Below are 461,373 nucleotides of genomic sequence, written 5' to 3' on the forward strand. Positions count from 1 at the left end.
GTGTCATCTTCGCTTTGGTTGCAATGCTTGCAACAGCTTCAAGAAGAGTTACCAGCTACAGAATTCAGTATGTGGGTACGTCCGTTACAAGCGGAGCTCAATGGTAATACTCTAACTCTATTTGCACCAAACCGATTTGTACTCGATTGGGTGCGCGATAAGTACTTAAATAGCATCAACCGTTTGCTACAAGAATATTGTGGTAATGATATTCCGCATCTTCATTTTGAGATCGGAAGCAAACGAGTGACTGCTCCAAAATCTGAGACTATCGCCCCAGCTCGCACACGTACAGCAGCTGATGTGGCCGCTGAATCGTCGGCACCTGCGCAGTTACAAGCTCGTAAGCCTGTTCACAATATATGGCGTGATGAAGAGCCGGTAGCGGTTGACCTTAACCACCGCTCAAACGTAAACCCAAAACATAAGTTCAATAACTTTGTTGAGGGTAAATCAAACCAATTGGGTTTGGCGGCGGCACGTCAGGTTTCTGATAATCCAGGAACAGCCTATAACCCGTTGTTTTTATACGGTGGAACCGGTTTAGGTAAAACGCACTTGTTGCATGCGGTGGGTAATGCCATTGTTGACAACAAACCGAATGCTAAAGTGGTTTACATGCATTCTGAGCGTTTTGTTCAGGATATGGTAAAGGCGCTACAAAATAACGCGATTGAAGAATTTAAGCGCTACTACCGTAGTGTTGATGCGCTGCTTATCGATGATATCCAATTCTTCGCAAATAAAGAGCGTTCTCAAGAAGAATTCTTCCATACCTTTAACGCGTTGCTTGAAGGCAACCAACAGATCATCCTAACGTCTGACCGTTATCCAAAAGAGATCAACGGGGTAGAGGATCGTCTCAAATCCCGTTTCGGTTGGGGTTTGACGGTTGCGATTGAGCCACCAGAGCTTGAGACGCGTGTTGCGATCTTGATGAAGAAAGCAGAAGACCACCAAATTCATCTTGCGGATGAAGTGGCATTCTTTATTGCTAAGCGTTTACGCTCTAACGTTCGTGAGCTCGAAGGCGCATTGAACCGTGTTATTGCGAATGCAAACTTCACTGGCCGTCCGATCACGATCGATTTCGTGCGTGAAGCACTGCGTGATTTACTTGCCCTACAAGAAAAACTGGTCACCATTGATAACATTCAAAAGACAGTCGCTGAATACTACAAAATTAAAGTTGCTGATCTATTATCTAAACGTCGTTCTCGTTCTGTTGCCCGTCCACGCCAACTGGCGATGGCGTTGGCTAAAGAGCTGACTAACCACAGCTTGCCTGAGATTGGCGATGCATTCGGTGGCCGTGACCACACGACCGTGTTGCACGCTTGTCGTAAGATTGCTCAGCTGCGTGAAGAGAGCCACGACATTAAAGAAGATTATTCGAACTTGATTCGTACCCTTTCTTCTTAATACACAGTATTCTTAACCTTAATAAGCAGAATCTTGGCCACGTACTATTACGCAGTGCCATTTAGACCGTAAGAGCAAGATATGAAATTTACCATTGAACGTAGTCACCTGATTAAGCCATTACAACAAGTATCTGGTGCGCTAGGTGGTAGGCCAACGCTTCCAATTCTAGGGAACCTACTAATTAAAGTAGAAGATAACGTGTTGTCGATGACAGCGACGGATCTAGAAGTTGAACTGATCAGCCGTGTAACGCTTGAAGGTGATTTCGAAGCGGGCAGCATTACCGTACCTTCACGTAAGTTCCTAGATATCTGTCGTGGCTTGCCAGACAGCTCAGTGATCACAGTGGTATTGGATGGTGACCGTGTTCAGGTTCGCTCTGGTCGTAGCCGCTTTTCATTGGCAACATTACCTGCGGCAGATTTTCCAAATATTGAAGATTGGAGCAGCGAAGTTGAAGTGTCTGTGACACAAGCTGAATTGCGCGGTCTGATCGAGAAAACACAATTCTCAATGGCGAACCAAGACGTTCGTTACTACCTCAACGGTATGTTGTTTGAGATTGAAGGTTCAATCCTACGTAGTGTCGCAACTGATGGCCACCGTATGGCGGTATCACAAGCTCAACTGGGTGCTGATTTTGCTCAAAAGCAGATCATTGTTCCTCGTAAGGGGGTTCAAGAGCTAGTGAAGCTACTGGATGCACCAGAGCAACCGGTAACGCTGCAGATTGGTAACTCTAATGTGCGTGCTGAAGTGAACAACTATGTCTTCACTTCTAAGCTCGTTGATGGTCGTTTCCCTGATTATCGCCGCGTAATGCCGCAGAATACCACCAAGACATTAGAAGCAGGCTGTGATGAGTTACGTTCAGCGTTTTCTCGCGCTGCGATTCTGTCGAATGAAAAATTCCGTGGTGTTCGCGTTAACCTTGTGGATAGCGAGATGCGTATTACTGCGAACAACCCAGAGCAAGAAGAAGCCGAAGAAGTGCTAGACGTAACCTTTGATGGCGACGCGCTAGAGATTGGCTTTAACGTAAGCTACGTATTGGATGTGTTGAATACGCTGCGCTGTGAACAGGTTCGAATCTCAATGTCAGACGCGAATGCGAGTGCCTTGATTGAAAATGCACAAGATGACAGCGCGATGTACGTTGTTATGCCAATTCGTTTGTAAGCCGTGTTTATTTATAAACTATGTTTGCTTATCAACAACGTTTGCTTATCAACAACGTTTGTCTATCGAGTCGTGATTGAAGATTAATATGAAGACGTTATGCCTTTATCGCGCTTAATCGTAAAGCAGTTTAGAAATATTGAAGCCTGTGACATTCAACCGTCATCAGGCTTTAACTTTCTTATAGGGGCTAACGGAAGCGGCAAAACCAGTGTCCTTGAAGCGGTGTATCTGCTCGGACATGGTCGCTCGTTCAAAAGCTCCTTAACCGGTCGTATCATTCAAAATGAGTGTAGCGAACTGTTTGTCCATGGCCGTTTTATGACCTCGGATCAATTTGAGCTGCCAATTGGCATTAATAAGCAGCGCGATGGCACCACAGAGGTTAAAATAAGCGGTCAAACTGGGCAAAAACTGGCTCAGTTAGCTCAAGTCTTACCTTTGCAGTTGATTCACCCCGAAGGGTTTGATTTACTGACAGATGGACCTAAGCATCGCCGCGCATTCATTGATTGGGGAGTCTTCCACAGTGAATCGGGTTTCTATGATGCTTGGGGTAGGGTAAAGCGCCTCAATAAACAGCGTAATGCATTATTGAAAACGGCGACGAACTATCGAGAGCTGAGCTATTGGGATCAAGAGTTGGCCCGTTTAGCGGAAAGCATCAGCCAGTGGCGTGCCACTTACGTTGAACAGCTTAAAGAAGTCGCCGAAGAAATCTGCGCGACCTTCTTACCTGAGTTTGAGATAAAGATTAACTATTATCGTGGCTGGGATAAAGACACCCCATACGCCGAGATTTTAGAAAAGAATTTTGAAAGGGATCAGCAGCTTGGTTACACCTTTAGTGGGCCAAACAAAGCGGATCTAAAGATAAAAGTGAACGGCACTCCAGTGGAAGATGTCTTGTCACGAGGTCAGTTGAAGTTGATGGTGTGCGCGTTGCGAGTAGCACAAGGGCAACACCTCACTCAAATGACAGGTAAGCAGTGCATCTATTTGATAGATGACTTTGCTTCCGAATTAGATAGCCAACGCCGCGCACGTCTTGCTGAGTGTTTAAAGGCGACCAAGGCTCAAGTTTTTGTAAGCTCTATTACCGCTGATCAGATTGCAGATATGCATGACGAAAATAGCAGGATGTTTCATGTGGAACATGGCAAAATAGAGCAAGGATAATTAGTCAGAGAGTAACTATGTCAGATAATTACGATTCATCGAGTATTAAAGTACTGAAGGGTCTGGATGCGGTTCGTAAGCGTCCTGGAATGTACATTGGCGACACGGATGATGGTACCGGTCTGCACCACATGGTTTTTGAGGTTGTAGATAACTCTATTGATGAAGCACTCGCTGGTCACTGTAATGACATCATTGTAACTATCCATGAAGATAGTTCTGTGTCAGTAAGCGATGACGGCCGTGGTATTCCAACTGAATTGCACCCAGAAGAAAAAGTATCAGCAGCAGAAGTAATCATGACGGTTCTTCACGCTGGTGGTAAGTTCGATGATAACTCGTACAAAGTATCTGGTGGTCTGCACGGTGTTGGTGTTTCAGTAGTTAACGCACTTTCTAAGCAAGTTACTCTTACTATCCACCGCGGTGGAAAAATCCACACTCAAACATACTGCCACGGTGAGCCTCAAGCGCCACTAGCGGTTGTGGGTGACACGGACAAAACAGGTACAGAGATTCGTTTCTGGCCGAGTGAAGAAACCTTCACTAACATCGAGTTCCATTACGATATTTTAGCTAAGCGCCTACGCGAGCTATCATTCTTGAACTCAGGTGTATCAATTAAGCTGATTGATGAGCGCGAAGAAGACAAAATGGATCACTTCGAATACGAAGGCGGTATCCAAGCGTTTGTTGAACACCTTAACACCAACAAAACACCTATCATCCAGAAGATTTTCCACTTTGATTCAGAGCGTGATGACGGCATTACTGTTGAAGTTGCGATGCAGTGGAATGATGGTTACCAAGAAAATATCTACTGTTTCACCAACAACATCCCTCAACGCGATGGTGGTGCTCACTTAGCGGGTTTCCGTGCTGCACTAACGCGTACCTTGAACAGCTTCATGGACAAAGAAGGCTTCTCGAAGAAAGCGAAGACTTCAACATCTGGTGATGATGCTCGTGAAGGTTTGACGGCGATTGTTTCGGTGAAAGTGCCAGATCCTAAGTTCTCAAGTCAAACTAAAGACAAACTGGTTTCTTCAGAAGTGAAGTCTGCCGTTGAGTCTACTATGGGTGAGAAACTGTCTGAGTTCCTGATTGAGAACCCAGGTGAAGCGAAAATTGTTTGTTCGAAAATTATCGATGCAGCACGTGCTCGTGATGCAGCGCGTAAAGCTCGTGAGATGACTCGTCGTAAAGGCGCGTTAGATTTAGCGGGTCTTCCAGGTAAACTCGCTGACTGTCAGGAAAAAGATCCTGCACTGTCTGAACTATATATTGTGGAAGGAGACTCTGCTGGCGGATCAGCTAAGCAGGGACGTAACCGTAAGAACCAAGCAATCCTACCGCTTAAAGGTAAAATCCTTAACGTAGAGAAAGCACGTTTCGATAAAATGCTGTCTTCTCAAGAAGTAGCAACGCTAATCACAGCACTTGGTTGTGGTATTGGTCGTGACGAATATAATCCAGATAAACTGCGTTACCACAACATCATCATCATGACCGATGCCGATGTCGATGGTTCTCACATCCGTACACTGCTACTGACGTTCTTCTACCGTCAAATGCCTGAACTGATTGAACGTGGTTACATCTACATTGCTCAGCCACCACTTTACAAAGTGAAGAAGGGTAAGCAAGAGCAGTACATCAAAGATGAAGATGCGATGAACCAGTATCAAGTATCTTTGGCTTTAGACAATGCAGAATTGCACGTAAACCCTGAAGCGCCTGCGTTTGCTGGCGAAGGCTTAGAGAAGCTTGTTCATCAATACAATGCGGGTATTAAGCTAGTTGACCGTATGAGCCGTCGTTACCCACGAGCGCTGATTCACGAACTGATTTATGTACCTCGCCTAACGGCTGAGCAGTGTCATGATGAAGCGGCAGTTGAAGCTTGGGGTAAGCAGCTTGTAGAGCAGCTAAATGGTAAAGAAGCGGGTGCGAGCCAATACTCTCTTGAAGTTGAAAAACACGAAGAGCTAGGTTTAAGCGTTCCTAAGATTGTAGTGCGTACACACGGTGTTACTCACGAACATGTACTCAGCATTGACCTTATCAACTCTAAAGAGTTTGGTAAGCTAGCGGACCTTTCTGAAGCGCTTAATGGCTTGATCGAAGAAGGCGCTTACATCAAGCGTGGTGAGCGTACTCAAGCAGTTTCTAGCTTTGTTGAAGCTCTGAACTGGTTAGTGAAAGAGTCTCGTCGTGGCCTAAGCCTACAACGATATAAAGGTCTAGGTGAGATGAACCCTGATCAGCTTTGGGAAACGACAATGGATCCTGAAACTCGTCGTATGATGCAAGTAACGATTGAAGATGCTGTTGGTGCTGATCTGTTGTTTACAACGTTGATGGGCGACCAAGTAGAACCGCGTCGTAACTTCATCGAAGAAAACGCATTGAAAGTAGCTAACCTCGATGTATAGATTTCTTTAGTAATAAAGAAACTTAACATTATAAAAGCACTGCCGACTGGCGGTGTTTTTTTATGCCTGTTCGATATGACGGCCAGCCGTGGCGAGGAAGTACTTTCCGGATAACAGTCCTACTTCGTAGTCATGTTCAAGTGCATGCTGCGGGCTTCCCAACAAGGTAGAGTGCAGCGCTTTGTCCGGATGAATTTCATAGATGGTGGCGTCTTCAGGCGGGTTGTTCAGAAAGTCTTGAGTCGCACGGTAATGCGCCTCGTGCTTGAGTAACAGCTCAATCATTGCTTTGGCTTTTGTTTTGCCTAATAACTTACTGTATTTGCACATCCAGCGGTGATCAAAAGACGTTGAGATCGGTACTGTTCGAATCACCACAATATGTTTATAGCCCCGTTTATAGGCTTCTTGTGCTGGTATTGGAGCGGCAATACCACCATCAAGCCACTCTTCATCATTCGCTTGAATTGCCTTTGGGCTGATAAAAGGAACAGCACATGAGGCTTTGAGTGCATCCTGCCAAGCGTGAGAGTCTAAATCAAAATAGGTTGGCTCGTGACGAGTCGCGTGGGATGCACAGGCAAGTACTTTACAACTCTTCATATTGTCATGACCTAACTGCCAGTTGAGCGGCAAGCTTGTTTCAGTTTGCTCAAGTAACCAATCGAGGTCTAACCCTTTCTTTTGCAGTAAGAACTTATAGGTATCGAAAAACTCAGGGCTGGCTGTTGCTTCTGTGATGACGCGATAAGCATGTCGATGTTGTCCACATATATAAGACGCTAGATTAAGAGATCCCGCTGACGTGCCAATCATCAATGAAAACGGATTAAAGCTTTGTTCGAGAAAGGCATCTAACACGCCCGCTGTAAAAATTCCGCGTTGGCCGCCGCCTTCCGTCACCAGAGCTACCTTATCGATGTGAATATCTAGATGTGCTAAGGCATCGTAAGAGTGGAGTGCGTAAGATATATGCGTAGAAGACATCAGAATTGCCACCAAAAGTGATAGAAAAGGATTCAGCCTGATTAGGATATGACCAATGGTGGTTAATTAAAATTAAGTAATATTTATATAGCGTTTGGTTTTTCTTAACCAAAAAAATTGAGTAATGCCGCTTGAAAAGCTATTTGTGGCACCACATATCTATTTATGAAGAGGATGACTGTCTTGCTCATAAGAGAAGAAACAGAACCTTCATTACCGCTGACGAAGTATCGCTCAACAGAGGATAACTTTAGCAGCACACAACTTAAAAATTGATTCATTGTCATGTCCCAGTGTTGTCGCCAACAGAGGTGAAACCCGAGGAATGCGAATTGAATCTCTTAGCTGCTTACTTGGTCATACACAGGTTCGATCTAAGTAAAATTCGCAGCTAAGACTATTGCTTACTAAAAGGATAGCATTATGAGAACTGTAGATTTCACTCCACTTTACCGCAACGCAATCGGCTTCGATCGTCTATTCAATATGATGGAAGCGAACACATCGAAGAACACTTCTGGCGGTTACCCTCCATACAACATCGAGCAAAAAGACGAGAACAACTACCGTATCACTATGGCTGTTGCTGGTTTTGCTGATGACCAATTAGACCTGACTCAGAAAGAGAATATGCTAATTGTGAAAGGTGAGCGTAAACCTGAAGCAGAAAAAACTTATGTGTACCAAGGTATCGCAGAGCGTGATTTCGAACGTAAATTCCAACTTGCAGACTACGTAAAAGTGGTAGGTGCGAGCATGGAGAATGGTCTTCTTCACATCGACCTAGAACGCGAAATCCCAGAAGCGATGCAACCACGCAAGATTGCTATCAACGGTAATAGCCTACTAGAAGGTTAATTGCTGTTAGCTCCTTAGAGCTAAAAATTATCGGGAAGTAAAAGTGAAAGAGCACCTATGAGGTGCTCTTTTTGTATTTGGTCTACGGTAAGCTAAAAGCTCTGGTTACTGTTCTGCGTAAGCCTTTTTCACTTCTTCAGCAATGATCGCAATACCTTTCTGCATTGCTTCATCGTCTTGTACGTAGTTCATACGTAGGCACTGATGAGCATGATCCCACTCGTCTTCTTGGCCGATAAAGAAGTATTCACCCGGAACAATCAATACACCGCGAGCTTTCAATCTGTCGTACAGTTCCATTGTGGTGATTGGCAGTTCATCGAACCATAGCCATAAGAAGATAGCGCCTTCAGGCTTGTGGATACGGAAACGCGGGTCATCGATAGCATTTTGTAGCAGCTCAACGGCACGCAAAGACTTCTCTTTATAGAAAGGCTTAATCACTTCGCTGCTTAAGCGTAGTAAGTCACCGTTCTCAATCATGTGGTTGGCGATCGCAGGCCCAACACTGCTTGGCGCTAAGCTGATGATGCCATTCATGTTGGTTAGCGCTTGGGTAACCTCTTCGCTCGCAATCACGATACCGCAACGCACACCTGGTAAACCTAGCTTAGAAAGGCTCATGCACAGAATCGTATTTTCATTCCAAAACGGTTCAACGTCTTCAAAGATGATGTTTGGAAATGGTAGGCCGTAAGCGTTATCGATCAGTAGTGGGATATTGTTCTCACGCGCCAGCTTATCCAGTTTACGCACTTCTTCGTCGGTCAGTACGTTACCAGTTGGGTTGGTTGGACGAGAAGCGCAGATAGCTGCAACCGAGTCATCAACTTTTAGCTGTTCAAAATCGACGTGGTATTTGAACTGTCTGTTTTCAAGCAGCTCGATCTCTGGGTGGTAAGAGATAAAGATATCGTCATCAATCCCCGCATCGCCGTAGCCAATGTATTCAGGTGCGATCGGTAACAAGATTTTCTTGTGAGAGCCGTCTGGCTGCTGGCCTGCTAACAGGTTGAATAGGTAAAAGAAGCCGCTCTGACTGCCATTAGTCAGGCTGATGTTCTTCTCGCTGATGTCCCAGCCATAGGTCTCTTTTAGCATCGCCGCTAAAGACTTAATGAAGCTATCTTTGCCCTGCGGACCATCGTAGTTGGCGAGGGCGGCGATGAGTTCTCCACTGGCGAGCATGTCGGCACTGGCTTGGTTAAAGTAATCGAGCATGGCTGGGATAGCGGCTGGGTTACCACCACCGAGCATGATTGCGCCAGGAGTGCGCAGGCCATCATTCAAATCATCCATTAAACGAGTGATTCCAGAGTAACGATTAAACTTTTCACCAAACTTAGAGAACTGCATTACTTATTTTACCTAATTCATTGTGATTGCTTGTTACGTGTCATTAAGGCAGACCTTATGTCTGCCATCAGTGTAATCCTTGAACATACCGCAATGTTTTTGCGACGCATAGCGCCAAATGGTCTAACACGAAAAAAACTTTTCTTGTTACCTAGGTTAAATGTCGCGATTTAACGCCCTCAAACTGAACCCAAACTGAATAGAACGACAGTAAATGACAGAACAACGTGAAGTTGGTCACTCTTTTATTGCTCAAAAATAGCGCAATGAATATTCTCTCTCCCGAAGACAAAACAACCTATTTATCTTTTTTGGAGAAAGTAATGATTACTCAATTATTTGTTAAAGCTCAATTGTTTACTGCGGCATTTAAAAACGACCAACGTGGTGTCACTGCGATTGAATACGCAATCCTTGGCGTGTGTATGTCTGCGATCGTGCTTGCTGTATTTGGTGATGGACTGACAGCTGCGCTTAATGACGCTGTTGCCGCTATTTCTCAAAACATCACAGATGCAAATACAGTTGAACTATCAACTACTGGCTCAGTAGGCTTTTAGTGGCGAGCTTATGGTGGCTAATTATTTTAGCCGCCATGGCTATCTACGCCTGTTACACGGATTGTCGATACCGAGAGATCAGTAATCGTCTGGTGTTATGTATGGCGTTATGGACCTTATCGAGAATGGAGTTTCATGGTGAGGCTCAACATCTATTGCATCCAGTAGCAGTGTTGTTGTTTGGTGGCGTGTTGTTCCAGATGAATATTCTGGCGGCGGGTGATAGCAAGCTATTTGCAGCATTGAGCTTAGCGATCGACTCTCAGTTTCTCGTCATTACGCTGCTGCTTATTGGTTTTTTAGGTGGTGTGTTGGCGATTAGTCAGTGGTGGTTAGGACGAATGACTGCCGATATTCGGTGGACACAACGTGGTGTTCCCTATGCAGTACCAATCTGTTTGGCAAGCTTATTAGCTATAGCTGCATCATTATAGGTTAAACAATGAATTCAAAAATCATTCTTGGTCTAGCAGTTGTTGCTATATCTATTGGGCTTTATGGCGTGACACAAACGCCTTCTACGAAAGAAATTCCTACGCAGTCAGTCAATCAAGTGGAACCGAAGATACTAGCTTGGCAGTTGAAGCGGGACGTTGTACAGGGTGACAAGCTTGTCCGTCGCGATTTTGAAGCAGTTTACCTGACACGCCAGCAAGCCGGTTCACATGGCTTAACTGAAGATACTCACTTTAATTGGCAGCAAAGCTTGTTTGCCAAACAAGCCTTGCAACAAGATGGCATTGTGACTCCTGAGTTATTGACTTCCCCAGGTCAACCCGAGTACTTGAATACGGTGATTGAGCCAGGATTTGTGCCTTTTAACGTGACGGTTCCGGGAGAGGATGTCGTTGGCGGCACTATCAGTGTTGGCGACTTGGTCGATATTTCAGTGTTATCGGCACCTAAGCAAAACTTGGCCAATGATAAGAGAGTTGATGACATTCAACACCTGACTATGACCCCGTTGCTCGCTCAGGTTCCTGTTTTGGATATGGTCAGTCGACAGCGTTCGGTGAGTACTTTAAGCAGTGAAAAAGTGACCGAGGTGACCTTGGTACTGCAAGTTACCAATAGGCAGGTTGCTCAATTAACGATTGCCAAGCGCATTGCAGAGATTGAAGTGCATAAGTCAATTGGTGAAGAGTTTTCGGACGACCTGGAAGCAGATTCAAGTGATGTGATCAGTTTATCTGGTCAACGTGACGAGATACGCGAATATCGGTTTAAGTAGGGCGAATCATGATGACAAAACGAATATTAGCCTTTGCTGGGCTGTGGCTGCTATCGCCGCTAGTAGTAGCGGCTAGCCTAATCAACCTTGCTGAGGGGCAGGCCACAACCGTGAACGTTTCTGGTGATGTGGCTTCAGTCTTCATTTCTGACCAAAAGGTCGCGGACTATCAGGTGATAGACGAGAACAAAATTGTCGTGTTTGGCCGTCATCTAGGAACCACGACTTTCATCGCTTTTGATCAACAAGGAAATGAACTGGTGAATCAACAACTGGTCGTGAATCGCAGCTATACCGATGTCGAACAGCAGATCAAAATTCAGTATCCACAAGCCAAAGTGACCGTTTATGGCATTGGTGAAAACATCATCCTTAGTGGCCCCGTATCTTCCGAACTAGAGAAAGACAATATCTACCAGATGGTCGGCGAACTACTGGGTAAGGAAGAGGTTGAACAGAACTTCTCTTCTGAAAATGAAGCGCCAGTTGATGATTTAAGCATTGAGTTTATGACCAAGCGTCGCTATCGAGGGGTGGTGAATAACATTGAAGTGAACGCTACCAAGCAGGTCAATGTAAAGCTGACTATCGCCGAAGTATCTCACTCTTTTATCCAAGATTTTGGCATTAAAGTGGGCACTGCTGGTAACGCAGGAATGTTTGTTGATCAGCTTACTCATTTTAGTGCTAGCGATATTGTTTCTGTGATTTCTGCGGTGGGATCGGATCAGATTGGTCAGATTCTAGCGGAGCCTAACCTATCGGTGATCTCTGGTGAGAAAGCGAGCTTTCTTGTCGGTGGAGAGTTACCTGTTGTGACCAGTAATGATGGTGGCACCAATGTGGACTATAAAGAGTTTGGTGTTCGATTGGAGTTGATGGCGAAGGTGCTAAGAGACGACAAAATTAAGCTAGCACTGACCCCAGAGGTGAGCTCTTTAGATGCTCAATACAGCAATGAACTCTACGACTTACCGGCTCTGAAGACTCGACGCGCACAAACGACGGTTGAGTTGGGGGATGGGCAAAGTTTTGTACTGGGTGGTTTGTTGAATAGTGAAGAACGTGAATCGCTGACTCGAATCCCGTTTATTGGCGATATCCCAATTCTTGGTGCGTTATTTCGACACACAGGAACGGAGCGTAATAAGACCGAGCTAGTAATAGTGGCGACGGTGAACTTAGTTCAACCCGTTAAAGCGAATCAGATTCAACTGCCGATAATGGAAAAAACGGGTACTTTGAAGCGCTTCTTAGCGTTAGACAGTGAATATGACAAAGCCGAACAGCGTTGGGCGAGCGAAATTTTATCTGCCGGAGGCTTTAAACAGTGAAACGTTATTTACTAGGTATGTTATGTGCCTTTGGCATCGCTGGATGCGCTGACCATGTCGTTGAACCTGAAGGTACTTCTATCGAAGTGGTGCCGATTCACTATCAATTTAATGCACAGAGTCAGGATCACTCTTTAGTTGAGCAGCGCTTTGAAGCCTTTATTCAGCGTTATCAATTAGAGGGCAGTACTGCTCAGTGGCAAGTTATCGTGAATGGCTCATCACCTCAACCGCTAGTGTCAGTGCTGGATGAGGTACTTGCCAATAACCATATTGCTCTGTCACAGGTGGAGCATCAAGTTAACAACACATCAAATCGTTTTAGCGTGTCTGTGATTGCAACGGATATGCAGGTTCGTCTAGAGGTCTGTCAGCAACAAAAGGTTGGGCATTATGGGTATAGCAAACTTGGTTGTTATACCGACGGTAACCGCTGGCAATCAATGGTTAACCCTGAAAAGTCACTGTAACTCCGTTTACTACAGCTCCTTCAACAAGTTTTAGGTTTACGAATATGTTTAATTTAGTCGATAAGTTGAGTGCTAAGGATGAGCAAACTCCTCAAGTAGATAACCATTGTGCTGTGCTTTTTCAGAGTGAAGATTGCCGAGCTCATTTATACAAAGCCTTTCGTTTTGAAGGCCTGCCTGAGCCTGTCGCTTTTGAAAACCAACCGGCAAGTGCTTTAAAGCTGGCTGAATTCGTGAATTTAAAAGTGGTGATGATTGATCTCAACGATAGCGATAATGTGGTTCGAGACGCTCAGCAGATCGCCTTACAACTTCCGACACACTTATCGGTTGTGGTTATTGGTCGTGAAGATGCGATCACCACTATCCGCGCGTTAAAGGACTTAGGTTTCTACTATCTATTTTGGCCTGCGAGTGCTGTTGAGGTTACCGATTTTTACCGAAGCGTCTTGCACAACTATGCACAGCGTCAAGGTGTGGCTCGAAACCGTAAGGCTAAGCAAATTGCTTTTGTTGGGGTGAAAGGCGGAGTGGGCACCTCATTGATTGCGAGTGAAGTTTCTCGTTGTTTAGCCAAGCAGCACTCATTACCGACTTTGTTGGTTGACCATACTTATACCGGCAGCAACTTAGACGTAATGCTCGGTTTGAAAAAATTCCAAAAGCGTAACGTACAAAAAGGGACGTTAGTTTCTGCGGTCGATACAGCTTTGGCTTCGAATTTGGTGCAGAGCTTAGAGAACAACCTTTCTATTTTGGCAGTCGAGTCCCAAGACTTCAGTCGTGGCGAATTGCATGAATACACCCAAGCACTGACTAAACAAGTGGAACAGAACAGTTCATTCATCATTGAAGATTATTCGCACAGTGCGCTGACCCAACAAGAGTTGTCTCGGGCTCTGACTGATGTTGATTCATTAGTTTTGGTATTTGATGCTACCGTTTCATCGTTGAGAGAGCTCAATCGAATTGTTGGCAGTGTACAAGCTGAATTGCCAGCAATGACAATAGTGACGGTGATGAACCACACTCGTCCGAGTAATGCCGCCTCGGTATCGAAAGCTGATGTTGTGAAGCATTTTGGACAAGCCGCTAATTGTCATGTTGAGTTCGATCACAAGGCCAATCAATACCTTCTTCAGGGGGAATTGATCACTGAAACCCGATCTGAGATGCAATTTGGTTTAACTCAGTTGGTGGCGATACTTCTTGGCGATCAAGTTGCCCAGAAAACCAAAATGTCATGGCTCTCTTGGTTTAAGAGGTAGTTCGCATGCAACAGTCAAAACAAGTCTATCTTCAACTTCGTCAGCAAATATTTGAAGCTTTGGATGCGAGTGCAATTGAGTCTCTATCTACTCAAGAGTTAGAGAAGCAGCTGAGCCACGCCATTGAGGTGTTGGTTAATCGTGAACAGCTTCCTGTATCAACATTGGCTAAGCAAGAGTATGTCACCAGTTTAATCAATGAGCTCGTTGGTTTAGGGCCACTTCAAGTGCTCATGGATGACGACAGCATCAGCGATATTATGATCAACGGTCATCAACAGGTCTTTATTGAGCGTAATGGTTTGGTAGAGCGTGCACAGGTGCAGTTTATTGATGAACAACAGCTAATCGAGATTGCCAAGCGCATTGCAAGTCGAGTTGGGCGTCGTATTGATGAGTCTTCACCAACATGTGATGCCCGCTTAGAAGATGGCAGTCGCGTCAATATCGTGATCGCGCCGATTGCTCTTGATGGAACCTTGATTTCAATTCGTAAGTTTCGCCATCAAGCTATTAACTTAGACACGTTAGCGGAGTTGGGAGCGCTTAGTGAAGAGATGGCGCAACTATTGGCATTGGCTGCTCGTTGTCGCTTGAACATCCTAATCTCTGGTGGCACTGGCTCAGGTAAAACAACCTTGCTCAATGCGTTGTCACAGCACGTCTCTGAGGTTGAACGAATTGTCACGATTGAAGACACCGCAGAACTAAGATTACAGCAGCCTCATGTTGCTCGAATGGAAACTCGACTCGCAGGAACCGAAGGCACTGGTGCCATCACTTCTCGTGACTTAGTGATTAACTCACTGCGTATGCGTCCTGATCGCATCATTGTTGGTGAGTGCCGTGGCCCGGAAGCTTTTGAGATGCTGCAAGCTATGAATACGGGACATGATGGTTCGATGTCGACATTGCATGCCAATAGTCCTCGAGACGCAATATCACGTGTTGAGGCGATGGTTATGATGGCGACTAACAACTTACCTATCGATGCGATTCGTCGTTCTGTGGTGAGTGCTGTCGATATCATCGTACAGGTTACTCGACTGCATGATGGCTCAAGAAAAATTATCAGTATCTCTGAAGTTGTAGGCCTTGAGGGGGAAAGTGTGGTTCTTGAAGAACTATTTACCTTCCAAATCGAGGGTGCGTTGAGTGATGGAAAACTGTCGGGACGCTATGTCACTTCAGGGGTAATGAGCCGATCGGTACTCTTTAAAAAAGCGCGCTTTTTTGGGTGTGAACAACAACTACAGCAGTTGATTCATGCGATCGAATTAGTGGGGTAGCAGTGTGTATTGGCTATTAATGTTCTGGGGCGTTGTCCTGCTACTTGTTGCAATTTTTTCGAATAAGAGTCACTCGATTGATGACTATTTTCCATCAAGTGCCAAGACAAAAACAGCGTCAGCAGCTCCTCGCCAAGCGATTCAACTCAGCCAGATATCCAATGGCTTGGGTTGGTCTTCGATAGCGAGCCTTTTTCATCAAGTTAAGCGACAGTTGGGTTCTTTTGCTGGTGTGAAGGTGGTTTTATTTAGTGGTTGTGTGAGTGTTTTTACAAGCGCAGTGAATCGCTACCTATTCGGTTTCCCAGTTTGGTTAGTACTTGGTAGCGCGTTGATTGTTACTTGGGTATGGGGTTTCTTGTGGCTGAAACAGCGTGACCGCAAGCAATTTGAAGAGAGCTTTCCTGATGCCTTGAACATGCTGGCTAGCTCCTTATCTGCCGGAGAAAGCATTGGCCGAGGAATTGGTTTTGTTGGCAACAAGCTTCCTGGAGAAGTAGGAAAAGAATTTAAAAGAATGGCGGATCATTTGAAGCTAGGTGAGCCACTGGACGATGTTTTTCGTAAGTCTTGCCAGCGATTTCCTTATCCGTCATTTCACTTCTTTGTGATTACCCTGCGTGCCAACATGCAGCGTGGTGGGCAATTGAAAGAGATCATGTCGCGTCTGAACCGTCAGATGTTCGAAGCGAGAGCGATGGAAAGAAAGAAGTTTGCGATGACTTCAGAGGCGCGTATTTCCGCAAAGATAGTCAGTGCAACGCCGTTTGTCTTTATCTCAATGTTGCCAATACTGAGCCCTGAGAATTTTGATTTCTTGATGTTTACCGACGAGGGTCGCCCGGTTCTGTATTACCTGTTGATCAGCGAAAGTATTGGTTTAGCGATCATTTGGATGTTGATGAAGAGGGTGAGGTAATGGCCAATATTATTTCGATTTTAATGGAGCCTCAGTCGCAGTCACTGTTGATTTGGACTTGCTTGTCATTTGGCGTCTTGTTGCTCTGTTATTGGTTAATCACGCAGTACATCGCGCAGCAAAAGCTGGCCAGTATTGCCAGTCAGTTTAAATCGATGACTCAACAACGTAGTCAACGACAGCAACAAATCGATAGCCTCTTATGTCCGCTGACACAATTGGTTAATGCGTCCGACCAACAGATGCAGCAGCGCTTTATTCGTGCGGGTATTTATCAAACACGTTATAGCTCAGTGTATATGCCACTTAAATATCTGGTTCTTGCGATAGGTGAAGTGGTGGTTATTGGTGTGTGCTGGTGGTCCGGTGTCGCTATTAATCAGGCTGTCGCTCTTATATGTGGTTGGGCAATGGTATCTATTGCGCTGCCCGATATGGTACTCGCTCAGCGAACTAAGCGGCGACATCAAAAGTTAGTGGGTCAGTTACCTTACTTGATCGACCTAACTGCGATCTGTGTGCAAAGCGGGATGACGATTGAAGCATCCATGAAGTATTTAGCGCAGGAAATGCAGGGCTTTGATCGTGACTTGGCTTATCTACTGAATAAAACCAATCATCGCGCTCGAGTTGTTGGGATGGAAGAGGCGCTTGAAGAGCTTTATCAACAGGTGCCAAGCAGTGAAATGCGTAGTTTTGTGATGACGTTGACTCAAAGCATGCAACACGGCTCGTCGATTTATCGCATGTTAACCGTGTTAGCGAGTGATGTGCGTGAAGTACAAATGCTAGAACTGGAAGAAAAGATAGGGAAGTTAGCCGCCAAGATGTCGATACCTTTGATTGTATTCATCTTGATTCCGATCGTATTCGTTATTGCCGCTCCAGGGGTAATGAGGTTAATGCAAAGTGTTTAAACAAATTCTGATATGTATGTTGCCATTGTGGTTAATGGCTTGCAGCTCAACAGCCAATAACTGGCAACAAGAAGAATCGAAGGAAGCGATTTACCAACAAACCAATAATCACACAAAACTAGTTGCTCTGTATAAAGTGCAGCTCCAGCGTGAAGATATTGCCGATATTAGGCAAAAACTGGCGAACAGCTATTTAAAATTGGCCGATGCAGAATCCGCTCTTTTTTACATAACTCCTGTTATAGAGAGTGAGAAAGCCTCACTTGAAGCTTACCAAATCCAAGCGCAAGCATACGGTGATATGGGTCAATATCCAGCAGCAATCGCTGCAGCGAAACTGGCATTAGAGTTAGATCCTAGTAATAGCCGCACCGAGAATTTATTAGGCACCTACTATGGTTACAGCTTTCAAACGACGCTAGCGAGACGCTACTTTGAACGCGCTCGTGATCACTTCTATGACGGCGTCACAGTAAATAATAACCTTGCCGTACTGGACATCGCTGAAGGTGATTATCTTGCAGCGGCCAAGCGCTTAATGCCGTTGTATAAAAACCAGCAAGCGGATGAAATGGTGATGGCTAACTTGACGTTAAGTATGGCGAAGCAAGGTCACTATGCATTCGTGAAGCAAGTGCTTAGCGATAAATACAGCCAACACCAAGTCGAAAGCATCTATCGAGCTTTACGACAGTTTGAACCGATGAGTGCTGATCGTCGCATGGATGCGTTAACGAGCGTCCAATATGAAAACTAAGCAGCGTGGTGTGGCCAGCATCGAGTTTGTGATGGGCTTCTTTGCGTTTTGGCTGATGTGCATGGCGTGGGTTGAAATGAGTTATATGTCTTACATTTCTTCGATCAACGATCTGGCGATTTCTGAGGTTGCCCGTGAAGCAAAGAAAGGCTCACACGATTATCTGGCTACGGTAGAGCAGGTTTTACATAGAGACGGCAGCATGTGGAATAGTGTGATTGATGGTGATGATTTTCAGGTAACCATTCACTATCTCACATCGGTGGATGAGTTGGTGAAAGTCACCAATCAATGCCAGATAGCACCGGGTGAGCCATATAAAGAGTGTGGTGATGAGCAGAACTCGTCGTTGGCTATTTATCGACTCACCTATCCGTTTACCCCAATTTTTAGTTACTTCTTAGGTCTAGACGGATTATTAAGCCGAGAAATGGTCGTGGTTCAAGAGTATGAAAGATCTAAGTTTGAAGTCTAACTCGCGAAAGTGTCAGCAAGGCATATTCAGTATTGAGTTTGCCATTGTCGGGTTCTTTTTTAGTTTGCTGTTGGTATTCAGTGGTGACGTGATCATCAAACTTTCCGTTAAAGGTAAGTTAGATCGTTTGTCCTATTCGCTGGTGAATGTTGTCAAAGAACGCACGCAGCTTTATGACTCTAGCGTGCTCCTAACCTCTAAGCAGGTTGATGAAATAGACACGGTAGCTCGTCACTCCTTACAACGTACCTTTGGTAATTATGACGCTTCGCGTTATGGCTTGTTGGTTGAAGAGCAAAGCTTTACTGGGATTGGCCAAGCTTCACCGAGTATCAGGGAGCGACGTGGAGATCTAAGCTGCAGTGTTGCCAAGCCCATTAGTGAATTACAGCACCTGTCTGTGGTGAGTGTTTGGGGTCACCAGATGCCACTGTATCGAGTGACGCTCTGTTATCGAACGGATAATTGGTTTGGTGACCTCATGGGTACGGACTTTACCGATGTAATGTCAGATTCGATTGTGATTGGGAGGTAAGTATGCGGCATTCACTTGTTAAACAATCTGGCCATGCTGCAATCCTGTTTGCGATTTGTGTCCCTGTGCTTTTTGGGGTGTTTATGTTGGGCTCTGATGGCGCTAGAGCGTTACAAACCAAAGCTCGTTTAGAAGAGGCAGCAGAAGCCGCTGTTCTTGCTGTATCCGCTGAGGATTCAAGTAATCACCCGCTTGCTCAAAGCTACATTGACCATTACCTCTATGACATGGATTCATTGCTGGATATTCAAGTCGATAAGTTGTCTTGTGATGAAATAGCGGAGTGTGCAGAGCAAGCGGAACAAGGTGGCGCTCGTTACTTTGAATATCGTGTTGCAGGGAAAAGCCAGCATCAATCCTGGTTTCCGGGGCAAGGTGTGATTGTCGGCTTTGGTGACACGTTCGATGTGACAGGCTCTTCGAAGGCTCGTAAATTTCAAAGCAAGATTGTTGATATCACCTTTGTCGTCGACTTCTCCGGCTCAATGAATGAGGAGTGGAGTGGTGGCAGTAAATCCAAAATTGAAGACTTAAAAGACATTCTTGAGCTAGTGACCGACGAGTTAGGTAAATTTAACGACGTGACTCCAGGTATCAAACACCGAGTATCGATGACGGGTTATAACCGACGCACGGTGAATGCGAATAATGCCGGTAAGTTGGTGGTGCGTGATCAGCGAGTTATCTCAAAAATGGGTGAATATGATAAAGATGATGTCGTGAACTTTAAAAAAACCATTGAGCACCAGTTTAAGGTAAAAGGGGCGGCGCAACGTATCCCTAACGGTGATGGTGATGCGGTGTTTACCGACATTTTCTATACTGAAGACTTCGATGGTTTTATGAAGAAAGTGCGAACCTTTAAAGCGTCGGGAGGCACGGCATCTCTGCAAGGCATTATCCGTGCAGGGCAGATAGTAACGTCATTAGCAAAGAATCCGAATCAATTGATTATTGTGCTGTCTGATGGTGAAGACTGGAATCATTACGCAGGACAAACCAATGCGCTGGTTGGCAGAGGAATGTGCACTAACATCAAGAATATGATCAATGGTGGCGAGGTTTCGGCAGACAATCTTAATGATGATATCGCTGTTGTTGATGGTATGAGCCCTGGAAAGTTTACTAACTGGGGTGAGGCTATGAACGCACGTATGTCGGTGATCGGCTTTGATTATGACTTAGATGCAAATACGGGTTTACGTAATTGTGTAGGTAAAGACAACGTGTTTAAGGCTGAGAATAAGCAAGATATCTTGAATAAGATCTTAGCCCTAATAACTGAAGAAGTAGGTCACTTGGCACAGTAATGTTGTGTCTGGTCGATTAGATAGTTGATGAGTATCCAGAGAATTAGAATGAATAAATTTATATCGATAACATTGTTATTGGCGCTGCCTTTTTCGGTTATGGCAGCAGCACCGAAACTCGATACGAACGAACTGCTTTACCAATATTGTGATAGTGGCAGCTCTGAGTTTGAGCAGTTGGTTACTGTTGGTCAAGGTACTAAGGTCATGTATCACCAAGGCCCTTTTATGCAGGTCACGACCACGGCAGACAATCAGGCGCTAGCTGAGTTAATTCAAGGCAAGCTTGCTCAATCTGATCTCAGCAATAGCTGTGCTCAGTTTCTGTTGAGCAGAGCCGTGATCGAAGATGAAAATCAAACCAGTGATCTGGTTGCCAGAGTGCTGTTTGATTTTGATAAGGATGAACTGAATAAACAGTCGCGTTATTTGTTACTTAAGCTCGCGGCGAAGTTAGAGCAACAGGTGCCTGAATTGAGTGTCGTGGGTAACACCGACTCGAAAGGAACGGGAAAATACAATTTGAGCTTAGGTTTAAAGCGTTCAGAGGCAGTTTTAGCTTACTTGCAGGAACATGGCGCTTACATTGAGCAAGCCAGTGTTGAATCACAAGGCGAAAAGGCTCCTGTACAAAGTAATGACTCTGCAACGGGTCGTCATTTGAATCGCAGAGTCGATATCCAGTCATAAGCCTATAATTTACGTTTGTGGCAGCAGAATCTTCAGAGTGACACCCATGGATGGGTGCTCCGGTGTATCAAACCAAATCGCCCCTTTGTAGCTGTGAATGATCTCATCACACAGTGCTAGCCCCAAGCCCGTTCCCGGATTCTGCTGATCGGCTCTTACCCCTCTTTGAAATAAAGTCTGACTGGTAGCGTTATCGATAGCAGACCCATCGTTGCTGATTTCAATCAGGACCTGATCATCAAAATCAGAGACTTTGAATAGAATCTGTCTATTGGCAAAGCGAAATGTATTTTCCAGAATATTCCCAAGCACTTCCATAAGGTCCTCTTTGCTTAGAGGCAGCGTTTGTTGGCTTGCATAATCGGTGACAAATTCGATCTCTTTTTCTGCATGAATCTTTGAAAACATGCCAACTAAACTTTCGAGAGTCGGTTTGATCTGGATGGTATTGGTCGTAATTCCTTTAACACCTAATGAAGCTCGTTTGAGCTGGCTTTGGATAAGGCTATCCATCTCTAGTAGTTGCTGGTTTATTTGTTGATTCTTCGTTGGCGATTGGTCTTCAAGAAGAGCTTGGGATACAGCAACACGAGTCTTCAGGCTATGGGCGAGATCGTTCAGTGACCGTTTATAACGTTCTTGATTTTCCTTTTGCTGGAACAATAGCTCATTCAGTGCACTGGTCACATTGTGCAGGTCTTCTGGGTAGCTTTCTGCTAGCTGATTCTGCTTACCCTGTTTTATTTCGTGTAGCTCTTTTTCTAAGCGAGCGAACGGGGCGAAGCTGATGCGATAGAAGAGTAAAAGCAGCGCGCTGATCGATGCCAGAGCTACAACTAATACACCTATCGTGGTGTATTTTAGTTGTTTCATTGGTTCCATCTTGTGTTCAACTCTCTGCGTTAAAATGACTTTTCCATCTTTTTGATCTTTGAAGCCCTTCCAAAGCATGGTGTGGACAATAAACGCGGCCCCACTCGGTTTCTCTACTAAACGAATAGTATCGATTGGAAAGTTGAGATCAGTACATAGGTTCTCTACCTGAGGACGTGAAATCCCCAATTTTGCTAGCTGTTTGGTTCTTCGCTCAACGTCGATTGAAGTCCAAACTTGCTGGTTATTGTTATCACATAAAATGAGGCTGGTATTGGGAGACTCTTTAGCATAAAAGCGATCCCACTCAGTGAGTGGCGGGATCTCTCCAGAGGAGAGGAGTTCGTTGATAATTGAAGGTAATTCACGGAGCGTATTTTTAGAATAGTCTTCAAATAGCTGGTGTTTTTGGGTGTTGTAATAAAACCAAGTGCTGGTTAGGACCATAGTAAAAAGAATGGAAGCAGCAGTGGCAAAGATACGTCGTCTAAACTGGGTCTTATACAGTCTTTTCATATCATTTCGCTTCTATTTCGAATCGATAGCCCTGTCCTCGAACCGTGCTGATCAGCTTCTCTTCGGTATGTTGAGCAAGCTTTTTACGCAGCCGTGAAACGATCACTTCAATGTTATTGAGCTGAACGTTTTCTCCTTGGTCGTAGAGTGAATCCAAGATTTGTTGTTTGGAGACGATCTGTAAACTATGACGAATTAGATACTCAAAGATTTGGTATTCGAGTGCCGTGAGGTCGAGTAATACTTCATTGTAGGCAATGCTTTTGGCTTGAGTATCAAGGGTCAGTGATTGCGCTTTGATTTGAGAGGCGGCAAAGCCCTGATTACGACGTACCAGCGCTTCAAGCCTGGCGAGCAGCTCTTCAAATTGAAAGGGCTTAGTTAGGTAATCGTCGGCGCCGCAGTTGAGCCCTTCGACTTTATCCTGCCAGTCACCACGAGCGGTTAAAATCAGAATAGGAACCGTAATCTCTTTGCGGCGTATCTGCTTAATCAGTGTAAAACCATCGAAATCTGGCAGGCCAAGATCGATGATCATGACATCGGTATTGGGTTGTTTTTGAATGGTTTGGAGGCAGGCTGATGCAGTTTTTTCAGCGTAAACGGTATGGCCAAGATCACCAAGTTGAGAAGAAAGGTGATGATTTAATATCTCATTATCTTCAACCAAAACAACCAGCATTCAATATCCCTATATACAATAAGATTCAACTACATAGAGCTTACACTAGCTTAGGATAAAAAAAAGGAGAAGCCGAAGCTTCCCCTTTAGTTTCTACTGTTTTATGTCAATGAACGATTATTTCGACCCCGTATAAACAACCAATACCTTGTCATTTTTGTATTGGCGCTCGAATGCATAGTAGCCCTTACTGTTACGGATAATGTGCTTGCCTTGAGCTACCGCTGGGTGGCGTTGGCGGAATTGACCAAGTGCTTGCCAGTGTTCCAGCAACTCCGCTCGTTCGCCTGTAATTTTATCCCAAGGCATATCTGAACGAGTGCCCTGCATTGGGTCCGATCCTGTTGGGCCGAAATCGCGCGCAATCTCATCCCCGTAATAGATCTGCACTGCGCCGGGAGCCAGCATTAATGCATTTGCTGCTTTGGTCTGTTTGGCAAAGTCACTGCCGTGCTGCGTCCAGAATAGCGAGGTGTCGTGAGACGATAGGTAACTCAGCACGTTGAACTCACTGTCAGTGTTTATTTTATCTGCATAGCGAAGGTAGTCGGCATCGAGATCAGACAGGCACTTCAGCGCCTTAGGGGCTATGTCGCTCTGGAATTCAAAATTGATGATCGAATCAAAGCCGTTAGCGAAGTAATCTGATTTCACGACGCTGTGTGCCCAGACTTCACCAGTCATCCAGAAGGGTAAGTCATCCAAGGCCTTTTCTGGGTTGTTCTGCTTCCACTCAGCAAGCGCTTGATTGGTGCTCTCTTTCAGCTCTGCCCATGCTTCTAGTTCAACGTGCTTCGCGGTATCGACCCTAAAGCCATCCACGCCGTATTCACGCACCCAGTCAGATAACCAAGTGATGAGGTGGTCACGAGGAGTTTGGAGTTCATCGGTCGCGCTGGTGGACTTGTTGCGATAGAAGTTCGGTAGCCCAGTCGTTTCTGTCGATTCTGTTTTGAAATCGGGCAAGTGCGCCAAAGACATAGTGAGGTTGTTGTAACCCGGAGAATCATAGGCGCCGATATCGCTGCGCAGCCAAGCCTTGCCCCACCACTTTTCCCACGCTTCTTTGTCGCTGTAGGAAATGTAGTTATTGAAGTAGTGCCAATTCTGGCCAGCTTCTGGTTGCCAGTCTGTCCAGTTTTCGCCAAGCGTTTGTTTGGCTTCTTCATCAGTTAGGTTGAGTTTACCAAAGTCGAATTCTTGCATGTCGGCGAGCGTCGCGTATCCCGTGTGGTTCATTACCACATCCCAAACGACACGAATACCTTTGCTGTGCGCGGTATCGATGAAGGTTTTTAGTTCATCTTCGGTACCCATGTTGTCATCGAGCTTAGTCCAATCTTGATGGTAGTAACCGTGGTAGCCGTAATGTTTGAAGTCACCTCGGTCACCGCCGCCAACCCAGCCGTGGATCTGCTCTAACGGAGACGTTATCCAGATGGCATTGGCACCGAGTGATTCTATGTAATCGAGCTTTTCGGTTAAGCCTGCCAAGTCACCACCGTGGAAGGTGGCGATTTCATCTTGTCCGTCTTGGCTGCGGCCATAACTGTTGTCGTTATTAGGATTACCATTGTGGAAACGGTCAGTCATTACGAAGTAAACCGTGGCGTTATCCCAACTAAAGTCAGCCTTGGTTTCTGGTTCTACTTTCTCTAGTAGCAGAACACCTTGGCTGCTCTCTGCAGGCTGCATGGTGACGCTGCCATTGGTCACTATGACTTGTTTGCCTGAAAGAGCGTCTCTTACCACGGTACCATCAGCAAACGTTTGAGTAACATCTATGGTGGTTGGTTGGTCACTAGGTACTGGGCAGGCAAAGCTTTGTACTTGTTGTTGCTTTGGCTTTATCTGAACCGTCAGCTCATTAGTCTGAGGGTTGAGCGTAAACTGGTAGGTGTTAGCACGAAAGACCTTAATGGCGATTTCAGATTTATCGGCACAGTCGTCTAGGCGAAGGGGTTTATTGAATTTGATGCGACTCTCTTCAGCCAAAGCATAGTTAGTACCACAGGTATTTTGAGCGTCGCTGATAGAGAAGGTATAGCTACCTTTGGCGAGTTCCTGTTCTGCAATTACGGTGCCTTTACCGGATGATTCAAATACGACAGTGTCGTTATCAATTGTCAGTAATAGGTTATTGTCACTGGTTTGGCTGCATGCGCTGAGTGCGAGCATTGAAAGCGCGAGTACTGTTTTTTTCATTGTTCCCTTCCCCTGAATAAACAGGTTATTTATAGCAAACAATGCCCTCTACAGTCTGAGTGCTGATTCATTCAGTTAATCAATAACACCTATACAAACAAATGCTTGGTTCACAAAAACAAAAAGGGAAGCTTTCGCTTCCCTTTGGGTATTTACCTAAACCGCCCAACCAAAATCGGAAGAGTAATTTTTCTGCAGTATTGCTTATTTCTGTAAAAGAGAAATATCAGCAATTTGTAGGAACAGGTTACGTAGGTTGTTCAGTAGCGTTAGACGGTTCTTCTTCAGAGCTTCGTCATCAGCCATCACCATTACGTTATCGAAGAATGCATCAACGGGTTCACGTAGGTCAGCAAGTTTGCTTAGGGCTTCTTGGTAGTTGCCTGTCGCGAATGCTGGTTCTAGTGCTTCCGTCATTACTTCAACGTTTTCAGCCAGTGCTTTCTCTGCGTCTTCTTGAAGAAGAGTTAGGTCGATTTCAGCGGGTAGCTCGCCGTCGAATTTCGCAAGGATGTTACCTACACGCTTGTTCGCAGCTGCTAGTGCTTCTGCTGCTTCCAGTTCACGGAAGTGAGAAACCGCTTTAACACGTTGGTCAAAGTCAGCAGGCTTAGTTGGACGACGTGCTAGTACCGCTTGGATGATATCAACGCTGAAACCAGCATCTTGGTACCATGCGCGGAAACGACCTAGCATGAAGTCGATAACGTCAGCTTCAACGTTGTCGTTGGTTAGCTTGTCACCTAGTAGCTCTTTCGCTTTACCGATCAGATCAGTTAGGTCTAGGTTGTAGCCGTTTTCAACGATGATACGTAGCACACCTAGTGATGCACGACGTAGAGCGAATGGGTCAGAACCTTTTGGTGCTTGGCCAATACCGAAGATACCTACGATAGTGTCTAGCTTGTCTGCCATTGCAACAGCTGAAGATATACCTGTGCTTGGTAGAGTATCACCCGCGAAACGAGGCATGTACTGTTCGTAAAGTGCTAGTGCAACTTGCTCGTCTTCACCATCGTGAGTCGCGTAGTGCATGCCCATCACACCTTGAGTATCCGTAAATTCGAATACCATAGAAGTCATTAGGTCACACTTAGCTAGAAGGCCAGCACGCTTAGACTTTTCAACGTCAGCATCGATTTGCTCAGCGATGTAGCCAGCAAGCTCAGTGATGCGGTCTGTTTTGTCTTTGATAGTGCCCAGTTGCTTCTGGAAGATAGCTTGGTCTAGTTCAGCAAGACGGTCGATCAGCGGACGCTTACGGTCTGTGTTGAAGAAGAATTCAGCATCAGCAAGACGTGGACGTACAACTTTCTCGTTACCTTCGATAACGTGACGAGGCTCTTTAGACTCGATGTTAGATACGAAGATAAAGTTTGGTAGAAGGTTTTTCTCTGCGTCATACACAGGGAAGTACTTCTGGTCGCCTTTCATGGTGTAAACCAAAGCTTCAGAAGGTACTTTTAGGAACTCTTGCTCAAACTTAGCAGTAAGAACCACTGGCCATTCAACCAAAGAGGTAACTTCTTCAACAAGATCATCTTCTAGGTCAGCAATACCGCCAACCGCGTCTGCTGCTTTTTTAGCATCAGCTAGGATGATCGCTTTACGCGCATCGTAATCTGCCATTACTTTACCGCGCTCTTCTAAGATCGCAGGGTATTGGTCAGCAGAGTCGATTGTGAACTCTTGTTCGCCCATGAAACGGTGGCCACGGATAGTACGAGCAGATGCTACGCCTAGGATTTTGCCTTCAACAAGCTCATCACCTAGTAGTACTGTCAGTGTTTTCACTGGACGGATAAATTGAATGTCTGAGTTACCCCAGCGCATTGCTTTAGGAATTGGTAGGCCTGCCAGTGCTTTCGCAGCGATGTCCATCACCAATTCTTGAACTGGTTTGCCAGCCACTTCTTGTTTGAAAAGAAGCCACTCGCCTTTGTCTGTTTTCAGACGGTCAGCTTGCTCAACAGTAATACAGTTACCACGAGCCCAACCTTGTGCAGCCTTAGTCGCGTTGCCTTCAGCATCGAATGCCACAGAAATTGCAGGACCGCGCTTCTCAACCACTTTGTCTGCTTGGCCTTCAGCCAGTGCAGTCACTTTAAGTGCTAGACGACGAGGTGCTGCGTACCACTTGATGCCTTCGTGAGAAAGCTCAGCAGTTTTAAGGCCCGCTTCAAAGTTAGAAGCAAAGGCTTCTGCTAGAGAACGAAGTGCTGTTGGTGGAAGCTCTTCCGTACCCAGTTCAATTAGAAAATTCTTCGCCATGATTATTTACCTTCCTTCTTACACATTGGGAAGCCAAGTGCTTCACGTGACGCGTAGTACGCTTCTGCAACAGCTTTAGTCAGGTTGCGGATACGAAGGATGTAACGTTGACGCTCTGTTACAGAGATAGCTTTGCGCGCATCAAGGATGTTGAATGCGTGACCTGCTTTTAGAATGCGCTCGTAAGCTGGAAGCGGCAGTGGCTTCTCAAGCTCAAGTAGCTCTTTACACTCTTTTTCGCACTGGTCGAAGAAAGTGAATAGGAAATCTACGTCTGCGTGCTCGAAGTTGTAGGTTGATTGCTCAACTTCGTTTTGGTGGAAGATGTCACCGTAAGTTACGTTAGAGCCGTCTGGTGCTACGTTCCATACTAGGTCGTAAACAGAGTCTACTTCCTGGATGTACATTGCTAGACGCTCGATACCGTAAGTGATCTCGCCAGTTACAGGCTTACACTCAAGGCCGCCAACTTGTTGGAAGTAAGTGAATTGAGTTACTTCCATGCCGTTTAGCCAAACTTCCCAACCAAGACCCCATGCGCCTAGCGTTGGGTTTTCCCAGTTGTCTTCTACGAAGCGAATATCGTGAACAAGTGGGTCGACACCAAGAACTTCAAGCGAGCCTAAGTACAACTCCTGGATGTTATCTGGAGAAGGTTTTAGAGCTACTTGGAATTGATAGTAGTGCTGCAGGCGGTTCGGGTTTTCACCGTAACGACCATCGGTCGGACGACGAGAAGGTTGAACGTATGCCGTAGACATTGGCTCTGGGCCAAGTGCACGTAGACATGTCATTGGGTGAGAGGTGCCAGCACCTACTTCCATATCTAGTGGTTGAACAATGGTACAACCGTTTTGTGCCCAGTAATCCTGCAGCGCGAGGATCATTCCCTGGAAGGTTTTGATATCGTATTTTTGCATAGTCAGGTTCGCGCGATTCTTTTAAATGAATGATAAAAATAACCTCTGAGTATACCGAGATATTGGTAAAGCGAGTAGGGGTAATCTTGTTTAATTAGTGGTCTAAAATGTCGTTTAGTGGATTTTTTTGCCTTTAATGTTTGTTTTTCGGTACAAGTAGATATTTTGATAACTTTGACACTTGTGTTTGAAAGCGTGGGTGATTAAAATCTCGCGGTCTTTGGGGAGTAGCTTGCTTATTCATATCCAATTGAATGAGTTCGTTCGTCAACATAATTGATGCAAAATCATCATGGCGTTCGAGGCAACCACCACCTTGGTGGCGCTTAGCAAGACCTTAGACAAGCATCGTGAACCGGGATGGGGCGCGAGGTTTGTCTTTGGTTAAATATAATAATCCTCATCCCAAATGAGCATGTCGTGAGCGTTTTAGCAATTTCAATTACAACTGTCGCCTTAGCCGAGATCGGTGATAAGACTCAGTTGCTATCCCTTTTATTAGCCAGTCGATATCGAAAACCGATACCTATCATCGCGGCTATTTTCTTTGCCACCATTGCCAATCATGCCCTTGCTGCATGGCTAGGTGTTGTGGTCGCCGATTATCTTTCACCTGAAGTATTAAAGTGGGTGTTGGTGGTCAGTTTCATTGCGATGGCAGGCTGGATTCTGATTCCTGATAAATTAGACGATGATGAGCAGATCTCGAACCGAGGGCCGTTTGTCGCCAGTTTCATCGCTTTCTTCATTGCTGAGATTGGTGATAAGACCCAGATTGCGACCTCCATTCTAGGGGCTCAATATTCGGATGCATTAACGTGGGTAATTCTCGGCACTACCATTGGTATGTTGCTGGCGAATGTGCCCGTGGTGATCATTGGTAAGCTGTCTGCTGATAAGATGCCTCTTGATCTGATTCGCAAGATCACGGCCTTGTTATTCGTGGGTTTGGCTATTGCAGCGGCGTTCTATTAAGCGGTGGTATTGAGTCTTATTATACTCAATCAGTAGAGTAATGTGTTGTAGGTCATACTCTTACAGTATTGCGGGGTTTATCGAGCAAATGGACATATAACTGTCATACTTGTCATGATATTTTAATCTTGTGAGTTAAGAACACGAGGGCATGATTATGTTGACGCGTTATATGGGTATTACTCCACAGAGCCAAAGTTATCTATTTACCTTTGGTCTTGCACTTACACTATTAGGCATGGTGTTGACGGACATGTGGCTACCAATGGTGGCTGGTTCGATGATCATGACTGGGCTTGCAGTAGAAGCTTGGATTCGGGTCGCGCATATTATTCCGATGCGTAAAGATCTGCGAGAAATTCAGCATCAGCTTGAGCATCTGCAAAACAAATCTAGAAACGAATAAACAAAAAGCCGCTCGTACTCTGAGTTCTGTTGAAGAACATAAGGTACGAGCGGCTTTTTTGATGCTGATATTTAGGTGAGGCTTATGCCTCCAACCCTTTTCTTATCAAATATTGGTAAGGCAAAGCTTCAGTCGCTTGGCCGACTAACTGATGATCCATAAAACGACAAAAGCTCGGAATATCACGAGTTGTCGAAGGGTCGTCAGCTTTTACCAGTAACACATCGCCATCCTGCATGTTTCTAATTGTCTTCCTGACCATCATTACTGGCTCTGGGCAACGCAGGCCTTCAGCTTCTAAAGTGTGGGTTGCCAGTTCAGGTTTGAATGTCATGGTTTGTATCTCTATATCTATCTAACGAGTGAATAATACGTCTGCAGAAAAAATATGCAATAAGTGCTTGGCAAACAGAATCATTTCCTATAACTTAGTTAACAAGTTGATAACAACTTGTAACAAAGGCAACTAGCTAAGGAGTGGCGATGTTGACAGGATTAGATAGATTAACAATTTATTCAGTTCTCTGTTTTATTTCTTTTTGTGCGTTAGTACTACGCTCATCGACAGAGACCTCTCTAATGCCAATCTTTGGCATAGTAGCAACGATTATTGGTATTTGGGTAGAGATGCGCCGTTGGCAAGGCATAGCCGAGGAGCAAGAGCATTAACCCGGATACAACAAGCAAATTCCGATACGACAACATTCCGACACTATCCCCAGATTTTCTTGGGCTTCCCCGCGTAATTGCGGGATTTTTTTTATCTAAAGCATGCTATAAACAACTTAGTGACCAATGGTAATTGTATACAGCTAGGTAAGTGGCGTGGAATTAGAAGACATCTATCGTAGAGACCTGAATTTACTGGTCGCCTTAAAGGTATTGATTGAAGAGGGCAGTGTTAGCCAAGCCGCACTTCGTCTTAACCTAAGCCAATCGGCTACTAGCAGAGTATTAGGTCGCCTAAGAGAACTACTCAACGATCCCCTGTTTACACGCCAAGGTCAGCACCTTATTCCCACCAAGAAAGCACTCGAGATCAGCCAGCGTATTGATCAACCTTTAGAATCATTCCGCCAACTTCTTAGCCCTAGCGATTTTGACCCTTACTACTGCAGTGAGCGCTTCCTGATAGCAACCACCGACTACGCGATGCAAACCATCTTGCCTTATGCGTTACCTAAGATTTATGAACAAGCACCTAATATCTCTTTAGAGTTTGCACCACTGCAGCATGAGCATTTGTTTAAGCAACTCAGCACCGAACGTGTCGATATGGCGATTTGTCGCCCGAGTGGCAGCATCGCACCACTTCATCAAGAAGTCTTGGGGCCAGTTGGCGTGTCGTGCTTGTTATCTAAAAATCATCCCTTGGCTGAGCGACCGCTTAGCCTTGAGGATTATGTTTCTCTACCCCATGCGATGATTGCGATCAGTGATGGTGTTAAGGCTTTACTCGATAACGCTTTAGCCAATCAACAACCACGAAAAATGGTGCTGCGTGCTTATCACCTTGAAGCTGCATTAGCGATTGTCGATAGAATGCCATTAGTGATTACTGTACCTGCTGATTTGGCTTATTTGGTGGCAGAGCGTTATGACTTAGTCGTCAAGCCGTTACCATTTGAGTTTATGCCGTTTGATTACTCACTGATCTGGCACTCGCGTTGCGACTCTTCTGCATCACAGCAATGGTTAAGAAGAGTGGTAAAAGAAGAGTGTGGTGAGCTGATTCAGAAGCGTATTGCGGATGTCGGCTTGGGTTAACTTGAGGTCTAGCTTTGGTTTACTCGATCCAAATGACAAAAACGCAAAAGGGCTGATTACTATCAGCCCTTTGTTATTCTGGGTTACGGAAGTTTAATTCACAATTACAGTTTAATAACTACGCGACCAGTGATTTGACCGTTAGTGATGTCTTCTGCGGCTTGAATTGCACCATCTAAAGACACTTCTTTGGTTGCTTGAGCGTAGAAAGATTCTGGTAATAGTTCAGCCAGCTGTTCCCACGCTTTAATACGTTTCTCACGAGGACACATTACCGAGTCCACACCTTGTAGGCGAACGTTACGCAAAATGAATGGCATTACCGTTGTTGGTAAGTCAAAACCGCCAGCTAGGCCACACATCGCAACCGCACCGTTGTAATCAATTTGCGCCAATACTTTTGCAAGTACTTTGCTACCTACAGTATCGATAGCACCAGCCCATAGTTGTTTTTCTAGTGGTTTAGCTGGTTCTTCGAGTTCAGCACGTTCAACAATGCGTGTCGCGCCTAGTGATTTTAGAAGTTCGCCATTTTCTGAAGCTCGGCCAGTAACCGCTGCCACTTTATAGCCCAGTTGGTTTAGTAGCGTAATAGACACGCTGCCTACGCCGCCACTTGCACCGGTGACTAGAATTTCACCGTCTTCTGGTTTGATACCTGCATCTACGATAGCTTGCACACAAAGCATAGCGGTGAAGCCAGCTGTACCAATCGCCATGACTTTCTTAGCGTCTAAGCCTGCAGGCATTGGCACTAACCAGTCACCGTTTAGGCTTGCTTTCTCAGCCATGCCGCCCCAGTGACCCTCACCAACACCCCAACCAGTCAGAACAACTTCGTCGCCCGCTTTGTAGCGAGGGTCATCAGATTGTGAAACCACACCAGAAAGGTCGATACCAGGAACCATAGGGAAGTTGCGAACAATGCGCCCTTTACCTGTTATCGCCAAACCATCTTTGTAGTTTAAAGAAGAGTAGCTCACATCAACCTTCACGTTACCTTCTGGTAATTGAGACTCTTCAATTTGAGAAACTGATGCGATAGTTTTTTTGTCTTCTTGGTTTAGTACAAGTGCTTTAAACATGATCTGCTCCGTAGGAGGAATATTAGGAAATTGAAGTAACTTTAGTTGAATCGTTGGAGAAAAAATAATGAAACATCAACATTGAATCTATGCGTTTTGTGCATAGATGTAGGTGGTGCTTTTTCTACCGCTAAGTGCGCCGAATAAATTGATGCATTATTGGATGCCGAGTAATAAAAAGTGCAGCTATATAAATATAGCTGCACAAAAGATTACCCTTCAAGTATTACAGTCAGTGAGCGCTATGGGCGTTCAAATACCGTTGCAATACCTTGGCCTAAACCAATACACATGGTCGCTAAGCCGTATTTCACGTCTTGTGCTTCCATCAGGTTGATTAGGGTTGTCGAGATACGAGAGCCAGAACACCCCAATGGGTGACCGAGTGCAATCGCACCACCGTTAAGGTTAACTTTCTCGTCAACTACATCCAATAGACCTAGATCTTTAGCACATGGAAGAGATTGAGCAGCGAACGCTTCGTTGAGTTCAATAACGCCCATATCTTCAATGTTCAGACCTGCACGTTTTAACGCTTTTTGAGTCGCCGGTACTGGACCGTAACCCATGATTGAAGGGTCGCAGCCTGCGATAGCCATAGACTTTACGCGAGCGCGGATCTTAAGGCCAAGCGCGTTGGCTTTATCTTCACTCATGATAAGCATTGCCGATGCACCATCAGACAATGCTGATGAAGTACCTGCCGTTACCGTTCCGTTTGCTGGGTCGAATACAGGACGCAGCTGAGATAGACCTTCAACCGTTGTTTCTGGGCGAATGACTTCATCGTAATCCAGAGTAAACAGTGAACCGTCTGCCGCGTGAGCTTCTGTTGGTAGAATTTCGTTTTTGAAACGACCTTCTACCGTTGCTGCTTGTGCTCTAGCGTGTGAGCGTGCAGCGAAGGCATCTTGATCTTCACGGCTAATACCGTGCATTTTACCAAGCATCTCAGCCGTTAGGCCCATCATTCCTGCAGCTTTTGCTACGTGCTTAGACATGCCTGGGTGGAAATCGACACCGTGGTTCATAGGAACATGACCCATGTGTTCGACACCACCGATTAGGCAGATTTCCGCATCTCCAACCATGATTGAACGAGCAGCATCATGCAAAGCTTGCATAGATGAACCACACAGTCGGTTCACCGTTACCGCACCAATTTCAATCGGTAGACCAGCAAGCAAAGCGGCGTTACGAGCCACGTTGAAGCCTTGCTCTAGCGTTTGTTGTACACAACCCCAGTAAATGTCTTCAATTTCGACAGGGTTTACTTCTGGATTGCGCTCTAAAATGCCTTTCATCAAATGTGCCGATAGATCTTCAGCACGAGTGTGACGGAAAGCTCCACCTTTGGAACGTCCCATTGGGGTACGAAGGCAATCAACAACAACTACATTATTCATTTTGCTATTCCTTTTCCAAATGTGGGTTACAGAGAACTGGCTTGTTGGCCTTCGTAAAAGCTTTCGCCTTTCGCTGCCATATCAAGCAATAGTTGAGGAACTTGGTACATTGCACCTAAGTCTTGGTAGCTCTTCGCCATTTCAACGAAGTTACCAATACCCACACTGTCTAAGTAGCGGAATACGCCGCCTCTGAATGGAGGGAAGCCTAAACCGTAAACCAGTGCCATATCCGCTTCTTGCGGTGTCGCGATAATGCCTTCTTCTAAACAAAGCACCACTTCGTTGATCATAGGAATCATCACACGTTGGATAATTGTCTGGTCATCAAAGTCTTGTGGCTGTTGGCATACGTCAGCCAAAATAGGAAGAATGTCTTCAGAGAAGGTTTTCTTCGGACGACCGCGTTTGTCTACGCTATACGTGTAGAAACCGCTGCCGTTCTTCTGGCCGTATTTTTCAGCGACGTAAAGTGCGTCAATCGCATCACGACCTTCTTTACCCATACGCTCAGGGAAACCTTGCGCCATTACTGCTTGTGCATGGTGTGCTGTGTCTAGGCCAACAACGTCTAGCAAGTACGCAGGACCCATTGGCCAACCGAACTTACGCTCCATGATTTTATCGATCTTAGTGAAGTCAGCGCCGTCACGTAGCAACATGCTGAAACCGCCAAAGTAAGGGAAAAGTACACGGTTAACGAAGAAGCCTGGGCAGTCGTTAACAACGATAGGAGATTTACCCATCTTCGCTGCGTAAGCCACCACGCGATTGATCGTTTCTTCAGAAGTGTGCTCACCACGGATGATCTCAACCAAAGGCATGCGGTGTACTGGGTTAAAGAAGTGCATACCACAGAAGTTCTCTGGGCGCTTCAAAGATTTCGCTAACAAGTTAATCGGAATCGTTGAGGTATTTGATGTTAGAACCGTGTCTTCACCAACCAAGCCTTCCACTTCGCTCAGTACCGCTGCTTTTACTTTAGGATTCTCTACAACCGCTTCCACAATCACATCTGATTGCTCAACACCTGCATAATGCAGGCTTGGAGTAATAGAAGACAGAATACCTGCCATCTTGAATCCATCTAGTCGACCGCGTGATAAGCGTTTATTCAACAGCTTAGAAGCTTCGTTCATACCAAGATCAAGAGATGCCTGTGCGATGTCTTTCATCATCACTGGGACGCCTTTCAGTGCTGATTGGTAAGCAATACCGCCGCCCATGATACCTGCGCCAAGTACGGCTGCACGCTCAGTTGCTTTGTTTGCTGATTTACCCGCTTGCTTCGCTAGACCTTTGATGTACTGGTCATTCAGGAATAGGCCGACTAATGCTTTTGCTTCTTCTGATTTCGCCAGCTTGACGAAGTGCTTACGTTCGATGTCGAGTGCTGCATCGCGATCGCTACGCGCTGCTTCTTCAATAGCAATTACCGAAGTAATTGGCGCTGGGTAGTGAGGCCCTGCTTTTTGAGCAACGAGACCTTTAGCCATGGTAAAGCTCATCATCGCTTCTAGTTTACTTAGTGAAAGCGCTGATGTTTTTTGTTTACGGCGTAGCTGCCAATCGAGTTTCTCATTGGCTGCCAGAGAAACAGTGTTAACCGCTGATTCTAATAGTTGGTCTGTTTCAACAATCGCATCTAACAAGCCAACTTTAAGTGCTTCATCGGCACGGCATGCTTTGCCTTGCGTGATAATTTCCATTGCGCTGTCAGCACCGATAACACGAGGTAGGCGCACACAACCACCAAAACCAGGCATGATGCCAAGTTTGGTTTCTGGTAAACCTATGCTGGTGGTCTTGTCACCGATACGGAAGTCGGTAGCGAGTACACATTCACAGCCGCCGCCAAGGGCATGGCCACGCATCATTGAAAGAGTTGGGACAGGAAGGTCTTCGAGCTTACTGAAGATTGAATTAGCGAATCTTAACCATTCATCAAGTTCTGCTTCTGGCTTAGCAAATAGGCCAAGAAATTCAGTGATGTCTGCGCCTACGATGAACGCGTCTTTGTTTGAAGTTAAGATTAAACCACGTAATCCAGTGTGAGCATTAAGAGCATCTAACGCTTTATCTAGTGATTCTAAAGTAGCAAGGTCGAGTTTGTTTACAGAGGCCGGCGCACAGAAGCTAAGTTCTGCAATACCATCTTGTAATTCCTTTACCTGTAAGGTGTTAGCTTGGTAAATCATTGTCTATCTCCATGACATACAATCCACGATTGTTTGAGAGAATCTTGTTATCTTTCTATTATTGTAGAACACCTGGTAAGACCAGTCGTCTTAGTCTGTACCTCTGCTTGGTGAATTTCAATACATTTTTTAAACAATTGTTTAACATTGTGCGATAGCACAGATCCTCTAACCCTTATTATTCACGCGTGATACACTTCGCCGCTCTTATTAATTAAGTTAACGATATGAATGAACAGCCCTATTTAATACCGTCAGCGTCGGCTCTGTTTGAAGAAGAGATAAAGAAGAGCGTCTTCATTACTCATCTTGCTCATACTCCAAGTGTAGAAGCTGCTAAACAGTTCGTAGAACAGGTAAAAAAAGAGCATTCATCAGCACGACATAATTGTTGGGGCTTTGCTGCTGGGCGACCTGAAGACTCAATGAAATGGGGCTTTAGTGACGACGGAGAGCCATCTGGTACTGCGGGTAAGCCTATTTTGGCGCAACTGTCTGGTTCTGGTGTCGGTGAACTGACTGCCGTTGTCACTCGTTATTCTGGCGGAATCAAGCTTGGAACGGGTGGCCTAGTAAAGGCGTATGGTGGAGGAGTGCAACAAGCTCTCAAGCTGCTTCAAACTATCGAGAAAAAAATAACCACAAAATTACGGCTAGAGTTAGACTATGGCTTTGTGCCAATCGCGCAATCCATTATGGCTCAGCATCAGGCTGTTGAAGTCCAAGCGGATTATGGTGTTCAAGTTGAGCTTATTATTGAAATAGAGCTCCTTCAGGTAGATTCGTTTACCCAAACCATGATCAATAAAAGCGGTGCCAAGGCACTGGTAACGAAAGTCAAAGACAACTAGGAAGTGTGAAGCATTTCGCTTCGTTCAATAGCTCATGCAATTTCGCTCAATTATTCGAATCGTCGGATTATTATTAGCACTTTTTAGTGTATCAATGCTCGCACCTGCGCTCGTCGCACTGATCTATAGAGATGGTGCGGGTGTGCCATTTGTGACGACTTTCTTCGTTCTATTATTTTGTGGAGCAACTTGCTGGTTTCCAAACCGACGCTATAAACATGAATTGAAGGCGCGAGATGGCTTTCTCATTGTGGTGTTGTTCTGGACGGTAATCGGCAGTGCAGGTGCATTGCCGTTTTTGATCGCGGATAATCCGAGCGTTTCTGTTACTGATGCCTTTTTTGAATCGTTTTCTGCATTAACGACTACGGGTGCAACCGTAATTGTTGGCCTCGATGACCTACCTAAAGCAATTTTATTTTACCGCCAATTCCTGCAATGGTTTGGTGGTATGGGTATCATCGTATTGGCGGTAGCCATCCTTCCCGTTCTGGGTATCGGTGGTATGCAGCTATATCGTGCTGAAATCCCAGGTCCTGTAAAAGACAGTAAGATGACACCGCGTATTGCTGAAACGGCAAAAGCGCTTTGGTATATCTATCTCAGCTTAACTATTGCTTGTGCGGTGGCGTTTTGGTTGGCTGGTATGAGTTTCTTTGATGCAATCAGCCATAGTTTCTCTACCATTGCTATTGGTGGTTTCTCGACACATGATGCCAGCATGGGGTATTTCAATAGCCCTGCTATAAACATGATTACCGTTGTATTCCTTCTTATATCTGCTTGTAACTTCTCTCTTCACTTTGCCGCGTTTGCGTCTGGTGGTGTGCATCCCAAGTACTATTGGAAGGATCCTGAGTTTCGCGCTTTTATCTTTATTCAAGCGCTACTGTTTTTAGTCTGCTTCTTATTACTGCTTAACCATCATTCTTACGACTCGTATTACGATGCCTTTGATCAGGCTTTGTTCCAAACGGTATCTATATCTACAACAGCAGGCTTCACCACCACTGGTTTTTCCGAGTGGCCGCTGTTCTTACCCGTTCTGCTTCTGTTTTCTTCCTTTATAGGTGGTTGTGCCGGTTCAACCGGTGGCGGTATGAAAGTTATCCGAATATTACTACTTACGCTGCAAGGTGCTCGTGAAATGAAGCGTCTTGTCCACCCGCGTGCTGTTTATACCATCAAGGTTGGCGGATCTGCGTTACCACAGCGTGTTGTGGATGCGGTTTGGGGCTTCTTCTCTGCATACGCCTTGGTTTTTGTGGTTTGTATGTTGGCTCTGATTGCAACTGGCATGGATGAGCTAAGTGCTTTCTCTGCTGTAGCGGCAACATTGAATAACCTTGGCCCTGGCTTAGGTGAAGTGGCAATGCACTTCGGCGATGTGAATGACAAGGCTAAGTGGGTGTTGATCGTATCTATGCTGTTTGGTCGTTTAGAGATATTCACCTTATTAATTTTATTGACCCCTACGTTTTGGCGTAGCTAAGGACAACATTGTGGCAAAAGCTCTATTTTTGTATTCAAGCCGTGAAGGGCAGACCAAGAAGATCTTGAACTATATAAAAGAAGAAATGAATGAGTTCGAATGTGAGCTTCAAGATCTGCACACTATTAGTAATGTCGACTTTACTCAATATGACAGAGTTTTGATTGGCGCATCTATTCGCTATGGCCACCTCAATAAGAAGCTATATCAGTTCATTGATGCCAACCTTGCTCAGCTGCAATCAAACAAGGTTGCCTTTTTCTGCGTTAACTTAACGGCTCGTAAAGAAGACCAAGGTAAAGATACCCCTGAAGGTAGTGCTTATATTAAGAAGTTTCTTCTCAAGTCACCGTGGCAGCCGACCTTGATCGGTGTCTTTGCTGGTGCCCTCTATTACCCACGTTATAACTGGTTTGATAAAACCATGATTCGCTTCATTATGAATATGACAGGTGGAGAAACGGATACAACTAAGGAAGTTGAGTACACGAACTGGGAAAAAGTCTCTTTATTCTCTAAAAAACTGAAAGAGATGTAAGAGAAAAGCCTACTTTTGAGGCGTTTTGAGTTCTTTTTAATCGAACGAATAAAAAAACGAGAAAAACTTCAAAAAGGGCTTGCCAGTGTGATCGAAATCTCTATAATGCGACCTCGTTGAAACGGGAAGGCTTCGTAAGAAACCAAAGCGAATCAGCAGGTCAAATTAGCCAAGCTAAGCGCTTGAAAAAAGTTTTGAAAATAGTGGTTGACACTAAAACTTAAATCGCTAAAATGGCCGTCCGATTTGAGCGAAGCTCAAAAAGGAAAAGCTCTTTAACAATTTAAACCTATCAATCTGTGTGGGCACTCGTTGATGAATATCAAAACGTTTTATCGTTAGATAAAACAGATTCTTCGGAATCAAACTTGATTTCAATGAACTGAGTGACCAATACGTTTAACTACTTGTAGTTAATCGGCACAGTCAATTCATTACCATTCTGTTGGAATGGTAATAGCTTTAAAATTACATAGTAGTTTTGAAGTCAGTATTCGTTGAGTCACAAAATCTTAAATTGAAGAGTTTGATCATGGCTCAGATTGAACGCTGGCGGCAGGCCTAACACATGCAAGTCGAGCGGAAACGACAACATTGAATCTTCGGAGGATTTGTTGGGCGTCGAGCGGCGGACGGGTGAGTAATGCCTAGGAAATTGCCTTGATGTGGGGGATAACCATTGGAAACGATGGCTAATACCGCATAATGCCTACGGGCCAAAGAGGGGGATCTTCGGACCTCTCGCGTCAAGATATGCCTAGGTGGGATTAGCTAGTTGGTGAGGTAATGGCTCACCAAGGCGACGATCCCTAGCTGGTCTGAGAGGATGATCAGCCACACTGGAACTGAGACACGGTCCAGACTCCTACGGGAGGCAGCAGTGGGGAATATTGCACAATGGGCGAAAGCCTGATGCAGCCATGCCGCGTGTATGAAGAAGGCCTTCGGGTTGTAAAGTACTTTCAGTTGTGAGGAAGGGGGTAGTGTTAATAGCGCTATCTCTTGACGTTAGCAACAGAAGAAGCACCGGCTAACTCCGTGCCAGCAGCCGCGGTAATACGGAGGGTGCGAGCGTTAATCGGAATTACTGGGCGTAAAGCGCATGCAGGTGGTTCATTAAGTCAGATGTGAAAGCCCGGGGCTCAACCTCGGAACTGCATTTGAAACTGGTGAACTAGAGTGCTGTAGAGGGGGGTAGAATTTCAGGTGTAGCGGTGAAATGCGTAGAGATCTGAAGGAATACCAGTGGCGAAGGCGGCCCCCTGGACAGACACTGACACTCAGATGCGAAAGCGTGGGGAGCAAACAGGATTAGATACCCTGGTAGTCCACGCCGTAAACGATGTCTACTTGGAGGTTGTGGCCTTGAGCCGTGGCTTTCGGAGCTAACGCGTTAAGTAGACCGCCTGGGGAGTACGGTCGCAAGATTAAAACTCAAATGAATTGACGGGGGCCCGCACAAGCGGTGGAGCATGTGGTTTAATTCGATGCAACGCGAAGAACCTTACCTACTCTTGACATCCAGAGAAGCCAGCGGAGACGCAGGTGTGCCTTCGGGAGCTCTGAGACAGGTGCTGCATGGCTGTCGTCAGCTCGTGTTGTGAAATGTTGGGTTAAGTCCCGCAACGAGCGCAACCCTTATCCTTGTTTGCCAGCGAGTAATGTCGGGAACTCCAGGGAGACTGCCGGTGATAAACCGGAGGAAGGTGGGGACGACGTCAAGTCATCATGGCCCTTACGAGTAGGGCTACACACGTGCTACAATGGCGCATACAGAGGGCAGCAAGCTAGCGATAGTGAGCGAATCCCAAAAAGTGCGTCGTAGTCCGGATTGGAGTCTGCAACTCGACTCCATGAAGTCGGAATCGCTAGTAATCGTGAATCAGAATGTCACGGTGAATACGTTCCCGGGCCTTGTACACACCGCCCGTCACACCATGGGAGTGGGCTGCAAAAGAAGTGGGTAGTTTAACCTTTCGGGGAGGACGCTCACCACTTTGTGGTTCATGACTGGGGTGAAGTCGTAACAAGGTAGCCCTAGGGGAACCTGGGGCTGGATCACCTCCTTATACGAAGATATTTACGATGAGTGTCCACACAGATTGATTAGGTTTAGAAAAGCAAAGAGAAGAAGAACTCCCAAGGTTCTTCGAAGTTTGTTTCTACTTTTAAAGTGGAGATAAATTAGCAGTGTCCCGTTCGTCTAGAGGCCTAGGACACCGCCCTTTCACGGCGGTAACAGGGGTTCGACTCCCCTACGGGATACCATTGGGTCGTTAGCTCAGTTGGTAGAGCAGTTGACTTTTAATCAATTGGTCGCAGGTTCGAATCCTGCACGACCCACCATTTCCTCCCAAGGAAATAAAAATATGGGGCTATAGCTCAGCTGGGAGAGCGCCTGCCTTGCACGCAGGAGGTCTGCGGTTCGATCCCGCATAGCTCCACCATTCTTTCTCCATGAAGGAATTAAAACTATCATGGGCGATTAGCTCAGTTGGGAGAGCACCTGCCTTACAAGCAGGGGGTCACTGGTTCGAGCCCGGTATCGCCCACCATCTTTAAGCATTCTCGTAAGAGAGTATTTAAAAATGGGTTTAAAAGTTTAACACTTATAACTCTTGCTCTTTAACAATTTGGAAAGCTGACTGATTTAAATAACGAAGTTATTTAAATCAAATTTAAAAGTTCTCAATGTTTATCTGCTCTTATTTAATAGGGACGGTATAAACACAACAAACACATTCAAGTGTCTTGTATTCGAACGATCAGAAATGATTGTTCATTTTTGACTCTACTTTTTATTAAAAAGTGGAAACAAAAAGTAAATTGAGTCCGGCAAACAGTCATTGAGAATTAACCCTTCTTGATGACAACCAAAAACCTTGGTTAGTTGCCATACAAGTTTGTTTTCACTTTTCAAAAGTGAAAGTAAAACAGAGACCCTTTCGGGTTGTATGGTTAAGTGACTAAGCGTACACGGTGGATGCCTTGGCAGTCAGAGGCGATGAAAGACGTAATAACTTGCGATAAGCCCAGATTAGGTAGTAATAACCTTTTGAGTCTGGGATTTCTGAATGGGGAAACCCACGTGCATAAGCACGTATCCTGTTGTGAATACATAGCAACAGGAGGCAAACCGGGGGAACTGAAACATCTAAGTACCCCGAGGAAGAGAAATCAACCGAGATTCCGAAAGTAGCGGCGAGCGAAATTGGATTAGCCCTTAAGCTTTTAATGATGCAGGTGAAGAGTCTGGAAAGTCTCGCAATAAAGGGTGATAGCCCCGTAACCGACACATCATAATCAGTGAAATCGAGTAGGGCGGGACACGTGATATCCTGTCTGAATATGGGGGGACCATCCTCCAAGGCTAAATACTACTGACTGACCGATAGTGAACCAGTACCGTGAGGGAAAGGCGAAAAGAACCCCTGTGAGGGGAGTGAAATAGAACCTGAAACCGTGTACGTACAAGCAGTAGGAGCACCTTCGTGGTGTGACTGCGTACCTTTTGTATAATGGGTCAGCGACTTAATTTTAGTAGCAAGGTTAACCGTTTAGGGGAGCCGTAGGGAAACCGAGTCTTAACTGGGCGTACAGTTGCTAGGATTAGACCCGAAACCAGGTGATCTAGCCATGGGCAGGTTGAAGGTTGAGTAACATCAACTGGAGGACCGAACCGACTAATGTTGAAAAATTAGCGGATGACTTGTGGCTAGGGGTGAAAGGCCAATCAAACCTGGAGATAGCTGGTTCTCCCCGAAAGCTATTTAGGTAGCGCCTCGGACGAATACTACTGGGGGTAGAGCACTGTTAAGGCTAGGGGGTCATCCCGACTTACCAACCCTTTGCAAACTCCGAATACCAGTAAGTACTATCCGGGAGACACACGGCGGGTGCTAACGTCCGTCGTGGAGAGGGAAACAACCCAGACCGCCAGCTAAGGTCCCAAAGTATAGCTAAGTGGGAAACGATGTGGGAAGGCTCAGACAGCCAGGATGTTGGCTTAGAAGCAGCCATCATTTAAAGAAAGCGTAATAGCTCACTGGTCGAGTCGGCCTGCGCGGAAGATGTAACGGGGCTAAGCTATACACCGAAGCTGCGGCTACGTACCTTAGGGTATGTGGGGTAGGGGAGCGTTCTGTAAGCCGTTGAAGGTGGTCTGTAAGGGCTGCTGGAGGTATCAGAAGTGCGAATGCTGACATGAGTAACGATAAAGGGAGTGAAAAACTCCCTCGCCGGAAGACCAAGGGTTCCTGTCCAACGTTAATCGGGGCAGGGTAAGTCGACTCCTAAGGCGAGGCCGAAAGGCGTAGTCGATGGGAAACGGGTTAATATTCCCGTACTTCTTACAATTGCGATGGGGGGACGGAGAAGGCTAGGTGGGCCTGGCGACGGTTGTCCAGGTTCAAGTATGTAGGCGGAAAGTTTAGGTAAATCCGGACTTTCTTTAACGCTGAGATACGATGTCGAGCTACTACGGTAGTGAAGTCATTGATGCCATGCTTCCAGGAAAAGCCTCTAAGCTTCAGATTGTAAGGAATCGTACCCCAAACCGACACAGGTGGTCGGGTAGAGAATACCAAGGCGCTTGAGAGAACTCGGGTGAAGGAACTAGGCAAAATGGTACCGTAACTTCGGGAGAAGGTACGCTCTTATCAGTGAAGTCCCTTGCGGATGGAGCAGACGAGAGTCGCAGATACCAGGTGGCTGCAACTGTTTATTAAAAACACAGCACTGTGCAAAATCGTAAGATGACGTATACGGTGTGACGCCTGCCCGGTGCCGGAAGGTTAATTGATGGGGTTAGACTTCGGTCGAAGCTCTTGATCGAAGCCCCGGTAAACGGCGGCCGTAACTATAACGGTCCTAAGGTAGCGAAATTCCTTGTCGGGTAAGTTCCGACCTGCACGAATGGCGTAATGATGGCCACGCTGTCTCCACCCGAGACTCAGTGAAATTGAAATCGCTGTGAAGATGCAGTGTACCCGCGGCTAGACGGAAAGACCCCGTGAACCTTTACTACAGCTTGGCACTGAACATTGAACCTACATGTGTAGGATAGGTGGGAGACTATGAAACCGCGTCGCTAGATGTGGTGGAGTCGTCCTTGAAATACCACCCTTGTAGTTTTGATGTTCTAACGTTGGCCCCTGAATCGGGGTTACGGACAGTGCCTGGTGGGTAGTTTGACTGGGGCGGTCTCCTCCCAAAGAGTAACGGAGGAGCACGAAGGTGGGCTAAACACGGTTGGACATCGTGTGGTTAGTGCAATGGCATAAGCCCGCTTGACTGCGAGAATGACAATTCGAGCAGGTGCGAAAGCAGGTCATAGTGATCCGGTGGTTCTGAATGGAAGGGCCATCGCTCAACGGATAAAAGGTACTCCGGGGATAACAGGCTGATACCGCCCAAGAGTTCATATCGACGGCGGTGTTTGGCACCTCGATGTCGGCTCATCACATCCTGGGGCTGAAGTCGGTCCCAAGGGTATGGCTGTTCGCCATTTAAAGTGGTACGCGAGCTGGGTTTAGAACGTCGTGAGACAGTTCGGTCCCTATCTGCCGTGGGCGTTGGAAAATTGAAAGGGGCTGCTCCTAGTACGAGAGGACCGGAGTGGACGAACCTCTGGTGTTCGGGTTGTCATGCCAATGGCATTGCCCGGTAGCTAAGTTCGGAATCGATAACCGCTGAAAGCATCTAAGCGGGAAGCGAGCCTTGAGATGAGTTTTCCCTGACGCTATAAGCGTCCTAAAGGGTTGTCGTAGACTACGACGTTGATAGGCAGGGTGTGTAAGTGCTGCGAGGCATTGAGCTAACCTGTACTAATTGCCCGTGAGGCTTAACCATACAACACCCAAGGGGTTTTGTGGACTCAAAGACAGACCTTGAATGAGTTTGAAGAGACACTTTTAGATTATAGCTTTCCGAATTTTAAAATTTGCTTGGCGACCATAGCATTGTGGACCCACCTGATTCCATGCCGAACTCAGAAGTGAAACACAATAGCGCCGATGGTAGTGTGGGGTTTCCCCATGTGAGAGTAGGACATCGCCAGGCTTTAATTTCGTTGTTTGCATAGCAAACAACAACTTCAACAGTGCACAAATCTGTTGATGACAATTTGTTGGAGGGATGGCTGAGTGGTCGAAAGCACCGGTCTTGAAAACCGGCAACCGTTAATAGCGGTTCTAGGGTTCAAATCCCTATCCCTCCACCACCATTGAAAAGCCCGCTGAGAAATCAGCGGGCTTTTTCATATCTGCTATTTAGAAAAAAGAGCACTAACGTGCTCTCCTCTATTATTCCCTTAATCAGCATATCTAAAGTTAACTAGTCAGGGAGATACTTTCCTTCGGCTACTTGCCAGAACGCTCTAATCAGTGGGTTCTCAAGTTGAGAGCGTTTACAGCAAACGCCTAATTCAAAGGGTTTGATTGGTTCTATTTTTAAACGATCGACCTTATCTCTCACTGGACTGTTGTTAATGACGACATCAGGAGCTATTCCCACCCCACAGCCCAGCGCAACCATACTTACAATCGCCTCATGTCCAGATACCTGAGCGTAAATGCTAGGCTTAATCTTCATCTTTTTGAACCATGCATTCGCACGTTCACGAGCAGTACCTGCTTCGGGAATGATAAAAGGCACTTCATTCCAATTTGGCTTTTCGGATTGCAGTTGCTGACTAAAGCTACTGACACCGGATGGGATGATTACTGACAGTGGTATATCGCTAATGGTTTCGAATTCTAATCTTGAAGGCAAAATGTCTGGTTTAGCTGAAATAGCAATATCAGCCTCATCATTCAGTATCTTGTCAATGGACTGCGCTGGATCACCGGTAGAGAGCTTAAACTCAATATACGGATGAATAGCTCTGAATTCGGTAATGAGTTCAGGAAGGTGACTGTAGCTTGCTGTTACTGAACAGAAGATGCGGATCTCACCCTTTAGCTCCTGTTCTCCGCCTTTTAGGTGAAGGTTATATTGCTGCCACTCGCCAACGATGCTCAATGCCACAGGCAACAGATGTTTTCCTGCAGGTGTGAGGTCAACACTTCGGTTATCCCTGATAAGCAGTTCTTGCCCTGTTTCTTCCTCAAGCTTTTGTATCTGACGACTAAGGGCAGAAGGACTGACGTGCATAGCAGCAGCTGTTTTGCTGAAACTCTTGCTATCACATAAATGTATAAATAATTGTAGAGATTTTATGTTCATGTTCTGTGATCGTTTCCATGTTGCATTTATTGCAATAACTAATTGTGAATATATCACTTTCAGCAACGGAGTGTCTGTTTTAGTATGAAGTCATTCGATAGAGATATATCGACCTTATGGACTTATTTTTAAAGGAGTGCCCTACAATGGCTAACTATTTCAATACATTAAACCTTCGTGAGCAACTAGACCAATTAGGTCGCTGCCGTTTCATGGATCGTGAAGAATTCACGACTGAAGCTGAATACCTTGAAGGTAAGAAGATCGTCATTGTTGGCTGTGGTGCTCAAGGCCTAAACCAAGGTCTAAACATGCGTGATTCTGGTCTAGATGTATCTTACGCTCTACGCCAAGCTGCAATTGACGAGAAGCGTCAATCATTCAAGAACGCTGACGAGAACGGCTTTGTAGTTGGTAGCTACGAAACGCTAATCCCTCAAGCAGACCTAGTTATTAACCTTACTCCTGATAAGCAACACACTAATGTTGTTGAGACAGTAATGCCTCTAATGAAAGAAGGCGCTGCTCTTGGTTACTCTCATGGTTTCAACGTTGTTGAAGAAGGCATGCAATTACGTGCTGACCTTACAGTTGTAATGGTTGCACCTAAGTGTCCAGGTTCTGAAGTACGTGAAGAGTACAAGCGTGGCTTCGGTGTTCCAACACTGATCGCTGTTCACCCAGAAAATGACCCTAAAGGCGAAGGCTGGGATATCGCTAAAGCTTGGGCTGCAGGTACTGGTGGTCACCGTGCAGGTTGCCTAGAGTCTTCATTCGTAGCTGAAGTTAAATCTGACCTTATGGGTGAGCAAACCATTTTATGTGGCATGCTACAAGCAGGTTCTATCGTATCTTACGAGAAGATGATTGCTGATGGCATCGAACCAGGCTACGCAGGTAAACTTCTACAATACGGTTGGGAAACGATTACTGAAGCACTTAAGTTCGGTGGCGTAACTCACATGATGGACCGTCTATCTAACCCAGCTAAAGTTAAAGCGTTTGAGCTTTCTGAAGAGCTAAAAGACCTAATGCGTCCGCTTTACAACAAACACATGGATGACATCATTTCTGGTCACTTCTCTAGTACTATGATGGCTGATTGGGCGAACGATGACGTGAACCTACTAGGCTGGCGTGAAGAGACTGGTGAAACGGCATTCGAAAACTACCCAACTTCTGACGTAGAAATCTCAGAGCAAGAGTACTTCGATAACGGTATCCTTATGGTTGCTATGGTTCGTGCGGGTGTTGAGCTAGCATTCGAAGCAATGACAGCATCTGGTATCATCGATGAGTCTGCTTACTACGAGTCTCTACATGAGCTTCCACTAATCGCAAACACAGTTGCTCGTAAGCGTCTTTACGAAATGAACGTAGTAATCTCTGATACAGCTGAATACGGTAACTACCTATTTGCTAACGTAGCAACACCGCTACTACGCGAGCAGTTCATGCCTTCAGTTGCAACTGACGTAATCGGCCGCGGTTTAGGTGAAACATCTAACCAAGTAGATAACGCGAAGCTAATTGAAGTAAACGAAGCTATCCGTAACCACCCTGTAGAGTACATTGGTGAAGAGCTACGTAGCTACATGAGCGACATGAAGCGTATCGCTGTTGGCGGTTAATTAGTCGCTTAGATACTGATAAATTTGTAGAAAAAGCAAAGCAGTATCACTAGCTCCTTACAGGTTGGAGTTATTATTAAGCAACACAACATCTAATAAAAAGGCTTGGTCGCCGTTGACCAAGCCTTTTTTCTTTTTTGGCGCAAAGTTATACAGATCAATAGAATGGACATTACTTGATAGGTCTAGACGCCGAATTTCAGTTCTTGATTGGCCTTAGAAATACAAAAGGGTTGGTGTTTTTACACCAACCCTTTCAGTTTTCTTGCTTTGCGGCTTACTTGTCAGCAATCTTTGCTTCTAAATCCGCTAGCTTCTGTTCCATCTCTGTCAGCTTTTGACGAGTGCGTAGAAGTACTTGTGTTTGAACATCAAACTCTTCACGGCTAACAACGTCTAGCTTGTTTAGTTGGCCTTGGATAACTTGGCGAACTTTTTGATCTACATCTGAACCAAGCTCTTTTACTGGTTGAGGCATAGAGTCGTGGATCTGCTTAGCAATCTGTTCTAGTTTTTTTGGATCAAACATATCAATTAAAACTCCTGAATATTTCCTACCATTCTATTTAATCACGCCGAAGAAGTCGCCTCTGGCGTATAAAAAAAGGCCACCGAAGTAGCCTTTTTAATTGTTAACACGACTTAGATATTACTTATTATCAGCTAACTCTCTGTGAGCCGCTTTTGCTTCATCGACGCGAGCTAGTTTTTCTAGGTCTTTGTCTTCAACAAATACAGGTAGCGGTTTGTGCTTCTCAGCTAGGTAGCTGTAGATTACTGGCAGCACAAACAAGGTAAACAATGTACCGATTGCTAGACCAGCAACGATTACGATACCGATACTGAAACGTTGAGCTGCACCTGCACCACTTGCGTACATCAGTGGAATTAGACCTGCGATCATCGCAGCGGTTGTCATTAGGATTGGACGAAGACGAACCTTCGCAGCTTCCATAACGGCTTCAATACGCGTCTTGCCATTGTGCAGTTGTTCTTCTTTTGCTACTTCACAGATTAAGATACCGTGTTTGGTAATCAAGCCGACCAAGGTTATGAGACCTACTTGCGAGTAGATGTTCATAGTCGCAGCGCCCCAAGCCAAGGCAATAAGTGCCCCACAAATAGCAAGTGGTACAGATACCATGATAACCAATGGATCTTTTAGAGATTCAAATTGAATCGCTAGAACCAAGAAGATAATAGCCAGAGCCAAACCAAAGGTTGCGTATAGTGCGCTACCTTCTGTTACGTACTGACGAGCCTCACCCATGTAGTCATGGTTGTAACCGCTTGGTAGCTTAGTTGCTGCAATGTCTTCAAACCAGTTGATCGCATCACCCATGGCTGCGCCAGGAGCAGGTACTGCACCAATCGTTGCTGAGTTTAATTGGTTGAAGTGAGGAAGAGAGCGAGGCTCTGCCACAACATCAATCGTGATTAAACTGCCTAGAGGAATTGCTTTACCATCTGCGCCACGAACATAGTAGTTGTTCATCGATTCAGGGTTTAGACGGAACTTACGTTCAACTTGAGGGATAACCTCGTAAGAACGACCATTCAAGTCGATACGGTTTACGTAACCATCAGACATCATAGTACCTAGAGTGATACCAATGTCTTGCATCGTCACGCCGTAAGCACCCGCTTTGTCTTTGTCGATATGGATCTTCATCGTTGCTGAGTCGTAGTTCAAATCAAGATCTGAATAAACGAACAGCGGGTTTGTCGATACTTCGGCTAAGATCTCTGTCGTGATTTGGAATAGGCTCTCGAAGCTGTTCGGTGTTGTAATAACAAACTGAACAGGAAGGCCTGAACCTGCCCCTGGAAGTTCTGGCATTTGGAAGGCTGTTACGGCCATACCAGGAACATCTTTCACCAAGTTACCCACACGGTTTGCTACTTCAGACTGGCTTGCTTCACGCTCACTCCATGGAACCATTGATGCGATACCAAAGGCTTGGTTTGCATTAGGAACACCAGTAAACACCTGCGCATACGCTACTTCTGGCTGATCAGACAGAAGGCTGTTTACGTCATTCATGGTGTTTTGCATGTAGTCCAAGTTCGCATTCGAAGGTGCTGTACCCATAAGCATGATTACACCTTTATCTTCTGAAGGCGCTAACTCACTAGGAATGAACTTGAATAATAGCGGTAAACTTGCAAATACGATGATAGCGAAGCCAATGAAGACTGGACGATGCTGCATTACCGCGCCAAGCATACGCTCGTAGCGATTGGTCATGCCATCTAGTACGCTATGTACTTTCTGCTCAAACTTGCTTGGCTCGGCGTGAGCTTTGAGCATTTTTGAACACATCATTGGCGATAACGTTAACGCCACAATACCCGATACAAAAACAGCACCAGCAAGGGTTAGTGCAAACTCTTTAAACAACGAGCCTGTGATACCACCCATCATTGCGATAGGAGCATATACTGCACCTAACGTTAGTGTCATTGCGATAACGGGTACCGCAATTTCACGAGTACCGATGATAGCAGCTCGGAAAGGGGACTCCCCTAATTTTATATGCCGGTCGACGTTTTCCAGTACAACGATGGCATCATCAACAACCAAGCCGATAGCCAGTACCATTGCCAGTAGTGTCATTAGGTTCCACGAGAAGCCCATCGCCTGCATTACCATAGCCACACCAATCAGAGATAGTGGGATAGTAACGATCGGGATAAGAACCGCACGGAATGAACCTAAGAACAAAGTAATTACGACCAGTACAATCAATGCCGCTTCAAGAATGGTTTTAATTACCTCTTGAATGGATTCATTAATCGCAATAGTCGAGTCATACATGATATTCATCGAGATGTTGCTTGGAAGGTTCTTCTCTAATTGAGGCAGAAGCTCAAGGACATCAGCGGCAATGTTGATAGGGTTCGCACTTGGTGCTGCGTTAATTGCAGCAACAACCGCTTCCTTACCGTTTGCACTTGCTCGGTAAATATCGTGGCTTTTCTCTAAAGAAACCTTAGCGATGTCAGACAGGCGAATAATTTCACCCTCACCACTTTTAACGACTAAGTTCTCTAATTCTTCAGTGTTTGATACTTGCGTATCGGCACTGCCGTTATAAAGAACGAATTCGCCGGTAGCTTGACCTGTCGCTGATTGGTAGTTATTGGCATCCAATACCGACATAACATCAGTAGCGGTGAGGTTAACAGCTGCCATTTTTGACGGATCTAGCCATACGCGCAGTGCGTATTTCATACCACCATAAAGGTCGACTTTAGATACACCATTTACCGTAAATAGCTGCGGGTTGATTACACGCTCTAGATAATCGGTAATCTGACTTGATACGAGCTCATCACTAGTAAAGCCAATGTAGAGTACAGCCGTCGTTGAACCGGTCGACATGGTTACGGTTGGATCTTCGGCTTCTTTAGGAAGCTGAGAGCGCACCGAGTTTGTCTTGGCCAGTATGTCAGACAGCGCCGCATTTGGGTCGGTGTTCAACTTCATGTTAACTGTGATAGTTGAACTACCCAGTACAGAAGATGAAGTCATATAGTCGATGTTATCCGCTTGAGCCACAGCCTGTTCGAGGGGCTGGGTTATAAAGCCTTGGATAAGATCGGCACTTGCACCGTAGTAACTCGTTGTTACGGTTACCACGGTATTCGTCATTTCAGGGTATTCACGCACCTGCATTTTGAAGATTGCTTGTAGACCAAGCAGCGCAATCAAAAAGCTGATGGATACCGCTAGAACTGGACGTTTAATAAAAACATCAGTAAAGCGCATTATGCCTCCAGTTACAGCTTAGGTGTTTCAGATGGTGGAGTGATCGCATCACTTTCCACAACCTTAACTTTGGCACCGTTACTTAGACGAACTTGGCCAGAAGTTACAACCGTATCGCCAGCTTTAACACCCTCAAGGATGTGAGCAATATCAGCGGTACGTTCACCTACTTTTACAACATGTTGAGCAACACGCTGAACACCGTCTTCTTCCGTTAGGATGTAAACATTGTCACCGTATAGTGTGAAGGTGATTGCTGTTTGAGGTAGTGTTACTTGGTTCTCTAGTTTAGGCAGAATGATGTTGGCACGCGCGAACATACCGCTACGAAGCTTGCCATCATTGTTTGGAATGTCTGCTTGAACTTGAATCAAACCACTTTGGATACTTACTGCAGGTTCGATTGCGCTGATAGAACCTTCGAAAGGCGTCTCAGGGTAAGCGTCAACGAAGATATCGATAGCTTGACCTACATTAATGCGTGAGATGTCTGTTTGAGAAACCGTAAAGCGGAGGCGCATAACACTGGTGTCTTCTAAACGAACGATATCAGTACCCGACTGCAGGTATTGACCTAGATACACATTACGGATACCGACTTTACCATCGAATGGTGCACGGATTTCACGACGTTCGATCGACGCTTTCAGGCTTTCAATATCAGCCGATAGAGAGAAGTAGTTCGCTTCTGCTTCATCGTATGCTTCTTTAGAGATAGAGCCTTTCTTAAATAGACCTTGGTAACGCTTGTACTTTGCTTTTGCAGCAGGTAAACGCGCTTCAGAACTTTTCAGGTTCGCTTTCTCAACATCTGAATCTAAACGAACAAGTTGCTGGCCGTTTTTGACGTCAGTACCTGATTCGAAAGAGATTTGATCAATGACACCGCTGGTTTCGTTAGCCAGTGTTACACCTTGGTTTGGTTCGATGAAACCAATCGCTTCAATCACTGGAATCCAGTCGATCGGCTGAACTTCAGTCACTGTTACCGGAAACTCTGGCTCAGGACGGTTTGCCATGTACTCAGCAATTTTTTGTTGTTTGAACATGTTGAACCCGATAACGCTGCCGAAAAGCAGTACAGCGATGAGTAACATGAAGAAAGTCCACTTTTTCATTATGGTCAAAACTCCGATCTAGTGTGTAATTATTGCGTCCCAACTGGCTTCAATGGCTGCTTCTAATGCGGCCTCATCCATTTGGTAAAAACCTAAAGAGTGCTTACGTGCAAGTGACACGCTAGCGGCTAAACTTAAACCACTTAAAATTTCATTATTGAGTGGTTTAAAAACTCCCTGCTCTTTACCCTCGTTAAACAGTAGCTCAACTTGGGCAAACATTTTTCTTTCAAGTTCCCTAAATGCCATGCTATTTATTGCAGGTAGAGAATCGTACTGAACCCTGTTTTTGATTGCTGCAGGGTTCGTACCCGCTAAGTTCCATATGTTTAACCACATAGTTCTATAACGTAGCTTTATTGAATCTGAATCATTAACACCATTTTGAACAGCGTCCGCGACTCTTTGAGTTACCTGAATGCGAACATCTTCAATTAAATGGTCTTTATCATCGAAATATCGATAAATAGTACCGGCAGCCACACCTGCTTCCTTGGCCAGTTTTTGCATTGATAAGCCTTGAAAGCCTACCTCGGCAATTAACTTCTCCGCAGCAGAGAGTATCTGTAAGCGTTTATCTTGAGATGTATTATTGGTCATAGACTAATCACTAGTGAATGAACGTTCATTCATTATAGCCTGAATTACGTACATTTGTGCAACAGAGTTTTGCATAAATAGAGTAAAATTCTTGTGTAAGAGAGCATAGCATTCGTACCGTTGCACCATTATTATAGGCGCGCGTGAACAAATAGACCTTTTAACCATGTTGAGAAAGTAATGAAACTGAACCCAAGACAAGATGAAGCTGTGAAATACGTCTCTGGTCCTTGCCTCGTTTTAGCGGGCGCAGGCTCAGGTAAAACACGTGTAATCACCAATAAAATCGCTTATTTGGTTCAGGAATGTGGTTATAAAGCTCGTAACATTGCTGCGGTAACTTTTACTAATAAAGCGGCACGTGAAATGAAAGAGCGTGTTGGACAAACCTTAGGGAAAGGCGAGTCTAAAGGACTCATTGTTTCGACCTTCCATACCATGGGCCTTACGATCATCCGTCGTGAGTACAAAGCGCTTGGCTTAAAAGCGGGTTTCTCTCTATTTGATGATCAAGACCAGTTAGCTTTATTAAAAGAGCTAACGGAGAAACAAATCGATGGTGATAAGGATTTGTTACGTGCATTGATGAGCACAATTTCAAATTGGAAGAATGACATGCTAACGCCAGATCAGGCGAAAGCACGTGCTCAAGGTGAACAAGAGCAGTTATTTGCATTCTGTTTTGAGATGTATCAAAAACAAATGAAGGCTTATAACGCATTAGACTTCGATGATTTGATCGCAATGCCTGTTTTGCTATTGAAAACCAATCAAGAAGTTCGTGAGCGTTGGCAGTCACGCATTCGTTACCTATTGGTCGATGAGTATCAAGATACCAACACCAGTCAATATGAACTGGTTCGTTTACTCGTCGGTGAACGTGGTCGTTTGACCGTTGTAGGCGACGATGATCAGTCTATCTACTCATGGCGCGGTGCGAAACCACAAAACTTGGTGTTGCTTGGTGAAGATTACCCAAACCTACGCCTGATTAAGCTTGAGCAAAACTACCGCTCAACCAGTCGTATCTTGCGTGCGGCGAACATATTGATCGCCAATAACCCACACGTGTACGAGAAGTCACTGTTCTCTGAGATCCCTGATGGCGAAAAGCTCAAAGTACTTAACGCCAAGAATGAAGAGCACGAAGCCGAGCGTATTACTGGCGAAATCATTGCGCATAAATTTTTGAATCGTACTGAATACAAAGATTATGCGGTGCTTTATCGAGGAAACCACCAATCTCGGTTGATTGAAAAAGCGCTGATGCAAAACCGTGTGCCTTACAAGATCTCTGGCGGTACCTCTTTCTTCGCCAGAGCTGAGATAAAAGACATCATGGCTTACCTGCGAGTATTGGTGAATCCGGATGATGACAATGCCTTCCTACGTATTGTGAACACCCCGCGTCGCGAGATTGGCCCTGTTACGTTAGAGAAGTTGGGCAGTTACGCCAATATGCGTGGTAAAAGCCTATTTGAAGCCAGCTTTGAAATGGGATTAGAGCAGACATTGACTGGTCGTGGTCTAGAAAACCTACGTCGTTTTTCTGATTGGATTGTTCGTATCTCGGATAATGCTGAACGTGGAAACACTGTTGAAGCGGTGCGATCCTTGGTTCGTGACATTAATTACGAAGATTGGCTCTACGAAACCTCTCCAAGTCCGAAAGCTGCAGAGATGCGAATGAAGAACGTGTCTGATCTCTATAGTTGGATTGTTGCGGATCTAGAAGGCGATAATTACGATAAAGAAGAGAAGACGCTTCGCGAAGTGGTTCAACGTTTAACCCTGCGTGACATGATGGAACGTGGTGAAGATAACGACGATGCCGATCAAGTTCAATTGATGACGCTGCATGCTTCGAAAGGCCTAGAGTTTCCTTATGTGTTCTTGATGGGGGCAGAAGAGGGCATTCTTCCACATCAAACCAGTGTTGATGAAGGTAATGTAGAAGAAGAACGTCGTCTTATGTATGTAGGCATTACTCGAGCGCAAAAAGAGCTGACTTTTACTAAGTGTCGTGAGCGTAGACAGTACGGTGAGTTGATCAAGCCGACGCAAAGCCGCTTCTTAGATGAATTGCCTCATGAGGATGTGGAGTGGGAATCAGTGAAAAAGCCGCAGTCGGCTGAAGAGAGAATGGAAAAAGGACAGGCCCACATTGCGAATATTCGTGCGATGTTTAATAAGAAGTAATAGACAGAGTTCCAGGTAATAAAAAAGGTGACCATGAGGTCACCTTTTTTATATCAATCTGTTTTGGCTTACAGGCCAGCAATCATGTGCTCGATAGCATCTTTGATTTCATCGTCAGAACAATCCATACATGAACCTTTAGCAGGCATTGCATTGAAACCGTTGATTGCGTGATCTGCTAGGATGTCTCGGCCTTGTGCAATTCGTGGAGCCCAATCACCAGCATCACCAGTTTTAGGTGCACCGCTCACACCGGATGCGTGACAAGCAATACAGAAGGTTCCGTAAACTGCTGCGCCATCACGAGGGCCTGTTGGTTCAGCAACGACTGGCTCACTACCGACTAGGTATACTTGACCAACTGGTTTGATGCGCTCAGCAATAAGATCTTGCTCCGCTTCACTTAGGCCTGAAGCCATAACGCCAGTGGAAAAGGTTAAAGCTGCGATAACAACAGTTAAAATTCGACGAGACATATCCATTAAACTCACTTTACATTCCCAAGGTAAGTACATGCTTACCAATTTATAGTGTTAGAGGGGTGTGTTGATTTAAGTTGCAAAAAGCGACTGTTAAATCAATGTAAATAATGGGTGATTATATCCTGATAAGTTGTTGCAATAAACAACAACTTATAAGCTCCAGAGGGTTGTAGTACTCAAATAAGGGGTTTATCACATATTAACTGTCGAAAAAGAGACCAAACAGAAAAAAAAGTTAAAAAAGTACTAGACGACCTTAGGTGATATACGTATTATTCCACTCCGCCGACAGGGCATGCGCCTGTAGCTCAGCTGGATAGAGCGTTGGCCTCCGGAGCCAAAGGCCGAAGGTTCGAATCCTTTCAGGCGCGCCATCCGGTCTCTTACTTCGGTAAGTGAGAATTGGCAAAAAAAGAAACAATGGTGGCTATAGCTCAGTTGGTAGAGCCCTGGATTGTGATTCCGGTGGTCGCGAGTTCGAATCTCGTTAGCCACCCCATTCTTTCTTTACAAAATAACGGTAGCTTCGGCTTCCAGTGTTGACTCATTATTCCCAAGAGTTGAGACAAAATTAGTCGGTGAATAGCGCAGCTTGGTAGCGCATCTGGTTTGGGACCAGAGGGTCGGGGGTTCGAATCCCTCTTCACCGACCACTATTTCAATAATCGCTTGATAGCGGTTATATAAAAAATTAGTGGTGGCTATAGCTCAGTTGGTAGAGCCCTGGATTGTGATTCCGGTGGTCGCGAGTTCGAATCTCGTTAGCCACCCCATTAATTTTGGTAACTTCTTTGAAGTTCCCTGTTTGAGAAATCAAACGAAACGTCTCGGTGAATAGCGCAGCTTGGTAGCGCATCTGGTTTGGGACCAGAGGGTCGGGGGTTCGAATCCCTCTTCACCGACCACCTTAAGAAGCCTCGTCAGAAATGACGGGGCTTTTTTGCATCTGGAGTTTCGAGAGTTTGGGACCAGAAGGCCGTGGGTTGGTGCGCCAGTCCGATCAAATCCCCCCCTCACCGACCACCTTAAGAAACCTCAGTCGAAAGGCTGGGCTTTTTTACATCTATCGCATCGGAAATTCTTCAATTGTTGATTTTGAGTGCTAGGAACTAACCCATTTCGATATCTCGCATGACACCACTTCAGTCAAGCTCTCTCTATAAAACACCCCACTATCGATTTTCTAGATTTTCGCGTCTTAATTGAGATGAATGCTTTATGAAATGTGCAGATCTATATCTAATTTTATATAAATAAATCACTCAACTATTCGACAGATTAATGAGTTTGGTCTAAAGATTTTTATGAAAAGTGAAAACTGACCCCAAATTTGCTCACTAAGGCCTGTATTTGACAGCTTTCTTTACACTCAGTCGCTCAAAGTCTTCTCTAATTTATTAAACCTTTCGTTTTTCTAGTTTGTATTCGTTGAAATAATAGTAGAGGTTGAATGTATGGCTAAATGAGATCTATCTGGTTGTTTTATTTGCTTTAATTAATAAAGTTAGCGTTTGTTTCTATAGTGTTAATTGTTTTTTGGAATAATTATTTGTTTTTAGTGACTGGTAGTGAGATCTGCTTTTAACCACAGGTTTAACTCTACAAGTAAGTAGTAGTAAGGGGTTTGTGAGTATTTATTACCAACAATATGATGTTGTTTTTTCTTACTATATGCTCTCTATGTGAATGGTTATGTGGTGCTTTTGCTTGTTAAACGTTTAATGTCGACTTTTTATCCTATTTTTGTTGCTTTTCTGTGAATTATTTGCCAAATTGTCAACCGTATAAAATATCAGAACAATATTCTGGTAAGAATGGATTCAATTTTGCAGACAGGGCAGAGAGCTGCCAAAGCAGTAGAGGTCTGGTAATGTCACTTTTAGAAGTAAAAAATCTTCGTATCGAATACCCATCACGTCATGGTGTACACGCTGCAGTAAAATCACTGTCGTTTAGCATTGAACGCGGCGAGATTGTCGGTGTTGTTGGTGAATCTGGCGCTGGTAAATCAACAGTAGGTAATGCTGTGATCGATTTACTAAGCCCTCCCGGTCGTATTGCGAGCGGTGAAGTGTTCCTTGATGGCGAAAAAGTATCGGGTTTATCTCCGGAAGAGATGCGTAAAGTTCGCGGCTCTAAGATTGGGTTTATCTTTCAAGATCCAATGACTTCTCTTAATCCTCTATTTACCGTAGAACAGCAATTAAAAGAAACCATCCATGCCAATATGAAGGTATCGGATGCAGAAGCTTATCAGCGTTCATTAGACTTAATGAACCAAGTGGGTATCCCACAACCTGAAAACCGCCTTAAACAGTATCCGCACCAATTCTCTGGTGGTATGCGTCAGCGTGTGGTTATCGCGATTGCATTGGCAGGCGAACCTGACTTGATCATCGCTGATGAACCAACAACTGCTCTAGACGTATCTATCCAAGACCAAATCTTAGGCCTGATTCGCGATCTATGTATTAAGAAAAACGTAGGTTGTATGTTGGTAACCCACGATATGGGTGTTGTATCTAACGTGACTGACCGTGTTGCGGTTATGTACCGTGGTGATCTGGTTGAATTCGGCCCAACGAAACAAGTATTGGGTACACCTGAACACCCATACACGCACAGCTTGATTTCAGCCGTTCCTCGCTCAGACCGTAAACTCGACCGTTTCCCTCTTGTTAGCTACATCGAAGAAGCGCACGAGATGGAAGCCTTAGATGTAAAAAATCACTGGTTAGGTCAAAGCCAAGATCATCGTGAATACACAGGTCCGCTACTGAACGTAGAAAACGTTAACCTGCGTTTTACGACAAAAGATTCGTTCTTTGAAAGCCGTCGCGAGTATGTGCAAGCATCAAACAATGTAAGCTTTGAAGTGCATGAAGGTGAAACCTTTGGTCTAGTGGGTGAGTCTGGTTCTGGTAAATCGACGATTGCACGTGTTATTGCAGGTTTATACGCACCTAACTCAGGCAAAGTAACCTTTGAAGGTGTCGATCTTACTGGGCTTAAATCTGAAAAAGAACGTCGCCCAATGCGTCGTCAAATGCAGATGGTTTTCCAAAACCCGTATACGTCAATGAACCCGCGTATGAAGATTTTTGACATCATCGCAGAGCCAATTCGTTTCCATAAACTGACTCGCAACGAGAACGAAACTCGTCAGATTGTTCATGATTTATTGGATCATGTTGGTCTTGGACAAATGGCAGGGGTTAAATACCCACATGAATTCTCAGGTGGTCAGCGTCAGCGTATTTCTATCGCTCGTGCTTTGGCAACGCGACCTCGCCTATTGATCTGTGATGAACCAACATCTGCATTAGATGTATCGGTACAAGCGCAGATCCTAAACCTATTAAAAGATCTACAAGACGAGCTCAACCTAACCATGCTGTTCATCAGTCATGATTTACCGGTTATTCGTCAGATGTGTGATCGTGTTGGTGTGATGCAGATGGGTACGCTACTGGAAGTGGCGCCTACAGAGCAGTTATTTAACTCTCCACAGCATGAATATAGCCAACACCTGATTTCTTTAATGCCTGAATTTACGGGTTTACGAGAAGAAAAAGCAGTGGCACAAGCCGCAATATAAATTTCAGCAGGTTAGAGGCTTAGCCTGCCTGAAATACAATAACAGACGCAAATACAACAACTAGGGATCTGGATTCCCGCATGAAGGAGTTATGCAATGAAAACCATGAAAAGCAAATTAGCAGTAGCTTTGATGGCAGCTGGCCTAAGCTTTAGTGCAGCAGCAGCAGATATTACTGTTGGCTACGCAGCTGACCCAGTGTCACTTGACCCGCACGAGCAGCTATCTGGCGGCACACTGCAAATGTCTCACATGGTGTTTGACCCTCTAGTACGTTTCACTCAAGAGATGGATTTTGAAGGCCGCCTAGCGACAAGCTGGGAACGTGTCAATGAAACGACTTTCCGCTTTAATCTACGTCAGGGTGTTAAATTCCACTCAGGCAATGAACTGACAGCTGATGATGTTGTGTGGACATTCGAACGTCTACAAGCATCTCCAGACTTTAAGTCTATCTTTACGCCTTACGAGAAGATGGTAAAAGTGGATGACTACACAGTTGAACTAGTCTCTAAAGCGGCTTACCCACTAGTACTACAAACAGCAACTTACATCTTCCCAATGGACAGCAAGTTTTACTCAGGCCAAACAGCCGAAGGTAATGACAAATCTGAGCTAGTTAAGCACGGTAACTCGTTCGCTTCTACAAACGTTTCAGGTACTGGTCCATTCATCGTAACTCAACGTGAGCAAGGCGTTAAAGTAACGTTTGAGCGTTTCAACGATTACTGGGATACAGAAACGAAAGGTAACGTAGATAAGCTAACATTGGTTCCAATCAAAGAAGATGCAACACGTGTTGCGGCACTTCTTTCTGGCGATGTAGACATGATTCACCCAGTAGCACCTAACGATCACAAGCGTGTTAAAAACGCTAAAAACATCGATCTAGTGACGCTGCCTGGTACTCGTATCATTACGTTCCAAATGAACCAAAACAGCAACGAAGCACTTAAAGATGTTCGCGTTCGTCAAGCAATCGTTCATGCAATTAACAATGAAGGTATTGTTAAGAAAATCATGAAAGGTTTCGCTACTGCTGCTGGTCAGCAAAGCCCAACAGGCTACGCGGGTCACGATGATGCACTAGTACCTCGTTACGACCTGAAAAAAGCAAAAGAGCTAATGAAGGAAGCGGGCTACGAAGATGGCTTTACGCTAACGATGATGGCGCCAAACAACCGTTACGTGAACGATGCAAAAGTTGCTCAAGCGTCAGCGGCAATGCTATCTAAGATTGGTATCAAAGTTGATCTTAAAACGATGCCTAAAGCGCAATACTGGCCTGAGTTTGACCTATGTTCAGCAGATATGATGATGATCGGTTGGCACTCAGATACAGAAGATTCAGCTAACTTCAGTGAGTTCCTAACAATGACTCGTAACGAAGAAACGGGTCGTGGCCAATACAACTGTTCTGGTTACTCAAACCCAGAGATGGATGCAATTGTAGAAGCTTCTAATACTGAAACTGACCCAGTTAAGCGTTCTGAAATGCTGAAAGGCGTTGAAGCAACACTTTACAACGACGCAGCGTTTGTTCCTCTTCACTGGCAAAGTGAAGCGTGGGGCGCGAAGTCTAACGTAGGTGCAGCAGACATAGTAAACCCAATGGTTATGCCTTACTTCGGCGACCTAGTTGTAAAATAATCTAGCTTGCTAGAATCGAGAGCCTGAAGCTTTTCAGGCTCTCGAATTATTAAGAAATAGATTTAAGTTTCGGTATTTGGTCTTCCTTCAGTCTGGCTAAATACCTTTTTTAAGACTGAAATTTTTTATCTAGTCGCGGATTTTGATTAGATAGTCATGGATAGATAAGGGGCAAGGAATGGTTACGTTTCTGGTCAAGCGCCTGTTTCAGGCACTGATAGTGATGTTTGTGATCAGTTTGGTGGCGTTTGCCATACAGGATAACCTGGGCGACCCGTTGCGTGAGTTAGTCGGTCAATCTGTTTCAGAATCGGAGCGTCAAGCGCTGCGTGATGAACTCGGCTTAAATGATCCCTTCATTACAAAATACACTCGCTTTGTAGGCGCTGCTCTACAGGGTGATCTTGGTACTTCGTACTTCTTTAAGCGTCCGGCTGTGGACGTAATTCTCGATAAGCTAGTAGCCACGCTAGAGTTAGTGTTTGGCGCTTCTATTATTATTGTTTGCCTGTCGATTCCACTCGGCGTTTACTCCGCTATTCACCCTAAGAGCTTTTTTACCAAGCTGATTATGGCGGGCAGTAGTGTCGGTATCTCGGTTCCTGTGTTCTTGACGGCCATTATGTTGATGTATGTCTTCTCTATCGAGTTAGGCTGGCTACCGTCCTTTGGTCGTGGTGATACGGCAAACTGGTTTGGTTGGGAATCTGGCTTCCTAACGCTTGATGGCTTGGCGCACCTTGTGCTTCCAAGTATTGCTTTGGCTTCAATCATGCTACCGCTGTTCATTCGTCTCGTGCGTTCTGAAATGCTGGAAGTATTGAGCTCGGAATACATCAAATTCGGTAAAGCGAAAGGCTTAGCGCTAAACAAAATCTATTACCAACATGCATTGAAAAACACCATGCTACCGGTACTTACCGTTGGTGGTGTTCAGATTGGTACTATGGTGGCATATACCATTCTTACTGAAACGGTTTTCCAGTGGCCAGGTACAGGCTTCTTATTCTTAGAAGCGATCAACCGTGTAGATACGCCGCTGATTACCGCATACGTTATTTTTGTTGGTCTTATTTTCGTAGTGACTAACACGATTGTTGATTTGCTTTACGGTGTTATCAACCCAACCGTTAACATCACAGGGAAAGGAGCATAATCATGGAACAGACATCGACAGTGCCGTCTCGCTGGGAACGTTTTAAGCAATCAGACATTGTGTATTACTTCTTACGCGACAAAGTGGCAATGGTGAGCTTCGCCATTTTCTCAATCTTCTTAGTGATGGCACTAGCAGCACCTATTCTAGCGCCAACAGACCCGTACGACGTGACATCGATTGATATCATGGACTCAGAACTTCCACCATCATGGATGGAAGACGGCGAAGATCGCTTCTTGCTAGGAACGGATGAGCAAGGCCGTGATATTTTATCGACCATGCTTTACGGTTCGCGTTTATCATTGACCATTGGTTTCTTAGCCGTAGGTCTACAACTGACGCTTGGTATCATCATTGGCTTGTCTGCGGGTTATTTCGGTGGCCGTATTGATAGCTTCTTGATGCGTTTTGCAGATGTTCAGCTCTCTTTCTCGACCATGATGGTTGCGATCATTGTGTCTGCTATCTTTAAAGCAAGCTTTGGTAGTGACTTCTATGCGCAATACGCCGTTGTCATGCTAGTGGTAATCATTGGTATTGCAGAATGGCCTCAGTATGCACGTACCATTCGTGCATCAGTATTGGCAGAGAAGAAGAAAGAATATGTAGAAGCAGCTCGTGTGATGGGCTTTAAGGCGCCACGTATTATGTTCCGCCATATTCTGCCGAACTGTTTATCGCCAATTTTGGTTATCTCTACGGTACAGGTGGCAAATGCCATCATGTCGGAAGCGGCACTTTCTTTCCTAGGTTTAGGTTTGCCAGTCGACCAACCGTCACTGGGTGCCCTGATCAGTGCCGGCTTTAACTACATTTTCTCTGGAGCATGGTGGATCACAGCATTCCCTGGTGTGCTTTTGGTAACACTCGTTCTAGTGATCAACCTATTAGGTGACTGGTTACGTGACGTATTTAACCCTAAAATTTATAAAGGGTGATAACACGGATTGATTTTTAGTAAAAAAAATCACTAAACTAAGAGCCGTAAGCAATTACGGCTCTTTTTTTGCTTAATGGATCTGGAACTTAGTATTATTGATATGGTCAATATTACTTAAAATGGAATTCATGTTTTATCGACATAGAATCGGTAACAATTAGCCCGCGAGGGTTTAAGTGGTGGTTATGAAATTGACAATGAATGCTGTATGTCGTGCTGTGAGTAAAAATTATCGTATGGGGCTTATTGCTGCATCCCTCTTGGCATCGAGCCAGGTTAATGCAGAATCGGTTCTATGTGATGCTACTCAAGCAAGCACTAATCAATTACCACAGCTAGAACAATCATGTCCGATCGGTAAGGGTGTTTGGGGTAGCAAGGCGCCTAAACGTCATTCAGCTAATGAGCTGTTTTGGGTTCAATGTGGCCTGCTTAATAAGCCTTTGTCATTGAGCCGAGCTAAGCCCCTTTATGAAAAGATATCGACTAACGTATGGATGAAGCCTGAAGGTGACGATTATCGTTGTCTGATTGGCCCTTATTCTACATTCTCTGATGCGAGAAAAGATCTGGCTCAGGTGCGTCAAGTGTCTGGATACAGCGAAGCCTTTATTCGTATGGTTGATAAGTCTCAGACCTCGTCACAGCCTATCGTTGCAAAACCGGCAGAGCCAAAAATGGTTAAGCCTAAGGCTCTTGTAAAACCAAAACCAGCAGCAAAGCCTACACCTAAACCTGTGGTCGCTACTTCTGCGTTAGCCGCAACGAGTGCAGCCGCAATTCAAGCGATTCCTAGCAATGGTTCAAGTTCCGGTAATGATCTTGATATCGAAGTTCGTGTGACCGCTAATGTTGCAGGCAATAAGTATGCGGTGCCTTATTTGTCGGACCATAAACAGCAGTTCTATATGGAGCAGGGAAAGCCTTGGAGTCGTTTAGATTTTGGTAGTGCCGAACTTGTGTGTAATCAGATCGGCATGAAGTTGATGAATGAACAGCAGTGGCAGAGCATTCTTGGCTCAAAAGTCATGGAAAAGCAGAACTGGCCAATGCACCTACCTTATTGGGGGGCTGATAAGAAGGGCCTATTTACCAATGGCAACGTAAACCAACTCAAAGGTTCCTCATTACTTAACGTGATGTGCGTGAAGTAGAGCGAATAGTTTTTCAATAAAAAAGCTCCAATTATCGTTGGAGCTTTTTTATTCAAGATTAAACGTTTTACAGTTGGTAATGGTAGGTATAAAAAAAGCAGGCTAAGTAGCCTGCTTTTTGCAACATTCGTTGTATTCAGCGCTTAGCGCATCGTTACGAATTCTTCGCTGCCCGTTGGGTGGATAGCCACAACAGAGTCAAAATCTGCTTTGGTTGCGCCCATCTTCATTGCAACGCCGAAGCCTTGAATCATTTCATCAACAGTGAAGCCAATACCGTGTAGGCCGACGACTGTCTCTTCTTCGCCAGCACATACTAGCTTCATCTTACAGGGTTGACGGTGCTGAGTGACTGCTGTGTACATTGCAGTAAAACCAGACGTGTATACTTTGATGTTGTCTTTGCCGTATTGCTCTTCAGCTTCTTGAGTCGTTAGACCAATTGTGCCGATAGGTGGGTGGCTGAATACAACAGTAGGAACCAGCGTGTAGTCCATCTTTGCGTTTGTTTGACCGTTGAATAGACGCTCAGAAAGCTGACGACCGGCTTTAACAGCAACAGGTGTTAGCTCGATACCGCCTTCCATGATGTCGCCAACACAGTAGATGCCAGGAACGTTGGTTGCTTGGAACTCGTCTACTTTGATGTAGCCACGGTCGTTCGTTGCAACGCCCGTTGAAGCTAGGTTGATAGCGTCAGTTGCTGGGTGGCGACCGATAGCCCAGATTAGGTGGTCAACGTTTTGAGTGTTGCCGTTCTCTAGGTGTAGAGTCAGCGTGCCATCTGCTTCTTTCACTACTTCTTTAGGAACAGAGTGCGTGTGAAGTGTTGGGCCTTCCGCTTCCATTACTTCAACCAGTGTCTCAACGATCATAGGATCGAAGCTACGTAGTGGTGACTCTTTACGACAGAACAGGTGTGTTTCTGTGCCAAGTGCACTTAGTACGCCTGCGATTTCTACAGCGATGTAGCCTGCGCCGATTACAGCAACACGCTTAGGTTGCTCCATCAGGTCGAAGAAACCATTTGAGTCGATACCGTGCTCTGCGCCAGGGATGTTTGGAATGGTTGGACGACCTCCCACTGCGATCAGGATGTGATCCGCAGTGTAGTGCTCACCGTTTACTTCAACAGTCTTCTCATCGACAAACTTAGCAAAGCCTTTGATTACGTTTATTTTGTTGTTACCAAGAACACGGTCGTAAGATTGGTGGATACGTCCAATGTACGCTTGGCGGTTTTCAACCAGTTTGCCCCAGTTGAAGCCTTTTACGTCAACGTCGAAGCCGTAGTCTTTTGAATATAGGTTGATCGCTTCAGCAACTTGAGCACCGTGCCACATAACCTTTTTAGGAACACAACCAACGTTTACACAAGTACCACCAAGGTCTTGAGCTTCGATAAGTGCAACTTTTGCACCGTGCATTGCTGCGCGGTTAGCTGATGCGATGCCGCCTGAACCGCCGCCGATACAGATGTAATCAAAATGAGTCGCCATTACTTTCTCCATTTATTAAAGGCTGTGGGTACAGTGAGCACACTGAACACCTACGTCCTATAGATTCTTAAATTGTCTAATTATTATATTGAGGGCAGATCGGTTGAACTCAATCTCCCTGTTTAAAATTTATTCGTGCACGTCACAGTCTGCTGAGTATTCGTCAGACGATGACGTTAAGTTCGAGATTACTCAGGTACGATCCACTCTACCTTGAAGTGACCGGTCGCTGGCGCAATTGCTTCCTTCAAGAATGGAAGAATTTCGTTCATTTGGCTTTCTAGCTTCCAAGGTGGGTTGATAACAATCATGCCTGATGCTGTCATGCCGCGCTCGTTGGTGTCTGGTGATACGCCAAGTTCGATTTGTAGAATTTTGTTGATGCCTAAGCTTTCTAGCCCTTCGATCATGTCTTCGATATCACAGCGGTTTACCACCGGGTACCAAATTGCGTAGATACCGGTTGCCCAGCGCTTATGGCTTTGAGCAATCGCAGTCACGACATCGCGGTACTCTTTTGCAAGCTCGTAAGGTGGGTCGATAAGCACCAAGCCACGACGTTCTTTAGGTGGTAGGCTGCCCTTTAAGCGTTGGAAACCATCTTCTTTGTAGATAGACACCTGACGATCGCGGTGGAACTCTTGTTCAAGCAGAGGGTGGTCTGCAGGGTGAAGCTCGGTTAATACCATGCGGTCTTGGTCGCGTAGGTGTGCGCGTGCAACACGTGGTGAGCCCGGGTAGAAACGAAGTTTCTCGCCATTGTTGAGTGCTGAGATAGACTCAAGATAGCTTTGAATGTCTTCAGGAAGGTTTTGTTGCCCCGCTTCACTTGCAGACCATAGGCGTGCGATACCTTGCTTGTATTCACCGGTTTTTTCAGACCATTCATGCGTTAAGTCGTAACGACCTACACCAGAGTGAGTGTCATGATAAACAAAAGGCTTATCCTTCTGTTTCAAAGAATTAAGAATAAGGCTCTGTACGATATGCTTTACTACGTCGGCATGGTTACCTGCGTGGAAGCTGTGGCGATAACTTAACAAATTAAACTCTCGTAACACTCTCGAATTAGAGTGTGGTTAGTGTAGGTGGGGTTAATCAGACTATTATAACCCTCAATGGACCATAAATTCTCGATCAATTCAGGAACAGTCGTTCTCAATATGCAGTTAGTTATTGGTTCTGCTATTGAAATTTGCCTTCATGGGCACTATTTAATAATTATTCGCAGGTGATTTTTTAGGGCGCCCCTTAGCCTGATGACTGTAAGACGACCTCATTACAAAAAAGACGAAAGTCTCTAAAGCCAAAGGAATGTTTATATGTCTAACCCGCTATTAACCTTCACGGACTTACCTCCGTTTTCACAAATCAAACCTGAGCACGTTAAGCCTGCGGTTGATCAAGTGATTGAAGAGTGTCGCAACAAGATAGAACAAGTACTTGAAGGTAATACTTCACCAAGCTGGGACAACCTCGTTGCTCCGATTGATGAAGTGGATGATCGTTTAGGCCGCATTTGGTCACCAGTAAGCCATATGAATTCTGTGATGAACAGCGATGAGTTGCGTGACGCTTATGAGAGCTGCCTACCTGTACTTTCTGAATACGGCACTTGGGTTGGTCAACATAAAGGTTTGTTCGAAGCTTACAAAGCGATCAAGGCGAGTGAAGCATTCTCGGCATTAAACCAAGCTCAACAGAAAACTATTACAGACGCACTGCGTGACTTTGAATTGTCAGGCATTGGCTTGCCAGCAGACGAGCAGCACCGCTACGGCGAGATCAGCAAGCGCCAGTCTGAGCTGGGTTCTCAGTTCTCAAATAACGTGCTTGATGCAACCATGGGTTGGAGCAAGCAGGTGACAGACGTGGCTGAACTGGCCGGTATGCCTGAATCGGCATTGGCAGCAGCACAAGCCGCGGCAGAAGCTAAAGAGCTGGAAGGTTACCTACTGACTCTGGACATTCCTTCATACCTACCGGTGATGACCTACTGTGATAATCAAGCGCTACGTAAAGAGCTGTACGAAGCTTACGTAACTCGCGCTTCAGATCGTGGTCCAAACGCAGGTAAGTGGGACAACACTGAAATCATCACTGAACAACTTAAGCTGCGTCACGAGATCGCTCGCATGCTGGGTTTCAGCACCTACAGCGAGAAATCACTGTCGACCAAGATGGCAGAAACGCCAGACCAAGTACTTGGTTTCCTTAACGACCTAGCAGTAAAGGCCAAACCACAAGGTGAGCGCGAAGTAGAAGAGCTACGTCAGTTTGCTGAGAAAGAGTTTGGTGTCTCTGAGCTAAATCTGTGGGACATCGCTTACTACAGCGAGAAACAAAAACAGAACCTGTTCGAGATCTCTGATGAAGAGCTTCGTCCATACTTCCCTGAATCGAACGCCGTTTCTGGTTTGTTCGAAGTACTAAACCGTGTGTTTGGTATGTCGGTGACTGAGCGTGAAGGTGTGGATACATGGCACGATTCAGTGCGCTTCTTCGACATCTTTGATGCGACAGGAACATTGCGCGGTAGCTTCTATCTAGATCTATACGCACGTGAACACAAACGTGGTGGCGCTTGGATGGATGACTGTCGCGGTCGTCGTATTACTCAATCTGGCGAGCTACAAACGCCAGTGGCTTACCTAACGTGTAACTTCAACAAACCAGTCGGTGATAAGCCAGCACTGTTTACCCATGATGAAGTCGTGACTTTGTTCCACGAATTTGGTCATGGTATCCACCACATGCTAACGCAAGTTGAAGCGGGTGCTGTGGCAGGTATCAACGGTGTACCTTGGGATGCCGTTGAGCTACCAAGTCAGTTCCTAGAAAACTGGTGTTGGGAAGAAGAGGCGCTGTCGTTTATCTCTGGTCACTTTGAAACCGGTGAAGCTCTACCAAAAGAGATGCTAGAGAAGATGCTCGCGGCGAAGAACTTCCAGTCAGCGATGTTTATCCTGCGTCAGCTAGAGCTTGGCCTGTTCGATTTCACGCTGCACACAGAATACGATCCAGAAGTCGGTGCTCGCGTACTAGAAACATTAGCTGACGTGAAGTCTAAGGTATCGGTACTGCCAAGCCTTGATTGGAACCGATTCTCACACAGCTTTGGTCACATCTTTGCTGGTGGCTACAGCGCAGGTTACTACAGCTACCTATGGGCAGAAGTCTTATCTGCAGATGCGTTCTCCGCATTTGAAGAAGAGGGTATCTTCAACACTGAAACCGGCAATCGCTTCCTGAACAACATCCTTGAGATGGGTGGCAGTGAAGAGCCGATGGAGCTGTTCAAACGCTTCCGTGGTCGTGAGCCACAAATCGATGCAATGCTTCGTCATGCGGGCATTCAAGCTTAGGCTTGTGATTCCTTATATTAGTGATTACATAGCTTAGATTTATGGCAACAGAGCTTAGATTCGAGACGACATAAGTTAGATAAAAAAAGGCTGAACATTGTGTTCAGCCTTTTCTTTTTGGATCATCTAAACATAATCGAGTGCGTCTATAAGTTATGGATTCACGTTGCGATTGATAGGGTTTTGCAATGAAATCAATGTCTCAGTCGATTGAACCTCGTCGATCGCCTGCAATTTATCAATCAACACGAACTGCAATTCTTCTATCGATTTACACATCAGCTTAACGAAAATGTTGTAGGCGCCCGTGGTGTAGTAAGCCTCAACCACTTCGTCTAATGCGTTTAGTTTAGCAATGGCTGAGTGGTAATCACGGGCTGCATTGAGGTTGATACCAATAAAACAACACACGTCGTAACCCAGTTTTTTTGTGTTTACCACAACCTCGGTTCGCTCAATAATGTCGGCCGATCTCATCTTTTCGATACGAACGTGAATCGTCGCGGGGCTGACATCGAATTTCTTTGCCATTTCAGCATAAGGCGTGCGCGCATCTTCCATCAAAGTTTTGAGAATAGCGCGGTCTAGGTCATCCAGACGAGCAGTAGTTGTGGACATGCGTAACCCCTTATATCGAATGAAAATAGTCCGGCTAGAGTACATATCATAGCCAAGGGTGATAATATTAGCAGCAACGATGATGTTAAGGTGAATTCAGTGCGATTTTGGTTGTTATTTCTTGTGGTGTGTTGGAGTACTTTTGCTTCAGCGCAGACAAAAGATGTGTTGGTGATCCACTCTTACCATCAAGGTTTTTTCTGGACAGACGATTTCCACAAAGGGTTAGCGGCAGAACTTGACCGTGATGGTCTGTCTTACCGTGTCGTTTACCTCGATAGCAAGCGCTCTCAAAATCCTGAGTATCTTGAGCGTGTTTATCAGCTTTATCACACCAAACTACTGCATGAAGAGTTTGCTGCTGTTGTGGTTAGTGATAATAACGCGCTCAATTTAATGAAGCGCCTCGCCCCCGATCTCAAAGAAACTCCTGTTATCTTTGGTGGCATCAACAACTTTTCTCCTGAAATGATTGAAGGCTTGAACGCGACGGGTATTAGTGAAGATATTGATTTAGCCGGTAATATTGAACTCATCAAGCGTCTTCAATCGACAGTCAAAAAAATCTACATTGTTACCGATCATTCAGTAACGGGTGAGGCCATTCGTTCTCAAATCGATCTGTTTGTTAGAAAACACCCTGAGTTTTCTGAACTTGTTGAACACTATGTTCCTGATTCTTATCAAGAGCTCGTGGCATTTTCTCAGCGTGCCGATCTCGGAACAAGCTTGCTGTTTTGGGCTTATTACCGCGATGCCGATGGTCGAGTCAGCAGCGATGAAGATTGGCGCAACTTAAATACACAGACTCAAATCCCCCTGTATATGGTGCATGACTTGGGGCTTGGGTTTGGCGCTATCGGAGGCGTTATTCAGAGCGGTGAGACGCAAGGTCGAGATACTGGGCGTGTCCTATTGAACGTGTTGGCTAACCCAACAAACCCACTTCCCCCTGTGGTAGCTGGCGCTCCGGAAATAAAGATCGATTATCAGCAGATCTCCCGTTGGGATCTGGGCGCAGAGAATGAAGCCTCGGTGACTTTTCTAAATAAGCCTAAGTCATTCCTCGCGCGCTATCGCGATGAGATTCGTACGATTGGCTTGCTGTTTTTAGCCATGGCGTGCGTGATTGCCACCTTGGTGTATTACCTCAACCGACTTAAGAAAAGTGAACGGGCAAGCCGAAAAAGCCAAATGTTGCTTGAGTCGATATTCGATCAAAGCCTGCAATTTATGGGCATTATCGACAAAAATGGGGTGTTGTTGTCGAGTAACAGTAAGCTGCATGAGCTGCTCTACAACCAAGGCTACAAGCTTGGTACTCCTCTTCAAAATCATCAGCATTGGGAAGAGTCTGCTCGTGAAATCTTGAAGGAGTATTTTACGAGTAAAGAAACGCCGCCTGCTTTGCGCTTTGAAGCTGAAGTATGGTGTCGTGACCGTGGTGTGATGGTATTGGAAATTTCACTGAAGTCGATGCCGGGCAATGAAGAGGACGACACCCAGTTCTTATTTGAAGCGCGTGATGTGACTTCTCGTAAACTCGCTGAAAACAAGTTGTTCCAACGTGAAGCGAATCTCAAACTGTATTACGACAAGCAACCCGTGATGATGATTACGCTGGATGGTAACAACCGTATTCAGCAAGTAAACCAGTTTGCTGAAGAGGTGTTAGGTTATCCTCTAGATCAATTGCTAGGTCATCGTCCAAGAGAGTTCTATGTCGATGAAAATGCGATGATCCCGCGTCATATCTTGCTGCAACCACAGCACAAAGTTCGTGGCGTTTGGCGTCGTGATATTGAATATCGTCATGCTGATGGTAGTACAATCTGGATTCGTGAAAACATTCGTCCATTGGTTGAGTCTGATCAGTTGTTGATTGTCGGCGAAGATATCACCGAGACTCATGAGCTTTCTGAAAAACTAGAGTATCAGGCTCGCTATGATTTGCTGACCGATACTTTCAACCGCAATCATTTTGCACAAGAACTGCAAAAGGCACTTAAAGAAGTCGAGAGCCACATGCGTACTCATGCAATGCTGTTCTTAGATTTAGACCAACTTAAGGTACTGAACGACACAGCAGGCCATGAAGCGGGCGATGCCGCAATCATGTTTAGTGCCAAACTATTGGAAGAGGTACTGCCGTACAACACGGTGCTGGCTAGAATGGGCGGTGATGAGTTTGCGGTTTTACTGAAAGATTGCACCGAGAGAGATGCGATCAATGTGTGTCGCAGTATCATCTCGATGATGAGCGAGAACCCATTTTTGTGGGGGGATATTCGCCTCAACCTGACCAGCTCTATCGGTATCCGATTGATTGACCATACTGCCGCTTCACCACAAATGGTGCACGCTCAGGCGGATGCGGCTTGTCATGCCGCGAAAGAAGAAGGTCGCAATCGCTATAACCTTTATCATCAAGATGATGAAGATATCCGTCGTCGTCACCTTGAAATGGAGTGCGTTAACCTTGTTCATGAGGCCTTGGCGAATGATCGCTTAGAGCTGTTTGCACAGCGTATCCTTGGTTTAGACAAAGACAGTGAGAAAATGCACTTCGAGATCTTGGTGAGAATCAAGAACATCAAGGGTGAGTACATTTCTCCTGGGATCTTCATGCCTGCCTCAGAGCGCTATAACATTGCGCACTTGATTGATCGCCGAGTCGTGAGCCAAACGCTCACTTGGTTAGAACAGCGCCCAGAGGTGATAGATGAACTTGGGATGTGTTCAATCAATCTGTCCGGTCATTCGATGGGTAACAGAGAGTTTGTTGAATTCTTGATTGAAAGCTTGGCGAGCTCGTCAGTGCCTTGCCATAAGATTTGTTTAGAAATCACCGAAACGGCTGCGATGAGCAACATGAAACAAGCGATCAAGTTCTTCACTAGAATCAAAGAGCTTGGCTGCATGATTGCGCTTGATGACTTCGGCTCAGGCTTATCATCGTTTGGCTACCTGAAAAAATTGCCTGTCGATATTGTGAAGATTGATGGCCTGTTTGTGCGTGATATTGATGTCAACGAAATGGATCATGTGATGGTTCGTTCTATCAATGACCTAGCTAAGCAGATGGGTAAACACACGGTAGCTGAGTTTGTTGAAAACACTCAGATCATCGACAAACTGATCGACCTCGGCGTTAACTATGCGCAAGGCTATATTATTGGTCGACCTAAGCCACTCGCAGAGCTCGTTGAAGAGTTACAGCAAGAGCGAGCGTTAGAGCACTCAGATTAAGTGAACCAAACGACACGATGACCGTTCTTTAGTACTAGCACTTGCAGTGCTCATAGCTTTCAGAGCTAATAGTTTGCACCGCGAATATGTATTGTTGAGGCAATCAGGTAAACTGGTTGCCTCTTTTGTTTTGAATACTACTGTCTGTTGGAGACGACCTTGCAACTACAACTGATTTGCGAAGATGCCACCCAAATCGATCATCTAAATGACTTAGCGACCCGTTGGAATTTATCTCATGATGAAAACAGCGATTTCGCTTTGGTACTGACTAGCGAGCGACTTGAGTTACGTAAAGTCGATGAACCGAAGCTTGGTGCTATCTTTGTTGATTTAGTCGGAGGCGCAGTCGGTCACAGACGTAAGTTTGGTGGTGGTAAAGGTCAGGCAATTGCTAAGGCAGCAGGTCTAAACAAAGGCGCAACACCAACTATCTTAGATGGCACCGCTGGTTTAGGGCGTGATGCGTTTGTGCTGGCTTCTTTGGGTTGTAAAGTACAGATGGTAGAGCGACATCCAGTTGTGGCTGCATTATTGGATGACGGACTGCAGAGAGCGCAACAAGATCCAGACATCGGCGGTTGGGTGAGTGAGCGCATGAAGTTGATTCATGCTTCTAGCCATGATGCCCTAGACAAGCTCAGTAACGATCCTGACTTCGAACAGCCAGACGTGGTGTATCTCGACCCTATGTACCCGCATCCTGAGAACAAAAAGAAATCGGCTTTGGTTAAGAAAGAGATGCGCGTATTCCAATCTTTAGTTGGCGCAGATCTGGATGCTGATGGCTTGTTTGAGCCAGCGATGAAGTTGGCATCAAAGCGCGTTGTGGTCAAAAGACCGGACTACGCAGCGTGGTTAGGTGAGCAAAAACCAAGCATGGCGATCGAAACCAAAAAGAACCGTTTTGATGTCTATGTGAAAGCATCAATGACTTAGCAGTACGCAAAGAAAGTTTCCCGTCATAAATACGATAAATTGCTATTTAACACTTGCGATAGTCGCGTTACGGATGTATATCTAACTAAGAATCATTATTATTCTTAGCTGGAGTTGTAGCATGGCTAAACGCTTTTGTAAGTTAAATCGTCGAGATATCACCGAACACTTGGGAGAAATCCACAGTTTGGTGACTGAACCTAAGTTTGTGTGTCGTTCTTGTGCACGTTCTTCGGCGGATCAAGCGAATCTATGCAAACCGACAGCCATCCCACCGATTGATTGCCAGAATAAACCCGTTGAAGAAAAAGCCGCGTGTGGTCTACTTGCTGAAACATTGCCAACTCCAGAGGTGTCTCTTATCGAGGTAATGGACAGCGCTGATCCAGTCGTACAAATCTTTGACCCTGCTACCGTAGAAAAAGCGGATAAAGTCGCGCTGAAAAAAGCCAAATTGAAAAAATTGATGGCTGTTGGCGATGACAAAGCTGAGCTTAAACGAGCGAAGAAAGCGGCCAAGAAACAAGAGAAGTACAACAAAAAGCTAGCGAAGATGATTAAGAAGCAGCAAAAGCTGTTTAAGAAAAGCCAAAAACTGGAAAGTGACCTTGAACGCATCAACCTACAACTTGATGACGTTACCTTCACTGAAAGCAAGACTCAGGTAGTGAGCCACAATCACATCCACTGAAGTTAATTCGAAGAGCTTATTGCTACACAGATGATTTAAAAAGAGCGACCTACGGTCGCTCTTTTGCTTTCTGGGGCTATCCGAGCTAACTCATGCAGCTCATTGAAAGCAGTTAGGCGTTGCTTGCGGATCTCGCAACACGCTTCTTAACCCAAGTCTCGTTAACCCATAAAGACAGCAAGATAACCCCACCACCAATAGACAATCGAACCAAATCGACATCTCTGTTCCAAATCAGGATGTTCACCACAAGGCCTGCTGGGACCAGTACATTGTTCATCACCGCCAGTGCACCAGCATTTACCATGCACGCGCCTTTATTCCACATAAAGTAACCCAGTCCTGAAGCAATTAAGCCGAGGTAGAGCAGGATTCCCCATTGAAGTGTGGTCGTAGGCAGTTTTTCAGGGTTGCCTAGTAGCATGAAAGCAACCGAAGCCACACACAGAGCGCCTAAATAGAAATAACCAAACACCGTGTGTTGAGGTAATTCAGTCGCTTCTTTCTCCATCACTACCTTGTAGCCAACCTGACCAATAGCAAAGCATAGGTTCGCGCCTTGCACGACCAGGAAGCCGACTAAAAAGTTCTCATTGATGCCCGCGAATTTAATAAATACCGCGCCTAATACCGCTATAGCGGCGGTCACTAGGTACCAAGGGGAGAATTGCCCTTTGAGAAAGTCATAAATAAGCGTGACATAAATTGGGGTGAAAACAGTAAACAAAAGGACTTCAGGAACTGACAGCAGCAAGAACGATTGATAGTAGAAGCAATACATCAGCCCAAGCTGAATGCCACCAATGGCCATTAGTTTAGCGATCAGCTTACGTGATACACCACGAAACTTAAGGAAGGGAAGAAATACGACACCCGCAAGAGCGACACGCATCAGAACAGAGAACCAAGCATCAACCTGACCTGCGAGGTAGACGCCGATCAGGCTAAAGGAGAAGGCCCATAGGAGGGTAACACCAGCTAAATAGCTCATAGTAAAACTTCGTTAATAAGATATGAGCTGTATGTTACCTAACCTTAAATCATTAGTCTTCTGAATCTCTTAGAGGCACGACCAGCATATCAACTGGAGAGGCGTTGATCAGTTGTCGTGTAGATGAAAGTAGCTTGCTCCAGAAATCTTGATGGTGACCACAAACCACTAAATCAACATTGAACTCGTTGATGGTGTCACACAGCTCATGACTCAGGTCGCCACTGCCCACTAAGGTGTGGGTGATAGGGTATTGAGCGTGTTCAGCAAAATTTTGCAGCTGAACTCGAGATGCTTCCATCGCGTTATGCTGAGTTTCTGCCATGTTGATGTCGATAAGGCCGGTGTACAGCTCGGCATAGTTAATATCAATATGGATAAAAGAGACTTTTGCCTCCAATGGCTTAGCCAGTGCTACCGCTTTATCGACAATCAATTTACTGTCATCAGATAAATCGACCGCGACCAAAATATGTTTGTAACTCATATCGCTACCTCCCTATTCATTGTCTAATTAAAGATTAGCACTATGTGATGCCTTTTTTTGCTGAAGTGATCTCATATCCATCGTCTTGCGTACTGGTTGCACAAATTGTTGGTTAAGTAATGGTCAGCGAGATATTCATTAAATAGTGATATAGTAGAGAAAATCAAGGTGTAATCAGGAGACTTAAATGCTGTCTAAAACAATGGTTGAGCAACTCAACGATCAAATTAATCTAGAATTTTTCTCATCCAACCTATACTTACAAATGAGTGCTTGGTGTGAAGACAAAGGATTTGAAGGTGCAGCAGAGTTTCTGCGTGTTCATGCAGTAGAAGAAATGGAACACATGCAGCGTCTTTTCACTTACGTTAGTGAAACAGGTGCAATGCCAATTCTAGGTGCGATTGAAGCGCCAAAACATGAATTCGACAGCCTTGGTGCCGTGTTCCGTGAAACATACGAACATGAGCAAATGATCACTGAAAAAATCAACAAACTGGCTCACGTTGCTTTTACATCACAAGATTACTCAACCTTTAACTTCCTGCAATGGTACGTTGCAGAGCAACACGAAGAAGAGAAGTTGTTTAAAGGTGTATTGGATAAGCTAGAGCTCGTTGGTGAAGACGGTAAAGCACTGTTCTTTATTGATAAAGACCTAGCGCAATTGGCAAAAGATGGTTCATCTTCAATTATGGAAGCTCCTGCAGTTTAGGCTGTAAGAAAAAGACACTGATTATCTTTTTCTCTTGAGTATTCCCTTGAAGATGTAGGGAGGAAAGGATGATCAGCGGCGACACTATTCTATTTGCACTAATGGTTGTGACATGCGTGAACTGGGCGCGATATCTTACTGCGCTAAGAACGCTTATTTATATCATGCGAGAAGCTCACCCCTTGCTTTACCAACAAGTCGACGGTGGTGGATTTTTCACAACCCATGGCAATATGACTAAACAAGTGCGCTTGTTCAGTTACATTAAAAGTAAAGAATATCACCATCATCACGATACAGTATTTGCGACAAAATGTGATCGTGTGAGACAGTTGTTTATATTGTCCGTATCTTTACTCGGTGTAACGCTATTGTCTTCATTCATCGTTTAAATTTTAAGGTCACTTGAGTGTCTAATTAGAGCTCAAACTGCCGAATCGGCCACCCATTTTATATTGTGGATATTGGCAGGTATTTGCACGAATGAACATCAATTGCAAAGTTGAAAATTGCCGTTAAAATAGCGAGTAATTAGTAAGGATGTGCTGTTATGCACATCCTTTTTTATTGGTGGCATTATGGGCACAAGGCGTGCTTCGTGATGCAAAAGTGAAGAAAGCAGAACCGCAATGAGTGAAAAATTTGACGTAATCGTAATTGGCGCAGGTGCAGCTGGCTTGATGTGTGCAGCAGAAGCGGGCAAGCGTGGCCGACGAGTACTAGTCGTAGATCATGCAAAAAAACCGGGAAGAAAAATCCTTATTGCTGGTGGCGGTCGCTGTAACTTTACTAACTATGATGTCAGTGCCAATAACTTCCTGTGTAATAACAGTCACTTTGTAAAATCGGCACTTTCTCAATACACCAACTGGGATTTTATCTCGATGGTGAGTAAGCACGGTATTGAATTTGAAGAACGCGATCACGGACAACTGTTCTGTGTGAATGACCATAACTCAAAAGATATCGTCACCATGCTGCTAGCAGAGTGCAAGCAAGCAAAGGTTGAAGAGCGTTACCGCTGCGATGTTCATTCTATTGAGAAAACAGACGCTGGCTTCAAGATGCATCTCAACACCGATGAAGTTGAGTGTGATTCATTGGTGATTGCAACCGGTGGCCTTTCAATGCCAAAACTGGGCGCGACCCCATTTGGCTATAAAGTGGCTGAGCAGTTTGGTCTGTCTATTGTGCCAACAACCGCTGGTTTGGTGCCATTTACCCTGCATAAAGAAGATAAAGAAGCTTTCGCAGAGCTTTCAGGAATCGCGATTCCTGCTGAGATCACCGCGCAAGACGGCACTTTATTCAAAGAAGCATTACTGTTTACTCACCGCGGCCTATCTGGTCCTTCGGTACTGCAAATCTCTTCATTCTGGAAAGCAGGTCAGTCGGTTTCGATTAATTTAGTTCCTGAAGTGGATGTGGCTGAACTGCTCGCAAACTCTCGCGAGAAGCACCCAAATCAAAGCCTGAAAAACACCTTGGCGAAAGCATTACCAAAGCGTTTCGTTGAGGTATTGATTGACCGTAAAGAGCTTGAAGACAAGCCGCTCAAACAGTTCAACGAAAAGCAGCTAAATGAAATTGTAGAGCATCTAGAGAACTGGAAAATTGCACCCAACGGTACTGAAGGTTATCGAACTAAGATATTCCTAACACACTAAGTTGTCAAAATCGGAGTTAATACTTAATTTAAGCATATGTTCTATAATGATATTGCTTGATTTTTAGGTGTTTATTTTTGATTTAAATAATGACAATTAGGTGGGTTCATGAAATATCATGTCCAAAACGGTAAACCAGGCTTTAACTATACTTGCGATCGTGGAATCGATCGATTCATTGAGCTTTCAACTTATCACCTTCAGCTTAAAGATAGAGATGTCTTATCTGAGCTAATGATTCTTTATTGCCAAGGCAAGAGATCTGCATCTTATGTGTCTTGGATTAAACGTATCAACAGTACACTCTATGCAACATTCGAATATATATGCATAGACTGCCTACCAACTAATGCCACAGAGTGGCGCGAATTAGTGAAGCAAGCGTATGCTAAAACACTAGTATCCCCAAACAACAAGGCGTTATCTACTCGTGTTGATGAGTGGAATAAAAACCTCAAACCCTTCTTAGTGTTCTTGAAGGATCGAGACGTTATACCTCCCCACGTGATTATCCCTAGAATGAAAAAGACAGGTGAACTTACTAAAAAAAGTAGCTTTAAGGCTGTTCTGATAGGTGAAAAAAAAGCGACTGAAGTTAAAGTTGATGACACCATTAACAATGTCTTAGTTCCAATTTCTCTTTCTAGAAGTGATGCCGAATACCTTGATGAGATACAGTTTGATTTGAAGCGTTCAAGGAATGCATTGCATGATTGCTTACTAAAATACTGGCAAGCTATTAAATTACACTATGACTTTGCTCAGTCTTTGATGGAAGAGTTCCCTAAAAAGCACCCCCAATTATTGGCTCGCTATATAAATAGTGATCTCTATGACTTTTCCTATGACCGGAATGACTTAGGAAAAAATGGAAAACCAAAACCTCCGCGTAGAAGACATATAGCCAATCCAACGTCACTATTTGGTTCAATGCTATTCATGTATGTAGTTGGTTCGGAATGTAATGGCATTTTTAAGCTACAAGATTTCCCCAAAGCTAAATTACCCAGCTCACTATCAGATCAGGCATTCACGGTTAGGTGCTTACCTAAGTTAGGTTTTGAATCTACTGATAATATTGATATTTCACATCGTTTTGATTGGTGTTTTGGTTATCTTCGTAATGCTGATATTGGCTGTTTGATTGCACTCTTGATGATGCTAAACCCCAAATTTACCTACATATCATTGTTGCAAGCTAAGGTTAAATATACAGATAATAAACCTTTATTAGAGCTTGATGACTTAGGAATGTCGTTCTCTATTACTAAAGCTCGCGCGTCAGATATGAAAAAAGAAAACCTTGATGACGTTAGCTTAGAGATCATTGAATTTCTTCATGAAATCCGCAAAAAACACCTGCATTTAATAAAAAATAAGAAACAAGAAAACTTCCTATTTTTGGCTTACTCCCGAAAGAGTAAAGGACTGGTTAATCCTGACTCTTGTAAGGTGGATAAAATCATAACAGGAGCCGAACTTAAACGCACAGTTGAGCGAGGTCATAAGCAGATACACTTATCAAGTCACTTCCCTTCATTACTTGGTATTGGGTTAGGGCCGGGCGCTATAAATCACTCTAAGATCCGAGCATCTGAAGGTGTTTTAGAGTGGTTCAGAACTGGTTCGATAGCTTCAGCTTCTCGAATTTTGGGAAACACACAGAAAGTTGCTCTTAAATACTATATTCCAGAGCCTTTGATCGCTCAATACAATACAAGATTAGTTCGACGGTTTCAGAATCTGCTTATCGTGGCAGCGACATTCAAGGAAGATTACTGTCTTGATGCTGTCGATTTTAATTCTTGGCAAGAAATACACCATTTTCTTCTGACGCTTCTAGAAGATGAGGGTAATAAAAGTCCTCTTATTGAGTATTTACGTAGTCTATCTTCGGAAGGTGTAAGCAGTGAGGTGAAAGGGAAATTAGATGTTCCTCTTTCTGAAAATGTTCTGACTGCACTATATCTATACCGATTAGCTGCACTAAATAGTTCGGTGAGTTCAAAGGATTTGTCGATAGTAGATGATGCAACTCAGCTATCACCTCTTGCTTTTATTACACTTGCAAACCATCTCATCAATTTCCTTCCGACAAGTAAAGAATCACGTATTAGTCAAATACACATAAGAGCGACCGAACAGGCAACCAAGCTATTGAATAAAACAAGCTGGGGCGATTTATTTGTATCTAAAGGAAAAGAGCAATGAAGTCTATTAATGTTCATATCGGACCAAATCAAGCACATTTGCAAGCTGAAATTGTAGATTTTCTTTCGGCCTTTGATGCTATAGATAACCTTGTTCATACGGAGTACAAAGCTCGGTGGTTGCTTTCGGATGTTCATGCTGAAAAGTGGGTTGTTAGAACATCAAAAACTAGAAAAAACAATAAAGAGCGACTGAAAAAAACAGGAGAGATGTACCGTTATACAGTCAGTGTTAACTGGAATAGACAGTTGCCTGACGGAACAGCCCTCACTGATACAGTTAACCAGCCTTTCTTACATCAGTTACAAAAGTGGTTCTTTTTAATAGTTGATGACCCTATTAACCAGGAAAGAATGGCTTCAATATCTGTTCAACATATGGGGTCAAGAATATTAACCTTCGTCAACTGGCTGTATCTTCATAAAGACAAGTTTGAACCGAGCAGATATGGTTTTTCTAAATTATCGCAATCAGATATCAAATTGTTCTTAAAGGAAGTTATATCTGGTGGCTCATTCGGCGCTCTTCGTTTTGGTCATCGTTTGATGGCTGAGATGGGTCTACATCTAGATCATCATGTTGATCCTTTGACGTTAGATGAAAAAACGATAAAAGAAGGCATTTCGTTTTTTGAAAGTAACGAGTTATATAGAGATAACGGCCGCGGAAAAAAGGTGGTTGATCGACAAAGTTTCTATAAAAACACCTCTCTCTCTGCACAAGATGCTTATGGGCATGCTGGAACTTTGTTCTTTAGGCAGTTCGAGCCGGATCTACTTGAGCAAAACAACCAGGTCTTATTGCCAGTAAATCAATATACCGACTTTCCATCTCACCGAACTCCACTAATGAAAGATGTAAGAGGAAAAACATATACAGACACTGCAGCAGTAGCGATTGTTACGCTTTTCCGAAAAGGTTTTCAGTATTGGGATATGTTTAAAGCCTTTTTACCAAATCCTGATGCAATAAGGGTTGGGGAGCTTTCAGCCTACATTTCTAGGATATCGAAACCAACAAAGCACACTCCTTGGATACCTTTGGAAACCAGTTTACTTACTCTTAATAAGTCTATCGATATGATAATTAATCATGCAGATAACATCGTTCAGTTTTATGAGGCTTTGTTAACAGAACTTGAGATTAAGGGGCACTTGGATAGAGACAATAATTACAACTACAAAAAAATTGATGTATTGAAATCACTGCTGCCTAATGAGATCAAAAGCCACTTTAATATAGTGAGCTTCTCTCGTCTTGATGAAGAGTTTAAAGAGTACTCAAAGAATAAAATGAATGAAGATCGAACCGGATTATCTTTTGTATGTCTCTTAGAGCTATTGAAAGCGTCTTGTTTTATTTTGATTGCGGGATTGAAACCGATTCGCATGGAAGAAATTGTTCGTTTGCCATATGACTGTTTATTTCACAAAGAAGGAGATGGTTACTGGATGGTTCATTCTCTCATGAAGTCTGGAATGAATGACCAGCTTCCTGAAACAGCTAAACCGATTCCTAAGATTACAGCAAGAGCGATTCAGACTTTACAAAAACTCAATAAAATCACACAGGAGTTTGCTTATGAAGTGAGTAAGCGGGAGTCGGGTTACCTGCTTTATCAATTAAATACAGGTTCAGATAATAGAATGGGAAGCATCCTCGGTTCAGATTTGATAATCGGATCTCTGGAACGATTTTGTGATTACTATCAGACGACTGTCGATGAATACGGTCGACGTTGGTATATTAATGTTCACGAGATGAGGAAAACATTTCTACTGACATTTTTTTGGTCTTTAAAACATTCCTCAATCGATGCATGCCGATGGATCGCAGGTCATGCCAACTCAGAACATATCCTTTCTTATATTGAATCCAACAATCCAGGCTCTGAAATGACAGAGATAGAAGCTGATTATGCTCGTCAACAAGTCACCTACTTTCATGAACAAAGTTCTTTACTTGAAATGAAAAACACTGAGGAACTATATAGGCTTGTTTGTGAGCACTTTAAGGTTAAAGATTACACATCAATCCCTGAAGATGATCTTGCAGCTTACATAGCGCTTCGTTTGAGAAAAGGTAAGTTTTCGATTGTTTTCTATAGTATTGGTGAGCGTAATGGATTGATTGAAAAGGCAAAAGTTGCTTTCCAAGTAACCAAGGTTGAGGAGGAGGAAAGTAATGTTAAATAAAAAAGCTCAGTCAGTCATTAATCTATACAGTGAGATGAAAAAAGCCATCAATGACAACTCTAATACTTATACATGGCTAATCTCGAAATGTGATCGTCAAGAAAGCCTTGCCAATCTTAAGCGTAAGGGAAGAGGCATTGAAGGGATGTCTCTGAACTCCTTCAAGAAATATTGTGCAGACTATATTCTATGTGAAGGGAACCTTAATGGTTATGAAGTCGTTGATAACCTTAGAAAAGAGCTAATAAAAAGGCATAAAAATATCCCTTTAGAATCAAGTAATGAAGGACCAAACCTGACACCGATGGAGGAGGCCAAGCAACTTATTGATAACTTGCAACGTGACCAAGCTATTTTGGTTAGGGCTTATAACGACCTTAATCGTTTAGTACTTGATTTACTTGCAAACTCGAATGGAAATGCTCTTGAATACAACAAGCATAAAAACTTGTATGCAGATCATTTCGGGTTAAAGAAAGAGGTTGATAATGAAAAATAAAAGTCAACTATACACCTTCATTTCTGATGTAGAGTTTCCTTCAATACTTCGTTTTGATGAGAGCTCAGGTGAAGTCTTAACAAATAAAGATATATCTGAGGGGATTTACCAGTTTCGTTGGCCTGATGGAACTACTTGCTTTCCTGTTGAAATGTATCTTGCGCACTTAGTTTCTGAAGGTGCAGTAACAATTACTCGAGAAGATGGGGGGACAGTTGGCACTTATGCCTCTGCACTGTCTCACCTGGTCCGTTATTGTTATAAGAAGAACGTTGAATTTTGGGATCTAACAACAATACACATCGATGAGTTAGTCAGTGAGTTGGTTGCTGAAAAGAAATCGGATGGGTTAACGCGTGCACGTAACAACGACACTATTAGGCTTATAATTCTTCCTAAGTTTGTAGCCTTTCTGAAATGGCTTCAAGCTGAGCATTACCCAACTCAATACATTATCGGTGTTGATAGACCAAAGCAAAGGTATCAAGTTAAGCTCAAAATAATTCAAAAAAGAGGCCGGGAAGGTCGAAATTTTGGACCGTCCGAAGTTTTTCCTACACGTTTACCAACTTCAGCAACGAAGCCAAAAACCGCTATTGCCGCCTCTGTCATAAAGAGGTTATGGGATACATTGAATTGCGAAAGGGGTGTGATGCGGCTAAATGACCATTTATTTCAACTTTTTGACAAGGAAGACCAAGAGGCTCACCTTGATTATATGTACCACAGAAGGCGTATTCAGCTTGAATTGCTTGAAGCTACGGGATTGAGACCAATAGAACTTGTTCGAATTCCCTATAGTTCGAATGTAGAACACATTGAAGAGGCAAAGCTTGAAATTCCTACATACAAACGTGAAGAGGCACGATTTCGTATAATTCCCTTAGAGCGTAGTGTTGCTATGAGGATCGAGATTTTTATGTCAGTGCATAGAGAGAAGTTCATCAAGAGGTTGATAAAGTATGAGCTTATATCTAGTGAGTCTGAGGTGGATGATTTTATATATTTGAATTCAGAGACAGCTAAATCTGTAAAACAGTCCGCAGCTTATATGGATTTTAAGCGATTGAGCTTGAGAGCTGGTATCGTGACTAAAACTTGTCAAAGTATGTTTAGACATCGTTTTGTAACTAACATGGTTAAGCTACATCTTGTTTCTTTCATGGATAAAAGCCCTTTGAAGAGCGCTCATAATTTTAATGATAAAGATTATGAAACCATTCTTAAGAAAGTTGCTAGTTTCACTGATCATAAAGACCATAAAAGCTTGAACGAATATATTGATCTAGCTTGGGAAGAGCTAGATGTCTTTGAGTACGCTTATCAAATGAAGAATTTACACTCACGTTTTAGTGCAATATCGAAACTGGTGAGTGATGCTAGAGCGCAGATAAAGGGGCTAAATTATAGTGGGGCTGATTTAAAACCTATAATAGAAAACTTAAATGCGATTGAAGAAGAGTCGAATCTTCTAGTTGATAAGTGACTAGGTGTGTTGATACCTGCGTGAGCTTGTTGCTGGTGAATGCCTTTTTCCGTACTATGTCGCTCTTTTATTTACCACTCATAGCCCTGAGAGTCTTATTTCATGTCAGCTATTCAGTCAGATGTTATTGTTATTGGAGCTGGCGCCGCCGGTTTAATGTGCGCAGCTAGTGCAGGTCAACGCGGGCGTTCAGTTCTTGTGCTTGATCATGGTAAACGGCCTGGTCGTAAGATTCTTATTGCTGGAGGTGGGCGTTGTAACTTTACCAACTATGATGTCACAGCAAAAAACTTTTTAAGTCAAAACCCCCACTTTGTTAAATCTGCACTGGCTCAATATACCAATTGGGATTTCATTTCGATGATCTACAAGCATGGTATTGAGTTTGAAGAGCGTGATCATGGGCAATTGTTTTGTGTTAATGATCATGACTCGAAAGATATCGTAAAAATGCTAATTAATGAGTGTGATGAAACTGGTAACGTGAAATATAAGTACCAATGTGAAATTACTTCAATTGAACGTGTAGCAGATAACAATTTTAAAGTAGAGACTTCCAATGGAATTTTTAATTGTAAGTCTTTGGTTGTCGCAACGGGTGGACTTTCAATGCCACGTTTAGGTGCAACCCCTTTGGGCTGGAAAGTCGCTGAACAGTTTGGTTTAGGGGTTGTTTCTCCTCAAGCAGCCTTGGTACCGTTCACATTAGATGGTCGAGAAAAAGGGTTAACAGAATTAACTGGAACTGCTCTCCCTGTCCGAATTAGCTGCAACAATCAAGAGTTCCTAGAAGCTCTTTTATTTACTCACCGAGGTATCTCTGGCCCATCAGTATTGCAAATTTCTTCGTATTGGAACTCTGGCGATGTAGTTCAAGTTGATTGGCTACCTGGTCTGAACGCTATTGAACTGATTGAAAAAGCAGCAGAAAACAACCCTGCACAAGAGGTTAAAACAACGCTGTCTAAAGTGTTACCTAAACGCCTTGTCGAGTATTTTATCGAACTTAATGTGTTTGAAAATAAACCACTTCGCCAATTGAATAAACGGGAGATAGAGAATATTAGCTCTGCTCTTCACTCTTGGGAAATTAAACCTAATGGGACTGAAGGGTATAGAACAGCAGAAGCGACCATTGGTGGTGTTGACACCAATTATTTATCGTCTAAAACAATGGGAGCTAGAGATATACCAGGGCTTTACTTTATTGGTGAGTGTGTTGATGTGACAGGTCACCTTGGAGGGTTTAACTTCCAATGGGCTTGGTCGTCTGGTTGGGTCGCAGGCCAAAACGCATAAGACTTATTTACTTTCAATATCTTGAATATTTTCACCTATAAGGCTGATGAGCTTCTGCTTTTCAGCCTTACTCATTTTTGCTATCAGGCAAACTAGTTCTGCCGAGCTTTCATCCTCACAAAAAAAGTAGTTTAAAGGTACGCCAAGTTCGTCAGCCATTTTCTTTAACGTACTGATATCTGGAGTGTGTTTCCCTTTCTCATACTGATTCATTCGCGCACTAGCCGAACTTTCATCGATACCAATACGCATCCCCAATTCTTTTTGGGAGATCTTTGCTTTTTTGCGAACTTCTTTGAGCCGCACAGGAATAGGGTTGTCGATCGACATTTAGAATTCATATTAATAGGCTCTATGTAACTAAGATTTTCTTAGTTTTACTGATTTCTGTATACTAAGCAATCCTTAGTATTTTTGAATGGTGTAGGCAGTAAGTGAAACGTTCTACTAGAATCAGTGCGGTAATGTTTAAGCTGTTGATTGAAAAAAGAATGGATGGTTTTTCTGTTATAGAGGCAAGGGATGCTTCATTAAATGATGGGGATGGTACACAAAACCTTGATGAAGCTCGGAAGAAGGTTTATCGGCAAATATGGCAATACCAACAAAGGGGTTGGCTGCACAGTGAAGGAGAAGGAAGAAACAAAAGATACTTTCAAACTGAGCAATTTATGGAGCTTGAAGCCGCGCCCCGAAGAAAAGTTGAACGAGAAGCTTCTACAAAACAGACTACACCGGATTATTCCGTGTTATTTCGAGAGAGTAATGAATACAAAGGTGAATTGGAGCTCGTTCTTGGTGAAATAGATGAATATCAATCATTAAGGTGTCGGTTTCCTGAACTCGAGAGCCGATTAATGCCATTGTTACAACATGCAAGAGAACGCTCTGCGCACTTGCTTGGAAAGATGAATGGATTAGAGAATGTTCTTAAAACTCTTTCTGAGGGCAATCAATCGTGTTGAGGCAGTGGCAGGTTGAATGTTCTGAAGATGCGTTGCAGAAGTTCAGAGGAAACCGGCAACACTTCTTTTGCCAAGCAACGCCTGGTTCTGGAAAAACGGTGCTCGCTGCAACTGTCGCATCAAGATTACTTAATGATGATATGGTCGATCTTGTATTGTGCTTCTCTCCATCTTTAACGGTTTCTGAGGGAATCAAAAAAACCTTTTCTCAGACTCTTAATTGCACTTTTAACGGTGGTCTAGGCTCTATCGGACAGTCGTTAACATATCAATCCATTCAATTTCTTAACGATGAATTTTGGGAGACGTTACGTAATCATCGAGTGTTTGTTGTATTTGATGAGATCCACCATTGTTCTGGGACTGAGCTTGAAAATGCGAACGTCTGGGGGCAGCAAGTGCTCACTAAGATTCAGGGACTAGCGACCTATACTCTTGCTATGTCGGGGACTCCGTGGCGCTCTGACTCTTTACCTATTGTTATGGGTGAATACAGTGACCCAGACGGACAGCTCCTTGTCGACTTCCAGTACACCCTTAAACAGGCTATTGATGATGGTGTCTGTAGAGCACCTAATATTGTATTGGTTGATAATGAGCAATTGTCTGTCTGTAGTAGCGAAAAAGTGGAGTCATTTTCATCGATCTTAGAGATGCTTAAACAGACGAAAGCGTCTTATCAGAGTGTGATACATAACCAAGAAGCGATGGAGTATTTACTCGGTTTAGGATGTGATCGGCTAGCAAAAATACGTATTGACTCTTCCAATGCCGGTGGATTAGTTGTTGCTGCGTCGGTTCTACATGCTCAAGCTATCAAAGATATACTTTCTTTAAAGTTTGGCCAAACCGTTTCAATTGTCACTTATAGGCATGAAGAACCACTCGCAGAAATAGACCGTTATCGACAAGGTGACTCTCAATGGATTGTTAGTGTCGGAATGATAAGTGAGGGGACAGACATACCTAGACTCCAAGTGTGCTGCCATATGAGTTCTGTCAAAACGGAATTATATTTCAGACAAGTACTAGGACGTATTCTTCGTATAGACTCTTCCATGGCTAGGCAAGCATGGCTATTTACGTTTGCGGAACAAAACCTCATTCAGTTTGCAGAGCGAATTGAAGATGATATTCCAGAATCTTGTATCTATGTGAATATGGGAAAACCAATGGAGACAGAGCTAGTTAATCGACAGAATAATTTAACTGCTAAGCTTTCGAGAGAGCCTCTAAATAGTATCGACGCAACAGTATCCTGGGAAAGCCGTACCGGCAATTCAAACAACCTTTACGGGACACTAGGGACGTTTGATGAATTGCGGCTTGGTGCTTTTAAACGGAGAGTGATTTCGGCTTTTACCTCTATGTGATCGGGGGAAAGCATGGGCTAGATTTATGATAAGTACGTTGAGGTGATGAAATGAATTACTTTGCAAAGGACCCCTTCTAGGTAATGTAAGCCAGGAGGGTAAATGAAAAAACTGAAACAGCAGTACCGAAAACGAATTAAATACCAGCGTCAATATCTTTGGGGCTTTTATCCCAGCATTCGCAGTGGAATCCACAAGCACTTTTCAACAAAACAGGAGAAGGGCTATTACTTTCTTCACATGATTGAGTGCAGAGGGTACCCGATTAAACTACGGGCTGCGCGAGGAAGATCTTTGGCTAACCCGTGGGATGACTATCCGGCGTATGTGCATGACCTAGCAAAAAGTTGGAAGCATAATTCTAAACGACGTTATCAGTACTATAAGTAAGCTTAACGATGGCGTAGGGGCTTTTTTTCCGAATGCCAGAAACGACAAGAGCCACTAATTGTAGTGGCTCTATTACGCGTAACCTGTGGTCAATACTCTATAAGCGGAAGAGGGCCGGGCTATCGTATGTCCTCGGTGGTCTGCTTTGCAATTAAGCCAAGTTCAATTCGATACCATTACTTCTGATCAGACAGTAAGTAGTAACTCCAAGAAAAAGCAGGGATACCCGAGGCTCTCAACGTTAGGTTAAAGCTAAGAACCGAATGTGGCAAGCTTACTCTGTCCAGAGACATGCCAACACGGTCATCATTAGCTGTTGGCGACGACAAATATCTTCACGTTAACCTAGTGAGCTTTCATGATTTTTCTAATGTTAAATTCAGAAATTAGTCAAAAGCTCTCTGGTTAGCATTTCTCCGCTCCTAATACTAGATTAAGCTCATAATCGAGTCCCAGTTCAAGTTTGGGATGAGTCGCCAAATTTAAAGGCCTGAGAGGTTAGTAACCAATCAGACCTTTTTCTTTTTTGTCCCGTTATAGCAAATCTATCTAAAACATCTTGTTTATTGATGTACCTCTAACCACTTCGTCAGTAACGAGTCTCGTATAGGTGCATTTCCATTTTCAATCTGCTTCTTCATGCCCTCAATTGCGCCCTTATTTGTAAGCCCCTGAAGTGGATTCATTTCATTTGTAATAGCTTCGAACATGTGCCTATATCTAATGAATGCCTCTTCCGGAGAACTGATAGTAGTCGCATGATGCATGGTGTAGATCATTGCGTTAAGGGTACTACGTAAATAGTGCTCTAAATTTGCGAGTATAATATCTAGCCGCATACCGGTCTGAGAGTTGTGTACGATAGCGTTTCTGAATCGATAAAGCCTACTGAGCTGCATAGAAACCTTATTTTTATGCTCCCCCATTTTTAGTGCCAACTTATAAGGGCATTGGCATAGCTCAATAAACCTTGAGAATTTATACTGAGCATATGGATAGTCGTCTAACCTTTGGACAATCTCTTGCTTTATATGTTGATTTTTAAGAAGTGTATACAGGTTACCTAAATTAAGTGTTTGTATTTCAACACTTTTCCCTTCGAATTCGATGTTCTTCCAGTTAAGAGTTTTACTTACCCCTTTGAGAGCAAAAAGCTGCTTTATTAGGTAGTCTAATGCAATACATGGTAAAACTGTGAAATGGACATGTTCATCTTTGCCCATTCCTTTACTGGAGACCCCTTGGGTAATCGACTCCAAAGCAGACCAAAGAGAACTTAGTTGGCTCTCTTGACTACTTTCAGAAACACCATTTTGAAAGTAACGAAAAGCAGCATTAATTTTTGATATTGTTTCTTTAGACGCTTGCCTTTGCACTCTATCCATTGTTTCCATATACAGCTCGAACTCATCATCACCCAATCGATCTAAAGATGTCTGTAAAGGTTTCTCGAAGTTGTAGAAGAACTTCTTAATTTCGTTATCATTCCCATCAAGAAAAGTTGCCCCAAAGCTATTCAACCTTTCTATTGGTTCTCTTTTTACCATGTACGTTATTCTGTCTAACGATTGATTCAGTGAGAATTCTGCTTGTGTTCTGGCAGAAAAAATCGATATTGCACTGACTTCGATATCGACCTGCACTAGCGATTTTTTTCGCTTCTTGATATCAGTAGGTAGTGTCTCATCAGCAGTGATGTCCTCTTCATCGAGAGTATAAAATACACTGTCTTGATACTTCCGCGATCTCCCTTTACCAATAAGTTCATAGAGCTTTTGGCTCCTCAAAAAGATAGACACTTGGTAAATTGACTGCGCTCTCGTTACACTTTTCTTCAGTAGAGAAAAAGCTTCCTCAAACGACGTAGAAACGCTGCTAAGGCAGTTCTTGTACAGCATAAAACATTCAGCAACCGTCATACCTAGAGTCAAAACATGACTGATTAGTGCTTCCGTGACAGAGTAGATTTTCTCAAACCTTTTCTCTTCAGTTTCTTTATCACCAAGTTCAGCTTTTAGTAGATACTCCAGATCTTCAGCAGCAAGAAAGCGATAGTGCTCCATCAGAAGACTTCTGAATTGAGTAACTAAACTAACCACTAGCTCTCGCTGACATTCAACTGCAGATTTAGTGGGATCTCTTAATATTTTTTTGTCACACAAGGCTAAAATATGCTGGGGAACCCCTAAGAGGAGAGCATTTTCAAGCTGACGGTCTGACTCCATAAGTTCAACCATCTCCAGTGTCACCAGAGCTCTCTTATCAACACTCCCATGCTTGTCATTGAATAGGTAGAGTTGAAGTAACTCATTGGTGGCGTTTAGGACGTTGTTATGTGAGACTCGGTCATTATCCAAACTATGTAGATGACACAGGCTGAACCAACACTCCATGAAGAACAACTCACGTTTAGTAAACTTGCTTCTTTCTAACCCTTTATCTAATCTCAAAATTGAATTCTCAGAATTTAATGTTATACTCTCACAATCATAAAGTATTTTAATCAATGGTTCACTAAGCCATTGATTCCGAAAAAAACGGTCTCCCCTATCTGCTGAGGTCTAATCCCGAGAAGGCTCGAGACCAATCCTTCAAAAAGGCGCTATTGCGCCTTTTTTGCTTTTCTAGGCGATCACTTTGTCTATCTATGTACAGTTCTTCACAGAACTCTAAATTCTACTTGTCCTAACTGTACGGTTTAGGTCTGCAACCCTAAACCGTTTTGTCTAGAAGTTTTCTAGAAACTGATCAAATTATGTCTACCGACCAGACAATCAGCAACATATACAACTCCAACAGAACGCCTTGAGTTCATCAAATTGTTGATTGAGCACTAGACAAATCATTGAAGCATTAGCTGGCATTAGGAATGCCCGTCAGTTATGAATTCGATACTAACTAGCTCATTTCCCCCTGAATATTCTGACATGATTATCCACATCGCAAGTTGCGATTCGCAGGGTGCGATGTGGAATGAAAACCATCTAGTGTCTTGTTTTTAATTTGGTTGTTCCTGCAACGGTCAAGTAAGAGATAGGATTAACGTTATTGATTTATATATGCACCTAATTGTGGTCAGGTGATAGATTTTCAAATATTCTCTGTGTGGCTGGAATTTAGATTGAATGAAGGCTTTACTTCAGAGCAGGAACGTCATGACCAAACAAAACGAAGATACACGGGTAAAGATACCAACCATATTGCACCTTACCCGTTTAGGGTATAAATACTTATCTTTAAAGCAGGCTACTTGGTGCACTGATACCAACATTTTCCCGGATATCTTCAAAGAGTCGATTGAACGTATTAATCCTGGAATGGATGGTGGGGATATTGAACGTTGCTTGGATGACTTGAAGTTAAGCTTAGACAATGAAGATCTAGGCCGTGCTTTTTATGAAAAACTGACGAGTCGTTCCGGTACAAAACTCATCGATTTTGATGACTTCTCAAAAAATAGCCTACACGTAGTAACAGAGCTTACATACAAGAACGGTGATGAAAAGTTTCGTCCAGATATCATTCTGCTCATTAACGGTATGCCTTTAGTCTTTATTGAGGTTAAAAAACCAAATAATAAAGATGGTGTTCTAGATGAACGCAAGCGAATCAATGAACGTTTCCAAAATCCCAAATTTAGACGCTTCGTTAATATTACTCAGCTCATGCTGTTTTCTAATAACATGGAGTACGATGATGGTAGCCCCGAGCCTATTCAAGGGGCGTTCTATGCGAGTTCATCTTATACAAAGCCTACCTTCAACTACTTCCGAGAAGAAGAAGTTCTTAATCTTACTAAGCTACTTAAGCCTTTAGCCGATGAGACTGAGAACTTTGTTCTAAAAGACAATAACTACACTGTTATTAAACATAGCCCTGAATTCCTCACCAACAAAGACTATGACGCGCCAACCAATAGAATATGCACGTCACTTCTTAACCCAGAGCGCCTTGCGTTCATGCTGAGATATTCGCTAGCGTACGTTAAAGAAACTGATGGTCTACAAAAACACGTGATGCGTTATCCACAGCTGTTTGCGACCAAAGCGATTGAAAATAAGTTAAGTGAAGGCATTAAGAAAGGCATTATTTGGCATACCCAGGGAAGTGGAAAAACGGCTCTGGCTTATTACAACGTAAGGCACTTAACTGACTACTATCAAAAGCAACACATAATCCCTAAGTTCTATTTTATTGTTGACCGGATTGATCTACTTATTCAGGCACAGCGTGAATTTACGAGTCGTGGGTTAATGGTTCATACTGTGAACTCTAGAGAAGCTTTTGCTCAGAGTATCAAGGCAACTAAGGTGATCCATAATGATTCGGGTAAGCCGGAGATCACCGTTGTTAATATTCAAAAGTTCGAGGATGACCCTAGTGTTCTACGAACAGTTGATTATGACGTCAGTATCCAACGTGTTTACTTTTTAGATGAAGTGCATCGTAGCTACAACCCTAAAGGTAGTTTCTTAGCCAACCTCACCCAGTCAGACCCCAATGCAATTAAGATCGGTTTAACAGGTACTCCGTTGCTTCTGGAGGAAAAGGATAAAGATCCAACTAAAGAGTCCAAAGCATTTAGTTCTAAACAGATTTTTGGCAATTACATCCATAAGTATTACTACAACGCGTCAATTGCTGATGGCTATACCTTACGTTTAATTCGTGAAGAGATTGCTAGCAATTATGTCATGGCAATGCGTGAAGCTCTGCAAGAGGTCGAGTTGCTGCAAGGCAGTATTGATAAAAAGCAAGCCTATGCCCACCCTAGATTCGTAGAACCTATGTTGAACTACATCGTTCAGGACTTTGAAAAAAGCCGCTCTTCGTGGGGAGATAACAGCATTGGTGGAATGGTAATTTGTGATAGCTCTGAACAAGCAAAAGAGCTGTTTGAACAGTTCAATGCTATTTATGCCACTAAACCTGTATTGCCTGCTAGCTCAAAGTCAGAAGACGCTGTAGTAAAAGAAAGTGCTATTCATAAGCCAAGGGCTAGCTACAACGAAAAGTTAAAACGAGATAGCCAAGTACATTCAGCTGCTCTGATTTTACATGACGTAGGTAGCAAGGAAGAGCGTAAAGAGTGGGTAGAGCAATATAAAGCAGGCGAAATAGACTTCGTGTTTGTCTACAACATGCTGCTTACGGGCTTTGATGCTAAACGATTGAAAAAACTTTATTTAGGTCGAGTCATTAAAAAGCACAACTTACTTCAAGCGTTAACACGTGTAAACCGCACCTACAAAGAGTTCCGCTATGGTTACGTAGTTGATTTTGCTGATATCAGCGCTGAATTTGACGCGACCAATAAAGCCTATTTTGATGAGCTAAAAAGTGAACTGGGCGATGAAATGGACAGTTATTCAAACTTGTTCAAAAGTCATGAAGAAGTGTGCGAAGAGATTGAGCACATAAAAGATGTGCTATTCCAATTCGATACTGAGAACACTGAGTTGTTCCAGCAACAGATTAGCCAAATCTCAGATCGCAAACAAATATTAGTCTTAAAGAAAGCATTAGAAAGTGCCAAAGACCTGTATAATCTCATCCGCCTTCAAGGGGATACTGAGCAGCTTCAAGAGCTAGATTTCGCTAAGCTTAACGTCTTATTCAGATATACCAATGATCACTTGGGAAGCTTGAACTTAAAAGAGCAAATAGAGAACAGTACGGATACCACCAACTTATTAAACGCGGCGCTAGAAGATGTAGTATTTATGTTCACTAAGGTCGGTGAAAGTGAACTCAAGTTAGCTGACGAACTCAAAAACACCTTACGTAAAACCCGTGAGGCTTTGGCTGGCAACATAGACCAAGCTGATCCGAAATTTATTGCTTTGAAAGAAGAGTTAGAACGCTTATTTAAAACCAAGAATTTGAGTGAAGTAAGCCAAGAACAGATGGACAAGAACATTGGTGCGCTGCGCAAAATTCATGAGCGAGTAAAGGTGCTTAACCAAGAAAACAGCCGTTATAAGGCTAAATACTTAGGTGATGAAAAGTACGCTAGAACTCATAAGCGACTCCTTGAGGGGAAACGAGGAGAAGGCCAACATAGTAAGTTGTTTGAGAGCACTGAAAACTTAGTTGAACGCCGTATTTTTGAAGCGCTAGCAGCAATCAAGCAGCTAACCGATGAGCAAGTGTTGAACAATCAGCAGCTGCTCAATAACGAGAGCTATTTTGAACGTAAAGTGATGCCTAACACCATCAAACAGTTTAAAACGGAACAAAAAATCAATTTAACTCCCGTAGCCGCGAAGCATATCAACACGTTGGTAGTACGTGAGTATTTAAACGAATTTAACGGCAGAACGCCGTGGTAGGACAAAATGGTAGAACAAGATTTCCAAAGTAAAACTAAACAGCTGATCGATGATTTAAAATCAACATGTGCTCGTAATGGCCTAGGTAATGACGCGAGTGAGTTTAAGATCATTACTCAGGTATTCTTGTATAAGCTATTGAACGATAAGTTCACCTATGAAACGAAACAAATTGAACCTAAGCTGGAAAGCAGTGATAACTGGGAGCAAGCGTTTATCGCACTAAGCGATGATGAGCGAGAAATGCTTGCGATGCAGTTGCCAGCTGATGCAGCAGAGCTAAAACAAGAGCATTTCATCTCCACCTTATTTGCGAAACAAAATGAAGCTGACTTCGCTAAGTTGTTCGATGACACACTACGCGATATCTCGATGATCAACAGTGATACCTTCTCAGTAATGACCGATTCTGGCGAGAAGGTAGCACTGTTCGAATCGATTAGTGAGTATGTGACCGTTAGTAAGCGTGATGACTTTTGTCGCGCAATCATTAATAGTATTGCTGAGTTTAGCTTTGAGCGTATTTTTACCCAAAAGTACGACTTCTATGCAGTGATTTTTGAATACCTAATCAAAGATTACAACAGCAATTCAGGCGGCAAATATGCCGAGTACTATACACCTCATGCCGTGGCTCGCATTATGGCTAATATTCTTGTGCCAGAAGAGCAGCAAGGAAAAATTAGTAACGTAAGTTGTTATGACCCATCAGCCGGCTCAGGTACTTTGTTGATGAACGTTGCACACGCTATTGGTGAAAGTCGTTGTTCTATCTTTACTCAGGATGTCTCGAAGAAGTCATCGAACCTTCTACGATTGAACTTAATCTTAAATAACCTTGTGCATTCAATTCCTAATGTGATTGAAGGTGACACTATGCGTCATCCTCACCACAAAGATGGTGCAGCGTTAAAGCAGTTCGATTACATCGTATCAAACCCACCATTTAAGCTTGATTTTAGTGAGATTCATGAAGAGCTAGATGGGAAAGAGCACCAAAAGCGTTTCTTTGCTGGTGTGCCAAAAGTGCCAGCAAAAGCTAAAGATAAAATGGCTATCTATCAGTTGTTCTTACAACACATCATTTATTCATTAAAGTCTAATGGTAAAGCGGCAGTAGTGTTGCCTACAGGCTTCATAACAGCGCAATCAGGTATCGATAAAAAGATCCGCCAGTATTTAGTCGATAACAAAATGCTTGCGGGCGTGGTATCAATGCCATCAAACATCTTTGCTACCACAGGCACCAATGTGTCTATCCTGTTTATTGATAAAAGCAACAATGGCAAGGTTGTGTTGATTGATGCTTCTAACCTTGGCCAAAAGGTTAAAGAAGGCAAAAACCAAAAAACGGTATTGTCACCAGAGGAAGAGCAGCAAATTATCGATGTATTCACTGTCAAAGAAACTGTAGAGGACCTCTCTGTAGCTGTTGACTATGCAGATATTGAAGCTAAGAATTATAGCCTGAGTGCAGGGCAGTATTTTGAGGTTAAAGTTGAATACGTAAACATGACGCAAGAACAATTTTCAGAGAAAATGCGACTTTTTAGCGATAATTTGGATAGCATGTTCAGTCAATCAACCTTTCTACAGGCTGAAATTAAAAAGCAGTTAGCGGGTTTAAAATATGATTAGTACCATTAATGATAAACTTGGGGACTTAGTAAAGGCTGGAGGGGGGAAAATTCATACAGGTCCTTTTGGCAGTCAGCTGCATGCTGAAGACTATGTTAAGGTTGGTGTGCCATGTATTATGCCTGCCAATATGAAAGATAATAGGGTTGACCTTTCAAATATAGCTTTTATCACAGAGGAAGATGCAAATCGCCTCTCGAAGTATATCGTTAAGGAAGGGGACATTGTTTATAGCCGTAGAGGAAATGTAACACTCAAAGCTTTAATTCGAGAGAAAGAAGCTGGTTACTTTTGTGGTACAGGCTGCCTATTACTGCGTCCAGGAAGTAAATTTGATTCTAGGTTTTTAACTCAATATCTGAGCACTCCAACACTTCAGAATTGGATAGTTAAGCAAGCCGTTGGGGCTACAATGCCAAACTTGAATACAGGCATTCTTTCTAGCGTACCGTTTAATGGGCCGGTCAAAGAAATTCAAGAGAAGTTGGCGAACGTTATTTATTCTATTGAAGATAAAATCGAACTAAACAACTGTATCAACAGCGAATTAGAAGCTATTGCGAAAACGCTATATGACTTCTGGTTTGTACAGTTTGACTTTCCTGATACAGACGGAAGGCCTTATAAATCATCTGGTGGGAAGATGGTTTATAATGAATCTCTTGATCGAGAGATTCCTGTTGAATGGAATGTGAACTTTCTATCAGATTGGATCAAATCTGATAAAACAGGCGATTGGGGAAAAGAGGCTCAAGAAGGCAATTACACTTTGCGAGTCGACTGTATTAGAGGTGCGGATATTAATGGGGTCAATGGTTCAGGAAAAGTAGCTGCCCCAAACCGATTTATCCTCAAGAAGAATGAACATAAACTGCTTTCACCTTTTGACTTTGTAATTGAAATTTCTGGCGGTAGTCCGACTCAGTCTACAGGTCGATTATCTGGAATAACGAAAGAAGTACTTGAACGCTTTGAGCATCCTGTCATTTGTTCTAATTTCTGCAAGTCGATCTCGCTGAAAAATATTTCATATTTTTATAATTTTACTTACATGTGGCAGTGGATTTACGATCATGAAATTTTATTTGGCTGGGAAGGTAAAACTAGTGGAATTAAAAATCTATTGTTTGATTCATTTGTGACTAAGTACAGCGTTGCTATGCCACCAGAAAATTTAGCTCAGAAATTTTACGATTTTGTTAGCCCATTACAGAGTAAAAAACAGAACTTACTCAAAGAGAACTCTGAGTTGGAAGCTTTACGAGACTGGCTTCTACCGATGCTAATGAATGGGCAGGTTACGGTAAAATGATGAATGTTGCGTATCGGCTATTGCTCACTGTTACCGCAACATCTTTGTTGTTGATAATCTTTGTGGTGCAAAAAGGTTTTACGTTAGGTTACTTTTTTGACAAGTGTATCTACTTAGCTACTCTGCCGAACGCAATTTCATATATTTTTTATCTCTTGATACCAATAGCGTTAAGTGGGCTGAGCATCTTCCTCTGTCGATACCTTGGTAAGGATGAATTCAAAGTAGGCCAGGTGGTGGAGGTTGAACACGCTAATAACAGTTTTCTTCCTAGTTACTTAGGCTACTTTTTTGTGGCACTAAGCATTGGCAGTTGGGAAACCTTGTTTTTTGTATATGGTGTTCTGTTTGTGTTTACCTTCTTGTCACAGGCACTTTACTTCAACCCGCTGTTTTTATTGTTTGGATTTGAGTTCTATAACATCAAAACGAAAAATGGTGCAACCATCTTTTTGATAAGCCAAGAGCGCTATAAAACACCAAGTGATATAGTGATCGATAAAGCTTATCGTATTAATAATTATACATTTATTGAGCGAGGGTAATTGTGGATTCAGTACTGACTAAAGTTAAAGGTCGCAGTAAAAAGAATGTATTTAAGCTGCTTTCAGATGAAACGCTGTTCGAAGAGTTGCTCGTTACTGATGATGCCTGTGTCGAGTATGCCCCTGACCACAACCTAGACGAGGATTCGTGGTTTAAAATCGATAACTTTAGTCAACAGCCATACTGTCTTGATATTCTTAAAGTCGATTTTGATTCAAAAGATTATGACGACCTTCCAAAAGCTAAGTTTAAAGACATTGCTCAGCTTTATGCGATTCAAGGCAATAATTTCTATTTTCAAAAAATAACGCCTTCTCTTTTTGTTACCAAGAAGATGATTGCATTCGGTGAAGCCGCCGAGCTTGAAAGTACTGAAAAGCGTTTGGTTGTTAATCAAGTGGCTGATGCTGTCTACTACAAAGCGCAGGATAAGTTGGTATTTAAGAGTCTAGCGACAATATCTAGCATCTTTAAAGGCATTGATGAGCTCTACAAAGAAGCAACAAAAGAAGAGGTTGAAAAGTTCTTAGAAGAGGACTTTATTGAGCTTTCTGATGGCTATGATACCTCTAAAGTATCGAAGCCTAATCGTAAACGTATCGCATTGGCAATGGATACACTGGCGGCATTACCAGTGGAAGAACGAGATCAAATGTACTCGTATATTCATAGTTACTGCGAGCAAAAGTTAACGTTCGATAAAGAAAACAGTAAGTTTGAAATCAACTCAGACGATGAGCTGAAATATTTGCTCTACGGTATTGAGCAGCGTTTTTACACTACACCTTTAGGGCATGAAAAGCGTTTGGCTAATTCAGTCCAACCAATGTAATACACTAGTTGAATAGTTATGCATTGTTATTTGATGTTATCGGGTTCTTAGCAAAGCCCATGACATCTCCCCAATGCGGTTTAAAAATGTGGGTATAACCATTGTTGAACTGCTAATTTGGTTTTTACATCAGTTCGGTTTCTTGAGAACTTACAGCGCTGCAAGTTAAGCTTGAAGCATAAAATACAGAATTGATAAATTGTATTTTGACAACTTATGGACTGTGTTAGGAAAACTGCTGAAGTAACATTAGGCGGTGTGGACACCAATCATTTGTCATCAAAAACCATGGAATGTAAAACGGTCTCTGGCCTCTACTTCATCGGTGAAGTAATGGACGTAACAGGTTGGTTAGGTGGCTATAACTTCCAATGGTGCTGGAGCTCAGGCTTCGCAGCAGGCCAGTGGGTTTAAGAGTGTAGAGACAATAAAGCCCGCCCGTAGTAGCTCTGAATATTAGCCTCTTTTGTTCTGATTTTGATAGACCAACCCTCATGCCTACATTGATAAGTATGAGGGTTGTTGAGAGTATATAACGCTTTGTAAGTTATAGGTTCTTTTTAATTTCATTTAACTCTTCTACTGAAATCTCACCGTTAGCGTAACGCTTTTTTGCAATATCAGCAGCACTCACTGTTTTTGTGGTTGAGTCGTTGTTGGAAAAAATCATATAGATAATTGTTCCCCAAAAAAGAGCCATCGAGATTGGCATTAGCCAGTGAAATTCATGGTATCCAAACATAGTTTTCCCTTAATCTTTAAAGTGAATTGTCGTGTTGACGGAACTGATTTTGAAGGTTCTAGCTACAGGAAGGTCAATGACTTTTTGGGAAAATGTGAATTATATTCTGCACTCAGTGCTCTGTTCTTACTCATAACCATTTCAAATAGAAACCTTTGGTCACGACGTATTAACGGGGTTATATATTGGTGGCAAAGAAATGCTTTAATGTAGGTACTATCATTTAACGGATGTCGGTTTTTTTCGTTGTAAAGGCCAATCCACTCAGTGTTCAAGGAATCTTAATGCTCAATATTAGCCAAGTATCAAAACAGACGGGCTTAACCAGTAAAACGATTCGCTATTACGAAAGTATTGGTCTAATTAGTACACCGCCGAGATCTGAAAATGGGTATCGCTTCTTTACTCAAGCTATTGTGGATGAATTGGGTTTTGTTGCTAAAGCAAAAGAAGCCGGCTTTAACTTAGAAGAAACGAAGCAGTTGCTTGATCTGCAAAGGGATGAGAACCGTGCGAGCGGGGAGGTTAAGGATCTTACGTTACAGAAGATTGAAGAGATAGAGCTTAGAGTGGAGCGATTAAATTCTATGTTGGACACTTTAAAAGGATTAGCGAGCAAATGTAAGGGCGGGGATTCTCCAGATTGCCCGATTGTTCATTCGTTGTCTGACACAGACTAACTTAACAGTCATTGTTAGATCGAAAGTACGGGCTTAGACTCCGGAGTGTGAAGCCTAAGTAATCTTATTAGGTTCTGCTGGTTACGATGGATTATTGTGTTTTTCGTTATCAACGTTGGTTTCATCAGTTTCTGATTTTGGCTTATTACAGCCCATCATTTTCATCATCGCAAACATCATCACACCACAAAGAATCACCTGAATAGCAAGACCGGTTAGAGCTTCGGTCGAGAGATTACCTGCGAATAAGAAAAATGCTACAGGTAGACCTAGACATAATATGCAGGTGATTTTACAAAGTTTTTTGGTGTTCATAGTAGAGGTTGCCTTAATTGTTGGATGCGTTTTTTTGAACTGGCTGTAGCATGAAGGTTCCAGTAACAGTAAGGTCAACGCTTTTAAACAACTAATTTGGCAAACTTGAAATTATGCCGAGGGATACTGAAAAGGCTAGCGTAATAACTAGCCATTTTTTGAGTTAGTTATCAGTTTTAATCGGGGCCTTTTTCTTTCCCCATTTGATCTGTTGAATAACAAGACCAGCAATAATCAGCATCAAACCAAACAGTGTTGCTGGGTGAATCTCTTCGCCAATAATGGTCGAAAGTAGCATTAGCGAGATAAACGGTGAGGCGAAAATTAGGTTGCTGATACGTGCCGTATTGTTGGTTAGCTTGAGTGCTGATAGCCACAAGACAAAGGTAATGCCCATCTCGAACAAGCCAACATAAGTCACGGCCATCCAACCTTTTGCTGTAATTTGGCTAAAGCTCTCGCCTTCATAAATGGTTAAACCGATCGCGAATGGCAATGCCACTAAGAAACCAAGCAATACACCTACCACAGGGTCAGCTTTATTTTTGGTATTTAAAATCCAGTAGCCCGCCCACAGCAGCGTTGAAAGCAGAGCTAAGGCCACACCGAGTGGGCTATCGAACTGCATTCCTAACACATCGCCTTTAGTGGCAATAACCACTACGCCTGCATAACTGAAGGTACACGCCACCCAATCTTGCTTACGAATCTTTTGTCCTAGAAACACTGCCGCCATTAGAGTCAGCGTGATCGCCCAACTGTAGTTGATGGCTTGCGCTTGAGAAGCGGGCAGTAAGTCGTAGGCTTTGAATAGAATCAGGTAATAGGCTAGAGGGTTAACCAAACCAAGCAGTAAGTAATACCAAGGGTTTGAAAGAAACGTGGTACTCAGTTGAGAAAGCTTACCTTGAAACGCGCAAACGGCGATCAGCGCAATCGACGACACAATGCTGGCGATGGTCAGCATTTGAATCGGTGAAAACTCAGCAAGGGTCAGCTTAAAAGCAGTAGCGACTGTTGACCACAGTAATACCGCAGCAAGGCCAAAGCCCAAGGCACGACGTTCGTTCATAGCAACTCATTCTAATTTGATGGGACAGAATACGGAGCGCCTAGTCTATCTGTCGAATTTTAATACGGCAAACTGGACATTTATCCAGTATCAAAATACCATTTAATGAGTTATCTCCTATTAGGCTAAATCATTATCATGCAATGGATTATCGAACATCAGGCAACGCTTATTGCTGCTATTTCCGGCGCGCTCGTCAGCGGCGGTGTGGTGGGCTGGTGGATCAAACAGAAGTTCTCTTTTCAGCAGCGACTTCTTGAACAGCAACTAGAGTCCGACCGTTTGCTGCATGAGTCACAACAATCTCAGCTCAAATCCTCACTCGCAGAGGCACAACAAGAGCTCAATGAGCTGGATGATGATCGAGACAAAGCGGCATTTGAACTTAAGCAGGCCCATGGCAAGGTGATGGCTGCGATGGAGAAGCTGCGCTATTTTGAAGCAGTGAAGCAAGAGCGTCAGCAGTATGCCGATGATATCAATGTTCTTAAGGAGCATAAGTCTGAGTTGGAGGCTGAGCTGCGCGAGCAAGAGGCGAGGCACGACCAAGAAAATCTCGCCAACAGTGAAAAACTGCAATTGTTAGAGCAAGCAGAATCTCGACTTAAGCAGCAGTTTGAACTGTTAGCAAATCAACTCTTTGAGAGCAAAACCGCCAAGGTCGATCAGCAGAACAAGCAGAGCCTCGAAGGTTTGTTGTCACCGCTGAAAGAGCAGTTGGAAGGCTTTAAGAAGCAGGTTAATGATAGCTTCAGTCAAGAAGCCAAAGAGCGTCACACCTTGGTACACGAGCTTAAAAACCTGCAACGTCTCAATGAAAGCATGACACGTGAAGCGGTTAACCTGACTCAGGCGCTAAAGGGTGATAATAAACAACAAGGTAACTGGGGGGAAGTGGTACTGGCTCGTGTGTTGGCGGATTCAGGCTTACGAGAAGGCCATGAATATCAAACTCAGGTGAACCTGCAAAACGATGCCGGAAAGCGTTACCAACCGGATGTGATCGTGCATTTGCCACAAGATAAGCAGGTGGTGGTGGATTCAAAAATGGCGTTGGTGGCATTTGAGCGCTACTTCAACGCTGAGACCGATCAACAACGTGACGCAGCACTGCGTGATCATTTGGCTTCATTGCGAGCGCACATTAAAGGCTTGAGCCAAAAGGACTATCATCAGCTCAAAGGCATACAGAGCCTTGATTATGTATTGATGTTTATCCCAGTTGAGCCTGCATTCCAAGTGGCGATTCAGGCTGATCCTAGTTTGGTTAAAGATGCGATGGAGCAAAACATCATCTTGGTCAGCCCAACCACCCTGCTGGTGGCACTGCGTACCATTGATAACTTGTGGCGTAACGAAAGGCAGAACCAGAATGCACAAATCATTGCAGAGCGTGCGAGCAAGCTTTACGACAAGCTGCGCTTGTTTGTTGATGATATGGAAGGCCTTGGTAGCTCATTAGACAGAGCCAACCAAAGCTACCAAGGTGCCATGAATAAGCTGGTGACTGGGCGCGGTAACGTGATTCGTCAGGCAGAGAGCTTTAAGCAATTGGGTGTTGAAGTGAAGAAACCTATCTCGGTTGGCTTGGCGGAAATCGCTCAAAATGAGGCTTTTTCAGAAAATGCCTCCTTAGTAGAAAGACAACCTGCTGAGGATAAAGTAAACTAATCGGCCGCAGCGCCTCTAAACAGAGAGTGTACTGTCGATGAGAACTTACCATGGTAGATAACAGCATTATGGACACAAGCGTGCAGACAAATTCAGCAGTAGAGTCAGAAACCACACACTTTGGTTTTGAAACAGTCGCGAAAGACGAAAAAGTCGCGAAAGTAGCAGAGGTATTTCACTCTGTAGCCGCTAAATACGACATCATGAATGACTTAATGTCGGGTGGTGTTCACCGCTTGTGGAAGCGATTCACGATTGATTGCAGTGGCGTACGCCCTGGTCAACGTATCCTAGACCTTGGTGGTGGTACCGGCGATCTTACTGCGAAATTCTCGCGTATCGTTGGCGAAAAAGGCCACGTGGTTCTTGCTGATATCAACAACTCAATGCTGAATGTTGGCCGCGATAAGCTGCGTGATAGCGGTATTGTTGGCAACGTACATTACGTACAAGCGAATGCTGAAGAGCTGCCTTTCCCAGATAACTATTTTGATTGCATTACGATCAGCTTCTGTCTGCGTAACGTTACGGACAAAGACAAAGCGCTGCGTTCAATGTACCGCGTACTTAAGCCGGGTGGTCGTCTGTTAGTTCTTGAGTTTTCTAAGCCCGTACTTGAACCACTATCAAAGGTTTACGATGCATACTCTTTCCACCTATTGCCAAAAATGGGTGAGCTGATTGCTAACGATGCAGACAGCTATCGTTACCTTGCAGAATCAATCCGTATGCACCCTAACCAAGAAACCTTGGAAGGTATGATGCAAGAAGCGGGTTTTGAAAATACTAAATACTTCAACCTAACGGGCGGCATTGTTGCGCTGCACCGCGGTTACAAGTTCTAGTCGAACTTGGTAGCAGGCTCGTTGAGTGTGCTAAAAAATAAGAATAAAGATAGAACGGATAGGTTATGGCTTATCCGTTTTAAAAGGTAAGGACAGTCATGCCATTTGATCCATTGGTCACCGCGGTTATTGAAACCTCTTTAAATACTTTCGTGAACGATGATCCAGCTTTGGTTCGTCGTTTGTCTCGTTTAAAGGGGCAGATCATTCAAGTTAATTTGAAAGAGCTGAATAAAACACTCACTTTCGTTTTTAGCCAACAAATCGATGTGTTGTCTGAATACGAAGGACAACCTGATTGCTACCTATCTTTGAACCTATCGGTACTGCCAGAACTGCGTGAGCAATCGAACATCACTAAGTTGATCAAGCAAGATAAGCTGATCTTAGAGGGTGATATTCAACTGGCTCAGAAATTTGCTCAGCTAATGACAGACTGCAAGCCTGACTTGGAAGAGTGGCTATCGCGTGTGACTGGAGATGTGGTTGCTCATACCTTGGTACAAGGCGTTAAGAATGTCGGCGGCCTTGTGGCGAAGCAAGCGACTAAGCATCAAAACCACCTCGCTCAGGTATTAACTGAAGAGTGGAAGATTGCACCAGCGCCATTAGAAGTGGCACATTTTTGCGATCAGGTTGATGACGTGAAAAGCTCAGTTGCACGTCTTGAAGCTAAATTGAACGCTCTGTTGGAGAAAGCATGACCCCAACAGAACTGAAACGTCTTTATCATATTATCAAGGTACAGTTGGAATACGGCCTTGATGAATTGATGCCTGAGCACCAGCTGACCAAAGCCCCTTTGCTGGCGCGAAAATCACTGTTTTGGCTCAAGAATAAGCATCAAGATAAAGAATTAGGCCATCGCTTGCGTTTAGCGTTGCAAGAATTAGGGCCTGTTTGGATTAAGTTTGGTCAGATGATGTCAACGCGTCGCGACCTATTTCCTCCTCATATCGCTGATCAGCTGGCGCTATTGCAAGATCAAGTGGCGCCGTTTGATGGCCAATTAGCTAAGCGAGATATGGAAAAAGCCCTAGGTGGCAGCTTAGATAACTGGTTTACTGACTTTGATATCGAGCCACTGGCTTCAGCTTCTATCGCTCAGGTGCATACTGCGAAGCTTAAAGAGAGCGGTCGTGAGATTGTTCTGAAGGTAATTCGCCCTGATATTCGTCCAGTGATTGATGCAGATCTAAAACTGATGCACCGAATGGCGCGTATAGTCGCTAAGTCGCTTCCTGAAGCACGTCGTTTGAAACCTGTTGAGGTGGTTCACGAGTACGAGAAAACGTTACTTGATGAACTAGACCTGCGCCGCGAGGCAGCCAATGCGATTCAACTTCGACGTAATTTTGAAGGCAGCGAAGAGCTGTATGTCCCAGAGGTTATCCCTGATTTAAGCAGTGAAACCTTGATGGTGTCAGAGCGAATCTATGGTATTCAAGTTTCAGATATTGAAACTCTGAACGCCAATGGCACTAACATGAAATTGCTGGCTGAACGCGGTGTGACGGTATTCTTCACCCAAGTGTTCCGCGACAGCTTTTTCCATGCAGACATGCACCCGGGCAACGTGTTCGTTAACCCAGAAAATCCAGATAACCCGCAGTGGATTGGCTTGGATTGTGGCATTGTCGGCACGCTGAACAGCGAAGATAAGCGCTATTTAGCCGAAAACCTGCTGGCTTTCTTTAATCGAGATTACCGAAAAGTCGCAGAGCTTCACGTTGATTCTGGTTGGGTTCCACACGACACCAACGTCAACGATTTCGAATTCGCGATTCGTATGGTGTGTGAGCCGATTTTTGCAAAACCACTTGGTGAGATCTCATTTGGCCATGTGTTGCTAAACTTATTTAATACAGCAAGACGTTTCAACATGGAGGTTCAACCTCAGTTGGTGCTTCTGCAGAAGACCTTGTTGTATGTGGAAGGCCTAGGTCGTCAGTTGTATCCGCAACTTGATCTGTGGGCAACGGCTAAGCCTTTCCTTGAAACCTGGATGATGAACCAGGTGGGGCCGCAAGCTGTGATTAACGCAGTAAAAGAGCGTGCGCCATTCTGGGCAGAAAAACTGCCAGAGCTGCCAGAGCTACTTTATGACAGCTTGCGCCAAGGTAAAGCGATGAACCACAGAATGGATCAGCTTTATCAAGGCTATAGAGATAGTAAGCGTCAGCAAGCAACTGGAAAGTTTTTGTTTGGCGTTGGAGCAACTTTAGTCGTATGCTCCGCAATATTAGTTTCAAGCCCTTATGAGCAGCTATCTATGGGCTGTGGCATCGCAGGTGTCACATTTTGGCTGCTAAGTTGGCGAGCTTACCGTCGTTAGACAGTAGACTTCCTTAATATTTTTTATGTGTAGACAGACCCGAGGACAATGACAATGGGTGGTATCAGTATTTGGCAACTTCTAATCATTGCTGTAATTGTAATTTTGCTATTCGGAACGAAGAAGCTGCGCGGTATGGGCGGTGACTTAGGTTCAGCGGTTAAAGGCTTCAAAAAAGCAATGAGCGATGAAGATAAGCCTGCAGATAAGAAAGATGCAGACTTTGAACCAAAGAATATTGAACAGCAGAAGAAAGAAGCTAGCGCTGAAACAACTGCTGAAACAAAGAAAGACAAAGAGCAGGCGTAAATCGTGTTTGATATCGGTTTTTGGGAACTGGTATTAATATCTGTCGTTGGGTTAGTGGTTTTAGGGCCTGAGCGTTTGCCCGTTGCAATTCGCAGTATCTCCAAGTTTGTTGGGCAAGCGAAAAGCATGGCAAATAGTGTGAAAGATGAACTTTCTCATGAGCTTAAGGTTCAAGAACTGCAAGAAAACCTACGCAAGGCGGAAAAAATGGGTATGGAAGATTTATCTCCAGACCTAAAAGCGTCAGTCGATGAACTCAAGCAGGCCGCTGCTGAAGTTCAACGTCCGTATGCTAAGCCTGAGTCTGATAAGCCAAGTGAGACTAAACCTAGTGTCACGGAAACTGTTGAATCTGAAACCATTCAGGTCAACAGCGAAGCTTCAGCACCGTCAGATAAGAAAGCCGAATAGTCTCGCAAGGAGGAGTCGCCGGATACTTGAGTCGCTAGATGTTTAAGTCGATAGCTATTCAAGTGGATAGATACGTGCGGCTCCTTTTCGATCTTCCTGTTTAAGAGGTTTGACATGTCTTCGACTGAGCAGACACAGCCTTTAATTAGCCATCTTCTAGAACTGCGTAATCGCTTACTACGTGCGATTGTTGCGGTTCTGGTGGTGTTTGTTGGGCTAATTTATTTCGCTAATGATATTTATGAGTTCGTCTCTGCACCTTTGGTAGATCGCTTACCTGAAGGCGCGACGATGATCGCAACCGATGTTGCGTCGCCATTTTTCACACCTTTAAAACTGACCTTGATCGCGTCTATATTTCTCGCGGTTCCGTTTATTTTGTATCAGGTGTGGGCTTTTGTCGCTCCGGGCTTATACAAGCATGAGAAGCGCTTGATCATGCCGTTATTGGCTTCAAGCTCATTGCTGTTTTACTGTGGTGTGGCGTTCGCTTACTTCATTGTATTCCCGTTGGTGTTTGGCTTTTTTACCGCCATATCATTAGGGGGAGTAGAGTTCGCAACCGACATATCGAGTTACCTTGATTTTGTACTCGCGTTGTTCTTTGCCTTTGGTATTGCTTTTGAAGTGCCAGTCGCCATTATCTTGCTATGTTGGACGGGGGCAACGACACCAAAAGAGCTGTCAGAGAAGCGTCCTTACATTGTTGTCGGTGCGTTTATTGTCGGCATGATGCTAACGCCGCCTGATATGATCTCGCAGACACTGTTGGCGATTCCGATGTGTATCCTGTTTGAGATTGGCCTGTTCTTTGCGCGTTTCTATGTGCGCAAACCAGATGCCGATGAAGAGGAAGAAACTGAATCTTAATTCGCAAAGTGCTGTAAGAGCATAAGCGTTAGAGTCCTTCAGCAAAAAATCACATAATAAAAAAGCGGCCCAAGGCCGCTTTTTTATTATGTCTGTTTATCGAATCTTTAACTGATAGCCACAGTTCTGACATATATAGAGCTCTTTGATGCCCAAAATTTTATGCCATAGAGTTCGATGTTGACGTTGTAAGTGTTGTGAGTGGTCGCACATATCAACTACCTCCATATGCAGGTGGTTGATAGTATACAGATCGCCTTGTTATAACAAATAAATTGGCTAAAAACTCATATAATTCAATTATTAATAGTTCTATTGCAAATTAAATAGCTCTTTAGCATTCGCTGTGGTTATGCTTTCGACTTCATCGATAGTAATACCACGCAATTCGGCGATGTGTTTTGCCACCAATTCTGTATAGGCTGGTTCATTGCGTTTACCGCGATTCGGTGTTGGTGCTAAGTATGGGCAATCTGTCTCTAGAATGACGTAATTCATATCAAGGTGTGGGATCACCTTATCCATCCCTGAATTCTTAAAGGTCGATACGCCGCCTAAACCTAGGTGAAAGCCGAGTGCGTTGATCGCTTGAGCTTCCTCTAAGCTGCTACCAAAGCAGTGGAATACGCCACGTAAGCTGCCATCTTGTTCTGTACGAAGTAGGGCAAGTGTCTCTTCAATAGAATCACGCGTGTGGATCACGACAGGTAGATCGAGTTCTTTTGCCCACTGCAGTTGAGTCACGAATGCCATTTCTTGTTCTGCTTTAAAGGTTTTATCCCAGTACAGGTCGATACCGATTTCACCGACGGCAATAAAATCATGTTTATCGAACCAAGCTCGAATCGTTTTCAGGGTCTGTTCGATATTTGCATCCACATAACAAGGGTGTAAGCCCATCATTGAACGACATACCTCTGGAAACTGAGCTTCCGTCGCGAGCATTGGCTCGATAGATTCTAAATCAATGTTAGGCAATAGAATCGTATCAATACCTTTGGCAAGTGCGCGCTGCACCACTTGTTCGCGGTCTTCGTCGAATTCACTCGCGTAAATATGGGCATGGGTGTCGATCATTATTTTGTCCTGAAAGCAGTCTGTACTGAGTTGTCATGAGTATACGGCAGTGTGAGGAGAAGGTCATTTTTTGCCATTTATCCCTTTTTTTGAATGGGTTTTTCGCTTTACTGCTAGCGTCCTGAGCCATCAGTGATATGCTTTTGCCAGTATTTAGCACTTTTCATATCTAAGCATTTTGGTGTTTAGACTAGGCAAGGAGAATCTAGTGTCTGTTTCAATTCAAGGTCAATTCCCAGGTCGTCGTATGCGTCGTATGCGTAAACACGACTTTAGCCGTCGCTTAATGGCAGAAAATCAATTGTCTGTAGATGACCTAATCTACCCAATGTTTATCTTGATGGGTAAAGAGCGCCGTGAGCCTGTAGAGTCAATGCCAGGTGTTGAGCGTCTGTCTATCGACCTTATGCTTGAGGAAGCGGATTACCTGTCAAAATTGGGTGTTCCTGCGATTGCTCTGTTTCCGGTAGTGAACCAAGATGCGAAAAGCTTATGTGCCGCTGAAGCTCATAACTCTGAAGGTTTGGTGCAGCGTGCAGTACGCTTACTCAAAGAGCATGTGCCAAATATGGGCGTTATTACTGATGTAGCACTCGACCCGTTTACCACTCATGGCCAAGATGGCATCATCGATGAAGATGGCTATGTGATGAATGACGAGACGACTGAAGTCTTGATCAAGCAGGCTCTGTCTCATGCTGAAGCAGGCGCAGATGTCGTTGCACCATCAGATATGATGGACGGTCGTATTGGTAAGATTCGTGAAGCCCTAGAAGAGGCGGGTCATATTCATACCCAAATCATGGCTTACTCTGCGAAATACGCATCGTGTTACTACGGTCCGTTCCGTGATGCGGTAGGCAGTGCTTCGAACCTGAAAGGTGGTAACAAAAAGAACTACCAGATGGACCCAGCAAACAGCGATGAAGCAATTCACGAAGTGGCCATGGATCTTAATGAAGGTGCGGATATGGTGATGGTTAAGCCAGGTATGCCTTACCTAGACATCGTGCGCCGTGTTAAGCATGAGCTACAAGCGCCTACTTTTGCTTACCAAGTGTCTGGCGAATATGCGATGCATAAAGCTGCGATCCAAAATGGTTGGTTGAAAGAGCGCGAAACCGTAATGGAATCACTGTTGTGCTTCAAGCGTGCTGGTGCGGATGGCATTCTGACCTATTTCGCTAAAGATGTGGCTGAGTGGCTTGCCGAAGACAATGCACAAGCAGCAGAGCACCTAAAAGAAAAGTAACGATCTAGAGTTGCTTAATTGATCACTAAAAGGGTTGGCCGTTGTGCCAGCCCTTTTGTTTTATGAGGATGACACAATATGTCTGTTATTGTGCGTGAAGGCTCGTTAGAAGAGGTTGTTTCTGTTGTTGAACAGATTGCCGAGTTTGCCAAAAAAGAGAGTGTAGCATCTTTATCGGAGCGATTAGCGGGTAAAACAAGCCTGATCCTCGTTGCTGAAGAAGCGGGTGTGTTACTGGGTTTTAAGATCGGTTATGAATTGGATGAAAACACATTTTATAGCTGGTTTGGTGGTGTTTCATCATTGGCGAGGAACAAGGGTGTGGCGCAAGCGCAACTTGATGTTCAAGAGCAGTGGGTGAAGCAACAGGGCTATCAACAACTGAAAGTGAAATCTCGTAATCAGTTTCCAGCCATGCTGCGTTTGTTATTGAGAAATGGTTACCTAATCGAAAAATTAGAAGAAAAAGAAGACATTAATGCCCATAGAATTCATTTTTTGAAGCAAATTTGAGCACTATAATTAAAGAATTAGAAATTAAATGAGATTTATTATCATTTAAGTGTTGACTATTAAATGAGAATCATTATTATTAACTTCGTCTTAGGGAATGAGGAAATGTTCACAAGGATGTTAAGTACTCAAGTATCTACTTGGCTACTCAACAGAATTCTCGCGAACTTGTACTAAGTTCTTTTTGACACGACATTGCTCACATTGCTTCCAGTGTAATTTATAGCTTTTAGGTAAAGCTGTGATATTCAATTTGAATAGCTTTACCGGTTTTTGCTAGGCGACATCTTCGGGTGTCGCTTTTTTTATATCTCAATTTCAACAAGATGCATATTTAGTGGCACGTATTTTTATGAATAAAACGCCATCAGCATTCTTTTCCACAATCCAAGATCTAAAAAAGATCGTTGATCATATGTTCGATCTGTAAATTAGTTCTTTATTTTCATGTGTTTATATCTATTTTTTGCTTGGCTTAGTCGAGTTCTCAACAGGGTGGATAAATAATATAAACAGAGTTATCCACAGGTGGGCCCTGTCGCGGAACAAAAAATAACAATAAATTGATTACAACGAATACAATCGAGTCAACGGATAAGGATCGACAACGTAGAATCCAATTAGCAGACGTGGCATCCTTAACAGATTATTTCTGTACTTACTGGATACACAAACATTATGGCTCGTATTCCTGATAATCCATTGATTTTGATCGATGGCTCTTCTTACCTATATCGCGCGTTCCATGCTTACCCTGGCACCATGAGTAATGGTGATATCCCAACCAATGCTGTTTATGGCGTGGTTAACATGCTGCGCAGCATGATGCGTCAATTTGCTTCTGATCGTATTGCGGTTATTTTTGATGCGAAAGGGAAAACGTTCCGTGATGATATGTACCCAGAGTACAAAGCAAACCGTCCACCGATGCCTGATGATCTTCGTTGTCAGATCGAGCCACTGCACAACGTAATTCGTGCAATGGGTCTACCGCTTATCTCTATCCCTGGGGTAGAAGCTGATGACGTAATTGGTACGCTGGCTTCTCAAGCTTCTGCGATTGGTATGCCTGTTCTCATCAGTACTGGCGATAAAGATATGGCCCAACTGGTTGATGACAACGTTACTTTGATCAATACCATGACCAATGTGGTGATGGATCGTGAAGGCGTTATCGAGAAGTTTGGTATCCCGCCAGAGTTGATCATCGATTATCTTGCACTGATGGGTGATAAAGTCGATAACATCCCAGGTGTTCCGGGTGTGGGTGATAAGACAGCAACGGCATTACTGCAAGGCATTGGTAGTATCGAGAAGCTGTATCAAAACCTTGATGATATTGCGGCACTTGGTTTCCGTGGTTCGAAGACGATGGCTAAGAAGCTGGCTGATAATAAAGCCAATGCTGACATGTCTTACGAGCTTGCGACGATTAAACTCGATGTTGAATTAGAAGACACGCCAGAGTCTCTTGTTAAAGCACAACCAAATACCGATGAACTCATTAAACTATACGGCCAACTGGTCTTCAAATCTTGGCTGAACGAGCTACTTGAAGGTGGCAGCGGTGTCGTTGAGGCAGATGAGAAATCTGGCTCGGTACGCAGCAGCACGACATCAACCACTTCTACCGTAGAAATGAATACCTCTGCAGTGACGATTGACCGTAGTAACTACGAAACGATTCTAGATGAAGCGTCATTCAATGTTTGGTTAGAGAAGCTCAAAGCCGCAGACGTGTTTGCCTTTGATACCGAGACTGACAGCCTCGATTACATGGTCGCTAACCTTGTGGGTCTATCATTCGCAACCGAAGAAGGCGTTGCCGCTTACGTGCCTGTTGCTCATGATTACTTAGACGCACCGCAACAGTTGGATCGCGATTGGGTGCTTGAGCAGCTGAAACCGATTCTAGAAGATGACGCGCAAGCAAAAGTGGGTCAAAACCTAAAATACGATATGAGTGTGTTAGCGCGCTACGGTATCGAGATGAAAGGCATTAAGTTCGATACCATGTTGGCGTCATACGTTTTCAATAGCGTAGGTGGCAAGCATGACATGGACAGCCTAGCGCTGCGTTTCCTACAACACAGCTGTATCTCATTTGAGCAAATCGCAGGTAAAGGTAAGAAGCAACTTACTTTCAACCAGATTGAGCTGGGTGAGGCTTCTCCATATGCAGCGGAAGATGCTGACGTGACTTTACGTCTGCATAATCGCCTGATGGAAAATATCGAGAAAGATGAAAAGCTAAAATCGATCTATGAAGAAATCGAGGTACCGCTAATTCCCGTGATGTCTCGCATTGAGCGCACCGGTGTATTCATCGATGACATGCTGCTAGGTGCTCAATCGCAAGAGATTGCAGTTCGTCTTGATGAGCTAGAACAGAAAGCTTACGAGATTGCTGAGCAAGAGTTCAACATGAACTCGCCAAAACAGCTGCAAGCGATCCTGTTTGAGAAAATGGGCTTACCAGTTATCAAGAAAACGCCATCAGGTGCGGCTTCGACTAACGAAGAAGTACTGCAAGAGTTAGCGTTGGACTACCCATTACCTAAGCTGATCATTGAGTATCGTGGTCTGGCGAAACTGAAGTCGACTTACACGGATAAGCTGCCGAAGATGATCAACGCTGAAACGGGTCGTGTTCACACGTCTTATCATCAAGCGGTAACGGCGACAGGCCGTTTGTCTTCGACCGATCCAAACCTACAGAACATCCCAATTCGCAATGAAGAAGGTCGTCGTATCCGCCAAGCATTCGTCGCACAACATGGTTGGAAGATCCTAGCGGTCGATTACTCTCAAATTGAACTGCGTATCATGGCGCACCTATCAGGTGATAAAGCGTTACTGGAAGCATTCCAACAAGGTAAAGATATCCACGCGGCAACCGCTGCTGAGATCATTGGCGTTGATATTGAGAGTGTGACCACTGAACAACGTCGTCGTGCTAAAGCCGTTAACTTTGGTCTTATCTACGGCATGAGTGCCTTCGGTTTGGCCAAGCAGCTGGGCATTCCTCGTGGTGAAGCACAGCACTACATGGACACTTACTTCGAACGCTACCCTGGCGTTATGCAGTACATGGAAGACACTCGCAGCGCTGCTTCAGAGCAAGGCTTCGTTGAAACCATTTACGGTCGTCGTTTGCATCTTCCTGAAATCCAATCTCGTAATGGCATGCGTCGTAAAGCGGCTGAACGTGCGGCTATCAATGCGCCAATGCAAGGTACGGCGGCAGATATCATCAAGAAAGCGATGTTGTTAGTGGATGAGTGGATTCAAGCCGAAGGCGATGGTCGTGTGAAGCTCTTGATGCAAGTACACGATGAATTGGTATTTGAAGTTCAAGAGTCAGCTTTAGCCGAAATTGAAAGTAAAGTACAACAATTGATGGAGTCAGCGGCTGATCTAGAAGTACCGTTAGTCGCGGAAGCTGGCCACGGTGACAACTGGGATCAAGCCCACTAATCAGTTTTCGACCTTATTGACTAAATTAGTATGAGCCAGTGCACAAACGCTGGCTTTTTTTTGTCTCGAATAAAGTTGAGTTGTAGAAAGGGGTTAGGTGTTTTAATAAAACATTCATGAAAAAAAACTACAAAAATTGTTTTCATTCCTGAGCAATTGTTGTACATTAATCTCGTAGGGTACAGAGGTAAGATGTTCTATCTTTCAGACCTTTTGTTTCACGTTATTGGATTAGGCTGATTCAGCCGCCCCAGCCAGCATTTGGCTGGGGCGTTTTTTCTTGTGCGAAAGAAAAATATTTCCAACCTATAATTCCCTCGTTAATCTGCTTCTTTTTAGTACCTTTTCTATTCTTCTCGAAACTTTCTCTCTATCACTTGATTTGTCTTAAATCTGGAATTTGATCAGCAATTGGTAATTTAAATCCGTCTCTAAGTGGATTGTTTTATTCTTGGAAATAACTTTTATTTTACAAGTTACTCATAATGCATTGATCACTTACGTCTTATTTATCAGTACATTGAGTGGGTGAATGCTCAATGTAATCCATGATTTCTTGTTGTTTTTCGGTACTGAATTTAAGTGCTTCGGCTGTGATCTGTATTGAGTGCGCCATGGAAGAGATGTTATGGGTCGCTTTCACCAAGGTTTGCTGCATGGGTTTAAGGATAAGTAGATAGATAGCGGTCAACGCGATAACAATGACCGCGATCACCGCCGCCAACGCAATAATGATTTTAGTTTGGATATCATCTAGCAGTAATTGACTGGTTTTCTTAAAGGCGATACGAGAATTGTCTAAGGCTTGCGGCAGTTGGTTGAGGGATGTTTTGGTTGAACTGGCAAGCTTATTAATGCTCTCAACAGTTTGATTCAATGCTTGCTGCTGGTCATCGCTGAGGTTGGGGTTGTTGACGATGGCTTGCAACGATTGTGATATCACCTCGAGAGATTCACTTGCCTCCTGAGCGTACTTCTCCATGCCGTCGAGATCTAAGGTCATATCAACATTGACCAGAGCGGCCTCGGTCTTGGGCTGTTCCGCTTCAGACGTTGCACCGGAAAATGAGATCAATATAAGCGCGATGGTAGCCAAGGTTTTTTTCCACATGAGTATTCCTTTCTCACTATTCTGTTTGTCAAAGGTTGTCTTTTAGTATGGTTCACTTCTCTCTCTTCTAACTGATTAATCTTGTCTTCAACTCTCAAGATCTAGGTTTAACTCACTAATTTGTGGGTAAAAAAATACCCCACCTATAAAAGGCAGGGTATTGATAAGGCTAAATCACTTGTTGTCAGTGCTTTAACCCAGATCTATATAGAGGAACTACTCTGAGTCGTTTTGCTCTTCGTCAGCTAACTCATCAATGATTTGATCGGCAAATACCGGAGCAAACCACTCATCCATCTTGGCACGCAGCTGGTCAACGCCGATGCCCTTCATTGAAGAGAAGACATCAACTGCAACATCACCACCGAAAGATTTCGCATCGTTACGGATTTTCAGTAGCTGTGCTTTGCGCGCGCCACTCTTCAGTTTGTCTGCTTTTGTTAACAAAACCTGTACTGGGATGCGGCTATCGATAGCCCAGTAGATCATTTGTTGGTCAAGGTCCTTCATTGGGTGACGGATATCCATCAATACCACTAAACCTTTTAGGCTTTCGCGTCGTTGTAGGTATTCACCTAGCGACTTCTGCCATTTTTTCTTCATCTCAAGCGGTACTTGAGCGAAGCCATATCCAGGTAAATCGACAATGTGACAGCCGTCGGTAACCTTAAATAGGTTAATTAGCTGAGTTCGACCTGGGGTTTTACTGGTTTTCGCCAAGCTTTTTTGGTTTGTAACGCGGTTTAGTGCGCTAGATTTACCAGCATTGGAGCGTCCTGCAAACGCAATTTCGATCCCTTCGTCTTCTGGTAAGTGACGAATATCAGGTGCACTGGTAATGAAATGCGTGTTTTGATAATGAATTTTTACGCTCACTGTTAACTCCATCTCGACTTTGTGTAGTCGATTGATTACTTTTTTGTGAATTTGTGTAAAATAACCGTGCTCGGCATAAGGTCGCCTATTGTACCATGAGTGGCAACATAGAGTGGTACTGGAAGCTTGATAATTATAATGGAATGTCATGAAGAAATTAGCGCTAATTTTGAGTCTTTTAGCCAGCTGCTCAGTATGGGCTCAAGGTAGTATTGAAGCTGGTAAAGCCAAATCACAAACATGTGTTGCCTGCCACGGTGCTGACGGCAACAGTCTGATCACGCAGTACCCTAAACTGGCTGGTCAACATGAGAAGTATCTAGAAAAGCAACTTAAAGAGCTTAAGCTAGGTATGACGAGTGGTGGTAAGCAAGGTCGTTATGAACCTGTAATGGGTGCAATGGCGATGCCTTTATCTGAAGAAGATATGGCTGACCTAGCGGCATACTACGCATCTCTACCTATCTCGAACAACTCTACACCTGAAAATGTTGTAGATGAAGGCAAGGTTCTTTACACCGCGGGTAACGCAGAACGTGGCGTAACGGCGTGTATTGCTTGTCACGGTCCACGTGGTAACGGTACCGAGCTTTCTGGTTTCCCTAAAATTTCAGGCCAACACGCAGATTACATCAAGGCTCAACTTGAGAAATTCCGCGATGGTAGCCGTAATAACGACATGAATGCGATGATGCGTGATGTAGCTAAAAAGTTAACAGACGCAGATATCGATACCTTATCGAAGTACGTTGGTGGTTTACACTAATATGTCGGTTTCTTGTTCTTAGCCAGAACAAAGAAATGTACGTTCGAGCAAGATTGAAGAGACGCCCTAATCAGCAATGGTTGGGGCGTTTTCTTTTTTATTGATTTTATTTATGCGTTTTTATCTCATGTCTAATTTATCAATGTGTGTTCGATTTGTGTACGAAAGTGTGAAGTCGCACTCTTGTAGTCTTTTTGTAACACGGTAAAGTAACCGCCATCAGCTAGGAGCTGACTTAGATATGGATGGTCATCTAGTCTAACGGTATAGACAGAAACGGATCAGGCTAGGACAGCCCAGCAACAAGGTGTTAGAAAAGGATAGCCAAAACTCATCAGGACGATGAACAACAAATAAATTTGGCATGGAAAGCACCAATAACAAATGGAGATTTGTGTACCAAGTTGAGTATACAAATTTTGGCCGATATAGGCAGATTTAGAGAGCGATAGGTTTTCCTATCGCTTTTTTTATTGATTTGATGAAAAAACACCCAATACCCCTCCACTATAAACTCAGTTTCTGGTATGTTTCGCATCCCTGTTTAAGGATGTGCTATGTATACTTGTCCCTTATGCCATCACCAAGGCGTGAATCACTATTTTGAAGACAAACGTAGAGCGTATCTACAATGTCAGCAATGTGAGCTGGTATTTGTTAAACCTGAACAAAGGTTAGAAGCAAAAGAAGAAAAAGCACACTATGATCTCCATGAGAACGATCCTAGTGATGCGGGCTACCGCCGCTTTTTATCTCGCATCGCGGATCCCTTAACAGACAAAATTTCATCTAACTCACAAGGGTTGGATTTTGGTTGTGGCCCAGGCCCTACGCTATCTATTATGTTAGAAGAAGCCGGACACACCATGGAGTTGTACGATATTTATTACCATCCAGAGACCTCTGTGTTGGAGAAAACGTATGACTTTATGACTGCTACCGAGGTGATAGAGCATCTTTATCACCCAGACAAAGTGTGGCAGCAATGGTTGAATTTAGTTAAACCCAAGGGCTGGATTGGTCTCATGACTAAGCTAGTAATAGACGTAGATGCGTTTGCTGGTTGGCACTATAAGAATGACCCGACTCATGTCGTCTTCTTTAGTCGTCAAACATTCCAGTTTTTGGCTGAGCGGGATAAGCTCGAACTAGAATTTTTTGGAAGTGATGTAATTTTACTGAGGAAAGTGCAGTAATGGGTCGTAGTAAGAAATCAAGAAAGCCGGGAGCACTTGGTGCTCCTGAACCTATGGTAACTAGAAACCGTAGTGAATCTGATGTTGAAGGTCGTGAACGCAAGCGTGTTAAAAAGCGCAAAGGTCTTAAATCTGGTAGCCGTCACTCAGATGGTAGCGAAGCGAGACAGCGTAAAGCTGCACAAGATCGTGACCCTCGTTTAGGCAGCAAGAAAAAAATTCCGCTGATTGTTGAGCCTGTTAAGAAGCCGACGAAACAAGAGCGCAAGCTATCTAACGAACAAGAGTTAGAGATGCTTGAGAATGATGCTCAACTGAACACATTGTTAGATCGTATCGAAAATGGTGAAAACCTAGGTGCAGGTCTACAGAAGTTCGTTGATGAGAAACTTGATCGTATTGAACACCTAATGGGCCGTCTAGGTCTGCTAGAGCCAGAAGACGATGAAGAAGAGATCTTCGAAGAAGCGCCAATCGCATCGAAGAAGAAAGCAAGTTCTGATGAAGACTTGTTGTCTCAATTCGAAGATATCGATTTAGACAGCTTTAAAGGTTAAGACGAAATGAATGTAACCTTATTAGCAATTGCTGGTGGAATTATCATTCTCGGCTTGGGCTCTTATGCAGGTTACCTTCTACTTCAAGTGAAGAAGCAGACGGAGTTGCAAAAGCAGTATCAAGCACTTGCCATTGAAAAACGTAACGCAACGATTTACGACAACGTAAATACCTTGTGTTTAGCGGGTATTCAAGGCCAGTGTGATTTACCTGAGATCAGTATCCGAGTGTGTATCATTATGGATAACGTTCAGGGTGATGAGCGTGTCGATTTTGATTCTGAATATCCTGCTCTTTCTGAGCTGTACCATATCGTTAAAGATATGGCGCGCGGAGACGGAAGGCAGGAACTGACCAAGAAAGAACGCATGCAGCAGAATCTCACTCGCCACAAGGCAGAGACTCGCTTGAATGATGCGGTTATCGAAGATTTGAAAAGGTTGCAGGAGAAGGTTAAGCCTCTCAACAATCAAATCAATATTCAGATGATCTAGTCACTGAGACTTTTAATATAGAGGCTTGTTTAACATTCAGTTTTTAAGACACGCTGCTTTTAATACATATGCATTTAAGACGCTTTGCCTTAAATGCCTAGTGTTTTTAAGTCGCCTTGTCTTTTAATAGACAATGTTAAATGAGCCTTCTTACCTTTTGCGTCTCGTTAATCCCGACGCTTTGTTAGTGATCAAGCTAGCAGTTCTGAGTTTTTGTCTGAAAAATTGATTTTGTCTTGGAACGACCTTACTGGTCGTGTGGCAAAATAACCCGTCTATATTTTAATGTATGTAAAATGATTTGAGAGACCTTAGGTTCTCGCGGATCTAAATTGGAATTACCGCTATGTCGAGCAAGCCAGTAACAACGAATCAGCAAATCGTTTGGGATCAAGAGATCTTAAACAAGTACAACTATTCGGGACCTCGTTACACTTCATATCCAACAGCGTTGGAGTTTCATGAAGCGTTTACCGTCGCTGATTACGACATGGCGTGTACTCAGTACCCAGAGCGTCCTCTCTCTCTTTACGTACATATCCCATTCTGTCACAAGCTTTGTTACTACTGTGGTTGTAACAAGGTCATTACTCGTCATTCGCATAAAGCCGATGAGTACTTGGATGTGATCGAACATGAGATTCGTCAGCGCGCGTCTTTACTGAATGGCCGCGAAGTGACTCAACTTCACTTCGGTGGTGGTACGCCAACATTCTTAACTAAAGCTCAAATTACCCGTTTGATGCTGATCCTACGTGATGAGTTTAACTTTACGGCTGATGCTGAAATCAGTATCGAAGTTGACCCACGTGAAATCGAATTAGATGTCCTTGACCACCTGCGTAGCGAAGGCTTTAATCGCCTGAGTATTGGTGTTCAAGACTTCAACAAAAAAGTGCAAAAGCTGGTTAACCGTGAGCAAGATGAAGAGTTCATCATTGCGATGGTTCAGCGTGCCAAAGAGTTGGGTTTCCGCTCAACCAACCTAGACTTAATCTACGGTCTACCAAAGCAGACTCAAGCGCTATTTGCTGAAACATTGAAGCAAGTACTTGAGATGAAACCGGGTCGTTTATCGGTATTTAACTACGCTCACATGCCTCAGCTGTTTGCTGCGCAACGTAAGATTAAAGACGAAGACCTACCGGAACCGAAAGAGAAGATGGCAATCCTACAAGATACCATTGAGACTTTAACGGGCGCGGGCTACCAGTTTATTGGTATGGATCACTTTGCTTTACCAGAAGACGAGCTAGCAGTTGCACAGCGTGAAGGTATTCTGCATCGTAACTTCCAAGGCTACACTACCCAAGGTGAAGCTGACCTAATTGGTTTCGGTGTTTCTGCTATCTCTATGGTGGGTGATGCTTACGCACAAAACCAAAAAGAGCTGAAGAAGTACTACGCACAAGTTAACGACCTGCGTCATGCACTTTGGAAAGGTGTTGTTCTAGACAGTGATGACCTACTGCGTCGTGAAGTGATCAAGCAGCTTATCTGTAACTTCAAGCTTGATAAAACCATGATCGAGTCTGAGTTCTCGGTTAACTTTAATCACTACTTCAAAGAAGACCTAGGGCTATTGCAAACCTTCGTTAACGATGACTTGGTTGAAGTCGACGATAAAGAAATCCGCGTAACTCTACGTGGTCGTTTGTTGATTCGTAATATCTGTATGTGTTTCGATAAATACCTACGTGCTAAGGCTCGCCAACAGCAGTTCTCTCGCGTTATCTAATCGTTCGATTGAGAATAGAAACATAAAAAATGCCAGCATCATGCTGGCATTTTTGTATCTGTGTATTGCTACCCTAAGACTGTCTACCACCTGGCTAGATAGCGCTCTCTTTGACGCTTTATTTACTCTTGGTATTCTGTTTAGCCTTGGCATTCTTTTGAACATTGATGAGATCGGTTGGCCACTGATCAAACGGGACCGGACGGCTGTATAAGAAGCCTTGCGCGAGCGGGCATTGCAGTTGTTTGAGTAAGTCAGCCTGCTGCTGAGTTTCCACGCCTTCCGCAACTAAGTTCACCTTAAAGCCTTTGGTTATGTTAACGATAGCCGCAACGATTGAGCTGTCTAAGCTTTCTTGTTCGAGCTTACAGACGAAGCTGCGATCAATTTTAAGGCAATCAAATGGTAGCTTCTGCAGGTAGGCAAGCGATGAATAACCGGTGCCAAAGTCATCAATCGCAATCGAAATCCCCAGCGCTTTGAGTGTCAGCATGTTATCGATGATGGTCGGGTCGTTGTCGACGATACGTGACTCCGTGATCTCTAACGTCAGGTTTTGGGCGGGTAACTTGGTATCACGCAGCGTGTTTTTAACCAAGTCAATGAATCCGCTTTCACTCAGTTGGTCGACAGACAAGTTAACGTGAATAGAGAAGTCTTCACTCCATTTTCCTGATTCAATCGCGATCGCGGTATCTCGACAAGACTTATGCAGAATTTGCTGACCGATATCGTAAATGAGCCCAGTCTCTTCTGCGAGTGGGATGAACTCCAATGGTGAGATAATGCCTTCGTCAGTTATCCAGCGGGCTAGGGCTTCTGCGCCAATCGTTGAGCCTGACTCTAGGTCGATAATAGGTTGATAAAAGGGTTCGAATTGCTGCAGTTCGATCGCTTTGTTGAGGCGGGCTAGCATCTTGGTTCGGTGCCTAGAGGCATTGCCCATTTCTGGACTGTAGATGCTGACACGAGCTTTATCTTGCTTGGCATTGCTCAGTGCAATACTGCTGTTGCGAAGCCATAAGGTAATGTCTTGGTCATTTGAAACGTGAACGACACCAATGGACACCTTAATCACCACGCTTTCTGATTCCATGGAAAATGGCGAAGCAAAGGTTTGGAGTAGTCGGTTAGCAAGCAGCTGAACGTCGTCGTCTTGAGTTACATTGGGTGCGTAGATCGCGAATTCATCGCCACCAGTGCGAGCCAACAAGTAGTCTGTTGGCAGAATACCGCGCAGTCGAGCGGCTGCGATGATCAGCAGTTGGTCGCCATTGTAATGGCCTAGGCTGTCATTGATATCACGGAAACGATCGATACCAACCAAATAAAGCGTTCCTTCCTTTGCTTCGGTGCTTTTCTTTGCAGCATCAATAAAGCCTTCTCGGCTATACAGTTTGGTTAGTGAGTCATAGGTCAGCTGAGACTGTAATTGTTGGAAAGAAGCCTTTAAGTTGTTGGCCATCTCATTGAAGGCTGCTACTAGCATGCTGGTTTCGTAGATATTACCCGGTTTCGGCATGCTGCTATTCCAATCGCCATTGGCTAGGCGTTTTGCAGCGTCGGCGGTTGAGGTGATAGGTCGAATTACGCGGTTAAAGGCAATTAGCCCTGCGATGATGCCAATACAGCTGAGCGCAAGCCCAAGTAGCCAGCTGTTTCTTTGGTTTTCTGGTAGTTCACCGAGAAGGTTGGACTCAGGGATTGACATGCCAATGAACCAAGTGATGCCATGCTCATCTTCAAAAGGTGTGAGTTGGTTGAAGTATCGTTGGTCATCGAGATTAAAATTGAAACGTTGGACACCCATGCTTTCAATCAAATGGAATTGGTCGACGTAGCTGGCACTCTCTCGTATGACGGGGTTAGCGCTCTCTGTAGCGAGTAGACGTTGGCCTTTGTGGGTCTTTCCGGTTCCCCAAGACACGACACTGCCACCTTCCGAGTGAGCAACTAAACGTTGCTGGTTGTCGATGATGTAGACAGAAGCATCGGTATTATTTTTCAGGTCTCTCAAGAACGCGTTGAAGGTATTGATCTTGATATCACTGACAATAACCGCTTTAAATTCGTTGTCTTCATAAATGGGTGCAAGGGCTGATAGGGTGATCTCTTGGCGTTCATCGGCATTGGCGTAAATGGGCGACCACGCGGCTTTTTTCTGGTTTACAACCGGCGTATACCAAGGACGCACTCTCGGATCATACCCTGATATCACAGAGCGAATATCTTCACTTATTTTACTGCCACGGTAGATAACCAGCTGATCTTGGGTGCGGTCATCCTGCACCATCAGGGTATAGCCATCGTTTGCTTCTTTACGAAAACCCACATAATTACCGTCTTCAGAACCAAAACCAATCACATCAAGTTGCGGAACTGCCGTGAAGTGATCGGAAAACTTATAAAGAATGTAATCTTGAACCTTGCTGAGATTCCCAGTTTGGTAGAGGTGGTGATAGCCAATGTTGTGGCTGAGTGAAAGGTTGGCGTGAAACGGCTTTTCTAAAAATTCGGATAGGCTTTTATGAACATTGTCAGTGAGTGATGCTAGCTGACGTGTACTAATATCACTCACCATCTCTTTGTAGCTTTGTTTTTGAGTGAAAACCAATACGCCCATAGTGAACAGAAAAATCATCACGAATGGGAGAACCACCGCGGTTCTCAATGTAATTTGTGTTTTCAAAGACATCTTTAGCTACAACTTTAGTGAATGGCATACTCTAATTGTACCGGCACTATTCAAACCAAGCGACCCTTTTTGGTTAAAAAGTAGCTGCATCGAAAGTCATATCAGGTCAGTACAGTTCTTTGAGTTTACGGGTTAGGGTGTTTCTTCCCCAGCCTAAAACCTTGGCTGCATCTTGTTTATGACCATTGGTATGGTTGAGTGCAGCCTCTAGCAGTATACGTTCAAACTCTGGTAGAGCATAAGTTAGCAGCTCCTTTTCTCCTGAATCAAGCGCACACTTTGCCCAATTAGCCAGCAGTTGCTGCCAGTTATCACCAGAGCCTGAAGTGGTGACTACTTTCTCTTCCAATAACTCAGGAGGCAGATCAGAAGGTAATATTTCGCTACCGCTGGCCATCACTGTGAGCCAACGACAAATATTTTCCAGCTGACGCACGTTACCTGGCCAATTCAGTTGATTGAGCTTTAGGATCGTCTCTGGGTGCAGTGTTTTTACTTCTACACCGAGTTCTTCAGCAGCAGAGGCTAAGAAGTGATGAGTCAGTTTCTCAATATCTTGTTTACGTTCACGCAGCGCAGGAATATGGATTCGAATCACATTCAGTCGATGGAAAAGGTCTTCACGAAACCCCCCTTCATGCACCAATCGCTCTAAATCTTGGTGTGTTGCGGCAACGATACGTACATCAACCTTCACAGCCGAATGACCGCCCACACGATAAAACTGTCCATCTGACAGGACACGTAATAAGCGAGTCTGAATATCGAGTGGCATGTCACCGATCTCATCCAAAAATAGAGTGCCGCCGTTGGCTTGTTCGAAGCGTCCTTGGCGAACGCTGTTGGCTCCGGTAAAGGCACCTTTCTCGTGGCCAAATAGCTCAGATTCGATCAAGTCTTTAGGGATTGCTGCCATGTTGAGGGCAATGAATGGCTTCTTTGCTCTCGGGCTGTGGCGATGTAAGGCGTGTGCTACTAACTCTTTACCCGTACCGGACTCACCATTAATCAGAACAGAAATGGATGAGCGAGATAAACGACCAATAGCGCGGAAAACTTCCTGCATCGCTGGTGCTTCGCCAATGATTTCGGGAGCGTTGGTCTCTTCAGTGACTTCGCTGGCTTGTTCACGCTTCTGTTCTTGGCTGTGTGCGATTGCTCGCTCTACTAAAGTAAGCGTTTCATCGATATCAAACGGCTTAGGCAGATACTCAAAAGCCCCTTTCTGATAAGCATTCACTGCAGCATCAAGGTCGGAGTGCGCTGTCATGATGATCACCGGCAGGTCAGGAGATCGCTGATGAACTTGATGCAACAGCTCAATCCCATCAATGCCGGGCATGCGAATGTCCGACACTAATACGTCTGGCGTTTCGCGCTCAAGCGCCAGCAGGACGCTCTCTGCGTCAGCAAATGTTTCGCACTTAATATCCGCAGATGACAGCGTCTTTTCTACGACCCAGCGTATAGAACTGTCGTCATCGACGACCCAAACGTATCCCTTACTCATAATTCAATTCCTTTGCAGCCAAATCTATTGTGATAATCATTGTTGTTTTTATTGTTCGGTATTCGTTGTTGCCGATGAAACGTTGTTTCCTGTGGGAATCAAGGCTTCGCTTATATCGGCAAATAAATCGTGAATGTGGTATTACCTGGCCAGCTTTCAACGTCTATTTTTCCGTTGTGCTGATCGATCAGGTTTTGAGATATCGATAGCCCTAAGCCAGTGCCACCCTCGCGTCCACTTACCATTGGGTAAAAGAGGGTGTCTTTTAGTTCATCGGGGATGCCCGGACCGTTATCGCTGATCTCAATACGAGCTGCGAGTTTGTGACGCTTGCCATGAATATTGGCCTGATGCACCGTTCTGGTGCGAATGGTAATTTTACCGGACTCTTGCGCCTTCAGAATCTGTGCAGCATTACTCACGATGTTGAGCATCGCTTGTTCAACTTGAGCTGAGTCCATCACTATCGCCGGCAGGCTAGGGTCGTAATCTCTTTCGATAGCGAGTGTCGAGCCCGCTTCAAGCTCTACTAACTGTCGAACTTTTTCTAAAATTTGATGAAGGTTTTCTTCAGTTTTTTTACCTGGTTTCTGTGGGCCAAGAAGACGGTCGACCAAGGCTCTCAAGCGATCGGCTTGTTCAATAATGATCTGTGTGTATTCATTGAGGGACTGATCGGGCAACATTTTTCCAAGCAGTTGCGCCGCTCCTCTTAAACCACCTAATGGGTTCTTTATTTCATGGGCTAACCCGCGCACCAGTAGCTTCGCCGCTTGTTGTTGTGCGTGTTGGTTAAGCTCTTGGCTAAGTCGTCTTTGCTGGTCTATCTTGCGCATCTCAACTAATAACAGCGTCTCTCGCTGCCAAGATATTGGGCTTACGGTGACTTCCAACATCAGTGGGCGGTTGTCGACAACAAAGGTAACGTCGCTGTCGGTAATGCTTTGGCCACTTTGTAGAGGCTGAGTTAGAAGTGCTAAGTCGAGGGAAGCATGTTGAATCAACTGGCTTAGTGGGTGATCGACGATGCGTCTCGCGCTTTGAGAGAATAGTTGTTCAGCCGCAGGGTTGGCGTATCGCACGAACAATTGCTCATCGAGCATCAAGGTCGCGGTCACCATATTGTCGAGAATGGCGTTGGAAAGATGATGTGTATCTATGCTGTCGCTTTGGGCTGATCGATTCACTATTTCGTCCTTGAACTGGTGTTTTTCTCACTGCACCAAATTGGTGCGTAGCTAAGTTCAAGTATGGCGCATATCAACCAGAAGCTAAAGATAATTCATTAGAGTCGCTGAAAGCTGCTTCGATTAGGTGAAAAGTAGAGGAAATTTAGTCTCTTTTAACACATTGGCCTACTTGAGCGTCGCTCGATGTAAATACACGGTGACTGGACTAGTAGATGCAATAAGCTTGCCGCTTCTATGTGCTTGAATTGCAATGGTGTGAGTGCCTCGATCGATGTCTTTCAATTCCCAAATCGGCTGGGTTTGCGGAGCACCATAACGTCGGCCATCGAGCATTAATTGCAACTGCTCGCCAATGCCTAGCTTGCGGTTGAGTTCGATCTGAATCGGGATTAAGCCACGGTTGTTACGGATGGTTTGATCATGAATGGGAGTCAGCATAGTAAGTGTTAGCTGAGCTGGTGCCTCGCGTTCTGTAGTTTTTGTTTTTGCCTGAGCTGGCGTTGCCGTTTTAGTTGTAGATGGAGCGGCAGCGGCAGCGTCAACAGGCGTCGAGGCCTCAAATTTAGGGGCTGGCGCTGACGCTTGTACATCAGGCAGGCGAAGAGACTTAGCACCTTGATCGGTAGGGGTATCACTAAAGTGCAGTACGCCATCTTCATCCACCCAGGTATATACCGTTTGAGCAGAGCACGAGAATGCGACTGTTAACCCGATTAGGAACAGTATGTTTTTCATATCGTTAGCCTCTTTCCACCGTTAGGTGTTTTCACGTTTGGCGTTGGTTTTGTGTCAGTTTTATAGTGTTTAGCGCGACAACCTCTGAGGGCTTTTGTCTAATACCAATCACAGTAAGTCAAGGATCAGAGATAGTGCAGGAAAAAGGCTTGAGAACAAGGCGCTGCTTTTCGGCAAGTAGGTTCGATAAGTAGTTATTCTACAATCAAAAATTCTAACGATGTTATCGAGCGTTTTAACAAACTAGGGTGAGCAGTTATTTACTACGATTGGTATCGAGTATGGTACGAGGAAGGAGAGGTAGGGAGAATAGAAAAAAGGCCCACCTGCGAGGCGAGCCTAATATTTTTCTAGAGTTTCTTACTTATTGCAGTAAGAAGACCGACTAAAAATTAAACTGAGTAGTACAGTTCAAACTCAAGTGGGTGTGTAGCCATGTTCACGCGTTGTACGTCGTCAGACTTCAGAGTGATGTAAGAATCGATGAAATCGTCAGAGAATACGCCGCCAGCTGTTAGGAACTCACGATCGTCGTCTAGCGCTTTAAGCGCTACTTCTAGAGATTCTGCAACTGTTGGGATTTCAGCCGCTTCTTCTGCTGGAAGGTCGTATAGATCTTTATCCATAGCTTCGCCTGGGTGGATCTTGTTCTTGATACCGTCAAGGCCAGCCATCAGCATTGCTGAGTAACATAGGTATGGGTTAGCTGCTGGGTCACCAAAACGTAGCTCGATACGACGTGCTTTCGGGCTTGGTACTACTGGGATACGGATAGAAGCAGAACGGTTACGTGCTGAGTAAGCAAGCATTACCGGAGCTTCAAACCCAGGTACAAGACGCTTGTACGAGTTTGTTGATGGGTTAGCAAATGCGTTGATTGCACGAGCGTGTTTGATTACACCACCGATGTAGTAAAGCGCCATTTCAGATAGGCCGCCGTACTTATCACCAGCAAACAGGTTAACGCCGTCTTTTGCTAGAGATTGGTGAACGTGCATACCAGAACCGTTATCACCAACTAGTGGCTTAGGCATGAATGTCGCTGTTTTACCAAATGCGTGAGCAACGTTGTGTACAACGTACTTGTAGATTTGAGTCTCATCAGCTTTTGTTGTTAGCGTGTTGAAGCGAGTTGCGATTTCGTTTTGACCCGCAGTTGCTACTTCGTGGTGGTGAGCTTCAACAACTAGGCCCATCTCTTCCATTACTAGACACATTGCAGAACGGATGTCTTGAGAAGAATCTACAGGAGCTACTGGGAAGTAACCGCCTTTAACGCCAGGACGGTGACCTTTGTTACCGCCTTCGATGTCAGAACCTGTGTTCCACGCTGCTTCTACGTCATCAATCTTGAAGAAAGAACCAGACATGTCGTTTGAGAATTTAACATCATCAAATAGGAAGAATTCTGGCTCAGGACCTACTAGAACTGTATCTGCGATACCAGTAGAGCGTAGGTATTCTTCAGAACGTTTAGCGATTGAGCGAGGGTCACGGTCGTAACCTTGCATTGTTGCAGGCTCAAGAATGTCACAACGGATGTTTAGCGTTGCGTCTTCTGTGAATGGGTCAAGAACTGCAGATGATGCGTCAGGCATCATTACCATGTCAGATTCGTTAATGCCTTTCCAACCTGCTACTGAAGAGCCGTCGAACATTTTACCTTCTTCAAAGAAGTCAGCGTCAACTTGGTGAGAAGGAATAGAGATATGCTGCTCTTTACCTTTTGTATCAGTAAAACGTAAGTCGATAAATTTAACTTCGTTCTCTTGGATCAGGGATAGTACATTTTCTACTGACATCTTGGATAACCTCCAGTGTTATTAATTCGGTATTAGCTCGATTCGGTTGAAACTAGCATTGATTAATGTCTGTATGTGCATTAATCGATGCTGATTTGTCTATTGCCAAAAGCGTGCCAAAAAAATTATTCCATTAATTTCAATTGCTTAGTTGTTTTTGTTTGCGTTTGTCTTTGAGTTTTGCACCAAAATGATCTCTACGTGCACTGTATTGGTGCAATGCGCTTGATGTGCACCAATATGATGAATCACAAACGAATACCATTCAGCAACGAATTGAGTACGTTGTCAATCCACTTTTCTTTTTCGGGGTAGATTTGGCTCGAAGTTAGCGCGCAATGATTTTAAAAATCGTACGAATTTAGCTGTTCTATACTGTATTGAATCGATGTTAAGCGAATATGAATCGCTAATAGAGAAAAAAGCCTTGGTTCAGATCACATATTTCTGGGTTTTTTTCTAAAATCTGGTATATTATTGACCGTTTTTTAAATCAAGCTAGCGGTTATTATCCAAACAATTGAGATAATTGACGGCTACCTTTTATGAGTGAATCGAGAATCCATGTCTACTCCACAGATTGATAAGTTAAGAAATATCGCGATCATCGCGCACGTTGACCACGGTAAAACGACTTTGGTTGATAAACTGCTACAACAGTCAGGCACTCTTGAGTCTCGTGGTGAAGCTGAAGAGCGTGTCATGGATTCGAATGACATCGAAAAAGAGCGTGGCATTACAATCCTTGCTAAGAACACAGCAATCAACTGGAATGATTACCGCATCAACATCGTAGATACTCCGGGACACGCGGACTTCGGCGGTGAAGTTGAGCGTATCATGTCTATGGTTGATTCAGTTCTTCTGATCGTAGATGCAGTTGACGGCCCAATGCCTCAAACTCGTTTCGTAACGCAAAAAGCATTCGCACACGGCCTTAAGCCAATCGTTGTTATCAACAAGATTGACCGTCCTGGTGCTCGTCCTGATTGGGTTATGGATCAAGTATTCGACCTTTTCGACAACCTAGGTGCTACTGATGAGCAACTAGACTTTACTGTTGTTTACGCTTCAGCTCTAAACGGTTGGGCAACAATGGAAGAAGGCGCAGTTGGCACAGACATGGAACCATTGTTCCAAGCTGTTGTTGATACAGTAGAAGCGCCTGCAGTTGACCTTGACGGTCCACTACAAATGCAAATTTCGCAACTTGATTACAGCTCTTACGTAGGTGTTATCGGTGTTGCTCGTGTTACTCGTGGTTCTGTTAAGCCAAACCAACAAGTAACTATCGTGAATGCTGAAGGCAAGAAACGTAACGGTAAAGTAGGTACTGTACTTGGTTACCTTGGTCTTGAGCGTCACGAAGTAGAACAAGCTAACGCTGGCGACATCATTGCAATCACTGGTCTTGGTGAGCTGAAAATTTCAGACACTATCTGTGACGTAAACAATGTTGAAGCAATGGAACCACTGTCTGTTGATGAACCAACAGTAACAATGACTTTCCAAGTAAACACTTCTCCGTTCGCGGGTAAAGAAGGTAAGTTTGTAACTTCACGTAACATCCTTGAGCGTCTTGAAAAAGAATTGGTTCATAACGTTGCACTACGTGTTGAAGAAACTGAAAGTCCAGACCGTTTCCGCGTATCAGGCCGTGGTGAGCTTCACCTTTCTATCCTGATCGAAAATATGCGTCGTGAAGGTTTCGAGCTAGCTGTATCTCGTCCAGAAGTAATCATCAAAGAAGAAGATGGTCAGAAAATGGAACCGTTTGAAACGGTTACTATCGATGTAGTTGAAGAGCACCAAGGTGCGATCATGGAAAGCATCGGTCTACGTAAGGGTGAGCTAACAGATATGGCACCAGATGGTAAAGGCCGTGTTCGCATGGACTTCATGATGCCTTCTCGTGGTCTTATCGGTTTCCAAACTGAATTCCTTACAATGACGTCTGGTTCTGGTCTTATTTACCACTCGTTCGATCATTACGGCCCTTACAAAGGCGGTATCATTGGTCAGCGTAACAACGGTGTTCTAATCTCGAACGCAACGGGTAAAGCTCTTACTTACGCTCTATTCTTCCTTCAAGCTCGTGGTCGTCTATTCACAGAGCACGCTGATGAAGTTTACGAAGGCCAAGTAATCGGTATTCACAACCGTTCAAACGACCTGACAGTAAACTGTCTAAAAGGTAAGCAGCTAACGAACGTTCGTGCATCTGGTACTGATGAAGCACAAGTTCTTTCTCCACCGATCAAGCACACTCTAGAGCAAGCTCTTGAGTTTATCGATGAAGACGAGCTAGTAGAAGTAACGCCACTTAACGTACGTATCCGTAAGAAACTTCTTACTGAGAACGAACGTAAGCGTGCAGCACGTCCAGCTAAGGCTTAATTGCCAGCTGACTAGCTTCTAGCTATCAAGCAATACGTTCTAGAATAAGTAAGAAAGCCCCGAGTAGCCTAGCTGCTCGGGGCTTTTGTTTTGTATGGCGCTAGCGTAGATACGAGTAAACGAGATGCGAGATACGAAGAGCGTGCTTTATATACTCATCGAATCGTTATTCCATAATCGAGGGGCGAGATATCTGGAATCTTTCGTTTACGGTATATAAGAGATTCCCTATCACGCTCGTTCCTCGCTGTAGGGAATGACGGTAGTTTGTTTAGATTGGATATAGCCAGATACTAAGAGGATGAGATCTTCGATAACCGTTCTCTTTTATCCATATCTACTCATCGAATTGTCATTCCAGAATCGAGGGACGAGATATCTGGAATCTTTCTGTTACGGCATATAGAGACTCCCTATCACGCTCGTTCCTCGCTGTAGGGAATGACGGAAGTTTGCTTAGGTATGAGTAAACGAGATGCGAGATACGAAGAGCGTTCAAATGTTAGTAATCCTCAAGAGGGAGGAACGACTGAGTTGGGGATCTAGTTTTTGATACCTAGGTGGCTTTTAACAAATAGAGCCCGTTCTTCAACTGACATAAATGGCACCTCGACAACCTCATACCCTAGCTCTTGATAGACTCCAACCAACGCGTGGTGAATCTCTAATGCTTCTTCAAACGGATAAGGGCGCACTTCATCTTGAACATAGATAGAAGCTTCAGGGCGGCAGAACAGGGCTTGGGAGTGATAGCCTTTACTCGCTTCTCGATAGATCGCATCTATTTCGAGGTTAGCTTGAGCTAAGTAACCACAGATATCTGGGATAGCACGGTCGAGAAACGCAATCGAATGCTGCCTCGCTTGCTCTTTTTGCTTACTCATCACGGTTAAGCACAAGTGAGCAAACCCCCGAAGATCTAACCAAGGTAAGATTCCATTTTCAATCTGACTTTGTTCTTCTATCAGCTGGCGAGAGGATTCAGCGAAGGTTGGGTAACCCATGTCACCCAAGGCATTAATCAGAGTTGTTTTTCCGGCTCCGGGACCACCAGTAATAATGATAGGCTGCATCGTGTTGTTTCTCTGTAGCGCTACTTCTGGTTGAGTTGAGCTAAGAACTTATCCGATTCTGCTATCGCAGCATTCATCTGTTCTATCGCGTAGGCGATGTCTTTTTCTAAGCTCATAAACTCGCCCTGCAACGAACCGACAGCACTCGCATTGAGGTTGTGCTTGAGATAAAGCGTGTTGTCGCGAAGAGTGTTGAGTACCGGATCCATTTTCTTCTCAGCTCTTTTCATCGCTGACAACATGGTTTGGTAAGACGATTTGGTTTTACGCAGTTTTTGCTCACTTGAACGACGCAGTGAATCGCTGGTGTAGAGATCTAACTCACCTTGCCACTCTTCAAACAACGCATCGGACACATCTTCAATCGCAGCAATGCGGTCACTTACATTTTGTGCGGCTTTCTCACTGTCTTGGTATTTATCATTGATCTTGTTGTACATATCTTCAAGGTCGCCACCACTGAAGTTAGTCAGGCTACTCAAGGCTTCAAGTGCGCTGGCAAACTCTTCCTGAGCATCCTGCTGCGACTCTTTCGCGTCTTCTACTCTGTCGACCATAATGTCACGCTTGTGGTAACCCACTTGCTCCATGGCGGAGTAATAAGCTGACTGGCATCCAGTAAGAGTAAAAATAGAGAGGACTATAACTATTAAATAAGGCATCCTAGTTTCCTATAGTTAAGTGACGGAATATTAATTAGGACTATGAACGAGTTACAAGGGAGTTACAAGTTGAAGATAAAAAAGGTCGCCACACTCAGTATTCAGTTTTCTCGCTATCTTTTGGCGCGAATGACGCACGATAGAGTCAACGTGAATGCGGGCTACTTGGCATACATTACCTTGCTTTCGATCGTCCCGATGTTGACGGTTCTGCTCTCTATCTTGTCGTCATTCTCCATCTTTGCTGATGTTGGTATCGTGATTCAAAATTTCGTCATTACCAACTTTGTCCCAGCCTCAGGAGATGCGGTGCACGGTGCCTTACTCGAGTTCGTTGCCAATACTGGAAAAATGACGGCGGTCGGTAGTGTGTTCTTATTCATTGCAGCGTTGATGCTGATCTCCAATATTGATAAGAACCTAAATTACATCTGGCGTGTTAATGAGAAGCGACGAGCGGTGTTGTCTTTCTCTATGTACTGGATGGTGTTAACGCTTGGGCCTATTTTGGTTGGTGCGAGCATTGCAGCCACCTCTTATGTGACATCCTTAAGCCTGCTACAAAATGAAGTTGTCTCTGGCGCTTTTAATACCGTGATCCGCAAACTCCCTTTGATTCTCTCTTTCTTTGCGTTCTTCGGCTTGTACCTGTTGGTTCCCAACAAAAAGATACACTTTTCTCATGCAGCTGCGGGCTCTCTGGTTGCGGCTCTGTTGTTCGAACTCAGTAAGAAAGGCTTTGCGGCCTACATTACACAATTCCCTTCTTACCAGTTGATTTATGGCGCATTAGCGGCGATTCCGATTCTTTTTGTCTGGGTATATTTGTGTTGGTTGATCGTGCTGGTTGGTGCCGAGGTGACGGCTGCCCTTGGTGAGCAGGAACAGTGGAGTGACCCGCAAGAAATGGTACACTCAACGGATAACGACAAAATTACAGAGCAAGGAAACAACAGTGATAGCACTGATCCAGAGAGTAAGTGAAGCTGCCGTCCGTGTTGATGGCGAAGTAGTGGGTGAGATTGAGCAAGGCTTATTGGTTCTATTAGGCGTAGAAAAAGGTGACGACGAAGCCAAAGCCAAACGTTTGATGGAACGAGTGACCACTTATCGTGTCTTTGGAGATGAGGATGATAAAATGAATCTCAATGTGAAGCAGGTTGAAGGTAAAGTATTAGTGGTGTCTCAATTCACTCTGCCAGCCGATACTAAGAAAGGCACGAGAGCGGGCTTTTCTCGTGGTGCTCACCCTGAAGATGCAGAGCGTCTTTACAACTATTTCTCTGACCAATGTGAATCAGTACTGCCAACAGAACGTGGCCGATTTGCAGCCGACATGAAAGTGTCGTTAGTTAATGATGGTCCAGTGACATTCTGGCTACAAGTTTAGGCTTAAAGGAATAAGCATGTTTAAACTCATAACCCCAACCACCGAAAATCAACTGAACAAGTATTACCACTTTCGTTGGCAGATGCTCCGTGAGCCTTGGCGAATGCCGGTAGGCTCCGAGCGCGATGAATATGACGCCATGAGTCACCATCGCATGATTGTCGATGGTCGAGGTCGCGCTATGGCGATTGGACGTCTTTATATCACTCCTGATCTAGAAGGTCAGATCCGCTACATGGCGGTTAAGAATTCTCGCCGCAGTAAAGGTATGGGTTCGTTGATTTTAGTTGCGCTTGAGTCATTGGCTCGCCAAGAGGGCGCAAAGCGCTTGGTGTGTAATGCGCGTGAAGACGCGATCTCGTTCTACGAGAAGAATGACTTTGAGCGTCGTGGTGAGATTAACGATCAACGCGGGCCTGTGCGCCACCAACAGATGGTTAAGCACCTTGATCCAATGGCTGACGTACTGCGTAAACCTGATTGGTGTAACGAGCTTCAGCAGCGCTGGGAACATCAGATCCCGATCAGTGACAAGATGGGCATCAAGATTAACCAATACACTGGTTATCAGTTTGAGTGTAGTGCTCAGTTGAATCCCAATTTGAACCCTCATAACACTATGTTTGCAGGCTCAGCCTTTACTCTAGCGACCTTAACGGGCTGGGGCATGACTTGGTTATTGATGAAAGAGCGTGGCCTGACCGGTGATATCGTGTTGGCGGACAGTAATATTCGTTATCGTCACCCGGTAGAGCAAAACCCAGTCGCATCGACCTCATTGGATGGGATCAGTGGAGACTTAGATCGTCTTGCCTCTGGCAGAAAGGCTCGTATCATCATTCATGTAACCATTCACAGTGGTGACGTGGAAGCGGTAGAGTTTACGGGAACCTATATGCTGATCCCTGATTATAAAAAGATACTTTCAACAGACTCGAATATGAGTGAGTAGCTAACCGCGCTACTCATTTTGTAAGAGCTGAAGATAAATTTTGAAAGCGCTACTCCTGTGGAGTGGCGCTTTTTTGTTGGCAGTCATTGATCTCAGAATATTCAACTTGGTCAAGCTTTCCTGAGATTTGGTGGCATGGGTCGGAAAGGGTAATTGAGAGTGAATGTTGCTCTTGTTCCAGCAAATCAAGTTCTCCCGAGACTTCACCATTCAGTGTTTGAACCCTTTGCGAACCTTCCTCTACTGCCGATGCACCAATAATGTGCATTGGTTCGAGAGTAAAGCGGCCACGGTCAAAATTCGCGTTGAGTTCGGGGATCTCAAACACGTTATTGCTTGAGGTCTCCGAAAGCGTATCGTTAAAGGTCATCACGCCTTGGCGGACGCTGCCAGTGAGTTGACCTGTGGTTGAGTAGACCAGCATCAATGAATCGCCGTATAAACCTGCAGCTTGAAGTTCGAATTCACCATAGCCAGTCGCATCCAGAGGTAATTCTAGTTGCTGCAGCATTGGCGAGATAGGCAAGCCATCGGCAGAGATATCTAAGCTCCACGGTTTACTTATTTGATTAAAGTCGAGCGTTGCATTCGCTTCAACATAGCCATGTTTTAGTGGCATAAACAGGCGTGTCAGTGTCCATTTCCCTTGATCGCTATTCATTTCAACCACAGGCTGAGCGCTGAGGATATTTTGGTAGCTGGCATCGTTGGCGCTGGCCATTAACTTGCCTTGCCACAATCCTAGTTTTCTATCTTGCAGCAGTTGAACCTGATGCCCCTCGACATGAAGCCCTGAGACCTGCCAGTAAGGTTTTTTTGCAAGTTGGATGAGTTGGCTACGCTCTATGTTTAGTTGGTGAATAGAGGCTTGCTGTAGCTGTGTAAGCCAAGGTATTAAACGAGTGGCCGGTAGATTTTCATCTTGGCTTTCTGTAATCCATTTTATGCCCTGAATATCAAGCTGCGCGAGTTCAACTGAGCTTGGTGTTACCACCCCGTTCGTTTGGATACTGCCTTGTCGCCACTGGGTATAGAAATCCTCAATCAGGATCTGCTCCGGTTGAAGGTTTAGCTGAATACTCGGGTCGATGAACAAGTCATCATCGATGGTGACGCCTTCTGCTTGTAGGGAAAAGGTGGCTTGTTGCTGCTGCCACAGCTGAAACGGCAACTGAACATTTTCTAATGAAGCATCGAAGCCAGCTAAGTGGCCATTTTTCCATTCCACATCGCTACGCAAGATATCTAAACTGTTGATGTGGTTTATTTGGATGCCTTCTACGTTCCAATTTTTGCTTAATAGGTTTTGGGTTTGTTGTTGATCGAGCCTTAAGCCGTCAGCGGTTACATTTACCAGCGACCAACCTTGCTGATATTGTTCAGCTTGCCCAGAAATCTTGGCCCCTCGCCATTCAAATGAAGCGCCATAAAGGGTGCTGTCATTGGGCTTTAGATCGAGGTCAATCAATAAGTTGTCAAAGGCTTCGTCCTGCCAGTAGAGTTGTGCGGCAGTGAGTTGTGTTTTTCCGTAGGGCAGTATTGAGCTGTGTTTATTCCAAGTGGGATCGGAGATCTGCAGGTCGATGCCACGCGCATTAAAGTCCGGCGTTGAAAAATCTAAGTCATGAAGAGCGAGTTGGTGGAGCTTGATATGTTGCTGCGCGAACAAGGGATCGAGAATTTTTAGGTTGTTGGTATCCAGCTGTAGACCGCTTACCAGCACAGAATCCAACACCAATTTGGCTTCCGTTATAGAGTAAGGGCTGAACCAGATATCGATTTTGTCGATGTACAGAGATGGCTGCTTTTCAGGTTGGGCTTGGGGCAGGGTAATGCCCATTAAAGTGACGTGATAAGGCGCCTGATACTCAACATCTTCAATGAGCACTGGTTGTTCAATCGTATGTTTGATAAAAAAGTTAGCAACATCCGCACGGTATTGGGTCTGCAGGCTTAATAGCAACGCTGCGATAGTTGCAACGACGATAGCCAACACAATGCCGAACACCATGAATACCTTTTTCATTCCCTGAAAGCCTTAAATTTCAATAGTCTTAAAACAGAGTGGAACAAAAAGGGGCAAGCAGCAACAAAAAAGCCCCTCAAAAGAGGGGCTTGCTACAAAAATATCACTTTAAATTGGGCGTTCGCTTTTGGCTAAACCCGAGCAGATGATTGGATTAGTCGAGTTGAGGGCCAGCCGCAACCAGTGACTTACCTTCAGCGTTGTCTGTGTACTTATCAAAGTTGTTGATGAAGCGCTCCGCTAGATCTTTCGCTTTGCTTTCCCATTGTAGTGGATCAGTGTACGTATCACGTGGGTCAAGAATCGCAGGATCAACGTCGTGTAACGCTAGCGGTACTTCAAGGTTAAACATAGGGATAACCTTAGTGTCAGCCTTGTCGATAGAGCCATCTAGGATAGCGTCGATGATGCCACGAGTATCTTGGATTGAGATACGCTTGCCAGTGCCATTCCAACCTGTATTTACTAGGTAAGCTTCAGCACCAGCTGCTTCCATACGCTTCACTAGCACTTCAGCGTACTGAGTTGGGTGAAGTGTAAGGAACGCCGCACCAAATGCCGCAGAGAACGTTGGTGTTGGTTCAGTAATACCGCGCTCTGTACCTGCTAGCTTAGCTGTGAAGCCAGATAGGAAGTGGTACTTAGTTTGCTCCGGAGTCAGCTTAGATACTGGTGGTAACACACCAAATGCATCCGCAGTCAGGAAGATAACTTTTTGAGCGTGACCGGCTTTCGATACTGGCTTAACGATGTTGTCGATGTGGTGAATTGGGTAAGAAACACGAGTGTTCTCTGTTTTTGAACCGTCATCAAAATCGATAGAACCATCGCCACGAACCGTTACGTTTTCTAGCAATGCATCACGACGGATTGCATTGTAGATTTCTGGTTCCGCTTCTTTAGATAGACGAATCGTCTTCGCGTAACAACCACCTTCAAAGTTGAAGATGCCATCGTCGTCCCAACCGTGCTCATCATCACCGATTAGTTCACGCTTAGGATCCGTTGATAGGGTTGTTTTACCTGTACCTGATAGACCGAAGAATATCGCTACATCGCCTTCTTCACCGACGTTAGCACTACAGTGCATTGAAGCAATACCTTGCAGAGGAAGTAGGTAGTTCATCATTGCGAACATGCCTTTCTTCATCTCACCGCCGTACCAAGTACCACCGATGATTTGAACTCGCTCTGTTAGGTTGAAAGCAACGAAGTTTTCAGAGTTTAGACCCTGCTTTTCCCAGTTAGGGTTAGTTGTTTTAGCACCGTTCATTACCACGAAATCAGGTTCGAACGTTGCTAGCTCTTCGTCAGTTGGACGAATGAACATGTTCTTAACGAAGTGCGCTTGCCACGCTACTTCAGTGATAATACGTACACTTAAGCGCGTATCAGGGTTAGCACCACAGTAACCGTCGATGACAAACAAGCGCTTGCCAGATAGCTGAGTTGTCACAAGCTCTTTAAGCTCATCCCATACTTCAGTTGTAATCGGTTTGTTGTCATTTTTGCCTTGATCTGACCACCACATGGTATCGCGTGTAGTGTCATCTTTAACAATGTACTTATCTTTTGGTGAGCGGCCAGTAAAGATACCAGTGTCAACCGCAACAGAGCCTAGTTCCGTTACTACGCCTTTTTCGTAGCCTTCCAAACCTGGCAGTGTCTCTTCAACGAATAACTGCTCGTAGCTAGGATTACGAAGAACTTCAGTAACGCCAGTCAGTCCGTGCTTAGTTAGATCAATTTGTGCAGCCTTAGTATGTTCCATAACGGTCATAGGTGCTCCTTGTAGGATATTTTGTAGGGATTTTGTATTAATTTTTTATTGTTATCTGCTCACCATGCTAGCAACGAGACTCTGGGGAAACAGGGATACAGCTCAAAAAGTATCCATATTAATCTTGGGGTTTTAAGCGTCTCGTCACATATTGGCCTAACTAGTCTATCCTGTACGCAAACCTTTGCGCTAGGGGCGAGAACATTATTAATTGATTAAAATTAAGCGGTGATTTTATTACGAGATGTTACGGAGTTTGCGCTGTTTTGATCACAAAAAAGGCCAGCTGAGCGCTGACCTTTGTGGGGTAAATTACGTGTTTTTGGTACGCTGTAAATTAATGAACCGTATTGTCGCCTTTATCTGCTGCTTCTGCGTACAGAGCGTCAACGTCGTTCTTATCAAACGAGTAGTTTGTGCCACAGTAATCACAGTGAAGAGCCACACTTCCTTCACTGCTGATGATGTCGTAGATCTCTTCTTGAGCAACGGTAATGATAGCTGCACCGCTGCGTTGACGAGAACAACCACAGAAGAACTCAACTGGTTGAGGTGTAAATACTTGAACCTTCTCTTGGTTGTATAGACGGTACAACAAGTCATTTGCTTCTAGAGAGAACAACTCTTCATTTTTTACGGTGTCAGTTAATTGCTCTAGGTGTTCGAAGTCATCTGGAGTACCGGTACCGTCAGGCATAACCTGCAGTAACATACCAGCAGCGTGTGCTTTGCCTTCATGCTCACCCGTGCGCAGCCACAGACGAGTCTTTAGCTGTTCAGAGTTTGCGAAATAACCTTCAAGTACTTCAGCCAAAGTGTCACCTTCAAGACCAACGATACCTTGGTAACGCTCACCTTTTTTAGGGTCGATAGTGATCACTAGGTGGCCTTTACCCATCAGATCGTGCAGGCCAGCGTCGTCAGCAATGTCGCCGTCAAAGCGAGCAACACCACGAATCTTCTGATCGTTATCGCCATTAATAACAGCTAGAGATACTGGACCATCACCTTGCAGTTGCATCGTGATAGAACCTTCAAACTTTAGAGTCGCCGTTAGTAGCGTCGTTGAAACCAGTAGCTCACCCAACAGTTTTTGTACTGGCGCTGGGTATTCCTTGCTAGAAATAATCTGTTGGTACGCTTCGTCCATCTGTACCAATTCACCACGTACTGATAGGTCTTCAAATAGGTAGCGATTTAAAACATTACTTGTAGACATTGGGTCTGCCATTTGGCTATTCCTTCTAGCTTATTGAGTCTTGAACTTGATGATGTCACGACGTTGCTTTTTGTCTGGGCGACGTTCTGGTGCTGGGCTATGAGCATTAAGCTTGCGCTGTTGTGCAAACTCTTCTCTTTTTGCCAAGCTTTCGGTGGTTTCTTCATAGAGTGTTTGAGCGACTGGCGCTCCGCCACGGTGTGCGGATATTTTCTCTATGGTGACCGTCTTTTCTTCATTACCTTGGCGCAGAGTAATCACTGCCCCAAGTTCTACGATTTTGCTGGGTTTGCTGCGCTGACCATTATAGTGGACTTTGCCACCATCGACCATGTTGCGAGCAATTGAACGAGTCTTATAAAAGCGTGCTGCCCACAACCATTTATCGAGTCTGACAGCTTCATTAGTCGTTTTCATATAGGACAGTGCCTTTTCAGTTAGAAATGAATGCGGTTTAACTGTTATCCACAGTATGCAACTTATTTTATTTGATGACGCTTATCACATTTAGTAGAAGCTTATGTGGAGGCGACTGGCTTTTTTTTCAAGGAAGATTACAAAATAGCTCAGGTAATGCCGATTTATAGATTTGCTATGATATAGTTCAGGATCTTATGCTTTTAATAAGCTGGAACAGAATTTATGAACAAAAAAGCTGATAGTTTAGTAAGTTACAGCTTTATTCGTTATAGAAAGGGTTAGGGAACGTGAACTTTTTAGAGCTCAAACTTCGCATGGATAACTCTCCGGTGCTGAACCGATTTTTAGAGAATGGATTTTTACTCCAGCAGAAACTGAGCCTTGTTCTTTGTTGTGTGTTGATTGCAGCTTCTGCATGGATTTTAGGACAGCTTGCATGGTTTATCGAACCTGCCGAGCAAACCGTCGTGCCTTGGAAAGCAACCTCTTCATCGTCTTCTGCTCCTCAATCAACTCTTGATATCTCTTCTTTGCAGCAGAGCAACCTTTTTGGTGCCTATAACCCAACCACGCCCGCTGTGGTTGAGCAGCAAGTTATCCAAGACGCACCAAAGACACGATTGAATCTGGTTTTGGTGGGGGCGGTTGCCAGCTCGACCCCCAAATTAAGCTTAGCTGTGATTGCGAATCGCGGCACACAAGCAACCTACGGCATTAATGAAGAGATCGAAGGCACGCGAGCTAAGTTAAAAGCGGTATTAGTCGATCGCGTAATTATTGATAACTCAGGTCGAGATGAGACATTGATGCTTGAAGGCATTGAGTACAAGCGTCTGGCCGTTTCAGAACCTGCGCCACCTCGCGCCTCTTCTTCTGTCCGTGGCAACAACCCCGCTTCTGCAGAAGAGAAGCTTGATGAAATTAAAGCGAAGATAATGAAAGATCCGCAACAAATCTTCCAATATGTTCGACTGTCTCAGGTGAAGCGTGACGATAAAGTGATTGGTTATCGTGTGAGCCCTGGCAAAGATTCAGAACTTTTTAACTCTGTTGGGCTCCAAAACGGAGATATTGCCACTCAGTTAAATGGACAAGACCTGACAGACCCTGCTGCTATGGGCAACATATTCCGTTCCATCTCAGAACTGACAGAGCTAAATCTGGTGGTCGAGAGAGATGGTCAACAACATGAAGTATTTATTGAATTTTAAAACTTTGCGTCTAACGAAGGACGAAAGTGTAGGAGAAGTACGTGAAGCATTGGTTTAAGAAAAGTGCATGGTTATTGGCAGGAAGCTTAATCTGCACACCCGCAGCCATCGCGAGTGATTTTAGTGCCAGCTTTAAGGGCACTGACATTCAAGAGTTTATTAATATTGTTGGCCGCAACTTAGAGAAGACGATCATCGTTGACCCTTCGGTGCGCGGGAAAATTGATGTTCGTAGTTACGATGTGCTCAATGAAGAGCAATATTACAGCTTCTTCTTAAACGTATTAGAGGTTTACGGCTACGCGGTTGTCGAAATGGACTCTGGTGTTCTTAAGATCATCAAAGCCAAAGATTCTAAAACGTCGGCAATTCCAGTTGTTGGTGACAGTGACATGATCAAAGGTGACAATGTTGTCACACGTGTCGTGACCGTTCGTAATGTTTCAGTACGTGAACTTTCTCCTTTGCTTCGCCAGCTGAATGACAATGCGGGTGCGGGTAACGTTGTGCATTACGATCCTGCGAATATCATTCTAATTACTGGCCGTGCAGCCGTTGTAAATCGCTTAGCAGAGATCATCAAGCGTGTTGACCAAGCGGGTGATAAAGAGATCGAAGTCGTTGAGCTAAAGAATGCATCTGCGGCAGAAATGGTGCGTATTGTCGATGCATTAAGCAAAACCACGGATGCGAAAAACACACCTGCATTCCTACAACCTAAATTAGTTGCCGACGAGCGTACCAATGCGATTCTTATCTCAGGTGACCCTAAGGTACGTAGCCGTTTAAGAAGGCTGATTGAACAGCTTGATGTTGAAATGGCAACCAAGGGCAACAACCAAGTCATTTACCTTAAATACGCAAAAGCAGAAGATTTAGTCGATGTGCTGAAAGGCGTGTCAGATAACCTGCAATCAGAGAAGCAGACATCAACCAAAGGCAGTTCATCGCAACGTAATCAAGTGATGATCTCAGCTCACAGTGATACCAACTCTTTGGTGATTACCGCCCAGCCAGACATCATGAACGCGCTGCAAGATGTCATCGCACAGTTGGATATTCGTCGTGCTCAAGTTTTGATTGAAGCCTTGATCGTCGAAATGGCTGAAGGTGACGGTGTTAACTTAGGTGTTCAATGGGGTAACTTAGAAACGGGCGCCATGATTCAATACAGTAACACCGGCGCTTCGATTGGTGGTGTGATGGTTGGCTTAGAAGAAGCAAAAGACAGCGAAACGACAACCGCCGTTTATGATTCAGACGGTAAATTCTTACGTAATGAAACCACTACGGAAGAAGGTGACTATTCAACCCTAGCTTCTGCACTTTCTGGTGTGAACGGCGCAGCAATGAGTGTCGTCATGGGCGACTGGACAGCATTGATCAGTGCGGTAGCAACCGATTCAAACTCTAACATCCTATCTTCTCCAAGCATTACCGTGATGGACAACGGTGAAGCGTCGTTCATCGTTGGTGAAGAGGTTCCGGTTTTAACTGGCTCGACTGCAGGCTCAAGCAACGATAATCCATTCCAAACCGTTGAACGTAAAGAAGTGGGTATTAAGCTGAAGGTCGTGCCACAAATCAACGAAGGTGACTCGGTTCAGTTGCAAATAGAACAAGAAGTATCGAACGTATTAGGCGCCAATGGTGCGGTTGATGTGCGTTTTGCTAAGCGACAGCTAAATACATCAGTAATTGTTCAAGACGGTCAAATGCTGGTGCTTGGTGGCTTGATTGACGAACGCGCACTGGAAAGCGAATCTAAGGTGCCGTTCCTAGGCGATATCCCTGTACTTGGGCACCTGTTTAAATCAACCAGCACTCAGGTTGAGAAAAAGAACCTGATGGTCTTCATCAAGCCAACCATTATTCGTGATGGCATGACAGCCGATGGAATCACTCAGCGTAAATACAACTTTATCCGTGCTGAGCAGCTGTATAAGTCAGAGCAAGGCCTGAAATTGATGGATGACGATAACATCCCGGTATTGCCTAAATTTGGTGCCGACATGAATCACCCGGCTGAGATACAAGCCTTCATCGATCAAATGGAACAAGAATAATGGCTGAATTGGTAGGGGCGGCACGTACTTATCAGCGCTTGCCGTTTAGCTTTGCGAATCGCTACAAGATGGTGTTGGAGTATCAGCATCCAGAGCGTGCGCCGATACTTTATTATGTTGAGCCACTGAAATCGGCGGCTATCATTGAAGTAAGCCGCGTTGTGAAAAATGGTTTCACACCACAAGCGATCGGTGCAGACGAATTTGATAAAAAACTGACGGACGCGTACCAGCGTGACTCGTCGGAAGCTCGCCAGCTAATGGAAGACATTGGTGCCGACAACGACGACTTTTTCTCTCTGGCAGAAGAACTGCCTCAAGACGAAGACTTGCTCGAATCAGAAGACGATGCACCAATCATCAAGTTGATCAACGCGATGCTAGGTGAGGCGATCAAAGAGGGTGCTTCGGATATTCATATCGAAACCTTTGAGAAGTCATTGTCTATCCGCTTCCGTATTGATGGTGTATTACGTGATGTTCTCGCGCCAAGCCGCAAACTGGCTCCGCTGTTGGTTTCGCGTGTGAAGGTTATGGCTAAGTTGGATATTGCGGAAAAACGCGTGCCACAGGATGGGCGTATTTCTCTGCGTATCGGTGGTCGAGCGGTCGACGTTCGTGTTTCAACCATGCCGTCTTCGCACGGAGAACGTGTGGTAATGCGTCTGTTGGACAAAAATGCCACTCGCCTAGATCTACACAGCTTGGGTATGACGGCAGAGAACCACGAGAACTTCCGTAAGCTTATTCAGCGCCCGCACGGTATCATCTTGGTGACTGGCCCAACGGGTTCTGGTAAATCAACAACCTTGTATGCTGGTCTGCAAGAGCTCAACAGCAATGAGCGAAATATCCTTACCGTTGAAGATCCAATCGAATTCGATATCGATGGTATTGGTCAAACGCAAGTGAACCCTAAGGTTGATATGACCTTTGCGCGTGGTTTACGTGCCATTCTTCGTCAAGATCCCGATGTGGTTATGATCGGTGAAATCCGTGATTTGGAAACCGCCGAGATTGCAGTACAAGCTTCTTTGACGGGTCACTTGGTTATGTCGACTCTCCATACCAATACCGCGATAGGTGCAATTACGCGTCTACGTGATATGGGTATTGAACCTTTCTTGATCTCTTCTTCACTGCTCGGTGTTCTGGCACAGCGCTTGGTTCGAACCTTGTGTAGCGAGTGTAAAGAACCCTACGAAGCCGATAAAGAACAGAAAAAGCTGTTTGGTCTGAAGAAGAAAGACAGCCTAACCCTTTATCATGCTAAAGGCTGTGACCACTGTAGCCACAAAGGTTACCGAGGTCGTACCGGTATTCATGAGCTATTGATGATTGATGATTCGGTACAAGAGTTGATTCACAGTGAAGCGGGTGAGCAGGCGATTGATAAAGCAATTCGTGGCACAACACCAAGTATTCGAGATGATGGCTTGAGCAAAGTTCTTAAAGGGGTAACTTCCCTAGAAGAAGTGATGCGCGTGACCAAGGAAGTCTAGTATGGCGGCATTTGAATACAAAGCATTGGATGCCAAAGGCAAAAGTAAAAAAGGCTCAATTGAAGCAGATAATGCTCGTCAGGCTCGCCAAAGAATAAAAGAGCTTGGCTTGATGCCGGTTGAGATGACCGAGGCTAAAGCAAAAACAGCAAAAGGTGCTCAGCCATCGACCAGCTTTAAACGCGGCATCAGTACGCCTGATCTTGCGCTTATTACTCGTCAAATATCCACGCTCGTTCAATCTGGTATGCCGTTGGAAGAGTGCTTGAAAGCCGTTGCCGAACAGTCTGAAAAACCTCGTATTCGCACCATGCTACTCGCGGTACGTTCTAAGGTGACTGAAGGTTATTCGTTAGCAGACAGCTTGTCTGATTATCCCCATATCTTCGATGAGCTATTTAGAGCCATGGTCGCTGCAGGGGAAAAATCAGGACACTTAGATGCGGTCCTCGAACGATTGGCAGATTACGCTGAAAATCGCCAAAAAATGCGTTCTAAGTTGCTGCAAGCGATGATCTACCCAATCGTGCTGGTGGTGTTTGCGGTGACGATAGTCTCCTTCTTGCTTGCCACCGTAGTGCCTAAGATCGTTGAGCCGATTATTCAGATGGGCCAAGAACTTCCTCAATCGACACAATTTTTATTAGCATCGAGTGAATTTATCCAGAATTGGGGTATCCAACTACTGTTGTTGACCCTTGGTGTGATTGTTCTTGTGAAGACCGGGCTGAAAAAGCCGGGCGTTCGTATGAGTTGGGATCGCAAACTATTGAGTATCCCGCTGATCGGCAAGATAGCGAAAGGGATCAATACCTCTCGTTTTGCACGAACACTCTCTATCTGTACATCGAGTGCGATTCCAATCCTTGAAGGGATGAAGGTCGCGGTTGATGTCATGTCGAATCATCATGTGAAACAACAAGTTTTACAGGCTTCAGACAGTGTTCGAGAAGGCGCGAGCTTACGTAAAGCATTGGATCAAACCAAACTCTTTCCACCGATGATGCTGCATATGATCGCCAGTGGTGAGCAGAGCGGTCAGTTGGAACAGATGCTGACAAGAGCGGCAGACAACCAAGACCAAAGCTTTGAGTCGACGGTTAATATCGCCCTAGGTATCTTTACCCCAGCCCTTATCGCGTTGATGGCAGGCTTAGTGCTGTTTATCGTGATGGCGACGCTGATGCCAATGCTTGAAATGAACAATTTAATGAGTGGTTAACCTACTGCTCATCAGACGTTAGTTTTTGGATTATCGAGAAAAAGGACATCATTTCCCTTAACTCGCTATCTGCAATTTGGAGAAAATAATGAAAAATAAAATGAAAAAACAGTCAGGCTTTACCCTATTAGAAGTCATGGTTGTTGTCGTTATCCTTGGTGTTTTAGCAAGCTTTGTTGTCCCTAACCTTTTGGGTAACAAAGAGAAAGCGGATCAACAAAAAGCCATCACTGATATTGTGGCGCTAGAAAACGCGTTAGATATGTATAAGTTGGATAACAGCGTTTACCCAACGACGGATCAAGGCCTTGATGGTTTGGTAACAAAGCCAAGCAGCCCAGAACCTCGTAACTACCGTGACGGTGGGTACATTAAACGTCTACCAAACGACCCTTGGGGCAATGAGTACCAATACCTAAGCCCTGGTGACAACGGTACGATTGATATCTTCACTCTTGGCGCTGATGGTCAAGAAGGCGGTGAAGGTATCGCTGCGGATATCGGTAACTGGAACATGCAGGATTTTCAATAAGCTTCGGCTTGTTGTTTGATACGTTATTGTTGCGTGATACGTTATTGATGGTAGGACGTAAACAGATGGAGTCTAAAGGTGAAAACTAAGCAAACACAGCCAGGTTTCACCTTGATTGAAATTCTCTTGGTGTTGGTACTACTGTCAGTAACGGCGGTCGCGGTGATTTCGACCATTCCTACCAATAGCAAAGATGTTGCCAAAAAATACGCTCAAAGCTTTTATCAGCGAATTCAGCTACTCAATGAAGAGGCTATTTTGAGTGGCTTGGATTTTGGTGTTCGTGTTGATGAAAAGAAATCGACCTACGTTCTGATGACTTTGAAGTCTGATGGTTGGCAAGAAACTGAATTCGAAAAGATCCCTTCTTCAACTGAATTACCAGAAGACCTCGCACTGACACTGACACTCGGTGGTGGTGCGTGGGAAGACGACGATCGCCTCTTTAATCCGGGAAGCTTATTTGATGAAGATATGTTTGCGGATCTTGAAGAGGAAAAGAAGCCAAAGCCACCACAGATCTACATCTTGTCGAGTGCTGAAACGACACCTTTTACGCTTTCTTTCTACCCAAATACCGGTGATACCGTGCAAGATGGCTGGCGTATTCGAGTGTTAGATAATGGTGTGATTCGACTGCTAGAGCCGGGAGAAGAAGATGAAGAGGAATAAACGTTCTTCTTATCGTTCTCGTGGTATGACGCTGCTTGAGGTGTTGGTTGCGCTTGCTATCTTCGCTACGGCGGCGATCAGTGTGATTCGTGCTGTCACCCAGCACATTAATACACTCAGCTATCTAGAAGAAAAAACCTTCGCGGCGATGGTCGTTGATAATCAAATGGCCTTAGTGATGCTGCATCCTGAGAAGCTTAAAAAAGCGCAGGGCACGCAAGAGTTAGCGGGAAGAGAGTGGTTCTGGAAGGTGACTCCCATCGATACCAGCGATAATCTATTAAAGGCGTTTGATGTGAGTGCGGCAACCAGTAAGAAAGCGTCTCCAGTCGTTACGGTGCGTAGTTATGTGGTCAACTAAGAGCGTGTGGTTAACTAAGAGTATGCGGTTAATTAAGAACAGCTCGCTAACTAAGAGCATGTTGGCAGATAAGCGTACACCACGTAAACAAGGTCTATCTTCAAAAGGGGGAGGCTTTACCTTAATTGAAGTCTTGGTCTCGATTGCTATCTTTGCCACGTTAAGTATGGCGGCTTATCAGGTGGTTAATCAGGTACAGCGAAGCAACGAGCTCTCAATCGAGCGCAGTGCCCGTTTGAATCAACTGCAACGCAGTTTAGTCATTTTAGATAATGATTTTCGCCAGATGGCGGTGCGAAAATTTCGTACCAATGGTGAAGAAGCATCATCTAAGCTGATCTTAATGAAAGAGTATTTACTGGATTCCGACAGTGTTGGCATCATGTTTACTCGTTTGGGGTGGCATAACCCACAACAGCAGTTTCCTCGCGGTGAGGTGACGAAGGTTGGCTACCGAATCAAAGAAGAAACGCTTGAGCGTGTATGGTGGCGTTACCCCGATACACCTGCAGGCCAAGAAGGTGTGATTACTCCTTTGCTTGATGATGTAGAAGGTTTTGAAATCGAATTTTATGACGGGAGTCGCTGGGGAAAAGAGTGGCAAACCGATAAGTCCCTGCCGAAGGCGGTAAGGTTAAAGCTAACCTTGAAAGACTATGGTGAGATAGAGCGAGTTTATCTCACTCCTGGTGGCACCCTAGATCAGGCCGATGATGCTTCAAGCAATGACTCTTCAGGCAGTAGTGAGGGGAATAATGATTCGTCGAACTAACAAGCGTATAGCGACAAGGTCAACTTTCGGGCACAAACAGCGTGGTGTCGCGCTGATCATTATTTTGATGCTATTGGCGATCATGGCCACCATTGCTGGCAGCATGTCTGAGCGTTTGTTTACTCAATTCAAGCGTGTTGGTAATCAATTGAATTACCAACAGTCCTACTGGTATAGCATTGGTGTGGAAGCGCTTGTGCAAGACGGCATAAGGCAAAGCTACAAAGACAGTGATACTGTGAACCTAAGCCAACCATGGGCGTTAGAAGAGCAGGTATACCCATTGGATTATGGACAAGTCTCAGGTCGAATCGTCGACGCTCAGGCGTGTTTTAATCTCAATGCATTGGCTGGGGTGACGACCACTTCAAGTAACCAGACACCTTATTTAGTCACGGTTTGGCAAACCTTATTGGAAAACCAAGATGTTGAGCCTTATCAGGCTGAGGTTATCGCAAATTCCAGCTGGGAGTTTGTTGATAGTGATACCCGCACTACCTCTTCGTCTGGCGTAGAAGACAGCACTTATGAAGCGATGAAGCCATCTTATCTGGCGGCGAATGGCTTAATGGCGGATGAATCCGAGTTACGAGCGGTTTATCAGGTCACTGGTGAGGTGATGAATAAGGTTCGTCCATTTGTTTGTGCTTTACCCACCGATGATTTCCGATTGAATGTGAATACACTCACGGAAAAACAAGCACCTTTATTGGAAGCGATGTTTGCACCAGGCTTAAGTGAATCGGATGCAAAACAGCTGATAGACAAGCGCCCGTTTGATGGCTGGGATACGGTCGACGCATTTATGGCTGAACCTGCCATTGTTGGCGTGAGTGCCGAAGTCAGCAAAAAAGCGAAAGCATATTTAACTGTAGATAGTGCCTATTTTGAGCTAGATGCAGAGGTATTAGTTGAGCAGTCACGTGTACGTATACGGACGCTTTTCTATAGTAGTAATCGAGAAACAGTGACGGTAGTACGCCGTCGTTTTGGAGGAATCAGTGAGCGAGTTTCTGACCGTTCGACTGAGTAGCGAACCACAAAGCCCTGTGCAGTGGTTAGTTTGGTCGACAAGCCAACAAGAAGTGATAGCAAGTGGTGAACTGTCTAGCTGGGAACAGCTTGACGAGTTAACGCCTTACGCTGAAAAGCGCAGCTGTATCGCTTTATTGCCGGGAAATGAATGCTTAATTAAGCGTGTTGAGATCCCGAAAGGTGCTGCTCGCCAGTTCGACTCTATGCTGCCGTTTTTGTTAGAAGACGAAGTGGCACAAGATATCGAAGACTTACATCTGACTATTTTGGATAAAGACGCGAGTCACGCTACCGTGTGTGGTGTGGATCGTGAATGGCTAAAACACGCTTTAGAGCTGTTTCGCGAAGCCAATATTACCTTCCGTAAGGTGCTACCAGATACACTAGCCGTACCTTTCGAAGAACAAGGCATCAGTGCGTTGCAGATAGAGCAACATTGGCTATTGCGCCAAGGTAACTATCAAGCGGTATCGATCAGCGAAGCATGGTTACCGATGTTCCTGCAAAGTGACTGGGTTGTCGCTAGTGAGGAAGATCAAGCGACGACAATTTTCAGCTACACCGCGATGCCGAGCGACGACGTTCAGCAGCAAAGTGGTCTCGAGTGGCAGGCTAAGCCTGCTGAATTGGTGATGTCTTTATTGAGTCAGCAAGCGATCATAAGCAGCGTAAATTTACTGACTGGCACCTTTAAAACCAAATCTTCATTCAGTAAATATTGGCGTGTTTGGCAGAAAGTGGCGATTGCTGCTTGTTTGCTGGTGGCCGTGATTGTGACTCAACAAGTGTTGAAGGTTCAGCAGTATGAAGCGCAAGCTGAAGCTTACAGAGCCGAGAGTGAACGTATTTTTAGAGCTGTGCTGCCAGGTAAACAACGAATTCCGACAGTAAGCTACCTTAAGCGTCAGATGAATGATGAAGCTAAGAAATACGGTGGCTCAGGCGATGGTGACTCCTTACTCGGTTGGCTAGCATTGTTGCCAGAAACCTTAGGGCAAGTGAAGTCGATCGAGGTGGAAAGTATTCGTTATGATGGCAACCGCTCTGAGGTTCGACTACAGGCTAAAAGTTCTGACTTCCAACACTTTGAGACCGCAAGGGTGAAACTCGAAGAGAAGTTTGTCGTTGAGCAAGGACCATTGAACCGCAATGGCGATGCCGTATTTGGCAGTTTTACTCTTAAACCCCATCAATAACCTGCGTAAGGAGATCAGTGATGAGAAATATGATTGAACCACTCCAAGCGTGGTGGACTTCAATAAGTCAAAGAGAGCAACGATTAGTCGTTGGTTGCTCAGTTTTATTTGTGTTGGGTATCGTTTATTGGGGGTTATTGCAGCCACTCAGTCAGCGAGCTGAACTTGCACAAAGCCGCATTCAAAGTGAGAAGCAACTTCTGGCTTGGGTAACGGACAAAGCCAATCAAGTAGTTGAACTACGAGGCAGCGGTGGCATCAGTGCCAGTCAGCCTTTAAACCAATCTGTGCCAGCTTCTATGCGCCGTTTTAACATCGAGCTGATACGCGTACAACCACGTGGTGAGATGCTGCAAGTGTGGATTAAGCCTGTGCCATTTAATAAGTTCGTTGACTGGCTGACATACCTGAAAGAAAAGCAGGGTGTTGAGGTTGAGTTTATGGATATTGATCGCTCTGATAGCCCCGGGGTTATTGAGATCAACCGACTACAGTTTAAACGAGGTTAATGTGAAACGCGGTTTATCTTTCAAATATGGTCTGTTATTCAGCGTCATTTTTATCGTTTTTTTCTCGGTAAGCTTGTTGCTACACTTGCCCGCTGCTTTTGCTCTCAAGCATGCGCCCGTTGTGCGTGGTTTAAGCATCGAAGGCGTTGAGGGCACTGTTTGGCAAGGTCGCGCTAACAATATTGCTTGGCAGCGTGTCAATTACGGCTCAGTGCAGTGGGACTTCCAGTTCTCTAAACTATTCCAAGCCAAAGCAGAACTTGCAGTTCGCTTTGGCCGTAACAGCGATATGAACTTATCCGGTAAAGGTCGTGTTGGGTATAGCATGAGCGGTGCTTACGCGGAAAACTTAGTGGCATCCATGCCAGCAAGAAACGTGATGAAATATGCGCCAGTTATTCCAGTACCCGTTTCTATTGCAGGACAAGTTGAATTGACGATCAAACATGCGGTTCATGCTCAGCCTTGGTGCCAATCGGGCGAAGGTACGCTTGCTTGGTCTGGTGCCGCAGTCGACTCACCAGTGGGTTCGTTAGACCTCGGTCCTGTGATTGCGGATATTACCTGTGAAGACAACACCATTGCCGCCAAAGGCACCCAAAAGAGCGAGCAAGTGGACAGTGAGTTCTCAGCGAGTGTAACGCCGAATCAAAGCTACACCTCGGCGGCATGGTTTAAGCCAGGTGCTGAATTCCCACCAGCGATGCAGAGCCAACTTAAGTGGTTGGGCAATCCTGACAGCCAGGGTAAGTACCAGTTTACCTACCAAGGTCGTTTTTAACCCGGTATCTACTTCTGAACTCGCATCCGCTGGTTATTAAGTCACGAGATATAAAAATGGGCACCTCAATGAGGTGCCCATTTTGTTTGAATGCTTAACTGCTTAACTGCTTAACTGCTTAACTGCTTAACTGCTTAACTGCTTAACTGCTTAACTGCTTAACTGCTTAACTGCATGATCGCAACCAAAGCCGTGGAGTTTAGTCTTTACCTTGTAAGATTTCTGCCCAAGGTAAGTCAGCATCGCCAAGAACAATGAAGTTTGGATTCTCTAGAGTATCCCTTTCATTGTAAGAGAGCGGCTCTAATTGAGTGCTCAGGATTCGGCCTCCCGCTTCTTCAACAATGCACTGGGTTGCCGCTGTATCCCACTCTCCGGTTGGTCCAATACGTAGATAACAATCGACAGCACCTTCTGCGACTAAACATGCCTTAAGCGCTGCTGAACCTAGAGGAACTAAGTCGTAATTCCAAGCAGAACTCATACGGTTAGTGATGCGATTGATGTCTTGTCGACGACTGATCGCCATCGCGATCGATTGGTTTGGCAGTTCATGGCGGTGTGTTTTAATCTTCACACTGTCATTAAGGTCCGGGATCTTCCAAGCGCCTTTACCACTGTAAGCGTAATAGCTCACACCTGAAACAGGCGCGTACACGACACCCATTACTGGTTTGTTGTGCTCAATTAAGGCGATGATTGTTGCAAAGTCGCCACTTCTTGCGATGAACTCCTGCGTGCCATCTAGTGGGTCAACCAACCAGTAGCGATCCCATTGAGAGCGTTGCTCTAGGCTGATGTCGGCGTCTTCTTCGGATAATACGGGAATATCAGGCGTCAATTCACTGAGTTTTTTTAATATCAGCTTATGTGCTGCAAGATCGGCACTGGTCACCGGAGTGTCATCACTCTTGATGAACTCTTCGTAATCCTTTTTCTCGTAAATCTCTAAGATGAGTTGGCCTGCAGAGCGAGCAATCTCAATGATAGAGGGTAGGAGGTGAGACAAATCTTTTGTTATTGGCATAAATATTCTCTTACTCTTCGAGCGAGCCTGAATGTTCTAATTATTGTTTAATACACGAAGGGCTAATAGTAGGGCTGTAATACTACGAGCCTCACAAAAGTCGAGATGCGTTAACAGTTCTTCGGCTTGAGCAAGTGGCCAGCGGACAATATCTAGTGGCTCTGGCTCATCACCTTCTAGCTTCTCTGGGTAGAGTTCTTCTGCGATAAACAGCGTCATTTTGCTAGAGAAATAAGAGGGTGCGAGAATTACTTCTTTTAAAGGCGTGAGTTTATTAGCGCCAAAGCCAATCTCTTCTTTTAGTTCACGAACGGCGGCTTGATTAGGCTGCTCACCTGGATCAATTAACCCTTTTGGGAAGCCGAGTTCATAGCGCTCTGTGCCTGCTGCGTATTCACGCACTAACAGAATATCGCCTTGTTCAGTAATCGGAACCATCATTACTGCGTTGCGGCCGCTGGGCTTCATACGTTCGTAAGTGCGCTCTTTACCGTTTGAAAAGCGTAAATCGAGAGACTCGATAGAGAATAGTTTTGATTGAGCGACAGTTTGTTGAGCCAAAATTTCTGGCTTGGTCCTTTTTGTCATTGCGCTCGCTCCTTAGCTCATTGGAATTCTTTCTTATAAAGTCATTCTAATATAGGGGAAATAGAGTTGAGTTCCTAGATCCTAGTTTTCATATCCTGAAATTATTGAATCAGGAACCGATTGCGATCACTTGAATACCTTACTCCAAATGGTAACGCGCCCATCATTATTGGCATTGAACGAAAAACAGACGGTTCGGAAGCGCTCTGCTGTTTTAAACACAAAAAAGGTTGATGCTTGAGCATCAACCTTTTCATTGAATCTTTAACTTTCCACTGCCTTAGACTGCATGAGTGCTAAGTCGTAGGAGCACTTAGTTGTAAAGTGCTTAGTAGTAAGAGTGCTCACCGCGATCGTGCTCAGTTGCATCACGAACGGCAGTCAATTCACCTTCGAATTGTTGAAGAAGTTCTTTCTCGATGCCTTCTTTAAGTGTTACATCAACCATAGAACAACCGTTACAACCGCCGCCGAATGCAACGATAGCAGCACCTTCTTCAGTGATCTCTACTAGGCTAACGTGACCGCCGTGGCCAGCAAGTTGTGGGTTCACTTGTGTTTGGATTGCATACTCAACACGCTCTATCAGAGTTGCGTCGTCTGATACTTTACGCATCTTCGCGTTTGGTGCTTTAAGTGTAAGTTGAGAGCCCATTTTGTCTGTAACGAAGTCAATTTCGGCTTCGTCTAGGAATGGTAGGCTTAGCTCATCTACATACGCAGAGAAAGCTTCAAAAGAAAGCTTTGTGTCAGACGCTTCGATAGCATCTGTTGGGCAGTAAGAAACACCACACTCAGCGTTTTGCGTACCTGGGTTTACCACGAACACACGAATGTTTGTACCTTCAGGCTGCTGTGACAGCAGATTGGCAAAATGAGTTTGAGCGGTTTCTGTAATAGTAATATTTGACACGACGAATACCCGAGTAGATTTGTAGGTTATTAGCGCCATTCTACTCCTGTCAGATTTGTAATTCAGCCCTTTTTTGTTGGATTGCTGTACAAGTAGCGATTCTCACTATTTATCCAGAGGGCTCAGGAGTGCGGCAGATACAGTAAATATCAATCCTTTTCACGCCCACTTCAAGTAGTAATTGGCATAATTGATACACTGTACTTCCTGTGGTTACAACATCATCAATTATCGCAATGTGAGGATAATCAGTCGCTTCAAAGTCGCGAGGGACAAGCGTGAAAGCACCATTTAGGTTACTCAGCCTTATAGACTTGGTTAACCCTTGTTGAGAAAGCGTGGCGCGAGTTCGCCGAAACAATACGTCACTTTTCACCCCTAACTCTTGAGCGGTGTAGTTTGCCAATAATTGGCTTTGGTTAAAGCTGCGTTGAATGTATCGAGTCCAATGTAAAGGGACACTGGTAATCAGCGGGGCTGGATGGTCAATGCGTGAGGCTAACAACTTCGACAGATCGCGAGTAAACCAAAACTTATCGGAATATTTCATCTGCTGGATATAGCGCGCGATTGGGAAGGTGTAATCGCCCACACAATAGAGACGATGCCATGGTGGAGGTTTAGATAAACACTGACCACATTGCTCGACGGTAGTGAGGGTTTTTAAGCCACACCGCTGGCAGCGCGGCACTGGCTCGAAGAGATTAAGACAATCATTACACCATCGCGGGTGATCATCATGAGGGGATTTGTCCAATTTACACAGGTGACATTGAGGTGTGACCAGCCGTGGTGTGTGTTTTTGTAGCCAATCAGATAACATAGCTCGCAGTGCTTTTGGGTTATGGTGTTCTTTTTACTCACCATACTGAAACGTACCCTTGATGGTGGATGAAATAAGTAGGGAATATTGAGAATGAGTGACGCGTTGTATTGGCATGTTTCAGGGCAAGGACCCGATTTGGTACTGGTCCACGGCTGGGGAATGAACGGTGCGGTATGGCAACAAACCGTGAATACGCTAGAAGCTGATTTTCGAGTACATGTGGTGGATTTACCGGGGTATGGGCACAGCGCACATTGCCACGCTCAAGATCTCGAAGAGATTGCCAAGCAACTTATCGCTGACGCACCTAAGCAGGCGATCTGGGTTGGTTGGTCACTGGGTGGCTTGGTCGCAACACACATGGCTCTGCATCACTCAGACTACGTGAGCAAATTGGTGACTGTCGCTAGCTCACCTAAATTCGCAGCGGCAAAAGAACCCGTATTATGGCGAGGCATTCAGACAAACGTATTAACCGCATTCACCGAGCAACTGGTTGAAGACTTTCAAACCACCATCGAACGCTTTATGGCGCTGCAAGCCATGGGCAGTCCTTCTGCAAGGCAAGATGTCAAACAACTCAAGCAAGCGGTGCTTTCACGCCCGTTACCGAACCCTGATTCTTTATTGGCTGGCTTAAAGATGCTGTCTGATGTTGACCTACGTGAACAATTGCCTGAGATTTCAGTACCGATGCTGCGCTTGTATGGCCGATTAGACGGGCTAGTGCCAATCAAGGTAGCTAAAGATTTGGGTGCTGCACTGCCTCATACCGAGCAATATATCTTTACTCAGTCTTCGCATGCGCCATTTATGACCGAAGCGGATGCCTTCTGCAGTGAGTTGATTAGCTTCGCACAAAAATAATCGCTAAATTTATAGCCAGCTTGGTCGATATATAATCTAACCAAGGCGTTGCATGATACTCAGACCTCACTCTCTCCTGAGCTGATTGCGGTAAGTTTTGGGCTATGCCTGTTGTGTAACTCAGCACAGCAGTGTTATGGCAATAGCGATGGGCGATTCTTGAGGAGAGTTCGCGATGATTGTGTCACCTGCAACTGCAGTAAGTGTGCCACTGATCGCCCCATCCGTTAATGTGCAAACAGAGCAAGTTGCGCGTGATAATAGAGTTCGAGAGCCTGTAGCTCCCGCAGTAGCATTGGCGAAAACCAATGCAGAACGAAAGGTAAAACCGGACGATAAACGAAGGCAGCAGTCGGCTTGGGATCCTTCAGACCATCCTGGTTATGAAATGGATAATGAGTCAGAAGCCAATTCGATTAGCCATGAAGAGCCTCAAGATCCTTTTGATAGGCTATTCAGCTTGTTGGCACTGAAGACATACAGTGCCGACCAAGGAAAAGGCTATACCATGCGTTTCCGCCTGCCAAAGCATGTTTTAGATGCGGCGATCCAGGAAGGACAGATGGAGAAACGACGTAAGGTCATAAAATACCACTATGGTCATGCTGTTGCGCCTCATGCTCCATCAGAAATGCTGATTGTGTTGTAATTATACTCTTCATACTTGAAGCTGCAGCGTTGTTAACTGCAACTCCAATTATTTTGAGTGTAAAATACGCATAATACAGCTAAGTTTCGATGTCTCTTTTGAACACATAATAAAAAAACCTGCATACCCTAAGGGATGCAGGTTTTCTGTTTTAGGCGCGTCAGTTCTGGTGAAGATTAAACTGATGCTTTAATCGTTGCTTCTTTACCAATGTTAGAAATCGTTATTTCTTCGCTTTAGCAAAGGCAGCAGCGAAAGCACCGCCCATCGCAGCGTTTTGTTGTGGCTCCTCACGACGGCGTTGTCCGCCTTGTGAGTTTTGATTCGGTCGGCTTTGCGTACGAGGCGTACTTGAACGTTGCGCTCGGTTATCTTGTCCAGGTTCATCTTTCATACGCATGCTTAGTGCAATACGTTTACGCTGAACATCCACTTCCATCACCTTCACTTTCACGATATCACCGGCTTTCACCACTTCACGCGGGTCAGCAACAAAGCGATCGGTCAGCGCTGAAATGTGCACCAAGCCATCTTGGTGAACACCAATATCAACGAACGCACCAAAGTTAGCTACGTTGGAAACCACACCTTCTAAGATCATGCCGGGTTCTAAGTCAGACATGCTATTTACGCCATCGGCGAACGTTGCCGTCTTGAACTCAGGACGAGGATCTCGACCCGGTTTATCCAGCTCTTTGATGATGTCGGTTACTGTCGGTACACCAAAATTCTCATTAGTGTAATCAACCGCATGTAAACCACGTAAGAAGTCTGTGTTACCGACCAGAGACTTGATGTCTTTCTGGTTTTTCTCGGCGATGGTTTTCACCAATGGGTAAGCTTCTGGGTGAACTGATGATGCGTCTAGAGGGTTCTTACCATCCATGATACGTAGGAAGCCAGCACACTGTTCAAAGGCTTTTGGCCCTAAACGAGCGACTTTCTTCAAGGTAGTACGCGCTTCAAAGCGACCGTTTTCATCACGGAAGTCCACGATGTTTTGAGCGATGGTGCTAGAAAGACCAGCGACACGAGTCAGAAGCGCGGCAGAAGCGGTATTCACATCAACACCAACTGCGTTTACACAGTCTTCGACAATCGCATCTAGGCGCTTAGCGAGCATAGTTTGGCTAACGTCGTGTTGGTATTGGCCCACACCGATCGATTTAGGGTCAATTTTCACTAGTTCTGCCAGTGGATCTTGTAGACGACGCGCAATAGACACCGCGCCACGAATTGAGACATCCATGTTCGGGAATTCTTTCGCTGCTAATTCAGAAGCAGAATAAACCGATGCGCCAGCTTCGCTAACAATGATTTTCTGTGCTGTAAGGTTGCCACGCTTAATCACATCAGCAACAAAGCTGTCTGTTTCGCGCGAAGCGGTACCATTACCGATTGCAATTAAATCAACATTGAACTGGCGAACCATCTGCTCAACAACGTGCGCAGATTTGTCGTATTGCTTTTGAGGCGGGTGAGGGTAAATGGTCTCTGTTGCCAGAACCTTACCCGTAGAATCCACCACAGCGATTTTCGAACCAGTACGTAAACCCGGATCCAAACCCAAGGTTGCACGAGGACCAGCAGGAGCCGCCATCAACAGGTCTTTAAGGTTAGTTGCGAATACTTCAATCGCTTCGATCTCACCGCGTTCTTTCATAGCACCCATTAGCTCGGTTTCCATGTGCATAGAAACCTTAATGCGCCATGCCCAGCTAATCACTTGCTTACGCCATGCATCTGCAGGTGCGCTGCTCAGGGTAATACCATAGTGATCAGAGATGATGTTTTCACAGTATGAACCACGGACACCTTCTTCTTGTTCTGGATCAGCATTCATCGCCAACGTTAGGAAGCCTTCATTACGGCCACGCAACATGGCAAGTGCTCGGTGAGAAGGCACTTTGTTTAGTGTTTCGTTGTGTTCGAAATAGTCTTTGAACTTCTCGCCGGCTTGCTCTTTGCCTGCTACGACTCGTGAAACGAGTTCAGAGTTACGTGTTAGGTGTTGTCGAATCTTTTCAAGTAGGTTTGCGTCTTCTGCAATACGCTCCATCACGATCGCACGTGCACCATCGAGTGCTGCTTTAGTATCAGCAATGCCTTTATCGCTGCTGATGAAGTTAGCGGCTTCGGTTTCAGGATCGTGCTGTGGTTCATTCCATAGCGTATCGGCAAGTGGCTCTAAGCCTGCTTCGATTGCGATCTGACCTTTGGTACGACGCTTTGGTTTGTATGGCAGGTATAAATCTTCTAGGCGTGTCTTGCTGTCGGCTTGAGTGATGTCACGCTCGAGTTCTGGCGTGAGCTTGCCTTGGTCTTGAATCGACTTAAGAATCGTTTGGCGACGATCGTCGAGCTCGCGAAGGTATGAAAGGCGACTATCAAGGTTACGTAGTTGGGTATCGTCTAAGCCACCCGTGACTTCTTTACGGTAGCGGGCAATAAAGGGAACGGTGTTACCGTCGTCAATTAGGTTTACTGCGGCGGTGACTTGCTCTGAACGAACATTCAGTTCTTCAGCAATCAGTCGACAGATAGCTTGGCTCATCCGATGAATCTCTTATTTAATATCATGACAAATACATGGGGGTGAGCGTACGCTTTTTCTAGCTTTGGCTGTGTAATTATCCTGTCAGAAGTCTAATTTCCGTTTGTGATACCCACTTTGTGCGAGATCTCTCACACGTGGTGTGCGACTAAGTCACTTTAAACCGATGAAATCATCTTGAAATCAACCTAAGTTGCTGATTTTATTTGGTTGTGTGTTTGTGGGCGTATTTCTTACCTGAAATGTTTTTTGGGACTATCTAGGAAACTCGCCCAAATACCGTAATATTTAACTTGTCGACAGGGAGTTGGCAGGAACAGGAAAAAGCCTAATGGATTAGGTATCTTCAGGATGAAGATTTGATTACTTAGGATGAGTGGTCAGCAAGGAAGTTATAATCTCTGGATGAGATTCGCCAGTCAGGATGACAGGCTAGAATGGACACCGCTAGGATGGCGATGAACAAAAAGGAAATTGGTTAAAGGATTTAGCCACTATCAAGGAAAGATGCAGGGAGCACCTTATCTCGAAGAGATAAACAGTAGCCGGATTGCTGCGATAGAGACTTAACCCCGCTAGGCGAAAGCCTTGCGGGGTTTTCTTTTATCTGCGTTATATGCCCTTCTCTTGTACACTCATTTTCAATGCCAAATATGTAACTCATCTTCGGTATATCTTCTTATATGGCTCAAGCGAATGTTGCACAGTGCATATTGTGTGCTTTAGCTAAATAACTTTGAATCATTGATGTCGAACGGTGTGTAATCGAATCACTAACCATATCGCTGGCGACTTTGTGGTTACGAGTCCGATAAAATGTATGATTATACCAATCGTAGTAAATAACTGGTCACCCTAGTTTGTTAAAAACCTCGATAACTTCGTTAAAATTTTTGATTGTAGAATAACTACTTATCGAAAAATTCTTCCTTGTTCTCAAGTTTTTTTCCTACGCTATTTTTGATCACTTACTTACTGTGATTGGTATTAGAAGGTGCTGATAAGCTTGAATATGACGCAAAGCAAGATCTATCATCATGCTCCCAGTTTGTTTCTATGATAAACATAACGTTATTAAAGCCCTTACCGTATTTATAGACACTCAAGGTTATTGAATTGAAGACTAAATTAATTACCCGAGAAGGTTACAACAAGCTTAAAACTGAGCATGATCATCTATGGCATGAGAAACGTCCCGAGATTACTAAGATTGTGACTTGGGCTGCGAGCCTAGGGGACCGTTCTGAAAATGCAGACTATACGTTCAATAAACGTCTGCTTCGCCAGATAGATCGTCGTGTACGCTTCTTGCGTAAGTTCTTGCCAGACGTCACTATTGTCGATTACTCGCCACAGCAGGAAGGCAAAGTCTTTTTTGGGGCTTGGGTAGAAATTGAGAATGAAGAGGGTGATGTGAAGACCTTCCGAATTGTTGGTCCTGAAGAAATTTACGGTGATGCTAAAAGCTATATTTCGATTGATTCTCCAATGGCACGTGCGTTGCTCAAAAAAGAAGTTGATGACGAGTTCGTTGTTCGCACTCCGGATGGAGATAAAGAGTGGTTTATAAATTCAATCTCATACGATAGGCCTTAAGCTGAGTGTCTATGTATGTGCGCACCTATCCATTTTTTGTGTTGGGAAGCAAAATGAGCTGAAAAAACAAAGAGATTCATTATTATTTTTAAAAGTTTGGTAGACCTTATGGGGAAAGGCGTTCAAGTGAAAATAGGTGACTTTTAGCTATAATAAAAAATTTAGTTATTTTATTTAAATGAAAATAATGCTTTACAACGAATAGGTAATGACTAACAATGGCGTCGCTCTGTTGTTCAGAGTTATTAAATGAAACATCCAGTTGTAAAGTAAAGCCCTCAGAATTCCTTCGTTATTGTCGTGTCCTCAGTGTTTCCCTTAGCTTCATAGATACATTAAATAATTCAAGCTCTCAGCGCATCGCATTATTCTTGCGATTAATTTTTATTTTATATAAGGGACACAACATGTCTAACAAAACAAACGGCGTAGTAAAATGGTTTAACGAAGAGAAAGGTTTTGGTTTCCTAACTCAAGACAACGGCGGTGCTGACGTATTCGTTCACTTCCGTGCAATCGCTTCTGAAGGTTTCAAGACTCTTAAGGAAGGCCAACAAGTGTCTTTCGAAGTAGAGCAAGGCCAAAAAGGTCTTCAAGCTGCAAACGTTGTAGCTCTATAAGATTTAAGTAGACGCAAGTGGTCGATGACTGCTTGCGTCACTTTCCCCATACCTAAGTTTATATTTATATCACCTCGCGAAAATATTCAACATTCCCCTCATACTCCTTGTATTTGTCGTTACGTTTCTTATTTACCTCGTTTTTATAAATAAAATTATTAATGCATATCATTAGTAGTATTTTAAAATACTGCGGATTCGTTATATCTAACGAAAATAAATAAGGAATAAATATGTCTCGCTCTGTAGGACGTAAGCTTTTTTGGTTTCAGCAAAATAGACAAAATCAAACAATTAATAAGAAGTAGGAGTAATATGAATATTACATTTAATTTGTTTAAAGATAATCTCTCTTGGAGCGGTGTTATACATCAACTCAATAGCGATATTTTAAAGCGCCATGTGCTTGTTAATGGCAATGTGGGCTCAGTTGAGATGAGATTTTCGTACTGTGAAGCAACATCAACAGGTAGCATTACTGATCAGCACGATGATGTTTTAGGCGAGTTTAGCATTTTAGCGTAATACAGAGCATTCTGATGCTCAGCTTAGATCCTTAAGTGACGATCCCCCAGATTTCTACCAATCTAATCTCTTTCCTTTAGCGTTACGCCACTCAATACCACTGAACCTTTGTTAGAACAACAATAAAAATCACGACACAAAGAACCGTAATTGGCGCTTCATCAGCGCTCGCCATGGTATTCGCAATTTGCTGATTGTTTACTTAAGCTTGTTTTATTATTCTTGTAGATTAGTAACTTAACTGCCATCAATCTTACTTAAATACATAGCGTTATGAGCTACAATAAGAGAAGGCAACATACGTTAACAATTATTTAGGCGACTTTTTCTCCAATAATGTTACATTTTTAATGTCTTATACCAATATATAACGTACCAAGAATGCTTAACCTTAGGTTTAAGCTTTAATAGGTGGAACCATTACATGCAAGAAAACTACAAAATTTTAGTGGTCGATGACGATGCTCGTTTACGTGCATTGCTAGAACGCTATCTGTCAGAGCAAGGCTTTCAAGTGCGTAGCGTGGCAAACAGTGAGCAGATGGACCGCCTGTTAACCCGTGAAAATTTTCACTTGATGGTATTGGATTTAATGTTACCGGGCGAAGACGGTCTATCGATCTGTCGTCGTCTACGAAACGCAAACAACTCGCTGCCTATCCTAATGCTGACGGCAAAGGGGGACGAAGTGGATCGCATTGTGGGTTTGGAAGTGGGGGCTGATGATTACCTGCCAAAACCATTTAACCCGCGTGAACTGCTTGCTCGTATCAAAGCGGTAATGCGCCGCCAAGTGATTGAAGCTCCGGGCGCGCCAAGCACAGAAGAGTCTGTGGTTGAGTTTGGTGAGTTCCGCCTGAACCTAGGTACGCGTGAAATGTTCCGTGGTGAAGAGCCTATGCCTTTAACTTCTGGTGAATTTGCAGTGCTTAAGTCACTGGTGACTAACGCTCGTGAGCCAATGTCTCGCGATAAGCTAATGAACATGGCTCGTGGTCGTGAATACTCAGCGATGGAGCGTTCTATCGATGTTCAGATTTCACGTCTGCGTCGTCTTGTTGAAGAAGATCCAAGTAAACCTCGCTACATCCAAACGGTGTGGGGCTTGGGTTATGTATTCGTTCCAGATGGCAAAGCTGTCTAATCTAGCTCTATAAGAGCCAAAGCAGCTTTATCGATTCTGTGAATCAGAATTCTTTATTTACGGGCCATCTCATTAATATGTGATGGCCCGTTTTGTATTCAGCACAATGGTTTAGAGTTATAGTTTCACTATGTCTCTGTTTCTTCATCCCTCATTTTAGGTCTTCTATGCGCATACGTAGCTCCTTTACTCAGTCGATAGTGCTCTTCTTAACCTTGCTGGTTGCTAGCCAAGTTTTTTCTTATTACGCCGTGTTCAACTATGCCTTGATGCCAAGTTTACAGCAGTTCAATAAGATTCTGGCTCACGAGTTAAACCTAGTATTGGATCAAGGCAGCGATATCGAAATCGATGCGCCACTGCGCCAGCGTGTGCTTGAGCAGCTTGGGGTAACCGTTCACGCCAAAGACAGCGAAGCGTCGGGTGAGTATTACCATGCGATGGCGATTGACCTGATGAGTGAGGAAATGACCAAAGAGCTTGGCTCTGAAACGGAAGTTCGGCTGATTCTAGGCAAAGAGAGTTATGTGCTGTGGATGGACATCGATCAGTTGCCTAATTCATTGATTCGTATTCCTCTATCTGAGTTGCAAGAAGAGGATTTTGCGCCTCTATTCCGTAATAGCTTGATCATGGCGATGTTGATTGTTGCTGGTGGTTGGTTGTTTATCCGATTACAAAACCGTCCGCTGATCGCGCTAGAGAAAGCGGCGCAAGGGGTTGGGCGTGGCGACATTCCACCACCACTTCCGGTGCAAGGTGCGCAAGAGATTCGTTCGGTGACTCGAGCCTTTAATCAGATGTCGAAAGGCATTCAAGAACTCGAAGAAGATAGAGCCTTGCTGATGGCCGGTATCAGTCATGACTTGCGTACGCCACTTACCCGTATTCGTTTGGCGACTGAAATGATGTCGCCAGAAGACAGCTACTTGGCGGAAGGGATCATCAGTGATACCGAAGAGTGTAACGAGATCATCAGCCAGTTTATGGATTACCTAAAGCCAGTCGATCGAGATTCATTCCAAGCGGTATTTGTCGATGATATTGCCCGTGAAGTTTCCAGTTCAGAGGGTGGCTACGAGATCCAGATTGAAACCGACATTCCGGAAGCAATGAAACCTGCATTAGGTAACCCGATTGCGATGAAGCGTGCCGTGAGTAACCTGGTGGTCAATGCCCTGCGTTACGGCAATGGTTGGGTGAAGGTTTCTACGGGGATGACGGCCGACAATAAGCTTGCTTGGGTAACCGTTGAAGATAATGGCCCAGGGATCCCGCAAGACCAAGTAGGTAAGTTGTTTGAACCGTTCACGCGTGGTGATACCGCTCGTGGCAGTGAAGGTACCGGCTTAGGCTTGGCGATTGTGAAACGTATTGTCAGTCAGCACCAAGGTGCTGTCGTGGTTAATAACCGCAGTGAAGGTGGCTTAAAAGCGCAGATCAGTTTTCCTGTGAAGCCTTAATTACTATTGGGAGTTGGGGAGCTGTATAGAGATCCCCGACTCGGTCATTCTTCCCTCTCGGGGATGACGAATTGCTAACCATGGACTTTGATGATGAAAGTTTACTTTGATCGTCATTCCCTATCGTGAGGAACTAGCGAATAGGGAATCTCGCTCTTGCTTGATGAAAGTAACGCACACTAAAAAGGCTTCCTCAAGGAAGCCTTTTTACGTTTGAATGCGGTCTCAGTGTTAACTACGCCTTAGAGTAAACATCGCGCTCGCCTAGCCAACGATTGATGATCGCCTTGGCATTGTCTGGATAGCTATCGTGAATATGACGTGCGATACGCTGAACTTCAGGTATCAAGCGTTGGTCACGGACTAAATCGGCAATCTTGAAATCAGCCAAGCCTGTCTGCTTGGTACCAAGCAACTCACCGGGCCCACGAATCTCTAGATCTCGCTGAGCAATAACAAAGCCATCGTTACTTTCACGCAGCACCCCTAAGCGCTTCTGAGCGGTTTTAGACAGTGGAGAGTGATACAGCAGTACACAATGGCTCGCGACCGAACCTCGGCCAACACGACCACGCAGTTGGTGCAGTTGTGCTAGGCCGAGACGCTCTGGGTTCTCGATGATCATTAAGCTCGAATTCGGTACATCTACACCGACTTCGATAACGGTTGTCGCAACCAATAGATGCAGTTTGTTCTCTTTGAACTCTTTCATCACCGCTTGTTTTTCGGCGGGCTTCATTCGGCCATGAACCAAACCGATTTTTACCTCAGGCAGTGTGCGTTGCAGCTCTTCTGCGGTGTCGGCAGCGGCTTGTGCTTCTAATACTTCCGACTCATCAATCAGCGTACATACCCAATAGGCTTGTTTACCTTCATTGAGACACGCATTACGCACGCGCTCAACAATATCATCACGTTTGGTATCAGGTATTGCTACGGTTTGAATCGGAGTTCGTCCCGGTGGCAGCTCATCAATAATCGAGGTTTCAAGATCGGCATACGCGGTCATTGCTAGCGTTCGCGGAATTGGGGTTGCAGTCATTACCAGCTGGTGAGGGTAATAACCCTGCTTAGCCCCTTTTTCACGCAGCTCTAATCGCTGGTGGACGCCAAATCGGTGTTGCTCATCAATGATCACTAAGCCAAGGTTGTGAAATTCCACATGCTCTTGGAACAGCGCATGAGTTCCCACCACCATTTTCGCTTCGCCGCTGGCAATTCGTGTCAGTTCGGTTTCGCGAGCTTTGCCTTTGAGTTTACCTGCTAGCCACCCAACTTGAATGCCCATTGCTTCAAACCAGTTGGCAAAATTAATCGCGTGTTGTTCTGCTAATAATTCTGTAGGTGCCATCAGCGCCACTTGTTGGCCATGTTCTAGTGCGCGAACCGCAGCTAAAGCAGCGACTAAGGTTTTACCTGATCCCACATCACCTTGCACTAAACGCATCATAGGGTGCGGCTTTTCTAGATCAGCCTCGATCTCTTTGGTGACCCGTGCTTGTGCATTGGTTGGTGAAAACGGCAGCTGAGCCAACAGCTTATCTTTCAGAGTATTTACTGGAGGAAATGGCATTGCTTTGTCTTGCTGTCCTTTACTACGAACAGACAGCATTGACAGGTTTTGAGCCAGTAGCTCTTCCATAATCAGACGCAGTTGCGCGGGGTGTTTACCTTCATCAAACAGCTCTAGGTCAATGCCCGGAGGTGGCCTGTGAATGGTATGCAAAGCTTGTGCGAGGGTAATTTGGTGGTCGTATAAACCTGATGGCAAAAGCTCATTAACCGCGGCCTTGTCGATTAACTCTAGAGCTTGATCGGTAAGGTTACGCAGCGTGACTTGCCTTAGCCCCTCGGTGGTTGGATACACTGGAGTGAGGTTGGCTTCAACATCTGGCTGTTGCCTAGGAGCAAAGAATTTATAGTCTGGGTGGACAATCTCAAGCCCCATATTGCCGCGCTTGATCTCACCGTAGGCATGCACTTGTTTGCCTTCGGCAAAGTTGTTCTTCATACCAGCGGTGAAGTTGAAAAAGCGTAGAGTAATGGTGCCGTTACCATCACTGATTTTTACCGCCAACATCTTACGTTTACCGAAAATGGTATCGACGTGCATCACCTTGCCTTGCACTGCAGCCCAAAGGCCAGCGTGCAGTTTTACGATTGGATAGATACGCGTTCTATCTTCATAGCGCAAAGGCAGATGAAACAGTAGGTCTTGTACATTGTTAAGCCCAACCTTTTCCAGTTTCTCTGCGACTTTTGCGCCGACTCCAGATAAAGAGTTGAGAGGGATAGCAGATAAAAGCTGTGACATAACAAGGCTCATAAACGTAAGAGATAATCTATTCAAGCATTTTACTGGATTTTTGTACAGGATAAAGCTTAAGAGCTGATGCGAGATGAGGGTAAACGAGATGCGAAGAAATTAAGAGCAGCAGAGTTGGTTCGAGATGTGAGTAAACTGGGTTCGAAAAGAATAGGGCAATACAAAAAATTAAAGCAGACTCGAAATACGAATTACTGAGTGGTGAAAAGCTTTTGCTCTTCGAATCTCGATACTCGTACCTCTCATCTGCTTTTTAATCTGTTTCCGGATCTAGTTCTTACGACGTCTTACTTTCAGCGCGTGTGGCATCACACGTAGCTTCTTCATAATGCTTGCAAGGTGAACACGATCTTTGGTGGTCAGCAAGATAGTCACTGTGTACAGGCGTCCGTCACGTTCTTCGGTTGAAATACCGTGAATGTTAGAGCCAGTCTTTGAGATAACGTTCGTTAACTCAGCTAGTGCACCTTGATGGTTCTGCAGATCGATCTGAAGTTCAGCTGTGAACTCTTGATCGTAATCGTTAGACCATTCAACTGCCATGTATTTGTCTGGCTCTTTTTGGTAGCCACGAACGTTTGGACACGTTTCGCGGTGAACCACAAGGCCACGACCTGGGGATACATGGGCAATGATGTGATCGCCTGGGATCGGGTGACAACAATTTGCAAAAGTCAGTAGTAGACCTTCAGCACCACGAATAGGCAATTTCTTCCTTGGTGTGTCGCTGTTGTTTACCACTTCAGTCAGTTCGTCAGCATCACCTAATAGGCGACGAGCAATCACGATACTCATCAGCTCACCAAGGCCAATCGATGCTAGTAAGTCTTCAATGCTGTCTAGACGAAGATCAGACAAGACATGCTCGAGATTCTCTTGGCCAATATCGGCAATAGAGTGTTCACCAAGTGCGTGATTCAGTAGACGACGACCAAGCGTAATCGACTCTTCACGACGCATTGTCTTCAGAACCTGACGGATCTTAGTACGAGCACGTGAGGTCACTACGTAGTTGAGCCATGCTGCATTTGGACGTGCGCCCGGAGCACTGATGATCTCAATCGTTTGACCGTTCTTAAGCGATTTGCTGAGTGGGTAAGGGTTCATGTCGACACGAGCACCTACACACATGTTGCCAACATCGGTATGCACCGCGTAAGCAAAATCGACCGCTGTTGCGCCTGCAGGAAGTTCGACAATGCGACCCTTCGGCGTGAACACGAAGATCTCATCTGGGAACAGATCAGATTTAACGTTTTCAATGAATTCGAATGAGTTACCCGCGCTTTGTTGCAGCTCAAGTAAGCTCTGCATCCAACGTTGTGCTTTAACCTGTGCGGTTGTCCCATTGCTACTGCGTGAGCCACTGCCTTTATAAGACCAGTGCGCCGCGACACCTTTGTCGGCCATTTGCTCCATATCTTCGGTACGGATCTGAACCTCTACAGGTACCCCGTGAGGGCCGATCATTGACGTATGCAGAGATTGGTAGCCGTTGGCTTTTGGTACCGCAATGTAATCTTTCATGCGGCCCGGACGTGGCTTGTATAAGCTGTGAGCCTGACCAAGTGCGCGATAACAAGTATCTGGGGTATCAACCACTACGCGGAAAGCGTAGATGTCCATAATGGTGTGAAAGCGCTGTTCTTTGGTTTTCATCTTGTTATAGATTGAGAACAAGTTCTTTTCACGCCCCACGACGCGAGCAGACAAACCGACCTCTTCAAGACGACCTTCAATTTCGCTATGGATACGTTGGATCATTTCCTTACGGTTACCACGCGCAGCTTTCACTACGTTTCTGAGTACGCGATAACGGTTAGGGTAGAGGGCTTCGAAGCCCAACTCTTCTAGTTCGGTCTTGATGTTATGAATACCAAGACGGTGAGCTAGCGGAGAATAGATCTCTAGGGTTTCACGAGCAATACGACGCTTTTTGTCAGGACGAAGTGCCCCAAGCGTGCGCATGTTGTGAGTACGGTCAGCTAATTTGATCAAGATAACGCGGATGTCTTGCACCATGGCGAGAACCATCTTACGGAAGTTCTCTGCTTGCGCTTCTTTGCGATCACGAAATTTAAGCTTATCCAGCTTAGATACACCATCAACCAGTTCAGCAACGGTATTGCCGAATTGAGCTTCTAGCTCCTCTTTTGTAACTTCAGTATCTTCAATTACATCGTGGAGTAGGGCAGCTTGCAGGGTTTCGATATCCAGACGCATTTCTGCCAGGATTCTTGAAACAGCAACAGGATGGATTATGTATGGTTCACCCGTTGAACGGGTTTGCCCTTCATGGGCATTTCTCGCTACCACATAAGATTGACGCAGAGCCTCAATTTGAGGCTCTGTTAGGTATTCTTGGGCAACGTCTTTGAGGCTATCGAATAGATACAAATTAAAGGCCCGGAAGGTTAATTAGTTCGAATGACGTTCTTAACGAGTGTGAGCGATGCTGCTTACTGCTGCAAGTTCAGCCGCTTCTTGCTCTTGTTGCTCTTGACGCTCACGAGCATCTAGTACGTCTTTAGTGATAAGACCTTCTTCGATTTCGCGAAGAGCGATAACCGTTGGCTTATCGTTTTCTTCAGGCACTAGTGAATCTTTGCCGCCAGTTTGCATTTGACGTGCGCGGCGAGCCGCAATAAGAACTAGGTCGAAACGGTTGCCAACTTTTTCAACAGCGTCTTGAACAGTTACGCGTGCCATGAGGACTCCAAATAGTAATTAACTAATAAATTTTTGATGACGAGAAAGTATACAAGTTTAACTAGAGACTTTCTAGCTCACCGTATACTTATCTCAGTGGAAAATCTAGGGGATCTAGATTATTCCGCCAATAAAGCAGTAAGCATGCCGCTGTATTTAGCTGCTTGCTTATCTTCTTTTAAGCGCTCCGCACGAATGATTGCTCTGAAGTCCATTAAGGCTGCATCAAAGTCATCATTCACGATCACATAATCATATTCTGCATAGTGAGAAATCTCTGATTTTGCTTCGCTCATGCGTTTCGCAATAACTTCGTCGCTATCTTGACCGCGAACATTCAAACGGCGCTCTAGTTCACCATTTGATGGTGGAAGAATGAAGACACTCTTCGCTTGAGGCATTTGTTCACGGATCTGACGAGCACCTTGCCAGTCGATATCTAGGAATACATCGATACCGCGGTTTAGGTTTTCTTCAATCCAAACACGTGAAGTACCGTAGTAGTTGCCGAATACTTCAGCATACTCTAGGAACTCATTCTTCTTGATGAGATCTTCAAAGTGATGTTTCTCTACAAAGTGGTAGTGAACACCATTTTCTTCACCAGGGCGCATACCGCGAGTGGTGTGTGAAACAGATACCTTCATTGCGTAGGTTGGATTGGTTTCCAGCATTGCTGAGATCAAGCTCGATTTACCTGCGCCACTAGGTGCAGATACGATGTAAAGAGTACCTATGCCCATCTGTATATTTCCACTGTTGGTTGGATTGAGTGAAGGCGATAAACCGACACTATAAAAGATAGCACTGACTCTAATTGTTGTTTCGCTGGTTGCATCTATTAAAGGGGTAACGAGTAAAATTAATAGAGGTAACTGGTGAAAATTAGGCCAGAAAAATGGAGGCGAAGAGTAGCATATTTAGATGATTGAGAACAACTGGCTTGATCGTTATTTATTCTTAAATGATCTTTCGACTGATCTTCATATAAATGCAATGACCTATCATGTTTAGTTTTTTATGTGATCTGAACAAAATTTGTTGAAGTTTTAATCTCAATCCTTACAATCCGCGCAAACGATTAAATGCTGTATATATCTAGTGATATGGACTAGATGTTTCTACTACCGAGCCTACCTTGGTGACTACAGTTTTTAGTGTAGAGACCCCTCTATTCTCACAGCATTTGAATCTCAAATTTTTTAATTTATTACATAGGTTTTGTTGTGAATACCGACTCCACCCTGAAAGCCCAGAAAACATCTGGTTCGCTTGACACCATGTTCAAACTCTCAGAGAGAAAGACCACGATCAGCACTGAGCTATATGCAGGTTTTATTACCTTCTTAGCGATGAGCTACATCTTGGCGGTTAACCCAGCGATTTTAGGTGGCATCCCAGGAATGGACAAAGGTGCAGTATTTACGGCAACCGCTCTTTCTGCGGCTATCGCAACGCTTATCATGGGCATTTGGGGTAACTACCCCGTGATGCTGGCTCCGGGCATGAGCATGAACGGATTCTTCAAAGGCCTACTGTTAAGTGGTTCTGTGGCGGTACTTTGGAATGAAGCGCTATTTGGCATCTTCCTATCGGGTATCCTTTATCTCGCTTTCTCATTGACCAATATTCGTAAGTCGATGATTGAATCTATTCCTGAAGATTTGAAGCTGGCGATTACCGTGTCTCTTGGTTTGTTCATTGCTTTCTTAGGCCTTAAGAATGCAGGCATCATCGTGTCTAACCCGTTCGTACTGGTTGGCTTAGGTGACATCTCTGATCCACAAGTGGTCATCGCTTACGTGAGTATCTTCATCGCTCTGGGCTGTATGGTTCGTGACATTAAGCTGGCCACGTTTATCTCGTTTGTATCAGCGATTGCATTGACGATTCTGGCTGATGTGTTCTTAGGTACATCAAACGCGCCAATCCCTGATCAATTTGTTTCTATGCCACCAAGCATGGCGGGCAGCTTCGGTGCGATCTTTGATTTCTCAGCTTTCACCCCTGAGAAAATGTTCGACCTACTGTTCATCGTACTTATCTTCCTGATTGTCGATTTCTTCGATGGTTTGAGCACGATTGTTGGTGTTGGTCGTGATGCGGGTATCATCGACAAAGATGGCAAGGTACCAAATGCAAAATCGGCTTTAGTTGCTGATGCGGGCGGTACGGTGATTGGTTCAATTCTAGGTACGACATCGATTACCGCTTTCTCTGAATCTGGTATTGCTTCTTCTCAAGGAGCGAAGACGGGTTTAGCAGCGGTGATGGTGGCTGGCTTATTCCTTGTTTCTCTATTCCTATACCCAATCTTCTCTATCTTCTCGGCGGCAATGGTTGCGCCGGCGATGGTCGTGGTGGGTATCTACATGGTTGGCCGTCTTGGTCAGATTAACTGGGAAAAGAAAGAGTCTCGCATTGCGGCTTTCTTCACCATCATGTTCACTGTTTTAAGCTTCTCTCCAGCAAACGGTATGGCGATGGGCTTCATCAGCTACGCATTTACGATGGTTGTCGCGGGTAAGCGCAAAGAAGTTCATCCTCTTATCTACGGACTGTGTGTGGTGTTCTTAACTTACTTGATTCTGCTATAAGCTTAACTAGTGAATAGTCGTTAGTAAGTAAAAGACAGACAGATGGCTCTGCAGTGAATGTGGGGCCATTTTTGTATCTGTTGCTTGTTTAGCTCACGTTTAATTGATGGCGTTATCCTAAACTTGAGAGTACGCGACTTATATTGATGCATGCTATTGTAGAGACTGGATTAATTATTTTTTGAAGAGTGACTATGCCTTCTAACTTACCTAAATCTTTTAGTAAGCCGTTTTTAAAAGTATTCCACATTATGGAAGCGGTATTGCTGGTGGCGATCACGCTCGCGACCTTGTTTGCGATGGTCGAAGAGTTCATGCATGTCTTCGCTGAACGCCGAGTACAACTAACCGATATTCTACTGATGTTTATCTATTTAGAAGTGTTGGCCATGGTTCAGCAGTTTGTGATGAACGGTAAGATCCCAGTGCGATATCCGATCTACATCGCGATGATGGCGATTGCTCGTTACATCACTTTAGGTATGAAAGAGTTAGATGCAGTACTCATCGTTTGGTTGTCTGTCGCTGCATTTATTCTAGCCGCAGCCACACTGTTAATTCGAGTGGGGCACCATTACTGGCCATACGTTGATCTAAGAACCAAGCAGCCGGACGAGTAAATCAATCAGGTTGTAAGCTAACTTAGAGCCCAGCCATGTTGCTGGGTTTTTTATTACCCCAGTTTGAGTCAATAAGACTAAGTAGAGTCTTATTGTTATCTAAATTGTAAGGGTCACTATGACTCTTATTGTTGTTTTCTCATTGCTGTATAAGGGTTTATTTCTTGGCATGAATGTTGATTAGTAAGTATTAGACTCATATAAGGAACACGCTATGCATTTTGAAAGCACCCATTATAAACCTGAAATTTTCTCCGAAAAGGTTGCACTTCTTGTTACTCGGCTTCTCAAAAAGACACTTAACTTGTTTTATGGAAAACACTTAGCCAAACGAGCGATGTTGTTGGAAACCATAGCTGCTGTTCCGGGTATGGTAGCGGGAGTGTTTAACCACCTCAAAGCTCTGCGCCGCATGAAAGACGACGGTGGTTGGATCAAAGAGTTACTGGACGAAGCGGATAATGAACGGATGCACTTAATGATTTTCCTTACCGTTACCAAGCCGTCCATTATAGAACGCATTTTAGTGATGCTATTACAGTTCATCTTTTTACTTATCTATGGCGTGATCTACTTAGTTTCATCTAAAACGGCACATAGGATCGTTGGTTATTTCGAAGAGGAAGCCTGCAACAGTTACTCTGAATATATCTCGAAAATTCAAGATGGCACGTTGCCCAATCATCCCGCGCCTGAGATTGCGATTAAATACTATCGCTTACCCGAGAATGCCATGTTTTTGGATGTGCTTTTCTGCATAAGAGAAGATGAAGCGAAACATCGAGATAAGAATCACGATATTGCTGATCTCTATAAAACCCAAGACTTACCCGATCACCAGTGTTAATCATCAAAAGACCGAATTATGACAAATAAAGCTCAACAACCAGAAAATAGAGTCGTCTTAATTACCTTCAAGCTCTGGGATGGGGTTGAGCTTTTCTGTGGATTCGAGAAATACGGTCTTACCTGATGGTGAGCGCTTTAGGGTGCGTACTATGAGTAAATTTTTTGAGATCAAAGTCTTATAAATTAAGCTCTGCGGTGTAGCAGGGCTTTAATAAAAGCTAACTGAACAAAAAAGCATCAATTTTTTCAAATAAAGCTTTACAACCCGGCCCAGATCACCAAGAATGGCGTCGCTCTGTTTTCAGAGTTATTAAATGAAACATCCAGTTGTAAAGTAAAACCCTTAGTATTGCTTCATTGTTATTCTCAGTGTTTCCCTTGGCTTCATAGATACATTAAATAATTCAAGCTTTCAGCGCATCGCACTTTTGGCGATTAATTTTTTATTTTTATATAAGGGACACATCATGTCTAACAAAACAAACGGCGTAGTAAAATGGTTTAACGAAGAGAAAGGTTTCGGTTTCCTAACTCAAGACAACGGCGGCGCTGACGTATTCGTTCACTTCCGTGCTATCGCATCTGAAGGTTTCAAGACTCTTAAAGAAGGCCAACAAGTGTCTTTCGAAGTAGAGCAAGGCCAAAAAGGTCTTCAAGCTGCAAACGTTGTAGCTCTATAAGATTTTAAGTCGGCGCAAGTTGCAATAGTAACTTGCGCCACTTTCCCCTTTAAACACCCCCCCTTAGCTTTCTCGAAATACCCCCACTTCTTATTATATTTAATCTCTATTTTTCTATTACCCCTAGTAATGTGAATGGCGCGACTACTATTGCTTATAGTTAGTTACATAGAATTAAAAAGTTCGTTATTTTTATTCCTTGTCTGAAAACCTTTGCTCAGGATTGGCGTCGCTATGTCTGAGTTCATCGAGTTTCATTCCTTAAAAAACAGATTTACCTGCTCGTCGTTGATGAGTAAAGTTATGTAAAGCTCTAACAGAGTCATTGTTTAGTGCTTTTAATCTCGCTATCTTGAACTCACAGTTTTTATAGGGTTCGAGATGCAAAGCCATTACACATCCACAATTTGTATGCTGCTCATTGTGCTGATAGCGACAGTGCTATCTATTGATGTCGCTCGCTCCGAAGTTTCCCCTAGCTACCCTATAGAGCAACAAAGTTCCGTTACTTTTCAGCTTATCGAGCTCGATACTTGCTACACAGCCCCTACCATTACCCAAAAACCAGCTCAAGGTTGCTGCAAGCCGGGTGGTTCATGTTTTGAAAAGCAGTGTTGTGTTCATCTGCCATCAATGGGTAGTGCACTATTGGGTGTAGGTTTACACCTATCTCCTCCTCCGCTATATACGTATAACACCACACCTTATGTAGCTCTTTATTCCAATGCTGATAGCCGTTCACGCTATCGCCCCCCAATTTTTCAATCTTAATTCCTCTGCGATAACTCGCATCAATTTATCTACACGATCTCTGTGTATTTAAACATTTTGTGTAAATAGCCTGCTATTTGCACTGGATTGTTATGGAAATAAGATTATGAACTTTACATTAATGACTAAGGTGCTTGCCTGCGTGGCAGCTCTCTCTATCACGCTTTTTACATCCCTCCCTAAAAGCACGTTGCTAGGAGGTTCTCATGACGCATAGAACGTTGACTGCATTGCTATTTTCTTCAGTGTGCTTGATTTGGGGTACAACGTGGTTGGCTATGGAGATTGCAGTGGAGAGCATTCCACCGATTTTTGCTACTGGACTACGCTTTCTGATTGCTGCACCAATACTGGTCATGTTGGCCAAGCACTTGAAGCAGCCGCTGTTTTTCCCTAAAGGGCAGCAGTACTGGATGTTGGTGGTCGCGGTTTTCTACTTTGCGATTCCGTTTACCTTGATGATCTTTGGTGAGCAATACATATCGTCTGGCTTGGCATCAATCATTTTCGCCAATATGCCGATCGCAGTGATGGTGATGTCTAGACTGTTTTTAGGGTTGAGGTTAACCAATATACAGCTGGCGGGCTTATTCACCGCGGTACTGAGTCTGATTTTAATTTTGTCTACTGAGATGAGTCTCGGTGGGCAAGACTACTTACTGGGTTTTGGGGCTCTTGGAGGAGCTGTGGCTATTCACGCTGTGATGTATGTTTTGGTCGAGAAGTTCTGTAAAGGTGTACCAGTTTTAACCTACAACGCAGTACCGAGTCTTATCGCTTCGATCTGTTTATTGCTGGTTTCATTGGTCGTCGAGCAGCCTGATATTACGGGCTATTCAAGAGAAGCGATTGGAGCGGTAGTGTACCTAGGGTTGTTTGCGAGTGTCGGCGGAATTGTGGCTTACTTTAAGCTAGGACAAGTATCGAGCCCATTTACAGCATCCATCTGTTTTCTGTTCTTCCCGCTAATCGCACTGACCCTATCTACCTGGTTTGCTGGGAACAGTATATCGATGGTTTCAGTGTTACTGATGATCCCACTACTGGGGGGAATCTTAGTCACCAAAGCTGACCCTAAGTTGTGGAAAAGAGTACGTAAGCTTAAGCATGCTTTATAGGTAGATTGTTTAACCTAAAAAAAAGCCTCTGAATGTTCAGAGGCTTTAAGGGCAATCTTGTTAATCCAGATTATTCAATGTTCTGAATTTGCTCACGCATCTGTTCGATAAGAACCTTAAGCTCTACGCCCGATGCTGTGATGTCTGTACTGATAGACTTAGACGCTAGCGTGTTTGACTCACGGTTGAACTCTTGCATCATGAAGTCAAGCTTACGGCCACAAGCACCACCTTTCTTCAGTACTACATTCGCTTCTTTCACGTGAGAGTCTAGACGGTCTAGCTCTTCTGCTACGTCTGACTTCTGTGCGAGTAGGATAAGCTCTTGTTCAACACGAGAACCTTCAAGTTCAATTTTCGCATCTTCAAATTTGGTAAGAAGACGCTCACGTTGCCACTCTAGGATTTCAGGCATGCGTGCACGAACTTTCACGACTTCTTCAGTGATTGCATCTAAGCGCTGTACGATTAGCGCCTTCATGTTTTCGCCTTCACGAGCACGAGCATCAATGAATTCTGCGATTGCATCGTTGAAGGCTTCAAGTAGGTCTTTGTTGATGGCATCCATGTCTTGCTCTGGCGTTTCCATCACGCCAGGCCAGTTCATTACTTGGAATGGGTTCAAACGGCTGTCTTCGCCAGTCATCGTCATTACTTGGTTCGCAGCATTAATTACTTGCTGAGCCAAACCTTCATTAATGCTTAGTTCGCCCTTTGCAGCAGGGTTTGCTTCAAAGCGCAGGTTACATTCAACCTTGCCGCGCGCTAGACGCTTGCGGAAACGCTCACGCAAGATTGGTTCTAAACCACGGAACTGTTCAGGCATACGGAAGTAAGTTTCTAGGTAGCGCTGGTTTACACTACGGATTTCCCATACTGCTGTACCCCAATCGCCTTTTACTTCTTTGCGTGCATACGCGGTCATACTATAAATCATCGAATTTTCCTGTCTTTTATCATTCTGAAAATAACGCGCACGCATAGTATCACGATATGGTGTGCTCCCGAAGCTTGTCGCCTTTCATGATGGATAGCTTTGCATGATAAACTGCTATATAATCTTGCCCCAATCAAAACTGTCTCACCCCTTTCTTAGGTGATGCACTCTTTCGATAGTAAATCACTTCAGACTGTTAATAAGGTAGATACCAATGCGTCCAAATGACCGCGCTGTAGATCAAATTCGTCCAATTAAAATTACTCGTAACTACACAGCTTATGCTGAAGGTTCTGTATTAGTTGAGTTCGGCAACACTAAAGTTCTATGTAATGCGACGGTAGAAGAAAACGTACCGCGTTGGTTAAAAGGCCAAGGAAAGGGTTGGGTAACCGCTGAATATGGCATGCTGCCACGTGCAACGCACACTCGTAACCGTCGTGAAGCGGCGAGCGGCAAGCAAGGCGGTCGTACGATGGAAATCCAACGTTTGATCGCTCGTAGCCTACGTGCTGTTGTTGACCTGAAAGTAATGGGTGAAATCATGATCACTGTCGATTGTGATGTTATCCAAGCAGACGGCGGTACTCGTACTGCTTCTATCTCAGGTGCAAGCGTTGCAATGGCTGATGCTATCAACAGCTTACTAGCAAGCGGTAAACTGAAAAAGAACCCAATGAAAGGCCACGTAGCGGCAGTTTCAGTGGGCATCGTTGGTGCACAAGCACTGTGTGACCTTGAGTATGTTGAAGACTCAGCAGCCGATACCGACATGAACGTTGTAATGACGGAAGACGGTAAGATGATTGAGATTCAAGGTACTGCAGAGGGCGAACCGTTCAGCCACGAAGAGCTGATGCAGCTTTTAGCCCTAGCGAATAAGGGCATTACCGATATCGTCGAAGCGCAGAAAGCTGCGTTGGCCGACTAGTTTCTAGATAGCTCCCAAATCGGGGGCTATTTTTTTGTCTGTAAAATCCGAAAGGGTGGTGCAGAGCGTAAGTTAAGTTTTATTGAATAAACGTAGAGGAAGAACATGAAAGCATATCAACGTGAATTTATTGAATTTGCACTAGAGAAAGAAGTACTTAAGTTTGGTGAGTTTACTTTAAAGTCTGGCCGTAAGAGCCCTTACTTCTTCAATGCTGGATTGTTTAATACAGGTCGTGACCTAGCACGCTTAGGTCGCTTCTACGCAGCAGCATTAGCTGATTCAGGTATTGAGTTTGATGTACTATTTGGCCCTGCATACAAAGGTATCCCAATCGCAACAACAACTGCGGTTGCACTCGCGGATCACCACGATGTGGACACGCCTTACTGCTTCAACCGTAAAGAAGCGAAAAACCACGGTGAAGGTGGCAACCTAGTGGGTAGCGAACTTGAAGGTCGCATCATGCTAGTGGATGACGTGATCACTGCAGGTACTGCGATTCGTGAATCGATGGAAATCATCCAAGCAAACGGCGCTGACTTAGCGGGTGTTCTTGTTGCGATCGACCGCCAAGAGAAGGGCAAAGGCGAATTGTCTGCAATTCAGGAAGTAGAGCGAGACTTCGGTTGTGCGATTATCTCAATCGTTAGCCTGACAGACCTGGTGACTTTCCTTGAAGAGAAAGGCACCGACGCAGCGCACCTAGAATCTGTAAAAGCGTACCGCGCTCAATATGGTATCTAATGCCTGAAGCTCTGAACCTGATGGTTTAGCTCCCTAGGTTTAGAATTTCAAAAAGGAAAGGCCCGAGAGATGAATATCTTTCGGGCCTTTTTTTAACTGAAATTTTTTGGGACTGAGCTGCTTTCTTATCTGAAGATAGGCGCTTATTTGTAACGAATGCCGCGTTCAACTTCTGGATCTTCCATAGTCTTGAAGCGCTTGTGTAGCCACATCCACTGCTCTGGCGCTCGTAAGATGATCTTCTCAAGATAGCTGTTCATATAAGTTGCAGCTGCTGTTTCATCTTTCTGCGGATAGTTTTCTTCGATTGACTCATCAGCCATGATTTCATATTTGCCGTCGGCATTTCTAAAGCCTGAACCCGGAACAAGGGCACATCGGCTAGTGTAAGCCAGAATACTGGTGCCTGTTGTGGTACACGCATCAGGTACTGCGAAGAAAGGTACAAACACAGACTTGTTACGGCCGTAATCATGATCCGGCAGGTAAAAAAGGATCTCACCCTGACGCAGGATTCGAATCATACGTTTTACGTCTTTACGGTGAATCAGGCGATTACCATTTTGAGTACGGCCACGGTATTGAATGAATTCATAAGCCGGGTTGTTGTGCGGACGATAAACACCTAACCCAGAAATACCAAGTACCGCCATTGCTCGCGCGGTGATCTCTAGGTTCAAGGCATGCACACAACATAGTAGAACACCTTTACCGTTGGCTTTGTGTGTACGCAGCGTTTGGGTGTCTTTATCCACTAGGATTCTTTTGAAGCGCCACGTTGGCCAAAACCAGGTAATACCGGTTTCGATCAGTGCCATGCCGGTATTTTTAAAGTTTTCACTGACCATAGCCGCGACTTCGTCTGCTGGCTTATCTGGGAAGGCAAGTTCTAAGTTACGTGTTGCCACAGCTACACGCTTCTTGCCATAACGAGCGCCAAGAGAGCCTAATGAACGGCCTAACAGCAGTAATACACGGTAAGGTAGAACGTTAACGAGAAACGCCAGTAACCCAAAACCGAACCAAACTCCCCAATGTTTAGGGTGGAGCAAAGCCAAGGTAAAAGGTGGCTTAGTTAGAACGTGTTGTGCGGTGCTGTTTTCCGGAGAAGTTTTCGTCGTCATAACCATCACTTAAGGTTGGGGTTTACTTAATTTGAGCGCTTAGCAGTGCCCAATAAGCATCAAAGTTTTCTGTCGGTTGATATTTGAAGTCTGAGCGAACAAATCGATTCAAGCTGCCTTCAACCTGACCGAGCAGTTGAGCGGCTAAAATTTTCTCATCAACCGGGAACGATTTTCCTTCACGAAGTTTTCTTTCACGCAGGATTTGGCGAAGCTGAGTTTCAATGCGCTCAAAAAGCTGATTGATTCGTTCACGCAGGCGCTCATTTTCAAACATTAGAGCATGGCCCGATAAAATACGAGTCAATCCAGGGTTACGCTCAGAAAAGACCAAGATAAGCTGCATGACTAAGCGGATACGCTCAAGTGTGTCTTTTTCTTCATCTAGAATACGGTTGATTCGAGACATCAACGCTTCTTCAATGAACTCGATTAAGCCTTCAAACATGCGTGCTTTGCTTGGAAAGTGGCGGTAGAGCGCCGCTTCAGATACGCCGACTTGCTTGGCCAGCTTTACCGTTGTGATACGAGAAGCACCTTCGGTCGATTCCAACATTTGTGCCAGCGCTTGTAGGATTTCTTCACGACGGTTTGATTTTCGAGTACCGGCCATCTATTTACTTCCTTTCCTAAAGATGAGGATTGAGTGAAACAGGATTATAAACACCATTCAATTCTGTTCCTAGTTTTGTGAGCTCTAGGTCAACAGAATCGAGAGGTGTCAGCACATTGTTAGAGCGAAATTGCGTGTTTATTCGACAATGAGTTGTTGGATCTGATCGAGGATCTGGAAACCAAGCGTGTCTTTGCTATCAAGAGGCAAAGATTTATCACCGCCTTTCCAGTAAAGATGCAGCTCATTGCTACTGCTATTGAAGCCTTGGCCTTCGACAGAAACATCGTTGGCGCAAATCATGTCGAGATTCTTTCTTTCTAGTTTGCCGCGAGCGTATTTCTCAACGTCTTGGGTTTCTGCTGCGAAGCCTACGGTAAATGGACGGCCTTCGGCCATTGAGGCAACAGAAGCCACAATGTCTGGGTTCTTAACCATTTGAATAGTCATGTCATCTTTACCATCCACTTTTTTAAGTTTCTGGTCTGCAATTGTCTCAGGACGGTAATCGGCAACCGCAGCGCAGCTGATGAAAATATCGTGCTGAGTGGCGTTAGCGCTAACGGCATCAAACATCTGTTGTGCGCTTTCTATATCAATACGATTAACCTTGTTTGGCGTTGCTAGCGATACAGGGCCGCTGATTAGAGTCACTGTTGCGCCTTGTTTAGCGGCCGCTTCAGCCAGTGCATAGCCCATCTTTCCCGAGCTGTGGTTAGTAATGTAACGCACAGGGTCGATGGCTTCACGAGTTGGACCTGCCGTAATCAACACTGAACGGCCAGCAAGCGGCTTAGGTTGGAAGAAGTCTTCACAACGATGTACGAGTTGCATTGGTTCTAACATTCGGCCCATACCGACATCACCACAGGCCTGTTCGCCAGCAGCGGGTCCCCAGATCTCACAGCCACGACGTTTAAGTGTGGCGATGTTCTCTTGAGTTGCAGGGTTGCTGTACATTTGTTGGTTCATTGCAGGAGATACCGCAACTGGCGCATCGGTTGCTAAAACCAATGTGGTCAGTAGATCGTTACCCATTCCGGCTGTCATGCGCGCAATCAGATCTGCGGTTGCGGGTGCTAATAAGACTAGATCAGCCCATTTCGCCAGTTCGATGTGCCCCATGGAAGCTTCAGCCGCAGTATCAAGCAAACTATCAGACACTGGCCTTCCAGAGACGGCTTGCATGGTGAGAGGAGTGATGAACTCCTTGGCTGCATTTGTCATGACGACTTGTACTTGCGCACCACGTTCAATTAAGCGTCGAGTCAGTTCGGCACATTTATACGCAGCGATCCCACCACTAATGCCAAGGAGGATTTTTTTTCCAGCTAGGCCTTGTTGGTCAGCGTTACTCAGTTGATTAACCAATGTTTGCATGATTCTGTTCCTTAATTTTTCTGCGACTTACGATATCAGAACAAAGGATGAGTGCCTAGAAGCAGAACTCGAACTGATTTGACGCTCATCAAGTTGGCGTTATCAAACCTATCAATTACATCGCTGTGCTAGACGTTAGTCTTCCTTGTATCTTTGTGAAAGATCTCCAGAGGTAAACAAATTAGGCTGATGGATCGTGTTCATGACCCACTGATTAGCTTTTATATGCCTATAAGTAAAATACCTGTTGAATCGATGCCAAGAGAAAAGTTACTGAGTAGAGGGCCGGACTCTTTAAGTGATGCGGAGTTGTTAGCGATATTTCTTCGAACGGGCACACAAGGAATGAATGTTCTAGAACTATCTGACAAGTTGATCAAAGATTTTGGTTCGCTTCGCCATCTTTTTTCTGCAACGGAGGCTGAGTTCTGTGCTCATAAAGGGATGGGACAGGCGAAATATGTCCAATTGCAGGCCGTTTTGGAGATGACGCAACGTTATTTGGCCGAAACTTTATCTCGAGGCGATGCACTCACCAGCCCAAGTCATACCAAACTGTATCTTTCAAGTATGTTGCGCGATCGCCAGCGAGAAGCCTTCTATATATTGTTCCTAGATAATCAAAATAGGGTAATAAAGGATGAAGTGATGTTTGAAGGAACCATCGATGCAGCATCGGTATACCCCAGAGAAGTAGTCAAGCGGGCACTTCATCACAATGCAGCTGCATTAATCCTAGCGCACAACCATCCTTCTGGTGTTGCAGAGCCAAGCCAAGCAGACAGGCGAATTACACGTAGATTAACCGATGCATTGGCGCTGGTGGACATCCGAATTCTCGACCATTTTGTTGTTGGAGATGGCGAAGTTATCTCTTTTGCAGAGCGAGGATGGATTTGAATCACATTTTAGGTTGTTAGTTGCGTTAAATCTGCTATCATTCCGCCCACATTTTAGAACCTTAAATCAGCTCTGATTACTCAAATAGCTGCCCTGTTCAAAAAAAGATCACGAAATCCTTAAAAAGGATCTGTTCGGGTCTTGAGCAATGCATGTCAAGTTAGTATAATACGCGACCTTTGATAGCCTTGAATGGATTTTCCATTATGGTTTTTACCTCTATTTTCAGAATTGATAGAGAGGTTCGGCCACCAAGGTTGATATCGAGCTGAAACGATTTGGAGAGACATTCATGTCCCGAGTATGTCAAGTAACTGGTAAGCGTCCAGTAACGGGTAACAACCGTTCACACGCACGCAATGCTACCAAGCGTCGTTTTCTGCCGAACCTACAAACTCACCGTTTCTGGGTAGAGAGCGAAAAACGTTTTGTTAAACTACGTCTAACTGCTAAAGGCATGCGTATTATTGATAAGAAAGGCATCGATGCTGTTCTTGTTGATATCCGTGCACGTGGCGAAAACGTTTAAGAGGAATTAAGCAATGGCTAAAGGCATTCGTGAGAAAATCCGTCTAGTATCTTCTGCTGGAACTGGTCACTTCTACACAACTGACAAGAACAAGCGTAACATGCCAGGCAAATTTGAGATCAAAAAGTTTGATCCAGTAGTTCGCCAGCACGTTATGTACAAAGAAGCTAAAATCAAGTAATTGATAGCCCCTTTGTCTCTTCTTTTATAGAAGAATAAATTAAAAACCCAGCTTATAGCTGGGTTTTTTTATGCCCAAAATTTGGGAAACCTCAGTATTTTGAGAAGATTAAGCTTTTTCGTAAAGACTAAGTGTTTTTGATAGGTGTGAGTTTCATTGGCTCAATTCGGCACCTACCGCACAGACGTTACACTTGCTGATGGGCTTATATGATAGAAAATTGCTCAGCATAGAATGTGTCGCCATTTTCACGATATACTGAACACTCAATAGGTTAGATGAGCAGAATCAGATGAGATATCGTGGACGTCGGTGGAACAACATACTCATGCTAAGCGTGATCGCTTTTATTGGGGTGTTAAACCTGCCAACATTGATCAAAACGTACCTTATCGAACCTGAGCCTGAACTTCAGGCAAGCAGTTCTTATCCTTATCTTTTAAACCCAACAGCAGAACTTCAAGCCTTACATTTTGCTAAGTGGTCGGTAGTACAAGAAGACGGTCATTGGGTTTATCAAATGAAAGATCCTGCATCAGAGCAAAGTGTGAGTGCCCAAGAGTTATCGCAACGCTGGCAACAGCTAGTAGGCACGGAAGTCGACTCACAAACCTATACCGACCTTACTCCCCAGCTTAATACGCCACAAACCATTGAAGTGTGGTATCAAGACCAAGAAGAGCCACAGCGGATTACCTATTATCAACTTGCTGAGTTTTGGTTGCTAAAAAACTGGAATGATCAGTGGTTGGCGGTGTCTATTGAAGAGAGTTACTTGTTTCCAAGCTTTGGCTCAGAAGATTCATTTAAGTCAGACAAGCTATCTATATCAGACAAACCACCGAAATCGGACGACTAACTATGCCTGAATTACCCGAAGTTGAAGTAAGCCGCATGGGGATCTCGCCTCATTTAGTCGGTGAGAAGATTAAAACTCTGACTTTTCGCACGCCTAAGCTGCGCTGGGATATTCCTCAGGAACTTAAGCGATTAGAAGGGCAGGTGATTCGCTCTATCTCACGCCGAGCTAAGTACCTATTGATAGAAACCGATACCGGAACAGCGATTGTTCACCTTGGTATGTCTGGTTCATTACGCGTTTTAGACGCCGATTACCCGCCAGCAAAACATGATCACGTGGACCTTAAGCTAACCAATGGCAAGATATTGCGTTACAACGATCCGCGTCGTTTTGGTGCGTGGTTATGGTCGGCACCGGATGAGATACATACTGTGTTACTCGGTTCTGGCCCTGAACCACTAACCGATGACTTCAACGCTGACTACATTGCTGAAAAGGCAGAAAAACGTAAGGTTGCCGTTAAACAGTTCATCATGGACAACAAAGTAGTGGTAGGTGTGGGTAACATCTACGCTAATGAAGCTCTGTTTTCTTCACGAATTCATCCTTTGCGCCCAGCAAGCAAAGTGACAAAAGAAGAGTGGGTCTTGTTAACCGATGAGATCAAGGAAGTACTCGCGACTGCTATCAAGCAAGGTGGTACTACGTTGAAAGATTTCTCTCAGGCTGACGGTAAACCAGGCTACTTCGCACAAGAGCTGCAAGTGTATGGTAAAGCAGGTGAAAAATGCCCTAATTGTGGCGAGAAAATTGAAGAGCAAAAAATCGGACAGCGGAATACGTTTTTTTGCTTTCAATGCCAAGTATAGAAAAATTGAACTTATGTTCACTTTTTTACGCTAGTAGATAGGCGTGCTAGTAGCTACAATTACATTAATGATATGAATTGAGAATAGTAGAATGAAATATTTAGTAACTGGCGTTGCTGGCTTTATTGGCTCTGCAGTTTCAGAGCGACTATGTGCAGCAGGACATGAGGTTGTCGGTATTGATAACTTGAATGACTACTACCAAGTCTCATTGAAACACGATCGCCTAAAGCGCATTGAGCATGAAAAGCTGACCTTTATCGAGCTGGATCTTGCAGACAGAGAAGGTATGGCAACGCTGTTTGCTGAGCAAAAGTTTGACCGTGTCATTCACTTAGCGGCGCAAGCTGGCGTTCGTTACTCAATTGATAACCCAATGGCGTATGCTGATAGCAATCTTGTCGGTCATTTAGCTATTCTTGAAGGCTGTCGCCATAACAAGGTTGAACACCTCGTTTATGCTTCATCAAGCTCTGTTTATGGCTTGAACCAAAAGATGCCGTTCCACACAGCAGACAGTGTTGATCACCCTATCTCATTGTACGCCGCAACGAAGAAGTCGAATGAGCTAATGGCGCATACCTACTCGCATCTATATGACGTACCAACGACAGGCCTGCGCTTCTTTACCGTGTACGGTCCTTGGAGCCGCCCTGATATGGCGATGTTTAAGTTTGCGAATTTAATCGTGGCAGGCAAACAGATCGACATTTATAACAACGGCGACATGATGCGCGACTTCACTTATATCGATGATATTGTTGAAGGTATTATCCGTGTTCAAGATCGCATTCCAGCTATGCAACCAGATTGGACGGTTGAGCAAGGTTCACCAGCGACCAGTTCTGCTCCGTATCGCGTGTTTAACATCGGTCATGGCAGCCCAGTTAAACTAATGGACTACATCGAAGCATTAGAATGTGCTCTAGGCGTTGAAGCTAAAAAGAATTTTATGCCAATGCAACCAGGTGATGTGTACGCGACTTACGCTGATACGGAAGATCTGTTTGAAGCGGTTGGCTATAAACCTCAAGTTAAAATTCAAGAGGGCGCAAAAGCTTTCGCGGATTGGTATAAATCCTATTACTCGCTTTAAAGGTAATGGTTTCAGCAAAAATAGCGCTCAAGGAGCGCTATTTTTATTTTTGAAGAGCGATAGTGTTTAGCTTCGCTACCTATATAATTTTGGCGTGTACTTTTTATCCAAGATAGAGAGGTGGTAAAAATTAGTTGCTAGGTTGAGTGTCATGTTCTTTATTTTGTTAGTAGATTTCATAAAAGCCACCGAATAGTCTTTTTTACCTTTATGTTTACGGCTACCAATAATTGACGGCTGTTTACTACGTTGTAATCCCGCAGAAGAAACACCAAACATGGGGTGCTTATGAACCCAAGTATTCCGTAAGAAGACATCGACAGGATAATTGAACGTTGAACTTTGTTCGATGAAAGCTTGTGCAGCTTTGGGAGATATAGCGTAACAGGCGGTTCCTTGAGGAACTTTCAAATACTTTACAAGATGTTGGGTATCGTGCCTATCAACGGAGTAATGTAGTTTGTTCTTACTATCTTGTAAGCGAATAAAACCACACTGATTAATATGCTGCTCGGCGATAGTCAGAGTATTACGAAATATGTTGATATCAATATCGGCATGATCTTCGAAGACTAAAACTGGCTCATTAAGCTCTATACATTTTTGCCAAATAAGGTAATGGCTTGCATAACATCCAACTTCTCCAATTGCATGCGGCCTCCCCATATTGTGTAAAAAAGCTCTATCATGAATTCTTTCTAGTAGGGGATGCTCATCGGTTCGCGCATCGACTCCAATAAAAAACTCAAAATCAACCTGAACATCCTTAAGGGCATCTGCTGTTGATTTTTGCCTACAATGGTTCGCTTTTAAGGTAATACAGTATGATTTCATAGAGCTATATTGATGTATTTGTTTATAGTGAACTATGTTATCACTCACCGAGCTTTTTGTAATGATTGTTCACTTAGTTAGCAGTTATGGTTGTGACGGGCTTCAAGAATGTTGAGGCAACATGAATTATGCTTTGTCGTTGGCTCTGCAATGTTAGAGAGACTATGGGTGGGGCGTATTAAGTTATCGGTGCTAATAACTTGAATTCGTATAAATAGGTTTCTTTGACATGCGATTTCCTAACGCGCATTGAGAATGAATACTTGGTCTTTATCTAGCCTGTTACTCGCTTTAAAAGTAACGGTTTCATCAAAAATAGCGCTCAATGAGCGCTATTTTTATTTTTGGAGAAGGGATTGTTATTTGGTCGTTTTGAGCTTTATTTCGTCTGCCACTTTTTGTGGTACAAATTGACTAATGTCCCCACCATGGATTGCCACTTCTCGAACTATTGTCGAAGAGAGGAAAGCATACTCCTCTGAGGGCGTTAAAAATACACTTTCAAGCCCCGGCAATAACTTCCGATACATGCTGGTGAGACCAAATTCGTACTCGAAATCCATTGTTGTTCTCAGACCGCGCACTAACACGTTTGCTTGCTGCTGCTTAGCAAAGTCGACCAGCAACCCTGAAAACCCTTCAACAGACACGTTAGGTAGGTGAGCTACGGCATCACGCAATAGCTCAACTCGTTCATTTAACTCAAACATGGTCTTTTTACTTGGGCTTGCAGCTACTCCAACAGTGATATGGTCAAACATGCTAGCGGCACGAACGATGATATCAAGGTGCCCATTGGTGACAGGATCAAAGGTTCCAGGGTAAATAACGTGTGTGCTCATATCAGCTGTCCTTGCTTAATGTTTGGCTAGAGTTTATTACTTTGTCGAGTTGCTGCTTTACCATGTCGAGTGTGATGTCTTTCATCAGGTCATCGCCCTTCGCTCGAGTTCCCCATGGAAGGTTTTCCACTGGCTTACCTTGCTGTTCTTCTACATGTTGTTGATACACACTCACAACAATATCAAGGTCATTGTAGGGGCCTGTTCTTCGCGGATCACTGTGTGCGTATAAGCCGATTACTGGGGTTGACTGTGTGGTTGCTAAGTGGGCTGGACCAGTATCAGGTGCCAATACAACTGTTGCATGTTTCAGTACGGCAGTCAGTTGCTTCAAGTTCGTTTTGCCAATCAAGTTAGTGACTGGCGACTGGCATAATTTTTCGATGTCGTTACCCAGGTTAACTTCTCTTGGTGCTGGAGAGCCGCATAACACCACTTGCATGCCTTGTTCGACAGCATAATCAGAAATAGCGGCGTATCGCTCTGTTAGCCAGTTGCGAGAATCTTTGCTAGCAGCAGGGGAGAGAACCAGAGTCGGTTTGTTTGCTATGGTGTCGATTGCTAACTGTTCGTCTTCCGGTGTTAAAGGGATATCCCATTGAGGTTTATCAAAAGGTACACCAATGTAGCGAGCAAATTCGGCAAAGTTATCCAATACATGAAACTTGTCCGAGATAGGTAGGTGGCGATTGGTAAAGAGGGATTGTGCTTCACGAGTACGATTTTTACCAAAACCTACTTTACACTTTGCTTTAATTCCCCAAGATAGCACGCTGGCTCTAAGTGCGGCTTGCATATGTAGCAGCGCGTCAAACTTGCGATCAGAGAGTTGGCGCCATAATTCACGCATCCCTTTGAAGCCTTGTTTCTTATCGAAAACAATGACCTCAATACCAGGCAGATCACCGATCAACATGGCTTCGATTTTACCTGTGATCCAAGTAATTTTCGTTTCAGGCCACTGTTTCTGGATGGCTTGAACCACAGAAATAGCATGACAAACATCACCAATCGCGGAGAGGCGGAGTATGCAAAGAGATTGAGGTGCAGTTGAGAACAGTGACATAAAGTGCCCGAAAAAAGTGAATAACATCAGAATTATGCAGATACTCGCATTAGTTGTAAAATAGCAATGACGAAAAGCGACCCAAAGGCCTCATAGATGGAAACGATTAGCACCAAGAACCAAACAATTTGGTACGACCCTGAACTTCTGGTTCAGGTACCAGAGAACGATATCGCTCAGATCTTCGAGGCTGAATACTGGCAGCAACGAGGTGCCATTACAGGAAGTGCCCAAGGGCGCGGTACCACATGGTTCATTCAGCTTGATGGAATACAAGCCGCATTGCGCCATTATCGCCGTGGTGGATTGTTTGGGAAGCTAGTCGAAGACCAATATCGTTTCTCTGATTGGGAAAGCACGCGCTGTACGATGGAGCTTAATGTTCTCAAGGCATTGGCAAACGCAGGTGTGAATGTACCGAAGCCTATTGCTGCTAGAGCAATTAAAAGCGGACTACTTTATCGAGCGGACTTAATGTCTGAACGAATTCCCAATGCCAAAGACTTGGTTGATATATTGGTTTCAAGTTCAATAGATGCGGATATCTATCGTAAGATTGGCCAAGAGATACGTAAGATGCATGATGTAGGGGTTAATCACACCGATCTCAACATTCATAATATCTTGCTTGATGCCTCACTAAACGTATGGATTATTGACTTTGATAAGTGCGGTCAGCAAGCGGGCAATGATTGGAAAGAAGATAACCTGAACCGTCTAAAGCGCTCGTTCTTAAAAGAGGTGACCAAGCGCCAGATTCAATGGCAAGAGTCGGATTGGCGAGCCTTGAATGATGGCTACATGTTGGGAGTTATGTAAATGTTCTTAAATAAAAACATCATCGTTGGTTTTGAAAATCATGTTTTTACTAAATTATATATTGATGTACTTGTTAGAAAGTGCTCGATTAGAGAAGAAGATATCATTCTAATATCTTTGTCTGAAAATGTTCAGGATATTCATTTAAAAGGCACGAATGTAAAGTTATTAAACTATCGAACGGTAGATTTAGCTGTTCTTGTTAATTGTAAAACAGTAACCTCGATTAGCTTAGGGTTAAGTAATGCCCCTTTTTTGAAGACCCTTCTGGAGTGGTCAGATGAATTTATCGACAAACTATATATTCATCTGACAGATGATGAAGTAGCTCGTTGGCTCAAAACAATCGAAAAGAAAGGTAGTTTAATTCAAACGAGAAATAATCAGATTAATGAAGACTGCTTATTTGTCCTGAGCAAAATTATTAACTTTATTGCGCCGGAACCCTACTTTCGGTCTTCCCTTGAAAGCATCTTGAAAAGAAACGAACTAAATTTTTATGATGCAAGAGATGCCTTTAAGTCGATGCCTAGTGAGTTGTGGGATGAGTTTGAAGGTTTGCAATCTAAGTATGTAGAAGAAACCCGAGCAGAGAAAAAAATATTAATAGGTGCGAAAGCTGACTCTTTCACTGTGCTTGAGATTTTGTCAATTATCTATCGTTTAGGTATGGCTGGAGTTTTAAATCAACATAAATTGTTAGTTTTCGTTAAACCTAAAAGAGTGTTTTCTAGGATTGTTATCGATGCATTTTTGACCTTATTTAAGATGAAATGTGTAGTTGATATCAGCTATGTAACTCCAACAAACAACATTAATTACAATGCATTGATCATGTCTTGCTCCGATATTATCTTACAGGGAAGAGGTAGCATGAGTACGGCTAGGAGCTTTATTTCTGGTGGTACTGGTGCAATCCATGTGGAAGTTGGAAGCCCTAATTACATTGAGATGACAGAATCAGAAGGAATTTCAGTTAGTGGCTACAATACATTGGCTGGAATATCACAGAGCTTTGAGAAGAAATCGAAAGCTACTGATGAAAACCGACAAGTAATTAAAAGTCGATTTTCACAAAAGTATCAAGTTTTGAATGATATATACAGTTAACAGCTTTCTATTTTTATGAGTGTATTGAGCAACGCACCTCGGTTTTGCTCAACCACTTGATAAGCCGCTAAGCCTTTAGTTTTACGTAGCTCTGGTTGTTTGAACAGCAGTTGGAGTTGGCCTGCGATATCTTGGCTATCTTGACAAATAACCACGGCATTGGCTTCCAGTAGCTTGTCAGTAATTTCGCTAAAATTAAAGTAGCTAGGGCCATTAAGCAAAGGTAGCTGTAGGGCTGCTGGTTCTAGTAGGTTATGACCACCTACTTTATCGCCCACAAGGCTTCCCCCCATAAAGCACACATCAGATCCGCCGAGTAATACCAACATTTCTCCCATCGTATCCGCAATATACACTTCAACATCAGAGGTGATTGGTTGCTGACTCGTTCGAGTGATGGTGTTGAATTGGTGTTGTTTAGCTAATTCCGTCACTTGATTAAATCGCTCTGGGTGACGAGGCACAATCATCAGCAAGGTATTAGGATTGTCTTTAAGGAGCTGTTTATGAGCGTCTAAGATAATTTCATCTTCGCCTTGATGAGTGCTGGCAGCTATCCATACACAGCGTTCAAAGCCAATTTGTTCACGTAACGCTTTGCCTTTTGATACTTGTTCAGCTGAAACTTCAATATCAAACTTGATCGACCCAGTCACATGCACAGATGCTTTATCTAACCCTAATCGTATAAAACGCTCAGCATCACTTGGGTATTGGCAAAGTACTTGAGAGAGGTTTTTGGCTAAGAGGTCAAAAACGGCTTGGAATTTAGCATAACGCTGGCACGAGCGTTCAGATAGGCGAGCGTTGAGTACCGAAATGGGGATTCCAGCTTTCGCGACGCAGTGCAGTGTGTTTGGCCATAACTCGGTTTCCATGATTAACATCTGTTTAGGCTGAACAGTCTTCAAAAAACCTCGAATACACCAAGAAAAATCAATCGGCATGTAGCGGTGCTCGACCAAATCACCAAGCTTCTCTATTTGCTCAGCACCTGTGCTGGTCGTTGTGGTAACAATGATGGCTTGATTTGGATCTCGCAGCTTCAATTGTTTAATGACAGGCATCGCAGCAATAGATTCACCAACCGACACGGCATGAATCCAGATAGGGCTTTTACCTTGAGTCTGCGGTGTGATACCGAAATGTTCTTTCCAGCGCTTACCAAAATTTGGCTTCCCAGGTTTACTCTTATAAAGCCCATAGAGAAGCAGTGGAGAGGCCAATGACAATATAAGAGTGTATATAAGTCGTATAAGCATAAGAACAGTGACACCAGAGGGTAAAATCAGTAATCAGAAGAGTATTTTCTTCAATCTCGAAAGTAAAGAGCGTTATAATTAAATGCTTAGTTACACTTTCAAACGGAAATGGTGAACTCTATCTCATCGCTTATGCAAACCGATCAATCCTATCGTTTCTTGCTCTATGTCGAGCAAAACTACTCATTTGCTATTCTTCGCCCATTTTATAACTACGCGAAGCAACTTAGTCATGACGTTAAATGGTTGCTGGTTGGTGAGGATGCTTCTGAACATCTTTTACTAGATCACGAGCAGTGTGTCTCTTTGACAGAAGCTGTCGCCTATAACCCTTCGGCTGTTTTAGTGCCAGGGGATCGTGTTCCTGCATTTATTCCAGGGTTGAAGGTGCAAGTGTTTCACGGTTTGAATGAGAGCAAACGAGGGAACTTATATCCTGAGCGTGGTCTATTTGATTTGTATTGCACAGAAGGCCATGAAAGAACTAGCTCATTGGAACCACTAGCTAAACAGCGCGGCTATTTTCAAGTAAAAGAGACCGGATGGTTGAAGCTAGATAGCTTGTTTAATTACCAAGCTGGTGAGAACCATTTTGAAAGACCTCAAGTTCTATTCGCTTCCACCTTTTCGCCAAGCTTATCGTGTGCAGAGTTGGTTTATGAAGAGCTTAAGCGCCTTAGTCAACTGAGTCAGTGGCAATGGTTAGTGACTCTTCACCCGAAAATGAAGCAAGAGACACGAGCAAAATATCAGGCGTTAGAGGGCGATAATCTTCTGTTCTTCGACAATGACCGAGTGATTGAAATGCAACATCGTGCTGATGTTATGGTGTGTGACAACTCATCGATATTTCAGGAATTCTTGTTGCTCAATAAGCCTGTTGTCACGGTAAATAATCGAGATCCTCAAGCAAGCTTCATTAACATTACTCAAGCCGAGCAGTTAGAGTCAGCAATTAAGCAAGCGATGTTACCTGATGAAGCAAGAGATAGCGCTATCGTTAACTACGGTCCGTCAATAACGCCATATTTGGATGGTCAATCTTCTGCTAGAGTTCTAAGCGCTATTACCGATGTATTGGAAAGTGGCTGGCAAGATAGAAAGCCGAAAAATTGGATTCGCAACTTTAAAATCCGTAAATCATTAAACTATTGGAAATTCTAGGGCTGAATAATGAGAAAACATACCCTGTCTGTCATTGTTATTACCAAGAATGAAGAAGACCGAATTGGAACCTGTCTTAAATCTGTTGTTGATATTGCCGATGAACTGATTGTTTTAGACAGTGGCTCAACAGATACAACAGTTGAAATATGCCAAAAATATACAGATAACGTGACAATCACTGATTGGCCTGGTTTTGGTAAGCAAAAGCAGCGAGCGCTAGATAAAGCGACATGTGATTGGGTGCTATCAATTGATGCAGACGAAGCTCTAGATGAAGAAATGAGTAATGCTCTTGTTGAACTATTAAAACAAGATCAAATCAAACACACTGCGTATAAACTTCCTTGGGGAGTGACTTTGTATGGCACGACTCTAAAACATGGCCGCAGTGCTCGTGCAGTGTTAAGACTCTTCAAGAGAGAAGGCTCTCGATATACGTTGGATGAGGTTCACGAGACTGTTGTTCCTGAGAAAGGGTCTACAGGTGTGCTGAAAGGCTACTTACTTCATTATACACACCGTGACTATGGCCATGGCCTAGATAAAGCAGCGCAGTACGCTTGGCTTGGTTCGCAAAAGTACCATCGTAAAGGCAAGAAGTCACATGGCTTATTCTTGGCGTTATTACGAGCTATGTGGACGTTCTTCCTTGTGTATATCATTCGCCGTGGCTTTATGGATGGCAGTGTCGGTTTCATTATGGCGATGACCTATGCCCAAGTGAATTTCAATAAATATGTCGGTTTGTGGATTCTTGAAAAACGTTCAAAAGACAGCTCAAAAGACCAAGCCAAATAGGAACTGAGAGATGAAGATTTTAGTTTGTGCATCTTACTTACATGCATGGAACAGCTTACGCCCTGAAGCCGCGATCTTTATTGAGCTTGCGCGTCAAGGTCACCAAGTCACTATTATGACCCAAGGTGAGTCTGAGCATGTATCAAAGTTAGAAGAGTGTGGCATTCGAGTCGTTGATGGTTATCCAAAGCGTAAAATTTGTTTTGATACCATTAAAAAGATTCGCCACGAGCTAAAAACGCATGATTACGACATCTGCTATGCTTTTAACTCAAAGACAATACCTAATGCGGCGTTTGCGTGTATTGGTTTCAACGTTAAATTAGTCGTTTATCGAGGCACTACTGGCGGGTTATATCGACATGACCCTAGTGCTTATTTAACGCAACTTCACCCTCGTGTAGACGGTATTGTCTGTGTTTCAGAAGCGGTTCGACAAGATGTGGTGAAGCGCGTTTGGAAGAATAAAGATAACGTTGTTACCATATACAAAGGGCATGAATTGGATTGGTATAAAGTACCACCAACCGAGCGCTCTGAGTTTGGTTTGAATGAAGATGATGTAGTCTCAATTACTGCAGCGCACGTAAGGCCAAGTAAAGGTATTTCAGTTTTGCTTGAGGCGACCAAATACATTACGGCAACCAACTTCCATTTGATCTTAGCGGGCAGCGGCTACGAGCCTCATTTTGATGAGATGAAAGCGAGCCCAATGAGTGAAAGGATTCATTACATCGGCCACCGTACAGACATCCCATCAATTATGTGTATGGCTGACTTTCAAGTTCAACCATCGATTAGTGGTGAGGGGCTACCGCGTACGATTGTAGAAGCCATGGCTAATGGCACAACTTCTGTAGTGACAACTACTGGTGGTGCCCCTGAGCTCGTTGTAGATTGTGAGACTGGTTATATCGTCCCGGCCGGTGACGCTAAAGCGTTAGGTGAGGCAATGGACAAGCTCGCACAAGATAAGGCCAAGTGCACAACAATGAGTGAAGCGGCGAAGAAGCGCTTAGATGAAAGCTTTAGTTCACGAGTAACAGTGAAGAAGCACCTGGAGTTTTTTGAGAAGTTGCTAACCAGCTAAAGTAGCTAGATATCAATTTGGAATTCAAGTACCTAAGTTTAAAACTTAGAGAAATAGAAATATATTAGAGTAGTTGAGTATGCTAAATAACAAGACAGTATTAATTACAGGTGGCACAGGGTCGTTTGGTAAGCAATTTATCAAAACAATTCTTGACCGATACCAAGACGTAAAGAAGATCATTATCTTTTCTCGTGATGAACTGAAGCAATTTGAAATCAAGCAGCAATATCCACATAAGGATTTTCCTCAATTACGCTTCTTTATCGGCGATGTTCGTGATCGTAACCGTATGATTCAAGCGTGTGAAGATGTTGATGTTATTATCCATGCCGCTGCGATCAAACAAGTAGACACTGCTGAGTACAATCCGACTGAATGTATTCGCACAAATATTGATGGCGCAGAGAATGTGATTAGTGCGGCTCTTGCGTGTGGTGTGAAAGATGTTGTTGCTCTTTCGACCGATAAGGCATGTGCACCAATTAACTTATATGGTGCTACAAAACTTGCATCGGATAAGCTATTTGCTGCAGCAAATAATATTAAAGGCTCAAAAGACATTCGTTTCAGTGTCGTACGTTACGGCAATGTGATGGGCTCTCGTGGTTCGGTTATTCCATTCTTTATGCAGAAAAAAGAAGAGGGCTTACTGCCAATTACACACGAAGAAATGACGCGTTTTAATATTTCTCTTCAAGATGGCGTGAATATGGTGATGTATGCTCTGGAGAATCATCTAGGCGGAGAGATCTTCGTACCAAAAATTCCATCATATAAAATCTTAGATATCGCAGAAGCGGTTGCTCCAGGAGTCGAAACGAAAGTCGTTGGTATCCGCCCTGGTGAAAAACTTCATGAAGAAATGATCACTGACACCGACTCTCTTAATACGATCGATCTAGGTCGTTATTACGCGATCCTTCCTTCTGTATCTTTTACGTATACAGAAGATGAATATATGAATCATCATAAAGCTGAAAAAGTTCCATTTGGTTTTAAGTATAACTCAGGTACCAATACTGAATGGGAAACCATTGAAGGTCTACGTGACCTAATCAAAGAGCATGTTGACCCTAAATTTACAGTGTGAGTAGAGCAGTGATTCCATACGGCAAGCAAGAGATCAGTCAGCAAGAGATTGACAGTGTAGTTGATGTCCTTAAATCTGACTTTTTAACTCAAGGACCACAAGTCCCTGCATTTGAAAACGCATTAACAGAACATACTGGCGCTGAGTATGCGCTGGCAGTGAATAGTGCAACCTCTGCTCTGCATATCGCTTGCTTGGCTTTAGGTTTGGATGAAGGTGATTGGTTGTGGACAACGCCTGTTACTTTTGTAGCATCTGCAAACTGTGGTCTTTATTGCGGAGCTAAAGTGGACTTTGTTGATATTGATTCAGCAACTTATAACATGTGCCCTAAAAAGCTAGAGCAAAAGCTAATTACTGCAAAAGCTACCGGAACTCTACCTAAAGTCGTCGTTCCTGTTCACTTATGTGGTCAACCTTGCGATATGGAATCTATTGCTAAGCTAGCCAAAGAATACGGCTTTAAAGTCATTGAAGATGCTTCACACGCTATTGGTGGTCAATACCAGGGACAACCAATTGGTAATTGTGAGTATTCTGATATCACCGTTTTCAGTTTTCACCCGGTGAAGATTGTGACAACAGCGGAAGGTGGCGCGGCGTTAACGAATCAGAAAGTACTAGCTGATAAAATGGCTCTATTACGCAGCCATGGTATCACTCGAGACCCTGAACTTATGAATGGGGCTTCTCATGGTGGTTGGTATTACCAACAGGTTGATTTAGGTTTCAACTACCGCATGACAGAACTTCAAGCTGCATTGGGTGTCACTCAAATGCAACGACTTGATGAGTTTGTTGCGGCGCGTCATGTGTTGTCTAAGCGTTATAATCAAATGTTATCTGAATTACCTTTAGTACTTCCTTATCAACTGGAAAACACGTATTCAGGTTTACATTTATTCGTAATCCGATTGAAATTAGATGAAATATCATTAACTCATAAGCAAGTATTTGACGCACTGCGTGAAAATGGTATCGGCGTTAATTTGCATTATATTCCGGTTCATACTCAGCCATATTACCTAGCTATGGGCTTTGCTGAAGGGGATTTTCCTGAGTCAGAGCGCTACTATCAAGAAGCAATCTCACTGCCAATGTTCCACTGTATGACGGAAGAGCAGCAAAATACCGTTGTGCGTGTAGTAACCGAAATTTTGACAGGTAAATAATGAACGTTGCTATTATTCCTGCACGTGGTGGCAGCAAACGTATTCCTCGTAAAAATATTAAGCACTTTCATGGCAAGCCAATGATCGCTTACTCAATCGAAGCTGCACTTGCTTCGGATTGTTTTGATAAGGTTATTGTCTCTACTGATGATGCGGAGATAGCTGAGGTAGCCAAGAAATATGGTGCTGAAGTACCATTTTTACGCCCTGCTAACATCTCTGATGATTATGCAACGACAACGGATGTGATGCACCACGCCATTACTTGGTGCATGGATAATGGTTGGACTGTAGATGTGGTTTGTTGTTTATACGCGACCGCTCCCTTTGTAAAACCGGAATATCTTAAACAAGGTTTTGATAAGTTAAATAAAGGCTTATTTGAGTTTGTTTTTAGTGCCGCGACTTTTCCATTTCCGATTCAAAGAGCGATCAAAATTTCATCAGGAGGAGAGGTGTCAATGTTTTCTCCTGAAAATGAACAAGTTCGCTCTCAAGATCTAGAAGAAGCCTATCATGATGCTGGTCAGTTCTATTGGGGAAAGACCGATGCGTTCTTAGAGAAAAAAGCAATATTCTCGCATCATTCTAGTGTCGTTTTGTTACCTAGAAGTAGAGTTCAAGATATTGACACTAATGAAGATTGGGATTTGGCTGAGGCATTATACTCAGTTTTAAAATAATTAGGTTTTTATGAGAGTTATCTTTAGAGCGGATGCTTCATTTTGGGTTGGTAGCGGTCACATCATGCGCTGTTTAGTACTTGCAGATGCATTAAAAAACCTCGGTCATTCAATCTCTTTTGCATGTTTGCCACAGCCAAGTGACATGATTTCATATATTGAAGAGCGTGGTTTTCAGGTAGTAAAGCTAAACCCACCTAAAGAACCTTGTAAGCCTCAGCATGATGCAGATTATGAGGCTTGGCTGCAAAGGCCAAGTTCTGATGATGCATTGGACTTTATCCAAATGGTAGGTAGTGCTGATTTAGTAATAACGGATCATTATGCTATTAGCAACAAGTGGCAACAGCTTGTTAGGCAATCAATGAGCTGCTTTTTAGTCGCTATTGATGACTTGGTTCGAGAGCATGATGCTGATTTAATTGTCGATCAAACTCTTGGGCGTAAGCCTGTTGAATACTCAGGTTCTGCCCGAGCTTTAGTAGGAAGTGAGTATGCGATATTAGCCCCAAGATTTGCTTCAGTGAGAGAGCTCGCTTACATGCGGGTATTCCCTGAAACTAGACCTAAAGTTCTCATATCTATGGGGGGAATAGACAACCCCAATGCAACTTTAAAGTCATTGAAAAGCCTTGTTGGTAAAGTCTGTGCTGATTTTACGGTGTTGCTAAGCCCTAGAGCACCTCACTATCAGCAGGTTAAGTCATGGTGCGACTTACACGTTAATGTTCAACATCAAGATTTTGAAGCCGACATGGCTGATTTAATGCTTAAACATGATATAGCGATTGGAGCTCCAGGAACTACAAGTTGGGAGCGAGCTTGTCTTGGCCTACCTAGCATATTAATACCATTAGCCGATAACCAAAAAACGATTTGCGCTCAATTACTTCTGCATAAAGCCATTATGAAAGTGTCTTTGGAAAATATTGAATCTCAGCTATTAGTGACCTATCAACAGGCAATGAGTCAATGGCATGAGCTATTTATGTCGAATCTAAAATTGTGTGATGGTCTAGGCACCAGAAGGTTAGTCTTAGAAATTCAGCAGCTTATTGAACCAAATGATCATGCGAATTTACAGCTTGTATTTGCAACTCATGAGGATATCAAAACAGTTTATAACTGGCAGTGCCACCCTAAGACCCGTGAATTTGCACTGAATACTGATATTCCTACATGGGAAGGTCACCAAAGCTGGATGAAGCGAAAGCTAGCCACAACCACTGACTTTTTTTACCTTGTTGAAGATAAGACAACAGGAAAAAAATTAGGTGTATTGCGATTAGATAAAACTGAACCTAAGAATTATCTAGTATCAATCTTTGTTGCTCCTGAAGCTTACGGTTTAGGAGTCGCAACTGCTGCATTAAAAATGGCTGATGTTATCCATCCAGATCTGACATTACATGCAACTGTATTAGAATGTAATAAAGCTTCTCAGAAGCTGTTCAAAAAAGCGAACTATACACAGCAAAATTCTGAGACGTTTATTCGTAACCCAATTTAATGAGATTCTGATGAAACCATATATTTCAATTGACGGTCGAAACATAGGCCCTGACTACACTCCTTATATTATTGCTGAATTATCAGCAAATCATAATGGTGACATTAATCGCGCTTTCCAGATAATGGAAGAAGCGAAGAAATCAGGAGCAGATGCAATTAAGCTACAAACTTATACTCATGAAACGATCACCATGGATTGTGACAGTGATGAATTCCAGATTCATGGTGGCTTATGGGATGGGAAGACGCTTTATAACCTTTATAAGGGTGCTCATATGCCATGGGAGTGGCATAAGCCGTTATTTGAAAAGGCAAAAGAACTTGGGATTACTATTTTCAGTTCTCCATTTGATTTTACAGCCGTCGACTTATTAGAGTCATTAGATGCTCCAGCGTATAAAATAGCCTCATTTGAAGTCATTGATTTACCGTTGATTAAGCGTGTTGCTCAAACAGGTAAACCGATGATCATTTCAACAGGAATGGCTAACAAAGAAGAAATTGCAGAGGCCATAAAAACCGCGAGAGATAATGGGTGTGAAGAGTTGGTAGTACTGCATTGCGTGAGTGGTTATCCTGCGCCACCTGACCAATATAATCTTAAGACGATTGCTGACATCGCGGAACGATTTGAAGTTTTATCGGGTCTTTCTGATCACACTATTGACAATGCAACGGCTGTGGCTTCTGTAACATTAGGGGCGTGTTTGATCGAAAAACACGTGACTATGGATCGTAATGGCGGCGGAGCGGATGATAGTTTTTCTCTCGAACCTCATGAGCTTACTGCGCTTTGTAAAGATACAAAAACAGCATGGCAAGCAATGGGTCAAGTCAATTACGAAAGAACGGAAGCTGAAAAAGGAAACGTGAAATTCCGTCGCTCTTTATATGTGGTAAAAGACATAGCAGAAGGTGAATTGTTGACTCCTGAAAATATTCGGAGTATCAGACCTGGTTTTGGTTTGCCACCAAAATTCTATGAAGAAGTTCTAGGAAAAAAAGCTCTAACTAAGATAAATTCAGGAACTCCTTTATCCTTGAATTTATTTATATAGTTAGATGTTAGATAGCTGTAGAGATATTAAATCTTGAAGGCTATCTTGTTTTTTTTCTAATTCAACTAGTATATTGGCAAAGTTATGAATTTTGCTGTCTGGAATTAATTTATACGTTTTACAATACTCTTCCATCCCCATGCCGGCTGAAGAGTTAATTGATATTATGTTAACCTTATCTGTACTAGATAGTAGATAAAGCTCCAAAGGTAGTTTATTAGATAAAAATGTCACACCTTGTTCTTTGAAAGATAAATAATCTGACTCGTTTTCCTTTGGGTGCAATTTTAAAATTGGAGTGAAATCTCTACGTCTACTCTCTAATATTAATCTATTATAGATGTCATAAAAGAAATCATTGTCTTTAAGCCTACCTTTTAACTTGTTAAATATGGGTTGTGTAGCGATGATTAATGTTTTATTGTTGAAGTTATCAGTATTATAAAATTTAAAGCATTGTTGAATTTGTGATATTTTTGTTTTGTCTTTTGATAAAACAAGTCTTCTTCCTTTGTGTTGCACTGATTTTGGTAATTTTTCTGGGTGTATGACATAGATTTGGTCACATTGTTTTCTTTCACCAAATACATAATGCTTAGGGGGTTGATTTGATAGTAAACGAAATAATTGCTTGGGTTTGTCATCAATCTGGTGCTTAACGTAATTCCCCATACCATCTTCTACCATTGAGTAAGATCTAACTAGAAGGCGAAATAACCTAGACATTTTATTGTTATCATTGAATAAGAAGAGTCTATTTATCCCTCCCTTTAGCTCTACGTTTTTATTGTTTTCATATATTGATGCTAATAATATATTTTTTAATTTATCAGGTATTGGCCAACCTCGAAGAGAACAAAATAAAATATATTTACCAATATATCCAATCTTCTTTATATGATTAACTAGCGATTCCCTATTCATTAACACTAACTCTATTTTTGTAGGGAGTTGAGTTGTGTCTATGTCTTTAGGATCATATCTTGATAATCATAGAAATAAATTATGGTCGACGGATTTACATCATCTTGTGCTTTATACAAGCTAAGTAATAAGTGCCTTACCGTCGAGCAGACATAAATATCTTTATGTGTTGAGTTCATGATTTACTTCTACTCAGTTTGAATTTAAAATTATGTAAGTGACGTTGAATAGTTTCGCTTAAATTGAAGTATTCACGCTTACACTTCTTAATAAAACTTCGAGTAGTAGTGCGCTTAGCATAGCCAATGTCTGAGTCGAACTTAGGGTCATTAGTTAAACAAGGGACTGCAGTTCCATAGCATTCAACGCCATGTTTCCAGAATCGATCCATGTAAATATCGACGGCCATATACCATTCATTTGAATTATTAAGTAGTTTTTTTGCGCCTGAGGGCGTTAGAAAATAACCTGTAGCACTCATATGACCTTTAGTAAACTTATGTATGCTGGTTGAACAACACTCAAAGATAGAATAAGAACTAAATTTACGACGTTTATTGTTAAATAATCTCACACACTCTACATTCTCTGGTATGTCACTAATATCTCGAATGAAGTTAAGGAATGCCTCTTTAAATATAAGAGCATCATCTTCAATCACGATTATTGGTTGGTTGAGTTCGACACACTTCTGCCATAATAAGTAATGGCTTGCATAACACCCTAACTGACCAGCGCTTAGTGTTTTTGCCCTGTATGTTTGGCTTAAATCATTATTGTAAAGACTTAGTAGTGGGTGAGGGGGTAATGTTCTGCCATCAACGGCAGAAAAAAACTCAAAAGGAAGAGATAGTTCATCCAGTTGACAACTAATATTATCTTTTCTCTCAGTGGAAGATTCTAAATTTATGACAAAAATTTTAGTCATTGGTAACTCTCTTACATCTTGAGCAAATAGGGACAAGGAACAATAAATATAACATCAGGGGTTGAGGGTGATTAAAAGGAACATCCGTTAATCCAGCAATGAAAAATAGACTAACTAAACCAATCACTATATATGTATCGAGTGATGATAATTTTTTCACTATCATTAGTGGATAAATTAGAAGTCCAATTAAAAGTATTAGCCCTATAACCCCAGATTTAACCATTTTATCTAAAAATTGATTGTGGTAATGACTGGAAGCATAATAAAAAAGTTGACTGGATATTTCATTTTTATCTAGCTTTGTTTGTAATATTTTTTGTTGTTCATGCCCTTGCCCAAGTAACGGTTTTTTTTGTATTAACTCAGGAGCTAACATCCACATTTGTAACCTAAGACCAAAAGAAGTTCTATAGTCATCGGCTTGAATTCTTTTGATTTCATAAATAGTTCTATCATATCGTTGATCTATTTTATCTTTAAATAAAAAAACACCAGAAGAGGCTAAAATGGCTGTAAATATAAAAGAAGATAATATTTGTGTTCTTGACGGAGGGTTTTTAATACATTTAGCTATTATTATAATAAAGATACTTAAAGTGAACGCTAACCAAATACCTCTAGCCTCACTTAAGATTATAGGGGGGAATGATAGCAAAAAAGCTATCATAGGAAGAGCCTTTCTCTTTAAAGGTGAGTTATCTAGAAATAAAGAGAAAGCGATTATGGATATCAATGCACACGCTGTCGCGTAAGGTATCGGGTTTATATAGCCAGCATCACGCTCTATACCTATATACAGATTGAAATAGATGCTATTGATACATACGGTAAAACTACCGACTAAAACTATCCATTGAATCACTCTTTGAGTAAGGATTTGATATGGAAAAAACAAAATAAACAGTGTCGCTCCAAGCAGTGCTCTTGTTTCTCTGGAGCTTGCCCCATGGTAATAGTAACTAAATATTGTATATATACATAATAGAGATAATAACCATATAAATGGATGTTTTATATTTTTAATGATTAGCTCTTTTTTATACAAAAATATACTAATCACTAAACTAAGTATAATAAATGGAATAAGCTTTTTATCACCACCATCTAATACAAGCATGCCTGTTACTGCAAAAAAATAAGGCAGTATCAGCAAAAGGGATAGGTTGCGTTTGATAAGAGTCATTATAATTATTACACACTAGCTATTATAAGGATTGATATTACTTTCAGGACGAGTCTTAAGCAGTCTTAAGATCCACATATATTGTTCTGGATTCTTGCTCACGTAATCTTCAATACATTGATTCATCATGCGAGCATCTTGCTCTTCACTTCCTGTTGGGAAGGGTAGAGCTGGGTAGAAGTCCAGGGTGTATTGGCCTGTACTGCTGTCGTATTGAGCAAACAAAGGCACGATTTTGGCCTTACTCAGTTTTGACAGGCGGCCGAGGCCTGAAATTGTTGCTTTTTGAGTCGCGAAGAAGTCTACGAAGACGCTGTGCTCACGGCCAAGATCTTCATCAGGGAGGTAGTAACCAAGGTACCCATCACGCACTGACTTGATGAAAGGCTTGATGCCTCCGCTACGGTCGTAAACACGACCGCCGTATTGCACACGCTGTCGGTGCATCAACCAGTCACTGAGTTTGTTTTTCTGTGCTTTCGCCATCGCAGATACAGGTAAATTGCGTGACGCGAGTAATACCGCTGGGATATCGATAGCCCATGTGTGTGGCACCAGTAAGATCACATTATCGCCACTGTCCGTAATATCGGTTAGGTTGCTCAGGCCGTTTATCGAAGTGTTATTCTCTAGCCAAATTTTGCTCTTTAGTGTTAAAGAAGCAAACCCCATCAAAAACGAGATAGATGTAACGTATGACTGATAGAGAGTTTCTTCGTGCTGTTCTACAGATTGCTCGGGAAAGCACATCTCAAGATTCACTCGAGCCCGGCGGTTAGCCCTATTTTTAATTTTTACAGCTTGCTTAGCCATAAACTTAGCTAATGCTAAACGAATGCTATTAGGTAAGAAGCAGACTAAAGACGATAACAAAACGGCAATCCAAGTTCCCCAGTATTTAGGTGCTAGAAAACCCCATTCAAACTCAGGATTGTAAGCTTTTGGATCAAAATCATTGCGTTGTGTGGTCATTCATTCACTACATTATTTAAATCAGAGAGTTAACTTAATATCGGTCACTCTGGGAATGATTATATTCGTTAGACATTCCTAATAATACACGCTAAAAGTAGGGTGTATTATTGGTCCTAATCTGAAATATACCGTTAAGCGTTTACGATCTTCATGTACTCAGCAACGCCATCGGCTACTGCTTTAAACTCGATATCACAACCTGTACCGCGAAGCTTCGTTAGATCAGCTTGAGTAAACTCTTGGTAAGCGCCTTTTAAATGCTCAGGGAAAGGAATCGTTTCGATTTCACCTTTACCGTGGTGCTTAATTACCGCTTTGGCAACTTCGTCAAAAGACTCAGCATTGCCGGTGCCTAGGTTAAATATGCCAGAAACACCATTTTCTAAGAACCACAGGTTTACTGCTGCAACATCACCGACATACACAAAATCACGCTGGAATGTTTCGCTACCTGAGAACAGTTTAGGGTTCTCACCGGCGTTCATTTGGTTGTTTAGGTGGAAAGCAACAGAGGCCATGCTGCCTTTGTGTTGCTCGCGTGGACCGTAAACATTGAAGTAACGGAAACCAGTAATTTGAGGCAATGTCTCGTTATGCGCTACAGCATCTGCGGTTAAGCGACGAACATAGTTATCAAATTGTTGCTTAGAGTAACCGTAGACGTTCAATGCACCTTCGTATTCTCGCTCTTCAATGAAAGTATCAGTTTCACCGTACGTTGCAGCGGAAGAGGCATATAGGAACGGAATTTCACGCTCAACACAGTAATGAAGTAGCTCTTTTGAGTACTCATAGTTGTTGAGCATCATGTACTTGCCATCCCACTCAGTGGTAGCAGAGCAGGCCCCTTCATGGAAAACAGCTTCAATATGACCAAAATCATCACCGGCCATGACTTGAGTTAGGAAGTCATCACGATCCATGTAATCCGTGATGTCAAGGTCTACAAGGTTCTTAAATTTCTTACCATCTTTTAAGTTGTCGACGACTAGAATATCGTTGTGGCCCGCTTCGTTCAGCGCCTTAACAATATTGCTGCCAATCATGCCAGCACCACCCGTTACGATAATCATAATTTTCTAACTCTTTTGAATACAAATCTATCTCGAGTATAGCAAGGAATAGATAAGGCGGGCTAGTGGAATAATTCTTCAAGCAGAGTATGATATGACCAGTAAATTTATGAATTAAATTGAGTAAATGGCTCAAAATTATAGGTATTAATATGAAAATTGCAGTAGCCGGTACTGGGTATGTTGGCTTGTCAAATGCGATGTTATTGGCACAAAACCATGAAGTAGTCGCGGTAGATATCATCGATGAAAAAGTGGTGATGCTTAATAAAAAGCAATCGCCGATTGTTGATAGTGAAATTGAGCACTTTTTATCGAGTAAGAAGCTTAATTTTAGAGCGACAACAGACAAAGTAGCATACAAAGATGCCGAGTTCGTTATCATCGCAACACCAACTGATTATGATCCTAAAAGTAACTATTTCAACACTTCCTCCGTTGAATCTGTTATCAAAGATGTTATGAAAATGAACCCAGATGCTGTAATGGTCATCAAATCAACGGTTCCTGTTGGTTACACTGCACAGATCAGAGAAGAGCTAGGTTGTGAAAACGTTATGTTCTCACCTGAGTTTTTACGTGAAGGTAAGGCTCTGTATGATAACCTACACCCATCACGAATTATCGTTGGTGAGTGTTCTGAACGCGCTAAAGTATTTGCTAATCTTTTGGTGGAAGGTGCTGAGAAAGAGAATATCGACGTGCTATTTACTAACTCCACAGAAGCGGAAGCAGTAAAACTGTTCTCAAATACCTACCTAGCGATGCGTGTTGCATATTTCAATGAACTTGACTCTTACGCAGAGGCGCATGGTTTAGATTCACGTCAGATTATCGAAGGCGTTGGCTTAGACCCGCGCATTGGCAATCATTACAACAACCCTTCATTTGGCTACGGTGGCTACTGCTTACCAAAAGACACCAAGCAATTATTAGCTAACTATCAAGATGTACCGAACAATATTGTAGGTGCCATTGTTGATGCGAACCGCACTCGCAAAGATTTCATTGCGGATTCAATTATTAAACGCTCACCAAAAATCGTTGGTATCTATCGCTTGATCATGAAAGCTGGCTCGGACAACTTCCGCGCGTCGTCGATTCAAGGGATTATGAAGCGTTTGAAAGCTAAAGGCATAGAAGTGGTGGTGTTCGAACCAGTGTTGGAAGAAGAGCATTTCTTTAATTCGAAGGTTTATTCTGACCTAGAAGAGTTCAAAGCTGTATCGGATGTGATTGTATCTAACAGAATGGTAGAAGAGATCGCAGACGTTGCAGATAAGGTTTACACACGAGACCTCTTTGGCAGTGATTGATTACAGTAGCGATTGATTAGGCTCTATTTTAGCTAATGCTAATTAGACCAGATGTTAACAGCTCGATCTATCCGTTTAGTGGCGATATACTGACCCCCTAAACGGATAGGGATACTAATAACTAATGAAAACACGTGACAAGATTGTTTACGCTGCTCTAGAGCTTTTTAATGAGCACGGCGAGCGCAGTATTACGACCAATCATATTGCTGAGCATATCGAGATTAGCCCTGGTAACCTCTACTACCACTTCCGTAACAAACAAGAAATTGTCCGTGATATCTTCACTCTCTATTCAACAGAGTTGCTTGAAAGGTTCACGCCGATTCAAGGCCAACAAGAAAGCCTGACGCTACTAAAGACCTACTTAGATTCTATCTTCACGCTGATGTGGAAGTACCGATTCTTCTATGCGAATCTGCCTGAAATATTGTCACGTGATGAAAAACTCCACCTTGATTACATGGCCGTGCAAGAAAGATTGCAAACCAACCTTGTGGATATTATGAGGGCCTTTGTTGAGTTGAACTTGCTCAAAGCAACGGATGCGGAGATGAAGTCGATGGTCACTTCTCTTCACTTGATCGCATCGGGTTGGTTAGCTTATCAGTCTGCGATGTCTCCAAAAGCTCAAATTACTGAGCAAGTAGTTCATCAAGGAATGTTGCAGATGATTGCGACGGTTAAACCTATTACGACCGCACAAGGCTTTGAGCAACTGACATTATTGGAAGATGGTGTAAGGGCGTTGAACTCCAAGTAGAAAGGTACGGGCAAGCGAGATACGGGTAACGAAGATCGGGAAATAGCAGATTCGAGTAACGGGATACGAGTAAACGAAAAACAGGGTAGAGCGACGACGAGGCTAGCGTTTTTCATGTCACGTTTTACTCTAACCTTGTATCGGCTTTCATGCTTTTTTTATCTCGGTGACCCGAACCTTGCGTCTGCTCTTAAGCTCTTCGCATCTCGGTTACTCGAATCCCGCATCTGCTCTTAAGCTCTTCGCATCTCGGTTACTCGAATCCCGCGTCTGCTTTTAAGCTCTTCGTATCTCGTTTACTCGAATCCCGTATCTGCTCTACCTAACCAACCAACTCTTCGGGTTTTGAGCTTGGCTATTTCTGCGAATTTCAAAGTACAGTGATGGGCGAGTTTGGCCGCCAGTGTCACCAGCAAGTGCAATCGCTTCGCCCGCTTTAACCTTGTCACCTTCTTTCTTTAAAAGCGCTTGGTTAAAGCCGTAGAGCGTCATATCACCTTTACCGTGGTCAAGTAGTACCACTAATCCATAACCTCGCAAGTACTCGGCAAATACCACGGTTCCCGAGTAAACAGATTTGACCTGTTGGCCGTACTTGGCGTTGATCACCATGCCTTTCCAATTAACTTGGCCAGTTTGGCGTGAACCGTAGCTATGCAATACTCTGTCTTTGATTGGCCAAGGGAGTTTGCCTTTACGTTTTGCTAGGCCATCCATAGGGACTGCATTACGTCGCTCTCGAGCCGCTTTTTCTGCTTTTGCTATTTCAGCTTTCAGGCGAGTTTCATTTCGCTGAAGTTCAGCCAAGTAATTTTTGTCACCATAAATATTCTTCTTAATACTACCAACGGTTTTCTTACGTTGAGTTTGAGTCTGAGCTAGCTTGTCACGCTTTGTGGTTTGCTGTTTTAACAATGTTGCTATTTGTTCTTGCTCAAGTTGGCGTTGTTTATGACTCTCTTCTAGCTCAAGTTGAGTTTGTTCAATCGTTTTGATTGTTGCAGAACGCGCTTTCGCAAGGTGTTGGTAGTAGTGACTAATGCGATCTTCTTCAACACCTGTGTTGAGGATGTGAGAAGAAGCTTTAGCTCGACTTGTCATGTAGTAAGTCTGAACCAGTTGATCTAACTTATCGGTATGGACTTTTTTCTGAGCAGTAAGCGCTTTAATCTTAGTGTCTAAGCTAGCAATATTTGCATTGGTCGTATTGAGTTGCTTTTTACTGTCTAGAATCGCTTTTTCAAGCGAAGCGATGGATAGCTCTTGTTTCTTGAGGTTTGCCTGTAGGCTATCGAGTTTTTTCTGTTGTGAGGAAAGGTTTTTTTGTTGGCGAGATATTTCGCTCGACACGCCTTTCAACTCACCTTGAGATGCTGCAAATGATGATGTAGATAAAAGAGCAACACAAAGGCTGGTAGATATCAAAAGAGTCCTGCTAATGGCTCGAATTTGTTTCATCATTATCGTCATTTAGTTGTATTCATCTGCTCTTGATTTTTCGAATTTCGCTGAATCGAATCCCGAATCTGCTGTTAGTCTTTTCGCATGTCGGTTACTCGAATCTAGTATCTGCTCTAAATCCCATCACCATGGATGAAGTTCTGTGAGCGACCATTGAACCCTTGATCCATATCTAAAGATGGTTTGTCTGTTTTCGGTTTTCCGACAATTTTTGCAGGAACGCCAGCGACTGTTGTATGAGGTGGTACAGCTTGTAGAACTACAGAGCAAGAGCCAATCTTCGCGCCTTCACCCACCTCAATGTTGCCGAGTATTTTAGCGCCGGCACCAATCATCACGCCTTCGCGGATCTTAGGGTGACGATCGCCACCTTCTTTGCCCGTACCACCAAGGGTCACGTCTTGAAGGATAGATACATCATTTTCAACGACGGCTGTTTCACCAATCACAATGCCAGTCGCGTGGTCGAGCATGATAGCTTTACCGATACGCGCAGCAGGGTGGATATCCACTTGGCAAGCGACTGAAATTTGATTTTGCAGATAGGTAGCAAGTGCGACTCGTCCTTGCTTCCATAGCCAGTTAGCGACTCGGTAACCTTGAAGGGCGTGGTAGCCTTTCAGATAAAGTAGAGGCATCGAGTACATCTCGACCGCAGGATCTCGATTTACCGTCGCGCAAATATCACAAGCGGCAGCATCAATAATCGATTGATCTTGCTTGAATGCTTGTTCAACCACTTCACGCACTGCCATTGCTGGCATTGAGGCAGTCTTTAACTTGTTTGCCAGAATATAACTGAGTGCGGCGCCTAAGCTTTCGTGGTTGATGATCGTGGCATGGTAAAAACTCGCAAGCATAGGCTCTTGCTCGGACTGCTGTCGAGCTTCCTTCACAATGCATTGCCAAACTTTTTGTTGTTCACAGTGTTTCATTTTTCCATCCATCTTATCTATTTCATTCCACAACTTAATGCGTGATGTTATCGCTCTGACTTTTTATCTCGAGCAAGTAGATCTTGCGCTGCCAGGTGTGAATCTTTCCCTTGATACAACACTTGATAAATTTGTTCAACAATTGGCATCTCAACGCCCATACGTTCTGATAATAACCAAACTTCTTTGGTGTTGCGATAACCTTCGACTACCTGTCCAATTTCTTCTTGTGCAGTGTCGACGTCTTTACCTGAGCCTAACGCCAAGCCAAAACGGCGATTTCGCGATTGGTTATCGGTACATGTTAGTACTAGGTCGCCCAGTCCAGCCATACCCATGAAGGTTTCTGGTTGTGCACCAAGGGCTGCGCCCAATCGACTCATTTCAGCTAAACCACGTGTGATAAGAGCGGTACGTGCATTGGCACCAAAACCAATACCATCCGACATGCCTGCGCCAATAGCGATGACATTTTTAACTGCACCGCCAAGTTGCATGCCAATGAAATCTGAGTTTGCGTATACGCGGAATGTTTTGCCGCAGTGAATTTTTTCTTGAAGCTCCTCTAGGAAAACTTCATCAGGTGAAGCTACAGAGATAGCCGTTGGCATGCCCATCGCTAACTCTTTTGCAAAAGTAGGGCCAGATAGAACCGCTAACGAGTACCCATTACCAAGCACATCGTGCGCGACATCTTTAAGTAGGCGGCCAGTTTCTGGCTCTAACCCTTTCGTTGCCCAGCAGATACGAGAGTTCGTAGTTAAGTGAGGTTTAAGGCTATTTAAAACGATACCAAACACGTGGCTAGGAACGACAATGAGAAGGTCGCGACTTGCTGTTACCGCTTTCTCAAGGTCTGACTCGATGATTAGGCTTTCTGGGAAGTCGATATTGGGCAGAAACTCATTATTCGCACGCTCTGATTCAAGGCGATTCATATGAACAGGATCATGACCCCAAAGAACAACGTTTGCACCGTTACGCGCTAAAGATATAGCTAAAGATGTCCCATAAGAACCTGCGCCAATGACTGTCATGGCGATGTCTTTGCCGTAGGCGTTTGTCGTGTTAGTTGTTTCTGTCATGCTTCCACCTAAAAATAATGAGGGAAATCGAAGAGTTCTGGAAATTTCTACTAAGAAAGAAAAGCTTTCCACTAAAATAAGCAGAGCTTTCAATCTTAGTACAGTGTAAAGAAAAAATGCACATCGCAGAAGTTGCGATGTGCATTTAAAAGCTAACTAGCGCTTGAATCGTTAGAGTTAAGTTCTACGGTGAGACTTAAGCCTGTTCGCCTTCAGCTTGTTGAGCTTGGTTTTGTAGGTAGTTCATGAACAAAGCATCAAAGTTTACTGGAGCTAGGTTCAATTGTGGGAACGTACCTTTAACCACTAGGCTAGAAATTGTTTCACGCGCGTATGGGAACAGGATGTTCGGGCAGAATGCACCTAGGCAATGTGCCAGTTGGCCAGCTTCCATTTCGCTTGCAGAGAAGATACCGCCTTGTTGAACTTCACAAAGGAATGCAGTGTCTTCTGCGTTCTTAACTGTAACCGTTAGACGTAGGATTACTTCGTAAACGCCTTCGCCAAGTTCACGGCTTTGAGTGTCTAGGTCCAGTTTTACATCTGGGTTCCACTCTTTTTGAAACATGTCTGGAGAGTTTGGCGCTTCGAAAGATACGTCTTTTAGGAAGATACGTTGGATTGCGAAGTTTTGTTGTGCGTCTTGTTGTGCTGCTTCAGCCATTTTCTTGTCCTTAAAAATTTATAATTAGGTCTTGTTCGTCATATCGCCGAACAAAACCTTAAAGTCATATTCGTGTAATCAGGTCAGCTTACTTCTTGCCTTGAACTACTTCTTACCTTTAACCAAAGGTAAGTTAGCTTCGCTCCAAGCTACTAAGCCACTTTTCAGTACGCTTACGTTTTCGAAACCTGCTTTAACCAGCAGATTAGCGCTTTCTTGAGCGGTTTGACCTGTCTTGCATACTACGATGATTGGGTCTGCTTTGTGGCTTTCAAGGCTACCAAAGCTATTTGCTTTGATGTCTGACGGCAAAATGTGAACTGCGTCCGTAATATGGCCCTTTTTGAACTCATCCTTAGTACGAATATCAACCACAACACCATTTTCACGGTTAATCATGTGTGTGGTTTGCGCTGCCGTGATCTCTTTGTAGGCTGCGTTTGATGTCTTGATAACGTTCGCAATGATGGCAACAACCAAGCCGATCCATACGATGGCTAAAATCATATTCTCTTGAACAAATGGAACTAAGTCTTGCATGTTTTCAACTCTTATTCGTTATTGGGCGAAAAATTATAGGTTAGGAGTATAGCGATAAAGGATAGGAGAATACAGAGGAAGCATGTTGTGGTGCAAAAAGCGTTATCTCAAGAAGGATTTATAAGGTATTGCTTATGATTTACTCATTTACTTGATTGTGGTTATTATCTATGATGATCAATCAGTTGTTTAAGCTGAGCAACTGATTGAGGGTGTAAAACTTACCCTCTACATATAAACGTTTATATTAATGGAAATCATTATGAAAAAGATGGCTCTAGCAGCTGCATTAGCAGTTAGCTTCTCAGGTGCTGCATTTGCAGCAGAAACGACAGCAGCAGCTGGCACTGGTACTGGCGCGAGCACAGGTACAGCAGCAGGCGCTGGTGCATCTGCAGCAGCAGCTGGCACAGCAACAACAGTTGCAGTAGCGACAGCAGCAGTAGCAGCAGCGGCAGCAGTAGCAGTTGCTTCTAACGAAAGCGGTGCAACGACTACAACAACTACTCGATAATTTTTGAGTAATACATATTTTAGTTAACGTATGTTTAAAACCATTTTATGTGAAAGCATAAAGTGGTTTTTTTATATCTAATTGATTAATTTTCCATATTGGACAGCAGCAACCAGATTGCTAGGAAGCAGAACTCGTCATGCTTAAACCTCTAATCATATCTCTTGGTCTTTTTCTTGCTGGTTGTTCTCAGCAGTTTCAAGACGTTAATTCTACTTTTGATGAAGCCTTTTTTGGAAGCTCTGATGTTGAGCTGTCGAAGGAATACATTCAAACCTTACCGTATTCCAGCATTTATGCGGAAGTGAATGACCAAGGTAAAATCTTCATGGTTTTGGCCTACGTAGGACAAAACCCGCAAACGGGTGCAGAGCAGTTAAAGTGGATGTCTTCTGACAAAGCGATGATCGTCACTGAAAATGGACGTATCGTACAAACGCTATTGCTTCCTTACGAAAACCTTTCAGGTTTGGCATTCCAATCGTTAAATACGTTCTCGTCTGCAAACAGCTCGTCACCAGATTCTTCTTCTGCGTTTGATGTGTCAGCGAACCCAGGTGCCCAAAAGTGGCAAGCGGTGTACGACTGGCAGCCTAACTATCGATTCGGCTATAAAGCAAATATCACCCGCACGTATGCGGGAAATGAAACGGTTGAAACTCCGTTAGTGTCTATCGATACCAAGAAGTTCCAAGAAAAAATTCAATTCCCAATGTTAGAACAAGACATCACCAACGAGTATTGGGTCGACAGAAAAGGCAAAGTGGTCAAAACCATACAGTATTTAGGCCCTGATATGACAAGGCTTGAGTTAACCGTCCTTAAGCATTATCAAAGCAATTAACGAACAGGGTAATGAACTAAAATGATGAATTATATGAGTCACGCATCAAAAATGACGGGGCGTCGGTTGCCAGTAGTGAGAGCTCTGTTAATGATGAGAAACTTGTTAGCTTTGAGCGCGCTGTTCTCTCTGTGTACTGTTAGCTACGCTTCTGCAGCATCTAACGTTATTACGCCTTCGATTAAAACAACAATTGAGCTTCCTCTTCAAGGTGTGACGCTTGAGTATAAAGCTAACGTTAGATTGCTTCAGGTGTTAGAGGACGCGAACGCTAACTCTAACGAAAATGCTAGCGGCAGTATTGGTTACTTCCCCCTTTCAGCTCAACTGTTTGATAAAACCAATACTGAAGTGACTGAATCTAACAAAGATATCGAAGCCAAAAAACGCAATGTATTTAACCAGCTTGACGCTTTCTCGGTAGAAGAACCAGAAGCAAAACTGGTAAAGCAACAATTAGCCTCTTTCCAATACCTCAATCGAGTTTTTATTGAGTTAGATCGTAATGCGGTTATCTCTCAATCAGATAAGAATCCCCTGCTTGTTTCAAGTTCTCATACTAACAAGCCGTCAGCCAGTCAAACTCAAGCCTTTTCTCTGTACTTGCCACAACGACCAACGTTCATTCAGTTGATGGGTGTAATGAAAGAGTCGGTAACAATGAATCTGATTGAGCATGGAACGTTGAATGATTATCTCGATGCATTGCCGAACGGCTTTATTGGCGAATCCGCAGATAAAAGCGTGGCATATGTTGTTCAGCCAGATGGCGTGGTGCAAACCATTCAATACGCTTACTGGAACGAACAGCCAGTTTACCTAGCACCAGGTGCCATCGTATTTATGGCGTTTTACTCTTTGCCATCAGAATACTCAACGTTGAACCAAGATATCGTCGATTTGCTACGTCATAAGGTTGGCCTGTAATGCTGAAACAGAAATCATTCTCTCTATCGGCAGTGTGCACATCGGTTATCTGCGCTTTGTTAATAGCGAACAGCACTTCTGCTTTTGCAGAAGCAACCATTGATTCCTCTTCGATTCGAGCAGAAATATCATCATTCGACGATAGCGAATACAGAACATCGCAAATGAACTTTGGTGGTGTCGGCTTAATGCAAATGCCGACAGGACGAATGGCACCGGAAGGTGAGTTCAATTTTAGTGCTTCGTTTAACAATGAATACTACTTTTATAACGTCAGCCTACAGGTGATGCCTTGGCTTGAAACCACCATTCGTTATACACAGGTGCAAGACCTGCTTTATAGCGGTGGTGCGGACCAAGATTGCTCTCAAAACTCATTCAGTGGCTGTACTAAATACACAGATAAAGGCATCGACTTTAAACTGCGCTTAATCGAAGAAGGGTACTATCTACCGGAAGTGTCGGTCGGTGTGCGTGACTTTGGTGGTACTGGTTTATTTGATGGCGAGTTTGTTGCGGCCACCAAACGCTTTGGCCCGGTTGATTTTACCTTGGGCATGGCTTGGGGATACATGGGCACCAGTGGCAACTTCACGAACCCATTGTGTAAAGCCAGTGACAAGTACTGTGAACGCCCATCTGATTATAAAGGCAATGGTGGCAGTGTCGATTTTGAGCGCTGGTTTAAAGGCGATGCGGCGATTTATGGTGGTTTTGAATATCAAACCCCTTATAAGCCGTTAACCTTGAAGCTTGAATACGATGGCAACGACTACTCTCAAGATTTCCCAGTAGTACGTGGTGGTGTCGACATGACACAACACACGCCATGGAACGTGGGGGCTGTGTATCGCTTTACAGATTGGGGCTCAGCTAAAGTGAGTTACGAGCGCGGCGATACTTTAACCCTTGGTTTTGATCTCTCTACCAACTTCAATGAATTGTATTCTGTGTGGCGAGACACCGAAACTGCTGAGTTGCGCCCGAGTGATGTTGAGACGGTGGATGATATTGATATGGCGGCCCTCGCAGATGATCTTGAAACGGTCGCGGGTTATGAACAAGCACAAATCTTGGTCGACGATAACAGCATTGTAGTAAAAGGTACTCAAGTTAAATACCGAGACCGAGATATTGCTCTGGAACGTGGTGCAACGGTTATCGCGAATGCAGTCCCGAGTTACATCGACACCTACAAAATCATCGAAAATGATAAATCGCTGGAACTTACTGAGACAACGGTAGATGCTCAAGCGTTCAAAGCGGCAGCGAACAACTCTTACCTTAATGCTCAAACCAGTGATGCAACCGATATTCACGAATTAGAGCGCAAGAAATCCGTTATCTATCATGATGGGCGCGAGCGATTTGATGTGTCGATTTCACCAAACCTAGCGCAATCGTTCGGTTCGGCTGAAAACTTCTACTTATATAGCCTGGGTTTATACACCAATGCTTCGTTCTGGGCGTTAAACAATGTTGAATTGTCGGGCTCTTTGTACGTTAACTTAATTGATAACTACGACAAGTTTAACTATACCGTCCCATCAGATGGCACTGACCAAACGCCAAGAGTAAGAACCTTGTTCCGTTCTTATGTTGATGATCCGGTTCGTTTAGACCGTTTGCAACTGACGTGGTTTGAAGACTATGGCAGCGGTGTCTACACCCAAGCCTACGGTGGTTACCTAGAGAGCATGTTCGCGGGTGTAGGTGGCGAAATCCTTTATCGTCCATTCAACCAAAACTGGGCGATTGGCGCAGACATGACAGCAATAAGCCAGCGCGATCCAGAAAGCTGGTTTGGCACGTTTGATGAAGAGAACCAAGTCAACCCAGACGATAGCAGCCGAACATACAAAGTGATCGATAAAGGTACGACCGGCTTCATCACAGGCTACTACACCCCACAATGGGATTTCTTGAGCGATACCTTACTTAAAGTGGGCGTCGGTAAATTCCTTGCCGGTGATATCGGTACTCGTGTCGACTTCTCTAAGCAGTTCAAGAGCGGTGTGATCGCTGGTGCGTTTGTCAGCCTAACCGACATGACAACCGAAGAGTACGGTGAAGGTAGTTATACCAAAGGCTTCTATGTATCGATTCCGTTTGATTTAGTTACCGTGAAACCAAGCTCAAGCCGCGCTGGCTTCACCTGGTTACCGATCACACGTGACGGTGGGCAAGTGTTGAATAAACAGTACAACTTGTTCGATCAGACTGATGCGCGCTCACCTTGGTTCCAAAGGCCAAGTAGCGTTAAATAGGTGTAAGGGCAGATGCGGGTAACGAGTAAGCGGGATTTGAGCCTACTCTTAGTTTTCCGCATCCAGCATCTGCTCTTAAGCTCTTAAGCTCTTAAGCTCTTAAGCTCTTAAGCTCTTAAGCTCTTAAGCTCTTAAGCTCTTAAGCTCTTTAACCTTAAACCATTCAACTAGGTTGATAATAACCACAATTTGTGGATAATGCTTACGGATTAAACTAACCGTATGCAAGCATACAATTGTCTGCATTTTATACAAAACACTCCTAATCAAGCCCACCCTGATAGGAGCAACATAACTACGCAGTGTGATGTCGCGGAATATCAAGGGGCGGTAGCGTTCTTATCTTTGATATTTAGTGGGAGTGAGGTCACGGTAATAGCTCTCCTTAACTCTCCTAAATACTTCGTAGCTGATAAAATTGTTTATTCTTAACTTCTTTGGGTGTCCTTTAGGATATCACTACACATTCCGTTTCTATGACTTGGTTAACATGAAGATTAATAAAAATCGTCTCCTTTTAGCGCTCCTTCCAGCATTGCTTGCAGGGTGTACGACTCCAGGAACTCACCTTTCTACTGGCAACAAAAATGTGATTCAGCCTTCAGAGGAACAGCAAGAGTCTGATATCTCTGATGTGGTTAACCTTTACCCACTGACCGCTCAATCAGTATCGAGTTACCGAAATGAATTTTTATCGGTTTCCCAAGCTAACCCGACATTAGATGTTGATATTGCAAAGTATGAATACCAAGTGGGTGTCGGTGATATCCTAAATATCACCATTTGGGACCACCCTGAACTGACGATTCCTGCGGGCTCTTACCGTAGTAGTACCGAAGCGGGGAACTGGGTTCATGCAGACGGCACCATCTTCTATCCATATATTGGTACAGTAGAAGTTGCGGGAAAAACCGTTCGTGAAGTGCGTGCTGATATTGCTAGTCGTTTAGCAAAGTACATCGAAAGCCCTCAAGTTGATGTTAACGTCGCGGCTTTCCGTTCAAAGAAAACCTATATTACTGGCGAAGTGTCTAAACCTGGCCAGCAGCCGATTACCAACATCCCTTTAACGTTACTTGATGCTGTGAACCGTTCGGGCGGTTTGTCTGAAAATGCCGACTGGCGTAATGTTTCATTAACGCGTAATGGCGTAGAAGAAAACCTCTCACTTTACGGCTTAATGCAACGTGGTGACCTAACTCAAAACCGCTTGTTGCAAGCCGGTGACATTGTTCACGTGCCGCGTAATGATAAGCAGAAAGTGTTCGTGATGGGTGAAGTTAAAGAACCGAAGCTCTTGAAGATCGATAGAGTGGGGATGAGCCTGACGGAAGCGCTCAGTAATGTTGGTGGAATAAATGAACTGACAGCTGATGCAACGGGCGTGTTTGTTATTCGAACTTCTGATGATAAATCAGAACGTATGGCGGATATCTACCAACTCAATATAGAAGATGCATCAGCATTGGTGATTGGCACCGAGTTTGATTTAAAACCTTACGATATTGTTTATGTTACCGCCGCGCCAATCAGCCGTTGGAACCGTGTTGTGGGGCAGTTGCTGCCAACCATCAACGGATTTAATAATTTAACCGAAGGTGCGTTACGTGTTCGTAATTGGCCTTAGGCTAAGATAGAACAGTAATCAGGTCGTACTTCACGTGTGGCCTGATTTTTTATGTTTAGAAGTGCATTCGGTTTATCAGTATATTTAGTTTATAAGTACGTTCAGCTTATAAGCCCATTACAGTTAGAAGTCAGTTATGTTTAATAAAATTTTAGTGGTCTGCGTGGGTAACATTTGTCGTTCCCCGACTGGAGAGCGAGTTTTACAAAAATTACTTCCCAATAAAGAAGTCGCCTCTGCCGGTATAGCTGCTGAAAAAAGCCGCTTAATTGGTAAGCCAGCAGACGACACGGCGATTTTAATTGCCGCTGAAAATGGTGTCGATGTTGAAAATCATCAGTCGCAACAAGTTACACCACAGCTTTGTACCCAGTATGATTTGATATTGGTGATGGAGAAGGCCCATATGGAGGCGCTCACTCAAATATCACCGGAAGCGCGTGGTAAAACTATGTTGTTTGGTCAGTGGATTGGCCCAAAAGACATTCCCGATCCGCATCGTCAAAGCCGTGAAGCGTTTGAATATGCCTATAAGCTGATTGATGAAGCAGCACAAGCTTGGGCGAAAAAGCTTTAGAGAAGAAAGTGAGGCGTTAGCTAGAGCTCGTTAAGCTTTAGAGATGGCCAGTTAAGCTATGACACATAGCGATTAATAGAATCATACAAAAGAGAAGTACATAAGCCGTATTTAACTTCTCTTTAAAATACTAGTTTAGGAAGTAGTAATCTGATGACAACACAACCATCTCAGCAATTACACACAGATAACGCTGATGAGATAGATTTAGGAAAACTACTTGGTATCTTATTAGATGCTAAATGGCTAATCATGCTCACCACATTTGCCTTTGCTGTGTTTGGTATTGCGTTTGCTCTGCTTTTAACACCGATCTATAAAGCGGATGCACTTATTCAAATTGAAGAAAAGAGCTCTGGCGGTATTTCATCGATGGTCGGTGACATGGGCGAGTTGTTCTCTCAGGAATCCTCTGCGACGACGGAAGTTGAGATCATTAAATCACGTATGATCTTGGGTGAAACGGTTGATAAATTCAATTTAACTACTGTAACCTCACCGAATTATGCACCAATCGTCGGTAAAGGGTTTGCTCGCTTAACCAGTGACATCAACCACATCGTGGTGAGCCGTTTTACGTTGCCAAGCTATGCGAGCGACTACGCACATACGATTCAGATTATCGATGCCGAACAAGGCACCTACCAACTGGTACGTGATGATGAGCGCGTTATCTTGAAAGGCAAAGTGGGTGAGCTAGCAACAGCCAACGACTACAGCTTGTTTGTGGCAGGTTTTGAATCGTATAACGATTTTGAGTTCTCGATTGGCCAGCGCAGCCGACTAGAAGCGGTCGAATGGCTAAAGAAATCTTTGTCTCTGTCTGAGCAAGGTAAGCAAACCGGCATTCTGAAGTTGAGCTTTGAAGGCGAAAACAAACAGCAGATTTCTGAAATACTCAATCACATTAGTCAGATCTACTTCTTACAGAACGTGAAGCGTAACTCAGCAGAAGCAGAGAAGAGCCTAGAGTTCCTAGAGAGCCACCTTCCTGGTATTAAATCTGAGTTAACTGGCTATGAAGACGTACTAAACAATTACCGCCAAGAAAACGAATCGATCGATTTGGGTTTAGAAGCACAATCAACCCTAAAGGTAATGGTAGAGCTCGAAGCGCAATTGAACGAGTTGACGTTTAAAGAGAGTGAAATAAGTCAACGCTTCACCAAAGATCACCCCGCATATAAAGCCCTGCTTGATAAACGTAAAACGTTGATGGGTGAGAAAGATCGCCTAAATAAGCAAGTACAAAAGCTACCAAAAACACAGCGTGAAGTACTGCGTATGACACGTGATGTTGAAGTAAACCAACAAATCTACATTCAGCTTTTAAACAAGGTTCAAGAGCTAAGCATCATCAAAGCAGGTACTGTCGGTAACGTTCGTATCTTAGATGACGCGCAAGCCTATGCTCGCGCCGTTAAACCGAAGAAACCGCTGATTGTTGTATTAGCGACGCTACTGGGTGGCATGCTAAGTGTCGCGTTTGTACTAGTGAAAGCAGCGTTCCACCGTGGTGTTGAAAGCCCAGACCAAATTGAAAAAATCGGCCTACCTGTTTATGCTGCCGTTCCAAAATCTGACTTACAAATTGAGCTAACCAATCGCTTTAAATCGAAGAAACAGCAAACTAAGGGGGCTCAAGCACTGCTTGCTGAATCGAACCCTGCTGATCTTTCGGTTGAAGCACTGCGCGGCCTTCGTACTAGCTTGCACTTCGCGATGCTAGAAGCGAAAAACAACGTCTTGATGATCTCAGGCCCTGCACCGGGCATCGGTAAATCTTTTATTTCGACCAACTTTGCTGCAGTAGCCGCAAAAACAGGCCAAAAAGTGCTGTTGATTGATGCCGATATGCGTAAAGGTTACCTACAACAAAGCTTTGGAGTGAACTGGGATAACGGCCTTTCTGATGTATTGAGCAGCAAACAAGGGTTCGCTCAATCAGTGAAGTCGACTTCAGTTGAAAACCTCGGCATCATTACGCGCGGCCGAGTACCGCCCAACCCATCAGAACTGCTCATGCGCTCACGCTTTGCAGAGCTAATGGAGTGGGCGGCAAAAGAGTATGACTTAGTGATTGTCGATACCCCGCCGGTACTTGCGGTAACCGACCCAAGCATTGTCGGCGCCTTCGCTGGCACCACATTAATGGTCGCTCGTTATGGTCAAAACACCATTAAAGAGATAGATGTAGCTCGTAACCGTTTTGAACAATCAGGTATTGAAGTGAAAGGCGTTATCTTTAATGCGATAGAAAAAAAAGCCTCTAGTTCATATGAGTATGGTTACTACTCGTATGCTTATTCAAGTGATAAATAATAGGAGCCAAAGAGCAGGTTCAGAATTAGAGTAGCGGAGAGCTAAAAAGAAGTAACGAGATGCGAATGATCGAGCCTCGAAATGACATGATCCTGAAAAGTAGACACTGGGGTTTGGTTGATTAGTTCAAAGTCCATGGGACTCATTCTACCAAGAGTCCAGTACCTTCTTTCTGGATTATAATCGATGTGGAGCTGACTCAGCATTGTCATTTTCTGTCGGAGATAATGACCGAGGCTACTTATCCATTCTTTTTATATTGAGCAAGCATTATCTCAACAGTCCCCTTCCCCGATATATTGATTTTATTCTGTGTTTTCGGTGTCACCGAAGCGTATCTAAAGCTCGATATCAGGGTAATATCATGAAAAATCTTATGGAATAAGGGATGACGTAAAGTAATACTTTCACTAATTTTTACACTGAAGTTACACTGAAGTTACACTGAAGTTACACTGAAGTTACACTGATTTCAATACATTCAAGATCGATTTGATGATCAGATTTAGGTGTGATCATATACTGTTTTTTAATAGCAGATATTTAGCCTAATGAATGGATTAAGCCTTTTGGACCATATTTCAGTTATTCGAGACCCTCGCCAAGCTTGGAAAATAGAGCACACACTACCGATATTATCTTCTTAACTATTGCCGCAGTGATTGCTGGTGCAGATGGTTGGGAGGATTTTGGTGAAGATAACTTGGAATGGCTTAAACAGTATGGTGATTTCAAACAAGGCATACCGGTACACGATACAATTGCCCGAGTTATCAATCTTATTTCCGCCAAGCAACTACAACGATGCTTTACAGTCTGGATGAAAGACTGTCATGAGGTGACTGAGCGTGAAGTTATTGCTATCGATGGCAAAACCCTCAGAGGTACATACAACAAAGACAAACGTAGTGGTGCAATTCATATGGTCAGAGCTTTTAGTGCAGTAAATCAAGTTGTGTTAGGGCAGGTTAAAACAGCAGATAAAAGCAACGAAATAAAAGCGATCCCTGAACTGATTGAGATACTTTCCTTGCGAGGTTGCTTAGACTATGGGATGCCAAAGGGACATAGCTGAAAAGATAGTCGCTCAAGACGCAGATTACCTTTTAGCAGTAAAAGGTAATCAAAAACGATTGGAGCAAGCGATTGGCCAAGTGTTTAACTCTACTATGCTTGATAGTTTTGAAGGCGATAAATACGTCACTCAAGAAAAGGGCATGGCCGTACAGAAACACGCTTGAGCATGGTTGTTCACAATACAGATGTCTTAGGCAATATAGCGCTTGATTGGGCAGGACTCTCCACCATTGGCATGGTCGTTTCAATTCGCCAAGAAGGTGATAAGCCAGCAGAAACGATGCAAATCAAGTACTACATAAGCTCAGTAAAACTGACGGCTAAAGCTTTACTAGAGAGTACGCTAGCACATTGGAGTATTGAGAATCAGATGCATTGGCGGCTAGACGTTGGCTTTAAAGAAGATGTGTGTCGAAGACGCCGAGAGCAAGCAGGTGAGAACTTAGTAGCTATAAGACATATAGCTTTAAACCTGCTGACGGAAGAAACCAGCTTCAAAGCTGGGATAAAAATAAAGTAGAAAAAAGCGAACCGTAGCAACAGCTATCTTTCGCTAGTCCTTGCAGGACAAGGGACTTCGTAATCTTGTCCTGATACCCAGCGTGAGCTCTCAATCCTTTTTATATTACTAAATTATTGGCTTGGCGACTATGAGTCTATCCATCACCCATGGCCGTATTTATGTCCATCACGACAGCTTTGATATTTTTCTATGCTCTCCTAATCGCTCAAAGAACGGTCGTACGCTCTTACGGCTGCGACTTGACCCTATCTAAATCATTGATGAATCTTAGCATCCGCGATGATAGTGGTATAACGATACCCCTTGGATATGGTGAACTCGCCCATGACGAGTTGACTTAACTCCCTCCCACTAAATCGGAGGTTCAGTGGAGGATTATCTATCTCTTTGATACCCATGGACAGATTGAGCTTCAAGCCCACAAGGGCATTTAGCCGCAGAGTGCAGGGCGAGGGTGATAAGTGAAGTTATATGGTGGACTTTACTATCTGAAAGCCTCCCAGAATGAAGGTAGGAAGTATGATTCAGCATGAAAAAGGTAACTGGTGTTTATTTTTTGTTTGGCGACTAAATCATATCACTTACTACCGTTTTTGTTTTTAGTTCCTGCTAATCCGCGATGAACCAGAAAATTAATGATTTTATAAAAAGAGGTAGTGCGAATTGAAGGGCATACCGGTGAGTTCTTAACCTTGTTTTTACGTTGCTTTAATACGAACAGAAATCAAAGCTTCGATTCACTGTACGACAACGGCAACATTTTCATTAGTATAAAAAAACACTACGACGCAGCACAAGAAAACCGCTTATTCATAACCCAGTACCCGCAAGGTGTGCAATGCTTTCGTTAGGTAAATTGGGAGTGTTAGCGTGTTAGGAGTGACGGATAGATTGAGTCGACAATATACACCTGCGTTGTTATTATTGTACTAATTGAATTAACCCCACACAAAAGGGAAAAATTCCCCCACCGATGATGAATCTTGCTTATAGGAGCGAAACCTAAGGGCGGTAGCGTGCCTAAAGTGTAATGAGCATCAACGAAATCAGCACTAAAATTTCAGAATGATTTTTTGGCGGCCTATCGGGCGGTTTTTAAAAAGTAAGTAGAATCTAGATTTTATAAGGGGTGGGCGAAAATCGATTGTCTCAAAATGAATGGAACAAAAAAGTAAAAAATCATCTCTTTTTATTTCACCTGTTGGTTGGAAACTTCACAAAATGACTAAGAAAAAAATCCTTACGGTTTTTGGCACGCGTCCAGAAGCCATCAAAATGGCACCTCTTGTTCATGCTCTAACTACCGATGATCGCTTTGAAGCGAAGTGCTGTGTTACCGCTCAACATCGTGAAATGCTTGACCAAGTTTTAGAACTATTTGAAATCACGCCTGATTATGATTTGAATTTGATGAAGGCTGGCCAAACGCTTAACGAAGTCACCGCGCGTATTTTGTTAGAGCTTAAGCCTGTGCTAGAAGACTTCAAGCCAAACGTGGTGTTAGTGCATGGTGATACAGCGACAACGTTTGCAGCAAGTTTAGCTGCTTATTATGAGCAAATCACAGTAGGGCACGTAGAAGCAGGTCTTCGTACAGGCAATATATATTCTCCGTGGCCAGAAGAAGGCAATCGCCGATTAACGGGCACATTGACCAAATACCACTTTGCACCAACGCCAACGTCAAAAGAAAACCTGTTGAAAGAAAACTTTAACCCAGCCGATATTATCGTTACGGGCAATACTGTGATAGATGCACTATTAATGGTCAAAGATAAAATTGATTCTGATAAAGATTTGAACGCAACCCTTTCTGCTCAATTCTCGTTCTTAGATGAAAACAAAAAGTTAATTTTGGTTACTGGTCATCGCCGTGAAAGCTTTGGTGGCGGTTTTGAGCGTATATGTGAATCGCTTGCCATTACAGCGAAAACTCATCCCGATACACAAATCCTGTATCCGATGCACCTTAATCCAAACGTGCGTGAACCAGTCAATCGCATTCTTGCTGATATTGATAACATTCATCTTATTGAGCCTCAGCAGTACTTACCATTTATCTACTTAATGAGCCGAGCGCACATCATTTTAACTGACTCAGGCGGTATTCAAGAAGAAGCGCCTTCATTAGGTAAACCTGTACTAGTAATGCGCGATACGACCGAGCGACCAGAAGCGGTTGAAGCGGGTACGGTTAAGTTAGTTGGAACTGACGTCAATACGATTACAGCGAACTTGAATGCTTTACTTACCGATGACGCCGCATATCAAACAATGAGCTTTGCACATAACCCTTATGGGGACGGTGAAGCTTGCAAACGAATTTTGAACGAATTAGAAAAATAGAATTTTGGGATATCATAATGTCTTTTGAAACAATTTCAGTTGTAGGCTTAGGTTACATTGGGTTACCGACAGCGGCGATGTTTGCATCACGTAAGAAGAAAGTAATCGGTGTTGATGTTAATCAAAATGCTGTCGATACAGTCAATCGAGGTGAGATTCATATTGTAGAGCCTGAGTTGGATATGATCGTTCGCGCAGCGGTAACAGAAGGTTACTTAAAAGCAGTTACATCACCAGAACCTGCAGATGCATTTTTAATTGCGGTACCAACTCCATTTAAGCCTTGCGCTGAAGGTGAAATACCAGAACCAGATTTACGTTATATTGAATCGGCATGTAAAGCGATTGCGCCTGTGTTGAAAAGAGGTGATTTGGTTATTCTTGAATCGACGTCACCTGTAGGTGCAACGGAACAGATGGCTGAATGGCTTGCTGAAGTCCGTCCAGAGTTATCATTTCCACAACAAAATGGTGAAAATGCGGATGTGAATGTCGCACATTGTCCTGAACGCGTTTTGCCTGGTCATGTTGTACGTGAACTTGTAGAAAATGACCGCGTTATTGGTGGGTTGTCAAAGCGCTGTTCTGAGCGCTCTGTTGAGCTCTACAAGATCTTCGTACAAGGTGATTGTGTAATTACCAATGCCCGTACAGCTGAAATGGCTAAGTTGACAGAGAATAGTTGCCGCGATGTGCAAATAGCATTTGCGAATGAACTATCTATGATTTGTGATAAGTTAGATATAGATGTTTGGGAGTTAATTTCTTTAGCAAACCGTCATCCTCGTATTAATATACTTCAGCCTGGACCTGGTGTCGGCGGACACTGTATTGCTGTTGACCCGTGGTTTATTGTTTCTAAAACGCCTGAGGAAGCGAGAATAATTCATACGGCTCGTAAGGTAAATGATCTTAAACCTGAATGGGTGATTAATAAGGTTAAAATTGCCATTGCTGATATCTTGCAAGCTAATCCTGAGAAAACTGCTAAAGATGTGACAATTGCATGCTATGGGTTAGCTTTTAAAGCTGATATTGATGATTTAAGAGAAAGTCCAGCTTTGAGTATTACAGAACAGATATGCAACTTTCATAAAGGGCAGATTATTTTAATCGAGCCAAATATTAATTTAATTCCTGAAAAATTAAATAAAAAAAATGTTGAATTAATGAATGTTAAAGATGCTATTAAAGCTGATATAAGTGTTTTATTGGTAGACCATAAGGAATTTAAAGAGAACTTGATCGTATCAAATACGTTTTTAATCGATACTAAAGGCTTATGGGCTGAGTCATGAAATCTAAAGATTATGTAAAAGAAAATATAAAATTATCTTGTGTCAATTTAGGGTTGCTTGAAATATCAGGGGTGGATGGTGATGCAATTATATATGGGCATGTATATAGTGGATTAAATGATATGGTTGAGTGTTTGAAGGGGGCAAACTTAGATTCAATAAAAAGAGTTTTACCTGAATGTGACGGGTCATTTGTTATTTTTTTTAAGTCTAAAAAAGATAACTTACTTCATGTTATCACTGACAAATGGGCAAGTAAAAATATATTTTTCGGTGTGGAAATCGGTGTTTTTAGCGATAAGATTAAAGATTGTTTACCTTCAAATCCTATATTGAATAGAAACGCCGCTAATGAATTTATATCTCTTTACGGCTTCTTGCAAGGCGATAAAACTCTTGTTGATGGTGTAAGCAAACTACGTCCAGCGACTTGGTATAAATATAATGTTGAATCAAAAAATGTATTCTGAGTTGTATTGGTACCCGAGATTTAATTATAATAAAAATACGTCTAAAATAAGTACAAAAGCTCGCTTGAAATCAGCATGGTCGAGTGTATTTGATGATATTGAATTTTTTGTAAAGGAAAAAGAATCATATGCCCTATTAGTGCTGGGTTAGATTCTAGAGCCATTTTGGCCGAGTTAGCTCGCAGAGGATTGCAGGAATATGTCACTACTTTTACCTTCAGCTTACCTAAGAAGTTTGAGTTGAATATTGCCCTTGAAGTTGCAACCAAACTTGGATTCAAACATGTTCATTTACCTATAGAAAACGATGATATTTTAGACTTTGATAATTATACCAAAACGGCAGAAGCTCATGATTATCAAATTTGGAACACTCCATACGTTCCTCCGGAGTTACATAAAGAAATGGGTAAATATGGAGATATATTATTATCTGGATTTGGTGGCGATCCGATTATGGGGTCACACCTTGCGTCGTCTGAAAAACCACTTAATGAATACTTATTTGAAAAATATCGTTGGTTACATTTAAAAGAAATAAAGAATCAACCGATTACTGATATAGAAAAGCTGAAAGACTCAATAGATCGTGAATCCTTGCGTTACGATTCAGGGTCGATTTTAACTGATTTCGATGCTTGGTATTTATGTGAACGAAATACTAATATGACTCAGCATAGTGTTTTAGGTTACAGGGGGCAATATGAAATCATTTCTCCTTTATGGATTCGAGAATTGTTGATGCTATTTCAGATATGTCACCAGAATATAGAGTTGATAGAACATTATTTAGAGAGTTAATGACCGAATTATACCCATCGGTTTTTCTCTTCGATCGTCTGCATATAAAGGGAAAATGTATGAATCGATATTTTTCATTGAGCGAGTTATATCAGTATTAAGCCGGAAAGTGTTTGGGTATTCTTTAATTGAGGATAGTTTTGATTATAAACCAGATTTGAATGAACAATATCGTAAACAGCCTAAGTTTCGTGAATTACTTTTAAATAATGCAGGTTATTTAGTCGATAAAGGATTAATAACAGCAGGATTTCTAGATGAATTAAGTAACTCTTTGTTATCTGGTGAAAGAAGCGGTGTACATTCCCAACAGCGTTTTCCTGTTATGTGTGCTTTGTCATCTTTATCTGTAAATATTAAGGAGTTAAACATCGATGTCAAAAGTACATAATATCTTTGCTGTTGATTTTTGTCAAACGCTTGTGAATATTGACTCTCTTCCTTGTTTTATAAAATTCGTATGTCTTGAAGCTAAAGGCAAACGAACTTTTTATATGTATGGTTTTGGTTATTAATGCGGCTTGGTTTTAATGTAAGTAAAGATTCTAGAATTAAGTTAATTTCAGGTGTTGAATCAACGTTACTATCGAGTTTAACTGAGCGTTTTCATAGAGAAGTGTTGGTACCTAATATTAACTATAAAGTAATAGATTTTATCCATAAAAACGTATCGAAGGAGATAAAGTTATAATCGTGTCTGCTGCTATTAGTGACTATATATTGTATTTTGCGAAAGAATTTGATTTTGAATTTATAATTGCCGCTAAGTTAGAGCAGAAAAATGATATTGCTACAGGTGAGTTAAATGAACCACTAGTTTATGGTTCATTGAAAGTCGATAAGTTAAAAGAACTATTTATTGATTTGGAACTTCAACACTATAACATTGTTGGTATTAGCGATAGTATACATGACTTGCCGTTGCTTGAATGGTGTAATGATCCAGTTGTAATACTAGATGTATGTCCTGAATTGACGAAAGTTGGGCGGGAGCGTCAATGGGAACTATTGTAGCTGGCGATAACTTTCGTCGATTTTTAACATTGTCGTTGAAGTTTTTTAGGGAGTTCCGTTGCCTCGCTAGCTGTATTATCGGCATCTTTAATTTTAGCTAAAAATTTGACATTACATGAATTTGGTGTATTAGCTTTAATTCAAGCATCATTATCTGTTATCGAGGGTGTTTCTTCCTCCCAAAGTTGGCAAGGTCTAGTTCGGTTTCTCCCTAAATCATCGTCGACATCTGCTATTGGTGTTGGTCGACTAATAAAAATAACGCTAATTACTGATATATTTAATGCTATTTTGGCAAGTGTAATTCTTATTTTTGTAGTGTATTTTTCTAACTGGTTTGGGATTCCTAACTCCGAATTACTCCTACTTTATGGGCTTGTATTACCTTTTCGAATGAATGGAACCTGGCAAGGCATCGCAAGATCACAAAATAAGTTAGTCCTAATTAATATACAATTAATTATTTCAGGTTTCGGGAAGTTGATTACAGCTTTTGGTGTATTTTTTATTCCTGAGACGACCTTTAGCACCGTTGTTTTAGGCTTTGTTTTGTCTGAAATTATAAGTTATCTTGTGCTTATCATTAGTGGGATTGTTATTGTGGATAAACAATGGACATTGTCTTCTCTTATATTCGATGGTAGGCAGCAATACACGAATGATAGTGAAATTAGAAAGTTTATCTTTATAAATCATTTTAATGTATCGTCAGTGTTAGCTATTCGAAATGTGGATGAACTGATTGTCGGGAAGCTTATTAGTCCTGAAGTTACTGGTGTTTATAAATTAATAAAGTTGATTTCAGCATTACTTTCTAAAGTAATAGAGCCTATGTATATAGTGATATACCCTGAATTTAATCGTCTTTTATCACATGGTAAAACAAGTGAATTAAAAACATGCTTAGGCGTATATCTAGAATTACGATTATTGCATCGATTCTTTTATATCAATATGTGCGATAGTTGGAGACTTTTCTATTAATTATTTTTCGGAAAATTACTCTTCTGTATATTATTGGTCTCTAATGATTTATGTTGTGGGTATGGCTTTTAACATGGTGTTTTTTTCGCCCATCCTCTTGCGATATCATTAGGATTAGAACTTTTGTTCTAAAGGGAATGTGGTTTTAGGCGTTTTCTATATCATAATCTTATGGTTGTTAGGTAGTTATTTAGGTTTGATAGGGATTTGTATTTCTACGTCATTATATATTTTGCTTTCAGCGGTCTTCCGACTTTGGGGTTCAGTTAATAAATTTAAAGGACTTTATGAGTAACCTTATTTATATTTCAAATTCAATATTACCAAGTAATAGTGCTAACTCGGTTCATGTTATGAAAATGTGTAATGCATTTTCTAAAAATGGTTACAATGTTACATTGCTAGCTAAAACAGACAGTCGTGAAGATGACAAAACAATATTTTTCTAATTATGCAGTATTCGAACATTTCCATTTGCATCTATTTAGATTAAAACGATTTCCTTTGTATTCTCTATTTTTAAGTTTGCTCCATTTTCCAATTTACATTTGGGGGCAAAGAGAAAAAAAGCCATTATATACTCTAGAAATCGTCATTCCTCTTTTGTGTTGTCATTCTTTTCTATTGCTCAAATATACGAATTACATGGTATTGCTGGCGGGTTTTACAACGATGGATGGATGGTTATATTTGTAAATCAAATAAAACTGAAAGAGTGGTTGCTATTTCAGATGCTCTGAAAAATGATATGTCAGACTTAATGAATATAGATAAAAATAAAATTTTGGTTGCTCATGATGGTGCTGATTTAGTTGATATTGAAAATGTATGTGATGTCGAATTGTTAGGTTCTTCTAATTTTAATTTAGGTTATGTTGGTAGTTTACTAGAAGGTAAAGGCGTTGATTTAATATGTGAGGCAGCAAAGAGTCTTCCTAACATGGGGTTTCATATTGTAGGTGGGGAAGGTGAGTTACTTCATGAATATAAGCATAAATACGAACACATACCTAATTTATACTTCTATGGCTATGTGCAACAAAAATGGTTCAGGGTTATTTAAAGGTGTTTGATGTTGTTCTTTTACCGAATAAAAAGAGTTGTAACAAGAAACAATGAAGATATAGGTAAGTATACGTCACCCTTAAAGTTGTTTGAATATTTGGCTTTTGATAAAAAATAATAGCATCTAAATTAAAAGTTTTTGAAGAAGTTGTATCTTCAAAAGAAGTCCTGTTTTTGAACCTAATTCAGTTTCTAGTCTTGTAGAATCTATATTGGTTAGCCATGAAACTGAATTCGAACCTGGTAAAAAATCAAATTGATTAAAGATAAATATAGTTGGAGTATCCGTGCTGATAAAGTCATCAAATGTTTTCAGTCTAAATGTTAGAGACTTATTGTATACATTACTTACGTTTACAATATTGTTACTATTTATCTGGGATGATAAAAGTTATCTTTTAATAATATTTTCAGTTTTGTCTGTTTTGACATTTAAAATAACAAAAATAGAATTTAAATTCATTTTATTATTATTGTTTTATATCGCACTTGTTACTTGTTACTATTTGGTACGCGATTCTTCGGAGTTTGTTTTTTGAAGGTGTTAATGTAGAATCAAACACAATTCAATATTATGATCTTATTAGGTTGCTTCTCGGTATTACATCATGTTTTTGATTCGCTATATTATACGGGCGTGGGGTCGAGATGAATTATTTTCAGTATTTAAATTTCTGTTGTGGATTGTTGCTCTACCGGTGTTGTTGCAAAGTGTTATCTATTATTTGTTCGGATATCATTTAGATTTTTATCAGTATTTAGGTGGTAGTGAGCCTCAGAGAGCTTTTCCTTTTAGTGGCGATATAAAATATAGGCCGGGTGGAATATTTGTTGAACCTGGTACTCATGCTACATATCTAATGGTGATGTTGTTTATTTATTATGGAGAAAAAAACAGTTGGAACCTGTTATTTTTGTGGCGTTAATGTCTACATTATTAACCTTCTCATTGTTTGGTTTTGTTTTTTTCTTTTGTTTTTATTTATGATTATTAAAACAATGAAAGGTAAAAATTAAGGAAGTATGCGCAGGTAGCTGTCATTATCTTATCAATGCCTTTTATAATTAAAGGATATGAGTATTTAGATTCACGGTATCTAAGTAAAGGGCATACTCTATCTTTTGATATTAACGATAAGAGTTTAGGGGTAAAATTAAGGCCGATACAGTACTGGTTAGAAGAAACTAGTTTAGACCGTAAATTATTAGGTTCTGGGGGTTGTTAAATGACTGTGGCTGTCTTGTCGCAGATTCTGGATTGCTTCTTAGTGTGACATTTTTTTTGGTATCGTAGGTTTGATGTTTCTGATTTATGTTTTTTACATCTGAAAGAACCTTTCGGTACGGACTTATTTGTATAATGATTTCTAAGGTTTCCTTATACCTCCCTATTTTTTGGTTATTATTTTCTCTGAGGAATAAAAAATATGTCTAAGTTAGTCTTAGTTGGACCTTTACCTCCAGCTTATCATGGACAGTCAGTATCTTTTAAAATGTTAGCTGATTCACTAGCGATTACTACACCTGTTGAAGTCATTAATATAGCAGATAAAAACTTAACGGGTAAATCTGGAACACTTTTTCTGTTGGCTCGTATATTACAATATATATTGATTATATGTAATTTCATTCGAGTTTTAAGCAAAGGTCCATGCAGAGTCTATATTACTATAGCTCAATCAAGATCTGGTTTTATTCGAGATTTTTAATGATATGGATTGCAAAATTGTTTCGCTCACCAGTTGTGATTCATCTAAAAGGTGGGAATTATGACGGATTTTATAATGAACAACCTATTTGGTTGAAATTCTTGATTAGAAAAACATTGCTTAAAGTGGAGAGAATATTAGTTTTGGGGAAGAATCTCTTAAATATGTATGATTTTGAGCCTAAATTAAAAGAAAGATTATTTATAGTAGAAAATGGTTTACCGTTTGAACTAGCGAATGAAAAACATAAAACAGTAAATTCAACAAGGATAGAATTATTATTCTTATCTAATCTGATTGAATCAAAAGGTTATTTAGATATACTTGATGCAATAGCTAAATTACCCAATAAAGAATTGTTTCATATTAACTTTGCTGGGGCATTTCATTGTAATTTTGACGATGTTACGGTACAAAGTGAAAGCCATGCAAAAGAACAATTTTATTCACGAATAAAGTCATTAGGTATTATCGATAATGTGACATATCACGGCGTTGTAAATGGCGATGAAAAGTTAAACTTATTGAGAAGTAGTCATATTTTTTATTACCGACTAATTATAGTAATGAAGGACAGCCCGTTTCAATTATTGAGGCGTTAGCATTTGGCATACCTATTGTAACAACTGATTATCGAGCTATCTCCGACATGGTAATTCCTTATGAAACAGGAATATTTGTTAAATATGGCTCGTCGAGTGATATTGCTGATGCTTTAATTTATATTAGTAAAAATGACAATTACTCTCGTATGAGTAAGGCGTGTATTAAGCAATTCAAGTCGAAGTTTACTCGTGATAAACATCTATTGCGTATAACCCTCACATTAAAGGCTAATTAAATGTTTTTAATAAGTTTGTAAAAATCTAATGCCATACAAAGTGTCTACCCATAAAGCATGGGAATATATTGATGACAATGACGTTTTAAAATTAGATTGGAATGAATCTACAGTTTCTCCATCTCCGGAAGTAAGAGCGGAACTGGAAAAATTTGTCAGTTCAGGTAAAATGAACTGGTATCCTAATGTTGATAATATTAAACTGCGCCAAATGTTGGCAGATTATTCTAGTGTTGAACTTAATAATGTAGAATATTTTGGTAGTTCTGATGCTTTACATGAATATATAATTCGAGCATTTATTAATCCACACGATACTATCACTATGGTCGCCCCAACATACGATAATTTTAGAGCTGCTGCAGAAAGTATAGGGGCTCATATTGATTTTTTGATTTAGATGAAAGTAATGGGTTCAAGTTTGAATTTGAAAATTTGAGGCACATGTAGAACGTATTATGCCTAAGATTATTTATTTATGTAATCCTAATAATCCCACGGGTAGCCTATATTCATTAGAATTAATAGAGAAGATAATACACCGATTCAACGATGTTCTATTTATTGTTGATGAGGCGTATTATGAGTTTGTTGGTATTACAGTCGCAGAATTATCAACTAAATATGAAAATATTATAGTATGTCGAACATTTTCAAAAGCTTTTGGCCTTGCATCTTTTCGTATCGGTTATGCCATATCGTCACTGCACAATATAACGGGACTGCGTAAGATTAGAAACCCTAAAAATATTAGTAGTTATGCTCAAATAGCCGCAGTAGCAGCGCTATCTGATGTCCAATATATGAATGATTTTGTGAAGGAAATTTTATCAGCTAAAAATGAATTTATTAATAATCTAAAGAGTATTGGCATTGATGTTACTGGTTCTGAAGGTGGTAATTTTGTTCTTATTGAATTTGGGGATAAGCAAAGCGATGTCGTTTCTATTTTAGATTCGAATAAAATATTTGTTAGAAATTATGGACATGTACAGGAATGGATAAGTACACGAGAATTACGATAGGTACTCATGAGCAAATGTCTCGTGTTTTTGATTTAATTAAAATAGTAATTAGTTAACTTTATTTACAGTTTTAATCCGCAGAATAGTTTAAATTATGCAATTAAAATTTTTAGTTGCATAATTGTTGTGTTTAAAATAGCAGTAAATTTTACTTACAATAGACTTGTTTTAGTTGTTATACACTATAGTGAAATTATTATGTCATTTCCAAAATTATTAGAACCTGTACTTGTTTTTTAGGATTACTACATTTTAAATTTAAATCGTCAAAGTATTGTTATAAATCTAGCGATGATGTGAAAATGATCAATTTAATAAGTTAAAAAATTACTTTGTGTTTCTTACAATGAGATTCCATTTTATCGTAATAAATTCGATGATGCGGGATTTAATCCATATATACATTTTAACTCTTTAAGTGATGTTACCCTTATTCCTATTCTATCCAAGGTAGAAGCAAGAGATAATCAATCTGCATTAATTAATTCTAAAAGAAGTGAATATTCCTTAACTTTTTTCACTTCAGGCTCAACTGGTAATCCATTTAAAGCACTCGTTTCCCCTTGGCATTGGGTTATTGAGCAATCATGTGTTTGGAGGCATTGGAATTGGGCTGGTTATAAGTTTAGAGATCGAATGGCAATAATAAGGAGTTATGTTCCTGAAAATGAGGATGACTTAGTTAAGTGGGATAAGTTAAGAAATTTTATTTATTTTAGTCCATTTCATTTGTCAGATGAACATATTAGGAATTACTTGACGGAAATGGTCTCTTTAAACATAGTTTTTAAGGGGCTATCCATCGTCGATATTAGCAATTGCCGATTTTGTTCGAAGGCATCCTGATATAAAGATACCAAAATTTAAAGGGTTTTAACCGCATCAGAACGCTTAGGTAGTGTGCAAAAGAAAACAATTGAGCTAGCATTAAGTGCTCCTGTGTTTAATCACTATGGGTTAGCAGAACAAATTGTCATGTTTGGAGGTTGTGAGAATGGAACTCATATGCATAATTACGAAGAATATGGATATTTAGAATTATTAGAAACTGATAGTCCTAAGTTAAAAAGATCATAGGTACTAATCTTAATAATTATGCGATGCCTTTGATTCGGTATGAAACCGGTGATTTAGCTGAGGTAGCTGACGTTGGTTGTAAATGTGAAAGAGTTAGTAATCAGGTTTTAAATGTAGTTGGAAGAGAGGATGCAAATATAACTCTTTTAGATGATAGTAAAGTACCAGTGACTAACTTTTATACGATGTTTGAATATTATGGTGATTACTTTTCATCATGGCAATTAATTCAAAGGGGAAGGGTAATTTACTCGTTATTACTGACCCATATAATGTAGCATATGAAAACATTATCCAATCAAAACTTGAAATTGATATAAAAAAGATTGGGTGATAAAATCTATTTGTCATTTGATTTTTCCGGGTCGTTTCATCAGGTTGGTGAAGGGAAGCGTAATCCATTTTTGAGGCTTGATGAATGATAAAATTAATATCCCACTGCCATACTCACCATTCCTTTGATTCAAAAATGTCTATTATTGATATAATTAAAGAAATGAATGTAGCTGGTGTGAATTGTATTATTATAAACGATCATGATACATTTTCACTAACTTATGATGAATTAGCATTGTTTGATAGTGCGTCAATTATAGTATTTAATGCGATTGAATTTACAACTAAAGAAGGGATCCATGTTATAGGGATCCACAAAGAAATAAAGAGTATTGAATGTGATCCATTTACTTATTCACTTCTTGAATTACTTTCCATATTGAAAACTTTGGAAGCAAAAATAATACTCCCTCACCCTTACCATGGGACCGGTGTTTATGGGAATGTAAATATTCACAATAACACTTTTGAAAAGGCTGTTTTACTTGCGGATGGTTTTGAAGTTGATAACTATAGATATGGAAAAACACCGGATGAAATAATTAATAAAATTCAGAAAATAAATCCTACAATAACTAAATTGATTGGGAGTGATGCTCATAGTTCAAAAGAAGTGTCCTCTTTTATTAATACTTATGAAGAAACGGATGAAATGGACTTATTAGAATGCATTTTTACTCATGAACCTAAATTTAAACGAAATAAAAACAGAACTAAAGTTTATTTCAAAATTAAAAGAATCCAAAAGACAAAGTTTTATCAAACTATTTTAAATCTCTTTTCAGTTGAGATTAGACACAAAATTAAATTATTTTTAAATCTTAGGTAAAGTATGAAACAAATACTCCAAAATATAGCCAATGGTGAAACTCTGTTGGTTGAAGTGCCGTGTCCCCAATTAAAAAATGGACAATTATTAATATCTACAACAAAATCATTGGTTTCAGTTGGTACTGAACGAATGCTAATTGATTTTGGTAAAGCTAATTTTATAGATAAGGCGCGTCAACAACCTGATAAAGTTAAAATGGTTTTGGGTAAGATCAAAACAGATGGCTTGATGCCAACTGTCGACGCTGTTCGTTCTAAACTAGATCAACCACTTCCACTTGGTTACTGCAATGTAGGTACTGTTCTTGATAACGGTGGTACAAACTTTGACATTGGTACTCGTGTAGTATCGAATGGTAACCATGCTGAAGTGGTTCGTGTACCTAAAAACCTATGTGCTAAGGTGCCAGATAGCGTTGACGATGAATCAGCAGCGTTTACGGTTTTAGGTGCTATCGGCTTGCAAGGCGTTCGCCTTATTAATCCAACTCTGGGTGAGTGCGTAGTTGTTACTGGTCTTGGGCTGATTGGACTGATTACTGTTCAATTACTTCGTGCAAATGGCTGCCGTGTTTTAGGGATCGATTTTGATTCGTCCAAATGTGAATTAGCACGACAACTTGGTGCTGAGACAGTGGACTTGTCTAAAGGTGAAGATGCCATTAAAGCGGCTGAAGCATTTTCACGTGGTCGTGGTGTTGATGGTGTTATAATTACGGCCTCAACAAAAAGTAGCGAGCCATTAAGCCAAGCCGCAACAATGTGCCGCCAACGCGGACGTATCGTCCTTGTCGGTGTTATTGGACAAGAGATTTCTCGTGCTGATTTCTTTGCTAAAGAACTTACATTTCAAGTCTCTTGTTCTTATGGTCCAGGTCGTTATGACACTGAATACGAAGATAAAGGCAACGATTATCCAGTTGGGTTTGTTCGTTGGACGGAGCAAAGAAATTTCGAAGCAGTATTAGATATGATGGCTTCTGGAGCGCTGGATGTTAAGCCTCTGATTACTCACCGCTATGCTATTGATGATGCTCTAGATGCATACAAATGCCTAGACGATAAATCGTCGTTAGGTATTGTTCTCGATTATCCAAATAATGACACTGCAGTTTTAACCGCTCGTTCTGTAACTTTAAATTCTGAAATTGCATCAGCGCCATCTTTCGCTTCTTGCGCATTCGTCGGTGCAGGGAATTATGCGTCACGTGTTTTGATGCCCGCTTTTAAAAGTGCAGGTGCAGGGTTAAATACTGTGGTGACTAGTGCTGGTATGAGTGCTGTTCATCATGGGAAAAAGCAAGGTTTTGCTAAAGCGTCAACAGACTATGCGGATGTGTTAGCTGATAAAGCTATAGATACAGTTGTTATTGCAACGCAGCACAATCTGCATTCTCAACAAACTATTGATGCTATTGCCGCCGAAAAGCATGTCTTTGTTGAAAAGCCTTTAGCACTGCTTGAATCCGAAGTTGACCTAATCGAAGCCGCCTTTAATGAAAGCCAAACTAAACCTAAAGTTATGGTTGGCTATAACCGACGCTTTGCACCACATGTTGTCAAAATGAAAGAGCTTTTGTCTTCTGTTAAAGGCCCTAAAACGTTCATCATGACAATGAATGCCGGCGATATCCCTTCTGATCATTGGACCCAAGATCCTACAGTGGGTGGCGGGCGAATTATCGGTGAAGCATGTCATTATATTGACCTAATGCGTCATTTAGCTGGGTGTAAAATTACAGGCTTTAATGCGATGTGTATGGGTGATGCGCCTGGTGTTACTATTCGTGAAGACAAAGCGAGTATCACACTGTCATTTGAAGATGGTTCAATCGGTACTATTCATTACTTTGCTAATGGTGGTAAAGACTTCCCGAAAGAACGCATTGAAGTGTTCGCCAATGATGCAGTTTTACAACTCGATAACTTCAGAAAACTGGTTGGTTTTGGTTGGAAGGGGTTTAGTAGAATGAAATTGTCGAGCCAAGACAAAGGGCAAAATGATTGTTCTAAGGCATTTGTTGATAGTATCAAACAAGGCTCTTCATCACCGATTAGCTTTGATGAAATCATCGAAGTTGCGAGGGTTTCATGCCAAGTGGCAGAGCAACTTAGAAAGTAGATCACCAGTAAAGGGTAATAAGGGGCTAAGGCCCCTTTTTTAGATATGAATAAACTTTTAAAGCTTTACCACACCCTCAAGTACTTAAAGCCCATTCAGTTCAGTAACCGAATTTCAAGACGATTAACGAAGGTTACTTTTATAAAACCAGAAGTAACCTTAAACGAAGTATCAACAACAGGTTGGCAAGCATTTTCGGTATTAAATTCATGCTATCAAGACAATGGTCAGTTTGAATTTTTGAATGTCGTAGATACGGTTAGCGACTGGAACGACACAGCAAAAGCTAAACTTTGGCTTTATAATTTGCATTACTTCGATGATTTAAACCAGTCTGGGTGGCAAGACAGAACTGAAATTCATCATAGTTTGGTCAATACATGGATAAAACAAAATCCAAAGATGATAGGAAATGGATGGGAGCCTTATACCATTTCACTTAGGTCGGTAAATTGGATTAAATGGTTCTTGTCGGGTAATGAACCAAAAGAAGAATGGCTGGCTAGTTTGTCATTGCAGGTTCAAGCCTTAGAGCAGCAATTAGAGTATCACTTACTTGGCAATCACTTATTTGCAAACGCAAAAGCTTTGTTGTTTGCTGGTTGTTATTTCAAGGGAGAATTAGCTGATGAATGGTTAAAGCGTGGCTTAGGTATTTTAAATGAAGAAATCCCAGAGCAAATTCTTGCTGATGGCGGTAATTTTGAACTAACGCCCATGTATCACAACACCATCCTTGCCGATATGCTTGATTTGTATCAGTTAAGCCTTGTCTACTCATATAAGATTCCGAAAGCTACAAGTCAAGACTGGCGTGAACTCATCGGAAAAATGTTGTCATGGGCTGAACACATGCAACATCCCGATGGTGACGTATCCTTTTTTAATGACTCAGCAACAGGTATTGCTCCCAAGCTGGCTGATTTGCAACGCTATGCTGAAGTACTCAATGTTACGATTCCCGCCAATAGTAAAAACCAAGTTACCGCACTAAAAGAAAGTGGTTATGTGGTGATTAAAGACCAAGTTAACAAGCTAATCATTGATGTCGCAAAAGTAGGGCCTGATTACATTCCCGGTCACGCTCATGCCGATACTCTTTCATTTGAATTGAGTATTGATGGCCACCGAGTATTTGTAAATAGTGGGACATCGGTTTATGGTTTAGGTGAAGAAAGACTGAGGCAGCGCAAAACCGAAACTCATAATACGGTAGTGGTTGATGGCATGGATTCATCTGAAGTCTGGAGTGGATTTCGAGTGGCCAGACGTGCCTATCCAAGCAAACCTATTATTACCGAGAGCGAGTACACCATTACCGTTGAGTGTTCCCATGATGGCTACATGCGTTTGCCTGGTAAAGTAACACACTTACGAAAGTGGCAATTAGCACAAGATGAATTGCTTGTTTGTGATCAGGTATCCGGTGTGTTTAATCATGCAGAAGCAAACTACCATCTCCATCCTAATATTCAGGTTGAAAGTTCAAACCATGATGGCCAAGTCATACTACAGTTACCCTCTGGCGCTCAATATAATGTAAGGGCTGAAGGTGCTGATATAAAAGTGCTAGACACGACATGGCATCCTGAATTTGGCTTATCGATAGCCAATAAAAAGCTGGTATTAAATTTTAAACAGAATGAAGTGAACTTTGTTCTAAAGCGAGCGTAGTAATGCATATTCTTTTTCTTACTGATAATTTTCCGCCAGAAGGCAATGCGCCAGCAACACGCACCTATGAACACGCTATTCGTTGGGTAAACAAAGGCCATAAAGTCACCGTAATTACATGCGCACCGAATTTTCCAGAAGGAAAGGTATTCGATGGTTTCAAGAACAAGCTCTATGATGTGTCTGAATTCGATGGAATACGTGTTGTACGTGTTAAGACTTATATCACTGCTAACGAAGGGTTTATTAAGCGAATCTTGGATTATATGTCTTTCATGGTAACAGGCTTCTTTGCGGGGTTATTTCAAAAAAAGCCTGATGTTATTGTTGCGACTTCACCTCAGTTTTTTTGCGCATGTGCTGGGTGGGCAATTTCTGCAATTCGTAGAAAACCGTTTGTCTTTGAACTTAGGGACATTTGGCCCGCTTCTATAACCGCTGTTGGCGCGATGAAAGACAGCAAAGCAATTCATTTGCTGGAAAAAATAGAGATGTTTCTCTATAAACGAGCAGATGCAATTGTTTCAGTGACTCATGCATTTAAAAAAGAGCTCATCGAGCGTGGAGTTGAAGGAAGCAAGATTGAGGTTGTGCTTAATGGTGTCGATTTATCTAAATATGAACCAAAAGATAAAGATACCGAGCTTGCAAAGCAGCATGGTTTAGACGGTAAATTTGTTGCAGGGTACATCGGTACTCATGGTATGGCTCACGGGCTTGAACACATAGTAACCGTTGCTGAAAGGTTGCAAGATCATGATGATATCCGCATTGTTTTTGCAGGAGGTGGAGCCGCTAGACAAAAGGTCGTTGATCTTGTCGAAAAGAAACAGCTTAAAAATGTAGTATTAATTGATAGACAGCCAAAAGAGATGATGCCAAGGCTTTGGTCTTTATGTGATGTTTCACTTGTGCCATTGATAAACAGTGATCTGTTTAGGACTGTTATTCCTTCAAAGATCTTCGAGTGTATGGGGATGGGTATTCCCACAATAATGAGTGTACCTGAGGGAGAGGCTACTACTATCATTAAAGAGACTGATTCGGGGTTAGTTGTTGAAAGTGAAAATGTAGAACAGATTGCTAATGCTATCTTGAGATTGCATGAAGAGAAAGACCTGTATCAGCGTATACGTACCTGCAGCATAGAAGCTGCGCCTAAGTACAGCCGAGATATCATGGCAGCCGATATGATCAACGCTTTTGAAAATCACATTGATTAGTAATGTTTTTAATCTTGAGTTTTTTATTTAATTAAAATAATGGATTAATATCTTAATTTAACAGTTGACACATTTATGAAAATTGCAATTGCCGGTACTGGCTATGTAGGCTTATCAAATGCGATGCTATTGGCCCTGCATCATGACGTTGTCGCGGTCGATATTATCGAAGAGAAAGTAAGATTACTAAACGATAAATTATCTCCAATCATCGACGTCGAAATTGAAGATTTCTTGGCGAATAAACCATTAAATTTTACAGCGACTCTTGATAAAGAGTTGGCGTATTCAAATGCTGATTATGTGGTTATTGCTACCCCTACTGATTATGACGTAGAGACGAACTACTTTAATACATCTTCCGTTGAAGCAGTAATTAAAGATGTGATGGCGATTAACCCCAATGCGGTGATGGTGATTAAGTCTACCGTGCCTGTAGGTTATACCGCGCGCATTAAACAAGAGTTAGAGTGTGAGAACCTGATGTTCTCACCAGAGTTCTTACGTGAAGGTAAAGCTTTATACGATAACTTGCATCCATCACGTATTGTGGTGGGTGAACGCTCTGAGCGTGCACAAGTTTTTGCGAACTTGTTGTTAGAAGGCGCGGTTAAAAAAGACGTTGAAATCCTGTATACCGATTCAACAGAAGCCGAAGCGGTAAAACTGTTCTCTAACACCTATTTGGCGCTTCGCGTTGCCTACTTTAATGAGCTAGATACTTACGCTGAATCTCACGGGTTAGATACACGCCAAATTATAGATGGTGTATGTTTAGATCCTCGCATTGGTTCGCACTACAATAACCCTTCATTTGGCTATGGTGGTTACTGCTTACCAAAAGATACCAAGCAACTGCGTGCTAACTACTCAGATGTGCCGAATAATATTATCGGTGCTATTGTAGACTCTAACACCACACGTAAAGACTTTATTGCCGACTCGATTATTAAAAGAAACCCAACGCGTGTGGGTATCTACCGCTTGATAATGAAATCGGGCTCTGATAATTTCCGCGCTTCGAGTATTCAAGGCATTATGAAACGTCTTAAGGCAAAAGGCATTGAAGTGGTGGTGTTTGAGCCAGAGCTGAAAGAAAAAGAGTTCTTTCACTCATTAGTATTAACGGATTTCGAGCAGTTTAAGTCAGGCTGTGATGTGATAGTCTCAAACCGTATGGCTCAAGAGTTGGCGGATGTACAAGACAAAGTGTACACGCGCGATCTATTCGGTTCAGACTAAGGAATAAGAAATGAAGTATTTAGTAACGGGTGCTGCGGGTTTTATCGGCAGTGCTGTAGTAGAACAGTTAACCGCGAAAGGCCATCAAGTTGTTGGTGTTGATAACCTGAATGATTACTACGATGTCGCATTGAAAGAAGCGCGTTTGGGTCGTATTCAGCATGACAGTTTTAAATTGGTTCAGTTAGACATCGCTGATCGCGATGGTGTCGCTAGCCTATTTGAAACGGAGCAATTTGACCAAGTGATTCACTTAGCAGCGCAAGCGGGTGTTCGTTATTCTATTGAAAATCCACACGCCTATGCAGATTCAAATTTGGTCGGCCACTTAAACATCCTAGAAGGGTGTCGTCACAATAAAGTGAAGCACTTGGTGTATGCCTCTTCAAGTTCGGTTTATGGGTTGAATGCGAAAACACCGTTTGCAACCTCTGATTCGGTCGACCACCCGGTTTCATTGTATGCCGCGACCAAGAAGTCGAATGAGCTGATGGCACATAGCTATTCGCACTTATACGACATTCCAACCACCGGCTTACGCTTCTTTACCGTGTATGGTTCGTGGGGCCGCCCTGATATGGCACCGTTTATTTTCACGAAGAAGATTCTCGATGGCGATACGATTGATATCAACAATAACGGTGATATGTGGCGTGATTTCACACACGTGAACGACATTGTTGAAGGGGTGGTGCGTATCTCTGATGTGGTGCCAACGCGTGATAACGATTGGACAGTAGAAGCAGGCTCTCCAGCAACCAGCTCTGCGCCTTATGCGGTGTATAACATTGGTCACGGCTCTCCAATTAACTTGATGGATTTTGTAAAGGCGATTGAAGATGAGCTAGGCATTGAAGCGAAGAAAAACTTCCGCGAGATGCAGCCTGGCGATGTTTATCAAACTTATGCAGACACCCAAGACTTGTTTGCAGCAACGGGTTACACGCCGAAAGTAACGGTTAAAGAAGGTGTGGCTGAGTTTATTCAGTGGTACCGTGAGTTCTACAATAAGTAGATTTTGGGGTTCTAAAGTCTATATCTAGAAAACGACTCGGTTTCTAGATATATTATTTTTATAAATAACATACTCTGATACTTATGGTGTCTCATCTGATTTTAGCTTGAGACACCTTTCTTCTGTATAATCATCTCAATATTCGTCAGATCATAAAATACAGAACACCTATGTATTTGACAGATTTAAAATCTACGGCTAATCATGCTTTATGTGTTTAGATTTCGTTCAATGGAAGTAAGAGGGACTCAAGCTTGTTCACCTCAATTTCCCCCTTTAAGACGTAGCGTACTGTTACTGTTCCTCACGTCCATATATGGCTAAGGGTTTTGATGCTATTGTTAGCTGGATAATTTTTCAGGATACTGGTGTGCACCATAATTGCTTGAGCATTTGGTGATGATAGTCGGCAGGCCGTATATTCGGTGCTAAACTTTCACTCGATGCTTTTGAAGGCGAACATGAACTACTGGGCTTGTATGGTGAATGCTCATTAAGGGGTAGTTCATGGTCTGCTAAGTCACCAAACACTTCATCGGTTGAAATATGAATAAAGCGAATGTACTTTAGTGTAGTGTATCTAACTAACACCAATACCCTAAGCATCCTCGACAATATTGGTTTGAGTGAAGGCTTCGGAGTGAAAAATTGAAGTATCAAAGTGGTTGTCTACTGCTAGGTTAAAGATGCTATCGATATATATAGGTATGTAAGATGTACTCTATGAGGGCACAGTCACCATATCACCTTGATAAATAGTGTATCGTGAACGACCCTCTAGTGGTTCTAAAGCCTGAAGGTTGGCAGCATAAGTGAGCTTATCAATATTGATGATATGGTGAGTTGTGTGATTAATTCTCCACCGAATTAGCGCAGAGCCAATAAAGCCACATTCATCCGTTACGTAAGATGTTCATACCTCAGCCTCATTCTAGTTGTGCTTCTGTATTGATTATTTCGGGTATACTTTCCTAATATAAGATGTGAGTTTCCAGATATTACTTAATATCGCAAGATAAATTGCAAAGCAGATGATAAAAGCGTAGAACATGGCATATTCTGGAATGTTTAGCATTTCAGCTGAAATACCTATTACAGCATAGAGAGTTGCAATACTACAAATAACGATAAGCGTTTGTGTTGAGCTCAGCCCCATACGCTGGAATATGTGATGTAGATGCTCACGATCGGGCTTAAAAGGAGAGTCGCCTCTTCTTATTCGGCGAACCATAATTGCCGCCATATCCATTAGGGGAACCGCTATTAGCCATAATGCGGTTACTGGGCGTAGCGGCGGTGCGCTTCCATTTTGACTAGAAAGCAGTAGTAACCAGATCACTGTGAAGCCAATTAACATGCTCCCCGCATCTCCCATAAATACTTTTCTTTTTCGGCCAAATGCACCGAGATTGAGTAAGATATATGGGCTAATGGTAACGACTAATACTAGACAAATGTAAGCTAGACTGGATTGACCATCAAAGTTAAGCATAATGCCAAGTCCACCAAAAGTAACGATGGATAGCCCGCCCAATAACCCATCAATCCCATCAACCATGTTGAATGCGTTAATGGCTCCTACCACAGCTAATATGGTCACAAGGTAACCAAACCAACCCAAGGTAATCACATCACCGCTTCCAAATACATCCCCTATTGTATTGAGTTCAATACCGCCGATAACCATCATAATTATCGATAGTCCTGCTTGTACTGCAAACCTCACTTTAAAGCTGATGTCATATTTATCATCCAAAACTCCGATACCAACAAGTATTAGAATACATGCTGCATAGAGCTCTGTATTCGGTAGAATATTTGGGTTGTTGAATAAGAAATAGACTATAGAGATACAAATCGATACTCCACCAACTAAGGGGATTGCTCCATTATGAAGTTTACGAGCATTTGGCTTATCTACTAATCCTATTTTTTTTGCAAATTTACGCATAGTGAAAGTAGTCGCAAGAGAAAAGAAAAATAGGAAAGAGAGATCAAGGAATGATATGAGCACGATTCAGCCTAATAATGTATTTTTAGTTATTTTAATGTATTTAGCTTCTAGTTGAAAGAGGGGGGGGGATTTACGAGATTTCTCCATTTATCGTACTGGTTTAGGATTATTTAACACTACAATTTAATAAGGATCCTATCGTATTAGCGAAGGTTCAAATGACATTTTTTTTCACATCTGATCTGCCTACCTGCGACGTTTCTTGATCTTCCGCTACAGTTTTGACTGTAAACTGTAGTAAAATTACGCTAATTTGTTTTTATACCGATTTATTTTGAATTGAACGAGGTCAGTCCTATGTCAGCTAAGAAGCCAATGGCTCTAGTGATCCTTGACGGTTACGGTTACCGTGAAGACAACCAAGACAACGCTATCGCGAACGCTAATACACCTGTATTAGACGGTCTTATTGCTAACCAACCTAACACGCTAATCTCGGCTTCTGGCTTAGATGTAGGCCTACCTGATGGCCAAATGGGTAACTCTGAAGTGGGTCACACCAACATCGGTGCGGGTCGAGTGGTATACCAAGATCTAACGCGCATTACTAAATCAATCGCAGACGGTGAGTTCGGTCAAACTGAAGCGCTAGTGAGTGCTGTTGATAAAGCGGTTAAAGCCGACAAAGCGGTTCACATCATGGGCCTTATGTCCCCTGGTGGCGTTCACTCTCATGAAGACCACATCTACGCAGCTGTTGAAATGGCAGCAGAACGTGGCGCAGAGAAAATCTACCTACACGCATTCCTAGACGGCCGTGATACGCCGCCACGTAGCGCAGAAAACACACTGGCACGTTTCCAAGAGTTGTTCGCTAAGCTAGGTAAAGGCCGTGTGGCTTCGCTTATTGGCCGTTACTACGCAATGGACCGTGATAACAACTGGGATCGCGTTCAAGAGTCTTACGACCTACTGACTCAAGCGAAAGGTGACTTCACGTTTGACACAGCTGTTGCTGGCCTAGAAGCGGCTTACGCTCGTGACGAAAACGATGAGTTCGTTAAAGCGACGGAAATCAAAGCGGAAGGTGAAGAGTCTGCTGCTATCGTTGATGGCGATGCGGTTATCTTCATGAACTACCGTGCTGACCGTGCGCGTGAAATTACTCGTGCGTTCGTGCCTAACTTTGACGGTTTTGAGCGTAGCGTATTCCCAGCAATCGACTTTGTGATGCTGACTCAATACGCTGCAGACATCCCACTGCTTTGTGCATTCCCACCGGCTTCTCTAGAGAACACCTACGGTGAATGGCTATCGAAAGAAGGCAAAACGCAGCTACGTATCTCTGAAACAGAGAAATACGCGCACGTGACGTTCTTCTTCAACGGCGGTAAAGAAGACGAGTTTGAAGGCGAAGAGCGTCAGCTTGTTGCTTCTCCAAAAGTAGCAACGTACGACCTACAGCCAGAAATGAGCGCACCAGAGCTGACTGAAAAGCTTGTTGCTGCTATCAAAGGCGGCAAATACGACGCTATCGTTTGTAACTTCCCTAACTGTGACATGGTTGGACACACTGGCGTTTACGATGCAGCAGTTAAAGCTGTAGAGTCGCTAGATGAATGTCTTGGCAAAGTGGTTGAAGCAATCAAAGAAGCCGATGGCCAACTGCTTATCACCGCTGACCACGGTAACGCGGAAATGATGGTAAACCCAGAAACGGGCGGCATCCACACGGCGCACACGAACCTACCAGTTCCACTTATCTACGTAGGCAGCAAAGACGTTGAGTTCAAAGAAGGCGGTAAGCTGTCTGACTTAGCACCAACGATGCTTTCTCTGTCTGGTATTGCAATCCCGCCTGAGATGTCAGGCGATGTGATCGTTAAATAGTTGTTTGGCTCAGTGATTCACGTTGAGCTTTAACGATTTTGAAAGCCCGCACTTCAAAGTGCGGGCTTTTTTATAGATGCGAGTAAGCGGGATTCGAAAAGCTTGAAAGGCAGATTCGAGATGCGAGTAAACGAGATTCGAAGAGCATAATAGCTTAAAAATAGATTAGACAAAGGCCTTAATGATTTCGTCATTCCAGAATTGAGGAACGAAATATCTGGAATCTCATGCCTCGTATGACTTGTCATATTTGGTGTTCAACATAAAGAGAGATTCCCTATCACGCTCGTCCTTCGCTGTAGGGAATGATAGAGAGTTATTTGCTAGATTGAGTCAGAACCGAATGCTCGAAATCCAACAACCATTCTTTACGGTTCATGCCGCCGGTGTAGCCAGTTAACGTTCCATTTACGCCGATGACTCGATGGCAGGGTACAACAATACTAAATGGGTTCTTGCCATTTGCACCACCCACCGCTCTTACGGCTTTTGGGTTATCCATTTTTTTCGCTTGTTCGCCGTAGCTGATGGTTTCTCCATAAGGAATGGTTGTTAAAGCCTGCCAAGATGCTTTTTGAAAGTCAGTGCCTTTTATCGCTCTTAATGGCAAATCGAATTCTGTTCGTTGACCTGCAAAGTACTCATCTAACTGTTTCATCGCCAGTTGGCAAAGGTTATCTGGATTGCTAGTCTTTTGCTCTTCGTGATTTATATGGTCAATTTCAATAATCGACACACCATTACTAACAATGAACATCTTGCCAATCGGTGCGTCATAAAGCATTTTGTAAGTGGTTTCTTCCATATCATCTTCCCTCTTCTAGTCTCTTTCTGCTCTCAAGCTTTTCGAATTCCGTTTACCCGAATCTCGCATTTGCTTTATATCTCTCGATACCATAAAGCGTTATTCCAAAACTGAGGGACGAAGTGTCTGGAATCTAAAACAACGAGCCATTAGTTATGGACAATAGATTCCCTACTGCGCTCGTACCTCGCTATAGGGAATGACGGAGTTTAATTAGTAGAGCGTCACTAGAGTATTACATCTGCTCTTATGCTCTTATGCTCTTATATCTTTTCGCATCTCGAATCTACTTGAGCTCTAACACGAAGCGCAAACAAGTACCCTGAAATACCACCCATGATGTTCCCCAAGGCTAAACCAATAAACAACCCTTCGACGCCATTGATTTGGCTACCTACCCAAGCGAATGGCAAGGTAAAGACAAACAAACGCATGAAGCTCCATTGAAAGGCTTTGAGCGGTTGATGCATAGCATTCATCGCGCCGATCAGCATCATTACAATACCTTGGAATCCATAGCTAAATGGGACAACTAACAAGTAATGCCACAAGATGCCTCGCACTGACTCTTCTTGAGAAAAGAGGGCGGCTAAAGGGATGCTCAATGGCACCATCATGAAGAAAATCAAACTTTGGAACATCACCGCAAAGCGCATGCTTAAGAACAGAGCCTTGAAACTGCGCTGTGGGTTATCAGCGCCAAAGTTTTGCGCCATGAAAGGCGTGAGGGCAGAAGTTAAAGACATCAACACGATGATCAAAATCGATTCAATACGCTGGGCAGCACCATAAGCCGCCACGGCTTCTGTCCCTTGTTTGGCTAACATCATCATGATTATGGCGCCAGCAATTGGGTTCAGGGCATTGGAAAGGGCAGCAGGTGTGCCGATGGTTAAGATCTGTTTCCAGTCATCGATGAGGTTTTTTAGTTTGGGCGGAGCAAGCAGCTTTTCTCGTATGGTTAACACATACAGTGAGCCACACAACGCACCAAACCAACTGAATCCGCTAGCAATGGCTGCGCCTTGAATCCCTAGCTCAGGAAAAGGCCCGTAACCGAAGATCAGCAGTGGGTCGAGAATGCCGTTAATAAGGCCGGCCAGCATCATGATCTTGGCGGGTGTTTTTGTATCGCCGCTCGCTCGTATCGCGCTGTTGCCGGCCATAGGAATCACAAGCAGAGGTATCGCTAAGTACCAGACTGACATGTATTCGGATATCAGTGGCAGTAACTCAGGCTCTGCTCCCAATAGTGTAAACATGGGTTCTAGCGTTACAAGCCCTAGAGTTGATGCAAAGCCAACAAGAAGCACCGCAAGTAATAAACCGTGACAAGTAAAGCGAGCCGCATTTTGCGCGCAGCCTTGGCCAAGTAACCTTCCGATACACGTTGATAAGCCAATGCCTATACCCATAGTAATGCAGTTGATGGCAAAGGTGACAGGGAAGGTGAAACTCACGGCTGCAAGGGCTTGCGTGCCAAGCAATGAGATAAAGAAAGTATCGACAAGGTTAAACATCAAGATCGCCACCATGCCGAATATCGTCGGTATGGCCATAGTGCGCAGAGTCTGTGCTATCGGGGCCGTGAGAAGCCCATGCTTATCTTGCATGTAAAACGCCGATTGAACTAGAATAGTAGAGGTAGAATACAGTGAATTGTCATCTCTCTGAAGATTACTTTCATAAAGTTTACAAATCGTACAATACTAACAGCATACGGTGTGATAGCATTCTGCCGTTAATTATTTAGATGTTTTGAGAGATTTATAGTGAAGCAGCAGACACAACCACAGCCGTACTCCCCGCATAATCCACCGATGTACACAACGAACGATGAGATTGATCTGAGAGAGCTTTTCAAGGCACTGTGGGACGGTAAGTTAATCGTCATATTGGTGACTGCTTTATTCACTGCTAGTAGTATTGGGTTTGCTTTATTGGCTCAAGAATGGTGGTCTTCTAATGCCAAGGTCACAGAGGCTCAACCTCAAAATTTAGCTGCATATCAGCAACAAGTGAAGCAGTTTCAACCTGTTTTTAATATTTACCAAGATGATGGCACAGTTTTGGTGAGTCAGGAGTTGGATGATTTAGTTGATGTAGAGGTTTTATTTAAACGTTTTGTAAACACCTTTGGTTCAAGCAATAATAAGAGAGCATTTTTAGACCAGAATACTGAGTTCCAGCAACTAAAAGTGGCAACGACTGCTAATGCTTCTAATTTGACTGAGGATGAAGCAAGGGCTTTATATGCTCGATGGTTTGAGCGAATTTCAGCGTCTAAAGTGGATAAAAAAGATCGTAATTCACCATATACTATTAGTTTTCAAACAACGACTAAGGAAAGTAGTTTTGATTTGCTAACCTCTTATGTTTCTTTCACTGAGTCGAAGGTCCGTGAGGATGCGTTTAGTAATCTGAAGGCGTTCGTTAATAGTAAACGTAATGAATTAATTCAGCAAAAACGAATTCTTGAAAGTCAGGCTAAGAACCAATTATTAGTTGAAACTGAACGAACGAAGTATGCTGTTGAGATTGCTCAGGCTGCTGGTGTGGAAAAACCAACCCAAACTGGTAATGATAAAGAAATCTTTGGTATAGAATTAGGTGCAAAAGGCCTTGAAGCGAAAGTTAAAGCTTTGGATTCACTAAAGAACTTAACCGTTATTGAGCCTCGCCTTCTGAAAATTAATGCAAAATTGGACATGCTGAATAACCTTGAAATTGACCGCTCTGTTGATTTTCAAACGTTCCGTTACCTAGAAAATGTTGAGCAGCCGATAACTCGAGACAAACCTAAGCGTGCTTTGATTGTCGTTCTTGGCACATTGTTAGGTGGCATGTTGGGTGTTGCGATAGTTCTAATACGTTTTGCGTTTAGGAAAGAAGACTAAGTTATTTTTTAATGGCTAGTAGTCAGCTACTAGCCATTTCTCCTATGTTTCGTAGTTGCTTAGACCCCACATTTATTTCTCTATCTTCCCATCGCCCTTATGACTATCTGCTCTCAAAGCTCTTCGCTACTCGTTTACTCGCATCCCGTATCTGCTCTTTGGATCACAATTTTTCTCTTTCACCCCTTGGGATCTTTCACTTCGCCCCAACATACTCTTTAACCCCATGCCAATCGTGGCAACTATCAAATTAAATGGAAATTATCAGGAGATACGACCGATGAATATCCGTCCTCTACACGACCGAGTTATCGTTGAGCGCCAAGAAGTTGAATCTAAATCTGCTGGTGGCATCGTTCTAACTGGTTCTGCCGCTGAAAAATCAACTCGCGGTACAATTCTAGCTGTTGGCAAAGGCCGCATTCTAGAAAATGGTTCAGTACAACCATTGGACGTTAAAGTTGGCGATACTGTTATCTTTTCTGAAGGCTACGGCACTAAAACTGAAAAGATCGACGGCAAAGAAGTTCTGATCATGTCTGAAAACGACATCATGGCGATCGTTGAGTAATCCGACCCATAAAACTGAACTGACTGAATAAAGAATTTTAAAGGAAATTAAGATGGCTGCTAAAGACGTTAAATTTGGTAACGACGCACGTATTAAAATGCTAGAAGGTGTAAACGTTCTGGCTGATGCAGTAAAAGTAACGCTAGGTCCTAAAGGCCGTAACGTTGTTCTAGACAAATCATTTGGCGCACCAACGATCACTAAAGATGGTGTTTCAGTTGCACGTGAAATCGAACTTGAAGACAAGTTCCAAAACATGGGCGCACAAATGGTTAAAGAAGTGGCTTCGCAAGCGAATGACGCGGCGGGCGACGGAACAACAACAGCAACAGTATTGGCTCAGTCTATTATCGCTGAAGGTCTAAAAGCAGTTGCTGCTGGCATGAACCCAATGGATCTTAAGCGCGGCATCGACAAAGCGGTTATCGCGGCTGTTGAAGAGCTGAAGAACCTTTCTGTTCCGTGTTCAGACACTAAAGCTATCGCTCAAGTAGGTACTATCTCTGCGAACTCTGATTCGACAGTGGGTAACATTATTGCTGAAGCGATGGAAAAAGTCGGTCGTGATGGCGTAATCACGGTTGAAGAAGGTCAGGCTCTGCAAGACGAGCTAGACGTAGTTGAAGGTATGCAGTTCGACCGCGGTTACCTGTCTCCTTACTTCATCAACAACCAAGAAGCAGGTTCTGTTGATCTAGAGAGCCCATTCATTCTTCTAATCGACAAGAAAGTGTCGAACATCCGTGAACTTCTTCCGACTCTAGAAGCAGTTGCTAAGGCATCTCGTCCACTTCTTATCATCGCTGAAGATGTAGAAGGCGAAGCGCTGGCAACTCTTGTTGTAAACAACATGCGTGGCATCGTTAAAGTGGCGGCTGTTAAAGCACCTGGTTTCGGCGACCGTCGTAAATCTATGCTGCAAGACATCGCTATCCTAACTGGCGGCACGGTTATCTCTGAAGAGATTGGCCTAGACCTTGAAAAAGTAACGCTAGAAGACCTAGGTCAAGCTAAGCGTATTACTATCACTAAAGAAAACTCAACCATCATTGATGGTGCGGGTGATGAAGTGATGATCAAAGGTCGCGTTTCTCAAATTCGTCAACAAATCGAAGATGCGACGTCTGACTACGACAAAGAAAAACTTCAAGAGCGCGTAGCTAAGTTAGCTGGCGGTGTTGCAGTAATCAAAGTTGGCGCAGCGACTGAAGTTGAGATGAAAGAGAAGAAAGACCGCGTTGAAGATGCACTTCACGCAACTCGCGCTGCTGTTGAAGAAGGTGTGGTTGCTGGTGGTGGTGTTGCACTTATCCGCGCGGCATCTAAAGTTGCTGGCCTTGAAGGCGACAACGAAGAGCAAAATGTAGGTATCCGCGTTGCACTACGTGCAATGGAAGCGCCTATTCGTCAAATCACTAAGAACGCAGGTGATGAAGAGTCTGTTGTTGCTAACAACGTCCGCGCTGGCGAAGGTAACTTCGGTTACAACGCTGCAACGGGCGAATACGGTGACATGATTGCAATGGGTATCCTAGATCCAACTAAGGTAACTCGTTCTGCACTTCAGTTCGCAGCATCAGTAGCTGGTCTTATGATCACAACAGAAGCGATGATCACTGATAAGCCACAAGATTCTGGCCCTGCAATGCCTGATATGGGTGGCATGGGCGGCATGGGCGGTATGGGTGGCATGATGTAATCATCCCCTTTCTCTATAGCAGAGAAAGCCATACATAAGCTGTAGAACGGAGACCTCGGTCTCCGTTTTTTTATGTTTTGAAATAGTCACTCCCTACTGCTCTTTGCTATACGCACCAGAGGATTTTGTGTTCTGAGATTCCAGAAACTTCGTTCCTCAGTTCTGGAATGACGCTAATTACTTCCTGAATTGATTAGCGTCATTCCCTACATCGAGGTACGAGCGTGATAGGGAACCTTTACAGCCCTCAAATAGAAACATGGGCGTAGACAGCTACTCTTACCTCTCCCCGTATCCCTTTCTTTATATTGCTCTTTATGATTTAGCGGCTTATATTCAACAGTGCAGTTATGACATTGATTTAACATGGCTAACTGTTTAATTAAGGATAATAAATGCTTGATCGATAATGTATAAATCAAGTTAATAATAGTCAGTGGAGACTTCCCCAATGAAAAAATTACTTTCAGTATTAGCTGTGTCTGCCGCGGTAATGGCACCGGCTGCATTCGCTTCTTCGCCTGTTATGTTCTCAACCATTAACGGCTTCAACGCACCTGACTCAGATGCTGTTGGCGGTGTGCGCTTGGCTTTACTTCATGGACAAGTGAACGACCTTAAAGGCCTTGATCTTGCTGTTGTTGGTATGTCAGAGACGCAAACGACAACGGGTGTGAACTTGGGTATTTTCGGTGCATCAAAAGTGAATCAAGAGATGACAGGTGCATCACTTGGTTTCTTTAACTGGAATACAGGTAAAACAACGGGTCTGAACCTAGGTGCGGTGAACATCACTAATGATGTGAAAGGTGCAAACGTGAGCTTTGTGAACTACTCAGAAGGTAACACGATGGTTGATGTTGGCGCAGCTAACCTTTCAGAAGTGTCTACGGTTCAGGTTGGTATCTTCAACAAAACCAACAAAATCGAAGGTGTACAAGTTGGTTTGATCAACTGTGCGGACAATGGTTTTTTCCCATGCTTCCCAATCGTAAACTTCGCTAAGTAAGCGATGTAGAGTTTTATCTACCGAACCATTAATTCTCGCCTAAGCCTTGGTTTAGGCGTTTTTCTATCACCAGCAGTCTGAATAATAAATAACCAATAGGCAATTTGTTTTATATTTACATTGCTACTTGTTTATCAATGGGTACAATGTGCGATAAAATTACAACGCTGGCTTATATGTTTTGATTAATCACCATACCATCGATTTTAAAAAGGCTTTATTAAGCCTCACCGCCATCTTCTTATTAGTATTGAGTTTATTGCTCGTTGATTCAGCGGAAGAATCAGATAAACAGTATGGAATTGAAAACCAAGGCGTCACGCGCTCGTTAGCTGAGCTTACTCAGATTATTAATGCGCTCGAGTACAACATTACCGCGTTATATCCATTACATAGCGATTCCTATGTATTTTCCCATACGAAAAAGCGGGAAGGGAAAACGTGTTATTTCATTAATGAAGAGCAGCAGCATCCTCGGTTTGACTTTATGTTCTCTGGGCCAGCAGAGATGTGTAACCCAGAGTCAGAACTTCATCTGGAAGCGAATAAGCGTCTCTTTATCGCTCCAACAATGGCTTACTTTGCCAATACTATTGATACCATCTCAGCTATCTACTTTATCTCTAAAGAAAAATTCATCATCTCTTCTCCCTCTGATTTTGCTAGCTATATTAAAGGGGACACCTTTGATTCAGTCGTGAACGGCCGCCCTTACTGGATCAATACCGTTCGATATGGACTCACTCAGCGTCAAGACCAGGTCGTTTATACAGGGCAGTATGATGACTACTTAACGGGCAAGAAGGTCGTTACTCTGACTAAGGGTATTTATGTTGATGGCCAGTTTAAGGGAGTACTAGGGGTTGATGGATATGTAGCTAACTTAGTGTCTAACCCTGTACATGGTTATGAAGTGTCCAGTACGCGTGGGCCAAATCAATATGGCTTCATGGATTTCACCTATTCAAAGCCACTGTATGTTGATGGCATTAATACTCAGCTCTATTTGAGTATCGAGGAAGGAAAGGGGCAACATTTCCTACATGTGCTGGAAATGGATAAGGTGCAGCTTTCTATACTTGCAGGCTTGTTCGTACTCTCGGTTATCTGTTTGTGGCGATTCTATACTAAACAAGAACATGAGAGATTAAATGAACTGGCGATGCGAGACCCTATGACGGGGCTATTGAATCGACGTGGTTTTGAAGCACGGCTGTTAGCTCAAGGTGAAGAGCCAATTATTGGAGTTGGTGTATTTGATATTGATGACTTCAAAGTGGTGAATGACCGCTATGGGCATAAAGTCGGTGATGATGTGATTTGCCACGTTGCTCAACTCATGTTGGATAGTGTTCGTCAGCAAGACATTGTCGCTCGATTTGGTGGTGAAGAGTTTGTTGTCGCGATTACAGGAGAGTCTTCGGAATTGCTGTCATCGATTTTTGAACGGATACAAAACGATATTAGCTTACAGAGTTATCGATGTTCGAATGGCGATAAGGTAAACGTTTCTGTATCAGGGGGAGCGACACTTTATTCATTGTACAAGTTCGACAGTGTAGGGCACTTATGGGCAAACCAAAGCATTAGGTCTTCAGATGACCAGTTATACAAAGCTAAGGCTGCAGGTAAGAATCAAGTGTGTATTCAGGTGTATTAATTGCTCTCCAAGAACTGAAAGCCTAACCGTTTGACTAGGCTTCTTTTTATCTAAGATAAATGCACTAAAGATGAAATAGTCTTTTAACGTTAAAATGCCTTTAAGGTTAGATGTTACTTCTTCACGCGACCTTTTCTCATCCACTTTTGATGAACGCCACGACGTAGGCTTTGGAAGCTGTTTTCCACCTTGTCGACTCCAAGCAGAATCATTAGGGCCATTAACGTAATAATAACGGATTGGGAAAGGTGTCCCAATGCAATCATCATCCCTAGAGCGGCCAGCACCCAGATAATCGCTGCCGAAGTCACACCATGAATCTTGCCATCGAGAGTCATCATTACACCTGCGCCAAGAAAACCAACCCCAGTAATTATCTGACCAAGCACACGAGCTTGATCGAGCGTGTTAGGGGAAAGGCTAATCGCCATGGTAAGGAAGAAGTAGGTGCCACTAATGATAAGGATCGATGTTCTGATCCCTACTGGTTTACCGCGTGTTTGTCGCTCGATTCCGATTAACGAACCACACAGCATACATGCTGCAAGGCCTGCCCAGCTAAAGGGGGCAAGGTTGAGAGTTTGTTCTATAAATTGTGACATATCACCCCTCCTAAAAATTTAGAATAGAGCTGAGTATGCTAATAATAGACCGGACGATCGAACAAAAACTTTTTGTCTTAACGATTGGGGCTCGTGATGAAAAGCTAGCAGCCAGTTGTAGTTAATGTGAAGACAGGTGCTGTGGTCTCAGTCGCTTCTTGATACTCAAGGTAGCAGTTATCAGCCTGCTTTTTTCTACTCGAAGGCGCATAAAGAATAATGCCATCGTTCGCATCAGTATTGGTAAAGAACCAGTCTGCTCGGCCCGTATCCCAAACAGCATCTAAGAAAGTAGATTCTATAAGGAGTGACCAAGTTTGATCATTCATCGCTGCTGGGTAGCCGTAGGCGACTAAGATATCGTCGCCCTCAACATTTACGGATGCGCTAACGGCTTTATCTAAGCCTAATGCTGATGCCTTACCGTAAAGCATAGCACTTGCGCCTTCCATACCGCCTTTAAGGCCATTTAATGTCGAGATGCGAGCATCGGTTTGAAGGTTGAGAAACTTAGAAGCCGCAGTTACCGACACAATGCCCAGAATTACGATAACTACAACCAGTTCAATGATGGTGAAGCCTTTTGAGAGGCATTTGTTCGCTGGAGGGGTGACAAGAGCATTGTGTTTCATTGATACGACTTCTCTATTCAATGTGTAAATCGAGTGGTGTCTTACTGCTGCGACCGCCGATCTCGCGAGTTAACTTAGGTACAAGGTAGCCAGAAACCTCGGAGATTAAACCCTTAAAGTGAAGCTTGGCCTCTTCATCGGAAATGTAGAAGTGAGCAGCGCCCTGAACTTTATCCAGTACATGCATATAGTAAGGTAAAATGCCTGCATCGAATAGCCTTTCGCTCAACTCTTTCAATGAGTTAGTGCTGTCATTGACCCCTTTTAGCATCACACCTTGGTTGAGCAGAGTCGCACCACTTTGCTTCAATTTACAGAAGGCTTGTTTGAGCTCTACATTGATTTCATTGGCATGATTAATATGGCTGACCATCACCACGTTTAGACGAGTATCAGCCAATGTTTGGCACAATTCGTCAGTCACGCGGGCAGGGATCACAACAGGTAAACGGCTATGGATGCGGACAGTTTTCACATGCGGAATCTGTTCGATGGCATTGATAAGCCAGCCTAGCTCGCTGTCTTTAGCCATCAAAGGGTCGCCGCCAGACAAGATCACTTCGTTGATCTCTGGATGAGCGGCCACATAGTCGAGGCTGGTTTGCCACACAGACTTCGAGCCCTTGTTATCTTGATAAGGAAAATGACGGCGGAAGCAGTAGCGGCAGTTTATGGCGCAGCCCCCTTTTACGATCATCAGTGCACGATTTTTATATTTGTGCAGCAGCCCTGGGATTGCATTCTCTTGTTCTTCTAGTGGATCAGCCGAATAGCCTTGGTGTACTTCGAACTCTTCGTTTAAAGGTAAAACCTGACGCAGTAATGGGTCGTGTGGGTTGCCTTTTTCCATTCGCTCAACAAAGCTTAGAGGTACTCGAAGTGAAAACAGCTCACGCGCTGCGAATCCTTTTTGCCACGATGTTGGGTCTATTTCCAATGCTTCAAGCAGTTTTGTCGGGTCAGAGATCGCATTCGATAGTTGTTTGAGCCAGTTTTGCTCAACAGATTCGACTTTTCGGGTTATGATATGCGGCATTGAAATTAACTCAAAGATGTGGAAGAGAAAATCATGGCGTCAGTAAGCACCAATGAATTCAAAGGCGGTTTAAAATTCATGTTAGATAACGAGCCTTGCGCAATTATCGACAATGAATACGTTAAGCCAGGTAAAGGCCAAGCGTTTAACCGTGTAAAACTTCGTAAACTGCTGTCAGGCAAAGTGTTAGAGAAAACATTCAAGTCAGGCGAAAGCTTTGAGCTTGCAGATGTTGTTGACGTTGAACTAGGTTACCTATACAACGACGGCGAATTCTACCACTTCATGAACAACGAAACATTTGAGCAAATTGCAGCAGACGTAAAAGCAGTCGCTGACTCAGCAAAATGGTTAGTTGAAAATGACGTTTGTACTCTAACGTTGTGGAATGATAACCCTATCACTGTTACTCCGCCAAACTTTGTTGAGATCGAAGTAACTGAAACCGATCCTGGCCTGAAAGGCGATACACAGGGTACTGGTGGTAAACCTGCAACTCTAGCAACAGGCGCGGTAGTTCGCGTACCTCTATTCATCGCTATCGGTGAAGTTGTTAAAGTTGATACTCGTACTGGCGAATACGTTGGTCGTGTAAAATAATTTGATTGTGTCCATCTTTTAGGATGGCTCAGTGAAATAGAAAAGGTCGCTTATGAGCGGCCTTTTTTGTATCTGGTGATCAGGAAAAGCGGGGGAGGAGGAGCAGAGCAGATGCGAGTAAACGAGATATAACAAGCAACAAAAAAGCAGAACAAGGAATTCCTGCTCTGCTTTTAATCTTTTCGCTTTTAAGCTCTTCGAATCTCGTATCTGCTCTTAGATCATAAAGATGAAGATAACAGACAACGCGCTGATTAGACCTGCAACGAAGTAGCAGCCCACTTTACCTGCAACGCCGACGTGGAACTTAAGGTCGTGCATGCCGTGGTGAAGACGGTGCATTGCGTGCCACATTGGCAGTGCTAGCGTACCGATGATGAATAGCGCACCGATAATGCTGGTGGCAAACTCAGATACACGCTCGTAGCTCATTGCATCTGCATCGATAATGCCCATTGGCACTAAGATACCCAGCACTAGAATCGTGATTGGAGTGATCATCGCGAACCAAGTACCGCCAGCGCCGAATAGGCCCCACCAGATTGGCTCATCAGAGCGTTGAGGGTTGTGGTTAACAGGTTTCACTTTGTAATTTGTGTTCATAACGAAGCTCCTTACACCACCATCAGAACGATTAAAGAAATAAATGCCACCGCTGCCCACTGGGTCAGTACGATGATTCTTTTATCTACCAATTTGCCTTTAAGGCGGATTGGCATTACTTGAGGCATCATGCTGAAGAAGGTCTGAGCGTGCAGCAAGCTGCCTAGCAGTGCCACGATGTTGATACCAACAACGATAGGGTTAGCCATAAAGCCCAACCAACCTTCCCACGCTTCTGGGCCTTTCACTAGCGCACCCAAACCGAAGGTTAGGAACAGAGTGAATAGAATCAAAGGCAGTACAGTCGCTTCACGTAGCATGTAGAAGCGGTAGAACGGATGGTTGCTCCACCACGTTCTCTTCATCTCACGAACATAAGGCTTACGATTGCTCATATTATGCCTCCTCTGTTGTTTTTGCTTGCGATCCGTCTGGCTTGAACATCGAGATAACGAAGTCCATTGAAGACTCAACTTTGCCTTGGTTAACTGCCGCTGCTGGGTCTACTTTCTTCGGACATACGTCAGAACAGTAACCTACAAACGTACAACCCCAAGCGCCGTTGTCGCCATTGATAAGCTTCATACGTTCAGCTTTACCATTGTCACGGCTATCTAGGTTGTAGCGGTGAGCAAGCGCAAGTGCCGCAGGTCCGATGAACTCAGGGTTTAAACCGAATTGAGGACATGCTGCGTAGCACAAACCACAGTTGATGCAGCCAGCGAACTGTTTGTACTTCGCCATTTGCTCTGGAGTTTGGATGTTAGTGCCGTCTTCTGGCTTACGGTCGTTACCAATGATGTAAGGCTTGATTGCTTCAAGGCGCTCGATGAACGGCGTCATGTCGACAATCAAATCTTTTTCGATTGGGAAGTTAGCCAAAGGCTCAATCTTGAAGCCATTCGGGTAATCACGTAAGAAGCTCTTACATGCCAGTTTTGGCACGCCATCAACCATGATGCCGCAAGAACCACAAATCGCCATACGACAAGACCAACGGTAAGACAGGTCTTTATCTAGGTTATCTTTGATGTAACCTATCGCATCAAGTACTGACATGGTTTCATCAAACGGCACTTCAAAGGTTTGAAAGTGAGGTTCTGCATCGTGCTCAGGGTCATAACGCAGGATTTCAATTTTTTGGATTCGATTCGCTGACATTATGCTTGCTCCTCTGCGCTCTTCTTAGCATTCTCTTCTGCCGCTTTTTCAGCAGCAGCGGCTTTCTCAGCTGCTTCACCGTATAGACGAGCTTTAGGTTGAGATTTAGTAATCTTAACGCCGCTGTAGTCGATGGTTGGTGCTGCATCTTCGTTGTAGAAAGATAGAGAGTGTTTCAGGAAGTTCACGTCATCACGTTCTGTGCAGTTGTCGTCTAGACGTTGGTGTGCACCGCGAGACTCTTTACGAAGAATGGCTGAGTGAACCATCGCTTCTGCAACTTCAAGGCCGTAACCCACTTCGATAGCGTAAAGTAGGTCTGTGTTGAACACTTTGCCTTTGTCTTTAATGCTGATCTTCTTATAGCGAGCTTTCAGTTCAGTGATCTTGTTGATGGTTTCTTGCATCAAGTCTTCTTGACGGTAGATACCACAACCCGCTTCCATGGTGTGACCCATTTCAGTACGGATGTCAGCCCAGTTCTCATCGCCTTCTTGAGCCAAGATGCCTGCGATGCGATCTTCAACCGCTTTAATTTGCTTAGCGATAGCGTCTTCATTCCAGCCTTTGAATTCAGCAGCGCGTTTCACCGCTTGTTCACCGGCTACGCGACCAAACACAACGAACTCAGCCAGAGAGTTCGAACCTAGGCGGTTTGCACCGTGTAGGCCAACTGAAGCACATTCACCAACGGCGAATAGACCTTTGATGCGAGTCTCACACGTACCGTTAGTTTCGATACCACCCATGGTGTAGTGAACGGTCGGGCGAATTGGGATTGGCTCTTTTGCTGGATCAACGTTTACGTACGCTTTTGCAAGCTCACAGATAAACGGTAGACGCTCTTGCAGGTACTCTTCACCAAGGTGGCGAAGGTCAAGATGTACTACATCACCAAGTGGGTGCTTGATGGTGTTGCCTTTCTGCTGCTCATGCCAGAACGCTTGAGAAACTTTGTCACGAGGACCCAGTTCCATGTATTTGTTTTTCGGCTCGCCCACTGGAGTTTCAGGGCCCATGCCGTAATCTTGCAGGTAACGGTAGCCGTTCTTGTTGACGATGATACCGCCTTCACCACGACAACCTTCGGTCATCAAGATGCCAGTGCCCGGTAGGCCTGTTGGGTGGTATTGAACGAACTCCATGTCACGCAGTGGTACACCGTGGCGATAAGCCATTGCCATACCGTCGCCAGTTACGATACCGCCGTTGGTATTACAGTGGTAAACACGACCTGCGCCACCGGTTGCTAACACAACAGATTTCGCTTTAATCGTAACAAGCTCACCTTCAGACATATGAATCGCGATAAGGCCTTGTACTTCGCCATCTTCAACGATCAAATCCACCACAAAGTACTCATCAAATCGTTTGATTGTGTCGTACTTCATCGAAGTCTGGAACAGAGTATGAAGCATGTGGAAGCCGGTTTTATCCGCTGCGAACCACGTTCTTTCTACCTTCATACCGCCGAATCGGCGTACGTTTACTTCACCGTTTTCTTTACGACTCCATGGGCAGCCCCATTGTTCCATTTGGATCATTTCGCGAGTCGAGTTTTCAACAAAGTATTCAACAACATCCTGTTCACATAGCCAGTCACCACCGCCAACAGTATCGTTGAAGTGGTTATCTAAGCTATCTTCGTCTTTAATTACTGCTGCTGAACCGCCTTCTGCTGCTACCGTGTGCGAACGCATTGGGTAAACTTTAGAAATCAGTGCTACTTCCAATTCAGGATTAGCTTCAGCCGCAGCGATAGCTGTACGAAGACCAGCGCCGCCTGCGCCGATGACTGCGATATCTGTGGTAATTGTCTTCACAGTTATTCTCCAGTGTGATGCGGAGTATTCCGCTTGTTATTATAAAAAGTTAGAGAGCAGTAAACGGCATCAACCGATTATCACCCCTAAGCCTTAAGTGGTAGGTTCAGTGTAAGAGAGGAGGGCGTTTCAAAAATTGATGTATTTAGGTTTTTGCTCCAGTAATGCATATGGAGGCATAGAATTTATAGGTTATGTGACTGCAATCACGGCAATCAATTGTTGATAACGATTCTCCCACAAGGCATGTGTTAACGGCTTGTTGAGTATGATTTTTGTTATCAATGTTGGTCGAGGTCGAATATAGGTAAATGTATTGTAGAACGTGATTTTCTGGCTTCATTAAAACCGTATTTCGACCTTATTAATGCAAAGATAGAAGCTTACAAAAGAGGCGAAAAGTGGTAATTTTCGTCGCCTAGAATTCAGTGATATGGAACTTGATAATGCACTCCACATGGCAACCCGCCGCAACCATAAAGCAGTTAAAGCAACGTGCTGATATCCTTAATCAAATCCGCCAGTTTTTTGCTGAGCGAAATGTGATGGAAGTGGATACGCCAGCCATGAGTCACGCCACGGTGACGGATGTGCATTTACATACCTTCAAAACTGAATTTGTAGGGCCGGGTTATGCACACGGCCAACCGCTGTTCTTTATGACGAGTCCTGAATTTCATATGAAGCGCTTGTTGGCGGCAGGAAGTGGTTGTATTTACCAAATTTGTAAGTCTTTTCGTAACGAAGAAAATGGCCGTTACCACAATCCTGAGTTCACCATGTTGGAGTGGTATCGCGTTGGTTTTGATCATCATGATCTGATGGATGAAATGGATCTGCTGCTACAACAGGTTCTTAAATCAGGTGTCGCGGAGCGAATAACTTACCAACAAGCCTTTGTTGATGTGCTTGGTGTGTGTCCATTGGAAGGTTCGATGGATACGTTAAAGCAGGCCGCAGCGAAACTTGGCTTAAGTGATATCGCAGACCCTGAACAAGATCGCGATACCTTATTACAACTGCTGTTTAGTATTGGTGTTGAGGCGAAAATAGGTCAACAGGTGCCTGCGTTTGTGTATGACTTCCCTGCATCGCAAGCCGCCTTAGCTAAGATTAATCCAAACGATTCACGAGTCGCCGATCGCTTTGAGGTGTATTTCAAGGGGATTGAACTGGCTAACGGCTTCCATGAGTTAGATAAACCACAAGAACAATTGCAGCGTTTTGAAGACGATAATGCCAAACGTATTGAGATGGGCTTATCGCCTCAACCGATTGATCATCATTTGATTGAGGCACTAAAAGCTGGCTTACCAGATTGTGCGGGTGTTGCTCTAGGTATCGACAGATTAATCATGCTAGCACTAGGGTATGACCACATCGATGACGTGACGGCTTTTCCTTTCCCGCGTTCTTAATTTTCTGTTTTGATGAGAGTTAATAGTCATTAACTATTAACTCTCAGCTTCCAATCCGCTTCTCTAGCTGACCAGAATACCAGTACCAACTACAGCAACAATGGCACCGATCCAAGCGTAAGCATTCGGCCTTTGCTTGGTATAAAGCCATAATATGGGTAACAACATGATTGGCGTGGTTGAAGATAACAGCGCGACCATGCCGACATTCCCTTCTTGCAGCGCATACAAGATCAGCGTCATTCCCACCGCCATCGCTAAAAAGCCGTTAACCGCGGTAATCGCGAATATCTGTTTATTCATTGGGTTTAGTGCGCGTGAAAGTTTAGCGCCCGTTAAGCGAAACAGTGAGTGAGCCACAAAGGCGGAGATCATTCGAATGGCAGAAGCTGCTATTGGGTCGATGCTGGTTTGCATCACGGGTTTGGCAATAATACCGCCCAATGCTTGGCAAATCGCCGCTGTAATTCCTAGCGCAACACCAATCCACACCGTACCCTTAATGGTTTCAAGTTGGTTGTTCGCTTGTCCTCGACGACCAAAGAATATCGCGGTTAACACGCCGCTAAACACCAATGCAGAGCCAATCAGTTCTACCGAGGTCATGCTTTCGCTAAACAGGAAGTAACCGAGAATGGCTGAGAACACAGCGTGACAAGAGAACAGCAAACCCGCTTGGCGCGGCCCCATTCGGTTCAAACAGGCAAATAGGGCTGTATCACCAATGAAGATACCAATTAGGCCAGACAGCATCATGGGTGTTACCAGATCGGCTTCCACACTTGTCCAGCCACCCGTAAACCAAGCCATGCTTGATAAGATGATCGCGGTACAACCCATTCTCCAACGACTATAGGCGAAAGAACCTAAGTGTTGAGCTGGTTTTACTGACATTAGGCTCGCAATCGCCCAAAGAAAAGCGGCAGCAAGAGCTAACCATTCGAATCCCATCTGAATAACATCCTTGTGTCTGGGATAAATTAGCTCATCAATATGCATTAAACCGAACTGAGAACAAAGCGATTCTTAATAAAAGCACTGCTTTGCTCCTCAGTGATAGGTTTGCTCCAGCTATCCGTTTCGTTTGTCTAAGTCGCGAGGCTTTATACCTTAAAGCGCTCCACATCTCGACGCATCGATTCAGCAGCATTGCTCATCTCATTAGAGCTATTACGACTGCTTTCAGCTTGCTGTGCCAAATCGTCAGATGCGTCTTTGATCCCTTGCGTGTTGCGACTGATGTCTTCGCTCACTGCACGTTGTTCTTCTGCTGCACTGGCTATTTGCAGTGCCATGTCGTTGATTTCAGTGATCGCTTGCGTGATTTTAGTGAGGCTGCCATGGGCTTGTTCTGCGAAGCCTACACTGTTCTCTGCCAGTTGAGTGCTGGTAGTCATGCTTTCAACGGCATGTTCGGTATTCTTCTGTAACGTATCAATCATCACGCGGATTTCTTCGGTCGAGCCATGTGTTCTTTGGCTGAGCACTCGAACCTCATCGGCGACAACCGCAAATCCACGACCTTGTTCTCCCGCTCGAGCGGCTTCAATCGCAGCATTTAATGCCAACAGGTTGGTTTGTTCGGCAATGCCTTGAATGGTGGATAGGATCTGATTGATGCTTTGCGCGTTATTTTCTAATTCTCGAATAACATTGGCCGCGTCTTCAACTTGAGTCGCAAGGCCTGTAATTGCATCACGGTTTTGTTGAATAACCTCTTGGCCTTCGTTACAAGCGGTCGCTGATGCCTGAGAAGCGGAGGCGGTTAATTCGGCATGGCTGGCCACTTCAGCGGCGGTGGCGGACATTTCATGAATCGCAGTCGCAATTTGGTTGATGTCGTTTTGTTGATTCTCAACTCGAATCGAAGATTGGGTAGCCAGTTGATTGGCTTTTTCTGCATGATTGTTGAGATCGTGGCTGTGTTCTATCACGCCCTTAAGCATGCTTTGCATTTGACTCAAGAACTGGTTCACGAGCTCGGCAAGTTTGCCAATTTCATCCATACGTGTGATATCAATACGCTGGGTGAGGTCGCCTCTGCCTTGAGCCAGTTGAGTCAGCGCTTCAGACAATGTTTGCAGTGGGGAAAGCAGGCGGTTGATGACGACGGTGCTCGCAATTGAAATGACGATGTACAAAATCAAAGAGGTTAGTGTGATGAACTGAATGGCATCAGATACCGCAGAAAACGCCATCTCTTTATCGATAACAATACCCAGAGACCAATCTGTGTTCGGAATGTTGGCCATGTAGACCATTTTATCACCCTGGCCAGGCCAAGTGAGCGTGGTGATCATTTGGTTTTGGAGTAGTTGTGACACCTTGTTGGTTGTTAGTTCTGGATTCAAACTAATTAGTGGTTTTTGACTCAGCTCTTCATCACTGTAGGCAACTATGTTGTTGTTGCCATCGACTAAAAACGCAAAGCCATCGTTATCGAGTTTTACATTGAGAACCGTATCAATAATGCTGGTTACGGTTAAATCTGCCGCGAGAACGCCTTGTCTCTCTCCACTGAATGCTTTGGCAAAGCTGATGACGATGCTGCCGTCAAAGTCTTGATAAGGCTCTGTGATGATGAGATCGGATGTTGCGTTGGCGTCTTTATACCAAGGTCGGGTGCGTGGGTCGTAGCCTGCTGGCCAATCTTCACCTTTGTCGCCATAAGCGATAGTGCCATCGCTGAATCCGGCATAAACAGACAGGAATTGTCCTGCTTGTTTGGTGATTAATAACTCGCGGTCAGAGTTACTATTGCTTGAAATGGTCGATTCATTGGCAAGCATCATATCACTGCGGATAGAGAGCCAATCGGCAATGTAATTGGTGGTGCCAACACTGACATTTTTCATTTCTTGGTTGATCGCGACTTCAGTCTCTTGAGTAAGCTGATTGACCGATATCCAAGCTTGAGCGCCACTCACGACGGCGATAATGACCGCAATCGCGATCTGAATTTTAAACTTAATAGTATGTCTCAAGGTCTATTCCTCTCTATTAGACAAAAAACTAATTGACAGTGACGTACTTGATGGTGAATTGGTGTGTCTCTGATGCGTGTATAGTGCCGTTGTCTTGATGTTAGTAAATGTGTTTAAAATCAAAAATTTAAAAACATCCATCGTTATTTTTAATAAACCGTGAAGTAGAATCACAATTATCTATCGATTAAAAACTGATAAACCCTTCAGCTAGCGAAATCATGATTGCTAGCTGGAGGGTTGTAGTGAGGGATTAACGTGCTAGGTGATGATAAACAGCGCGAGGTAGACCATTAATAAGCCGACAATCCCCAAGATGATGCCCATCTTCGCCATGTCTTTGCTCTCAATAAGTCCGGTTGAGTAAGCCAGCGAGTTTGGTGGTGTCGACACTGGAAGAATCATACCGAGTGATGCGGAGAAGGCGACCACAACCAACAAGCCTTGCAAGCCGCCAATCGCGACCAAGCTTTCCATGGATGCGCCAATCGCAGCCGCTATCGGCATCAGTAAGTTGGCAGTTGCGGTGTTCGACATGAAGTTAGCCATTAACCAACACACGATAGATAGCGTTAGTACCACTGCAGCAGGCGAGAGTGATTCATAGTCAATCGCGTGCGCCAATGCCGCAGCTAGCCCTGTTTTGTCCAAGCCGATACCAATCGCAATACCACCCGCCACTAACCACAACACATCCCAGTTAATCAGCTTGAGCTCTTCTTTGCCCATGATGCCAGTCAGCGTGAACACCGCCAACGGAATGATCGAGACCACATAGGTGTTCATGCCGTGCAGTTTGGTGGTCATCCATAACAGAATAGTGGCGGCGAAGGTGACGTAAACGACAATCGCTCGCCAGCTTTTCCTAAATTGGCCATCAAGCTTGAGTACCATGTTTCTTTCTTTAGAAGGGAAGAGTTTTTGTAGAAGAAACCAAGCGATGGTGAGTTGGATAATCACAAAAGGTAAGCCCATCATCATCCAGCTAAGGAAGTCGATACTGTTTTCGCCAGTCAGATATTGCAGTGCGATCGCATTGGGTGGTGTACCGATGGGTGTCGCGATACCACCGGTGTTAGCAGCAATTGGAATACATAACACCAAAGCTTTAATTCCCATGTCGCCTTTTGGCGCAGAGGCTACGATCGGGCCTAGCAATGCGAGCATCATTACAGTAGTCGCCGTGTTCGACATAAACATCGAGAACACAGCGGTGATCAGCATTAAACCGAGCATGATGAAGCGTGGCTCTGTGCCAAATGGTTTGAGTAGCACCCGAGCTAGGTTGTTGTCGAGTTCGTACTTGGATGCCGATATTGCGAGAGCGAAACCACCCATGAAGAGGATGATGATTGGTGACGAAAATGCACCGAAGATGTCGGTATATTTGATTAACTCACCGAGATCGTGTCCTGCTGGTGGGTTTCTAAATAGGTGCAGACCTTTGTCGGAAATCATTACCAGTTCAAGCGCAATGATCAAAATGGAAGTGGCGAATACCGGAACAGGTTCAAGCACCCACAGTAGAGCGGCCAACAAGAATATCGCTAACAGACGATGTTGAATCAGCGTGAGATCATCGATTGGGATGGAATCTATCGGCATGAATAGCACGCCTAAGGGAATCGCAAAACAAATCAATAGCTTGACCAGAATGCCAATATTGAGTTTAGGCATGATACAAAGACCCTATGAATAAAATATCTTCAAATAGAGTAAGTTATCTGGATTTTTGGTACTTGGAGACGGGTTGTAAAATCGAAAAGTTGTTTAAGGTTTCGACAGTTGTTTTGTTTTTGGTCAATCTTTTTTCTGGGTAATTCGACGTCTTATTCGTTGAGAATAAGGTTGTCGGTAGTTAGATTGGTTGAAATCTTGAAGGGAAATGTCTCGAACTAGATAAGAAAAAGGCGCGTTATTTACTCGAAATAACGCGCCTTTAATATGTCTATGAGTGAACTTGCATCGACAAGTAATACTATCTACAAGCTAACTCAGGAAGTTATGCTTGGTCTGTGTTCTCAACAGTTTCAGCAGTATCTTCAGTTACTTCGGCTTCTTTGCCCGCAATATGCGCGAAAGGTGTGCCTAGAACGGTTTTCTCACCATTCTGCATCGTTTCGTCAAACTTGATTGCATCTTTAGCAAACAGGTTGATAACGGTTGAACCAAGCTTGAAGCGACCCATCTCTTCGCCTTTCTTCAAGATGATAGATTTGTCACCTTGTGCTGGGTAATCCCATTTGTAAACCGAGTTACCGCGAGGTGGTGTGATGGTGCCAGCCCAAACCTGCTCGATGCTACCTACGATAGTTGCACCAACCAGCACTTGTGCCATTGGGCCAAACTCAGTATCAAAGATACAAACTACACGCTCGTTACGTGCGAATAGGTTTGGAACGTTCTCTGCCGTTAGTGGGTTTACTGAGAAAAGGTCACCCGGAACGTAGATCATCTGACGCAATGTGCCGTCACATGGCATGTGCACGCGGTGGTAATCACTTGGAGACAAGTAAAGTGTTGCGAATTCGCCGTCTTTAAATTCATCCGCTAGAGCTGCATCACCACCCAATAGCTCACGAGCTGAGTAGTTGTGGTTTTTAGCTTGAATCAATTGACCATCAGTAATTGGGCCAAATTGGCTTACGCGAGCATCAGCAGGGTGAACAATCACGGATTCGCCTTCAGCGACAGGGCGCATGCCTTCTTTTAATTCACGCACGAAGAATTCATTGAATGTCTTAAAGTGTTTTGGATCGCTATGCAGAGCTTCATCCATGTTCACTTTGTATTGCTTGATGAACCAGTTGATGATCGCTGTTGTTAAACCGCCCGCTTTAGCAGACGCCAGTTTACCAACTAAACGAGTCAGGCCATGTTGTGGGATCCAGTACTGCAATCCAACTTTAATCTTATCCATTGTATTAATTTTCCGATGCTAATAGTTTTTTGATGCTAGTCGTTTTTTGATGCTAGTCGTTTTTCGATGCTAACTGCTTTTCAATGTTATTTATCTTCAAAGAAAACGAGTTAATGACGGTTTAGGGCGCGAGATGTTACTTAAAATCGCGCAACTTGTCAGCAATCGTCAGTAAACGCACATGTTTGTTCACAATAATGCGATTATAGATCCGCTTTCTTACTTCGCGAGTACTGACGGTTATCTTTGTTGTCAGCCATTGTTTCAATAATGCGGTGGTAGCTAGCAAAACGTAAGCGGCTAATTTTTCCGTCCTCTACGGCTTCACGTAGGAGACATCCAGGATCGTCATTGTGCTTACAGTCACGGAACTTACAGCCACCTAGGTATGGCTTGAATTCAATGAAAGCATCAGTGACTTCATCTGGTTCTAAATGCCATAGGCCGAATTCACGTACCCCTGGGGAATCGATAAGATCACCACCAGAAGGGAAGTGATACAAACGCGCGGCTGTGGTGGTGTGTTGACCCAGTCCTGAGTTTTCAGAAACTGCACCTTCTTCAATGTCCAATGTTGGCATTAGTGCATTCACTACGCTGGATTTACCTACGCCAGATTGACCAACGAAAATGTTGATACGATCTTTCAGTTCAGCTTCCAACTCTTTGATGCCGTAACCCGACTCTTTACTCACGAACATGACTTTATAACCGATTTTCTCGTATATCTTCAGCGTTTCGCGGTATTCGCTAATTTGTTGCTCTGTCAGCAAGTCGACTTTATTGAGCACAACTAAAGGGGCAATATTCACTGTTTCAGAGGCGATCAAGTAGCGGTCGATGATATTAAGTGATAGCTCCGGTAGTACAGCTGAAACGATAACCATTTGGTCTACGTTCGCTGCAACCGGTTTTAGGCCGTCATAGTAGTCAGGGCGAGTTAGCATTGATGTTCTCGGCTCAACGGCTTCGACAACACCAGAGATGCCTGCCATTGACTCAAGCCCTGCGCGCCAAGTTACTTTGTCTCCGGAAACTAACGTTTCGATACTACGACGTAAGTTACAACGGTGAACTTCGTTGGTTTCAAGATCTTCGATATCAGCATGTTGACCAAAGCGCGTAATCACGAGTCCGCTTTTTGTTCCGCCAAGCATGTTCTCATCCCACTGGATAGAATCTTCTTTCTTGAGTCGCTTGTTCTGGTTGCTACGTACGCGACGCACCTGACCTTTGGTTAACTTCTTTTTTTTAGCCACAATTTTTCACTTAACACATCTAACTTGATGATTGAGGACTCAAACGGGATGTTATTGGTGCCACTGATTTCGATGGCCCTAAAGCTAGTTTGAGTATAGTTATTTGGGTATAGTACCTCTTTTATACATAAACAAATAGGCGACGCCTTATGTCCTTTAGCGATCAGAACCTTATTTGGGTTGATCTAGAGATGACAGGACTTGATCCTGAAACTCATAAAATTATTGAAATTGCTTCTATCGTTACCGATAGTGAGCTCAACATTCTGGCTGAAGGGCCTGTTTTGGCCATTCACCAACCTCAGAGTGAATTGGACAAGATGGATGAGTGGTGTACGACGACTCATACTGGCAGCGGTTTAGTAAAGAGAATTCAAGAAAGCACCGTTTCAGAGCAAGATGCAATTAAACAAACGATTGAGTTTCTTGAGAAGTGGGTACCGAAAGGTAAATCGCCTATTTGTGGTAACAGCATTGGCCAAGATCGTCGTTTCCTATACAAACACATGCCAGAGTTGGAAGAGTATTTCCACTACCGCTATGTCGACGTCAGCACTCTGAAAGAACTTGCGCGTCGTTGGAAACCTGAAGTACTCGATGGTTTTTCTAAATCAGGAAGCCACCTTGCGCTAGACGATATTCGAGAGTCGATTGCAGAGCTGCAGTACTACCGAAAAACAATCATTAGCATCTAATCTGAGTGAATGATCACGTTTATCTAACTTTTCAGGTACATACAGGGCATTTTTTTTGCAAATTAGTGTGCTTTTTCAGCAGTTGAGTAAAAACTTGCTGATTTTTGCATTAAGGACTTGCATCACAAAAAAATGCTCTTATAATTCGCAGCCCTGAACGGCGAAAGACGTTTTCAGATTGCGATACTAGCTCAGTTGGTAGAGCGCAACCTTGCCAAGGTTGAGGTCATCGGTTCGAACCCGATGTATCGCTCCAAATTCTCTCTTTTTAGAGAACAGTTTCATTGTCTTAAACAATGCATCCGGACGCGGGATGGAGCAGTTTGGTAGCTCGTCGGGCTCATAACCCGAAGGTCGTCGGTTCAAATCCGGCTCCCGCAACCACATTACAGTTGAACGTTGATTGATGCTTCTTAGCAGAAAGATGAACGGTTAGCTTATGCGATACTAGCTCAGTTGGTAGAGCGCAACCTTGCCAAGGTTGAGGTCATCGGTTCGAACCCGATGTATCGCTCCAATTTCTTTCTTAGGATTGATGTTGGGAATAGAGTCATTGTCTTAAACAATGCATCCGGACGCGGGATGGAGCAGTTTGGTAGCTCGTCGGGCTCATAACCCGAAGGTCGTCGGTTCAAATCCGGCTCCCGCAACCACATTACAGTTGAACGTTGATTGATGCTTCTTAGCAGAAAGATGAACGGTTAGCTTATGCGATACTAGCTCAGTTGGTAGAGCGCAACCTTGCCAAGGTTGAGGTCATCGGTTCGAACCCGATGTATCGCTCCAATTTCTTTCTTAGGATTGATGTTGGGAATAGAGTCATTGTCTTAAACAATGCATCCGGACGCGGGATGGAGCAGTTTGGTAGCTCGTCGGGCTCATAACCCGAAGGTCGTCGGTTCAAATCCGGCTCCCGCAACCACATTACAGTTGAACGTTGATTGATGCTTCTTAGCAGAAAGATGAACGGTTAGCTTATGCGATACTAGCTCAGTTGGTAGAGCGCAACCTTGCCAAGGTTGAGGTCATCGGTTCGAACCCGATGTATCGCTCCAATTTCTTTCTTAGGATTGATGTTGGGAATAGAGTCATTGTCTTAAACAATGCATCCGGACGCGGGATGGAGCAGTTTGGTAGCTCGTCGGGCTCATAACCCGAAGGTCGTCGGTTCAAATCCGGCTCCCGCAACCACATTACAGTTGAACGTTGATTGATGCTTCTTAGCAGAAAGATGAACGGTTAGCTTATGCGATACTAGCTCAGTTGGTAGAGCGCAACCTTGCCAAGGTTGAGGTCATCGGTTCGAACCCGATGTATCGCTCCAATTTCTTTCTTAGGATTGATGTTGGGAATAGAGTCATTGTCTTAAACAATGCATCCGGACGCGGGATGGAGCAGTTTGGTAGCTCGTCGGGCTCATAACCCGAAGGTCGTCGGTTCAAATCCGGCTCCCGCAACCACATTACAGTTGAACGTTGATTGATGCTTCTTAGCAGAAAGATGAACGGTTAGCTTATGCGATACTAGCTCAGTTGGTAGAGCGCAACCTTGCCAAGGTTGAGGTCATCGGTTCGAACCCGATGTATCGCTCCAATTTCTTTCTTAGGATTGATGTTGGGAATAGAGTCATTGTCTTAAACAATGCATCCGGACGCGGGATGGAGCAGTTTGGTAGCTCGTCGGGCTCATAACCCGAAGGTCGTCGGTTCAAATCCGGCTCCCGCAACCACATTACAGTTGAACGTTGATTGATGCTTCTTAGCAGAAAGATGAACGGTTAGCTTATGCGATACTAGCTCAGTTGGTAGAGCGCAACCTTGCCAAGGTTGAGGTCATCGGTTCGAACCCGATGTATCGCTCCAATTTCTTTCTTAGGATTGATGTTGGGAATAGAGTCATTGTCTTAAACAATGCATCCGGACGCGGGATGGAGCAGTTTGGTAGCTCGTCGGGCTCATAACCCGAAGGTCGTCGGTTCAAATCCGGCTCCCGCAACCACATTACAGTTGAACGTTAATTGATGCTTCTGAGCACACAAGATTAACGGTTAGCTCATGCGATACTAGCTCAGTTGGTAGAGCGCAACCTTGCCAAGGTTGAGGTCATCGGTTCGAACCCGATGTATCGCTCCAGTTTACTCTCAATGGTAAACAACACTCTTTAAACCACAGTGTTTAAAGACGACCTTACCGGTCACGCTCTTTCTTTAATGCTGCGAAGCATAATCCCCCAAAAAAGCAAATAATCCTCCATCATGGTGGATATTTTTTTGTCTTAAATTTTTCTTAGCAACTGGAATGCTAGTAAACATCAGGCCTCTGAAGCAGATACTTGAGGTTTTTCACATCTATAAACAGACTTATCCACAAATAACACTGTGTGGATAACTTGGTTGATAAAGTTATTTCAGACCTAATTCTTTATATATCTCAAAAAGATCTTTCTTTATTTCAATGCGTTAGTAAAACGCAGGGTTCTGTAACTTGTTGTTTTATATTGAGTTGTAGCTTGGCTTGAGATTGAGTTAAAGATCGTTAACTTGTTGTTTTTTGATCTTAATCATTTATGGGCTTTGTGTTTAACTTTACGCGGGTGTTGAAAGTTTACGAAATATTTTAATTTTTTCCACATTGCCAAAATTGAGAACAAGGTCAAACATTGTTCTAATATTATGTGCAACGGGTTGTCTTAAATATTGGACTATTTAGGTAGGTTAACTAGCCAATCGTTGGTTCCTAAAGGGCTAGGCGTCTCTTGGTAGGCCTTTCTCAACAATACGTATCAGTCGGTGCTTTTTGGTGGAGATTTTGCTGTTACCTTCTTGCACGCTGTTAGCGCTGGGTAACTGCTGTAGTTGTTTATCCAAAGCCCATTCAATGTGGACATCTAACATCTCATTTTGGCCTCGGTGTGATTCGAGTGCTTCAATAATACGTTGTTGAAAAGGTGCATTGCCCATTGAGACAAAAATATTACGTAACCACTGGGTGTGGCCGATACGTCTTATTGCGGAACCTTCCATTTTCTTTAGAAAGGTAGCTTCATCCCAGCTTGAAAGTGAAACGAGATCGGCCTCTTTGAAATCTTCTCTTCGGTGAAAGTCTGTTTGCTCTGTGATATCGGCATGACGGTTCCACGGGCAAACCAGTTGGCAATCATCACAGCCGTAGATTCGGTTACCAATGGCTTCTCTGTACTCTTCTGGTATAACGCCATCGTATTCAATGGTGAGATAAGAAATACACTTACGTGCATCGACAACACCGTCGGCGATAATGGCACCTGTTGGGCAAGATGTGATACATGCGGTACATTTCCCACATTCATTGACACTCGGTGTATCGACTGGCAGAGGAATGTTAACTAACAGCTCGCCTAGGAAAAACCAAGACCCAGCGTCTTTATCCAGAATTAAAGAGTGTTTACCAGTCCAGCCTAATCCAGCTTTTTGAGCCAATGGTCTTTCTAAAATAGGCGCTGAGTCGACGAAAGGGCGTGAGTCTAACCCCTCAACTTCTTTCTCAATTCTTTGCCCCAGCTTTTTCAATTGGTTACGGAACAATTTGTGATAATCGCGGCCTAAAGAATAACGGCTGATATAGCCTTGAGTGGTATCGCTGAGGTTGGATGCAAACTGAGCTTCTGGTGGTAGGTAATTCATTCTAGCGCTGATCACTCGAATGGTCCCTGGGTGAAGTTCATCTGGACGCGCACGCATCATTCCATGCCGAGCCATCCAATCCATTTCACCGTGGTTGCCAGCATCTAGCCATGCTTGCAGGGGCGCTTCGTGTTCAGTTAAGTCAACATCACAAATGCCCACTTTTTGAAAGCCGAGCTCTTTTCCCCAGATTTTAATTTTTTCAGCAAGATGGTCTAGATTCATGGCTTGATTCTTATAAAGATAAGGCTAATTAAAATTAGGTTCGGCAAAAATGGGGGCGGATCTTAACGGATCTTTGCGATATTAACCAGAACAGACGCGCTTTGATTCGTATTTTTTCATAGAACTTACACTTGAGTGCTTGTCTCCCAAAAGCATCACGGTTTACTATTCTTGTTCTTTTGATTTTTATATAGTCAACGATCGATTTTTAGAGAACGTATTCATGAGCACGAAACAATTTACTTTGAAAGATGAGCAAGCCACGATTCAACTAGGTACGGAGCTTTCAAATCTTTGCTCACAGCAAACAACCATCTATTTGCATGGTGATCTTGGCGCAGGAAAAACGACATTCAGTCGTGGCTTTGTAAAAGCACTTGGCCATCAAGGAAATGTAAAGAGCCCAACGTACACTCTAGTTGAACCTTACCAACTTGCAGATTGGCAGGTGTACCACTTTGACCTTTATCGCTTGGCCGATCCTGAAGAGTTAGAGTTCATGGGTATCCGTGATTACTTTACTCCAGACGCCATCTGTTTGGTTGAATGGCCTGAGAAAGGCTATGGGATGCTACCAGAAGCAGATTTGGACATTGATATTCGTTACCAAGACGATCACCGTATTGTTTCTTTAACCGCAAATAGTGAATACGGACAGCGCTTACTTAGTCAGTTGGAGTTATGTTGATTTCTAAACGCCTTTTTTCATCAGTAGCTGTAATGGCTGCTGTTTTTTCGTTACTGTTTTCTTCACTTGTTTCTGCAAACTCGCTGAAAGGGTTGAGGGTTTGGCCTTCACCTGAAGAAACTCGTGTGGTTATCGACCTTAAATCAGAAGCGGACTTTAGCTATTTTACTTTGAGTAGCCCGAGTCGATTAGTTGTCGATTTAAAACATACCAATCTTGCGACCAAGTTACCTGTTGTGGTGAAGGATAGTCCCGTTCTGTCGAAAGTTCGTAAGAGCTCCCCGCCAGACAAAAACACCTATCGCTTAGTTTTCGAGTTGAAGAAATCCTCTAAAGCTGATTTGTTTAAACTGAGCCCGACTCCTGGTGGTCAGTATGGGCACCGTTTGGTGATTGACTTCCCTCATGGTGCGACAAGCAAGGGAACAACAACATCGAAGCCGAGTCAGCCAACGGTCAGCAAAAATATTAATCAGGTTAAACGTCAGAAAGACATTCTGATTGTGATCGACCCTGGTCATGGTGGTGAGGATCCTGGCTCTATTGGTCCAAGTCGTAAGTATGAAAAGAATGCAACTCTGAGTATTTCTCGTAAGCTTGCTGCACAATTGAATGCGGTTCCTGGGATCAAAACTCGCATGACCCGTAATGCTGATTACTTTGTAAACCTTAACCGACGTGTTGCGATTGCTCGTGAAAATGAAGCTCACTTGTTTATCTCTATTCACGCGGATGCGTTTACGACTCCTCAACCACGAGGTGGTTCGGTGTTTGTGTTGAATACTCGACGCGCCAATACAGAGATCTCGCGCTGGATCGAGAACAAAGAGAAACAGTCTGAATTGCTCGGTGGTAGCGGTGCAGCTTTCACTGGCAATATTGATGACAAAAACGTAAACCAAACTCTGCTTGATTTGCAGTTCAGCCACTCACAGAAAGAGGGCTATAAGCTGGCAACGACTATTCTTTCTGAGATGGGTAAGGTCGCTAAGCTTCATAACAGCAAGCCAATCAATACAAGTTTGGCGGTATTACGTTCACCACAGATACCATCGGTATTGGTCGAGACGGGCTTTATTTCAAACCCGACCGAAGAGAAACTTCTTTTCCAACGTTCGCACCAAGACAAACTAGCGCGAGCAGTGACTAAGGCTGTGGTTAAGTATTTGAAGGCTAATCCTCCAGAAGGGATTATCTTGTCTAATGCAACGTCATCAACGGGTGGTGTGAGCCAACATAAAGTGTCTCGTGGTGAGTCTTTATCGGTGATTGCGAGCAAGTATGGCACGTCGACACAGACCTTGATGAAACTCAATAACCTAAAATCGAGCAGCCTAGCGATCGGTCAAGTACTTAAGATCCCAAGCAGCGCTTCAGGTTCATCATCAAGCAGTGCAGTGAAAACTAAGACCATAACCCACACGGTTAAGTCTGGAGAGTACCTAGGCAAGATAGCCAGCCGTTACAAAGTACGGGTTGCAGATATCAAACGTGAGAACCGCTTGAAGTCTGAAACCGTAAGAGTAGGACAGAAGCTACGTATTACGGTTGAAGTTAAAGACGTACCTCTGCGCAAACATAAAGTCGCAAGAGGAGACTACCTAGGTAAGATTGCTTCTAAATACGGTGTGAGCGTCAACAGCATTCGCCAAGCAAATAACCTACGGTCTGACAGCCTAGCGGTGGGTCAGGTGCTGATTATTCCGCACAAATAAGCCTTTTAACGCAGACATGTTTCCATCAATGGCAGTAAGGTAGCTATAAATATGACGATCAAAATACTGCCAGCTCGGTTAGCTAACCAAATCGCAGCGGGTGAGGTGGTAGAAAGACCAGCTTCTGTTGTGAAAGAGTTGGTTGAGAACAGTTTGGATTCAGGTGCCACTCGTATCGATATTGATATCGAGAAAGGTGGCGCCAAGATGATCCGAGTTCGTGACAACGGCAAGGGCATCGTTAAAGATGAGCTTGCCTTGGCGCTGAGTCGTCATGCTACCTCGAAGATCCATACTCTAGATGACCTCGAGGCGATCGTCAGCCTTGGTTTTCGTGGTGAAGCGCTCGCGAGTATCAGCTCTGTTGCACGCTTAACCATGACTTCACGCCCTGCGACTCAAGATCAAGCTTGGGCAGCGCACAGTGAAGGTCGTGATATGCAGGTGAAACTGCAGCCTGCCGCGCATCCTATTGGTACTTCGGTTGAGGTGTTGGACCTGTTCTTCAACACACCAGCACGCCGCAAGTTCTTACGCACTGAGAAAACCGAATTCACGCATATTGATGAGCTGCTTAAACGTATCGCATTGAGTCGCTTTGATGTGACGATAAACCTGCGCCATAACGGTAAGATGATTCGTCAGTACCGCGCTGCAAAAACACAAGTTCAAGCAGAAAAACGCATCGCTGCGGTATGTGGAAATCCTTTTGTTCGTCATATGCTGAAGATTGAGTTAGAGCATCAAGGTCTAAAACTGCATGGCTGGATCACCACGCCAGAAGGGGCAAGACAACAAAGCGATCTACAGTACTGCTATGTGAATGGCCGTATGATGCGTGACAAGCTGATCAATCATGCGATTCGTCAAAGCTATGAAACTAGCCTGCGCCCAGACCAATTTGCGACGTATGTGTTGTTTATTGAATTAGACCCGCATCAAGTAGATGTGAATGTTCATCCAGCAAAGCATGAAGTGCGCTTCCATCAAGCCCGCCTTGTACACGACTTTATCTACCAAGCGTTGAGTGATGGCTTAGCACAAAGCAAACAAATTGATGCAGCACCAATTAATCAATCCGCATTTCATCAATCAGAAGCCCCAAATTATCAGCAAGATAGTTCGATGTCTGAAACAGGGGATGTTGCGACTTTCTCTGAACCAGAAAGCACCGCGACGACTAATTCGGATCAAACACAGATCTCTGAGAGGCTGCGACATGCCATTGAGCAGACGCCAGCCTACCCAAGAAAAGCCGAATCTGAGCAGGTTTATGATAACCCTCAGTGCAGCGTTAATGATGCTGGGCAACACTATGGCTCTCCAGAAAACCGAGGTTCATCGTCTAGCAGAGATTCGTCCTCTAAAATAGATCCGTCGGCTCGCGAAACCAGTTTTACAGGTTCTCCTCGTCAAGAGTGGACTGAGTCTCGACCTGCTCCGAGAAAAGAAAAAGAACCCAACCAACATCATGCCGAGCCAGCGCCTTCAAAGCGCGAAGTCAAAGCCTATAAAGAGCTGTTGAAAACGCCAGATTTTGATGTTCAAGTTGTAGCTCCATTATCTTCTCAAGAGCATGTGGCACCAGTACAAACCAGAGATAACATAGACAATATAGAAACTAAACCTGCTCAACAGAGTCCTGTTTATTCAAAGCCAAGAGCGCCTGTGACGGACTTGGGCAAAGCAGTCTCGGTAGTAGAACGCCAATATTTGGTGATGGGAAACAAAAACGGCAGCGTATTGGTGTCTTTAGCCAAAGCGGAATTACTACGTGTGATTGGCCAACTTGATACTCGAGAAGGGGCGTTAAAAAGCCAGCCGCTGTTGGTGCCTTTATCAATCAAATTGGGCGCTGATTTAGTCGGTGTCGCTAAGGCGCTAAGGCCAATGCTGTCCGTGCTTGGTATCGAGCTTAAAGCTAGGAATAACGAAGCGATAATGGTGATGGGAGTTCCTTCTCCTCTGAGGCAGCAAAACTTACAAATTTTGATCCCAGATCTGTTATCGTACGCGGCTTCAATAAACGCTCAGGTCTCGGAAACTCAAGGTCACAGCTTTTCTAACGATACGTTGCCATTACTGGTTAACTGGATCGGGATTCAAACTGCACAAGTAAAAAGCGACTACACTTTATCTGAAGCTGTTCAACTAGTTGGGGAACTTGAACAACTTTGGCATGGTCTACTTCCATTAGATGATCCAGAATTTGTTAATCCTATCGACTTTTCAGCGACCATCGCGGCTTTTATGGCTTAGTCGTTGATCGATTTAAAGACTTAAGTTTATTTACGGTTTAACTTTTTGCGACGACATTGATCTTCGCAACGATACGTATTTTTGCGACAAGAAAGCCCTTTGCTATAAAGCGCTATAACAGAGAAACCAATACAAAATATCATGACTGAAAAATTACCTTTAGCGTTGTTTTTAATGGGCCCAACGGCATCAGGAAAAACAGATTTAGCTATCCGCTTACGTCAGAAGTATCCGGTAGAGATCATCAGTGTCGATTCGGCATTGGTCTACAAAGACATGGATATCGGCACCGCTAAACCGGATGCGGAAGAGCTTGCGCTCGCGCCTCATCGCTTGATTGATATTCTTGATCCAAGCGAAGCGTATTCTGCGGCAGATTTTCGTCGTGATGCGATCAATGAAATGAATGCCATTGTAGCGGAAGGCAAAATCCCGCTACTTGTTGGTGGCACAATGCTTTACTACAAGGCATTGTTGGAAGGTTTATCGCCGCTACCAGCAGCGGATCAAGAGATTCGTAAGCAGATTGAAGCGGAGTCTATTGAACAGGGTTGGCAGGCATTGCACGATCAATTAAGAGAGATAGATCCCGTATCCGCTGAAAGAATACACCCAAATGATCCACAAAGGCTTTCAAGGGCATTGGAAGTTTACCGAATTTCGGGTAAAACATTAACAGAGCTAACTCAAACGAAAGGCGATAGCCTGCCATTTCGTGTAAAACAATTTGCAATAGCTCCCAAGGAAAGGAAAGAACTCCATCGCCGCATTGAGCTGCGTTTCGAAAAGATGATAGAAGCGGGTTTTGAAGATGAAATGAAGGCGTTGTACGCCAGAGAAGATCTTCATCCTGAACTGCCATCGATCCGATGCGTTGGTTATAGGCAGATGTGGGATTATTTAGATGGGAATTGTGATTTAGACGAAGCGGTTTTCCGTGGTGTCTGTGCAACCCGTCAATTGGCCAAGCGACAAATCACCTGGTTACGCAGTTGGGATGATTTAACTTGGTTAGATAGCGAAAACATTGAACACGCGTTAGAAACTCTTTCAGATGCAATAGCATCTGATTAGTATTGCTGTGTATAATGTGATCGCTTTTGCGTGAATATACTCTGGAAAGGATCAGTTATTGAGGCTTTTAAAAATCACAGCCTTTCAATAACAACGGAGTTTTTTTATTCGTTTAGCTCAGATGCAAAGGCCGCACCTTTTTGTGCACCACTAGCTAAATAATTACAACAAAATATAAATAAGGAAAATAAAATGGCTAAGGGGCAATCGCTACAAGACCCATTCCTAAATGCACTCCGTCGTGAGCGCATTCCAGTCTCTATCTATCTTGTTAACGGCATCAAGCTGCAAGGTCAGATCGAGTCTTTCGATCAATTCGTGATCTTATTGAAGAACACAGTAAACCAAATGGTTTACAAGCATGCGATCTCTACTGTGGTTCCTGCTCGTGCAGTTAGTCACCACAGCGGCGAGCAACGTGCGCCATCTGATCGTCCAGAGAAGACTGAAGATTAATCGTTCAAATAATACAGCTTGCGCTGTAATAAGGAGTTGGTTGCTTGTTTGACCGTTATGAATCCGGCGAGCGAGCCGTACTTGTTCATATCAACTTCACGCAAGAGGGAGAATGGGAAGACCTAAGCGAGTGTGAAATGCTGGTCTCCTCAGCGGGGGTAGAAACGCTACAAGTGATTACTGGTAGCCGACAATCCCCACTCCCTAAATACTACGTTGGAGAAGGTAAAGCCCTAGAAATCGCACAAGCTGTTCAGCTGACCGGTGCTGAAATTGTGATTTTTAACCACTCCCTCTCTCCTGCCCAAGAGCGCAACCTCGAGCAATTGTGTAAATGTCGTGTGATTGATCGCACGGGTTTGATCTTAGATATTTTTGCACAACGTGCGCGAACTCATGAAGGTAAGCTACAAGTTGAGCTCGCTCAGCTTCGTCATATCTCTACCCGATTGATTCGTGGTTGGACTCACCTTGAAAGGCAGAAAGGTGGTATTGGTCTTCGTGGTCCAGGTGAAACTCAACTGGAAACCGATCGACGTTTGTTGCGTGACCGTATAAAAGCGATATTACGTCGTTTAGCGAAAGTGGCTAAGCAGCGTGAACAAGGACGACGTGCTCGTAATCGAGCTGAAATCCCAACAATTTCTTTGGTTGGTTATACCAACGCAGGGAAATCAACACTTTTCAATCGAATCACTAGTGCAGGTGTTTATGCGGCAGACCAACTGTTTGCAACCCTAGACCCAACACTACGTAAGATTGAATTGGCAGATGTCGGGCCTGCAATTCTCGCAGATACCGTAGGTTTTATCCGTCATCTACCGCACGATCTGGTCGCTGCGTTCAAGGCTACGTTACAAGAGACGCAGGAAGCTGACATTTTGTTACATGTTGTTGATGCCAGTGATGACCGCTTTCGTGAGAACATTCAGGCTGTTCATGAAGTATTAGAAGAAATCGATGCTCATGAAGTGCCAACCCTTGTAGTCATGAACAAAATTGACTGCATGGAAGACCAAAAACCTCGAATTGAAAGAGACGAAGAGGGCGCACCTCGCGCTGTTTGGGTTTCTGCAATGGAAGGAGAAGGTATTGAACTGCTGTTTGAAGCTTTAACTGAGCGTTTAGCGAGTCAGATGGTTCAATTCCGGTTGTGTATTCCACATCAACATCAGGGCCGTATTCGCAGCTTATTCTTTGAGATGAAATGTATTCAACAGGAAGAGTATGATGAAAATGGTAACTTGTTGATAGATATCCGAATGCAACAAATAGATTGGTCTAAACTTGAAAAAAGAGAAGGGGCGCTCTTAGGTGACTTTATCGTTACCAAAGAGACTGCTACAGTATAACGTCATATCAAATGATGGAGCTTTCTAATGGCGTGGAATGAGCCTGGAAATAACAACAACGGCGATAATAACGGCCGCGATAATGACCCTTGGGGTAAGAACAATAATCGCGGCGGCCGAGATCAAGGACCGCCAGACTTAGACGAAGTGTTTAGTAAACTAAGTCAAAAGTTAGGTGGCAAGTTTGGTAAAAAAGGTGGCAACGGTAACGGGCCATCTATTGGTGGTGGCGGTGCGATTGGCTTTGGTGTCATTGCTGTCATTGCGATTGCTATCTGGTTCTTCGCTGGTTTCTACACCGTTGGCGAAGCAGAAAGAGCAGTAGTACTTCGACTGGGTCAGTTCGACCGTATCGAGGAACCTGGTCTTAACTGGCACCCACGCTTTATCGATGAAATCAAAGATGAGCAACTGGTAAACGTTCAAGCGATTCGTTCTCTACGTGCTGCTGGCACGATGCTAACGAAAGATGAAAACGTTGTGACCGTTGAAATGGGTGTTCAATACCGTGTTTCTGACCCATACAAGTACTTGTATCGTGTAACGAATGCAGACGATAGTTTACGCCAAGCAACCGATTCTGCGCTTCGTGCGGTAATTGGTGACTCACTAATGGATAGTATCCTAACAAGTGGTCGTCAGGAGATTCGTCAAAGCACTCAAGAAACGTTGAACCGTATTATTGATAGCTACGACATGGGTATTCTGATTGTTGACGTGAACTTCCAGTCAGCACGTCCACCTGAGCAAGTGAAAGATGCATTTGATGATGCTATTGCGGCTCGTGAGGATGAAGAGCGTTTTGAACGTGAAGCTGAAGCATACCGAAATGACATTCTTCCTAAAGCAACAGGTCGTGCTGAGCGTTTGAAGAAAGAAGCGGTGGGTTACTCAGAGCGCACAGTGAATGGTGCTCTAGGTCAAGTGGCTCAGTTCGAGAAACTGCTACCTGAATACCAAGCAGCTCCTGAAGTAACACGTAACCGTATGTACCTAGATACAATGGAAAAAGTGTACTCAAGCACATCTAAAGTTCTGATTGATTCAGAATCAAGTGGTAACTTGTTATACCTACCAATTGATAAGCTAGGCGCTCAAGGTGAAGGTCAGTCGGGTAAACGCTCGACAAAAGCTCCTTCAACTTACGATAACATTGAGTTAGAAACCCAAGCGGATCCAAAGCCTAGTTCTCAAACTCGTTCAGACAGTTCACGTCAAGGGAGATACTAATAATGCGTAAATTAATGATCCCTGTATTGGTTGTGACGATTGCCCTTCTATTGATGTCATTATTTGTGATTCAAGAAGGCGAGCGTGGCATGGTAATTCGTTTTGGTCGAGTTCTCGATGACAACGGCGTATCACGAATCTATGAACCAGGCCTGCACTTTAAACTGCCTCTGTTTGATCGCGTAAAAGTACTTGATGCTCGTATTCAAACGATGGATGGTCGTTCTGACCGTTTCGTAACATCAGAGAAAAAAGACGTTCTAATTGATACCTACGCAAAATGGCGTATTGCTGATTTTGGACGTTTTTATCTGAGTACGGGCGGTGGCAATATCATGACGGCAGAAGCACTTCTTGAGCGTAAAGTGACAGATGTTCTTCGTTCTGAAATTGGTTCTCGTGAAATTAAGCAGATCGTGTCAGGCCCTCGTAATAAGGACATCCTGCCAGACTCTGCTGATAGCGAAGTCGTCACAACGGTAGCGGCTGCAGAAGCACTAGAAGTTGATGGCGAACGCGATAAGATCATGGAAAACGTTTTGTCTGGAACGGCAGAAAGTGCGATGGCTGATTTAGGTGTTGAAGTTGTTGATTTCCGAATGAAGAAGATTAACCTTCCTGACGAAATTAGTGAATCTATCTACCGCCGTATGCGTGCAGAACGTGAGTCGGTTGCTCGTAGACACCGTTCACAAGGTCGTGAGAAAGCGGAAGTTATCCGTGCTCAAGCTGAGCTAGAAGTAGCGACTGTTCTTGCTGAAGCTGACCGTACTGCTCGAGTGACTCGTGGTGATGCTGATGCAGAAGCTGCGAAGATCTACTCTGATGCATTTAGCAAAGACCCTGAGTTCTATGGCTTCATGCGTTCACTGCAAGCTTATGAGACATCATTTAGCGATAAGAGCGACATTCTAGTATTGGATCCGAAGACAGACTTCTTCCGATACATGAATCAATCAAGCGGTGTACCAGCAGCAAAATAAGCTGATTCGTTAGTTCATTAATTAGCGAAGTACCTAAAAATCAAAAGGCTCCCATTATGGGAGCCTTTTTGTTTTCTATTCGTTGAAGACTGACCATTGAATCTTCAAGAGAAGTCGAGCAACAGCTCCGTACTTTAGAAACCTAACGGTAGGTCATGAAAGCGATAACGGCACCGGCAACCACAAGACAGCCACCTATACGGCGTAGTTGAGCGTCTGGCTGCTGGCTTAACTGAGCAACCATGTTTCTCCAGCCATTGGGTGCAATCAAGGGACCAAGCCCTTCTACGATAAGAACAAGCCCGATTGCGAGCCAGATAGAATTAGACATGTTGCTGCCTTTAGTCTGTAAAAAGATAATAATATCAGCATCTTTACGGATCTTCGCGATGTCATTGCAAATTTGCTTGGCGTTAGCTTTAACAATTATGAACAAAAAATGACTGCAAGAAATGTGATTCGGTGCTAGAATCCATTTTTAATTAGCAACAGAAATTGGAAAGATGGGAAATAACGTAGTCGTTCTAGGCACCCAATGGGGTGATGAAGGTAAAGGTAAAATCGTTGACCTTTTAACTGAAGATGCAAAATACGTGGTTCGCTACCAAGGCGGTCACAATGCAGGTCACACACTTGTAATTGACGGTGAAAAAACCGTTCTTCACTTAATTCCATCAGGTATCCTACGCAATAACGTTAAATGTGTTATTGGCAACGGTGTAGTATTATCGCCTGACGCACTTCTTAAAGAAATGAAACCTCTTGAAGATCGCGGTATCCCAGTACGTGAGCGTCTTTTCATCTCTGAAGCTTGTCCTCTAATTCTTCCGTACCACATTGCTATCGACAACGCGCGTGAAATCGCTCGTGGCGCTAAAGCTATCGGTACAACAGGTCGTGGTATCGGCCCTGCTTACGAAGATAAAGTTGCTCGTCGCGGTCTACGCGTTGGTGACCTTTTCGATAAAGAAGCATTTGCTGAGAAGCTAAAAGAAGTTATGGAATTCCACAACTTCCAACTAGAGCATTTCTACAAAGCTGAAACAGTAAGCTACGAAGAAGTTCTTGAGCAAGCGATGAGCTACGCAGACATGTTAACTGCGATGGTTATCGACGTAACTGACGAACTAGACGCAGCACGTAAGCGCGGCGACAAGATCATGTTCGAAGGTGCTCAAGGTACGCTACTAGATATCGACCACGGTACTTACCCATACGTAACGTCTTCTAACACGACTGCTGGTGGTGTTGCTGCAGGTTCTGGTTTCGGTCCTCGTCACATCGGTTACATCCTTGGTATTACTAAGGCTTACTGTACTCGTGTTGGTTCAGGTCCATTCCCAACTGAGCTATACGATGGCCTTGAGAAGCAAGACCCAGTTGGTAAGCACCTAGGCGATGTTGGTCACGAGTTTGGCGCAACGACTGGTCGTCTACGTCGTACAGGTTGGTTCGATGCTGTCGCTATGCGTCGTGCAATCCAAATCAACTCTCTATCTGGTATCTGTCTAACTAAACTAGACGTTCTAGATGGCCTAGAAGAACTAAAAATCTGTACTGGTTACAAGATGAAAGATGGTTCTATCCTAGAAGTTTCTCCAATGGCTGCTGAGTCATTCGAAGAAGCGACGCCAATCTACGAAACAATGCCAGGTTGGTCTGAAAACACATTTGGTGCTAAATCTATCGACGCGCTTCCACAAGCTGCTCTAGATTACATCAAGCGTATCGAAGACCTAACTGGTGTTCCAATTGATATCGTATCAACTGGCCCAGATCGTAACGAAACTATCATCAAGGTTCACCCATACGGCGCATAATGCCTACTGAGTGATTACCACAGCACTAACATTGCTTTGATAATTAAAGTGCTCTGATAATGAAATAGTTTTCTAAAAGCCGACTTTGTTAAGTCGGCTTTTTAATACCTGTAATTTAGCCACTCACTCTTTGATGGTGATCTTTTAAGCGTCATCAGGCAAAATATTGCCCATTAGCGGCAAGTTTTGTCTAAAGGCATCAAGGTTGTTGCCGATACAGATATCATGGAAAGTGAAGTTCACCCTATTTTTGGCGTCTACCTCGGTAGCCAATAAGAAATAGATAACTTTAGCGACAGATAATTGAGTGCAGGTATGAAGCTACAAATTGTGGCAGCTTCATTAATAATGGCGCTGAGCTCACCCTTGAGTCATGCAAATTTGGCTGATGTGGGAGAGCCCGTTCCAATATATACAGAAGCTGAACTGATTAAATTAATCGAAAATAATCGACATCTAGAGCGTGTGAAATCGGATAAGTGCCAGCTAGTAGAAGATATCGTTGCTCGTGCAACGCGTATTAGCTTGCCTTCTTATGAGTTTTTATACGGTGATATGCTGGCGTGGGGTGTGTGTGTTCCACAAGATGTAGAGCTTGGTCTTTACTATATGGAAAACGCAGCGCATCAAGGTTTACCCGCAGCACTAGAGCAACTGGGTCGTTATTATTCTAGTGGAACCTTGGTTCAACAAGACAAAGAGCGTGCAATTCCGTACCTACGTGAAGCGGCCTCTATGGGTAATCTAAGTGCAAGCATTCACTTAGCGGAACTCTTGCTGCGTGATTACGGTAGCCCGTTAGATTATGAAGATGCTTACCGCTGGTTATACAACTCGGTGACCGCGGATGATAGGCAACACAAACGTATTACTGTGCTTCGAAGCGGTTTGGAGCGGAGAATGCCAGACAATATTATTGCTCGAGCAAAACGCCGAGATGTGTTCTGGTAACTACGAATATAAATTAAGGTTGATGGCAAACGACTGCACTCGTTAATCATTTGTCTTGATATAGAAAGATATCGATATAAAAAGACCGCATAGGTAAATACCTATGCGGTCTTTTTTGATCTGAACGGAAAACCGTTTATCTCATTCGATGACGTTATTGAACAACTTCACCAGATTCAATCACCGTCTTACGGACGATTTTGGTAAAATCGAGCGCTTCTTGACGAATCTTGTCTTCATCGACGGTTAGCATGTCGCGATCTTGCATGATGATCTTACCATCAACGATGGTGTGGCGAACATTGCCAGAGTTAGCAGAGTAAACTAAAGCTGAGTATGGGTTGTATACCGGAACCATGTTCGGCGCTTTTGTGTCGATCACTATGATGTCGGCAAGCTTGCCTGCTTCAATAGATCCGATCTTATCTTCCATATGTAGCGCTCTTGCTGCACCCATTGTCGCCATGTCGATCACTTTGATCGGAGGCATTGCTGCACGATCTTTGTTTACTAGCTTGTGAACTTTAGCCACTTGGTTGAACTCATCAATGGTGCTTAATGTGTTACCAGACATCGGCCCATCGGTACCTAAACCGATACGTACATTCTCGTCGTACATCTTAAGGGCAGGGGATACGCCTTTCGCTGATTTGATATTGGCACTCATGTTATGAGCTACGCCCATGTCTGATTTCTTCACGAGTTCGATATCATGGTCATCCACTAGGATCATGTGCGCGCCAACAAGGTTTTTGTTTAATGCGCCAATGCTGTCCATGTATTGAACCGGTGATAGCCCATCTGAACGCTCTGCGATTTTTTCTTCTTCACGGTGTGATTCTGCAAGGTGAATCATCACTGGCACATCTAACTCTAAAGACAGTTTAGAAATTTTCTGCAGGATCTCCGTCGTATTTGTGTAAGGTGCGTGTGGAGCAAAGGCAGGTGTGATACGCGGGTGGTCTTTGTATTCTTCAATGAAGTTCAAGGCGTATTTGATGCCTTCTTCTGCATTGGCTGCATCGGCGACTGGGAACTTAATAACGGTTTCACCAAGAATGGCACGCATACCGATCTCATCGACGGTTTTCGCTACTTCATCTTCAAAGTAGTACATGTCGGCGTAAGTCGTGACACCGCCCTTTACCATTTCGACATTACCTAGGTTAGCACCAATACGTACCATGTCGCGTGAGACCAGTTTCTTCTCTAATGGGAAAATGTAGCGGTGAAGACGGTCGGGCACATCATCAGCTAGTGAGCGGAAAACTGTCATTGATACGTGCGTATGAGTATTGATGAGACCCGGCATCACGATATCACCATCAACATCTAATACTTGTTTAGCTTTATACTGCTTCTCTAGTGAAGCATCACCAACAGCGATGATTTTATTGTCTTTTACAACAACTGTACCGCTTTCATAAACCGTTTTATCTTGGTTCATGGTAAGAACCATAGCGTCGGTAATCATCAGGTCAGCTTTTTCCATCGCTGAACTCGCGAGTGGGAATAGAGCTAGGCTTGCCATTGCTGAAGCCAGTAGGGTGCGTTTTAGTTTCATATCAATACTCAGAACAGGTGTTGGTAAAGTTCGTGGATAATAGTGTATTTCATTCATGGCGCAAACGTTTGTTTTATCGTTTGCTTAAAATTCTGATGGTAGTCTGTAGCTATGAAGCGATGTTTCATAAAATGAAGAAATGTATCAATCTGAGGTTATTTTGGGCTTTTCCAAAGCATATCTGTAGGTTACCCCTAGCATCAGATATACTAGGGGTATATATATTCCTTGCTTAAGCAGGCCCGCCTATGTCAAAAAACACACCGATGCCAGAAAATACGACCGCTACAACCAATGTTGATCCTTTCGCAGACCGAGAGTCTAAAAATTACGAAAACCCAGTTCCAAGCAGAGAGTTCATTATTTCGTTTCTAACAGAAGCGAATATTCCAATGAACCGTAACGATTTATTCGAAGCTTTGGGTCTTGCTGGAGAGGAACAGTATGAAGGGCTGCGTCGTCGTTTACGTGCAATGGAACGTGATGGACAGCTTATCTTTACTCGTCGTCAGTGCTACGCATTGCCAGAGAAGATGGAGCTGATTAAAGGCTATGTGATTGGTCATAAAGACGGTCATGGTTGGGTTCGCCCAGACGGAAGTGTTGGTAAAGACAATGATATCTTGCTGCCCCATCATCAGATGAAAACCATCATGCACGGTGATTACGTCTTGGCTCAACCTACAGACAATAGTAAGCGTGGTCGTCGTGAAGGGCGTTTGGTTCGTGTTCTTGAAGAGCGTAAAACACCACTAGTAGGTCGCTTCTTCTTAGAGTACGGCCATTCTTATGTGGTTGCTGATGATTCACGTATTAGTCACGACATCCAAATCCCAACTGAGCATAAAGGCGGTGCTCGAATGGGTAATGTGGTTGTGATTGAAATTACGGATCGTGGTGGTCGTTCTCGTAACATGATGGGTAAAGTGACCGAAGTTCTTGGTGAGAACATGGCTCCGGGTATGGAAACGCAGATCGCGATCCGTACTCACCAGATCCCACAAGAGTGGCCTGAAGCGGTAGATAAGCAAATCGAAAACCTAGGCGAACATGTTCCTGAAGAAGCAAAAGAAGGACGTGTTGATCTACGCAAACTACCATTGGTTACCATTGATGGCGAAGATGCGCGTGATTTCGATGATGCGGTTTACTGTGAAGCGAAGAAAGGCGGCGGCTGGCGTCTATGGGTAGCGATTGCTGACGTAAGTTACTACGTTCGCCCAGATACAGCGCTAGACAAAGAAGCGATTAACCGTGGTAATTCGGTATACTTCCCGTCACAAGTTGTACCAATGCTACCAGAAGTACTTTCAAATGGTTTGTGTTCATTGAACCCTCAAGTCGACCGTTTATGTATGGTGTGTGAGATGACTATCTCAGACAAAGGGAAACTGTCGGGCTACAAGCACTACGAAGCGGTAATGAATTCTCATGCTCGTCTTACTTATAACAAAGTGGGCGCGATCTTAGATGGCAATGAAGAATTGCGTGAGCGTTACGAGCCTGAAGTACCACATCTTGAAGAGCTTCATAAGATGTACAAGGTGCTTAAGAAAACGCGTGACGAACGTGGTGCGATTGAATTTGAAACGGTAGAAACCAAGTTTATCTTCAATGCGGATCGTAAGATTGACCGTATTGAGCCTGTAATCCGCAACGATGCACACAAGATCATCGAAGAATGTATGATTCTTGCAAATATCGCATCGGCGTCTTACGTAGAAAAAGCCAAAGAGCCTGCTCTATACCGTGTTCATGATACTCCGGGTGAAGAGCGCTTAATGGGCTTCAAGAGCTTCTTAAGTGAATTAGGTTTAACACTGGAAGGTGGTTTGTCGCCATCTCCGGTAGACTATGCACAACTGATGCAGCAGATTAATGAACGTGAAGATCGTGAGTTAATCCAAACTATGCTGCTGCGCTCTATGAAGCAAGCGGTATACAACGCGGATAATGCGGGTCACTTTGGTTTAGCTCTTAAACGCTATGCTCACTTTACCTCGCCAATTCGTCGTTACCCAGATTTGTTATTGCACCGTGCGATTAAGTACCTTATTGCGAAAGAAGAAGGTCGTAACAGCGAACGTTGGACGCCAACCGGTGGTTACCACTACACTTTCGATGATATGGATTTCTACGGCGAGCAGTGTTCAATGACTGAGCGTCGTGCTGATGATGCTACACGTGAAGTGAACGACTGGCTGAAATGTGAATACATGCAAGACCATGTCGGTGAAGTGATGGATGGCGTGATTGCCAACGTGACTGGCTTCGGTTTCTTTGTGCGTCTAACTGAACTGCACATCGATGGTCTGGTACATATTTCCGCGCTAGCGAATGACTACTATCAATTTGATGCTGTTGGTCAGCGTTTGGTTGGTGAAAGCTCAGGTAATATCTACCGCTTGGGTGATTCGGTTAAAGTGAAGGTTTCGGCGGTTAACTTAGAAACTCGTCAAATCGACTTTGATTTAGAAGACACCGATCGTCAGCCGCGTGGTAAAGGTAAAACAGCCAAGAAGCGTGCAGCTGAAGCGATGAAAAAGGCGAAAAGCAAGAAGCGTTCAGCGGTGAAGAGCAATAAGCCGGGTGTACCTGCAACGCCTTTAGTTGAACCAACTAAACGACCTGATGGAAGTAGCGAAAGCTCAGCTAAGAAGAAAAAGCCAGCGAATAAAACCGGTGCTGCTAAAGCTCGTGCTAAGAAAAAGCGCGCAGCAAGCCGTAAGCCAAAGGCTGATAAGTCTTAAGTTGTCGTTTTACCATGACAGCAAGGCTTTACGTCTAACGAATTTAAATGCGAGAGTATCAGGCGGAAGATGCATGCTCTCGGAATAAACAACACAGAGATGGGTGCATCGGGTTTGATGCCATTCATCTCTGAGCAATAAGAGTAACCAGAGACAATGAGTAACGAATTTATTTACGGTATTCACGCGGTGAAAGCCGTACTAGAAAAAGATCCAGCGCGCTTTATTGAAGCGTACGTGCTTAAAGGTCGTCAAGATGATCGCCTTCTTCCATTACTGAATCAACTGCAGCAATTTGGCGTGTCGATTCAGCAAATGGGCCGTAAGCCGCTTGATGAAAAAGCACAGGGTGCAAATCACCAAGGTCTTATTGCTAAGGTGAAGCCTGCTAAGCAGCTTAATGAAACACACCTAGATGATATCCTTGCGCAGCACGAACAACCTCTGCTGTTGGTTCTAGACGGCGTAACAGATCCTCACAACCTAGGTGCTTGCTTACGTAATGCAGATGCCGCAGGTGTAGCCGCTGTTATCGTACCTAAAGACCGCTCTTCGCCGCTAACAGCGACCGTGAGTAAGGTTGCTTGTGGCGCAGCAGAAACGGTTCCGCTAGTACGAGTGACTAACCTGGCTCGTACAATGCGTGCACTGCAAGAGCAAGGCGTATGGTTTGTGGGTACGGCAGGTGAAGCAACGCATGATATCTATCAAGCGAAGCTAACGGGTCCTCTTGCGGTAGTTATGGGGGCAGAAGGTGACGGTATGCGTCGTCTAACTCGTGAAACCTGTGATGACCTGATTAAGATTCCAATGTCAGGTAGCGTGTCGAGCCTGAACGTTTCAGTGGCTTCTGGTATTTGTTTATTTGAAGCTGTACGTCAGCGTCTAGCTCAGTAACGTTCGACTTAACAAAGCCTAAACGACTTAAGTCTATGAATTTATTAACGCTCACCACTTGCTGGTGGGCGTTTCTTTTTAGGCAGTTATGACGGAGCCTATTGGTTTATCAGATGGCTAGATGGCGAAAGAAAAACTGTTTCATTATTCGCCAAATACCACTTGCTAATACCGGGTTCTTTCTATAATATTTGCCGTCCTTAAAACTCGGTCATTTTTCTTTAGTTCCTTGCTTCCCTTGGACGACCGAGCCTTTCGTGGAAGCTAATAATCCGTAAGGAGCAACCAAATGCGTCATTATGAAATCGTATTCATGGTTCACCCTGATCAAAGCGAGCAAGTTGCTGGCATGATCGAGCGTTACACTGGTTCAATCACTGAAGCTGGTGGTACTATCCACCGTCTAGAAGACTGGGGCCGCCGTCAAATGGCTTACCCAATCAACAAACTTCACAAAGCTCACTACGTTCTTATGAACGTTGAAGCTGGCCAAGAAGTGATGGACGAGCTAGAAACTGCTTTCCGTTTTAACGATGCAGTTCTACGTAACATGATCATGCGCACTAAAGGCGCTGTGACTGAGCAATCTATCATGCTTAAGCAAAAAGAAGAGCGTGCAGAGCGTGCTCCTCGTCGTGATGACCGTGAAGAACGTGCACCACGTCGTGAAGAAGAAGCTAAGCCAGAAGCTGCTGCTGAGTAATTCTTTTTTGGCCTTTTAGGTCATTAAATTTTATTCAACTCGTTTAGGTATTTCCACTACAAGCATTTGCTTACGCTTATTTATAAGCCTGTGTGAATACCGCATTATTAAATTTAGATCAGGAGATAGCCCATGGCTCGTTTCTTCCGTCGTCGTAAATTCTGCCGTTTTACTGCAGAAGGCGTACAAGAGATTGACTACAAAGACGTAGCAACTCTAAAAAACTACATCACTGAAGCTGGTAAAATTGTACCTAGCCGTATCACTGGTACAAGTGCTAAATACCAACGTCAGCTAGCTCGCGCTATCAAGCGTTCTCGTTACCTAGCTCTACTACCGTACACTGACAAGCATCAGTAATCGGTAATAGTTAATAATAGTTTAAGAGGACTAAGATAATGCAAGTTATTCTACTTGATAAAATCGGTAACCTAGGTGGCCTTGGCGACCAAGTAAACGTTAAATCTGGTTACGCTCGTAACTTCCTTATCCCACAGGGTAAAGTAGTTATGGCAACTAAAGAAAACGTTGCTATGTTCGAAACTCGTCGTGCTGAACTAGAAGCTAAAGTTGCTGAGCAACTAGCTGCTTGTGAAGCTCGTGCAGAGACAGTTAACACTCTAGAAGGCGTTACAATCGCTTCTAAAGCTGGTGACGAAGGCAAACTATTCGGTTCTATCGGTACTCGTGACATCGCTGACGCTATTACAGCGGCAGGTGTTGCAGTAGCTAAGAGCGAAGTACGCCTACCTGAAGGCGCTCTACGTAACATCGGTGAATTCGAAGTAAGCATCCAACTTCACTCTGAAGTTTTTGCTACTGCGAAAATCACGATCGTTGCTGAGTAATTTCAGTACCAAGACGAATTCTTTCTTTTGAAAGTTTTAAACACCAGCTTCGGCTGGTGTTTTTTTATGTCTGGAATATAGGAAACATAGGATGAGTTACAGTGGGTAAAAAGCCTACAGCGATCTATAAGCTATTTATCCTGCACAGGCCGTTCTCAAGGTTAGAAGTGGCGTTAAGATTAGAATTGGAAGAGCAGGTTAATAGACAGAACAGAGTCTTCTTTGCTTAATCCATCTGGTACCTTATCGTGGTACTGGCGAGAGTGAGCGATCTTCAGTGCGATATTATCAGTAATATCGTTGATGGCTTCTAATTCAGTATCAAATTTTAGGTTGCTGTGGCCAGACACTAATGTCACATCCGCCTTGAGTTGCAAATTCTTCAGCACTTGCCATGATGTGTTGACATTGCCACGGAATATGGCTTCTTCAACAATCTCAGGAAAGATGATTTCGTCATCATCTATCTCATCAATATTCGGTTCTTGGTAACGAAAACCAGGGCCCACTTCTACTTCCAAAACAAACTCTTCGGTATTAGAGAACTGATAACCCAAACCACTAGAAACGGTATAGTCCTTAAAATAAGCGCTATAACGTGAGTCGACACCTTTGAAGCTGCCGTAGAGGTAGGTTTTTGGGCTTAACTTATAGTCACTCTGAGCTGAGTAAGTCGATTGCCTTTTGTCTTCTTCACCATCTTTGTAGAGGTTGTAGTATTTCCATTCGCCACTGGTTCTATGACGGCCAGCCGTATACTCACCATTTAGGCGAGCATTTAGCGATCGAGAATCAGAATTACCAGTATGCGACTGATATCCAAATTCGACTTCAGTCTTTAGCGGGTTAGGCAGCTCTGTATCTGTCGGTGCGATATCCATATCTTTTTCAGGTGTTGGTGCAACGACAATCGGCTCAGCAGCAGGTTCTGGTACTACTATCGAGTCGAGGATTGCATCAACAGAGGCTTTAGCATCATCAGCTAAGGCCAGCGGAGTGCTCAGGAGACCAATACTCAGAATAGCAGTGCTCAGAGCCAATGATTTGGACACGCATACCTCTAGTTATACAGTGAATGAATGGAGGGATCGTAATGCTACCCTTGGTTAATTCCGTCAGCAATAGGTAAATTCTTACTGAAGAATAAAACAATCCCAGAGGATTGCATTACAAATGAATGTTCTTGGGTATAATGAACGATCATTATTAGTTATTGAGTGTAGTCATAGTGGATACCAGAAGTCAGAAATCAGCCAACGATCAGGTGGACGCCATCAAAGTCCCACCACATTCATTAGAAGCTGAGCAATCTGTTATCGGCGGTTTGTTGCTGGACAACGAACGCTGGGATACGGTTTCAGAAAAAGTCGTGAGTAAGGACTTTTATAGTCGCCCTCACCGTCTGATCTTCGAAGCAGTAAAAGATATCCTTGAAGAAAGTTCTCCTCTGGATCTTATTACACTCTCTGAACATTTAGAGTTGCGTGAGCAGCTCGAAGAAGTTGGCGGTTTTGCATACCTTGCCGACCTTGCTAAAAATACCCCAAGTGCGGCGAACATTAACGCTTACGCAGATATCGTGGCGCAACGTGCATTGGTTCGTAGCCTAATTGGTGTAGCGAATGAGATTGCCGATTCTGGTTATGACCCTCAAGGTCGTACATCGGAAGAGCTGGTTGATCTGGCTGAGAGTAAAGTATTTGCGATTGCGGAAGGCCGAGCGAGTGAAAACGAAGGTCCACAAAACGTTGATAGCATTCTAGAGAAGACTCTGGAACGTATCGAGATCCTATATAAAACGCCACAAGATGGTGTGACAGGTGTCGATACTGGCTTCAACGACCTCAATAAGAAAACAGCAGGCCTACAGGGTTCTGACTTAATCATTGTTGCTGCGCGTCCATCGATGGGTAAAACCACGTTTGCAATGAACCTGTGTGAAAACGCAGCCATGAAACAAGACAAGCCAGTGTTAATCTTCTCTCTTGAGATGCCAGCCGAACAGCTGATGATGCGTATGCTTGCGTCACTTTCTCGTGTAGACCAAACCAAGATTCGTACTGGTCAACTAGATGACGAAGATTGGGCTCGTATTTCTTCGAGTATGGGTATTCTTATGGATAAGAAGAATATGTATATTGATGATAGCTCGGGCTTAACACCAACAGAGGTACGTTCGCGTGCTCGACGTATCGCTCGCGAGCATGATGGCATCTCTATGATCATGATAGATTACCTTCAGTTGATGCGTGTACCTTCACTATCTGAAAACCGTACCTTAGAGATTGCTGAAATTTCGCGTTCCCTAAAAGCCCTTGCGAAAGAGTTGAACGTGCCGGTTGTTGCACTTTCTCAGCTTAACCGTTCCCTAGAGCAACGTGCTGATAAGCGCCCGGTAAACTCGGATTTGCGTGAATCTGGTTCTATCGAGCAAGATGCCGATTTGATCATGTTTATCTATCGTGATGAGGTTTATAACCCAGACAGTTCACTGAAAGGAATCGCAGAGATCATCCTTGGTAAGCAACGTAACGGTCCTATCGGTTCGGTTCGTTTGACATTCCAAGGTCAACACTCCCGATTTGATAACTATGCAGGTCCTGCATTTGATGATGAGTAAGTTAATGACTTATATGAAAGCAGCGACCGCGAGCATTGACCTCGGTGCATTGGAACACAATCTTCAACTGATTAAGTCTAAAGCACCTAACTGTAAAGTTATGTCGGTTGTGAAGGCGAATGGTTACGGCCATGGTCTATTACACATCGCTAAGCACTCTAAGAACTCAGATGCCTTCGGTGTCGCTCGTATTGAAGAGGCCTTACAACTTCGTGCTGGTGGCATTGTTAAACCTATTTTGTTGCTGGAAGGTTTTTACTCTTCGGGTGATTTACCTATCTTAGTGACTAATAACATCCAAACGGTCGTGCACTGTGAAGAGCAACTAAGTGCGCTAGAGAATGCGGAATTAGAAACACCGGTCGTGGTATGGCTAAAGGTAGACAGCGGTATGCATCGTTTAGGTGCCCGTCCTGAGCAGTACCAAAACTTTGTTGAGCGTTTGCATCAATGTGCGAATGTAGCTAAACCTCTTCGTTACATGAGCCACTTCGGTTGCGCTGATGAATTGGATAGAACAACTACCGTTGAACAGACTGAGCTTTTCTTATCTCTCACCGATGGTTGTGAAGGTGAGCGTTCACTTGCTGCCTCTGCTGGTTTATTAGCTTGGCCTGACAGCCACCTTGATTGGGTTCGTCCTGGTATCATCTCTTACGGCGTTTCGCCTTTTGCTGATAAATCAGCACAAGAGCTAGGCTTTAAGCCGGTGATGACCCTAACGTCACACCTGATTGCTGTTCGTGATGTTAAAGCCGGTGAAAGCGTTGGTTATGGCGGGAACTGGACCAGTGAGCGTGATACCAAGGTTGGTGTTATCGCGATAGGATATGGTGATGGCTATCCACGCACAGCACCTAACGGAACACCTGTGTTTGTAAACGGTAGAAAAGCACCGATTGCAGGCCGTGTCTCGATGGACATGTTAACGGTCGATCTCGGCCCTGATGCTGTAGATAAAGTCGGTGATGAAGCTACGTTATGGGGTAAAGACTTACCTTCGGAAGAAGTGGCTGAACATATCGGCACGATCGCTTACGAGCTCGTTACTAAGCTGACTTCGCGTGTGGCGATGGAGTATGTGAAGTAGCTATGGATTCAGTACAGTAAATGATGTTCAAGCGAATGACTCGACACCTAGTGATGTCAGCAATGGCGCTACTCGGTGTCAGCTTTTCTTCTTCAGCCCTTAGCGAAGAAAAAGACTCGGCCTTTGTCCCTTTCTACTTCAGCACCGAAACCATGGGTAATACTTTTGGGGTTGCTGGTGTCGCAAAGGGTGTTTGGCAGCCTCAAGCTGCTCTGTTTGGTATGGCGCTTTACTCAGATAAAGACAGCTATGTCGGTTTTCTATCAGCTTTTAATTTCGCCCTATCTGAGAACGTGTTGTTCAGTACTCAGATGTACCAAGCTCGTTTCAATGAAAATCCGTATTACATTGGCTCTCAAGGGGATAATGATTCATCGATTGATGATAAAACCATTGCCGATGGCTTAGAAGAAAACTACCAGTTTGAGTTTAAGTATTTGTTGCCTTGGGGCAATGTTGCCGAGCATGGTTTGTTAGGTGCGTTTCAACCCATCAAAGATGTGAACTTCGCTTCGCCAGTTGAGTCGGGTGTCAGCTCGATTATCTTTACGCCTTTTTATACTTCCCGTGAGTTGGAAGGTTTAAATAATACTGAAGAGGCGACGGGCTTTAGTTTAGCGTTTGATTGGGACAACCGTGATAGCACGCGTAACCCAACCAAAGGTTCTCATACCAATCTTGAGTTTACGACAGGTGCAGAAAGCTGGTCTAACGATGACCTGTGGTTAAAGTGGACGTTCCAAAACAGTCAGTACTTCGCATTAGGCCCTTTAGGCTATCTGTTTGACCAACAAGTCGTGGCTCTCGATTTCTATACCGCTGATACACCAACCTGGGATAACTGTTCTGTGCAGGATTGCGCGCGTCCACCTGAGACAGAACAGGCCAGACTTGGTGGATTGTATCGATTGAGAGGCTATACCAGTGGGCGTTACCACGGACGTTCTGCAGTTCATTATTCCGCGGAATACAGAGTCATCCCTGATTGGCAACCGTTAGGTGATATACCATTGATTAACTACTACGACTTGCCTTGGTGGCAATGGGTAGCGTTTGCTGAAGTAGGGCGCGTTGCTGATGAGTACGATATTAAAACGCTACATACGGACATGAAATGGAGTCTTGGTGGCGCGGTTCGCTTCCAAGTAGAAGGGATTGTTGTTCGTGCTGAATTAGCACGAGGCGGCGATGAAGGGACCTTTAGGGTCATGATAAACCAGCCCTTCTAAACTTTTCTGCCTACAGTAGGCCAAATGCTATTTTTATAAGAGTGGTCGTGGAAACACACCACTCTTTTTTATTAAGAAGATCTAGCTTTCAAGCAGTCTGCTCTCCCTGAATCGTAGCAATCACAGTTCGGCTTCCACCACAATCTCGGTGCTCACCTAAGTAAATGCCCTGCCATGTTCCTAAAGCTAAACGACCATCAGTGATGGGTATCGTCACACTGGTGCCAAGTGTTGATGCTTTAATGTGAGCTGACATATCATCATCGCCTTCATAGGTGTGTCTGTAGTAAGGGGCACGCTCGGGAATAAACTTATTGAAGTGCGATTCCATATCTGTACGGACGGTCGGGTCTGCGTTCTCATTTAACGTGAGACTGGCAGAGGTATGTTGAATAAAGAGATGTAATAAACCAACAGATAGAGAGTTGATATCGTGTATCTGTTGTTCAATTTCATCAGTAATGAGATGGAATCCACGCTTTCGTGCATTTAGGTGTATAGTCTTCTGAATCCACATACGCCATCCTTTATAATGTATTTGGAAAAAAAGTGGTTTAACGCTATCTTTTGAACTTGAATTTATCAGGCATCGCTCACATTTAATTATGTTAGAGCTAGAGTCTGTACCGATTCTTCTATCAGGAAATCTAATCCTGATTTATCTCAAGGTACGGCTCTTCATATACGGCATAATACGTCGTGAAAAAAAATTACAAAGAATCTTTCAGTGGTGACGCGGTTTGGTCATCATAGAAAAATATAAACTTTCGTCTAATCGGGGGTTCTATTCATCACTTAAGTGACGTTTAGAATAAAACCTACAGTAACATCGGGATAGATACCATGTTGAAAAATATCAACCCAACGCAAACACAAGCGTGGAAAGCTCTAACAGCACATTTTGAGTCTGCTCAAGATATGGATATGAAAGAGCTGTTTGCTCAAGATACAAAGCGTTTCGAGAGCTTTTCTACTCGTTTCGGTTCTGACATCTTAGTGGATTACTCTAAGAACCTTATCGATGCTGAAACTATGCAGCACCTATTTGCTCTTGCGAACGAGACTGAAGTTAAGTCTGCAATTGAAGCTATGTTTGGTGGTGATGCAATCAACAAAACTGAAGGTCGTTCAGTTCTTCACACGGCTCTACGTAACCGTAGCGACAACCCAGTAATGGTTGATGGCAAAGACGTAATGCCTGCTGTTAACGCTGTACTAGCAAAAATGGAACTGTTCACGCACCGCATCGTTTCTGGTGAGTGGAAAGGTTACACAGGTAAAGAGATTACTGATGTAGTTAACATCGGTATCGGCGGTTCGGATCTTGGTCCATACATGGTGACTGAAGCACTAACGCCATACAAAACTCGCCTGAACATGCACTTCGTTTCTAACGTAGATGGCACTCACATTGTTGAGACACTTAAGCCGTTGAACCCAGAAACTACGCTGTTCCTAGTAGCATCTAAAACATTCACCACTCAAGAAACAATGACGAATGCACACTCTGCACGTGATTGGTTCTTGGCTGAAGCGGGTGATTCTGCACACGTTGCTAAACACTTCGCAGCACTATCAACAAACGCAGCTTCAGTAGCTGAGTTTGGTATTGATACTGACAACATGTTTGAATTCTGGGATTGGGTTGGTGGTCGTTACTCACTATGGTCTGCGATCGGCCTTTCTATCTCACTGTCTGTTGGCTTCGATAACTTCGTAGAGCTATTAGATGGCGCTCACGAGATGGATAACCACTTTGCTTCAACTGAGTTTGAAAGCAACATCCCAGTTATCCTTGCGCTTATCGGCATTTGGTACAATAACTTCCACGGCGCTGAATCAGAAGCTATCCTGCCTTACGATCAATACATGCACCGTTTTGCTGCTTACTTCCAGCAAGGTAACATGGAATCGAACGGTAAGTTTGTAGACCGCGAAGGCAACCCGGTAGAGTACCAAACAGGTCCTATCATCTGGGGTGAACCTGGTACAAACGGCCAGCACGCTTTCTACCAACTGATTCACCAAGGCACTAAGCTGATCCCATCAGACTTCATCGCGCCTGCAATCAGCCACAACCCAGCGTCTGATCACCACCAGAAGCTGATGTCTAACTTCTTTGCTCAAACTGAAGCGCTAGCATTTGGTAAGACAAAAGAGACAGTAGAAGCTGAATTTCTAGCGGCGGGTAAAACAGCAGAAGAAGCAGCGGAGCTTGCTCCTTTCAAAGTATTTGAAGGCAACCGTCCAACGAACTCAATTCTTGTTAAGCAAATGACTCCTCGCTCTTTAGGTAACCTAATCGCGATGTACGAGCACAAGATTTTTGTTCAAGGCGTTATCTGGAACATTTTCAGCTTCGACCAATGGGGCGTAGAACTTGGTAAGCAACTAGCAAACCAAATTCTTCCTGAGCTTGCAGATGATGCTCAAGTAACATCTCACGACAGCTCAACTAACGGTCTAATCAACGCATTTAAAGCGCTGAAAGCTTAAGACTGTTTAAGTAACACCAAGTAATAAATGTAAAACGCCAACCTTTCGGTTGGCGTTTTTTATGTCCGTTGATCTTGCGGCAATAAAAAAGGCTGACGCATGCACGTCAGCCTTTTTTATTTTTATTTACTGCGGTTGTCTCTATTCGAAACAGATCTCGATGAAGGCATTACCCCATTGAGATGAGAAAGGCATGATGATGATTGCTCCGTCACACTTGTGACGAATCGTGTGGCCTTTACCTGAAACAACGATCGGTGTTGCCATATCGAAATCAAATCCGCTTTCTGCAAGAATACGTTTTGCGCCGCCAGTCACCATGTTGGTAATTTCACCCACCATATCGGTTACTTCTTCGTTCAAGCCATTCGGTCGCTCACCCAACATGTTTTCCATGATTTCTAGGGCAAGACCTTCATCAAAGGTGATCGACATCGAACCACGAGATTGTGTACCAACCATACCAATCAGGCCGGATACATCACCACGAGCGATTTCATCTTTCTTAACTCTCGGTTTTTGTGGCTTCAACTCTAGGGAAGCCATCGTTTTTAGCACATTCATTAAAGAAGCTAAAAACGGGTTTACAAATTCAGCGCGCATAATGTTCTTCTATAGTCTTATTCTTTCATATCAGAGGAGCAGGCTTGGCATATACCATGAGATTCAATAACGTGATTCGTTAATTGAAAACCGTGCTTCTCCGCGTTGTTAGCGAGTTGAGTGATAAGAGCATCGTCTTGTAGCTCTATTACCGTGCCACATTTATCGCAGATTAATAGCTGCGAAAAGTGTTGGTTTGCATTACATGAACAGCAACATATGAAGCTGTTGGTTGACTCAACTCGATGAATGAAACCTTGTTCCAACAAAAAATCTAAAGCGCGATAAACTGTAGGCGGTTTGGCTTGCGGTTCACTCTGCTTTAATTGCTCTAACAATTCATAGGCACTAGAGGCTTTTTTATTAGAGAGGATGAGCTCAAACACGCGCTTTCGTTGGGGAGTTAGTCTAACTCCTCGTGATGCGCATATCCCTTCAACTTGCTCTATCAATGTGTGGTCCAAATTTTTCACCATTCAATCGGACATCCCTAATCAAACACTATTTCTAGGTTACTTTATTTTGGGAGCCAATGATTTCTATTAAAGTCAGGTACAGAGCGTATTGTGACCCACGACTTTGAATAAGACAAGGTAACTCAAAATGACATTGTGACTCAAGGCATAACTGATTAATGAGGCTGAATTAGAGATCTGGTGAATAGGTTTATAAAAAAGTGTGAGGCAAAGTTCATATAGCACAAACAAGGCATAGCATTTACAATAGCCGACCTTGCTTTTGCTGGGTATTCCAGCATATTTTTTTGACTCGCTACTAGGGTACTTTTGCCATGACACATTCATGTAGGTTGTCCGTCGCTCCAATGCTCGATTGGACTCACTTTTAAGCAATACCAGTAGTTAAAAGCAAGTCATACGTACTATATGCGTACCAACCGAACATTCTCACCTATAAAAATATAGCTCTTGTTACTGATGATTAGAGTAAACCCTAGTCATTTATTCTTGGAAAAAACCTGCAAATTCAATTAAAGAAAAGTGTTCGGTGAGACTAGCTTCGTTCAAAAAACCTTTTGTAAGAGATTCTTGGATTAACGCGCAAGCCACTTCATCAGACATTGAACCTGTTATTTTCGTATTGGAGTAAGCATCGAATGCTTCTGGCTTTTTATGTGTGCTCCAGGGCCCTGCAGCATAGTATAAAATTGCTTCTACACTCTCGTTGTGTTGTTTGGTTAGTTCGAACCTTACTGGTATGCCTTTGATTTTATCAGAGCCAGATGAACCATAGCGACTATTGTAGGGGTTATTATTGTTGTTTTTGAGAGTGCTGTAACGATCGGGGTAGCATCTTTTAAGTAGTGAAAATACAACTAAAACTATGATTCTATATGATTTTTCTTGGCTTTTAGCTATATCAATAACACTTATTACTTTTTGTATTTCTCTGAGAGAACAAGTTCCATGCCATTTAAAAGTAGCATCGATAAAGTCGAGAACTCTAGGGTGTAAATCACTCTCTGTTAGGTAATTTGCTATTGTAGTCTTTATAAATTTTGCTCTATTTGGTGCGGGTAAAGTCGCAGAATTATCAAAAAATCGACTTAGATAGGTAAGTGAGTCAAAATTTGCACCGTATATTGATTTGATTGAGTGTTGCAACTGGTTTGTATCAGTGGCTAAAACGAATATGAAATTTTTAGTATTGAAGAAGTGCTTAACGCACTCAATTATTTCAATTGCATAAGTAGGGCGACACCTATCTAGCTCATCGATTAATACAAACACAGGCCCATTCTTTTCAGAAAACACGTTCACATAATCTTTGTTCAACTGAACTAATGCATCCTTGAACTCTTCAATCCCTTCTACTCGTTTTTTCTGAGTGAGCATTGCTTTCATAGTGTCTTTAAGTGCGTCACTTAAGTTGCTTTCAGGGATATCAAACTCTTCACTAGCACTTGTTAATAAAGAATCTTCGCCATCCATTCCACCTCTATTCTTGATATACCCTAGAAGTAAGCTAGGTAAGGCTGTTTTGACAAAGTGACTGCCTTTGGATAAAAAATTCTCGATTAAATCTTTGTTTTCCGAAATAGGGGAGATTAATTGTTGGTGAAAAGCGTCCATCAACGCCAACATTGGATCTTTCGTAAAATCAGATTTCCATGCATCAAAATAGACGACTGGGTGATTTTCTTTGAGCTCGTTGTACCAACATTGTAGGAATGTAGTTTTACCTGCCCCCCACTCTGCATTTAAATTAAGGACATAACCATTTTCAGCTTTACTTTCTAAAAACTGAGTGAGGTGCTGTGCGTAAGGTTGATTATTAATAATTTCATAGTTTTCAAACTTTTCACTCGGAGAAACAAAATGAATACTCGACATTGGTTATTACATCCTTTGGCCTGACCAAACCACCTCACCGATGATCTCGAAGTCGTTACCCTTAATCTCTTCTTTTCCAAGTTCCCATGCTTCATAAGCACTATTGTCACTGACTACCTTGATTCCGTTTGGTAGAAATTGAAGCCTCTTCACCATCAATCGATTGTCATATCTGAATACGTAAATTCCATCAGTAGAAAAACCATCAACGCGGTTAACCATTACGATGCTCTGATTTTTGAGAGTAGGGATCATGCTGTCGCCACGAACAGGCATTAAGAAAATGTTGTTTGGGTTAAAACCAAGTTCTTGTCTAATGAATCGTTCACTGAAGACCATCGCGCTAGATTCTTCTTCTTTTTCAACAAGCGCACCATGCCCAGCACTTACCTCAATATCGAAGAACTTCAATTCCAAATAGCCTTTTGGAGTCAATGAGCCACTTTTTGCGATCTCGTTCGCTTTTAGAAAAATATCTTCAGGAATTTTTCCTCGCATTCTCCACGTTTGAATGGTTGATGCTGAAACTCCCAAAGCCTTTGATAAATCAGTGTTTTTTGAAGTTTTGGTTAGTTTCTTAAGTTCAGATATCTGCTCGTCCACGATGCTCATTGAATGCTCCAGTGTGCTCAAAGGTGTTGCAATGTATAAATTATGATCCAATAATGTCTCATGACGACATTGAGACATTCTTGAGTTAATTATAGTTGCTCCTAGTTAACTCACCATAATTGCATAGGTGATTTATGAACACAAACTTCGCATTACTCGCTAGATTTGAAAGCCCTACTGTAGAACTTAAACAAGTCAGCCAAGAGTTTTTTGGTATCACTCCCAAGACGGCAGAACAAAGGGCGAAAGCTTGTGACTTCCCCGTTCCTACCTTCAAGTTACGTGATTCTGAGCGCAGCCCATCGTTGATAAAGATAGAAGATCTAGCTGCTTACATTGATGAACGTCATTCAGAGGCCAAGTGTGATTGGCTATCAGTAAACGGGTAAGGGGATTGAGCATGAGTAGTGTAACGACTCCGATTCACAGCGTTAGCGTAGACCTTTCTCATTCGAGTGAAGCCAAAGAGCTTTTAATGATAGTTAAAGGCCGTTTGTCTTGGTTAAGCCCGTCCTCACCTGAGTTTGAATTTTTATCTCCGATTTATAAGCAGTTGGTCGAAGCCGCAACTTTATTGGAAAGCTTGGAGGAATAGATATGCCAACAGAAGAGGGGCTTGAAATTCTTGCAAACCTAAAAGCCAAGCACTTTCCAAATGGCTATAGCTCAAAGCAACGAGGCGGTAAAGATTACCGCTTCAGCTTCAAAGGACAGGCGGAATATAAGCGCGCGCTAAAGCTTCAAGTCATTAGGCTTCGAGAGGTGGTTTCATGAGCCGTAATAGTAAATATGAAGCAGCAAGGAAAGAGGAAGGACTTAAGAAGGTTACGTTATGGGTGCCGCAAGACAGAGAAAGCGAGTTTCACATGTTGGCAAAAGCATGTTGTGAATTTCGTCATTTAACTTTCAACACTCTGCGCGATACCCAATCAGGTAAGTACATTTCTTTAGAGCGTTTATAACCCGTCACTGGTGACACAATGAGTACCTACAAGCGATTTTATCAACCTAACGTAAATCAATCTTTTGGTCAGTTCGTTTCAAATGTTACTGCGCATCTGCCGATGATGTTGCGCCAAGACATCGACCTCAAGATTGGCATTCGTAAAAAACGAGATAACCCTACTGATCGCAACTTATCCGCGTTCGTTAAAGATCGCGTGTCTTACGTTGATAAAGTCGCTCATCACTTTTCAAGCAAGTTTCCTTTTGGTTTTTCCTGTTATGAGCCTAAGCCTTTAGAGCTTACTCATGACATTCTTATGAGTGACGACTTAATCAAAGACTTTGCCGTCAAGCTGACCGTAGCCTTTGCCGATATCATTAACGATATTGCCATTGTCGAAACTGAAAAGCGCATTGATGGCATTTCTGATAGCTCTCTGGACTACTACGAGGCGTTGCATTACGGCTTTGAACAAATCCGTGACGTGATGTTAAAAGCGTTCATTGAGCCGCCTAGCGCTGATACCTGTGATATAGGTAAGAAGCTCACCATTCAAGACGCTGAAACCATTTTAGAGTGCGCTATTCGTCGTTGTATCGATCCGAAATATTTAACGCGCAAACTTAAACGTCTACGTAAGCAATACATTGAGCACGCTCAAGTGACTCTAGGTAATGTCGGTAAGAAACAAGGTCAAACGCATTACGTCTCGCGTCTAACCCTCTCTAACTTCAAGCAGAAGATGCGTGAGTCAGAAGATTTCATGCAAAACATGGTTGTGATTAGTCATGAGACCATGCAGGAGTTCAACCTTGCCGAAGTCGCCTCACGTACAACCGCTAACCTTGAGAACCGACGTGTTGAACTCGTTGTTCGTAGTCGTGGCGATGAAGAGCGAGCCATTGATATGGGCTTCGAAGGTATATTCATTACATGGACACTACCGTCTCAATATCACCGTAATTCTCCCAAGTGGAATGGTTGCACCGTCAAAGAGGCGCATCAAAACCTAATGGATCAGTGGAAGCTTGCCCGTGCTCACTTTGCAAAAATTGATTTACCTTGGTTTGGTCTGCGGGTAGCCGAACCCCACAAAGACGGAACCCCTCACCTCCATGCGTTTGTCTATTGTGCCCCTGAGCATAAAGCGGACTTCATGCGTATTTGCGCGACGATTGCACGAAATGAAGATGCTGACGAACTTCATACCAAGAAGCAGCGTAAAGCTCGTTTTTACGCCAAACCTTGCGATCCCGCCAAAGGGAGCGCAACGGGGTACATCATCAAATACATATCAAAGAACATTAACGGGGCGCACATGCCAGAAGGTGATGCCGGTGATATTGCTGTGTCGGTTAGAGCGTGGGCAAGTGCATGGGGTATCAAACAGTTTTCACAATCGGGTGCTCCTGCGGTGGGGCTGTGGCGACAGCTGAGACGCGCCAGTAAATTGGACGTGGCCATTGATGAGGATTTAGCGAATCTACATGACCATGCAGATAAATCACGTTGGAAAGAATTTACTCAACACATTGGGGATTTGCGTCTTGCTCATGAAGAGCAATTTAATCAGTACGGTGAAACAACCAAACGGGTGATTGGCCTTAAGTGGTTGGGTCATGTGATCGAGACGTGCAGCGAGCGTTTTTCTATTGTGGCGAAGTGCGATGTGGATGCGTGGAAAGATGAGCGAAGCGAATTAACCCAAAGAAGCGGAGCTTCGTCTTGGAGCACTGAAAATAACTGTAACTCTCCCTTAGTTGAACATCTTCAACGCGTGACCGGATGGAGCGTGGAGGGAGTCCAATGTCTAATCTCACCGCTAATGCGGGGGGCAAAAGTTCAAATAGATAAATACACGAATATCAGTTTCAAAAACAATCGTCTGATTGTGTATTAAACCATTGCCAACGATGTGAATCAGGGGCTAAACACTAAACAACGTCGTGAGACAGAGGAATACTATGAACACACTTTCTAAAGAAGAATGCCAAGCAGAACTAAAACGCCTAGATACTATTGATGGATTAGAGAAAGAGCTTGAAATCGCCTTCGATAAAGTCAAAGACCTATCACCAAGTGACCTACTGACGCTTGCACCCAAACTTTTGATGGGAAATGCCAACCCTCTGACTGAGCTTGGCCTTGACCCTCAATTGGTAGACAAAGCAAAGCTTGTCGCTAAAGCCAACCGCATCATTCGTTCAGAACGTAAAAAGCAGCTTCAAAAGCAGATGGGTAATGTGATTGAAGAGGTGCAAACCAATGAGTAAAACACCGAATCCAACGCGGGGTTATGTCTCTTGCCCAGTGTGTAGTCGAGCGTCAACCGTTCACATGGTAGGCGAAGGCAAATTGATTGATACAGGCGAAACCGTCAAGAACGGGCGTAACCTTGGATTGCTTTATTACAAGTGTCCAAGTTGCGGTAATAGTTCAATGAGTAAAACTGTGAGTGATTATTGTAGTGAGCATATGCAAGAGTCGGTTGCCCAGCTGCCAGTGCTAAACGAAGTCGTTGAGCTTGAGCTAACCGAAGATGAGCCAACGGTCATTGAAGCGCAAACCAATACCGATTCAACTGAAATGACTACGGTAGACCAAACGCTCCCAACCGAAGAAATCCAAGACGAAGTGCTACCACCAAAACCAAGCCTTAAACCGCAATTGCTCAAGGTTGGAGCATGTTTGGGTTTGATTCTCGTGTTGCTCTTCACCATTAAGCGTTTATTGGCAACGCCAAAACCAACGCAGGAGGGTAACGCCAATGGATGAATCAACCGTTGAAATGAGTGCTGACAACCTTGCTGAACTTGATATGTACGTTGCGGAGTTGCAATCGAGCACTTCAACCGAAAACCAACCGAGTGGCAGCACTGAACAAGAACCCGAAGTCGATGTTAGTGAAGCATTGGATGCGTTGGTTACAACGGGGTTAGTGGTTGTTGAGCAAGCTGTGTCGATTATGAAAGACATTGATTTTGAGTTTGATGATCGCGCTAAACAAAGCGTTATCAATGCAGCTCGACCTGTTGCCAAACAATACGGTGGCGCATTGCTTGAACATTGTGGTGATTACATGAACTTGATGACGCTCACCTTGGCGATTTTAGGTTTGTGGTGGGCTTCTAAGAAACAAATCACCGCACTAGAAATGCAGAAAGAAGAGGAGGCGAAGCATGTCGCTAATCGTAAATCCGATTAACTCTAACCCCTCTCATGATGCTGAGCACACCGTTTATTTAGGTGGTACGGGTAGCGGAAAAACCAGTGCTGTGAAATTCATGGGGTTGGTACCCAAAAAAGGACAAGTCTTGTTCTTTGACCCGTACCGAAACTACGCAGGACAAAAGTTTCACGGCCAGATGTGCCATGGCTTTGATGACCTTGCCAAGTTTATCAAAGCGGCAGTGCATGGTCGTCGTGTCGGCTGTTCGTTTAAGCTTGCTTATGTCCCGCCCAAAGGAGCGTGCATGTCAGAACTTGAAGCTTTTAGCGCGATTGCTTGGGCGTTGGGGGATGGTCATAAAACTAAGCTGAATGTGGTGATTGAAGAACTCGCAAGTTGCGCGGAAACCTCTGGAAAGCTCGAAGGGAAAACAGGTGAGCTTTTACGTGGCGGTCGTCAGTTTGGTCATGTGGTTCACACCATCTTTCAGCGTGGACAAGAAGTACCAAAAACCGTAACAAATCAATCGTCAGTTTGGTGGTTGGGCGCGGTAAACTCTGGCGTGGATGCGGATTGGGTTGCCAAACAAAAAGGCATTCACTCAAACGAAGTTGCTGATCTTAAAAGTGCCAAGGTTAATAAACGTCTTATCGGCAAGGCGATCGCGGAATACCTAATTGTTCGTGATGGGATTGGCAACATAGAACGTGGTGCTCTGAACTGTGAAAGTGGGAAGCTCCTATCTCGTAATTATCGCTAAATCCTTTGTGATGCCTCTCTCATTTCAACCTATAGGTTAAAAGTTCTACCTATAGGTTGAAACCTCATGACCTTGTTTCGGTTGTCTGATTTGATAATGACTCTTAAAAACTTTCCAACGTTGTGAAACAGGGGAAACCATGAAAGCAAGTCATAAAGCCATGCTAATTACAGTCGTCTTAGTGCTGTTGGCATTGGCGGTAATCAACAATGTAGGCGCGCTCAAGCCTCTCAAAGAGCAAATCAATGGTAATTCGGGGTGGTTTTAAATTATGGAACTACTGAATACACCATTTAACCCACGTCCACTCGATTTAGACCCTGTTGAAGGAGCTAATTGGGGCAACCAAGCAAGCTTACGTTTGGTTAGTGGTCCAACATACCAATCTATTGAACTGGTAACGAACATTACTAACCCTGCTGATATTGAGCGTGTACGTATCACGTTAAACGGCAAGGAAACGTACAACCTAACAGGTCAAGATTTAGTAGACCTTCAGGAGCATCGCAAACAGTTCACACAAGCGGGTCGCTATGTCATCCCATTTGCAGATTTAACGCTTCGCACCAAAGGCGGTGTTCGCACTGGTGAGCTTGTTACCCTGCAAGGTGAAATCTGGTTTGTGTATATCCAGTTAGCTCCAAAATCGGGTGGTACAGCTGCGCCAAGCATCCGTGCACGTTCTCATACTACACAAGCTCAATCACAGCGTGTTTACTTACCGCGTATTTACTCTTTGTCTTGGTTTGCCAGTGCATCGGGTCGTACTCCGTTTGATTTTTCTGAGCGTTCTCCGCTTCTGTCCTTAAAGCGTATTCACTTCAAAGACTCGTCGATTGATCGCGTTCGTGTTCTTCGCGATAGCGTTGAAGAAATCAATGTCAACAAAGCAGACAACGCATTCGACCTCGCTATCTGTGGCTTAGAACAAAATCCAGATTGGTTCAGTCTTGATTTTGTTCGTACTGGTTTTGGTGTGGAAGGTCGCTTGCCGACTAATGCCATGAAGCAGCTTCAATTCGAGCTCGATAAGTCTCAAACGGGCAGCGTGTCTGTGTTGATTGAAGCGATTGAGCAAGTAGGCGTTATCACAGCGAACTAAGGGGGTGGGCTATGTCCTTACCTGACCAACCGAAAGCCACCGCTAGTTCTGGCAGTTGGTTTGACAGCATCCTTGAAGGGGCGGGTGAACTTGTTGGTGGCGCTGTCGATGTGGTGGGCGATTTTGGCGGCAACATGCTTGGAATCAAGATGGATAACGAGCTAGAACGCGCTAAGTCGGCCAGTCCAGACGAGAATCGCGCCAACAATAACGACTATCAGCAACCCAATGGACAGCCCGTTAATACCAATAGCGGTGTTCAATGGCAGACCATCGCCATTGTTGTGGTGTTGTTGCTTGTAGTGTTAGGCGGATTGGCGTTCGCGCTCAAAGGGGGCAAGTAATGCCAATTCTCTATCTCGGTGTGGCGGGCTTAACTCTTGGGTTTTTGACCGCCAAGGAAATCAACAAATCTGCGTGGATCATTGTGGTGATACTCGCGCTGATTATTTGGCTGAAAATGGGGTGATATGTTTGGAGCAATGACCAGTTTAACGGGCGGTGGTGGTTTAACGGGCGGTAGCGCTGGACCGTCTACAGCCACAAGTAGTAACCAGTCGGGGCAATCCATTGGTGGCATCAACATGGGTGGTGGGGTGAGTCCTTGGCTCATTCTTGCTATCGCGGTGTTGGTCATCGTAGCCCTAAAGGTACTCAAATGATCAAAGTGGTAACGCATTCAAAAAGTACACAAGAGCGATTGCGAGATGCTTTTCGCGCTTGTCCTGATGACTTCGAGTTAATGGAGCAAGCTATAAGCGATGGCCTTGTCAGTATCTACCTGATTCAAGGTGATGACTATGACCTTGCTGTTGCAGGTGAGGTACTTGGCAATAGCTATTTTGTGTGGGCGGTACAGGGAACTGGCGCAGTGAAAGCGACCCGTGAACTGGCAGCTTATGTCAAAAGCAGCGGTTTGAAAGCGATTACCACGAAAACGTATTTTCCTTTGGTGGCGCGCTTATTAAAGCGGCTTGGCAAAGTCTCAAGCATTGAGCGAGATAGCCACCAATTATTACGATGGGAGGTGTAGTGCATGGGTGGTAAATCCAGTTCAAGCAATAGCACCAGTACAAAGAATACCAGTAGTCAAAATGCTATTAGCGGTGACAACCTCGGTGTTGCTCTTAGTGGTATTGAAGGGTCAACGATTAATGCTACGTCTACCGATTATGGCAGTGTGGCTAAATCGTTTGATTTTGCAGGTGACGCGCTCGATGAATCATTAGCGCTCGCCAATGGTGCGCTCAAAGAATACAGCTCAAGTAATAGCGAAAACCTTCAAATGATAGCAGGGCTTGCGGGTAATCAAGCGGCTCAAAATACACAGAACCTCGACAAGCTAACTGAGCTTGCCAAGTTCAAACAAGACAACGGACAAAGCGCTCTCAATAAACAGCAATTAGTTCTTATGGCCGTGATTGTATTTGTGTTTGGTTTTGTTCTGTTTAAGGCGGTAAAAAAATGAACATCACTCTAATAAAAGGGCAAGTCGTTCCCTTAACCATAGAATCTAGTTGGCTTTTTATTGAGTCGTATAAAGGCAAATTGTCAGTTCGATTAGATGATGCTGGCGAGGAATTTACTTTGCCTAGTGGCTCGGTTCTTCGTTATGGAAAACCAATGGGGCGCATCTTACTTAGTGGTGAAGGTAGCCTTTCACTTGAGCATGGGCGTGGGGATTTTACCCCACCAGTTGAAGGGCAAAAGTTAGAAATTCAAACCATGCCGCAAATCGAATTGGTACCTGGTCAAAGTATGAAAGTCAGCGAACTGCCAGAAGTACGTCTTGAACCCAATCAGAGCGTACGCCTTGAACCCAATCAGATAGTAAGCGTAGCTGTTAGTAATGAACTCCTTGGGCGTTCTGGTGAATTGCCAATGCCTGTTCCCGCTAATACCAATCGTAAAGGGATAATTATCAAAGCGCCTGCAAGTAATACAGGGGTGTTGAGTCTTAAAGGTTTTGAGTTAGTCGCGGGTGAGTCGGTCACGCTTGAAACCACAGCGGGATTCACTTTGTCAGGAACAGAGCCTGATACAGATACAGCACATATATTGGAGTATTAACATGCTATTACCACCGCTACCTACGGGTAACAGTCGAAATAAAATCGAATTTCTGTATGAGCACATGAACTCTGGCGAACCCAGTTCTGATGCGCCATTAGCGATACCGATTATTCAAGGTGATTTTTATCGAAGTGGCCGAGATGGTTGGAGCGAAGACCTAGACGGATTTTTGCTTACATACAGTGTCTCTGAGTTCTCCGAATTTGGAGACATGGATATCTTGCCACTGATTTCTTTAGCACCTGAAAGTGATGAGCCCTTTGTTAAGTTTTTCTTCAACCTTTCAACCATGCTTCGCCTATCCAATTTTGAGGGAGAATTGGGCTTTGCTGTTGTTTTAGCTGATGAGCAAGGCAACGTCATCAAATCCCCCGATGGTTACGTTACAAAGTTAGACCTAAAAAGTACGACGGTTCACGGCACTCCTTCAGAGCTAGGGCAGCGAGTCACTGCAAATGAAACGGCTGTCTTATGGGTTGATAAGGAACTTATCAAAGGAAAAGAAAAAGTCATTCTACATCTGATGATAAGAGGCGATGCAGCTTACACCTCCGATAGTGGAAGAACGGACAAAGAAATTTTGTCGAGAGTGTTCCTGCATGGTGGTGATGTGACTTTGGTTGGTTTGGGCGTGTCGTAAGTCTAATCGCAGGAGGCTGCATGATTCGCGCACTTATTGTTATTGCCTTAATCCTTTCTCTATATCAGGGGCAAAAAGTTATGAAATCACAACTTAATCGCGGGGTTCGTAATAACAACCCGCTCAACATTCGCATTAGTGGCAACGCTTGGACGGGTAAGGTCACGCCATCGAAAGATAAGGCTTTTGAAACCTTCTCGGATTCAAAGTACGGCTTTCGAGCCGCAACCAAACTCATCCGCAGCTATCAGAACCTTTATGGACTGAATACGCTCTCGGGCATTATCCATCGTTGGGCGCCAGAGAGTGATAACAACGATACCGAAAATTACATTCAGTTTGTGGCTAGCAAGGTTGGTGTAAATCCTAGTGCCGCTTTAAATCTCTATGACGATCATTTCATGACTCGTCTTGTTCATGCCATGTCCATCATGGAAGTCGGGCGATATTACTCGGTGAATGACGCAGCTGCAGGGGTCGCGCTTGTATGACCAAACAAGAAGTAATGCAACGTTTGGCGGTTGGGATTCTGACCGCTTTAATCAGCGCTTATATCTGGAAGCGCATCAACAGCTAGGGACTAACAATGAAAGTAGATTTTAAACAGTTATCGACTAAGAAAGGGCTTGCGTTAATTGGGGCGGGTATTGCTCTTGCTGCGGGACACCCTGAACTACTTACTGCGAGCGTTTCAGAAACGGGCGTTCAGTATGGAGGGCTTTTGGGTACCTTAGTTCCATTAGCAATTGGCCTATGGGAAACCCTACGTAATGAGTTTAAATGATTATGGTTGAATTACTTCAGTATTTAACATCTATGGGGTTGCCACCGTCGATGCTTGTGATTATCGCGATCTTCTGGAGGCATAACAACCGACTCATACGGCTCGAAACTAAGGTGTTTTAAATATCATTTTTCGTATGACTTTTGTGTATAGAAGTCCACTCATAGTAGTGGATTTTTTATTGTTCCATGAGGCTTGTTTCAGAAATGAAATCTAACTTTCCAATAAAATGCTCAATAGTGGGCTGATGTAGGTGATAGTTTAATGAAATGAGAATTATTTGTGTTATTTGTTGATATGTGTGGTGATTATTATGGATAAAATAAATGTTAATGAAAAATTTGAGTTGTTTTCTGAAACATGGACGCCAAAGATTATAGCTGAATCAAATGGACAGCTAGTTAAGATTGCAAAGGGGGTTGGTGAGTTGCTTTGGCATAAGCATGAGAATGAAGATGAGCTCTTTCTAGTATTTAAAGGGCAGCTTACTCTGCAACTTCGCACTGGTAATATTGTTTTAAATCCTGGAGAAATGTTTGTTGTGCCAAAAGGTACTGATCACTGTCCATTAGCTACACCAGATACTCATTTTATGATGGTTGAACCGTCTTCAACTGCACATACTGGTGAGTTTAAGAATGAAGTGACTATCGAATTTGAAGAGCAAGAGTGGATCTAAATAAATATTGAGATTGGTATCTCTAGTGGATTTATGGACGTAGTGGTCTTTGTTTTTATTTAAAACAGTTGGTTAAACCAAATCAAAGCCATCTTGGATGGCTTTATTACTATTGGTTCTCTTTTAAGTGCAATTTTGCAGGGTATAGTTGAGTATAAACTTGCCAAAGAATGTTTAGATTTCTATGTCCAGTAACTTGAGCAACTTCCTCTATTGAGTAGCCCTTTTCAAACAACCTACTTGCTCCCTCTCTCCGTAAATCGTGATACCTCAAGTCTTCAATTCCTAATTCGTTCCTCACTCTCTGAAAGCCTGCGCTAACGCTTCGTGAGTTGTATGGAAAAATAAGCTCACCTTTGTTTGGTTGTTTTAGTGCGATCTCAAATGACTCGCCAAGCAACGGCACAACCATGTGGTTACCTTCTTTCTTCCTTGGGTCTTTTCTATCTCTAACCAGTATCGTTTTATGTTCTTGGTTAAGGTCTTCCCAACGCAGGTTGCAGACTTCACCAATTCGCATACAAGTAAGAATGCTGAATTCAAGAATGTCGGTGAATGGGATTCGAGTTTTGCCGTTTGGCCTGAATGACTCACGTTGTTCTAATCCAAGCTTTAAACGTTTGAGTTCTTCTGAAGTTGGGCGGCGTGTTCGCTTCTGGCTTTTACCGATTAGCCCCATATCAATGAGAACAGGAATTGCTTCATCAAATATCTGAAAGTTGGCTGCGATATTGAACACAGGTTTCGCTTTTTTCATGACAGAACGGAGGTAAGCAACATCGTGATAGACCGTTGCACCGCCAGCCCCTCCGCCTTTACGGTTTTTACAGTGTTGGATTAAGTCGCTAGTTCTTAGCTTGTCGCTTTCAATCTTGGATATGTCGCAGTCACGCAATAGCTTGACCACGTATTGTTTCGTTCGCCCTGTTTTATCCCATAAATCAGGCTCTTCCATAAACTTGTCCAGAAGTACGTACAGCGGTACGGATTTCTGTCCGGATTCATCAGGGTTTTCTAGCTCAAGAACCCGTTTATTTGCATAGGTTCTAGCGAGCTCTTTTTTCCTGAATGTTTTCGATTCCCTGTGTATAATCGCCGAATTCTTTTTGACTACAATGTCCACTGTGAAGCGTGATTCACCGCTTTTTAGTGTTCTTTTTTTAATGCTAAATGATGCCATTCGTCCTACTCCATCGATACGTACTATATGCGTACTGAGTGGGTGAGTTTGGGGCAACTCTAGCAAATTGCTGTATATATATACAGTATATAGATTTCGAGTAACACCTTATGAAACCTGACAATACTAGTAAATACGCGGCTAACCGCTTATCCGTTGCACCCATGCTCGATTGGACCGACCGCCACTGTCGTTACTTTCACCGTTTGCTTTCTCAGCAGACTCTTCTGTACACGGAAATGGTAACCACAGGTGCGATCTTATATGGTAAGGGTGACTTCCTAGAATATAACGAACAAGAACATCCCCTTGCACTTCAACTTGGTGGTTCAAACCCTGTTGATTTAGCTGCTTGTGCCAAGCTTGCTGGTGAGCGTGGCTATGATGAAGTAAACCTTAACGTAGGTTGTCCTTCAGACCGAGTTCAGAATGGTCGCTTTGGTGCATGCTTGATGGCTGAGCCTGAGCTGGTGGCAGATTGCGTATCGGCGATGAAAGAAGTGACTGATATTCCAATTACTGTGAAAACGCGAATTGGTATCGATGACCAAGACTCTTATGAGTTTCTAACTAAGTTTGTTTCGACGGTTTCTGAAAAAGGCGGCTGTGAGCAATTTACTATTCACGCGCGTAAAGCATGGTTGAGTGGCCTTAGCCCTAAAGAGAACCGCGAGATCCCACCTTTAAATTATGACCGTGCGTACCAAATTAAGAAAGATTTCTCTGATCTTGTGATTGCTGTAAATGGTGGCATTACGACTCTTGATCAAACTAAAGAGCACTTGCAGCACCTTGATGGTGTGATGATCGGTCGTGAGGCATACCATAGTCCGTTTATCTTGGCTGAAGTCGACCAACAGATCTTTGGCTTAGATACGCCAATCAAGAAGCGCTCACAAGTAGTTGAAGAGATGTACCCGTACATTGAGCGTGAATTATCGAATGGTGCAAGCCTAGGACATATATCTCGTCACATGCTTGGTTTGTTCCAAAGTATGCCGGGTGCTAGACAGTGGCGTCGTTACATTAGTGAGAATGCGCATAAGAAAGGCGCGGGTATCGAGGTGGTGCAGGCAGCATTGGCTAAGATTCCTAAAGAGCTAAACGTATAACCTCCCTCGAGGTGAAAATTTTGAGCTTAAAAACTTAAGGCTAAATTCGCCATTAGAGGCTAAATTGACCATCAAGATATTCCCTAAAAGCCACGCATGAAGATGTGTGGCTTTTTATTTGATTGATAAGTAAGGGGTTTACTGGTTTTCTTAACTTGGTATAGAAGCTGCAATACTAGAAAGTAGGAAAGATAGGTCATTAACTCATTAGGGAGACCATTATGTTTGAATTAATCTTTGTTCTTATTTTCGTCGCAACTCTACTTGTCACAGGCATCACGTTTATGACGGTATTGGCTACAACCGGAGTCGCGTTAGCAGTCATGTTGGTCTTAGGTATGATGGGCGTTGTGTTTAAGTTGCTGCCTTGGTTAATTGTGATTGCACTTGGTATCTGGTTTTTCAAAAACTTTGTACACAGTTCTAACCAAAGACGTTACTAAGGTCATGGTGTCGTCAAATCTTTGATCGTCAGCGGTTTATCGTTTTAGAATTTAAGATGTGTGGTAGAATTTTCCCCAATAATCTATGAATGTGCATACAATTAGCACAACGATATGGAATTGGAGCTACCTCAAATGAATAAAATGCCATTAATTGCTTTAGTGGGAATGCTATCTTTAAGCTCGGCAGTATCTGCTGAAGAAGAGTTTTCTTACACGGCTAAAGTCGGTGCCGATATGTGGTGGGGAAGTACAAAGCTAAACGAAGTTAGACAAGATGATGACTCTAACTCTCCTTCGTTGTATGTCGCATTTGAGCACAATGCCCCGATGCTACCAAACGCTAGTTTTCGCTATACTTCTGTCGATGCGGATTCATTGGCCTTCGATAAGTACGACTACACCTTCTATTACACATTGTTAGATCACAAGTTGATGAACTTTGATGCAGGTGTGACGTTCACGCAATACTCAAACTCTAACTACATCGAACCGAAAGCTAATGGTGCGCAAACCAGTTTCGATGAGTTTACTTGGAGTTTCTACGGTAATGCAGAGATCAATGTTCCTGACACCAACTTCGATATCATTGGTACGATGGAGTTCGGTGATAGCAGTGGCATCAAGAGCACTGACTTGATGGCGGGTGTTCAGTACCGAATTCCTGTGTCAAAATCTGAAATTGCCCTGCGTGGTGGTTACCGTGTTATCGATCTAGATTCGGATGAGTTCTTTAGCTCTGAACTAGGCAAGAGCTTTGTTATGGTTGACGGCTGGTTCGCAGGCGCTGAAGTGCGCTTTTAGGCTATTCAAGCTCATTTAGAACGGATTTTAAGAACGTCACTTTATTAAGTGGCGTTTTTTTATATCTATTGATTATATCTTTCTGGAATTAGTTAGCACATTCATCACTTTCGACCATCCTTAATACAGAGATCTAATTAGCGTCTATTCTTATAAGGTCTATGTTGTGGGGTCAAAGCAAGGGATGGAATATGACACTCAATGAATTACGAAATTTATATAGAGAAAACCTGTTAGTTGAAGCAATTATAGAGCCCTCAATTCAAGAAGGGTCTTGGGTTGTGGAGTTTCGCCATATGGGAGGTGGCTTTGTTCTGCTTACTGATGTTCATGGTGAAGAGTGCCATTACGCAGATCTGGACCTAGCATCTAAGTCGGCAATGGCCGTTGGCTTTCAGCAAGTACGCATTGAAAACCAGTAAGTCAATTTACGGTTCAATCGGTTTTTACTTCCAAAAAGTTATAAAACATACTTTTCTATTCTTTCTTGTTATTAAAAGGAGTGGTTAATCTATCGTCACGCAATGATTAGGGATGTCGTGACCATGTCTTTAAATAAGAAAGAGTCTTTACAAAATAATAATGCACAGTCTGGGGCTAACGAGTTACCTGGGCTAGCAGCACCACTTAATGACCAACAATTGGGTCATCTTCAGCAAACTGTTTCTGAATTATCTTCTCAGCAACTGGCATGGGTCAGTGGTTACCTGTGGGGCGTGAGCCAAGCTCAGCCTGTGGGTGCAGCTGCACCTATCGCTCAAGCGGCCGCGGCAGTAGCGGCTAAACCTGCGGGAAAGCTAAGTATTATCTTTGCTTCTCAAACAGGTAATGCGAAAGGCGTCGCTGAATCGCTTGAGGCAGAAGCTAAAGCCTTAGGGATTGCTGTCGAGCTTTTCGATGCAAGTGATTATAAAGGTAAGAATCTAGCCAAAGAGACACACGTCATTTTTGTAGCTTCAACCAATGGTGAGGGTGAAGCCCCTGATAATGCTATTGAGTTGCATGAATTCCTTCAATCGAAGAAAGCGCCAAAATTATCGAATCTACAATACGGTGTGATTGGTTTAGGTGACTCTAGCTATGAGTTCTTTTGCCAAACCGCTAAAGATTTCGATAACTTCCTCGCTAAGCTTGGTGCTAAATCGTTTGTCGATCGCCTTGATTGTGATGTTGATTACGAAGAATCAGCAACGGAATGGCGCGCTAAAGCATTAGAGCAAGTAAAAGAGACGCTATCGACAGGTGCTGAGGCTGATATCGTTCAGTTACCAGTAGGCCAAGCGGCTGCTGGTCATTCGCAATACACCAAACAAAATCCATATACAGCGACACTATTGACGAGCCAAAAGATCACGGGGCGTGACTCGGGCAAAGATGTTCGTCATATCGAGATCGATCTTGATGAGTCAGGTATTACCTACCAACCCGGCGATGCGCTAGGTGTGTGGTATGAAAACAGTTCAGAACTCGCGAATCAGATTCTTTCTAAGGTTGGGTTATCGGGTATTGAAAGTGTCGATGTTGATGGTGACAATCTATCTATCCATAGTGCGCTAGTGAGTAAATTTGAGATTACGACTTCAAACCCTCAACTTGTGACTAAGTTTGCTGAGTTATCGGGCAGCAAGAAGTTAATCAAGCTGGTGGAAGATAAAGACAAGCTTCGTGAATATGCTGGTAATACACAAATCGTTGATGTGCTAGCTGAAAAGAAAACCAAGCTATCGGTTGATGAATTAATTGGCCTGCTACGTAAGCTTACCCCACGCCTCTACTCTATTGCATCAAGCCAAGCAGAAGTAGATGAAGAAGTTCACTTAACGGTTGGTCTGGTTGAATATCAAAAAGGCGAAGAGTCTCGCTTAGGTGGAGCTTCTAGCTTCTTAGCTCAACGCCTTGAAGAAGGTGGTGAAGTGAAGGTTTTTGTTGAGAACAACAATAACTTCAAACTGCCACAAGACGACAGCACACCAATCATCATGGTTGGCCCGGGTACAGGTATCGCCCCCTTCCGCAGTTTTGTTCAAGAGCGTGAAAACAATGATGCTGAAGGCAAAAGCTGGTTGTTCTTCGGTGACCGTACCTTTACGCAAGATTTCTTATACCAAGTTGAATGGCAGAAATATCTCAAGTCTGGTGCGTTAAGCAAGCTTGATGTTGCCTTTAGTCGTGACCAAAAAGAAAAGGTTTATGTTCAAGATCGTTTAATCGAACAAGCAGAGCAGGTTTGGCAATGGCTTCAAGAGGGCGCATACCTCTATGTTTGTGGTGATGCGACTCGAATGGCAAAAGATGTTCATGAAGCATTAGTTACGATAGCGGAAAAACATGGCAATCAGAGCCGCGAACAAGCTGAACAATATATTAATGATTTACGTAAAGCGAAACGTTACCAAAGGGATGTGTACTAATGAGCAAGCAAGTAATAGAGCAAGAAGTGCTAGGTCAAGTACTGGGACCTTTGGCTGATAACGAACGTCTTAAGCGTGAAAGTAAAAATCTTCGCGGTACGATTGAACAAGATCTCCAAGATAGAATTACTGGTGGCTTTACTGCAGATAACTTTCAGTTGATTCGTTTCCACGGTATGTACCAACAAGACGACCGTGATATTCGTAATGAACGCACCAAGCAAAAGCTAGAACCTTTACATAATGTAATGCTGCGTGCGCGTATGCCTGGCGGGATCATCACTCCGAAGCAGTGGTTAGCGATTGATAAATTCGCAGATGAAAGCACCTCTTATGGTTCTATCCGTCTCACAACACGTCAAACCTTCCAGTTCCATGGTGTATTGAAGCCGAACATTAAGTTGATGCACCAAACGCTAAACAGTATTGGTATCGATTCAATTGCTACTGCGGGTGACGTAAACCGAAATGTTTTGTGTACGACAAACCCGGTTGAGTCTGAGCTGCACCAAGAAGCTTATGAGTGGGCGAAAAAGATCAGTGAGCATCTATTACCTAAGACGCGTGCTTACGCAGAAATCTGGTTAGATGGTGAAAAACTAGAGACAACGGATGAAGAGCCAATCTTAGGTAGTAATTATCTACCGCGTAAGTTTAAGACGACGGTTGTGATTCCTCCACAGAATGACGTCGATGTTCATGCGAATGATCTTAACTTTGTCGCGATTGCTAAAGACGGAAAGCTGGTGGGCTTTAACGTGTTAGTCGGTGGCGGCCTTGCAATGACACACGGTGATACTTCTACTTATGCACGTAAAGCTGACGACTTTGGTTTTGTGCCATTAGATAAAACGTTAGATGTCGCCGCTGCGGTGGTAACGACTCAGCGTGATTGGGGTAACCGTTCGAACCGTAAGAACGCAAAAACCAAATACACACTCGATCGTGTTGGTATTGATGTATTCAAAGCAGAAGTAGAGAAACGTGCAGGCGTTGAGTTTTCTGAAAGCCGTCCTTATGAGTTTACTGGCCGTGGAGACCGTATTGGTTGGGCGGAAGGTATTGACGGTAAGCACCACTTAGCACTATTCATTGAAAATGGTCGCTTACTTGATTTCCCTGGGAAGTCTTTGAAAACGGGTGTTGCTGAAATTGCGAAGATCCACAAAGGTGATTTCCGTATGACTGCAAACCAAAATCTGATTGTTGCGGGTGTTTCGACTAGCCAAAAGGCCAAGATTGAGAAACTGGCGCGCCAATACGGCTTGATGGATGACGCTGTTTCTGAGCAACGTAAAAACTCCATGGCGTGTGTGGCATTTCCAACATGTCCTTTAGCAATGGCTGAAGCGGAGCGTTTTCTACCTGAGTTCGTAACAGATGTCGAAGGCATTCTGAAGAAACATGGACTACCAGAAGAAGACAACATAATCCTCCGTATCACGGGTTGTCCAAACGGTTGTGGTCGTGCAATGTTGGCTGAAATCGGTTTAATCGGTAAAGCTCCCGGGCGTTATAACATGCATCTAGGTGGCAACAAGGCCGGAACTCGTATTCCTAAGATGTATAAAGAGAACATCACATCTGCTCAGATCTTAGAAGAGATTGATGCGCTGGTGGGGCGTTGGGCTACAGAGCGTAAAGACAATGAAGGGTTCGGTGATTTTACAATCCGAACAGGCATCATCGAAGAGGTGATCATTTCAAAGAGGGATCTACATGCATAATTCTGTCGCTTCAAAATTGAAGTTAGCAGAACTACTCGCATTGACTAAGACGGAGCAGATACTTCGTCTTGGACAAATTAATGCTGAGTTAGAACAGCTAACAGCAATAGAAAGAGTTAAGTGGGCTCTAGAAAATTTAGAAGGAACGCATGTCGTGTCTTCAAGTTTCGGGATTCAAGCTGCGTTGATGCTGCACTTAGTGACTCAAGCCAAGCCGGACATTCCGGTTATCCTAACGGATACTGGCTACCTGTTCCCTGAAACGTACCGTTTTATCGATGAGTTAAGTAAGAAGTTGACTCTTAACCTGCAAGTATTTCGTTCACAACAAAGCTCTAATTGGCAAGAAGCTCAATATGGACAACTTTGGGAACAAGGTATCGAAGGAATAGAGAAGTACAACAAGCTTAATAAAGTAGAACCGATGAGACGAGCGCTAGACGAACTCGATGCTGGGACTTGGTTTTCAGGATTGCGAAGAGAGCAATCTCAATCGCGTGCAAACCTGCCGATTTTATCTATCCAAAATGGTGTATTTAAATTCTTGCCAGTAATTGATTGGACGAATAAAGATGTTCACTATTACTTAGAAGAGCATGGCCTCAGTTATCACCCACTTCGCGAGCAGGGTTACCTTTCTGTTGGAGATACTCATACGACTAAGAAATGGGAACCGGGTATGACTGAAGAAGAAACCCGTTTTAATGGATTAAAACGTGAATGTGGTCTTCATGAAGATGATGGAGAGCAATATGGCTCTGGGATATAGACTCATTGCTATTTAAAAAGCTGCCTCAAGGCAGCTTTTTTTTAGTTTCTAGGGGATAAAATTAAAGTGATTGTGGATAAGTCTGTGGTTATTTTGTAGGTACTTTGTAGTTAAACCTGCATAAATAAGGCTTTGGGTGTTTATTCGTCATCTAAACCCTATTTTTGTGCTTTTCTGCAATAAACACTTGCCAATGTGACGAACATCTCTATAATGCCGCCTCACTGACACGGTAGACGCCACAAGGCTTCAGCGAAGAATGTTAGTAAGGCAACTAGCTTTAAGCGATTATTTGCTCCTACTTTTAGAAAGTAGAAATTAATTTTCAAAAGTGTTTGACACTGAGAATTAAAACGCTAGAATGGCCGCCTCTTCCGAAGTGATGTAAGTCACAACGAAGAGAAGCTCTTTAACAATTTAAACCTATCAATCTGTGTGGGCACTCGTTGATGAATATCAAAACGTTTTATCGTTAGATGAAACAGATTCTTCGGAATCAAAATTGATTTCAATGAACTGAGTGACCAATACGAATAATTACTTTCTTTATAGAGAGGGGTTATTTGGCACAGTCAATTCATTACCATTCTGTTGGAATGGTAATAGCTTTAAAATTACACAGTAGTTTTGAAGTCAGTATTCGTTGAGTCACAAAATCTTAAATTGAAGAGTTTGATCATGGCTCAGATTGAACGCTGGCGGCAGGCCTAACACATGCAAGTCGAGCGGAAACGACAACATTGAATCTTCGGAGGATTTGTTGGGCGTCGAGCGGCGGACGGGTGAGTAATGCCTAGGAAATTGCCTTGATGTGGGGGATAACCATTGGAAACGATGGCTAATACCGCATAATGCCTACGGGCCAAAGAGGGGGATCTTCGGACCTCTCGCGTCAAGATATGCCTAGGTGGGATTAGCTAGTTGGTGAGGTAATGGCTCACCAAGGCGACGATCCCTAGCTGGTCTGAGAGGATGATCAGCCACACTGGAACTGAGACACGGTCCAGACTCCTACGGGAGGCAGCAGTGGGGAATATTGCACAATGGGCGAAAGCCTGATGCAGCCATGCCGCGTGTATGAAGAAGGCCTTCGGGTTGTAAAGTACTTTCAGTTGTGAGGAAGGGGGTAACGTTAATAGCGTTATCTCTTGACGTTAGCAACAGAAGAAGCACCGGCTAACTCCGTGCCAGCAGCCGCGGTAATACGGAGGGTGCGAGCGTTAATCGGAATTACTGGGCGTAAAGCGCATGCAGGTGGTTCATTAAGTCAGATGTGAAAGCCCGGGGCTCAACCTCGGAACTGCATTTGAAACTGGTGAACTAGAGTGCTGTAGAGGGGGGTAGAATTTCAGGTGTAGCGGTGAAATGCGTAGAGATCTGAAGGAATACCAGTGGCGAAGGCGGCCCCCTGGACAGACACTGACACTCAGATGCGAAAGCGTGGGGAGCAAACAGGATTAGATACCCTGGTAGTCCACGCCGTAAACGATGTCTACTTGGAGGTTGTGGCCTTGAGCCGTGGCTTTCGGAGCTAACGCGTTAAGTAGACCGCCTGGGGAGTACGGTCGCAAGATTAAAACTCAAATGAATTGACGGGGGCCCGCACAAGCGGTGGAGCATGTGGTTTAATTCGATGCAACGCGAAGAACCTTACCTACTCTTGACATCCAGAGAAGCCAGCGGAGACGCAGGTGTGCCTTCGGGAGCTCTGAGACAGGTGCTGCATGGCTGTCGTCAGCTCGTGTTGTGAAATGTTGGGTTAAGTCCCGCAACGAGCGCAACCCTTATCCTTGTTTGCCAGCGAGTAATGTCGGGAACTCCAGGGAGACTGCCGGTGATAAACCGGAGGAAGGTGGGGACGACGTCAAGTCATCATGGCCCTTACGAGTAGGGCTACACACGTGCTACAATGGCGCATACAGAGGGCAGCAAGCTAGCGATAGTGAGCGAATCCCAAAAAGTGCGTCGTAGTCCGGATTGGAGTCTGCAACTCGACTCCATGAAGTCGGAATCGCTAGTAATCGTGAATCAGAATGTCACGGTGAATACGTTCCCGGGCCTTGTACACACCGCCCGTCACACCATGGGAGTGGGCTGCAAAAGAAGTGGGTAGTTTAACCTTTCGAGGAGGACGCTCACCACTTTGTGGTTCATGACTGGGGTGAAGTCGTAACAAGGTAGCCCTAGGGGAACCTGGGGCTGGATCACCTCCTTATACGAAGATACTTACGATGAGTGTCCACACAGATTGATGGTTTAGATTTAGTTAAAGCCAGAGCTTTAATTAATAACGTAAGTTATTGATTAAAGCTTTTTGCTTTATGCTCTTTAACAATTTGGAAAGCTGACTGATTTGATTACTTACGAGTAATTCAAATCAAATTTAAAAGTTCTCAATGTTTATCTTTCATTAGATAAACACAACAAACACATTCAAGTGTCTTGTATTCGAATCAAATTTATTTGATTCACAATTGAGTCCGGCAAACAGTTATCAAGAATTAACCCTTCTTGATGACAACCAAAAACCTTGGTTAGTTGCCATACACTAAGACCCTTTCGGGTTGTATGGTTAAGTGACTAAGCGTACACGGTGGATGCCTTGGCAGTCAGAGGCGATGAAAGACGTAATAACTTGCGATAAGCCCAGATTAGGTAGTAATAACCTTTTGAGTCTGGGATTTCTGAATGGGGAAACCCACGTGCATAAGCACGTATCCTGTTGTGAATACATAGCAACAGGAGGCAAACCGGGGGAACTGAAACATCTAAGTACCCCGAGGAAGAGAAATCAACCGAGATTCCGAAAGTAGCGGCGAGCGAAATTGGATTAGCCCTTAAGCTTTTAATGATGCAGGTGAAGAGTCTGGAAAGTCTCGCAATAAAGGGTGATAGCCCCGTAACCGACACATCATAATCAGTGAAATCGAGTAGGGCGGGACACGTGATATCCTGTCTGAATATGGGGGGACCATCCTCCAAGGCTAAATACTACTGACTGACCGATAGTGAACCAGTACCGTGAGGGAAAGGCGAAAAGAACCCCTGTGAGGGGAGTGAAATAGAACCTGAAACCGTGTACGTACAAGCAGTAGGAGCACCTTCGTGGTGTGACTGCGTACCTTTTGTATAATGGGTCAGCGACTTAATTTTAGTAGCAAGGTTAACCGTTTAGGGGAGCCGTAGGGAAACCGAGTCTTAACTGGGCGTACAGTTGCTAGGATTAGACCCGAAACCAGGTGATCTAGCCATGGGCAGGTTGAAGGTTGAGTAACATCAACTGGAGGACCGAACCGACTAATGTTGAAAAATTAGCGGATGACTTGTGGCTAGGGGTGAAAGGCCAATCAAACCTGGAGATAGCTGGTTCTCCCCGAAAGCTATTTAGGTAGCGCCTCGGACGAATACTACTGGGGGTAGAGCACTGTTAAGGCTAGGGGGTCATCCCGACTTACCAACCCTTTGCAAACTCCGAATACCAGTAAGTACTATCCGGGAGACACACGGCGGGTGCTAACGTCCGTCGTGGAGAGGGAAACAACCCAGACCGCCAGCTAAGGTCCCAAAGTATAGCTAAGTGGGAAACGATGTGGGAAGGCTCAGACAGCCAGGATGTTGGCTTAGAAGCAGCCATCATTTAAAGAAAGCGTAATAGCTCACTGGTCGAGTCGGCCTGCGCGGAAGATGTAACGGGGCTAAGCTATACACCGAAGCTGCGGCTACGTACCTTAGGGTATGTGGGGTAGGGGAGCGTTCTGTAAGCCGTTGAAGGTGGTCTGTAAGGGCTGCTGGAGGTATCAGAAGTGCGAATGCTGACATGAGTAACGATAAAGGGAGTGAAAAACTCCCTCGCCGGAAGACCAAGGGTTCCTGTCCAACGTTAATCGGGGCAGGGTAAGTCGACTCCTAAGGCGAGGCCGAAAGGCGTAGTCGATGGGAAACGGGTTAATATTCCCGTACTTCTTACAATTGCGATGGGGGGACGGAGAAGGCTAGGTGGGCCTGGCGACGGTTGTCCAGGTTCAAGTATGTAGGCGGAAAGTTTAGGTAAATCCGGACTTTCTTTAACGCTGAGATACGATGTCGAGCTACTACGGTAGTGAAGTCATTGATGCCATGCTTCCAGGAAAAGCCTCTAAGCTTCAGATTGTAAGGAATCGTACCCCAAACCGACACAGGTGGTCGGGTAGAGAATACCAAGGCGCTTGAGAGAACTCGGGTGAAGGAACTAGGCAAAATGGTACCGTAACTTCGGGAGAAGGTACGCTCTTATCAGTGAAGTCCCTTGCGGATGGAGCAGACGAGAGTCGCAGATACCAGGTGGCTGCAACTGTTTATTAAAAACACAGCACTGTGCAAAATCGTAAGATGACGTATACGGTGTGACGCCTGCCCGGTGCCGGAAGGTTAATTGATGGGGTTAGACTTCGGTCGAAGCTCTTGATCGAAGCCCCGGTAAACGGCGGCCGTAACTATAACGGTCCTAAGGTAGCGAAATTCCTTGTCGGGTAAGTTCCGACCTGCACGAATGGCGTAATGATGGCCACGCTGTCTCCACCCGAGACTCAGTGAAATTGAAATCGCTGTGAAGATGCAGTGTACCCGCGGCTAGACGGAAAGACCCCGTGAACCTTTACTACAGCTTGGCACTGAACATTGAACCTACATGTGTAGGATAGGTGGGAGACTATGAAACCGCGTCGCTAGATGTGGTGGAGTCGTCCTTGAAATACCACCCTTGTAGTTTTGATGTTCTAACGTTGGCCCCTGAATCGGGGTTACGGACAGTGCCTGGTGGGTAGTTTGACTGGGGCGGTCTCCTCCCAAAGAGTAACGGAGGAGCACGAAGGTGGGCTAAACACGGTTGGACATCGTGTGGTTAGTGCAATGGCATAAGCCCGCTTGACTGCGAGAATGACAATTCGAGCAGGTGCGAAAGCAGGTCATAGTGATCCGGTGGTTCTGAATGGAAGGGCCATCGCTCAACGGATAAAAGGTACTCCGGGGATAACAGGCTGATACCGCCCAAGAGTTCATATCGACGGCGGTGTTTGGCACCTCGATGTCGGCTCATCACATCCTGGGGCTGAAGTCGGTCCCAAGGGTATGGCTGTTCGCCATTTAAAGTGGTACGCGAGCTGGGTTTAGAACGTCGTGAGACAGTTCGGTCCCTATCTGCCGTGGGCGTTGGAAAATTGAAAGGGGCTGCTCCTAGTACGAGAGGACCGGAGTGGACGAACCTCTGGTGTTCGGGTTGTCATGCCAATGGCATTGCCCGGTAGCTAAGTTCGGAATCGATAACCGCTGAAAGCATCTAAGCGGGAAGCGAGCCTTGAGATGAGTTTTCCCTGACGCTATAAGCGTCCTAAAGGGTTGTCGTAGACTACGACGTTGATAGGCAGGGTGTGTAAGTGCTGCGAGGCATTGAGCTAACCTGTACTAATTGCCCGTGAGGCTTAACCATACAACACCCAAGGGGTTTTGTGGACTCAAAGACAGACCTTGAATGAGTTTGAAGAGACACTTTTAGATTAGCTTTCCGAATTTTAAAATTTGCTTGGCGACCATAGCATTGTGGACCCACCTGATTCCATGCCGAACTCAGAAGTGAAACACAATAGCGCCGATGGTAGTGTGGGGTTTCCCCATGTGAGAGTAGGACATCGCCAGGCTTTAATTTCGACTTTGTCTAGTTTCTAGACAAGTCACCATAGAGTTCTAAGTTTCTTAGAGTTTTATGTTGACTTTCAAAGTGGAAAGCGTATTATACGCGTCCTGCTTACGTGCTAAGGCACTGAAAGCAAAGCTCTTTAACAATTTAAACCTATCAATCTGTGTGGGCACTCGTTGATAAATATCAAAACGTTTTATCGTTAGATAAAACAGATTCTTCGGAATCAAACTTGATTTCAATGAACTGAGTGACCAATACGTTTAACTACTTGTAGTTAATCGGCACAGTCAATTCATTACCATTCTGTTGGAATGGTAATAGCTTTAAAATTACATAGTAGTTTTGAAGTCAGTATTCGTTGAGTCACAAAATCTTAAATTGAAGAGTTTGATCATGGCTCAGATTGAACGCTGGCGGCAGGCCTAACACATGCAAGTCGAGCGGAAACGACACTAACAATCCTTCGGGTGCGTTAATGGGCGTCGAGCGGCGGACGGGTGAGTAATGCCTAGGAAATTGCCTTGATGTGGGGGATAACCATTGGAAACGATGGCTAATACCGCATAATGCCTACGGGCCAAAGAGGGGGATCTTCGGACCTCTCGCGTCAAGATATGCCTAGGTGGGATTAGCTAGTTGGTGAGGTAATGGCTCACCAAGGCGACGATCCCTAGCTGGTCTGAGAGGATGATCAGCCACACTGGAACTGAGACACGGTCCAGACTCCTACGGGAGGCAGCAGTGGGGAATATTGCACAATGGGCGAAAGCCTGATGCAGCCATGCCGCGTGTATGAAGAAGGCCTTCGGGTTGTAAAGTACTTTCAGTTGTGAGGAAGGGGGTAGTGTTAATAGCGCTATCTCTTGACGTTAGCAACAGAAGAAGCACCGGCTAACTCCGTGCCAGCAGCCGCGGTAATACGGAGGGTGCGAGCGTTAATCGGAATTACTGGGCGTAAAGCGCATGCAGGTGGTTCATTAAGTCAGATGTGAAAGCCCGGGGCTCAACCTCGGAACTGCATTTGAAACTGGTGAACTAGAGTGCTGTAGAGGGGGGTAGAATTTCAGGTGTAGCGGTGAAATGCGTAGAGATCTGAAGGAATACCAGTGGCGAAGGCGGCCCCCTGGACAGACACTGACACTCAGATGCGAAAGCGTGGGGAGCAAACAGGATTAGATACCCTGGTAGTCCACGCCGTAAACGATGTCTACTTGGAGGTTGTGGCCTTGAGCCGTGGCTTTCGGAGCTAACGCGTTAAGTAGACCGCCTGGGGAGTACGGTCGCAAGATTAAAACTCAAATGAATTGACGGGGGCCCGCACAAGCGGTGGAGCATGTGGTTTAATTCGATGCAACGCGAAGAACCTTACCTACTCTTGACATCCAGAGAAGCCAGCGGAGACGCAGGTGTGCCTTCGGGAGCTCTGAGACAGGTGCTGCATGGCTGTCGTCAGCTCGTGTTGTGAAATGTTGGGTTAAGTCCCGCAACGAGCGCAACCCTTATCCTTGTTTGCCAGCGAGTAATGTCGGGAACTCCAGGGAGACTGCCGGTGATAAACCGGAGGAAGGTGGGGACGACGTCAAGTCATCATGGCCCTTACGAGTAGGGCTACACACGTGCTACAATGGCGCATACAGAGGGCAGCAAGCTAGCGATAGTGAGCGAATCCCAAAAAGTGCGTCGTAGTCCGGATTGGAGTCTGCAACTCGACTCCATGAAGTCGGAATCGCTAGTAATCGTGAATCAGAATGTCACGGTGAATACGTTCCCGGGCCTTGTACACACCGCCCGTCACACCATGGGAGTGGGCTGCAAAAGAAGTGGGTAGTTTAACCTTTCGAGGAGGACGCTCACCACTTTGTGGTTCATGACTGGGGTGAAGTCGTAACAAGGTAGCCCTAGGGGAACCTGGGGCTGGATCACCTCCTTATACGAAGATATTTACGATGAGTGTCCACACAGATTGATTAGGTTTAGAAAGTAAAAGAGATACTAGTGTCCCGTTCGTCTAGAGGCCTAGGACACCGCCCTTTCACGGCGGTAACAGGGGTTCGACTCCCCTACGGGATACCATCTTTAAGTATTCTCTTCTATCAGAGTATTTAAAAATGGTTCATTTATGAATCAAGCTCTTTAACAATTTGGAAAGCTGACTGATTTGATTACTTACGAGTAATTCAAATCAAATTTAAAAGTTCTCAATGTTTATCTTTCATTAGATAAACACAACAAACACATTCAAGTGTCTTGTATTCGAATCAAATTTATTTGATTCACAATTGAGTCCGGCAAACAGTTATCAAGAATTAACCCTTCTTGATGACAACCAAAAACCTTGGTTAGTTGCCATACACTAAGACCCTTTCGGGTTGTATGGTTAAGTGACTAAGCGTACACGGTGGATGCCTTGGCAGTCAGAGGCGATGAAAGACGTAATAACTTGCGATAAGCCCAGATTAGGTAGTAATAACCTTTTGAGTCTGGGATTTCTGAATGGGGAAACCCACGTGCATAAGCACGTATCCTGTTGTGAATACATAGCAACAGGAGGCAAACCGGGGGAACTGAAACATCTAAGTACCCCGAGGAAGAGAAATCAACCGAGATTCCGAAAGTAGCGGCGAGCGAAATTGGATTAGCCCTTAAGCTTTTAATGATGCAGGTGAAGAGTCTGGAAAGTCTCGCAATAAAGGGTGATAGCCCCGTAACCGACACATCATAATCAGTGAAATCGAGTAGGGCGGGACACGTGATATCCTGTCTGAATATGGGGGGACCATCCTCCAAGGCTAAATACTACTGACTGACCGATAGTGAACCAGTACCGTGAGGGAAAGGCGAAAAGAACCCCTGTGAGGGGAGTGAAATAGAACCTGAAACCGTGTACGTACAAGCAGTAGGAGCACCTTCGTGGTGTGACTGCGTACCTTTTGTATAATGGGTCAGCGACTTAATTTTAGTAGCAAGGTTAACCGTTTAGGGGAGCCGTAGGGAAACCGAGTCTTAACTGGGCGTACAGTTGCTAGGATTAGACCCGAAACCAGGTGATCTAGCCATGGGCAGGTTGAAGGTTGAGTAACATCAACTGGAGGACCGAACCGACTAATGTTGAAAAATTAGCGGATGACTTGTGGCTAGGGGTGAAAGGCCAATCAAACCTGGAGATAGCTGGTTCTCCCCGAAAGCTATTTAGGTAGCGCCTCGGACGAATACTACTGGGGGTAGAGCACTGTTAAGGCTAGGGGGTCATCCCGACTTACCAACCCTTTGCAAACTCCGAATACCAGTAAGTACTATCCGGGAGACACACGGCGGGTGCTAACGTCCGTCGTGGAGAGGGAAACAACCCAGACCGCCAGCTAAGGTCCCAAAGTATAGCTAAGTGGGAAACGATGTGGGAAGGCTCAGACAGCCAGGATGTTGGCTTAGAAGCAGCCATCATTTAAAGAAAGCGTAATAGCTCACTGGTCGAGTCGGCCTGCGCGGAAGATGTAACGGGGCTAAGCTATACACCGAAGCTGCGGCTACGTACCTTAGGGTATGTGGGGTAGGGGAGCGTTCTGTAAGCCGTTGAAGGTGGTCTGTAAGGGCTGCTGGAGGTATCAGAAGTGCGAATGCTGACATGAGTAACGATAAAGGGAGTGAAAAACTCCCTCGCCGGAAGACCAAGGGTTCCTGTCCAACGTTAATCGGGGCAGGGTAAGTCGACTCCTAAGGCGAGGCCGAAAGGCGTAGTCGATGGGAAACGGGTTAATATTCCCGTACTTCTTACAATTGCGATGGGGGGACGGAGAAGGCTAGGTGGGCCTGGCGACGGTTGTCCAGGTTCAAGTATGTAGGCGGAAAGTTTAGGTAAATCCGGACTTTCTTTAACGCTGAGATACGATGTCGAGCTACTACGGTAGTGAAGTCATTGATGCCATGCTTCCAGGAAAAGCCTCTAAGCTTCAGATTGTAAGGAATCGTACCCCAAACCGACACAGGTGGTCGGGTAGAGAATACCAAGGCGCTTGAGAGAACTCGGGTGAAGGAACTAGGCAAAATGGTACCGTAACTTCGGGAGAAGGTACGCTCTTATCAGTGAAGTCCCTTGCGGATGGAGCAGACGAGAGTCGCAGATACCAGGTGGCTGCAACTGTTTATTAAAAACACAGCACTGTGCAAAATCGTAAGATGACGTATACGGTGTGACGCCTGCCCGGTGCCGGAAGGTTAATTGATGGGGTTAGACTTCGGTCGAAGCTCTTGATCGAAGCCCCGGTAAACGGCGGCCGTAACTATAACGGTCCTAAGGTAGCGAAATTCCTTGTCGGGTAAGTTCCGACCTGCACGAATGGCGTAATGATGGCCACGCTGTCTCCACCCGAGACTCAGTGAAATTGAAATCGCTGTGAAGATGCAGTGTACCCGCGGCTAGACGGAAAGACCCCGTGAACCTTTACTACAGCTTGGCACTGAACATTGAACCTACATGTGTAGGATAGGTGGGAGACTATGAAACCGCGTCGCTAGATGTGGTGGAGTCGTCCTTGAAATACCACCCTTGTAGTTTTGATGTTCTAACGTTGGCCCCTGAATCGGGGTTACGGACAGTGCCTGGTGGGTAGTTTGACTGGGGCGGTCTCCTCCCAAAGAGTAACGGAGGAGCACGAAGGTGGGCTAAACACGGTTGGACATCGTGTGGTTAGTGCAATGGCATAAGCCCGCTTGACTGCGAGAATGACAATTCGAGCAGGTGCGAAAGCAGGTCATAGTGATCCGGTGGTTCTGAATGGAAGGGCCATCGCTCAACGGATAAAAGGTACTCCGGGGATAACAGGCTGATACCGCCCAAGAGTTCATATCGACGGCGGTGTTTGGCACCTCGATGTCGGCTCATCACATCCTGGGGCTGAAGTCGGTCCCAAGGGTATGGCTGTTCGCCATTTAAAGTGGTACGCGAGCTGGGTTTAGAACGTCGTGAGACAGTTCGGTCCCTATCTGCCGTGGGCGTTGGAAAATTGAAAGGGGCTGCTCCTAGTACGAGAGGACCGGAGTGGACGAACCTCTGGTGTTCGGGTTGTCATGCCAATGGCATTGCCCGGTAGCTAAGTTCGGAATCGATAACCGCTGAAAGCATCTAAGCGGGAAGCGAGCCTTGAGATGAGTTTTCCCTGACGCTATAAGCGTCCTAAAGGGTTGTCGTAGACTACGACGTTGATAGGCAGGGTGTGTAAGTGCTGCGAGGCATTGAGCTAACCTGTACTAATTGCCCGTGAGGCTTAACCATACAACACCCAAGGGGTTTTGTGGACTCAAAGACAGACCTTGAATGAGTTTGAAGAGACACTTTTAGATTATAGCTTTCCGAATTTTAAAATTTGCTTGGCGACCATAGCATTGTGGACCCACCTGATTCCATGCCGAACTCAGAAGTGAAACACAATAGCGCCGATGGTAGTGTGGGGTTTCCCCATGTGAGAGTAGGACATCGCCAGGCTTTAATTTCGACTTTGTCTAGTTTCTAGACAAGTCACCATAGAGTTCTAAGTTTCTTAGAGTTTTATGTTGACTTTCAAAGTGGAAAGCGTATTATACGCGTCCTGCTTATGTGCTAAGGCGCTGAAAGCAAAGCTCTTTAACAATTTAAACCTATCAATCTGTGTGGGCACTCGTTGATGAATATCAAAACGTTTTATCGTTAGATAAAACAGATTCTTCGGAATCAAAATTGATTTCAATGAACTGAGTGACCAATACGAATAACTTCGGTTATTTGGCACAGTCAATTCATTACCATTCTGTTGGAATGGTAATAGCTTTAGAATTACATGTTTACTTCGGTAAATATTAGTTTTGAAGTCAGTATTCGTTGAGTCACAAAATCTTAAATTGAAGAGTTTGATCATGGCTCAGATTGAACGCTGGCGGCAGGCCTAACACATGCAAGTCGAGCGGAAACGACATTATTGAATCTTCGGAGGATTTAATGGGCGTCGAGCGGCGGACGGGTGAGTAATGCCTAGGAAATTGCCTTGATGTGGGGGATAACCATTGGAAACGATGGCTAATACCGCATAATGCCTACGGGCCAAAGAGGGGGATCTTCGGACCTCTCGCGTCAAGATATGCCTAGGTGGGATTAGCTAGTTGGTGAGGTAATGGCTCACCAAGGCGACGATCCCTAGCTGGTCTGAGAGGATGATCAGCCACACTGGAACTGAGACACGGTCCAGACTCCTACGGGAGGCAGCAGTGGGGAATATTGCACAATGGGCGAAAGCCTGATGCAGCCATGCCGCGTGTATGAAGAAGGCCTTCGGGTTGTAAAGTACTTTCAGTTGTGAGGAAGGGGGTAACGTTAATAGCGTTATCTCTTGACGTTAGCAACAGAAGAAGCACCGGCTAACTCCGTGCCAGCAGCCGCGGTAATACGGAGGGTGCGAGCGTTAATCGGAATTACTGGGCGTAAAGCGCATGCAGGTGGTTCATTAAGTCAGATGTGAAAGCCCGGGGCTCAACCTCGGAACTGCATTTGAAACTGGTGAACTAGAGTGCTGTAGAGGGGGGTAGAATTTCAGGTGTAGCGGTGAAATGCGTAGAGATCTGAAGGAATACCAGTGGCGAAGGCGGCCCCCTGGACAGACACTGACACTCAGATGCGAAAGCGTGGGGAGCAAACAGGATTAGATACCCTGGTAGTCCACGCCGTAAACGATGTCTACTTGGAGGTTGTGGCCTTGAGCCGTGGCTTTCGGAGCTAACGCGTTAAGTAGACCGCCTGGGGAGTACGGTCGCAAGATTAAAACTCAAATGAATTGACGGGGGCCCGCACAAGCGGTGGAGCATGTGGTTTAATTCGATGCAACGCGAAGAACCTTACCTACTCTTGACATCCAGAGAAGCCAGCGGAGACGCAGGTGTGCCTTCGGGAGCTCTGAGACAGGTGCTGCATGGCTGTCGTCAGCTCGTGTTGTGAAATGTTGGGTTAAGTCCCGCAACGAGCGCAACCCTTATCCTTGTTTGCCAGCGAGTAATGTCGGGAACTCCAGGGAGACTGCCGGTGATAAACCGGAGGAAGGTGGGGACGACGTCAAGTCATCATGGCCCTTACGAGTAGGGCTACACACGTGCTACAATGGCGCATACAGAGGGCAGCAAGCTAGCGATAGTGAGCGAATCCCAAAAAGTGCGTCGTAGTCCGGATTGGAGTCTGCAACTCGACTCCATGAAGTCGGAATCGCTAGTAATCGTGAATCAGAATGTCACGGTGAATACGTTCCCGGGCCTTGTACACACCGCCCGTCACACCATGGGAGTGGGCTGCAAAAGAAGTGGGTAGTTTAACCTTTCGAGGAGGACGCTCACCACTTTGTGGTTCATGACTGGGGTGAAGTCGTAACAAGGTAGCCCTAGGGGAACCTGGGGCTGGATCACCTCCTTATACGAAGATATTTACGATGAGTGTCCACACAGATTGATTAGGTTTAGAAAGTAAAAGAGACGATATTGGGTCTGTAGCTCAGCTGGTTAGAGCGCTCGCCTGATAAGCGGGAGGTCGGTGGTTCGAGTCCACTCAGACCCACCAATATCGACTAGAAACAAAGATGGGGCTATAGCTCAGCTGGGAGAGCGCCTGCCTTGCACGCAGGAGGTCTGCGGTTCGATCCCGCATAGCTCCACCATCTTTAAGTGTTTTTATTTGAAAATATTTAGAAATGGTTCATTTATGAATCAAGCTCTTTAACAATTTGGAAAGCTGACTGATTTGATTACTTACGAGTAATTCAAATCAAATTTAAAAGTTCTCAATGTTTATCTTTCATTAGATAAACACAACAAACACATTCAAGTGTCTTGTATTCGAATCAAATTTATTTGATTCACAATTGAGTCCGGCAAACAGTTATCAAGAATTAACCCTTCTTGATGACAACCAAAAACCTTGGTTAGTTGCCATACACTAAGACCCTTTCGGGTTGTATGGTTAAGTGACTAAGCGTACACGGTGGATGCCTTGGCAGTCAGAGGCGATGAAAGACGTAATAACTTGCGATAAGCCCAGATTAGGTAGTAATAACCTTTTGAGTCTGGGATTTCTGAATGGGGAAACCCACGTGCATAAGCACGTATCCTGTTGTGAATACATAGCAACAGGAGGCAAACCGGGGGAACTGAAACATCTAAGTACCCCGAGGAAGAGAAATCAACCGAGATTCCGAAAGTAGCGGCGAGCGAAATTGGATTAGCCCTTAAGCTTTTAATGATGCAGGTGAAGAGTCTGGAAAGTCTCGCAATAAAGGGTGATAGCCCCGTAACCGACACATCATAATCAGTGAAATCGAGTAGGGCGGGACACGTGATATCCTGTCTGAATATGGGGGGACCATCCTCCAAGGCTAAATACTACTGACTGACCGATAGTGAACCAGTACCGTGAGGGAAAGGCGAAAAGAACCCCTGTGAGGGGAGTGAAATAGAACCTGAAACCGTGTACGTACAAGCAGTAGGAGCACCTTCGTGGTGTGACTGCGTACCTTTTGTATAATGGGTCAGCGACTTAATTTTAGTAGCAAGGTTAACCGTTTAGGGGAGCCGTAGGGAAACCGAGTCTTAACTGGGCGTACAGTTGCTAGGATTAGACCCGAAACCAGGTGATCTAGCCATGGGCAGGTTGAAGGTTGAGTAACATCAACTGGAGGACCGAACCGACTAATGTTGAAAAATTAGCGGATGACTTGTGGCTAGGGGTGAAAGGCCAATCAAACCTGGAGATAGCTGGTTCTCCCCGAAAGCTATTTAGGTAGCGCCTCGGACGAATACTACTGGGGGTAGAGCACTGTTAAGGCTAGGGGGTCATCCCGACTTACCAACCCTTTGCAAACTCCGAATACCAGTAAGTACTATCCGGGAGACACACGGCGGGTGCTAACGTCCGTCGTGGAGAGGGAAACAACCCAGACCGCCAGCTAAGGTCCCAAAGTATAGCTAAGTGGGAAACGATGTGGGAAGGCTCAGACAGCCAGGATGTTGGCTTAGAAGCAGCCATCATTTAAAGAAAGCGTAATAGCTCACTGGTCGAGTCGGCCTGCGCGGAAGATGTAACGGGGCTAAGCTATACACCGAAGCTGCGGCTACGTACCTTAGGGTATGTGGGGTAGGGGAGCGTTCTGTAAGCCGTTGAAGGTGGTCTGTAAGGGCTGCTGGAGGTATCAGAAGTGCGAATGCTGACATGAGTAACGATAAAGGGAGTGAAAAACTCCCTCGCCGGAAGACCAAGGGTTCCTGTCCAACGTTAATCGGGGCAGGGTAAGTCGACTCCTAAGGCGAGGCCGAAAGGCGTAGTCGATGGGAAACGGGTTAATATTCCCGTACTTCTTACAATTGCGATGGGGGGACGGAGAAGGCTAGGTGGGCCTGGCGACGGTTGTCCAGGTTCAAGTATGTAGGCGGAAAGTTTAGGTAAATCCGGACTTTCTTTAACGCTGAGATACGATGTCGAGCTACTACGGTAGTGAAGTCATTGATGCCATGCTTCCAGGAAAAGCCTCTAAGCTTCAGATTGTAAGGAATCGTACCCCAAACCGACACAGGTGGTCGGGTAGAGAATACCAAGGCGCTTGAGAGAACTCGGGTGAAGGAACTAGGCAAAATGGTACCGTAACTTCGGGAGAAGGTACGCTCTTATCAGTGAAGTCCCTTGCGGATGGAGCAGACGAGAGTCGCAGATACCAGGTGGCTGCAACTGTTTATTAAAAACACAGCACTGTGCAAAATCGTAAGATGACGTATACGGTGTGACGCCTGCCCGGTGCCGGAAGGTTAATTGATGGGGTTAGACTTCGGTCGAAGCTCTTGATCGAAGCCCCGGTAAACGGCGGCCGTAACTATAACGGTCCTAAGGTAGCGAAATTCCTTGTCGGGTAAGTTCCGACCTGCACGAATGGCGTAATGATGGCCACGCTGTCTCCACCCGAGACTCAGTGAAATTGAAATCGCTGTGAAGATGCAGTGTACCCGCGGCTAGACGGAAAGACCCCGTGAACCTTTACTACAGCTTGGCACTGAACATTGAACCTACATGTGTAGGATAGGTGGGAGACTATGAAACCGCGTCGCTAGATGTGGTGGAGTCGTCCTTGAAATACCACCCTTGTAGTTTTGATGTTCTAACGTTGGCCCCTGAATCGGGGTTACGGACAGTGCCTGGTGGGTAGTTTGACTGGGGCGGTCTCCTCCCAAAGAGTAACGGAGGAGCACGAAGGTGGGCTAAACACGGTTGGACATCGTGTGGTTAGTGCAATGGCATAAGCCCGCTTGACTGCGAGAATGACAATTCGAGCAGGTGCGAAAGCAGGTCATAGTGATCCGGTGGTTCTGAATGGAAGGGCCATCGCTCAACGGATAAAAGGTACTCCGGGGATAACAGGCTGATACCGCCCAAGAGTTCATATCGACGGCGGTGTTTGGCACCTCGATGTCGGCTCATCACATCCTGGGGCTGAAGTCGGTCCCAAGGGTATGGCTGTTCGCCATTTAAAGTGGTACGCGAGCTGGGTTTAGAACGTCGTGAGACAGTTCGGTCCCTATCTGCCGTGGGCGTTGGAAAATTGAAAGGGGCTGCTCCTAGTACGAGAGGACCGGAGTGGACGAACCTCTGGTGTTCGGGTTGTCATGCCAATGGCATTGCCCGGTAGCTAAGTTCGGAATCGATAACCGCTGAAAGCATCTAAGCGGGAAGCGAGCCTTGAGATGAGTTTTCCCTGACGCTATAAGCGTCCTAAAGGGTTGTCGTAGACTACGACGTTGATAGGCAGGGTGTGTAAGTGCTGCGAGGCATTGAGCTAACCTGTACTAATTGCCCGTGAGGCTTAACCATACAACACCCAAGGGGTTTTGTGGACTCAAAGACAGACCTTGAATGAGTTTGAAGAGACACTTTTAGATTATAGCTTTCCGAATTTTAAAATTTGCTTGGCGACCATAGCATTGTGGACCCACCTGATTCCATGCCGAACTCAGAAGTGAAACACAATAGCGCCGATGGTAGTGTGGGGTTTCCCCATGTGAGAGTAGGACATCGCCAGGCTTTAAATTAAATCTTTAGGTTGACCGACCTGGAGATATGGACGCTCACTTAGTGAGTTGACCACTGCGGAGTGGTAGTTCAGTTGGTTAGAATACCGGCCTGTCACGCCGGGGGTCGCGGGTTCGAGTCCCGTCCACTCCGCCACTTATTCGATAACCTCGCCTAGTGCGAGGTTTTTTCGAATCTGAAGTAAGATAAAGTTTTAGGGGTGTAGCTCCAATTGGCAGAGCAGCGGATTCCAAATCCGCGTGTTGGGAGTTCGAATCTCTCCACCCCTGCCATATTTAAAGCCTCAGCAGAAATGCTGGGGCTTTTTTACGTCTGTTTGCTTCTACGAAGCAATCTTGGGAGAAGAACTAGGCTCTCCCCTGGCGCGCCAGCTCGGTCGAATCTCTATATTTAAGGCTCTAGACTGCGCGCCCCGGTAGAAAGACTAGAGCCTTTTTGTTTTCTTTCAGTCTTACATCACTCATACTCGTCAATTGCTCAAGTTCTATCTTGCCCTCTTCTAAATTGATTAGAACCAGTACTGTTCCTTACTGCAGCATGAGCTGTTTTATGGAAAAGTTTCAGTTTTAGGACTATTAGTGTGCGAAGCTTTGAATCTAATTAGAATTCCTCTTCGATCGTGGTTCTCTCTCTACATTTTATTATGATCTCAATATTTAACTTGAACAGAAGGTCATGTAGAAATACAGCTATTAGGCTTAATGGGCTAAATATCGCTACGTTTCTTTGCTTATTTTATTTCCGTAAACGCTTTGTGTTTCTCTTCGCTCGAACGTACTCAAACCAGTGGTTGTTTGGTTGTTTGGTTGTTTGGTTGTTTAGGAGTGTTAGATACGACAAAGAGTCATGCTTGAAGATAACAATCATGACTAAAGTAGTGGTCAGAGATAAAGGGAGTAACTTGTAGAGTAGAAAGGTGCTTATCGATGGAAACAGGTACAAAAAAGGCCGCTTATACTAAGCGACCTTCGTTTATGTTTTCGGGTGTTAATCCAATTCTTTCTCAGCTTGTTTCGCTTTCTCTATCATAGGGGTGATTGTTGAGCCTTGAACCAGAATAGAGAACACAACAACGGCGTATGTCATGACAAGGATAATCTCTTTAACATCGATTGACTTGTCTTCAATTACCCAGATCCCTGAAGGGATTGAAAGTGCCATGGCTAGAGCTAGACCACCACGTAAACCACCCCAAGTTAAGATCTTGATTGACCAAGGGTTGTAAGTTCTAAAGCGTCTAAATCCGATATAAGACAAGAAAACACTTAGGTAACGTGCACTCAATACTAGAGGTACCGCAAATGCCATTAAGATCCAGTCTTCTTGGTGGAATTTGAATAGTAGCATCGACATACCAATCAATAAAAATAATACGCCATTTAAGAATTCATCTATTAGTTCCCAGAAGTGGTCTAGGTGATCTTCACTTTCTTTCGAGAACCCAATAAAGCGTGTCCAGTTACCAATCATAATACCTGATACCACCATCGCTAACGGTCCTGATACATGTAGAACTTCGGCAAAGGCATAGCCAGCTGTCGGAATACCGATGGTTAATAGCAACTCCATCGAGTGGTCATCGGTGTTGCTGATTAGGTAATGGAATATTAAGCCTAGAACGAAGCCATAGACGATACCGCCGATAGCCTCTTGGACGAATAACATGGTCACGCTACCTACAGTCGGTGCCTCTGTACCGAACGCAATGGTAAATAGCGTAACGAAGATGACTAGGCCAAAACCATCGTTGAATAGAGATTCCCCCTCGATTTGAGTAGAGATTCGTCTGGGAGCATCGAGCTTCTTCACTATTGCTAATACAGCTATTGGGTCGGTTGGAGATATTAGAGAGCCAAAAAGTAAGCAATAAATTAGGTCAAATTGAATGCCGATAAACTGACAGAACCCATACAGTACAAAGCCAATAAAGAATGTCGAAAACAGTGTAGCGCCAAGAGCTAGTACTGTTATTTCCCATTTCTGATCTTTTAGATTAGGTAACTTAATCCCCAAACCACCTGCAAAGAGTAAGAATCCCAGTATTCCTTTCAGGAGGAAATCTTCAAAGTTGATACTGGCAACGGTTTCTGAGGCGATGTCAGCCAATTGAAACCAATTGTTTTGTCCCGCAATGATAATCAGTAGAGATAACATCATTGAGCCAGCTGTAATGGCGATGGTTGTCTGCATTTTACCAATTTTGGTATTCACGAAAGCAATAAGCATGGCTGCAGCGGACAAGAAGCATAAGGTGTAATAGACCGACATTGGGATTCCAATATGTAACAAAGTATGAAAATTAATTTTCGTTGTCTCATGCTTAAATAGCAAACACTTTTTGTCATAGCTTAGTAATCAATTTCCTTTTTTAGACGTCTAGACTCCTTTTTAATGTGTGATAGGATGGAGGTATAATTAAAGGAATGAGGCTGTACCGTGGGAAGTAATGTAAGGCAAAAGATTGAGGCTCTGTTAAAGCAACGAATTTTACTGATTGATGGTGGCATGGGCACCATGATTCAGGATTATAAATTGGAAGAGCAGGACTATCGTGGTGAGCGCTTTGCTGATTGGCATAGTGACTTGAAAGGTAACAATGACCTTTTGGTACTTACACAGCCCAAGCTTATCAAAGGTATCCACACGGAGTATTTGGAAGCGGGTGCAGATATCCTCGAAACCAATACCTTTAATGCAACAACCATTGCTATGGCCGACTATGATATGGAAAGCCTTAGCGAAGAAATTAACTATGCTGCTGCTAAACTGGCTCGTGAAGCGGCAGATGAATGGACAGCGAAGACCCCTGAGAAACCTCGTTTTGTGGCGGGTGTTTTAGGTCCAACTAACCGAACTTGTTCTCTCTCCCCAGATGTTAATGATCCGGGCTATCGTAATGTTAGCTTTGATGAACTTGTTGTGGCTTATTCTGAGTCGACTCGTGCTCTTATCAAAGGCGGGTCAGACCTTATTCTTATCGAGACTATCTTCGATACACTCAACGCGAAGGCATGCTCTTTTGCTGTTGAATCAGTCTTTGAAGAAATGGGTATCACGCTTCCTGTGATGATCTCCGGTACTATCACCGATGCATCTGGTCGAACGCTTTCCGGACAAACGACGGAAGCATTCTATAACGCCCTTCGTCATGTAAAACCAATCTCATTCGGTTTGAACTGTGCATTAGGCCCAGATGAACTGCGCGAATATGTCGGTGAGATGTCTCGTATCTCCGAATGTAATGTGTCTGCTCACCCAAACGCGGGTTTACCTAACGCGTTTGGTGAGTATGACCTTTCTCCTGAAGACATGGCAGAACATGTTAAGGAATGGGCTGAAAGTGGTTTCTTGAACTTAATTGGCGGTTGCTGTGGTACGACTCCAGAGCATATACGTCAGATGGCTGAGGCCGTTGAAGGCGTAACTCCACGTCAATTACCAGATTTGCCAGTCTCTTGTCGTCTTTCTGGACTAGAGCCTTTGACTATTGCCAAAGAATCTCTGTTCGTGAACGTGGGTGAGCGTACCAATGTTACCGGCTCTGCTCGCTTTAAGCGTCTGATTAAAGAAGAACTATACGATGAAGCGTTGAGTGTCGCTCGAGAACAAGTAGAAAACGGCGCTCAAATCATCGATATTAACATGGACGAAGGGATGCTAGACGCTGAGGCGTGTATGGTTAAATTCCTAAATCTATGTGCTTCTGAACCAGAGATATCGAAAGTACCGGTAATGGTCGACTCTTCGAAATGGGAAGTTATTGAAGCTGGTCTGAAATGTATTCAGGGTAAAGGCATCGTTAACTCAATCTCTCTTAAAGAAGGGAAAGAGAAATTTGTCGAACAAGCGAAACTGGTTCGCCGATATGGTGCAGCAGTAATCGTGATGGCATTCGATGAAGTCGGCCAAGCTGATACTCGAGAGCGCAAGGTCGAGATCTGTACTAATGCCTACAACATTCTTGTTGATGAAGTCGGTTTCCCACCTGAAGATATTATTTTCGATCCAAACATTTTTGCAGTTGCGACTGGTATTGATGAGCATAACAACTACGCGGTTGATTTTATTGAAGCGGTAGGGGATATCAAACGAGACTTACCTCATGCAATGATCTCGGGTGGTGTGTCTAATGTTTCGTTCTCGTTCCGAGGTAATAACTACGTTCGTGAAGCAATCCACGCAGTATTCCTATATCACTGTTTTAAAAACGGTATGGATATGGGGATCGTAAATGCAGGGCAATTAGAAATTTACGATAATGTTCCTGAGGATTTGCGCGAAGCCGTTGAAGATGTGGTTCTGAACCGTCGAGATGATTCAACAGAGCGCTTGTTAGATATCGCTACTGAGTATCTAGAACGTGCAGTTGGAAAGGTTGAAGATAAATCTGCTTTAGAGTGGCGTACTTGGCCGGTAGAAAAACGTTTAGAACATTCTTTAGTGAAGGGTATTACCGACTTTATCGTTGAAGATACTGAAGAGGCTCGTGTTAATGCTTCTCGTCCTATTGAGGTGATCGAAGGGCCTCTGATGGACGGTATGAATGTTGTCGGAGACCTCTTTGGCGAGGGCAAGATGTTCTTACCACAAGTTGTTAAGTCAGCTCGTGTTATGAAGCAAGCTGTAGCCCATCTAGAGCCATTTATTAATGCAACCAAAGACGTTGGCGCAACTAACGGAAAAATCTTACTTGCGACTGTAAAAGGCGATGTTCATGACATTGGTAAAAACATTGTGGGCGTTGTATTGCAGTGCAATAACTACGAAATTATCGATTTAGGCGTGATGGTTTCATGCGAAAAAATTCTAAAGGTCGCTAAAGAAGAGAACGTCGATATCATTGGTCTTTCGGGTTTGATAACCCCTTCATTGGATGAGATGGTGCATGTTGCTAAAGAGATGGAGAGACAAGGCTTTAAATTGCCTCTTCTGATCGGTGGTGCAACGACTTCTAAAGCTCATACAGCGGTTAAGATTGAACAGAATTACTCTGAGCCTGTTGTCTATGTAAACAATGCCTCTCGTGCTGTAGGTGTGTGTACTTCATTGCTATCTAATGAATTGAAACCAGCATTTGTTGAGAAGTTGGATATTGATTACGATCGCGTTCGAGATCAGCACAATCGTAAAAAACCGCGTACTAAGCCAGTTACGCTTGAGCGAGCTCGAGCTAATAAAGTTGCTATAGATTGGGATGCTTATACTCCACCGGCACCGGCTAAACCTGGAGTGCACATCTTCAATAACTTCGATGTAGCGACTTTACGTAACTATATCGACTGGACTCCGTTCTTTATGACATGGTCATTAGTCGGAAAGTACCCAGCAATTCTCAATCATGAAGAGGTGGGTGATGAAGCGAAACGCCTATTCAAGGATGCTAACGATTTACTCGACCGTGTAGAGAGAGAGAAATTGCTTGAAGCTCGTGGTATGTGTGCCATGTTCCCTGCAAACAGTGTTGGCGATGATATTGAAGTTTATACTGATGAGTCACGTACCGAGGTGCTGAAGGTTCTGCATAATCTTCGTCAGCAAACCGAGAAGCCAAAAGGTTTTAACTACTGTTTGTCAGATTACATTGCGCCGAAAGCTAGCGGTAAAGCGGACTGGATTGGTGGCTTTGCGGTGACTGGTGGTATTGGCGAGCGAGAGCTTGCTGATGAATACAAAGCTAATGGTGATGACTATAACGCTATCATGATTCAGGCCGTTGCTGACCGATTAGCTGAAGCGTTCGCTGAATACCTGCATAAAGAAGTGAGAAAGGACATTTGGGGCTATTCGCCGGATGAGGATTTGTCTAATGACGATTTGATTCGAGAGAAGTACCAAGGTATTCGTCCTGCTCCGGGTTACCCAGCCTGTCCTGAACATACTGAAAAAGGTACGTTGTGGGAGTTGATGGACGTTGAAAAAGCGATCGACATGTCACTAACTACGAGCTACGCGATGTGGCCAGGAGCTTCAGTGTCTGGTATGTATTTCTCACACCCTGACGCTAGATACTTTGCGATTGCACAGATTCAACAGGATCAAGTGGACAGCTATGCTGATCGTAAAGGTTGGGATATGTTGGAAGCTGAGAAGTGGTTAGGACCAAACATTAACTAATGATTGTTTCATCACGAGAAAAGGGTTGCTTAAGAGCAACCCTTTTTGTATTTGAAATTCGTTGTTTATACGCTCAAACGAGTGGCTACTCGTTTATTCGAATAATTCTTGGTGAAGTTTTTGAATTGCCAACTTGGATACTGATTCATTTAGCAAGAAGCATAGGTTGTGTGGACTTGCTCCGTAACAAATCATACGTAGGTTGAAGTCTTCAAGAGTGCCGAACACCTGCTTCGCATAGCCTTTGCTTTCACTCATGTTGTTGCCAATAAGAGCAACAAGGCATAGGTCGTGTTCAATATCTACAGAACACAGCTCTTCAAGCTCAATTCGAGCGGCTTCTGGTAACTGAGGAGCACCACCTGATGTATCGGTTTGATCGAGAGTGAGTGACACACTGATCTCTGAGGTAGTGATAAGATCCACAGAGATCTTATGTTTAGCAAGGATCTCAAATACCTTAGCTAAGAAGCCATAAGCATGGAACATATTGGCACTGCGTAGCGTAACCATGGTTTGGTTGCAGCGCAGGGCAAGCGCTCTGAACAGAGGAGAGCTTTCAACTTGTTGACGAATCCATGTTCCACCTAGCTCTGGTGCTTTTGATGAGCCGACAAAGACAGGGATTTGATGGCGTAGTGCAGGAACCAAAGTCGATGGGTGCAAGATCTTCGCACCAAAATTTGCCATTTCCGATGCTTCACTAAAGCTGATCTCTGGGATAGGGGAGGCCTTAGGTGCAACACGAGGGTCGGTAGTGTAGATACCCGGAACATCCGTCCAGATCTCTAAACCAATCGCCTGTACCGATTCGGCAATCAGTGCTGCTGAATAATCACTGCCACCGCGGCCTAACGTTGTGGTGTTGCCTTCGCTATCAGCACCGATAAAACCTTGGGTAACGACAACTTGTTGTTGGCAAAGTGGAATTAGCTTCTGTTTTGCTAAAGCTGCAATATCTTCCAGTTGTGGTTCTGCCTTACCGAAGTCATCATTGGTGCGCATTACTTCTCTGATATCAAAACGAACTGCTGGTGTGCCACGCTCACGTATGATCTGAGCGAGGATATGTGTCGACATCAATTCGCCACATGCGACAAGGTGGTCAGTCAGCTTTGTGCTGACTTGGAATGATGCTGCTTCGGCTGCACTCGCAATATCATCGAGAATGCTATGAACCTCTTTCTCGATACTGTTCGGATCGGCTAACTGAGCAAGAATCGTATTATGAATGTCCGTCAACTGTGTCACTAGTTCCTGACGACGAGCTTTGTCTTGAACACCATTCGCCAGTTCAACTAGCAAGTTAGTGACGCCAGAACATGCACTACTCACGACCAGTTTCGTATTTGAGTTGTTTTCAATAATGGCAGCACAACGGCTCATTGCTTCAAAGTTGGCAACACTTGTTCCACCAAACTTAGCGACATTAAAAGAACCAGCTACATTAGATGCACTCACGATATATCTCCCACGACTTCCTAAAATAAAATTACGGTTGGGTAATCCAACGTCCGATGTTTTTCGAAGAGAGTTTTAGAGCAAAAAGAGAGGAATTATTAGAATAGTAACCTCAGAAGCTCTTCACCATATAGAAATGGCGACAGTTGACGGGATTCAGCCCGCTCAACCGATAATAAAGGTCCTGCATCCTTTTATTATCTCGGCACTGCTCCCCATAAATGTTTTGTATTGGAAATGCGGCTCCACAAAACACCTGCCTGGGCAGTGCTCCTCTTCTGCTAGATAGCCATTTCATTGAACGTGTTTGTGATAACAATGTCAATCCGTAACTTGAGATAATTGAAAAATAATTTTAACAATTATGTGACAGTGGTTTGACCTCAATACTTATGGCTAATTGCTGAGGTAATCAATTTGCTTTAGGGTGGATTGTTCACAACATTAACGTAAGGGATGTACATGTCTAATTTAACACTCACTACTGCTATCGATAGCTTTTATCCGCCGCACCGAACGTTAATGGGACCAGGTCCTTCTGATATCTCGCCTCAAGTGCTACAGGCTTTAAGCCGTCCAACCATCGGTCACCTAGATCCACTGTTTATTGCGATGATGGATGAGCTTAAACAGCTTCTTAAATACGCTTTTCAGACTGAAAACGAATTTACGATTGCCGTTTCTGCACCGGGCAGCGCGGGTATGGAAACCTGTTTTGTTAACTTGATTGAGCCTGGTGAAAAGGTGATCGTTTGTCGTAACGGTGTCTTCGGTGAGCGTATGCGAGAGAATGTTGTGCGTTGTGGTGGCGAAGCCATCCTTGTTGACGACGAGTGGGGCAAACCCGTTTCCGTTGAAAAGGTAGAACAAGCATTGGCAGAAAATCCCGATGCTGTTGCTGTTGCATTTGTGCATGCAGAAACGTCTACTGGAGCGTTATCGGATGCTCAAGCTATCTCAGCTATCGCTCGTCAGTTTGATGCGTTAACGATTGTTGATGCAGTGACGTCACTAGGTGGTGTGCCATTACTGGTTGATGAGTGGCAGCTTGATGCAGTTTATTCTGGAAGCCAAAAGTGTCTGTCTTGTGTACCAGGACTATCTCCGGTGACTTTTTCTCAGCGTGCTGTTGATAAAATGAAAGCCCGCCAAGCGCCAGTGCAAAGCTGGTTCCTAGATCAAAGTTTAGTATTAGGTTATTGGAGTGGAGAAGGTAAGCGTAGCTACCACCACACGGCACCCGTGAACAGCTTATATGCTCTGCATGAGTCGTTGGTTCTATTGAAAAATGAAGGTTTAGACAACGCTTGGTCACGTCACTATGCGATGCACCAAGAACTTAAAGCTGGCGTAGAAGCTTTGGGATTAAAGTTTGTGGTTGATCAAGAGAGTCGCTTACCTCAATTGAATGCACTTTACTTCCCTGAAGGGATTGACGAAGCCAAAATAAGAACGCAGTTGTTAGAAGAGTATAACCTTGAAATCGGTGCAGGCCTTGGCTCTTTAGCTGGGAAGGCTTGGCGTATTGGTTTAATGGGTTATGGCGCTCGAAAAGAGAATGTCGCTTTGTGCTTAAAAGCGTTACAAGACGTTTTAAAATAACGGTAACAAACTGAAGTTTAAAAAGAAAAGCGCACGATAGATCGTGCGCTTTTTTGTATCTAGGTTATGTCAATATAGTGAATGAATACTAGACCCCTAGGCGTCATTTAGCAGAAGAGATATTGTTTTCTGCTTCTGATATCTTCTTATACTGAACCTTGGAAAAGTCTCGATTTGGGAACAAGAAGCTCGCTTCACTACGAATTTGTTCTGCCTTGCTGTGATCGCCCAACCCTTGATACGCGAGAATTAGGTTGCTGTAGAAAGCAGGCCTTGGCTTACTCTTTATGATCTCTAACGACCAATCTATATAAGGCTGGATCAGGCTAGGATCAGCTTTGTAGAGGCCGATATTTAGATAGGTACTGTACACGTCCCAATCATAGCGATCTTTCCATACTACGGGGTTCGTTACCTGCTTAAGAATGTCCGGGTTTTTCGGTTTAGACATTTCAAATTTAGTGAGTACATAATTGGTGTGTAAGGCACTCAGCATGTAAAAGCTCACCAAGATAGGAACGACTAAGCTCGATACTCTGAATAGGGTTTTACTGACGATACTAAACGGCTGCTGATAGTGGCGAGAAGCCCGTTGATCGACCCAGTAAATCAAAATGATAAAGGTTATCCAGTGAATCGCCGAGTGGTAAAAAGGATACTCAAGCTGAGAATGTAAGAGTATCGGTATGAATAGCGCAAGTAGTGCTAGACGTGTTCCTTTCGCTGAGCTTGCTATGCGTGACATCACCAACACTGCAGCAAGCAAGATACCGATGATTGGTACAATTCCCCCTTCTACTCCCCAAAACAGGAACTCATTGTGCGGGTGATCCATTGAAGGAAGGCCGGGATGATAATTTGAGTTAAGTTGATGCTGGCGAGCTGTGTATAGCGTGTATTCGGATTCAAACTTTCCATAGCCATAACCTGTAAAAGGCTTTTCGATCATCATATCGAGCGCTTGTGGAAAGGTATAAGCTCGTGGGCTTTCTAAGTTAGCCCTTTTACTTGCGAGGCTATCAGTTGTACTGAGACTGATTACCGAAAAAGCGACGACGATACCGACCAGTACTGATGCACACCACCCGTAGAAGCGTTTCTTAGTAGAGAACTTGTATAGGTAAGGCAGAATGCAGACAAACCCGATTACGGCAGCCAACCATCCGGTACGTGATGCGATGATGATCAGCAAAGGTACGGTTAAGGTTGGTGTTAGGTATAGTAAGAACGACTCGCTAATTTTGTGATTATATTTAGCTGGCTGTCTTGCTAGAAGATAAGCTGAAAGCACAAAACCTGTAGCTAAAAAGCTGGCCATAACATTCGGTTGTTGGAATATCCCATAAGGTCTATTGGCCGCAGTGTTGTAACCAAATAGGTTGCCAGGTTCCAGTAAGAAATATTGCACATAGCCAAAAAGTGCTTGTATAACTACAGCAAGAACAATGAACCACAACATGCGTTGTTTGTGTTTGTTACTGAATTTAAATTGTTGAAGCACCACGAATAAAGCGAAGCCTGTCCACAATCCAAGTAGTCGACTTGATGCGGCTTGAGGAGAGGCGTTGCTGTAAAGAATGGGCAGCGTCAGTATCACGCAACTTATCATCAAGCCAACGGTTAGCTTGGAATATTTGAGTACTCGGTTAGTGGCAAGTTGGTAGAAGCCAATCGCCAACGTAAAGCTAAGAGCTAACCAAGTGGTTGGATTAAAGGATAAAGCAAGGCCTGAGCCGCCAGGATTAGGCATGAAAAAATGCATGGCTAATAAGAATACAACAGCTAAAGAGGCAAGAAATGCCTTGTTAAGCGGGAGCTGAGTTCTCTGATTTTCTAGCTGGGTACCGCTAGTGTGTATTGTTGCCATAAATCCCTAACCTTATAAAAACAGAGCTTGTTCCTTCTGAAACAAGCTCTGTTACTTTAACATTTTTCTGTCTGCTCGCAGGGAGCTATTTTACACCTAGTTCAAATTTAACATAGGCTTAAGGAAGCGAGCAGTGTGCGAACCTTCGACTAACGCCACATCTTCAGGTGTACCTTCTGCAACAATTTCACCGCCTCCTTGGCCACCTTCAGGACCAAGATCTAGGATCCAGTCTGCCGTTTTGACGACATCTAGGTTGTGTTCAATCACCACTACCGTATTGCCGTGATCACGCAATCTATGTAGTACCGTTAATAGCTGCTGTATATCGTGGAAATGGAGGCCTGTTGTTGGCTCATCGAGAATGTATAAGGTTTTCCCCGTGTCTCTTTTAGACAGTTCACGCGCTAATTTAACACGCTGCGCTTCACCGCCAGACAAGGTTGTTGCAGCTTGCCCGAGGCGAATGTAGGAAAGGCCCACGTCCATTAGGGTTTGTAGTTTTCGAGCGATAACAGGCACTGGGTTGAAGTATTCACGAGCATCTTCCACAGTCATCTCTAGAACTTCGTCAATGGTTTTACCCTTGTAGCGGACCTCTAGAGTTTCACGGTTATAACGCTTACCTTTACATACATCACACGGTACATACACATCTGGCAAGAAATGCATCTCTACTTTGATGACACCGTCTCCCTGACACGCTTCACAGCGACCACCACGAACGTTAAAACTGAATCGACCTGGTTTGTAGCCACGAGATCGTGATTCTTGTGTACCTGCAAATAACTCTCGAATTGGAGTGAAAATACCAGTGTAAGTTGCAGGGTTTGATCTTGGTGTGCGACCGATAGGGCTTTGGTCAATATCGATCACTTTGTCGAAATGCTCTAAGCCTTTTATCTTTTTGTGCTGCGCCGGAACTGCAGTTGTTGCACCGTTTAATTGGGTGTGGGCGACTTTAAAGAAGGTGTCATTAATTAGTGTCGACTTACCTGACCCCGATACACCCGTAATACAGCTGAACAAGCCTACAGGGATCGTCGCGGTGACATTTTTTAGGTTGTTCCCAGTCGCGCCAACGATCTCGACGACCTTTTTCTTGTCGATAGGCGTTCTTTGCTTTGGTATCGCAATTTCTTTGGCGCCACTCAGGTATTGCCCTGTCAAAGAGTTCGGGTTTTCGATGATGTCTTGCATGGTACCTTCTGCAACCACGTGTCCACCATGAACCCCCGCGCCTGGGCCGATATCGATAACATGGTCAGCGCAACGAATCGCATCTTCGTCATGCTCAACAACAAGCACGGTATTTCCTAAGTCTCTTAGGTGAACCAAGGTTTGTAGTAGACGTTCATTATCACGCTGGTGGAGGCCAATTGATGGTTCATCCAGTACATACATAACACCAACTAAACCAGCACCAATTTGACTTGCTAGACGAATCCTTTGCGCTTCACCACCAGACAGCGTTTCTGCACTGCGTGATAGGTTCAGGTAATTCAAACCAACGTTCACCAAGAAATGCAGACGATCATTGATCTCTTTCATCACTTTATCTGCAATTTGTCCACGCTGGCCGCTGAGCGACAAGTTTTGGAAAAACTCTAATGCATCAGCAATACTGAGCTGAACTATTTCTGGCAGTGTGGTATCGCCAATGAAGACATTTCGAGCTTCTAATCTTAAACGCGTGCCATCACAGCTAGAACACGATTTCGTTGAGATGTACTTGGCAAGATCTTCACGCACCGCACTAGATTCAGTATCGCGGTAACGGCGTTCTAACGTATTTAAAATGCCTTCAAATGGGTGACGCTTGACGCGGATATCACCACGATCATTGATGTACTTGAATTCTACTTCAGTGCGTCCTGAACCCTTGAGGATGATCTCTTGAGTTTTCTTTGGCAGAGAATTAAATGGCGTATAAAGGTCAAAACCATAATGGTCTGATAGCGATGTTAGCATCTGAAAATAGTAATAATTCTTCTGATCCCAGCCTTTAATCGCACCTTCAGCAATACTTAGGTTCTCATCTGAAATCACTCGGCTTGGGTCAAAATATTGTTGAACCCCAAGGCCATCACACGTACCACAAGCACCTGCCGGGTTATTAAATGAGAACAGACGAGGCTCAAGCTCCTGCATACTATAGCCACATTTAGGACAAGCGAAGTTTGCAGAGAATACGATCTCTTCTTGTTCTTTATCATCCATCCAACCAACTACAGCGATGCCACCAGAGAGCTCTAATGTTGTCTCAAATGATTCAGCTAAACGCTGTTGAAGATCCGGTCGAACCTTAAAGCGATCAACGACAACTTCGATGGTGTGCTTCTTGTGCAGTTCCAATGTGGGTGGATCGGATAAATCACAGGTTTCGCCATCAATACGAGCACGGATAAAGCCTTGAGCGGCTAGGTTCTCAAGCGTTTTAACATGCTCACCTTTACGTTCTTTGACTATTGGAGCCAGCAGCATCATCTTTGAACCTGCAGGTAGCTCTAAGACTTTATCGACCATTTGGCTGATGGTTTGTGCTGCAAGAGGGGTATTGTGATCAGGACATCGTGGTTCGCCGACACGAGCATAAAGTAGCCTTAGATAATCATAGACTTCAGTGATAGTACCAACAGTTGAACGGGGGTTATGAGAGGTCGATTTTTGTTCTATAGAGATGGCAGGAGATAAACCTTCGATGTGGTCGACATCGGGTTTTTCCATAAGAGATAGAAATTGACGAGCGTAAGCCGACAAAGACTCAACATAACGACGTTGACCTTCTGCGTAGAGAGTATCAAACGCAAGTGACGACTTTCCTGAACCTGATAATCCAGTGATAACCGTCAGCTTATCACGAGGTATGGTTAGGTTAATGTCTTTGAGGTTATGCGTACGAGCGCCTCTAATTTCTATTTTATCCATCTCAACAGACCATGTAATTTTAAGTGGCTAAAGTATTACATAGAGTGAGATTTGTGCAAAGTTTTACTGGATAAAAAAACAGTAATAAAAAAGGTGACTCTTTTGAGTCACCCTTGGAGTCATTTAATATGCTGTTAACCAATTGCTATTCAGTAAATAACTGAATAATTAAATAGCTAAACAGTGAGTAAGTCAAAATTAGCAATTAAGCTTCTTTTGTTGTTGAGTGCTTACCTAGCTCGATTTGTTGCTGGTCTTTTTTGTATAGGTTTTCAAAGCAGTAATTTGTTGCTTCGATATAGCCTTCAACACTACCGCAGTCAAAACGTTGGCCTTTAAATTTGTAAGCCAATACACAGCCTGCTTTTGCTTGTTTTAGCAATGCATCAGTGATCTGGATTTCACCGCCTTTACCTGGTTCAGTCTGCTCGATAAGCTCAAAGATATCTGGAGTCAGAATGTAGCGGCCAATGATCGCTAGGTTGCTGGGAGCAGTACCTGGTTCTGGCTTTTCTACCATGTCATCGACACGGAAAAGATCATCTTTGATCATCTCGCCAGAGATAACACCGTATTTGTGAGTTTCATTTTCAGGCACTTCTTGTACTGCAACGATTGAGCAACGGAACTGTTTGTATAGCGCAACCATTTGAGCCAGTACGCCTTGTTGTTCGTTCACACAAAGGTCATCAGCAAGCACAACGGCGAATGGTTCATCACCCACAAGCTCACGACCAGTCAAGATAGCATGACCTAGACCTTTCATTTCGCGTTGACGAATGTAGGTGAAGTTTGCTGCTTCGATCGTCTCACGAATATTGATCAGCAAATCTTCTTTATTGGTGCCGCTGATCTGGTGCTCAAGCTCGTAGTTCTTATCAAAGTGGTCCATCAATGAATGTTTACCACGGCCAGTCACAATGCACATTCCATCCATGCCGGCTTCAATTGCTTCTTCAACGCCGTATTCAATTAGAGGTTTGTTTACAACGGGCATCATTTCTTTCGGCATTGACTTGGTTGCGGGTAAAAAGCGAGTACCGTAGCCAGCTGCCGGGAAAAGGCACTTTTTGATCATGATAAGACCCTTTATCTATAATAATTATGGATTCAACCTGGGTGGTTGATATTTCTGAGGGCAACTCTAGCATAAGTAATGTCAAAAATTCAGCAACAATCCGTATGGTTCACTAGAGTTTTCCTCAAAATTATCGTCAGTTTAAGAGGCCGATCAATTATGCAAGCAGATTCTGGTTTGCCCATGCAATGGCTTGGACTCTATTTTTAACGGCCAACTTACGGAATATTTGATAAAGATGAGATTTGACGGTGAATTCACTAATAAACAAGTCATCGGCTATCTGGGTGTTTGATGAACCTGATTGAAGGCAGCGAATGACTTGCAGCTCTCTAATGGTTAGGTCGACATTGGTGGGGGTTGTATTGGTGCTCACGATGTTTCGATAGTAGAACAACAATTGGCTTGCCACTTTTCTAGGTAGCCAATTGTCTCCATTGATCACCTCTTCAAGTCCCTTCGCTATTTTGGCCTTCTCTTCAGTGTTGTAAAACAGACCTTTTAATACGCCAAACGTAATCAACTCCGATGTAGGGAGTGCATTAGGGACGTTGAATAGAATGATCTCATGATTTTTCCACATCACGGGTAGATTTGGATGAAGGTTCGTTAATTGAGGTACCTCTTTGTAATCAACCAGTAAAATTCTGTTGCTCTGCTTTCGGTCAAATAACATCAGATCATCTGGTGTCATCTTGAAAAGGGTTAGAGATAAAAACTTTTCTATCTCTTTAACATGCAAATAGGTGTTACTCGGATCGACGCAAATAAAATGCAAAGTGCGAGCATAGCGAGATTTTCTCATTGAAACTCCTTGTTGAACTGGGATTAGATTTCACGTTGTCATGCATGCTTTCGCTTCTCTAGAGCGTTTCTTGTGACTTGCGTTGAATATCAACTTGGAAAGTAAATGAGAGGTTTGTAAGTGGAGAAAAAAGCAACATCGATCTGAATATCATGATTTGTTACGTTTTTATTCTTTGTAGTGAGGTGAGAATAGGAATGCGATTTATCACTGCAGAAAAGCATGCTATTCTTGTGCGCTAAAATTTTCTGAGACTATGAATTTAGACGGAGCAAATCATGGCTAGCCGTGGAGTTAACAAAGTTATATTAGTGGGTAACCTAGGTAATGACCCTGAAATTCGTTACATGCCAAATGGCGGCGCAGTAGCGAACATTACCATTGCAACGTCAGAGTCATGGCGTGACAAAGCAACTGGTGAACAGCGTGAAAAAACAGAATGGCACCGTGTTGCTCTGTTTGGCAAGTTGGCGGAAGTTGCTGGTGAGTACCTACGTAAAGGTTCTCAAGTTTACATTGAAGGTCAACTTCAAACTCGTAAATGGCAAGATCAAAGCGGTCAAGACCGTTACACAACAGAAGTGGTTGTTCAAGGCTTCAACGGTGTAATGCAAATGCTTGGTGGCCGTGCTCAAGGTGGTGCTCCTGCTCAAGGTGGTATGGGGAACAACCAACAGCAAGGTGGTTGGGGTCAGCCACAGCAGCCACAACAACAGCAGCAACAATACAGTGCTCCAGCTCAACAGCAGCAAAAAGCACCTCAACAACAAGCTCCACAGCAGGCTCAACCTCAATATAATGAGCCGCCAATGGATTTTGATGATGACATCCCATTTTAGGAAACGTATAAGTTAATACTGTAAATAAAAACGGTAGACTTGTAACGTAATACACTCTAACCCAGCAGAAATGCTGGGTTTTTTTTATTTTACACTTTTTAAAACGATAAAGTTGTGATTATATGGTGATTACGTATATTGAAAGTGTAAAAATAAAGGCTTCAGGGTATGGCTACATACACTATTGAAACACTGGTTTTTGAAAATGGTGAACGCTATCCGGTTTTGGTGGACGAGGAGGCGATGCCCCACTTCCATGTGACATTGTGGGTGACTTCCAAGTTACGCTCGGTCGGCAAAGCTGAAAACACCATTACAAATAAGATCAATCATGTGAAGTGGTTTTTAGGTTGGCAGGAAAAGGAGCAGCGAGACCTGTATGCCGAGTTTCAAAAAGGGATGTTTCTTAGCGAAAAAGATATCGAGAGTATTAAATCTTATCTTGCTTTGGATATTCATCACTTAAAAGGTGTTAAAAGAAAAGTTAGTAAAGGTAGAAACAAAGTCGTCAGTATGATTGACGAACCTAAATTAATTGATGTAATGCCGTCTGTTGGTCGTAACCACCATTACAACCGTATGACGTCTGTCATAGAATATTTAACCTTCCTTGCCAAGTTGGCAGTCAGTCGAACAGCTAACGAAAAGCTCTACCGTTCCATTAATCAAATGGAGAAGCAATTCAAGGCCGCCCGTCCTAAAGGAAAGGGCAAAAATGTGCAGGATAAAACAAACAGTAAAGCTATCCCTGATGGCTTAGTTCAAGAGTTTATGGCTGCGGCGCACTTTGAGCACCCTAAGAACCCGTTCAAACATAAAGATACCCGCCTTCGCAATCATTTGATGTTCCACCTAATGGATAAACATGGTATTCGGCGTGGTGAAATGCTTTCTCTAATGCTGACAGACATGACACTCCATGGTGATAAAAAGTCGATTTGGGTTAGGCGGACACATGATGACAAGAATGATGCACGCACTAAGCAGCCTGTAGCTAAGACAAAAGAGAGGATGCTGCGGATCAGCAACGAGACAACCGAGTTGCTTAGTCACTACATTACTGAGTGCCGCGCCAAAACCCCCAATGCCAATAAGCACCCCTACCTTTTTGTTACACATCGTAAATGCTCTACTCAGGGGCACCCAGTCTCTGAATCTACGTTTGATAACACCATCGTGCCTATGATGAAGGCTGTCGATGCAAGGTTTGAAGTTATTCATCCACACTTCTTCAGGCACAGCTGGAATGAGGTTTTTTCAGAAAAAGTTGACAAAAACAATGAGTTGGCAGCATTTGGTGTGAATGGGTATAAACACATAGATAGTGGCACAGAGGCTAAAATGCGTAAGCATCAGATGGGACACTCCAGTGAGACATCGGGGAATGTTTACAACCAGCGCCATGTCACTAGAAAAGCTAACGAAGTATCCCTTATGGAACAAGAAGATCTTCAAAGGAAGGCTGCTGAAGCCAGAAAAGAATTAGAAAAAAATGGAGACGGTAATGAGTAATCTTGCGTTGGTGGCTTCAAGGCAAACCGCTTTATCCAGTCTGGCATCACCACTGAAAACTTCACGGGATGGATACAGCTTTGATATTAATGCCGATACGTGGGTCTTGAATAAGGACATGACAGTCCGCTTTCAGCACGAAGTATTGTCATTAGAGCCGAAAACCCATGAGGGGTTCAGGAAGTCACTGGCACGGTATGCGGAAGAGGCTTCAGCCGCCCACACCTTAAACATGTATATGCGATTTCAGCGGATGGTACGTGACACAGGGTGCAAGTCCGTAGATGAGCATGTTGTCCGTAACTGGCGAGCTATGCTTGACGATGAGCACGAATGGTACTTGGGGTCGCTTCGTAGCTTTTTAATTAGCTGGTACGACTATGGCTACAGTGGTATCAGCAGCCAAGTGGTAAGGGTTTTGGAGGGAATGAGATTAGCTGGCAACAAAAAAGGGGTAGCCATTGCCAATCGATGTCCGTACTCAGGAGCACTGACCCAGAACGAGCAAATTGCAGTTACAAACGAGCTGATTCGGCTGTTTGCGGAAGATAAAATCTCTTTACCGTGCTATAGCTACCTATTTCTTCTGCAAGCTACAGCAAGACGAGCAATACAACTGCGCCAGTTAAAGGCGAAAGACCTTTTAAAAGAACACTGCCCAAAAACAGGTGCGGTTAATTTCTACCTCAACATCCCTCGCGCTAAGCAGCGGGGTGTTGGATTTAGGGGGGGATTTAAGAAGCTAGCTATCACAGAAGAACTTTACTTAACTCTTATCAACCTGATTGAGCAAGAGCAAGAAAAGCTGAGCAAGTTTTTGGGAGGGAAGCTAACAGAGAGGCAAAAGGGATTAACGCCACTGTTGATTGATTGGTCAACGACTAAACATCTGCTCGGTCGAATGCGTTATGAAAAGACTGATGTTGGAACGTTAGACGGGCTTCTGTCTACAGATGTTTTTCATATGTCCACAGTTCAGCTAGCCGACGGTTTCATGCGAAAAGTCAGCCTTTTCAACGAAGCTGTCAGTGAACGTACAGGTGATATTATCCAGCTTTCTGCACGGCGTTTCCGCCGTACCCGTGGGACTAATCTTGGTCGTAAAGGCGTAAGTGTTTTTGTTATTGCTGAAGCCTTAGATCAGTCAGACACCCAAAACGTCAAGGTGTACACAGAAAACACGGCTGACACAGTCACTTATATCGACAAGGCTATTGGCACCCTTTGCCAAGGCTTTCAAGGGGCAGATCATCGAGGAGGTAGGTGATGGCGAACGCCGTGACGACCCATCGGCACGTATTCCAAATAAAGATAATGAGGTTGTCGGTGCCTGTGGCACCAATGACTTCTGTTTGAAAGGCTACGAAGCCTGTTACCTGTGCGAAAAATTCCGCCCCCTTCTGGATGCCCCTCATGAGAAGTTCCTAGATAGCCTCTATGCAGAGAAAGAGGCACGGTTGAAAGCAACTAAAAGCGAGCAATACGCCTCGACCAAGGATACGCTGATTCTTGCTGTGGAATGGGTGGTGCAAGCATGTACAGAGATGAAAAAGCTCGGGAGGTTGAGTAGTTATGACAAGTAATGTGATTCGGTTTACGCCAAAAGCGGAACTCACAGGGATGCAAAACCTTAACGGGTTCATTATTAGCTGCCGTACCCATTTGACTGCGTTTGATACTAATAACTGGCACGAAAACAAATGGGAGACCCTGAAAGGTAAGCGTAAGGTTGTAGCTCGCTTTTCTACTAAATTAAAGCCATCAAATTCGTATCACTATGAACCTATTTCTGCTCCGTTCTTAGATTTTGCTAAGGCGTATATTAAGAACTTGTATACGGATAAGCCTGTAGCCAATTTACAACGCCACATGGAAGCCATTCGGGTGCTTGAAGAGGCGTTGATTCTGGCTACGGGTAAGGCTGACATTTTGTTGCTCGATGGTACCGTATTGGAGCGATTGGATGAGGTATTTCATCACCAACTCTCTGAAGCAACAGCAAGAAACAAAGCGGGCTATCAAATGGAGTTGATGCTTGATTTCTGTCGGGATCAACTTATCACGCCTAGCTTGCCAGAGTGGTCTAATCCTTACGGCAAGGATAGCGATCTGACGATTTCGCTTGATGCAAAAGGTAAGGAATATCGAACGGGAAATCTGCCAAGCTCAGAGGAGATGATGCTTGTCGCTGAGGTTTTCAGTAAAGCTCCGCAGCTAGGTGTTGAAGCGGAATACTTTACGGCTCTTTACGCACTGTTGATGACTGCTCCCTCTAGAGCATCTGAGCAAACAGTATTGCCTGTAGATTGCTTAGTGTGGGAAGAAGACCGCGCTGGTGACCAAAAACTGGGTATTCGCTGGGTGCCAGCCAAAAAAGGGAAAGAGGGTATTAAGTGGGTGCCAACTGTAATGCAAGACATTGTGGTGGAGGCGGTTGAACGCCTTAAGCGCATCGGTGCCCCAGCCCGTAATGCCGCCAAGTTTGCCGAGGAGCACCCCGAGCGGTTTATGGTACATGCAGGTTGTATCACGCCCGAGGGTTTTTCTGCGGATAAGTCGTTATCAATTGATCAGTTTAATGCTGCATTATCAACAAATTATAAGGAGTTTACGAATGCAGCACCAACACCAAAGTGGTTGATAAATCTACTCACTAGTGGTGATGGATCTATTTCTTACAAGATACTCGGCAAACATGAGTTTGAAAAATATACCAAGAAGTTCCCGAAATGGCCGTTTGTGGATAAGGATAAGCACGTTAAGGTTTCAGAGGCACTGATATTGCATCGCGAGAATGAGTTCCATGCAGAGTTTGAGTCACGAGCTTTTTCATTCTGTATACCCACTGTTAATCATATTAATGACCGCTTTGTGCAGAAGGAGTCTAAAGGTGAGCGCACTCTATGGAATAAATACGGGTTTAGTCTGAAAAGTGGTAAACCTATTGCGTTGACAACACACAAGGCGCGTCATTGGCTAAGCACTATGGCTGAAAGTGGCGGCATGGATGAGCTGACCTTAGCCAACTGGGCTGGGCGTGCAAAAGTAGGGGATAACAGTAAATACGACCACCGGACGGAAGCAGAAAAAGCCGAACAAGTGGTAGATTTGATGATCCCCGAAGATATTGGCGTGCTAGAGAAAATTAAGCGTAGGCTTCCTGTGACCTTTGAGGACATTGGCAAAGACTTGGCGGGTTCCGCCATTGTCACTGAGTTAGGTGTTTGCGAGCACGATTATGCAATGTCACCTTGCCAGCGCAATGGTGATTGTGAAACCTGCAAGGAAATGGTGTGTATCAAGGGTTTTAGTGACTCTTTAGAGTTGCTTAAGAAGCGGGAAAAGGAAGTAGAAGGTCAGTTTAAAAAGGCCATGAAAGATCAGGGTATGGGGGCATTCGGGGCAGACCGTTGGGTGAGTCATCATGGTTGGCGGTTAGCTCACATTCGTACTAAAGTCCGCATCCTAGAAGATGAAAATACACCAGACGGTGCAGTGGTTCGAATTCCTGATGAGTATGATCCATCGCCTGTGAAGGAAGTTTTGAGGGGCAAGGGATTAAATTTGGAAATCGAATCACCAGATGAACTCGGTATTGCCGATGATGCATTTGAGTTAATGGAGCTATAAAGATGCCTAAAATGGTCATTACAAGTAAAAGTATGCCTGATGTCTTACATCGAATCGAAACATGGAAAGGCAAGCTAACTTGGCCTCTGTTGTGTGAAGAAATCATGGCTTTACTGCAAATAGATGGAGTTACCCGCCAAACCCTGTCGAGCTACAAGGAAATTCAGGAAGCTTTTACGGCACGAAAGCAGTATTTGCGTGAAAAAGCTACCACTGAAACTGTCCCTGCGAATAGCAATATGGAGTATTTGCAAAACCAAGTGGAGAGTTTGGAGGCGGAGCTAAAGAAAGCCAATAAAACCATAGAACGCTACAAGCAGCGCTTCGTATTGTGGCAATACAATGCGTATAAGCATGGTGTGCGTATAGACTCTTTAGATGAGGCTGTGGAGATGTTAGAACAGCCTTTGATTGAGATTAAGCGTAGGACTGGGGGGGCTTAAATAGCTATTGCTGGTTAGCTATTTAAGCCAGTCCGTCAAGACGGACACTGGATGAATTTGGTGCCAGTCCGTCAAGACGGACACTGGATGAATTTGGTGCCAGTCCGTCAAGACGGACACTGGATGAATTTGGTGCCAGTCCGTCAAGACGGACACTGGATGAATTTAGTGCCAGTCCGTCAAGACGGACTCATATTGGTTTTGCTACTAATCTAGCAAACTCCCTTGTGATTCGTGTTTTATGGAATTATGACCCTTATTATTTATTCTTTAATTAATACTAATTGCTAATGGATGGTGTGAATTGAAAGTTGATTCTAAAAAAAACAATCCTGATTATGAAAAATATCCAGTAGGTTCATTAGAGCGCTTGATACATGGGTGTTGGCAATTGGGTATCTTCAGATTTCACGCTTTTTATCAAGAGTGGGATAATGGACTACAGGTGAGGTGCGATAGCATTAACCATACATTGGGAGTGAGAACGGTTCGTGTCGATCTCTTGGCTTTTGAGGGGGACTACAGAAGAACGTCTCAGGTCATGGACATAATTCGGAGCCATGATAGTTCAACGTGGATTTGGTTCGTCAATTGCGAAGCGCTGTTGGATTCTTCGTTAGCAGGTTGGTTGCGTAGTCTCCTTACGACTTATAGTGTAGAACACGTCAGAGTGGCTTTTCTGCTTGATAACCGACAACAGTACAGAAAAATTTTTCAACGAGCTTCAGCTCCGTTTTACCAATCCACAATACTTCTCAAAATTTAACAGCATTCATCATTTTGCCTGACAAACCAAAGAAGCATACAGTAACTTGCTCTACTCATTATTAGATCATTAATGGTCATTAGGCGTTGAGGTGACGACGTTCTGTTAGCTTGGTAACACGGCTCTAGCTACTGGGTAACATGACCTGCCGAAAGTTGGGATTTCAAGGCTTATCAGGATTGTCGGCGAAATCTTTTGGCAGCTTAGTTATTCATTTAAATACAGCTATTTTTATACCGAAATGTATATTAGTCTAGTGTCATATTGTTGAGTTTTAAGGAAATTTCAGTGGTAGCACAAACAAATGATCCCAATAAGCATGGGTTAAAGCGCTATATTGAAGAGTCAATCCGAAAGCAAATTAGAGAAGATGCAGGGTATGGTTGTGTAGTGTGCGGGACACTGTTTTGCGACTATGAACATATCGAACCAGAGTTCCACGATGCAGAGCTGCATGACCCAGCCAAAATGACCTTGCTTTGTGAGAGTTGCCACGGAAAGGTTACAGGAAAACGTAAATCTAAGAGGCGAGTTTGGGATGCAAAGGCTGCTCCATACTGCAAAAAGCACAACGTCATAAGAGAAGAAATCGATCCTTCTGTGAAGCCAACAGTTCAAATCGGGACTAGCCACTTTGATGATGTTGAAATCATCTTGTCCTTACATGGAAAGCCTTTGGTGTGGTTAGAGCCTCCCACACAAAAAGGCGAACCATTTTTGGTTAGCGCTATATTTTACGATAACAAAGGTAAATATGTTGCGAGCTTAAATCGAAATCAGTTTACTAGCGTTCTCGGTTCCCATGATGTGTGGGGGAAAGGGACGCGTATTGAGATACGTCCTGAAAAACGAGTAGTAGGGCTAACACTTAACATTGAGGGTGATAAGCCCGTCAACATTGAACGAATTAGCATGAACTACTTGGGGCAACCACTGGTTGTTAATAAAAAAGGTGAGCTTGAGTTTAGCAGTAATACTATAAGCTGTATGCAAGTGAGTAGTGGTCATACTGCGATGAGTATTGGAGATACACCGTTTACTCCACTAAGGGATTCTTTAGGACAATGGAAAATATTAACTATTGCTCACAGAGTTGCTAAATACGGCCAACAAGTCATTACTATAAACGGCAGCAGGTGTGGCTGGATCTTGGGTAACTGCCTTATAGACAACAACTACAGAGTCGTTGCAGTACACCAAAATGGAGTTACTTCTAATATCACTGGTGAGTTTGTTGGCAATCTCGTAGAGCAACTTAATGGCCGCTTTATGTTGGTTCACACTAGTTATGAATATGATAACTATGAGCCGATTTGGGTTTCATCTACAGATAAAGCCACGAGGAACATTAAGGTTGATTCATTTGTGGATGTGACTCATCGGATTTTTGGAGTTCAGAGTTTTAAAAGAACTCCATATACTCCTAAGTCAACTGAGTCCGTTCAATATCCAGAGAGACAGATGATAAATTCACGGCTGCCAAACTATCAGCAAACTAATGAGCACATTAATAATGGTGACCGAGTGTATATTGACTTCCAAGGAAGAATTGACGGAGTCGCGTTTGAAGGAGGGAAAGCTGAGAACTTTCCACTCGTTGTTGGTGGAAAACGAATGATACCTGGTTTTGAAGATGGCTTGCTCGGTAAAAAAGCTGGTGATGAGTTTGATTTAGAAATCGTATTTCCTGATGACTATCATGCTGAGAATCTGAAAGGAAAGATTGCGATATTTTCAATTGTAGTAAATAAGACGGAGAGACACGCTGAAAACGAATTAGCGTAAGAATTTTGTTTTCAACAGGGAGTCATCCACTCAAGCGACATTCATGTAGAGACAACATGTTGGCAGGTAAGAGAAAAGTAGCTTGATTTTCACTTTATTACGCGTGGCTAAAGGGGAGCTGCAACTCCCCCTTATCGTTCGATAGCTAAATTCACCAAGTTGATGGAACTACAAACACCGTACAAGATGATAGTAGCGTAACTGGCACATAAATGAAAATATTGATGGATACATCGATATAATGACCGTGCTGTGTACAGTCTTTGAAGTGATTGTTAAACTCGAGAGATTAGGTAGGCTCCTTCTTTTGGGGTTAGCCTGCTACAACATCTAAGGTTATAAGAAGTGCTCAAGACAGTGATAACTATGTGTGACTTTACGGAACAAAACCTCTTGAACAGTTACTTTGTGGTCTAAAACTGAATGAGAAAAGTGTAAAAATAAATGATGCAATATGGAGTATAGCGACTTACTTATAGTGCTTTATTTACTCTTTATTTAATAACTGTAAAGTTAGTTGTCATGATTGTGGTTTTGAGTTTTGTTAAGTTGTTGAGTTTTATTTATATTTATTGGATTTTTGAAGTGGTTTCTTTGTTACTTCCAAAAAAAACACGTGTACATCCCTTTTAAGCCCTGTTTTTAATATATTATAAAGACAGTATTAAATTGGAAAAAGCCGCGTTTATCGCGGCTTTTTGTTACCTAGAATTCTTAACGCTTTATTTACAACGTCAATTTATAGTATAAGTAGCAATACGGTATAATGTGAGTTGAAAAGGATTTCGTTATTCATGAGATATACCCCCACACTAAAATTGAGCACTCGCTTAGTCGCCTTTGTCACCGTGAGTGTGATCAGCGCGATGTTCATTCTTTTTATCGGCGGGACACTTTCTTTTAAGCGCATCGGACAAGAATATTTAGACCATTACTTGGTGGGTATTGTCGACGTTGTAGATAAAGAGATGGAAGATCCTGACGCCGCGTATTCTATGCAGCGTTGGATGCCTAAGATGTTGCAAGCGAGCAATATTGTTGAGATGAAACTCTCAAACAAAACCGGCATTGTGTATCGCTTCAAAGATACTTCTCCTCAGATTGATCCTAATCGACTTTATGAAAAAAGCTTTGTCCTTGAGCGCAATGAAGGTTATCGAATCGAGTTTAAGGCGCTTCCTCCTTATATAGGCTATAGCTATTCGCTTGAAGCCATGTGGTCAATTACTCTAGCGGTTGCTCTCATTATTTTCTGTTTAGCCCGTGGTGTTCGATGGCTCAAAGAGCAGTTGATGGGGTCAGAAATGCTGGAGGAACGAGGAAGAATGCTTCTAGCTGGGCAAGTTGAAGCTCATGCGAAAGGGGATGAGCGAGAATGGCCCTATACGGCAAGTGAAGCACTTGATGTGTTAATTGAAGAGCTGCAAGATGCTCGTCAAGAAAGAAGCCGTTTTGATACCTTTATCCGTACCCATACCTTCTTAGACAAGCTGACTGGTACAGCAAATCGCGTTCTATTTGATAACAAGCTCGAATCGGCATTGCATGAAAGTGGTGCTCGGGGCGGCGTTTTACTTATACGTATTGATGAATGGGATCAGGTTCGTGATGTTAACGACAAGCAGATCACAGATGGCTTTATTATTGAAGTCGGTGAAGTATTGTCGAATATTGTTCAGCGCTATCCTGATGTTATTTTCTCTCGTTATTATGAAGCGGACTTCGCGGTATTTATTCCGCATCAGGGAGCAAAGGATATTGCGACGTTGGCGGCTCAATGTTTAAGGCAGCTAGATAAGTTAACCCCGCCGGAACCTTTGGAGTCGGATAACTGGTGCCATATTGGTGTGACCATGTACACGGAAGGTGAGCGCCATAGCCAGATTATGGATGAAACAGAAACCGCGTTAAAAAGTGCTCAGTTGGAACGTATCAATAACTGGAGTCGCTACCCTAAATCAAATAAAAATGAGCTTGATCGCGGCAGTGTTCGTTGGAGAACATTACTTGATAAAGCTTTGCTTCCAGAAAACTTAGTAATCTTTGCTCAGCGATGTTACCTTATGCCGGAATCTGGTCAAGCTAATGAATTACATAGAGAAATATTCACTAGAATTCAGGACCCTGAAAAAGGTTTATTGAAATCATCTCGGTTTATGCCTGCTGTCGAGCAAGTCGGTTATCAAGCCCAAATGGATCAATCGGTTCTTAAGGTGTTGTTGAAGTTGGTGAAGGAATCCACTCAACCTATACACTATTCGATTAATTTGAATGTGACTCCATTTGCTAATAAGCAGCATTTTAAATGGTTTAGAAGTGAGTTGTTACAGCTCTCTGCCTTACATCGCTCTCTGCTTGCATTTGAATTTCCTGAAGGGCATTTGATTGCTCATTTAGATTATATGAGACCGGTGGCAAAGATGTTGTCAGGGTTAGGGTGTACAGTGATTGTTGGCCAAGCAGGGCGAACCATTGTAAGTACTCACTATATAAAAGATTTAAAGGTCAATTATATTAAGCTTCATCGAAGTCTTATTAAGAAAATAGACCAAAGACATGAGAACCAACTGTTTGTTCGCAGCTTGATTGGGGCTTGTGGTGATTCACCAACCCAGGTGATTGCTGTTGGGGTTGAGACAAAGCAAGAAAAGAACACCTTGATAGAGTTAGGAATCAATGGTTATCAAGGGCGATATTTTGAAGAAGAGCAACAAATCATTCCTTTGCCTCATCAAGGCGAAAAGGCAGTAAAACCCGAATCCGTAGTAAAAGTCGGTCGAAGAAATCGATGGCGTAAGAGTAGTAATTAAGCATGAATTTCAAAGCGATTTTAGACAAGGTAAGGCCAACGAGTAATAAAGGCAGCGCTCAAGTTGTTATGTTGGGCAATGATGCCATTTACATTTCACCGACAGAGCAATCTCCTCAAATTACTCGAATCTCATTGGTGAATGGGGATTGGGAAAGTGCGCTGAAACAGTCTCTCAATAGTGAGGCGTTTACTAGTGGCAGCCTTCAGCTGATCGTATGTGCCAATTATTACCAAACCTACCAAATAGATAAGCCGGATATTCCAGAGAACGAATGGTCGGTTGCGCTGCCATTCTTATTGAAAGATCTTGTTTCTGAGCGAGTGACGGATATTACCGCGAGCGCGGTGGCATTACCGACCTCGAACAAACTGCAAGTTTATGTTTTACCTAAGAAGCTATTAGATAAGCTCCTTAATGTGACTAATTCGGTACAGGTTGAGCTCAAAGGTGTTGTCCCTGAAGATGAAATCTGGGGCTACAGTGCGGGTGAGCTCTCTAACTTTATTCTTCTTCAACGTAGTCAGAACGCACACTTTAAATTAGGTGCTTTTGTTGAGCATACGGTTTGTTTTCAAAGAACGATTCGAAGTGTGGTTCCACCATTAACTGGAGTGGCTTCAAGTGCCTTACAGCTTGATGGTTTAGCGTTAGAGTTACAGCGTTCGATTGATTACCTTTCCTCTCAAATTAAAGGCACCCAACTTCACCAGCTCAAAATTTGCTGTGATGAAGAGGATGAAGCCGAACTGCAAAGCGTCCTAAACGATACGTTAAGTTCGAGCGTTTCTTTATTAGTGGACAAGGATCGTGAAAATTCAGAAAGTTTGCTGGTTCAACTTGCGGCAGAGAAAAATGATTTTAACGTTAACCTTTACCCCGAACATCTAAAGCCCCAAAAAGAGTATTTTACTCTCGCGAATGTTGTCGCGAGTTGGGCGATCATCAGTGTGCTGCTTCTCGGTAGTTATTTTGTGATGCAATATCAAGTCTCGAACCTAGACGCAGAGTTAACCACTTTGCAACATGACTCCAAGCAGCTTAACAAGCAAGTTAACCAGTTGAATAGTCAGCTAACTCAACATAAACCTTCACCAGAGAAAGTGGCTGCCGTTGCGCGTCTCAAACGTGAGACGCAAGCAAAAAAAGAAGCGTTGAAGGCGGTAGGGCAATACGACGAATCACAGCAAGTCGGGTATTCTGGCGTCATGAATGCCTTAGCTAAATTAGGGCGAAATGATATCTCACTTTCGAACATCTATATGACTCACGATACCTTAGATTTGAGTGGCTTTGCACGTAACGCAAATGTCGTTCCAAACTGGATTGGCCAATTTCAAAGCGAACTAAATTTAGTCGGACGAACGTTTGAAAAATTAAAAATAGGTCGTAATGATCAAGACGTGGTGACTTTTGAATTGAGTACTCGTAGGGAGAGCAAATAGTGCAACAGTGGAATCAGCTTAGCGATAAGTTTCTTGCATTAAGTCAAAGAGAAAAATGGCTGCTTTTCGTATGTGGTTTTGTTGGTCTAGCTATGTTGCTTTTCACGCTGCTGGTTGAGCCTGCGTATCTCGATTTACAAGCTAAAAAAGCTAAGACGATGAGCTTAACTCAGTCAAACCAAAGACAACAGGGTGAGCTGCTGGTGATTCAAGCCAAGCTGAACAAAGACCCGGATAAAGAGATTAATCTCGAGTACAAAAAGCTGCTAGTCGAGAGCCAAGACCTTTCTATTCAGTTATCAGAAATCATCGATGGGCTGATCTCGCCGTCTCAAATGTCACAGTTGTTAGAGAGTGTGCTTAATGCTGGCAGTGGATTAAAGCTTGAATCCTTAGAGTCGTTAAAACCAGAACCGATTTCGAATAATAAAGAAACTAGTGAGTACTCGGGCTACTTTCTTCATCCGGTAAGAATGGAGCTTACGGGGAGCTACTTTAGTATTTCCGCTTACCTTCAAGCGCTTGAATCTCTGCCTGTGAGTTACTACTGGCGCACATTTAAATACTCGGTAGAAGAGTACCCAAATGCTCGACTTGTGTTTGAGGTTTATACGCTAGGTACCAGACAGGAGTTTATCGGTGGTTAGAATTATCCTGTTGTCGCTACTTTTTTGTGGACAAGTAGCATGGGCTGAACAAGATCCCACGGCGCCATTAGGCTGGCTAACGCCGAAACAAGCAGCGCCAGCTAAAAAAGCGCCGACTCATTATCGTCTACCGTCATTAGAAAGCATTGTTTGTAAAGGTGATACACCTTGTTATGCGATTCTGAATGGTCAAATTCTCGCTCAAGGAGAAACGGTCAGAGGGTATCGAGTTAAGAATATCGATCCAGAATACGTCACTCTGCAGAGAAACTCTAAGCAGTGGAAATTAGAGATGTTCTCTTTAGATATTAAGAATAATTAAGGTTTGAGTGAAGACATGCGTAAACTTGTAGTAGCAATTCTAGTGTCATCTTTAGTCGGTTGTTCAATGGGGCATCGTGACCCTGTTGAGATAAAAGAGTCTTTGAACGAATCCATTAATGAAGCTAATAGTAAAGCACTTCATGAGCTTCCTTCGTCGGTTCAAGATGACCTCATGCCACAACTTGATTCAGACTCTAGGTCTCCGAGTATGGAAACGGTTAAACGCTTTCGTATTCAGGCGAATGGTGTTGAAGCAAGAACCTTCTTTGCTAGCTTAGTTAAAGGTACTGAATACAGTGCTGCTATTCACCCAAGCGTGGCTGGAAACCTCACGTTGAATCTAACCGATGTTACGTTAGATGAAGTGTTGGCTGTTGCTCAAGATATGTATGGCTACGATATTGAGAAACGTGGCAAAGTGATTCAGGTTTACCCTGCCGGTCTTCGAACAGTAACGATTCCTGTCGATTACTTGCAAGTGAAGCGTTCTGGTCGCTCATTAACGACGATTACCACCGGCACGATCTCGAACTCAGACTCTAACTCTTCAAGCTCTTCAAATTCGAACTCAAACTCGTCGAATTCATCTAACTCTTCTAATTCGTCCAATTCATCGAATTCGACATCGAATGGCGGAACAGAGATTGAAACGACTTCTGAAAGTGATTTTTGGCCACAGCTTGAAGCCGCAGTTGCTCACCTAATCGGATCTGGTGAAGGACAAAGTGTCGTGGTTACCCCACAAGCCAGTGTGATTACGGTACGCGCTTATCCTGATGAAATTCGTGAAGTTCGAGAGTTTTTAGGCATTTCTCAGAAACGTTTGCAGCGCCAAGTTATTTTAGAAGCCAAAATCATGGAAGTGACCTTGAGTGATGGCTACCAACAGGGGATTAGCTGGTCCAATTTATCTAAGTCGATTGGCAGTGGTGGTGTTGTAATTGACCGACCTGGTGGAACATTGCCTCCTTTAGATGCAATCAGCTCTTTGTTAGGTGGACAAACCAACGTAACGATTTCAGATGGCAGCTTTGAAGCTGTTTTGAGCTTTATGGATACCCAAGGTGACCTTAATGTTCTATCGAGCCCACGAGTAACAGCGGCGAATAACCAGAAAGCGGTTATCAAAGTGGGTACTGATGAGTATTACGTAACAGATTTATCAAGTTCGGTCGGCAGTGGTGATAACGCGAATGTCGCTCCTGAAGTCGAGCTGACTCCGTTCTTCTCTGGTATCTCTTTGGATGTGACTCCTCAGATAGATGATAAAGGTAGCGTATTCTTACATGTTCACCCTGCCGTTATTGAGGTAGAGGAAGAAGTGAAAGAGCTCAACCTAGGTTCAACAACGGGCTTGGTGCAACTTCCTTTGGCGAAAAGCTCTATTCGTGAGTCTGACTCAGTGATTCGTGCAAAAGATGGCGATGTGGTTGTGATTGGTGGGTTAATGAAATCAAATACCAGTGATGTGACGTCTAAAGTTCCATTCCTTGGTGATATCCCAGCACTCGGTCACTTGTTCCGTAACACCAGTCAATTAACTCAAAAAACTGAGCTTGTGATCTTATTGAAACCGACCATTGTGGGCGTCAATACTTGGCAGTCTGAGTTGGAGCGTTCTCGAGACCTTCTACAAGAATGGTTCCCTGATGAAGAGTAACCACTCATCTTCTCCATGTAGATTGGCAGCGTGTCATTAAGGTAGGTCACCTTATGTATCAAGCTCATTTTGGCTTTGAACAACTGCCGTTTACTTTAACGCCGAATACCGACTTCTTTTATGGTTTAGCGCCTCACTTTGAGGCGATTCAAACGGTTATCTCAGCGCTAGAGATGGGTGAGGGCGTGATTAAGGTTACTGGTGAGGTCGGCACGGGAAAAACGATGGTATGTCGAATGTTGGTGAACCATCTACAAGACTGTACAGCGCTAATCTACCTTCCGAACCCAATGTTATCTGGTGCTGACTTACGTCAAGCTGTCGCTAAAGAGCTTGACGTTGTGGTCGAGAACGAAGCGACCTTAGTCGATAGCATTCAGCATAAATTGATTGAGTTACACAGCTCGGGGCTAAGAGTCGTCGCGATACTCGATGAAGCTCAAGCTCTATCGGATGAGGCTCTCGAAACATTAAGGTTGTTCGGAAATTTAGAGACAGAAGATAAGAAATTATTACAAATTGTCTTACTCGGTCAGCCTGAATTGGATATTCGCTTAGAGGCTTATCATCTTAGGCAGTTTCGTCAAAGAATCAGTTTTAGCTCAACACTAAGGCCGCTTAATCTTGACGAAGCGGTAGCTTATATCGATAACCGAATAACCAAGTCGGGTGGCAATCAAAACCTATTTAGTTTGAATCATAAAAAAGCAATCTGGCGCTCTTCTCTAGGGATTCCAAGGTTGATTAATCAGTTGTGTCACAAAGCCTTGCTGCTTTCGTTTAGTGAAGATAAAAAAACGCTTGAAAACCAACACCTATTTGCCGCAATGCACGAGACATACGATGTATGTAAGCCTAAATTTAAAACGCCAATACTGTGGGGTTGGAATTAATTATGAGTGTCATTAATAACGCCTTGTCTGAATTGGCAAAGAAAGAATCAACAACATCGATAGAAGCGGCTGTCGTGCCTAAAGTAAAAACGCGTTCGCCATTAGTTTGGGTTGTGGGTGGATTTACCTTAAGTTTGGCAATGGGCGGTTGGGCGGTGTCTCAAGCCCCTAAACTTGAGAGTCCCATTTCAGTAAGTGCTCCACAAGTAGAGGTTTCGCTTGTCGACAGTTCGGGGCAAGTTAATCGTGTTGTTACGCCAGCGATGCCTTTGTCTCCAACTCAAAAACTGATTGATGTCGATTCTGAACTTACATCAGTGACATCTCACTCAATGGTTGAAAAAACGCAACCATCTGTAACAACTCAATCTATAACCGCTAAGTCGCTAGTAGACCAGCCAATAAAAGCTAAAACGACCAGTGTCGCGGAACAGTCAAAAAATCAAACAGCCCCTAAAGCGGTGAGGGTCGCTCCTCAAGAGCCGATTTATGTGGCAAACGTATCGAAGCAAACGCCGTCGTCAGTTAATGAGCAAGCGAGTATAGGTAAGTCTTCAGTTTCATCAGAAAATTCAGCTAGCAATGGCATGTTGATCGAGCAGATTGAGCTGACTTCTCAACAGCTATCCGATAATGCAGTAGGTCGAGCTCAGAAAGCTCTCGATGCGAACGATCTTGCTGGTGCTCTGAAAGGTTATACCGAAGCTCTGCGTTACGCCCCTAGGAATGAGGATGTTCGCCAGAAACTTGCGATTCTCTATTTTGGTAAGGGTGATACTCGTAAAGCTTATGAGCTTTATCAATCCGGTATCAAGCTTAATACCAATAGTGAAAAGCTACGTCTCGGTTTATCAAAATTGCTCGTCAAAGCGAATCAAGCGGAAGCCGCCTTGAGTCCATTAGTACACTTACCGCCCAATCCAACCAAAGACTATTTAGCTATGCGTGCGGCTTTGAGTCAAAGATCGCAGCAAGAAGAGATTGCCTTGGATAGTTACAAAAAATTGGTCGAGGTTGATTCAGATAATGCTCGCTGGTGGCTAGGTCTTGCGATTCAACAAGAGCGACAGCTTGATTTTAGTGCCGCTAAAGAGTCATACCAAGGCGCTTTAACTCGAGTTGGAATCTCATCTCAATCGCAAAACTTTGTCCGCGACAGATTAAAAATAATCGATGCCTTAGAGGAGAACGACGATGCAAATTAGATTAAGAAAGCGGCTTGGTGATTTGCTCGTAGAAGAAGGCATCATTACTGAGGCTCAAGTTGCGCAAGCATTGGCCGCTCAGAAAAGTACTGGACGTAAACTTGGCGATGCCCTGATTGAACTTGGCTTCTTGTCTGAACAGCAGATGCTGAGCTTTTTGTCTCAGCAGCTAGCGATTCCTCTGATTGATTTAAGTCGAGCTGTGGTCGATGTAGAAGCGGTTCAGCTTTTACCCGAGGTACATGCTCGTCGCCTTCGTGCGTTGGTGATTGGACGCCAAGGCGATACCTTACGTGTTGCAATGAGTGATCCTGCCGATCTGTTTGCTCAGGAATCATTACTTGGTCAACTAGGTGATTACGCTTTAGAGTTTGTTGTTGCTCAAGAACGACAGTTAGTCGATGGTTTTGACCGTTATTATCGTCGAACCAAAGAGATCGCTTCTTTTGCAGAGCAGCTGCATGCCGAGCACCAAGTTAATGATGCCTTTGATTTTGATATAGCGGGTGAAGACAGCGATGAAGTGACGGTTGTTAAACTCATCAACTCTTTGTTTGAAGATGCAATTCAAGTCGGCGCTTCCGATATCCATATCGAGCCAGACTCTAACGTTTTACGTCTTCGCCAGCGTATTGATGGGGTGTTGCATGAAACGCTATTGAATGAAGTCAATATTGCATCTGCTTTGGTGCTGCGCTTGAAACTGATGGCAAACTTGGATATTTCTGAGAAACGTCTGCCTCAAGATGGTCGTTTCAATATTCGAGCTAAAGGCCAGTCTGTCGATATTCGTATGTCGACCATGCCGGTACAGCATGGTGAGTCTGTGGTGATGCGTTTGCTTAACCAATCAGCAGGCCTCCGTAAGCTAGAAGCCTCGGGCATCCCCAATGATCTTCTTGTCCGTCTTCGCCAACAATTACGCCGTCCTCATGGCATGATCTTGGTTACTGGCCCAACAGGTTCTGGTAAAACGACGACCTTATATGGTGCGTTAAGCGAATTAAACGAACCGGGTAAAAAGATCATTACTGCGGAAGATCCGGTCGAATACCGTCTTCCTCGCGTGAATCAGGTTCAAGTAAATCCTAAGATCAACCTCGACTTCTCGACGGTATTGAGAACCTTTCTACGTCAGGATCCCGATATCATTCTTATTGGTGAGATGCGTGATCACGAAACTGTTGAGATTGGCCTAAGGGCAGCATTAACCGGTCACTTAGTATTAAGTACGCTCCATACCAACGATGCAGTAGATAGCGCACTCCGTATGATGGATATGGGGGCTCCCGGCTATCTCGTGGCAAGTGCCGTTAGAGCTGTGGTCGCACAGCGATTAGTTCGTAAGGTGTGTACTGATTGTAAGGTCGATGACGAACTAGACGAGCCTCGTAAGCAGTGGTTGAGTATGCGTTTCCCTAATCAAGTCGATGTTCCCTTTATGAAGGGGCGTGGTTGTCAGAACTGTAATTTGACGGGTTACCGCGGGCGTATTGGTGTTTTTGAAATGCTAGAGTTAGAGCAAAACATGATGGATGCGCTCAGAGCTAATGACGCTGTTGGTTTTGCTCAAGCAGCCAGACAGTCTGACAATTACAAACCGTTATTGGCTTCTGCGATGGAGCTTGCTTTACAAGGTGTTGTGAGCCTCGATGAGATAATGCACCTTGGTGAAGGCGATGCCTCCGGTGCAACCGACCCCATTTATCTGTAAGGGTAGACTAGTATGCCAACGTATCGTTATGTAGGTCGTAGTTCTGATGGCAGTCAAGTGACTGGCCAGTTGGATGCGAATAACGAAGATCTTGCTGCTGAAAGTTTGATGAGCAAGGGGATCATTCCTACCTCTATCAAGCTGGGGAAAAGTGGTGGATCAGTGTTAGATATGGATGTATCTAGCCTGTTTTCTCCTAATGTGCCTCTAGAAGTATTAGTTCTATTTTGCCGACAGTTATACAGCCTCACTAAAGCGGGTGTTCCATTATTGAGGTCGATGAAAGGCTTAACCCAAAACTGCGAAAACAAACAGTTGAAAGCGGCTTTAGAAGACGTGGTTGCAGAGTTAACGAACGGCCGTGGATTATCGGCATCGATGCAGATGCACCCAAAAGTATTTAGTCCACTATTTGTATCAATGATCGGTGTTGGTGAAAACACAGGTCGTTTAGATCAGGCTTTATTGCAATTGGCTGGATATTACGAGCAAGAGGTTGAAACTCGTAAGCGAATCAAGACCGCGATGCGTTACCCAACCTTCGTTATCAGCTTTATTTTGATTGCGATGTTCATTCTTAATATCAAGGTTATTCCACAGTTTTCTAGTATGTTCGCACGCTTTGGTGTCGATCTGCCACTGCCAACTCGTATCTTGATTGGTATGTCAGAGTTCTTTGTGAATTACTGGGGCTTAATGCTCGCGGTTATTTTCGGTCTTATCTTTGCTTTTAAGGCATGGGTAAAAACTGACAAAGGATTGGAAAAGTGGGATAGGTTGCGTTTAAAAATGCCGGTTATTGGTGGCGTTGTGAATCGAGCACTATTGTCGCGCTTTTCACGTACTTTTGCACTAATGCTAAAAGCGGGTGTACCACTTAACCAATCATTAGCGTTATCAGCTGAGGCTTTGGACAATCGCTTTCTAGAACTACGAGTTCAAGCCATGAAATCAGCAATCGAAGCGGGTAGTACAGTTTCATCTACCGCAATCAACAGCGAAATTTTCACACCGCTCGTGATACAAATGATTTCAGTGGGTGAAGAGACAGGTCGTATTGATGAATTGCTGCTTGAAGTGGCTGATTTTTACGACCGAGAGGTCGATTATGATCTGAAAACTTTAACGGCCAGAATTGAACCGATTTTGCTGACGATAGTTGCAGGCATGGTGCTGATTTTAGCGCTAGGTATTTTCTTACCTATGTGGGGAATGCTGGATGCAATCAAAGGTTAGGGAATGCTAAATAACCTACAACGCTCACGTTTTGTTATTTGGAGTGTGGTTATTCTTTTTCTGATTATAGGCCTACTTTCGGCATCGAAAACGGTAGAAGAAGAAGCGACTAACACGGCATTTATTGTCGCGAGTAAGCAAATGCTAGAGCGAGCCAATCGTTTCAAGCAACAGTATTTGTTAACGGGTGTTGAGCAAAAAGGTCATTCAGAACAACCAAAGTTCTATAGCCGTACAGGTTGGATAATGCCGATCCAAGACTCGGAACGAGACTGCAATTATTGGTTGGATCAATTGTACCCTCAAGGGAGCATTTTAGGGCTAAGCTCTCCAAGTGTTGAAGATAAAAGTGATAACATACAGTTTCATTGTAGTTATCATTATAGTGATAAGTATCAGATAGATATATTACTCAAGAAAGAAAGATTTAGTGTGAAAGCCAATATTTTGGCTTTGTGAAAATATTGACAGTTTTTGTGTGGTTTTATACGAGCGCAAATGTATAATGCGCGTTAATAATTAGATGAGTAGGTAGAAAATGCTTAAGAATCAAAAGGGTTTCTCCCTTGTCGAATTAGTCATAGTGATCGTGGTCGTTGGTTTATTGGCGGTAGCTGCTTTACCTCGTTTCTTAGATGTGACGGATGAAGCCAAGAAATCAAGCATTGAAGGCGTCGCTGGTGGTTTTGCAACGGCAGTTTTGTCGGCGAGAGCACAGTGGGAAGCAGAAGCGCGACCATCAGAGAAGATAGGTGTTGAAACATACAATACTGTAAATTATGATGGTGTTGATTTTTGGTTAACAAGATCAAAGAACAGTAACAACGAAGATACCGACTTTCGAGACGGCTATCCATGGACTCTGAATAATAATTCTAGCACTGCACCACAAGATATTTCAGATAAAACATGTTCTGAGTTGATGGAAAACTTACTGCAAAACCCACCTAAAGTCGGTGCGGTTTCAGATGTTGCTAGTGACTCAAATTACAAATATTCAGCGCAAGCGAATTCAGGTGATGCAACGTGTACTTACATTCAATTAGAAGGTAATACTGAGCACCAATTCGTTTACGAAATTAAAACTGGTCGTGTGACCGTAACTTTGCAGTAAGTCTGCGTAAAATTAAACATAGAGAGAGCTTAACTATGAAAAGACAAGGCGGTTTCACCCTAATCGAACTAGTGGTTGTAATTGTTATTCTAGGTATTCTTGCTGTAACTGCGGCACCACGTTTCCTTAACCTGCAAGATGATGCTCGTGAGTCTTCACTACAAGGCCTAAAGGGTGCAATTGATGGTGCTGCTGGTATCACTTATGGTAAAGCTGCAATTGACGGTTTAGAAGCTGTATCAGCAGGACAAAATGTAGAAGGTATTGATATTGCGTTTGGTTACCCAACTGCAACTGCAACTGGCATTGGTGCTGCTGTTGTTGGCCTAACCGATGACTGGGAGAATGTGACTAGTGGTGGTACTGGTACTATCTCATTCAGCTTTTCTGGAGCAGATGTTGGTGAAGATGAATGTATCGTTACTTATAATCAAGCTACAGGAACAACTGCCGCTTCAGCTGCTTCTACAACAGTAACTCTTGGTGCTGGTTGTAACGGTTAATCACTAATTAGTGATCCTTTGAAAGGTCAGCATTTGCTGGCCTTTTTTATTTTAAATATAAGTAAATAACTCTCTAATATTCATTGTTTTTATTCTATCTTGTAATCTAGAGCTACGATTGACTTACTTAGGGTCTATATGGACATAAAGCCAAACAGAGGTTTCACTTTAGTTGAATTGATTGTGGTGATTCTTTTACTTGCGATTATTTCAGCGACAGCCATCAGTCGTTTTGGTGGACGCCAAAGCTATGAATTGTATGCTCTGCAAGAGCAGGCTTCTTCTATTGTACGTCAAGTTCAATTGAATAGAATGCAATCCAATATGGACATGTCTGTGTCAGGTGCCGAAAGCTTACGTTTAGTGGCTGCGAATAATTGTATCGGTTCGCAATCTGCTTGTAACAATACATCTGAAACAAGAAGTGATGTTATCGCTAGTGATGATTATAGTTTCTCGTCTGTACCGATCTCTAGCTACTCTTCTCCAATCGAATTCAACTTATTAGGTAATCCTGAAAATACTGCCTCATCTGGTGTTCAAATTACAATTTCATCTAATAAAAGTTCAGACAAAGCTTGGGTTTGTATCAATTCTCAAGGCTTTGTTTACCCGAATCGCCAGGAATGCCCATGAGACAAAGTATGCTAAACCGTGGTTTTACAATTATAGAGTCGATTATTGTGATTGTGCTTCTAGGGTTTGCCATGCTCGCATTCTCTACTTTTCTCGCACCACAATCCGTACTTTCAGGCCAAGTGAATTATTCCAATCGAGCCTCAGCATTAGGCCAAAGTATTATGACTGATCTGTTAGCTCGAGATTATGGTTCTGTGAGTTCAGGCACTCCGATTGAACTCGGCAGCACTTACACTAACTTTGATGTGGAGTTGATAGTCACCAACGACACACCGACTACGTCGATGCAGAAATTTACGCTAACAATTACCGCGAGCAATAATTCTCCTATCACTTTAGTCGCCTTTAAAGGGGAGTATTAATGAAGGACAAAGGATTTACGCTCATAGAGATGATTTTAGCTATTGTCATCTCAAGTATAGTGTTGCTTGGTGTTGCGAATTTTACTGAACTTGGCATGAGAGGATATTTTGGTTCTGTAGAACGCTTTCGATTACAAACTGAAGCTAGGTTTGTATTGGAAAAGCTTTCGCGCGAAGTGAGACATGCTGTACCTAATTTGTTTCCAGCTTCAGTGAGTAGTGGTTGTGTATCATTCTATCCAATTGTTGATTCAGGTTTTTATGCCATTTCTGGAGCGGATATTAACTTCTTGGTTAGTGATACTGGAGCAACAAGTAGTTCATTACAATCCATGTCATTAGTAATAAACCCGACGCGTCCTCACACTGATATCAACGAATTAAATAATATATACCCTCTTAACAATGTAACACCTCCAACTGCATCTGCCGCTTACTTTTCTATCCCAAACGGCGCCAACAGTCTTGTCAGCGAGTCTGTGGGTAAAAGGCATTACATTTTTGATTCAAATACCCTTGTAGACTATTGCCTTGCGAGTGGTAATTTATTAACTCGTAATGGCGTCACAATAAGCGATCGAGTTATGAGTGATAATAGCGCTCTGAGTTATCAGCCTGCGGATGTTCAGAGCAATGGTGTCGTTGAGCTGGTTTTAGAGTTTGCTGAAAATAATGAGTCCACAGTATTTGAGCAAGATATACAGGTGATTAATGTCCCGTAAATTATCCCAAAAAGGTAGTGCGCTAATCATTGTTATTTTTGTCATTGTGGTGCTGGGTTTTTTAGCGACAAGCTTAAGTCGAACTAGTTGGTCTGATAATGATTCAAATACCCGAGTAGTACTTGGGACACAAGCGTGGTTACTAAGTCATTCTGTTAATGAATATGTGATGACGCAATTTTATCCCGATCCTGACCCACAATCTTCATCCGCTATTTCAACAGTGTGCACTGAACCTATACCGAGTGCTGTGGCAAATGTTGCTGGTTCAATAGTTTCTGAGTCATCGATGAATTGTTCTCTGAGCTCATTGCAATGTGGAAGGCGGGGGCGGCTCGATGGTTTTGTTTTTTATGTTTTAGAGTCTTCAGTTGTTTGTGGTTCTGGAGTAAGTGAAGTTCAACGTAATCAAGAGCTTTGGGTTAAGGAGACTGAATGAAACATCTTAGTATAATATTTGCGCTGCTATTTATTTCTTTTCCTTCTTATGCTGATTTTTCTTCATCCCAATGTAGTTCACTCCACGCAGGGGACGATTTCTCCGTATGGTTTAAATTAGCTCCATCGTCTGGGGAGGATACTATATATGCGACTAAAAGAAACGGCGGTAGCCCGACACCAATGTGGAGTAATGATAGTAGCGTTCAGAGCCCCGTAATTGATGATAACGAAACGTCGAACGGTGAGTTTTATGAGGTTTGGCTTGAATATCAAAGCGTCACGAATAAGTCAGGATGGTTAACTTATAATTTATGGGAAGGAAGCTCTTGGCGACAAGTTGGGTCTCCTCAATACGCTGACCTTTCAGGGCTTTCTGCAGCGATTGCGGTTTCAGGCGATGGGGCGAGCGAAATCAAGTGTGATGATGATATAACTCAACCTCCTCCAAGTTATGCACCCCAAGCTCTTTACCAGTTTGGTGTCATGCAATGTAATGGCTCAGAATGTAAGATTCCGCTGAGTAAACCTTTTACGAACACGCCACTTGTGTTTGTAATGCCAACTATCGATCCAGCTAACCCGGACTCAGATGCCCCCGCAACGTTAGTTGTGACTAATGTTACGAAAACGGAAGCAACGATTGAGCAAATTAAAGCTCCGAAGAATGGAGGTGGCTCAGATTTAACTAGTCAGCCTATGATAGAGGTTAGCTATCTTGCTATTGAACCAGGTGTTGCTGATTTTGATGGGCATCAGGTAATTGCGGGTTACATAGAGACTGATCAAGCTAGTGCTAAATCAGGCTCAAATAATAATGATAGAGCCTTTTATAGCGATTTTGGAGGAGGGATATTCCCATCTAATCCTGTTGTGTTGCACCAAATTCAAACTCGAAATAATAGCAATAAGTGGATGACATCTGGCAAGGTTAGAAGAACTAATGAGAAGTCATTCGTTGATTTGTTTTTAGAGCTAAGCGCTTCTCATAACAGTAACCGCGACTATGAAGATGAAAAAATAGCCTTTTTAGCTACGTTACCGACAAGCTCAGTTCTTGAAGTTGATGGCTACAAGGTTCAGTTTGCTCGAGGTTATGATACTCCAAGTCAAAGCGGGGGAGACCCTATGCTCGATGGTTGTGAGGATAAGTATGCAACGAGCTCCCTAAGTAGTATTGATGGGGTCATTGCGAATAAACAAGAGAGAGCTGGCGGGCACGGAGGGTGGTTGCGTCGTTGTAATATCAATGATAATCAGGTTAGTTTCGTTGTTGATGAAGATTATAGAGACCGCACGCATATACCTGAGGAAGTGGGTTACTTTGCTTTTGAATTTGAAGATGTTCCATTAGAGATATGTGACGTTACCCCTCATGTGGTGCAATCTTGGGGGAGTAATAGTCGCTTAAAGTGGACGTCTAATACGGCCTCCATCCAAATTGAAGGTACTTATCAATCTAGTGGTCAGGTGGGGATTTGGGTTGATCCTACAAATCCAACTGTTAATCCAAAGGCACAATGTGATGGAAAGGAGTGTATAGAAAACTCATCCCTATATGTAGTGGAGCCTAATATCGTTGATTTAGATTTACCCACCGGACGAGATGTCGATGCAGGTTGGCAAGAAGTTGATCTTCCTAGTGGTAAGTATAATACGGTGTCCGCTGGAGGTTCTGGAACACTTAACTTGACAGGTGGTACTTATTATATCGAGCGTTTAATTATTAGTGCTAGCGGTAAATTAGTATTGTCTCAAGATACCAAAATTTTTGTGAATGGTTTTGAGCTGTCAGGGACGGGGCAGGTTATTAACAATAGCTTCAAACTGTCTATATGGGCTGAGAATTATAAAGGTAGTGATGCCTTAGTTCAGGTGGAAAGGAGCTTGAATGCGCTAATTTTTAGTCGAGAAAAAATACTTGTCTCTGGTGGTAAAGGGCTAATAAGTGGGCGCGTAACAGCTAAGAATATAGAATTAAGACCTGATGGTAAAATTATTGATGATGCTCAGTTGTGTCCTGTACAGCCATCAGATTACCAATTGAATTTGACTCCCAACAAAGACTTCTCTTTATTGTGTGAAACTCCACAAGTGACGGTAACTGTGACTGACTCTCAAGGGAACCCAGCGACGGAGCAAGTTGAAGTTTATATTAGAACACCTACTGGTATGACAGTTGATAGTATTATTGAAGGACACCATAACGGCGGGAATTCTTATTCGACAAATTCGTCGGGAATATTAATACTAGGCTTGGATGCGGCCTCAATTGGTACCTATAAAATTGAGGCTGAATTAGCATCTGACTCAAGCCAAAATGACTTTGGTGATTTTTTAGTATCGCTCTACAAATTTGAAGCAAGTGATGTGTATGCTACTGCAGGGAAGGATGCTGAATTCACACTTAAAGTTCTTGCATGTAAAAATGATTCCGTGACGCCTGTTTCTGGCTATAGCGGCAGTAAAAATCTCAATATTTCCCAGTTTACATTGCTAAAGCCATCGCTTAGCGAGGGGGCTCAAGATGGTGGACTACTAGTTTCTGGTGATGGTGGGACTAGTTGGAGTAACTCATCAACAACATTTGACTTTACAGACGCACAAGCGATTCCAAATGGAAAACTCAATTATGATGAGTCTGGTTCTGTTAGCTTTAAGTTATCGGATCCCGATTTTGAATGTCCTGCTGGCTATGATTGTGAAGATAACGAAGGCGGAGATTTAGATGCTCTGGAGGGGGTCGTTTATGTCTTTGTTCGACCGTGGAAAATTGCGATTTGTGATATAAAAGATACGCTTGTGCCAGCAAATTCAAATCCAGCAACGACGACTGGGACTCCTGGTTTTATGGCTTCGGGTGAGAATTTCTCTGTCAAATATCGACCAATCGTATTTGGTAGTGGAGACGAGTGTAATTTAGATATCACTACTAATTATGCGCTGGATTCTGGCCCTATCAATGTGTCTTTTAAATTGGCTTATCCCAATATTGTTGATGACAATTTAAATATAACTCCATCGGTGGTAGGACCGTTTGGTAATTCGTCCGAACTAGTGATTTCAAATTATTTATGGGATGAAGTCGGCTCTGTGCAATTTAAGACAAGCGCTACGTATCTGACTATGGGGCTAAATGAAGATACGGAACTCGTAGGTCGCTTTTATCCAAAATATTTTACCACGATAGGTACTCCAATTTGGGATTATCCAGGAAGTGGAGTAAGTGAGCAAAGCTTTGCTTATATGAATCAACCATTCGATGGTGTCGAATTTGAAGTTGAGGCGTTAAATGCTCTAGGGAACGCGATTGCAAATTATGCATCATTTGATACTACGTTAACGGCGGGCTTCTCATTATTTGAGGCAAATTTTGGTGATCGCTTTAATTCTCCTGTGCCCAACAAAGTGTGGATTGCTACTGATAATCGAAGTATTGGTACTTTTACACTAAGTGAAATTTCTCCTGCAACCGACTGTGATTCAGAACTATGTCTCGAAAAACTATCAACGGCTAATAATTATGAGGATGGTCCTTACAACGGTACTAATGGCAATTCAACAGATATATCAATTACTCACACTGGTTCTGTAAGTGATGACCCGGTTGCTTATCTGAACGAGGAGGGGAGTAGAGATCCTCAACGCTTAACCGCGCAGCCCGATATTCGCTTTGGTCGAATGGACTTAGACGATGTTGGTGGCAATTCAGGAGCAACAATTACTATTCCTCTAAGAGTTGAGTATTGGAATGGCAGCCGCTTTGTTCTTAATGAGGATGATAATGCTACAAACGTCGAAGCTTCTACGAGTGCTAGCGATGTTATTTGGTCAGAAGACGGCAGTGTCACCACGACAGTAACATTCGCTAATGGCGGCCGGGTATCTTCTGGAGAGTCTCGTAACCTGACGGCTTCTCAAGGTGGAGGTGTAAGCATCCGTGAACAAGTACAGTTGTGGCAAAATATGGATGATATTCCATGGCTCAGATACGATTGGGATAGCGATAAAGTTTCGGATGCGGCAAATGGAGAGCAAGATCCCTCCACCGTCGTCACATTTGGTATCTACCGCGGTAACGATCGTGTGATTTACCGAGGTGAAAGTGGTTTAACAGGTCAGTAAAAATATAATTTTTGCCCCTTAAGTTAGGAATCTGTAAGAAATTGCGGGTTTCAGTCCATGTTTATACTTCAATGCCTTGCCGTGACAGCAAGGCATTGGTACATTTAGTGCAATTTTTGTCTTCTAATTCTTGCAGGATGAGCGAAGAATATGTTTAAAAAACTTCGTGGCATGTTTTCAAACGACCTATCGATTGATCTAGGTACAGCCAATACCCTTATATATGTAAAAGGCCAAGGCATTGTTCTTGATGAGCCTTCCGTTGTCGCTATTCGCCAAGATCGTACGGGGTCTGCAAAGAGTGTAGCTGCTGTTGGTCACGCTGCTAAGCAAATGCTTGGTCGTACGCCTGGTAACATCTCAGCGATCCGTCCGATGAAAGACGGTGTAATTGCCGACTTTTACGTAACTGAAAAAATGCTTCAGCATTTTATCAAACAAGTGCATGACAACAGTGTTCTTAAACCAAGCCCTCGTGTTTTGGTTTGTGTACCTTGTGGTTCAACTCAGGTTGAGCGTCGTGCAATCCGTGAATCAGCATTAGGTGCTGGTGCTCGTGAGGTTTACCTAATCGATGAGCCTATGGCTGCTGCGATTGGTGCTGGCCTACGTGTATCTGAGCCAACGGGTTCAATGGTTGTTGATATCGGTGGTGGTACTACTGAAGTTGCGGTTATCTCACTAAACGGTGTGGTTTACTCGTCTTCTGTTCGTATCGGTGGTGACCGTTTTGATGAAGCGATCATCAACTACGTTCGTCGTAACTACGGCAGCTTGATCGGTGAAGCGACAGCAGAGAAGATCAAACACGAAATCGGTTCAGCTTACCCTGGCGATGAAGTGGAAGAGATCGAAGTACGTGGTCGTAACCTTGCTGAAGGTGTGCCTCGTAGCTTTAGCCTGAACTCAAACGAAATCCTTGAAGCGCTTCAAGAGCCTCTATCGGGTATCGTATCTGCAGTGATGGTTGCGCTAGAACAGTGTCCACCAGAGCTCGCTTCTGATATCTCAGAAAACGGTATGGTACTAACAGGTGGTGGTGCACTACTTAAAGACCTTGATCGTCTGCTAACAGAAGAAACAGGTATCCCTGTTGTTGTTGCAGAAGAGCCACTAACGTGTGTTGCTCTAGGTGGCGGTAAAGCCCTAGAGATGATCGACATGCACGGCGGCGATCTGTTCAGCGAAGAATAATATCTAGTGTTAGGCTCTTTTCTTATCTAGTTTTATGTAAAGAGCCTAGGACCTTGTCTATAGGATCAAATGTAGCTCTAGGACCAAATATAGAATGAAGCCAATTTTTGGTAGAGGTCCCTCTCTACAATTGCGCCTGTTTTTTGCTGTAATTTTATCAGCCAGCCTTATGCTGGCTGATAGTCGTTTAGATGCTTTCTCAAATGTTCGCTATCTATTAAACAGCATGGTTGCGCCTATTCAATATGCAGCCAACTTGCCTCGCACTATGTTCGATGGTGTATACGACCGTTTTAGCACTCGTAAAGGGTTAATTGAATCCAACCATAATATTAAGCGAGAAGTCTTGCGTCTTAAGAGTGAGCTGATTCTGCTTGAGCAATATCAAGAAGAAAACAAGCGACTTCGTAAGCTGTTAGGCTCTCCGTTTATCCGTGATGAGAAGAAAGTCGTCACAGAAGTTATGGCGGTAGACACTTCACCATATCGTCATCAAGTCGTGATCGATAAAGGTCAGATTGATGGGGTGTATGAAGGTCAGCCTGTGATCAACGAAAAAGGCATCGTCGGCCAAGTCACTTTCGTTGCTGCTCATAATAGCCGTGTCCTTCTACTCACTGATGCAAACAATGCGATTCCAGTTCAGGTTATTCGTAACGATATTCGAGTGATCGCTTCGGGCAATGGCATGATTGATGAGATCCAGCTAGAGCACATTCCAACCAGTACCGATATACAAGAAGAAGATCTACTCGTGACGTCTGGCTTGGGTGGGGTATACCCAGAAGGCTATCCAGTAGCTTACGTTTCTGCCGTTGATTATGACCCGAAACGTGAGTTCGCCGTTATTAAAGCAGAGCCAGTGGTTGAGTTCGATAAGCTCAGATACTTGCTGCTTGTTTGGCCTGACGAAAACAAACAGATGCAAGCGGATCAATCCAGCATAGAACAAGCATTGTTAGAGGGCGAAGATGGCCAATAGCGTTTTAAGAAGCAAGGTAGTAATTGGTTGCTCATTTTTGATAGCACTTATTCTACAGACGATCCCTTGGCCTGGTAGCTTGGATCTATTCAGACCGTCTTGGCTATTGCTGGTTACCTGTTACTGGGTTCTTGCTCTACCTCACCGTGTTAATGTGGGTAGTGCGTTGATTCTAGGCCTATTGTGGGATCTTTTGATCGGTTCGACGTTAGGTATTCGTGGGATGATGATGGCAATCGTGATGTACATTATTGCGATGAACTTCTTGGTAATCCGCAACATGGCATTATGGCAACAAGCCATGATTATTGCTGCGTTGACCGTGCTGTTTGAAGTGCTGATCTTCTTTGGTGAATATTTGATCCAAGATGTTGTTTTCAATCCATTATCGTTATGGAGTGCATTGATAAACTGTATACTTTGGCCTTGGATGTTTTTATTAATGAGACGTGTGCGTCGCCATTGGCATGTGAGGTAGCGTGATAATGGAAAAGAAACATTTAGTTTTGGCATCCGGTTCTCCACGCCGCAAAGAATTGTTATCCCAACTTGGTTATGAGTTTTCTGTCCTTGTGACCAATGTGGAAGAGTGTAAACACGCCCAAGAAACCGCCGAAGAGTACGTTCAACGTCTATCTTTAGATAAAGCCTTAGCAGCGCTATCTTTATTAACAGAGAATTCTTCTGAAAAGCAGCATGTCGTTACTGGTTCTGATACTGTAGTTTCTAGTTCCGACAATGTAGCTCTAGGCTCTGATATTGCTGCTGTTGGCTCTGATATCGCAGCTCTTGACTCTGAAATAGTGGTCCTTGGCTCTGATACTGTGGTCGTCAGCCAAGGGCAAGTGCTCGAGAAGCCTGCAGATCTTGCTGATTCTAAGCGTATGCTTACTCAGTTAGCGAATGAACGTCATCAAGTAATGACGGCCGTTTCTGTCGTTTCTGCTGAAAAACAAAAAACAGAAATCATTATTACCGACGTATGGTTTAAACCCCTCAGTGAAAAAGAAATAGAACAATACTGGCAAACAGGGGAGCCATGCGATAAAGCCGGTAGCTATGGTATTCAAGGTTTGGGTGGACGTTTTGTCACCCGAATTGAAGGTAGTTATTACGCCGTTGTCGGCTTACCTTTATTTGAAACGGACCAGCTACTGCAAGAATTCTTATAATTACTAATCTGAGGTGCACCATGAGTGCTGAATTGTTGCTGAACGTGACCCCGAGTGAAACTCGTGTGGCCATGATTGAAGGGGGAGCTCTTCAAGAGATCCATGTCGAACGAGATGCTCGACGCGGTATCGTAGGAAATATCTATAAAGGACGTGTAAGCCGTGTTCTTCCTGGAATGCAGGCTGCATTTGTGGATATAGGCCTTGAGAAAGCAGCATTTTTACATGCCTCAGACATTGTTCCGCACACTGAATGTGTTGCTGAAAATGAAAAGAAGCAGTTTCAGGTACGTGATATTTCCGAGCTTGTTCGTCAAGGTCAGGATATTGTGGTTCAGGTTGTTAAAGATCCTCTTGGAACAAAAGGCGCTCGTTTAACCACAGATATCACTTTACCATCTCGTTATTTGGTGTTTATGCCGGGAGCCAGCCATGTAGGTGTTTCTCAGCGTATTGAAAGTGAGTCAGAACGTAATCGTCTTAAAAAAGCCGTCTCTCGTTACTGTGATGAGCATGGTGGTTTTATCATCCGTACTGCTGCTGAAGGCGCTGATTTTAATGAGCTTGAACAAGACGCCGCTTTCTTGAAGCGTTTGTGGCTCAAAGTATTAGAGCGTCGTGGTAAGCATAAAGCGCGTACTCGCTTGTATGGTGAGCTGTGTTTAAGTCAGCGTATCTTACGTGATTTCGTGGGGACTGAGCTGAGTAAGATTCAGGTCGATTCTCGTCTCGAATATGAAAACCTGAAAGAGTTTACTTCGGAGTACGTACCTGAGCTTACCGATAAGCTTGAATTGTACGAAGGTGATAAACCTATTTTTGATATGTACGATACGGAGAACGAAATACAGCGTTCGCTGGATCGTAAAGTAGAATTGAAGTCTGGTGGGTATTTAATTATCGACCAAACAGAAGCGATGACGACCGTCGACATCAATACCGGTGCCTTTGTTGGTCGTCGTAATTTAGAAGAAACGATTTTCAATACCAATGTCGAAGCGACTCAAGCGATTGCTCGCCAACTTCGTCTGCGTAATTTAGGCGGCATCATCATTATCGACTTTATTGATATGTTGTCTGAAGAACACCGTAAGCGAGTACTAACTTCTTTAGAAGCGGCGCTCGATAAAGACCGTGTGAAAACCAACATTAATGGCTTCACACAGCTTGGTTTGGTTGAGATGACTCGTAAACGTACCCGTGAAAGTATTGAGCATATTCTGTGCTCTAGCTGTCCTGCCTGTGAAGGTCGTGGCAGTGTGAAGACAGTCGAAACCGTTTGTTATGAAATACTTCGAGAAATTACTCGTGTAAATCGTGCCTACGATGCGGATAAGTTCGTGGTTTATGCGGCAGCGGCGGTTGCCGAGGCATTAGAGGGTGAAGAGTCTCATGCGCTTGCAGAGCTTGAAGTCTTTATTGGTAAACAAGTGAAAATTCAGGCTGAGCCTCTGTACATACAAGAGCAGTTTGATGTCGTTATGATGTAATGGATATTTTGTGAGTTCTAGTGTTACTCTGATTTTACGTACGTGTCTGTGGTTAGTGGTTACTCTCTTAGTAACGCTAGCCATTGCTGTGACTACACTGCGTGTCGCCTTACCCAATTTAAATAAGTATCAATCTGAAATTGAGCTTTGGGTAAACCAACATTCCGGTTTTGAGTTTTCTATTCAAGATGTGGGTGGCTTTTGGCGTAACACTCATCCCTCTATCGCGCTGCAAGGCGTTCAAGCTCGTCTTCCTAATGCTGAAGATGTGACCTTCTCTGTAGAGCGTGTCGAAGTTGAATTTGATTTGATTCAATCTCTGGTACAGATGCGTCCTGTTGTTGCTGACCTTGTAATGAATCGAATGTATCTGGATATACGTTCGATCGATCTGTTTGCGGGGCAGAACGGCAAAGATAAACCTAAAGAATCGGGCTCCTCAAAGCGGGTTATGCAAGAGCTGGACAACTTGCTACTTAAAACGCTAGTCGATGTGACCGCCAAAGACTCCTCACTTGTGTATCGAACCATCTCTGATGAAGAGCGCCAACTCGATATTGAAACCTTAAAGTGGAAAAACTCAGGTAAGCACCACCTCGCGGAAGGTGTTGTTAGCATTAAAGACGCCAATCTTAACTCGTTGTCAGTAAGTGCTAACTTTATCGATGCTGGCTCATTGGCCGATGTGAGCGGTGAGTTCTATGTGAGTGCAGACAACATCTCGGTTAAACCATGGCTAACTCGTTACATGCAGGCCGAATCCGGTATAGAAACGGGCACGGTGAGCCTGAATAGTTGGGTTACCCTGCAAAACAGTAAGCCGGTAAATGCCTACGTAGAAGTGCTGCCTTCGGAATTGAGTTGGAACGAAGATGGTCAACATGACTTGATGTTTGAATCAGGTGTCTTTAAGTTGTCTCCTATTGATGATGGATGGCAAGTGAATGGTCACTCACTTAATCTTAGAACTGATGACACGCCTTGGCCTGAGTTAGATGTTGCATTCAAATGGGACAAAGGCCCGTGGCAACTTAATGTCTCTGAACTGAATATTGAGGCCATTACTCCGCTCATTAAGCTAATGCCGGACTCCGAGCAATCCACCCAAATGATTAATTCGTTGAAGCCTGGTGGATCCGTTTCTGATATTCGGGTCTCAATGGATTCTGGCATCGAAAGCTTACGTTATTCAGCGAGTTTTAGTGATCTTGCCATCGAGCAATGGGAATTAGTTCCAGGCTTTAGCCAAGTTTCAGGCAGTGTGTTTGGTTCTGCGTCACAAGCGAAAGCGAGCCTTCATGTTATTGATGATGTGTTCCCTTATGGCGATGTATTCCAAGCGCCTCTCAATATCAGACAAGGTCAGGTCGATATTGTTTGGCAGCAAGATGAAAACGGCTGGAAGCTTTGGTCTGATAAAATCACCGCAGCAACACCAGACTTACAAGTTTTGGGTGCATTTCGTTTGGACTTTCCGAATGATGCGAGCCCGTTCTTGTCTTTCTACGGTGAAGCGGACGCTTACAATGTGGGTGAAACATGGCGTTATTTACCGACGTTGGCACTTGGACAAGATCTAACAGATTACTTGTCTACTGCAATTCAAGCGGGTAAAGCCGATACGGTAAAACTATTATGGCATGGTGAACTGGGTCAATACCCATACACTAACCATGACGGGATCTTCCAAGTTTGGGTTGGCCTAGAAAATGCGAAGTTCAGCTTTGATACGGCGTGGCCACTGATCACCGATCTTCAGCTTGATCTCCTATTTGAAAATGATGCGATGCACCTTGATTCGCGCTCTGCTCAATTGATGGACGTAACGGCTGACCGTATTACCGGGCGTATTCCTTATTTAGGAGAAGGCGGCCATATTGAGATTGAAGCAAAAGCGACGGCTTCGGGTAATGCTGTTCGTGATTATATGACGGCCTCGCCATTGGTTGACTCTGTGGGTGCTGCCTTGACGGCGCTGCAAGTGAGTGGTGATGTATCGTCTGAATTCCAACTCAATATTCCTTTTGATTCAGAAAAAGAGCCAAGAGCATGGGGTTATGCCGATCTCAAAGATAATCATGTTGAGATTGAGGCACCGCCAATGGTGCTCGAAAACACAACGGGACGTATCGAGTTTGATAATGATGTCATCACGGCGAATGGCTTATCAGCTGATTTATTAAAACAAGGCATCTCTGTTGATTTTAAAGGCCTTAATGACGGCCCAGGTTATGCGGTTGATATTGATGTTTTAGGTGACTGGGACGTGAAACCTCTAGAGCCTTATATTGGCGAACAGTGGTTGAGTCGCCTGTCGGGTCATGCGCAATGGCAAAGCCAGATTGATATTCAACTCAATGATATAGGCTTCAGCTACCAGTTAGACTTACAGTCAGATCTTAAGTATTTAGCCAGTGATTACCCTTATCCATTGGCGAAAAAATCCTTGGAGAGTGGCTCTGCTAGGCTACAAGCCTCGGGCAACCAAGAAGCCATTACTGCGCGCCTGCAGCTGCCGAATACCAAGTATCAAGCTGAAATTGATATTACGGGTGAGGTTCCAAAACTCACGGCAACCAATTTAGTGCTGGGTCGTGGTGGTTATAAAATTAGCCCTGTTGTTGGACATCATGCCTTAATCCGTACCGACAAATTTAATGCCGATGATTGGTTATCGGTTGCGATGGAGCCCGTGAAGCCATCAACAGCTGTCCTTAGCCAAATGAACACACCAACCATTCCAGCGCCTAGCCGTATTACTTTTGAGAGTAAAGAGCTGATTTTAGGCGGCATAGCTTGGAATGACGTCGATTTTAGTGCTCGCAAGAACAAGCAAGCTTGGCAAATGGAAGTGACTAGCCAAGAGATCGAAGGGGATATCAATTATTTGCCCCCATACGACTTAACTGTGTCTCTAGATCGTCTACATTTGTTCGTTCCTGAATGGAGTGACAAGAAAAATCAAGAACAACTGCTGCAACGAAAAGAGCAAGAAGCACCATTGATCTCTGAACTTGATAAAAAGATCTATGATGCGATGCCTAATCTTAAGCTCACACTGAACGATTTTTGGTTGCAAGGCTATAAAGTCGGTAAGGTCGATGTTGAGCTAGCAAGGCAAGACGATCGTATTGAGTGGAACAAGATTCAAGTTCGAAGCGGAAACAATAAAGCCGATGTGAGTGGCTGGTGGGCACTGAATGGTGACAAGAGTCATTCATCGTTATCTATTGATGTCGAAGGTGAAAATAACAGTGAGTTAATGGAACGCTTCGGTATTACGTCAGGGATTCAAAAAGCGCCTTTTGCATTGGAAGGTCAGCTTGAGTGGGACGGCTCTCCGTGGGGTATTCAAATGGATACCATTGACGGCAACGTTAAAACCAAGCTGGGTAAAGGCATCATCTCGGACGTGAGTGGCGCGGCTCGATTGCTTGGTTTGTTTAGTCTAGATTCGATTATCCGTAAAATGCAGCTCGATTTCTCTGATGTGTTTGATAAAGGCATGGCATTCAACAGTATTACGGGTACTGGCGAGATCCAAAATGGTATCTTCTTAACCAATGATTTGAACATGGATGCGGTTGCTGGTGAGATGAAGATCAAAGGTATCGCGAATCTGAATACTCGTCAGGTGGATGCAGAGGTCAACTTCACTCCTGATATCACGTCAGGGATCCCTGTATTAACGGCGTTTGCGGTAACCCCGCAAACGGCACTGTATGTATTGGCGGTGACTACGGTTATTTCACCGGTTGTTGAGGTCTTTACTCAAGTAAATTACTCGGTAAAAGGGCCGCTGGATTCGCCAATAGTAAGTGAGCTTTCGCGTAGCTCTGGTGAGTTTCAGTTACCAGAAAAACTGAGGAAATTGGCGGAATAGTCGTTAGGTGCGAGTCAGTTTATATACGGCTAAATTCAGATTTCTGAATCATAATGAATGGAGAAGTGGTGCACATGGATTGTGTTGGATTGATTCAAATGACTTCAGGCCCAGTCCCTGAGCATAACCTTGCTTACCTTGAATACGAGCTAGCAAAGTGCAAAGCGTTAGGGGCTAAGTGGGTTGTTTGTCCTGAGAATGCATTAGTGTTTGGCAACAAAGCCGACTATCACCAGTATGCAGAACCTTTGAATAATGGACCTTTGCAGCAGAAGCTGTCTGAGTTAGCAAAACGACACCGTGTTTGGATCGTTGTCGGTAGCATGCCAATTAGAACGGCTGCTGGTGTCACTACGACCACATTAGTTATCGATGATTTTGGCGCCTTAGTGACTCATTACGATAAGCTGCACATGTTTGACGTTGATGTGGCTGATGCGCATAAATGTTATCGCGAGTCCGATATTTTCACGCCGGGTGACCGAGTTGTGACAACGGAAACGCCTTTTGGTCGCTTAGGTTTGAGTATTTGTTATGATGTGCGCTTTCCTCACTTGTATTCAGAGTTACGCAAGCAAGGTGCGCAGATCATCGTGGTTCCCGCGGCGTTTACGGCCGTTACAGGTCAAGCTCACTGGGAAGCCTTATTAAGGTGCCGTGCCATCGAGACTCAGTCTTGGATTGTCGCGGTAGGGCAAGGTGGGAAACATCCCTGCCAAAGAGAAACATGGGGACACTCAATGGTGGTTGATCCATGGGGGCGAGTGGTCGCACAGTTAGACCAAGACCCTAAAAGTATGGTGGTTGAGATAGACACATCCAGTTGCGAATCGATCAGGCAGAATATGCCAATAGCGCAGCACTCTCGATTCACCAATCAATTTTAATTTTAAACAAGAGCCATTTATGAGCATTAATCAAATTGAAGAAGCGCTACTAACCCCGACAGGGCTGACGGAGCAAAATATCGCAGATACACTGGCGAGCATTGCTACCCGCCAAATTGATTATGCTGATATCTATTTCCAATCGAGCTGGCACGAGTCGTTGGTATTAGAAGATAGCATTATTAAAGATGGCTCTTTTAATATCGACTGCGGTGTTGGTGTTCGTGCTGTATCGGGTGAAAAAACCGGTTTTGCTTACTCTGATCAAATCCAATTGGATGGTCTTAAGCAGAGCGCGATCGCGGCTCGTGGTATTGCGAAGCAAGGTCAAAATGGCAAGGTTCAAGCCTTCAAACGCAACTCTAACCAAGCTTACTATGATGCTGTTAACCCGCTAGCGAGCTGGGAAAAACAGCAGAAAACAGAATTACTAAAATCATTAGATGCTTACATTCGTACTAAAGAGCCAATGGTGACTGAAGTCTCTGTAAGCCTAAGCGGTGTACACGAGCAGATGCTTGTTGCCGCGACTGACGGCACTTTCGCTGGTGATATTCGCCCGTTGGTTCGTTTATCAATCAGCGTACTAGCGCAGAAAGGCGATCGTCGTGAACGTGGTAGCGCTGGTGGCGGTGGTCGTTTTGGTTACGATTTCTTCTTAAGTGATGTTGACGGCTCTCAAGTGGCTTACCAATTTGCTGATGAAGCCATTCGCCAAGCTCTCGTTAACCTTGAAGCTGTCGCTGCTCCTGCAGGCGCAATGCCAGTTGTTCTGGGTTCTGGTTGGCCGGGCGTTCTTCTACACGAAGCAGTAGGTCACGGTTTAGAAGGTGACTTTAACCGTAAAGAGTCTTCTGTCTTTTCTGGCAAGATTGGCGAGCAGGTCACTTCAAGCCTATGTACGATTGTTGATGACGGTACATTGACTGATCTTCGTGGTTCATTAAACGTGGATGATGAAGGTGTTAATGGTCAGTACAACACGTTAATCGAAAACGGCATCCTAAAAGGCTACATGCAAGACAAGTTGAATGCTCGTCTAATGGGTGTGGCACCAACAGGTAACGGTCGTCGTGAGTCTTACGCGCATCTTCCAATGCCGCGTATGACCAACACATACATGCTGCCGGGTGAGCACACACCTGAAGAGATCATTGCTACTGTTGAGAAAGGCATCTACGCACCGAACTTCGGTGGTGGTCAGGTTGATATTACTTCTGGTAAATTTGTGTTCTCGGCTTCTGAAGCGTACATGATTGAAAACGGTAAGATCACTCACCCAGTGAAAGGCGCAACGTTAATCGGTTCTGGTATTGAAGCGATGCAGCAAGTTTCTATGGTCGGTAACGACCTAAGCATCGACCGCGGTGTTGGTGTATGTGGTAAGGCTGGTCAAAGCGTGCCAGTCGGTGTTGGTCAGCCAACATTGAAACTAGACTCTCTAACGGTTGGTGGTACTGAGTAATTCAGGTCAGCAGCACGAATTTGTTTCAAAATCTCTCGCCATAAAATAGATTGAAAGCGCCTCCAACTGGAGGCGCTTTTTTGTTTCTAGGTTACTGATTCAGTGAACGTGCATAATTGTCTACATGTTCTCTTCAGCAAACTCTGCCAGTCGGCTACGCACCACACCATTAAGGTGGATATTGGCACTGCCTTCGAAATTTTTAAAACGTTCGACCATGTAGGTGAGGCCTGATGTAACAGGGGTTAAGTAGGAAGAATCTATCTGAGCTAGGTTTCCTGAACAGACGATCTTGGTACCTTCACCACAACGGGTGATGATGGTTTTGATTTGAGACGCGGTGAGGTTTTGGCACTCATCCAGCAGTACAAACGCATTCTGGATCGAACGGCCACGCATGAAGTTGATTGATTTGAACTGGATATTGGCTTTATCGCAGATGTATTTCATCGACCCTTCGGTGCAGTGATCATTCTTGTGTAACGCTTCGAGTGTATCGGTCACCGCTGCTAACCAAGGCAACATCTTCTCTTCCTCGGTTCCGGGAAGGAAACCAATGGATTCGCCGATGTCAGGTGTGTTTCGGGTTACGATGATCTTATCGAAATGTTTGCGCTCAATGGTTTGTTCAAGAGCGGCTGCCATGGCAAGCAAGGTTTTCCCGCTCCCGGCAGCACCAGTTAAAATCACCAAATCAATATCGGGGTCAAGTAACGCATCAATCGCCATGCCTTGATAAATGTTCTTTGGCGTAATATCCCACGCCCTGCGGTTCATTAATCGTTCTCGGCTTAAGTCTCGCAGGGTGATGGTTTCCGGTTCAATCTCTTCGACACGAGCAGCAAAATCACTGTCTTGATCAATAATGTACTGGTTGATGAATGTGGGTTCGAATGGTGTTCTTGCGAGGGTGTGCAGTGTTTTCCCTCCAAGACTCTTACTCTCAACATTGTCTATACCATCCCAAAATGACCCTTCAAGCTGTTGAAAGCCCTTAGTGAGGTATTGAACGTCATCGATTAATTGGTCGGTTTGGTAGTCCTCAACAAAGCGTACACCTGCACCTTTCGCTCGCAAGCGCATGTTGATGTCTTTGGTAATGAGTACCACTTCTCGTGGCGCGCGTTTATTTTGTAAGTACAAAACACCATTGAGGATACGATTGTCGCCAGCCTTATCGTCGGCAAAGGCTTTAATGCTTTCTTGAAGTTCGTAGTCTGCGAGTATTGAAATGGTGCCTGAAGCGTTTACATCGGTTGAGAAAGGAATGCCTTCGGATATTTTGTCTGGGGTTGCGTCATGGAAAAGATCTTCTAATGCTCTGATTGCGACTCTGGCATCGCGAGCAACATCGCGTTTACTGTCCTTAATTCTGTCGAGTTCTTCGAGTACCGTCATTGGGATGACGACATCGTGTTCCTGAAACGAAAATATAGCAAAGGGTTCGTGAAGTAAGATATTGGTATCTAGAACAAATAATTTCCGATTGGTATCGCCCATAGCATCTCCTTGCCACCACGTGGCTCGAATGGGTTGATTGAACGCTAGCAAACTCTTGATGTGTTTGACGGCATTACTATCAAGCACTTATCAAAAGTACACCGAGTAGATCCTACCTCTAGTAGTAATAGCTCAAATATGAAGAGTCTGCTCGAAATAACTTATCTACTCCCTCTAGATTAACCATGAATTTTTGACAGTTTGATTGCATTAGCGAAAACAGAAAAAAAGCGTGAAATAGCGGCCTTTAGACGTGACCTAAATCACAGCATCGAGTAAGATTAGCGACCTTTTTCTGCACCATTTCCTTAAGATGATTTTTATCTTAAGCGCACTTTAAAAGTGGCTGCAAATTAGGCATTTTTAGCTATATTTTTATTTTGAGAGTCAGAAAGTTCTGATAACAATTTAGTTAAAAAGACCAAATTCCAACTATAAGATTGAGGTAGTCGATTCATGACATTTGCTTTGGGGCAACGCTGGATAAGCGATACGGAGAGCGATTTAGGTTTAGGTACCGTTGTAGCAATGGATGCTCGAACAGTGACAGTAATGTTTGCAGCATCAGAAGAGAATCGTGTGTATGCACGAACGGATGCTCCCGTAACCCGAGTAACGTTTAATGTCGGCGACGTCATCGAGTGCCAAGAGGGTTGGTCTTTGTCGGTTGAGCAAGTGATCGAAGACAAAGGCATTCTGACTTACATGGGTACTCGTGAAGATACTCAAGAAGCGGATGTGGCTCTACGAGAAATCTTCTTAAGCAACCAAATCCGTTTTAATAAACCGCAAGATAAATTATATGCAGGTCAAATTGATCGTATGGATAACTTTGTCTTGCGCTACCGTGCTTTAAGCAACCAATACCAACAACACAAGAGCCCAATGCGCGGCTTGTGTGGTATGCGTGCAGGTCTTATCCCTCATCAGCTTTACATTGCTCATGAAGTTGGTCGTCGTCACGCTCCGCGCGTTTTACTCGCCGATGAAGTTGGCCTAGGTAAAACTATCGAAGCTGGCATGATCATCCACCAACAGGTGTTGTCTGGCCGTGCTGAGCGTATTCTGATTGTGGTGCCTGAAACGCTGCAACACCAATGGCTAGTTGAGATGATGCGTCGTTTCAACCTGCACTTTTCTATCTTTGATGAAGAGCGTTGTATTGAATCTTTTGCTGAATCAGACAACCCATTTGATACTCAACAATACGTTCTGTGTTCATTGGACTTCTTACGTAAGAGCCGCAAGCGTTACGAGCAAGCTCTTGAAGGTGAGTGGGATCTGTTGGTTGTCGATGAAGCGCACCACCTTGAGTGGAGCCAAGATAAGCCAAGCCGTGAATATCAAGTGGTTGAAGGCTTAGCTGAAAACACCTCTGGCGTACTGCTACTGACAGCAACGCCGGAACAGCTTGGTCGTGAGAGCCACTTTGCACGTCTGCGTCTGCTTGACCCTGATCGCTTCTACGATTACGAAGCATTCGTTGAAGAAGAAGACCAATACGCCCCTGTTGCTGATGCAGTAACGGCATTGTTTTCTGGCGTGAAGCTTGAAAACAGCGCGAAGAACCAGATTACAGAGCTTCTTTCTGAGCAAGATGTTGAGCCTTTATTCCGCGTTATCGAAGGTGATAGCAGCGAAGAAGAGCAAGCGTTAGCTCGCCAAGAACTGATTGATAACCTTATGGATCGCCATGGTACAGGTCGTGTTCTATTCAGAAACACGCGTGCTGCAATCAAAGGCTTCCCTAAGCGTAATGTAAACCTACTGCCGATGGATATTCCAACGCAGTACACCACCTCGATGCGCGTATCGGGCATGATCGGTGGCAAGATGGCACCAGAAGCTCGTGCAATGAAGATGCTGTACCCAGAAGAGATTTTCCAAGAGTTTGAAGGTGAAGACTCAAGCTGGTGGCAGTTCGATTCACGTGTGAACTGGTTGATTGAAAAGATCCAAGACAAGCGTAGCGAAAAGATCCTAGTGATCGCTTCGCGTGCAAGTACTGCTCTTCAATTAGAGCAAGCACTGCGTGAGCGTGAAGGCGTGCGTGCAACGGTATTCCACGAAGGCATGTCGATTCTAGAGCGTGATAAAGCTGCGGCCTACTTTGCTCAAGAAGAGGGCGGTGCTCAGGTTCTTATCTGTAGCGAAATCGGCTCTGAAGGTCGTAACTTCCAGTTTGCAAACCAGTTAGTGATGTTCGATTTGCCATTCAACCCTGATTTGCTTGAGCAACGTATTGGTCGTTTGGACCGTATCGGTCAGCTTCGTGATATCGACATTCATGTTCCTTATCTAAAAGGTACATCGCAAGCGATTTTAGCGCGTTGGTTCGATGAAGGTCTGAATGCATTTGCCGAGACTTGTCCTACAGGTCGCACAGTTTACGATAAGTATTCTGATGTACTGATTGAAATGCTGGCATCTGGTAACACCGATCAGCTTGATGAAGTCATTGAAGAATCAGCGAAGCTCAATCAAAGCCTGAAATCGGATCTAGAAAAAGGCCGAGATCGCCTACTAGAGATGCATTCAAATGGTGGCGATAAAGCCCATGAGATTGCAGAGAAAATTGCTTCTACCGATGGTGATACTAACCTAGTTTCGTTTGCACTGAGCCTGTTTGACACCATTGGTCTGAACCAAGATGACAAGGGTGAAAATGCGCTAGTGGTGACACCTTCTGAACACATGATGGTACCAAGCTACCCTGGCTTACCTTATGAAGGTGCAACGATCACGTTTGATCGTGAAACGGCGCTTTCTCGTGAAGACATGAACTTCATTAGCTGGGAACACCCAATGATTCAAGGCGGTATTGATCTGCTATTGAGTGAAGGTGTGGGCGCGTCTGCGGTATCTCTACTGAAGAACAAAGCGTTACCTGTTGGTACAATTCTGCTTGAGTTGGTTTACCTTGTTGATGCACAAGCGCCAAAGCGCAGCGGTATCAGCCAGTTCTTACCTAAGACGCCGGTTCGCTTGATGATGGATGGTCGTGGTAATGATTTATCTGCTCAGGTTGAGTTCGATAGCTTTAACCGTCAGCTAAGCCCGGTAAATCGTCACTTAGCGAGCAAGCTAGTGAATTCGGTACAAGGCGAGATTCACAAGCTAATCGAAGCGGGTGAGACGCATGTACTTCCTAAGGTTGAAGAAGTTCGTCAGCAAGCTCAGAAAGACATGCAAACTAATCTGAACGGTGAGTTAGAGCGCCTACAAGCACTTAAAGCGGTCAATCCTAATATTCGTGATGAAGAGCTAGAGGTTATTGAAGCTCAAATCAATGAACTGACAGGTTACATCAGCAAAGCTCAGGTTCAGTTAGATTCACTACGTTTGATTGTGGTTTCTCACAACTAGTTTTGAATTAGTTAAATGCTTTAACAAAAGAAGGCCTTCATGATGAAGGCCTTCTTTTTATCTCGTGTTTGAAAGGTGTAATGGTTGATGAATTACATTAACCATTTCCACCAAACAAATACGGCAAGGAAACCAAATAGGTAAACAAGACCTGCCACAGACAACCATTTTAGCTTAGTGCCAATCGCGAGCGCTTCTGGAAGCTTAGTTTTGCTTACTAAGATGAAGTTAAGCAATGCGAAGAATGGCGTAGTTGCAAAAGCAAGTACCATCGCAAAATCAAGCATTGGCATCAGTGCTGCACTGAAGAACATCACAATCGCCAGTGCCGCGATAGAGACAATGATGATCCAGCCTTGCAACATTCTTGGGCTCGAGTCTTTTTTAAATAATAGACGCTGTGATTCAGCAAGCACGCGTGAGTAGCCATCGATAACGGTAATGGTGCTACCAAAGATACAGAAGAAGGCGATAAGAGCGATTAATGGACGAGACCATTCACCAATTGTAGAAGCGTAAATGCCAACTAACTGGTGGGTGAAGCCAACACCTGAGCGAGACAGTTCAACGCCTGTTCCGTGAAGTACCAGAGCACCTAAAGCAACGAATACTAAAGCAAGCAGTGCAGTACCAATGTAGCCTACGTTGAAATCGAACAGCGCAGATTGAGCGGTCACTTCTTGCTTCTCTTTTTGGCTTTTTAGCCACATAGAGGTGATGCTTGAAATCTCGATAGGCGCGGGCATCCAACCCATAGTTACCACGATAAAGCCAATAGCTGCCAATGACCAAGGTGATGGTGGAACAAAAGCCGCATCAGGTTCAACTGGAGAACCGATAGCAATGGCGACTGCAGCCAAGGTTGTGATGGTCAGGATCGCCATGATCGCTTTGGACAGCGTATCGAGCGCGCGATAATGGCCAGCGAATAAAATGATCAAACACGTCGCTAAAACGATCATGCACAATGTGCTGGTGGCTAAGTCAAAAGGAACAAAGTAACTAAGTAAGCTTGCACTGAATAACAGTAAGGCTGCGGTATTTACCACGGCGGAAATGGCACTCAGTATCGAAAAGATAACAAGGTAAGGTCGGCCAAGGTTAGAGTATCCTTCCACCAAACTTTGCCCAGTACCAAGGGTATATTGGATGCCAGCTCGAAAGAATGGGTACTTAAATACGTTAACTAAAAGAATCAGTGCGGCTAGTTGCCAACCATAAATGGCGCCAGCTTTCGTTGAAGCGACTAAGTGAGATCCACCGACCGCAGCAGCGGCCATCATGATTCCTGGGCCAAGAGATTTAATCAGGCTTGAAAGTGGTGCGGAGGTTGGTGTTGTGGTGGTTTTAGCCGTACTTTCCATCGTTTTTCCTTTGAGGCTTAGTTCTTATTTTCCGTTACCTTATCAATACCATGTTTCGTAACTTCGTCAACTTTTATGTACAAAAATGTTGAAAATTGTATTTTTTTATAAACGAATCAACCGTGAATTATTTATTCACTAGCAATTAAGAGGCTCCAATGGCGTTAGAACAGTACACACCTCCGCGTGAACCGTGGATTGATATTGTTTATCAAGATGACGATATTCTTGTGGTGAACAAGCCTGCAGGCCTGCTTTCTGTTCCGGGTCGGTTGCCGGAGCATTACGACAGTATGTGGAGTCGGTTAGTTGTCGAATTTCCGGAGATTCAGGTTGTACATCGGTTGGATATGTCGACATCAGGCTTAATGCTATTGGCTAAGCATAAGCAGGCTGAGCGCCATCTGAAGAAGCAGTTTCAATATCGACTGACACACAAACTGTATTATGCGCGAGTATGGGGTTCAGTGGGAGAAGCTGAAGGTTTGATTGATCTGCCACTCATTTGTGATTGGCCAAATCGTCCTAGGCAGAAAGTTTGTTTTGATGATGGAAAGCCATCACAGACTCGATATGTGGTGGAGCAACAAGAGTCTCAAACGACATTATTGAAATTGCTGCCCATTACAGGTCGCTCTCATCAGTTGCGTGTTCATTGCATGGCGTTGGGAAACCCTATTGTGGGTGACGAGTTTTATGCAACGCCTGAAGCTTTTGATTATAGCGATAGATTGGCTTTGCATGCGTGTGAACTGAGCTTCTATCATCCGGCGAACAACCAACTGTTCAAAGCCTTTGTTCCTTGTGATTTTTACCCTCAAGCATCGCCACAAGTCGAGCAGCACTTTGAAATTGCGCCAGAGCTTCCAGACTACAGTAAGCTAAAAGCTTAGAATGGTGTCATCAATACCAATTCAAGGAAGTACAATGCCGAAGTTGAAAGTGGTCTTTCTCGACAGAGCCACCATTCCATCTCAAATCCATTTAAAACCTCTCAGCTTTGAACATGAGTGGGTTGAGTATGATTTCACTTCGCCGGAGCAAGTGTCTGAGCGAGTGGAAGGCGCTGATGTGGTTATTACCAATAAGGTTGTTCTCAACGCTGATAATTTGGTTCAAGCACAACAACTCAAGTTGATCGCTGTGTCAGCGACTGGCGTCAATAATGTCGATGTAGACTATTGCAAGGGTAACAATATCGCAGTGGCTAACGTGCAAGGCTATGCGACTCAGTCGGTACCTGAACATGTGATTGCTATGCTGTTTACACTAAAACGAAATCTTGTTGGTTACCATCAAGACATTGAAGCCGGGGAGTGGCAAAAGGACAAGCAGTTCTGTTTCTTTACACACTCGATTCAAGATGTGGCAGGTAGCACATTGGGATTAATCGGCAGTGGCAGTTTAGGGCAAGCGACCGCGATACTGGCTAAAGCGATAGGCATGAACGTCATTTTTGCAGAGCGCAAAGGGGCTGACTGTTGTCGAGAGGGGTATCTGCCTTTTGATACTGTGTTGCAGCAAGCCGATGCGATCAGCTTGCATTGTCCGCTGACCGAAGCGACTCGAAACCTGATTTCAGGGCGAGAGCTAGCAATGATGAAACCAAGTGCGATACTAATTAATGCTGGCCGTGGTGGACTTGTCGATGAACAGGCCTTAGTTGAAGCTTTGAAAAGTAATGAGCTCACAGGGGCAGGTATGGATGTGTTTACACAAGAACCTGCAGACAACTCGAATCCACTATTGTCTCACAGTCACTTACCTAACTTGCTGCTGACACCACATGTGGCGTGGGGCAGTGACAGTTCAATTCAAAAGTTGTCTGATATCTTAATCGATAATATTGATGGGTTTGTTGCCGGTAATCCGCAAAACTTAGTGGGTTGATTGAAGAATTGAGTGATACGAGCACAAAACAAAAAAGGTTGGCTTTTAGGCCAACCTTTTTAGATCGTTGTGTTGATTAAGTGATTTAGCCTTGCGGCTTAACTACCAATACATTGATTGGTGAGTTCTGTACCACTTTGCTTGCAACAGAACCAAGCACAACTTTGTCGATTTTCGACCGCTTATGACTAGGCATCACAATCAGATCTGCCCCAAGCTTTTCTGCGTAATCTAGAATCGTTGTGTAGGTTTTACCTTCGGCAACGTGAACCTTATAAACCACTTCATCGTCGATGTACTTGTCTGCAAACTCTTTCAGCTGATTTTTTACATCGAGCTTCATTTGATTCGCTGCATCTTTCGGGAAGTAAGACGCAACCATCGACATGTGAATGCCCGGCAATACGTTCAAGATGTGGATTTCAGCATTACTGTGCTTTGCGTGCCATACCGCTAATTCAACAGCTTTATCAGAAAAGCCTTTGTCGTTAAGGTCAACAGGAACAAGGATTTGTTTATACATGTGTTTTTCTCTTTTTTATCAGCGCTTAGTATTGACCAAGCGCTGTGATTATCCTTTCCATGTAATAAAGCCAAATAGAGTTGAGCGCTACTTGGCTCTATCCATTACGCGCTAATCTCATCCTTACGAGCACGCCTTCTTTGGTTCATCGCTAAGCCAATTAGAATCAGTAGGGATGGTAAGAATACCCACTCTTTCATTGGTCTTTCTGCGTCTTGGATAACTGATTTAATTTCCCAATCAAAGTCAATACCAGCCGCTTCTGCTGGGCTACCGAACTCAACCATGTCGACAATCATCTTGCCTTCAGATTTCGTCAGCATTAAGCCCATTGAAGCAATGCGGTCTTCACTTGTTGTCGCAGAATCTTCAAATGGAAGGCGAACCGTCTTCTCAGAATAGTCACCTTCTAAGTTTTCGCCACCCACTCTTAACTCAAGAGATTGTCCCACAGATAAACCTTCTGTGATTTGAGCGATCTCAACTCCAGGCGAAAGAACTTTCTCTGGATAAATCATGTCCCACCAGAAGCCTGGGCGGAAGAAAGAGAAAGTTAGAACTAACAATAGGATCGTTTCCCACCATTTGTTCTTGGTAAACCACCAACCTTGCGTTGCGGCTGCAAAGATAAGTACTGCAGTCACAGAAGAGAAGATAGTGAGGAATAGATGCCACCAAGAATCAATGCCCATCAATAGTAGTTGGGTATTGAAAATGAACATGAATGGCAATATTGCTGTCCGGATATCGTAGGTAAAGCCCTGAATACCAGTACGGATCGGGTCTGATTTTGCAATTGCGGCGGCCGCAAAGGCTGCCAAACCAACCGGAGGTGTATCATCGGCTAAGATACCGAAGTAGAACACGAATAAGTGAACCGCAATCAGAGGGATGATTAGGCCATGCGCCGCACCTAAGGTAACAATTACCGGAGCCATCAGCGTTGATACAACGATGTAGTTTGCCGTTGTTGGTAAGCCCATACCTAGGATTAAGCTGATTACCGCAGTGAATAGCAGCATAAGGATGATGCTACCGCCTGAGATAAACTCAACAAAGTCCGTCATTACCAAGCCGATACCCGTTAGAGTTACCACGCCGACAACCGTACCCGCTGCAGCTGTTGCTACACCGATACCGATCATGTTACGAGCGCCTGAAACCAAGCTCTCTAATAGGTCAACGAAACCTGCTTTTGTTTGCTCTGCAAGATCGTCCGATTTGTTCATCAGAGTCATCAAAGGACGCTGTGTGATCAAAATGAAGATCATGAATACAGTTGCCCAGAAGGCAGAAAGACCTGGAGAGAAGCGCTCTACAGTCAGACACCAAACAAGAACCACGATAGGCAGTAGGAAATGTAAACCAGACTTAATGGTTGGGCCTGGATCTGGTACTTCTGTTAGCTCAGCATTGATGTCCATGCCGCCTTCAGCCGCATATTTTGCTGAAACTCGAACCAAGGCAACATAAGCGATCAATAGAGCAATGGTAACAATTGGAGTTGCTGCATCGCCAAACACATCTTTCGTCCAGCCGACACCGTAGTAAACCGCAGCACTGATGACACATAGACCTAAAATGGTACCAGTGAAAGACAGTAGGCTCTGTACGATAGTTGGTGTGTGACGACGAGGTAGGCCAGTCATGCCTGCTTTACATGCTTCTAAGTGAACAATGTAAATCAGGGCGATGTAAGAGATAAGAGCAGGCAATAGCGCCGCTTTAATAACTTCTACGTACGAGATGCCCACATATTCAACCATCAAGAATGCAGCAGCACCCATGATTGGTGGGGTTAATTGACCATTGGTTGAAGCGGCAACTTCTACAGCACCGGCTTTTTCACCTGAGAATCCGACTCTTTTCATTAGAGGGATCGTGAAAGTACCCGTGGTTACCACGTTAGCAATAGATGAACCAGACACTAGACCGGATAGGCCAGATGCAACAACGGCTGCTTTCGCTGGGCCGCCTTTCATGTGACCAAGCAAGGAGAATGCGACTTTGATGAAGTAAGCACCTGCACCTGCACGCTCTAACATTGCACCAAACAGTACAAACAAGAATACGAATGATGTTGATACGCCAAGAGCAACACCGAATACACCTTCTGTCGTTAGCCATAGATGTGACATTGCCTTGTTCAGGCTCGCACCTTTATGGGCAATCACGTCTGGCATATGAGGACCGCCAAAGGTGTAAAGTAAGAATACTGCTGCCACAACCATAAGAGGTGGGCCCAAAGCACGTCGAGTTGCTTCAAGCAGTAGAACCATACCGAACACAGCCGCAACAATATCGAATGTTGTTGGTGCACCCGAACGACCGGCTAATTCCGTATAGAAAATATAGATATAAGAAGCTGAAAAACTACCTACAAGCGCTAATATCCAGTCGACCGCAGGAATTCTATCCCGAGGCGAGTTTTTCATGGCTGGGTAAGCGGTAAAGGCTAGGAAGATGGCAAAAGTAAGGTGAATTGCTCGAGCTTCAGTGTCGTTTAAAATTGCGAAGTTAAAAATGAACGGCAGCGGAGAAGCATACCAAAGTTGGAACAATGACCAACATAGAGGCACAAACCATAAAATACGGCCTTGGATACCGCGAGGGCTACGCGCACCAGTGTCTGATTGTGCCACCATTTCTTGCACATCTGGAGACGGTGATGTTGTCTGCGTCATGTACTTTATCCTTATTATTGATGGTCTGCCTTTCTTACGAACAACGAGACGTTATTTATCTCCTATCTAGTGTAGTGAATCGATAGGGAAATGCGTTTTTTGTTCGTCTTTGTCTTAGGCTTGATACGAAGGTAAGTTCGCCAAATTGGAGAAACTTAAAGGTTTGTCTCTTTTCACTTGGGTTATTTTTATAAAACGTGAAAAGCCAATAAGGAGGACACGCCTCCTTATTGGTAGAGTAGGCTTAAAGTAGAATTACTTTAGAAGGCCTACTTCTTTGTAGTATTTTACTGCGCCAGGGTGAAGAGGGATTGAGATACCCGCTTTAACCATGTCTTCTTTCTTCAGGTTCGCAAATGCTGGGTGCAGGCGTTTGAATGTAGCAAAGTTTTCAAATACTGCTTTAGCAACGTTGTATGCGACTTCATCAGAAACGTCAGACGTTGTTACCATAGTTGCAGCAACACCGAAGCTGTTTACGTCAGCATCTGTACCACGGTACATACCAGCTGGAACTGTGCTGTATGCGTAGTATGGGTTTTCAGCTACGATCTTGTCGATCTGTGGACCAGTTGCTGAAACCAGTTTTGCATCACAAGAAGTCGTTGCTTCTTTGATTGAACCGTTCGGGTGACCAACCATGTAGATGAATGCATCAATCTTGTTATCACAAAGTGCTTGTGAACGCTCAGAACCTTTTAGTTCAGAAGCAAGCTTGAAGCTATCGTTAGTCCAACCCATAGCGTCCATTACAACACCCATCGTTGCACGGTCACCAGAGCCTGGGTTCCCAATGTTTACACGCTTACCAGCTAGGTCAGATACATTGTTGATGCCAGCATCGGTACGAGCGATGATGTTGAACGGTTCTGTATGTAGAGAGAACATAGCGCGAAGTTTTTTGTATTCGCCCTGATCTTTGAACTTACTTGTACCGTTGTAGCCGTGGTATTGCCAGTCCGATTGAACAACACCGAAATCTAGTTCACCAGCACGGATGGTATTAACGTTGTAGATTGAACCACCAGTAGACTCGACAGAACAACGAATGTTGTGGTCTTTGCGGCCTTTGTTCACAAGCTTACAAATAGCACCACCAGTTGGGTAGTAAACACCCGTTACTGAACCAGTACCAATTGTGATGAACTCTTGAGCGTTAACTGCGCCAGCGCCCATTACAGCAGCTGCAATAGCCCCAACTTTAATAAGTTTGGTAAATGCCATGAATTTCCCTTCCTTTATTCATTATTAACCCTGAAACAAGTGTAGTCGTTTCTGGAGTTTCCTATTTGGAAACGGCACCTTTTTCAATCCATGTGATGAAAAAGTGGCTGAATAATATCAAAAATTGGCAGAAAATTACTCAAATGTTAAAAGATATAGCTAAAAAATCTAACAAATGACGGTTAGATCTCGTGTTTAATTTGCTATTGAGTTTTTTAAAATCAATGGTTTAGTGGTTATTAAGAGGGGAGGGGATGGATATCTTAGGATGTGATTTGGATCACGAAGCGAATAGATGTTCGTGATCCATTAGTAGCTGTGATGGTTATGAAACTATGGGCAATTATCCAGCGTATTCAAACAGTTCGCACACTGAATCAAACAGTTGCTTAGTGGTCACTGACAAGGTTGGAGTAATAAAGATAGTGTCATCGCCTGCGACTACGCCCAGTATGCCTTCTGACTTACCTAATGAATCCAATAAACGAGCAATAAGCTGCGCAGCACCTGGACCTGTGTGTATCACAACTAATGCATTGTTGTGGTCAATATCTAACACTAACTCTCTTAAAGAGCTTGAAACTGTCGGGACGCCAAGTTCAGCCGGAAGACAGTAAACCATCTCCATTTTTGCATTGCGCGTTCGAACAGCGCCAAACTTAGTTAACATACGCGAAACTTTAGATTGGTTGATGCTTTCAAAACCTTCATGTTTGAGGGCATCGACAATCTCGCCTTGCGAACCAAAACGTTCTTCTTTTAATAATGATTTAAAAGCACGAACTAAGTTGTCTTGTTTTTCTGTATTGCGCATATGTCATTCTTATTCATTAATAAAGATATCTGCATATTCTCGCATACATATTCAATCTTAGCCAAAATATCACGGTAATTTGTTAGTCATATCACTGTAAAAATTTAATAGAATAATGTGTTATTAGTGGCGACTTATTTTGTTATTTCAGATGATTATCCCCATAATGCCAACTCGCTGTGTGGCACGGTTTTATTGACTTGCGCGAAGTCGCAAAGCTGGCGTTAATTGATTGTAATCACTTTGTGATTAATATAGTTTTTTAACTTAAATTTAGCTCAAGAATTACTCTACAAAGAATCTATAAGAGAAATCTCTCAAGGAGAATAACAATGAAAGTAGCTGTTATTGGTGCCGCTGGTGGCATCGGTCAAGCCCTAGCCCTACTACTAAAGAACCGCCTGCCTGCTGGTTCAGATCTTGCACTTTACGACATAGCTCCGGTAACCCCGGGTGTTGCTGCCGATCTTAGCCATATCCCAACACCTGTTTCGATCAAAGGTTACGCGGGTGAAGATCCAACTCCAGCACTTGAAGGTGCGGATGTTGTGCTTATTTCTGCGGGTGTTGCTCGTAAACCTGGTATGGATCGTGCGGATCTTTTCAATGTGAACGCTGGCATTGTTAAGTCTCTAGCTGAGAAAATTGCAGTTACTTGTCCTACTGCTTGTGTTGGTATCATTACTAACCCAGTAAACACAACAGTGCCAATCGCTGCTGAAGTACTTAAGAAAGCGGGCGTTTACGACAAGCGTCGTTTATTCGGTATTACGACTCTTGATGTCATTCGTTCTGAAACGTTCGTTGCTGAACTGAAAGATAAAGATCCAGGCGATGTTCGTGTTCCAGTTATCGGCGGTCACTCTGGTGTTACGATCCTTCCTCTTCTTTCTCAAGTTGAAGGCGTAGAGTTCACTGATGAAGAAATCGCAGCGCTAACAACTCGCATCCAAAATGCGGGTACTGAAGTAGTAGAAGCTAAAGCGGGTGGCGGTAGTGCGACTCTATCTATGGGTCAAGCGGCTTGTCGCTTCGGTCTTGCTCTAGTGAAAGCACTTCAAGGCGAAGAGAACGTGATTGAGTGTGCCTACGTTGAAGGTGAAGGCGAGCACGCACCATTCTTCGCACAACCAGTTAAACTTGGCAAAGAGGGCGCAGAAGCGATCCTTAGCTACGGTGAACTGAGCGACTTCGAACGCAATGCACTAGACAGCATGCTAGAAACGCTAAATGGCGATATTGAGATTGGTGTTGAATTCGCTAAATAAGCGATAGGTAACAGAACTCTGCTAAAAAGACAGTTAACGAAAGCCGATCATTGTGATCGGCTTTTTTGATCCTTGTATTCAACCCGCTCATAATCTTTTTCTAACCACGAAGAATTAGGGGATTGGATTATGACTAGAGTACAAAAGGGAATGAATGTTAACTATCTAGGCCGCTTGGATAAGATATTGGTTATCGATGAGCAAGAGCAGTTCGCTTTGTTTGAGTCTTACAACAGTCATAAGCAATATGCGGTTCCATTGGAAGAACTTGAAGAGATCGAGGCGCAATTACCTTTATCATTAGAATCGAGTCGATATTGAAACTCAAAGTAAAACCTAGCAGGATCAAAAAAAGAGCCGTTAGGCTCTTTTTTATTATTTTTTATTATATAGCTGTCTACTTAGCTTCTATTTACTTGCTACGTTTTACTGCAAGGTGAGCTAGCGTAGTTAAAGCTTGCTTATATTCTGAATCAGGAAGAATAGACAGCTCAGCTATAGCTTTATCAGCTTCTTCATAGGCTTTATTGGTCGTGTACTCTAACGAGCCTGTCTCTTTCATTACAGACATAATGTCGTCGAGGCGTTCCATACCATTGGCTTTTTCAATCGCTTCACGAATCATGCTCGCTTGGTCTGGTGAGCCATTACGCATTGCGTAAAGCAACGGTAACGTCGGTTTACCTTCTGCTAGGTCATCACCAACATTTTTACCCATCTCTTTACCATCAGCGGTGTAGTCCATCACATCATCAATAAGCTGGAATGCAGTTCCTAGGTACTTACCGTAGTTTTGCATCGCCGTTTCGATTTCAGGTGAAGACTCTGTAAGAATCGCGCCGATTTGGGTTGCGGCTTCAAACAAGCGAGCGGTCTTTGAATAGATCACCTGCATGTAGCTTTCTTCTGTGGTGTCTGGGTTATTACAGTTCATCAATTGTTGAACTTCACCCTCGGCAATCACGTTTACTGATTCGCTCATTAGCTCAAGGATCCTTAAGGATCCTAGCGTCGTCATCATCTGAAATGAGCGGGTGTAAATAAAATCACCAACCAAAACGCTAGCTGCATTACCAAAAGCAGCATTCGCTGTAGCTTTGCCACGTCTCATGTCCGATTCGTCGACAACATCATCATGAAGCAGTGTTGCTGTGTGGATAAACTCAATAAAGGCGGCTGAGGTGATATGAGCCTCACCTTGGTAACCAAGTGCACGAGCTGATAAAAGAGCAAGCAAAGGGCGTAGGCGTTTGCCACCACCGCTAACGATATAAAAACCAAGCTGGTTGATTAAACTTACGTCAGAATTAAGTTGGGCTTGAATTGTTTCATTCACTTTTGCCATATCATTGGCAGTAAGCGTTTGGATAGCTTTAAAATCCATTGTTCATCCGGCTGAAGTTAGACCCTGTAAGGCTTATACGTTGTATTTAATTGTTGAATAATACACTAAAAAACGTTGATTAATACATCACTTAAAGGCATCATTGCCGCACTTTTCTTTGGCGAACATGTTTTCGCCAATATTTTAAAAATATGGCTTGTCATAGCGGCATGATTCCCGTAGAATCTGCGCCCTATTGATTAGTTTAGCGCACACCCGAGTTGTAGAATTAACAACCATAGGCTGTGCGGAAAAAGCGGAGTAAAATATGTACGCTGTTTTCCAATCTGGTGGCAAACAACACCGAGTAAGCGAAGGTCAAACACTTCGTTTAGAGAAATTAGACGTTGAAACTGGTGCAACTGTAGAATTTGATAAAGTTCTTCTTGTTGCTAACGGCGAAGAAATCGCTGTTGGTGCACCTCTTGTTGAAGGTGGCAAGGTTACTGCAGAAGTAGTACAACACGGTCGTGGCGATAAAGTAAAAATCGTTAAATTCCGTCGTCGTAAGCACTCGCGTAAGCAAGCTGGTCACCGTCAGTGGTTCACAGAAGTGAAAATCACTGGCATTAACGCTTAAGTATTAGGAGAGTTTAACAATGGCACATAAAAAAGCTGGCGGTTCTACTAATAACGGCCGCGATTCAGAAAGCAAACGTCTTGGTGTTAAGCGTTTTGGTGGTGAATCTGTTCTTGCAGGTAACATCATCGTTCGTCAACGTGGTACTAAGTTCCACGCTGGCACAAACGTTGGCATCGGTAAAGACCATACTCTTTTCGCTCTTACTGAAGGTAAAGTGAAATTTGCAGTAAAAGGTCCTAAAAACCGTAAGTTTGTAAGCATCGAAGCTGAGTAATTTAATCTTTTATTAGATTATTTATACTAGCTTTCAAGCTGAATTCAAAAGCCCTGCCGATTCGGCAGGGTTTTTTATTTATAGCGAGAATAAAAAAGTAGACGCTCTGGCTTTGGTTTTGAGAAGCAGTTTGGTTTTTGAATAACAATTTAGTTTCAAGAAGCCGTTTGTTTTTTTAGAAACAGAAAGCAAAGAACCTCTCCTTATTTGTTCCTTGGTTGCAGATCGATCTAGATCTTAGGTGATCGATCTAAACACGGATCTGCTAGAATTTATATCACTCCTTGATGAGTGGTAACGCAACGTAAGTGCGGAGTTAAAAAATGAAATTCGTTGATGAAGCATCAGTAAAAATAGAAGCCGGTGATGGCGGTAATGGTACAGTAAGCTTTTGGCGCGAAAAATTCGTCGCTAAAGGTGGTCCTGATGGCGGTGATGGCGGTGATGGTGGTGATGTTTACATTCAAGCGGATGAAAACTTAAATACACTGATCGATTACCGTTTCCAACGTTTTTACAATGCAGAGCGTGGCGAAAATGGCCGCGGTGGTAACTGTACTGGTAAACGTGGTAAAGATATGACCATGAAAGTACCTGTAGGTACTCGTGCTGTTGATATCCACACTAATGAAATCGTTGCTGAAGTTGCTGAACATGGCAAAAAAGTAATGGTTGGTAAAGGTGGGTGGCACGGTCTTGGTAACACGCGTTTTAAGTCGTCGGTTAACCGTGCTCCTCGTCAAAAGACAATGGGTACTAAAGGTGAAGTTCGCGAACTACGTTTAGAGCTTCTTCTACTAGCGGATGTTGGTATGCTTGGCTTGCCAAACGCTGGTAAATCTACTTTTATTCGCTCGGTATCTGCTGCGAAACCGAAAGTTGCTGATTACCCGTTTACCACGCTGATCCCTAGCTTAGGTGTTGTTAGTGTTGTCCCTGAAAAGAGCTTTGTTGTTGCTGACATCCCAGGACTAATCGAAGGTGCAGCTGATGGCGCTGGCCTTGGTATTCGTTTCTTGAAGCACCTTGAGCGTTGTCGTGTTCTTCTGCACATGATCGATATTTTGCCGATTGATGGTTCTGATCCTATTCAGAACGCACTGACGATTATTGACGAGCTAGAGCAATACAGCGAAAAAGTGGCACAGAAACCTCGCTGGTTAGTATTCAACAAAGTTGATCTAATGCCTGAAGAAGAAGCGGACGAAAAGATTCAAGAAATCGTCGAAGCTTTAGGTTGGGAAGGCGAGTACTTCAAGATTTCTGCTGTGAACAAGATCGGCACGAAAGATCTTTGCTTTAAACTGGGTGAGTTCATGGAGAACCTACCTCGTGAAGTTGAAGCAATCGAAGAAGAAGAAAAAGTTAACTTTATGTGGGATGACTACCATAAAGATGCGATGGCTGGTAAGAATGTTGTTACTGAAGATGACGACGATTGGGACGACTGGGATGACGAAGAAGATGACGGTCATGTTATCTATGTTCGTGACTAATCCTCATCGTTTCTTATAAATACTTTGGTCGCTTCTTCTAAAGCACACTGATAGTTTTACTAAACCGCAATGAAAATTGCGGTTTTTTTGTATCTAAATCATTATGTCTTATCGAATTTTAATGCAGAATTTATTTCTAGATACTTTACGCCTATGGGAAGGAAATCATGGCATCAGAACAAAGAGCGATCTCAAGGTTAGTTGCTCAGTCAGGACAAATGTTATTGGCACACGGCGCCGAGAGTACACTGGTCGGTGATATTATGCGCCGCATCGGTATTGCTTGTGGGGTGAATGAGGTTGAAGTTGCACTGTCAGCCAATGCGTTGGTCGTGACAACAGTAATGGATGATCATTGTATAACGACTACTCGAAGCTGTGCTGATCGTGGCATTAATATGCAGGTGATAACAGAGATTCAACGCGTGTGTATCATGATGGAGAAAGGGATTCTTGATTATGATTTAGCTTACAAGAAGATCCAAGGGATCAGTCCAGAACGTTATAATCGTTGGTTGGTTGTCGTGATGATTGGATTATCGTGTGCCTCTTTTAGTCGTCTTGCTGGCGGTGATTGGCAGGTCTTCATGATGACCTTTATCGCGTCAGCCTGCGGCATGATCGTCAGACAAGAGGTTGGTCATCGCCATTTCAATCCGCTATTAAACTTTGCAATCACGGCATTTGTTACGACAACTATTTCAGCGCAAGCGGTTCTTTATAACATTGGTGGTCAGCCCACTATCGTGATGGCTTCTTCTGTGCTGATGCTTGTCCCCGGTTTCCCTTTAATTAACTCTGTTGCGGATATGCTTAAAGGCCATATTAATATGGGCCTCGCACGCTTCACCATGGCCAGTTTATTAACGTTGGCAACAAGCTTAGGCATTGTTGCTGCGATGAGCCTTTCGGACGTTTGGGGATGGGCAAGCTAATGACTATCTTTGAATTATTGATCGGCCTTTTGAACGATATGTTTTTTGCTGCGATACCTGCTGTCGGTTTTGCACTAGTCTTTAACGTGCCACAACGTGCGTTGATCTATTGTGCTCTCGGAGGATCCATTGGCCACGGTAGCCGTTACTTAATGATGCATTTCGGTATTCCTATTGAGTGGGCGACGTTCTTCGCGGCTACCATTGTCGGTATGATCGGGGTTCATTGGTCACACAAACTGTTGGCGCACCCAAAGGTATTTACCGTCGCCGCTTTGATTCCGATGGTTCCTGGAGTCTTCGCGTTCAAAGCGATGATCGCTATGGTAGAAATCAACAGGGCAGGGTATAACCCAGAGTTGCTCGCTATGTTGATGGAGAACTTCTTAAAATCGATGTTCATTATCGCGGGACTAGCGGTTGGCTTGGCGGTGCCTGGGCTGTTATTCTACCGTCGTAGACCTATCGTCTAGCTTCAATTTTATTTTCAGGTAAGGACAGGACTTTCTATTTATGATCATCAGTATGATAGCGGCAATGGCAAACAACCGTGTAATTGGTAAAGATAATCAGATGCCATGGCATTTACCTGCAGATTTCGCATGGTTTAAACGCTCAACGATGGGGAAACCTGTAGTGATGGGGCGTAAGACCTATGATTCGATTGGTCGCCCTTTGCCAGGTCGACTGAATATCGTAATTAGCCGCGATGAAAGCTTAGAGCTTGAAGGAGTGACTACCGTTACTTCAATTGATCAAGCATTAGAACTTGTCAGCGAAGTTGACGAAGTGATGATCATTGGTGGTGGTTCTATATATGAAAGCTGTCTGCCTAAAGCTAATAAGCTCTATCTGACTTATATCAACCTCGAAGTCGATGGTGATACACAGTTCCCTAGTTGGGGAGAGGGTTGGAAGCAGAGCTTTAGTGAGACTTATCAAGCCGACGAGAAAAACAAACACAACATGGAGTTTGTGATTCTCGAGCGTTAAGTTCTGAAATCAAAAACGTTTGCGTTACTGTAGCAGTAACGCAAACTTCTCTTATCTCTATAGCGCATTTTGAGTGAAAAACTTTTTATCTTCCCAGCGAAGTACCGTCAATTCTCCTCCCCAAACACATCCTGTATCTAAGCCAATCACATCTTTTCCAGAATAGCCTTCTAAGGCTGCCCAGTGCCCAAATAGCACGGTCTTATCAAGCATAATGCGTTGTGAAAGGTCAAACCAGGGTATCAAAGGTTCATTAGTAATTTCATTGGGCGGCAGTTTGCACGTCATGTCGAGTTGGCCATCTGGGGAGCAAAAGCGCATTCGAGTGAAGCTATTGATCGCATAGCGATAACGTTCTATGCCTTGCAACTCTTTGCTCCAGAGATCTGGCGTGTTGCTGTACATATTCTCAATAAGCCATCGCCAACGGTCCGATTTAAGTAACGACGTTATTTCTCGGTTCTCTGTACGTGCTTGTTCTAAGTCCCATTGAGGTGAGATGCCCGCATGTGTCATGACAAACTCTGGGTGCTCTTGCATCAAGGGTTGTTGTCTTAACCATTCCAGCAGTTGGTCACTGTCTTCAGCGTCAAGAATTGGTTGAGTTTTATCTTTTGGTTTGGCTGAAAAGAGGCCTAAGGATACAGCAAGTAGATGTAAATCATGATTACCCAATACCACCTTTGCTGAGCAACCAAGGCCACGAACAAAACGTAACGTCTCCAAGGATTTAGGGCCACGAGCAACTAAGTCTCCGGCGACCCATAAAGTATCTTGTTGTTTATCAAAGTTGATGGTTTCAAGCAGTAACTGAAGTTCGTCGAAGCATCCTTGGATGTCTCCGACAATATAATTCGACACAGCATTTTCCTGTAAGTGGTAGAGATGTGTACTAGTTAAGAATATTGGGGATAGCCAGTCTAAATGGGTCGACTTCTGTTATGAAATCAATGCCTTTATGATCGGTCATCACATAGTGACCTTGCATAACGCCCACTGGAGTTTCTATGACTGTACCGCTGGTATACGTGTATTCGTCATTGGCTTCAATCACAGGCTGTTGTCCAACTACGCCATCACCTTCTATGGTGAGTTGTTTACCGTTAGAGTCGGTAATCAGCCAGCGGCGAGACATAAGTTGTACCGTTGTTTTACTTAGATTTTTGATGGTAATGATGTAAGCGAAAACGTAGCGATTCTTAGATGGCTCAGATTGTTCTTCAATATATTTAGAATGAACCTGGCATTTGATACAAGGCGTAGATATATCCATATTCGCACCTTTTGTTGTTGGTATGCTTTAAGTATTACATAAAAAATAGGCTCCTCACCGAAGTGTAGGAGCCTTTTACGATTATTTGTCAGCGTTGTGACTGTCGTGCAACCAGTTCGCCATATCGACAAACTGTTCGAGTGTCAGGTTCTCAGGGCGCATGCCAGGGTTTACTCCTAGCTCTTCAAGCTCCTCTTTACTGATTAAGCTCTTGTAACAGTTACGGACTGTTTTACGACGCTGGTTGAAGCCTTCACGACACACGCGATCTAACCACTTAAGATCTTTTGCCGGATAAGGCAGTACTTCATAAGGCTGAAGGCGAACGACTGCTGAGTCTACTTTCGGTGGCGGAACAAATGCTGTTGGTGGCACTTCTAACACAGGAGTGACTTTACAGTAATATTGAGCCATAACCGTTAGACGACCGTAAGCTTTAGTACCAGGGCCAGCTGCTAATCGGTTAACGACTTCTTTTTGAAGCATAAAGTGCATGTCTTGCACGTCTTTATGGAATTCAAAAAGGTGGAACATCAATGGTGTAGAGATGTTGTATGGCAAGTTACCGAAGATACGTAGCTTGTTGTTTGGCTTAACAAGTTGTTCGAAATCGAACTTCATTGCATCACCTTCATAGATCGTTAACTTTTCAGCAAGATCAGGGTGATTACGCAGACGTTCCGCAAGATCTCTATCCAGTTCAATTACTGTGAACTTATCGACAAGCTTGCCAACAGGTTCAGTAATCGCACCAAGACCTGGGCCAATTTCTATTAAGTTCTGGCCTGGAAGTGGGTTAATACTCGATACGATCCCATCAATAATGTATGGATCGTTAAGGAAGTTTTGACCAAAACGTTTACGCGCTTTGTGCCCTAAGTGGACATCATTTCTCATTGCTTTTTCTCTACTAATTCAATGGCGTGCGTGAGCGCTGTTCTAAAGCTCCCTGTATCGGCTTGGCCTTTCCCTGCCAAGTCTAAGGCGGTACCGTGATCGACTGATGTGCGAATAAACGGTAAGCCAAGCGTGATGTTCACTGAGCGACCAAACCCTTTGTATTTCAATACCGGGAGTACTTGGTCGTGATACATACCTAAAACAGCATCTGCATCTTGCAAATATTTTTCATTAAAGATGGTGTCTGCTGGCAATGGGCCAACTAAATTAATACCATATTTCTGGCGAATTTTTTCTAGCGTAGGGGTGATGGTTTCTATTTCTTCACGACCCAAACAACCATCTTCACCCGCATGTGGATTCAATCCACACACGTAAATAGTTGGTTTCTCTATAGCAAACTTTTCGACCAAATCTTTATGCAGAATAGCAATGATTTGCTCTAATCTGTCTTCGGTCACTGCTTGAGATACATAAGCTAGCGGGATGTGCGTTGTTACGAGAGCAACACGCAGCCCTTCTGTTGCCAACATCATCACGACAAGTGGAGTATTGGACTTCTCTGCAAAGAACTCGGTATGGCCACTAAAAGCAACGCCAGCTCGGTTAATTACACCCTTGTGAACAGGGCCGGTGACAATAGCATCAAATTCATCATTCATACAGCCAATTGCTGCGGTTTCTAATGTATTTAATACGTAGTGGCCGTTCGCTTCATTAAGTTGACCCGCAATGGCGACTTCAGCCAGTGGAACATGTTTCACAACCAGTGTTCCAGAGCGTTGAGGTTGCTTGGGCGCTGTTGAATCGTAGTCCAACAGCTCAACCTCGATCCCTAACATTTCAGCTCGCTCTGTTAGTAGGGTTTTGTCCGCACAAACTACTAGTTGATGTGGCCAGCTTTCTTGGGATAAGGCGAGAGTTAAATCGGGCCCAATTCCCGCCGGTTCACCTGCCGTAATGACAAGGCGCTTAGTTGTCATCTTGGTCATCCTCAACCATTTCAACAAAAGCACTCGCTCTTACTTCTTGTAGCCAAGCGCCAGCTTCTTCGTTGAATTTACGGTTAAATAAAATTTGGTACGCTTTGTTTTTCAAAGCAGAATCTGTACGGTCTACTTCTCGGCGATCCAGTACTTCAACAATATGCCAGCCATGAACTGTCTTAAATGGTGCGCTGATTTTGCCTTCAGGTAGTGTTTCCACTTGATGCTTGAATTCAGGTACGTATAAATCAGGAGTTTGGTAACCTAGTTCACCATCTTGAACAGCTGATCCTGGGTCTTGGCTGTATTGCTGTGCAAGTTCACCAAAGCTCGCTTCACCCGCGTTTACGCGACGAGTGATCTCTTCAAGTTGCTCTTTCGCACCGTCATCACTCAAGATAACTGTTGGTTTAATCAAAATATGACGTGCATTAACCTCTGTCACGGCAACGGTTTCCAAACCTTTTACGTCTTCAATTTTTAGAATATGGAAGCCAACACCGCTTCGGAATGGCCCGATGATGCTGCCTTTATTCTGCATTTTGATTTGGTCTGCGAAAATCGTAGGCATTTCTTCTTTACGCATCCAACCCCAGTCACCACCTTGCAGTGCTTTAGGGCCTTTAGAGTAAGTATAAGCCATGGTGCTGAAGTCTTTGCCGTTGTTTAGCTCGTCCACTAAATCTGTCGCTTGTGCTTCTAATTCTTCTTTGGTTTGGTCATCATTAAATCGAAGTTGAATGTGGCCAATTTTGTATTGAACAGTAGCATTGGTTTCTTGCGCTAAGATGTCCGCTAGGTTGTCAACTTCTGCAGGAAGGATATTAATACGACGGCGAACCAAGGCATTGCGAGCTTCACTTGCTGCAATCTCTTTTCTTACTTGTTCACGAAATGCATTGTAGCTAAGGCCTTCTTCAGCAACGGATGCTGTAAGTTGAGCTACTGTCTGGTTGTTGTCTTTCGCAATGTCTTTGATTGCTTGATCAAGTCGAGCATCATCAATACGAACACCGATACGTTCCGCTTCTTGAGTTTGAATCGTATCAATGATCAGCTTTTCTAGAACTTGCTCATTCAATACATCTTGTGATGGTAATGTCTGACCACTTTTTTTTGCGTTTGCACGCAGTGTCTTCATTGAAGCGTCGATGTCACTTTGTAAGATAACGCCTTCGTTAACGATCACTTTTACGCTATCGAGCTCAACCGGTGCTGCGTAGCTCGTTGATACAGTGCAAGCTGCTGCGATAGCAATTAATGTGTGTTTCCACAATGTCATGTGTAATCCTTTATATTTATTGATTGTTTATCAATAAATAAAATTAGTTGTTTAAGAAGAATGGTCGACCATAGCTCAATGAGTTGTCTGAACTACTATCCCCAACAGCACCTGAATCAGAACCTAGGTTAGTACCAAAGCCAATAATACCGAAATTCACACTAAGGTTATTTTCGTAGACCGGAGTTGCGTTCGATGTGTTGATGTAGTCACCTTCCCAACTACGCAATTGGTTGCTGTAGGTGAAGCCGATATACCAACAATCCGATTTATAATTGAGTCGTGCTAACCACTCTAGTTCTTCTTCTGTTGTTAAATCATAGAAGTATTGAGCACTTGCATTCCATTTTGGTGAAATTTGGTAAGCGCCGAGTAAGCCTGCTTGAGATATACCATCTTTGGTAATTGAGCCAACATTAAAATCGACGGTATCTTCAATATACTCTTTGGTTACATATCGATAGTTGGTTTGTATATAACCGCCAGCAAAGCGGTACTCGAGAGTACTGTTTGCAAGTTGCATCGCTGATGTATCAATATCGTATTGTACACCGCCGTGATAAAACAGGTAATCGTCGTAGTTAAAGTCGACCTCAACAGCCCAAGAAGAGTAGTTGGAATTTTTATCTGCATCATCGCTGTTTAAATTCTGTTTGGTGTCTTTATCAATATAGAAAATTTGACCAAAGGATATATTAAGTCGTTCTTTATATTCATCATCAAAGAAACGAGACGATGCACCATAGCTGACTTGATTTGCTGCAGCAATTCGATCTACGCCACTGTATTTACGGCTTCTGAATAAGCCATAGTAATCAGTCTGTAGTAGTGTTGTATCGTAAAGACCAATTTCGCTTTGATCCTCTTCGGGTACGTAAAGGTACTGCACCTGAGGCTCTAACGTCTGTGTATAGTTACCTACAATAGTGGTATCTCGCTCCAAAACGATGCCAGCATGGCTTCTAAATTCAGGAATAACACGACTGGTGGATTCTTCTAGCCCTTCATAGTCAGAGCCACTACCTGTATCAACGCCATCAAGATCTTGCTGATAATAAGTACCAAGTAATCGAGCTTCTGTTGTCCAAGTACCCCAGGTGTTTCCAACCGGAATTGTAATGCCAGGTTCAACGTGTACACGCGTCGCAGATGGTTTACCAGAAGCATCGGTATCGAACATCGATATATGACTGATGAGGTCGAAATCTAGGTAATCCATGACCTCAGGAGCATAGTAGTTATACTCTAGCTGTGGCATTAAGCGGTAAGGCAGGTTGTTGCTTGTGGTAAGAACCTGAAAGTCTCGTACCAATACTGAGGCATCCCAGTTTTGTGAACGGTATGTCGCTTGTCCTTCCTGAAGCAGTTGGCCATCTTCACGGTTACCAATACCAGAACTCAAGTCGGTAAAGTAATCAATATCACTGACTTTTGAGTAGTCGACTTCAAATAACCAAGATTGCTGAAAGATACCTGAATGTTGGAGTTGAAATCCCCATCGGTCGCCTTTTTCTGAGTATTTTTGGTCGTCAGGTAAGTATTCAGAGTCAATACTACCTGAGCCGAAATCACTCAGATAACGGAATTTACTGTTGAGCTGGGTGCCACGCTCTTGCATGTACTTGAAGGTGGTTTCCAAGTCGTAGTTTGGCGCTAAGTTCCAATAAATGGGGATTTCAGCTTCAAAGCCATCACTAGAGCCGTAAGAAACAGTTGGATACAAGAAGCCGGTTTTACGTGTGTCACCAACTGGTACGGTTAAGTACGGTAAGTAAAATACTGGGACACTTTGAATTTCAAAACGTGGATTATAAAAGGTGGCTTGCTCTTCGTCTTGGTCGACGCTGATGCTCGATGCTCTTAGTCGCCAAGCGTTATCACCAATAGGACAAGAGGTAATCGAGCCATCTTCTATCTCGTAAACCGCTTTGCCTGTTTTCGCAATATATACCGCATTACCTCGGCCTGGTTCGCAAAGAAATTCGTAGTCGGTATTTTCTAGCGTCATTTCATCAGTAGTGAGGTTATTGGTCGCCTTGTCTGAGATAGACTTAATTTGACCGTCACTAAAGTTTACGTTGCCTTCAGCTACAACGATGTTTTCTTGTTGGTGAAGCGTTACATTATCAGCAAGGATGGTTTTATTTCCTTGCGTAACTCTTACATCACCTGAATATATTGCCTTGTCACCATTGATAGCCTCTAAGCGATCTGATTCCACATGAGCGGGCAGTTGTGTCTCGTTTTCGGCAGCGGGTTCGATCAAGCATTGATCTATAGAGGGCATTTCCTGCACACTACTATCGGTGATTGTTTCAGCTTGAGTTGTCGACACGTATAATGCCGTACTTATAGACGCGGCTAACAAGGTGCGGGAAAAAGATTGCATGAAGTTGAACTATCCTGTGTCACTAGATGAAGGGTTGATCTAGTATCAATCCAATTAATAAAGCATTTTCCTTATGATAAAGGAAATATTAGCATTCAGCATCATCAGACAGCGTTACTCAGATAAAATTCATAGATAGAGAACACATAATGCAAATATTTGGCAAAATTTTGGGCGCTTTTTTTGGCTTTTTATTTGGAGGTCCGCTTGGTTTAGTTTTTGGCCTATTTTTGGGGCATCAATTTGATAAGGCTCGACGTTTAAACCAATCGGGATTCAATAGTTCTGGTTTTGGTCGTGGACCAAGCCAAGCAGAAAGGCAAAACGAGTTCTTTAAAGCGGCTTTTGCGGTTATGGGACATGTTGCCAAGGCGAAGGGGCAAGTAACACCTGAAGAGATTCAGCTCGCTTCTACAATGATGGAGCGTATGAACCTGCATGGCGAGCAACGTAAAGCAGCGCAAGATGCGTTTCGTGATGGCAAAGAAAGCGACTTCCCGTTAAGTGATGTGCTTGAGCGTGTGAAGATCTCGTCGGGCGGCCGTTTTGATCTTTTGCAGTTCTTTTTGGAACTACAGGTATCAGCTGCATTTGCTGATGGAAGCCTTCATCCAAGTGAGCGTCAGGTTCTTCATAAGATTGCTCAAGGACTTGGATTCTCTTCAGAGCAACTAGAGCGTCGTTTACAAATGCAAGAAGCGGCATTCCGATTTCAGCAGCAAGGTGGCAACTTTGGTGGCCATCAAGGTCACGGACAGTCATCAGGTTGGCAGCAAGCTTCACAACAGAACCAATTAGCGGATGCCTTTAAGGTATTGGATGTGAGCGAAAGTGCTGACGGCAAAGAAGTAAAGAAAGCTTACCGTAAACTGATGAACGAACATCACCCTGATAAATTGATGGCGAAAGGCTTACCGCCAGAGATGATGAACGTCGCGAAAGAGAAATCACAAGAAATTCAAAATGCTTATGATCTAATTAAGAAGGTCAAAGGCTTTAAGTAATAGAGCTATCGTGAATTGTATTTAATGTGAAAAGCGTTTAGTTAAATTTAAAGGGAATTATATGACGTTAACTTACCATGATGTTTTAGAGTTTTGGTTCGATGAGCTGACGCCTAAAGACTGGTTTACTGGCGGTGAAGAGGTCGATGTTTTAATTAAGACTCGATTCTCTGAATTGCATAAAGTTGCTGTACAAGGTGAACTTTTTGAATGGCGTCAAACAGCGGAAGGGCGTTTGGCAGAGATTATCGTTCTGGACCAGTTTTCTAGAAATATTGGCAGAAACAGTCCGGCGGCATTTTCAGCAGACCCGATGGTACTAGCTTTAGCTCAGGAATCGGTTGCTGGTGGTTTTGACCATCAGTTGAATCAACAACAAAAAAGCTTTTTGTATATGCCTTATATGCACAGCGAATCTCTGTTGATTCATGAACAAGCTGTTTTGCTCTTTTCTCAGACGGGTCTAGAAAATAATCTGGATTTTGAGTTCAAGCATAAAGTGATTATTGAGCGTTTTGGTCGTTATCCTCACCGTAATGAAGTGTTGGGGCGAACTTCGACTCCTGAAGAGGTTGAATTCTTGCAGCAACCGGGCTCAAGCTTTTAATTGTAGAAATACAGTCAAAGAATTGAGAAGAGGCTAGTGGTTAATAGAAACCTCTAGCTTCTTTTTTGTTTTGCTTCATTCATGATCTTTAACGTTAAAACTAGTTTGCTTGGTTCAGCGACCAATCATAGTCATAACTGATGTTTTTAGTGTTCGTTACTGGTTTTGTTCGATATTGTTCTAAGTGTTGAATGAGTTGTTTCTCCGTACCAAAATCCACAGCAAACCATTCGTAAATCGATGATAACTGAAGCTTATTATTATTTTGAATCAGTACACCTTTGTCACTATTTACAAATTCAGTTGCGGCTTGCTCTAACAGCATCTCGGTGTTGTCAGCGGTAAAGGCTTGAGATTGCAGGTTAGGGCAACCTAGGCTGGCACAGTTAACAGCATAGTGCGTACGTGGGTCTTGCCATATTGGTCTTAGGATTCGATGCTCAATATCATTCAGTGTCAGTGCCTTACCATTAACCACGACTACTTCATCCCCCCATGGCCCGAAACTAAATAAGCCGCCGAGCTTGGTGATGGATTTTATTGGGTAAGCATCAAGAATCAAATCGACAGTCACGGCGTTATATAGATTAACCCAATAGGCATACTGTTCCGCTTTTGAATAGTCGAGTGGATTCAACTGCTCTAATCTCTTGATGTACTGCTTGAGCTTTGTCTTATCTGCACTGCTCACCGCTTGATAGCGAACTAGGGTGTTTTGCTCTTGTTTAACTAAGTAGCTATCGATAAATTGCTGCCAGTCTTGATGAGATACCTGTTCTTGGCTGGCTTCATTGCTTTGGTTCCAGTATGGCCAAAGTTCGGATTTAGGCGCAGACCAAGCTAAGGTTGAGAAAAGTAGACTAATGATAAAGAGTAGTTGTTTCATAGCATTCTCCTGATGACTGACTACTAAGACCCTACGGCTCACTATTTTCTTTCATAGTCCTTTAGTTAAATAAACCATTCAAGTTAAACAAAAAAAGTTTGGTCTAATCAAAACTGACTCAAATAAAAAAGGTTGGCACTGAGCCAACCTTTTAGATGTTTTTGAAATCGCTTGCTCTATGTAAAGACTGTGCTATTTCAAGAGCGTTTTATTTCAGGAAGCTAGGAATCTTAGCTTCAAACTCTGAAATCTTATCTGCGTGTTGAAGTGTTAGGCCGATGTTATCTAGGCCATTTAGCAAACAGTGACGACGGAACTCATCAATTTCAAACGAGTATTCTTTTCCATTCGCACTGACTTTCATTGCTTCTAAATCAACGTGGATCTCAGCACCTTCATTCGCTTCTACGAACTGGAAGATTTCATCAACTTCCTGCTCTGTAAGACGAACCGGCACCATCTGGTTATTGATCGAGTTACCGTAGAATATATCGGCAAAGCTTGGAGCGATCATCACTTGAATACCGTAATCAGCAAGCGCCCAAGGTGCGTGTTCACGAGATGAACCACAACCAAAGTTTTCACGAGCCAGTAGGATTGAAGCGCCTTTATAGCGTGGTGCGTTCATTACAAACTCGGGATTTGGTTGTTGGCCTGCGTCATCTAGGAAGCGCCAATCGTGGAACAAGTGCTTACCAAAACCAATACGGTTTACTTTCTGTAGAAATTGCTTTGGAATGATCGCATCAGTATCGATGTTGGCCGTATCTAGAGGAACGACTAATCCGGTGTGTTGTTGAAAACCTGACATGTTAAATCCTCTAATTAAAGTTCACGAATATCGACAAAGTGACCAGCGATAGCCGCTGCGGCTGCCATTGCAGGGCTAACTAGGTGCGTACGACCATCACGGCCTTGGCGACCTTCAAAGTTACGGTTTGATGTAGAAGCACAGCGTTCTTGTGGACCTAGACGGTCGTTGTTCATTGCAAGACACATAGAGCAACCCGGTAGGCGCCATTCAAAGCCTGCTTCGATGAAGATCTTATCTAGACCTTCAGCTTCAGCTTGTGCTTTTACTTGCTCAGAACCAGGAACGATCAATGCTTGAACATGTTTCGCTACTTGGCGGCCTTTCGCTACTGCTGCAGCTGCACGCATGTCTTCGATACGCGAGTTAGTACAAGAACCCACGAAGACTTTATCGACGTTGTAATCCGATAGAGATTTACCCGCCTCTAGTCCCATGTAAGCCAAAGCTTTTTCTGCAGATGCCTTTTCAACAGGGTCTGCAAAGCTTTCTGGTGCAGGAATTGGTGTGTCTACCGAGATAACCTGACCGGGATTGGTTCCCCAAGTAACCTGTGGTTTGATATCTGCAGCTTCTAGCGTCACAACAGCATCGAACTCTGCATCAGCATCGGTTTTCAATGTGTTCCAGTATTCAATAGCTGCTTCTAAATCTTCGCCCTCAGGAGAAAACTTACGACCTTTGATGTATTCGTAAGTCGTTGCATCAGGAGCGATTAAGCCCGCTTTCGCACCCAGTTCGATTGCCATGTTACATACCGTCATGCGACCTTCCATTGTAAGGTCAGTAATTGCCTCACCACAGAATTCAACCACATAGCCTGTACCGCCAGCAGCTGTTGTTTTGCCGATGATCGCGAGTACGATATCTTTTGCGGTAATGCCTTCAGCGACTTTGCCTTTTACTTCGATCTTCATGGTTTTAGCGCGAGCTTGTTTTAGCGTTTGAGTTGCTAAAACGTGCTCAACTTCAGAAGTACCGATACCGAATGCTAAAGAACCAAATGCACCGTGTGTTGCCGTGTGTGAGTCACCACATACGATGGTCATGCCCGGCAGAGTAATACCTAACTCAGGGCCCATTACATGCACAATACCTTGGTATTTGTGGTTTAGGTCGTAAAGCGTGACACCAAACTCTTCACAGTTTTTCGATAGCGTTTCCATTTGGATACGAGCCATCTCGCCAGAAGCGTTGATGTCTTTCGTTTGTGTCGATACGTTGTGATCCATGGTTGCAAAAGTTTTGCCTACTTGGCGAACTTTACGGCCTTTTTCACGCAGGCCATCAAAGGCTTGTGGCGACGTTACTTCATGAACTAAGTGGCGATCGATATAAAGAATTGGCGTTTCGCCCTTCGCTGCAACCGCAACGTGAGCGTCATAAACTTTTTCGTATAAGGTTTTTGCTTGCTGGTTTGTCGACATAGCTTTTCTTCCTTGGGAGCATCAGTCCCAGTGTTTGTTTCTAGCCAAGTCATGCAATTTAAGCTGACTTGGCTTGATATTATTCTTATGTACTTGCTTCTAATCTAAGCATCTAGCTTATGAAGCTAAGATGTACTCTGCGATCTTGTCACCCATTTCTGAGGTAGTCAGTGCTTGGTTTTTGCCTGCAAGATCTGCTGTTAGCTCGCCAGCAGAAAGCGCTTTAGATACCGCTGTTTCGATGTCTTGCGCTGCGGCTTCTTCGCCTAGGCTGTAACGAAGCATTAGCGCAGCAGAAAGAATTTGTGCTACTGGGTTCGCGATGTTCTTACCTGCGATATCTGGAGCACTGCCGCCCGCTGGTTCGTATAAGCCGAAGTTGCTTTCGTTCAAGCTTGCAGAAGGAAGCATGCCCATAGAGCCAGTGATCATTGCACACTCATCAGAGATGATGTCACCAAAGATGTTTGAACAAAGCATCACGTCAAACTGAGATGGATCTTTGATTAGCTGCATGGTCGCGTTATCGATGTACATGTGGTTCAGTTTCACATCTGGGTAGTCTTTCGCTACTTCTTCAACTACTTCACGCCATAGAATAGAGCTCTGTAGAACGTTCGCTTTATCGATTGAGTAAACGTTTTTGTTACGTAGACGAGCAGATTCAAACGCGATTTTTGCAATACGTTCGATTTCGTAACGGTGGTAAACCTCAGTATCAAACGCTTTTTCAGTTGCGCCTTCGCCTTCACGGCCTTTTGGTTGACCGAAGTAGATACCGCCCGTTAGTTCACGAACAACGACGATGTCGAAGCCATTGCCTGAAATGTCAGCACGTAAAGGAGAGAAAGATTCTAAACCCTTGTGAATTTGTGCAGGACGTAGATTGCAGAACAGTTGGAAGTGTTTACGTAGCGGAAGTAGGGCACCACGTTCAGGTTGGTCGTTTGGTGGAAGGTGTTCCCATTTAGGACCGCCGACAGAACCAAAAAGTACCGCGTCAGATTCTTCACAGCCTGCAACTGTTGCGTCTGGAAGTGGACAGCCGTGGTTATCAATCGCGATACCACCAACATCATACTCTTCGCGAGAAAAGCTAATTGCGTGTTTCTTTTCAATCGCGTCTAGCACTTTGTGTGCTTGTTGCATTACTTCTGGGCCAATGCCATCACCAGGTAGTACGGCAATTTTGTATGATTTATCTGTCATGTTAATCCTTTAATTCTTGTTACTGAGCTGTTTGGCTCGTTTTAAATTTTGTCCCTAAAGCCAACAACATCGGCTCTAGGGCTCTGTTATTGGGTATTAAACTGTCGCGAATTTTTGCTGTTTCATTTCAGCAATAGTGTCTGCGCGTTGAATGCTATTAATAACGTGTAGCAACGCTTGACCAGAAGCTTCAACGATATCCGTTGAAACGCCCGTACCGTGGTATTTACGGCCTTTATAGTTAGCAATGATGTCCGCTTGACCTAAGCCATCCTCGCCTTCACCTTTTGCAGTAAGGTCGAATTTATCCAACGCGATTTCGTAGCCTGTTAAGCGGTAGATACATTGGTATAAAGCATCAACAGGGCCATTGCCGACAGCGGCTTCGCATTTCTCTTCGTCACCACATTGCAGTTTGATGCTGGTGGTAGACATAACACTACCAGATTGTACGCTTAGGTAGTTAAGTTTATAGAAGTCATCTTCATCACGTAGATTCGCGAAGTGCATCAATGCTTCTAGGTCGTAATCGAACACTTGTCCTTTACGGTCAGCAAGCTTCAAGAAGTCTTCGTACAATGAATCTAGATTGTACTCATTGTCTTTATAACCCATAGCGTCCATGTGGCTCTTAACAGCTGCTCGGCCACTACGGCTTGTTAGGTTCAAGGCTTTGTTTTTCAAGCCAATAGACTCAGGCGTCATGATCTCATAAGTGTTCTTATTCTTAAGCATGCCATCTTGGTGAATGCCTGAAGAGTGGCTGAATGCGTTGGCACCGACGATTGCTTTGTTGTCTTGAATTGGCATGTGGCAAAGCTGGCTAACTAACTTACTGGTACGGTGAATCTCTTTATGATCCAAGCCTGTATGAACACCCAAAAGCTCTTGGCGAGTTTTGATGATCATTGCAATTTCTTCTAAAGAACAGTTACCCGCACGTTCGCCAATACCATTGATTGTGCCTTCAATTTGACGAGCGCCCGCTTGCACAGCAGCAATTGAGTTCGCAACTGACATACCTAAGTCATCGTGACAGTGAACAGAGATGATTGCTTGATCGATGTTTGGTACGCGATCGAATAGCGTTTTAATAATGCCACCAAACTCGTTAGGCACTGTGTAGCCCACGGTGTCTGGAATGTTGATGGTTTTAGCGCCTGCGTTAATCGCGGCTTCAACCATACGACATAGGTTGTCGATAGGGGTACGACCGGCATCTTCACAAGAGAACTCAACATCATCGGTGTAGTTACGAGCGTGTTTGACGGCTTTTACTGCCATTTCTACTACATCGTCGTAGCTGCGGCGTAATTTGTCTTGTACGTGAACCGTCGATGTTGAGATGAAGGTATGAATACGGAACTGGTCAGCAACTTTAAGCGCTTCTGCTGCGGCGTCGATATCTTTCGCTACAGCACGAGAAAGTGCACAAATACGGCTGTCTTTGATGTGTTTAGCGATGGTTTGTACTGACTCAAAATCACCTGGAGAAGAGATAGGGAAGCCAGCTTCGATAACATCTACACCCAGTCTCTCAAGAGCATAAGCGATCTGTAACTTCTCTTTTACCGTAAGGCTTGCTGCCAATGCTTGCTCGCCGTCACGTAAGGTAGTATCAAAAATTATTACTTGATCGTTCATGGGTGCTTCCTTATATCGATAATGAATCGATTGCTATCCAAATTATTATTAAGAATGATGTTCTTTTAAAAGTGCCAGTTACAAAAAAACCCGCTCAGCGCGGGTTTTAATATTTGTGTAGTTCTTGACCCACAACTTACCCGCGCGATTGGTTCACGATAAGGAGAAGTTTCAGCAGTCGAGAAGAAGAAAAAATCATTACACAAATATCCGTAAATAAACTGTTAACACCATATTTACCGTAATTTATTCTAAGCGTCAAACAAGAAAATCCAATATCAGTGTACATTGGCAGTGTTTTTGTTTGGTTTGTGCTGTTGAGGGTTGGTTTATTGGCGTAATCGGTTGTTTTCGGGTTTTGTGTTGGCTGGTTAGTTTATCGTTTGGCTTGTGTGTAGGTTAAAACTTTGTAGTAAATCTTTTTAATGGAACGATTCACCAACAGAATTAAAAGTATGGTTCGATTAATTAATCATTTGATTAAATAGTGAGTAATTAATCTTCTACAGTTGCATCTATTTATCTCTATAATTAATCAGATGATTAATTATAGAGTGGGTCAAAGTGATGACAGCACGCAAAGCCGGGCGGCCTCAACAGAATTTGGATGTACGACAACTATTAATAGAACATGCTCGTGATCTGTTTGTTGTCCAACCATACGATAAAGTATCGACTCGCTTAATTGCCGAGCGTGCAGGCGTGAACATCGCGATGATCCGTTATTACTTTGGTAATAAAGCGGGCTTGTTTGAGGCCATGCTTCGCGAAACGCTACGTCCTATGCAATTGCAAATGCAGAAGTTGGTTGAAGAGAGCAGTCACGAGAACTTTCTCGACTTAATGCGGACTTACTACAAAGAGATGGTTAAGGTGCCCAAGTTTCCTCGCTTGATTGCTCAAGTGATGAATATGCCACCCTCAGAAGTGCAGAGAGAATTGCTAGAGAAGGTCTTTCTTGATGTGGCTAAGCCTGCGCAAGATGTCATCTTTGAAAAGTTAGTTGCGCAGGGCATCTTGAAGCAAAACATGGATCCAAAACTCTGTCGCGTTTCGTATATAAGTTTGATGGTATTCCCTTTTATTGCACCGCCACCTTTGTTAGCGATCCACGGTATTGAGCTTAATGAAGCCTTTCTTAACCGTCTAATCGAACACAACATTCAATTGATGACCGAAGGCTTTATCAATGTATCTAGCCCTTCATCTGAGCAGGAACCCAAATAATGAAAATAAGCAAAAAGCTCCTATTCTTTCCGGCTCTAGCGGTTGGTGTTATCAGTCTTGTGGCTGCGATTAATCTAAAACCTGATCTGCCGACTAAGCCCGCTGGCGATCGAGCTCGTTTAGTCGAAACAGTCAGTTTAGAACAACAAATGATCGCGCCGTTGGCGGTGGGCTTTGGCAAGGTGGTACCCAAGGTTGAATGGAAAGCCATTGCTGAGGTGACTGGGCAGATTGTTTATCGACATCCAGACCTAGAAAAGGGGCAGATTATTCCAGCGGGTACTGAGGTACTTAAGATCGATCCCTTAGATTACGAGTTAAAGCTGGTACAAGCTGAAGCGGATCTTAAATCAAGCCAAACCTCATTAGCTAAGTTGAACCAAGAAGAAGATAATCTTAAGCAGACTCTAAAGATCGAAAAGAACCGTTTAGTGATCAGCAATAAAGAGCTGCAACGTAAACAAGATCTGCGTAAGAAAGGTCTCACCTCTCAGTCTGATGTCGATCTGCAGCAGCAAAGTGCGTTGTCTCAACAGAAGCTTGTATTGGATATTGATAACCAAATTGCGTTGATGCCAGATGAAAAGCGTGTCGCGGAAGCAGTGATTAAGGTGAATGTATCTAAAGTAAAAGAGGCGCAACGCTCTTTAGATAAAACAACCATCCCCCTGCCTAGAGCGATGAGAATTGCGCAGGTCGATATCGAACAAAACCAAGTGGTTAATCTTCAGCAAGAGATGTTTGTTGCTCACGGGATTAATGTTATGGAAGTTGAGGCTCAACTCTCTATTCACGATATGCAAACTTTAGCCTCAAGCTTTACTCAATTCCCTCGCGATGCTGCAGGCATACCGAACCCTTATGAAGCGCCTATCAAAGCAAGTATTCAGCTAAACAGTGGCAGCCTTAACCTCAGTTGGCCTGCAAAAGTGGCAAGAATCAGCGAAACCGTTGATGAGAACCAAGCTACAGCAGGGATCATTCTTGAAATTGGTCAAGACTATTCAGCTTTGCAGCCAAGCAGTGCAACCCCTTTGGTCAATGGCATGTTCGTCAAAGCTGAGATAGAAGGCTTGGCCAATCTTAGCTGGGTTGTCCCAGAGCGAGCTCTGCACGGTGATAAAATCTACCTGATGGATGACAGCCAGCGCTTACAAGTGGTGAATGTTGAAGTGCTTTATCGCCGAGATAACCAAGTGGTGGTGGAAGGTGAACTGCACGCTGGTGATAAGTTAATTCTCAATGACGTTTTACCTGCGATTGAAGGCATGCTGCTCAAAGAGTCAAAGCCTACTGAATTAGCAGCGGATGTGCAGGAGAATGCGTCATGATTCGGTTCTTCTCCCGACACCCGACGGCTGCAAACTTATTGATGCTTGGGTTATTGATTATGGGTTTGGCCTCTTTATCAACCATCAAGCGCGAAACCTTTCCTGCCTATGATCCACCTTACATTATGGCGGCGATCGTTTATCCCGGCGCATCACCACAAGAAGTGGAAGAGAGCTTGTGTGTGCGAATGGAGGATGCCGTCGATGGTCTCGCTAACATTGAAGAAACTCAGTGTGAGGCGATCGAAGGCAGTGCACGTCTTATTCTGAAGCTTAATGAGAAAGCAGACATCGGTCGAATGCTGGTGGATGTGCAAACTCAGATCAACTCGATCAATGATTTCCCGAGCGAGATTGAATCTCCGGTTGTTCAAGAGTTGGATTGGAATGAACCGGTTGTTGATATCGCGATTACAGCCGAAACCTCATGGCCTGAACTCAAAGCGTACGCCGAAGATCTCAAACGCACCATGAAGCTCGATTATGACGTTTCTTTGGTCGAAGTCAGTGGATTCTCGGATCACCAATATCGTGTGGAACTGGATACCCAAGCCATTCGCCAGTTAGGTTTGAGTGTTGGTGATATCGCAGACCAAATCGGTCGTCAGAATGTAAAGCTACCGAGTGGTAACGTTGAAACACCAGACAAAAACTTCCTGATTCGTTTTGATGAAAGACGTATCACTCCGGTTGAATTAGAGAGCATTGTGGTTGGATCTGCGCCGAATGGTTCGGTGATCCGTTTGAGGGATATTGCCAAGATAACCGATCGCTTTGAAATGGATGAGCAGAAGGTTCTGTTTGATGGTAAGCCTTCTGCGCTATTGAAGATCAGCAAAAACAAAGAAGATGATGCGCTACGAATCAAAGAGAACGTGACCCGATTCGTTGAAGATCAAAGCGCGATTGCCCCTGATGGTGTGACATTGCAAATGACCAATGATCTCTCGTCTGTACTTTGGGATCGTTTAACCATGATGGTACGCAACGGCTGGCAAGGTATTGTGCTGGTGTTTGCCACCATGTGGTTGTTCTTCAGTTTGCGATATTCATTCTGGGTTGCGGCAGGTTTACCCGTAGCCTTCCTTGGTGGCTTGTTCTTAATGGCCAACCTTGGCCTGTCGATCAACATCATGTCATTGGTCGGCTTATTAATGGCGATCGGTATTATGATGGATGACGCCATCGTGATTGCCGAATCGATAGCCTCCCATTTAGATAGGGGGCAAAATGTTGATGATGCGGTGTACAACGGTGTTAAGAAAGTGCTCCCCGGGGTGTTATCTTCTTTCTTAACCACGGTGTGTATTTTCGGTAGCTTACTATTCCTTGATGGGGAAATGGGTGCGGTGCTTAAAGCGGTGCCTCAGGTACTTATCTTGGTGTTGTCTCTGAGTTTAATCGAAGCGTTTCTTATTCTACCAAATCACTTATCTCATTCATTACACAAAGAAAAAAATGACAAGCCAGCGCTGCGCTTCAAAGTCGTGTTGTTAGAGAAGTTTGAGAACTTCCGCAATACTACTTTGATGAACATGGTCGAGAAGGTCGTGACATTCCGCTATGCCTTTATGGGTGGTGTGATAACTCTGCTGTTGCTATCCATCTCCTTGATTGCTGGTGGCGTTGTCAAATTCCAGCCCTTTCCTGAGTTGGATGGCGATATTGCTGAAGCGCGTATTATTCTTCCTCCGGGCGCATCATTGTCTCAAACCGAGAGAGTAGTCGACAAAATTGTCGCTTCTGCTGAACGTTTGAATGAGCAGTGGAGTGAAGATGTTGAGGACGGTAATAAATTGGTTGAACATATCACCAGCCAATTCAATGCTAATGCAGATGCCAACGAATCTGGTCCGCACTTGGCTACCGTTCGCTTAGACTTACGTGGAGCTGAGAGCCGTAACACGGTTATCGATGACTTTATTGATGCATGGCGGGAAGACATCGGCGATTTGGCTGATCCTATCTCGTTAGTCTTTAAACAACCCACGATGGGACCGGGTGGTCGTGCCATCGAGATCCGTGCCAAACATGATGATCTTGCTGCATTGAAATCGGCTTCTTTAGATATTCAGGAGTATCTCAATCAGTTTGATGGTGTGTACGGTGTTCTTGATGACATGCGTATGGGTAAGGAAGAGATCTTAGTTAAACTTCGCCCAGGTGCGGAAACCTACAATGTGAACGGTCAGATGATTGCTTCCCAATTACGTTCCGCCTTCTTTGGTCAGACTGCGGATGAGATTCAAATTGGGGTTGAGAACATTTCGATTGAGGTGCGCCTTGATAAAGAACAGGCTGGCGATTTACAGCAATTGGCTAACTTCCCAATCATCACAGCAGATGGCAGCCAGATTCCGCTAGCGACATTGGCAACGCTAGACTTCCAACGTAACTACGTACGAATCCAGCGAATCGATGGGCTGAGAACCATCAGTATCTATGGTGATATTGATAATAAGAAGGCGAGCTCTTCAGCGATTTTGGCTCAGTTCCAAAAGGATGAAGTAGCCAAGCTCATTCAAAAGTACCCAGGCTTACGCTTTGATTTTGAAGGTGAAGCCAAAGATGCCGCGAAGACTGGAGCCTCAATGGGCAAAGGTTTCTTACTGGGTTTGTTTGGTGTGTTTGCGATTCTGAGTTATCAGTTCCGAAGCTACTTGGAACCGGTCGTCGTAATGTTAGCTATTCCACTGGCCTTCATTGGTGTAGTTGTCGGTCACTGGCTGTTAGGGCACGCGTTAAGCATGCCGAGCATGATGGGCTTTGTGTCGCTTGCTGGGATCGTGGTCAATGATTCCATCTTGTTGGTGCAATACATTCGTCACCATGTCGACGAGGGGGATAGCGTGCATGACTCTGTTGTGAAGGCCAGTCGAGAGCGTTTCCGAGCGGTATTTTTGACATCAATGACCACAGCCGCAGGCTTGCTTCCACTATTAACGGAAACCAGTTTACAGGCACAGGTTATTCAGCCGTTGGTTATCTCGATCGTATTTGGTATTTTTGCTTCGACCTTATTGGTGCTGTTCATGATCCCTGCCGCTTACGCCATCTTGGCTGACTTTGGCTTGGTGAAAAAGCATGAGCCACTAACGGACTAGAAACGAGACAGATATCTGCTATTACCTTTTCTAAGAACAATAAAGCGACCTTGAGTCGCTTTATTTATATCTGCGTGCTCACGACTTAGGTTAGCCATCCGCCTCAAAATTCATTTTAGTTCATTCAAAACGTCACTTAACTGTCATTTCAGGGGCATACCTTGAGCCTTAACTGAATAAGGATTGTTAAGGAGATCGTATGCGTACTATAGAACCTATTGTCCGCTGGGATGTGGCATTTTCTGTTTTCTGTTTGAAGAATCGTTATAGCGGGCAACACGCAACACTGAGTAAAGCGGTGTCTCATACTGGGGATGGTCATCTATATGTGTTGATCGCTTTGGTTGCGCTGTTAGCTGATGGCTACACAGGTCGTGAATTTTTAATGGTCGGTCTCGCCGCTTTTGCGATAGAGCTACCGATTTATTGGTTAGCCAAGAACACCCTTAAGCGCCGTAGACCCGCTGAATTCTCTTCATTGCTTCACTCTCACATTGTGCCATCTGATAAATACAGCCTGCCTTCTGGGCATTCCGCTGCTGCTTTTGTTATGGCGACCCTAATCGGACATTTCTATCCGAGCTTGTACCTCTTTAGCTTGGTGTGGGCAACTGCGATTGCGGGCTCTCGAATCCTGCTCGGTGTGCACTTTTTAACGGATGTCTTAATTGGTGCAGCGCTAGGTATAGCGTGTACTAGCCTCGCCATTCACTTCATTTTATAGCGGTTAGTCGTATGGCTGTTTGTTCTGTTGTTCATATTAAAAAGACACAGGCAAAGACAACAGATCTCGAATTGTTAATCTTCAAGGAACCTGAATGAAAATTTTATATGGCGTACAAGGCACTGGAAATGGTCACATCGCTCGTGCGAGAGCAATGGCTGTTGCTTTTCGCCAACATAATATTGATGTCGACTTCCTGTTTTCTGGGCGGGATGAGAATAAATACTTTTCTATGGAAGAATTTGGTAACTATCAAACTCGTCATGGACTCACCTTTTACAGTGAGCAAGGTAAGGTTAAATACTCCAAGACCGTCATCAAAAATAGTATGTGGCGATTCCTTAAGGAAATGAAGCAGATCGATCTTACACCTTATGATTTGGTATTGAATGACTTCGAACCGCTAACCGCTTGGGCTGCGAAAAGACAAGGTGTCCCGTGTATTGGGATAAGCCACCAAAATGCGTTCCGTTATGATGTGCCTAAAGAAGGAGGTAACTGGATTGAACATTCTGTTATTCAGCATTTTGCGCCAACAGAGCATGCTATTGGTTTGCATTGGTACCACTTTGAACAGCCAATATTGCCACCAATCGTTCACACGCTCACGGGTGATCAGAAAACCAAAGCGCTGCAAGATTTCACTTTGGTCTACTTACCGTTTGAAGATCTAGAGGCGATTTCAGAGCTTCTGATGAAGTTCATTTCTCACAATTTTGTCTGCTATCACCCAAATGTGATTGAGCAAAGCCGAGTTGAAAATATTGAGTTCAAACCACTCAGTCATGCCGGCTTCCAATTCGATCTTAACCAGTGCTCAGGAGTGGTGGCTAATGGTGGTTTTGAATTGCCATCTGAAGCATTAACCTTGGGTAAGAAGTTACTCCTTAAACCGCTTGAAGGACAGTTTGAACAGCAAAGTAATGTCGCCACGCTTGAGGCATTAGGGCTGGCCCAAACCATGAGCTTTTTGGATGCGGCGACGTTGCGTGAGTGGCTCAACGAAAAACAGGCTGAGGTGGTCACTTATCCAGACGTCGCCAGTGCGATTGCAGAGTGGGTATTAGCAGGGAATTGGTCGAATCAGGAAGACCTAAGAAAGCAGCTTTGGGACAAGGTTGATTTCCCAAGTTATGCATCGCTCACCTAACTCATAAGTACTATTTCTGAATCAACTGGCTAAACAATTCACGGGTTCAATAAATTGTAACAAATGTAACCAAACGATAGAACAGCTAAATAAGTCGAAATGAAACTCATAAGTGCAGCATTTTATGTTTTTTTATAACTCTATAAATAATTGATTTTTAGATGTTATTTAATCATTAAGGTAAAATAAAATTATTCTTTATCAATCTTGTTGGTAGCGTGCGAAGTATTGGTTAATAGTAGTGGTAATCCGAAAAACATCGGTCTGATAAATATAAGAATTAGTGGTTATCTATTCCCATACCATTACCAATTTAACGCTGTCGAACCGACAAGAGGCAACTTGAATGTTAGAGAAAAAAGACGCAATGAGTGCAATTGCAAGCTACAGAATGGAAAGCACACTTCGTGGAGTAGACTTAAACCTTTTGACTGTATTTGATGCAGTAATGCAAGAGCAAAACATTACGCGTGCAGCTCACAATCTGGGTATGTCTCAGCCAGCGGTAAGTAACGCAGTTGCTCGCTTAAAAGTGATGTTTAATGACGAATTGTTCATGCGTCAAGGTCGTGGTATTCAGCCGACTCAACGTGCTCGTCAATTGTTTGGTCCAATCCGCCAAGCTCTACAATTAGTACGCAACGAACTACCAAGTTCTGTGTTCTCTCCTGAGTCTTCTTCTCGCCTGTTTAAGCTTGCGATTTGCAGCCCATGTGACATGCGTTTTGCTCCTAAGATCATGTCGACAATCAACGACCAAGCACCGAGTGTAAAACTGCACATGGACGCTGAGTTTGATCGTCAACTTTCTGAGCGTATGCGCTACCAAGAAATCGACTTCGTGATTGATTACGCTCGCTTTGATGAGCAAGGCTTCTCAAGCACTGAGATTTTCCAAGACGAGTTGGTTGTGGTTGCTTCTGCTTCTCACCCACGCATCAATGGTGAAGTGTCAGCCGCTGAGCTGCTTAACGAAAAGCACGCAAAACTGTCTCGCATCCATGGTCAACGTAGCTTCTCTGAGCAAGCGTACCGTGACCTAGATTGCACGCCTTTCTACGAAGGTACGAGCTTAAGCAACGTACTTTACGTTGTTGGTCAATCTGAGCTTGTGACGATTGCACCTCGTTGGATGGTTGAGCATGCAGCGAACAAAGATCAGCTTCAGATTCTAGATTTCCCATTCGATAATGCGGCAATTTCTGGCTTCCTAAGCTGGCACGAATCAAGTGAAAAGGATAAAGGACACATTTGGTTACGAGATCAATTAATGATGATCTGTGGCGAAGTTGTAGCGCTTAACTAAGCACTAATCCCTATGATTTGTAAGCCCTAAGCTGGGACTCTGGCTTGGGGCTTTTTTGTACCTGCTATTTTTGTTGATAGAAAACTTAGCGTGAGACGTACTATTACTTATAACTTTGAGCTTCATCAGTTGCCTTTTCCATGATCAGAGGTACACTTGTGCGCTCAAAAAAGCTTACAGGTGTAAGCCAAAGGTAAAGAGATGGCCAATTTAGATTTTCATATCGTAAAAAGACTTCGTGACCAGATTGCCCAAGGTGGCAGCCGTACAGCTTTGAAGCACAAAGTAGACAATGTATGGCAAGGTATTAGCTGGGAACAATTTGGACAGCAAATCGATACGCTTTCATTAGCGTTGTTGGCTCAAGGATTGAGAGTTCAAGATAAGATCGGTATCTATTCCAATAATATGCCTCAGTGGACTGTAGCAGATTTTGCATCCCTACAAGCTCGTCTTGTGACAGTGCCGATTTATCCAACGAACACCGCTGCACAGTCTTCTTACATTATCCAGAATGCGGATGTGAAGATCTTATTTGTTGGTGAGCAAGCTCAATTTGATGCGGCGGTTAGCCTTTTTGAAGAGTGCGAACAGCTAGAAGTTGTTGTGGCGATGTCTGCTGACATCGATACTCAAGAGCACAGTTTTGCTGTGTCTTGGCAAGATTTTATGGCTCGCGGGGCTGAAGCTCAACAAGTTGAACTTGACGCTCGTCTCGCAGCAGCAAGCATGGATGATCTACTCACCCTCATCTATACCTCTGGTACTACAGGCCAGCCGAAAGGCGTAATGCTTGATTACACCAATATTGGCTATCAATTAGAAGGCCACGATGAGCGTCTTAGCTTAACTAAAGATGATGTCTCACTGTGTTTCTTACCTTTATCACATGTATTTGAGCGCGCTTGGACTTTCTATGTCCTTTATAAAGGTGCAACCAACTGCTATCTGCAAGACACTATGCAAGTTCGCGACGCGTTGAGCGATGTTAAGCCTACGGTTATGTCTGCGGTTCCTCGCTTTTACGAGAAGATCTTCTCAGCGATTCACGAGAAGGTATCTAAAGCCCCGTTTATCCGTAAAGTGCTCTTTACTTGGGCTGTGAACATGGGGGCGAAGCTCTCTGTTTGTCACCAAGAAGGTCGTACACCATCGTTAATGCTGAAGAAGAGCCATGCGCTAGCCGATAAGCTTGTGCTCTCTAAACTACGTGCATTATTAGGCGGTAACATTAACTTCATGCCATGTGGTGGCGCGAAGCTGGATGAAACCATAGGTCGCTTCTTCCATGCTATCGGTATCAATGTGAAACTTGGCTACGGCATGACGGAAACAACGGCGACAGTATCATGCTGGGATGATCGTTGTTTTAACCCTGATTCAATTGGTATGTCGATGCCAGGCGCAGAAGTGAAAATTGGTGCGAAGAACGAGATTCTTGTTCGTGGCCCAATGGTAATGCGCGGTTACTACAAGATGCCAGAAGAGACAGCGAAGACTTTTGATGAGCACGGCTTTCTGAAAACCGGCGATGCGGGTCACTTTGATGAAAATGGAAACCTGTTCATTACCGACCGTATTAAAGAGTTGATGAAAACCTCTGGCGGCAAATACATTGCACCGCAAGTGGTGGAAGGCGCGATTGGTAAAGATCACTTTATCGAGCAGATTGCTGTTATCGCTGATACGCGTAAATTCGTTTCTGCACTGATTGTTCCTTGTTATGACTCGCTAGAAGAGTACGCCAAAGAACTTAACATCAAGTATCACGATCGTGTTGAGCTTATTAAGCATCACCAAATTGTCGAGATGCTAGAGAAGCGCGTGAATGACCTACAACAAGAGCTAGCAAAGTTTGAGCAAGTGAAGAAATTCAAGCTGTTACCAAAAGCGTTCTCTATGGATGATGGCGAGCTGACACCAACTCAGAAATTGCGTCGTAAGGTTATCAACGATAAGTATCAAGACGAAATCGAAGAAATGTACACTGAAAAGCCGAAAGATAAGTAGTTTTCCACTTAGATAAATTTTCAGTTGTTTAAAAATCCCCCTACGAATGCGATTGCATTTTTAGGGGGATTTTTTATGCCTACTGACACAGCACAATGTGCGAAAGCGCACACCAATAAGGGCGTAATTAATCGATTATCTGCAATTCATTTGAATATTAAGCTCTTTTTTTTAGGTGTTAATTGGTTTTTAACTCTAAATATTAGGTTTGGGTTGGGTTTTACTTGATGCTTTCAGCTAATAGTTGGTTTTTTGAAATGATTGTTGGATAACAGGTGTTAGACCAGATGATAATAAAGCGTTAAAGTTGTTTCGTATTACTGTTTGTTGTTATCACGACAGACAGCCATAGCCGAAAAAGTGGAAGTATTTCGAATTAGGCTACGAATAAGCCCTAGACTATGTAAAACCAGCCCAACATGTTCACCAAATGTGATTGGAAACTGGTGAGGAGAGCAATATGACAACGAAACCTGAAACAGCAATGTTATCCGGCGCTGAGATGGTGGTGCAGTCTCTAATTGAAGAGGGTGTAGAACAAATCTTTGGTTACCCAGGTGGTTCTGTACTTGATATCTATGATGCCCTGCATGCTAAAACTGCTGAAATTAAACACGTATTAGTACGACACGAACAAGCCGCTACCCATATGGCAGATGGCTATACTCGTTCGACCGGTAAACCGGGTGTGGTACTTGTATGTTCTGGTCCGGGCGCGACCAATACCGTAACGGGTATTGCTACGGCGTACATGGACTCAATTCCAATGATTGTTATTTCTGGTAACGTACCAAATAGCTTGATTGGTAACGACGCCTTCCAAGAGTGTGACATCGTGGGTGTATCCCGTCCGATCGTTAAACACAGCTTCCTCGTTAAGAAAGCGGAAGATATCCCAGACGTTGTTAAAAAAGCATTCTATATTTCAACGACAGGACGTCCCGGTCCTGTGGTTATCGATCTGCCTAAAGATATTCTAAACCCACAAATCAAACTTCCTTATGAATACCCTGAAACAATAAAAATGCGTTCGTATAATCCAACGCTTACTGGGCATAAAGGACAGATCAAGAAGGCATTAAAGGCACTTCTTGAAGCGAAAAAACCAGTGCTTTACGTCGGTGGTGGTGCGGTTATTTCTGAGGCAGATAAGCCACTGTTAAAATTAGCAGAAGCACTGAATTTACCAGTCGTAAGCACCCTAATGGGGCTTGGGGCTTTCCCGGGTACTCATAAAAACTCTTTGGGTATGTTGGGTATGCATGGTTTGTATGAAGCCAATATGGCAATGCACAATGCTGACTTGATCTTTGGTATCGGCGTACGTTTCGATGACCGTACCACCAATAACTTAGACAAGTATTGCCCTGATGCGAAGATCATGCACATTGATATCGACCCATCTTCTATCTCTAAAAACGTAAAAGTGGATCTACCGATTGTAGGTTCAGCAGAGAAAGTACTAGAGAGCATGGTTAACCTGCTTGTTGAGCAAGGCGGAACCAATGACGCTCAAGCGATGGAAAGCTGGTGGAGCGAAATCAAGCAATGGCAAGAGCGTGATTGCTTAGCGTATGACAAATCTTCTGAGCGCATTAAGCCACAACAAGTTATTGAAACACTTCATAAAGTAACCAATGGCGATGCGTATGTTGCTTCGGATGTTGGACAGCACCAAATGTTTGCTGCGTTGTACTATCCGTTCGATAAGCCACGCCGTTGGATTAACTCTGGTGGCTTAGGCACGATGGGCTTTGGTCTACCTGCGGGTATGGGCGTTAAGTTTGCTAAGCCAGATGAAGAAGTGGTTGTTGTAACAGGTGATGGCAGTATTCAGATGAATATCCAAGAACTTTCGACAGCGCTTCAATACAATATTCCGGTTAAGATCATTAACCTGAACAACCGTTTCTTAGGAATGGTAAAGCAGTGGCAAGATATTGTTTATCAAGGTCGTCACTCTAACTCATATATGGACTCTGTTCCTGATTTCGCTGCGATTGCAGAGGCTTATGGCCACGTTGGTATGCGTATTTCATCTCCGGATGAACTGGAATCAGGCTTGGAAAAAGCACTAGCGATGAAAGACCGTTTGGTATTTGTCGACATCAGTGTGGATGACACCGAGCACGTATACCCAATGCAGATCAAAGGCGAGGGTATGGATAACATGTGGCTAAGCAAAACGGAGAGAACATAATATGAGACACATCCTTTCACTATTAATGGAGAACCAACCCGGCGCACTTTCTCGAGTGGTTGGTTTGTTTTCTCAGCGTGGCTACAACATCGAGTCTTTGAATGTATCTCCTACGGATGATCCAACGCTTTCTCGTCTGAATGTCACCACTAACTCGAGCGAAATGCAGCTTGAGCAGATCCAAAAACAGCTACACAAGTTAATCGACGTACTTAAGGTACAAGAAGTGTCTGAGCTTGAGCATATCGAGCGTGAACTTCTGATGGTAAAAGTACGCGCTAGTGGCTTTGCTCGTGCAGAAGTAAAACGCACCGCGGATATTTTCCGTGGTCAGATCGTTGATGTAACGGCTTCGCAATACACAGTGCAAATGGCCGGTACTAGCGAGAAGCTTGATGCTTTCATTCAGGCATTATCTGAAGTAACGGAAGTCCTTGAAGTAGCTCGAAGTGGTGTCGTTGGCATTGCTCGCGGTGAGCGCGCACTGAAAGCGTAAGCGCTCGTTATTGGAAAAACAGTTTTGAAGCCGCTTTTTTAAGCGGCTTTTATTTTGTTCATTATTTAGAGTGCTATAATCCCGCGCTGCATTCCATTCACCTGAGTTAGCGATGAGAAATAAAAAATCAATAATTACATTGCTGATTATCTCTGTCGCACTGTCTTCTGCTGTAGGTCTCTATTACCTACAACGCTATCAAGAAGTGAAACAGCAGAGCTTCGACTACTCGGCTAAACAAGCCGTCCATCAGTTAGTGTATGCCAAACGAGATTATGATCTTCTTAAGACCCAATTAGTTTCCATGATGGGGCTGTTAAGTCACAGTCAAAGCTTGGTTGATTTTGCTTCTTCTCCATCTGACCAAACCAAAGATTTACTTGAAGAGGTTTGGCAGTCTGTCCTCGTGAACCAGAAATGGTATACGCAGATCCACCTGTTAGATATCACGGGTAAAGAGCTGGTTCGCGTAAATTATTCCGCTGAAACAGGCCATATAACGCTACCTCAAGAGCTTCAAGATAAGTCTGACTCTAACTACTTTCAATACGCTCAAAAACTAGAAGCCGAACAGATTGGCGGCTGGGGTATTGAGCTAGAAACAGAGCATGGTGAAGCCCTCTTTCCTTATATGCCGGTAATCCGTGTCTTTACCCCAGTAGAAACCCCTGATAAAAGAGTGGGCTACCTTGTCATCAATCTCGATGTATGGGGCTTATCGTCGCGTCTTAGTTTTTCTCCTGATAACGATCTTAGGGCAGAAGTTCTCAATGAAGCGGGCTACTTCATCGCGAGTAACAACAGCGGTAAGTTATTCGGTGACTCTATTCCTGAAAGAAAGGGTTACAATCTGGAAAATATCGCGCCGAAAGCTTGGGAAGCGATCTCCAATGACAGGGTGGGATACGTTTTTGAGGATGGTAATTTGTTTGCGTTTAACACGGTTATGCTAGCGAACAATCAAAAGGTTCATCTGCTCATTCAACTTAATGAAAAACAGCTTCTTGATCGTGCCGAACGCGATCTCAATGATCTTGCCCATGAAGAGATCATCGTGCTCTTTATTGTTTTACTCTTTGCTTTTCCGTTCGCTTACCTCGTGACTCACTATCGACGACGCAGCTTGGAAAGTAAGTTGGCGCGAGCGGCATTGAATGGCATGTCGGCGGTGATGATCTCTGACAAGCAACATCGTGTCATGATGATCAATAACGAATTTGAAAACATAACGGGCTACAGTAAAAAACAAGTCATTGGACATAATGCCTTACAGCTTCTTCTGGAAAATACCGAGCAAGCACTGTCTAGTGATTCAATCTGGCAACACTTAGAGCAAGAAGAAGTCTGGGAAGGTGAAGTGTTGTGTAAGAACAAACTTCGTATCCCTTTTACTGCAATCATGCGAGTTCATGCGGTCAAAAACAGTTCGGGTAAAGTCAGCTATTATATTACGTCACTGGTCGATATTTCGGTGAGAAAAGAGCTCGAAGTTCGTTTACGTGTTTTAAGCGAGCGAGACTCTTTGAGTAATCTCTGGAACCGTCGCAAGTTTGAAGAACAGCTTGCTTACTATTCTCGTTTGGTTGAGCGTTACCCTAACGAAGCGACGACTTGCTTGGCCTTGGTCGATATTGATAACTTCAAGCGAATCAATGACGAGCTTGGCCATGATGAAGGCGATCGTGTAATTGCTGGTGTGGCTAAGCTTTTGCAAGACAGCCTTCGCAGTACTGACTTTGTTGCTCGTGTTGGGGGAGAGGAGTTCGCATTGTTGATGCCACACACCTCTTTGTCTGAAGCGAAGCGCGTATTGGATCGCTTAAGAATAGAGATAGAGCTTGCTGCGGGGACGAAAGTGACAGTCAGCGTCGGCTTTACGGATTTAACCAGTAACAGTACTCGTTCGTACAAATGTGCCGATGTTGGGCTTTACGAATCTAAATCATCAGGTCGTAATACTGTGTCTCTGTGCCCCAGCCATACTGATGTTGCTTAATTCTCAGTATTCAATTGTGTTTTGAATACGCATGAAACCTTCATTATTCCTCTCCACTTGTCTCTATTGAATTATCAATTTACCTGCTATCAATATTGAACAATCCTGCAAATATCACTTTGGAAAGATCCGTGTCACAAATATTAACTAGTTAGACTAAAGTCTAATGTTGGTGATAATTTGAGCTAAACTGAACAATAGGCAAATCGCTGTACTTCAGATTTCATCGTATTAAACGGTGTAATAATTAGAGTGTTTACCAGAAGTGAAAGGATGACACCGTTAACTTAATTCAGCTGATTAACTCGCTTTATCAACCCGTTGAAGGGCAGTAGTAGAATTAGGTTAGCTGGAGCAAGCATTTGGGGATCATACTGTCGAGTGAGAAGAGGCGTAGTATGTTTGTCGATTTTTTAGTGAGGTTAACCATTGGTACATTAGTTATTCTTGGCTTTCAGCTTAGTGCATTGTACTTTTTACCTATGGTTGTGCTGCTCAATACTCACCATAAAGAGTTTTTTGGGTGGTAGTTCAGTCGTGATACTGGAAATAAAAAACGGAGCCATTGGGCTCCGTTTTTATATGGTTAGAATCTGTTTTGGCTTTATGCCGCTTCGATAACTTCTTCAATTCGTTTCATTGAGCTTAACAGGTGTTGATCCAGTAGCTCTGTCGCTTGATCTACATTTTTAGCAAGTACTAGCTTCATGATCATTTCGTGTTCATCGATATTGAACAGATCGTCTGTCACCGTTTTAGCCGACAGGACTAGGAAACGATAACGCTTAACTTGGTTGATCAAGTCATCAAAGAACTTAAACATGTTCTCTGAATCCGCTCCTTCAAGAAGTGATACATGGAATTGTTGGTGACGTTCTTCCCACTCAGCGCAGTCAAACTCTTCTGCCACATATTGGATTCGAGACAGTTTATGGTAAGACGTCAGTACTTCTAATTCCCAGCTCTCATCGCCTGATGAAATGGCTTTTTTAAGCAAAACTGAAGAGACAACACGAAGGCTTTCGTATAAATCGTTAAGCTCTTTCTTTGATACTGGAGATACCCAGCAGCCTTTTTGTGGCTCTAGTTTTACGTACTTGCTCCAAGACAATTGTACCAAAGCTTCACGAATTGGTGATGCGCCTACGTTGTATCTACTTTTTAGATCAGCAACAACGAGTTTTTGGCCAGGGAGCAATTCACCATTCAGGATATCTTGGCGAATCATTTTCGATACTTTATCAGTGAGAGTAGGACTAGACATTACAAACCTCATGTATATATTTGATTTCTAGTCTGCTAATCCGTCTCTTAGAAAGAGTCAATTGGAAGTTAACAGTACGTAGTTCTATTATGTCTTGATAATACAGCGTACTGAAAAGTTAGGCAAGATATTGTTTCATAAAAAAAGAGGGCCGAAGCCCTCTTTTATATTTTATTGCGTTGCTGTTCTCGATTATAGAACGTGAACAGACGCCGTGTTTGTAGTACCAGAAGCTACTAGAGCACCAGAAACCATAACTACGATGTCGCCTTTATTACCTAGACCAGATTGTAGAGCGATTTCTTTACCGTTGATGTAGAAAGCGTCTGTGTTCTCGATAGAGTCAACAAGAACTGGCTTAACACCTTTAGTAAGAACTAGCTGTGCAGCAGTCTTTTCGTTAGTTGTTAGAGCAAGGATGTTTGCTGTTGGGAAGTACTTACGTACTGAACGTGCAGACTTACCGCCTTCAGTTGCAACAACGATTAGAGGAGCAGCTAGCTTCTCTGCTGTGTCTACCGCGCCTTTACATACTGCTTCAGTGATACGTAGACGTGGGCTGTCTAGACGAGAACCTAGCTCAGCTTTAAGAGCTGAATCAGTGCGGTTCGCGATTTGAGCCATGATAGTAACCGCTTCAACTGGGTACTTACCTTTAGCAGTTTCACCAGAAAGCATTACTGCATCAGTACCATCCATGATTGCGTTCGCAACGTCACCCGCTTCTGCGCGAGTTGGACGTGGGTTGCTGATCATAGAGTCAAGCATTTGAGTTGCAGTGATAACCATCTTACGTGCACGGTTACATTTCTCGATCATCATTTTCTGAGCGAAGATTACTTCTTCAGCTGGGATTTCAACACCTAGGTCACCACGAGCAACCATGATGCCGTCAGAAGCTTCAAGGATTGAATCGAAGTTATCTACACCTTCTTGGTTTTCAATCTTAGAAATGATGTGGATGTTTTCGCCGCCGTTAGCGTTTAGAAGCTCACGGATTTCTTTAACATCGTCTTCTTTACGGATGAAAGAAGCAGCTACGAAATCTACACCTTGCTCACAACCAAACTTAAGGTCAGCTTTGTCTTTTTCAGAAAGAGCTGGAAGTTGAACAGAAACGCCAGGAAGGTTAACACCTTTGTTTTCGCCTAGAGCGCCGTTGTTAAGAACTTTACATTTAACTTCAGTTTCTGTTGTTGCGATAACTTCCATTTCGATTAGGCCGTCATCAACAAGGATAGTGTTACCAGCTGTTAGGTCTTTAGCGAAACCTAGGTAAGTTACTGCTACTACGTCTTTGTTACCAACAACTGTTGCGTCAGTTGTGAAAGTGAACTCTTGACCAGCTACTAGATCTACGTCGTTACCATCTTCAAGTTTGATAGTACGGATTTCAGGACCTTTAGTATCTAGAAGGATAGCAAGTTGCTCACCTTTGTTTTCCATTACTTTACGGAAGTTCGCGATACGAGTGCCGTGCTCTGCGAAATCACCGTGAGAGAAGTTAAGACGCATAACGTTCATGCCAGCATCTACTAGTTCAGTTAGCTTCTCTACAGATTCAGTTTTAGGGCCAATCGTACATACGATTTTGGTCTTTTTCATGGAAGGTACTCTCCGGTAAGTATTGTTACAATTTGAAATTTATTTAAGTTCTGAAGATTGGTCCGCTACATCAACATTTTGTGCCTGTTGTGTAAAAACGCGGGACTTCCAATATGTCCTTCAGAGTTGTAAGTCTTTCATCAATTTTAGTCATTTTATGACCAAAAGATTTTGATTCAATATCGGTTTTATGTGACTTACCCCACTATATAGGCGGTAAGTTGCAAAAAAATAACAGTCAGTTTTGTAATTTTTTTTCTTTTCGGGTGCGGATTCTACCACCTAATGAGTTCAATATCACTGCTTAACAATTGTCTTAGGACAAGGTTTTATCGCTATTTATTAATTTTTTGGATCAAAATAAATGGACTAAATAGTTTCGTTGTAACTATAATATGTTTCATATCGAAACTTAATGGCCTTTTCTAAATGTCGAAACGAAACACTCAGCTCAGAAGACATGCAATTTCTAATCTAGTGAATGAAAAGGGGGAGGTTAGTGTTGATGAATTATCCGCTAAGTTCGAAACCTCAGAGGTCACGATTAGAAAGGACTTGGCGTCTTTAGAGAAAAACGGTCAGCTTTTACGCCGTTATGGTGGTGCGATTTCATTACCGAAAGAGGTTGTGAACGAAGAACTGGGTCAAAAAGTTTCGACTCGAAAGATTTCATTAGCAAAAGCCGCTGCAGATTTGATTCGCGACCATAATCGCATTGTCATCGATAGTGGCAGCACTACTGGTGCCTTGATTCAGCAGCTTAATACTAAGCGTGGTTTGGTGGTTATGACCAACTCATTGCACGTAGCTAATGCGCTTAATGAGCTTGAAAGCGAACCAACGTTATTAATGACGGGGGGGACTTGGGATACCCATTCGGATTCTTTCCAAGGCAAAGTCGCGGAGTCAGTACTTCGGGCTTACGATTTTGACCAATTATTCATTGGAGCTGATGGTATCGACCTTGATAGAGGAACGACCACGTTCAATGAATTGATTGGCCTGAGCAAAGTTATGGCTGAAGTGTCACGAGAAGTGATCGTGATGGTTGAGTCTGAAAAAGTGGGACGAAAGATCCCTAATCTGGAATTAGCGTGGGAACACATCGATATTTTGATTACCGATACAGACTTGGACAAAGAATTCCAAGCAAGTATTGAATCACATGACGTTCGAGTGATCCTAACTGATCCGACTTAAACCTAATTTAAACTATTGTGCATTTAATTTCCTATAATTGATCTTAATGAAAGATATGGCCTTTGCTTGCTGCCAGTAGGAATAAACGAAATTGATGGAGTAAAACTATGTGTGGAATTGTTGGTGCAGTAGCACAACGTGATGTAGCCGAAATCTTAGTAGAAGGTCTTCGCCGCTTAGAATACCGAGGCTACGATTCTGCGGGTGTCGCTGTAGTCGATACTGAATCTAACCTAACTCGTGTACGCCGCCTTGGTAAAGTACAAGAGCTAGCAGACGCTGTCGATCAGCAGCATGTAATTGGCGGTACTGGTATCGCTCATACACGTTGGGCAACGCACGGTGAGCCGTCTGAAGCGAATGCACACCCACATATGTCTGGTGATATTGCTGTTGTACACAATGGTATTATCGAAAACCACGAAGCACTGCGTGCTCTTCTTCAAGAGCGTGGTTACGTGTTTACTTCACAAACGGATACTGAAGTTATCGCTCACTTAGTGGAATGGGAACTTCGTACTTCTGATTCATTGGTTGAAGCGCTTCAAAAGACAGCGAAACAATTAGACGGTGCATACGGCACGGTGGCAGTTGATCGTAAAGATCCTAGTCGTATTGTAGTCGCTCGTTCAGGTAGCCCGATCGTTATTGGTTTTGGTGTTGGTGAAAACTTCCTAGCATCTGACCAACTTGCACTATTAAGCGTAACTCGCCGCTTCATGTACCTAGAAGAGGGTGATGTTGCTGAAGTTACTCGTCGTGATGTAACGGTATTTGATGTGGCGGGCGAGCGTGTTGAACGTGACATCGTTGAATCAAACGCAGAGCACGATGCAGGTGATAAAGGTCAATACCGTCATTTCATGCAAAAAGAGATCTTTGAGCAGCCAACAGCATTAATCAACACGATGGAAGGTCGTATCTCAGATACTTCTGTAATTACTAATGCAATCGGTGTTAAAGCTGAAGAGATCCTAAGCAAAGTAGAACACGTGCAGATCATCGCATGTGGTACGTCTTACAACTCAGGCATGGCAGCTCGTTACTGGTTTGAGTCTCTAGCAGGCGTAAGCTGTGATGTAGAGATTGCTTCTGAATTCCGTTACCGTGATTTCGTTGTTCGCCCGAACAGCCTATTGGTGACTCTGTCTCAGTCTGGTGAAACGGCGGATACGCTTGCTGCACTTCGTCTTGCAAAAGAAAAGGGTTACATGTCAGCAATGACTATCTGTAACGTTGCAGGCTCTTCGCTAGTTCGTGAATCTGATTTTGCCTTCATGACACGCGCAGGAACTGAAATCGGTGTTGCTTCAACTAAAGCCTTCACAACACAGCTAGCGGCTATGCTGATGATGGTAACTTCAATTGGTCGTCTACAAGGTCGTATCAATGAAGAGAAAGAAGCTGAAATCGTTCAAGCACTACATCAACTGCCTTCTGATATTGAGAAAGCACTCGCATTTGATAAAGAGATTGAAGCGCTAGCACCTGATTTTGCAGATAAGCACCACACATTGTTCCTAGGTCGTGGTGAGTTCTATCCAATTGCAATGGAAGCGTCTCTGAAACTGAAAGAGATCTCTTACATTCACGCAGAAGCATACGCGGCTGGTGAGCTTAAGCACGGTCCTTTGGCTCTTATCGATGCAGATATGCCTGTAGTTGTTATTGCACCAAGTAACGACTTGTTAGAGAAGCTGAAATCAAACGTTGAAGAAGTGCGTGCTCGTGGTGGTCTACTTTACGTATTCGCTGATGAAGATGCAGGCTTTGAAAGCGATGAGAACATGAAGATCATCAAGATGCCTCACGTAAGTGAAGTAACAGCACCTATCTACTACACAGTACCGATGCAGCTGTTGTCTTACCACGTAGCGCTAATCAAAGGTACTGACGTTGACCAACCTCGTAACCTAGCGAAAGCGGTAACGGTTGAGTAATCGTTAGCTTGTCTAATAGAAATAGATAGTTATAGCAGAACATAGATAATAGAAAGCCCATCTAGAGATGGGCTTTTTTGTGTCTGTTAGTTAACGATCAGCACTAGATCTAGCTTTACTGTCATTAAGTATTAAGAGCTTGTTCTAGGTCAGCAAAGATATCGTCAATGTGTTCAATACCTACCGAGAGGCGAATCATTCCTGGTGATACACCCGCTTGTTTTTGTTCCGCTTCGCTCAATTGGCGGTGTGTTGTCGAGGCTGGGTGACAAGCTAGAGACTTGGCATCGCCGATGTTCACCAAGCGCTTGAATATTTGTAGCGCATCATAGAAACGGATACCCGCTTCATAACCATCTTTCAAGCCAAAAGATAAAATGGCAGACGGCTTACCTTGCATGTATTTCTCAGCCAGCGGATAGAACTCAGACGTTGGTAAACCAGCGTAGCTCACCCAACTCACTTTCTCATGTTGCTGAAGGTACTCCGCTACTTTCAGTGCATTCTCTGTGTGTCGCTCCATGCGTAACGACAACGTCTCTAAGCCTTGCATTAGCATGAAAGCATTCATGGGTGATAGTGCTGCGCCTGTATTACGCAGTGGAACTGTTCGAGCGCGGCCAATAAACGCGGCTTCTCCGAAGGCTTCGGTATAAACCACACCGTGGTAAGAAGGCTCTGGCTGATTAAATACTGGGAATCGATCTTTGTGCTCTGCCCATGGGAATTTGCCTGAATCGACAATCACGCCACCCAATGTTGTTCCGTGACCACCAACGTATTTTGTTAGCGAGTGCACCACAATATCGGCACCAAAATCGATAGGCTTACACAGTACTGGAGTCGCTACTGTGTTATCAACAATCACTGGCACACCCTGCGCGTGAGCAAGCGCTGCCACACGTTCTAAGTCGATGATATTACCTGCTGGGTTACCAATACTCTCACAGTAAACCGCTTTGGTTTTTTCATCGATTAACGCAGCTAAGCTTTCTGGTTTGTCGTCTTTGGCAAAGCGTACCTCTATGCCTTGGTTTGGCAGCATGTGAGCAAACAGCGTGTAAGTTCCACCGTAAAGCTGAGGTGTTGAAACGATGTTGTCACCGATCTGTGCCAACGTCTGAATAGCGTAGTTGATCGCCGCACTGCCCGCACTCACGACTAAGCCTGCAACCCCACCTTCTAGGGCTGCCATGCGTTTTTCCAACACATCGTTGGTTGGGTTCATTATGCGAGTGTAGATATTGCCCGGCACCGCAAGGTTAAACAGGTCGGCGCCGTGTTGTGCATCATCGAATTCATAAGCAACGGTTTGGTAGATAGGAGTCGCAACCGATTTGGTCGTTGGATCGGTTTCGTAGCCGAAGTGAATCGAGAGTGTTTCGTCTTTCATGTGTCTTCCCTGAACTATTGAACGATTTATGTACGTTCATATTGCCGTCTTTTTTATAAAAGAAAAGTAAGCTTAGTCACAGAGAGTCAATTGGAATTGTGTGCGGGACGATTCATTATTTGTAGGAGATATAGCAGCGAGTTGTACCGTTCTAGAAAAGCAAAAAGCCAGAGCAGCGTGAACTGTTCTGGCTTTTCTAATTTGGTGGCCCCTCCCAGATTTGAACTGGGGACCGAACGATTATGAGTCGTGCGCTCTAACCACTGAGCTAAGGGGCCGTAGGGCATAGATTATAGGGGAACCATTCAGTGGTGTCTAGACACTATAAGGGGCAATTCCGCTTACATCTTAGCCACTTAAATCACGCAGGCACAAAAAAGGTGAGCCAACGCTCACCTTTTCTATTTTATGCTTAAAAGCTAACCACACTAAAGCGTGTAATTACTCGTCTAGGAAGCTACGCAGAGTTTCTGAGCGGCTTGGGTGACGAAGTTTACGCAGTGCTTTCGCTTCGATCTGACGGATACGCTCACGAGTAACGTCGAACTGTTTACCCACTTCTTCAAGAGTGTGGTCAGTGTTCATGTCGATACCGAAACGCATACGCAGTACTTTCGCTTCACGAGGAGTTAGACCTGCAAGAACGTCTTTAGTTGCACCGCGTAGGCTTGTCGCCGTTGCAGAGTCTAAAGGCAGCTCTAGAGTCGTATCCTCGATGAAATCACCTAGGTGCGAATCTTCGTCGTCACCGATTGGTGTCTCCATTGAGATTGGCTCTTTAGCGATTTTCAGTACTTTACGGATCTTGTCTTCAGGCATTTGCATGCGCTCAGCCAGTTCTTCCGGAAGTGGTTCACGACCCATCTCTTGTAGCATTTGACGAGAGATACGGTTTAGTTTGTTGATCGTTTCGATCATGTGAACCGGAATACGGATAGTACGAGCTTGGTCGGCAATCGAACGAGTGATTGCTTGACGGATCCACCAAGTAGCGTAAGTAGAGAATTTGTAACCACGACGGTATTCAAACTTATCTACCGCTTTCATCAGACCGATGTTACCTTCTTGGATTAGATCCAGGAATTGTAGACCACGGTTTGTGTACTTCTTAGCAATCGAGATTACTAGACGTAAGTTCGCTTCAACCATCTCTTTCTTCGCACGACGAGCTTTCGCTTCACCGATAGACATACGACGGCTGATATCTTTAATGCTTTGAACAGTAAGAGACGTCTCTTTCTCGATCATATCCAGTTTCTGGATTGAGCGACGGATGTCGTGCTCGTTACGTTTGATCTTTTCTGCGTATGGCTTGTCTGAAGCTAATACTTCGTCCAACCATGCTTCGCTAGATTCATTACCCGTAAATAGAGCAATGAAAGATTTCTTCGGCATTTTGCCGTACTCAACCGTTTGACGCATGATTAGGCGTTCTTGAGTACGTACTCGATCCATCGAAGTGCGCAGTTCGTTTACCAGGTAATCAAACTGTTTTGGCGTTAGACGGAACTCTTTGAATACGTCTTGCATCATTGTCGTTGCAAGTGTTGCTTTCGGGCTTTCGTGGCCGTATTCATTGATTGCTAGTTGACGGTTTTGGTAGCTAGTGCGAAGTGCTGTGAACTTCTCAAGAGCAAGCTCAGGATCAATACCTGTATCTTCCTCTTCTTCTTCCTCGTCGTCTTCTGCTTCTTCTTTGTCTTCGTCTTCTAGATCAGTTTTAGCGAGTTCTGAACCGATGTGAGTCGCCGTTGGCGCAGCTGTGCCATCGTCGTCTGGGTCAACAAAGCCATTGATTAGGTCTGTTAAGCGAATTTCTTCAGCTAGTACGCGGTCAAACTGTTCCAAGATGTATGGAATGGTACCAGGGTATTCAGCAACAGATAGTTGAACGGTATTGATACCATCTTCAATGCGCTTCGCAATGTCGATCTCGCCTTCACGAGTCAGTAGCTCAACCGTACCCATTTCACGCATGTACATGCGAACTGGGTCAGTAGTACGGCCAATCTCGCTTTCTACGCTTGAAAGCGCAGCAGCAGCAGCTTCAGCTGCATCTTCATCTATATTAGCATCGTCATCATTAAGAGCTAGATCATCAGCGTCAGGTGCAGTTTCTACTACCTTGATACCCATGTCGTTGATCATTTGAATGATGTCTTCTACCTGTTCAGAATCCACGATTTCTGCAGGTAGGTGGTCGTTTACTTCGGCGTAGGTCAGATAGCCTTGTTCCTTGCCTTTAATAACAAGTAATTTAAGCTGTGACTGCGGATTTTGATCCATAGATGATATCCAACTTCAGGTCTGGTGAAGGACGTTGCATTCTCAAATGCAAACCAATTATGTTAACAAATTTATTAAATGCTGACTAATCAAACAGGGTTACGCTTTTAGATCTAGCATTAAAGCTAGTAGCTCCCTTTTTTCTTCGGCTGATAAACCGACGCTTCTTGCTTTGGCCTGCAGGTTTTCAATTTGTTTTTCAACGCATTGGGCAAGTATATTGTCCAATGAGTCTAAAAATATGTCTTCTTGATTGTCTTCGTCGAGGGGGATTTCCCAGCTCGCGAGACGAGACAGAAGGGCCTCGTGTTTATTGTGTCGCCAATGCTCTAATAATTGGCCTGTGTTGATATGGGGATGCGCGTGGCATTTATCAAGTACTTCGACGAATAAACTTAGTCCAGGCAACTGTAAGCCTTTGACACTTGATAAATCCGGTACCATATCAGCATAGCTCGGATTTTGGATAAGCAAAGCGATAACTTCTCGCATTGGAGTGCGCTTCAGCTCTTTATGCGGTTGAGGTGTCGGGTTCTTAGTATGAACACGAGCTCGTCTCAGTTGGTTATCAAAACCAGTACGCTCATCCAATAATTTTTCGAGCAGTTCTTGGAAATAACTGTCAGGGATTTTGTTAATCAAGGCGCTTGCGTGTGCTCGCAGTGCCGACTTCCCTTCGGTTGTTCCCAAGTTCAACTTGTGTATCTCAATAAGATTGTCGAACAAGTAAGTAGAAAGCGGTGTCGCATTCTGTACCAGTTGTTCGAAGGCTTCTTGGCCATTCTCTCTTATATAGCTATCTGGGTCTTCGCCGTCGGGTAAAAACAGAAACTTGAGCGTGTTACCTGTTTTCAGGTATTCAAGCGCATTTTCGAGTGCGCGCCACGCCGCTTCTTTACCTGCTCGGTCACCATCGTAACAACAAACCACTGTGCTGGTTTGGCGGAACAACATTTGAACGTGGTCACCGGTTGTCGAGGTGCCCAGTGATGCCACTGAGTAATCAACACCATATTGCGCTAATGCCACGACATCCATGTAACCTTCAACCACAAGTATTTGCGGCGGTTCACGGTAGG

The 461,373-nt window shown here is 43.9% G+C and carries 381 protein-coding genes, 31 tRNA genes, 12 rRNA genes, 6 pseudogenes and 3 riboswitches (1 of these 433 only partly in view); of the genes and pseudogenes, 306 read left to right on the plus strand and 124 right to left on the minus strand.

The window, feature by feature from the left end:
* The 4 genes from dnaA (at nucleotide 1) to gyrB (ending at nucleotide 6,218) form a co-directional block, all read left to right on the plus strand.
* The gene (dnaA, locus tag IHV80_RS00005) at nucleotides 1-1,422 is read left to right on the plus strand and encodes a chromosomal replication initiator protein DnaA (RefSeq protein WP_065111976.1); all 1,422 of its coding nucleotides are present in this window, start codon (nucleotides 1-3) and stop codon (nucleotides 1,420-1,422) included.
* A gap of 81 nt (nucleotides 1,423-1,503) precedes the next feature.
* On the plus strand, nucleotides 1,504-2,604 hold the full coding sequence (dnaN, locus tag IHV80_RS00010) for a DNA polymerase III subunit beta (protein WP_017107516.1): 1,101 nt from the start codon (nucleotides 1,504-1,506) through the stop codon (nucleotides 2,602-2,604).
* A gap of 99 nt (nucleotides 2,605-2,703) precedes the next feature.
* Complete coding sequence (recF, locus tag IHV80_RS00015) at nucleotides 2,704-3,783, plus strand: DNA replication/repair protein RecF (protein ID WP_010433158.1); 1,080 nt, start codon at nucleotides 2,704-2,706, stop codon at nucleotides 3,781-3,783.
* A gap of 17 nt (nucleotides 3,784-3,800) precedes the next feature.
* Nucleotides 3,801-6,218 (plus strand): DNA topoisomerase (ATP-hydrolyzing) subunit B, encoded by a 2,418-nt coding sequence (gyrB, locus tag IHV80_RS00020; protein ID WP_192889663.1) that lies wholly within the window; start codon nucleotides 3,801-3,803, stop codon nucleotides 6,216-6,218.
* A gap of 60 nt (nucleotides 6,219-6,278) precedes the next feature.
* On the opposite strand, the gene IHV80_RS00025 is transcribed toward gyrB, so the two are convergent.
* Nucleotides 6,279-7,205, minus strand: a complete 927-nt coding sequence (locus IHV80_RS00025; RefSeq protein ID WP_192889664.1) for a patatin-like phospholipase family protein — start codon at nucleotides 7,203-7,205, stop codon at nucleotides 6,279-6,281.
* A 423-nt stretch (nucleotides 7,206-7,628) separates the two neighbouring features.
* Between IHV80_RS00025 and IHV80_RS00030 the strand changes: the two genes are divergently transcribed.
* Nucleotides 7,629-8,063, plus strand: a complete 435-nt coding sequence (locus IHV80_RS00030) for an Hsp20 family protein (RefSeq protein WP_004739258.1) — start codon at nucleotides 7,629-7,631, stop codon at nucleotides 8,061-8,063.
* A 105-nt stretch (nucleotides 8,064-8,168) separates the two neighbouring features.
* Here the strand turns inward: IHV80_RS00030 and IHV80_RS00035 are convergent, their stop codons facing one another.
* Complete coding sequence (locus tag IHV80_RS00035) at nucleotides 8,169-9,419, minus strand: valine--pyruvate transaminase (RefSeq protein WP_192889665.1); 1,251 nt, start codon at nucleotides 9,417-9,419, stop codon at nucleotides 8,169-8,171.
* A 323-nt stretch (nucleotides 9,420-9,742) separates the two neighbouring features.
* On the opposite strand from IHV80_RS00035, the gene IHV80_RS00040 reads away from it, so the two are divergent.
* Genes IHV80_RS00040 through IHV80_RS00105 form a run of 14 tightly spaced genes read left to right on the plus strand, consistent with a single transcriptional unit; the run spans nucleotide 9,743 to nucleotide 21,174 of the window.
* Nucleotides 9,743-9,979, plus strand: coding sequence for a Flp family type IVb pilin (locus IHV80_RS00040; RefSeq protein WP_061019728.1), 237 nt, complete (start codon nucleotides 9,743-9,745; stop codon nucleotides 9,977-9,979).
* Between the two features lie 35 nt (nucleotides 9,980-10,014).
* Nucleotides 10,015-10,413: an A24 family peptidase gene (locus IHV80_RS00045; protein WP_192890694.1), complete on the plus strand. Its 399-nt coding sequence runs from the start codon at nucleotides 10,015-10,017 to the stop codon at nucleotides 10,411-10,413.
* Between the two features lie 8 nt (nucleotides 10,414-10,421).
* Nucleotides 10,422-11,210 (plus strand): RcpC/CpaB family pilus assembly protein, encoded by a 789-nt coding sequence (locus tag IHV80_RS00050; RefSeq protein WP_192889666.1) that lies wholly within the window; start codon nucleotides 10,422-10,424, stop codon nucleotides 11,208-11,210.
* Nucleotides 11,211-11,218: 8 nt separating this feature from the next.
* Nucleotides 11,219-12,544 carry a type II and III secretion system protein family protein gene (locus IHV80_RS00055; RefSeq protein WP_226088496.1) on the plus strand — a complete coding sequence of 442 codons (1,326 nt, stop codon included), beginning with the start codon at nucleotides 11,219-11,221 and terminating at the stop codon, nucleotides 12,542-12,544.
* Nucleotides 12,541-13,014 carry a hypothetical protein gene (locus tag IHV80_RS00060; RefSeq protein ID WP_061019731.1) on the plus strand — a complete coding sequence of 158 codons (474 nt, stop codon included), beginning with the start codon at nucleotides 12,541-12,543 and terminating at the stop codon, nucleotides 13,012-13,014. The genes IHV80_RS00055 and IHV80_RS00060 overlap by 4 nt, the downstream gene beginning before the upstream one ends.
* Nucleotides 13,015-13,058: 44 nt before the next feature.
* Complete coding sequence (locus IHV80_RS00065; RefSeq protein ID WP_192889667.1) at nucleotides 13,059-14,282, plus strand: AAA family ATPase; 1,224 nt, start codon at nucleotides 13,059-13,061, stop codon at nucleotides 14,280-14,282.
* 5 nt (nucleotides 14,283-14,287) lie between these two features.
* A complete protein-coding gene (locus tag IHV80_RS00070) occupies nucleotides 14,288-15,571 on the plus strand; it encodes a CpaF family protein (protein ID WP_192889668.1) in 1,284 nt (427 codons plus the stop codon).
* Nucleotides 15,572-15,575: 4 nt separating this feature from the next.
* Nucleotides 15,576-16,490 (plus strand): type II secretion system F family protein, encoded by a 915-nt coding sequence (locus IHV80_RS00075; RefSeq protein ID WP_192889669.1) that lies wholly within the window; start codon nucleotides 15,576-15,578, stop codon nucleotides 16,488-16,490.
* Nucleotides 16,490-17,407 carry a type II secretion system F family protein gene (locus IHV80_RS00080; RefSeq protein ID WP_226088497.1) on the plus strand — a complete coding sequence of 306 codons (918 nt, stop codon included), beginning with the start codon at nucleotides 16,490-16,492 and terminating at the stop codon, nucleotides 17,405-17,407. Before IHV80_RS00075 ends, IHV80_RS00080 begins: the two co-directional genes overlap by 1 nt.
* Nucleotides 17,400-18,164, plus strand: a complete 765-nt coding sequence (locus tag IHV80_RS00085; RefSeq protein WP_192889670.1) for a tetratricopeptide repeat protein — start codon at nucleotides 17,400-17,402, stop codon at nucleotides 18,162-18,164. Before IHV80_RS00080 ends, IHV80_RS00085 begins: the two co-directional genes overlap by 8 nt.
* Nucleotides 18,154-18,639, plus strand: coding sequence for a TadE/TadG family type IV pilus assembly protein (locus IHV80_RS00090; RefSeq protein WP_192889671.1), 486 nt, complete (start codon nucleotides 18,154-18,156; stop codon nucleotides 18,637-18,639). The genes IHV80_RS00085 and IHV80_RS00090 overlap by 11 nt, the downstream gene beginning before the upstream one ends.
* On the plus strand, nucleotides 18,614-19,174 hold the full coding sequence (gene tadF, locus IHV80_RS00095; protein WP_192889672.1) for a tight adherence pilus pseudopilin TadF: 561 nt from the start codon (nucleotides 18,614-18,616) through the stop codon (nucleotides 19,172-19,174). Before IHV80_RS00090 ends, tadF begins: the two co-directional genes overlap by 26 nt.
* 2 nt (nucleotides 19,175-19,176) lie before the next feature.
* Nucleotides 19,177-20,484 carry a TadE/TadG family type IV pilus assembly protein gene (locus IHV80_RS00100; RefSeq protein WP_192889673.1) on the plus strand — a complete coding sequence of 436 codons (1,308 nt, stop codon included), beginning with the start codon at nucleotides 19,177-19,179 and terminating at the stop codon, nucleotides 20,482-20,484.
* Nucleotides 20,485-20,532: 48 nt separating this feature from the next.
* Nucleotides 20,533-21,174, plus strand: coding sequence for an OmpA family protein (locus IHV80_RS00105; RefSeq protein WP_192889674.1), 642 nt, complete (start codon nucleotides 20,533-20,535; stop codon nucleotides 21,172-21,174).
* A gap of 9 nt (nucleotides 21,175-21,183) precedes the next feature.
* On the opposite strand, the gene IHV80_RS00110 is transcribed toward IHV80_RS00105, so the two are convergent.
* From IHV80_RS00110 to glyQ, 5 genes are all read right to left on the minus strand, one after another.
* Nucleotides 21,184-22,563 carry a sensor histidine kinase gene (locus IHV80_RS00110; protein ID WP_192889675.1) on the minus strand — a complete coding sequence of 460 codons (1,380 nt, stop codon included), beginning with the start codon at nucleotides 22,561-22,563 and terminating at the stop codon, nucleotides 21,184-21,186.
* Between the two features lies 1 nt (nucleotide 22,564).
* Nucleotides 22,565-23,245: a response regulator transcription factor gene (locus tag IHV80_RS00115; protein WP_192889676.1), complete on the minus strand. Its 681-nt coding sequence runs from the start codon at nucleotides 23,243-23,245 to the stop codon at nucleotides 22,565-22,567.
* 117 nt (nucleotides 23,246-23,362) lie between these two features.
* Nucleotides 23,363-25,450 (minus strand): alpha-amylase, encoded by a 2,088-nt coding sequence (locus IHV80_RS00120; RefSeq protein WP_192889677.1) that lies wholly within the window; start codon nucleotides 25,448-25,450, stop codon nucleotides 23,363-23,365.
* A gap of 204 nt (nucleotides 25,451-25,654) precedes the next feature.
* Nucleotides 25,655-27,721, minus strand: coding sequence for a glycine--tRNA ligase subunit beta (gene glyS, locus IHV80_RS00125; RefSeq protein ID WP_192889678.1), 2,067 nt, complete (start codon nucleotides 27,719-27,721; stop codon nucleotides 25,655-25,657).
* A gap of 2 nt (nucleotides 27,722-27,723) precedes the next feature.
* On the minus strand, nucleotides 27,724-28,641 hold the full coding sequence (gene glyQ / locus IHV80_RS00130) for a glycine--tRNA ligase subunit alpha (RefSeq protein ID WP_065111980.1): 918 nt from the start codon (nucleotides 28,639-28,641) through the stop codon (nucleotides 27,724-27,726).
* Between the two features lie 210 nt (nucleotides 28,642-28,851).
* A riboswitch (yybP-ykoY riboswitch) is annotated at nucleotides 28,852-29,027 on the plus strand.
* Between the two features lie 34 nt (nucleotides 29,028-29,061).
* On the opposite strand from glyQ, the gene IHV80_RS00135 reads away from it, so the two are divergent.
* Both IHV80_RS00135 and IHV80_RS00140 read left to right on the plus strand, forming a co-directional pair.
* On the plus strand, nucleotides 29,062-29,616 hold the full coding sequence (locus tag IHV80_RS00135) for a TMEM165/GDT1 family protein (RefSeq protein ID WP_017055491.1): 555 nt from the start codon (nucleotides 29,062-29,064) through the stop codon (nucleotides 29,614-29,616).
* A 151-nt stretch (nucleotides 29,617-29,767) separates the two neighbouring features.
* Entirely contained in the window at nucleotides 29,768-30,022 is a 255-nt protein-coding gene (locus IHV80_RS00140) for a hypothetical protein (RefSeq protein WP_081396820.1), read from the plus strand.
* Between the two features lie 82 nt (nucleotides 30,023-30,104).
* Here IHV80_RS00140 and tusA read toward each other — a convergent pair whose 3' ends face one another.
* Nucleotides 30,105-30,356, minus strand: a complete 252-nt coding sequence (gene tusA, locus IHV80_RS00145) for a sulfurtransferase TusA (protein WP_017055492.1) — start codon at nucleotides 30,354-30,356, stop codon at nucleotides 30,105-30,107.
* A 149-nt stretch (nucleotides 30,357-30,505) separates the two neighbouring features.
* Here tusA and IHV80_RS00150 point away from each other — a divergent pair, with 149 nt between their 5' ends.
* Together IHV80_RS00150 and IHV80_RS00155 are read left to right on the plus strand one after the other, a co-directional pair.
* Nucleotides 30,506-30,691, plus strand: a complete 186-nt coding sequence (locus IHV80_RS00150; protein ID WP_004736674.1) for a hypothetical protein — start codon at nucleotides 30,506-30,508, stop codon at nucleotides 30,689-30,691.
* A 156-nt stretch (nucleotides 30,692-30,847) separates the two neighbouring features.
* Nucleotides 30,848-31,789, plus strand: coding sequence for a LysR family transcriptional regulator (locus IHV80_RS00155; protein ID WP_192889679.1), 942 nt, complete (start codon nucleotides 30,848-30,850; stop codon nucleotides 31,787-31,789).
* Nucleotides 31,790-31,893: 104 nt separating this feature from the next.
* Here IHV80_RS00155 and acuI read toward each other — a convergent pair whose 3' ends face one another.
* The 3 genes from acuI to fadB form a co-directional block, all read right to left on the minus strand.
* Nucleotides 31,894-32,874: an acrylyl-CoA reductase (NADPH) gene (gene acuI / locus IHV80_RS00160; protein WP_192889680.1), complete on the minus strand. Its 981-nt coding sequence runs from the start codon at nucleotides 32,872-32,874 to the stop codon at nucleotides 31,894-31,896.
* 242 nt (nucleotides 32,875-33,116) lie between these two features.
* Nucleotides 33,117-34,280: an acetyl-CoA C-acyltransferase FadA gene (fadA, locus tag IHV80_RS00165; protein WP_065111981.1), complete on the minus strand. Its 1,164-nt coding sequence runs from the start codon at nucleotides 34,278-34,280 to the stop codon at nucleotides 33,117-33,119.
* A 26-nt stretch (nucleotides 34,281-34,306) separates the two neighbouring features.
* On the minus strand, nucleotides 34,307-36,478 hold the full coding sequence (fadB, locus tag IHV80_RS00170; protein ID WP_192889681.1) for a fatty acid oxidation complex subunit alpha FadB: 2,172 nt from the start codon (nucleotides 36,476-36,478) through the stop codon (nucleotides 34,307-34,309).
* A gap of 227 nt (nucleotides 36,479-36,705) precedes the next feature.
* Between fadB and IHV80_RS00175 the strand changes: the two genes are divergently transcribed.
* From IHV80_RS00175 to IHV80_RS00225, 11 genes are all read left to right on the plus strand, one after another.
* On the plus strand, nucleotides 36,706-37,329 hold the full coding sequence (locus IHV80_RS00175; protein ID WP_004736669.1) for a YigZ family protein: 624 nt from the start codon (nucleotides 36,706-36,708) through the stop codon (nucleotides 37,327-37,329).
* Between the two features lie 34 nt (nucleotides 37,330-37,363).
* The gene (locus tag IHV80_RS00180; protein ID WP_048657784.1) at nucleotides 37,364-38,821 is read left to right on the plus strand and encodes a TrkH family potassium uptake protein; all 1,458 of its coding nucleotides are present in this window, start codon (nucleotides 37,364-37,366) and stop codon (nucleotides 38,819-38,821) included.
* Between the two features lie 10 nt (nucleotides 38,822-38,831).
* Nucleotides 38,832-39,359, plus strand: coding sequence for a menaquinone-dependent protoporphyrinogen IX dehydrogenase (hemG, locus tag IHV80_RS00185; protein WP_192889682.1), 528 nt, complete (start codon nucleotides 38,832-38,834; stop codon nucleotides 39,357-39,359).
* Nucleotides 39,360-39,873: 514 nt separating this feature from the next.
* Nucleotides 39,874-41,428 (plus strand): 16S ribosomal RNA (locus IHV80_RS00190).
* Between the two features lie 123 nt (nucleotides 41,429-41,551).
* Nucleotides 41,552-41,627, plus strand: a tRNA-Glu gene (locus IHV80_RS00195).
* 2 nt (nucleotides 41,628-41,629) lie between these two features.
* A tRNA-Lys gene (locus IHV80_RS00200) sits at nucleotides 41,630-41,705 on the plus strand.
* Nucleotides 41,706-41,730: 25 nt separating this feature from the next.
* Nucleotides 41,731-41,806: transfer RNA gene (locus IHV80_RS00205), tRNA-Ala, on the plus strand.
* Between the two features lie 32 nt (nucleotides 41,807-41,838).
* Nucleotides 41,839-41,914: transfer RNA gene (locus IHV80_RS00210), tRNA-Val, on the plus strand.
* Nucleotides 41,915-42,315: 401 nt separating this feature from the next.
* Nucleotides 42,316-45,209: ribosomal RNA gene (locus IHV80_RS00215) — 23S ribosomal RNA — on the plus strand.
* 94 nt (nucleotides 45,210-45,303) lie between these two features.
* Nucleotides 45,304-45,419, plus strand: a 5S ribosomal RNA gene (gene rrf / locus IHV80_RS00220).
* The 16S, 23S and 5S rRNA genes sit together here with 5 tRNA genes alongside, the layout of an rRNA operon.
* A 69-nt stretch (nucleotides 45,420-45,488) precedes the next feature.
* Nucleotides 45,489-45,579 (plus strand) — tRNA-Ser (locus IHV80_RS00225).
* A 113-nt stretch (nucleotides 45,580-45,692) separates the two neighbouring features.
* Here IHV80_RS00225 and ilvY read toward each other — a convergent pair.
* Entirely contained in the window at nucleotides 45,693-46,583 is an 891-nt protein-coding gene (ilvY, locus tag IHV80_RS00230) for an HTH-type transcriptional activator IlvY (RefSeq protein WP_029223704.1), read from the minus strand.
* 146 nt (nucleotides 46,584-46,729) lie between these two features.
* Between ilvY and ilvC the strand changes: the two genes are divergently transcribed.
* Nucleotides 46,730-48,214, plus strand: coding sequence for a ketol-acid reductoisomerase (gene ilvC / locus IHV80_RS00235; protein WP_017105790.1), 1,485 nt, complete (start codon nucleotides 46,730-46,732; stop codon nucleotides 48,212-48,214).
* 277 nt (nucleotides 48,215-48,491) lie between these two features.
* On the opposite strand, the gene ubiK is transcribed toward ilvC, so the two are convergent.
* From ubiK to IHV80_RS00255, 4 genes are all read right to left on the minus strand, one after another.
* Nucleotides 48,492-48,743: a ubiquinone biosynthesis accessory factor UbiK gene (gene ubiK / locus IHV80_RS00240; RefSeq protein ID WP_009848085.1), complete on the minus strand. Its 252-nt coding sequence runs from the start codon at nucleotides 48,741-48,743 to the stop codon at nucleotides 48,492-48,494.
* A 120-nt stretch (nucleotides 48,744-48,863) separates the two neighbouring features.
* A complete protein-coding gene (locus tag IHV80_RS00245) occupies nucleotides 48,864-51,986 on the minus strand; it encodes a multidrug efflux RND transporter permease subunit (RefSeq protein ID WP_192889683.1) in 3,123 nt (1,040 codons plus the stop codon).
* A gap of 11 nt (nucleotides 51,987-51,997) precedes the next feature.
* Nucleotides 51,998-53,104 carry an efflux RND transporter periplasmic adaptor subunit gene (locus IHV80_RS00250; protein WP_192889684.1) on the minus strand — a complete coding sequence of 369 codons (1,107 nt, stop codon included), beginning with the start codon at nucleotides 53,102-53,104 and terminating at the stop codon, nucleotides 51,998-52,000.
* An 18-nt stretch (nucleotides 53,105-53,122) separates the two neighbouring features.
* Nucleotides 53,123-53,704 (minus strand): TetR/AcrR family transcriptional regulator, encoded by a 582-nt coding sequence (locus IHV80_RS00255; protein WP_192889685.1) that lies wholly within the window; start codon nucleotides 53,702-53,704, stop codon nucleotides 53,123-53,125.
* Between the two features lie 180 nt (nucleotides 53,705-53,884).
* Between IHV80_RS00255 and rep the strand changes: the two genes are divergently transcribed.
* On the plus strand, nucleotides 53,885-55,903 hold the full coding sequence (rep, locus tag IHV80_RS00260) for a DNA helicase Rep (RefSeq protein WP_017112130.1): 2,019 nt from the start codon (nucleotides 53,885-53,887) through the stop codon (nucleotides 55,901-55,903).
* A 68-nt stretch (nucleotides 55,904-55,971) separates the two neighbouring features.
* Here rep and IHV80_RS00265 read toward each other — a convergent pair whose 3' ends face one another.
* On the minus strand, nucleotides 55,972-56,385 hold the full coding sequence (locus IHV80_RS00265) for a c-type cytochrome (protein WP_192889686.1): 414 nt from the start codon (nucleotides 56,383-56,385) through the stop codon (nucleotides 55,972-55,974).
* Between the two features lie 297 nt (nucleotides 56,386-56,682).
* Between IHV80_RS00265 and IHV80_RS00270 the strand changes: the two genes are divergently transcribed.
* The 10 genes from IHV80_RS00270 (at nucleotide 56,683) to IHV80_RS00315 (ending at nucleotide 64,886) form a co-directional block, all read left to right on the plus strand.
* A tRNA-Arg gene (locus IHV80_RS00270) sits at nucleotides 56,683-56,759 on the plus strand.
* 49 nt (nucleotides 56,760-56,808) lie between these two features.
* Nucleotides 56,809-56,884: transfer RNA gene (locus tag IHV80_RS00275), tRNA-His, on the plus strand.
* 77 nt (nucleotides 56,885-56,961) lie between these two features.
* Nucleotides 56,962-57,038, plus strand: a tRNA-Pro gene (locus IHV80_RS00280).
* A gap of 44 nt (nucleotides 57,039-57,082) precedes the next feature.
* Nucleotides 57,083-57,158, plus strand: a tRNA-His gene (locus IHV80_RS00285).
* A 55-nt stretch (nucleotides 57,159-57,213) separates the two neighbouring features.
* Nucleotides 57,214-57,290 (plus strand) — tRNA-Pro (locus IHV80_RS00290).
* A gap of 965 nt (nucleotides 57,291-58,255) precedes the next feature.
* The gene (locus tag IHV80_RS00295; RefSeq protein WP_099167170.1) at nucleotides 58,256-59,983 is read left to right on the plus strand and encodes a dipeptide ABC transporter ATP-binding protein; all 1,728 of its coding nucleotides are present in this window, start codon (nucleotides 58,256-58,258) and stop codon (nucleotides 59,981-59,983) included.
* Between the two features lie 96 nt (nucleotides 59,984-60,079).
* Nucleotides 60,080-61,633 carry an ABC transporter substrate-binding protein gene (locus IHV80_RS00300; RefSeq protein ID WP_192889687.1) on the plus strand — a complete coding sequence of 518 codons (1,554 nt, stop codon included), beginning with the start codon at nucleotides 60,080-60,082 and terminating at the stop codon, nucleotides 61,631-61,633.
* A gap of 178 nt (nucleotides 61,634-61,811) precedes the next feature.
* Entirely contained in the window at nucleotides 61,812-62,789 is a 978-nt protein-coding gene (locus tag IHV80_RS00305; RefSeq protein ID WP_017112127.1) for an ABC transporter permease, read from the plus strand.
* Nucleotides 62,790-62,791: 2 nt separating this feature from the next.
* Nucleotides 62,792-63,730: an ABC transporter permease gene (locus IHV80_RS00310; RefSeq protein WP_192889688.1), complete on the plus strand. Its 939-nt coding sequence runs from the start codon at nucleotides 62,792-62,794 to the stop codon at nucleotides 63,728-63,730.
* Nucleotides 63,731-63,917: 187 nt separating this feature from the next.
* Nucleotides 63,918-64,886 carry an SPOR domain-containing protein gene (locus IHV80_RS00315; protein WP_192889689.1) on the plus strand — a complete coding sequence of 323 codons (969 nt, stop codon included), beginning with the start codon at nucleotides 63,918-63,920 and terminating at the stop codon, nucleotides 64,884-64,886.
* A 143-nt stretch (nucleotides 64,887-65,029) separates the two neighbouring features.
* Here IHV80_RS00315 and gorA read toward each other — a convergent pair whose 3' ends face one another.
* Nucleotides 65,030-66,385, minus strand: coding sequence for a glutathione-disulfide reductase (gene gorA, locus IHV80_RS00320; RefSeq protein WP_004735546.1), 1,356 nt, complete (start codon nucleotides 66,383-66,385; stop codon nucleotides 65,030-65,032).
* 188 nt (nucleotides 66,386-66,573) lie between these two features.
* A complete protein-coding gene (locus tag IHV80_RS00325; protein ID WP_192889690.1) occupies nucleotides 66,574-67,428 on the minus strand; it encodes a 23S rRNA (adenine(2030)-N(6))-methyltransferase RlmJ in 855 nt (284 codons plus the stop codon).
* Nucleotides 67,429-67,707: 279 nt separating this feature from the next.
* Here IHV80_RS00325 and prlC point away from each other — a divergent pair, with 279 nt between their 5' ends.
* Complete coding sequence (prlC, locus tag IHV80_RS00330; protein WP_192889691.1) at nucleotides 67,708-69,750, plus strand: oligopeptidase A; 2,043 nt, start codon at nucleotides 67,708-67,710, stop codon at nucleotides 69,748-69,750.
* A gap of 153 nt (nucleotides 69,751-69,903) precedes the next feature.
* On the opposite strand, the gene asnC is transcribed toward prlC, so the two are convergent.
* Nucleotides 69,904-70,368, minus strand: a complete 465-nt coding sequence (gene asnC, locus IHV80_RS00335) for a transcriptional regulator AsnC (RefSeq protein WP_009848066.1) — start codon at nucleotides 70,366-70,368, stop codon at nucleotides 69,904-69,906.
* A gap of 126 nt (nucleotides 70,369-70,494) precedes the next feature.
* On the opposite strand from asnC, the gene IHV80_RS00340 reads away from it, so the two are divergent.
* The 3 genes from IHV80_RS00340 to IHV80_RS00350 all read left to right on the plus strand — a co-directional run bounded on the left by IHV80_RS00340 (nucleotide 70,495) and on the right by IHV80_RS00350 (nucleotide 75,247).
* On the plus strand, nucleotides 70,495-73,617 hold the full coding sequence (locus IHV80_RS00340; RefSeq protein WP_192890697.1) for an EAL domain-containing protein: 3,123 nt from the start codon (nucleotides 70,495-70,497) through the stop codon (nucleotides 73,615-73,617).
* A 159-nt stretch (nucleotides 73,618-73,776) separates the two neighbouring features.
* Nucleotides 73,777-74,556 carry a class I SAM-dependent methyltransferase gene (locus IHV80_RS00345; RefSeq protein WP_192889692.1) on the plus strand — a complete coding sequence of 260 codons (780 nt, stop codon included), beginning with the start codon at nucleotides 73,777-73,779 and terminating at the stop codon, nucleotides 74,554-74,556.
* A gap of 121 nt (nucleotides 74,557-74,677) precedes the next feature.
* Nucleotides 74,678-75,247 carry a hypothetical protein gene (locus tag IHV80_RS00350; protein ID WP_192889693.1) on the plus strand — a complete coding sequence of 190 codons (570 nt, stop codon included), beginning with the start codon at nucleotides 74,678-74,680 and terminating at the stop codon, nucleotides 75,245-75,247.
* A 112-nt stretch (nucleotides 75,248-75,359) separates the two neighbouring features.
* On the opposite strand, the gene IHV80_RS00355 is transcribed toward IHV80_RS00350, so the two are convergent.
* Nucleotides 75,360-76,238: a carboxylate/amino acid/amine transporter gene (locus IHV80_RS00355; RefSeq protein WP_192889694.1), complete on the minus strand. Its 879-nt coding sequence runs from the start codon at nucleotides 76,236-76,238 to the stop codon at nucleotides 75,360-75,362.
* A gap of 52 nt (nucleotides 76,239-76,290) precedes the next feature.
* Nucleotides 76,291-76,725: a universal stress protein UspA gene (gene uspA / locus IHV80_RS00360; RefSeq protein WP_102437838.1), complete on the minus strand. Its 435-nt coding sequence runs from the start codon at nucleotides 76,723-76,725 to the stop codon at nucleotides 76,291-76,293.
* Between the two features lie 187 nt (nucleotides 76,726-76,912).
* Here uspA and ftnA point away from each other — a divergent pair, with 187 nt between their 5' ends.
* The 8 genes and pseudogenes from ftnA to IHV80_RS00400 all read left to right on the plus strand — a co-directional run bounded on the left by ftnA (nucleotide 76,913) and on the right by IHV80_RS00400 (nucleotide 86,797).
* Nucleotides 76,913-77,440 carry a non-heme ferritin gene (gene ftnA / locus IHV80_RS00365; protein ID WP_192889695.1) on the plus strand — a complete coding sequence of 176 codons (528 nt, stop codon included), beginning with the start codon at nucleotides 76,913-76,915 and terminating at the stop codon, nucleotides 77,438-77,440.
* Nucleotides 77,441-77,508: 68 nt separating this feature from the next.
* Nucleotides 77,509-77,832 (plus strand): universal stress protein UspB, encoded by a 324-nt coding sequence (gene uspB / locus IHV80_RS00370; RefSeq protein WP_192889696.1) that lies wholly within the window; start codon nucleotides 77,509-77,511, stop codon nucleotides 77,830-77,832.
* 237 nt (nucleotides 77,833-78,069) lie between these two features.
* Nucleotides 78,070-79,086 (plus strand): annotated as a pseudogene (locus IHV80_RS00375) (NAD(P)/FAD-dependent oxidoreductase); the annotation flags it as partial.
* 129 nt (nucleotides 79,087-79,215) lie between these two features.
* Entirely contained in the window at nucleotides 79,216-81,318 is a 2,103-nt protein-coding gene (locus IHV80_RS00380) for a hypothetical protein (protein ID WP_192889697.1), read from the plus strand.
* A complete protein-coding gene (locus IHV80_RS00385; RefSeq protein ID WP_192889698.1) occupies nucleotides 81,315-83,513 on the plus strand; it encodes a hypothetical protein in 2,199 nt (732 codons plus the stop codon). The genes IHV80_RS00380 and IHV80_RS00385 overlap by 4 nt, the downstream gene beginning before the upstream one ends.
* Entirely contained in the window at nucleotides 83,503-84,012 is a 510-nt protein-coding gene (locus IHV80_RS00390) for a hypothetical protein (protein WP_192889699.1), read from the plus strand. Before IHV80_RS00385 ends, IHV80_RS00390 begins: the two co-directional genes overlap by 11 nt.
* A complete protein-coding gene (locus tag IHV80_RS00395) occupies nucleotides 84,002-85,498 on the plus strand; it encodes a tyrosine-type recombinase/integrase (RefSeq protein WP_192889700.1) in 1,497 nt (498 codons plus the stop codon). Before IHV80_RS00390 ends, IHV80_RS00395 begins: the two co-directional genes overlap by 11 nt.
* A gap of 102 nt (nucleotides 85,499-85,600) precedes the next feature.
* On the plus strand, nucleotides 85,601-86,797 hold the full coding sequence (locus IHV80_RS00400) for a BaiN/RdsA family NAD(P)/FAD-dependent oxidoreductase (RefSeq protein WP_192889701.1): 1,197 nt from the start codon (nucleotides 85,601-85,603) through the stop codon (nucleotides 86,795-86,797).
* A gap of 3 nt (nucleotides 86,798-86,800) precedes the next feature.
* Here the strand turns inward: IHV80_RS00400 and IHV80_RS00405 are convergent, their stop codons facing one another.
* Entirely contained in the window at nucleotides 86,801-87,127 is a 327-nt protein-coding gene (locus tag IHV80_RS00405; protein WP_086050306.1) for a helix-turn-helix domain-containing protein, read from the minus strand.
* 104 nt (nucleotides 87,128-87,231) lie between these two features.
* On the opposite strand from IHV80_RS00405, the gene IHV80_RS00410 reads away from it, so the two are divergent.
* The 3 genes from IHV80_RS00410 (at nucleotide 87,232) to IHV80_RS00420 (ending at nucleotide 89,525) form a co-directional block, all read left to right on the plus strand.
* Nucleotides 87,232-87,762: a hypothetical protein gene (locus IHV80_RS00410; RefSeq protein ID WP_192889702.1), complete on the plus strand. Its 531-nt coding sequence runs from the start codon at nucleotides 87,232-87,234 to the stop codon at nucleotides 87,760-87,762.
* Nucleotides 87,756-89,135, plus strand: coding sequence for a DEAD/DEAH box helicase (locus IHV80_RS00415; RefSeq protein WP_192889703.1), 1,380 nt, complete (start codon nucleotides 87,756-87,758; stop codon nucleotides 89,133-89,135). Before IHV80_RS00410 ends, IHV80_RS00415 begins: the two co-directional genes overlap by 7 nt.
* A 102-nt stretch (nucleotides 89,136-89,237) precedes the next feature.
* A complete protein-coding gene (locus tag IHV80_RS00420) occupies nucleotides 89,238-89,525 on the plus strand; it encodes a hypothetical protein (RefSeq protein WP_086050303.1) in 288 nt (95 codons plus the stop codon).
* Between the two features lie 563 nt (nucleotides 89,526-90,088).
* Here IHV80_RS00420 and IHV80_RS00425 read toward each other — a convergent pair.
* Entirely contained in the window at nucleotides 90,089-91,975 is a 1,887-nt protein-coding gene (locus tag IHV80_RS00425) for a hypothetical protein (protein WP_192889704.1), read from the minus strand.
* Between the two features lie 705 nt (nucleotides 91,976-92,680).
* Between IHV80_RS00425 and IHV80_RS00430 the strand changes: the two genes are divergently transcribed.
* From IHV80_RS00430 to IHV80_RS00455, 6 genes and pseudogenes are all read left to right on the plus strand, one after another.
* Complete coding sequence (locus IHV80_RS00430) at nucleotides 92,681-95,857, plus strand: type I restriction endonuclease subunit R (protein ID WP_192889705.1); 3,177 nt, start codon at nucleotides 92,681-92,683, stop codon at nucleotides 95,855-95,857.
* Between the two features lie 6 nt (nucleotides 95,858-95,863).
* Entirely contained in the window at nucleotides 95,864-97,495 is a 1,632-nt protein-coding gene (locus IHV80_RS00435; RefSeq protein WP_192889706.1) for an HsdM family class I SAM-dependent methyltransferase, read from the plus strand.
* Complete coding sequence (locus IHV80_RS00440) at nucleotides 97,488-98,807, plus strand: restriction endonuclease subunit S (RefSeq protein WP_192889707.1); 1,320 nt, start codon at nucleotides 97,488-97,490, stop codon at nucleotides 98,805-98,807. The genes IHV80_RS00435 and IHV80_RS00440 overlap by 8 nt, the downstream gene beginning before the upstream one ends.
* The gene (locus IHV80_RS00445; protein ID WP_192890698.1) at nucleotides 98,807-99,352 is read left to right on the plus strand and encodes a hypothetical protein; all 546 of its coding nucleotides are present in this window, start codon (nucleotides 98,807-98,809) and stop codon (nucleotides 99,350-99,352) included. Before IHV80_RS00440 ends, IHV80_RS00445 begins: the two co-directional genes overlap by 1 nt.
* A gap of 2 nt (nucleotides 99,353-99,354) precedes the next feature.
* Entirely contained in the window at nucleotides 99,355-100,185 is an 831-nt protein-coding gene (locus IHV80_RS00450) for an ATP F0F1 synthase synthase (protein ID WP_192889708.1), read from the plus strand.
* Between the two features lie 231 nt (nucleotides 100,186-100,416).
* A pseudogene (locus IHV80_RS00455) lies at nucleotides 100,417-100,599 on the plus strand (NAD(P)/FAD-dependent oxidoreductase); the annotation flags it as partial.
* Between the two features lie 133 nt (nucleotides 100,600-100,732).
* Here IHV80_RS00455 and IHV80_RS00460 read toward each other — a convergent pair.
* A complete protein-coding gene (locus IHV80_RS00460) occupies nucleotides 100,733-100,927 on the minus strand; it encodes an SHOCT domain-containing protein (RefSeq protein WP_086711582.1) in 195 nt (64 codons plus the stop codon).
* Between the two features lie 284 nt (nucleotides 100,928-101,211).
* On the opposite strand from IHV80_RS00460, the gene cueR reads away from it, so the two are divergent.
* A complete protein-coding gene (gene cueR, locus IHV80_RS00465; protein ID WP_192889709.1) occupies nucleotides 101,212-101,607 on the plus strand; it encodes a Cu(I)-responsive transcriptional regulator in 396 nt (131 codons plus the stop codon).
* Nucleotides 101,608-101,688: 81 nt separating this feature from the next.
* On the opposite strand, the gene IHV80_RS00470 is transcribed toward cueR, so the two are convergent.
* Nucleotides 101,689-101,922: a DUF2933 domain-containing protein gene (locus IHV80_RS00470; RefSeq protein ID WP_192889710.1), complete on the minus strand. Its 234-nt coding sequence runs from the start codon at nucleotides 101,920-101,922 to the stop codon at nucleotides 101,689-101,691.
* A gap of 163 nt (nucleotides 101,923-102,085) precedes the next feature.
* Nucleotides 102,086-102,994, minus strand: a complete 909-nt coding sequence (locus IHV80_RS00475) for a DMT family transporter (protein ID WP_192889711.1) — start codon at nucleotides 102,992-102,994, stop codon at nucleotides 102,086-102,088.
* 138 nt (nucleotides 102,995-103,132) lie between these two features.
* Here IHV80_RS00475 and rmuC point away from each other — a divergent pair, with 138 nt between their 5' ends.
* From rmuC to tatC, 7 genes are all read left to right on the plus strand, one after another.
* Nucleotides 103,133-104,665: a DNA recombination protein RmuC gene (gene rmuC, locus IHV80_RS00480; RefSeq protein ID WP_192889712.1), complete on the plus strand. Its 1,533-nt coding sequence runs from the start codon at nucleotides 103,133-103,135 to the stop codon at nucleotides 104,663-104,665.
* Between the two features lie 65 nt (nucleotides 104,666-104,730).
* Nucleotides 104,731-105,510, plus strand: coding sequence for a bifunctional demethylmenaquinone methyltransferase/2-methoxy-6-polyprenyl-1,4-benzoquinol methylase UbiE (ubiE, locus tag IHV80_RS00485; RefSeq protein WP_192890699.1), 780 nt, complete (start codon nucleotides 104,731-104,733; stop codon nucleotides 105,508-105,510).
* A gap of 98 nt (nucleotides 105,511-105,608) precedes the next feature.
* Nucleotides 105,609-106,214 (plus strand): ubiquinone biosynthesis accessory factor UbiJ, encoded by a 606-nt coding sequence (locus IHV80_RS00490; RefSeq protein ID WP_192889713.1) that lies wholly within the window; start codon nucleotides 105,609-105,611, stop codon nucleotides 106,212-106,214.
* Nucleotides 106,211-107,845 carry a ubiquinone biosynthesis regulatory protein kinase UbiB gene (gene ubiB, locus IHV80_RS00495; protein WP_009848053.1) on the plus strand — a complete coding sequence of 545 codons (1,635 nt, stop codon included), beginning with the start codon at nucleotides 106,211-106,213 and terminating at the stop codon, nucleotides 107,843-107,845. The genes IHV80_RS00490 and ubiB overlap by 4 nt, the downstream gene beginning before the upstream one ends.
* A 54-nt stretch (nucleotides 107,846-107,899) precedes the next feature.
* The gene (gene tatA / locus IHV80_RS00500; RefSeq protein ID WP_004735565.1) at nucleotides 107,900-108,154 is read left to right on the plus strand and encodes a Sec-independent protein translocase subunit TatA; all 255 of its coding nucleotides are present in this window, start codon (nucleotides 107,900-107,902) and stop codon (nucleotides 108,152-108,154) included.
* A 3-nt stretch (nucleotides 108,155-108,157) separates the two neighbouring features.
* Complete coding sequence (gene tatB / locus IHV80_RS00505) at nucleotides 108,158-108,565, plus strand: Sec-independent protein translocase protein TatB (RefSeq protein WP_048612432.1); 408 nt, start codon at nucleotides 108,158-108,160, stop codon at nucleotides 108,563-108,565.
* A 114-nt stretch (nucleotides 108,566-108,679) separates the two neighbouring features.
* Nucleotides 108,680-109,435 carry a twin-arginine translocase subunit TatC gene (gene tatC / locus IHV80_RS00510; protein WP_192889714.1) on the plus strand — a complete coding sequence of 252 codons (756 nt, stop codon included), beginning with the start codon at nucleotides 108,680-108,682 and terminating at the stop codon, nucleotides 109,433-109,435.
* Between the two features lie 312 nt (nucleotides 109,436-109,747).
* Here tatC and IHV80_RS00515 read toward each other — a convergent pair whose 3' ends face one another.
* Nucleotides 109,748-110,512 (minus strand): TatD family hydrolase, encoded by a 765-nt coding sequence (locus tag IHV80_RS00515; protein ID WP_192889715.1) that lies wholly within the window; start codon nucleotides 110,510-110,512, stop codon nucleotides 109,748-109,750.
* A gap of 208 nt (nucleotides 110,513-110,720) precedes the next feature.
* On the opposite strand from IHV80_RS00515, the gene hemB reads away from it, so the two are divergent.
* The 4 genes from hemB (at nucleotide 110,721) to IHV80_RS25500 (ending at nucleotide 115,994) form a co-directional block, all read left to right on the plus strand.
* Nucleotides 110,721-111,764 carry a porphobilinogen synthase gene (gene hemB, locus IHV80_RS00520; protein ID WP_192889716.1) on the plus strand — a complete coding sequence of 348 codons (1,044 nt, stop codon included), beginning with the start codon at nucleotides 110,721-110,723 and terminating at the stop codon, nucleotides 111,762-111,764.
* 78 nt (nucleotides 111,765-111,842) lie between these two features.
* Complete coding sequence (locus IHV80_RS00525) at nucleotides 111,843-112,277, plus strand: GNAT family N-acetyltransferase (protein ID WP_192889717.1); 435 nt, start codon at nucleotides 111,843-111,845, stop codon at nucleotides 112,275-112,277.
* A gap of 678 nt (nucleotides 112,278-112,955) precedes the next feature.
* Nucleotides 112,956-115,754, plus strand: a complete 2,799-nt coding sequence (polA, locus tag IHV80_RS00530) for a DNA polymerase I (protein ID WP_192889718.1) — start codon at nucleotides 112,956-112,958, stop codon at nucleotides 115,752-115,754.
* A gap of 192 nt (nucleotides 115,755-115,946) precedes the next feature.
* Complete coding sequence (locus IHV80_RS25500; protein WP_438356636.1) at nucleotides 115,947-115,994, plus strand: hypothetical protein; 48 nt, start codon at nucleotides 115,947-115,949, stop codon at nucleotides 115,992-115,994.
* Nucleotides 115,995-116,259: 265 nt separating this feature from the next.
* Here IHV80_RS25500 and IHV80_RS00535 read toward each other — a convergent pair whose 3' ends face one another.
* Nucleotides 116,260-116,865 carry a GTP-binding protein gene (locus tag IHV80_RS00535; RefSeq protein ID WP_192889719.1) on the minus strand — a complete coding sequence of 202 codons (606 nt, stop codon included), beginning with the start codon at nucleotides 116,863-116,865 and terminating at the stop codon, nucleotides 116,260-116,262.
* 216 nt (nucleotides 116,866-117,081) lie between these two features.
* The gene (gene yihA / locus IHV80_RS00540; RefSeq protein ID WP_009848045.1) at nucleotides 117,082-117,741 is read right to left on the minus strand and encodes a ribosome biogenesis GTP-binding protein YihA/YsxC; all 660 of its coding nucleotides are present in this window, start codon (nucleotides 117,739-117,741) and stop codon (nucleotides 117,082-117,084) included.
* A 148-nt stretch (nucleotides 117,742-117,889) separates the two neighbouring features.
* Between yihA and IHV80_RS00545 the strand changes: the two genes are divergently transcribed.
* From IHV80_RS00545 to hemN, 5 genes are all read left to right on the plus strand, one after another.
* On the plus strand, nucleotides 117,890-118,507 hold the full coding sequence (locus IHV80_RS00545) for a c-type cytochrome (RefSeq protein WP_017109224.1): 618 nt from the start codon (nucleotides 117,890-117,892) through the stop codon (nucleotides 118,505-118,507).
* Nucleotides 118,508-119,064: 557 nt separating this feature from the next.
* The gene (locus IHV80_RS00550; RefSeq protein ID WP_017107910.1) at nucleotides 119,065-119,703 is read left to right on the plus strand and encodes a class I SAM-dependent methyltransferase; all 639 of its coding nucleotides are present in this window, start codon (nucleotides 119,065-119,067) and stop codon (nucleotides 119,701-119,703) included.
* Nucleotides 119,703-120,260 carry a Der GTPase-activating protein YihI gene (gene yihI / locus IHV80_RS00555; RefSeq protein WP_192889720.1) on the plus strand — a complete coding sequence of 186 codons (558 nt, stop codon included), beginning with the start codon at nucleotides 119,703-119,705 and terminating at the stop codon, nucleotides 120,258-120,260. Before IHV80_RS00550 ends, yihI begins: the two co-directional genes overlap by 1 nt.
* A 6-nt stretch (nucleotides 120,261-120,266) precedes the next feature.
* Nucleotides 120,267-120,755: a DUF2489 domain-containing protein gene (locus IHV80_RS00560; protein ID WP_192889721.1), complete on the plus strand. Its 489-nt coding sequence runs from the start codon at nucleotides 120,267-120,269 to the stop codon at nucleotides 120,753-120,755.
* A 346-nt stretch (nucleotides 120,756-121,101) separates the two neighbouring features.
* Nucleotides 121,102-122,493, plus strand: a complete 1,392-nt coding sequence (gene hemN / locus IHV80_RS00565; protein WP_192889722.1) for an oxygen-independent coproporphyrinogen III oxidase — start codon at nucleotides 121,102-121,104, stop codon at nucleotides 122,491-122,493.
* 118 nt (nucleotides 122,494-122,611) lie between these two features.
* Here hemN and IHV80_RS00570 read toward each other — a convergent pair whose 3' ends face one another.
* From IHV80_RS00570 to glnA, 5 genes are all read right to left on the minus strand, one after another.
* Nucleotides 122,612-125,188 (minus strand): phosphodiesterase GepA, encoded by a 2,577-nt coding sequence (locus tag IHV80_RS00570; RefSeq protein WP_192889723.1) that lies wholly within the window; start codon nucleotides 125,186-125,188, stop codon nucleotides 122,612-122,614.
* 106 nt (nucleotides 125,189-125,294) lie between these two features.
* On the minus strand, nucleotides 125,295-126,698 hold the full coding sequence (gene glnG / locus IHV80_RS00575) for a nitrogen regulation protein NR(I) (protein WP_192889724.1): 1,404 nt from the start codon (nucleotides 126,696-126,698) through the stop codon (nucleotides 125,295-125,297).
* A gap of 110 nt (nucleotides 126,699-126,808) precedes the next feature.
* Nucleotides 126,809-127,885: a nitrogen regulation protein NR(II) gene (gene glnL / locus IHV80_RS00580; protein ID WP_192889725.1), complete on the minus strand. Its 1,077-nt coding sequence runs from the start codon at nucleotides 127,883-127,885 to the stop codon at nucleotides 126,809-126,811.
* A gap of 168 nt (nucleotides 127,886-128,053) precedes the next feature.
* Nucleotides 128,054-128,623: a DUF4124 domain-containing protein gene (locus tag IHV80_RS00585; protein ID WP_192889726.1), complete on the minus strand. Its 570-nt coding sequence runs from the start codon at nucleotides 128,621-128,623 to the stop codon at nucleotides 128,054-128,056.
* A 392-nt stretch (nucleotides 128,624-129,015) separates the two neighbouring features.
* Complete coding sequence (glnA, locus tag IHV80_RS00590) at nucleotides 129,016-130,425, minus strand: glutamate--ammonia ligase (protein ID WP_102291910.1); 1,410 nt, start codon at nucleotides 130,423-130,425, stop codon at nucleotides 129,016-129,018.
* 564 nt (nucleotides 130,426-130,989) lie between these two features.
* Between glnA and typA the strand changes: the two genes are divergently transcribed.
* Nucleotides 130,990-132,822: a translational GTPase TypA gene (gene typA, locus IHV80_RS00595; RefSeq protein ID WP_017107903.1), complete on the plus strand. Its 1,833-nt coding sequence runs from the start codon at nucleotides 130,990-130,992 to the stop codon at nucleotides 132,820-132,822.
* Between the two features lie 542 nt (nucleotides 132,823-133,364).
* On the opposite strand, the gene IHV80_RS00600 is transcribed toward typA, so the two are convergent.
* Entirely contained in the window at nucleotides 133,365-133,895 is a 531-nt protein-coding gene (locus IHV80_RS00600; protein WP_192889727.1) for an AAA family ATPase, read from the minus strand.
* 20 nt (nucleotides 133,896-133,915) lie between these two features.
* A complete protein-coding gene (locus IHV80_RS00605) occupies nucleotides 133,916-134,557 on the minus strand; it encodes a DUF2959 domain-containing protein (protein WP_192889728.1) in 642 nt (213 codons plus the stop codon).
* Nucleotides 134,558-134,599: 42 nt separating this feature from the next.
* Here IHV80_RS00605 and IHV80_RS00610 point away from each other — a divergent pair, with 42 nt between their 5' ends.
* From IHV80_RS00610 to IHV80_RS00620, 3 genes are read left to right on the plus strand one after another with little or no spacing between them, the layout of a single operon-like run.
* Nucleotides 134,600-135,541, plus strand: a complete 942-nt coding sequence (locus IHV80_RS00610; RefSeq protein WP_192889729.1) for a virulence factor BrkB family protein — start codon at nucleotides 134,600-134,602, stop codon at nucleotides 135,539-135,541.
* Nucleotides 135,513-135,947, plus strand: a complete 435-nt coding sequence (gene dtd / locus IHV80_RS00615; protein ID WP_004735590.1) for a D-aminoacyl-tRNA deacylase — start codon at nucleotides 135,513-135,515, stop codon at nucleotides 135,945-135,947. Before IHV80_RS00610 ends, dtd begins: the two co-directional genes overlap by 29 nt.
* A gap of 16 nt (nucleotides 135,948-135,963) precedes the next feature.
* Nucleotides 135,964-136,899 (plus strand): bifunctional GNAT family N-acetyltransferase/hotdog fold thioesterase, encoded by a 936-nt coding sequence (locus IHV80_RS00620; RefSeq protein ID WP_192889730.1) that lies wholly within the window; start codon nucleotides 135,964-135,966, stop codon nucleotides 136,897-136,899.
* A gap of 49 nt (nucleotides 136,900-136,948) precedes the next feature.
* Here IHV80_RS00620 and IHV80_RS00625 read toward each other — a convergent pair whose 3' ends face one another.
* From IHV80_RS00625 to hslR, 4 genes are all read right to left on the minus strand, one after another.
* Nucleotides 136,949-138,925 (minus strand): AsmA family protein, encoded by a 1,977-nt coding sequence (locus IHV80_RS00625; RefSeq protein ID WP_226088498.1) that lies wholly within the window; start codon nucleotides 138,923-138,925, stop codon nucleotides 136,949-136,951.
* A 154-nt stretch (nucleotides 138,926-139,079) separates the two neighbouring features.
* Nucleotides 139,080-140,705, minus strand: coding sequence for a phosphoenolpyruvate carboxykinase (ATP) (gene pckA / locus IHV80_RS00630; RefSeq protein WP_192889731.1), 1,626 nt, complete (start codon nucleotides 140,703-140,705; stop codon nucleotides 139,080-139,082).
* Between the two features lie 337 nt (nucleotides 140,706-141,042).
* Nucleotides 141,043-141,936, minus strand: coding sequence for an Hsp33 family molecular chaperone HslO (hslO, locus tag IHV80_RS00635; protein ID WP_192889732.1), 894 nt, complete (start codon nucleotides 141,934-141,936; stop codon nucleotides 141,043-141,045).
* 18 nt (nucleotides 141,937-141,954) lie between these two features.
* Nucleotides 141,955-142,341 carry a ribosome-associated heat shock protein Hsp15 gene (gene hslR / locus IHV80_RS00640; protein WP_004735595.1) on the minus strand — a complete coding sequence of 129 codons (387 nt, stop codon included), beginning with the start codon at nucleotides 142,339-142,341 and terminating at the stop codon, nucleotides 141,955-141,957.
* 317 nt (nucleotides 142,342-142,658) lie between these two features.
* Here hslR and gspC point away from each other — a divergent pair, with 317 nt between their 5' ends.
* From gspC to IHV80_RS00700, 12 genes are all read left to right on the plus strand, one after another.
* Nucleotides 142,659-143,555, plus strand: coding sequence for a type II secretion system protein GspC (gene gspC, locus IHV80_RS00645; RefSeq protein WP_192890701.1), 897 nt, complete (start codon nucleotides 142,659-142,661; stop codon nucleotides 143,553-143,555).
* 41 nt (nucleotides 143,556-143,596) lie between these two features.
* Nucleotides 143,597-145,621: a type II secretion system secretin GspD gene (gspD, locus tag IHV80_RS00650; protein WP_192889733.1), complete on the plus strand. Its 2,025-nt coding sequence runs from the start codon at nucleotides 143,597-143,599 to the stop codon at nucleotides 145,619-145,621.
* On the plus strand, nucleotides 145,621-147,123 hold the full coding sequence (gene gspE / locus IHV80_RS00655; RefSeq protein WP_192889734.1) for a type II secretion system ATPase GspE: 1,503 nt from the start codon (nucleotides 145,621-145,623) through the stop codon (nucleotides 147,121-147,123). The genes gspD and gspE overlap by 1 nt, the downstream gene beginning before the upstream one ends.
* 1 nt (nucleotide 147,124) lies before the next feature.
* The gene (gspF, locus tag IHV80_RS00660; protein ID WP_192889735.1) at nucleotides 147,125-148,345 is read left to right on the plus strand and encodes a type II secretion system inner membrane protein GspF; all 1,221 of its coding nucleotides are present in this window, start codon (nucleotides 147,125-147,127) and stop codon (nucleotides 148,343-148,345) included.
* Between the two features lie 88 nt (nucleotides 148,346-148,433).
* On the plus strand, nucleotides 148,434-148,877 hold the full coding sequence (gspG, locus tag IHV80_RS00665) for a type II secretion system major pseudopilin GspG (protein WP_004735601.1): 444 nt from the start codon (nucleotides 148,434-148,436) through the stop codon (nucleotides 148,875-148,877).
* A gap of 78 nt (nucleotides 148,878-148,955) precedes the next feature.
* On the plus strand, nucleotides 148,956-149,549 hold the full coding sequence (gspH, locus tag IHV80_RS00670; protein WP_102343936.1) for a type II secretion system minor pseudopilin GspH: 594 nt from the start codon (nucleotides 148,956-148,958) through the stop codon (nucleotides 149,547-149,549).
* Nucleotides 149,536-149,910 carry a type II secretion system minor pseudopilin GspI gene (gspI, locus tag IHV80_RS00675; RefSeq protein ID WP_192889736.1) on the plus strand — a complete coding sequence of 125 codons (375 nt, stop codon included), beginning with the start codon at nucleotides 149,536-149,538 and terminating at the stop codon, nucleotides 149,908-149,910. Before gspH ends, gspI begins: the two co-directional genes overlap by 14 nt.
* Entirely contained in the window at nucleotides 149,897-150,682 is a 786-nt protein-coding gene (gene gspJ, locus IHV80_RS00680; RefSeq protein WP_192889737.1) for a type II secretion system minor pseudopilin GspJ, read from the plus strand. The genes gspI and gspJ overlap by 14 nt, the downstream gene beginning before the upstream one ends.
* Entirely contained in the window at nucleotides 150,666-151,715 is a 1,050-nt protein-coding gene (gene gspK / locus IHV80_RS00685; RefSeq protein WP_192889738.1) for a type II secretion system minor pseudopilin GspK, read from the plus strand. The genes gspJ and gspK overlap by 17 nt, the downstream gene beginning before the upstream one ends.
* Entirely contained in the window at nucleotides 151,684-152,913 is a 1,230-nt protein-coding gene (gene gspL / locus IHV80_RS00690) for a type II secretion system protein GspL (protein ID WP_192889739.1), read from the plus strand. Before gspK ends, gspL begins: the two co-directional genes overlap by 32 nt.
* Nucleotides 152,914-152,933: 20 nt before the next feature.
* On the plus strand, nucleotides 152,934-153,422 hold the full coding sequence (locus IHV80_RS00695; protein WP_192889740.1) for a type II secretion system protein M: 489 nt from the start codon (nucleotides 152,934-152,936) through the stop codon (nucleotides 153,420-153,422).
* A 1-nt stretch (nucleotide 153,423) separates the two neighbouring features.
* Nucleotides 153,424-154,203 carry a type II secretion system protein N gene (locus IHV80_RS00700; protein ID WP_192889741.1) on the plus strand — a complete coding sequence of 260 codons (780 nt, stop codon included), beginning with the start codon at nucleotides 153,424-153,426 and terminating at the stop codon, nucleotides 154,201-154,203.
* A 199-nt stretch (nucleotides 154,204-154,402) separates the two neighbouring features.
* On the opposite strand, the gene cysQ is transcribed toward IHV80_RS00700, so the two are convergent.
* From cysQ to IHV80_RS00720, 4 genes are all read right to left on the minus strand, one after another.
* Nucleotides 154,403-155,230, minus strand: coding sequence for a 3'(2'),5'-bisphosphate nucleotidase CysQ (cysQ, locus tag IHV80_RS00705; protein WP_192889742.1), 828 nt, complete (start codon nucleotides 155,228-155,230; stop codon nucleotides 154,403-154,405).
* Between the two features lie 36 nt (nucleotides 155,231-155,266).
* Nucleotides 155,267-155,818 carry an ADP compounds hydrolase NudE gene (gene nudE / locus IHV80_RS00710; protein WP_192889743.1) on the minus strand — a complete coding sequence of 184 codons (552 nt, stop codon included), beginning with the start codon at nucleotides 155,816-155,818 and terminating at the stop codon, nucleotides 155,267-155,269.
* A 328-nt stretch (nucleotides 155,819-156,146) separates the two neighbouring features.
* Complete coding sequence (gene nfuA / locus IHV80_RS00715) at nucleotides 156,147-156,731, minus strand: Fe-S biogenesis protein NfuA (protein ID WP_009848013.1); 585 nt, start codon at nucleotides 156,729-156,731, stop codon at nucleotides 156,147-156,149.
* A gap of 109 nt (nucleotides 156,732-156,840) precedes the next feature.
* On the minus strand, nucleotides 156,841-157,554 hold the full coding sequence (locus tag IHV80_RS00720; protein WP_192889744.1) for a ComF family protein: 714 nt from the start codon (nucleotides 157,552-157,554) through the stop codon (nucleotides 156,841-156,843).
* A gap of 93 nt (nucleotides 157,555-157,647) precedes the next feature.
* On the opposite strand from IHV80_RS00720, the gene bioH reads away from it, so the two are divergent.
* Complete coding sequence (bioH, locus tag IHV80_RS00725; RefSeq protein WP_192889745.1) at nucleotides 157,648-158,424, plus strand: pimeloyl-ACP methyl ester esterase BioH; 777 nt, start codon at nucleotides 157,648-157,650, stop codon at nucleotides 158,422-158,424.
* A 175-nt stretch (nucleotides 158,425-158,599) separates the two neighbouring features.
* Entirely contained in the window at nucleotides 158,600-159,073 is a 474-nt protein-coding gene (locus IHV80_RS00730; protein ID WP_017107878.1) for a hypothetical protein, read from the plus strand.
* Between the two features lie 223 nt (nucleotides 159,074-159,296).
* On the opposite strand, the gene IHV80_RS00735 is transcribed toward IHV80_RS00730, so the two are convergent.
* The gene (locus IHV80_RS00735; protein ID WP_192889746.1) at nucleotides 159,297-161,627 is read right to left on the minus strand and encodes a Tex family protein; all 2,331 of its coding nucleotides are present in this window, start codon (nucleotides 161,625-161,627) and stop codon (nucleotides 159,297-159,299) included.
* A gap of 1,116 nt (nucleotides 161,628-162,743) precedes the next feature.
* Between IHV80_RS00735 and greB the strand changes: the two genes are divergently transcribed.
* The 5 genes from greB to envZ all read left to right on the plus strand — a co-directional run bounded on the left by greB (nucleotide 162,744) and on the right by envZ (nucleotide 166,975).
* On the plus strand, nucleotides 162,744-163,223 hold the full coding sequence (greB, locus tag IHV80_RS00740; RefSeq protein WP_192889747.1) for a transcription elongation factor GreB: 480 nt from the start codon (nucleotides 162,744-162,746) through the stop codon (nucleotides 163,221-163,223).
* Between the two features lie 407 nt (nucleotides 163,224-163,630).
* Nucleotides 163,631-163,843: a transcription antiterminator/RNA stability regulator CspE gene (gene cspE / locus IHV80_RS00745; RefSeq protein WP_004735656.1), complete on the plus strand. Its 213-nt coding sequence runs from the start codon at nucleotides 163,631-163,633 to the stop codon at nucleotides 163,841-163,843.
* 315 nt (nucleotides 163,844-164,158) lie between these two features.
* The gene (locus IHV80_RS00750) at nucleotides 164,159-164,368 is read left to right on the plus strand and encodes a hypothetical protein (protein WP_192889748.1); all 210 of its coding nucleotides are present in this window, start codon (nucleotides 164,159-164,161) and stop codon (nucleotides 164,366-164,368) included.
* Between the two features lie 424 nt (nucleotides 164,369-164,792).
* On the plus strand, nucleotides 164,793-165,512 hold the full coding sequence (ompR, locus tag IHV80_RS00755) for an osmolarity response regulator transcription factor OmpR (protein WP_009848007.1): 720 nt from the start codon (nucleotides 164,793-164,795) through the stop codon (nucleotides 165,510-165,512).
* Between the two features lie 167 nt (nucleotides 165,513-165,679).
* A complete protein-coding gene (gene envZ / locus IHV80_RS00760; RefSeq protein WP_192889749.1) occupies nucleotides 165,680-166,975 on the plus strand; it encodes a two-component system sensor histidine kinase EnvZ in 1,296 nt (431 codons plus the stop codon).
* 235 nt (nucleotides 166,976-167,210) lie between these two features.
* On the opposite strand, the gene recG is transcribed toward envZ, so the two are convergent.
* The 4 genes from recG to gmk form a co-directional block, all read right to left on the minus strand.
* Nucleotides 167,211-169,289: an ATP-dependent DNA helicase RecG gene (gene recG / locus IHV80_RS00765; protein WP_192889750.1), complete on the minus strand. Its 2,079-nt coding sequence runs from the start codon at nucleotides 169,287-169,289 to the stop codon at nucleotides 167,211-167,213.
* 282 nt (nucleotides 169,290-169,571) lie between these two features.
* Nucleotides 169,572-171,698, minus strand: coding sequence for a bifunctional GTP diphosphokinase/guanosine-3',5'-bis pyrophosphate 3'-pyrophosphohydrolase (gene spoT / locus IHV80_RS00770; RefSeq protein ID WP_192889751.1), 2,127 nt, complete (start codon nucleotides 171,696-171,698; stop codon nucleotides 169,572-169,574).
* Between the two features lie 39 nt (nucleotides 171,699-171,737).
* Nucleotides 171,738-172,010 carry a DNA-directed RNA polymerase subunit omega gene (rpoZ, locus tag IHV80_RS00775; protein ID WP_009848003.1) on the minus strand — a complete coding sequence of 91 codons (273 nt, stop codon included), beginning with the start codon at nucleotides 172,008-172,010 and terminating at the stop codon, nucleotides 171,738-171,740.
* 119 nt (nucleotides 172,011-172,129) lie between these two features.
* Complete coding sequence (gmk, locus tag IHV80_RS00780; RefSeq protein WP_076667686.1) at nucleotides 172,130-172,753, minus strand: guanylate kinase; 624 nt, start codon at nucleotides 172,751-172,753, stop codon at nucleotides 172,130-172,132.
* A gap of 325 nt (nucleotides 172,754-173,078) precedes the next feature.
* Nucleotides 173,079-173,178: riboswitch (purine riboswitch) on the plus strand.
* 58 nt (nucleotides 173,179-173,236) lie between these two features.
* Here gmk and IHV80_RS00785 point away from each other — a divergent pair.
* The 6 genes from IHV80_RS00785 to IHV80_RS00810 all read left to right on the plus strand — a co-directional run bounded on the left by IHV80_RS00785 (nucleotide 173,237) and on the right by IHV80_RS00810 (nucleotide 178,645).
* The gene (locus tag IHV80_RS00785; RefSeq protein WP_065207346.1) at nucleotides 173,237-174,607 is read left to right on the plus strand and encodes an NCS2 family permease; all 1,371 of its coding nucleotides are present in this window, start codon (nucleotides 173,237-173,239) and stop codon (nucleotides 174,605-174,607) included.
* Between the two features lie 194 nt (nucleotides 174,608-174,801).
* The gene (locus IHV80_RS00790; RefSeq protein WP_102472974.1) at nucleotides 174,802-175,227 is read left to right on the plus strand and encodes a phosphate-starvation-inducible protein PsiE; all 426 of its coding nucleotides are present in this window, start codon (nucleotides 174,802-174,804) and stop codon (nucleotides 175,225-175,227) included.
* 214 nt (nucleotides 175,228-175,441) lie between these two features.
* Nucleotides 175,442-176,074 carry an alternative oxidase gene (locus IHV80_RS00795; RefSeq protein ID WP_192889752.1) on the plus strand — a complete coding sequence of 211 codons (633 nt, stop codon included), beginning with the start codon at nucleotides 175,442-175,444 and terminating at the stop codon, nucleotides 176,072-176,074.
* A gap of 469 nt (nucleotides 176,075-176,543) precedes the next feature.
* The gene (gene cspE, locus IHV80_RS00800) at nucleotides 176,544-176,756 is read left to right on the plus strand and encodes a transcription antiterminator/RNA stability regulator CspE (RefSeq protein ID WP_004735656.1); all 213 of its coding nucleotides are present in this window, start codon (nucleotides 176,544-176,546) and stop codon (nucleotides 176,754-176,756) included.
* Between the two features lie 381 nt (nucleotides 176,757-177,137).
* Complete coding sequence (locus tag IHV80_RS00805; RefSeq protein WP_192889753.1) at nucleotides 177,138-177,527, plus strand: hypothetical protein; 390 nt, start codon at nucleotides 177,138-177,140, stop codon at nucleotides 177,525-177,527.
* A gap of 206 nt (nucleotides 177,528-177,733) precedes the next feature.
* Nucleotides 177,734-178,645: a DMT family transporter gene (locus IHV80_RS00810; RefSeq protein WP_086711720.1), complete on the plus strand. Its 912-nt coding sequence runs from the start codon at nucleotides 177,734-177,736 to the stop codon at nucleotides 178,643-178,645.
* A 70-nt stretch (nucleotides 178,646-178,715) separates the two neighbouring features.
* Here the strand turns inward: IHV80_RS00810 and IHV80_RS00815 are convergent, their stop codons facing one another.
* Nucleotides 178,716-179,582 (minus strand): YicC/YloC family endoribonuclease, encoded by an 867-nt coding sequence (locus IHV80_RS00815; protein ID WP_004735725.1) that lies wholly within the window; start codon nucleotides 179,580-179,582, stop codon nucleotides 178,716-178,718.
* Between the two features lie 214 nt (nucleotides 179,583-179,796).
* Between IHV80_RS00815 and rph the strand changes: the two genes are divergently transcribed.
* The gene (gene rph / locus IHV80_RS00820) at nucleotides 179,797-180,513 is read left to right on the plus strand and encodes a ribonuclease PH (RefSeq protein ID WP_004735726.1); all 717 of its coding nucleotides are present in this window, start codon (nucleotides 179,797-179,799) and stop codon (nucleotides 180,511-180,513) included.
* Nucleotides 180,514-180,618: 105 nt separating this feature from the next.
* Entirely contained in the window at nucleotides 180,619-181,260 is a 642-nt protein-coding gene (gene pyrE, locus IHV80_RS00825; RefSeq protein WP_004735727.1) for an orotate phosphoribosyltransferase, read from the plus strand.
* A 143-nt stretch (nucleotides 181,261-181,403) separates the two neighbouring features.
* On the opposite strand, the gene lpxL is transcribed toward pyrE, so the two are convergent.
* The 3 genes from lpxL to coaBC form a co-directional block, all read right to left on the minus strand.
* A complete protein-coding gene (lpxL, locus tag IHV80_RS00830; RefSeq protein ID WP_192889754.1) occupies nucleotides 181,404-182,384 on the minus strand; it encodes an LpxL/LpxP family Kdo(2)-lipid IV(A) lauroyl/palmitoleoyl acyltransferase in 981 nt (326 codons plus the stop codon).
* Between the two features lie 22 nt (nucleotides 182,385-182,406).
* Nucleotides 182,407-182,997, minus strand: coding sequence for a nucleoid occlusion factor SlmA (slmA, locus tag IHV80_RS00835; RefSeq protein ID WP_016768952.1), 591 nt, complete (start codon nucleotides 182,995-182,997; stop codon nucleotides 182,407-182,409).
* A gap of 138 nt (nucleotides 182,998-183,135) precedes the next feature.
* Complete coding sequence (gene coaBC, locus IHV80_RS00840) at nucleotides 183,136-184,377, minus strand: bifunctional phosphopantothenoylcysteine decarboxylase/phosphopantothenate--cysteine ligase CoaBC (protein ID WP_192889755.1); 1,242 nt, start codon at nucleotides 184,375-184,377, stop codon at nucleotides 183,136-183,138.
* A 225-nt stretch (nucleotides 184,378-184,602) separates the two neighbouring features.
* On the opposite strand from coaBC, the gene radC reads away from it, so the two are divergent.
* The 6 genes from radC (at nucleotide 184,603) to IHV80_RS00870 (ending at nucleotide 188,754) form a co-directional block, all read left to right on the plus strand.
* Entirely contained in the window at nucleotides 184,603-185,277 is a 675-nt protein-coding gene (radC, locus tag IHV80_RS00845; protein WP_192890702.1) for a RadC family protein, read from the plus strand.
* Nucleotides 185,278-185,569: 292 nt separating this feature from the next.
* Complete coding sequence (gene rpmB / locus IHV80_RS00850) at nucleotides 185,570-185,806, plus strand: 50S ribosomal protein L28 (protein ID WP_004728407.1); 237 nt, start codon at nucleotides 185,570-185,572, stop codon at nucleotides 185,804-185,806.
* A 13-nt stretch (nucleotides 185,807-185,819) separates the two neighbouring features.
* Nucleotides 185,820-185,987: a 50S ribosomal protein L33 gene (rpmG, locus tag IHV80_RS00855; protein WP_002535344.1), complete on the plus strand. Its 168-nt coding sequence runs from the start codon at nucleotides 185,820-185,822 to the stop codon at nucleotides 185,985-185,987.
* A gap of 292 nt (nucleotides 185,988-186,279) precedes the next feature.
* Nucleotides 186,280-186,846, plus strand: a complete 567-nt coding sequence (locus IHV80_RS00860) for a hypothetical protein (RefSeq protein ID WP_192889756.1) — start codon at nucleotides 186,280-186,282, stop codon at nucleotides 186,844-186,846.
* A 2-nt stretch (nucleotides 186,847-186,848) separates the two neighbouring features.
* Entirely contained in the window at nucleotides 186,849-187,658 is an 810-nt protein-coding gene (gene mutM / locus IHV80_RS00865; RefSeq protein WP_192889757.1) for a bifunctional DNA-formamidopyrimidine glycosylase/DNA-(apurinic or apyrimidinic site) lyase, read from the plus strand.
* A 91-nt stretch (nucleotides 187,659-187,749) separates the two neighbouring features.
* On the plus strand, nucleotides 187,750-188,754 hold the full coding sequence (locus IHV80_RS00870) for an NAD-dependent epimerase (protein WP_192889758.1): 1,005 nt from the start codon (nucleotides 187,750-187,752) through the stop codon (nucleotides 188,752-188,754).
* Between the two features lie 75 nt (nucleotides 188,755-188,829).
* Here the strand turns inward: IHV80_RS00870 and IHV80_RS00875 are convergent, their stop codons facing one another.
* From IHV80_RS00875 to IHV80_RS00885, 3 genes are all read right to left on the minus strand, one after another.
* A complete protein-coding gene (locus IHV80_RS00875; RefSeq protein WP_192890703.1) occupies nucleotides 188,830-189,588 on the minus strand; it encodes a glycosyltransferase family 25 protein in 759 nt (252 codons plus the stop codon).
* 359 nt (nucleotides 189,589-189,947) lie between these two features.
* On the minus strand, nucleotides 189,948-190,430 hold the full coding sequence (gene coaD, locus IHV80_RS00880) for a pantetheine-phosphate adenylyltransferase (RefSeq protein ID WP_192889759.1): 483 nt from the start codon (nucleotides 190,428-190,430) through the stop codon (nucleotides 189,948-189,950).
* Between the two features lies 1 nt (nucleotide 190,431).
* Nucleotides 190,432-191,496 carry a glycosyltransferase family 9 protein gene (locus tag IHV80_RS00885; protein ID WP_192889760.1) on the minus strand — a complete coding sequence of 355 codons (1,065 nt, stop codon included), beginning with the start codon at nucleotides 191,494-191,496 and terminating at the stop codon, nucleotides 190,432-190,434.
* Between the two features lie 96 nt (nucleotides 191,497-191,592).
* Between IHV80_RS00885 and IHV80_RS00890 the strand changes: the two genes are divergently transcribed.
* Both IHV80_RS00890 and IHV80_RS00895 read left to right on the plus strand, forming a co-directional pair.
* Entirely contained in the window at nucleotides 191,593-192,315 is a 723-nt protein-coding gene (locus IHV80_RS00890) for a 3-deoxy-D-manno-octulosonic acid kinase (RefSeq protein ID WP_192889761.1), read from the plus strand.
* Nucleotides 192,316-193,425, plus strand: coding sequence for a hypothetical protein (locus IHV80_RS00895; protein WP_192889762.1), 1,110 nt, complete (start codon nucleotides 192,316-192,318; stop codon nucleotides 193,423-193,425).
* Here IHV80_RS00895 and waaA read toward each other — a convergent pair.
* The gene (waaA, locus tag IHV80_RS00900; RefSeq protein ID WP_192889763.1) at nucleotides 193,422-194,687 is read right to left on the minus strand and encodes a lipid IV(A) 3-deoxy-D-manno-octulosonic acid transferase; all 1,266 of its coding nucleotides are present in this window, start codon (nucleotides 194,685-194,687) and stop codon (nucleotides 193,422-193,424) included. The two genes, IHV80_RS00895 and waaA, sit on opposite strands and share 4 nt — an antisense overlap.
* A 132-nt stretch (nucleotides 194,688-194,819) precedes the next feature.
* Between waaA and IHV80_RS00905 the strand changes: the two genes are divergently transcribed.
* The 8 genes from IHV80_RS00905 to pseI all read left to right on the plus strand — a co-directional run bounded on the left by IHV80_RS00905 (nucleotide 194,820) and on the right by pseI (nucleotide 203,260).
* Nucleotides 194,820-195,851 carry a UDP-N-acetylglucosamine 2-epimerase gene (locus IHV80_RS00905; RefSeq protein WP_192889764.1) on the plus strand — a complete coding sequence of 344 codons (1,032 nt, stop codon included), beginning with the start codon at nucleotides 194,820-194,822 and terminating at the stop codon, nucleotides 195,849-195,851.
* A gap of 9 nt (nucleotides 195,852-195,860) precedes the next feature.
* Complete coding sequence (locus tag IHV80_RS00910) at nucleotides 195,861-196,652, plus strand: glycosyltransferase family 2 protein (RefSeq protein WP_192889765.1); 792 nt, start codon at nucleotides 195,861-195,863, stop codon at nucleotides 196,650-196,652.
* Between the two features lie 10 nt (nucleotides 196,653-196,662).
* Complete coding sequence (locus IHV80_RS00915) at nucleotides 196,663-197,742, plus strand: glycosyltransferase family 4 protein (RefSeq protein ID WP_192889766.1); 1,080 nt, start codon at nucleotides 196,663-196,665, stop codon at nucleotides 197,740-197,742.
* A 79-nt stretch (nucleotides 197,743-197,821) separates the two neighbouring features.
* Entirely contained in the window at nucleotides 197,822-198,835 is a 1,014-nt protein-coding gene (pseB, locus tag IHV80_RS00920) for a UDP-N-acetylglucosamine 4,6-dehydratase (inverting) (protein ID WP_192889767.1), read from the plus strand.
* Entirely contained in the window at nucleotides 198,832-200,007 is a 1,176-nt protein-coding gene (gene pseC, locus IHV80_RS00925; protein WP_192889768.1) for a UDP-4-amino-4,6-dideoxy-N-acetyl-beta-L-altrosamine transaminase, read from the plus strand. The genes pseB and pseC overlap by 4 nt, the downstream gene beginning before the upstream one ends.
* Nucleotides 200,007-200,690: a pseudaminic acid cytidylyltransferase gene (gene pseF / locus IHV80_RS00930; RefSeq protein ID WP_192889769.1), complete on the plus strand. Its 684-nt coding sequence runs from the start codon at nucleotides 200,007-200,009 to the stop codon at nucleotides 200,688-200,690. Before pseC ends, pseF begins: the two co-directional genes overlap by 1 nt.
* A gap of 10 nt (nucleotides 200,691-200,700) precedes the next feature.
* Nucleotides 200,701-202,200: a UDP-2,4-diacetamido-2,4,6-trideoxy-beta-L-altropyranose hydrolase gene (gene pseG, locus IHV80_RS00935; RefSeq protein ID WP_192889770.1), complete on the plus strand. Its 1,500-nt coding sequence runs from the start codon at nucleotides 200,701-200,703 to the stop codon at nucleotides 202,198-202,200.
* A 10-nt stretch (nucleotides 202,201-202,210) separates the two neighbouring features.
* On the plus strand, nucleotides 202,211-203,260 hold the full coding sequence (pseI, locus tag IHV80_RS00940; RefSeq protein WP_192889771.1) for a pseudaminic acid synthase: 1,050 nt from the start codon (nucleotides 202,211-202,213) through the stop codon (nucleotides 203,258-203,260).
* Here pseI and IHV80_RS00945 read toward each other — a convergent pair whose 3' ends face one another.
* From IHV80_RS00945 to rfaD, 5 genes are all read right to left on the minus strand, one after another.
* Nucleotides 203,261-204,184, minus strand: coding sequence for an alpha-2,8-polysialyltransferase family protein (locus IHV80_RS00945; RefSeq protein ID WP_226088500.1), 924 nt, complete (start codon nucleotides 204,182-204,184; stop codon nucleotides 203,261-203,263). It abuts the gene before it with no gap.
* 175 nt (nucleotides 204,185-204,359) lie between these two features.
* On the minus strand, nucleotides 204,360-205,112 hold the full coding sequence (locus IHV80_RS00950) for a glycosyltransferase family 25 protein (protein WP_192889772.1): 753 nt from the start codon (nucleotides 205,110-205,112) through the stop codon (nucleotides 204,360-204,362).
* Nucleotides 205,105-206,298, minus strand: coding sequence for an O-antigen ligase family protein (locus tag IHV80_RS00955; RefSeq protein WP_192889773.1), 1,194 nt, complete (start codon nucleotides 206,296-206,298; stop codon nucleotides 205,105-205,107). The genes IHV80_RS00950 and IHV80_RS00955 overlap by 8 nt, the downstream gene beginning before the upstream one ends.
* Nucleotides 206,299-206,313: 15 nt before the next feature.
* A complete protein-coding gene (lpxM, locus tag IHV80_RS00960) occupies nucleotides 206,314-207,270 on the minus strand; it encodes a lauroyl-Kdo(2)-lipid IV(A) myristoyltransferase (RefSeq protein ID WP_192889774.1) in 957 nt (318 codons plus the stop codon).
* A 134-nt stretch (nucleotides 207,271-207,404) separates the two neighbouring features.
* Nucleotides 207,405-208,346, minus strand: a complete 942-nt coding sequence (gene rfaD / locus IHV80_RS00965) for an ADP-glyceromanno-heptose 6-epimerase (protein ID WP_192889775.1) — start codon at nucleotides 208,344-208,346, stop codon at nucleotides 207,405-207,407.
* A gap of 152 nt (nucleotides 208,347-208,498) precedes the next feature.
* Between rfaD and IHV80_RS00970 the strand changes: the two genes are divergently transcribed.
* Nucleotides 208,499-209,662, plus strand: a complete 1,164-nt coding sequence (locus tag IHV80_RS00970; protein WP_192889776.1) for a nucleotide sugar dehydrogenase — start codon at nucleotides 208,499-208,501, stop codon at nucleotides 209,660-209,662.
* Between the two features lie 124 nt (nucleotides 209,663-209,786).
* Nucleotides 209,787-210,425, plus strand: coding sequence for a TetR/AcrR family transcriptional regulator (locus IHV80_RS00975; protein WP_192889777.1), 639 nt, complete (start codon nucleotides 209,787-209,789; stop codon nucleotides 210,423-210,425).
* A gap of 318 nt (nucleotides 210,426-210,743) precedes the next feature.
* Here IHV80_RS00975 and IHV80_RS00980 read toward each other — a convergent pair whose 3' ends face one another.
* From IHV80_RS00980 to IHV80_RS01000, 5 genes are all read right to left on the minus strand, one after another.
* Nucleotides 210,744-211,895 (minus strand): murein hydrolase activator EnvC family protein, encoded by a 1,152-nt coding sequence (locus IHV80_RS00980; RefSeq protein ID WP_192889778.1) that lies wholly within the window; start codon nucleotides 211,893-211,895, stop codon nucleotides 210,744-210,746.
* 104 nt (nucleotides 211,896-211,999) lie between these two features.
* Complete coding sequence (cysE, locus tag IHV80_RS00985) at nucleotides 212,000-212,821, minus strand: serine O-acetyltransferase (RefSeq protein WP_065676010.1); 822 nt, start codon at nucleotides 212,819-212,821, stop codon at nucleotides 212,000-212,002.
* Between the two features lie 47 nt (nucleotides 212,822-212,868).
* Nucleotides 212,869-213,906, minus strand: a complete 1,038-nt coding sequence (gpsA, locus tag IHV80_RS00990) for an NAD(P)H-dependent glycerol-3-phosphate dehydrogenase (protein WP_192889779.1) — start codon at nucleotides 213,904-213,906, stop codon at nucleotides 212,869-212,871.
* A 196-nt stretch (nucleotides 213,907-214,102) separates the two neighbouring features.
* Entirely contained in the window at nucleotides 214,103-214,570 is a 468-nt protein-coding gene (secB, locus tag IHV80_RS00995) for a protein-export chaperone SecB (RefSeq protein WP_009847959.1), read from the minus strand.
* A gap of 105 nt (nucleotides 214,571-214,675) precedes the next feature.
* Entirely contained in the window at nucleotides 214,676-215,110 is a 435-nt protein-coding gene (locus tag IHV80_RS01000) for a rhodanese-like domain-containing protein (RefSeq protein ID WP_017081647.1), read from the minus strand.
* A 262-nt stretch (nucleotides 215,111-215,372) separates the two neighbouring features.
* Here IHV80_RS01000 and IHV80_RS01005 point away from each other — a divergent pair, with 262 nt between their 5' ends.
* The 28 genes and pseudogenes from IHV80_RS01005 to IHV80_RS01145 all read left to right on the plus strand — a co-directional run bounded on the left by IHV80_RS01005 (nucleotide 215,373) and on the right by IHV80_RS01145 (nucleotide 246,861).
* On the plus strand, nucleotides 215,373-215,624 hold the full coding sequence (locus tag IHV80_RS01005; RefSeq protein WP_004733264.1) for a hypothetical protein: 252 nt from the start codon (nucleotides 215,373-215,375) through the stop codon (nucleotides 215,622-215,624).
* A gap of 139 nt (nucleotides 215,625-215,763) precedes the next feature.
* Nucleotides 215,764-216,468: a YjbF family lipoprotein gene (locus tag IHV80_RS01010; protein WP_192889780.1), complete on the plus strand. Its 705-nt coding sequence runs from the start codon at nucleotides 215,764-215,766 to the stop codon at nucleotides 216,466-216,468.
* A 21-nt stretch (nucleotides 216,469-216,489) separates the two neighbouring features.
* Entirely contained in the window at nucleotides 216,490-217,395 is a 906-nt protein-coding gene (locus IHV80_RS01015; RefSeq protein ID WP_192889781.1) for a capsule biosynthesis GfcC family protein, read from the plus strand.
* A complete protein-coding gene (locus tag IHV80_RS01020) occupies nucleotides 217,395-219,662 on the plus strand; it encodes a YjbH domain-containing protein (protein ID WP_192889782.1) in 2,268 nt (755 codons plus the stop codon). The genes IHV80_RS01015 and IHV80_RS01020 overlap by 1 nt, the downstream gene beginning before the upstream one ends.
* A gap of 490 nt (nucleotides 219,663-220,152) precedes the next feature.
* On the plus strand, nucleotides 220,153-221,289 hold the full coding sequence (locus IHV80_RS01025; protein ID WP_192889783.1) for a polysaccharide export protein: 1,137 nt from the start codon (nucleotides 220,153-220,155) through the stop codon (nucleotides 221,287-221,289).
* A 136-nt stretch (nucleotides 221,290-221,425) separates the two neighbouring features.
* Nucleotides 221,426-221,866: a low molecular weight protein-tyrosine-phosphatase gene (locus IHV80_RS01030; RefSeq protein WP_192889784.1), complete on the plus strand. Its 441-nt coding sequence runs from the start codon at nucleotides 221,426-221,428 to the stop codon at nucleotides 221,864-221,866.
* A gap of 153 nt (nucleotides 221,867-222,019) precedes the next feature.
* Nucleotides 222,020-224,188, plus strand: a complete 2,169-nt coding sequence (locus tag IHV80_RS01035; RefSeq protein WP_192889785.1) for a polysaccharide biosynthesis tyrosine autokinase — start codon at nucleotides 222,020-222,022, stop codon at nucleotides 224,186-224,188.
* Between the two features lie 551 nt (nucleotides 224,189-224,739).
* A pseudogene (locus IHV80_RS01040) lies at nucleotides 224,740-225,848 on the plus strand (ISAs1 family transposase).
* Between the two features lie 1,161 nt (nucleotides 225,849-227,009).
* Entirely contained in the window at nucleotides 227,010-228,134 is a 1,125-nt protein-coding gene (gene wecB / locus IHV80_RS01045) for a non-hydrolyzing UDP-N-acetylglucosamine 2-epimerase (RefSeq protein WP_192889786.1), read from the plus strand.
* Between the two features lie 17 nt (nucleotides 228,135-228,151).
* Nucleotides 228,152-229,432, plus strand: a complete 1,281-nt coding sequence (wecC, locus tag IHV80_RS01050) for a UDP-N-acetyl-D-mannosamine dehydrogenase (protein ID WP_192889787.1) — start codon at nucleotides 228,152-228,154, stop codon at nucleotides 229,430-229,432.
* On the plus strand, nucleotides 229,429-229,902 hold the full coding sequence (locus IHV80_RS01055) for a hypothetical protein (RefSeq protein ID WP_192889788.1): 474 nt from the start codon (nucleotides 229,429-229,431) through the stop codon (nucleotides 229,900-229,902). The genes wecC and IHV80_RS01055 overlap by 4 nt, the downstream gene beginning before the upstream one ends.
* A gap of 165 nt (nucleotides 229,903-230,067) precedes the next feature.
* Entirely contained in the window at nucleotides 230,068-230,703 is a 636-nt protein-coding gene (locus tag IHV80_RS01060; protein WP_192889789.1) for an asparagine synthase-related protein, read from the plus strand.
* Nucleotides 230,704-230,758: 55 nt separating this feature from the next.
* On the plus strand, nucleotides 230,759-231,094 hold the full coding sequence (locus IHV80_RS01065; RefSeq protein ID WP_192889790.1) for a hypothetical protein: 336 nt from the start codon (nucleotides 230,759-230,761) through the stop codon (nucleotides 231,092-231,094).
* 302 nt (nucleotides 231,095-231,396) lie between these two features.
* Complete coding sequence (locus tag IHV80_RS01070; protein WP_192889791.1) at nucleotides 231,397-231,717, plus strand: HAD family hydrolase; 321 nt, start codon at nucleotides 231,397-231,399, stop codon at nucleotides 231,715-231,717.
* Nucleotides 231,718-231,822: 105 nt separating this feature from the next.
* Entirely contained in the window at nucleotides 231,823-232,701 is an 879-nt protein-coding gene (locus tag IHV80_RS01075; RefSeq protein WP_192889792.1) for a polysaccharide biosynthesis protein, read from the plus strand.
* A gap of 676 nt (nucleotides 232,702-233,377) precedes the next feature.
* Nucleotides 233,378-233,764 carry a glycosyltransferase family protein gene (locus tag IHV80_RS01080; protein ID WP_192889793.1) on the plus strand — a complete coding sequence of 129 codons (387 nt, stop codon included), beginning with the start codon at nucleotides 233,378-233,380 and terminating at the stop codon, nucleotides 233,762-233,764.
* A 610-nt stretch (nucleotides 233,765-234,374) separates the two neighbouring features.
* Nucleotides 234,375-234,692, plus strand: coding sequence for a hypothetical protein (locus IHV80_RS01085; protein ID WP_192889794.1), 318 nt, complete (start codon nucleotides 234,375-234,377; stop codon nucleotides 234,690-234,692).
* A 501-nt stretch (nucleotides 234,693-235,193) separates the two neighbouring features.
* Nucleotides 235,194-235,475 (plus strand): hypothetical protein, encoded by a 282-nt coding sequence (locus IHV80_RS01090; protein WP_192889795.1) that lies wholly within the window; start codon nucleotides 235,194-235,196, stop codon nucleotides 235,473-235,475.
* 164 nt (nucleotides 235,476-235,639) lie between these two features.
* A pseudogene (locus IHV80_RS25445) lies at nucleotides 235,640-236,316 on the plus strand (glycosyltransferase family 4 protein).
* Nucleotides 236,317-236,344: 28 nt separating this feature from the next.
* Nucleotides 236,345-236,716, plus strand: coding sequence for an aminotransferase class I/II-fold pyridoxal phosphate-dependent enzyme (locus IHV80_RS25270; protein ID WP_192889797.1), 372 nt, complete (start codon nucleotides 236,345-236,347; stop codon nucleotides 236,714-236,716).
* A gap of 58 nt (nucleotides 236,717-236,774) precedes the next feature.
* The gene (locus IHV80_RS25275; RefSeq protein ID WP_192889798.1) at nucleotides 236,775-237,341 is read left to right on the plus strand and encodes a pyridoxal phosphate-dependent aminotransferase; all 567 of its coding nucleotides are present in this window, start codon (nucleotides 236,775-236,777) and stop codon (nucleotides 237,339-237,341) included.
* Between the two features lie 900 nt (nucleotides 237,342-238,241).
* Nucleotides 238,242-238,418 carry a hypothetical protein gene (locus IHV80_RS01115; protein ID WP_192889799.1) on the plus strand — a complete coding sequence of 59 codons (177 nt, stop codon included), beginning with the start codon at nucleotides 238,242-238,244 and terminating at the stop codon, nucleotides 238,416-238,418.
* 469 nt (nucleotides 238,419-238,887) lie between these two features.
* Nucleotides 238,888-239,583: a PHP domain-containing protein gene (locus tag IHV80_RS01120; RefSeq protein WP_192889800.1), complete on the plus strand. Its 696-nt coding sequence runs from the start codon at nucleotides 238,888-238,890 to the stop codon at nucleotides 239,581-239,583.
* Between the two features lie 3 nt (nucleotides 239,584-239,586).
* Nucleotides 239,587-241,707, plus strand: coding sequence for a bi-domain-containing oxidoreductase (locus tag IHV80_RS01125; RefSeq protein ID WP_192889801.1), 2,121 nt, complete (start codon nucleotides 239,587-239,589; stop codon nucleotides 241,705-241,707).
* A 45-nt stretch (nucleotides 241,708-241,752) separates the two neighbouring features.
* A complete protein-coding gene (locus IHV80_RS01130; RefSeq protein ID WP_192889802.1) occupies nucleotides 241,753-243,381 on the plus strand; it encodes a heparinase II/III family protein in 1,629 nt (542 codons plus the stop codon).
* 2 nt (nucleotides 243,382-243,383) lie between these two features.
* Nucleotides 243,384-244,604, plus strand: coding sequence for a glycosyltransferase family 4 protein (locus tag IHV80_RS01135; protein ID WP_192889803.1), 1,221 nt, complete (start codon nucleotides 243,384-243,386; stop codon nucleotides 244,602-244,604).
* A 75-nt stretch (nucleotides 244,605-244,679) separates the two neighbouring features.
* Nucleotides 244,680-245,846, plus strand: coding sequence for a nucleotide sugar dehydrogenase (locus IHV80_RS01140; RefSeq protein ID WP_192889804.1), 1,167 nt, complete (start codon nucleotides 244,680-244,682; stop codon nucleotides 245,844-245,846).
* A 10-nt stretch (nucleotides 245,847-245,856) separates the two neighbouring features.
* The gene (locus IHV80_RS01145; protein ID WP_192889805.1) at nucleotides 245,857-246,861 is read left to right on the plus strand and encodes an NAD-dependent epimerase; all 1,005 of its coding nucleotides are present in this window, start codon (nucleotides 245,857-245,859) and stop codon (nucleotides 246,859-246,861) included.
* A gap of 357 nt (nucleotides 246,862-247,218) precedes the next feature.
* On the opposite strand, the gene IHV80_RS25450 is transcribed toward IHV80_RS01145, so the two are convergent.
* Together IHV80_RS25450 and wecA are read right to left on the minus strand one after the other, a co-directional pair.
* Nucleotides 247,219-247,467, minus strand: a complete 249-nt coding sequence (locus tag IHV80_RS25450) for a GDP-mannose 4,6-dehydratase (protein ID WP_226088501.1) — start codon at nucleotides 247,465-247,467, stop codon at nucleotides 247,219-247,221.
* A gap of 346 nt (nucleotides 247,468-247,813) precedes the next feature.
* Entirely contained in the window at nucleotides 247,814-248,875 is a 1,062-nt protein-coding gene (gene wecA / locus IHV80_RS01155; protein ID WP_192889807.1) for a UDP-N-acetylglucosamine--undecaprenyl-phosphate N-acetylglucosaminephosphotransferase, read from the minus strand.
* A 297-nt stretch (nucleotides 248,876-249,172) separates the two neighbouring features.
* Here wecA and gpmM point away from each other — a divergent pair, with 297 nt between their 5' ends.
* Complete coding sequence (gene gpmM / locus IHV80_RS01160) at nucleotides 249,173-250,705, plus strand: 2,3-bisphosphoglycerate-independent phosphoglycerate mutase (protein WP_192889808.1); 1,533 nt, start codon at nucleotides 249,173-249,175, stop codon at nucleotides 250,703-250,705.
* Nucleotides 250,706-251,021: 316 nt separating this feature from the next.
* Here the strand turns inward: gpmM and IHV80_RS01165 are convergent, their stop codons facing one another.
* Nucleotides 251,022-251,510: a methylated-DNA--[protein]-cysteine S-methyltransferase gene (locus tag IHV80_RS01165; protein ID WP_192889809.1), complete on the minus strand. Its 489-nt coding sequence runs from the start codon at nucleotides 251,508-251,510 to the stop codon at nucleotides 251,022-251,024.
* 263 nt (nucleotides 251,511-251,773) lie between these two features.
* Nucleotides 251,774-253,123, minus strand: coding sequence for an MATE family efflux transporter (locus IHV80_RS01170; RefSeq protein ID WP_192889810.1), 1,350 nt, complete (start codon nucleotides 253,121-253,123; stop codon nucleotides 251,774-251,776).
* 159 nt (nucleotides 253,124-253,282) lie between these two features.
* Between IHV80_RS01170 and IHV80_RS01175 the strand changes: the two genes are divergently transcribed.
* From IHV80_RS01175 to IHV80_RS01195, 5 genes are all read left to right on the plus strand, one after another.
* A complete protein-coding gene (locus IHV80_RS01175; RefSeq protein ID WP_192889811.1) occupies nucleotides 253,283-254,407 on the plus strand; it encodes an LPS O-antigen chain length determinant protein WzzB in 1,125 nt (374 codons plus the stop codon).
* 280 nt (nucleotides 254,408-254,687) lie between these two features.
* The gene (locus IHV80_RS01180; RefSeq protein ID WP_004733324.1) at nucleotides 254,688-254,978 is read left to right on the plus strand and encodes a co-chaperone GroES; all 291 of its coding nucleotides are present in this window, start codon (nucleotides 254,688-254,690) and stop codon (nucleotides 254,976-254,978) included.
* A gap of 52 nt (nucleotides 254,979-255,030) precedes the next feature.
* On the plus strand, nucleotides 255,031-256,677 hold the full coding sequence (gene groL / locus IHV80_RS01185; RefSeq protein WP_192889812.1) for a chaperonin GroEL: 1,647 nt from the start codon (nucleotides 255,031-255,033) through the stop codon (nucleotides 256,675-256,677).
* Between the two features lie 451 nt (nucleotides 256,678-257,128).
* Nucleotides 257,129-257,686, plus strand: a complete 558-nt coding sequence (locus tag IHV80_RS01190) for a VC2662 family protein (RefSeq protein WP_192889813.1) — start codon at nucleotides 257,129-257,131, stop codon at nucleotides 257,684-257,686.
* A 181-nt stretch (nucleotides 257,687-257,867) separates the two neighbouring features.
* Nucleotides 257,868-259,346 carry a sensor domain-containing diguanylate cyclase gene (locus tag IHV80_RS01195; protein ID WP_192889814.1) on the plus strand — a complete coding sequence of 493 codons (1,479 nt, stop codon included), beginning with the start codon at nucleotides 257,868-257,870 and terminating at the stop codon, nucleotides 259,344-259,346.
* A gap of 113 nt (nucleotides 259,347-259,459) precedes the next feature.
* On the opposite strand, the gene IHV80_RS01200 is transcribed toward IHV80_RS01195, so the two are convergent.
* The 3 genes from IHV80_RS01200 to epmB all read right to left on the minus strand — a co-directional run bounded on the left by IHV80_RS01200 (nucleotide 259,460) and on the right by epmB (nucleotide 261,616).
* Nucleotides 259,460-259,948, minus strand: coding sequence for an MgtC/SapB family protein (locus IHV80_RS01200; RefSeq protein ID WP_192889815.1), 489 nt, complete (start codon nucleotides 259,946-259,948; stop codon nucleotides 259,460-259,462).
* Nucleotides 259,949-260,052: 104 nt separating this feature from the next.
* Nucleotides 260,053-260,580 carry a prepilin-type N-terminal cleavage/methylation domain-containing protein gene (locus tag IHV80_RS01205; protein ID WP_192889816.1) on the minus strand — a complete coding sequence of 176 codons (528 nt, stop codon included), beginning with the start codon at nucleotides 260,578-260,580 and terminating at the stop codon, nucleotides 260,053-260,055.
* A 13-nt stretch (nucleotides 260,581-260,593) separates the two neighbouring features.
* Complete coding sequence (gene epmB, locus IHV80_RS01210) at nucleotides 260,594-261,616, minus strand: EF-P beta-lysylation protein EpmB (RefSeq protein ID WP_192889817.1); 1,023 nt, start codon at nucleotides 261,614-261,616, stop codon at nucleotides 260,594-260,596.
* Nucleotides 261,617-261,649: 33 nt separating this feature from the next.
* On the opposite strand from epmB, the gene efp reads away from it, so the two are divergent.
* The gene (gene efp, locus IHV80_RS01215) at nucleotides 261,650-262,216 is read left to right on the plus strand and encodes an elongation factor P (RefSeq protein WP_009847919.1); all 567 of its coding nucleotides are present in this window, start codon (nucleotides 261,650-261,652) and stop codon (nucleotides 262,214-262,216) included.
* A 216-nt stretch (nucleotides 262,217-262,432) separates the two neighbouring features.
* Here efp and frdD read toward each other — a convergent pair whose 3' ends face one another.
* The 4 genes from frdD to frdA are packed head-to-tail and all read right to left on the minus strand — an operon-like array spanning nucleotide 262,433 to nucleotide 265,803.
* Nucleotides 262,433-262,819, minus strand: a complete 387-nt coding sequence (frdD, locus tag IHV80_RS01220; RefSeq protein WP_017067166.1) for a fumarate reductase subunit FrdD — start codon at nucleotides 262,817-262,819, stop codon at nucleotides 262,433-262,435.
* Nucleotides 262,820-262,830: 11 nt separating this feature from the next.
* Complete coding sequence (gene frdC / locus IHV80_RS01225; RefSeq protein WP_192889818.1) at nucleotides 262,831-263,214, minus strand: fumarate reductase subunit FrdC; 384 nt, start codon at nucleotides 263,212-263,214, stop codon at nucleotides 262,831-262,833.
* Nucleotide 263,215: 1 nt separating this feature from the next.
* Entirely contained in the window at nucleotides 263,216-263,980 is a 765-nt protein-coding gene (locus IHV80_RS01230; RefSeq protein ID WP_192889819.1) for a succinate dehydrogenase/fumarate reductase iron-sulfur subunit, read from the minus strand.
* Nucleotides 263,980-265,803, minus strand: a complete 1,824-nt coding sequence (gene frdA / locus IHV80_RS01235) for a fumarate reductase (quinol) flavoprotein subunit (protein WP_192889820.1) — start codon at nucleotides 265,801-265,803, stop codon at nucleotides 263,980-263,982. Before frdA ends, IHV80_RS01230 begins: the two co-directional genes overlap by 1 nt.
* A 446-nt stretch (nucleotides 265,804-266,249) precedes the next feature.
* On the opposite strand from frdA, the gene epmA reads away from it, so the two are divergent.
* Entirely contained in the window at nucleotides 266,250-267,221 is a 972-nt protein-coding gene (epmA, locus tag IHV80_RS01240; protein ID WP_192889821.1) for an elongation factor P--(R)-beta-lysine ligase, read from the plus strand.
* Nucleotides 267,222-267,284: 63 nt separating this feature from the next.
* Here the strand turns inward: epmA and IHV80_RS01245 are convergent, their stop codons facing one another.
* From IHV80_RS01245 to rsgA, 5 genes are all read right to left on the minus strand, one after another.
* Complete coding sequence (locus tag IHV80_RS01245) at nucleotides 267,285-268,172, minus strand: DMT family transporter (RefSeq protein ID WP_192889822.1); 888 nt, start codon at nucleotides 268,170-268,172, stop codon at nucleotides 267,285-267,287.
* A 152-nt stretch (nucleotides 268,173-268,324) separates the two neighbouring features.
* Nucleotides 268,325-270,205, minus strand: coding sequence for a methyl-accepting chemotaxis protein (locus IHV80_RS01250; RefSeq protein ID WP_192889823.1), 1,881 nt, complete (start codon nucleotides 270,203-270,205; stop codon nucleotides 268,325-268,327).
* Nucleotides 270,206-270,466: 261 nt separating this feature from the next.
* Nucleotides 270,467-271,882 carry an SLC13 family permease gene (locus IHV80_RS01255; RefSeq protein ID WP_192889824.1) on the minus strand — a complete coding sequence of 472 codons (1,416 nt, stop codon included), beginning with the start codon at nucleotides 271,880-271,882 and terminating at the stop codon, nucleotides 270,467-270,469.
* Nucleotides 271,883-272,207: 325 nt separating this feature from the next.
* Entirely contained in the window at nucleotides 272,208-273,125 is a 918-nt protein-coding gene (gene asd, locus IHV80_RS01260) for an archaetidylserine decarboxylase (RefSeq protein WP_192889825.1), read from the minus strand.
* A gap of 203 nt (nucleotides 273,126-273,328) precedes the next feature.
* A complete protein-coding gene (gene rsgA / locus IHV80_RS01265) occupies nucleotides 273,329-274,384 on the minus strand; it encodes a small ribosomal subunit biogenesis GTPase RsgA (protein ID WP_017107428.1) in 1,056 nt (351 codons plus the stop codon).
* Between the two features lie 149 nt (nucleotides 274,385-274,533).
* On the opposite strand from rsgA, the gene orn reads away from it, so the two are divergent.
* The 16 genes from orn to IHV80_RS01345 all read left to right on the plus strand — a co-directional run bounded on the left by orn (nucleotide 274,534) and on the right by IHV80_RS01345 (nucleotide 277,211).
* Nucleotides 274,534-275,079 carry an oligoribonuclease gene (orn, locus tag IHV80_RS01270; RefSeq protein ID WP_017107429.1) on the plus strand — a complete coding sequence of 182 codons (546 nt, stop codon included), beginning with the start codon at nucleotides 274,534-274,536 and terminating at the stop codon, nucleotides 275,077-275,079.
* A 180-nt stretch (nucleotides 275,080-275,259) separates the two neighbouring features.
* Nucleotides 275,260-275,335: transfer RNA gene (locus IHV80_RS01275), tRNA-Gly, on the plus strand.
* Nucleotides 275,336-275,386: 51 nt separating this feature from the next.
* Nucleotides 275,387-275,463 (plus strand) — tRNA-Met (locus IHV80_RS01280).
* Between the two features lie 57 nt (nucleotides 275,464-275,520).
* A tRNA-Gly gene (locus IHV80_RS01285) sits at nucleotides 275,521-275,596 on the plus strand.
* Nucleotides 275,597-275,655: 59 nt separating this feature from the next.
* Nucleotides 275,656-275,732: transfer RNA gene (locus IHV80_RS01290), tRNA-Met, on the plus strand.
* Between the two features lie 57 nt (nucleotides 275,733-275,789).
* Nucleotides 275,790-275,865, plus strand: a tRNA-Gly gene (locus IHV80_RS01295).
* A gap of 59 nt (nucleotides 275,866-275,924) precedes the next feature.
* A tRNA-Met gene (locus IHV80_RS01300) sits at nucleotides 275,925-276,001 on the plus strand.
* A gap of 57 nt (nucleotides 276,002-276,058) precedes the next feature.
* A tRNA-Gly gene (locus IHV80_RS01305) sits at nucleotides 276,059-276,134 on the plus strand.
* Between the two features lie 59 nt (nucleotides 276,135-276,193).
* Nucleotides 276,194-276,270 (plus strand) — tRNA-Met (locus IHV80_RS01310).
* A 57-nt stretch (nucleotides 276,271-276,327) separates the two neighbouring features.
* Nucleotides 276,328-276,403, plus strand: a tRNA-Gly gene (locus tag IHV80_RS01315).
* Between the two features lie 59 nt (nucleotides 276,404-276,462).
* Nucleotides 276,463-276,539: transfer RNA gene (locus IHV80_RS01320), tRNA-Met, on the plus strand.
* A 57-nt stretch (nucleotides 276,540-276,596) separates the two neighbouring features.
* Nucleotides 276,597-276,672 (plus strand) — tRNA-Gly (locus IHV80_RS01325).
* A gap of 59 nt (nucleotides 276,673-276,731) precedes the next feature.
* Nucleotides 276,732-276,808: transfer RNA gene (locus IHV80_RS01330), tRNA-Met, on the plus strand.
* Between the two features lie 57 nt (nucleotides 276,809-276,865).
* Nucleotides 276,866-276,941, plus strand: a tRNA-Gly gene (locus tag IHV80_RS01335).
* A gap of 59 nt (nucleotides 276,942-277,000) precedes the next feature.
* Nucleotides 277,001-277,077, plus strand: a tRNA-Met gene (locus IHV80_RS01340).
* A 58-nt stretch (nucleotides 277,078-277,135) separates the two neighbouring features.
* Nucleotides 277,136-277,211: transfer RNA gene (locus tag IHV80_RS01345), tRNA-Gly, on the plus strand.
* Nucleotides 277,212-277,822: 611 nt separating this feature from the next.
* Here the strand turns inward: IHV80_RS01345 and queG are convergent.
* Nucleotides 277,823-278,965 (minus strand): tRNA epoxyqueuosine(34) reductase QueG, encoded by a 1,143-nt coding sequence (queG, locus tag IHV80_RS01350; protein ID WP_192889826.1) that lies wholly within the window; start codon nucleotides 278,963-278,965, stop codon nucleotides 277,823-277,825.
* A gap of 223 nt (nucleotides 278,966-279,188) precedes the next feature.
* Between queG and tsaE the strand changes: the two genes are divergently transcribed.
* The 8 genes from tsaE to hflC all read left to right on the plus strand — a co-directional run bounded on the left by tsaE (nucleotide 279,189) and on the right by hflC (nucleotide 288,722).
* The gene (gene tsaE, locus IHV80_RS01355; protein ID WP_004735870.1) at nucleotides 279,189-279,653 is read left to right on the plus strand and encodes a tRNA (adenosine(37)-N6)-threonylcarbamoyltransferase complex ATPase subunit type 1 TsaE; all 465 of its coding nucleotides are present in this window, start codon (nucleotides 279,189-279,191) and stop codon (nucleotides 279,651-279,653) included.
* A complete protein-coding gene (locus IHV80_RS01360) occupies nucleotides 279,647-281,368 on the plus strand; it encodes an N-acetylmuramoyl-L-alanine amidase (RefSeq protein ID WP_192889827.1) in 1,722 nt (573 codons plus the stop codon). Before tsaE ends, IHV80_RS01360 begins: the two co-directional genes overlap by 7 nt.
* A 51-nt stretch (nucleotides 281,369-281,419) precedes the next feature.
* Complete coding sequence (gene mutL, locus IHV80_RS01365) at nucleotides 281,420-283,627, plus strand: DNA mismatch repair endonuclease MutL (protein ID WP_192889828.1); 2,208 nt, start codon at nucleotides 281,420-281,422, stop codon at nucleotides 283,625-283,627.
* A gap of 141 nt (nucleotides 283,628-283,768) precedes the next feature.
* Nucleotides 283,769-284,701 carry a tRNA (adenosine(37)-N6)-dimethylallyltransferase MiaA gene (gene miaA / locus IHV80_RS01370; protein WP_102435985.1) on the plus strand — a complete coding sequence of 311 codons (933 nt, stop codon included), beginning with the start codon at nucleotides 283,769-283,771 and terminating at the stop codon, nucleotides 284,699-284,701.
* A 192-nt stretch (nucleotides 284,702-284,893) separates the two neighbouring features.
* Complete coding sequence (gene hfq / locus IHV80_RS01375) at nucleotides 284,894-285,157, plus strand: RNA chaperone Hfq (protein WP_010434097.1); 264 nt, start codon at nucleotides 284,894-284,896, stop codon at nucleotides 285,155-285,157.
* 44 nt (nucleotides 285,158-285,201) lie between these two features.
* On the plus strand, nucleotides 285,202-286,509 hold the full coding sequence (gene hflX, locus IHV80_RS01380; RefSeq protein ID WP_017107433.1) for a ribosome rescue GTPase HflX: 1,308 nt from the start codon (nucleotides 285,202-285,204) through the stop codon (nucleotides 286,507-286,509).
* 27 nt (nucleotides 286,510-286,536) lie between these two features.
* Nucleotides 286,537-287,739 (plus strand): FtsH protease activity modulator HflK, encoded by a 1,203-nt coding sequence (gene hflK / locus IHV80_RS01385; protein WP_192889829.1) that lies wholly within the window; start codon nucleotides 286,537-286,539, stop codon nucleotides 287,737-287,739.
* A 2-nt stretch (nucleotides 287,740-287,741) separates the two neighbouring features.
* Nucleotides 287,742-288,722, plus strand: coding sequence for a protease modulator HflC (hflC, locus tag IHV80_RS01390; RefSeq protein ID WP_192889830.1), 981 nt, complete (start codon nucleotides 287,742-287,744; stop codon nucleotides 288,720-288,722).
* A gap of 142 nt (nucleotides 288,723-288,864) precedes the next feature.
* On the opposite strand, the gene IHV80_RS01395 is transcribed toward hflC, so the two are convergent.
* The gene (locus IHV80_RS01395) at nucleotides 288,865-289,053 is read right to left on the minus strand and encodes a DUF2065 domain-containing protein (RefSeq protein ID WP_065104324.1); all 189 of its coding nucleotides are present in this window, start codon (nucleotides 289,051-289,053) and stop codon (nucleotides 288,865-288,867) included.
* A 172-nt stretch (nucleotides 289,054-289,225) separates the two neighbouring features.
* Here IHV80_RS01395 and IHV80_RS01400 point away from each other — a divergent pair, with 172 nt between their 5' ends.
* Together IHV80_RS01400 and motX are read left to right on the plus strand one after the other, a co-directional pair.
* The gene (locus tag IHV80_RS01400) at nucleotides 289,226-290,542 is read left to right on the plus strand and encodes an adenylosuccinate synthase (RefSeq protein WP_017078237.1); all 1,317 of its coding nucleotides are present in this window, start codon (nucleotides 289,226-289,228) and stop codon (nucleotides 290,540-290,542) included.
* Between the two features lie 315 nt (nucleotides 290,543-290,857).
* Nucleotides 290,858-291,493, plus strand: a complete 636-nt coding sequence (gene motX / locus IHV80_RS01405; RefSeq protein ID WP_192889831.1) for a flagellar protein MotX — start codon at nucleotides 290,858-290,860, stop codon at nucleotides 291,491-291,493.
* A gap of 154 nt (nucleotides 291,494-291,647) precedes the next feature.
* Here motX and IHV80_RS01410 read toward each other — a convergent pair whose 3' ends face one another.
* Nucleotides 291,648-293,057, minus strand: a complete 1,410-nt coding sequence (locus IHV80_RS01410; protein ID WP_192889832.1) for an amidohydrolase — start codon at nucleotides 293,055-293,057, stop codon at nucleotides 291,648-291,650.
* Nucleotides 293,058-293,305: 248 nt separating this feature from the next.
* On the opposite strand from IHV80_RS01410, the gene rnr reads away from it, so the two are divergent.
* The 5 genes from rnr (at nucleotide 293,306) to rplI (ending at nucleotide 298,255) form a co-directional block, all read left to right on the plus strand.
* Nucleotides 293,306-295,807: a ribonuclease R gene (gene rnr, locus IHV80_RS01415; protein WP_192889833.1), complete on the plus strand. Its 2,502-nt coding sequence runs from the start codon at nucleotides 293,306-293,308 to the stop codon at nucleotides 295,805-295,807.
* 156 nt (nucleotides 295,808-295,963) lie between these two features.
* Nucleotides 295,964-296,704, plus strand: coding sequence for a 23S rRNA (guanosine(2251)-2'-O)-methyltransferase RlmB (rlmB, locus tag IHV80_RS01420; RefSeq protein WP_004735856.1), 741 nt, complete (start codon nucleotides 295,964-295,966; stop codon nucleotides 296,702-296,704).
* Nucleotides 296,705-296,993: 289 nt separating this feature from the next.
* A complete protein-coding gene (gene rpsF, locus IHV80_RS01425) occupies nucleotides 296,994-297,407 on the plus strand; it encodes a 30S ribosomal protein S6 (RefSeq protein ID WP_004735855.1) in 414 nt (137 codons plus the stop codon).
* A gap of 132 nt (nucleotides 297,408-297,539) precedes the next feature.
* Nucleotides 297,540-297,767: a 30S ribosomal protein S18 gene (rpsR, locus tag IHV80_RS01430; protein WP_000090472.1), complete on the plus strand. Its 228-nt coding sequence runs from the start codon at nucleotides 297,540-297,542 to the stop codon at nucleotides 297,765-297,767.
* A gap of 38 nt (nucleotides 297,768-297,805) precedes the next feature.
* A complete protein-coding gene (gene rplI, locus IHV80_RS01435) occupies nucleotides 297,806-298,255 on the plus strand; it encodes a 50S ribosomal protein L9 (protein WP_017107439.1) in 450 nt (149 codons plus the stop codon).
* A gap of 179 nt (nucleotides 298,256-298,434) precedes the next feature.
* Here rplI and IHV80_RS01440 read toward each other — a convergent pair.
* Nucleotides 298,435-299,413: pseudogene (locus tag IHV80_RS01440) on the minus strand (DUF481 domain-containing protein).
* Nucleotides 299,414-299,483: 70 nt separating this feature from the next.
* On the opposite strand from IHV80_RS01440, the gene IHV80_RS01445 reads away from it, so the two are divergent.
* From IHV80_RS01445 to IHV80_RS01455, 3 genes are read left to right on the plus strand one after another with little or no spacing between them, the layout of a single operon-like run.
* Nucleotides 299,484-300,875, plus strand: coding sequence for a replicative DNA helicase (locus IHV80_RS01445; RefSeq protein ID WP_017107440.1), 1,392 nt, complete (start codon nucleotides 299,484-299,486; stop codon nucleotides 300,873-300,875).
* 4 nt (nucleotides 300,876-300,879) lie between these two features.
* Nucleotides 300,880-301,965, plus strand: a complete 1,086-nt coding sequence (alr, locus tag IHV80_RS01450) for an alanine racemase (RefSeq protein WP_192889835.1) — start codon at nucleotides 300,880-300,882, stop codon at nucleotides 301,963-301,965.
* A gap of 23 nt (nucleotides 301,966-301,988) precedes the next feature.
* Nucleotides 301,989-303,194 (plus strand): BamA/TamA family outer membrane protein, encoded by a 1,206-nt coding sequence (locus IHV80_RS01455; RefSeq protein ID WP_192890705.1) that lies wholly within the window; start codon nucleotides 301,989-301,991, stop codon nucleotides 303,192-303,194.
* 88 nt (nucleotides 303,195-303,282) lie between these two features.
* Here the strand turns inward: IHV80_RS01455 and IHV80_RS01460 are convergent, their stop codons facing one another.
* Nucleotides 303,283-303,711 (minus strand): secondary thiamine-phosphate synthase enzyme YjbQ, encoded by a 429-nt coding sequence (locus tag IHV80_RS01460; RefSeq protein WP_192889836.1) that lies wholly within the window; start codon nucleotides 303,709-303,711, stop codon nucleotides 303,283-303,285.
* 326 nt (nucleotides 303,712-304,037) lie between these two features.
* On the opposite strand from IHV80_RS01460, the gene pgi reads away from it, so the two are divergent.
* Nucleotides 304,038-305,690: a glucose-6-phosphate isomerase gene (pgi, locus tag IHV80_RS01465; protein ID WP_192889837.1), complete on the plus strand. Its 1,653-nt coding sequence runs from the start codon at nucleotides 304,038-304,040 to the stop codon at nucleotides 305,688-305,690.
* A gap of 141 nt (nucleotides 305,691-305,831) precedes the next feature.
* Here pgi and IHV80_RS01470 read toward each other — a convergent pair whose 3' ends face one another.
* The 4 genes from IHV80_RS01470 to IHV80_RS01485 all read right to left on the minus strand — a co-directional run bounded on the left by IHV80_RS01470 (nucleotide 305,832) and on the right by IHV80_RS01485 (nucleotide 309,256).
* Nucleotides 305,832-306,293 carry a chemotaxis protein CheX gene (locus IHV80_RS01470; protein ID WP_017059940.1) on the minus strand — a complete coding sequence of 154 codons (462 nt, stop codon included), beginning with the start codon at nucleotides 306,291-306,293 and terminating at the stop codon, nucleotides 305,832-305,834.
* 17 nt (nucleotides 306,294-306,310) lie between these two features.
* The gene (zur, locus tag IHV80_RS01475; protein ID WP_192889838.1) at nucleotides 306,311-306,769 is read right to left on the minus strand and encodes a zinc uptake transcriptional repressor Zur; all 459 of its coding nucleotides are present in this window, start codon (nucleotides 306,767-306,769) and stop codon (nucleotides 306,311-306,313) included.
* A 483-nt stretch (nucleotides 306,770-307,252) separates the two neighbouring features.
* Nucleotides 307,253-308,644, minus strand: a complete 1,392-nt coding sequence (locus IHV80_RS01480) for a KAP family P-loop NTPase fold protein (RefSeq protein ID WP_192889839.1) — start codon at nucleotides 308,642-308,644, stop codon at nucleotides 307,253-307,255.
* A gap of 6 nt (nucleotides 308,645-308,650) precedes the next feature.
* The gene (locus IHV80_RS01485; RefSeq protein ID WP_102579405.1) at nucleotides 308,651-309,256 is read right to left on the minus strand and encodes a LexA family transcriptional regulator; all 606 of its coding nucleotides are present in this window, start codon (nucleotides 309,254-309,256) and stop codon (nucleotides 308,651-308,653) included.
* A gap of 134 nt (nucleotides 309,257-309,390) precedes the next feature.
* Between IHV80_RS01485 and IHV80_RS01490 the strand changes: the two genes are divergently transcribed.
* The 21 genes from IHV80_RS01490 to IHV80_RS01580 all read left to right on the plus strand — a co-directional run bounded on the left by IHV80_RS01490 (nucleotide 309,391) and on the right by IHV80_RS01580 (nucleotide 319,409).
* Complete coding sequence (locus tag IHV80_RS01490) at nucleotides 309,391-309,645, plus strand: pyocin activator PrtN family protein (RefSeq protein ID WP_004735837.1); 255 nt, start codon at nucleotides 309,391-309,393, stop codon at nucleotides 309,643-309,645.
* Nucleotides 309,646-309,656: 11 nt separating this feature from the next.
* Entirely contained in the window at nucleotides 309,657-309,851 is a 195-nt protein-coding gene (locus tag IHV80_RS01495; protein WP_192889840.1) for a hypothetical protein, read from the plus strand.
* Between the two features lie 2 nt (nucleotides 309,852-309,853).
* Nucleotides 309,854-310,030 (plus strand): hypothetical protein, encoded by a 177-nt coding sequence (locus IHV80_RS01500; RefSeq protein ID WP_192889841.1) that lies wholly within the window; start codon nucleotides 309,854-309,856, stop codon nucleotides 310,028-310,030.
* The gene (locus IHV80_RS01505) at nucleotides 310,027-310,218 is read left to right on the plus strand and encodes a hypothetical protein (RefSeq protein ID WP_017055726.1); all 192 of its coding nucleotides are present in this window, start codon (nucleotides 310,027-310,029) and stop codon (nucleotides 310,216-310,218) included. Before IHV80_RS01500 ends, IHV80_RS01505 begins: the two co-directional genes overlap by 4 nt.
* An 18-nt stretch (nucleotides 310,219-310,236) precedes the next feature.
* On the plus strand, nucleotides 310,237-312,102 hold the full coding sequence (locus tag IHV80_RS01510) for a replication endonuclease (RefSeq protein WP_192889842.1): 1,866 nt from the start codon (nucleotides 310,237-310,239) through the stop codon (nucleotides 312,100-312,102).
* 64 nt (nucleotides 312,103-312,166) lie between these two features.
* The gene (locus IHV80_RS01515) at nucleotides 312,167-312,475 is read left to right on the plus strand and encodes a hypothetical protein (protein ID WP_017055729.1); all 309 of its coding nucleotides are present in this window, start codon (nucleotides 312,167-312,169) and stop codon (nucleotides 312,473-312,475) included.
* Nucleotides 312,468-312,977: a hypothetical protein gene (locus tag IHV80_RS01520; protein ID WP_192889843.1), complete on the plus strand. Its 510-nt coding sequence runs from the start codon at nucleotides 312,468-312,470 to the stop codon at nucleotides 312,975-312,977. The genes IHV80_RS01515 and IHV80_RS01520 overlap by 8 nt, the downstream gene beginning before the upstream one ends.
* Nucleotides 312,970-313,407 (plus strand): hypothetical protein, encoded by a 438-nt coding sequence (locus tag IHV80_RS01525; RefSeq protein WP_192889844.1) that lies wholly within the window; start codon nucleotides 312,970-312,972, stop codon nucleotides 313,405-313,407. The genes IHV80_RS01520 and IHV80_RS01525 overlap by 8 nt, the downstream gene beginning before the upstream one ends.
* Entirely contained in the window at nucleotides 313,382-314,131 is a 750-nt protein-coding gene (locus IHV80_RS01530; RefSeq protein ID WP_017055732.1) for a hypothetical protein, read from the plus strand. Before IHV80_RS01525 ends, IHV80_RS01530 begins: the two co-directional genes overlap by 26 nt.
* Before the next feature lie 139 nt (nucleotides 314,132-314,270).
* Nucleotides 314,271-314,399 (plus strand): hypothetical protein, encoded by a 129-nt coding sequence (locus tag IHV80_RS25280; RefSeq protein WP_017055733.1) that lies wholly within the window; start codon nucleotides 314,271-314,273, stop codon nucleotides 314,397-314,399.
* Between the two features lie 3 nt (nucleotides 314,400-314,402).
* On the plus strand, nucleotides 314,403-315,233 hold the full coding sequence (locus IHV80_RS01535; protein WP_017055734.1) for a major capsid protein P2: 831 nt from the start codon (nucleotides 314,403-314,405) through the stop codon (nucleotides 315,231-315,233).
* 11 nt (nucleotides 315,234-315,244) lie between these two features.
* On the plus strand, nucleotides 315,245-315,577 hold the full coding sequence (locus IHV80_RS01540) for a hypothetical protein (RefSeq protein WP_192889845.1): 333 nt from the start codon (nucleotides 315,245-315,247) through the stop codon (nucleotides 315,575-315,577).
* Nucleotides 315,577-315,702, plus strand: a complete 126-nt coding sequence (locus tag IHV80_RS25285) for a hypothetical protein (RefSeq protein WP_017055736.1) — start codon at nucleotides 315,577-315,579, stop codon at nucleotides 315,700-315,702. The genes IHV80_RS01540 and IHV80_RS25285 overlap by 1 nt, the downstream gene beginning before the upstream one ends.
* A gap of 1 nt (nucleotide 315,703) precedes the next feature.
* Complete coding sequence (locus IHV80_RS01545; RefSeq protein WP_017055737.1) at nucleotides 315,704-315,895, plus strand: hypothetical protein; 192 nt, start codon at nucleotides 315,704-315,706, stop codon at nucleotides 315,893-315,895.
* Nucleotides 315,892-316,266, plus strand: a complete 375-nt coding sequence (locus IHV80_RS01550; protein ID WP_102364514.1) for a DNAase — start codon at nucleotides 315,892-315,894, stop codon at nucleotides 316,264-316,266. The genes IHV80_RS01545 and IHV80_RS01550 overlap by 4 nt, the downstream gene beginning before the upstream one ends.
* 3 nt (nucleotides 316,267-316,269) lie before the next feature.
* Nucleotides 316,270-316,701, plus strand: a complete 432-nt coding sequence (locus IHV80_RS01555; protein ID WP_017080092.1) for a hypothetical protein — start codon at nucleotides 316,270-316,272, stop codon at nucleotides 316,699-316,701.
* The gene (locus tag IHV80_RS01560) at nucleotides 316,698-317,303 is read left to right on the plus strand and encodes a hypothetical protein (protein ID WP_192889846.1); all 606 of its coding nucleotides are present in this window, start codon (nucleotides 316,698-316,700) and stop codon (nucleotides 317,301-317,303) included. Before IHV80_RS01555 ends, IHV80_RS01560 begins: the two co-directional genes overlap by 4 nt.
* Nucleotide 317,304: 1 nt before the next feature.
* Nucleotides 317,305-317,946 carry a hypothetical protein gene (locus IHV80_RS01565; RefSeq protein WP_192889847.1) on the plus strand — a complete coding sequence of 214 codons (642 nt, stop codon included), beginning with the start codon at nucleotides 317,305-317,307 and terminating at the stop codon, nucleotides 317,944-317,946.
* Between the two features lie 20 nt (nucleotides 317,947-317,966).
* The gene (locus tag IHV80_RS01570; RefSeq protein WP_192889848.1) at nucleotides 317,967-318,437 is read left to right on the plus strand and encodes a structural protein; all 471 of its coding nucleotides are present in this window, start codon (nucleotides 317,967-317,969) and stop codon (nucleotides 318,435-318,437) included.
* Between the two features lie 95 nt (nucleotides 318,438-318,532).
* Nucleotides 318,533-318,730, plus strand: a complete 198-nt coding sequence (locus IHV80_RS01575) for a hypothetical protein (RefSeq protein WP_048667348.1) — start codon at nucleotides 318,533-318,535, stop codon at nucleotides 318,728-318,730.
* A 313-nt stretch (nucleotides 318,731-319,043) separates the two neighbouring features.
* On the plus strand, nucleotides 319,044-319,409 hold the full coding sequence (locus IHV80_RS01580; RefSeq protein WP_192889849.1) for a cupin domain-containing protein: 366 nt from the start codon (nucleotides 319,044-319,046) through the stop codon (nucleotides 319,407-319,409).
* 109 nt (nucleotides 319,410-319,518) lie between these two features.
* On the opposite strand, the gene IHV80_RS01585 is transcribed toward IHV80_RS01580, so the two are convergent.
* On the minus strand, nucleotides 319,519-320,589 hold the full coding sequence (locus tag IHV80_RS01585; RefSeq protein ID WP_192889850.1) for a site-specific integrase: 1,071 nt from the start codon (nucleotides 320,587-320,589) through the stop codon (nucleotides 319,519-319,521).
* 110 nt (nucleotides 320,590-320,699) lie between these two features.
* Between IHV80_RS01585 and dusA the strand changes: the two genes are divergently transcribed.
* The 21 genes from dusA to IHV80_RS01690 all read left to right on the plus strand — a co-directional run bounded on the left by dusA (nucleotide 320,700) and on the right by IHV80_RS01690 (nucleotide 344,878).
* Complete coding sequence (gene dusA, locus IHV80_RS01590) at nucleotides 320,700-321,701, plus strand: tRNA dihydrouridine(20/20a) synthase DusA (RefSeq protein ID WP_192889851.1); 1,002 nt, start codon at nucleotides 320,700-320,702, stop codon at nucleotides 321,699-321,701.
* 221 nt (nucleotides 321,702-321,922) lie between these two features.
* Nucleotides 321,923-322,144: an envelope stress response protein PspG gene (pspG, locus tag IHV80_RS01595; RefSeq protein ID WP_192889852.1), complete on the plus strand. Its 222-nt coding sequence runs from the start codon at nucleotides 321,923-321,925 to the stop codon at nucleotides 322,142-322,144.
* Nucleotides 322,145-322,279: 135 nt separating this feature from the next.
* Nucleotides 322,280-322,948, plus strand: coding sequence for a TIGR04219 family outer membrane beta-barrel protein (locus IHV80_RS01600; protein ID WP_192889853.1), 669 nt, complete (start codon nucleotides 322,280-322,282; stop codon nucleotides 322,946-322,948).
* 191 nt (nucleotides 322,949-323,139) lie between these two features.
* On the plus strand, nucleotides 323,140-323,370 hold the full coding sequence (locus IHV80_RS01605) for a hypothetical protein (RefSeq protein ID WP_004735813.1): 231 nt from the start codon (nucleotides 323,140-323,142) through the stop codon (nucleotides 323,368-323,370).
* Nucleotides 323,371-323,493: 123 nt separating this feature from the next.
* Nucleotides 323,494-325,359, plus strand: a complete 1,866-nt coding sequence (locus IHV80_RS01610) for an assimilatory sulfite reductase (NADPH) flavoprotein subunit (RefSeq protein ID WP_192889854.1) — start codon at nucleotides 323,494-323,496, stop codon at nucleotides 325,357-325,359.
* Nucleotides 325,359-327,086: an assimilatory sulfite reductase (NADPH) hemoprotein subunit gene (cysI, locus tag IHV80_RS01615; protein ID WP_192889855.1), complete on the plus strand. Its 1,728-nt coding sequence runs from the start codon at nucleotides 325,359-325,361 to the stop codon at nucleotides 327,084-327,086. The genes IHV80_RS01610 and cysI overlap by 1 nt, the downstream gene beginning before the upstream one ends.
* Entirely contained in the window at nucleotides 327,079-327,855 is a 777-nt protein-coding gene (locus IHV80_RS01620) for a phosphoadenylyl-sulfate reductase (RefSeq protein ID WP_192889856.1), read from the plus strand. The genes cysI and IHV80_RS01620 overlap by 8 nt, the downstream gene beginning before the upstream one ends.
* A gap of 660 nt (nucleotides 327,856-328,515) precedes the next feature.
* Nucleotides 328,516-330,070 (plus strand): 16S ribosomal RNA (locus tag IHV80_RS01625).
* A gap of 355 nt (nucleotides 330,071-330,425) precedes the next feature.
* Nucleotides 330,426-333,319 (plus strand): 23S ribosomal RNA (locus IHV80_RS01630).
* 92 nt (nucleotides 333,320-333,411) lie between these two features.
* Nucleotides 333,412-333,527 (plus strand): 5S ribosomal RNA (gene rrf / locus IHV80_RS01635).
* A 377-nt stretch (nucleotides 333,528-333,904) separates the two neighbouring features.
* Nucleotides 333,905-335,459: ribosomal RNA gene (locus IHV80_RS01640) — 16S ribosomal RNA — on the plus strand.
* A gap of 67 nt (nucleotides 335,460-335,526) precedes the next feature.
* Nucleotides 335,527-335,602 (plus strand) — tRNA-Glu (locus IHV80_RS01645).
* A 302-nt stretch (nucleotides 335,603-335,904) separates the two neighbouring features.
* Nucleotides 335,905-338,798, plus strand: a 23S ribosomal RNA gene (locus IHV80_RS01650).
* Nucleotides 338,799-338,892: 94 nt separating this feature from the next.
* Nucleotides 338,893-339,008, plus strand: a 5S ribosomal RNA gene (gene rrf, locus IHV80_RS01655).
* A 389-nt stretch (nucleotides 339,009-339,397) separates the two neighbouring features.
* Nucleotides 339,398-340,952 (plus strand): 16S ribosomal RNA (locus tag IHV80_RS01660).
* Between the two features lie 67 nt (nucleotides 340,953-341,019).
* Nucleotides 341,020-341,096, plus strand: a tRNA-Ile gene (locus tag IHV80_RS01665).
* Nucleotides 341,097-341,117: 21 nt separating this feature from the next.
* Nucleotides 341,118-341,193: transfer RNA gene (locus IHV80_RS01670), tRNA-Ala, on the plus strand.
* A gap of 300 nt (nucleotides 341,194-341,493) precedes the next feature.
* A 23S ribosomal RNA gene (locus tag IHV80_RS01675) occupies nucleotides 341,494-344,387 on the plus strand.
* 94 nt (nucleotides 344,388-344,481) lie between these two features.
* Nucleotides 344,482-344,597: ribosomal RNA gene (gene rrf, locus IHV80_RS01680) — 5S ribosomal RNA — on the plus strand.
* A 67-nt stretch (nucleotides 344,598-344,664) separates the two neighbouring features.
* Nucleotides 344,665-344,741, plus strand: a tRNA-Asp gene (locus IHV80_RS01685).
* Nucleotides 344,742-344,801: 60 nt separating this feature from the next.
* Nucleotides 344,802-344,878, plus strand: a tRNA-Trp gene (locus tag IHV80_RS01690).
* A gap of 715 nt (nucleotides 344,879-345,593) precedes the next feature.
* Here IHV80_RS01690 and IHV80_RS01695 read toward each other — a convergent pair.
* The gene (locus IHV80_RS01695; RefSeq protein ID WP_192889857.1) at nucleotides 345,594-346,874 is read right to left on the minus strand and encodes a cation:proton antiporter; all 1,281 of its coding nucleotides are present in this window, start codon (nucleotides 346,872-346,874) and stop codon (nucleotides 345,594-345,596) included.
* A gap of 168 nt (nucleotides 346,875-347,042) precedes the next feature.
* On the opposite strand from IHV80_RS01695, the gene metH reads away from it, so the two are divergent.
* Entirely contained in the window at nucleotides 347,043-350,720 is a 3,678-nt protein-coding gene (metH, locus tag IHV80_RS01700; RefSeq protein ID WP_192889858.1) for a methionine synthase, read from the plus strand.
* Nucleotides 350,721-350,813: 93 nt separating this feature from the next.
* Here metH and lysC read toward each other — a convergent pair whose 3' ends face one another.
* On the minus strand, nucleotides 350,814-352,181 hold the full coding sequence (gene lysC / locus IHV80_RS01705; RefSeq protein WP_192889859.1) for a lysine-sensitive aspartokinase 3: 1,368 nt from the start codon (nucleotides 352,179-352,181) through the stop codon (nucleotides 350,814-350,816).
* Between the two features lie 108 nt (nucleotides 352,182-352,289).
* Nucleotides 352,290-352,467, minus strand: a riboswitch (Lysine riboswitch).
* A gap of 176 nt (nucleotides 352,468-352,643) precedes the next feature.
* Between lysC and IHV80_RS01710 the strand changes: the two genes are divergently transcribed.
* Complete coding sequence (locus IHV80_RS01710; RefSeq protein WP_192889860.1) at nucleotides 352,644-353,783, plus strand: pyridoxal-phosphate-dependent aminotransferase family protein; 1,140 nt, start codon at nucleotides 352,644-352,646, stop codon at nucleotides 353,781-353,783.
* Nucleotides 353,784-353,886: 103 nt separating this feature from the next.
* Here IHV80_RS01710 and IHV80_RS01715 read toward each other — a convergent pair whose 3' ends face one another.
* The 4 genes from IHV80_RS01715 to IHV80_RS01730 form a co-directional block, all read right to left on the minus strand.
* Nucleotides 353,887-355,650 carry a PglL family O-oligosaccharyltransferase gene (locus IHV80_RS01715; RefSeq protein ID WP_192889861.1) on the minus strand — a complete coding sequence of 588 codons (1,764 nt, stop codon included), beginning with the start codon at nucleotides 355,648-355,650 and terminating at the stop codon, nucleotides 353,887-353,889.
* A gap of 96 nt (nucleotides 355,651-355,746) precedes the next feature.
* Nucleotides 355,747-358,578, minus strand: a complete 2,832-nt coding sequence (gene uvrA / locus IHV80_RS01720) for an excinuclease ABC subunit UvrA (RefSeq protein ID WP_192889862.1) — start codon at nucleotides 358,576-358,578, stop codon at nucleotides 355,747-355,749.
* 205 nt (nucleotides 358,579-358,783) lie between these two features.
* Entirely contained in the window at nucleotides 358,784-359,656 is an 873-nt protein-coding gene (gene galU / locus IHV80_RS01725; RefSeq protein WP_004735975.1) for a UTP--glucose-1-phosphate uridylyltransferase GalU, read from the minus strand.
* A 157-nt stretch (nucleotides 359,657-359,813) separates the two neighbouring features.
* Nucleotides 359,814-360,461, minus strand: coding sequence for a LuxR C-terminal-related transcriptional regulator (locus IHV80_RS01730; protein ID WP_192889863.1), 648 nt, complete (start codon nucleotides 360,459-360,461; stop codon nucleotides 359,814-359,816).
* A 278-nt stretch (nucleotides 360,462-360,739) separates the two neighbouring features.
* Here IHV80_RS01730 and IHV80_RS01735 point away from each other — a divergent pair, with 278 nt between their 5' ends.
* The 33 genes and pseudogenes from IHV80_RS01735 (at nucleotide 360,740) to tldD (ending at nucleotide 400,346) form a co-directional block, all read left to right on the plus strand.
* Complete coding sequence (locus IHV80_RS01735) at nucleotides 360,740-361,300, plus strand: single-stranded DNA-binding protein (protein WP_192889864.1); 561 nt, start codon at nucleotides 360,740-360,742, stop codon at nucleotides 361,298-361,300.
* A 168-nt stretch (nucleotides 361,301-361,468) separates the two neighbouring features.
* The gene (locus IHV80_RS01740; protein WP_192889865.1) at nucleotides 361,469-362,812 is read left to right on the plus strand and encodes a site-specific integrase; all 1,344 of its coding nucleotides are present in this window, start codon (nucleotides 361,469-361,471) and stop codon (nucleotides 362,810-362,812) included.
* Entirely contained in the window at nucleotides 362,805-364,079 is a 1,275-nt protein-coding gene (locus IHV80_RS01745; protein WP_226088502.1) for a site-specific integrase, read from the plus strand. The genes IHV80_RS01740 and IHV80_RS01745 overlap by 8 nt, the downstream gene beginning before the upstream one ends.
* Nucleotides 364,027-364,395 (plus strand): hypothetical protein, encoded by a 369-nt coding sequence (locus tag IHV80_RS25140; protein WP_226088503.1) that lies wholly within the window; start codon nucleotides 364,027-364,029, stop codon nucleotides 364,393-364,395. The genes IHV80_RS01745 and IHV80_RS25140 overlap by 53 nt, the downstream gene beginning before the upstream one ends.
* A complete protein-coding gene (locus IHV80_RS01750; RefSeq protein ID WP_192889866.1) occupies nucleotides 364,385-366,442 on the plus strand; it encodes an integrase in 2,058 nt (685 codons plus the stop codon). The genes IHV80_RS25140 and IHV80_RS01750 overlap by 11 nt, the downstream gene beginning before the upstream one ends.
* Nucleotides 366,443-366,444: 2 nt before the next feature.
* Nucleotides 366,445-366,885, plus strand: coding sequence for a hypothetical protein (locus tag IHV80_RS01755; protein WP_192889867.1), 441 nt, complete (start codon nucleotides 366,445-366,447; stop codon nucleotides 366,883-366,885).
* Nucleotides 366,886-366,936: 51 nt separating this feature from the next.
* A complete protein-coding gene (locus tag IHV80_RS01760; protein WP_192889868.1) occupies nucleotides 366,937-367,101 on the plus strand; it encodes a hypothetical protein in 165 nt (54 codons plus the stop codon).
* A gap of 2,065 nt (nucleotides 367,102-369,166) precedes the next feature.
* A pseudogene (locus IHV80_RS25145) lies at nucleotides 369,167-369,430 on the plus strand (FKBP-type peptidyl-prolyl cis-trans isomerase); the annotation flags it as partial.
* An 800-nt stretch (nucleotides 369,431-370,230) separates the two neighbouring features.
* Nucleotides 370,231-372,246 carry an RNase E specificity factor CsrD gene (csrD, locus tag IHV80_RS01770; protein ID WP_192889869.1) on the plus strand — a complete coding sequence of 672 codons (2,016 nt, stop codon included), beginning with the start codon at nucleotides 370,231-370,233 and terminating at the stop codon, nucleotides 372,244-372,246.
* 2 nt (nucleotides 372,247-372,248) lie between these two features.
* Nucleotides 372,249-373,691 (plus strand): MSHA biogenesis protein MshI, encoded by a 1,443-nt coding sequence (locus IHV80_RS01775; protein WP_192889870.1) that lies wholly within the window; start codon nucleotides 372,249-372,251, stop codon nucleotides 373,689-373,691.
* Nucleotides 373,691-374,338, plus strand: coding sequence for a type 4a pilus biogenesis protein PilO (pilO, locus tag IHV80_RS01780; RefSeq protein WP_192889871.1), 648 nt, complete (start codon nucleotides 373,691-373,693; stop codon nucleotides 374,336-374,338). Before IHV80_RS01775 ends, pilO begins: the two co-directional genes overlap by 1 nt.
* A complete protein-coding gene (locus IHV80_RS01785; RefSeq protein WP_192889872.1) occupies nucleotides 374,331-374,660 on the plus strand; it encodes an MSHA biogenesis protein MshK in 330 nt (109 codons plus the stop codon). The genes pilO and IHV80_RS01785 overlap by 8 nt, the downstream gene beginning before the upstream one ends.
* Nucleotides 374,661-374,675: 15 nt before the next feature.
* Nucleotides 374,676-376,322, plus strand: coding sequence for a pilus (MSHA type) biogenesis protein MshL (gene mshL, locus IHV80_RS01790; protein ID WP_192889873.1), 1,647 nt, complete (start codon nucleotides 374,676-374,678; stop codon nucleotides 376,320-376,322).
* 53 nt (nucleotides 376,323-376,375) lie between these two features.
* Nucleotides 376,376-377,215, plus strand: a complete 840-nt coding sequence (locus tag IHV80_RS01795) for an ExeA family protein (RefSeq protein WP_102360797.1) — start codon at nucleotides 376,376-376,378, stop codon at nucleotides 377,213-377,215.
* Between the two features lie 2 nt (nucleotides 377,216-377,217).
* Entirely contained in the window at nucleotides 377,218-378,420 is a 1,203-nt protein-coding gene (locus IHV80_RS01800; RefSeq protein WP_192889874.1) for a tetratricopeptide repeat protein, read from the plus strand.
* Nucleotides 378,410-380,134: a GspE/PulE family protein gene (locus tag IHV80_RS01805; protein ID WP_192889875.1), complete on the plus strand. Its 1,725-nt coding sequence runs from the start codon at nucleotides 378,410-378,412 to the stop codon at nucleotides 380,132-380,134. The genes IHV80_RS01800 and IHV80_RS01805 overlap by 11 nt, the downstream gene beginning before the upstream one ends.
* Before the next feature lie 12 nt (nucleotides 380,135-380,146).
* On the plus strand, nucleotides 380,147-381,370 hold the full coding sequence (locus IHV80_RS01810; RefSeq protein ID WP_192889876.1) for a type II secretion system F family protein: 1,224 nt from the start codon (nucleotides 380,147-380,149) through the stop codon (nucleotides 381,368-381,370).
* A gap of 3 nt (nucleotides 381,371-381,373) precedes the next feature.
* A complete protein-coding gene (locus IHV80_RS01815; protein WP_192889877.1) occupies nucleotides 381,374-381,829 on the plus strand; it encodes an MSHA biogenesis protein MshF in 456 nt (151 codons plus the stop codon).
* Between the two features lie 79 nt (nucleotides 381,830-381,908).
* Complete coding sequence (locus IHV80_RS01820) at nucleotides 381,909-382,484, plus strand: prepilin-type N-terminal cleavage/methylation domain-containing protein (RefSeq protein ID WP_192889878.1); 576 nt, start codon at nucleotides 381,909-381,911, stop codon at nucleotides 382,482-382,484.
* A 35-nt stretch (nucleotides 382,485-382,519) separates the two neighbouring features.
* Complete coding sequence (locus IHV80_RS01825; RefSeq protein WP_192889879.1) at nucleotides 382,520-382,987, plus strand: type II secretion system protein; 468 nt, start codon at nucleotides 382,520-382,522, stop codon at nucleotides 382,985-382,987.
* A 138-nt stretch (nucleotides 382,988-383,125) separates the two neighbouring features.
* Nucleotides 383,126-383,623 (plus strand): type II secretion system protein, encoded by a 498-nt coding sequence (locus IHV80_RS01830; RefSeq protein WP_192889880.1) that lies wholly within the window; start codon nucleotides 383,126-383,128, stop codon nucleotides 383,621-383,623.
* A complete protein-coding gene (locus tag IHV80_RS01835; protein WP_226088504.1) occupies nucleotides 383,620-383,988 on the plus strand; it encodes a type IV pilus modification PilV family protein in 369 nt (122 codons plus the stop codon). Before IHV80_RS01830 ends, IHV80_RS01835 begins: the two co-directional genes overlap by 4 nt.
* Nucleotides 383,988-384,710 carry a PilW family protein gene (locus tag IHV80_RS01840; protein ID WP_192889881.1) on the plus strand — a complete coding sequence of 241 codons (723 nt, stop codon included), beginning with the start codon at nucleotides 383,988-383,990 and terminating at the stop codon, nucleotides 384,708-384,710. Before IHV80_RS01835 ends, IHV80_RS01840 begins: the two co-directional genes overlap by 1 nt.
* Entirely contained in the window at nucleotides 384,700-385,149 is a 450-nt protein-coding gene (locus IHV80_RS01845) for an MSHA biogenesis protein MshP (RefSeq protein ID WP_192889882.1), read from the plus strand. Before IHV80_RS01840 ends, IHV80_RS01845 begins: the two co-directional genes overlap by 11 nt.
* Entirely contained in the window at nucleotides 385,146-389,273 is a 4,128-nt protein-coding gene (locus IHV80_RS01850) for a DUF6701 domain-containing protein (protein ID WP_192889883.1), read from the plus strand. Before IHV80_RS01845 ends, IHV80_RS01850 begins: the two co-directional genes overlap by 4 nt.
* A 150-nt stretch (nucleotides 389,274-389,423) precedes the next feature.
* Nucleotides 389,424-390,467: a rod shape-determining protein gene (locus IHV80_RS01855; RefSeq protein ID WP_017055947.1), complete on the plus strand. Its 1,044-nt coding sequence runs from the start codon at nucleotides 389,424-389,426 to the stop codon at nucleotides 390,465-390,467.
* Nucleotides 390,468-390,561: 94 nt separating this feature from the next.
* A complete protein-coding gene (gene mreC, locus IHV80_RS01860) occupies nucleotides 390,562-391,449 on the plus strand; it encodes a rod shape-determining protein MreC (RefSeq protein ID WP_192889884.1) in 888 nt (295 codons plus the stop codon).
* Nucleotides 391,439-391,927, plus strand: coding sequence for a rod shape-determining protein MreD (gene mreD / locus IHV80_RS01865; RefSeq protein ID WP_017073030.1), 489 nt, complete (start codon nucleotides 391,439-391,441; stop codon nucleotides 391,925-391,927). Before mreC ends, mreD begins: the two co-directional genes overlap by 11 nt.
* A gap of 7 nt (nucleotides 391,928-391,934) precedes the next feature.
* Nucleotides 391,935-392,621, plus strand: coding sequence for a Maf family nucleotide pyrophosphatase (locus tag IHV80_RS01870; RefSeq protein ID WP_192889885.1), 687 nt, complete (start codon nucleotides 391,935-391,937; stop codon nucleotides 392,619-392,621).
* A gap of 20 nt (nucleotides 392,622-392,641) precedes the next feature.
* Nucleotides 392,642-394,111, plus strand: coding sequence for a ribonuclease G (gene rng / locus IHV80_RS01875; protein ID WP_192889886.1), 1,470 nt, complete (start codon nucleotides 392,642-392,644; stop codon nucleotides 394,109-394,111).
* A gap of 10 nt (nucleotides 394,112-394,121) precedes the next feature.
* Entirely contained in the window at nucleotides 394,122-397,994 is a 3,873-nt protein-coding gene (locus IHV80_RS01880) for a YhdP family protein (protein ID WP_192889887.1), read from the plus strand.
* Between the two features lie 74 nt (nucleotides 397,995-398,068).
* Nucleotides 398,069-398,881: a carbon-nitrogen hydrolase family protein gene (locus IHV80_RS01885; RefSeq protein ID WP_192889888.1), complete on the plus strand. Its 813-nt coding sequence runs from the start codon at nucleotides 398,069-398,071 to the stop codon at nucleotides 398,879-398,881.
* Nucleotides 398,882-398,900: 19 nt separating this feature from the next.
* Nucleotides 398,901-400,346 (plus strand): metalloprotease TldD, encoded by a 1,446-nt coding sequence (gene tldD / locus IHV80_RS01890; protein WP_192889889.1) that lies wholly within the window; start codon nucleotides 398,901-398,903, stop codon nucleotides 400,344-400,346.
* A gap of 120 nt (nucleotides 400,347-400,466) precedes the next feature.
* Here the strand turns inward: tldD and IHV80_RS01895 are convergent, their stop codons facing one another.
* On the minus strand, nucleotides 400,467-401,846 hold the full coding sequence (locus IHV80_RS01895; protein ID WP_192889890.1) for a PhoH family protein: 1,380 nt from the start codon (nucleotides 401,844-401,846) through the stop codon (nucleotides 400,467-400,469).
* Between the two features lie 456 nt (nucleotides 401,847-402,302).
* Here IHV80_RS01895 and rapA point away from each other — a divergent pair, with 456 nt between their 5' ends.
* The gene (gene rapA / locus IHV80_RS01900) at nucleotides 402,303-405,212 is read left to right on the plus strand and encodes an RNA polymerase-associated protein RapA (protein WP_192889891.1); all 2,910 of its coding nucleotides are present in this window, start codon (nucleotides 402,303-402,305) and stop codon (nucleotides 405,210-405,212) included.
* Between the two features lie 92 nt (nucleotides 405,213-405,304).
* Here the strand turns inward: rapA and IHV80_RS01905 are convergent, their stop codons facing one another.
* A complete protein-coding gene (locus IHV80_RS01905) occupies nucleotides 405,305-406,576 on the minus strand; it encodes an NRAMP family divalent metal transporter (RefSeq protein ID WP_192889892.1) in 1,272 nt (423 codons plus the stop codon).
* Between the two features lie 158 nt (nucleotides 406,577-406,734).
* Here IHV80_RS01905 and rluA point away from each other — a divergent pair, with 158 nt between their 5' ends.
* Nucleotides 406,735-407,469 (plus strand): bifunctional tRNA pseudouridine(32) synthase/23S rRNA pseudouridine(746) synthase RluA, encoded by a 735-nt coding sequence (gene rluA, locus IHV80_RS01910; protein ID WP_192889893.1) that lies wholly within the window; start codon nucleotides 406,735-406,737, stop codon nucleotides 407,467-407,469.
* A gap of 34 nt (nucleotides 407,470-407,503) precedes the next feature.
* Nucleotides 407,504-408,466 (plus strand): D-2-hydroxyacid dehydrogenase, encoded by a 963-nt coding sequence (locus IHV80_RS01915; RefSeq protein WP_192889894.1) that lies wholly within the window; start codon nucleotides 407,504-407,506, stop codon nucleotides 408,464-408,466.
* Between the two features lie 85 nt (nucleotides 408,467-408,551).
* On the opposite strand, the gene IHV80_RS01920 is transcribed toward IHV80_RS01915, so the two are convergent.
* From IHV80_RS01920 to argR, 4 genes are all read right to left on the minus strand, one after another.
* Nucleotides 408,552-408,989 carry a universal stress protein gene (locus IHV80_RS01920; protein WP_029223337.1) on the minus strand — a complete coding sequence of 146 codons (438 nt, stop codon included), beginning with the start codon at nucleotides 408,987-408,989 and terminating at the stop codon, nucleotides 408,552-408,554.
* A 104-nt stretch (nucleotides 408,990-409,093) separates the two neighbouring features.
* A complete protein-coding gene (locus tag IHV80_RS01925; protein WP_192889895.1) occupies nucleotides 409,094-411,673 on the minus strand; it encodes a TRAP transporter permease in 2,580 nt (859 codons plus the stop codon).
* A gap of 255 nt (nucleotides 411,674-411,928) precedes the next feature.
* Nucleotides 411,929-412,897, minus strand: coding sequence for a TAXI family TRAP transporter solute-binding subunit (locus tag IHV80_RS01930; protein ID WP_017078819.1), 969 nt, complete (start codon nucleotides 412,895-412,897; stop codon nucleotides 411,929-411,931).
* 343 nt (nucleotides 412,898-413,240) lie between these two features.
* Nucleotides 413,241-413,711 carry a transcriptional regulator ArgR gene (gene argR / locus IHV80_RS01935; protein ID WP_004735909.1) on the minus strand — a complete coding sequence of 157 codons (471 nt, stop codon included), beginning with the start codon at nucleotides 413,709-413,711 and terminating at the stop codon, nucleotides 413,241-413,243.
* A 332-nt stretch (nucleotides 413,712-414,043) separates the two neighbouring features.
* On the opposite strand from argR, the gene mdh reads away from it, so the two are divergent.
* Entirely contained in the window at nucleotides 414,044-414,979 is a 936-nt protein-coding gene (gene mdh, locus IHV80_RS01940; protein WP_010434414.1) for a malate dehydrogenase, read from the plus strand.
* Nucleotides 414,980-415,108: 129 nt separating this feature from the next.
* A complete protein-coding gene (locus IHV80_RS01945; protein WP_192889896.1) occupies nucleotides 415,109-415,300 on the plus strand; it encodes a hypothetical protein in 192 nt (63 codons plus the stop codon).
* Nucleotides 415,301-415,391: 91 nt separating this feature from the next.
* On the opposite strand, the gene ispB is transcribed toward IHV80_RS01945, so the two are convergent.
* Entirely contained in the window at nucleotides 415,392-416,363 is a 972-nt protein-coding gene (gene ispB / locus IHV80_RS01950; RefSeq protein WP_065101310.1) for an octaprenyl diphosphate synthase, read from the minus strand.
* A 268-nt stretch (nucleotides 416,364-416,631) separates the two neighbouring features.
* Here ispB and rplU point away from each other — a divergent pair, with 268 nt between their 5' ends.
* The 6 genes from rplU to folA all read left to right on the plus strand — a co-directional run bounded on the left by rplU (nucleotide 416,632) and on the right by folA (nucleotide 420,644).
* Entirely contained in the window at nucleotides 416,632-416,943 is a 312-nt protein-coding gene (gene rplU, locus IHV80_RS01955; RefSeq protein ID WP_004740823.1) for a 50S ribosomal protein L21, read from the plus strand.
* A 19-nt stretch (nucleotides 416,944-416,962) separates the two neighbouring features.
* Nucleotides 416,963-417,220: a 50S ribosomal protein L27 gene (rpmA, locus tag IHV80_RS01960; protein WP_004735905.1), complete on the plus strand. Its 258-nt coding sequence runs from the start codon at nucleotides 416,963-416,965 to the stop codon at nucleotides 417,218-417,220.
* A gap of 323 nt (nucleotides 417,221-417,543) precedes the next feature.
* Nucleotides 417,544-418,716 (plus strand): Obg family GTPase CgtA, encoded by a 1,173-nt coding sequence (gene cgtA, locus IHV80_RS01965; RefSeq protein WP_009847831.1) that lies wholly within the window; start codon nucleotides 417,544-417,546, stop codon nucleotides 418,714-418,716.
* 167 nt (nucleotides 418,717-418,883) lie between these two features.
* Nucleotides 418,884-419,651 carry a threonine/serine exporter family protein gene (locus IHV80_RS01970; protein ID WP_192889897.1) on the plus strand — a complete coding sequence of 256 codons (768 nt, stop codon included), beginning with the start codon at nucleotides 418,884-418,886 and terminating at the stop codon, nucleotides 419,649-419,651.
* Nucleotides 419,651-420,124, plus strand: coding sequence for a threonine/serine exporter family protein (locus IHV80_RS01975; protein WP_192889898.1), 474 nt, complete (start codon nucleotides 419,651-419,653; stop codon nucleotides 420,122-420,124). The genes IHV80_RS01970 and IHV80_RS01975 overlap by 1 nt, the downstream gene beginning before the upstream one ends.
* Before the next feature lie 40 nt (nucleotides 420,125-420,164).
* A complete protein-coding gene (folA, locus tag IHV80_RS01980; RefSeq protein ID WP_192889899.1) occupies nucleotides 420,165-420,644 on the plus strand; it encodes a type 3 dihydrofolate reductase in 480 nt (159 codons plus the stop codon).
* Nucleotides 420,645-420,701: 57 nt separating this feature from the next.
* Here folA and IHV80_RS01985 read toward each other — a convergent pair whose 3' ends face one another.
* From IHV80_RS01985 to lptD, 6 genes are all read right to left on the minus strand, one after another.
* The gene (locus tag IHV80_RS01985) at nucleotides 420,702-421,505 is read right to left on the minus strand and encodes a symmetrical bis(5'-nucleosyl)-tetraphosphatase (RefSeq protein ID WP_192889900.1); all 804 of its coding nucleotides are present in this window, start codon (nucleotides 421,503-421,505) and stop codon (nucleotides 420,702-420,704) included.
* Nucleotides 421,506-421,536: 31 nt separating this feature from the next.
* On the minus strand, nucleotides 421,537-421,917 hold the full coding sequence (apaG, locus tag IHV80_RS01990) for a Co2+/Mg2+ efflux protein ApaG (protein WP_009847827.1): 381 nt from the start codon (nucleotides 421,915-421,917) through the stop codon (nucleotides 421,537-421,539).
* Between the two features lie 81 nt (nucleotides 421,918-421,998).
* The gene (gene rsmA / locus IHV80_RS01995; protein WP_192889901.1) at nucleotides 421,999-422,814 is read right to left on the minus strand and encodes a 16S rRNA (adenine(1518)-N(6)/adenine(1519)-N(6))-dimethyltransferase RsmA; all 816 of its coding nucleotides are present in this window, start codon (nucleotides 422,812-422,814) and stop codon (nucleotides 421,999-422,001) included.
* Entirely contained in the window at nucleotides 422,811-423,800 is a 990-nt protein-coding gene (gene pdxA / locus IHV80_RS02000) for a 4-hydroxythreonine-4-phosphate dehydrogenase PdxA (protein ID WP_192889902.1), read from the minus strand. The genes rsmA and pdxA overlap by 4 nt, the downstream gene beginning before the upstream one ends.
* A complete protein-coding gene (gene surA, locus IHV80_RS02005) occupies nucleotides 423,790-425,085 on the minus strand; it encodes a peptidylprolyl isomerase SurA (RefSeq protein WP_192889903.1) in 1,296 nt (431 codons plus the stop codon). Before surA ends, pdxA begins: the two co-directional genes overlap by 11 nt.
* Before the next feature lie 43 nt (nucleotides 425,086-425,128).
* A complete protein-coding gene (lptD, locus tag IHV80_RS02010) occupies nucleotides 425,129-427,474 on the minus strand; it encodes an LPS assembly protein LptD (protein ID WP_192889904.1) in 2,346 nt (781 codons plus the stop codon).
* Nucleotides 427,475-427,623: 149 nt separating this feature from the next.
* Between lptD and djlA the strand changes: the two genes are divergently transcribed.
* Both djlA and IHV80_RS02020 read left to right on the plus strand, forming a co-directional pair.
* Nucleotides 427,624-428,478, plus strand: a complete 855-nt coding sequence (gene djlA, locus IHV80_RS02015) for a co-chaperone DjlA (protein WP_102434624.1) — start codon at nucleotides 427,624-427,626, stop codon at nucleotides 428,476-428,478.
* Between the two features lie 61 nt (nucleotides 428,479-428,539).
* Nucleotides 428,540-429,085: a DUF924 family protein gene (locus IHV80_RS02020; protein WP_192889905.1), complete on the plus strand. Its 546-nt coding sequence runs from the start codon at nucleotides 428,540-428,542 to the stop codon at nucleotides 429,083-429,085.
* Nucleotides 429,086-429,185: 100 nt separating this feature from the next.
* On the opposite strand, the gene IHV80_RS02025 is transcribed toward IHV80_RS02020, so the two are convergent.
* The 5 genes from IHV80_RS02025 to leuA all read right to left on the minus strand — a co-directional run bounded on the left by IHV80_RS02025 (nucleotide 429,186) and on the right by leuA (nucleotide 435,062).
* Nucleotides 429,186-429,971, minus strand: a complete 786-nt coding sequence (locus IHV80_RS02025) for a DUF547 domain-containing protein (protein ID WP_192889906.1) — start codon at nucleotides 429,969-429,971, stop codon at nucleotides 429,186-429,188.
* Between the two features lie 208 nt (nucleotides 429,972-430,179).
* Nucleotides 430,180-430,782 carry a 3-isopropylmalate dehydratase small subunit gene (gene leuD / locus IHV80_RS02030; RefSeq protein ID WP_065113140.1) on the minus strand — a complete coding sequence of 201 codons (603 nt, stop codon included), beginning with the start codon at nucleotides 430,780-430,782 and terminating at the stop codon, nucleotides 430,180-430,182.
* A gap of 14 nt (nucleotides 430,783-430,796) precedes the next feature.
* Complete coding sequence (gene leuC / locus IHV80_RS02035) at nucleotides 430,797-432,209, minus strand: 3-isopropylmalate dehydratase large subunit (protein WP_065113141.1); 1,413 nt, start codon at nucleotides 432,207-432,209, stop codon at nucleotides 430,797-430,799.
* Nucleotides 432,210-432,326: 117 nt separating this feature from the next.
* Complete coding sequence (gene leuB, locus IHV80_RS02040) at nucleotides 432,327-433,418, minus strand: 3-isopropylmalate dehydrogenase (protein ID WP_065113142.1); 1,092 nt, start codon at nucleotides 433,416-433,418, stop codon at nucleotides 432,327-432,329.
* Nucleotides 433,419-433,514: 96 nt separating this feature from the next.
* Nucleotides 433,515-435,062 carry a 2-isopropylmalate synthase gene (gene leuA / locus IHV80_RS02045; RefSeq protein WP_009847816.1) on the minus strand — a complete coding sequence of 516 codons (1,548 nt, stop codon included), beginning with the start codon at nucleotides 435,060-435,062 and terminating at the stop codon, nucleotides 433,515-433,517.
* A 567-nt stretch (nucleotides 435,063-435,629) separates the two neighbouring features.
* Here leuA and IHV80_RS02050 point away from each other — a divergent pair.
* From IHV80_RS02050 to IHV80_RS02095, 10 genes are all read left to right on the plus strand, one after another.
* Entirely contained in the window at nucleotides 435,630-436,289 is a 660-nt protein-coding gene (locus IHV80_RS02050; RefSeq protein WP_192889907.1) for a TetR/AcrR family transcriptional regulator, read from the plus strand.
* A complete protein-coding gene (locus IHV80_RS02055) occupies nucleotides 436,289-437,620 on the plus strand; it encodes an efflux RND transporter periplasmic adaptor subunit (RefSeq protein WP_192889908.1) in 1,332 nt (443 codons plus the stop codon). The genes IHV80_RS02050 and IHV80_RS02055 overlap by 1 nt, the downstream gene beginning before the upstream one ends.
* Entirely contained in the window at nucleotides 437,617-440,724 is a 3,108-nt protein-coding gene (locus tag IHV80_RS02060) for an efflux RND transporter permease subunit (RefSeq protein ID WP_192889909.1), read from the plus strand. Before IHV80_RS02055 ends, IHV80_RS02060 begins: the two co-directional genes overlap by 4 nt.
* 199 nt (nucleotides 440,725-440,923) lie before the next feature.
* Nucleotides 440,924-441,448, plus strand: a complete 525-nt coding sequence (locus tag IHV80_RS02065) for a phosphatase PAP2 family protein (protein WP_192889910.1) — start codon at nucleotides 440,924-440,926, stop codon at nucleotides 441,446-441,448.
* A gap of 94 nt (nucleotides 441,449-441,542) precedes the next feature.
* Complete coding sequence (locus tag IHV80_RS02070; RefSeq protein ID WP_192889911.1) at nucleotides 441,543-442,598, plus strand: MJ1255/VC2487 family glycosyltransferase; 1,056 nt, start codon at nucleotides 441,543-441,545, stop codon at nucleotides 442,596-442,598.
* 346 nt (nucleotides 442,599-442,944) lie between these two features.
* Complete coding sequence (gene leuO, locus IHV80_RS02075) at nucleotides 442,945-443,904, plus strand: transcriptional regulator LeuO (protein ID WP_004735878.1); 960 nt, start codon at nucleotides 442,945-442,947, stop codon at nucleotides 443,902-443,904.
* 201 nt (nucleotides 443,905-444,105) lie between these two features.
* The gene (locus tag IHV80_RS02080; protein WP_192889912.1) at nucleotides 444,106-445,914 is read left to right on the plus strand and encodes an AMP-dependent synthetase/ligase; all 1,809 of its coding nucleotides are present in this window, start codon (nucleotides 444,106-444,108) and stop codon (nucleotides 445,912-445,914) included.
* A 460-nt stretch (nucleotides 445,915-446,374) separates the two neighbouring features.
* On the plus strand, nucleotides 446,375-448,114 hold the full coding sequence (locus IHV80_RS02085) for an acetolactate synthase 3 large subunit (protein ID WP_065105564.1): 1,740 nt from the start codon (nucleotides 446,375-446,377) through the stop codon (nucleotides 448,112-448,114).
* 1 nt (nucleotide 448,115) lies between these two features.
* A complete protein-coding gene (gene ilvN / locus IHV80_RS02090) occupies nucleotides 448,116-448,610 on the plus strand; it encodes an acetolactate synthase small subunit (RefSeq protein ID WP_004735875.1) in 495 nt (164 codons plus the stop codon).
* Between the two features lie 112 nt (nucleotides 448,611-448,722).
* Nucleotides 448,723-450,606, plus strand: a complete 1,884-nt coding sequence (locus tag IHV80_RS02095; protein ID WP_192889913.1) for a sensor domain-containing diguanylate cyclase — start codon at nucleotides 448,723-448,725, stop codon at nucleotides 450,604-450,606.
* Between the two features lie 604 nt (nucleotides 450,607-451,210).
* Here the strand turns inward: IHV80_RS02095 and IHV80_RS02100 are convergent.
* Both IHV80_RS02100 and pykF read right to left on the minus strand, forming a co-directional pair.
* Nucleotides 451,211-451,834 carry a GntR family transcriptional regulator gene (locus IHV80_RS02100; RefSeq protein ID WP_264158432.1) on the minus strand — a complete coding sequence of 208 codons (624 nt, stop codon included), beginning with the start codon at nucleotides 451,832-451,834 and terminating at the stop codon, nucleotides 451,211-451,213.
* 228 nt (nucleotides 451,835-452,062) lie between these two features.
* The gene (gene pykF, locus IHV80_RS02105; protein WP_017104457.1) at nucleotides 452,063-453,475 is read right to left on the minus strand and encodes a pyruvate kinase PykF; all 1,413 of its coding nucleotides are present in this window, start codon (nucleotides 453,473-453,475) and stop codon (nucleotides 452,063-452,065) included.
* 429 nt (nucleotides 453,476-453,904) lie between these two features.
* On the opposite strand from pykF, the gene IHV80_RS02110 reads away from it, so the two are divergent.
* Nucleotides 453,905-454,675 carry a DeoR/GlpR family DNA-binding transcription regulator gene (locus tag IHV80_RS02110; RefSeq protein ID WP_192889915.1) on the plus strand — a complete coding sequence of 257 codons (771 nt, stop codon included), beginning with the start codon at nucleotides 453,905-453,907 and terminating at the stop codon, nucleotides 454,673-454,675.
* Between the two features lie 107 nt (nucleotides 454,676-454,782).
* On the plus strand, nucleotides 454,783-456,615 hold the full coding sequence (gene glmS / locus IHV80_RS02115) for a glutamine--fructose-6-phosphate transaminase (isomerizing) (RefSeq protein ID WP_192889916.1): 1,833 nt from the start codon (nucleotides 454,783-454,785) through the stop codon (nucleotides 456,613-456,615).
* Between the two features lie 124 nt (nucleotides 456,616-456,739).
* On the opposite strand, the gene IHV80_RS02120 is transcribed toward glmS, so the two are convergent.
* The 4 genes from IHV80_RS02120 to dnaG form a co-directional block, all read right to left on the minus strand.
* A complete protein-coding gene (locus tag IHV80_RS02120) occupies nucleotides 456,740-458,008 on the minus strand; it encodes an O-acetylhomoserine aminocarboxypropyltransferase/cysteine synthase family protein (RefSeq protein ID WP_192889917.1) in 1,269 nt (422 codons plus the stop codon).
* 202 nt (nucleotides 458,009-458,210) lie between these two features.
* Nucleotides 458,211-458,286 (minus strand) — tRNA-Ile (locus tag IHV80_RS02125).
* 163 nt (nucleotides 458,287-458,449) lie between these two features.
* Nucleotides 458,450-460,294, minus strand: a complete 1,845-nt coding sequence (rpoD, locus tag IHV80_RS02130) for an RNA polymerase sigma factor RpoD (protein ID WP_122053271.1) — start codon at nucleotides 460,292-460,294, stop codon at nucleotides 458,450-458,452.
* 99 nt (nucleotides 460,295-460,393) lie between these two features.
* Nucleotides 460,394-461,373, minus strand: partial view of a DNA primase gene (gene dnaG / locus IHV80_RS02135; RefSeq protein ID WP_017102947.1) — the 3' portion only. Its footprint extends 772 nt past the window's final position; the window shows 980 of its 1,752 coding nt (coding positions 773-1,752); the start codon falls outside the window, past its right edge — the gene reads right to left on this strand; its stop codon occupies nucleotides 460,394-460,396.

The organism is Vibrio bathopelagicus (genome assembly GCF_014879975.1).
Taxonomy (GTDB): Bacteria; Pseudomonadota; Gammaproteobacteria; order Enterobacterales; family Vibrionaceae; genus Vibrio; species Vibrio bathopelagicus.

What these genes read in the sequence shown, in the direction of transcription:
- dnaN (WP_017107516.1), top strand. Translation starts at nt 1,504, where the DNA reads ATGAAATTTACCATTGAACGTAGTCACCTGATTAAGCCATTACAACAA.
- recF (WP_010433158.1), top strand. Translation starts at nt 2,704, where the DNA reads ATGCCTTTATCGCGCTTAATCGTAAAGCAGTTTAGAAATATTGAAGCC.
- gyrB (WP_192889663.1), top strand. Translation starts at nt 3,801, where the DNA reads ATGTCAGATAATTACGATTCATCGAGTATTAAAGTACTGAAGGGTCTG.
- IHV80_RS00025 (WP_192889664.1), bottom strand. Translation starts at nt 7,205, where the DNA reads ATGTCTTCTACGCATATATCTTACGCACTCCACTCTTACGATGCCTTA.
- IHV80_RS00030 (WP_004739258.1), top strand. Translation starts at nt 7,629, where the DNA reads ATGAGAACTGTAGATTTCACTCCACTTTACCGCAACGCAATCGGCTTC.
- IHV80_RS00035 (WP_192889665.1), bottom strand. Translation starts at nt 9,419, where the DNA reads ATGCAGTTCTCTAAGTTTGGTGAAAAGTTTAATCGTTACTCTGGAATC.
- IHV80_RS00040 (WP_061019728.1), top strand. Translation starts at nt 9,743, where the DNA reads ATGATTACTCAATTATTTGTTAAAGCTCAATTGTTTACTGCGGCATTT.
- IHV80_RS00045 (WP_192890694.1), top strand. Translation starts at nt 10,015, where the DNA reads ATGGCTATCTACGCCTGTTACACGGATTGTCGATACCGAGAGATCAGT.
- IHV80_RS00050 (WP_192889666.1), top strand. Translation starts at nt 10,422, where the DNA reads ATGAATTCAAAAATCATTCTTGGTCTAGCAGTTGTTGCTATATCTATT.
- IHV80_RS00055 (WP_226088496.1), top strand. Translation starts at nt 11,219, where the DNA reads ATGATGACAAAACGAATATTAGCCTTTGCTGGGCTGTGGCTGCTATCG.
- IHV80_RS00065 (WP_192889667.1), top strand. Translation starts at nt 13,059, where the DNA reads ATGTTTAATTTAGTCGATAAGTTGAGTGCTAAGGATGAGCAAACTCCT.
- IHV80_RS00070 (WP_192889668.1), top strand. Translation starts at nt 14,288, where the DNA reads ATGCAACAGTCAAAACAAGTCTATCTTCAACTTCGTCAGCAAATATTT.
- IHV80_RS00080 (WP_226088497.1), top strand. Translation starts at nt 16,490, where the DNA reads ATGGCCAATATTATTTCGATTTTAATGGAGCCTCAGTCGCAGTCACTG.
- IHV80_RS00090 (WP_192889671.1), top strand. Translation starts at nt 18,154, where the DNA reads ATGAAAACTAAGCAGCGTGGTGTGGCCAGCATCGAGTTTGTGATGGGC.
- tadF (WP_192889672.1), top strand. Translation starts at nt 18,614, where the DNA reads ATGAAAGATCTAAGTTTGAAGTCTAACTCGCGAAAGTGTCAGCAAGGC.
- IHV80_RS00100 (WP_192889673.1), top strand. Translation starts at nt 19,177, where the DNA reads ATGCGGCATTCACTTGTTAAACAATCTGGCCATGCTGCAATCCTGTTT.
- IHV80_RS00105 (WP_192889674.1), top strand. Translation starts at nt 20,533, where the DNA reads ATGAATAAATTTATATCGATAACATTGTTATTGGCGCTGCCTTTTTCG.
- IHV80_RS00110 (WP_192889675.1), bottom strand. Translation starts at nt 22,563, where the DNA reads ATGAAAAGACTGTATAAGACCCAGTTTAGACGACGTATCTTTGCCACT.
- IHV80_RS00115 (WP_192889676.1), bottom strand. Translation starts at nt 23,245, where the DNA reads ATGCTGGTTGTTTTGGTTGAAGATAATGAGATATTAAATCATCACCTT.
- IHV80_RS00120 (WP_192889677.1), bottom strand. Translation starts at nt 25,450, where the DNA reads ATGAAAAAAACAGTACTCGCGCTTTCAATGCTCGCACTCAGCGCATGC.
- glyS (WP_192889678.1), bottom strand. Translation starts at nt 27,721, where the DNA reads ATGGCGAAGAATTTTCTAATTGAACTGGGTACGGAAGAGCTTCCACCA.
- glyQ (WP_065111980.1), bottom strand. Translation starts at nt 28,641, where the DNA reads ATGCAAAAATACGATATCAAAACCTTCCAGGGAATGATCCTCGCGCTG.
- IHV80_RS00140 (WP_081396820.1), top strand. Translation starts at nt 29,768, where the DNA reads ATGATTATGTTGACGCGTTATATGGGTATTACTCCACAGAGCCAAAGT.
- tusA (WP_017055492.1), bottom strand. Translation starts at nt 30,356, where the DNA reads ATGACATTCAAACCTGAACTGGCAACCCACACTTTAGAAGCTGAAGGC.
- IHV80_RS00150 (WP_004736674.1), top strand. Translation starts at nt 30,506, where the DNA reads ATGTTGACAGGATTAGATAGATTAACAATTTATTCAGTTCTCTGTTTT.
- acuI (WP_192889680.1), bottom strand. Translation starts at nt 32,874, where the DNA reads ATGTTTAAAGCACTTGTACTAAACCAAGAAGACAAAAAAACTATCGCA.
- fadA (WP_065111981.1), bottom strand. Translation starts at nt 34,280, where the DNA reads ATGAATAATGTAGTTGTTGTTGATTGCCTTCGTACCCCAATGGGACGT.
- fadB (WP_192889681.1), bottom strand. Translation starts at nt 36,478, where the DNA reads ATGATTTACCAAGCTAACACCTTACAGGTAAAGGAATTACAAGATGGT.
- IHV80_RS00175 (WP_004736669.1), top strand. Translation starts at nt 36,706, where the DNA reads ATGAATGAACAGCCCTATTTAATACCGTCAGCGTCGGCTCTGTTTGAA.
- IHV80_RS00180 (WP_048657784.1), top strand. Translation starts at nt 37,364, where the DNA reads ATGCAATTTCGCTCAATTATTCGAATCGTCGGATTATTATTAGCACTT.
- ilvY (WP_029223704.1), bottom strand. Translation starts at nt 46,583, where the DNA reads ATGAACATAAAATCTCTACAATTATTTATACATTTATGTGATAGCAAG.
- ilvC (WP_017105790.1), top strand. Translation starts at nt 46,730, where the DNA reads ATGGCTAACTATTTCAATACATTAAACCTTCGTGAGCAACTAGACCAA.
- ubiK (WP_009848085.1), bottom strand. Translation starts at nt 48,743, where the DNA reads ATGTTTGATCCAAAAAAACTAGAACAGATTGCTAAGCAGATCCACGAC.
- IHV80_RS00245 (WP_192889683.1), bottom strand. Translation starts at nt 51,986, where the DNA reads ATGCGCTTTACTGATGTTTTTATTAAACGTCCAGTTCTAGCGGTATCC.
- IHV80_RS00250 (WP_192889684.1), bottom strand. Translation starts at nt 53,104, where the DNA reads ATGAAAAAGTGGACTTTCTTCATGTTACTCATCGCTGTACTGCTTTTC.
- IHV80_RS00255 (WP_192889685.1), bottom strand. Translation starts at nt 53,704, where the DNA reads ATGACCAATAATACATCTCAAGATAAACGCTTACAGATACTCTCTGCT.
- rep (WP_017112130.1), top strand. Translation starts at nt 53,885, where the DNA reads ATGAAACTGAACCCAAGACAAGATGAAGCTGTGAAATACGTCTCTGGT.
- IHV80_RS00265 (WP_192889686.1), bottom strand. Translation starts at nt 56,385, where the DNA reads ATGGATATGTCTCGTCGAATTTTAACTGTTGTTATCGCAGCTTTAACC.
- IHV80_RS00295 (WP_099167170.1), top strand. Translation starts at nt 58,256, where the DNA reads ATGTCACTTTTAGAAGTAAAAAATCTTCGTATCGAATACCCATCACGT.
- IHV80_RS00300 (WP_192889687.1), top strand. Translation starts at nt 60,080, where the DNA reads ATGAAAACCATGAAAAGCAAATTAGCAGTAGCTTTGATGGCAGCTGGC.
- IHV80_RS00305 (WP_017112127.1), top strand. Translation starts at nt 61,812, where the DNA reads ATGGTTACGTTTCTGGTCAAGCGCCTGTTTCAGGCACTGATAGTGATG.
- IHV80_RS00310 (WP_192889688.1), top strand. Translation starts at nt 62,792, where the DNA reads ATGGAACAGACATCGACAGTGCCGTCTCGCTGGGAACGTTTTAAGCAA.
- IHV80_RS00315 (WP_192889689.1), top strand. Translation starts at nt 63,918, where the DNA reads ATGAAATTGACAATGAATGCTGTATGTCGTGCTGTGAGTAAAAATTAT.
- gorA (WP_004735546.1), bottom strand. Translation starts at nt 66,385, where the DNA reads ATGGCGACTCATTTTGATTACATCTGTATCGGCGGCGGTTCAGGCGGC.
- prlC (WP_192889691.1), top strand. Translation starts at nt 67,708, where the DNA reads ATGTCTAACCCGCTATTAACCTTCACGGACTTACCTCCGTTTTCACAA.
- asnC (WP_009848066.1), bottom strand. Translation starts at nt 70,368, where the DNA reads ATGTCCACAACTACTGCTCGTCTGGATGACCTAGACCGCGCTATTCTC.
- IHV80_RS00350 (WP_192889693.1), top strand. Translation starts at nt 74,678, where the DNA reads ATGGCTAAACGCTTTTGTAAGTTAAATCGTCGAGATATCACCGAACAC.
- IHV80_RS00355 (WP_192889694.1), bottom strand. Translation starts at nt 76,238, where the DNA reads ATGAGCTATTTAGCTGGTGTTACCCTCCTATGGGCCTTCTCCTTTAGC.
- uspA (WP_102437838.1), bottom strand. Translation starts at nt 76,725, where the DNA reads ATGAGTTACAAACATATTTTGGTCGCGGTCGATTTATCTGATGACAGT.
- ftnA (WP_192889695.1), top strand. Translation starts at nt 76,913, where the DNA reads ATGCTGTCTAAAACAATGGTTGAGCAACTCAACGATCAAATTAATCTA.
- uspB (WP_192889696.1), top strand. Translation starts at nt 77,509, where the DNA reads ATGATCAGCGGCGACACTATTCTATTTGCACTAATGGTTGTGACATGC.
- IHV80_RS00380 (WP_192889697.1), top strand. Translation starts at nt 79,216, where the DNA reads ATGAAATATCATGTCCAAAACGGTAAACCAGGCTTTAACTATACTTGC.
- IHV80_RS00385 (WP_192889698.1), top strand. Translation starts at nt 81,315, where the DNA reads ATGAAGTCTATTAATGTTCATATCGGACCAAATCAAGCACATTTGCAA.
- IHV80_RS00390 (WP_192889699.1), top strand. Translation starts at nt 83,503, where the DNA reads ATGTTAAATAAAAAAGCTCAGTCAGTCATTAATCTATACAGTGAGATG.
- IHV80_RS00395 (WP_192889700.1), top strand. Translation starts at nt 84,002, where the DNA reads ATGAAAAATAAAAGTCAACTATACACCTTCATTTCTGATGTAGAGTTT.
- IHV80_RS00400 (WP_192889701.1), top strand. Translation starts at nt 85,601, where the DNA reads ATGTCAGCTATTCAGTCAGATGTTATTGTTATTGGAGCTGGCGCCGCC.
- IHV80_RS00405 (WP_086050306.1), bottom strand. Translation starts at nt 87,127, where the DNA reads ATGTCGATCGACAACCCTATTCCTGTGCGGCTCAAAGAAGTTCGCAAA.
- IHV80_RS00420 (WP_086050303.1), top strand. Translation starts at nt 89,238, where the DNA reads ATGAAAAAACTGAAACAGCAGTACCGAAAACGAATTAAATACCAGCGT.
- IHV80_RS00430 (WP_192889705.1), top strand. Translation starts at nt 92,681, where the DNA reads ATGACCAAACAAAACGAAGATACACGGGTAAAGATACCAACCATATTG.
- IHV80_RS00435 (WP_192889706.1), top strand. Translation starts at nt 95,864, where the DNA reads ATGGTAGAACAAGATTTCCAAAGTAAAACTAAACAGCTGATCGATGAT.
- IHV80_RS00440 (WP_192889707.1), top strand. Translation starts at nt 97,488, where the DNA reads ATGATTAGTACCATTAATGATAAACTTGGGGACTTAGTAAAGGCTGGA.
- IHV80_RS00445 (WP_192890698.1), top strand. Translation starts at nt 98,807, where the DNA reads ATGAATGTTGCGTATCGGCTATTGCTCACTGTTACCGCAACATCTTTG.
- IHV80_RS00460 (WP_086711582.1), bottom strand. Translation starts at nt 100,927, where the DNA reads ATGTTTGGATACCATGAATTTCACTGGCTAATGCCAATCTCGATGGCT.
- cueR (WP_192889709.1), top strand. Translation starts at nt 101,212, where the DNA reads ATGCTCAATATTAGCCAAGTATCAAAACAGACGGGCTTAACCAGTAAA.
- IHV80_RS00470 (WP_192889710.1), bottom strand. Translation starts at nt 101,922, where the DNA reads ATGAACACCAAAAAACTTTGTAAAATCACCTGCATATTATGTCTAGGT.
- IHV80_RS00475 (WP_192889711.1), bottom strand. Translation starts at nt 102,994, where the DNA reads ATGAACGAACGTCGTGCCTTGGGCTTTGGCCTTGCTGCGGTATTACTG.
- rmuC (WP_192889712.1), top strand. Translation starts at nt 103,133, where the DNA reads ATGCAATGGATTATCGAACATCAGGCAACGCTTATTGCTGCTATTTCC.
- IHV80_RS00490 (WP_192889713.1), top strand. Translation starts at nt 105,609, where the DNA reads ATGCCATTTGATCCATTGGTCACCGCGGTTATTGAAACCTCTTTAAAT.
- ubiB (WP_009848053.1), top strand. Translation starts at nt 106,211, where the DNA reads ATGACCCCAACAGAACTGAAACGTCTTTATCATATTATCAAGGTACAG.
- tatA (WP_004735565.1), top strand. Translation starts at nt 107,900, where the DNA reads ATGGGTGGTATCAGTATTTGGCAACTTCTAATCATTGCTGTAATTGTA.
- tatC (WP_192889714.1), top strand. Translation starts at nt 108,680, where the DNA reads ATGTCTTCGACTGAGCAGACACAGCCTTTAATTAGCCATCTTCTAGAA.
- IHV80_RS00515 (WP_192889715.1), bottom strand. Translation starts at nt 110,512, where the DNA reads ATGATCGACACCCATGCCCATATTTACGCGAGTGAATTCGACGAAGAC.
- IHV80_RS00525 (WP_192889717.1), top strand. Translation starts at nt 111,843, where the DNA reads ATGTCTGTTATTGTGCGTGAAGGCTCGTTAGAAGAGGTTGTTTCTGTT.
- polA (WP_192889718.1), top strand. Translation starts at nt 112,956, where the DNA reads ATGGCTCGTATTCCTGATAATCCATTGATTTTGATCGATGGCTCTTCT.
- IHV80_RS00535 (WP_192889719.1), bottom strand. Translation starts at nt 116,865, where the DNA reads ATGTGGAAAAAAACCTTGGCTACCATCGCGCTTATATTGATCTCATTT.
- IHV80_RS00545 (WP_017109224.1), top strand. Translation starts at nt 117,890, where the DNA reads ATGAAGAAATTAGCGCTAATTTTGAGTCTTTTAGCCAGCTGCTCAGTA.
- IHV80_RS00550 (WP_017107910.1), top strand. Translation starts at nt 119,065, where the DNA reads ATGTATACTTGTCCCTTATGCCATCACCAAGGCGTGAATCACTATTTT.
- yihI (WP_192889720.1), top strand. Translation starts at nt 119,703, where the DNA reads ATGGGTCGTAGTAAGAAATCAAGAAAGCCGGGAGCACTTGGTGCTCCT.
- IHV80_RS00560 (WP_192889721.1), top strand. Translation starts at nt 120,267, where the DNA reads ATGAATGTAACCTTATTAGCAATTGCTGGTGGAATTATCATTCTCGGC.
- hemN (WP_192889722.1), top strand. Translation starts at nt 121,102, where the DNA reads ATGTCGAGCAAGCCAGTAACAACGAATCAGCAAATCGTTTGGGATCAA.
- IHV80_RS00570 (WP_192889723.1), bottom strand. Translation starts at nt 125,188, where the DNA reads ATGTCTTTGAAAACACAAATTACATTGAGAACCGCGGTGGTTCTCCCA.
- glnG (WP_192889724.1), bottom strand. Translation starts at nt 126,698, where the DNA reads ATGAGTAAGGGATACGTTTGGGTCGTCGATGACGACAGTTCTATACGC.
- IHV80_RS00585 (WP_192889726.1), bottom strand. Translation starts at nt 128,623, where the DNA reads ATGAAAAACATACTGTTCCTAATCGGGTTAACAGTCGCATTCTCGTGC.
- glnA (WP_102291910.1), bottom strand. Translation starts at nt 130,425, where the DNA reads ATGTCAGTAGAAAATGTACTATCCCTGATCCAAGAGAACGAAGTTAAA.
- typA (WP_017107903.1), top strand. Translation starts at nt 130,990, where the DNA reads ATGTCTACTCCACAGATTGATAAGTTAAGAAATATCGCGATCATCGCG.
- IHV80_RS00600 (WP_192889727.1), bottom strand. Translation starts at nt 133,895, where the DNA reads ATGCAGCCTATCATTATTACTGGTGGTCCCGGAGCCGGAAAAACAACT.
- IHV80_RS00605 (WP_192889728.1), bottom strand. Translation starts at nt 134,557, where the DNA reads ATGCCTTATTTAATAGTTATAGTCCTCTCTATTTTTACTCTTACTGGA.
- IHV80_RS00610 (WP_192889729.1), top strand. Translation starts at nt 134,600, where the DNA reads ATGAACGAGTTACAAGGGAGTTACAAGTTGAAGATAAAAAAGGTCGCC.
- IHV80_RS00620 (WP_192889730.1), top strand. Translation starts at nt 135,964, where the DNA reads ATGTTTAAACTCATAACCCCAACCACCGAAAATCAACTGAACAAGTAT.
- IHV80_RS00625 (WP_226088498.1), bottom strand. Translation starts at nt 138,925, where the DNA reads ATGAAAAAGGTATTCATGGTGTTCGGCATTGTGTTGGCTATCGTCGTT.
- pckA (WP_192889731.1), bottom strand. Translation starts at nt 140,705, where the DNA reads ATGACCGTTATGGAACATACTAAGGCTGCACAAATTGATCTAACTAAG.
- hslO (WP_192889732.1), bottom strand. Translation starts at nt 141,936, where the DNA reads ATGGCAGACCCAATGTCTACAAGTAATGTTTTAAATCGCTACCTATTT.
- hslR (WP_004735595.1), bottom strand. Translation starts at nt 142,341, where the DNA reads ATGAAAACGACTAATGAAGCTGTCAGACTCGATAAATGGTTGTGGGCA.
- gspC (WP_192890701.1), top strand. Translation starts at nt 142,659, where the DNA reads ATGGATAACTCTCCGGTGCTGAACCGATTTTTAGAGAATGGATTTTTA.
- gspE (WP_192889734.1), top strand. Translation starts at nt 145,621, where the DNA reads ATGGCTGAATTGGTAGGGGCGGCACGTACTTATCAGCGCTTGCCGTTT.
- gspF (WP_192889735.1), top strand. Translation starts at nt 147,125, where the DNA reads ATGGCGGCATTTGAATACAAAGCATTGGATGCCAAAGGCAAAAGTAAA.
- gspG (WP_004735601.1), top strand. Translation starts at nt 148,434, where the DNA reads ATGAAAAATAAAATGAAAAAACAGTCAGGCTTTACCCTATTAGAAGTC.
- gspI (WP_192889736.1), top strand. Translation starts at nt 149,536, where the DNA reads ATGAAGAGGAATAAACGTTCTTCTTATCGTTCTCGTGGTATGACGCTG.
- gspJ (WP_192889737.1), top strand. Translation starts at nt 149,897, where the DNA reads ATGTGGTCAACTAAGAGCGTGTGGTTAACTAAGAGTATGCGGTTAATT.
- gspK (WP_192889738.1), top strand. Translation starts at nt 150,666, where the DNA reads ATGATTCGTCGAACTAACAAGCGTATAGCGACAAGGTCAACTTTCGGG.
- IHV80_RS00695 (WP_192889740.1), top strand. Translation starts at nt 152,934, where the DNA reads ATGAGAAATATGATTGAACCACTCCAAGCGTGGTGGACTTCAATAAGT.
- cysQ (WP_192889742.1), bottom strand. Translation starts at nt 155,230, where the DNA reads ATGCCAATAACAAAAGATTTGTCTCACCTCCTACCCTCTATCATTGAG.
- nudE (WP_192889743.1), bottom strand. Translation starts at nt 155,818, where the DNA reads ATGACAAAAAGGACCAAGCCAGAAATTTTGGCTCAACAAACTGTCGCT.
- IHV80_RS00720 (WP_192889744.1), bottom strand. Translation starts at nt 157,554, where the DNA reads ATGTTATCTGATTGGCTACAAAAACACACACCACGGCTGGTCACACCT.
- bioH (WP_192889745.1), top strand. Translation starts at nt 157,648, where the DNA reads ATGAGTGACGCGTTGTATTGGCATGTTTCAGGGCAAGGACCCGATTTG.
- IHV80_RS00730 (WP_017107878.1), top strand. Translation starts at nt 158,600, where the DNA reads ATGATTGTGTCACCTGCAACTGCAGTAAGTGTGCCACTGATCGCCCCA.
- IHV80_RS00735 (WP_192889746.1), bottom strand. Translation starts at nt 161,627, where the DNA reads ATGAGCCAAGCTATCTGTCGACTGATTGCTGAAGAACTGAATGTTCGT.
- cspE (WP_004735656.1), top strand. Translation starts at nt 163,631, where the DNA reads ATGTCTAACAAAACAAACGGCGTAGTAAAATGGTTTAACGAAGAGAAA.
- IHV80_RS00750 (WP_192889748.1), top strand. Translation starts at nt 164,159, where the DNA reads ATGAATATTACATTTAATTTGTTTAAAGATAATCTCTCTTGGAGCGGT.
- ompR (WP_009848007.1), top strand. Translation starts at nt 164,793, where the DNA reads ATGCAAGAAAACTACAAAATTTTAGTGGTCGATGACGATGCTCGTTTA.
- envZ (WP_192889749.1), top strand. Translation starts at nt 165,680, where the DNA reads ATGCGCATACGTAGCTCCTTTACTCAGTCGATAGTGCTCTTCTTAACC.
- recG (WP_192889750.1), bottom strand. Translation starts at nt 169,289, where the DNA reads ATGTCACAGCTTTTATCTGCTATCCCTCTCAACTCTTTATCTGGAGTC.
- rpoZ (WP_009848003.1), bottom strand. Translation starts at nt 172,010, where the DNA reads ATGGCACGCGTAACTGTTCAAGACGCTGTTGAAAAAGTTGGCAACCGT.
- gmk (WP_076667686.1), bottom strand. Translation starts at nt 172,753, where the DNA reads ATGGGCATAGGTACTCTTTACATCGTATCTGCACCTAGTGGCGCAGGT.
- IHV80_RS00790 (WP_102472974.1), top strand. Translation starts at nt 174,802, where the DNA reads ATGCCTTCTAACTTACCTAAATCTTTTAGTAAGCCGTTTTTAAAAGTA.
- IHV80_RS00795 (WP_192889752.1), top strand. Translation starts at nt 175,442, where the DNA reads ATGCATTTTGAAAGCACCCATTATAAACCTGAAATTTTCTCCGAAAAG.
- cspE (WP_004735656.1), top strand. Translation starts at nt 176,544, where the DNA reads ATGTCTAACAAAACAAACGGCGTAGTAAAATGGTTTAACGAAGAGAAA.
- IHV80_RS00805 (WP_192889753.1), top strand. Translation starts at nt 177,138, where the DNA reads ATGCAAAGCCATTACACATCCACAATTTGTATGCTGCTCATTGTGCTG.
- IHV80_RS00810 (WP_086711720.1), top strand. Translation starts at nt 177,734, where the DNA reads ATGACGCATAGAACGTTGACTGCATTGCTATTTTCTTCAGTGTGCTTG.
- IHV80_RS00815 (WP_004735725.1), bottom strand. Translation starts at nt 179,582, where the DNA reads ATGATTTATAGTATGACCGCGTATGCACGCAAAGAAGTAAAAGGCGAT.
- rph (WP_004735726.1), top strand. Translation starts at nt 179,797, where the DNA reads ATGCGTCCAAATGACCGCGCTGTAGATCAAATTCGTCCAATTAAAATT.
- pyrE (WP_004735727.1), top strand. Translation starts at nt 180,619, where the DNA reads ATGAAAGCATATCAACGTGAATTTATTGAATTTGCACTAGAGAAAGAA.
- lpxL (WP_192889754.1), bottom strand. Translation starts at nt 182,384, where the DNA reads ATGACGACGAAAACTTCTCCGGAAAACAGCACCGCACAACACGTTCTA.
- slmA (WP_016768952.1), bottom strand. Translation starts at nt 182,997, where the DNA reads ATGGCCGGTACTCGAAAATCAAACCGTCGTGAAGAAATCCTACAAGCG.
- coaBC (WP_192889755.1), bottom strand. Translation starts at nt 184,377, where the DNA reads ATGCAAACATTGGTTAATCAACTGAGTAACGCTGACCAACAAGGCCTA.
- radC (WP_192890702.1), top strand. Translation starts at nt 184,603, where the DNA reads ATGCCTATAAGTAAAATACCTGTTGAATCGATGCCAAGAGAAAAGTTA.
- rpmB (WP_004728407.1), top strand. Translation starts at nt 185,570, where the DNA reads ATGTCCCGAGTATGTCAAGTAACTGGTAAGCGTCCAGTAACGGGTAAC.
- rpmG (WP_002535344.1), top strand. Translation starts at nt 185,820, where the DNA reads ATGGCTAAAGGCATTCGTGAGAAAATCCGTCTAGTATCTTCTGCTGGA.
- IHV80_RS00860 (WP_192889756.1), top strand. Translation starts at nt 186,280, where the DNA reads ATGAGATATCGTGGACGTCGGTGGAACAACATACTCATGCTAAGCGTG.
- mutM (WP_192889757.1), top strand. Translation starts at nt 186,849, where the DNA reads ATGCCTGAATTACCCGAAGTTGAAGTAAGCCGCATGGGGATCTCGCCT.
- IHV80_RS00870 (WP_192889758.1), top strand. Translation starts at nt 187,750, where the DNA reads ATGAAATATTTAGTAACTGGCGTTGCTGGCTTTATTGGCTCTGCAGTT.
- IHV80_RS00875 (WP_192890703.1), bottom strand. Translation starts at nt 189,588, where the DNA reads ATGAAATCATACTGTATTACCTTAAAAGCGAACCATTGTAGGCAAAAA.
- coaD (WP_192889759.1), bottom strand. Translation starts at nt 190,430, where the DNA reads ATGAGCACACACGTTATTTACCCTGGAACCTTTGATCCTGTCACCAAT.
- IHV80_RS00885 (WP_192889760.1), bottom strand. Translation starts at nt 191,496, where the DNA reads ATGTCACTGTTCTCAACTGCACCTCAATCTCTTTGCATACTCCGCCTC.
- IHV80_RS00890 (WP_192889761.1), top strand. Translation starts at nt 191,593, where the DNA reads ATGGAAACGATTAGCACCAAGAACCAAACAATTTGGTACGACCCTGAA.
- IHV80_RS00895 (WP_192889762.1), top strand. Translation starts at nt 192,316, where the DNA reads ATGTTCTTAAATAAAAACATCATCGTTGGTTTTGAAAATCATGTTTTT.
- waaA (WP_192889763.1), bottom strand. Translation starts at nt 194,687, where the DNA reads ATGCTTATACGACTTATATACACTCTTATATTGTCATTGGCCTCTCCA.
- IHV80_RS00905 (WP_192889764.1), top strand. Translation starts at nt 194,820, where the DNA reads ATGCAAACCGATCAATCCTATCGTTTCTTGCTCTATGTCGAGCAAAAC.
- IHV80_RS00910 (WP_192889765.1), top strand. Translation starts at nt 195,861, where the DNA reads ATGAGAAAACATACCCTGTCTGTCATTGTTATTACCAAGAATGAAGAA.
- IHV80_RS00915 (WP_192889766.1), top strand. Translation starts at nt 196,663, where the DNA reads ATGAAGATTTTAGTTTGTGCATCTTACTTACATGCATGGAACAGCTTA.
- pseB (WP_192889767.1), top strand. Translation starts at nt 197,822, where the DNA reads ATGCTAAATAACAAGACAGTATTAATTACAGGTGGCACAGGGTCGTTT.
- pseF (WP_192889769.1), top strand. Translation starts at nt 200,007, where the DNA reads ATGAACGTTGCTATTATTCCTGCACGTGGTGGCAGCAAACGTATTCCT.
- pseG (WP_192889770.1), top strand. Translation starts at nt 200,701, where the DNA reads ATGAGAGTTATCTTTAGAGCGGATGCTTCATTTTGGGTTGGTAGCGGT.
- pseI (WP_192889771.1), top strand. Translation starts at nt 202,211, where the DNA reads ATGAAACCATATATTTCAATTGACGGTCGAAACATAGGCCCTGACTAC.
- IHV80_RS00945 (WP_226088500.1), bottom strand. Translation starts at nt 204,184, where the DNA reads ATGAATAGGGAATCGCTAGTTAATCATATAAAGAAGATTGGATATATT.
- IHV80_RS00950 (WP_192889772.1), bottom strand. Translation starts at nt 205,112, where the DNA reads ATGACTAAAATTTTTGTCATAAATTTAGAATCTTCCACTGAGAGAAAA.
- IHV80_RS00955 (WP_192889773.1), bottom strand. Translation starts at nt 206,298, where the DNA reads ATGACTCTTATCAAACGCAACCTATCCCTTTTGCTGATACTGCCTTAT.
- lpxM (WP_192889774.1), bottom strand. Translation starts at nt 207,270, where the DNA reads ATGACCACACAACGCAATGATTTTGATCCAAAAGCTTACAATCCTGAG.
- rfaD (WP_192889775.1), bottom strand. Translation starts at nt 208,346, where the DNA reads ATGATTATCGTAACGGGTGGTGCTGGCATGATTGGCAGCAATATTGTT.
- IHV80_RS00970 (WP_192889776.1), top strand. Translation starts at nt 208,499, where the DNA reads ATGAAAATTGCAGTAGCCGGTACTGGGTATGTTGGCTTGTCAAATGCG.
- IHV80_RS00975 (WP_192889777.1), top strand. Translation starts at nt 209,787, where the DNA reads ATGAAAACACGTGACAAGATTGTTTACGCTGCTCTAGAGCTTTTTAAT.
- IHV80_RS00980 (WP_192889778.1), bottom strand. Translation starts at nt 211,895, where the DNA reads ATGACGATAATGATGAAACAAATTCGAGCCATTAGCAGGACTCTTTTG.
- cysE (WP_065676010.1), bottom strand. Translation starts at nt 212,821, where the DNA reads ATGAAACACTGTGAACAACAAAAAGTTTGGCAATGCATTGTGAAGGAA.
- gpsA (WP_192889779.1), bottom strand. Translation starts at nt 213,906, where the DNA reads ATGACAGAAACAACTAACACGACAAACGCCTACGGCAAAGACATCGCC.
- secB (WP_009847959.1), bottom strand. Translation starts at nt 214,570, where the DNA reads ATGGCTGAAGCAGCACAACAAGACGCACAACAAAACTTCGCAATCCAA.
- IHV80_RS01000 (WP_017081647.1), bottom strand. Translation starts at nt 215,110, where the DNA reads ATGCAAGACTTAGTTCCATTTGTTCAAGAGAATATGATTTTAGCCATC.
- IHV80_RS01005 (WP_004733264.1), top strand. Translation starts at nt 215,373, where the DNA reads ATGAAAAAGATGGCTCTAGCAGCTGCATTAGCAGTTAGCTTCTCAGGT.
- IHV80_RS01010 (WP_192889780.1), top strand. Translation starts at nt 215,764, where the DNA reads ATGCTTAAACCTCTAATCATATCTCTTGGTCTTTTTCTTGCTGGTTGT.
- IHV80_RS01015 (WP_192889781.1), top strand. Translation starts at nt 216,490, where the DNA reads ATGATGAATTATATGAGTCACGCATCAAAAATGACGGGGCGTCGGTTG.
- IHV80_RS01020 (WP_192889782.1), top strand. Translation starts at nt 217,395, where the DNA reads ATGCTGAAACAGAAATCATTCTCTCTATCGGCAGTGTGCACATCGGTT.
- IHV80_RS01025 (WP_192889783.1), top strand. Translation starts at nt 220,153, where the DNA reads ATGAAGATTAATAAAAATCGTCTCCTTTTAGCGCTCCTTCCAGCATTG.
- IHV80_RS01030 (WP_192889784.1), top strand. Translation starts at nt 221,426, where the DNA reads ATGTTTAATAAAATTTTAGTGGTCTGCGTGGGTAACATTTGTCGTTCC.
- IHV80_RS01035 (WP_192889785.1), top strand. Translation starts at nt 222,020, where the DNA reads ATGACAACACAACCATCTCAGCAATTACACACAGATAACGCTGATGAG.
- wecB (WP_192889786.1), top strand. Translation starts at nt 227,010, where the DNA reads ATGACTAAGAAAAAAATCCTTACGGTTTTTGGCACGCGTCCAGAAGCC.
- wecC (WP_192889787.1), top strand. Translation starts at nt 228,152, where the DNA reads ATGTCTTTTGAAACAATTTCAGTTGTAGGCTTAGGTTACATTGGGTTA.
- IHV80_RS01055 (WP_192889788.1), top strand. Translation starts at nt 229,429, where the DNA reads ATGAAATCTAAAGATTATGTAAAAGAAAATATAAAATTATCTTGTGTC.
- IHV80_RS01065 (WP_192889790.1), top strand. Translation starts at nt 230,759, where the DNA reads ATGTATGAATCGATATTTTTCATTGAGCGAGTTATATCAGTATTAAGC.
- IHV80_RS01080 (WP_192889793.1), top strand. Translation starts at nt 233,378, where the DNA reads ATGGATGGTTATATTTGTAAATCAAATAAAACTGAAAGAGTGGTTGCT.
- IHV80_RS01085 (WP_192889794.1), top strand. Translation starts at nt 234,375, where the DNA reads ATGTTTTTGATTCGCTATATTATACGGGCGTGGGGTCGAGATGAATTA.
- IHV80_RS01090 (WP_192889795.1), top strand. Translation starts at nt 235,194, where the DNA reads ATGTCTAAGTTAGTCTTAGTTGGACCTTTACCTCCAGCTTATCATGGA.
- IHV80_RS25270 (WP_192889797.1), top strand. Translation starts at nt 236,345, where the DNA reads ATGCCATACAAAGTGTCTACCCATAAAGCATGGGAATATATTGATGAC.
- IHV80_RS25275 (WP_192889798.1), top strand. Translation starts at nt 236,775, where the DNA reads ATGCCTAAGATTATTTATTTATGTAATCCTAATAATCCCACGGGTAGC.
- IHV80_RS01120 (WP_192889800.1), top strand. Translation starts at nt 238,888, where the DNA reads ATGTCTATTATTGATATAATTAAAGAAATGAATGTAGCTGGTGTGAAT.
- IHV80_RS01125 (WP_192889801.1), top strand. Translation starts at nt 239,587, where the DNA reads ATGAAACAAATACTCCAAAATATAGCCAATGGTGAAACTCTGTTGGTT.
- IHV80_RS01130 (WP_192889802.1), top strand. Translation starts at nt 241,753, where the DNA reads ATGAATAAACTTTTAAAGCTTTACCACACCCTCAAGTACTTAAAGCCC.
- IHV80_RS01135 (WP_192889803.1), top strand. Translation starts at nt 243,384, where the DNA reads ATGCATATTCTTTTTCTTACTGATAATTTTCCGCCAGAAGGCAATGCG.
- IHV80_RS01140 (WP_192889804.1), top strand. Translation starts at nt 244,680, where the DNA reads ATGAAAATTGCAATTGCCGGTACTGGCTATGTAGGCTTATCAAATGCG.
- IHV80_RS01145 (WP_192889805.1), top strand. Translation starts at nt 245,857, where the DNA reads ATGAAGTATTTAGTAACGGGTGCTGCGGGTTTTATCGGCAGTGCTGTA.
- IHV80_RS25450 (WP_226088501.1), bottom strand. Translation starts at nt 247,467, where the DNA reads ATGCTTAGGGTATTGGTGTTAGTTAGATACACTACACTAAAGTACATT.
- gpmM (WP_192889808.1), top strand. Translation starts at nt 249,173, where the DNA reads ATGTCAGCTAAGAAGCCAATGGCTCTAGTGATCCTTGACGGTTACGGT.
- IHV80_RS01165 (WP_192889809.1), bottom strand. Translation starts at nt 251,510, where the DNA reads ATGGAAGAAACCACTTACAAAATGCTTTATGACGCACCGATTGGCAAG.
- IHV80_RS01170 (WP_192889810.1), bottom strand. Translation starts at nt 253,123, where the DNA reads ATGCAAGATAAGCATGGGCTTCTCACGGCCCCGATAGCACAGACTCTG.
- IHV80_RS01180 (WP_004733324.1), top strand. Translation starts at nt 254,688, where the DNA reads ATGAATATCCGTCCTCTACACGACCGAGTTATCGTTGAGCGCCAAGAA.
- groL (WP_192889812.1), top strand. Translation starts at nt 255,031, where the DNA reads ATGGCTGCTAAAGACGTTAAATTTGGTAACGACGCACGTATTAAAATG.
- IHV80_RS01190 (WP_192889813.1), top strand. Translation starts at nt 257,129, where the DNA reads ATGAAAAAATTACTTTCAGTATTAGCTGTGTCTGCCGCGGTAATGGCA.
- IHV80_RS01200 (WP_192889815.1), bottom strand. Translation starts at nt 259,948, where the DNA reads ATGTCACAATTTATAGAACAAACTCTCAACCTTGCCCCCTTTAGCTGG.
- IHV80_RS01205 (WP_192889816.1), bottom strand. Translation starts at nt 260,580, where the DNA reads ATGAAACACAATGCTCTTGTCACCCCTCCAGCGAACAAATGCCTCTCA.
- epmB (WP_192889817.1), bottom strand. Translation starts at nt 261,616, where the DNA reads ATGCCGCATATCATAACCCGAAAAGTCGAATCTGTTGAGCAAAACTGG.
- efp (WP_009847919.1), top strand. Translation starts at nt 261,650, where the DNA reads ATGGCGTCAGTAAGCACCAATGAATTCAAAGGCGGTTTAAAATTCATG.
- frdD (WP_017067166.1), bottom strand. Translation starts at nt 262,819, where the DNA reads ATGAACACAAATTACAAAGTGAAACCTGTTAACCACAACCCTCAACGC.
- frdC (WP_192889818.1), bottom strand. Translation starts at nt 263,214, where the DNA reads ATGAGCAATCGTAAGCCTTATGTTCGTGAGATGAAGAGAACGTGGTGG.
- IHV80_RS01230 (WP_192889819.1), bottom strand. Translation starts at nt 263,980, where the DNA reads ATGTCAGCGAATCGAATCCAAAAAATTGAAATCCTGCGTTATGACCCT.
- epmA (WP_192889821.1), top strand. Translation starts at nt 266,250, where the DNA reads ATGCACTCCACATGGCAACCCGCCGCAACCATAAAGCAGTTAAAGCAA.
- IHV80_RS01245 (WP_192889822.1), bottom strand. Translation starts at nt 268,172, where the DNA reads ATGGGATTCGAATGGTTAGCTCTTGCTGCCGCTTTTCTTTGGGCGATT.
- IHV80_RS01255 (WP_192889824.1), bottom strand. Translation starts at nt 271,882, where the DNA reads ATGCCTAAACTCAATATTGGCATTCTGGTCAAGCTATTGATTTGTTTT.
- asd (WP_192889825.1), bottom strand. Translation starts at nt 273,125, where the DNA reads ATGGATAAGATTAAAGTTGGATTGCAGTACTGGATCCCACAACATGGC.
- orn (WP_017107429.1), top strand. Translation starts at nt 274,534, where the DNA reads ATGTCCTTTAGCGATCAGAACCTTATTTGGGTTGATCTAGAGATGACA.
- queG (WP_192889826.1), bottom strand. Translation starts at nt 278,965, where the DNA reads ATGAATCTAGACCATCTTGCTGAAAAAATTAAAATCTGGGGAAAAGAG.
- tsaE (WP_004735870.1), top strand. Translation starts at nt 279,189, where the DNA reads ATGAGCACGAAACAATTTACTTTGAAAGATGAGCAAGCCACGATTCAA.
- IHV80_RS01360 (WP_192889827.1), top strand. Translation starts at nt 279,647, where the DNA reads ATGTTGATTTCTAAACGCCTTTTTTCATCAGTAGCTGTAATGGCTGCT.
- mutL (WP_192889828.1), top strand. Translation starts at nt 281,420, where the DNA reads ATGACGATCAAAATACTGCCAGCTCGGTTAGCTAACCAAATCGCAGCG.
- miaA (WP_102435985.1), top strand. Translation starts at nt 283,769, where the DNA reads ATGACTGAAAAATTACCTTTAGCGTTGTTTTTAATGGGCCCAACGGCA.
- hfq (WP_010434097.1), top strand. Translation starts at nt 284,894, where the DNA reads ATGGCTAAGGGGCAATCGCTACAAGACCCATTCCTAAATGCACTCCGT.
- hflK (WP_192889829.1), top strand. Translation starts at nt 286,537, where the DNA reads ATGGCGTGGAATGAGCCTGGAAATAACAACAACGGCGATAATAACGGC.
- hflC (WP_192889830.1), top strand. Translation starts at nt 287,742, where the DNA reads ATGCGTAAATTAATGATCCCTGTATTGGTTGTGACGATTGCCCTTCTA.
- IHV80_RS01395 (WP_065104324.1), bottom strand. Translation starts at nt 289,053, where the DNA reads ATGTCTAATTCTATCTGGCTCGCAATCGGGCTTGTTCTTATCGTAGAA.
- IHV80_RS01400 (WP_017078237.1), top strand. Translation starts at nt 289,226, where the DNA reads ATGGGAAATAACGTAGTCGTTCTAGGCACCCAATGGGGTGATGAAGGT.
- motX (WP_192889831.1), top strand. Translation starts at nt 290,858, where the DNA reads ATGAAGCTACAAATTGTGGCAGCTTCATTAATAATGGCGCTGAGCTCA.
- IHV80_RS01410 (WP_192889832.1), bottom strand. Translation starts at nt 293,057, where the DNA reads ATGAAACTAAAACGCACCCTACTGGCTTCAGCAATGGCAAGCCTAGCT.
- rnr (WP_192889833.1), top strand. Translation starts at nt 293,306, where the DNA reads ATGTCAAAAAACACACCGATGCCAGAAAATACGACCGCTACAACCAAT.
- rlmB (WP_004735856.1), top strand. Translation starts at nt 295,964, where the DNA reads ATGAGTAACGAATTTATTTACGGTATTCACGCGGTGAAAGCCGTACTA.
- rpsF (WP_004735855.1), top strand. Translation starts at nt 296,994, where the DNA reads ATGCGTCATTATGAAATCGTATTCATGGTTCACCCTGATCAAAGCGAG.
- rpsR (WP_000090472.1), top strand. Translation starts at nt 297,540, where the DNA reads ATGGCTCGTTTCTTCCGTCGTCGTAAATTCTGCCGTTTTACTGCAGAA.
- rplI (WP_017107439.1), top strand. Translation starts at nt 297,806, where the DNA reads ATGCAAGTTATTCTACTTGATAAAATCGGTAACCTAGGTGGCCTTGGC.
- alr (WP_192889835.1), top strand. Translation starts at nt 300,880, where the DNA reads ATGACTTATATGAAAGCAGCGACCGCGAGCATTGACCTCGGTGCATTG.
- IHV80_RS01455 (WP_192890705.1), top strand. Translation starts at nt 301,989, where the DNA reads ATGTTCAAGCGAATGACTCGACACCTAGTGATGTCAGCAATGGCGCTA.
- IHV80_RS01460 (WP_192889836.1), bottom strand. Translation starts at nt 303,711, where the DNA reads ATGTGGATTCAGAAGACTATACACCTAAATGCACGAAAGCGTGGATTC.
- pgi (WP_192889837.1), top strand. Translation starts at nt 304,038, where the DNA reads ATGTTGAAAAATATCAACCCAACGCAAACACAAGCGTGGAAAGCTCTA.
- IHV80_RS01470 (WP_017059940.1), bottom strand. Translation starts at nt 306,293, where the DNA reads ATGCGCGCTGAATTTGTAAACCCGTTTTTAGCTTCTTTAATGAATGTG.
- zur (WP_192889838.1), bottom strand. Translation starts at nt 306,769, where the DNA reads ATGGTGAAAAATTTGGACCACACATTGATAGAGCAAGTTGAAGGGATA.
- IHV80_RS01480 (WP_192889839.1), bottom strand. Translation starts at nt 308,644, where the DNA reads ATGTCGAGTATTCATTTTGTTTCTCCGAGTGAAAAGTTTGAAAACTAT.
- IHV80_RS01485 (WP_102579405.1), bottom strand. Translation starts at nt 309,256, where the DNA reads ATGAGCATCGTGGACGAGCAGATATCTGAACTTAAGAAACTAACCAAA.
- IHV80_RS01490 (WP_004735837.1), top strand. Translation starts at nt 309,391, where the DNA reads ATGAACACAAACTTCGCATTACTCGCTAGATTTGAAAGCCCTACTGTA.
- IHV80_RS01495 (WP_192889840.1), top strand. Translation starts at nt 309,657, where the DNA reads ATGAGTAGTGTAACGACTCCGATTCACAGCGTTAGCGTAGACCTTTCT.
- IHV80_RS01500 (WP_192889841.1), top strand. Translation starts at nt 309,854, where the DNA reads ATGCCAACAGAAGAGGGGCTTGAAATTCTTGCAAACCTAAAAGCCAAG.
- IHV80_RS01505 (WP_017055726.1), top strand. Translation starts at nt 310,027, where the DNA reads ATGAGCCGTAATAGTAAATATGAAGCAGCAAGGAAAGAGGAAGGACTT.
- IHV80_RS01510 (WP_192889842.1), top strand. Translation starts at nt 310,237, where the DNA reads ATGAGTACCTACAAGCGATTTTATCAACCTAACGTAAATCAATCTTTT.
- IHV80_RS01515 (WP_017055729.1), top strand. Translation starts at nt 312,167, where the DNA reads ATGAACACACTTTCTAAAGAAGAATGCCAAGCAGAACTAAAACGCCTA.
- IHV80_RS01520 (WP_192889843.1), top strand. Translation starts at nt 312,468, where the DNA reads ATGAGTAAAACACCGAATCCAACGCGGGGTTATGTCTCTTGCCCAGTG.
- IHV80_RS01525 (WP_192889844.1), top strand. Translation starts at nt 312,970, where the DNA reads ATGGATGAATCAACCGTTGAAATGAGTGCTGACAACCTTGCTGAACTT.
- IHV80_RS01530 (WP_017055732.1), top strand. Translation starts at nt 313,382, where the DNA reads ATGTCGCTAATCGTAAATCCGATTAACTCTAACCCCTCTCATGATGCT.
- IHV80_RS25280 (WP_017055733.1), top strand. Translation starts at nt 314,271, where the DNA reads ATGAAAGCAAGTCATAAAGCCATGCTAATTACAGTCGTCTTAGTGCTG.
- IHV80_RS01535 (WP_017055734.1), top strand. Translation starts at nt 314,403, where the DNA reads ATGGAACTACTGAATACACCATTTAACCCACGTCCACTCGATTTAGAC.
- IHV80_RS01540 (WP_192889845.1), top strand. Translation starts at nt 315,245, where the DNA reads ATGTCCTTACCTGACCAACCGAAAGCCACCGCTAGTTCTGGCAGTTGG.
- IHV80_RS25285 (WP_017055736.1), top strand. Translation starts at nt 315,577, where the DNA reads ATGCCAATTCTCTATCTCGGTGTGGCGGGCTTAACTCTTGGGTTTTTG.
- IHV80_RS01545 (WP_017055737.1), top strand. Translation starts at nt 315,704, where the DNA reads ATGTTTGGAGCAATGACCAGTTTAACGGGCGGTGGTGGTTTAACGGGC.
- IHV80_RS01550 (WP_102364514.1), top strand. Translation starts at nt 315,892, where the DNA reads ATGATCAAAGTGGTAACGCATTCAAAAAGTACACAAGAGCGATTGCGA.
- IHV80_RS01555 (WP_017080092.1), top strand. Translation starts at nt 316,270, where the DNA reads ATGGGTGGTAAATCCAGTTCAAGCAATAGCACCAGTACAAAGAATACC.
- IHV80_RS01560 (WP_192889846.1), top strand. Translation starts at nt 316,698, where the DNA reads ATGAACATCACTCTAATAAAAGGGCAAGTCGTTCCCTTAACCATAGAA.
- IHV80_RS01565 (WP_192889847.1), top strand. Translation starts at nt 317,305, where the DNA reads ATGCTATTACCACCGCTACCTACGGGTAACAGTCGAAATAAAATCGAA.
- IHV80_RS01570 (WP_192889848.1), top strand. Translation starts at nt 317,967, where the DNA reads ATGATTCGCGCACTTATTGTTATTGCCTTAATCCTTTCTCTATATCAG.
- IHV80_RS01575 (WP_048667348.1), top strand. Translation starts at nt 318,533, where the DNA reads ATGAAAGTAGATTTTAAACAGTTATCGACTAAGAAAGGGCTTGCGTTA.
- IHV80_RS01580 (WP_192889849.1), top strand. Translation starts at nt 319,044, where the DNA reads ATGGATAAAATAAATGTTAATGAAAAATTTGAGTTGTTTTCTGAAACA.
- IHV80_RS01585 (WP_192889850.1), bottom strand. Translation starts at nt 320,589, where the DNA reads ATGGCATCATTTAGCATTAAAAAAAGAACACTAAAAAGCGGTGAATCA.
- dusA (WP_192889851.1), top strand. Translation starts at nt 320,700, where the DNA reads ATGAAACCTGACAATACTAGTAAATACGCGGCTAACCGCTTATCCGTT.
- pspG (WP_192889852.1), top strand. Translation starts at nt 321,923, where the DNA reads ATGTTTGAATTAATCTTTGTTCTTATTTTCGTCGCAACTCTACTTGTC.
- IHV80_RS01600 (WP_192889853.1), top strand. Translation starts at nt 322,280, where the DNA reads ATGAATAAAATGCCATTAATTGCTTTAGTGGGAATGCTATCTTTAAGC.
- IHV80_RS01605 (WP_004735813.1), top strand. Translation starts at nt 323,140, where the DNA reads ATGACACTCAATGAATTACGAAATTTATATAGAGAAAACCTGTTAGTT.
- IHV80_RS01610 (WP_192889854.1), top strand. Translation starts at nt 323,494, where the DNA reads ATGTCTTTAAATAAGAAAGAGTCTTTACAAAATAATAATGCACAGTCT.
- cysI (WP_192889855.1), top strand. Translation starts at nt 325,359, where the DNA reads ATGAGCAAGCAAGTAATAGAGCAAGAAGTGCTAGGTCAAGTACTGGGA.
- IHV80_RS01620 (WP_192889856.1), top strand. Translation starts at nt 327,079, where the DNA reads ATGCATAATTCTGTCGCTTCAAAATTGAAGTTAGCAGAACTACTCGCA.
- IHV80_RS01695 (WP_192889857.1), bottom strand. Translation starts at nt 346,874, where the DNA reads ATGTCGGTCTATTACACCTTATGCTTCTTGTCCGCTGCAGCCATGCTT.
- IHV80_RS01710 (WP_192889860.1), top strand. Translation starts at nt 352,644, where the DNA reads ATGTCTAATTTAACACTCACTACTGCTATCGATAGCTTTTATCCGCCG.
- IHV80_RS01715 (WP_192889861.1), bottom strand. Translation starts at nt 355,650, where the DNA reads ATGGCAACAATACACACTAGCGGTACCCAGCTAGAAAATCAGAGAACT.
- uvrA (WP_192889862.1), bottom strand. Translation starts at nt 358,578, where the DNA reads ATGGATAAAATAGAAATTAGAGGCGCTCGTACGCATAACCTCAAAGAC.
- galU (WP_004735975.1), bottom strand. Translation starts at nt 359,656, where the DNA reads ATGATCAAAAAGTGCCTTTTCCCGGCAGCTGGCTACGGTACTCGCTTT.
- IHV80_RS01730 (WP_192889863.1), bottom strand. Translation starts at nt 360,461, where the DNA reads ATGAGAAAATCTCGCTATGCTCGCACTTTGCATTTTATTTGCGTCGAT.
- IHV80_RS01735 (WP_192889864.1), top strand. Translation starts at nt 360,740, where the DNA reads ATGGCTAGCCGTGGAGTTAACAAAGTTATATTAGTGGGTAACCTAGGT.
- IHV80_RS01740 (WP_192889865.1), top strand. Translation starts at nt 361,469, where the DNA reads ATGGCTACATACACTATTGAAACACTGGTTTTTGAAAATGGTGAACGC.
- IHV80_RS01745 (WP_226088502.1), top strand. Translation starts at nt 362,805, where the DNA reads ATGAGTAATCTTGCGTTGGTGGCTTCAAGGCAAACCGCTTTATCCAGT.
- IHV80_RS01750 (WP_192889866.1), top strand. Translation starts at nt 364,385, where the DNA reads ATGACAAGTAATGTGATTCGGTTTACGCCAAAAGCGGAACTCACAGGG.
- IHV80_RS01755 (WP_192889867.1), top strand. Translation starts at nt 366,445, where the DNA reads ATGCCTAAAATGGTCATTACAAGTAAAAGTATGCCTGATGTCTTACAT.
- IHV80_RS01760 (WP_192889868.1), top strand. Translation starts at nt 366,937, where the DNA reads ATGAATTTGGTGCCAGTCCGTCAAGACGGACACTGGATGAATTTGGTG.
- csrD (WP_192889869.1), top strand. Translation starts at nt 370,231, where the DNA reads ATGAGATATACCCCCACACTAAAATTGAGCACTCGCTTAGTCGCCTTT.
- IHV80_RS01775 (WP_192889870.1), top strand. Translation starts at nt 372,249, where the DNA reads ATGAATTTCAAAGCGATTTTAGACAAGGTAAGGCCAACGAGTAATAAA.
- mshL (WP_192889873.1), top strand. Translation starts at nt 374,676, where the DNA reads ATGCGTAAACTTGTAGTAGCAATTCTAGTGTCATCTTTAGTCGGTTGT.
- IHV80_RS01795 (WP_102360797.1), top strand. Translation starts at nt 376,376, where the DNA reads ATGTATCAAGCTCATTTTGGCTTTGAACAACTGCCGTTTACTTTAACG.
- IHV80_RS01800 (WP_192889874.1), top strand. Translation starts at nt 377,218, where the DNA reads ATGAGTGTCATTAATAACGCCTTGTCTGAATTGGCAAAGAAAGAATCA.
- IHV80_RS01805 (WP_192889875.1), top strand. Translation starts at nt 378,410, where the DNA reads ATGCAAATTAGATTAAGAAAGCGGCTTGGTGATTTGCTCGTAGAAGAA.
- IHV80_RS01810 (WP_192889876.1), top strand. Translation starts at nt 380,147, where the DNA reads ATGCCAACGTATCGTTATGTAGGTCGTAGTTCTGATGGCAGTCAAGTG.
- IHV80_RS01815 (WP_192889877.1), top strand. Translation starts at nt 381,374, where the DNA reads ATGCTAAATAACCTACAACGCTCACGTTTTGTTATTTGGAGTGTGGTT.
- IHV80_RS01820 (WP_192889878.1), top strand. Translation starts at nt 381,909, where the DNA reads ATGCTTAAGAATCAAAAGGGTTTCTCCCTTGTCGAATTAGTCATAGTG.
- IHV80_RS01825 (WP_192889879.1), top strand. Translation starts at nt 382,520, where the DNA reads ATGAAAAGACAAGGCGGTTTCACCCTAATCGAACTAGTGGTTGTAATT.
- IHV80_RS01830 (WP_192889880.1), top strand. Translation starts at nt 383,126, where the DNA reads ATGGACATAAAGCCAAACAGAGGTTTCACTTTAGTTGAATTGATTGTG.
- IHV80_RS01835 (WP_226088504.1), top strand. Translation starts at nt 383,620, where the DNA reads ATGAGACAAAGTATGCTAAACCGTGGTTTTACAATTATAGAGTCGATT.
- IHV80_RS01840 (WP_192889881.1), top strand. Translation starts at nt 383,988, where the DNA reads ATGAAGGACAAAGGATTTACGCTCATAGAGATGATTTTAGCTATTGTC.
- IHV80_RS01845 (WP_192889882.1), top strand. Translation starts at nt 384,700, where the DNA reads ATGTCCCGTAAATTATCCCAAAAAGGTAGTGCGCTAATCATTGTTATT.
- IHV80_RS01850 (WP_192889883.1), top strand. Translation starts at nt 385,146, where the DNA reads ATGAAACATCTTAGTATAATATTTGCGCTGCTATTTATTTCTTTTCCT.
- IHV80_RS01855 (WP_017055947.1), top strand. Translation starts at nt 389,424, where the DNA reads ATGTTTAAAAAACTTCGTGGCATGTTTTCAAACGACCTATCGATTGAT.
- mreC (WP_192889884.1), top strand. Translation starts at nt 390,562, where the DNA reads ATGAAGCCAATTTTTGGTAGAGGTCCCTCTCTACAATTGCGCCTGTTT.
- mreD (WP_017073030.1), top strand. Translation starts at nt 391,439, where the DNA reads ATGGCCAATAGCGTTTTAAGAAGCAAGGTAGTAATTGGTTGCTCATTT.
- IHV80_RS01870 (WP_192889885.1), top strand. Translation starts at nt 391,935, where the DNA reads ATGGAAAAGAAACATTTAGTTTTGGCATCCGGTTCTCCACGCCGCAAA.
- rng (WP_192889886.1), top strand. Translation starts at nt 392,642, where the DNA reads ATGAGTGCTGAATTGTTGCTGAACGTGACCCCGAGTGAAACTCGTGTG.
- IHV80_RS01885 (WP_192889888.1), top strand. Translation starts at nt 398,069, where the DNA reads ATGGATTGTGTTGGATTGATTCAAATGACTTCAGGCCCAGTCCCTGAG.
- tldD (WP_192889889.1), top strand. Translation starts at nt 398,901, where the DNA reads ATGAGCATTAATCAAATTGAAGAAGCGCTACTAACCCCGACAGGGCTG.
- IHV80_RS01895 (WP_192889890.1), bottom strand. Translation starts at nt 401,846, where the DNA reads ATGGGCGATACCAATCGGAAATTATTTGTTCTAGATACCAATATCTTA.
- rapA (WP_192889891.1), top strand. Translation starts at nt 402,303, where the DNA reads ATGACATTTGCTTTGGGGCAACGCTGGATAAGCGATACGGAGAGCGAT.
- IHV80_RS01905 (WP_192889892.1), bottom strand. Translation starts at nt 406,576, where the DNA reads ATGGAAAGTACGGCTAAAACCACCACAACACCAACCTCCGCACCACTT.
- rluA (WP_192889893.1), top strand. Translation starts at nt 406,735, where the DNA reads ATGGCGTTAGAACAGTACACACCTCCGCGTGAACCGTGGATTGATATT.
- IHV80_RS01915 (WP_192889894.1), top strand. Translation starts at nt 407,504, where the DNA reads ATGCCGAAGTTGAAAGTGGTCTTTCTCGACAGAGCCACCATTCCATCT.
- IHV80_RS01920 (WP_029223337.1), bottom strand. Translation starts at nt 408,989, where the DNA reads ATGTATAAACAAATCCTTGTTCCTGTTGACCTTAACGACAAAGGCTTT.
- IHV80_RS01925 (WP_192889895.1), bottom strand. Translation starts at nt 411,673, where the DNA reads ATGACGCAGACAACATCACCGTCTCCAGATGTGCAAGAAATGGTGGCA.
- IHV80_RS01930 (WP_017078819.1), bottom strand. Translation starts at nt 412,897, where the DNA reads ATGGCATTTACCAAACTTATTAAAGTTGGGGCTATTGCAGCTGCTGTA.
- argR (WP_004735909.1), bottom strand. Translation starts at nt 413,711, where the DNA reads ATGCGCAATACAGAAAAACAAGACAACTTAGTTCGTGCTTTTAAATCA.
- mdh (WP_010434414.1), top strand. Translation starts at nt 414,044, where the DNA reads ATGAAAGTAGCTGTTATTGGTGCCGCTGGTGGCATCGGTCAAGCCCTA.
- IHV80_RS01945 (WP_192889896.1), top strand. Translation starts at nt 415,109, where the DNA reads ATGACTAGAGTACAAAAGGGAATGAATGTTAACTATCTAGGCCGCTTG.
- ispB (WP_065101310.1), bottom strand. Translation starts at nt 416,363, where the DNA reads ATGGATTTTAAAGCTATCCAAACGCTTACTGCCAATGATATGGCAAAA.
- rplU (WP_004740823.1), top strand. Translation starts at nt 416,632, where the DNA reads ATGTACGCTGTTTTCCAATCTGGTGGCAAACAACACCGAGTAAGCGAA.
- rpmA (WP_004735905.1), top strand. Translation starts at nt 416,963, where the DNA reads ATGGCACATAAAAAAGCTGGCGGTTCTACTAATAACGGCCGCGATTCA.
- cgtA (WP_009847831.1), top strand. Translation starts at nt 417,544, where the DNA reads ATGAAATTCGTTGATGAAGCATCAGTAAAAATAGAAGCCGGTGATGGC.
- IHV80_RS01970 (WP_192889897.1), top strand. Translation starts at nt 418,884, where the DNA reads ATGGCATCAGAACAAAGAGCGATCTCAAGGTTAGTTGCTCAGTCAGGA.
- IHV80_RS01975 (WP_192889898.1), top strand. Translation starts at nt 419,651, where the DNA reads ATGACTATCTTTGAATTATTGATCGGCCTTTTGAACGATATGTTTTTT.
- folA (WP_192889899.1), top strand. Translation starts at nt 420,165, where the DNA reads ATGATCATCAGTATGATAGCGGCAATGGCAAACAACCGTGTAATTGGT.
- apaG (WP_009847827.1), bottom strand. Translation starts at nt 421,917, where the DNA reads ATGGATATATCTACGCCTTGTATCAAATGCCAGGTTCATTCTAAATAT.
- rsmA (WP_192889901.1), bottom strand. Translation starts at nt 422,814, where the DNA reads ATGAGAAATGATGTCCACTTAGGGCACAAAGCGCGTAAACGTTTTGGT.
- pdxA (WP_192889902.1), bottom strand. Translation starts at nt 423,800, where the DNA reads ATGACAACTAAGCGCCTTGTCATTACGGCAGGTGAACCGGCGGGAATT.
- surA (WP_192889903.1), bottom strand. Translation starts at nt 425,085, where the DNA reads ATGACATTGTGGAAACACACATTAATTGCTATCGCAGCAGCTTGCACT.
- lptD (WP_192889904.1), bottom strand. Translation starts at nt 427,474, where the DNA reads ATGCAATCTTTTTCCCGCACCTTGTTAGCCGCGTCTATAAGTACGGCA.
- djlA (WP_102434624.1), top strand. Translation starts at nt 427,624, where the DNA reads ATGCAAATATTTGGCAAAATTTTGGGCGCTTTTTTTGGCTTTTTATTT.
- IHV80_RS02020 (WP_192889905.1), top strand. Translation starts at nt 428,540, where the DNA reads ATGACGTTAACTTACCATGATGTTTTAGAGTTTTGGTTCGATGAGCTG.
- IHV80_RS02025 (WP_192889906.1), bottom strand. Translation starts at nt 429,971, where the DNA reads ATGAAACAACTACTCTTTATCATTAGTCTACTTTTCTCAACCTTAGCT.
- leuD (WP_065113140.1), bottom strand. Translation starts at nt 430,782, where the DNA reads ATGTCAGGTTTTCAACAACACACCGGATTAGTCGTTCCTCTAGATACG.
- leuC (WP_065113141.1), bottom strand. Translation starts at nt 432,209, where the DNA reads ATGTCGACAAACCAGCAAGCAAAAACCTTATACGAAAAAGTTTATGAC.
- leuB (WP_065113142.1), bottom strand. Translation starts at nt 433,418, where the DNA reads ATGACAGATAAATCATACAAAATTGCCGTACTACCTGGTGATGGCATT.
- leuA (WP_009847816.1), bottom strand. Translation starts at nt 435,062, where the DNA reads ATGAACGATCAAGTAATAATTTTTGATACTACCTTACGTGACGGCGAG.
- IHV80_RS02050 (WP_192889907.1), top strand. Translation starts at nt 435,630, where the DNA reads ATGACAGCACGCAAAGCCGGGCGGCCTCAACAGAATTTGGATGTACGA.
- IHV80_RS02055 (WP_192889908.1), top strand. Translation starts at nt 436,289, where the DNA reads ATGAAAATAAGCAAAAAGCTCCTATTCTTTCCGGCTCTAGCGGTTGGT.
- IHV80_RS02060 (WP_192889909.1), top strand. Translation starts at nt 437,617, where the DNA reads ATGATTCGGTTCTTCTCCCGACACCCGACGGCTGCAAACTTATTGATG.
- IHV80_RS02065 (WP_192889910.1), top strand. Translation starts at nt 440,924, where the DNA reads ATGCGTACTATAGAACCTATTGTCCGCTGGGATGTGGCATTTTCTGTT.
- IHV80_RS02070 (WP_192889911.1), top strand. Translation starts at nt 441,543, where the DNA reads ATGAAAATTTTATATGGCGTACAAGGCACTGGAAATGGTCACATCGCT.
- leuO (WP_004735878.1), top strand. Translation starts at nt 442,945, where the DNA reads ATGTTAGAGAAAAAAGACGCAATGAGTGCAATTGCAAGCTACAGAATG.
- IHV80_RS02080 (WP_192889912.1), top strand. Translation starts at nt 444,106, where the DNA reads ATGGCCAATTTAGATTTTCATATCGTAAAAAGACTTCGTGACCAGATT.
- IHV80_RS02085 (WP_065105564.1), top strand. Translation starts at nt 446,375, where the DNA reads ATGACAACGAAACCTGAAACAGCAATGTTATCCGGCGCTGAGATGGTG.
- ilvN (WP_004735875.1), top strand. Translation starts at nt 448,116, where the DNA reads ATGAGACACATCCTTTCACTATTAATGGAGAACCAACCCGGCGCACTT.
- IHV80_RS02095 (WP_192889913.1), top strand. Translation starts at nt 448,723, where the DNA reads ATGAGAAATAAAAAATCAATAATTACATTGCTGATTATCTCTGTCGCA.
- IHV80_RS02100 (WP_264158432.1), bottom strand. Translation starts at nt 451,834, where the DNA reads ATGATTCGCCAAGATATCCTGAATGGTGAATTGCTCCCTGGCCAAAAA.
- pykF (WP_017104457.1), bottom strand. Translation starts at nt 453,475, where the DNA reads ATGAAAAAGACCAAAATCGTATGTACGATTGGCCCTAAAACTGAATCT.
- IHV80_RS02110 (WP_192889915.1), top strand. Translation starts at nt 453,905, where the DNA reads ATGTCGAAACGAAACACTCAGCTCAGAAGACATGCAATTTCTAATCTA.
- glmS (WP_192889916.1), top strand. Translation starts at nt 454,783, where the DNA reads ATGTGTGGAATTGTTGGTGCAGTAGCACAACGTGATGTAGCCGAAATC.
- IHV80_RS02120 (WP_192889917.1), bottom strand. Translation starts at nt 458,008, where the DNA reads ATGAAAGACGAAACACTCTCGATTCACTTCGGCTACGAAACCGATCCA.
- rpoD (WP_122053271.1), bottom strand. Translation starts at nt 460,294, where the DNA reads ATGGATCAAAATCCGCAGTCACAGCTTAAATTACTTGTTATTAAAGGC.